The 398,944-nt window shown below is 67.0% G+C and carries 392 protein-coding genes, 6 tRNA genes and 2 riboswitches (1 of these 400 only partly in view); of the genes, 128 read left to right on the top strand and 270 right to left on the bottom strand.

All coding sequences use genetic code 11. The features are described 5' to 3' along the window. Positions 1-112: 112 nt before the first annotated feature. On the bottom strand, positions 113-766 hold the full coding sequence (locus HGK58_RS07275) for a zf-HC2 domain-containing protein (protein WP_168626806.1): 654 nt from the start codon (positions 764-766) through the stop codon (positions 113-115). Continuing rightward, the gene (locus tag HGK58_RS07270) at positions 763-1,269 is read right to left on the bottom strand and encodes a sigma-70 family RNA polymerase sigma factor (protein ID WP_168626805.1); all 507 of its coding nucleotides are present in this window, start codon (positions 1,267-1,269) and stop codon (positions 763-765) included. The genes HGK58_RS07275 and HGK58_RS07270 overlap by 4 nt, the downstream gene beginning before the upstream one ends. Before the next feature lie 124 nt (positions 1,270-1,393). Between HGK58_RS07270 and HGK58_RS07265 the strand changes: the two genes are divergently transcribed. The 3 genes from HGK58_RS07265 (at position 1,394) to HGK58_RS07255 (ending at position 2,856) form a co-directional block, all read left to right on the top strand. After that, positions 1,394-1,825, top strand: a complete 432-nt coding sequence (locus tag HGK58_RS07265) for a Rieske (2Fe-2S) protein (RefSeq protein ID WP_349236158.1) — start codon at positions 1,394-1,396, stop codon at positions 1,823-1,825. After that, positions 1,822-2,289: a DUF2231 domain-containing protein gene (locus HGK58_RS07260; protein ID WP_193509817.1), complete on the top strand. Its 468-nt coding sequence runs from the start codon at positions 1,822-1,824 to the stop codon at positions 2,287-2,289. The genes HGK58_RS07265 and HGK58_RS07260 overlap by 4 nt, the downstream gene beginning before the upstream one ends. 75 nt (positions 2,290-2,364) lie before the next feature. Then, a complete protein-coding gene (locus HGK58_RS07255) occupies positions 2,365-2,856 on the top strand; it encodes a hypothetical protein (RefSeq protein WP_168626804.1) in 492 nt (163 codons plus the stop codon). On the opposite strand, the gene HGK58_RS07250 is transcribed toward HGK58_RS07255, so the two are convergent. The 6 genes from HGK58_RS07250 to msrA all read right to left on the bottom strand — a co-directional run bounded on the left by HGK58_RS07250 (position 2,850) and on the right by msrA (position 6,931). Continuing rightward, positions 2,850-3,305 carry a thioesterase family protein gene (locus HGK58_RS07250; RefSeq protein WP_168626803.1) on the bottom strand — a complete coding sequence of 152 codons (456 nt, stop codon included), beginning with the start codon at positions 3,303-3,305 and terminating at the stop codon, positions 2,850-2,852. The two genes, HGK58_RS07255 and HGK58_RS07250, sit on opposite strands and share 7 nt — an antisense overlap. Continuing rightward, positions 3,305-4,987 (bottom strand): energy-dependent translational throttle protein EttA, encoded by a 1,683-nt coding sequence (ettA, locus tag HGK58_RS07245; protein WP_168626802.1) that lies wholly within the window; start codon positions 4,985-4,987, stop codon positions 3,305-3,307. The genes HGK58_RS07250 and ettA overlap by 1 nt, the downstream gene beginning before the upstream one ends. A gap of 50 nt (positions 4,988-5,037) precedes the next feature. Next, positions 5,038-5,547 carry a hypothetical protein gene (locus tag HGK58_RS07240; RefSeq protein ID WP_168626801.1) on the bottom strand — a complete coding sequence of 170 codons (510 nt, stop codon included), beginning with the start codon at positions 5,545-5,547 and terminating at the stop codon, positions 5,038-5,040. Between the two features lie 38 nt (positions 5,548-5,585). Further along, positions 5,586-6,071, bottom strand: coding sequence for a single-stranded DNA-binding protein (locus tag HGK58_RS07235; RefSeq protein ID WP_168626800.1), 486 nt, complete (start codon positions 6,069-6,071; stop codon positions 5,586-5,588). A 96-nt stretch (positions 6,072-6,167) separates the two neighbouring features. Next, a complete protein-coding gene (locus HGK58_RS07230; protein ID WP_168626799.1) occupies positions 6,168-6,377 on the bottom strand; it encodes a methyltransferase in 210 nt (69 codons plus the stop codon). 26 nt (positions 6,378-6,403) lie between these two features. After that, positions 6,404-6,931: a peptide-methionine (S)-S-oxide reductase MsrA gene (gene msrA / locus HGK58_RS07225; RefSeq protein WP_168626798.1), complete on the bottom strand. Its 528-nt coding sequence runs from the start codon at positions 6,929-6,931 to the stop codon at positions 6,404-6,406. Positions 6,932-6,948: 17 nt separating this feature from the next. Here msrA and HGK58_RS07220 point away from each other — a divergent pair, with 17 nt between their 5' ends. The 4 genes from HGK58_RS07220 (at position 6,949) to HGK58_RS07205 (ending at position 10,158) form a co-directional block, all read left to right on the top strand. Continuing rightward, positions 6,949-7,953 (top strand): aldo/keto reductase, encoded by a 1,005-nt coding sequence (locus HGK58_RS07220; protein ID WP_168626797.1) that lies wholly within the window; start codon positions 6,949-6,951, stop codon positions 7,951-7,953. A 2-nt stretch (positions 7,954-7,955) separates the two neighbouring features. Then, positions 7,956-8,903, top strand: coding sequence for a DMT family transporter (locus HGK58_RS14055; RefSeq protein WP_168626796.1), 948 nt, complete (start codon positions 7,956-7,958; stop codon positions 8,901-8,903). Between the two features lie 75 nt (positions 8,904-8,978). Then, positions 8,979-9,221: a hypothetical protein gene (locus HGK58_RS07210; protein WP_168626795.1), complete on the top strand. Its 243-nt coding sequence runs from the start codon at positions 8,979-8,981 to the stop codon at positions 9,219-9,221. A gap of 73 nt (positions 9,222-9,294) precedes the next feature. Beyond that, positions 9,295-10,158, top strand: coding sequence for a hypothetical protein (locus HGK58_RS07205; protein ID WP_168626794.1), 864 nt, complete (start codon positions 9,295-9,297; stop codon positions 10,156-10,158). Between the two features lie 25 nt (positions 10,159-10,183). Here HGK58_RS07205 and HGK58_RS07200 read toward each other — a convergent pair whose 3' ends face one another. The 3 genes from HGK58_RS07200 to HGK58_RS07190 all read right to left on the bottom strand — a co-directional run bounded on the left by HGK58_RS07200 (position 10,184) and on the right by HGK58_RS07190 (position 12,888). Further along, positions 10,184-12,280, bottom strand: a complete 2,097-nt coding sequence (locus tag HGK58_RS07200) for a hypothetical protein (RefSeq protein ID WP_168626793.1) — start codon at positions 12,278-12,280, stop codon at positions 10,184-10,186. Positions 12,281-12,477: 197 nt separating this feature from the next. Next, positions 12,478-12,550: transfer RNA gene (locus tag HGK58_RS07195), tRNA-Arg, on the bottom strand. 62 nt (positions 12,551-12,612) lie between these two features. Continuing rightward, the gene (locus tag HGK58_RS07190) at positions 12,613-12,888 is read right to left on the bottom strand and encodes an oligoribonuclease (RefSeq protein ID WP_168626792.1); all 276 of its coding nucleotides are present in this window, start codon (positions 12,886-12,888) and stop codon (positions 12,613-12,615) included. A gap of 82 nt (positions 12,889-12,970) precedes the next feature. On the opposite strand from HGK58_RS07190, the gene orn reads away from it, so the two are divergent. From orn to HGK58_RS07165, 5 genes are all read left to right on the top strand, one after another. Beyond that, positions 12,971-13,591, top strand: a complete 621-nt coding sequence (gene orn / locus HGK58_RS07185) for an oligoribonuclease (protein WP_168626791.1) — start codon at positions 12,971-12,973, stop codon at positions 13,589-13,591. Positions 13,592-13,630: 39 nt separating this feature from the next. Beyond that, a tRNA-His gene (locus tag HGK58_RS07180) sits at positions 13,631-13,706 on the top strand. Positions 13,707-13,860: 154 nt separating this feature from the next. Then, positions 13,861-14,145 (top strand): ATP-dependent Clp protease adapter ClpS, encoded by a 285-nt coding sequence (clpS, locus tag HGK58_RS07175; protein ID WP_168626790.1) that lies wholly within the window; start codon positions 13,861-13,863, stop codon positions 14,143-14,145. Continuing rightward, positions 14,145-14,609, top strand: a complete 465-nt coding sequence (locus HGK58_RS07170) for a DUF2017 family protein (protein WP_168626789.1) — start codon at positions 14,145-14,147, stop codon at positions 14,607-14,609. Before clpS ends, HGK58_RS07170 begins: the two co-directional genes overlap by 1 nt. A gap of 81 nt (positions 14,610-14,690) precedes the next feature. Next, on the top strand, positions 14,691-14,972 hold the full coding sequence (locus tag HGK58_RS07165) for a metallopeptidase family protein (protein WP_193509965.1): 282 nt from the start codon (positions 14,691-14,693) through the stop codon (positions 14,970-14,972). A gap of 3 nt (positions 14,973-14,975) precedes the next feature. Here HGK58_RS07165 and HGK58_RS07160 read toward each other — a convergent pair whose 3' ends face one another. The 4 genes from HGK58_RS07160 to HGK58_RS07145 form a co-directional block, all read right to left on the bottom strand. Beyond that, positions 14,976-15,449 carry an ATP-binding protein gene (locus HGK58_RS07160; protein WP_168626787.1) on the bottom strand — a complete coding sequence of 158 codons (474 nt, stop codon included), beginning with the start codon at positions 15,447-15,449 and terminating at the stop codon, positions 14,976-14,978. Then, complete coding sequence (locus HGK58_RS07155; protein WP_168626786.1) at positions 15,439-16,191, bottom strand: energy-coupling factor transporter transmembrane component T; 753 nt, start codon at positions 16,189-16,191, stop codon at positions 15,439-15,441. Before HGK58_RS07155 ends, HGK58_RS07160 begins: the two co-directional genes overlap by 11 nt. Further along, complete coding sequence (locus HGK58_RS07150; protein ID WP_168626785.1) at positions 16,188-17,549, bottom strand: ABC transporter ATP-binding protein; 1,362 nt, start codon at positions 17,547-17,549, stop codon at positions 16,188-16,190. Before HGK58_RS07150 ends, HGK58_RS07155 begins: the two co-directional genes overlap by 4 nt. Positions 17,550-17,632: 83 nt before the next feature. Beyond that, on the bottom strand, positions 17,633-18,193 hold the full coding sequence (locus HGK58_RS07145; protein ID WP_349236157.1) for an ECF transporter S component: 561 nt from the start codon (positions 18,191-18,193) through the stop codon (positions 17,633-17,635). A 92-nt stretch (positions 18,194-18,285) separates the two neighbouring features. Then, positions 18,286-18,396: riboswitch (TPP riboswitch) on the bottom strand. A 26-nt stretch (positions 18,397-18,422) separates the two neighbouring features. Between HGK58_RS07145 and HGK58_RS07140 the strand changes: the two genes are divergently transcribed. Both HGK58_RS07140 and HGK58_RS07135 read left to right on the top strand, forming a co-directional pair. After that, complete coding sequence (locus HGK58_RS07140) at positions 18,423-19,337, top strand: LLM class F420-dependent oxidoreductase (RefSeq protein WP_168626783.1); 915 nt, start codon at positions 18,423-18,425, stop codon at positions 19,335-19,337. 6 nt (positions 19,338-19,343) lie between these two features. After that, entirely contained in the window at positions 19,344-20,117 is a 774-nt protein-coding gene (locus HGK58_RS07135; protein WP_168626782.1) for a hypothetical protein, read from the top strand. On the opposite strand, the gene HGK58_RS07130 is transcribed toward HGK58_RS07135, so the two are convergent. From HGK58_RS07130 to HGK58_RS07105, 6 genes are all read right to left on the bottom strand, one after another. Next, positions 20,114-20,428, bottom strand: a complete 315-nt coding sequence (locus HGK58_RS07130) for a hypothetical protein (protein WP_168626781.1) — start codon at positions 20,426-20,428, stop codon at positions 20,114-20,116. The two genes, HGK58_RS07135 and HGK58_RS07130, sit on opposite strands and share 4 nt — an antisense overlap. A gap of 50 nt (positions 20,429-20,478) precedes the next feature. Then, a complete protein-coding gene (gene dinB / locus HGK58_RS07125; RefSeq protein WP_168626780.1) occupies positions 20,479-21,711 on the bottom strand; it encodes a DNA polymerase IV in 1,233 nt (410 codons plus the stop codon). A gap of 29 nt (positions 21,712-21,740) precedes the next feature. Next, positions 21,741-22,574: a glycosyltransferase family 2 protein gene (locus HGK58_RS07120; protein WP_349236156.1), complete on the bottom strand. Its 834-nt coding sequence runs from the start codon at positions 22,572-22,574 to the stop codon at positions 21,741-21,743. Between the two features lie 49 nt (positions 22,575-22,623). Then, positions 22,624-23,382: a M23 family metallopeptidase gene (locus HGK58_RS07115; protein ID WP_246865375.1), complete on the bottom strand. Its 759-nt coding sequence runs from the start codon at positions 23,380-23,382 to the stop codon at positions 22,624-22,626. Between the two features lie 758 nt (positions 23,383-24,140). Then, positions 24,141-25,232, bottom strand: coding sequence for an Rv2578c family radical SAM protein (locus tag HGK58_RS07110; RefSeq protein WP_168626779.1), 1,092 nt, complete (start codon positions 25,230-25,232; stop codon positions 24,141-24,143). Positions 25,233-25,278: 46 nt separating this feature from the next. Next, positions 25,279-26,562 carry an MFS transporter gene (locus HGK58_RS07105; RefSeq protein ID WP_168626778.1) on the bottom strand — a complete coding sequence of 428 codons (1,284 nt, stop codon included), beginning with the start codon at positions 26,560-26,562 and terminating at the stop codon, positions 25,279-25,281. Positions 26,563-26,722: 160 nt separating this feature from the next. On the opposite strand from HGK58_RS07105, the gene HGK58_RS07100 reads away from it, so the two are divergent. Beyond that, positions 26,723-27,058 carry a metalloregulator ArsR/SmtB family transcription factor gene (locus HGK58_RS07100; protein WP_168626777.1) on the top strand — a complete coding sequence of 112 codons (336 nt, stop codon included), beginning with the start codon at positions 26,723-26,725 and terminating at the stop codon, positions 27,056-27,058. After that, positions 27,055-27,582 carry an SRPBCC family protein gene (locus HGK58_RS07095; protein WP_168626776.1) on the top strand — a complete coding sequence of 176 codons (528 nt, stop codon included), beginning with the start codon at positions 27,055-27,057 and terminating at the stop codon, positions 27,580-27,582. Before HGK58_RS07100 ends, HGK58_RS07095 begins: the two co-directional genes overlap by 4 nt. 18 nt (positions 27,583-27,600) lie before the next feature. Here HGK58_RS07095 and HGK58_RS07090 read toward each other — a convergent pair whose 3' ends face one another. Then, the gene (locus HGK58_RS07090) at positions 27,601-28,635 is read right to left on the bottom strand and encodes an LLM class flavin-dependent oxidoreductase (RefSeq protein WP_168626775.1); all 1,035 of its coding nucleotides are present in this window, start codon (positions 28,633-28,635) and stop codon (positions 27,601-27,603) included. 107 nt (positions 28,636-28,742) lie between these two features. On the opposite strand from HGK58_RS07090, the gene HGK58_RS07085 reads away from it, so the two are divergent. Then, on the top strand, positions 28,743-28,985 hold the full coding sequence (locus HGK58_RS07085; protein ID WP_168626774.1) for a hypothetical protein: 243 nt from the start codon (positions 28,743-28,745) through the stop codon (positions 28,983-28,985). On the opposite strand, the gene HGK58_RS07080 is transcribed toward HGK58_RS07085, so the two are convergent. Continuing rightward, on the bottom strand, positions 28,948-29,148 hold the full coding sequence (locus HGK58_RS07080; protein ID WP_168626773.1) for a PspC domain-containing protein: 201 nt from the start codon (positions 29,146-29,148) through the stop codon (positions 28,948-28,950). The two genes, HGK58_RS07085 and HGK58_RS07080, sit on opposite strands and share 38 nt — an antisense overlap. 349 nt (positions 29,149-29,497) lie before the next feature. On the opposite strand from HGK58_RS07080, the gene HGK58_RS07075 reads away from it, so the two are divergent. Beyond that, positions 29,498-30,082 carry a DUF6518 family protein gene (locus tag HGK58_RS07075; protein ID WP_168626772.1) on the top strand — a complete coding sequence of 195 codons (585 nt, stop codon included), beginning with the start codon at positions 29,498-29,500 and terminating at the stop codon, positions 30,080-30,082. An 87-nt stretch (positions 30,083-30,169) separates the two neighbouring features. On the opposite strand, the gene HGK58_RS07070 is transcribed toward HGK58_RS07075, so the two are convergent. Both HGK58_RS07070 and HGK58_RS07065 read right to left on the bottom strand, forming a co-directional pair. Then, complete coding sequence (locus HGK58_RS07070; RefSeq protein ID WP_168626771.1) at positions 30,170-30,652, bottom strand: SRPBCC family protein; 483 nt, start codon at positions 30,650-30,652, stop codon at positions 30,170-30,172. Between the two features lies 1 nt (position 30,653). Then, the gene (locus HGK58_RS07065; protein WP_246865374.1) at positions 30,654-31,004 is read right to left on the bottom strand and encodes a metalloregulator ArsR/SmtB family transcription factor; all 351 of its coding nucleotides are present in this window, start codon (positions 31,002-31,004) and stop codon (positions 30,654-30,656) included. Positions 31,005-31,081: 77 nt separating this feature from the next. On the opposite strand from HGK58_RS07065, the gene HGK58_RS07060 reads away from it, so the two are divergent. The 4 genes from HGK58_RS07060 to HGK58_RS07045 all read left to right on the top strand — a co-directional run bounded on the left by HGK58_RS07060 (position 31,082) and on the right by HGK58_RS07045 (position 34,884). Further along, positions 31,082-31,756 carry an NAD(P)H-hydrate epimerase gene (locus HGK58_RS07060; RefSeq protein WP_168626770.1) on the top strand — a complete coding sequence of 225 codons (675 nt, stop codon included), beginning with the start codon at positions 31,082-31,084 and terminating at the stop codon, positions 31,754-31,756. A gap of 118 nt (positions 31,757-31,874) precedes the next feature. Continuing rightward, positions 31,875-32,252 (top strand): YciI family protein, encoded by a 378-nt coding sequence (locus tag HGK58_RS07055; RefSeq protein ID WP_168626769.1) that lies wholly within the window; start codon positions 31,875-31,877, stop codon positions 32,250-32,252. Beyond that, the gene (locus tag HGK58_RS07050) at positions 32,234-33,457 is read left to right on the top strand and encodes a DUF6596 domain-containing protein (RefSeq protein WP_168626768.1); all 1,224 of its coding nucleotides are present in this window, start codon (positions 32,234-32,236) and stop codon (positions 33,455-33,457) included. Before HGK58_RS07055 ends, HGK58_RS07050 begins: the two co-directional genes overlap by 19 nt. A 23-nt stretch (positions 33,458-33,480) precedes the next feature. Beyond that, entirely contained in the window at positions 33,481-34,884 is a 1,404-nt protein-coding gene (locus HGK58_RS07045) for a pyridoxal-dependent decarboxylase (protein ID WP_168626767.1), read from the top strand. Here HGK58_RS07045 and HGK58_RS07040 read toward each other — a convergent pair. After that, positions 34,868-35,146 (bottom strand): iron-sulfur cluster assembly accessory protein, encoded by a 279-nt coding sequence (locus tag HGK58_RS07040; RefSeq protein WP_168626766.1) that lies wholly within the window; start codon positions 35,144-35,146, stop codon positions 34,868-34,870. The genes HGK58_RS07045 and HGK58_RS07040 overlap by 17 nt on opposite strands. 107 nt (positions 35,147-35,253) lie before the next feature. Next, positions 35,254-35,688, bottom strand: a complete 435-nt coding sequence (locus HGK58_RS07035) for a pyrimidine dimer DNA glycosylase/endonuclease V (RefSeq protein ID WP_168626765.1) — start codon at positions 35,686-35,688, stop codon at positions 35,254-35,256. A 72-nt stretch (positions 35,689-35,760) separates the two neighbouring features. Between HGK58_RS07035 and HGK58_RS07030 the strand changes: the two genes are divergently transcribed. The 5 genes from HGK58_RS07030 to HGK58_RS07010 all read left to right on the top strand — a co-directional run bounded on the left by HGK58_RS07030 (position 35,761) and on the right by HGK58_RS07010 (position 39,263). Continuing rightward, positions 35,761-36,585 carry a DUF1206 domain-containing protein gene (locus HGK58_RS07030; RefSeq protein ID WP_168626764.1) on the top strand — a complete coding sequence of 275 codons (825 nt, stop codon included), beginning with the start codon at positions 35,761-35,763 and terminating at the stop codon, positions 36,583-36,585. Next, positions 36,582-37,448 (top strand): transposase, encoded by an 867-nt coding sequence (locus tag HGK58_RS07025; RefSeq protein WP_168626763.1) that lies wholly within the window; start codon positions 36,582-36,584, stop codon positions 37,446-37,448. The genes HGK58_RS07030 and HGK58_RS07025 overlap by 4 nt, the downstream gene beginning before the upstream one ends. Positions 37,449-37,620: 172 nt before the next feature. Next, positions 37,621-38,001 (top strand): hypothetical protein, encoded by a 381-nt coding sequence (locus HGK58_RS07020; protein WP_210422626.1) that lies wholly within the window; start codon positions 37,621-37,623, stop codon positions 37,999-38,001. Continuing rightward, positions 37,995-38,213: a helix-turn-helix transcriptional regulator gene (locus tag HGK58_RS07015; RefSeq protein ID WP_168626761.1), complete on the top strand. Its 219-nt coding sequence runs from the start codon at positions 37,995-37,997 to the stop codon at positions 38,211-38,213. Before HGK58_RS07020 ends, HGK58_RS07015 begins: the two co-directional genes overlap by 7 nt. A gap of 12 nt (positions 38,214-38,225) precedes the next feature. Continuing rightward, positions 38,226-39,263, top strand: coding sequence for an NAD(P)-dependent alcohol dehydrogenase (locus HGK58_RS07010; protein WP_210422625.1), 1,038 nt, complete (start codon positions 38,226-38,228; stop codon positions 39,261-39,263). Between the two features lie 70 nt (positions 39,264-39,333). On the opposite strand, the gene HGK58_RS07005 is transcribed toward HGK58_RS07010, so the two are convergent. Beyond that, on the bottom strand, positions 39,334-39,867 hold the full coding sequence (locus HGK58_RS07005) for a hypothetical protein (RefSeq protein ID WP_168626760.1): 534 nt from the start codon (positions 39,865-39,867) through the stop codon (positions 39,334-39,336). Positions 39,868-39,922: 55 nt separating this feature from the next. Further along, positions 39,923-40,219 carry a DUF1905 domain-containing protein gene (locus HGK58_RS07000; RefSeq protein WP_168626759.1) on the bottom strand — a complete coding sequence of 99 codons (297 nt, stop codon included), beginning with the start codon at positions 40,217-40,219 and terminating at the stop codon, positions 39,923-39,925. 57 nt (positions 40,220-40,276) lie between these two features. Here HGK58_RS07000 and HGK58_RS06995 point away from each other — a divergent pair, with 57 nt between their 5' ends. Next, positions 40,277-40,909: a hypothetical protein gene (locus HGK58_RS06995; RefSeq protein ID WP_168626758.1), complete on the top strand. Its 633-nt coding sequence runs from the start codon at positions 40,277-40,279 to the stop codon at positions 40,907-40,909. A 14-nt stretch (positions 40,910-40,923) separates the two neighbouring features. Here the strand turns inward: HGK58_RS06995 and HGK58_RS06990 are convergent, their stop codons facing one another. Next, positions 40,924-41,271, bottom strand: coding sequence for a GNAT family N-acetyltransferase (locus HGK58_RS06990; RefSeq protein WP_168626757.1), 348 nt, complete (start codon positions 41,269-41,271; stop codon positions 40,924-40,926). A 36-nt stretch (positions 41,272-41,307) separates the two neighbouring features. Here HGK58_RS06990 and HGK58_RS06985 point away from each other — a divergent pair, with 36 nt between their 5' ends. Continuing rightward, the gene (locus HGK58_RS06985) at positions 41,308-41,943 is read left to right on the top strand and encodes a DUF1294 domain-containing protein (protein WP_168626756.1); all 636 of its coding nucleotides are present in this window, start codon (positions 41,308-41,310) and stop codon (positions 41,941-41,943) included. Positions 41,944-42,074: 131 nt separating this feature from the next. Further along, complete coding sequence (locus tag HGK58_RS06980) at positions 42,075-43,013, top strand: NYN domain-containing protein (protein ID WP_168626755.1); 939 nt, start codon at positions 42,075-42,077, stop codon at positions 43,011-43,013. Positions 43,014-43,111: 98 nt separating this feature from the next. On the opposite strand, the gene HGK58_RS06975 is transcribed toward HGK58_RS06980, so the two are convergent. From HGK58_RS06975 to HGK58_RS06945, 7 genes are all read right to left on the bottom strand, one after another. Continuing rightward, a complete protein-coding gene (locus HGK58_RS06975) occupies positions 43,112-43,981 on the bottom strand; it encodes a glycerophosphodiester phosphodiesterase family protein (protein ID WP_168626754.1) in 870 nt (289 codons plus the stop codon). A 146-nt stretch (positions 43,982-44,127) separates the two neighbouring features. Next, positions 44,128-45,003, bottom strand: a complete 876-nt coding sequence (locus HGK58_RS06970; RefSeq protein WP_168626753.1) for a CAP domain-containing protein — start codon at positions 45,001-45,003, stop codon at positions 44,128-44,130. A gap of 237 nt (positions 45,004-45,240) precedes the next feature. Continuing rightward, the gene (locus HGK58_RS06965) at positions 45,241-46,101 is read right to left on the bottom strand and encodes an aldehyde dehydrogenase family protein (protein ID WP_168626752.1); all 861 of its coding nucleotides are present in this window, start codon (positions 46,099-46,101) and stop codon (positions 45,241-45,243) included. Next, positions 46,098-47,690, bottom strand: coding sequence for an aldehyde dehydrogenase family protein (locus HGK58_RS06960; RefSeq protein WP_168626751.1), 1,593 nt, complete (start codon positions 47,688-47,690; stop codon positions 46,098-46,100). Before HGK58_RS06960 ends, HGK58_RS06965 begins: the two co-directional genes overlap by 4 nt. A gap of 25 nt (positions 47,691-47,715) precedes the next feature. Continuing rightward, the gene (deoC, locus tag HGK58_RS06955) at positions 47,716-48,732 is read right to left on the bottom strand and encodes a deoxyribose-phosphate aldolase (RefSeq protein WP_168626750.1); all 1,017 of its coding nucleotides are present in this window, start codon (positions 48,730-48,732) and stop codon (positions 47,716-47,718) included. Next, complete coding sequence (locus HGK58_RS06950) at positions 48,729-49,691, bottom strand: sugar-binding transcriptional regulator (RefSeq protein ID WP_168626749.1); 963 nt, start codon at positions 49,689-49,691, stop codon at positions 48,729-48,731. The genes deoC and HGK58_RS06950 overlap by 4 nt, the downstream gene beginning before the upstream one ends. A 96-nt stretch (positions 49,692-49,787) precedes the next feature. Next, positions 49,788-50,243, bottom strand: a complete 456-nt coding sequence (locus tag HGK58_RS06945; RefSeq protein WP_168626748.1) for an SRPBCC domain-containing protein — start codon at positions 50,241-50,243, stop codon at positions 49,788-49,790. A gap of 42 nt (positions 50,244-50,285) precedes the next feature. On the opposite strand from HGK58_RS06945, the gene HGK58_RS06940 reads away from it, so the two are divergent. After that, positions 50,286-51,227 carry an ROK family protein gene (locus tag HGK58_RS06940; RefSeq protein WP_168626747.1) on the top strand — a complete coding sequence of 314 codons (942 nt, stop codon included), beginning with the start codon at positions 50,286-50,288 and terminating at the stop codon, positions 51,225-51,227. Here HGK58_RS06940 and HGK58_RS06935 read toward each other — a convergent pair. The 5 genes from HGK58_RS06935 to truB are packed head-to-tail and all read right to left on the bottom strand — an operon-like array spanning position 51,224 to position 55,152. Further along, complete coding sequence (locus HGK58_RS06935; protein ID WP_168626746.1) at positions 51,224-52,459, bottom strand: MFS transporter; 1,236 nt, start codon at positions 52,457-52,459, stop codon at positions 51,224-51,226. The genes HGK58_RS06940 and HGK58_RS06935 overlap by 4 nt on opposite strands. Then, positions 52,452-53,441 (bottom strand): bifunctional riboflavin kinase/FAD synthetase, encoded by a 990-nt coding sequence (locus HGK58_RS06930; protein ID WP_168626745.1) that lies wholly within the window; start codon positions 53,439-53,441, stop codon positions 52,452-52,454. Before HGK58_RS06930 ends, HGK58_RS06935 begins: the two co-directional genes overlap by 8 nt. A gap of 3 nt (positions 53,442-53,444) precedes the next feature. Further along, on the bottom strand, positions 53,445-53,861 hold the full coding sequence (locus tag HGK58_RS06925; RefSeq protein WP_168626744.1) for a hypothetical protein: 417 nt from the start codon (positions 53,859-53,861) through the stop codon (positions 53,445-53,447). 11 nt (positions 53,862-53,872) lie between these two features. After that, a complete protein-coding gene (locus HGK58_RS06920; RefSeq protein WP_168626743.1) occupies positions 53,873-54,241 on the bottom strand; it encodes a hypothetical protein in 369 nt (122 codons plus the stop codon). Beyond that, positions 54,238-55,152, bottom strand: coding sequence for a tRNA pseudouridine(55) synthase TruB (gene truB, locus HGK58_RS06915; RefSeq protein WP_168626742.1), 915 nt, complete (start codon positions 55,150-55,152; stop codon positions 54,238-54,240). Before truB ends, HGK58_RS06920 begins: the two co-directional genes overlap by 4 nt. Positions 55,153-55,206: 54 nt before the next feature. On the opposite strand from truB, the gene HGK58_RS06910 reads away from it, so the two are divergent. Beyond that, complete coding sequence (locus HGK58_RS06910) at positions 55,207-56,190, top strand: 2-dehydropantoate 2-reductase (protein WP_168626741.1); 984 nt, start codon at positions 55,207-55,209, stop codon at positions 56,188-56,190. 9 nt (positions 56,191-56,199) lie between these two features. Here the strand turns inward: HGK58_RS06910 and HGK58_RS06905 are convergent, their stop codons facing one another. Further along, entirely contained in the window at positions 56,200-56,835 is a 636-nt protein-coding gene (locus HGK58_RS06905; protein WP_168626740.1) for a uridine kinase, read from the bottom strand. 50 nt (positions 56,836-56,885) lie between these two features. Between HGK58_RS06905 and HGK58_RS06900 the strand changes: the two genes are divergently transcribed. Continuing rightward, positions 56,886-57,785 (top strand): A/G-specific adenine glycosylase, encoded by a 900-nt coding sequence (locus HGK58_RS06900; RefSeq protein ID WP_168626739.1) that lies wholly within the window; start codon positions 56,886-56,888, stop codon positions 57,783-57,785. A gap of 5 nt (positions 57,786-57,790) precedes the next feature. Here HGK58_RS06900 and rbfA read toward each other — a convergent pair whose 3' ends face one another. The 4 genes from rbfA to nusA form a co-directional block, all read right to left on the bottom strand. Beyond that, positions 57,791-58,225: a 30S ribosome-binding factor RbfA gene (gene rbfA / locus HGK58_RS06895; protein ID WP_168626738.1), complete on the bottom strand. Its 435-nt coding sequence runs from the start codon at positions 58,223-58,225 to the stop codon at positions 57,791-57,793. Between the two features lie 66 nt (positions 58,226-58,291). Next, complete coding sequence (gene infB, locus HGK58_RS06890) at positions 58,292-60,925, bottom strand: translation initiation factor IF-2 (RefSeq protein WP_168626737.1); 2,634 nt, start codon at positions 60,923-60,925, stop codon at positions 58,292-58,294. Between the two features lie 93 nt (positions 60,926-61,018). Continuing rightward, positions 61,019-61,303, bottom strand: a complete 285-nt coding sequence (locus tag HGK58_RS06885; RefSeq protein WP_168626736.1) for a YlxR family protein — start codon at positions 61,301-61,303, stop codon at positions 61,019-61,021. A gap of 71 nt (positions 61,304-61,374) precedes the next feature. Continuing rightward, entirely contained in the window at positions 61,375-62,397 is a 1,023-nt protein-coding gene (nusA, locus tag HGK58_RS06880; protein WP_168626735.1) for a transcription termination factor NusA, read from the bottom strand. Positions 62,398-62,523: 126 nt separating this feature from the next. Between nusA and HGK58_RS06875 the strand changes: the two genes are divergently transcribed. Next, the gene (locus HGK58_RS06875) at positions 62,524-62,904 is read left to right on the top strand and encodes a VOC family protein (protein WP_168626734.1); all 381 of its coding nucleotides are present in this window, start codon (positions 62,524-62,526) and stop codon (positions 62,902-62,904) included. 12 nt (positions 62,905-62,916) lie between these two features. Here the strand turns inward: HGK58_RS06875 and HGK58_RS06870 are convergent, their stop codons facing one another. Then, positions 62,917-64,677, bottom strand: a complete 1,761-nt coding sequence (locus tag HGK58_RS06870) for a proline--tRNA ligase (protein ID WP_168626733.1) — start codon at positions 64,675-64,677, stop codon at positions 62,917-62,919. 77 nt (positions 64,678-64,754) lie between these two features. On the opposite strand from HGK58_RS06870, the gene HGK58_RS06865 reads away from it, so the two are divergent. The 6 genes from HGK58_RS06865 to HGK58_RS06840 all read left to right on the top strand — a co-directional run bounded on the left by HGK58_RS06865 (position 64,755) and on the right by HGK58_RS06840 (position 69,954). Beyond that, on the top strand, positions 64,755-65,234 hold the full coding sequence (locus tag HGK58_RS06865; protein WP_168626732.1) for an Lrp/AsnC family transcriptional regulator: 480 nt from the start codon (positions 64,755-64,757) through the stop codon (positions 65,232-65,234). Between the two features lie 109 nt (positions 65,235-65,343). Beyond that, entirely contained in the window at positions 65,344-66,444 is a 1,101-nt protein-coding gene (gene pdhA, locus HGK58_RS06860) for a pyruvate dehydrogenase (acetyl-transferring) E1 component subunit alpha (RefSeq protein ID WP_168626731.1), read from the top strand. Next, positions 66,441-67,436, top strand: a complete 996-nt coding sequence (locus tag HGK58_RS06855) for an alpha-ketoacid dehydrogenase subunit beta (RefSeq protein ID WP_168626730.1) — start codon at positions 66,441-66,443, stop codon at positions 67,434-67,436. Before pdhA ends, HGK58_RS06855 begins: the two co-directional genes overlap by 4 nt. Then, entirely contained in the window at positions 67,433-68,695 is a 1,263-nt protein-coding gene (locus HGK58_RS06850; protein WP_349236155.1) for a dihydrolipoamide acetyltransferase family protein, read from the top strand. Before HGK58_RS06855 ends, HGK58_RS06850 begins: the two co-directional genes overlap by 4 nt. Next, the gene (locus HGK58_RS06845; protein ID WP_168626728.1) at positions 68,692-69,459 is read left to right on the top strand and encodes a putative protein N(5)-glutamine methyltransferase; all 768 of its coding nucleotides are present in this window, start codon (positions 68,692-68,694) and stop codon (positions 69,457-69,459) included. The genes HGK58_RS06850 and HGK58_RS06845 overlap by 4 nt, the downstream gene beginning before the upstream one ends. Positions 69,460-69,471: 12 nt before the next feature. Then, entirely contained in the window at positions 69,472-69,954 is a 483-nt protein-coding gene (locus HGK58_RS06840; protein WP_168626727.1) for a 2'-5' RNA ligase family protein, read from the top strand. Here HGK58_RS06840 and ispG read toward each other — a convergent pair. Beyond that, positions 69,951-71,099, bottom strand: a complete 1,149-nt coding sequence (ispG, locus tag HGK58_RS06835; protein ID WP_193509868.1) for a flavodoxin-dependent (E)-4-hydroxy-3-methylbut-2-enyl-diphosphate synthase — start codon at positions 71,097-71,099, stop codon at positions 69,951-69,953. The two genes, HGK58_RS06840 and ispG, sit on opposite strands and share 4 nt — an antisense overlap. Positions 71,100-71,216: 117 nt before the next feature. Here ispG and HGK58_RS14050 point away from each other — a divergent pair, with 117 nt between their 5' ends. Then, the gene (locus HGK58_RS14050) at positions 71,217-72,272 is read left to right on the top strand and encodes a class I SAM-dependent methyltransferase (protein WP_349236154.1); all 1,056 of its coding nucleotides are present in this window, start codon (positions 71,217-71,219) and stop codon (positions 72,270-72,272) included. 1 nt (position 72,273) lies between these two features. Here HGK58_RS14050 and HGK58_RS06825 read toward each other — a convergent pair whose 3' ends face one another. From HGK58_RS06825 to HGK58_RS06775, 11 genes are all read right to left on the bottom strand, one after another. Further along, the gene (locus tag HGK58_RS06825; protein WP_349236153.1) at positions 72,274-73,515 is read right to left on the bottom strand and encodes a fumarylacetoacetate hydrolase family protein; all 1,242 of its coding nucleotides are present in this window, start codon (positions 73,513-73,515) and stop codon (positions 72,274-72,276) included. Further along, positions 73,512-74,291 (bottom strand): cyclase family protein, encoded by a 780-nt coding sequence (locus tag HGK58_RS06820; RefSeq protein WP_168626726.1) that lies wholly within the window; start codon positions 74,289-74,291, stop codon positions 73,512-73,514. The genes HGK58_RS06825 and HGK58_RS06820 overlap by 4 nt, the downstream gene beginning before the upstream one ends. Before the next feature lie 29 nt (positions 74,292-74,320). Next, on the bottom strand, positions 74,321-75,529 hold the full coding sequence (locus HGK58_RS06815; protein WP_168626725.1) for a hypothetical protein: 1,209 nt from the start codon (positions 75,527-75,529) through the stop codon (positions 74,321-74,323). 76 nt (positions 75,530-75,605) lie between these two features. Next, entirely contained in the window at positions 75,606-76,502 is an 897-nt protein-coding gene (locus HGK58_RS06810) for a transporter substrate-binding domain-containing protein (protein ID WP_168626724.1), read from the bottom strand. A gap of 117 nt (positions 76,503-76,619) precedes the next feature. Further along, positions 76,620-77,534: an amino acid ABC transporter permease gene (locus HGK58_RS06805; protein WP_168626723.1), complete on the bottom strand. Its 915-nt coding sequence runs from the start codon at positions 77,532-77,534 to the stop codon at positions 76,620-76,622. 10 nt (positions 77,535-77,544) lie between these two features. Continuing rightward, positions 77,545-78,585 carry an NAD/NADP octopine/nopaline dehydrogenase family protein gene (locus HGK58_RS06800; protein ID WP_168626722.1) on the bottom strand — a complete coding sequence of 347 codons (1,041 nt, stop codon included), beginning with the start codon at positions 78,583-78,585 and terminating at the stop codon, positions 77,545-77,547. Positions 78,586-78,626: 41 nt separating this feature from the next. Then, positions 78,627-79,862 (bottom strand): alpha-hydroxy acid oxidase, encoded by a 1,236-nt coding sequence (locus HGK58_RS06795; RefSeq protein ID WP_168626721.1) that lies wholly within the window; start codon positions 79,860-79,862, stop codon positions 78,627-78,629. Between the two features lie 46 nt (positions 79,863-79,908). After that, positions 79,909-80,706, bottom strand: a complete 798-nt coding sequence (locus tag HGK58_RS06790; RefSeq protein WP_349236152.1) for an amino acid ABC transporter ATP-binding protein — start codon at positions 80,704-80,706, stop codon at positions 79,909-79,911. After that, positions 80,703-81,674 carry an amino acid ABC transporter permease gene (locus tag HGK58_RS06785; protein WP_168626720.1) on the bottom strand — a complete coding sequence of 324 codons (972 nt, stop codon included), beginning with the start codon at positions 81,672-81,674 and terminating at the stop codon, positions 80,703-80,705. Before HGK58_RS06785 ends, HGK58_RS06790 begins: the two co-directional genes overlap by 4 nt. A gap of 19 nt (positions 81,675-81,693) precedes the next feature. Then, the gene (locus HGK58_RS06780) at positions 81,694-82,860 is read right to left on the bottom strand and encodes an FAD-dependent oxidoreductase (RefSeq protein ID WP_168626719.1); all 1,167 of its coding nucleotides are present in this window, start codon (positions 82,858-82,860) and stop codon (positions 81,694-81,696) included. 344 nt (positions 82,861-83,204) lie between these two features. Beyond that, positions 83,205-83,921, bottom strand: coding sequence for a GntR family transcriptional regulator (locus HGK58_RS06775; protein WP_168626718.1), 717 nt, complete (start codon positions 83,919-83,921; stop codon positions 83,205-83,207). 123 nt (positions 83,922-84,044) lie between these two features. On the opposite strand from HGK58_RS06775, the gene HGK58_RS06770 reads away from it, so the two are divergent. Both HGK58_RS06770 and HGK58_RS06765 read left to right on the top strand, forming a co-directional pair. Then, positions 84,045-84,884 carry a sulfite exporter TauE/SafE family protein gene (locus HGK58_RS06770; RefSeq protein WP_168626717.1) on the top strand — a complete coding sequence of 280 codons (840 nt, stop codon included), beginning with the start codon at positions 84,045-84,047 and terminating at the stop codon, positions 84,882-84,884. Between the two features lie 10 nt (positions 84,885-84,894). Beyond that, a complete protein-coding gene (locus tag HGK58_RS06765; protein WP_168626716.1) occupies positions 84,895-86,043 on the top strand; it encodes an MFS transporter in 1,149 nt (382 codons plus the stop codon). Positions 86,044-86,117: 74 nt separating this feature from the next. Here the strand turns inward: HGK58_RS06765 and HGK58_RS06760 are convergent, their stop codons facing one another. The 5 genes from HGK58_RS06760 to HGK58_RS06740 are packed head-to-tail and all read right to left on the bottom strand — an operon-like array spanning position 86,118 to position 90,003. Then, entirely contained in the window at positions 86,118-86,948 is an 831-nt protein-coding gene (locus tag HGK58_RS06760; protein ID WP_168626715.1) for a fumarylacetoacetate hydrolase family protein, read from the bottom strand. Further along, complete coding sequence (locus HGK58_RS06755) at positions 86,945-87,637, bottom strand: class II aldolase/adducin family protein (protein WP_168626714.1); 693 nt, start codon at positions 87,635-87,637, stop codon at positions 86,945-86,947. The genes HGK58_RS06760 and HGK58_RS06755 overlap by 4 nt, the downstream gene beginning before the upstream one ends. A gap of 1 nt (position 87,638) precedes the next feature. Next, a complete protein-coding gene (locus tag HGK58_RS06750; protein WP_168626713.1) occupies positions 87,639-88,115 on the bottom strand; it encodes a VOC family protein in 477 nt (158 codons plus the stop codon). Next, positions 88,115-88,948 carry an MBL fold metallo-hydrolase gene (locus HGK58_RS06745; RefSeq protein WP_168626712.1) on the bottom strand — a complete coding sequence of 278 codons (834 nt, stop codon included), beginning with the start codon at positions 88,946-88,948 and terminating at the stop codon, positions 88,115-88,117. Before HGK58_RS06745 ends, HGK58_RS06750 begins: the two co-directional genes overlap by 1 nt. Then, positions 88,945-90,003 carry a zinc-binding dehydrogenase gene (locus HGK58_RS06740; RefSeq protein WP_168626711.1) on the bottom strand — a complete coding sequence of 353 codons (1,059 nt, stop codon included), beginning with the start codon at positions 90,001-90,003 and terminating at the stop codon, positions 88,945-88,947. Before HGK58_RS06740 ends, HGK58_RS06745 begins: the two co-directional genes overlap by 4 nt. Positions 90,004-90,209: 206 nt before the next feature. Here HGK58_RS06740 and HGK58_RS06735 point away from each other — a divergent pair, with 206 nt between their 5' ends. Together HGK58_RS06735 and HGK58_RS06730 are read left to right on the top strand one after the other, a co-directional pair. Continuing rightward, the gene (locus HGK58_RS06735) at positions 90,210-91,424 is read left to right on the top strand and encodes a CoA transferase (RefSeq protein ID WP_210422624.1); all 1,215 of its coding nucleotides are present in this window, start codon (positions 90,210-90,212) and stop codon (positions 91,422-91,424) included. Further along, entirely contained in the window at positions 91,421-92,332 is a 912-nt protein-coding gene (locus tag HGK58_RS06730; RefSeq protein ID WP_168626709.1) for a hydroxymethylglutaryl-CoA lyase, read from the top strand. The genes HGK58_RS06735 and HGK58_RS06730 overlap by 4 nt, the downstream gene beginning before the upstream one ends. Here the strand turns inward: HGK58_RS06730 and HGK58_RS06725 are convergent. Continuing rightward, positions 92,323-93,105: an IclR family transcriptional regulator gene (locus HGK58_RS06725; protein WP_168626708.1), complete on the bottom strand. Its 783-nt coding sequence runs from the start codon at positions 93,103-93,105 to the stop codon at positions 92,323-92,325. The genes HGK58_RS06730 and HGK58_RS06725 overlap by 10 nt on opposite strands. A 148-nt stretch (positions 93,106-93,253) precedes the next feature. On the opposite strand from HGK58_RS06725, the gene HGK58_RS06720 reads away from it, so the two are divergent. The 3 genes from HGK58_RS06720 to HGK58_RS06710 are packed head-to-tail and all read left to right on the top strand — an operon-like array spanning position 93,254 to position 96,645. Beyond that, the gene (locus HGK58_RS06720) at positions 93,254-93,646 is read left to right on the top strand and encodes a RidA family protein (protein ID WP_168626707.1); all 393 of its coding nucleotides are present in this window, start codon (positions 93,254-93,256) and stop codon (positions 93,644-93,646) included. Between the two features lie 18 nt (positions 93,647-93,664). Next, positions 93,665-94,954 (top strand): FAD-binding oxidoreductase, encoded by a 1,290-nt coding sequence (locus tag HGK58_RS06715; RefSeq protein WP_168626706.1) that lies wholly within the window; start codon positions 93,665-93,667, stop codon positions 94,952-94,954. Continuing rightward, on the top strand, positions 94,951-96,645 hold the full coding sequence (locus HGK58_RS06710; RefSeq protein ID WP_168626705.1) for an amidohydrolase family protein: 1,695 nt from the start codon (positions 94,951-94,953) through the stop codon (positions 96,643-96,645). The genes HGK58_RS06715 and HGK58_RS06710 overlap by 4 nt, the downstream gene beginning before the upstream one ends. On the opposite strand, the gene HGK58_RS06705 is transcribed toward HGK58_RS06710, so the two are convergent. From HGK58_RS06705 to HGK58_RS06625, 17 genes are all read right to left on the bottom strand, one after another. Next, complete coding sequence (locus HGK58_RS06705; protein ID WP_168626704.1) at positions 96,642-98,456, bottom strand: gamma-glutamyltransferase; 1,815 nt, start codon at positions 98,454-98,456, stop codon at positions 96,642-96,644. The two genes, HGK58_RS06710 and HGK58_RS06705, sit on opposite strands and share 4 nt — an antisense overlap. A 55-nt stretch (positions 98,457-98,511) precedes the next feature. Beyond that, positions 98,512-99,708 carry an alpha-hydroxy acid oxidase gene (locus tag HGK58_RS06700; RefSeq protein ID WP_168626703.1) on the bottom strand — a complete coding sequence of 399 codons (1,197 nt, stop codon included), beginning with the start codon at positions 99,706-99,708 and terminating at the stop codon, positions 98,512-98,514. A 104-nt stretch (positions 99,709-99,812) separates the two neighbouring features. Then, on the bottom strand, positions 99,813-100,733 hold the full coding sequence (locus HGK58_RS06695) for a transporter substrate-binding domain-containing protein (protein WP_168626702.1): 921 nt from the start codon (positions 100,731-100,733) through the stop codon (positions 99,813-99,815). 86 nt (positions 100,734-100,819) lie between these two features. Next, complete coding sequence (locus HGK58_RS06690) at positions 100,820-102,766, bottom strand: aconitate hydratase (protein ID WP_168626701.1); 1,947 nt, start codon at positions 102,764-102,766, stop codon at positions 100,820-100,822. 189 nt (positions 102,767-102,955) lie between these two features. Continuing rightward, complete coding sequence (locus HGK58_RS06685; RefSeq protein ID WP_168626700.1) at positions 102,956-103,645, bottom strand: GntR family transcriptional regulator; 690 nt, start codon at positions 103,643-103,645, stop codon at positions 102,956-102,958. A gap of 117 nt (positions 103,646-103,762) precedes the next feature. Beyond that, the gene (locus HGK58_RS06680; RefSeq protein ID WP_168626699.1) at positions 103,763-104,830 is read right to left on the bottom strand and encodes an alpha/beta hydrolase; all 1,068 of its coding nucleotides are present in this window, start codon (positions 104,828-104,830) and stop codon (positions 103,763-103,765) included. Beyond that, the gene (locus HGK58_RS06675; protein WP_193509883.1) at positions 104,827-105,474 is read right to left on the bottom strand and encodes a CoA transferase subunit B; all 648 of its coding nucleotides are present in this window, start codon (positions 105,472-105,474) and stop codon (positions 104,827-104,829) included. Before HGK58_RS06675 ends, HGK58_RS06680 begins: the two co-directional genes overlap by 4 nt. Then, the gene (locus tag HGK58_RS06670; protein ID WP_168626698.1) at positions 105,474-106,256 is read right to left on the bottom strand and encodes a CoA transferase subunit A; all 783 of its coding nucleotides are present in this window, start codon (positions 106,254-106,256) and stop codon (positions 105,474-105,476) included. The genes HGK58_RS06675 and HGK58_RS06670 overlap by 1 nt, the downstream gene beginning before the upstream one ends. Next, positions 106,257-107,159 (bottom strand): alpha/beta fold hydrolase, encoded by a 903-nt coding sequence (locus tag HGK58_RS06665; RefSeq protein WP_246865372.1) that lies wholly within the window; start codon positions 107,157-107,159, stop codon positions 106,257-106,259. Continuing rightward, entirely contained in the window at positions 107,156-107,902 is a 747-nt protein-coding gene (locus HGK58_RS06660) for a 3-hydroxybutyrate dehydrogenase (protein ID WP_168626696.1), read from the bottom strand. Before HGK58_RS06660 ends, HGK58_RS06665 begins: the two co-directional genes overlap by 4 nt. Beyond that, positions 107,899-108,552: a TetR/AcrR family transcriptional regulator gene (locus tag HGK58_RS06655; protein ID WP_168626695.1), complete on the bottom strand. Its 654-nt coding sequence runs from the start codon at positions 108,550-108,552 to the stop codon at positions 107,899-107,901. Before HGK58_RS06655 ends, HGK58_RS06660 begins: the two co-directional genes overlap by 4 nt. Further along, positions 108,549-110,114 (bottom strand): AMP-binding protein, encoded by a 1,566-nt coding sequence (locus HGK58_RS06650; RefSeq protein WP_168626694.1) that lies wholly within the window; start codon positions 110,112-110,114, stop codon positions 108,549-108,551. Before HGK58_RS06650 ends, HGK58_RS06655 begins: the two co-directional genes overlap by 4 nt. Then, positions 110,111-111,184 (bottom strand): branched-chain amino acid ABC transporter permease, encoded by a 1,074-nt coding sequence (locus HGK58_RS06645; RefSeq protein ID WP_168626933.1) that lies wholly within the window; start codon positions 111,182-111,184, stop codon positions 110,111-110,113. The genes HGK58_RS06650 and HGK58_RS06645 overlap by 4 nt, the downstream gene beginning before the upstream one ends. A gap of 35 nt (positions 111,185-111,219) precedes the next feature. After that, positions 111,220-112,092, bottom strand: a complete 873-nt coding sequence (locus HGK58_RS06640) for a branched-chain amino acid ABC transporter permease (RefSeq protein ID WP_168626693.1) — start codon at positions 112,090-112,092, stop codon at positions 111,220-111,222. After that, the gene (locus HGK58_RS06635; RefSeq protein ID WP_168626692.1) at positions 112,089-112,862 is read right to left on the bottom strand and encodes an ABC transporter ATP-binding protein; all 774 of its coding nucleotides are present in this window, start codon (positions 112,860-112,862) and stop codon (positions 112,089-112,091) included. Before HGK58_RS06635 ends, HGK58_RS06640 begins: the two co-directional genes overlap by 4 nt. Beyond that, a complete protein-coding gene (locus tag HGK58_RS06630; RefSeq protein WP_168626691.1) occupies positions 112,859-113,620 on the bottom strand; it encodes an ABC transporter ATP-binding protein in 762 nt (253 codons plus the stop codon). The genes HGK58_RS06635 and HGK58_RS06630 overlap by 4 nt, the downstream gene beginning before the upstream one ends. Positions 113,621-113,636: 16 nt before the next feature. Beyond that, positions 113,637-114,827 carry a substrate-binding domain-containing protein gene (locus HGK58_RS06625; RefSeq protein WP_168626690.1) on the bottom strand — a complete coding sequence of 397 codons (1,191 nt, stop codon included), beginning with the start codon at positions 114,825-114,827 and terminating at the stop codon, positions 113,637-113,639. Positions 114,828-114,992: 165 nt separating this feature from the next. Between HGK58_RS06625 and HGK58_RS06620 the strand changes: the two genes are divergently transcribed. Further along, complete coding sequence (locus HGK58_RS06620; protein WP_168626689.1) at positions 114,993-116,168, top strand: acetyl-CoA C-acetyltransferase; 1,176 nt, start codon at positions 114,993-114,995, stop codon at positions 116,166-116,168. A 7-nt stretch (positions 116,169-116,175) separates the two neighbouring features. On the opposite strand, the gene HGK58_RS06615 is transcribed toward HGK58_RS06620, so the two are convergent. Further along, entirely contained in the window at positions 116,176-117,504 is a 1,329-nt protein-coding gene (locus HGK58_RS06615; protein ID WP_168626688.1) for a site-2 protease family protein, read from the bottom strand. A gap of 105 nt (positions 117,505-117,609) precedes the next feature. Between HGK58_RS06615 and HGK58_RS06610 the strand changes: the two genes are divergently transcribed. After that, on the top strand, positions 117,610-118,797 hold the full coding sequence (locus tag HGK58_RS06610; RefSeq protein WP_349236151.1) for a serine/threonine-protein kinase: 1,188 nt from the start codon (positions 117,610-117,612) through the stop codon (positions 118,795-118,797). Further along, complete coding sequence (locus tag HGK58_RS06605; protein ID WP_168626687.1) at positions 118,797-119,270, top strand: hypothetical protein; 474 nt, start codon at positions 118,797-118,799, stop codon at positions 119,268-119,270. Before HGK58_RS06610 ends, HGK58_RS06605 begins: the two co-directional genes overlap by 1 nt. A 9-nt stretch (positions 119,271-119,279) precedes the next feature. Here HGK58_RS06605 and HGK58_RS06600 read toward each other — a convergent pair whose 3' ends face one another. The 4 genes from HGK58_RS06600 to HGK58_RS06585 all read right to left on the bottom strand — a co-directional run bounded on the left by HGK58_RS06600 (position 119,280) and on the right by HGK58_RS06585 (position 122,463). Next, entirely contained in the window at positions 119,280-119,735 is a 456-nt protein-coding gene (locus tag HGK58_RS06600; RefSeq protein ID WP_168626686.1) for a hypothetical protein, read from the bottom strand. A 62-nt stretch (positions 119,736-119,797) separates the two neighbouring features. Beyond that, entirely contained in the window at positions 119,798-120,874 is a 1,077-nt protein-coding gene (gene dxr, locus HGK58_RS06595; protein WP_168626685.1) for a 1-deoxy-D-xylulose-5-phosphate reductoisomerase, read from the bottom strand. Positions 120,875-120,910: 36 nt separating this feature from the next. Further along, a complete protein-coding gene (locus HGK58_RS06590; protein WP_168626684.1) occupies positions 120,911-121,894 on the bottom strand; it encodes an FKBP-type peptidyl-prolyl cis-trans isomerase in 984 nt (327 codons plus the stop codon). A gap of 95 nt (positions 121,895-121,989) precedes the next feature. After that, complete coding sequence (locus HGK58_RS06585) at positions 121,990-122,463, bottom strand: OsmC family protein (protein WP_168626683.1); 474 nt, start codon at positions 122,461-122,463, stop codon at positions 121,990-121,992. A gap of 39 nt (positions 122,464-122,502) precedes the next feature. On the opposite strand from HGK58_RS06585, the gene HGK58_RS06580 reads away from it, so the two are divergent. Next, positions 122,503-123,483, top strand: a complete 981-nt coding sequence (locus HGK58_RS06580; RefSeq protein WP_168626682.1) for an asparaginase — start codon at positions 122,503-122,505, stop codon at positions 123,481-123,483. Between the two features lie 114 nt (positions 123,484-123,597). On the opposite strand, the gene HGK58_RS06575 is transcribed toward HGK58_RS06580, so the two are convergent. The 4 genes from HGK58_RS06575 to HGK58_RS06560 all read right to left on the bottom strand — a co-directional run bounded on the left by HGK58_RS06575 (position 123,598) and on the right by HGK58_RS06560 (position 129,982). Beyond that, positions 123,598-124,974 (bottom strand): HNH endonuclease signature motif containing protein, encoded by a 1,377-nt coding sequence (locus HGK58_RS06575; RefSeq protein ID WP_168626681.1) that lies wholly within the window; start codon positions 124,972-124,974, stop codon positions 123,598-123,600. 163 nt (positions 124,975-125,137) lie between these two features. Then, complete coding sequence (gene ligA / locus HGK58_RS06570; protein WP_349236150.1) at positions 125,138-127,408, bottom strand: NAD-dependent DNA ligase LigA; 2,271 nt, start codon at positions 127,406-127,408, stop codon at positions 125,138-125,140. A 57-nt stretch (positions 127,409-127,465) separates the two neighbouring features. Continuing rightward, the gene (locus tag HGK58_RS06565) at positions 127,466-128,305 is read right to left on the bottom strand and encodes a DUF2993 domain-containing protein (protein WP_168626680.1); all 840 of its coding nucleotides are present in this window, start codon (positions 128,303-128,305) and stop codon (positions 127,466-127,468) included. Positions 128,306-128,323: 18 nt separating this feature from the next. Next, complete coding sequence (locus HGK58_RS06560) at positions 128,324-129,982, bottom strand: arginine--tRNA ligase (RefSeq protein ID WP_168626679.1); 1,659 nt, start codon at positions 129,980-129,982, stop codon at positions 128,324-128,326. A gap of 81 nt (positions 129,983-130,063) precedes the next feature. Between HGK58_RS06560 and HGK58_RS06555 the strand changes: the two genes are divergently transcribed. Beyond that, positions 130,064-130,663: an arginyl-tRNA synthetase gene (locus tag HGK58_RS06555; RefSeq protein WP_168626678.1), complete on the top strand. Its 600-nt coding sequence runs from the start codon at positions 130,064-130,066 to the stop codon at positions 130,661-130,663. A gap of 47 nt (positions 130,664-130,710) precedes the next feature. Continuing rightward, positions 130,711-130,783: transfer RNA gene (locus tag HGK58_RS06550), tRNA-Arg, on the top strand. A 173-nt stretch (positions 130,784-130,956) separates the two neighbouring features. Here the strand turns inward: HGK58_RS06550 and HGK58_RS06545 are convergent. Then, on the bottom strand, positions 130,957-132,258 hold the full coding sequence (locus HGK58_RS06545; RefSeq protein ID WP_349236149.1) for an FAD-dependent oxidoreductase: 1,302 nt from the start codon (positions 132,256-132,258) through the stop codon (positions 130,957-130,959). Between the two features lie 96 nt (positions 132,259-132,354). Between HGK58_RS06545 and HGK58_RS06540 the strand changes: the two genes are divergently transcribed. Next, positions 132,355-133,035, top strand: a complete 681-nt coding sequence (locus tag HGK58_RS06540; protein ID WP_168626677.1) for an MIP/aquaporin family protein — start codon at positions 132,355-132,357, stop codon at positions 133,033-133,035. Between the two features lie 6 nt (positions 133,036-133,041). Here the strand turns inward: HGK58_RS06540 and HGK58_RS06535 are convergent, their stop codons facing one another. Beyond that, a complete protein-coding gene (locus tag HGK58_RS06535) occupies positions 133,042-134,523 on the bottom strand; it encodes a DegT/DnrJ/EryC1/StrS family aminotransferase (protein ID WP_168626676.1) in 1,482 nt (493 codons plus the stop codon). Continuing rightward, positions 134,520-135,704, bottom strand: coding sequence for a M20/M25/M40 family metallo-hydrolase (locus HGK58_RS06530; protein ID WP_168626675.1), 1,185 nt, complete (start codon positions 135,702-135,704; stop codon positions 134,520-134,522). Before HGK58_RS06530 ends, HGK58_RS06535 begins: the two co-directional genes overlap by 4 nt. Before the next feature lie 483 nt (positions 135,705-136,187). Here HGK58_RS06530 and HGK58_RS06525 point away from each other — a divergent pair, with 483 nt between their 5' ends. Beyond that, on the top strand, positions 136,188-137,705 hold the full coding sequence (locus HGK58_RS06525; protein WP_168626674.1) for a SulP family inorganic anion transporter: 1,518 nt from the start codon (positions 136,188-136,190) through the stop codon (positions 137,703-137,705). Here HGK58_RS06525 and HGK58_RS06520 read toward each other — a convergent pair. Then, positions 137,702-138,841, bottom strand: coding sequence for a DUF6596 domain-containing protein (locus tag HGK58_RS06520; RefSeq protein ID WP_246865371.1), 1,140 nt, complete (start codon positions 138,839-138,841; stop codon positions 137,702-137,704). The two genes, HGK58_RS06525 and HGK58_RS06520, sit on opposite strands and share 4 nt — an antisense overlap. A 21-nt stretch (positions 138,842-138,862) precedes the next feature. Next, complete coding sequence (locus HGK58_RS06515; RefSeq protein WP_168626672.1) at positions 138,863-139,270, bottom strand: YciI family protein; 408 nt, start codon at positions 139,268-139,270, stop codon at positions 138,863-138,865. A gap of 137 nt (positions 139,271-139,407) precedes the next feature. Here HGK58_RS06515 and HGK58_RS06510 point away from each other — a divergent pair, with 137 nt between their 5' ends. After that, positions 139,408-139,767 (top strand): DUF1801 domain-containing protein, encoded by a 360-nt coding sequence (locus HGK58_RS06510; RefSeq protein WP_168626671.1) that lies wholly within the window; start codon positions 139,408-139,410, stop codon positions 139,765-139,767. 78 nt (positions 139,768-139,845) lie between these two features. Continuing rightward, positions 139,846-140,988, top strand: coding sequence for a glycerate kinase (locus tag HGK58_RS06505; RefSeq protein WP_168626670.1), 1,143 nt, complete (start codon positions 139,846-139,848; stop codon positions 140,986-140,988). Here the strand turns inward: HGK58_RS06505 and HGK58_RS06500 are convergent. Next, positions 140,955-142,388, bottom strand: a complete 1,434-nt coding sequence (locus HGK58_RS06500) for an XRE family transcriptional regulator (protein ID WP_168626669.1) — start codon at positions 142,386-142,388, stop codon at positions 140,955-140,957. The two genes, HGK58_RS06505 and HGK58_RS06500, sit on opposite strands and share 34 nt — an antisense overlap. A gap of 209 nt (positions 142,389-142,597) precedes the next feature. On the opposite strand from HGK58_RS06500, the gene HGK58_RS06495 reads away from it, so the two are divergent. The 8 genes from HGK58_RS06495 to HGK58_RS06460 all read left to right on the top strand — a co-directional run bounded on the left by HGK58_RS06495 (position 142,598) and on the right by HGK58_RS06460 (position 151,873). Next, on the top strand, positions 142,598-144,409 hold the full coding sequence (locus tag HGK58_RS06495; protein ID WP_168626929.1) for a phosphoenolpyruvate carboxykinase (GTP): 1,812 nt from the start codon (positions 142,598-142,600) through the stop codon (positions 144,407-144,409). A 138-nt stretch (positions 144,410-144,547) separates the two neighbouring features. Continuing rightward, complete coding sequence (locus HGK58_RS06490) at positions 144,548-145,099, top strand: sigma-70 family RNA polymerase sigma factor (protein ID WP_349236148.1); 552 nt, start codon at positions 144,548-144,550, stop codon at positions 145,097-145,099. Beyond that, complete coding sequence (locus tag HGK58_RS06485; protein ID WP_168626668.1) at positions 145,089-145,853, top strand: hypothetical protein; 765 nt, start codon at positions 145,089-145,091, stop codon at positions 145,851-145,853. The genes HGK58_RS06490 and HGK58_RS06485 overlap by 11 nt, the downstream gene beginning before the upstream one ends. A 206-nt stretch (positions 145,854-146,059) precedes the next feature. Then, positions 146,060-147,886 (top strand): TPM domain-containing protein, encoded by a 1,827-nt coding sequence (locus HGK58_RS06480; protein ID WP_168626667.1) that lies wholly within the window; start codon positions 146,060-146,062, stop codon positions 147,884-147,886. Positions 147,887-147,932: 46 nt separating this feature from the next. Continuing rightward, entirely contained in the window at positions 147,933-148,673 is a 741-nt protein-coding gene (locus HGK58_RS06475; RefSeq protein WP_168626666.1) for a PspA/IM30 family protein, read from the top strand. 125 nt (positions 148,674-148,798) lie between these two features. After that, complete coding sequence (locus HGK58_RS06470) at positions 148,799-149,557, top strand: arginase family protein (RefSeq protein ID WP_227411982.1); 759 nt, start codon at positions 148,799-148,801, stop codon at positions 149,555-149,557. Between the two features lie 18 nt (positions 149,558-149,575). Further along, the gene (locus HGK58_RS06465) at positions 149,576-150,373 is read left to right on the top strand and encodes a crotonase/enoyl-CoA hydratase family protein (protein ID WP_168626664.1); all 798 of its coding nucleotides are present in this window, start codon (positions 149,576-149,578) and stop codon (positions 150,371-150,373) included. Positions 150,374-150,436: 63 nt separating this feature from the next. After that, complete coding sequence (locus tag HGK58_RS06460; RefSeq protein WP_168626663.1) at positions 150,437-151,873, top strand: NAD(P)/FAD-dependent oxidoreductase; 1,437 nt, start codon at positions 150,437-150,439, stop codon at positions 151,871-151,873. Here HGK58_RS06460 and HGK58_RS06455 read toward each other — a convergent pair. After that, entirely contained in the window at positions 151,860-153,086 is a 1,227-nt protein-coding gene (locus HGK58_RS06455) for a glycosyltransferase (protein WP_168626662.1), read from the bottom strand. The two genes, HGK58_RS06460 and HGK58_RS06455, sit on opposite strands and share 14 nt — an antisense overlap. A gap of 55 nt (positions 153,087-153,141) precedes the next feature. Between HGK58_RS06455 and HGK58_RS06450 the strand changes: the two genes are divergently transcribed. Beyond that, positions 153,142-153,561 carry a hypothetical protein gene (locus HGK58_RS06450; protein WP_168626661.1) on the top strand — a complete coding sequence of 140 codons (420 nt, stop codon included), beginning with the start codon at positions 153,142-153,144 and terminating at the stop codon, positions 153,559-153,561. A gap of 7 nt (positions 153,562-153,568) precedes the next feature. Here the strand turns inward: HGK58_RS06450 and HGK58_RS06445 are convergent, their stop codons facing one another. After that, the gene (locus HGK58_RS06445) at positions 153,569-154,984 is read right to left on the bottom strand and encodes an amidase (protein ID WP_168626660.1); all 1,416 of its coding nucleotides are present in this window, start codon (positions 154,982-154,984) and stop codon (positions 153,569-153,571) included. A gap of 86 nt (positions 154,985-155,070) precedes the next feature. Here HGK58_RS06445 and HGK58_RS06440 point away from each other — a divergent pair, with 86 nt between their 5' ends. The 4 genes from HGK58_RS06440 (at position 155,071) to HGK58_RS06425 (ending at position 158,488) form a co-directional block, all read left to right on the top strand. After that, entirely contained in the window at positions 155,071-155,427 is a 357-nt protein-coding gene (locus HGK58_RS06440; RefSeq protein ID WP_168626659.1) for a GntR family transcriptional regulator, read from the top strand. Continuing rightward, positions 155,424-156,314 (top strand): ABC transporter ATP-binding protein, encoded by an 891-nt coding sequence (locus HGK58_RS06435; protein ID WP_168626658.1) that lies wholly within the window; start codon positions 155,424-155,426, stop codon positions 156,312-156,314. Before HGK58_RS06440 ends, HGK58_RS06435 begins: the two co-directional genes overlap by 4 nt. A gap of 20 nt (positions 156,315-156,334) precedes the next feature. After that, positions 156,335-157,084, top strand: a complete 750-nt coding sequence (locus HGK58_RS06430) for an ABC transporter permease (RefSeq protein WP_168626657.1) — start codon at positions 156,335-156,337, stop codon at positions 157,082-157,084. 105 nt (positions 157,085-157,189) lie between these two features. Then, positions 157,190-158,488: an LCP family protein gene (locus HGK58_RS06425; RefSeq protein WP_168626656.1), complete on the top strand. Its 1,299-nt coding sequence runs from the start codon at positions 157,190-157,192 to the stop codon at positions 158,486-158,488. Positions 158,489-158,495: 7 nt separating this feature from the next. Here the strand turns inward: HGK58_RS06425 and HGK58_RS06420 are convergent, their stop codons facing one another. The 7 genes from HGK58_RS06420 to HGK58_RS06395 form a co-directional block, all read right to left on the bottom strand. Continuing rightward, on the bottom strand, positions 158,496-158,861 hold the full coding sequence (locus tag HGK58_RS06420; protein ID WP_168625523.1) for a hypothetical protein: 366 nt from the start codon (positions 158,859-158,861) through the stop codon (positions 158,496-158,498). Between the two features lie 129 nt (positions 158,862-158,990). Next, the gene (gene glgP / locus HGK58_RS06415; protein WP_168626655.1) at positions 158,991-161,552 is read right to left on the bottom strand and encodes an alpha-glucan family phosphorylase; all 2,562 of its coding nucleotides are present in this window, start codon (positions 161,550-161,552) and stop codon (positions 158,991-158,993) included. Between the two features lie 36 nt (positions 161,553-161,588). Further along, on the bottom strand, positions 161,589-162,200 hold the full coding sequence (locus tag HGK58_RS13755; protein ID WP_349236147.1) for a signal peptidase I: 612 nt from the start codon (positions 162,198-162,200) through the stop codon (positions 161,589-161,591). Next, positions 162,197-162,910 carry a hypothetical protein gene (locus tag HGK58_RS13750; protein WP_246865370.1) on the bottom strand — a complete coding sequence of 238 codons (714 nt, stop codon included), beginning with the start codon at positions 162,908-162,910 and terminating at the stop codon, positions 162,197-162,199. The genes HGK58_RS13755 and HGK58_RS13750 overlap by 4 nt, the downstream gene beginning before the upstream one ends. After that, the gene (locus HGK58_RS06405; RefSeq protein ID WP_168626653.1) at positions 162,907-163,788 is read right to left on the bottom strand and encodes a hypothetical protein; all 882 of its coding nucleotides are present in this window, start codon (positions 163,786-163,788) and stop codon (positions 162,907-162,909) included. The genes HGK58_RS13750 and HGK58_RS06405 overlap by 4 nt, the downstream gene beginning before the upstream one ends. After that, complete coding sequence (locus HGK58_RS06400; RefSeq protein ID WP_168626652.1) at positions 163,785-164,303, bottom strand: TasA family protein; 519 nt, start codon at positions 164,301-164,303, stop codon at positions 163,785-163,787. Before HGK58_RS06400 ends, HGK58_RS06405 begins: the two co-directional genes overlap by 4 nt. A gap of 81 nt (positions 164,304-164,384) precedes the next feature. Beyond that, positions 164,385-164,930, bottom strand: coding sequence for an alternate-type signal peptide domain-containing protein (locus HGK58_RS06395; RefSeq protein ID WP_168626651.1), 546 nt, complete (start codon positions 164,928-164,930; stop codon positions 164,385-164,387). 312 nt (positions 164,931-165,242) lie between these two features. On the opposite strand from HGK58_RS06395, the gene HGK58_RS06390 reads away from it, so the two are divergent. Together HGK58_RS06390 and glgB are read left to right on the top strand one after the other, a co-directional pair. Further along, complete coding sequence (locus HGK58_RS06390; protein ID WP_349236146.1) at positions 165,243-167,243, top strand: alpha-1,4-glucan--maltose-1-phosphate maltosyltransferase; 2,001 nt, start codon at positions 165,243-165,245, stop codon at positions 167,241-167,243. A gap of 8 nt (positions 167,244-167,251) precedes the next feature. Then, entirely contained in the window at positions 167,252-169,402 is a 2,151-nt protein-coding gene (glgB, locus tag HGK58_RS06385) for a 1,4-alpha-glucan branching protein GlgB (protein ID WP_168626926.1), read from the top strand. A gap of 3 nt (positions 169,403-169,405) precedes the next feature. Here the strand turns inward: glgB and HGK58_RS06380 are convergent, their stop codons facing one another. After that, entirely contained in the window at positions 169,406-170,320 is a 915-nt protein-coding gene (locus HGK58_RS06380; RefSeq protein ID WP_168626650.1) for a tetratricopeptide repeat protein, read from the bottom strand. Beyond that, a complete protein-coding gene (locus HGK58_RS06375; RefSeq protein ID WP_168626649.1) occupies positions 170,320-172,086 on the bottom strand; it encodes a hypothetical protein in 1,767 nt (588 codons plus the stop codon). The genes HGK58_RS06380 and HGK58_RS06375 overlap by 1 nt, the downstream gene beginning before the upstream one ends. Before the next feature lie 309 nt (positions 172,087-172,395). Between HGK58_RS06375 and HGK58_RS06370 the strand changes: the two genes are divergently transcribed. Continuing rightward, positions 172,396-174,582 (top strand): hypothetical protein, encoded by a 2,187-nt coding sequence (locus tag HGK58_RS06370; RefSeq protein ID WP_168626648.1) that lies wholly within the window; start codon positions 172,396-172,398, stop codon positions 174,580-174,582. An 18-nt stretch (positions 174,583-174,600) separates the two neighbouring features. Beyond that, positions 174,601-175,650 carry an AI-2E family transporter gene (locus HGK58_RS06365; protein ID WP_168626647.1) on the top strand — a complete coding sequence of 350 codons (1,050 nt, stop codon included), beginning with the start codon at positions 174,601-174,603 and terminating at the stop codon, positions 175,648-175,650. A 272-nt stretch (positions 175,651-175,922) separates the two neighbouring features. Here the strand turns inward: HGK58_RS06365 and HGK58_RS06360 are convergent, their stop codons facing one another. The 9 genes from HGK58_RS06360 to rpsB form a co-directional block, all read right to left on the bottom strand. Next, positions 175,923-176,651, bottom strand: a complete 729-nt coding sequence (locus HGK58_RS06360; RefSeq protein WP_168626646.1) for an alpha/beta fold hydrolase — start codon at positions 176,649-176,651, stop codon at positions 175,923-175,925. A gap of 3 nt (positions 176,652-176,654) precedes the next feature. After that, positions 176,655-176,948: a hypothetical protein gene (locus tag HGK58_RS06355; RefSeq protein ID WP_168626645.1), complete on the bottom strand. Its 294-nt coding sequence runs from the start codon at positions 176,946-176,948 to the stop codon at positions 176,655-176,657. Between the two features lie 35 nt (positions 176,949-176,983). Next, positions 176,984-177,511 carry a lytic transglycosylase domain-containing protein gene (locus tag HGK58_RS13745; RefSeq protein ID WP_349236145.1) on the bottom strand — a complete coding sequence of 176 codons (528 nt, stop codon included), beginning with the start codon at positions 177,509-177,511 and terminating at the stop codon, positions 176,984-176,986. A gap of 158 nt (positions 177,512-177,669) precedes the next feature. Continuing rightward, complete coding sequence (locus HGK58_RS06345) at positions 177,670-178,221, bottom strand: DivIVA domain-containing protein (RefSeq protein WP_168626643.1); 552 nt, start codon at positions 178,219-178,221, stop codon at positions 177,670-177,672. Positions 178,222-178,263: 42 nt separating this feature from the next. Further along, positions 178,264-179,280 (bottom strand): phosphatidate cytidylyltransferase, encoded by a 1,017-nt coding sequence (locus tag HGK58_RS06340; protein WP_210422620.1) that lies wholly within the window; start codon positions 179,278-179,280, stop codon positions 178,264-178,266. After that, positions 179,281-179,835 (bottom strand): ribosome recycling factor, encoded by a 555-nt coding sequence (gene frr / locus HGK58_RS06335; protein ID WP_168626642.1) that lies wholly within the window; start codon positions 179,833-179,835, stop codon positions 179,281-179,283. A 51-nt stretch (positions 179,836-179,886) separates the two neighbouring features. Beyond that, complete coding sequence (pyrH, locus tag HGK58_RS06330; RefSeq protein ID WP_168626641.1) at positions 179,887-180,600, bottom strand: UMP kinase; 714 nt, start codon at positions 180,598-180,600, stop codon at positions 179,887-179,889. Positions 180,601-180,697: 97 nt separating this feature from the next. Then, entirely contained in the window at positions 180,698-181,525 is an 828-nt protein-coding gene (gene tsf / locus HGK58_RS06325; protein WP_168626640.1) for a translation elongation factor Ts, read from the bottom strand. Between the two features lie 41 nt (positions 181,526-181,566). Beyond that, positions 181,567-182,553, bottom strand: coding sequence for a 30S ribosomal protein S2 (gene rpsB, locus HGK58_RS06320; RefSeq protein ID WP_168626639.1), 987 nt, complete (start codon positions 182,551-182,553; stop codon positions 181,567-181,569). 291 nt (positions 182,554-182,844) lie between these two features. Here rpsB and HGK58_RS06315 point away from each other — a divergent pair, with 291 nt between their 5' ends. After that, a complete protein-coding gene (locus tag HGK58_RS06315) occupies positions 182,845-183,369 on the top strand; it encodes a M23 family metallopeptidase (RefSeq protein ID WP_246865369.1) in 525 nt (174 codons plus the stop codon). A gap of 22 nt (positions 183,370-183,391) precedes the next feature. On the opposite strand, the gene HGK58_RS06310 is transcribed toward HGK58_RS06315, so the two are convergent. The 6 genes from HGK58_RS06310 to HGK58_RS06285 all read right to left on the bottom strand — a co-directional run bounded on the left by HGK58_RS06310 (position 183,392) and on the right by HGK58_RS06285 (position 188,850). After that, positions 183,392-184,306, bottom strand: a complete 915-nt coding sequence (locus HGK58_RS06310) for a tyrosine recombinase XerC (protein ID WP_168626638.1) — start codon at positions 184,304-184,306, stop codon at positions 183,392-183,394. A 50-nt stretch (positions 184,307-184,356) separates the two neighbouring features. Continuing rightward, positions 184,357-185,283 carry a phosphodiesterase gene (locus HGK58_RS06305; RefSeq protein ID WP_168626637.1) on the bottom strand — a complete coding sequence of 309 codons (927 nt, stop codon included), beginning with the start codon at positions 185,281-185,283 and terminating at the stop codon, positions 184,357-184,359. Positions 185,284-185,311: 28 nt separating this feature from the next. Next, complete coding sequence (gene dprA, locus HGK58_RS06300; protein ID WP_168626636.1) at positions 185,312-186,523, bottom strand: DNA-processing protein DprA; 1,212 nt, start codon at positions 186,521-186,523, stop codon at positions 185,312-185,314. Continuing rightward, positions 186,520-188,055 carry a YifB family Mg chelatase-like AAA ATPase gene (locus HGK58_RS06295; RefSeq protein WP_168626635.1) on the bottom strand — a complete coding sequence of 512 codons (1,536 nt, stop codon included), beginning with the start codon at positions 188,053-188,055 and terminating at the stop codon, positions 186,520-186,522. The genes dprA and HGK58_RS06295 overlap by 4 nt, the downstream gene beginning before the upstream one ends. After that, entirely contained in the window at positions 188,055-188,411 is a 357-nt protein-coding gene (locus HGK58_RS06290; protein WP_168626634.1) for a YraN family protein, read from the bottom strand. Before HGK58_RS06290 ends, HGK58_RS06295 begins: the two co-directional genes overlap by 1 nt. Positions 188,412-188,520: 109 nt before the next feature. Next, positions 188,521-188,850, bottom strand: a complete 330-nt coding sequence (locus HGK58_RS06285; protein WP_168626633.1) for a cupin domain-containing protein — start codon at positions 188,848-188,850, stop codon at positions 188,521-188,523. A gap of 106 nt (positions 188,851-188,956) precedes the next feature. Here HGK58_RS06285 and HGK58_RS06280 point away from each other — a divergent pair, with 106 nt between their 5' ends. Continuing rightward, positions 188,957-190,192: an alanine racemase gene (locus HGK58_RS06280; RefSeq protein WP_168626632.1), complete on the top strand. Its 1,236-nt coding sequence runs from the start codon at positions 188,957-188,959 to the stop codon at positions 190,190-190,192. A gap of 1 nt (position 190,193) precedes the next feature. Here HGK58_RS06280 and HGK58_RS06275 read toward each other — a convergent pair whose 3' ends face one another. From HGK58_RS06275 to HGK58_RS06255, 5 genes are all read right to left on the bottom strand, one after another. Further along, the gene (locus tag HGK58_RS06275) at positions 190,194-190,517 is read right to left on the bottom strand and encodes a DUF2469 family protein (protein ID WP_168626631.1); all 324 of its coding nucleotides are present in this window, start codon (positions 190,515-190,517) and stop codon (positions 190,194-190,196) included. A gap of 10 nt (positions 190,518-190,527) precedes the next feature. Beyond that, on the bottom strand, positions 190,528-191,193 hold the full coding sequence (locus HGK58_RS06270) for a ribonuclease HII (protein ID WP_168626630.1): 666 nt from the start codon (positions 191,191-191,193) through the stop codon (positions 190,528-190,530). Between the two features lie 2 nt (positions 191,194-191,195). Then, on the bottom strand, positions 191,196-191,942 hold the full coding sequence (gene lepB / locus HGK58_RS06265) for a signal peptidase I (protein ID WP_168626629.1): 747 nt from the start codon (positions 191,940-191,942) through the stop codon (positions 191,196-191,198). Positions 191,943-192,002: 60 nt separating this feature from the next. Beyond that, positions 192,003-192,353 (bottom strand): 50S ribosomal protein L19, encoded by a 351-nt coding sequence (gene rplS / locus HGK58_RS06260; protein ID WP_168626628.1) that lies wholly within the window; start codon positions 192,351-192,353, stop codon positions 192,003-192,005. 177 nt (positions 192,354-192,530) lie between these two features. Next, complete coding sequence (locus HGK58_RS06255; protein ID WP_168626627.1) at positions 192,531-192,986, bottom strand: MFS transporter; 456 nt, start codon at positions 192,984-192,986, stop codon at positions 192,531-192,533. A gap of 38 nt (positions 192,987-193,024) precedes the next feature. Here HGK58_RS06255 and map point away from each other — a divergent pair, with 38 nt between their 5' ends. After that, positions 193,025-193,792: a type I methionyl aminopeptidase gene (gene map / locus HGK58_RS06250; RefSeq protein WP_168626626.1), complete on the top strand. Its 768-nt coding sequence runs from the start codon at positions 193,025-193,027 to the stop codon at positions 193,790-193,792. Positions 193,793-193,798: 6 nt separating this feature from the next. Here the strand turns inward: map and trmD are convergent, their stop codons facing one another. From trmD to HGK58_RS06215, 7 genes are all read right to left on the bottom strand, one after another. Then, on the bottom strand, positions 193,799-194,482 hold the full coding sequence (gene trmD, locus HGK58_RS06245) for a tRNA (guanosine(37)-N1)-methyltransferase TrmD (protein ID WP_168626625.1): 684 nt from the start codon (positions 194,480-194,482) through the stop codon (positions 193,799-193,801). Positions 194,483-194,492: 10 nt separating this feature from the next. Next, complete coding sequence (rimM, locus tag HGK58_RS06240) at positions 194,493-195,107, bottom strand: ribosome maturation factor RimM (RefSeq protein ID WP_168626624.1); 615 nt, start codon at positions 195,105-195,107, stop codon at positions 194,493-194,495. 1 nt (position 195,108) lies between these two features. Continuing rightward, positions 195,109-195,345 (bottom strand): RNA-binding protein, encoded by a 237-nt coding sequence (locus HGK58_RS06235; RefSeq protein WP_168626623.1) that lies wholly within the window; start codon positions 195,343-195,345, stop codon positions 195,109-195,111. Between the two features lie 3 nt (positions 195,346-195,348). After that, the gene (rpsP, locus tag HGK58_RS06230) at positions 195,349-195,882 is read right to left on the bottom strand and encodes a 30S ribosomal protein S16 (RefSeq protein WP_168626621.1); all 534 of its coding nucleotides are present in this window, start codon (positions 195,880-195,882) and stop codon (positions 195,349-195,351) included. A gap of 129 nt (positions 195,883-196,011) precedes the next feature. Further along, the gene (locus HGK58_RS06225; protein ID WP_349236144.1) at positions 196,012-196,965 is read right to left on the bottom strand and encodes a DMT family transporter; all 954 of its coding nucleotides are present in this window, start codon (positions 196,963-196,965) and stop codon (positions 196,012-196,014) included. Positions 196,966-197,050: 85 nt separating this feature from the next. Beyond that, positions 197,051-197,854, bottom strand: a complete 804-nt coding sequence (locus tag HGK58_RS06220; RefSeq protein ID WP_168626620.1) for an LLM class F420-dependent oxidoreductase — start codon at positions 197,852-197,854, stop codon at positions 197,051-197,053. Positions 197,855-197,863: 9 nt separating this feature from the next. Further along, on the bottom strand, positions 197,864-198,709 hold the full coding sequence (locus HGK58_RS06215) for an META domain-containing protein (protein ID WP_168626619.1): 846 nt from the start codon (positions 198,707-198,709) through the stop codon (positions 197,864-197,866). 145 nt (positions 198,710-198,854) lie between these two features. Here HGK58_RS06215 and HGK58_RS06210 point away from each other — a divergent pair, with 145 nt between their 5' ends. After that, on the top strand, positions 198,855-200,015 hold the full coding sequence (locus tag HGK58_RS06210; RefSeq protein ID WP_168626617.1) for a glycosyltransferase family 1 protein: 1,161 nt from the start codon (positions 198,855-198,857) through the stop codon (positions 200,013-200,015). Positions 200,016-200,021: 6 nt separating this feature from the next. Here the strand turns inward: HGK58_RS06210 and ffh are convergent, their stop codons facing one another. Further along, positions 200,022-201,578, bottom strand: a complete 1,557-nt coding sequence (ffh, locus tag HGK58_RS06205; protein WP_168626615.1) for a signal recognition particle protein — start codon at positions 201,576-201,578, stop codon at positions 200,022-200,024. Positions 201,579-201,637: 59 nt separating this feature from the next. Between ffh and HGK58_RS06200 the strand changes: the two genes are divergently transcribed. Continuing rightward, positions 201,638-202,156 carry a gamma carbonic anhydrase family protein gene (locus HGK58_RS06200; RefSeq protein WP_168626614.1) on the top strand — a complete coding sequence of 173 codons (519 nt, stop codon included), beginning with the start codon at positions 201,638-201,640 and terminating at the stop codon, positions 202,154-202,156. A 4-nt stretch (positions 202,157-202,160) separates the two neighbouring features. Here the strand turns inward: HGK58_RS06200 and HGK58_RS06195 are convergent, their stop codons facing one another. Together HGK58_RS06195 and ftsY are read right to left on the bottom strand one after the other, a co-directional pair. Further along, positions 202,161-203,162, bottom strand: a complete 1,002-nt coding sequence (locus HGK58_RS06195; protein WP_168626613.1) for a TIGR03557 family F420-dependent LLM class oxidoreductase — start codon at positions 203,160-203,162, stop codon at positions 202,161-202,163. Positions 203,163-203,187: 25 nt separating this feature from the next. Next, a complete protein-coding gene (ftsY, locus tag HGK58_RS06190) occupies positions 203,188-204,063 on the bottom strand; it encodes a signal recognition particle-docking protein FtsY (RefSeq protein ID WP_168626611.1) in 876 nt (291 codons plus the stop codon). A 94-nt stretch (positions 204,064-204,157) separates the two neighbouring features. Here ftsY and HGK58_RS06185 point away from each other — a divergent pair, with 94 nt between their 5' ends. Further along, complete coding sequence (locus tag HGK58_RS06185; protein WP_168626609.1) at positions 204,158-205,135, top strand: TIGR03885 family FMN-dependent LLM class oxidoreductase; 978 nt, start codon at positions 204,158-204,160, stop codon at positions 205,133-205,135. Next, on the top strand, positions 205,132-206,802 hold the full coding sequence (locus HGK58_RS06180) for an alpha-amylase family protein (protein WP_168626608.1): 1,671 nt from the start codon (positions 205,132-205,134) through the stop codon (positions 206,800-206,802). The genes HGK58_RS06185 and HGK58_RS06180 overlap by 4 nt, the downstream gene beginning before the upstream one ends. Here HGK58_RS06180 and HGK58_RS06175 read toward each other — a convergent pair. Further along, positions 206,754-208,007 carry an MFS transporter gene (locus tag HGK58_RS06175; protein ID WP_168626607.1) on the bottom strand — a complete coding sequence of 418 codons (1,254 nt, stop codon included), beginning with the start codon at positions 208,005-208,007 and terminating at the stop codon, positions 206,754-206,756. The genes HGK58_RS06180 and HGK58_RS06175 overlap by 49 nt on opposite strands. 233 nt (positions 208,008-208,240) lie before the next feature. Beyond that, the gene (gene smc / locus HGK58_RS06170) at positions 208,241-211,849 is read right to left on the bottom strand and encodes a chromosome segregation protein SMC (protein ID WP_168626922.1); all 3,609 of its coding nucleotides are present in this window, start codon (positions 211,847-211,849) and stop codon (positions 208,241-208,243) included. A gap of 171 nt (positions 211,850-212,020) precedes the next feature. Between smc and HGK58_RS06165 the strand changes: the two genes are divergently transcribed. Then, positions 212,021-213,097 carry a GNAT family N-acetyltransferase gene (locus HGK58_RS06165; RefSeq protein WP_168626605.1) on the top strand — a complete coding sequence of 359 codons (1,077 nt, stop codon included), beginning with the start codon at positions 212,021-212,023 and terminating at the stop codon, positions 213,095-213,097. Here HGK58_RS06165 and HGK58_RS06160 read toward each other — a convergent pair. The 15 genes from HGK58_RS06160 to HGK58_RS06090 form a co-directional block, all read right to left on the bottom strand. Then, on the bottom strand, positions 213,087-214,010 hold the full coding sequence (locus tag HGK58_RS06160; protein ID WP_168626603.1) for a carbohydrate ABC transporter permease: 924 nt from the start codon (positions 214,008-214,010) through the stop codon (positions 213,087-213,089). The two genes, HGK58_RS06165 and HGK58_RS06160, sit on opposite strands and share 11 nt — an antisense overlap. Then, positions 214,007-214,957 carry a sugar ABC transporter permease gene (locus HGK58_RS06155; protein ID WP_168626602.1) on the bottom strand — a complete coding sequence of 317 codons (951 nt, stop codon included), beginning with the start codon at positions 214,955-214,957 and terminating at the stop codon, positions 214,007-214,009. Before HGK58_RS06155 ends, HGK58_RS06160 begins: the two co-directional genes overlap by 4 nt. Next, positions 214,957-216,324, bottom strand: a complete 1,368-nt coding sequence (locus HGK58_RS06150) for an extracellular solute-binding protein (protein WP_168626600.1) — start codon at positions 216,322-216,324, stop codon at positions 214,957-214,959. Before HGK58_RS06150 ends, HGK58_RS06155 begins: the two co-directional genes overlap by 1 nt. A 170-nt stretch (positions 216,325-216,494) precedes the next feature. Further along, positions 216,495-217,424, bottom strand: coding sequence for a bifunctional DNA-formamidopyrimidine glycosylase/DNA-(apurinic or apyrimidinic site) lyase (gene mutM / locus HGK58_RS06145; protein WP_168626599.1), 930 nt, complete (start codon positions 217,422-217,424; stop codon positions 216,495-216,497). Position 217,425: 1 nt separating this feature from the next. Further along, entirely contained in the window at positions 217,426-218,124 is a 699-nt protein-coding gene (rnc, locus tag HGK58_RS06140; RefSeq protein ID WP_168626598.1) for a ribonuclease III, read from the bottom strand. Between the two features lie 28 nt (positions 218,125-218,152). Beyond that, entirely contained in the window at positions 218,153-218,356 is a 204-nt protein-coding gene (gene rpmF, locus HGK58_RS06135) for a 50S ribosomal protein L32 (RefSeq protein ID WP_108517177.1), read from the bottom strand. A gap of 3 nt (positions 218,357-218,359) precedes the next feature. Further along, on the bottom strand, positions 218,360-218,929 hold the full coding sequence (locus HGK58_RS06130) for a DUF177 domain-containing protein (RefSeq protein ID WP_349236143.1): 570 nt from the start codon (positions 218,927-218,929) through the stop codon (positions 218,360-218,362). Between the two features lie 17 nt (positions 218,930-218,946). Next, a complete protein-coding gene (locus HGK58_RS06125) occupies positions 218,947-220,281 on the bottom strand; it encodes an aspartate aminotransferase family protein (protein ID WP_168626597.1) in 1,335 nt (444 codons plus the stop codon). Between the two features lie 87 nt (positions 220,282-220,368). Continuing rightward, positions 220,369-221,514 (bottom strand): ABC transporter substrate-binding protein, encoded by a 1,146-nt coding sequence (locus HGK58_RS06120; protein WP_168626596.1) that lies wholly within the window; start codon positions 221,512-221,514, stop codon positions 220,369-220,371. Between the two features lie 58 nt (positions 221,515-221,572). Continuing rightward, on the bottom strand, positions 221,573-222,352 hold the full coding sequence (locus HGK58_RS06115; RefSeq protein WP_168626594.1) for an ABC transporter permease subunit: 780 nt from the start codon (positions 222,350-222,352) through the stop codon (positions 221,573-221,575). Further along, the gene (locus HGK58_RS06110) at positions 222,349-223,173 is read right to left on the bottom strand and encodes an ABC transporter ATP-binding protein (RefSeq protein WP_168626593.1); all 825 of its coding nucleotides are present in this window, start codon (positions 223,171-223,173) and stop codon (positions 222,349-222,351) included. Before HGK58_RS06110 ends, HGK58_RS06115 begins: the two co-directional genes overlap by 4 nt. After that, positions 223,170-224,084: an ABC transporter permease subunit gene (locus HGK58_RS06105; protein ID WP_168626591.1), complete on the bottom strand. Its 915-nt coding sequence runs from the start codon at positions 224,082-224,084 to the stop codon at positions 223,170-223,172. The genes HGK58_RS06110 and HGK58_RS06105 overlap by 4 nt, the downstream gene beginning before the upstream one ends. 3 nt (positions 224,085-224,087) lie before the next feature. Then, entirely contained in the window at positions 224,088-225,116 is a 1,029-nt protein-coding gene (locus tag HGK58_RS06100) for a TIGR03842 family LLM class F420-dependent oxidoreductase (RefSeq protein WP_168626590.1), read from the bottom strand. Between the two features lie 8 nt (positions 225,117-225,124). After that, positions 225,125-226,543: a dihydropyrimidinase gene (hydA, locus tag HGK58_RS06095; protein WP_168626589.1), complete on the bottom strand. Its 1,419-nt coding sequence runs from the start codon at positions 226,541-226,543 to the stop codon at positions 225,125-225,127. A 16-nt stretch (positions 226,544-226,559) separates the two neighbouring features. Continuing rightward, positions 226,560-227,408, bottom strand: a complete 849-nt coding sequence (locus tag HGK58_RS06090) for a nitrilase-related carbon-nitrogen hydrolase (protein WP_168626588.1) — start codon at positions 227,406-227,408, stop codon at positions 226,560-226,562. Positions 227,409-227,639: 231 nt separating this feature from the next. Here HGK58_RS06090 and HGK58_RS06085 point away from each other — a divergent pair, with 231 nt between their 5' ends. From HGK58_RS06085 to HGK58_RS06075, 3 genes are read left to right on the top strand one after another with little or no spacing between them, the layout of a single operon-like run. Further along, entirely contained in the window at positions 227,640-228,614 is a 975-nt protein-coding gene (locus HGK58_RS06085; RefSeq protein WP_168626587.1) for a putative F420-0 ABC transporter substrate-binding protein, read from the top strand. Between the two features lie 3 nt (positions 228,615-228,617). Then, positions 228,618-229,637 (top strand): putative F420-0 ABC transporter permease subunit, encoded by a 1,020-nt coding sequence (locus HGK58_RS06080; protein ID WP_168626586.1) that lies wholly within the window; start codon positions 228,618-228,620, stop codon positions 229,635-229,637. Beyond that, positions 229,634-230,395: an ATP-binding cassette domain-containing protein gene (locus tag HGK58_RS06075; protein ID WP_168626585.1), complete on the top strand. Its 762-nt coding sequence runs from the start codon at positions 229,634-229,636 to the stop codon at positions 230,393-230,395. Before HGK58_RS06080 ends, HGK58_RS06075 begins: the two co-directional genes overlap by 4 nt. On the opposite strand, the gene HGK58_RS06070 is transcribed toward HGK58_RS06075, so the two are convergent. The 8 genes from HGK58_RS06070 to HGK58_RS06035 form a co-directional block, all read right to left on the bottom strand. Next, positions 230,379-232,586, bottom strand: a complete 2,208-nt coding sequence (locus tag HGK58_RS06070; RefSeq protein WP_168626584.1) for a DUF3488 and transglutaminase-like domain-containing protein — start codon at positions 232,584-232,586, stop codon at positions 230,379-230,381. The genes HGK58_RS06075 and HGK58_RS06070 overlap by 17 nt on opposite strands. Further along, complete coding sequence (locus HGK58_RS06065; protein WP_168626583.1) at positions 232,573-233,853, bottom strand: DUF58 domain-containing protein; 1,281 nt, start codon at positions 233,851-233,853, stop codon at positions 232,573-232,575. Before HGK58_RS06065 ends, HGK58_RS06070 begins: the two co-directional genes overlap by 14 nt. Positions 233,854-233,857: 4 nt before the next feature. Continuing rightward, on the bottom strand, positions 233,858-234,832 hold the full coding sequence (locus tag HGK58_RS06060; protein ID WP_227412029.1) for a MoxR family ATPase: 975 nt from the start codon (positions 234,830-234,832) through the stop codon (positions 233,858-233,860). A 99-nt stretch (positions 234,833-234,931) separates the two neighbouring features. Next, positions 234,932-237,211: a DUF3488 and transglutaminase-like domain-containing protein gene (locus HGK58_RS06055; protein ID WP_168626582.1), complete on the bottom strand. Its 2,280-nt coding sequence runs from the start codon at positions 237,209-237,211 to the stop codon at positions 234,932-234,934. After that, positions 237,177-238,427: a DUF58 domain-containing protein gene (locus tag HGK58_RS06050; RefSeq protein WP_168626581.1), complete on the bottom strand. Its 1,251-nt coding sequence runs from the start codon at positions 238,425-238,427 to the stop codon at positions 237,177-237,179. Before HGK58_RS06050 ends, HGK58_RS06055 begins: the two co-directional genes overlap by 35 nt. A 77-nt stretch (positions 238,428-238,504) precedes the next feature. After that, positions 238,505-239,281 carry a coenzyme F420-0:L-glutamate ligase gene (gene cofE, locus HGK58_RS06045; RefSeq protein WP_168626580.1) on the bottom strand — a complete coding sequence of 259 codons (777 nt, stop codon included), beginning with the start codon at positions 239,279-239,281 and terminating at the stop codon, positions 238,505-238,507. Beyond that, positions 239,278-239,769 carry a pantetheine-phosphate adenylyltransferase gene (coaD, locus tag HGK58_RS06040; RefSeq protein ID WP_168626579.1) on the bottom strand — a complete coding sequence of 164 codons (492 nt, stop codon included), beginning with the start codon at positions 239,767-239,769 and terminating at the stop codon, positions 239,278-239,280. The genes cofE and coaD overlap by 4 nt, the downstream gene beginning before the upstream one ends. Positions 239,770-239,802: 33 nt before the next feature. After that, positions 239,803-241,905, bottom strand: coding sequence for an ATP-dependent DNA helicase RecG (locus HGK58_RS06035; RefSeq protein WP_168626919.1), 2,103 nt, complete (start codon positions 241,903-241,905; stop codon positions 239,803-239,805). 113 nt (positions 241,906-242,018) lie between these two features. On the opposite strand from HGK58_RS06035, the gene HGK58_RS06030 reads away from it, so the two are divergent. Beyond that, positions 242,019-242,585: an RsmD family RNA methyltransferase gene (locus HGK58_RS06030; protein ID WP_168626578.1), complete on the top strand. Its 567-nt coding sequence runs from the start codon at positions 242,019-242,021 to the stop codon at positions 242,583-242,585. A gap of 66 nt (positions 242,586-242,651) precedes the next feature. On the opposite strand, the gene thiL is transcribed toward HGK58_RS06030, so the two are convergent. Further along, the gene (gene thiL / locus HGK58_RS06025; protein WP_168626577.1) at positions 242,652-243,629 is read right to left on the bottom strand and encodes a thiamine-phosphate kinase; all 978 of its coding nucleotides are present in this window, start codon (positions 243,627-243,629) and stop codon (positions 242,652-242,654) included. Positions 243,630-243,652: 23 nt separating this feature from the next. Here thiL and HGK58_RS06020 point away from each other — a divergent pair, with 23 nt between their 5' ends. Beyond that, on the top strand, positions 243,653-244,144 hold the full coding sequence (locus HGK58_RS06020; RefSeq protein WP_168626576.1) for a DUF3515 domain-containing protein: 492 nt from the start codon (positions 243,653-243,655) through the stop codon (positions 244,142-244,144). Here the strand turns inward: HGK58_RS06020 and HGK58_RS06015 are convergent. Genes HGK58_RS06015 through leuC form a run of 6 tightly spaced genes read right to left on the bottom strand, consistent with a single transcriptional unit; the run spans position 244,141 to position 250,501 of the window. Continuing rightward, positions 244,141-245,235, bottom strand: coding sequence for a D-alanine--D-alanine ligase family protein (locus tag HGK58_RS06015; RefSeq protein ID WP_168626575.1), 1,095 nt, complete (start codon positions 245,233-245,235; stop codon positions 244,141-244,143). The genes HGK58_RS06020 and HGK58_RS06015 overlap by 4 nt on opposite strands. A gap of 4 nt (positions 245,236-245,239) precedes the next feature. Continuing rightward, positions 245,240-246,280, bottom strand: coding sequence for an NAD(P)H-dependent glycerol-3-phosphate dehydrogenase (locus HGK58_RS06010; RefSeq protein ID WP_227411985.1), 1,041 nt, complete (start codon positions 246,278-246,280; stop codon positions 245,240-245,242). Then, positions 246,273-247,031, bottom strand: a complete 759-nt coding sequence (locus HGK58_RS06005; protein ID WP_349236142.1) for a lysophospholipid acyltransferase family protein — start codon at positions 247,029-247,031, stop codon at positions 246,273-246,275. The genes HGK58_RS06010 and HGK58_RS06005 overlap by 8 nt, the downstream gene beginning before the upstream one ends. 2 nt (positions 247,032-247,033) lie before the next feature. Continuing rightward, complete coding sequence (murA, locus tag HGK58_RS06000; protein ID WP_168626574.1) at positions 247,034-248,401, bottom strand: UDP-N-acetylglucosamine 1-carboxyvinyltransferase; 1,368 nt, start codon at positions 248,399-248,401, stop codon at positions 247,034-247,036. Positions 248,402-248,417: 16 nt separating this feature from the next. Continuing rightward, complete coding sequence (gene leuD / locus HGK58_RS05995) at positions 248,418-249,014, bottom strand: 3-isopropylmalate dehydratase small subunit (RefSeq protein WP_168626573.1); 597 nt, start codon at positions 249,012-249,014, stop codon at positions 248,418-248,420. After that, positions 249,014-250,501 (bottom strand): 3-isopropylmalate dehydratase large subunit, encoded by a 1,488-nt coding sequence (gene leuC / locus HGK58_RS05990; protein WP_168626572.1) that lies wholly within the window; start codon positions 250,499-250,501, stop codon positions 249,014-249,016. The genes leuD and leuC overlap by 1 nt, the downstream gene beginning before the upstream one ends. Positions 250,502-250,665: 164 nt before the next feature. Here leuC and HGK58_RS05985 point away from each other — a divergent pair, with 164 nt between their 5' ends. After that, entirely contained in the window at positions 250,666-251,727 is a 1,062-nt protein-coding gene (locus HGK58_RS05985) for a Glu/Leu/Phe/Val dehydrogenase family protein (protein ID WP_168626571.1), read from the top strand. A gap of 105 nt (positions 251,728-251,832) precedes the next feature. Here HGK58_RS05985 and HGK58_RS14045 read toward each other — a convergent pair whose 3' ends face one another. The 22 genes from HGK58_RS14045 to HGK58_RS05875 form a co-directional block, all read right to left on the bottom strand. Next, positions 251,833-252,390 carry an FHA domain-containing protein gene (locus HGK58_RS14045; protein WP_168626570.1) on the bottom strand — a complete coding sequence of 186 codons (558 nt, stop codon included), beginning with the start codon at positions 252,388-252,390 and terminating at the stop codon, positions 251,833-251,835. A 31-nt stretch (positions 252,391-252,421) separates the two neighbouring features. Further along, positions 252,422-253,036: a hypothetical protein gene (locus HGK58_RS05975; RefSeq protein ID WP_168626569.1), complete on the bottom strand. Its 615-nt coding sequence runs from the start codon at positions 253,034-253,036 to the stop codon at positions 252,422-252,424. Positions 253,037-253,068: 32 nt separating this feature from the next. Beyond that, complete coding sequence (locus tag HGK58_RS05970) at positions 253,069-253,536, bottom strand: hypothetical protein (RefSeq protein WP_168626568.1); 468 nt, start codon at positions 253,534-253,536, stop codon at positions 253,069-253,071. Further along, positions 253,533-255,176, bottom strand: a complete 1,644-nt coding sequence (locus HGK58_RS05965) for a hypothetical protein (protein ID WP_168626567.1) — start codon at positions 255,174-255,176, stop codon at positions 253,533-253,535. Before HGK58_RS05965 ends, HGK58_RS05970 begins: the two co-directional genes overlap by 4 nt. Further along, positions 255,173-255,478 (bottom strand): hypothetical protein, encoded by a 306-nt coding sequence (locus HGK58_RS05960; protein WP_168626566.1) that lies wholly within the window; start codon positions 255,476-255,478, stop codon positions 255,173-255,175. The genes HGK58_RS05965 and HGK58_RS05960 overlap by 4 nt, the downstream gene beginning before the upstream one ends. A 69-nt stretch (positions 255,479-255,547) precedes the next feature. Further along, positions 255,548-256,168: a hypothetical protein gene (locus tag HGK58_RS05955; RefSeq protein WP_168626565.1), complete on the bottom strand. Its 621-nt coding sequence runs from the start codon at positions 256,166-256,168 to the stop codon at positions 255,548-255,550. Continuing rightward, on the bottom strand, positions 256,165-256,800 hold the full coding sequence (locus HGK58_RS05950) for a hypothetical protein (protein WP_168626564.1): 636 nt from the start codon (positions 256,798-256,800) through the stop codon (positions 256,165-256,167). Before HGK58_RS05950 ends, HGK58_RS05955 begins: the two co-directional genes overlap by 4 nt. Before the next feature lie 5 nt (positions 256,801-256,805). Beyond that, positions 256,806-257,420, bottom strand: a complete 615-nt coding sequence (locus HGK58_RS05945) for a hypothetical protein (RefSeq protein ID WP_168626563.1) — start codon at positions 257,418-257,420, stop codon at positions 256,806-256,808. Further along, the gene (locus tag HGK58_RS05940) at positions 257,417-258,742 is read right to left on the bottom strand and encodes a hypothetical protein (RefSeq protein WP_168626562.1); all 1,326 of its coding nucleotides are present in this window, start codon (positions 258,740-258,742) and stop codon (positions 257,417-257,419) included. Before HGK58_RS05940 ends, HGK58_RS05945 begins: the two co-directional genes overlap by 4 nt. 1 nt (position 258,743) lies before the next feature. Beyond that, positions 258,744-259,067, bottom strand: coding sequence for a hypothetical protein (locus HGK58_RS05935; RefSeq protein WP_168626561.1), 324 nt, complete (start codon positions 259,065-259,067; stop codon positions 258,744-258,746). Positions 259,068-259,150: 83 nt separating this feature from the next. Next, positions 259,151-259,447, bottom strand: a complete 297-nt coding sequence (locus tag HGK58_RS05930; RefSeq protein WP_168626560.1) for a WXG100 family type VII secretion target — start codon at positions 259,445-259,447, stop codon at positions 259,151-259,153. Positions 259,448-259,547: 100 nt separating this feature from the next. Then, positions 259,548-264,029, bottom strand: coding sequence for an FtsK/SpoIIIE domain-containing protein (locus tag HGK58_RS05925; RefSeq protein WP_168626559.1), 4,482 nt, complete (start codon positions 264,027-264,029; stop codon positions 259,548-259,550). After that, positions 264,026-266,302 (bottom strand): transglutaminase domain-containing protein, encoded by a 2,277-nt coding sequence (locus tag HGK58_RS14040; RefSeq protein WP_168626558.1) that lies wholly within the window; start codon positions 266,300-266,302, stop codon positions 264,026-264,028. The genes HGK58_RS05925 and HGK58_RS14040 overlap by 4 nt, the downstream gene beginning before the upstream one ends. Beyond that, positions 266,299-267,567 (bottom strand): DUF58 domain-containing protein, encoded by a 1,269-nt coding sequence (locus tag HGK58_RS05915; protein ID WP_168626557.1) that lies wholly within the window; start codon positions 267,565-267,567, stop codon positions 266,299-266,301. Before HGK58_RS05915 ends, HGK58_RS14040 begins: the two co-directional genes overlap by 4 nt. 13 nt (positions 267,568-267,580) lie before the next feature. Then, positions 267,581-268,549, bottom strand: coding sequence for a MoxR family ATPase (locus HGK58_RS05910; RefSeq protein ID WP_168626556.1), 969 nt, complete (start codon positions 268,547-268,549; stop codon positions 267,581-267,583). A gap of 22 nt (positions 268,550-268,571) precedes the next feature. Next, entirely contained in the window at positions 268,572-274,136 is a 5,565-nt protein-coding gene (locus HGK58_RS05905) for an Ig-like domain-containing protein (protein WP_168626555.1), read from the bottom strand. Between the two features lie 240 nt (positions 274,137-274,376). Then, entirely contained in the window at positions 274,377-275,093 is a 717-nt protein-coding gene (locus HGK58_RS05900; protein ID WP_168626554.1) for a hypothetical protein, read from the bottom strand. Continuing rightward, positions 275,090-276,652, bottom strand: a complete 1,563-nt coding sequence (locus tag HGK58_RS05895) for a serine/threonine-protein kinase (protein ID WP_168626553.1) — start codon at positions 276,650-276,652, stop codon at positions 275,090-275,092. The genes HGK58_RS05900 and HGK58_RS05895 overlap by 4 nt, the downstream gene beginning before the upstream one ends. Continuing rightward, positions 276,652-277,731 (bottom strand): FHA domain-containing protein, encoded by a 1,080-nt coding sequence (locus tag HGK58_RS14035; protein WP_168626552.1) that lies wholly within the window; start codon positions 277,729-277,731, stop codon positions 276,652-276,654. The genes HGK58_RS05895 and HGK58_RS14035 overlap by 1 nt, the downstream gene beginning before the upstream one ends. Continuing rightward, entirely contained in the window at positions 277,728-278,591 is an 864-nt protein-coding gene (locus HGK58_RS05885) for a protein phosphatase 2C domain-containing protein (RefSeq protein WP_168626551.1), read from the bottom strand. Before HGK58_RS05885 ends, HGK58_RS14035 begins: the two co-directional genes overlap by 4 nt. Before the next feature lie 50 nt (positions 278,592-278,641). After that, positions 278,642-279,625 carry a TerC family protein gene (locus HGK58_RS05880; protein ID WP_168626550.1) on the bottom strand — a complete coding sequence of 328 codons (984 nt, stop codon included), beginning with the start codon at positions 279,623-279,625 and terminating at the stop codon, positions 278,642-278,644. A 180-nt stretch (positions 279,626-279,805) separates the two neighbouring features. Next, a complete protein-coding gene (locus tag HGK58_RS05875; RefSeq protein WP_168626549.1) occupies positions 279,806-280,546 on the bottom strand; it encodes an MBL fold metallo-hydrolase in 741 nt (246 codons plus the stop codon). A gap of 48 nt (positions 280,547-280,594) precedes the next feature. On the opposite strand from HGK58_RS05875, the gene HGK58_RS05870 reads away from it, so the two are divergent. Further along, positions 280,595-281,266, top strand: coding sequence for an NUDIX domain-containing protein (locus tag HGK58_RS05870; protein WP_168626548.1), 672 nt, complete (start codon positions 280,595-280,597; stop codon positions 281,264-281,266). A 145-nt stretch (positions 281,267-281,411) separates the two neighbouring features. On the opposite strand, the gene HGK58_RS05865 is transcribed toward HGK58_RS05870, so the two are convergent. Together HGK58_RS05865 and HGK58_RS05860 are read right to left on the bottom strand one after the other, a co-directional pair. Then, complete coding sequence (locus HGK58_RS05865; RefSeq protein WP_210422618.1) at positions 281,412-283,691, bottom strand: NACHT domain-containing protein; 2,280 nt, start codon at positions 283,689-283,691, stop codon at positions 281,412-281,414. 360 nt (positions 283,692-284,051) lie between these two features. Then, positions 284,052-284,127 (bottom strand) — tRNA-Glu (locus HGK58_RS05860). A 101-nt stretch (positions 284,128-284,228) separates the two neighbouring features. Between HGK58_RS05860 and HGK58_RS05855 the strand changes: the two genes are divergently transcribed. Continuing rightward, positions 284,229-284,678, top strand: a complete 450-nt coding sequence (locus HGK58_RS05855; protein WP_168626546.1) for a hypothetical protein — start codon at positions 284,229-284,231, stop codon at positions 284,676-284,678. On the opposite strand, the gene HGK58_RS05850 is transcribed toward HGK58_RS05855, so the two are convergent. Beyond that, positions 284,675-285,607, bottom strand: coding sequence for a YegS/Rv2252/BmrU family lipid kinase (locus tag HGK58_RS05850; protein WP_168626545.1), 933 nt, complete (start codon positions 285,605-285,607; stop codon positions 284,675-284,677). The genes HGK58_RS05855 and HGK58_RS05850 overlap by 4 nt on opposite strands. Positions 285,608-285,715: 108 nt before the next feature. On the opposite strand from HGK58_RS05850, the gene HGK58_RS05845 reads away from it, so the two are divergent. The 3 genes from HGK58_RS05845 (at position 285,716) to HGK58_RS05835 (ending at position 287,781) form a co-directional block, all read left to right on the top strand. Beyond that, positions 285,716-286,354, top strand: coding sequence for an MBL fold metallo-hydrolase (locus HGK58_RS05845; protein ID WP_168626544.1), 639 nt, complete (start codon positions 285,716-285,718; stop codon positions 286,352-286,354). An 81-nt stretch (positions 286,355-286,435) separates the two neighbouring features. Then, positions 286,436-286,909: a hypothetical protein gene (locus HGK58_RS05840; RefSeq protein ID WP_168626543.1), complete on the top strand. Its 474-nt coding sequence runs from the start codon at positions 286,436-286,438 to the stop codon at positions 286,907-286,909. Next, entirely contained in the window at positions 286,906-287,781 is an 876-nt protein-coding gene (locus HGK58_RS05835; protein ID WP_168626542.1) for an aminoglycoside phosphotransferase family protein, read from the top strand. Before HGK58_RS05840 ends, HGK58_RS05835 begins: the two co-directional genes overlap by 4 nt. A gap of 60 nt (positions 287,782-287,841) precedes the next feature. Here HGK58_RS05835 and HGK58_RS05830 read toward each other — a convergent pair whose 3' ends face one another. After that, the gene (locus HGK58_RS05830) at positions 287,842-289,326 is read right to left on the bottom strand and encodes an HNH endonuclease signature motif containing protein (protein WP_168626541.1); all 1,485 of its coding nucleotides are present in this window, start codon (positions 289,324-289,326) and stop codon (positions 287,842-287,844) included. A gap of 221 nt (positions 289,327-289,547) precedes the next feature. On the opposite strand from HGK58_RS05830, the gene HGK58_RS05825 reads away from it, so the two are divergent. Beyond that, the gene (locus HGK58_RS05825) at positions 289,548-289,988 is read left to right on the top strand and encodes a nitroreductase family deazaflavin-dependent oxidoreductase (RefSeq protein WP_168626540.1); all 441 of its coding nucleotides are present in this window, start codon (positions 289,548-289,550) and stop codon (positions 289,986-289,988) included. A gap of 18 nt (positions 289,989-290,006) precedes the next feature. On the opposite strand, the gene HGK58_RS05820 is transcribed toward HGK58_RS05825, so the two are convergent. The 3 genes from HGK58_RS05820 to HGK58_RS05810 form a co-directional block, all read right to left on the bottom strand. Further along, complete coding sequence (locus HGK58_RS05820) at positions 290,007-291,233, bottom strand: RNA polymerase sigma factor (RefSeq protein ID WP_168626539.1); 1,227 nt, start codon at positions 291,231-291,233, stop codon at positions 290,007-290,009. Positions 291,234-291,238: 5 nt separating this feature from the next. Then, positions 291,239-291,673 carry a YciI family protein gene (locus HGK58_RS05815; protein ID WP_168626538.1) on the bottom strand — a complete coding sequence of 145 codons (435 nt, stop codon included), beginning with the start codon at positions 291,671-291,673 and terminating at the stop codon, positions 291,239-291,241. A gap of 101 nt (positions 291,674-291,774) precedes the next feature. After that, positions 291,775-294,675: an aminotransferase gene (locus tag HGK58_RS05810; protein WP_168626537.1), complete on the bottom strand. Its 2,901-nt coding sequence runs from the start codon at positions 294,673-294,675 to the stop codon at positions 291,775-291,777. Positions 294,676-294,906: 231 nt separating this feature from the next. On the opposite strand from HGK58_RS05810, the gene HGK58_RS05805 reads away from it, so the two are divergent. Continuing rightward, complete coding sequence (locus HGK58_RS05805; protein WP_168626536.1) at positions 294,907-295,890, top strand: hypothetical protein; 984 nt, start codon at positions 294,907-294,909, stop codon at positions 295,888-295,890. Positions 295,891-296,052: 162 nt separating this feature from the next. Here HGK58_RS05805 and HGK58_RS05800 read toward each other — a convergent pair whose 3' ends face one another. From HGK58_RS05800 to gltX, 5 genes are all read right to left on the bottom strand, one after another. Further along, positions 296,053-296,829 (bottom strand): isocitrate lyase/phosphoenolpyruvate mutase family protein, encoded by a 777-nt coding sequence (locus HGK58_RS05800; RefSeq protein ID WP_168626535.1) that lies wholly within the window; start codon positions 296,827-296,829, stop codon positions 296,053-296,055. Positions 296,830-296,892: 63 nt separating this feature from the next. Next, positions 296,893-297,807, bottom strand: coding sequence for a YhjD/YihY/BrkB family envelope integrity protein (locus HGK58_RS05795; protein ID WP_168626534.1), 915 nt, complete (start codon positions 297,805-297,807; stop codon positions 296,893-296,895). A gap of 210 nt (positions 297,808-298,017) precedes the next feature. After that, a tRNA-Gln gene (locus tag HGK58_RS05790) sits at positions 298,018-298,089 on the bottom strand. Positions 298,090-298,143: 54 nt separating this feature from the next. Beyond that, positions 298,144-299,049 (bottom strand): NAD(P)/FAD-dependent oxidoreductase, encoded by a 906-nt coding sequence (locus tag HGK58_RS05785; RefSeq protein WP_168626533.1) that lies wholly within the window; start codon positions 299,047-299,049, stop codon positions 298,144-298,146. Further along, complete coding sequence (gene gltX / locus HGK58_RS05780) at positions 299,046-300,527, bottom strand: glutamate--tRNA ligase (protein ID WP_168626532.1); 1,482 nt, start codon at positions 300,525-300,527, stop codon at positions 299,046-299,048. The genes HGK58_RS05785 and gltX overlap by 4 nt, the downstream gene beginning before the upstream one ends. A 90-nt stretch (positions 300,528-300,617) precedes the next feature. Continuing rightward, positions 300,618-300,681: riboswitch (guanidine-III (ykkC-III) riboswitch) on the top strand. 8 nt (positions 300,682-300,689) lie between these two features. Here gltX and HGK58_RS05775 point away from each other — a divergent pair. Then, entirely contained in the window at positions 300,690-301,022 is a 333-nt protein-coding gene (locus HGK58_RS05775; RefSeq protein WP_168626531.1) for a multidrug efflux SMR transporter, read from the top strand. Positions 301,023-301,231: 209 nt separating this feature from the next. On the opposite strand, the gene HGK58_RS05770 is transcribed toward HGK58_RS05775, so the two are convergent. Then, entirely contained in the window at positions 301,232-301,924 is a 693-nt protein-coding gene (locus HGK58_RS05770; protein ID WP_168626530.1) for a hypothetical protein, read from the bottom strand. Between the two features lie 154 nt (positions 301,925-302,078). Between HGK58_RS05770 and HGK58_RS14030 the strand changes: the two genes are divergently transcribed. Continuing rightward, entirely contained in the window at positions 302,079-303,233 is a 1,155-nt protein-coding gene (locus HGK58_RS14030) for a sensor histidine kinase (RefSeq protein ID WP_168626529.1), read from the top strand. Beyond that, positions 303,230-303,895 (top strand): response regulator transcription factor, encoded by a 666-nt coding sequence (locus tag HGK58_RS05760; protein ID WP_168626528.1) that lies wholly within the window; start codon positions 303,230-303,232, stop codon positions 303,893-303,895. Before HGK58_RS14030 ends, HGK58_RS05760 begins: the two co-directional genes overlap by 4 nt. Here the strand turns inward: HGK58_RS05760 and HGK58_RS05755 are convergent. The 3 genes from HGK58_RS05755 to HGK58_RS05745 are packed head-to-tail and all read right to left on the bottom strand — an operon-like array spanning position 303,892 to position 306,914. Beyond that, positions 303,892-304,662: a fumarylacetoacetate hydrolase family protein gene (locus tag HGK58_RS05755; protein ID WP_168626527.1), complete on the bottom strand. Its 771-nt coding sequence runs from the start codon at positions 304,660-304,662 to the stop codon at positions 303,892-303,894. The genes HGK58_RS05760 and HGK58_RS05755 overlap by 4 nt on opposite strands. A gap of 43 nt (positions 304,663-304,705) precedes the next feature. Beyond that, entirely contained in the window at positions 304,706-305,812 is a 1,107-nt protein-coding gene (locus HGK58_RS05750; protein WP_168626526.1) for a branched-chain amino acid aminotransferase, read from the bottom strand. Between the two features lie 40 nt (positions 305,813-305,852). Beyond that, positions 305,853-306,914 (bottom strand): 3-isopropylmalate dehydrogenase, encoded by a 1,062-nt coding sequence (locus HGK58_RS05745; protein ID WP_168626525.1) that lies wholly within the window; start codon positions 306,912-306,914, stop codon positions 305,853-305,855. Between the two features lie 151 nt (positions 306,915-307,065). On the opposite strand from HGK58_RS05745, the gene HGK58_RS05740 reads away from it, so the two are divergent. Beyond that, positions 307,066-307,320, top strand: a complete 255-nt coding sequence (locus tag HGK58_RS05740; RefSeq protein WP_168626524.1) for a DUF6458 family protein — start codon at positions 307,066-307,068, stop codon at positions 307,318-307,320. A 70-nt stretch (positions 307,321-307,390) separates the two neighbouring features. Here HGK58_RS05740 and HGK58_RS05735 read toward each other — a convergent pair whose 3' ends face one another. The 16 genes from HGK58_RS05735 to HGK58_RS05660 form a co-directional block, all read right to left on the bottom strand. Further along, entirely contained in the window at positions 307,391-307,966 is a 576-nt protein-coding gene (locus HGK58_RS05735) for a hypothetical protein (protein WP_168626523.1), read from the bottom strand. 34 nt (positions 307,967-308,000) lie between these two features. After that, entirely contained in the window at positions 308,001-309,590 is a 1,590-nt protein-coding gene (gene serA / locus HGK58_RS05730) for a phosphoglycerate dehydrogenase (RefSeq protein ID WP_168626522.1), read from the bottom strand. Between the two features lie 105 nt (positions 309,591-309,695). Beyond that, a complete protein-coding gene (locus tag HGK58_RS05725; protein WP_168626521.1) occupies positions 309,696-310,064 on the bottom strand; it encodes a hypothetical protein in 369 nt (122 codons plus the stop codon). Next, a complete protein-coding gene (locus HGK58_RS05720; protein ID WP_168626520.1) occupies positions 310,061-310,441 on the bottom strand; it encodes a hypothetical protein in 381 nt (126 codons plus the stop codon). Before HGK58_RS05720 ends, HGK58_RS05725 begins: the two co-directional genes overlap by 4 nt. Positions 310,442-310,594: 153 nt before the next feature. After that, on the bottom strand, positions 310,595-311,647 hold the full coding sequence (gene ilvC / locus HGK58_RS05715; protein ID WP_349236165.1) for a ketol-acid reductoisomerase: 1,053 nt from the start codon (positions 311,645-311,647) through the stop codon (positions 310,595-310,597). 30 nt (positions 311,648-311,677) lie between these two features. Continuing rightward, positions 311,678-312,184, bottom strand: a complete 507-nt coding sequence (ilvN, locus tag HGK58_RS05710; protein ID WP_168626518.1) for an acetolactate synthase small subunit — start codon at positions 312,182-312,184, stop codon at positions 311,678-311,680. Next, positions 312,184-313,989, bottom strand: coding sequence for an acetolactate synthase large subunit (locus tag HGK58_RS05705; RefSeq protein ID WP_168626517.1), 1,806 nt, complete (start codon positions 313,987-313,989; stop codon positions 312,184-312,186). Before HGK58_RS05705 ends, ilvN begins: the two co-directional genes overlap by 1 nt. 37 nt (positions 313,990-314,026) lie before the next feature. Beyond that, on the bottom strand, positions 314,027-315,721 hold the full coding sequence (ilvD, locus tag HGK58_RS05700) for a dihydroxy-acid dehydratase (RefSeq protein ID WP_168626516.1): 1,695 nt from the start codon (positions 315,719-315,721) through the stop codon (positions 314,027-314,029). Between the two features lie 10 nt (positions 315,722-315,731). Next, a complete protein-coding gene (gene mnhG, locus HGK58_RS05695; protein ID WP_168626515.1) occupies positions 315,732-316,106 on the bottom strand; it encodes a monovalent cation/H(+) antiporter subunit G in 375 nt (124 codons plus the stop codon). 1 nt (position 316,107) lies between these two features. Beyond that, on the bottom strand, positions 316,108-316,371 hold the full coding sequence (locus HGK58_RS05690; protein WP_168626514.1) for a monovalent cation/H+ antiporter complex subunit F: 264 nt from the start codon (positions 316,369-316,371) through the stop codon (positions 316,108-316,110). Further along, positions 316,368-316,931 (bottom strand): Na+/H+ antiporter subunit E, encoded by a 564-nt coding sequence (locus HGK58_RS05685; RefSeq protein WP_168626513.1) that lies wholly within the window; start codon positions 316,929-316,931, stop codon positions 316,368-316,370. Before HGK58_RS05685 ends, HGK58_RS05690 begins: the two co-directional genes overlap by 4 nt. Continuing rightward, positions 316,928-318,490 (bottom strand): Na+/H+ antiporter subunit D, encoded by a 1,563-nt coding sequence (locus HGK58_RS05680; RefSeq protein ID WP_168626512.1) that lies wholly within the window; start codon positions 318,488-318,490, stop codon positions 316,928-316,930. Before HGK58_RS05680 ends, HGK58_RS05685 begins: the two co-directional genes overlap by 4 nt. Continuing rightward, entirely contained in the window at positions 318,487-319,056 is a 570-nt protein-coding gene (locus tag HGK58_RS05675; protein WP_168626511.1) for a Na(+)/H(+) antiporter subunit C, read from the bottom strand. Before HGK58_RS05675 ends, HGK58_RS05680 begins: the two co-directional genes overlap by 4 nt. Beyond that, positions 319,053-321,959, bottom strand: a complete 2,907-nt coding sequence (locus HGK58_RS05670) for a Na+/H+ antiporter subunit A (protein ID WP_168626510.1) — start codon at positions 321,957-321,959, stop codon at positions 319,053-319,055. The genes HGK58_RS05675 and HGK58_RS05670 overlap by 4 nt, the downstream gene beginning before the upstream one ends. A gap of 99 nt (positions 321,960-322,058) precedes the next feature. Next, positions 322,059-322,835, bottom strand: coding sequence for a trehalose-phosphatase (otsB, locus tag HGK58_RS05665; protein ID WP_168626509.1), 777 nt, complete (start codon positions 322,833-322,835; stop codon positions 322,059-322,061). Next, positions 322,828-324,309 (bottom strand): trehalose-6-phosphate synthase, encoded by a 1,482-nt coding sequence (locus HGK58_RS05660; protein ID WP_349236141.1) that lies wholly within the window; start codon positions 324,307-324,309, stop codon positions 322,828-322,830. The genes otsB and HGK58_RS05660 overlap by 8 nt, the downstream gene beginning before the upstream one ends. 190 nt (positions 324,310-324,499) lie before the next feature. Here HGK58_RS05660 and HGK58_RS05655 point away from each other — a divergent pair, with 190 nt between their 5' ends. After that, positions 324,500-325,396 (top strand): sugar phosphate isomerase/epimerase, encoded by an 897-nt coding sequence (locus HGK58_RS05655; protein WP_168626508.1) that lies wholly within the window; start codon positions 324,500-324,502, stop codon positions 325,394-325,396. 73 nt (positions 325,397-325,469) lie between these two features. Here the strand turns inward: HGK58_RS05655 and HGK58_RS05650 are convergent, their stop codons facing one another. Next, positions 325,470-326,123 (bottom strand): phosphoribosyltransferase family protein, encoded by a 654-nt coding sequence (locus HGK58_RS05650; RefSeq protein WP_168626507.1) that lies wholly within the window; start codon positions 326,121-326,123, stop codon positions 325,470-325,472. Positions 326,124-326,251: 128 nt separating this feature from the next. On the opposite strand from HGK58_RS05650, the gene HGK58_RS05645 reads away from it, so the two are divergent. Genes HGK58_RS05645 through HGK58_RS05635 form a run of 3 tightly spaced genes read left to right on the top strand, consistent with a single transcriptional unit; the run spans position 326,252 to position 326,995 of the window. Next, positions 326,252-326,440 carry a hypothetical protein gene (locus tag HGK58_RS05645; RefSeq protein WP_168626506.1) on the top strand — a complete coding sequence of 63 codons (189 nt, stop codon included), beginning with the start codon at positions 326,252-326,254 and terminating at the stop codon, positions 326,438-326,440. After that, complete coding sequence (locus tag HGK58_RS05640) at positions 326,440-326,805, top strand: hypothetical protein (RefSeq protein ID WP_168626505.1); 366 nt, start codon at positions 326,440-326,442, stop codon at positions 326,803-326,805. Before HGK58_RS05645 ends, HGK58_RS05640 begins: the two co-directional genes overlap by 1 nt. Positions 326,806-326,815: 10 nt before the next feature. After that, positions 326,816-326,995: a hypothetical protein gene (locus HGK58_RS05635; RefSeq protein WP_168626504.1), complete on the top strand. Its 180-nt coding sequence runs from the start codon at positions 326,816-326,818 to the stop codon at positions 326,993-326,995. Positions 326,996-327,036: 41 nt separating this feature from the next. Here HGK58_RS05635 and HGK58_RS05630 read toward each other — a convergent pair whose 3' ends face one another. Together HGK58_RS05630 and HGK58_RS05625 are read right to left on the bottom strand one after the other, a co-directional pair. Beyond that, positions 327,037-327,669 (bottom strand): LysE family translocator, encoded by a 633-nt coding sequence (locus HGK58_RS05630; protein WP_168626503.1) that lies wholly within the window; start codon positions 327,667-327,669, stop codon positions 327,037-327,039. Positions 327,670-327,706: 37 nt separating this feature from the next. Next, entirely contained in the window at positions 327,707-328,612 is a 906-nt protein-coding gene (locus HGK58_RS05625; RefSeq protein WP_168626502.1) for an LLM class flavin-dependent oxidoreductase, read from the bottom strand. 77 nt (positions 328,613-328,689) lie between these two features. On the opposite strand from HGK58_RS05625, the gene HGK58_RS05620 reads away from it, so the two are divergent. Continuing rightward, positions 328,690-329,538: an EI24 domain-containing protein gene (locus tag HGK58_RS05620; RefSeq protein WP_210422617.1), complete on the top strand. Its 849-nt coding sequence runs from the start codon at positions 328,690-328,692 to the stop codon at positions 329,536-329,538. A 43-nt stretch (positions 329,539-329,581) separates the two neighbouring features. Beyond that, a complete protein-coding gene (locus HGK58_RS05615) occupies positions 329,582-330,730 on the top strand; it encodes an AI-2E family transporter (protein WP_168626501.1) in 1,149 nt (382 codons plus the stop codon). Between the two features lie 8 nt (positions 330,731-330,738). Here the strand turns inward: HGK58_RS05615 and HGK58_RS05610 are convergent, their stop codons facing one another. Together HGK58_RS05610 and HGK58_RS05605 are read right to left on the bottom strand one after the other, a co-directional pair. Beyond that, positions 330,739-331,743: an isopenicillin N synthase family oxygenase gene (locus tag HGK58_RS05610; protein WP_168626914.1), complete on the bottom strand. Its 1,005-nt coding sequence runs from the start codon at positions 331,741-331,743 to the stop codon at positions 330,739-330,741. A gap of 106 nt (positions 331,744-331,849) precedes the next feature. Continuing rightward, a tRNA-Lys gene (locus HGK58_RS05605) sits at positions 331,850-331,925 on the bottom strand. Between the two features lie 87 nt (positions 331,926-332,012). Between HGK58_RS05605 and bcp the strand changes: the two genes are divergently transcribed. Further along, complete coding sequence (gene bcp / locus HGK58_RS05600; protein ID WP_168626500.1) at positions 332,013-332,492, top strand: thioredoxin-dependent thiol peroxidase; 480 nt, start codon at positions 332,013-332,015, stop codon at positions 332,490-332,492. Between the two features lie 3 nt (positions 332,493-332,495). On the opposite strand, the gene HGK58_RS05595 is transcribed toward bcp, so the two are convergent. Further along, positions 332,496-332,924: a hypothetical protein gene (locus HGK58_RS05595; protein WP_168626499.1), complete on the bottom strand. Its 429-nt coding sequence runs from the start codon at positions 332,922-332,924 to the stop codon at positions 332,496-332,498. Positions 332,925-333,092: 168 nt separating this feature from the next. Here HGK58_RS05595 and HGK58_RS05590 point away from each other — a divergent pair, with 168 nt between their 5' ends. After that, complete coding sequence (locus HGK58_RS05590) at positions 333,093-333,341, top strand: WhiB family transcriptional regulator (RefSeq protein WP_168626498.1); 249 nt, start codon at positions 333,093-333,095, stop codon at positions 333,339-333,341. Between the two features lie 186 nt (positions 333,342-333,527). Here HGK58_RS05590 and HGK58_RS05585 read toward each other — a convergent pair whose 3' ends face one another. Genes HGK58_RS05585 through HGK58_RS05570 form a run of 4 tightly spaced genes read right to left on the bottom strand, consistent with a single transcriptional unit; the run spans position 333,528 to position 337,546 of the window. After that, a complete protein-coding gene (locus tag HGK58_RS05585; RefSeq protein WP_168626497.1) occupies positions 333,528-335,024 on the bottom strand; it encodes a PAS domain-containing sensor histidine kinase in 1,497 nt (498 codons plus the stop codon). 57 nt (positions 335,025-335,081) lie between these two features. After that, positions 335,082-335,660 (bottom strand): class I SAM-dependent methyltransferase, encoded by a 579-nt coding sequence (locus HGK58_RS05580; protein ID WP_168626496.1) that lies wholly within the window; start codon positions 335,658-335,660, stop codon positions 335,082-335,084. Between the two features lie 28 nt (positions 335,661-335,688). Next, the gene (locus tag HGK58_RS05575; protein WP_168626495.1) at positions 335,689-336,906 is read right to left on the bottom strand and encodes a regulator; all 1,218 of its coding nucleotides are present in this window, start codon (positions 336,904-336,906) and stop codon (positions 335,689-335,691) included. Position 336,907: 1 nt separating this feature from the next. Then, on the bottom strand, positions 336,908-337,546 hold the full coding sequence (locus HGK58_RS05570; RefSeq protein ID WP_168626494.1) for an SAF domain-containing protein: 639 nt from the start codon (positions 337,544-337,546) through the stop codon (positions 336,908-336,910). Between the two features lie 120 nt (positions 337,547-337,666). On the opposite strand from HGK58_RS05570, the gene HGK58_RS05565 reads away from it, so the two are divergent. Next, complete coding sequence (locus tag HGK58_RS05565) at positions 337,667-337,960, top strand: helix-turn-helix domain-containing protein (protein ID WP_168626493.1); 294 nt, start codon at positions 337,667-337,669, stop codon at positions 337,958-337,960. On the opposite strand, the gene HGK58_RS05560 is transcribed toward HGK58_RS05565, so the two are convergent. Then, entirely contained in the window at positions 337,936-338,529 is a 594-nt protein-coding gene (locus tag HGK58_RS05560) for a hypothetical protein (RefSeq protein ID WP_168626492.1), read from the bottom strand. The genes HGK58_RS05565 and HGK58_RS05560 overlap by 25 nt on opposite strands. A 157-nt stretch (positions 338,530-338,686) precedes the next feature. Here HGK58_RS05560 and HGK58_RS05555 point away from each other — a divergent pair, with 157 nt between their 5' ends. After that, the gene (locus tag HGK58_RS05555) at positions 338,687-339,139 is read left to right on the top strand and encodes an Rv3235 family protein (RefSeq protein ID WP_168626491.1); all 453 of its coding nucleotides are present in this window, start codon (positions 338,687-338,689) and stop codon (positions 339,137-339,139) included. A gap of 120 nt (positions 339,140-339,259) precedes the next feature. On the opposite strand, the gene secA is transcribed toward HGK58_RS05555, so the two are convergent. From secA to mtrA, 6 genes are all read right to left on the bottom strand, one after another. After that, entirely contained in the window at positions 339,260-342,082 is a 2,823-nt protein-coding gene (gene secA / locus HGK58_RS05550; protein WP_168626490.1) for a preprotein translocase subunit SecA, read from the bottom strand. 139 nt (positions 342,083-342,221) lie between these two features. Further along, positions 342,222-342,902 carry a ribosome-associated translation inhibitor RaiA gene (gene raiA, locus HGK58_RS05545; RefSeq protein ID WP_168626489.1) on the bottom strand — a complete coding sequence of 227 codons (681 nt, stop codon included), beginning with the start codon at positions 342,900-342,902 and terminating at the stop codon, positions 342,222-342,224. Between the two features lie 116 nt (positions 342,903-343,018). Beyond that, positions 343,019-343,678: a phosphoribosyltransferase family protein gene (locus tag HGK58_RS05540; RefSeq protein WP_168626488.1), complete on the bottom strand. Its 660-nt coding sequence runs from the start codon at positions 343,676-343,678 to the stop codon at positions 343,019-343,021. A gap of 67 nt (positions 343,679-343,745) precedes the next feature. Beyond that, positions 343,746-345,449: an LpqB family beta-propeller domain-containing protein gene (locus HGK58_RS05535; RefSeq protein ID WP_168626487.1), complete on the bottom strand. Its 1,704-nt coding sequence runs from the start codon at positions 345,447-345,449 to the stop codon at positions 343,746-343,748. Next, entirely contained in the window at positions 345,449-347,077 is a 1,629-nt protein-coding gene (gene mtrB, locus HGK58_RS05530) for an MtrAB system histidine kinase MtrB (RefSeq protein ID WP_349236140.1), read from the bottom strand. Before mtrB ends, HGK58_RS05535 begins: the two co-directional genes overlap by 1 nt. Beyond that, on the bottom strand, positions 347,058-347,738 hold the full coding sequence (gene mtrA / locus HGK58_RS05525; RefSeq protein WP_168626486.1) for an MtrAB system response regulator MtrA: 681 nt from the start codon (positions 347,736-347,738) through the stop codon (positions 347,058-347,060). Before mtrA ends, mtrB begins: the two co-directional genes overlap by 20 nt. A 147-nt stretch (positions 347,739-347,885) precedes the next feature. Between mtrA and HGK58_RS05520 the strand changes: the two genes are divergently transcribed. The 6 genes from HGK58_RS05520 to HGK58_RS05495 all read left to right on the top strand — a co-directional run bounded on the left by HGK58_RS05520 (position 347,886) and on the right by HGK58_RS05495 (position 354,700). Then, positions 347,886-349,064 carry a glycerophosphoryl diester phosphodiesterase membrane domain-containing protein gene (locus HGK58_RS05520; RefSeq protein ID WP_168626485.1) on the top strand — a complete coding sequence of 393 codons (1,179 nt, stop codon included), beginning with the start codon at positions 347,886-347,888 and terminating at the stop codon, positions 349,062-349,064. Continuing rightward, entirely contained in the window at positions 349,064-349,717 is a 654-nt protein-coding gene (locus HGK58_RS05515) for a DUF4129 domain-containing protein (RefSeq protein WP_168626912.1), read from the top strand. The genes HGK58_RS05520 and HGK58_RS05515 overlap by 1 nt, the downstream gene beginning before the upstream one ends. Continuing rightward, positions 349,714-350,940 (top strand): DUF4350 domain-containing protein, encoded by a 1,227-nt coding sequence (locus HGK58_RS05510; RefSeq protein WP_168626484.1) that lies wholly within the window; start codon positions 349,714-349,716, stop codon positions 350,938-350,940. Before HGK58_RS05515 ends, HGK58_RS05510 begins: the two co-directional genes overlap by 4 nt. Then, entirely contained in the window at positions 350,937-351,890 is a 954-nt protein-coding gene (locus tag HGK58_RS05505; protein ID WP_168626483.1) for a MoxR family ATPase, read from the top strand. Before HGK58_RS05510 ends, HGK58_RS05505 begins: the two co-directional genes overlap by 4 nt. Further along, positions 351,890-353,200: a DUF58 domain-containing protein gene (locus HGK58_RS05500; protein WP_168626482.1), complete on the top strand. Its 1,311-nt coding sequence runs from the start codon at positions 351,890-351,892 to the stop codon at positions 353,198-353,200. The genes HGK58_RS05505 and HGK58_RS05500 overlap by 1 nt, the downstream gene beginning before the upstream one ends. A 99-nt stretch (positions 353,201-353,299) precedes the next feature. Beyond that, positions 353,300-354,700 carry an MFS transporter gene (locus HGK58_RS05495; RefSeq protein WP_168626481.1) on the top strand — a complete coding sequence of 467 codons (1,401 nt, stop codon included), beginning with the start codon at positions 353,300-353,302 and terminating at the stop codon, positions 354,698-354,700. Between the two features lie 7 nt (positions 354,701-354,707). Here HGK58_RS05495 and HGK58_RS05490 read toward each other — a convergent pair whose 3' ends face one another. After that, on the bottom strand, positions 354,708-356,552 hold the full coding sequence (locus tag HGK58_RS05490; protein WP_168626480.1) for a glycoside hydrolase family 15 protein: 1,845 nt from the start codon (positions 356,550-356,552) through the stop codon (positions 354,708-354,710). Positions 356,553-356,663: 111 nt separating this feature from the next. On the opposite strand from HGK58_RS05490, the gene HGK58_RS05485 reads away from it, so the two are divergent. Further along, complete coding sequence (locus HGK58_RS05485) at positions 356,664-357,293, top strand: potassium channel family protein (RefSeq protein ID WP_168626479.1); 630 nt, start codon at positions 356,664-356,666, stop codon at positions 357,291-357,293. 20 nt (positions 357,294-357,313) lie between these two features. On the opposite strand, the gene HGK58_RS05480 is transcribed toward HGK58_RS05485, so the two are convergent. From HGK58_RS05480 to HGK58_RS05465, 4 genes are all read right to left on the bottom strand, one after another. Continuing rightward, the gene (locus tag HGK58_RS05480; protein ID WP_168626911.1) at positions 357,314-358,369 is read right to left on the bottom strand and encodes a DNA polymerase IV; all 1,056 of its coding nucleotides are present in this window, start codon (positions 358,367-358,369) and stop codon (positions 357,314-357,316) included. A 135-nt stretch (positions 358,370-358,504) separates the two neighbouring features. Next, positions 358,505-359,998, bottom strand: a complete 1,494-nt coding sequence (locus HGK58_RS05475) for a catalase (RefSeq protein WP_168626478.1) — start codon at positions 359,996-359,998, stop codon at positions 358,505-358,507. A gap of 37 nt (positions 359,999-360,035) precedes the next feature. After that, positions 360,036-360,464 (bottom strand): Fur family transcriptional regulator, encoded by a 429-nt coding sequence (locus HGK58_RS05470; protein WP_168626477.1) that lies wholly within the window; start codon positions 360,462-360,464, stop codon positions 360,036-360,038. Between the two features lie 45 nt (positions 360,465-360,509). Then, on the bottom strand, positions 360,510-361,505 hold the full coding sequence (locus HGK58_RS05465) for a stage II sporulation protein M (protein WP_168626476.1): 996 nt from the start codon (positions 361,503-361,505) through the stop codon (positions 360,510-360,512). A gap of 17 nt (positions 361,506-361,522) precedes the next feature. Between HGK58_RS05465 and HGK58_RS05460 the strand changes: the two genes are divergently transcribed. Then, the gene (locus HGK58_RS05460) at positions 361,523-362,383 is read left to right on the top strand and encodes an RDD family protein (RefSeq protein WP_168626475.1); all 861 of its coding nucleotides are present in this window, start codon (positions 361,523-361,525) and stop codon (positions 362,381-362,383) included. 2 nt (positions 362,384-362,385) lie between these two features. On the opposite strand, the gene HGK58_RS05455 is transcribed toward HGK58_RS05460, so the two are convergent. From HGK58_RS05455 to HGK58_RS05425, 7 genes are all read right to left on the bottom strand, one after another. Beyond that, a complete protein-coding gene (locus tag HGK58_RS05455; protein WP_168626474.1) occupies positions 362,386-363,162 on the bottom strand; it encodes an enoyl-CoA hydratase in 777 nt (258 codons plus the stop codon). Next, entirely contained in the window at positions 363,159-364,076 is a 918-nt protein-coding gene (gene mmsB, locus HGK58_RS05450; RefSeq protein WP_168626473.1) for a 3-hydroxyisobutyrate dehydrogenase, read from the bottom strand. The genes HGK58_RS05455 and mmsB overlap by 4 nt, the downstream gene beginning before the upstream one ends. Positions 364,077-364,103: 27 nt before the next feature. After that, positions 364,104-365,171: an enoyl-CoA hydratase/isomerase family protein gene (locus tag HGK58_RS05445; protein ID WP_168626472.1), complete on the bottom strand. Its 1,068-nt coding sequence runs from the start codon at positions 365,169-365,171 to the stop codon at positions 364,104-364,106. After that, the gene (locus HGK58_RS05440) at positions 365,168-366,310 is read right to left on the bottom strand and encodes an acyl-CoA dehydrogenase family protein (RefSeq protein ID WP_168626910.1); all 1,143 of its coding nucleotides are present in this window, start codon (positions 366,308-366,310) and stop codon (positions 365,168-365,170) included. The genes HGK58_RS05445 and HGK58_RS05440 overlap by 4 nt, the downstream gene beginning before the upstream one ends. A gap of 166 nt (positions 366,311-366,476) precedes the next feature. Further along, positions 366,477-367,931, bottom strand: a complete 1,455-nt coding sequence (gene ahcY, locus HGK58_RS05435) for an adenosylhomocysteinase (RefSeq protein ID WP_168626471.1) — start codon at positions 367,929-367,931, stop codon at positions 366,477-366,479. A 58-nt stretch (positions 367,932-367,989) separates the two neighbouring features. Beyond that, a complete protein-coding gene (locus HGK58_RS05430) occupies positions 367,990-369,402 on the bottom strand; it encodes a phosphomannomutase/phosphoglucomutase (RefSeq protein ID WP_168626470.1) in 1,413 nt (470 codons plus the stop codon). Further along, positions 369,392-369,604, bottom strand: coding sequence for a DUF3499 family protein (locus HGK58_RS05425; RefSeq protein WP_168626469.1), 213 nt, complete (start codon positions 369,602-369,604; stop codon positions 369,392-369,394). Before HGK58_RS05425 ends, HGK58_RS05430 begins: the two co-directional genes overlap by 11 nt. A 152-nt stretch (positions 369,605-369,756) precedes the next feature. Between HGK58_RS05425 and HGK58_RS05420 the strand changes: the two genes are divergently transcribed. Beyond that, positions 369,757-370,188 carry a metallopeptidase family protein gene (locus tag HGK58_RS05420; RefSeq protein ID WP_168626468.1) on the top strand — a complete coding sequence of 144 codons (432 nt, stop codon included), beginning with the start codon at positions 369,757-369,759 and terminating at the stop codon, positions 370,186-370,188. Positions 370,189-370,192: 4 nt separating this feature from the next. Here the strand turns inward: HGK58_RS05420 and HGK58_RS05415 are convergent, their stop codons facing one another. The 4 genes from HGK58_RS05415 to galE all read right to left on the bottom strand — a co-directional run bounded on the left by HGK58_RS05415 (position 370,193) and on the right by galE (position 375,871). Continuing rightward, positions 370,193-371,659: a DUF5719 family protein gene (locus HGK58_RS05415; protein WP_168626467.1), complete on the bottom strand. Its 1,467-nt coding sequence runs from the start codon at positions 371,657-371,659 to the stop codon at positions 370,193-370,195. Next, positions 371,656-374,466 carry a glycosyltransferase family 2 protein gene (locus HGK58_RS05410; RefSeq protein WP_168626466.1) on the bottom strand — a complete coding sequence of 937 codons (2,811 nt, stop codon included), beginning with the start codon at positions 374,464-374,466 and terminating at the stop codon, positions 371,656-371,658. The genes HGK58_RS05415 and HGK58_RS05410 overlap by 4 nt, the downstream gene beginning before the upstream one ends. Positions 374,467-374,476: 10 nt before the next feature. Continuing rightward, a complete protein-coding gene (locus HGK58_RS05405) occupies positions 374,477-374,800 on the bottom strand; it encodes a WhiB family transcriptional regulator (protein ID WP_168626465.1) in 324 nt (107 codons plus the stop codon). Between the two features lie 99 nt (positions 374,801-374,899). Continuing rightward, positions 374,900-375,871, bottom strand: a complete 972-nt coding sequence (galE, locus tag HGK58_RS05400; RefSeq protein WP_168626464.1) for a UDP-glucose 4-epimerase GalE — start codon at positions 375,869-375,871, stop codon at positions 374,900-374,902. A gap of 212 nt (positions 375,872-376,083) precedes the next feature. On the opposite strand from galE, the gene HGK58_RS05395 reads away from it, so the two are divergent. Further along, positions 376,084-377,046: a helix-turn-helix domain-containing protein gene (locus HGK58_RS05395; RefSeq protein WP_168626463.1), complete on the top strand. Its 963-nt coding sequence runs from the start codon at positions 376,084-376,086 to the stop codon at positions 377,044-377,046. 121 nt (positions 377,047-377,167) lie between these two features. On the opposite strand, the gene manA is transcribed toward HGK58_RS05395, so the two are convergent. Next, the gene (gene manA / locus HGK58_RS05390) at positions 377,168-378,262 is read right to left on the bottom strand and encodes a mannose-6-phosphate isomerase, class I (RefSeq protein ID WP_168626462.1); all 1,095 of its coding nucleotides are present in this window, start codon (positions 378,260-378,262) and stop codon (positions 377,168-377,170) included. A 179-nt stretch (positions 378,263-378,441) separates the two neighbouring features. On the opposite strand from manA, the gene HGK58_RS14025 reads away from it, so the two are divergent. Beyond that, positions 378,442-379,725: an O-antigen ligase family protein gene (locus tag HGK58_RS14025; RefSeq protein WP_210422615.1), complete on the top strand. Its 1,284-nt coding sequence runs from the start codon at positions 378,442-378,444 to the stop codon at positions 379,723-379,725. Further along, on the top strand, positions 379,722-381,035 hold the full coding sequence (locus HGK58_RS05380; protein ID WP_349236139.1) for an O-antigen ligase family protein: 1,314 nt from the start codon (positions 379,722-379,724) through the stop codon (positions 381,033-381,035). The genes HGK58_RS14025 and HGK58_RS05380 overlap by 4 nt, the downstream gene beginning before the upstream one ends. Here the strand turns inward: HGK58_RS05380 and HGK58_RS05375 are convergent. Next, complete coding sequence (locus tag HGK58_RS05375) at positions 381,009-381,713, bottom strand: class I SAM-dependent methyltransferase (protein ID WP_168626461.1); 705 nt, start codon at positions 381,711-381,713, stop codon at positions 381,009-381,011. The genes HGK58_RS05380 and HGK58_RS05375 overlap by 27 nt on opposite strands. Positions 381,714-381,829: 116 nt before the next feature. Here HGK58_RS05375 and HGK58_RS05370 point away from each other — a divergent pair, with 116 nt between their 5' ends. Further along, a complete protein-coding gene (locus HGK58_RS05370) occupies positions 381,830-383,131 on the top strand; it encodes a hypothetical protein (protein WP_168626460.1) in 1,302 nt (433 codons plus the stop codon). On the opposite strand, the gene HGK58_RS05365 is transcribed toward HGK58_RS05370, so the two are convergent. From HGK58_RS05365 to pseB, 7 genes are all read right to left on the bottom strand, one after another. Continuing rightward, positions 383,128-384,057, bottom strand: coding sequence for a GDP-mannose 4,6-dehydratase (locus tag HGK58_RS05365; RefSeq protein WP_168626459.1), 930 nt, complete (start codon positions 384,055-384,057; stop codon positions 383,128-383,130). The two genes, HGK58_RS05370 and HGK58_RS05365, sit on opposite strands and share 4 nt — an antisense overlap. Position 384,058: 1 nt before the next feature. Continuing rightward, on the bottom strand, positions 384,059-385,036 hold the full coding sequence (locus HGK58_RS05360; protein WP_168626458.1) for a GDP-mannose 4,6-dehydratase: 978 nt from the start codon (positions 385,034-385,036) through the stop codon (positions 384,059-384,061). Positions 385,037-385,113: 77 nt separating this feature from the next. Continuing rightward, positions 385,114-386,352: a polysaccharide biosynthesis protein gene (locus HGK58_RS05355; protein ID WP_168626457.1), complete on the bottom strand. Its 1,239-nt coding sequence runs from the start codon at positions 386,350-386,352 to the stop codon at positions 385,114-385,116. A gap of 40 nt (positions 386,353-386,392) precedes the next feature. Further along, complete coding sequence (locus HGK58_RS05350; RefSeq protein WP_168626456.1) at positions 386,393-387,010, bottom strand: GNAT family N-acetyltransferase; 618 nt, start codon at positions 387,008-387,010, stop codon at positions 386,393-386,395. Next, a complete protein-coding gene (pseI, locus tag HGK58_RS05345) occupies positions 386,986-388,014 on the bottom strand; it encodes a pseudaminic acid synthase (protein ID WP_349236138.1) in 1,029 nt (342 codons plus the stop codon). Before pseI ends, HGK58_RS05350 begins: the two co-directional genes overlap by 25 nt. Continuing rightward, on the bottom strand, positions 388,011-389,138 hold the full coding sequence (locus HGK58_RS05340) for an aminotransferase class I/II-fold pyridoxal phosphate-dependent enzyme (RefSeq protein WP_168626455.1): 1,128 nt from the start codon (positions 389,136-389,138) through the stop codon (positions 388,011-388,013). Before HGK58_RS05340 ends, pseI begins: the two co-directional genes overlap by 4 nt. Continuing rightward, positions 389,138-390,118, bottom strand: a complete 981-nt coding sequence (pseB, locus tag HGK58_RS05335; protein ID WP_168626454.1) for a UDP-N-acetylglucosamine 4,6-dehydratase (inverting) — start codon at positions 390,116-390,118, stop codon at positions 389,138-389,140. The genes HGK58_RS05340 and pseB overlap by 1 nt, the downstream gene beginning before the upstream one ends. Before the next feature lie 376 nt (positions 390,119-390,494). Here pseB and HGK58_RS05330 point away from each other — a divergent pair, with 376 nt between their 5' ends. Next, positions 390,495-391,217 (top strand): glycosyltransferase, encoded by a 723-nt coding sequence (locus tag HGK58_RS05330; RefSeq protein ID WP_168626453.1) that lies wholly within the window; start codon positions 390,495-390,497, stop codon positions 391,215-391,217. Beyond that, the gene (locus HGK58_RS05325) at positions 391,214-391,927 is read left to right on the top strand and encodes a glycosyltransferase family protein (protein ID WP_210422614.1); all 714 of its coding nucleotides are present in this window, start codon (positions 391,214-391,216) and stop codon (positions 391,925-391,927) included. Before HGK58_RS05330 ends, HGK58_RS05325 begins: the two co-directional genes overlap by 4 nt. A gap of 46 nt (positions 391,928-391,973) precedes the next feature. Here HGK58_RS05325 and HGK58_RS05320 read toward each other — a convergent pair whose 3' ends face one another. Both HGK58_RS05320 and HGK58_RS05315 read right to left on the bottom strand, forming a co-directional pair. Continuing rightward, entirely contained in the window at positions 391,974-394,577 is a 2,604-nt protein-coding gene (locus tag HGK58_RS05320) for a hypothetical protein (protein WP_168626452.1), read from the bottom strand. A 132-nt stretch (positions 394,578-394,709) separates the two neighbouring features. Further along, positions 394,710-395,942, bottom strand: coding sequence for a glycosyltransferase family 2 protein (locus HGK58_RS05315; RefSeq protein WP_349236137.1), 1,233 nt, complete (start codon positions 395,940-395,942; stop codon positions 394,710-394,712). A 186-nt stretch (positions 395,943-396,128) separates the two neighbouring features. Here HGK58_RS05315 and HGK58_RS05310 point away from each other — a divergent pair, with 186 nt between their 5' ends. Genes HGK58_RS05310 through HGK58_RS05300 form a run of 3 tightly spaced genes read left to right on the top strand, consistent with a single transcriptional unit; the run spans position 396,129 to position 398,802 of the window. Further along, positions 396,129-396,737 (top strand): acyltransferase, encoded by a 609-nt coding sequence (locus HGK58_RS05310; RefSeq protein WP_168626450.1) that lies wholly within the window; start codon positions 396,129-396,131, stop codon positions 396,735-396,737. Next, a complete protein-coding gene (locus HGK58_RS05305; protein ID WP_168626449.1) occupies positions 396,737-397,813 on the top strand; it encodes a DegT/DnrJ/EryC1/StrS family aminotransferase in 1,077 nt (358 codons plus the stop codon). The genes HGK58_RS05310 and HGK58_RS05305 overlap by 1 nt, the downstream gene beginning before the upstream one ends. Continuing rightward, a complete protein-coding gene (locus tag HGK58_RS05300) occupies positions 397,813-398,802 on the top strand; it encodes a Gfo/Idh/MocA family oxidoreductase (protein WP_168626448.1) in 990 nt (329 codons plus the stop codon). The genes HGK58_RS05305 and HGK58_RS05300 overlap by 1 nt, the downstream gene beginning before the upstream one ends. A 28-nt stretch (positions 398,803-398,830) precedes the next feature. Here the strand turns inward: HGK58_RS05300 and HGK58_RS05295 are convergent, their stop codons facing one another. Then, positions 398,831-398,944 carry the final stretch of a hypothetical protein gene (locus HGK58_RS05295; RefSeq protein WP_168626447.1) on the bottom strand. Its footprint extends 1,314 nt past the window's final position, so the window shows 114 of its 1,428 coding nt (coding positions 1,315-1,428); its start codon lies beyond the right edge, outside the window — the gene reads right to left on this strand; the stop codon is at positions 398,831-398,833.

Below are 398,944 nucleotides of genomic sequence, written 5' to 3'. Positions count from 1 at the left end.
CCCCCCCCCCCCCCCCCCCCCCCCCCCCCCCCTCGGGGGGGGGGGGGCGGCCCCCCCCCCCCCCCCCCCCCCCCCCCCCCACCCCCCCCGACTCAATGGGTGATGCGGCGGGTCAGGGCTCGACGGCAAGGAGGACCGCGCCGGTGTCCACGGATCTCACGTCGATACGCTGAATCTCCTCGATTGACAGCTTGGTGGATGCGGTCGGCTCGGTCGTTCCGCCCGGCCGCGCCGTCCAGGTGGCGAGTTCGACCTCGTTGCCTTCGGCATCCGTGACCCACAGTGCGTAGTCGGCCGGCGCATCGTACGATTTCCCGTCGGTGTACCGGCACTCCATGTCGATCGTCGTCCCCCACTCGTGCGGGGTGAGTTTGACGTCCGCTTCCAGTGGGCTCGCTGCCACCTGCGACAGCGAGTACTCCGCTACACCTTCACGCTCGCCGATGAACCCCGGTGCGACGAGCGTGAAGGTGAGGGCGGCCGCCGCTGCCGCTCCGGCGAGGCTCACGCCAATCGTCCGGATGCGACGGCGACGGTGCGCCGCGTGCGCCAGCCCCTGCATCAGCGACTCGGGGACCCGATTCCCCTCGCCCTCTGCCCAATCGAGCGGCACACGAGACAGCAACCCGGGAACCGCCGCGAGTTCGGCAACCGCGGCACGGCAGGTGGCGCACTCGGTCAGGTGATCCTCGAACTCGCGCCGCTGTGCCGGAGACAGCGAACCCAGAACGTACGCGGCATCCCAGTCCCGGTAGACGTCAGTCATCCGGTCACCCCCCTCTCCTGCAGAGCAAGCCGCAGGGCACGCAGCGCGTAGTGCAGTCGCGACTTGACCGTGCCCTGCGGCAACTCCAGCGCGTCGGCGATCTGAGCGATCGACTGTCCCCGGTAATAGGACAGGACAACGACGACGCGATGCTCATCGGACAGCCCGGCGAGGGCATCCGCCACCAACCACCGGTCCAGCGCCGCGTCGACCCCATCGTCGATTGCGCGCTCCGGCAGTTCAGCCGCGCCCAGCTCGTTTCGGGCACGCGCGCTGCGGTAGTTGTCGATCACCAGGTTCCTGGCGACGGTGAACAGCCACGCGCGAGCGGATGACTCGCTCTGATCGAGCACCTTCGGACGCCGCCAGGCCCGCAACAGCGTCTCCTGCACGATGTCCTCGGCGAGTTGCCGGTCGCCGCACAGCCACAGAACGTACCGCCACAGCGCGGCGGCGTGCTCATCGTGCAGCGCACGAAGCAACTGGGCCTGCTGATCGGGCATCCGACGTTTCCTCCTATGACTGACAACGTACGCCCGTCGAAAAAAGTTCACCGCACGTTGAACCGATCCGAGGCGGCGGTCGTGACACAGTTGACACTTCCGACACCGACGATGGGGAAGAATCGTGGACAACCTTCCGACACTGGGCCGCAGAGCGCTGATCACCAACGGCGGCGCGGCCGCCCTGGGTGTGGGTGTTCTCGCACTAGCCGGCTGCACGCCCACCTCACCGGGCGGCACCACTGGGAACGGCTCGCTCGAGGCAGGGACCGAGCTCGTGAAGCTGTCCGACATCCCTGTCGGCGGCACTGCCTCGGCGAAAGTGGGCGGCGCCCCGATCGTGCTGGCGCAGCCAACAGAGGGCAAGGTCGTCGCATTCAGCGCCATCTGCACGCATCAAGGATGCACCGTGGCCGCGATGCAGACATCGTACGACTGCCCGTGCCACGGGTCGCGCTACGACGCGGCGACGGGAGCCGTCATCAACGGGCCGGCCCCAGAGCCGCTTGCGAAGATCGACGTTGAGGTGGTGGATGGAGCGGTGGTGACGTCGTGATCGACTGGGTCGTGGGTGGCCTCCCGGTGCACGCGCTGATCGTGCATCTGACTGTCGTGATCATCCCGCTGGCCGCCCTGTGCGCGCTACTCGCCGCCTTCTGGCCCGCGGCTCGCCGGCGGTTGGGGATTGTGACCCCGCTGCTGGCGCTCGTCGCCCTGCTGGTCGTCCCCGTGACGATCTGGGCGGGCCAATGGCTGCAGGAACGCGTTGCACCTACTCCGCTGGTCGAGCACCACGCGGCGCTCGGACCGCTGATGCTGTGGTGGGTGATCGGCTTGTTCGTCGCCACCGTTGGGCAGTACATCTGGCACCGGACATCTCATCGTCTGAACGGCGGGCCGCGCATCGTCGGCGGCCTTCTGATCACCTTCGTTGTAGTCGTCGCGGCCGTCGGCTCAGTGGTGATGGTCGCCATCATCGGTGAGGCGGGCGCTGCCTCGGTCTGGACCGGCAACTTCTGACTGAACCATCCGGCCATCGCTTTCGTTCTTAACGTCGGGACGCCAAACGCGCCCGGACAGAGAAGAAGGTCAGTCATGAGGAAGGGAATCAGCGCAGCCGCCGGCGTTTCCGTCGCCCTGCTGCTGCTGGCCGGGTGCAGCCCGACCGAGACGCCGCCGGTAACGGATGAACCGGGCACTGTGACCGAGGGAGCCGAACTCGCGGTCGCGACCAGCGACCTGGGAGAGATCGTCGTTGATGGCGAGGGGATGACCGTCTACGTCTTCGACAACGACACCCAGGGCACCGACAAGTCGGCGTGCGAAGACGCGTGCGCTGCGCTGTGGCCGGCGGTCATAACCGAGTCGGATGCACCGACGGTCGAAGGCGTCACAGGGACGGTCGGCACGATCGAGGCGATCGAGGGCGGTCAGCAGGTGACTCTGAACGGATGGCCGCTGTACACGTACGCGGACGACTCGGGGCCAGGCGATGTGGCCGGTCAGGCGTTCAACGACGTGTGGTGGGTGGTCGACCCTTCGGGCGAGAAGATCACCGACATGCCGGATAGCGGCTTCAGCTACTGACGCTTGAAAGAGACGGGCTCCTCGATGTACGGAGCCCACGCTTCCCGCTCCGCGTCGCTCACCCGGCGCGGCCGGCCCGTGGCTGCATCGATGAACACCATCGTTGTCGTCGCCTTCACGTGTAGTTGGCCCTTGGCGTACACCTCGTAGGAGAGGTCGGCACTCGCGCCGCCGATCCGTCCGATCCAGAGCTGCACGTCGATGGGCTTTCGCTGGTACTCCATCGGCAGCACGTACTCGATCTGGTGACTGGCAATCAGCGTCAACGTCGGCGACCCTGCGCCCGCCTCGATGATCGCGGTCGGCGGGGGGACATCATCCGCTGACTCCGGCGCCCAGAAGACGCGAACACGCGCCTCCTCGAGCAGCCGCAACATCGTGACGTTGTTGACGTGGTTGTACGCGTCGAGGTCGCCCCATCGCAGGTGTATGGGAACGTGGACGCGCATCAGTCGCGAGTGAGCTTGCGGTACGCGGAGCGGTGCGGCTTCGCCGCCTCCGGCCCGAGACGCTCGATCTTGTTCTCCTCGTAGGCGTCGAAGTTGCCCTCGAACCAGTGCCACTTGGCCGGGTTCTCCTCTGTGCCCTCCCAGGCGAGGATGTGCGTCGCGATGCGGTCGAGGAACCACCGGTCGTGGGTGATGACCACGGCGCAACCGGGGTATTCGAGCAGCGCGTTCTCCAGGCTGGACAGCGTCTCGACGTCCAGGTCGTTGGTGGGCTCGTCGAGGAGCAGCAGGTTGCCACCCTGTTTGAGGGTCAGCGCTAGGTTCAGCCGGTTGCGCTCACCGCCGGAGAGCACTCCAGCCTTCTTCTGCTGGTCGGGTCCCTTGAACCCGAACTTGCTCACGTAGGCGCGCGACGGGATCTCGGTCTTGCCGACCTCGATGAAGTCGTGGCCGCCGGAGACGACCTCCCACAGCGTCTTGTTCGGGTCGATGCCGGCACGCGACTGGTCGACGTAGGAGATCTTCACGGTCTCGCCGACCTTCAGGTCACCGTCATCGAGCGGCTCGAGACCGACGATGGTCTTGAACAGCGTCGTCTTTCCGACACCGTTCGGGCCGATGATGCCGACGATGCCGTTGCGGGGCAGGGTGAAGCTGAGGTCGTCGATAAGCATCCGGTCCTCGAAGCCCTTGCGCAGGTCGCGGGCCTCGATCACGACATCGCCGAGTCGCGGACCCGGTGGGATGACGATCTCCTCGAAGTCGAGCTTGCGAGTCTTCTCCGCCTCGGCTGCCATCTCCTCGTAGCGGGCGAGACGCGCCTTCGACTTGGCCTGACGGCCCTTGGCGTTGCTGCGCACCCACTCGAGTTCGCTTTCGAGTCGCTTGGCGAGCTTCTGGTCCTTCTTGCCCTGGATCTGGAGGCGCTCGGCCTTCTTCTCCAGGTAGGTCGAATAGTTGCCCTCGTACGGGTAGAGGCGGCCGCGGTCGACCTCGGCGATCCACTCGGCGACGTGGTCGAGGAAGTACCGGTCGTGGGTGACCGCGATGACGGCCCCGGCGTACTTCTGCAGGTGCTGCTCGAGCCAGAGCACGCTTTCTGCGTCCAAGTGGTTGGTGGGCTCGTCGAGCAGCAGCAGGTCGGGCTTCTGCAGCAGCAGCTTGGTCAGCGCCACCCGGCGCTTCTCACCACCGGAAAGGTTTTCGACCGAGTAGTCCCCCGGCGGCGTCCGCAGCGCATCCATCGCCTGCTCGAGCTGGGAGTCGAGGTCCCACGCGTCGGCGGCGTCGATGTCCTCCTGGAGGGTTCCCATCTCGGCGAGCAGCGCGTCGAAGTCGGCGTCGGGGTCGGCCATCGCGGCAGAGATCTCGTTGAACCGGTCGAGCTTGCCCTTGATCTCAGCAACGCCCTCCTGCACGTTCTCGAGCACGGTCTTGGACTCGTCCAGTTCGGGCTCCTGCATCAGGATGCCGACAGTGTAGCCGGGCGAGAGGCGCGCCTCCCCGTTGCTCGGGTGGTCCAGACCCGCCATGATCTTCAGGATCGTGGACTTGCCGGCACCGTTCGGGCCGACCATTCCGATCTTCGCGCCCGGCAGGAACGCCATCGTGACGTCGTCAAGGATGAGCTTGTCGCCAACCGCCTTGCGGGCGCGCACCATCGAGTAAATGTATTCGGCCATGACCCCATTCTAGAGAGGCCAGGCTGGGCGCCAATTCGGCTGACGCGGGATCACCAGTCGATGGTGCGCGTCTTCCCGACCAGGCACGCGCCATTGCTCAACACTGGCGCGATGGTGCTCGTGTAATCGGCGCTTCGGACCTGACCGATCAGGCAGTCCTCACCCGCCAGCACGGAGAACTCGATGGAGTCCACCGCAAGCCCGCCGGGAGTCGCATCCGGTGTCACCTGCATCGCGGCCTTCTCGAATCCGGCCGCGACCAGGTTGTCGATAATCGCCTTACCCTGTGCATCCGGCGCCTGCCCGAGCAGTCGCGCGTTGACGAAGTCGAAGTAGTCCCGGTTGGCGAGCGCACTGCCGCCGGGAAGCAGTTCGGGATCACGCTCCGGCTTCGGCGACGCACTCGCGCTCGACTCGGGCGCTGTGGTCGCCTCGACCTCGGCTGGTTGCCCGGCGACGCACCCGCTGAGCGCGAGACTGCCGGTCAGCAGCACGGCCGCGACGGACAGCAGGCTCCGGATGCCGGAAGCAGCGGGGCTTTGCCGGCACCAGTTCGTCACGCCGACGATTCTAAGGGTGTGCGGCCAAGCGGTGGAGTTCAGAACGGTGTGGCGACTTCTTCGCGCTCATCGTTGATGGGCAGCGATGCCTGCTCGTTATCGGACGCGGGCTCGGCCGGGGTCTCCGCCGCGCTGGGGAAGGCATCGTCTGCCTCCCGGTTCACGTTGACATTCCGCGTCCGCTTGAACTGCGACGCGCCCCAACTCAGGTCGTGGCCGATGGCGTCAGCCACGATCTCGACGTCTTTGCCCTTCTTCTCACCACTCACCCATTCCTTGACTCGCAACCTGCCGGTGATGATGACGGGTTCTCTCTTGTGGACCGATCCGTTCACGTTCTCAGCGAGGTCCCCGTAGGTGCTCACCGAGTAGAAGTTGGAGTCCTGCTCGACCCACTCCTTCTTCGTCCGATTCCAATACCCCTGGCTAGTCGCGATTCGGAAGTCGGTGATGATTAACGAATCGTTTCGGATGTGCCTCGGCTCCGTGGCGACGAAGCCCCTGATCGTGATGATGTCGCTCATGCAATCAGTGTGGGGACGTCACCGACGATTTCGCCCTGGGATGCGAACAGCGGTTGTACGGAACGAAGCCTGTTGCTCTGGTGAGGACAGGACAGCTCAGTGCTCGCGGAACTCCGGCCAGTCCGAGCCGGGCGGCAACGCCGCGAACAACGCACTCTTCGCGACCTCGAGCGACGGATAGCGGCCACGTGGCGCGTCATCCGTCAGCAGCTTGAAGGTGTACTCGCCTTCGACGCGGTGGACGCTGCCGATCGCACCCGCCGGCCCGAAGGCGACCCAGGTCTTCTCTGTGGTTTCCTCTGCCATGGCGCCCTCCGTCGGACAAGCGTGGGTCAGGCGGCCTTCACATACGACGCGAACGACTTGCGCACCTTGTTGACCTTGGGGACCGCGACCGCGAGGCAATAGCCCTGACCAGGGTTCTTGGCGAAGAAGTCCTGGTGGTACTCCTCGGCGCGGTAGAACTCACCGAGCGGTTCCAGCTGGGTGACGATGCCTCCGTCCCAGAGTTCATCGGCCTTCCGGATGGCATTCTCGAAGAGCGCCTTCTGCTTGTCGTTCACGTAATACATCGCCGAGCGGTACTGCGTTCCGATGTCGTTGCCCTGGCGGTTCAGCTGACGCGGGTCGTGCAGTGTGAAGAACACGTCCAGGATGACGTCGCCGGGGATCTGCTCGGGGTCGAACGTCACCGCGACGGCCTCGGCGTGCCCCGTGGTTCCAGTGCACACCGCCTCGTAGGAGGGGTTCGCCGTCGCGCCACCCGTGTATCCGGATACGACGTCTTCGACACCGGTGAGAGTGCGGTAAACCGCGTCGAGACACCAGAAGCAACCGCCAGCCAGAACGTACGTCTCCATGGCTCTAGGCTAACGCCATGAACTACGAGGCGGCCCGGGATCGCTACCAGCGTACGCAGTACGCGCGCACCGGGATGAGCGGCCTGAAACTGCCCGAGATCTCACTCGGGCTCTGGAACAATTTCGGCGATGACCGTCCGCTCGAGACCCAGCGCGCAATCATCCGGCGCGCGTTTGATCGCGGTGTCACGCACTTCGATCTGGCGAACAACTACGGCCCTCCAGCCGGCGCCGCCGAGTCGAACTTCGGCACGATCCTGCGGCAGGACCTGGTGCCTTACCGTGACGAGCTCATCATCTCGACGAAAGCGGGTCACAACATGTGGCCGGGCCCGTACGGCGAATGGGGTTCGCGCAAGTACCTGCTCGCGTCCTTGGACCAGTCGCTGAAGCGGATGGGCGTCGACTACGTCGATATCTTCTACTCGCATCGACCGGATCCGGATACGCCGATCCACGAGACCATGGGCGCCATCGCCACCGCGATCAAGCAGGGGAAGGCACTGTACGCGGGGATCTCGAACTACGACCCCGTGCAGACTCGGGCGGCGTACGAGGCGCTCGCAGGGCACGGCATCCCGCTGCTGATCCACCAGCCCCGCTACAACCTGTTCGATCGCACGCCGGAAGAGGGACTGTTCGAGACGCTGGGCGAACTCGGCGTCGGCTGCGTCGTGTACTCCCCGCTCGCCCAGGGACTGGCGACCAACCGGTACCTGAAGGGCGTCCCGGCCGGATCACGCGCCGCCGAGGGTCGCTGGCTCAACGCCGAGAACGTCAGCTCCAGCTACCTCGAGCGTGCGACGGCGTTGCAGGCGATCGCCGACTCCCGCAGTCAGACCCTCGCGCAACTGGCGCTCCGGTGGGTGCTGCGGCAGCGCGAGGTCACCAGCGCCATCATCGGCGCGAGCAGCGTCGCGCAACTCGACGACAGCCTGGATGCGCTGCACTCGCCGCCGCTCGAGGCGCACGAGATCGCCGCTATCGAGCCGTACGCAGTGCACGGCACCGGACTTCACTAGCGGTGGGCTACTTCTGGGCGCTGCTTGCGGCGCTGCTCTTCGGAGTGAATGGAAGCGTCACCAAGGTGCTCGTCGAGGGCGGGCTGAGCGCGGCGCACGTCACGCTGTTCCGTGTCGCTGGCACCGCGTTGATCGCAGCCCTTGTGCTGCTGGTCAGCGACCGTAAGGCATTCAGGATCACGCTTCGCCAGGCAGCGGTGCTCGCCGTCCTCGGCGTGTTCGGTGTGGCGCTGCTGCAGTTCACGTATGCGGTCGCGGTGAGCCTCGTGCCGGTGGGAATCGCGCTGCTCATCGAGTACATGGCGGTCCTCATCGTCGCGCTGTTCGCGTTTTTCGTCCTGCGTGAACAGGTGCGGGCGCGCCTGTGGGTCGCCATCGGGTTCGTGCTGATCGGTCTGGCGCTTGTGGCGCGGGTTTGGAACAGTGACCTCAACCCGTTGGGCGTGCTCATGGCGTCGTGCGCGGCGGTCGCCCTTGCGCTGTACTTCCTGCTCGGTGAACGCGAAGTGGGCAAGTCCTCCCCGATGGCGGTGGGGTTCTGGTCGATGTCGTTTGCAGCGCTGTTCTGGGTGATCTTCGGCGACCTCGGCTCGCTCGATGTGAGCGGGCTCGGCGAGGCGGTCCCGCTCGGCGGTCACCTCGAAGGGGTTGCGGTGCCGCTCTGGATGCTGGTGGCCTGGAATGTGGTGCTGGGCTCGTTCGCCCCGTTTCTGCTCTCATTGCTCGCCCTGCGCTACCTGACGGCCACCGCGGCCGGCATCACCGCATCCGCCGAGGTGATCTTCGCCTTCGCGTTCGCTTGGATTTGGCTCGGTGAGCTTCTGACACCGTTGCAGCTGGTTGGTGCTGCCGTCGTCCTGGTCGGCATCGTGCTCGCGCAGACGGCTCGCATCAACAAGGTGGTCGACCCCGACCTCGCGATCATCGACCAGGACGCGCGAATCACCTGAGGCGATGTCGGTGGTCCACCGTAACCTCGCTAGCGTCCCGAGATCACAGCGGCCGGCTGCACACGAGGAGAACGGATGGCACGACTCGACTACGCCGGAACGTCGACACGCGATCGCTTCGGCGTCCGCTGCATGCAGTTGCACAGCGAACTGTGGCGTGTGACCCGCCCCGACGGCGAGGTGCTCGGCTACGTCGAGCAGTTCAGCGACCCCCGCGGCATCCGATTCCGCGCCAAGCGGCTCGTCGCGCGCGCCAAGCACTTCCTCATCGTCGGCGAGTTCTGGGCGTTCGATGAGGCCGTCGACGCCTTGCGCTGACGCAACGTCGCGGTGCGCGAGACTCGCCCGCGATTTCAGGTGAATGACCCCCAACAGTGGGTAAGGTTCAGCCATGCAGTGGTGGAACAACTTCCTTGACTGGTTCAATTCAGAGGCCGGGCAGCAGGTGATGACCACCGCGATAATCCCGGCTCTCGCGATACTGGTGGCCGGAATCATCGCCGCCCTCATCGGGCGAGCAGCCACCAAGCGCATTGTCGAACTGCACGAGCGGGAGAAGCGCGCTGCGGCGATCACCGCGCTCATCGCATCCGCTCGTCGCGCGGCCCGTTGGAACTCGCTGTCCGCTCCCGAGCAGCAGCACGCTGAGCACGTCGCCCTCGAGGCCGACGTGCAGGTTCGCCTCCTGCCGGTGACCGGGGCGGCGATGGCTGCCGACTGGGCCATCCACGAGATCGCCGAGATGAAGAAGAACGCCGTGTCGTTCAGCTTCCAGGCGGAGCAATCGCTGATCGAATTCCGCAGCCGGATGCTCGAGTGGCAGGACAAGCCGAGTCGCGCCAAGAAGCTCTTCAAGAACGATCTCGACTCGTGGGCCTACGAGGCGTCGCTCACCGATCAGGAACTCATCGCTCAGCAGCAGGCCTGGGCGGCGCAGCAGGCGGCCGGTGAAGCCAGCTCCAAGCCCGTTGTCGAAGACAACCCGCCGAGTGTCTTCACCACCCCCGCCACCCCGGTGCAGCAGGGTTCAGAAGCGGTCGCGCGACCGATCGAACCGCAGCGTGCGCCGCTCCGTCAACAGTCCGGTGCGTTCGCCATGCCAGCCGCCCCCGGCGCTTCCGCCGGCGACTCCCCCGCAGACGACTCGGCCGGGATTGCTGACGACACGAAGGCATTTGAGCAGACACCGATGCCGAAGTCGGCGAGCACGGTTCGTCAGCGCATCGCTCCGGACGACGGCGAGCACTACGGCTGAGCAACCGTTCGCCGGCAGGTCCGGCTCAGCGGTACCCGGCCTGGTAACGGAGGTCATCCACCTGGAAGAAGGCGTAGCTGATCCCCTTGATGCGCTTGACGTCGTAGTCGACCGCAACGCCGTCAGCCGTCAGCGACGTCAATACCCTCTCTCCAAAGTCCGCCGGAAGCATGCCGGTGAGCAGGCCGTCGACGCGTGGGTCCACCTGGACCTCGAACGCCACGTCGCCCGTGCCGGTGCTGTCCACGGTCGTGAACGTTGAAGCCTGGCGCCCCTCGGTGAAGTCGAGCAGCTGCCCAGCGGAGATCATCGGAATGTCCCTGCGGACGGCGACGTCCATCAGCTTCTGATCGAAGTCATCGCTGAAGTCGTAGTGTGTGCCGAGCAGCCCGTAGTAGCCGCGTTCGTCCTCCGCCGCGGTGATCAGCTCGTCGATACCGGCAGTGGAACCCATCCAGGTCTCATTGACCAGGTGTGTCTCCTGCTGGAAGACGTCCAGCATCCGGCCGTCCTCGTCGCTGAACCGCATGGGCAGCGCCGACCCGGTGATGTAACCGGGCCGGTCCCGGATCCAGTCCGGTGGCCAGTTGTAGTAGTTCATGTCGAGGCGGATGCCCCACTGGCGCTCCTCGGTCGGCAGGCCCAGCCAGTCGCTGTAGGCGACACAGTGGAGGCGGTGGCCTGTCTGGTCGGGAAGGGCAGGATGCCTGCTGCGGAACTGCAGCATGGATGCGGCGAACGCAGCGTCGAGTGACTCCTCGGTCCAGTCCGCGCAGCCCGTGGAGACGTGAGCCCCCAGATCGAACCCCAGGTCCCAGTAGCGTTCAGCGTCTTCTGCGGCGAGTGGGGTCGGCGGATGCAGCCAGGACGTCGCGCGCGGACACTCCCACCGCTCGACATCACATCCGGGCTCGGCCAAGGACAGCATCCGCTCGAAGGACTGTCTGGTCCCGTCCTCGGTCCCATGGTCGTCTGCTGTCATCACCAAGGCGGTCTTCTCACCGTTGGGCAGATACCAGAACCGCGGCAGCGGGGACGTGTCTCCGTGTAGTTCCACCAGCACGTTGCTCAGTAGGCGCATCTGCTCATCGGCCTGCGGGATCCCGATGTTGGACTGATCCAGGTAGTCCGGTTCATCGGTTGTTCCGATGAAGAGGTCATTCGGCCGGATGGGCGCCGAGCCGTCGTGCTCGCTTCCCGCCGCATCCGGATGTCCCTGCCTGGTGTAGATGACCGAAGTCGCCAGGTCGTAGCTGAAGGCGGCGATGTGTCCAGCGGAATTGCCAACTTCGGTCAAGGTCAGCGCGGGATGCGGGCCGGAGCGCTCCCGGTCAGGGGATAGGGTCGCGATGGTTTGGCTTTCCGACCCGGTCGTGTACAGCAGCGCGCCACCATGGAACTGCATGGCCTCGGCTGTCAGGCCGACCCCAAGGGCCTGTGTGGTGTCGATCTCCAGGTAGCCATCCTCGAGCGCCAGCCCGGTTGGCTCAAGTCCAGCCAGCTCGGCCAGCCCGCCCTCCGGCTTCATCGTGATCAGTTCACCGCCGCCCATCACCCAGGACTCCACCTGGGCAAGGTGCGGCCCCGTCGAGCTCATGGCGCCGAGGATGACGACTGGATGGCTTGCGAGCAGGTCGCTTTGGAGCTCCTCCGGAGTCACGGTGTCGAATCCTGTGAATCCTTCGGCCCGCAGGATCTCTGCCAGATAGGCGTCCCTGGTCCCCTGTCGCGCCACCACGAGTATGCTGCCGCCCGATCCGTCGGAGAGACTTGGCGCAGGCTCGACTGTTATGGGCCACGAATCGATGACATTGTCCTTCGACGACGGTGACTCGCGATGGTGTACCTCCACCCCATACGTCCCCGCACTCAAGGGCACCTCGGGCGTGAAGGACAGCACCCCCGTGTTGCTCTGGACATTGCGTCCATCGACGATCTCGCCGCCTGACCCGGTGAGCACGATGTCGAAGTTCCTCTGGCGGTTGAACCATCCGACCTGCAACACGACATGGACCTCCGCGGAACCCTGCACCACGCGCGTTGCGGGCCCCGGATACTTTGCGACGACCTCTGCCTGCACACCGCCAGACATCGCCCAGAACGCGACGGCGGACGCCGCCACAGCGACACACACCATCAGACCGATGACGACACGAAGGGTTCTGCGCAGCGGTTCTCGAAGACCTCGAGACTGCGGTCCGGCCATGGCTCGCATCGGCGCCTCCGGAACAGATACCTGACGTCAGTTTCGCCCTCAGTTCCGGAGAGGGATTTCCGAACTAGCTGGCAGTTTTCCGAATTGGCGGGTCAACTCACACGCGCCCTCGGCAGGAATCGAACCTGCGACCAAGAGATTAGAAGGCTCCTGCTCTATCCGCTGAGCTACGAGGGCGAAAACGCGCTACCACGATACCGCAGCACCCATACGGCACCCGGCATTTAATTGACGAATCGTCAGAGGTCGTTGCGGTCCTCTGGGTCCTCAAGCTCGTCGCTGTCCTTCGGGTCGTAGATGTACTCGACCTGGTACTGGTCGCCGAGCTCGCGCCACGACTCGAAGTTGTAGTTGATGAGGGTTTCCTTGCCGTCGATCGATGCGACGACAGTCAGCTCCTCGTCCCACGAACCATCCGTGCTGATGCGACGGTCGATGCGACCGTCGTTGGGGCCGCCCTTATAGAAGACGATGTACTCGTCGCCGCGCTTCAGGTCTGGGGTCTGATCGGTCATAGCCCATTACTACCACTTGACGACTGACGGCGGTAAGTGCTGGAAAGAATCACGTCTTCACGTGCGCCGTTAGACTCGTGGGATGGCAAACGGCTCCGATCGACTCGTCTGGATCGACTGCGAGATGACGGGACTTGACATCTCCGTCGACGAGCTGATCGAGGTTGCGGTCGTCATCACCGACTTCGACCTCAACGTGCTCGATGAAGGCATCACGGTGGTCATCAAGCCGGACCCAAGCGCCCTCGCAAACATGTCGGACTTCGTGCGCGACATGCACACCGAGTCCGGCCTGCTGGCTGAACTGGAGAACGGGATGTCGCTCTCCGATGCCGAGTTCGCAGTCAACGAATACATCCTGAAGCACGTGCCGGTGCAGCAGCAGGCTCCCCTCGCCGGCAACACCATCGGGACCGACCGGACCTTCCTCGCGCGCTATATGCCGCGGGTTGACGCTCACCTGCACTACCGCAATGTCGATGTCTCCTCCATCAAGGAACTCGCCAAGCGCTGGTTCCCGCGCGTGTACTTCAACGCGCCGCCGAAAGCCGGCGGGCACCGCGCGATGGCGGACATCCTGGAGTCGATTCGCGAACTCGAGTACTACCGGCGTGCGGCGTTTGTCGCCCCTCCCGGCCCGAACAGCGACGAGGCCCAAGCGGTCGGCCTTTCGGTCGTGCAAGAATTCGGTGCGCGCCTGTAATAGGATGGTGTGTCGTTGCGACCTTCTCGGTCGCACATGGTGGTCGTAGCTCAGTTGGTAGAGCGCTGGCTTGTGGTGCCGGATGCCGCGGGTTCGAGTCCCGTCGATCACCCCAATTACTCGTCTTGAGTCGAGCGCGTTCAACCATGCGCCCGTTTGTTATCGATGCGGCCGCTGTAGCAGGCGCATCGATAACAAACTGAAGCAGCGTCGCGCGGAAGCGATCGTTGGAGACTGTGCGTCGCCGCGCGGTGTGCAAGGGTGGAACCATGCCCCAGACCATCGAATCCACTGACACGCGCCAGCGCGAGTCGATCGATGTGCCTTGGGTCACGATCGTGCTCAACGACCCGGTGAACCTCATGTCCTACGTCGCGTGGGTGTTCCGCTCGTACTTCGGTTACGCAGCCGCCGAGGCGGAGCGTCTCATGCTGCAGGTCCACCTCACCGGCCAAGCGGTCGTCGCCACCGGCGGCCGCGAGGAGATGGAGCGGCACGTCGAAGCGATGCACGACTTCGGGCTCTGGGCGACGCTCGGCAAGGCGGATGCCTGATGCGCGGCTTCGAGCGCCACCAGGACGGCAGCATCAGCGCGAAAATCGACCGCGACGAAGCACTGCTGCTGCAGAGTCTCGCCTCCCAGCTGGCGACCCTCCTCCAGTCCCCGGATGACGGCGATCCGGCGGTCATCCGGCTGCTCCCCGATGCCTACCCGGATGACGCGGACGCATCGGCTGAGTTCCGCCGGTTCACCCAGGATGGGCTCGTCGAACGGAAGCTGCACAACGCGACCCTGGTCACCACGACCCTGTCCGCGGCCGTCGACAGCGGGGAACTTTCACTGAACCCGGGCGAGACCCTCGCCTGGATGAAGGCGCTCACCGACATCCGTCTGACCCTCGCCTCCCGGCTCGGCATCGAGCGCGAAGACGACCGCAGCGCCGACATCGTGCTTCAGGACCTCTACGACTGGCTCGGCTTCGTGCAGAACTCGCTCGTCGAGGTCCTCGACTCATGACAGGCTGTCGATGTGTATGACATCGGGGCGGACGAGTTCGAGCAGCTCGTCGTCGACGAACTCGATCAGCTGCCCGATGACATGGTCGACGGACTCGAGAATGTGGTCTTCGTCGTCGAGGATCGCCCGGAGGATGGCTCCCTCGATCTCCTCGGACTGTACGACGGGGTGGCGGTGACCGAACGCGGCAACTACGGTTTCGGCGAGCTGCCGGACCGGATCGTGCTCTACCGCGAGCCGCTGCTGGACATCAGCGAGGACCTCGACGAGCTCAAGGATCAGATCCATGTGACGCTCGTGCACGAGATCGCCCACTTCTACGGCATCGACGACCGGCAGCTGCACGAGCTCGGCTGGGCCTGAGAATCAGCCGTCGATCACCAGGTCGGCCAGGTCCTGCGGATGCTCCCGCGCAATGAACGCGTCCTCCTGGGCCGCCCAGCGGTCCCAGTGCGGCGCGTAGGTGTCGCCGTCGCGAGCGAGCGCACGCTGCTTGCGCGTCTCGGCATCCAACTCGACCCAGATGCCGAGGGTCGCGAGCGCCCGGTTCTCCCGGGACAGCGCGCCGAACCCCTCGATGATGATCGGCCGGGCGGGGTTCAGTTCGTGCCACTCGGCTGGCTCGTTGGCAAGCCAGTCCCAGCGTCTCCAGCGAGGCCGCTCTGCCGCGAGGATGAAGTCGTGAACGTGTCGGCTGCCCGCCTCCAACCCGTCCCAGCCCGGGTAGAGCTCGTCGAGGCGCACCAGTTGGGCATCCGGCATCGCTTCCAGCAGCCCGTGAGCCACCTTGGTCTTGCCGGATCCGCTCCGACCGTCGATGAGAATCCGATCAACCAGCAATGAAGTTCCACTCCCCTGTCACGACGGCAGCAACGATAGCCGCCGCACCGACCAGGGCGCCGGATGCGACCACCAGCCACTCGGCGGCACCGAACCGCGATTCACGCGCCCAGGTGCGATGAGCTCCGCCGAACGCCCTGGCCTCCATCGCGGTCGCAAGCTTCGTCCCGCGCCGGATGGACAGCACGAGCAGTGCGAACACCTGCCCGGGGATGCGGCGGATCCGCCCGGTGTCGCCGACGCCACGCGCGCGACGCGCGAGCTCGAGATAGCGCCAATCGTCGATGAACAAGCCGACCAGCCGCAGGCCGGCCAGGGCGCCGAGCACGAAGCGGTTGGGCAGTCGCCAGACCTGTGCCAGACCGTCGGCGAGATCCGTCGGGTCGACCGAGCTGAACAGCACCACCGCGGGCAGCCCGATCGCCAGCACGCGCAAGGTCGTGGCCACCGCCAATTCGATCGACCCGTCGCTGATCCGCACCGCCAGGAACTCGACATACACGGTTCCGGATGCCTGCCCGTAGAGCAGGATCGTCAACCCGGTCAGAGGGGCGGCGACCCACACCGGCCAGGTTCGCGCCCAGAACGTTCGCCACCCTGGCCCGATGAACGGGAGTGCGATGCCGGTGAGCAGGAGCGCCGTCGCCGCGGACACCGGATCGATGGTCAGGACGAGGCACGCCGCCAGCAGCAGGGCCGCGGCCAATTTGGCCACCGGGTTCACCCGAGCGAACGCGGTCACAGCGACACCTCCTGATCGGCGAGCGCCTCGACGAACACCCGATCGTGCGTTGCGAACAGCACCGCGCTGCCCTCATCGAGCAGCTCGGCGAGCAACGCCACCTGCTCCCGCCAGGTGCGCGCGTCCTGACCGAACGTCGGCTCGTCGAGCACCAGGAGGCGCGGACGGGTAGCGAGCGCGGTTGCAACACTGAGCCGGCGCTTCTCCCCACCGGACAGCGTGAAGGGGTTTGCCTCGGCCAGATGCTCCAACCGCAACCGCTGCAGCAACTGGTCGACGCGGTCGCGCACCTCGGGCTCCGGCAGCCGCTGCGCCTTCGGCCCGACCTCGAGCTCGGAGCGGACTGTAGACGCGAGGAATTGGTGCTCCGGTTCCTGGAACACCATTCCGATGCGGGTGAGCAGGTCGCGCGACTTCCAGCGGTACGGATGCGGGCCGATACCGGCGCGCAGAGCATCGGATGCCGCCACCTCGCCGGCGACCGACGGCAGCAGCCCGGCAAGGGTGAGCGCGAGCGTGGTCTTCCCGGATCCGTTCGCACCGCTGAGCGCGGTCGCCACGCCCTCGCGCAACTCGAGGTCGATTTCCGAGCGGACCACGGTACCCGCCCGGCCGACGCTGAGCGAGTCGGCGGTGAGCAGCGCCTCCCCCGGTCGCGCGAACCGCTCCGGACTCCAGGCTTCGCGACCGGGCACCCACACGCCGCTCGCGGCGAGCGTTTCGCCGTGGTCGACGAGCACAGCATCGGGGTCCCCGTCGGCAATCACCCCGCCCTCGGGCGAGAGCACGATGACCCGGTCGACGACAGGCAGCCACACGTCGACTCGATGCTCGACGACCACGAGCGTTGCGCCGGTGGCCTCGAGCACCCTGCTCACAGAGTCGCGAACCTCGAGCACGCCGTCCGGGTCCAGGTTCGCGGTCGGCTCATCCAGGAGCAGCAGACCCGGTCGCATCGCGAGCACCCCGGCCAGCGCGAGCCGTTGCTTCTGCCCGCCGGAGAGCGCCGCGGTTGAACGGTCGAGTGCAAGATCGAGGCCGACCGCATCGAGCGCTTCGCCGACCCGGTGCCAGATCTCCTCACGCTCAATCCCAAGGTTTTCGCATCCGAAGGCCACATCGTCGCCGACCCTTGCCATGATGACCTGGGACTCCGGATCCTGCAGCACTAAGCCGACCCTCCCGTGTGCGGGATCCGGTTCGCGGCCGTCGATCGTCAGCTCGCCGTGCTGTTCGCCCTCATCCGCACCGCCGAGCACGCCGGCGAGCGCCGAGAGCAGGGTGGACTTTCCGGCCCCGGATGGCCCGAGCAGCAGAACCCGCTCCCCCGGCCGGATGTCGAGGTCGATACCGTCCACCGCCCACCTCTCGCGGCCGGAGTGTCTCCAACCCCAGCCGCGAGCGGTGACGCGCGCGGGTGCACTCACCCGCGTCGACGCGCTCACACCCGTTTGGCCGACTCACCGGCCGCGAACCGGCTGAGCACTCCCGTCCGGGCGAGCGCACGCATGGCCAGCCACGACAGCAGCCCGGCGATGACTGCACCGCTGATGATCCCGCAGACCGCATAGACCGTGGCGAACAGCGTGTCGGCGCCCGCGTACCAGACGATCAGGTCGTGGATGACCATCGCGAGCCCGGCGCCCATGCCAGCGAGCATCGCGACGTAGACGCGGTAATTGGCGTACAGGAACACCGCGAACACCAGTTCCGCGCCGAGACCCTGCACGACGCCGCTGACCAGCGTGTCTACGCCCCACTGGTTGCCGACCAGCGCCGACACCGTTGCGGCGAGCAGTTCGCCATACAGCGCCGCGCCCGGCTTGCGGATGATGAGCCCCGCGAGCACGCCCGCGAAGAGCCAGAAGCCGTGGCCGAGCGCCTGCAGACCCGGCAGCAGCGCGCCGAGCGGCCCGGTGACGGGCTCGGAGGCGACATTCCAAACCAGGAAGACCGCGCCGGATGCGACGCCGATGACGCTCGCCACCACGATGTCGACCACGCGCCAGCGAAGATTACGGCGGACGACGGGTTGCTTGGTTGTTGAAGTGCTGGTCACTGTTCGTGCCCTTTCAGTGGTTGAAATAGGCACGGGAGTAGAGATTTGGCCCTCCCTGCGCTGGCATTATCCAGATCAGGTTCGACGGTCGAAGCTTCGATCAGCTTCCTCTCAGCCCGGCTCACCGGACTCCCGTGTTCGGCACCCATTCTAGTGCGGATACGGTGGGACGATGGATTTCCGCGTGTTCACAGAGCCCCAGCAGGGTGCGAGCTACGACGATCTGCTCGCCGTCGCGCAAGCGACAGAGCGGCTCGGCTTCGACGGCTTCTTCCGCAGCGACCACTTCCTGTCAATGGGCGGCGACGGGCTGCCAGGGCCGACGGATGCATGGACAACGCTCGCCGGCCTCGCCCGGGAGACCAGTCGCATCCGCCTCGGCACGCTCGTGACCTCGGTCACCTTCCGGCATCCCAGCATCCTCGCGATCCAGGTCGCCGGCGTCGACCAGATGTCCGGCGGCAGGGTCGAACTGGGGCTCGGCACCGGCTGGATGGAGGATGAGCACACCGCGCTCGGTGTCCCGTTCCCCGCGAAGCGGTTCGGGATGCTCGAAGAGCAGCTCGAGCTGATCACCGGGCTGTGGTCAACGCCGGTCGGCGACCGGTTCTCGTACGAGGGTGAGCACTACCGGTTGCAGAACGCACCCGGGCTGCCCAAGCCCACTCAATCCAACGTGCCGATCATCGTCGGCGGCGGTGGGCCGAAGCGCACGCCCGCCCTCGCGGCGCGCTTCGCGACCGAGTACAACTCGGTGTTCGTCGACCTGGCTGAGCACCGCGCCCGGATGGCGCGGGTTCGCCAGGCGAGCGAGGCCGCCGAACGCGAGGTGCCGATCCTGTCGATCGGGGGCACCATCGCTGTCGGCGCGAGCACCGCTGACGCCCAGCGCAGGGCGGAGGCCATCGGACGGGATCTGGACCGGATGCGACCCACTGGGATCGTCGGCACGCCCACCGAGGTTGTCGATCGGCTCGGGGCCTTCGCCGAACTCGGCGTCACTCGCGTCTACCTGCAGCTGCTGGACCTGCAGGACCTGGACCAGCTCGAGTTCTTCGCCACCGAGATCGTCCCGCAGGTCGGGTAGAGCACAGTGCGGCGCGACGAGTTCAAGGCATACAGCGACCGGCTGCTTGCGAGTGTCTCGGACCGGCCGGATGTCATCGGGCTGGTGTTCATGGGTTCAGCAGCTGACCGCTCCCGAGCCGATGAGTGGTCTGACCACGACTTCGCGCTCGTCGTTCAACCGGGCCGCCAGGAGGAGTACAAGCGGAACCTCGACTGGCTGCCAGAGCATGAACGCATCGCGGTGGCCGCACCCGAGCACGAGGGCGGCCGCAAGGTCATCTACGACAACGGTCACGTGCTCGAGTTCGGAGTCGCATCCGTTGACGACCTGGCCGTCTGGCAGGGGAAGACCGCCTTGGTGGTCCTCGACCGCGGTGGAGTGGGCCCGGCGATCGAAGCGATGGTGTCGCGGGAGAGTCCGCGGGAGAGTGTCGACGCCGAGCAGGAGATCCTGCTGTTCATCGCGGTGCTGCTGATCGGGGTCGGCCGGTACCGGAGGGGCGAAAAGCTCATCGCCGGCGAGGGCGTGCGCTCGGTCGCTGTGCGTTCACTGCTGGAGGCGCTGGTGCTGAGGCAACCCGGCATCGGATCGGAGCGGCTCGACGCGTTCGACGTTCTGCGCAGGATCGAGCTCGTGCATCCGGAGTTCGCCGCGCGCGTCGCCGACGCGCAGGAGCGGGACGTCGAGACATGCGCTCGATTGCTGCTCGAACTCGCCGAGGAGGAACTCGCCCCCGGCTGGGACGCCTTCCCACACCGCGGCGCGCAGGCGGTCAGGCGCCGGCTCGGCTGGGTCTAGCGCATCGCTTTCACGATGCGAGAGATCGCCCAGCCGACAGCGCACACGAGCGGAATGGACACCGCGAGCAGCGCGACCGGATTGGGCCGGAAACTGGTTGTGGCGCCGCGCGTCACGTAGACGCCGAGCGGCATCGTCGCGCCGCCCCCGCCACCACCGCCCTGGCCGCTCTCCCCACCGCCGCCGAAGCCATAGGTGACCATCGCGATGGGCACCAGCGTCGTGTCTCCCATGACGACGGCTTCACCGTAGGCGAGCTTCACACCGCGCTTGGGCACGGACTCCGCGAGTTCCTCTGCGACTGTTGGCATGACGCCACCGTACGTCCCGGATGCTCAAGACTCGCAGTGAACCTCGAGAATCAAGAACCGGACGGGCGGATGGGTGCCGTCGGCTTCAGCAGCGCAGCTGGACGCAGCGCCCCTCGGCCGAACCGGTCGGCGACGCCGTCGATCGCGCGCTCCGCCTCCCGCCAGCTGTCGTCGGTGTCCCACAGCGCCGGCTGAGCCTCATCGCCGGTCAACTGTTCGACGCGCACGCCGATGAGCCGCACGGGCCTCCGGTTGTCGAGGGCATCGTAGATCGAGCGCACCTCGTCGTAGATCCGGCGACCGAGGTCGGTCGGATCCGCGAGCGTGCGCGATCGCGTGATGGTCGTGAAGTCGGAGAAACGCAGCTTAAGGGCGACGGTGCGGCCGGCTAGTCCGGCCTCGCGGAGCCGCGCGGCCACCTGGGTCGATTGCTGAAGCAACTCGCGCCGCAGCAGGTCGCCATCCGTCACGTCCGTCTCGAACGTGACTTCGTGCCCGACGCTCTTCTCCACCGAGTTCGTGTCGACCGGCCGCGGGTCGATGCCGTTCGCGAGTTCGTGCAGCTTGCGACCGGATGCCTCGCCGAGCGCCCGCTGCAACGTCGCCAGTGGTGCCGCCGCCACGTCGCCGATGGTGCCGAGGCCGCGGTCCAGAAGCGTCTTCTCGGTGACCGCCCCGACTCCCCATAGTGCACCGACGGGGAGCGGATGCAGGAACGCCAGCGTCTCGTCGCGAGGGATCACCAGCAGCCCGTCAGGCTTGGCACGCCCGGAGGCAAGCTTGGCGACGAACTTGGTCGCCGCAGCTCCGACCGAGCAGGTGAGCCCCGTCTCTGCGAGCACGCGGCCGCGGATCAACTCCGCTGCCTCAGCCGGTGAGCCGATCACCGCGCCCGCGCCGGACACGTCAACGAAGGCCTCGTCGATGCCGAGCCGTTCCACAGTCGGAGAAACGTCGTCGAGGATGGCCATCACCTGCCGCGACAGCGCCCGGTACCGGTCGAAGTGCGGCTCGAGCACGATCGCCTTCGGGCAGAGCTGCAGCGCCCTGGCCAGCGGAATCGCCGAGCGCACCCCGTACTTGCGCGCCGGGTAGTTCGCCGCAGTGACCACCGAGCGCGCCGAATTGTGGGCGACGACCACCGGCTTGTCGGCGAGCTCAGGGTGCTCAAGCAACTCGACAGACGCGAAGAACGCGTCAAGGTCGACGTGCAGGATGGGCGCCGAACTGCTGTCGATGTCCTCGGCGCTGACCTGCCGGTCACTGCCGTCCTGTTTGCCCACGCAATCAGGCTAACCCCGGCGACCGACCGTCAGCGGCCCGGCGCGTGGTCCAGGAAGAGCCTGCGGTTGCGGAGGGTGCGGATGGCCTTGGCGAGCGGGTACACGGCGAAGAAGACGACCATCGGAGCACGCAACAGCGGGTTCATGAGGCCATGTCGCGCGTAGGTGCGCTCGAAGCGCCCGACGTAGTAGCTGTACTCGCGCGGGCTGTCCTCGACTCGGCGGGCCGACATCCCGCTCACCATCGAGCGCACGTAGGCGACGCGCAGCCGGTGCTGCGCGAGGTGGATGGACAAGTCGATGTCCTCGTGCAGTTCATCCTTCTCATCAAGGCAGGTGTCGGCCCGGATGGCCTCCCACGCTTGACGCCGAATCGCCATGTTGCTGCCGAACAGGAAGTGGTAGTCCCGGGACAGGCTCAGGATGACCCGGCGCAGGCGGTCGTCGGCCTTCAGTCCGAACCGTCGAAGTGGCATGTCGTAGTAGAGGACAGGGCCGGTCGCTGCGGCGACCGACTCATCGGCGAATGCCTTCTGGACTTCCTCGACCCAGGTCGGTTCGATGACGGAGTCCGCGTCGATTCGGCCGATCACGTCTCCGGTCGCCGCGTCGAGGCCCGCGTTGCGTGTGGGGATGATGCCCTGCACGTCGTTCTGCTGAACGTAGATGATCGACTGCTGCGGATGCTCCGCTTGCAGCCCCTTCACGATCTCGGCGGTGCGATCGGTCGAGCGATTGTCTACGACGATGATCTCGTGGGCCGGCCTGGTCTGCAGGACAGCAGCCAGCACGCACCCCTTGATCGACGCCTCCTCGTTGTAGGCGGGAATGACGATCGACACTGTCGTTGGGTTCGAGGGCACCGGCTCAGGCTAGCCTGTGGCCGTCCTGAGCCGGTGTCCCCTCGCGGACTCAGACCGAGTTCGCGCGCAACCAGCCGAGCGGCTCGATGGGGCCTCCACCCACGTGAACCTCGAAGTGCAGGTGCGGGCCGGTGCTGACGCCGGTGCTGCCGACTGCGCCGATGACTTGACCGGCCGTGACGCTCTGGCCAACACTGACGGCCATCGAGCCGTGCTGCATATGTGCGTACATGGTCTCGACCTCCTGGCCGGCCACGACGCTCTTGATGCGCACGTGCACGCCGTATGCGCCACCGGTGTTGGCAGCGGTCACGACGCCGTCGGCGGCGGCCACGATCGGAGCGCCGGCGCCGGGCGTGAAGTCGATGCCCTCATGGTTGGAGCTACAACCGATCGAACATCCGGCTCTGGCACCGAACCCGCTCGTGATGGTCGCACCCGAGCCGACCGGCCAGACGACCTCCGGTGGCGCCTCGGTTGCACCGTAGGTGTCGCGGTGCACGGCCTGCTTCGGAGCCTTCTTGTCGACCTCGACTGCCTGCGGGGCGAGATCCTGCTCCGAGACCTGCTCCATTGGCGTCATGTCGGACGCGACGACGAGAGCGTCACCGTAGGCCGGCACACCTACTCCGGCACCGACGATCACGGCGAGTGCGACGATGCCGAGGCCGAGTTCCCCGAGGTAGCGCGCCGTGAAATGGCGGACGCCACCCTTGGCGACGCCGCGTCGGCGTCCACTGGGCTTCTGGTTTGCGGCGTTTTCGGGTGTGGCGTGCTTGATGGCGGCACGCATCTTCTCGATCAGCAAGGGGGTAGTTGTGTCTTCCGGGTCAGGCGTCTAGGGAACGCGTGGTGGAACGTCGATGCGGCGGGGCACACGCGGCGCACGGAACTCGGGGGCGAGCATCCGGGCACCTGTCCAGGTCGACCAGTCGGCGGATCAAACACGCCAACACTCAACCCGCGAGGAGAAGTGCCAGAAACGATCCTGGTTGCCGAACCTCCGCGCTACCTGAGTAACTTGCGAACCGTTCTCAAGAGGGAACGTTCTACCTACGCCGCGCAGGGGCCGCTACTTGCCCGTCATTGCAGGGATCTCCGGATGTGAGCACGGTCCGTGAAGCGGACGAAAACGCCCGAAAATTTTCGAGTTTGCGCTGTGGCCGCTAGTTCTCTAGCAGCGAATAAGGCGTAGCTCGCGAGATCAAGAGCAGTTCGACGCCCTCGCTGTGGAGCAGAGGCACCAGTTCATGCTCGCCGCATTCGATCACTGCTCGGGCTCGCTTCAGGAAGATCCGCGCCATCTCCGGCTTGCATTGGAAACGCCGTCCGCCGTACTGAATCACGGCCGTCAGTCCCGCATTCCCCACGGAGGTCACGGCTGCGGGCTGAGTTATCGGTCCAGTCGCCAGCGCCGCGGCTGACTTCGACTGCTCCCCTGACCTGGACACAAGCGAACCTTCTCCCCTACAAACGCCCGACTGTTGAGGCCGATGCTAGGGTGGCGCCCCGCTACCGACGCCTGCTTCCCATGAACTTCACGGGGTATCCGGATGAATAGCTGGCTTAGAAGAGGGTGGGCTGGGATTCCAGGTGCGCGGCCATGCCCGGCGGCAGCTCCTCTGCGATGAGGGAGCGCTCACCGTCGTCGCCTCGGAGCATCCCTAGAGCGCTCGATCGCACCCCACCGGTTGAGGCATCGGTTCTGCCGCGATTGAGGCCGTGCGCGCGGATCAGCGGACGGATGCGCGCGGCGAGCCACTTGCGGTAGCCGGTGGGTGCGTATGCCTTGTCGCCGTAGAGCGCGACGTAGCGTGCGACAAGCTCCGGATGCTCGCGCTCAAGCCACTGCATGAACCATTCTTTGGTGAACGGCCTCAAGTGCAGCGCGGTGTAGAGCACCGAACTGGCACCGGCCGCCTTCGCCTGGCGAAGTGCGAGGTCGAGATGCTCCTTGCTGTCGGTGAGGAACGGGAGGATCGGCATCATGAACACCGAGCACTCCAGACCCGCCTCGCGCACCGCGGTGACGGTCGCGAGCCGCGCTTTCGCCGTCGGAGTTCCCGGTTCGACCGATTGCTGCAGTTCGTCGTCGTAGATCGCGATCGACATCGCGAGGTCGACCGGCACCACCCTGCTGGCTTCCGCAAGCAGCGGAAGGTCGCGCCGCAGCAGCGTTCCCTTGGTCAGGATCGACAGCGGGGTTCCGCTGGCGGCGAGCGAGGAGATGATCCCGGGCATGAGCCGGTAGCGGCCCTCTGCCCGCTGGTAGGGATCCGTGTTGGTGCCGAGGGCGACAGGATGCCTCCCCCAGGTCGGCTTCGAAAGTTCCTTCGCGAGCACCTCGGCAACGTTGACCTTGACGATGATCTGCGTGTCGAAGTCGTCGCCGGCATCCAGGTCGAGGTAGCGGTGCGTTGGCCGCGCGAAGCAGTAGGTGCAGCGGTGCAGGCAGCCGCGCATCGGGTTGATGGTCCATCCGAACGGCATCGCCGTCTGTTTCGGGATGTGATTGAGCGCGCTCTTTGCCAGCACCTCGTAGAACGTCACGCCGTCGAAGTCGGGTGTGCGAACCGTGCGCACCAGGTTGTTCAGGCGCGCGAGACCCGGAAGGGCATCCGGCTGCTCCTGGTCGATCTGCTGGCCGCTCCACCGCATTCCCCTATTCGAACATATGTTCGACCGAGATGCAAGTGTGCAGCGCTCATTCGGTGCGTTCGACCGGCTCCGGCACCTGATCGAGGGGATGCGCGAGCTCGTCCTTCGGCATTCGGAAGATGACGATCGTCAGCACCGCCAGCGCCACCGGCGCCAGTCCCGCAATCAGGAACACCGGAGCGTTGCCGATCGCGACGCCGACGGGTCCGGCGAGGGCCATCGAGATGGGCATGAACACGAGCGAGACGAAGAAGTCCAGGCTCGAAACCCGCCCGAGCATGGCGGACGGCACGCGGCGCTGCAACAGGGTTCCCCACACGACACTCGCCGCCGAGTAGGAGAAGCCGACGATGAACATCGCGGCGATGATCAGCCACAGTTGCTGGGCGAAGCCGATGATCGCCAACGGTGCGCCACCCGCACCCCACAGCAGCACCATGATCGTCAGGTAACGTCGCGGCAAGCGCAGCGACGCCACGATGAGCGACCCGACCGCGCCGCCGATCCCGAACGACGCGAGCGCGAGCGCGTAAGATGCCGCGGCATCGTCCGCGCCGACGACGTCGCGGATTGCGAAGGGCAGCAGCACCTCGATCGGCCCCATGATCAGGAACACCAGCACGCTCGCGTACAGCAGCGTGCCGAACAGCCACGGCGTGCGGACCATGTAGACGAAGCCTGCACCGAGATCGGAGAGCATTGAGCGAACCGGATGCCCGTCCCGCGGCTCTCGCTCGACCGGGATGTGGCGCATGATGACGAGGCCGCCGACCGCGAGCGCCTGGGACGCGGCAACCACGGCGAACGCCACACCGGGCGAGAAGACGGCGATGATCGCGCTTGCAACGGCCGGGCCGGCCGCCTGCATGATGACGGGCCGAAGCATCCCCTCGACACCGTTCGCCGCCAGGAGGAATTCGTCCGGGAGCACCGATGGGAGGAGCGCCGAATACGCCGGGTAGAAGAAGCCGTCGGCGCAGCCGAGGATCGTCGCGATGACGACCAGGTGCCAGAGTTCAAGGTTGCCAGTGAGCGACAGCGTCGCGGCGACCGCGGCACCTGCGGTGCGAGTCGATTCGACCGCGACGAGGATGGTGCGGCGCGGGACCCGGTCGGCGACCACTCCACCGAACAGCACCGCGGCGACGAGCCCGAGTGATGAGCCCAGCACGACCCAGGAGAGTTCCACCGGGCCGCCGCCAAGATCGATGACCTGGAAGACGACCGCGATCAGCCACACGCCCGTGCCGAACATGGAAAGCGTCAGCGCGGCGACCAGGATGCGGTACTGCGCGACAAGGAACGGTTTCGCTGCGTTGGGGATTCTCATGGGCTCTCCCGCTCGGCCCCTCGACGATGGTCCGCACGTGGCGACTGCTACGCGTCAAGCCTTGCACCAGCCACCGACAAGGGAAAAGGGAAGCAGGGATTTGCCGCAAAACTTTTCCCGCTTCTTGTGGTTATAACCACTCGGTTATATGCTGAGGGGCATGCACGCGCTCGACGTTCTCGGAGACCCGGTGCGCCGGCGGCTCGTCGAACTCCTCGCGAGCGGGGACCAGTCGGCTGGCGAAGTGTCGCGCGTTGTCGAGAGCGAATTCGGCATCAGCCAGCCCGCGGTGGCCAAGCATCTGCGAGTTCTGCGCGAAGCGGGCTTCGTGCGCGTGCGGCCAGAGGGATCGCGTCGCATCTACCGGCTCGACGAGCGCGTGATCACCCAACTGCAGGACCAGGCCGACCGCTACCGGACGCTCTGGAACCAACGTCTCGACGCCCTCGAGACCGAGATCGCGCGAGGCAAGCGCGAGAGAAGGACAGCACAATGACCAGGATTTTCGGCGACCTGACCACAGCAGCGAACGGGTTCGATCTCGAATTCGTCAGACTGTTCGACACCGATGTGGCCGACGTCTGGTCCGCGGTGACCGACCCGGAACGGCTTGCCCGCTGGATGGCGCCGTACCGCGGCGAACTCCGGCTCGGCGGTACCTGGGAAGGGCTGAGCGACGACGGAAGCGTGTGGGTCACCGGCACCGTCTCTGCGTGTGACCCACCGCACACCTTCACGACGACCTGGCATGCGATCGAGGAGCAGCCGACCGAGCTCACCGTGACGGTCGACGAGACGCCGGATGGCGCCAGGATGAGGCTTGTGCACACCAGCGTGCAGTCGATCGACTATGGGCCAGGCTGGCAGACCTATCTCGAGCGGCTCGACGACCTGCTTGGCGCTGCCGCCGCATCCGTCACGGATCCGGAGCGTACACCGGGCGTCGACTGGGACGAACGGTACGCGAAGCTCCGTGAGCCATGGCGACAGCAGTTCGACGCGCTCCGCGCTGACCGCTGAACGAGCCGGGACCGCCCGTCACGCTGCCACCAGCTCCCGCACCCGCGGGATGACCTCGTTGCCGTACAAGTCGATGCTCGACATCAACAGTTCGTGCGGCATCGAGCCGTTGGAGTACTTGAGGTCGAAACGTGACAGTCCGAGCCCCTTGACCGCTCGCGCGATCTTCTGGGCGACCGTCTCTGGTGAGCCCACGAACAGGGCACCGCTCTTCGCCTCGTTCTCGTACTCCGGGCGGGTGACCGGCGGCCAGCCGCGTTCGGCGCCGATGCGGTCGCGGTTCTTCTTGAAGTGCGGGTAGAGCTCCTCGAGCGCATCCTCGTCGGTCTTGCCGACATGCCCGGGCGAGTGTGCGCCGATCGGCAGCTCTGGCCTGCCGAATTGGCCGAGTGCGCGCTTGTACAGGCCGACGAACGGTTCGAAGCGCAGAGGGTCACCGCCGATGATGGCCAGCATGAGCGGGAAGCCATAATGCGCGGCGCGCACGACCGACTCCGGTGTACCGCCAACGCCGACCCAGGTGGTGATGCTGCCGGACTCGGCCGGCGGGAATACCAGTTGGTCGGTGAGCGGTGCGCGCACCGAACCCGACCAGGAGACGGGGCCACCCTTCAGCAGCTCGGCAAATAGTTCGATCTTCTCCTCGAACAGCCGCTCGTAGTCGGCCAGCTTGAAGCCGAACAGCGGGAACGACTCGGTGAACGAGCCGCGCCCGATGATGACCTCTGCCCGTCCGTTCGACACCGCGTCGAGGGTGGAGAACCGTTCGAATACCCGCACCGGGTCGTCTGAACTCAGCACGGTCACCGCCGAGCCGAGTCGGATGTGCGACGTGCGGCTCGCTATCGCCGACAGCACCATCTCTGGCGATGACACTGCGAAGTCGTCGCGGTGGTGCTCCCCCACCCCGATGAAGTCGATGCCCAGCGAGTCGGCGAACACACCCTGCTCGACGATGTTCCGGATGGTCTGGGCGTGGCTGATCGGGTTGCCATCGACGTCGAGAGTGACATCTCCGAACGTGTCGAGGCCGAGTTGCAGTTGCTGGGTCACGGGGGTGGCCTTCCGCTGAGTGTGCGAACGAATCTAACCCCAGAACGGTGTGCCGACCATGAGTATTCCGTCAGGCGTGTCCCAGCGTCCGCGCCTAACTTCGCGGCATGACCGAACGCGATGAGAAAGAGCAGCTCGAGAAGGACATGGCGTACACGCCTGGGAGCGAAAGCGAGACGCAGGAACGGCAGGAGAGTCCAGCCTCCAGCCGCGCGACTGACGACCCTGAGATCGACGAGGGTGACGTCAACCTACTGCCCGGCACGGGGGGTCCGGACGACGTCGGCGATGTCGAGGTGGATCCGGAGGACCTCAACCTACCCGGACGACGTCAGAATCCGACGGAATGAGCACCCACAGCACGATGTAGGCGACCACTTGCGGGCCCGGGAGCAGGATGCTGAGCGCGGTAAGCACGCGCACAGCCGTCACGTTCCATCCGAAGCGGCGGGCGATCGCCGCACAGACTCCGGCGATGACCCGATCGGTGCGTGGTCTGCTGAGTATTGTCATGCTTCAACCCTCACGCAGGAGGCCGTGCGGCGCCATCGGGGAAACCCCCGATTCTCGACTCAGGGACAGGGCGAGGGTAGCCTCGAAGACACAGAAGCCCTAGTGCTTCCGACGGAGGGAGTGCCGTATGCCCAACAAGTCACCGAAGAAGGGCGCGAACACGAAGACCGCTGCTTCGAAGTCCTTGAAAGAGAAGCGCGCCGACAAGAAGGCGAAGGCTTCCAAGAGGACCGGCGAGTAACGGTCTTTCCAACAAGCGCATTCGAAGAGCCGGGCCTATGGGCCCGGCTCTTTTCCTTGAACGGCGCGCTCGACTGAGGCACCTCACCCGCACCCCTAACATGACAGCGTGAGGCTCCATCGAGTGTTTGCCATCTCGATCATTGTCGGCGCGTCAGCAGGCGGCCTGGCGTGGGTGCTCACGACCCTCCTTCCACATCCATGGCCAACGCTCGCCGGCACCAGCGCGCTTTGGGGCCTCGTGCCGTTCGGTGTTGCATTGCGCGATGGCGTGCGCACGCAGAAGCGGGAAGCTGCATTGACCGGCGTGGTGACGATGCTCGCAATGGTCGCCATCTGGTGCGCGTTGGTCGCCAGCACGGTCACGTTGCGTGAGGTTCTCCTGTGGACGGTGGTCGGTTTCGCTGCCGGTGCGTTGTGCGGCCTGGCTGGCTACAGCGCACGAAGCAGGCAACGCTGGTTTCGGGCGCTCGCGCTCGCTTTCATGGGCGGACTGGTCGCCGGCGAGGGGCTCTACGGCGTCGTACTGATCGGTGGGCCGCAGTGGTGGTTGGAGCTTGTCGTCGGCCTCGTGCTGCCACTGGCCCTCGGCCGAACACTGCAGGGCAGGCTCGTAGCTCTTGTCGGGGCCGCCGTGTTCGCGGCCGCGCTTCTCGGCGTTTTCTGGCTCTACGACGCCGTAGCGGTGATGTGAGCGCGAGAGGGCGCGCATCCGGAGGCCAGTTGGATCCGGATGCGCGCAAGTCGGGGCACTGCCAGCACCTCGAGAATCGCCTCGCTTCTAGGCCTTGACGTCGGCCGCCAGCAGTTCGTCGAGACGCTCGTAGCCTTCGGACAGGCCCGTCTCCATGCCACTGGCAGCCATCCCGTCGCGCGCTTCCTGCGTCGGGTAGACCGAGTGTCCGACGAGACGCGTGCGTCCGTTTCCGAGATCCTCGAACCTCATCGACTCGATGCTCACGACATCCGGGTAGCCCTCGAACTCAAAGGTCTGGATAGCGAACTCGTTCGGACGTACGACGTGGAAGACGCCGTTGAATACGTACTCCTCGCCATTGGCCTTGTGGATGTAGCGGTAGCTGCCGCCGGTGCGGAAGTCGAACCGCTCCACGGTCATCTCGTACCCGCGCGGGCCGAGCCATTGCTTGATGAGCTCGGGATCCGAGTGGGCGCGGAACACAGCCTCTACCGGCGCGTCGAATTCGCGCTCGAAGTCGATGAACGGCACGCCCTCGGGCACGTCGAGCTTCAGTGCGTTGCTCATTTCAGTTCTCCTTGATGGTCTCCAACAGGGCGTCGAGTGTGCGATAGCGCCGCTCGGCGTCCAGCCGGTACTTGTCGATCCAGCCGGTGAGCTCCTCGAGCCCGGCCGGGTCAAGGTGAGCCGGGCGGCGCTGACCGTCTCGACTCCGGGTGATCAGCCCAGCGTTCTCGAGCACCTGGATGTGCTTGGAGACCGCTTGCTTCGTGATGTCGAACGGTTCGGCGAGCTCGTTGACCGTCGCCGGTCCGCGAGACAACCGCGCAACGATTCCGCGTCGCACGGGATCCGCGAGGGCCAGGAACGCCCGGTCCAGCCACTCGTCTCTGTCGCTCTTCATCGTCAACCAATTCATTTATCAACCATTTGGTTGAATATAGGCTAGAACGACATTTCCGTGCTGTCAACAGTTGCGACAAGCAAGATGGGTGGATGCACGGTTACACCGCAAACCAGATCCGGACCGCTGAAAAGCCACTTCTGAAGCACGGCGTTCCCCTGATGGCGCGCGCCGCGGCGGGTCTCGCGCGGGAGCTCCGCGCGCTGCTTCCGGATGGCGGTGGTCGCATCCTCGTGCTTGCCGGGTCGGGAGACAACGGTGGCGATGCACTGTTCGCGGCGGCCGAGTTGGCGTCGGACGGCGCCGACGTGTCGGTGATCCAAACCGGCGGCACGATGCACGAACGCGCGGCCGCCGCTGCGATGGTCGCGGGCGCAAAGGTCATCGAGCCGCGAATGGCCGCTCAGGCCGCGGAGGTCTCCGATGTCGTTCTCGACGGCATCCTCGGCACCGGGGCCAGCCGCTCCCCCGCGCTGCGCGACACCGCGCGTGAGGTGGTCGCCTTGGTGCTGCCGGTGCTCGCCCAGCCGAAGCGGCCGCTCGTCGTCGCCGTCGACATCCCGAGCGGCATCCACCCGGATGACGGCTCCGTCCCGGACCCGACAGTGCTGCCAGCGGACGTCACCGTGACCTTCGGCGGGTGCAAGGCCGGGCTGCTGCTAGATCCCGCTTCCCGGCTCGCGGGGCGGATTGTGCTCGTGGACATCGGGCTGGGCCCAGCGCTGGCGACGCTGAAGCCCGCTGTCTCCGCATCAACCCAGGTGTGACTGCGCGGCTCGACCCGTTGCGCCGTCGAAAGGTGTCGATTGGGTGCACGCTCAATCGTCATAGGGGTATGTCGGTCACACCGCGTGGCCGCTACGGTACGAGAAGAAGGGCAGACAGATGCGCTACTCACTGATCATGCACTACCCCGAGATGACTGAGGCCGACCTCGGCACTGAGGCGATGAACGAGGGCAAGGCGGCCTTCGATGACTACGCCAAGGCGCTCAATGAGGCCGGCGTGCTGCTGGCGGCCGAGGTGCTCCAGCAGTCCGCCAGCACAACGACGCTAACCGCGCGCGACGGCGCGCTGAAGGTCCAGGACGGCCCGTTCGCCGACACCAAGGAGCAACTGGGCGGGATCTTCCTGATCGACGTTCCGGACCTCGATGCCGCACTCGCATGGGCCGAGAAATGCCCGGCCGCGTATTACGGCACGATCGAGATCCGACCGACCGCAGTGCACTTCGAAGACGGGGCATGGCACGGGACGATCTGACCGCGAAGGCGCGGGCGGAAGTGGTCGCCCGCGCTTCGTACGGTCGCCTGCTCGCGCTGCTCGCCGCGCGCACCGGCGACATCCCCGGAGCTGAGGATGCGCTGGGCGACGCGTTCGTGCAGGCGCTCAGCACGTGGCCGGCGAGCGGCGTCCCCGCCAACCCGGAGGGATGGCTGATGACCGTCGCACGTAACCGGCAGCGGGACCGCGCGAAGTCCGCAGCCGAGCGCACCTCCGCGCCGCTGGCCGCGGAACCCCAGGTCTTCGACGAGGTCGATCCGGATGCCATCCCCGACAAACGGCTTGAACTCATGTTCGTGTGCGCCCACCCCGCAATCGACCCCGGCATCCGCACGCCGTTGATGCTGCAGACCGTTCTCGGATTCGAAGCGGAGCAGATCGCGCGTGCGTTCGCGATGCCGACAGGGACTATGGCGCAACGCCTGGTGCGCGCCAAGCGGCGCATCCGGGATGCGAGGATCCCGTTCGTCGTCCCCACCCGCGCCGACATGCCCGAGCGGCTGCCCGCTGTGCTCGAAGCGATCTACGGCGCGTACGCGATCGACTGGCTCTTGGTCTCCGGCGAACGGGAATCGCTGGCCGCCGAGTCGCTGTACCTGGCCTCAACGCTCGCGACGCTGCTCGACGACGAACCGGAAGCGTACGGGCTGGCCGCCCTGATCGCGTTCTCGTTCTCGCGGGCCCGGGCACGCACCGGCGCGGACGGCCGCTTTGTGCCGCTCGAGGAGCAGGATACGACCCGGTGGGATGCGACGCTCATCGCACGCGGCGACGACTGGCTAAGGCGAGCCGCACGGGCGCAGCGCCTCGGCCGATTCCAGCTCGAGGCTGCGATCCAGGCGGTGCACGCGGCACGCGCTCGCACCGGCCTGACCGACTGGTGGGCGCTCCGGACCCTCTACACGGCGCTCGTAGAACTCACTCCAACGCTCGGTGCCCGGGTCTCCCTGGCCGCAACGATCGGGACACTCGATGGTCCGGATGCCGGGCTCGCTGCCCTCGAGGCGATTGAAGGTGCCGAACGGTTCCAACCGGCCTGGGCGACCCGAGCGCACCTGCTGGCCGAAGCGGGGGCGACTCGCGAGGCATCCGCCGCCTACGAGAAAGCCATCTCGTTGACGACCGAGTCTGCGCTGCGGGCACACCTGACTGAGAAAGCGACCCGACTCTCGCCCAACGGCTGACCGGCGGGTCTAGCATGTCTCGCATGTCCGCGTCATCAGACGCGTACCGCGATGCACTGGACGCGGCACACGTCAATGCAATCAAATGGCTCGAGTCCCTCCCAACCCGACCCGTCGGTCCGCGAGCGAGCGCAAATGAGCTCTACGAGCGGTTCGCTCCCCCGCTTCAGGACGGGCCGCTGCCGCCCGATGCCGTCGTCAACGAGCTGGCAGAGCTCGCCGAGCCCGGCCTCATGGGCATGCCATCCGGACGCTTCTTCGGTTGGGTGATCGGCGGCACCCTGCCCGCCGCCATGGGCGCGGACTGGCTGGTCAGCGCGTGGGACCAGAACGGCGGCATGCGTTACGCGACACCGGCGACGGCGGCGATCGAAGAAGCGGCGGGCACGTGGCTGCTCGATCTGCTCGGCCTGCCCGCCGGCGCCGATGTCGGCTTCACCACCGGCGCGACGATGGCCAACTTCGTCGGCCTCGCGGCGGCCAGGCAGCACGTGCTCGACGCTGTCGGCTGGGACCTCGCCACGAATGGGTTGGCCGGCTCCCCACCCATCACCGTCCTCGCGGGCCGGGAGCGGCACGTTGTGATCGACCTGGTGCTGCGCTACCTCGGACTGCCGGCTCCGGTGGAGGTCGAGGCGGACGATCAGGGACGGATGCTGGCGGATGCGCTCGAGCGTGAACTCGACGCGACGTCGGGCCCCGCGATCGTCTGCCTGCAGGCCGGAAACCTGCATTCTGGCGCGTTCGACCCGATCGGAGATGCTGCCGCGATCGCCCACCGGCACGGGGCGTGGGCACACGTCGATGGCGCCTTCGGGCTGTGGGCGGCCGCCAGTGGCCGATTCGCCGAAGAGACGCGGGGTTGGGAGACCTGTGACTCGTGGGCAACCGACGCGCACAAGACGCTGAACGTCCCGTATGACTGTGGCGTGTCGATCGTGTCGCGGCCGGAAGTGGTGCGCAAGGCATTCGGTGTGCACACCAGCTATCTGATCACCGATGAACACGGGCCCGGCGACCCGTACGACAAGGTCGCCGAGTTGTCTCGACGGGCGCGCGGCGTGCCGGTCTGGGCGGCGCTGCGATCCCTTGGTCGGGATGGCGTGACCGCGCTCGTCGACCGGCTCGCCGCCAACGCTCGCGCGCTCGCTGCCGGGCTGCTCGCTATGCCTGGTGTCGAGGTGCTGAACGACGTCGTGTTCACGCAGGTCAGCGTGAGCTTCGGTGACGATGAACGCACCCGCAACATCACCGAGCGGCTGATCGCTGACGGCACCAGTTGGATGTCCGGCTCGAACTGGGCGGGGCGCGACATCCTGCGCATCTCGGTCAGCAACTGGTCCACCGACGCGGATGACGTCTCCGACTCGCTCGCCGCGGTGGAGAGGGCCGTGAGAGCCGAAGACGCGGTCAGCTCTGGTCGTTGATCGCGAACCGGATGGCACCGGCCTCATCGACCTGAGCGTCCAGTTCCTTGTCGTCAAGGGCAGCAGCGGCGGTCTCCTCGAGGAAGACGCGAGCCCCGGTGTGCTCAACCACCGTGTCATTCGGCTCTGGCGAGGCGGTGACATCAACCGTGAGGTTCGGGGTTCCTTCGGCCGCGCTGATGCGCAGGCCCGCCTCGTCGCTCGCGGTCTGGTCGGTGAGGTTCTTGATCAGCACACTTGCGGTGTCAGTCAGAGTGAGCATGGGTGAGTCCTTTCGATCGTGTGCAAGTACCCGACTTTTCTCGGACCCGGCGACGACTGCAACCCCTGGGGTGACACTCTGCGGAAGTTCACACGAGCACCGGCACGTCACCGTTCGACGCGCTCCCACGCCTCTACCGGTCCGGGGATGACGACGAACAGCGGATGCGCATCCGGTGTCTCGACGTGGGAAAGGCGATGCTTCCACGACGGGTTGCGTGACGCGAGCTTGGCTCCCAGCCAGTGCCACTCGTAGTCCAGCTGGCCGTCGGTGACCGGCAGCCCAGAGACATTGCCCGGTCGCTGGATCTTGTCCCGCGCGAACCGGTAGCCGCGCGCATCCGCTTCGTCGACGATGCCGTGCAGGTAGGAGCCGATCGAGGCGAGCGGGTCGTCGCTGCCGCGGAACCGTTGCAACTGCGGGTGGTTGCTGTACCCGCCCGAGGTCCTGCCGATGACCGCCTGAGCCAGCAGACCCTCGCGCCAGCACGCCGTCAGCCCTTGCCTGTCGAGGTAGCGCGGATGCAGCGACCACAGTCTCATGATGCGAAATCGTACGACTCGCACCAGACAGGGGCGAGACTTCGCCCCACCTCGACGTGGTATCAATGGCACGTGGATGCCAGTTCCGCCGCTGCCAAGGGCAAGGCAGAGGATGCCAAGGAAGCGGCCCGGCGCGCCGCTGACAGCCGCCCCGCCCGCGTCTTCGCCCGCGCCGGTCTGATCGCAAGCGGTGCCCTGCACGTGCTGATCGGCATCATCGCGATCGGGGTGGTCTATGGGCTGGACCACAACGCTGACCAGAGCGGCGCCCTGGAGGCGGTCGCGGACACACCCGGCGGGGTCATCGCGCTGTGGATCGCCGCACTGTCACTGTTCGGCCTTGCCATCTGGCAGTGGACCGGGCCGATCGCTCCGCGGCCGGAAGGCGTGGTCCCCAACAAGTGGCGGGATCGCGCCAAGTCTGTTGTCTTTGTCGTAATCGGGCTGGCCGCGGTCGTCTTCGCAACAGGCGGGCAACCGGATGCGGCGGAGCAGACCCGCACGGTCAGCTCGACGCTCATCAACATCCCGGGAGGTATCTTCCTCCTCGGCGCGATCGGTGTCGCCGTCGCGAGCGTCGGGGTGTTCTATGCCGTGCGCGGCGTCTCCCGGCGGTTCATGGAAGACATCACGCTCCCAGACGGCGCCGTCGGCGTCGCGGTGCTTTGGCTCGGGATCGTCGGGCACACGGCAAAAGGAATTGCGCTCGTGCTCGTCGGGGTGCTCTTCGTCGGCGGCGCATTCGTGAGCGACTCCAGCTGGACAACCGGTCTTGACGGCGCAGTGCACTACCTTCTGAGCCTGCCAACCGGTGTGTGGCCGCTCAGCATCATTGCCTTGGGGTTCATCGCGCACGGGCTCTACCTTTTCCTCCGCACGAGGTACATGCGCCGATGACGCCGAGTCGGGATGCCATCGCCGAGGTCGCTCGAGAGCTCTACGCGTTGCCGCCCGACGCGTTCACGGCGGCTCGGAACGACCGAGCCAAGGCGGACCCGGCCATCGGCAAGGAGGTCAAGGCGTTCAAGAAGCCGTCGGTCGCTGCGTGGGCGGTCAACCTGCTGGCGGCTCGGCGCGGGGATGAGCTCGAGCAGGTCCTCGCGTTGGGCGCGGCGCTTCGGGAAGCGCAGGATGACCTCGATGCGAAATCGCTGCGGGAGCTGACCAGGCAGCGCCGGCAGGTCATCGCCGCGCTCGGGCGGGCTGCCGCGGAGCTCGCCGAGGAGGCCGGGCATCCGATCAGCGGAGCAACCCGCGATGAAGTCGAGCAGACGCTGCAGGCGGGGCTCGCCGAACCTGCAGCAGCAGCGGCAGTGCGCAGTGGCAGGCTCGTGCGGGCTTTGGCCTTCGCCGGCCTCGAGTCGGTCGACCTGAGCGGAGCCGTTGCCGGCGGGGAGCCGGATGCGCCCGCCGCCCCAGCGCGGAAGCCGTCAGCCGGTGCGGCGGCGGCGAAGCCGGTGAAGCGGCTGAAGGATCAGGCTCGGAAGAAGGCGGAAGAAGCCGAGGCCGCGGCGCGTGAGGTGCAGGACGAGCTCGACCGGCTTGAGGGTGAGGCCGACGAGGCGCTTGCTGCGCGCGACCGGCTCGAGGCGCAGCGGGAGGAGCTGATCGCCCGGCTGGATCAGCTCGAGGAGCAACTGGCTTCCTCCGCCAGGGATGCGACCACCCTGCAGCACCGGCGGGAGCGAGCCGAGCGCGACGCGGAACGAGCTGCGGCCGCGGCAGATCGTGCTCGCGAGCGGGCCGCCGAGTTCGACTGACACGCCCTGTTATGCAGAACATCCCTGGTGTGCCCGGTGAAAGTCGATGTCTAGTTTGCTTGACACGGTGTGAATGCTGCTTTACATTTCTCGTGTAAAGACTTATTGACATTGGAGAACAAGCAAAATGACATCCGCAGAAAAAGAAACGTGGATCCAAGCATTGGTATCTGTGGTCACCTACTCGGCCTACCTGATCATCATCCTGTCCCGCGCGGCAGTCACCCCCATCACGCAAGTCGACTACTTCGTCACGATGCTGTGGACGATCGGCATCTCCATCGTCTCGGCCATCGTGCTGAATATCATCGCCAGTATCGTGTCCGGGGATGGCGGCAAGAAAGACCGGCGCGACCGCGAGATCTTCCGGTACGGCGAGTTCATCGGACACGGCTGGCTGATCGCCGGCGCACTCGGCTCAATCTTCATGGCAGCGTTCGAGGTCGACTACTTCTGGATCGCCAACGCGCTCTACCTCGCGTTCACGCTCTCCGCCATCACCTCGTGCACCGCGCGGATCGTCGCCTACCGGGGCGGGTTCCAGCAATGGTGAAACCGACGCTCGTGACGAACAGCATCCGGCAGCTGCGCTTCGAGCACGGCGAAATGACCCAGGCCGACCTGGCGAAACGGATCGGCGTCACCCGCCAGACCATCATCGCCATCGAGCAGGGCAAGTACTCCCCCTCACTCGAGATGGCATTCCAGATCGCGCATGTCTTCGGCGTCCCGCTCGACGACGTGTTCCAGTACCCCACCAGCTAAGGAGAATCGACCATGAATGCAACAACCAAGAAGAACCAGTCAGCATCCGAGCGCTCGGAGCAGCGGATGATGAAGGCGGCAACGCAGGACCGTTACGGCGACGCCGAAGTCATCCAGATCAGCACGGTGCCCGTGCCCAACGTCGGCGACGAGGACGTGCTGTTGAAAGTGCACGCCGCGGGCGTGCACCCCGGCGACTGGCACCTGATGACGGGCAAGCCGTATCTCATGCGCCTGTTCGGGGTCGGATTCAGGCGCCCTAAAGAGCAGACGCGGGGATCGGATGTCTCGGGCACGGTCGTCGCGGTCGGCTCGGGCGTCACCGAGTTCGCTGTCGGTGACGAGGTCTTCGGCGTCGCGACCGGCTCGTTCGCGGAGTACGCCAGCTCGAAGGAGAGGTGGCTGGTCCGCAAGCCTGCGGTTGTGAGCTTCGAAGAGGCGGCTGTGGTCACCACCTCAGCCGTGACCGCGCTCCAGGCGCTCCGCAAGGGGGAACTCAAGGAGGGCCAGCGCGTGCTGGTCATTGGGGCATCCGGAGGCGTCGGCTCGTTCGCCGTGCAACTCGCCAAGAGCATGGGCGCCACCGTTACGGCCGTATGCAGCACCAGGAATATAAAGCGCGTGCGCGGCCTGGGCGCTGACGATGTGATCGACTACACGAAGCAGAACCTGGAAGCGATCGCGCACGACTTCGATCTGGTGCTCGACATCGCCGGCAGCAGGCCGGTGTCAGCCCTGCGCCGGATGCTGGCCGAGCGCGGCGCGCTGGTGCTCGTCGGCGGCGAGGGTGGCGGGAATCTCTTCGGTGCGGTGACGCGCAACTTCACCATCGCCGCCCAGGCGCCATTTGTAAAGCAGCGACTGGTGGGGATGTTCGCGATGGTGCGCAAGAACGACCTCGAAGTGCTGCGCGGGCACGTCGAGGCGGAAACGCTACGGCCGCTGATCGACACTGTCTATCCGCTGGAGGCTGCGGCGGATGCGCTTCGCCACGTCGGCTCAAACCACGCACGCGGCAAGATCGCGCTGTCGGTGACACCGAGCGCCTAACAGTCCCGAGGGGTCGGAGACCGTCCTTCCTGCTGTACGGGAAGGGCGGTTGCTGGCCCCTCAGACGCGGCTAGAACCCGCCGAAGTCGAAGCCTCCACCGTCGAAACCGCCGCCAAAGTCCCCGCCGTCTGCACCGGTGTCGCCCGAGGCATCCGCGCCGGGGTCAGCACTGGCATCCGCCCCGCCGCCATCGAAGAACGAGCCCACGATCGCGGAGCCGATCACGTAACCGGCGATCGTCCCGAGCAGCGAGCTGCCGAACATCGCGCCGAAGCTGGGGCCGCCCCGCTGATCGCCTTCACCCAGCGCACGCGTGAGCGTTCCCGGCTGACGCAGCTCTGTGCGAGTCGCGGTGCGGGCCAGCGTGCCCGGCTGGCTGTCGCTCGGACGCTCCCCCTCTGGCGCCGACTCGGTCAGCTTCTGGAACAGGATGTCGCGCTGCTCAGGCGTCAGCTTGCCGAACGCCTCGGTGTGGACCTGCTCGATGGTCTCTGGTGGAGCCGTGCGAAGGAGGTACTCGTACCGCTCGACGGCGACCTCATCCTCGTTGCGGCGCTGCGGAGGCTGCTCGGGCCGGCCGAAGATCTTGTCGAAGAGTCCCATTTGCTGCTCCTTGATCGGGATCCAATTCTGTCAGTCGACGCTGGACGGGCGCCGATCACTCGAGCGGTTTGAGCTCGACCTGCACGACGTCGCCGGTGCTTATTCCCTCGGACTCGCGCACCGACTTCTTGACGGGAAGCAGGTAGCTGCCGCGCTGCGAATCGGGAAAGATCGAGGTCTTCCAAGTCGATGAGCCGATCCGCACGCTGACCCGAACGGAGCCGAACCCTCGCGGCATGCGCGGCTGCTCGCGGATCTCCTCTGACTCGTCTGGCGGCACCGACACGAAGTGCCAGGCGCTCTTGCCCTCCCACTGCCAGAGTTCCGCGCTGAAAAGGAAAGCGTCGCGCATCCCGCGATGATAACTCGCCTTCTGCTAGTTTTCTCGGCAAGAGCAGAGGAGAAGCCCGTGAACAAGCTCGTGTCTGTCGGAGTCATCGCGGTGGCGGCCGCGTTCCTGGTGAGCGGGTGCACCCCCACTCCTGCGGGCGATCCGGGCGCAGATCCTGCCCCCACTGTCACGGTGACCGTGACCCCTGCGCCGGAAGAGCCCGGAGAAGGACCGGACTTCGGTTTCACCTTCTTCGAGGAGGCGCAGATCGGCGCGACTTGGGCCCAGATGAGCGACCAGTTGAACTATCCGGTCACCGGCTACGAGGTGTGCCCGCACTACGGCGTCGTCTGGCAGACCGACACAATGTACACGCACGCGATGATGGACAGCTCCGACATGGCTGCCGGCACGTTCCTGTTCTACTCCGAGATTGGAATCGCTGACCCGGCCTCGCACTTCCCACGCAACGCGGAGGACGTCGGACTCGGCAGCACTCAGGCCGAGGTCGTTGCCGCGTACCCGGATGCGGTGGTTGGCACGTACGCCGACATAACTCGCGGTGACCTCACGACGATTACGGTCGAAGATCCAGACAGCGACAGCAAGTACGTTTTCGCGCTGACGACCGGTTCGAGCGTGGTCGATCTGTTGCAGTGGGGGCTCCCCGGCACCGGCGGTCAGTGGGGTCACCTCTGCGGCGGCCTGTAGACCCGGCGGCTTAGTCAGCCAGCGAACAGCGCATCCGGAACTCGGACATCCCCTCGCAGCTGCTCGAGCAAGGCCGAGGCGACGCCCGCGCGCCTGTGATCCGGGTCGACCCACATGGCGACCACCTCTTTGCCTCCGGCTTCGTGGCGATCATCGATGAGCGTTGCGGTGCCGAGCGCCTTGTCGCCATCGCACGCGAGCACGGTGTTGCCGCTACTAGCCCGGTCATGCCAGATGCTGTCATCGAAGGCCACCTCGCGCTCCAGGGTCGACCGGAACGCATTCGGGGCGTCAGCAAGCGCGCGCAGGCGGATGTCGCGATACGCACGCCGGTCGGCGGCGGTGGTTGGGCGGATGTCCATCCGTCGAGTGTGGCATCCGGTCGCTAACATCGGCACATGGTTTCAGCCCGTGAGCGTGTAGCTGGGTCGCTGACGTCGTGGAATGACGACCGCGGCTTCGGATTCATCTCGCCAACGGATGGCGGCCGTAACGTCTTCGTGCACATCAGCGCATTCGACGCGCGTGTCGGTCGGCCGCAGGTTGGCGACACCATGACGTTCACGGTGGGGAATGCACCGGATGGCCGGGTTCGGGCGGAGCGTGTGCTGGTGGATGGCGCTGCTGCCGATCGGCCAGCGACTCGGACGCCCTCGGTGGCGCCCTACGCCAGCGCCGCGACCCTGATCCCACTCGTCGTCTTCGCCGGAGCGTACGCGATCGCCGCCCTCCTGATGCCACTGCCGACCTGGATTCCGGCTGCCTACGCGATCGCCAGCCTGCTCTGCTTTGTCGCTTACTGGAAGGACAAGCGCGCGGCCGGCGCCGGCGGGTGGCGCACCCCGGAATCGACGCTGCTGAGCTTAGGACTGCTGGGCGGATGGCCCGGTGGCCTCATCGCGCAACTCGCCTTCCGGCACAAGACTCAGAAGGCCAGCTTCCGGGCGGCGTTCTGGTGGACGGTCGTGCTGAACGTGGCGGCGCTCGGGACGCTTGTGTGGCTCATCTCGGAGGATTCGATCAAGTGGATTTAGGGGTCGCGCGCGGGTCGAACTTCCCAGCGCGGGTCTGATTCGACGCGCGCGTGGAAGGTCGACCCGCGCGAGGCGGTCGCCACAGGCATCCGGCACTACTCAAGCCGCGCGAATAGCGACAGACTGGGCGCATGGCTGAACCCAGCGACCCACGTGTCGCCGTCTACATCGACTTCGACAACATCGTCATCTCCCGCTACGACCAGTTGCACGGCGACCAGCGCTTCCATCGAGACAAGGCGCGCAACTTCTCACCGGCGCGCTCCAAGTCGGAGGTGGCGACGAAACTGCACGATGCGACGATCGATGTTGGCGCGATCATCGACTTCGCGTCATCCTTCGGCTCGATCGTCATCAGCCGCGCGTACGCGGACTGGTCCGTGCCGGTGAACGCTGGTTATCAGAAGCAGCTCATCGAGCGCGCGGTGGACCTCACCCAGCTCTTCCCGACCACAGCCGGCATCAAGAACGGTGCGGACATCCGGCTCTCAGTAGACGTCGTCGAGGACCTGTTCCGCCTGCCCGACCTCACTCACGTCGTGATCGTCGCGGGCGACTCGGACTACATCGCCCTCGCGCAGAAGAGCAAAAGGCTCGGGCGCTACGTCGTCGGGATCGGAGTAGCGGGCGGCACCAGTCGCTCCCTCGCAGCAGCCTGCGACGAGTTCGCCGACTACGACGCGCTGCCGGGAATCAAGCCGCGGAAGAACCCGACGGCGCCGCGCCCCACCGTGGCCGACGAGCAGAAAGAGAAACCAGCAGCGACCAAGAAGAAGACGCCGGATGCCTCAGCTAAGGCCGACGCGGATGCGCCAGCCGACCCGCAGCGAGCCGCAACTGATCTGCTCGTGCGGGCGCTGAGGCTGGGGCATGCCAAGGACGACGAGGACTGGCTGCACAACTCGGCCGTGAAGACCCAGATGAAGCGTATGGACCCGTCGTTCCAGGAGTCGGCGCTGGGTTTCAAGTCGTTCTCCGAGTTCGTGAAGTCGCGCGCAGACGTTGCCGAATTGGACGAGAGCAACCAGACCCGCCTGGTGCGGCTCAAGCCGGGTGTGAACCTGCCGTAGCTCGGCGCGCGTTTCTTCCGAGGGGTCGCAAACAGCCCTTCAGGTGAGCTTTAAGGCCTCTTTCTGACCCGCAGGGGTGGTTCGGCGCTCAACCGCCGTCAGCGGGAGGCTGAGGTCGCCGCATCCAGCCAGCGACCGAGCTTCAGCGGCTTGTCGGTGACGATTCCGTCCACCCCAAGCTTTAAGGCCGTCTCCCAACGCTCCTCGCTGTTCAACGTGTACAAGATCAGCCCGATACCGGCTCTGCGCGTGCGTTCCACGATCCACCGGTTCTTTCGCACCTCCGCGAAACTCGTCACGATCGCCACCGCACCGAACCGTTCCGCTAGCTGCACCGGGTCGTTCGGAAGATTCGATGCCAGAAGCGCACGCCGAATCGTAGGATCCGCCGACTCCACGCTCATCAGCGTGTGGCGGTCGAAGGCTGCAACGATCACCCGTTCTGCGACACCGTAACGCTGAAGGAGGTCCGTCACGATTGCCGCCTCCTCCGGCGTCCAAAACGCCTTCAGTTCGATCAGGCTGCGCTTGTCGCTATGCGCAAGAAGTTCAAGGAACGACTCGAGGGTCGGGATGCGCTCACCGGCGAACTCCTTGGAGAACCAGGATCCGGCATCGAGCCCCTGCAACTCGGCCAGCGTGAAGTCGCTCATCCGACCAGAACCATCGGTCGTACGATCCAGCCAATGATCGTGGAACAGCACCGGGACGCCATCGGCTGAGAGCCTCACATCGGTCTCCACGACGTCCATCGGACCTTCGATTGCGGCCCGAAGCGCCGGGAGCGTGTTCTCCGGAGCGGAAGTGCGATCACCGCGGTGGCCGGCGACGAAGCCGGCGTCCCCCGGACCGCGAGCGCCAAACAGGCCAGTGGCGTCAACACTCGACGACTCCGGGGGCAAAACGAGACTGAACGCGAACGCGAACACGGCTGCGGCGGCCAAGAGGCCGCGACGCGTTGTCGACATTGACACCGCCAAATCGGGTAACGGGAACCATCGCCGCCGAAGCGGTTCCGCTCACTATAGCGAGTTCGTTACCGTTCTGTTACCTATTCGCCAGCACGCGAGATCCTCGTCTCGCCGTCTCCGCTCACGCGCCCCAGCGCGGATCCCTACCCGCGTCGCTTCCGCCGGATCAGAATCACCAGCACCGCTGCAATCGCCGCGACCGCGAGGAACACAATCGCCATGCCCGGCCATAGCCAGGACGCGTCGACTCGCTCAGCGTCGTCGAGCGTCGTGACGTCGTCATCCGCAGCGTCCCCCGCCTGGCGGGCAGTGCTGTCTCGCTCGGCGGCGGCGTCGTCCCGCGGAGTTGCGCTCGCGGTCGGCTCTGGTGTCGGCGTCGCCTCCGGCTCGGCAGCGGGCGCGGGCTCCGGATCGGCCGCCGGTGGCGCGGGGGCCGGTGCCGGCGCTGCCGGTGCCGGAGCCGGTGCCGCAGGTGCCGGTGCGGGCGGCGCCGGCGGCGGCACCGTGGCCCCATACTTCGCGAAGACCTGCACCGACCAGGTTCCGTTGGCTCCGGAGATGTGCGCGATGCCAATGTCAGTGAAGTCGCCGAGGATGTTCGCCTTGTGACCGGGCGAACTCATCCAGCCCGCGTGCACCGCGGCGCCGGTCGCGTAACCGTGAGCGACGTTCTCGCCCGCCTTGCTCCAGCCCCCCGGGATCTGCGACGAGTAGCTGGGATTGTGCGACATCGAGTTGGCCGCATCCATCTGCTGCGCCCACGCGAGGGCGACAGAGTTCATCGACGAGTTCATTCGAAGCGGCCCGAGCCCGGCGTCAGCCCGACTCTGGTTCGCGTGAGAGAGAATCGCCGGCTCGTCGTACGCGGATGCCGGGTCCGCGATCCCGAACACCGCGCCGGCAGCGACCACCAGTCCGGCAACCGCACCCGCTATCCAGCGGCGAGCGCGTCGGGTCCAGCGAGCTGACCCCCGGCGGTTTTGCGCGTGCGGACTTGCGGTGAGTGCTGCATCAACCATCAGGGGATGCTAACGCGGGCGATGCTGGGAAATCGGTTCATTTGAGGCAACGTCGCCTCGCGCGCAACCCGTCTCAAGGAGATCCGGGCTTAGACCGGTTGAATCCGAATAGAGCCAAGTCGACTCAGTCAAATCTCCTTGAAACGGGTTAAGGCGGAGGTTTTCAGCGCTCGTTGCCGCGCTTGTAGTTGCCGGTGACCTTGGCCTTCCCCAGCCGCCATCCGAAACTCCAGCGAGCTAGATGATGCCCTTCGGGTGCCACACCGTCTTTGTCTCGGTGAAGAACGTGATGCGATCAACGGATGGCGCAGGCACACCCGGCTCGGGCGGGAGAACGCGCTTCAGCGTGTCCGCAGCCGTGATCTGCAGGTCCACCCAGTCGAGGTCACCCGCGCCGGTCAGGTCGAGCGCATTGACGTCGGCGTGCGCCGCGAGCCACGGAGCGAGCTCGGCGGGCGACCCGGTCAGCACGTTCACGACACCGCCCGGAACGTCGCTGGTCGCGAGCACCTCACCGAGGCTGATGGCGCTCAACGGTGCCTGCTCGCTCGGCACCACGACAACCGTGTTGCCGGTGACTAGTGCCGGGGCGACAACCGAGACCAGCCCGAGCAGTGACGACTCCTGCGGCGCAATGACCGCGACAACGCCTGTCGGCTCCGGTGTGGAGATGTTGAAGTACGGCCCGGCGACCGGATTCCCGTTGCCCGCGACCTGCAGGTACTTGTCGGCCCAGCCTGCGTACCAGACCCACACGTCGATGGCCGAGTCCACTTGCGCGTTCGCCTGCGCATCCGTCAGCCCCTCGCTGCGGCGGAGCTCGTCGACGAACTGCGCGCGACGCCCCTCCAGCAGCTCGGCGATCCGGTACAGCACCTGGCCGCGGTTGTACCCGGTGGCACCCGCCCAGCCGGACTGCGCCTTGCGAGCGGCGACTACCGCATCCCGCGCGTCCTTCCGGCTGGCTTTCGCCGCGTTCGCCAGGAACGAGCCGTCGCGAGCGGCGACCTCGTAGGTGCGGCCGGATTCGCTGCGCGGGAACGCGCCGCCGATGTAGAGCTTGTAGGTCTTCGGGACGGCGAGACGGGTCGGGGTCACTTGGTTGCTCCCTTGGTAGTGGCCTTCTTGGTCTTGGCCCGCGTTGTCTTGCGCGGTGAGCTCGGCTTCATGCCCTCGATCACGGGCGTGTCAGTCGACTTCACGGTGACCGGCGACGGCTTGCCTGCCGTCACGGCCGACCGGGCGGGCGTGCCAGCCGGGTTCAGGTAAGCGGCTAGCCCGTGACGGCCACCCTCGCGCCCGTAGCCGGACTCCTTGTACCCGCCGAACGGGCTCGACGGGTCGAACCGGTTGAACGTGTTCGCCCACACGACGCCGGCGCGAAGCTTGTCGGCGACGCCGAGGATGCGGCTGCCCTTTTCGCTCCACACTCCAGCCGAGAGGCCGTACGGCGTGTTGTTGGCCTTCGCGATCGCCTCAGCCGGGGTGCGGAAGGTCAGCACCGACAGCACCGGTCCGAAGATCTCCTCCCGCGCGATGCGGTGGCTCGTCGCGACGTTGGTGAAGATCGTCGGTGCGAACCAGAACCCGCGGTCAGGGATGACGCAATCGGCGGTCCAGCGGTCGGCGCCCTCCTGCTCGCCGACGGCGGTCAGCTGCTTGATGCGGTCGAGCTGCTCCTGCGAGTTGATCGCACCGATGTCGGTGTTCTTGTCCAGCGGATCCCCCAGGCGCAGGGTCGACAGGCGCTGCTTGAGCCGGTCGAGCACCTCGTCGTGGATGTTCTCCTGCACGAGCAACCGCGATCCGGCGCAGCACACGTGGCCCTGGTTGAAGAAGATGCCGTTGACGATGCCCTCGATCGCCTGGTCCAGCGGCGCGTCGTCGAACACGATGTTCGCGGCCTTGCCTCCGAGCTCGAGGGTCAGTTTCTTGCCGGTGCCTGCGGTGGACCGGGCGATCGCGCGGCCGACAGCGGTCGACCCGGTGAATGCGACCTTGTCGACATCCGGGTGGTTGACCAGCGCCTGCCCGGTCTCCCCCGCTCCGGTGATGATGTTCACGACACCCGGCGGCAGGTCGGCCTGCTGCAGGATCTCCGCGAAGATGAGCGCGGACAGCGGCGTGGTCTCGGCCGGCTTCAGCACGACGGTGTTGCCGGATGCGAGTGCAGGCGCGATCTTCCAGGCCAGCATGAGCAGGGGGAAGTTCCACGGGATCACCTGCGCGGCGACACCGAGCGACTTGGGCGCCGGGCCCAGCCCGGCGTAGTCGAGCTTGTCCGCCCATCCGGCGTAGTAGAAGAACCACGCCGCGACCAGTGGGACGTCGACGTCACGCGCTTCCTTGATCGGCTTGCCGTTGTCGAGGCTTTCAGCGACCGCCAGCTCACGCGAGCGCTCCTGAATGAGACGCGCGATGCGGAACAGGTACTTGCCGCGGTCGGCGCCGGACATGCGCGACCACACCGAGTCATACGCGCGGCGAGCGGCAGTGACCGCGAGCTCGACGTCGTGCTCGTTGGCGTGTGCGATCTCGGCGATCGCCGATTCATCGGCGGGCGAGATGGTCGTGAACGGCGTGCCGTGGCCGTCGACGAACTCGCCGCCTATGAACAGTCCGTAGGTGGGCTTCAGGTTCAGGATCGAACGCGACTCGGGAGCCGGTGCGTAGTCGAGGAAGTTCATGGGGTTCTCCTTGTAAGCGTTCGGCTCAGTCGATGGTCACGTAGTCGGCGCCGCTGTAGTTGCCGCTCTTGGTCTTCTGACGCTGCAGCAGCACGTCGTTGAGCAGGCTCGACGCGCCGAAACGGAACAGGTGCGGCTGCAGCCACTCCTCGCCGACCGTCTCGGCCACCGTCACGAGGTAGCGGATGGCATCCTTCGACGTCCGGATGCCACCGGCCGGCTTGACGCCGATCCGCTCGCCGGTGAGGCGGTACCAGTCACCGACGACCTGCAGCATGAGCAGCGTCACGGGCAGCGTCGCGGCAGGCTGGACCTTGCCGGTCGACGTCTTGATGAAGTCCGCGCCGGCCAGGATCGACAGCCACGAGGCGCGACGCACGTTGTCGTAGGTGTTGAGTTCACCCGTCTCGAGGATCACCTTGAGGTGTGCGTAGCTTCCGTCCACTCGACGGCACGCGTCCTTGACCGCGACGATCTGGTCGAAGACGATGCCGAACCGACCGGAGAGGAACGCGCCGCGGTCGATGACCATGTCGATCTCGTCGGCGCCCGCTTGCACGGCATCCCGGGTGTCGGCGATTTTCACCGCCAGCGAAGCGCGCCCGCTGGGGAACGCGGTTGCCACCGCGGCGACGTTGATGCCCTTGTCGGTACCCGCCGCGTGGTGGGCGCCCAGCGCTTGGATCGCAATCGGGACCATGTCCCCGTAGACGCACACGGCCGCGACCCGGGGGGTGGTCTGGTCGGTGGGGTCAGGGTTGACCGCCTTGGCGACGAGGGACTGCACCTTGCCAGGGGTGTCGGCACCCTCGAGTGTGGTCAGGTCGATGAGGCTGATGATCTTGTCGAGCGCCCACGCCTTCGACGTGGTCTTGATGGAGCGCGTCGACAGCCCGGCAGCACGCGCCTCCAAGCCGACCGCGTCAACACCGGAGAGGCCATCCAGATGCAGCTTGAGGCTCTTCTCGGTGAGGTCGCCGCCGAGCAGGCTCACCGCGCGCTCGGCCGGCGCGAGCGCTACCGCTGACTGTTCCATTGTCATTTCTCTTCCTCCAGGAGGGTCCGCGCAGTTCCCTCGTCGGTGACGACGACGCTGCACAGTCCATTGGCGACGACCGCTCGCGCGACGTCATGCTTCTGTTCGCCCGCGATCACCAGGATCGCAGTGTCGGCGGACCGCAGCTGCTCGAGCTCCAGTCCCACCGTACGCTCATTGAGTCCGGGATCAACCGGGTTTCCGTTGGCATCGATGTACCGCCCGACGACGTCTCCAACCGCGCCGCGACGCACGAGCTCCGCGACGTCGTCCGCCGTCAGGTAGCCGCTCTCGACCAGCACGGAACTGGCATCCGCGACGCCGGCGCTGAACAGGTAGACGGATGCTCGCCGCGCCAGTTCGAGCACACCCGCAACTGTCCGGTCGGCTTCGATGGCACGTTTGGTCTCGAGTCGCTCGAGGATCGCGGGGCTCGGCAGCAGCGTTGCCTCGCCAGACGACTTCTGCGCGATGGTCGCCGCCGTCGTCGCTGCCGTGCTCGCGCGACGGTTGAGGCTCACTCCCCCATTGATCTGGACGACATGCACGCCACGTGCCCAACCATTCGGCAGCCGCTCGGCGATGTCGTCAAGGGTGCGGCCCCAGCTGACGCCGAGCGTGCCCGGCACAGGCCGGAGCGCGCTCAGGTAGTCGGATGCCGCTTGCGCGACGTCCGCGCGCGCATCCGCCGATTCGGGGATGATGACAGCGTCCTTGAGACCGAAGCGCTCCCTCAGGTCGCGTTCGAGGCCGAGCCGCCTCGCTCGCGGGTGCACGATCTCAATGCGCACGATGCCGCTCTCGCGGGCGCGAGTGAGCAGGCGCCCAACCTTCCAGCGGGTGATGCCGAGGAGCACGCCGATCTCGTCCTGGGTCTTGTCCTCGTCGTAGTAGAGCTCGGCGACGCGCACGGTCAGCAGGTCAGAATCCTGCGCTCGCGTGTCGAAAGTCTCTGCAACGGCCACGCCTCAAGCGTAGGCAGAGCACGCGCAAACAACGACATCCGTTGCCGATGTTGCTCATATGAGCAACTCGGGGTCGCGGAGCCAACGGCTCGCTGGTCAGGACGACCGCAGATAGCGCTGCCAGACCGGAGCCCGGTCCCGGTCCCAGTTCGCCCAATCCACCGGATGGCCACGCAGCATCTCCTCGAGCTGGTCGAGGTTGCTCTGCCAGTCGGCGCGGATGCGCGGGATGAAGGCGCGCTCGATCACGACCGAGATCCCCACGTGCAGCAGCGCACCGAGCTCCGTCGCCACGAGTCCGTAGCGCAGCGTGCCGCGATTGTCGGACTCGACGGTCAGCGCGCGCGGCTCCTCGAGCAGGCTGATCGTGCCGGTGGTCGGCGGAAAGCTCTGGCTGTGCAGCCAGACCAGGTCGTAGCGGCCGCCGACTTTCGCCTCGATGCGCGCTTCGCCGAGCCAACCGATGACCAGCTCTGGGTCGATGAGGGCGTCCCAGACAACGACCGGCGACACCCCGAACTCGCGGGAGAACTCGAGGTCCACGGCGTCCATGCGCGCAACTGTACGCGTCGCCGCCCACTTTAGGATCATGACATGGCGCAGTCTCTAGCTCTTGCTATCGATCTCGGAGGAACCAAGGTCGAATCGGCCCTTGTCGACCCGGACGGGATGCTGCTTGCCGGCACCCGATTCCGCCGCCCAACCGGGCGTGACAGCGACTCGGCGGCCATCGCGGCGAGCGTCGAGTCCGTCGTCCGCGATGCTCTGGCCGCGGTTCCGGATGGCGCCGAAATCGCCGGTGTCGGGATCGGCGCCGCGGGTCCGCTCAACGAGCAGGCCGGCCTTGTGTCGCCGCTGAACCTTCCCGCTTGGCGCGATTACCCGCTCGTCGAGCTCGTGGCATCCATCACGTCCGAGGTGACGGATGCGCCGGTGACAATGCGCATGGATGGCTTGTGTATCACGCTCGCCGAGCAGTGGATCGGTGCGGCCCAAGGAGCGCAGAACCTGATGGGCATGGTGGTCTCGACCGGTATCGGCGGCGGGCTGATCCTGCACGGACGAACGGTGTCGGGACCGACAGGGAACGCCGGTCACATCGGCCACGTGCAGGTCGCCGGGTTCGTCGACCGGTGCGCGTGCGGCAGTATCGGCTGCATCGAGGCGATCGCCTCCGGGCCGAACACCGTCGCGTGGGCGCGCTCGCAGGGCTGGGACGGCTCCACCGGTGAGCAGCTCGCAGCGGGCTATGCGGCGGGTGACGACGTCCCCCGCCGAGCGATCGAGCGCTCCGGTCGAGCGCTTGGTCACGCGATCGCCTCCGCGACGGCTCTCGTCGACCTGGACCTCGTCACCATCGGCGGCGGATTCTCGCAGGCGACTGGGGACCTGTTCGGCTTCATCCGGCAGTCGATCGACGAGCGTCACGAGTTCGGCTTCGTCACCAAGGTGAAGGTCGTGCCATCCGGGCTGTCCGGCGACGGACCGCTGATCGGCGCTGGCGCGCTCGTGCACCGGGCGGAGCTGCTCGGTTAGACGTGCAGCTCGTCCTCGACGAACACGCGCTTGCGCAGGGCGAAGCCGACCGCGACCAACACCACGTTGGTCGACAGCAGCAGCATGATCGGCAGGGTCCAGCCGCCGGTCGCGTCGTGCAGGATGCCGATGAACAGCGGTCCGGTCGCCGCTAACGCGTAGCCGACACCCTGCGCGAAACCACTGAGGGCGACCGCACCGCGCTGTGTGCGGGTGCGCAGGTTGATGATGACCAGCGCGGCCGGGAACAGCATCTGCCCGCCGCCGAGCAGCACGACCCAGAGCACGAGAGCGCTCCCGGGGGCCAGCAGCAGCCCCGCGTAGCCGATCAGGTAGCAGGCGACGCCCGTGTAGACGAGCAAGCCGAAGTTCTTCAGGCGCGTGGCGAGAATCGGCACGATGATCGAGGTCGGGATGCCGACGAACCCGAAAATGCTCAGCATGACGCCGGCGTCGAACTCGCTCACGCCCGCGGTATCCATGACCAGTTGTGGCAGCCAGGCGAAGTTCGCGTACGCGTGGAACGACGTCATCCCGAACAGCAATGTCACCGCCCACGCGACCTTCGAGTGCCAGATCCGCCGCAGCAGTTGCGGCTCCGGTTCTTGAACCTCCGGTGCGGTATCCAGGCGTGCGAGCCGATCGCGCCTGGCTCTGGCGAGCATCACCAGCCACGGCAGGAGGCTGACCGTGGCCAGAACACACCACACCGCCAACGACGCGCGCCAGCCGGAGGACTCCGCCACCGGCACCGCGAGCGCTGCCGGCAGTCCGGTGGAGACGGCGATCACCGTCGCGTACGCGGAAGTGACCAGCCCGATGCGGTCGGGGAAATACCGCTTGACGAGCGGTGGAAGCAGGATGTTGCCGAGTCCCGCCCCGATCAGCCCGAGCGCTGTACCGGCGAACAGCGACGGGAAATCCCACGCGGCCGCGCGCAGGCCGTAGCCGACCACCATCACGACGATGGCAACCACCGTGAAGCGCTCGAGCCCCAGCCGGTGCGCTCCCGCAGGGCCGAAGAGGCCGCTCAGCGAGAACACGATCGGCGGAATCGTCCCGAGCAGGGCCAACCCGATCGCGTCCAGTGGGATGTCTGCCGCGACCGGCGACACCACCGGCGACAGCGACGTGACGGCGGTGCGAAGGTTCAGCGCGACAAGCAGGATGCCGAGCAGAGCTGTTGTGCGGCCCGCCCACAGCGGAAGCGCACGCTGGTTCGCGTCAGGCATCCGGCGCCGCAGTCAGGTGCAGGAGCGAGCGCACCTGGTCGACGTCCTTGCCGATCTGCGCGGTCAGTTCGTCGATCGAGTCGAACCGCTCCATACCGCGCACGCGGTCGACGAACTCCACTTCGACGATCTTCCCGTACAGGTCGAATCCCTCCTCGAGACCTCGACCCAGAACGTGAGCTTCGACCTGGCTGTCCGGCACGCCGGTGAAGGTCGGGTTGTTGCCGACCGAGATGGCCGCGGGCAGCCGCTGCGGGTCCGGCGAGCGTCCGGCGCCGGCTTCACCATGGACAGCCAACCATCCGGCGTAGACGCCGTCGGCGGGGATGAACCCGTCGAGCTGTGGCGACAGGTTCGCAGTCGGGAAGCCGAGTTCGCGACCGCGCTGCGCGCCGTAGACCACCTCTCCCCTTACGCTCGGCGGGCGCTGCAGCAGCTCCGCGGCTTCCGCGACCCGTCCGTCGGTCAGCAGTTCTCGCACCCAGGTGGAGGACACCCGGCGGCCGTCGTGCTCCACAGAGTCGATGGTGCGCGTCTCGAAGCCGTGCTCTGAGCCCATGCGCTGCAGCAGTTCGACCGTGCCGGCTCCGCCGCGCCCGAACCGGTAGTCCGGTCCGACGAGCACGAAGCCGGCGTGCAGCGTGTCTACGAGGATGCTGCGCACGAACTCGTCGGGCTCCATCCGGGAGAACTCATCGCTGAACTCGAGCATGACGGTCGCGTCCAGGCCGGCGTCGGCGAGCAGCTCGAGCTTCTGGTCGTTGCAGATGAGCGCGCGCGGGCAGACTTCCGGGCGCACCACGCTGAGCGGGTTGCGGTCGAAGGTCAGCGCGGCGGCGACGAGCCCGCGACCGGATGCCTCCTGCCGCAGCTGCTCGATCATCGCCCGATGGCCGATGTGCAGCCCGTCGAACTTGCCGATCGTCACCGCCGATGGACCGAAGTCGGCCGGAACGTCCGCTGCGTTCAAATAGACGTCCACTTCTCACGCCTTCCGCGCGAAGCGGTCGCGCTGCGACCACAGCCACCACATGCCGAGCAAGGGCAGCACCAACGGGATGAACAGGTAGCCGCGCCCGAAGAACGACCACACCGTGTCATCCGGGAACAGCGCGGGGTCGAACAGGCTCAGCGCGCCGACGACGAGCACGCCGATGAACTCGAACCCGATTGTGGCCCAGGCGACCAGGTACCAGCCGCGGCCCGGAGCGATGAGCGCAACAGTGGCGACGATGTACACCACAGCGGCGAGCGCCGACAGTGCGTACGCGACCGGCGCCTCGTCGAAGCGCGTCACGATCTGGACGAACGAGCGTCCGGTTGCCGCCAGCGCGAGCACACCGTACACCGCGATCAGAGCGCGGCCGATGCCGAGTCGCCGACGAGTGTCAGTGGAGTCCATCGTCCTCAAGACTAGGCGAGTTGGAACGCCCAAATCTGCAGCATCCGGTAGACCATCACGGCGACCGCGAGATTCGCTATCGCAAGCACGATGTTGCTCCACTTATTGCGCTCAATGAGGGACCACAGGCCCGCCAGCGGCAGCAGGATGATCGCGGACACGAGGTAGGTGTAGAACTCGAGAACGTTGCCGCTCGGCACGTTCCCGAAGCCCGGGGCGAGCAGCGCGACGACCAATTGCACGAGCAGCAGCACCTCGACGACGGTGGTCGCGCCCAGGGTGAAGTCGTCGGGCTTGCGGCCCATGAACCCGCGCACCAGGCAGAAGAGCCCGGCGAGCACGGCGATCGCCACCTGCACGTACGCGAACCAGTCGATCATTCAGCCACCTCATCGCTCGGGAAATTCACGAGCGCTCGCGCCCGGCCGCCGCTCACTTCGACCAGTCCGATCAGTCGGCCATCCGGACCCAGCGCGGCAATCGGGCCACCGTCGCCGCCGGCAACCGTGATGCGCTTGCCATTGGCGAGGTCCCGCGCCTGATCTGCATCCAGCCGTTCGCTCGGGAAAAGCGTAGTGGCGACCTCGGCCGGATTCAGGAGGTTCTCGTCCACGGCGAGTTGCTCGAGTGAACCGGCCGCGTCGATCGAGAACGGGCCGACGCGCGTGCGTCGCAGGGCGGTGAGGTGGCCGCCGACACCCAGCGCTGCCCCCAGGTCGCGAGCGAGCGCCCGGATGTAGGTGCCCGACGAGCACTCGACGCGAACGTCGACGTCGACGTGGCGCGTGAGGTCGCTCGTGGACGAGCGGATGTCCAGCACGTCGAAGGCGGAGACGGTCACCGCGCGCGCGGCGAGCACGACCTCCTCGCCCTTGCGCGCCAGGTCGTAGGCGCGCTTGCCGTCGACCTTGATGGCGCTGACCGAGGACGGAACCTGCTGGATATCGCCGGTGAGCCGCCCGATCTCCCGCGCGAGCTGGTCGTCGGTGAGCGACTCGACGAGGGGGGCCTCCGCTGTCGCGACAACCTCACCCTCGGCGTCATCGGTTGTCGTGGTCTGCCCGAGCCGGATAGTGGCGTGGTACTCCTTGTCGAGGCCGACCAGGTAGGTCAGCAGCCTCGTCGAGCTGTTCAGGCCAAGCAGCAGCAGCCCGGTCGCCATCGGATCGAGGGTGCCCGCGTGGCCCACTTTCCTGGTGGCCGCCAGCCGGCGCACGCGCGAGACGACGTCGTGGCTGGTCATGCCAGCCGGCTTGTCGACCAGCAGGATTCCGCTGCGCCTGGGTTCCATGCCCAGAGGCTACCAACGGCCAGGCGACCGGTGCTGCCCAGTAGGATGCGGTGCATGCGGGTGGGGGTGATCGGCGCTGGCGCGGTAGGCGGAGTCATCGCGGCGCTGCTCGACCGGGGCGGCCACGACGTCGAGGTGACGACCCGCGGCGACGGGATCGCCGCCATCCGGGACCGTGGCCTCACCCTGACCGGCTCCTGGGGCGAGCACGTCGCCCGACCTGCGGTCGGCGAGCGGCTGACCCGCTCCCCTGACTTGGCCGTGGTGACCACGAAGGCCCTCGACGCGCGGGACGCGCTGCTCGCGAACGCCGAAGCCCTGCGAGGCATCCCGGTGCTCGTGGTGCAGAACGGGCTGCGCGGCGTCGAGACCGCGACCGAAGTGCTGGCGGACTCCGAGGTCATCGGCGGTCTCGCCCTGTACGCGGCGTCGTACGTGAAGCCCGGTGAGGTCACGGTGACCAACGACGGTTCCACCTACATCGGCGGTGCGAGCCAGTCGGCCGTTCGATTGGCCGCCCAGGTGATCGGCGGCGTCATGCCGGTCAGCGTGACCGACAATTTCGCGGGCGCCCAGTGGACCAAACTGGTCGTCAACCAGATCAACGCCCTGCCGGCGATCACCGGGCTGAGCGCGCAGGCGACCATCGCCATCCGGCAGCTGCGACACATCATGACCCGAAGCATGCGGGAGAACGTGCGGGTCGGCTACGCGTCCAACGTCAGGTTCGAGTCGCTGCAGGGCCTCACTCCGGCGCTGCTGTGGATGCTCGCGCACGCGCCGATCGGGATCGCTCAGGTCGTGCCGGCGCTCATGGCCCGCAGGATGGGACCGGTTCCCAATCCCGGCTCCACCCTGCAGTCGCTGCGGAGGGGACAGCCGACCGAGGTCGACTACCTCAACGGCGCGGTCGTGGACGCAGGCAGAAAGGTCAGCCTGCCCACGCCGGTTAACGCCGCGCTGGTGGAACTCGTGCACGAGGTCGAGCGCACCGGGAGGCACCTGAGCCCGCAGGAAGTCATCGCCCGCGTGAGCTGAAGGCCCGAGTCAGCAGGAGTCTTCGAAGACGCGTCTCGGATGCCCGGGGTCGGTGTTGTCGATGATCGCCGAGGCCTTCATGCTCGGGTCGACGCTCGAGATGTAGAACTCGTCTGCCTCCGCTCCCCTGGTCTCAAGCTCGGTTGCCGGGGGCGCCTGGGTGCGGGTGACCCATACCGAGTAATTCCACAGCGGAGCGAGCTCCGGGCGGTGCAGGTACACCCCGTCGACCACGAGAACGGCATCCGGTCCGGCCGACATCCACTTCGGTTGCGTCACCGGCTGGTTACGTTGTTCATCGAAACCGGTGAGCACGAAGCCGGTGCTGCCTGCGGTGCGAAACGGGTCGAGCAGCACGCGCCGGAACAGCGAATAGTCGTACGCGCTGCGGTAGTGCGCCCTCGGGTCCAGCCAGCCGGCGCGATCGCGCTCGGCGCGGGGCTGGAAGAAGTCGTCCATCGATGCCCGGAAGACGTGCTTCGTCGAGGCGCGCAAGGTATCCGCGAGTCCGTCGGCGAACTCCTTCTGGCCCGCGTTGTAGCGCCCGTCGACGGCGACAGTGGCTCGGCCGCGCGCATAGTTGTGCAGGAACTCGGTCGCGAGTGACTCGAGCTGGTCCTTCTTCAGCGGTGCCCACCTGGCCATGGCCCCAGCCTAGGCCGGGAAGACGGCACACGCGCGGATAGCCTGAGAGGATGACCGTGACCCGCAACGCGAACACTGGCGAGAACGCCCTCGTCGGTGCGGTCATCGAGTGGTTCGTCGGCAACGCGCGCGACCTGCCGTGGCGCAGCCCCGACTGCACGCCGTGGGGTGTGCTGGTGAGTGAAGTGATGCTGCAGCAGACCCCGGTGAGCCGTGTGCTGCCCCGGTTCGACGAGTGGATGCGGCGCTGGCCGTCGCCCGCTGACCTGGCTGCCGAGGCGCCGGGCGAGGCGGTGCGGGCCTGGCACCGGCTGGGCTACCCGCGGCGGGCCCTGAACCTGCATGCGGCGGCGGTGACGATCACCGAGCGGCATCGCGGCGAGGTGCCACGCGATCTGGTTTCGCTCCTCGCCCTGCCCGGGGTCGGCGAGTACACGGCCCGTGCGGTCGCGTCGTTCGCGTTCGGCGAGCGGCATCCGGTGGTCGATACCAACGTGCGTCGGGTGATCGCCCGCGCGATCGTGGGGCACGGCGAAGCCGGGCCACCTTCGACTCGACGCGACCTGGCCGCAATGGAGGCTCTGCTGCCGGCTGCTCCCGCGGATGCGAAGCTCGTGAACGCGGGGACGATGGAACTCGGCGCCCTGGTGTGCACCGCACGGTCGCCGCGCTGCGACGACTGCCCGATCGCCGGACACTGCGCGTGGCGTGCTGCCGGCCGGCCGGCGTACAGCGGTCCACGCGCGGCCGTGCAGAAGAAGTTCGAGGGATCCGACCGGCAGGTGCGCGGGCTCATCGTCGCCGCGCTGCGGCAAGCCGATGGGTTGGTGCAGCACAGCGACCTGGCCGGGCTTTGGCCGGATGCTACTCAGTTCGAGCGTGCGCTGCGCGGCCTGCTGGCCGACGGTCTCGCGACCGGCACCGCGGCATCCGGCTACCGCCTGCCCTGACGGAGCTAGTCTTCTTCGTCTTCGCGAGGCTTGATGTACGGGTCCGCGTCGCCGGCGTACTGCGCGGTCTTCGCGATCTCGCTCACCTCGGTATCGCGCAGGCGCGCGGCAGCAAGGAGGTCCTCGATGTGCTTCGCGTTCTCCGGGATCGCATCTGCGACGAACTCGAGACTGGGGGTCAGCCGCGAGGTGATGTTCTTGCCCACCTCTGTACGAAGCATCCCGGTCGCCGACTTCAGCGCAGCCGCGGAGTCCTCGCGCTCCTGGTCGGTGCCGTACACCGTGTAGAACACCGTCGCGTGCTGCAGGTCGCCGGTCACCTGCACGTCGGTGATCGTGACGAAGCCGAGCCGCGGGTCCTTGATCCCCCGCTCCAGCCGCTTCGCGATGATCACCTTGATGCGATCGGCGAGCTTTCGTGCCCTGGCCGGATCAGCCATGGTTCACTCCCTTCCCGAGTGCGCACGCACCGGCCGGGTCAGCTGACTGACCCGGCCGGCGAAGCGCTACTTGCGGGGCTTCTCCTTGAGTTCGATCGTCTCGATCTCGTCGCCGATCTGGATGTCGTTGAACTTGCCGAGGCCAATACCGGCTTCGAAGTCGGTCCGCACCTCGGTGACGTCGTCCTTGAAGCGGCGCAGGCTCTCGATCGCCAGGTTGTCACCGACAACGACGCCGTCACGGATGACGCGCGCCTTGGCGTTGCGGGTGATGGTGCCGGACCGCACGAGCACACCGGCGATGTTGCCGAACTTGCTCGACCGGAACACCTCGCGGATCTCCGCGACACCGGACTGGACCTCTTCGTACTCGGGCTTGAGCATGCCCTTGAGCGCGTTCTCGACGTCCTCGATGGCGTTGTAGATGACCGAGTAGAACCGGATGTCCACGCCCTCACGAGCCGCGCGGTCGCGCGCCTTCGAGTCGGGCCGAACGTTGAATCCGATGATGATCGCGTTGTCGACTGTTGCCAGGTTGACATCGCTCTCGGTCACAGCACCGACACCGCGGTGGATGATGCGCAGCTGAACCGACTCGTCGACCTCGATCTTGAGCAGCGACTCCTCGAGCGCCTCGACGGCACCGGAGACGTCACCCTTGATGATGAGGTTGAGCGACTCGACCTTGCCGTCCTCGAGCGCCTTGGTGAAGTCCTCGAGGCTGATGCGCTTGCGGCTGCGGGCCAGCAGGGCGTTGCGCTCGACGGCCTCGCGCTTCTCCGCGATCTGACGCGCGGTGCGGTCGTCGTCGGTGACGATGAAGACGTCACCTGCGCGAGGCACCGAAGTCAGGCCGAGCACCGCCACCGGACGCGACGGGGTCGCTTCCTCGACGTTCTCGCCGTTCTCGTCGAACATCGCACGGACGCGACCGTGTGCGGTTCCGGTGACAATCGGGTCGCCGACCTTCAGCGTTCCCGACTGGATCAGCACCGTCGCCACGGCACCGCGGCCCTTGTCGAGCTTGGCCTCGATCGCGACACCACGCGCATCCTTGTCCGGGTTGGCGCGCAGGTCGAGACCGGCGTCAGCGGTCAGCAGCACGGCGTCGAGGAGCTCGGGGATGCCGGAGCCCTTCAGCGCTGACACGTCGATGAACATCGTGTCGCCGCCGTACTCCTCGGCAACCAGCCCGAATTCGGTGAGCTGTTGGCGCACCTTTGCCGGGTTCGCTTCAGGCTTGTCCACCTTGTTCACCGCAACCACGATCGGCACTTCCGCCGCCTGCGCGTGGTTCAGGGCCTCAATGGTCTGCGGCATGATGCCGTCGTCGGCTGCGACAACGAGGATCGCGATGTCGGTCACCTGCGCACCGCGAGCACGCATGGCGGTGAACGCCTCGTGACCCGGGGTGTCGATGAAGGTGATCTTGCGATCCGTGCCGTCGTGCGAGACGCCGACCTGGTAAGCACCGATGTGCTGGGTGATGCCACCGGCCTCGCCCGCTCCGACGTTCTCCTGACGGATGGCGTCGAGCAGCTTGGTCTTACCGTGGTCGACGTGACCCATGACGGTCACCACCGGCGGGCGTGCCGCCAGGTCCTCGTCGTCCTCGTCCTCGAGCTCCTGCTCCAGGTCGATGTCGAAGCCCTCGAGCAGCTCGCGGTCCTCGTCCTCTGGCGAGACGATCTGGATCTTGTAGCCCAGTTCGGCACCCAGCACCTCGAACGTCGCGTCATCCAGCGACTCGGTTGCGGTCGCCATCTCACCGAGGTGGAACAGCACCGTGACCAGGTTGCCGGGGCTCGCGTCGATCTTGTCGGCGAAGTCCGTGATGGAGGCTCCGCGCCGCATCCGGATGACGGTGTTGCCGTCCCCGCGCGGGACGCTGACGCCGCCAATCGACGGCGCTTCCCTCATCTCGAATTCTGCGCGCTTCGTCCGCTTCGACTTGCGGGCCTTGCTCTTGCTGCCACCGCGACCGAACGCACCGGCGGTTCCACCACCGGGACCGCGACCACGACCACCGCCGCCTGGGCGGGGCGCGCCGAAGCCACCACCGCCGCCCGGGGCGCCGCCGGGACGGAAGCCGCCACCGGCACCACCGGGACGAGCGCCGCCGCCGGCACCGGGGCGTGCGGGACGACCTGCACCAGCACCAGCGGGACGCGGCGCACCGGGGCGCGGCGAACCTGGGCGCGGCGCAGCCGGCCTGGGGATGTTCGCGGGCGTCGGCCGGGACTGCATGCCCTGGGTCGACGCGTACGGGTTGTTGCCCGGGCGCGGGGCGCCTGGGCGCTGCATCCCCTGGCTGGAGGCGTACGGGTTGTTGCCTGGCCGCGGAATGCCGGGGCGCGGTGCACCACCTGCTGCCGGGGCATCCGGCTTGCGGGGCTCCGCCGGGGTCGGCGCGGCTGCCTCAGCTGCCGGTGCCGCAGGGGCTGGCGCCGGGGCAGGGGCCGCCTTGGGCTCCTCTTGCTTGGGGGCCGCCTTCGGGGCCTCCTTCTTCGGCTCCTCGGCGGGCTTCGGCGCGGTGATGCCGTCCGCTTCAAGCGCGGCCTTCAACTTCCGCGCTACCGGGGGTTCGATACTCGACGACGGGCCCTTGACGAACTCGCCCATCTCCTTGAGTTTCTCAAGGGCTTTCTTGCTTTCAATGCCGAGTTCTGCCGCGATCTCGTGCACGCGTGGTTTTGCCACAGTTCTCCTGTCTCGAAGTCCACTCCGAGACGGAGTGGACCTAGTTACGGACGGGTCTCATTTCGAGCCGCTCATTACTTGTCCATTTGCCATTCAGCCTGTTCTGTCAGCTGTTACTTGTGGATGCCGGAAGGTCTCCGGACTTCTTGGGTCAACCTTGCTCGTGTCGAGGTCACCGGTCACGCGCAACGCGCGCCCGAAGGCTCGTCGTCTGATTGCGGTCTCGATGCAGTCGCGGGTGGGATGCACCCACGCGCCGCGTCCTTGCATGCTGGCCGCGACATCCGCTACAACCTGACCGTCGCGCGCAACAACCCTCAGCAATGCCGATCGGTCGTCCCGCTGCCGACAGCCGAGGCAGGTTCTGACTGGTTCCATACTAGACCCTCCCACGCCGAGCGTGTCCCAGCCTCGGTTCGACGGAACGCCGATGCTTGGCGCAGGGCCAGTCAGGACTCCATGGTCGAGTCGGGCTGGATGTCGATTCTGGCCCCGGTGAGCTTGGCGGCCAGACGCGCGTTCTGGCCCTCCTTGCCGATCGCGAGTGACAGTTGGTAGTCGGGCACGAGCGCCCGCACCGCCTTGAGCGATTCGTCGATCACGAAGGCGCTCGTCACCTTCGCCGGCGACAACGCGTTCGCGACAAAGGTCGCGAGATCCTCGCTGTAGTCGACGATGTCGATCTTCTCGTTGTTGAGCTCAGCGGTGACGGCGCGCACGCGCTGCCCGAGCTCGCCGATGCACGCTCCCTTGGCGTTCACCCCTGGCTCGTTGGCCTTCACCGCGATCTTGGTGCGGTGGCCGGCCTCGCGCGCGAGCGAGACGATCTCCACGACGCCGTTCGCGATCTCCGGCACCTCGAGCGCGAACAGCTTGCGGACGAGGGACGGATGCGTGCGCGAGACGGTGATCGACGGACCCTTGAGCCCCTTGCTGACGCTCGTCACGTAGACCCGGATGCGGTTGCCGTGCGAGTAGTCCTCGCCGGGTACCTGCTCTTCGGGCGGGAGGATGCCCTCGATGGTGCCGAGGTCGACGTGGATCATCCGCGGGTTCGGTCCCTGCTGGATCACCCCTGCGACGATGTCGCCCTCGCGGCCACGGAACTCGCCGAGCACCGCGTCATCCGCGATGTCGCGCAGGCGCTGGTTGATGACCTGCTTCGCGGCGAACGCGCCGATGCGTCCGAAGTCGTCCGGGCTGTCCTCGGCCTCGCCGATGATGTTGCCCTCGTCATCGAACTCCGGCACGAAGATCGACACCTTGCCGGTCTTCTGGTTGAGTTCGACGCGCGCGGGTGCCGGCTCGTCACGATGCGCGTGGCCGTGTCCGTGACCGTGGCCCGTCTCTGAACGCCCGGTGTGCTTGAGGTAGGCGGTGAGGATGGCCTGCTCGATGATGGTGACGAGTTCGTCGAATGGGATTTCACGTTCGCGCTCCATCAAGCGCAGCACGCTCAGGTCGATTTCCACTGCGGACCCTCCACTATTCAACTCTCGTAACACACGGCTTCACCGCAACGGAGAAGCCGTCTGTCTACGGTACCCGAGTTTCTCGAAGGGCACTTTCATTCCAAGCTCGTGGACTAGCGTCGTGCCATGGCCGTCCGCAGCCTTTTCCCGATCCTGTCGACACGAGACTTGCCCGCGCTCGTCGAATTCTACGAACGAGCGCTCAGCGCTGAGGTCGCCTACCGATTCCCCGGCGAGGACGGGGACGACTACGTTTCGCTGATGATTGGACCGGCGTCTCTCGGCATCGGGCATGATCCGGACGTTGTGGAGGCCGTAAACGCGGGAGACCGAGTTGCGCTCTGGTTCTATGTCGACGACGTTGATCAGGCGTTCGCTACCGCTCTCAAGTCGGGCGCCGTGGAAACTCGCTCGCCGATGGACATGCCGTGGGGCGAGCGAGTCGCGCAAATTCGCGACATCGACGGCAATCTCGTCAACCTCGCCATGGAGTTACCCGGCGTCTGAGTCTGCCCTGCCTCAGCGCAGGCGGACGATGGCCTCGTCGACCGTGACGCTCTCGCGCTCCCCGGTGCGGCGGTCCCACAGTTCGACGCGCCCTTCGGCCGAGTCGCGTCCGGCGATGACGATCCTTGGCACGCCGATCAGCTCGGCGTCACCGAACTTCACGCCGGGCGACACCTTGGGGCGATCGTCGAACAGCACATCCCGACCGGATGCGTCGAGTTCCGCCGCGAGCCGCTCACCGAGCGTGTAGGCCGCCTCGTCCTTGCCCGTCGCAATCACGTGCACATCGAACGGCGCGACCTCCTCCGGCCAGATCAGGCCCTTGTCGTCGTTGTTGGACTCCGCGATCGCGGCCAGGATGCGCGTGACGCCGATGCCGTACGACCCCATGGTGACGGTCACGAGCTTGCCGTTCTCGTCCAACACCTTCAGGCCGAGCGTTTCAGCGAAGAACCGGCCGAGTTGGAAGACGTGACCGATCTCCATGCCTCGGGCGGTCTCGATCGGCCCTGAGCCATCCGGTGCCGGGTCGCCGTCGCGCACCTCAGCGGCCTCGACGAACCCGTCCGGCACGAAGTCGCGTCCCGCGACCAGCCCGAACACGTGCTTCTCGTTCTCGTTCGCGCCCGTGACCCATTGGGTTCCGTCCACCACACGGGGATCGACGAGGTACCGGATGCCGCTGGCCGACTCTTCGCCGAGGATGGGCCCACGCTCGGACCATGGCCCGATGTAGCCCTTAACGAGGTTGTCGTTGCTGTCGAAGTCGGCCTCCGTGGCCGCCTCGACTGTTGCGGGCGCAAACGCGACCTCGACACGCTTGAGGTCGACCTCTCGGTCGCCTGGCACGCCGACGACGACTAGTTCGCGGGTTCCGTCGAGGTGACTGAGCGCGAGCACGACGTTCTTCAGCGTGTCTGCCGCCGTCCACGCGCGGTCTTCACGGGGGTACTCCGCGTTCGCCAGATCGACGAGCGTCGAGATGGTCGGCGTGTTGGGCGAATCGAGCACCGCCGCGGGGTGCAGCCCGTCCACCGGGATGGGCTCAGGTCGCTCGGTCTCGTAGGCCTCAACGTTGGCTGCGTAGCCTCCCGCTGAGCGCACGAAGGTGTCCTCGCCGACTGGCGTCGGGTGCAGGAACTCCTCGCTTCGTGCGCCGCCCATGAGTCCGTTGTCCGCCTGCACGATCACGTACTCAAGGCCGAGTCGCGCGAAGATCCGCTCGTACGCGTCGCGCTGGTCCTGGTAGGACTTGTCGAGCCCCTCATCCGTGTAGTCGAACGAGTAAGCGTCCTTCATCGTGAACTCGCGACCCCGCAGCAGGCCCGCGCGTGGCCTGGCCTCGTCGCGGTATTTGTCCTGGATCTGGTAGATCGCGAGCGGCAGGTCCTTGTAGCTCGAGTACAGGTCCTTCACCATCAGCGTGAAAGCCTCCTCGTGCGTTGGGGCGAGCAGGTAGTCCGAGCCCTTGCGATCCTTGAGCCGGAAGATGCCGTCGCCGTATGCCTCCCACCGGCCGGAGGCCTCGTATGGCTCCCGTGGCAGCAGCGCAGGGAAGTGCACCTCCTGCGCGCCGATCGCCGCCATCTCCTCGCGGATGATGTTCTCAATCTTGCGCTTGACCCGAAGCCCCAGTGGCAGCCAGGCGAACACACCGGGCGCCTGGCGACGGATATAGCCGGCGCGGACGAGCAGGCGGTGGCTCGTCACTTCGGCGTCGGAGGGGTCCTCGCGGAGGGTACGGACGAAGAGCTGGGTCAGGCGCGTGATCACAGCAGTCGAGTCTACTGAAGCGCAGGGCACCACCCGCTGACTACGCTGGTGCCTTAGCGAGGGTGGAGGGGCAGGCGATGGCGGAGCGGCAGCGCGCGCTCGACTCGGTCGACAGGCGGATCATCGCCGAGCTCGGTCAGGATGCGAGGCTCTCCATCCGTTCGCTTGCGGAGCGCGTGCACATCTCCCGCACCGCCGCCAACACCAGGCTCACCCGCCTGATCGACGACGGCGTGATCACCGGTTTCACGGCGACGGTGGATCGCGAGGCGCTCGGCCTGCCCCTCACCGCGATCGTCATCGTCAAGGTCGACAGCGCGTGGCAGAGCGTGTCCGAGGAGCTCGCCTCTTTGCCGTTCGTGGAACGCGTGCAGGCGCTCAGCGGCGACATCGACATCCTGCTCACCGTGAGCGCCCCGGATCACGACGCACTGTCCGAGACCATCCTGCGTCGGATCCGGAACATCTCGGGCGTCGCGTCGACGCGGTCGTACATCATCCTTGAGGAACGGACGGGCACACCGCCCGAGCAGTCGACGGACAGTTGGCAGCTCTGACGCGTTTTTCGCGGACGGATGGCACTGCCTTAGGGTGTGCGAGCGCCAAGCGTTCGGATTCGCTGAAAACTGCCGATCAGCCCCGGGAATCGGGCGCACGATATGGGGTATGAGCCTCAATGTTGAGACCAAACCGACCGTCGGCCTGCCCGACCCGGAGCCGCTGCGACTGATCGACGACGAGGGGCGCGCGGTGCGCTCGAGCGCCAGGCAGGGGTTCGAACTTCCGCCCGTGGCGACGCTCAAGGAGCTGTATCGCCGGATGGCGATCGCCCGGCGCTGGGACACCCAGGTGACCGCGCTCACCCGTCAGGGCCGGCTGGCGACCTACCCGTCGGCGCTCGGCCAGGAAGCGTGCGAGATCGGCACCGTCCTCGCGATGACCGAGCAGGATTGGCTGTTCCCCACCTACCGCGACTCGATCGCGCTGATGACCAGAGGCATCGACCCGGGCGAACTGCTGCAGGGCTTCCGCGGCGACTGGCACAGCGGCTGGGACCCGAAGAAGCACCGCACCTCGGTGCAGGCGACACCACTCGCGACACAGGCCCTTCACGCCGTCGGCTACGCGACCGCGGCCAAGCTGAACGGCGAGCGGATCGCGACAGTGACGTTCATCGGCGACGGCGCATCCAGCGAGGGCGACACCCACGAGGCGTTCAACTTCGCCGGCGTCTGGCAGGCGCCGACGGTATTCGTGGTGCAGAACAACCAGTTCGCGATCAGTGTGCCCCTGTCCAAGCAGACCCGCGCTCGCACGCTCGCCGACCGGGCGATCGGCTACGGCATCCCCGGCTACTACGTCGACGGCAATGACGCAGCGGCCGTCTACGCGGTCATGTCGCGCGCGATGGAGCGCGCACGCCGCGGCGACGGCCCGACCATCGTCGAGTGCCTCACCTACCGGGTGGAGGCTCACACCAACTCGGATGACCCGACCCGCTACCGCACCGCGGACGACGTCGCGATCTGGAAGGGCAAGGACCCGATCGAGCGGCTCGAGCGCTACCTCGTCTCGCAGGATGCCCTGAGCGACGCCGACCGGGACGAGATCACGGCTGAGGGCGAGCGAAAAGCCGCCGCGACCCGTGAGGCGATGAGCGCAGAGCCCGTTCTTGACCCGATGGACCTGTTCGCGCACGTGTACGTGAACGAGCGGCCGTCCCTGGTCGAGCAGCGCGAATTCCTGAAGGCCGAGGGGAACCGATGACGACAACAGAGGCGAAGCCGATCACGATGGCTGCGGCGCTGAACGCCGCGCTGCGAGACGCGATCGCCGAGGACCCGACCGTCGTCGTCTACGGGGAGGACGTCGGCCCGCTCGGCGGGGTGTTCCGGGTCACCGACGGGCTGCAGGCCGAGTTCGGCGAGAACCGCGTCTGGGACTCACCGCTGGCTGAGTCCGGCATCGTCGGCACCGCGGTCGGCATGGCGATGTACGGCATGCGCCCGGTCGTGGAGATGCAGTTCGACGCATTCAGCTACCCGGCGTTCGAGCAGATCGTCTCCCACGTCGCGAAGATGCACAACCGCACCAAGGGACGCGTCGCGCTTCCCATGGTCATCCGGATCCCAGCATCCGGTGGCATCGGCGGCGTCGAGCACCACTCCGACTCGTCGGAGGCGTACTGGACGCACACCCCAGGGCTGACGGTCGTGATGCCGTCGAATCCGGCTGACGCGTACTCGCTCATGCGCGAGGCGATCCGCTCCGACGACCCGGTCATCTTCATGGAGCCGAAGAGCCGCTACTGGTCGAAGCAAGAGGTCGCGCTGCCGGTCACAACCGAGCCGATCGGCACCGCGAAGGTCGTGCGGGAGGGCACGGACGTGACGCTGATCGCCTACGGGCCGACGGTGGCGACCGCGCTGGAGACCGCCGAGATGGCCGAGGCGGAGGAGCTGTCGATCGAGGTCATCGACCTGCGCAGCCTGTCCCCGTTCGACGACGCGACCGTCGGAGCATCGGTGCGCAAGACCTCCCGCGCCGCGGTGATCCACGAGGCGGCACAATTCGGCGGCTTCGGCGCCGAGGTCGCCGCGAGGGTCACCGAACGTGAGTTCTATCACCTGGCCGCACCGATCCTGCGGATCACCGGCTTCGACATCCCCTACCCCAGCCCCAAGCTCGAGGAGTACTACCTGCCGACCCCGGAGCGCATCCTGAACGCCCTCGCAACCTGGGAATGGGAGCTGCCGTGAGCCGCGATTTCATCCTGCCCGACCTCGGTGAGGGCCTGACCGAGGCCGAGTTGGTGCGCTGGCTGGTTTCACCCGGCGACACCGTCGTGATCGACCAGCCGGTCGTTGAAGTCGAGTCGGCCAAGGCGGTCGTGGAACTGCCCAGCCCGTTCGCGGGTGTCGTCGGCACGCTTCACGCCGAGCCGGGGCAGACCGTGCACGCGGGACAGCCGCTGCTCACTGTCGAGGAGACCAGCGGAGGCGATGTCGTCCCCGGCACGGCGCTGCGCGACGAAGGGTCCGGCGCCGTGCTGATCGGCTACGGGACAACCGCCCGGAAGACCTCCAACCGTGCCGTGCCGGCCGGACGGTTCCGCGGCCGCGGCACCGCGGTGGCCGAAGCCGAACCTCCCACGACCACCACCGCCCGCCGCTCCCCCGTCGTCTCGCCGCTGGTGCGCAAGCTCGCGCGCGAGCACGGCATCGACGCGACCAGCATCCAGGGGTCTGGCCCCGACTCGCTGGTCATCCGCGCCGACGTCGAAGCCCACATCGCCCAGCTCACGGGCACGACCGAGTCCACCGCCGACGGCGACGTCCGGATTCCGCTCACCGGCATCCGCAAGTTGATCGCAGAGCGGATGAGCGCGTCCCGGCGTGACGTGCCGGAGGCAACCATCTGGCTCGACGTCGACGCGACGGCGCTGCTCGAAGCGAAGGAGCAGCTGCAGCGCACCACCGGCGAGCGCTGGAGCCTGCTCGCGCTGGTCGCACGCTTCGTGATCGCCGGTCTCAAGCAGCACCCGATCCTGAACTCGTCCGTCGACGTGGCCGCGGGCGAGATCGTGCAGCACTCCGACATCAACCTCGGTCTCGCCGCGCAGACGCCGCGCGGTCTGATGGTGCCGGTCGTGCATGGTGCTGGCGCGATGACCACGCAGCAGCTGCGGGACGCCATCGCCTCGGTCGTCGACACCGCGGCAACCGGCGGCTTCCCGAACGAGCAGCTGCGCGGCGGCACGTTCACGCTCAACAACTACGGTGGCTTCGGCGTTGACGGTTCGGCGCCGATCATCAACCAGCCGGAGGTCGCGATGCTCGGCATGGGACGCATTATCGACCGGCCCTGGGTCGTTGACGGCCAGCTCGCGGTGCGCAAGGTCATGGTGCTCTCGATGGTGTTCGACCACCGGGTCTGTGACGGCGACGTGCCCAGTGAATTCATCACCTTCGTCGCGCGGTGCATCGAGAGCCCGCTGAACGTACTGCCGAGCCTGTGACCGGGGAACTCGCACTCCTCACCGACCGCCTGCGTGCGGCCGGATGCGTGTTCGCCGCGGACGAGGCGGCCCTCCTCGCCGACGAGGCGACCACGGCCGAGGAGTTCGAGACGCTGGTCGGCCGCCGCATCGAAGGCGAGCCGCTCGAGCATGTGGTGGGCTGGGCGCAGTTCGTCGGGCAGCGCGTGCACGTCGCATCCGGAGTGTTCGTGCCGCGTCGCCGCAGCGAGCTGCTCGCTCGCGAATCCTTCGCACTCGCGGATGCCTTCTCGATCGTGCTGGACCTGTGCTGCGGCAGTGGCGCGCTCGGCGCGGTGATCGCGGCGGCGGAGCCGTTGGTGGAGGTCTTTGCGGCCGACATCGACGAGAACGCGGTGGCGTGCGCCAGGCGAAACCTCCGGGCAGAGCGCGTGTTCGCGGGCGACCTGTTCGAGCCGCTTCCCGCGTCGCTGCGCGGCAGGATCGACGTCATCGCAGCCAACGCGCCGTACGTGCCGACGGATGAACTGCCGTTCATGCCGCCCGAAGCGCGCCACCACGAGCCGGTGCACGCGCTCGACGGCGGGAGTGACGGCCTCGACGTCGCACGCCGCATCATCGCCGCAGCACCCGATTGGCTCGCACCCGGCGGCGCCCTGCTGATCGAGACGGGCCGCACCCAAGCGGCAACGCTGAGCGCACTGATGGCATCCGCCGGCCTCACGCCAAGGACCGTGCACGACGACAAGTTGGACTCCACCGTCGTGATCGGCTCGGCCGACTGACGGGAGGCTGGCGTGGGCCGCTTCGTGATCATCCTGCCGCTTGAGTCGCTGAACGTCGGCGATGGCTTCGTCACCGCCGACTGGCCGCTGCACGTTACCGTGGTGCCGCCGTTCCGCACCCGGTGCACTGCAGAGCAGCTGCGCGAGGCCATGACCGCGGTCGCCCGGGCCCGCGAGCCGCTGCGGATCACGGTGGGGCCGGATGACTGGTTCGGCCACCGCAAGGACGTGCTCGTCTCGCTCGTGACAGACGACGGACGGATCCAGAAGCTGCACGACAACCTGCTGGTGACGTTGCGACGCTGCCTCGTCGACCACGAGACGCTGTCGCATGTCGGGCGTGGCTACCGCCCGCACATCACGGCGACACGGCACGGGCGGGTGACCGATGGCGAGCGCTACACGCTCCCCCAGCTGGCCCTCGTCGACATGGCTACACCTCACGGCGATCCGCCGCGCGTCACGCGCGCAACGGTCGACCTCGGCGGCCGCTAGCTCGTGGTGACGACGGGTTCGCCGACCGGCGCATCCGGCATCTCGGATGCGATGCGGCGCGCCTCCTCGAGCAGGGTCGCGACAATCTCACTCTCTGGCACCGTCTTGATGACCTCGCCCTTGACGAAGATCTGGCCCTTGCCGTTTCCGGATGCGACACCGAGGTCCGCCTCGCGTGCCTCGCCAGGACCGTTAACGACGCAGCCCATGACGGCGACACGCAAAGGCACCGTCATGCCCTGCAGCCCCTCTGTGACCTCGTCCGCGAGGCTGTAGACGTCGACCTGTGCGCGGCCGCAGCTCGGGCAGGAGACGATCTCGAGCTTGCGCTCGCGCAGGTTCAGCGACTGCAGGATCTGCAAGCCAACCTTGACCTCCTCCACCGGCGGCGCCGACAGCGAGACCCGGATCGTGTCGCCGATGCCCTCAGCCAGCAGGATGCCGAACGCGGTGGCCGACTTGATCGTGCCCTGGAACGCCGGGCCTGCCTCGGTGACGCCGAGGTGCAGCGGCCAGTCGCCCTGCTCGGCAAGCATCCGGTAGGCCTTGACCATGACGATCGGGTCGTTGTGCTTCACCGAGATCTTGAAGTCGTGGAAGTCGTGCTCCTCGAACAGGCTCGCCTCCCACACCGCGCTCTCGACGAGCGCTTCCGCAGTGGCCTTGCCGTGCTTCTGCAGCAGGCTCGGCTCGAGCGAGCCTGCGTTCACGCCGATCCGGATGCTGACGCCTGCGTCACGGGCGGCCTTCGCGATCGCGCCGACCTGGTCGTCGAATTTGCGGATGTTCCCCGGGTTCACCCGCACCGCGCCGACGCCGGCATCGATGGCGGCGAAGACGTAGCGCGGCTGGAAGTGGATGTCCGCGATGACCGGAATCTGGCTCTTGGCGGCGATGATCTTCAGCGCATCGGCGTCCTCCTGGTGGGGCACGGCGACGCGCACGATGTCGCAGCCGGTGGCGGTGAGCTCCGCAATCTGCTGGAGCGTCGCGTTGATGTTGGTGGTCTGCGTCGTGGTCATCGACTGCACGCTCACCGGAGCGTCGCCTCCGACGAGAACCTTGCCGACCCGGATCTGCCGCGTCTTGCGCCTCGGGGCCAGTACTTCGGGGACTCGGGGCATACCCAGATTTATTGCTGCCACGCCTCAAGTCTACGTCCGTGCGCTGTGCCTCTCCCGGCGGCGTCCGAGGCGGCTCGCGGATGCGGGGAGTAATCTGCGTGCCCGGGCCCGGCCACCGTCACCCGCCATGGAGGAGCAGTGTCACTCACGACAGAACAGTTCGCAGAGCGGGTCTTCGCATCTGCGCTCGGATCGATCGAGATGTACTCGATTTACATCGGCGATCGCCTCGGCTACTACCGGGTTCTGGCCGGCCGCGCTGTCACCGCATCCCAGCTCGCCACTGCCACGAAGACCGACGAGCGCTATGCGCGCGAGTGGCTGGAGCAGCAGTCCGCAAGCGGCATCCTCGACGTCGACCTCAGCGGCGCAGATCCGGTGTTCACGCTTCCCATCGCGCACCGGCCGGTGCTGACCGAGGCGACCGACAGCAACTATCTGGCGCCCATGACTCGCATGCTGACTGCCGCGGGCGGACAGCTGCCTGACCTCCTCGAGGCATACCGGTCCGGCGGCGGTGTGCCGTGGGACCGGTACGGCCCAGACATGCGCGAGTCGCAAGCCGACATGAACCGCCCGTTCTTCCAGAACGAGCTCGCGGACGTCTTCGGCCGGCTGGGGCGAGTCCACGAGTTGCTCTCGAAACCGAATGCGCTGGCCGCCGATGTCGGCTGCGGCGCGGGCTGGTCGACCATCCACCTGGCCAGGGCCTACCCCAACGCGACGCTGAACGGCTTCGACATCGACGCCGTGGCGATCGAGATGGCCAGGCGCAATGCGGAGGCAGAGGGAGTCGCCGATCGGGTGACTTTCAGTTCCGACAACATCGCGGAGCACCCCGTCGATGCGCACTGCGACGTGGTCCTGGCGTTCGAGTGCATCCACGACATGCCGAGGCCCGTCCGGGTCCTGCGTGCGATGCGCTCGATGCTGAGGGACGACGGGATCTGTGTCGTCATGGACGAGGCCGTTGGCGAGAGCTTCGCCGGCCCATCCGACGATGTCGAACGGCTGATGTACGGCTTCAGCCTGCTGGTGTGCCTTCCGGATGGCCGTTCCTCCCGGCCGTCGGTCGCCACCGGAACGGTCATGAGGCCGTCAGTGCTGCGCGGATATGCGCTCGACGCGGGGTTCAGCGACTGCGCTCCGATTGCTGAGGCAGGCTTCTTCCGCTTCTACGAGCTCACGCCGTGAGCTAGACGGGTTTCATCGCTGTCGCCGGGCTGATCCACCCTGTGACCTCCCCCAACGAGATGGTGGAGCCACCCGCGCCGGGAGCCGTGGCGGTGATGCGCACCTCGTCCCCATCGGCTAAGTAGCTGATGGTCGTGCCGTCGGCGAGCGGAAGCGGATCGGTCCCGTTCCAGGTCAGTTCCAGCAGGCAGCCTCGTTGGTCACGCCGTTCGCCCGACACGGTCCCGGAGCCGAACAGCCCACCGGAACGGAGAATCGCGCCGTTCACCGTCATGTGCGCGAGCATCTGCACGGCGGTCCAGTATTGGGTGGAGAACGGCGGTCGAGAGATGACTTCGCCGTTGAGTTCGACCGCCAACCGCAGGTCGAAGCCCCACGGCTGCATGCCGCGGTCATCCAGGTACGGCGCGAGTGGAGTGTCTCTGGTCGGTGGCTGGACTCGGGCGTTCTCGAGCGCCGCGATCGGCACCACCCACGGGCTGATGGCGGTGGCAAACGACTTGCCCAGGTGCGGGCCGAGCGGCGCGGACTCGAACATCTGGATGTCGCGGGCAGACCAGTCGTTCAGCAGCACGACCCCGAAGATGTGGCGGCTCGCGTCCTCGAGCGACACCTCGGACACGGCATCCGTTGTCCCGACGACGAAGCCAACCTCCGCCTCGAAGTCCAGCTGCCGCGTCGGCCCGAACGTTGCGGCCGAGCCGTCGAGACGCAGCCCCTTGGGACGGACAACATCGGTCCCGGATGCGACAACGGTTGCCGACCGTCCGTGATAGCCGATCGGCAGGTGCTTCCAGGCCCGTGACAATTCGGGGCGCTCCGGTTGGAAGATCTCGGCAACCCTCAGGGCGTGCTGCTCCGAGGTGTAGAAGTCGACGTAATCGGACACCGTGAACGGCATGCCGATGCGCACGGATGCGATGGCGTGAACGGTCTTCGACAGCCTGTCGTCGACCGGAGTCTCGCCAAGCAGGACCGTCACGAGCTCGCGCAGCTCCGCCCATACGAGATGGCCAGCGGCGAGGATGCCATCAAGGGACGGCGTGTCGAGTGCAACGCGGAGCGCGTCCGACACCCGGGGGTGTCCAGCGAGCGCGGCTCGCAGGTCGACCACCGAGTCGCCGATGCGGACGCCGGGCCGGAAGCCGGCGCCTGCGTCGAAGGAACCGTAGGGCAGGTTGTTCAGACCGAAGCCCTGGGTGCCGTGGATATCCGCGATGCTTCCCGTTTGCGCGGCGCTCACGATGCATCCTCGAAGATCGCAACCGCGCGGGTCCAGCCGGCCGAAGCCTTATGGATCTTCACCGGGAAGCACGAGACCTGGAAGCCGAACGCTGGCACCGCTTCGAGGTTGTGCAGCTTCTCGATATGGCAGTAGCCGATGTCGCGGCCTGCCCGGTGCCCTTCCCAGATGATGCCCGCATCGCGGTCTTGCGCGTAGCGCTTGGCGGTGTAGCTGAACGGGGCATCCCAGCTCCACGCGTCGGTTCCCGTGACGCGCACGCCTTGGCGCAGCAGGTGCAGCGTCGCTTCCCGGCCCACTCCACAGCCGCGGGACACGTAATCGTCTTCCCCGTAGCGGGCGCCGGCGCTCGTGTTCACCATGACGATGTCCAGCGGCTGCAACTCGTAGCCGATGCGCGCGAGTTCGGCATCGATGTCAGCCGGCGTCAGCACGTAGCCGTCGGCTGCGTCGCGAAAGTCGAGCTTGACGCCGTTCTGGAAGCACCACTCGAGCGGGACCTCATCGATGGTCATTGCGCGCTCGCCACCGTTCATGGTCGACGCGTAGTGGTAAGGCGCGTCGAGGTGAGTGCCGTTGTGGGTGGAGAGGTCGACTTGCTCCACGGCCCACGCCTCGCCGTCCGGCAGGTCGGCTGCCGTCGCACCGGGAAAGTAGCTCAACATCGCGTCTCGCGACTGGGTGTGATCGATGTAGTTGATCTTGGGTTCCATCCCCGTCGGGTCGGAGGCGATTCCCGACTTCAAAGGCACCGACAGGTCAACGATTCTGCGCATCCTTGCTCCTTGATCAGCGCTGAGACTCCTCAGCGCACGCCCCAGTCGTCGGTGCGCTCGAAGATGTACATGCCGCCGTCGTGCCGATCGGTGGCGTAGATGAGGCCGTCCGAGTTCACGATGAGGTCGTTCATCTGGATGGCACGCTTTCCGTCTGGCGATGGGGGGACGTGGTAGGCCAGTTCGCGCGGACTGAACGGATCGCTGAGGTCGTAGACCCGCACGCCCGCACTGAAATAAGTCACGAACACCTCGTCGACGCTCTGGTAGGTGCCAGCGCGCATCTCGTGAAGGTTGTGCGGACCGAAGCGCCCACCGCGAGTGTGGAAGTCACCCTGCGGCTCGGGCAGGATCGAAATCTGCCGGGGACGCTGCTCATCGGAGATGTCGAACACCCTCACGTACTTCTTCTGGGTGGCGAGGTCGTCGACGATCTCCTCCTCGGTGACGATCAGCAGATTCCGCTCCGGGATGGGCAGCACCGAGTGCACCGAGCCAGATACCTGAGGCGGGCTCGCGAGGTCGTCCAGGATGATGTGCTTGACGAGCTTCGGGGCGCTCTTGTCGGAGATGTCGAGGATGACAACCCCGCCATCCCACCACGAACAGTAGGCTCGGTCTCCCACGATGTTCGCGTGGTGGTGCCAGACGTCCCGGCCCGAGTGCCAGCGCGACTCCTCCCCCGCACCGTGGTTCATGCCGGGCAGCCACCACCGGGACACCTCGACCGGGTTCGCGGGATCGCTGAGGTCGAAGATCATGAAGATCTGCCGGTCGAAGCCCAGATCGCTTCCGCTCATGTAGACGTAGGGCTCTTCGATGTACTTGAACCGGTGCACGCCGTGACCGGGCATGTGGTAATAAGCCAGCTCGTTCGGTCGGGTCGGGTCCTCGAGCGAGAACACCTTGAAGCCGGTCGGAAGCGCCGGATCCGGCTGCGCGTTGGGGTAGATCTCCTGATTGACCAGCAGGATGTCGCCCAGGATCTGCACCTTGTGGGTGCGGACGCCGTCGGGCTTCTCCATTTGGTAGACGACCCTCGGGTTCGTGGGATCTGAGATGTCGACCACGGAAGTGCCGATGCTCCTGTCTCCCATGTGCCCGACGTACGCGTACTTGTCGTAGAAGTTGACGTGCATAGCGTCGCCCGACCCGTTCAGGTCGGTGTGGCCAATGACTCTCAGGCCGCGCGCCTCGGCGTTCAGCTGGCTCACATCGGTGGTCGGGCTGTCGTGCATCTTCCTTCTCCTTGTTGCTCTCTGACGCGTAACCGGCGAGGGCATCCGGGGACGCCCTCGCCGGTCGCGGATGTGACTACTTGGCGTTGTTGATCGGCATTTCCGGGATCATCATGTCCTTGATGCCGTACTTGGACATGAGCTCCTCGTAGAAACCGATCTCCACCAGGTGCTGCAGCGCTGCGTGGAATGCATCGCGCAGTTCGTCGTTGCCCTTCTTGATCGCGGGGCCGCTCGTGGTGTTCTGCACCAAGCCCGCGACGCGGAGGTTGTCAGAGTCGCGATCCGCGTAGGCGAGCGCGACGATGATCTCGAGCACTCCGACCTCGTCCTGCTCACTCTTGACAGCGAGCGCAACACCGGCGTTGTCAACGTAGGTGTGGAAGTCGATCGCCTCTTCGCCGTTGGCGACGCACTCCTCGGACGCCGCTGTCATGGTGCGGTCGACGAGCGTGCCCTTGGTACCCGCCACCGAGTGGCCGCACAGTCCGGTGAGGTAGTCGACGTCATCCTTCTCGAACGTGTTGTTGGCGAGTACCGCGAAGCCGTTCTTGTAGATCGAGATGATGTCGAAAAGCTTCTGACGGTCGATGTTGTCACCCATTGTGGCCAGGTCGTAGCGCCCTGAATCAACACCCGGCTGCAGCGCGTCGAACGTGACGACGTCGAACTCGGCCTTGAGCCCAAGCACGGTGGCTGCAGCGTCGTACAGCTCGATGGCAACACCGACCAGCTCGCCAGCCTCGTCGGTGAACTGAGCCGGCATGTTGGTGCTGGTTGCGCCGATCTGGAGCGTGCCGCGCTTGGCGATCTCCGCCGGCAGCATGTCCGCGATCTCCTGCACGAGCGCGACCTCCGTGGTGGTTTCGATGTCCGACCCCGGGGTGGCAGCCTCGCCTGGGTTGGCACACGCGCTCAGACCGAGCAGTGCGACGAGCGCTCCGGCGACGGCCACTTTGTTCTTCAGTAGCATCTTTGCTTCCTCTCTTGGTGGGTACTGCTCTCGGTTCTTGTCGGCGATAGAGCATTGCTCTCTCGTCTCACCAGCGGTGACCGCCACCGCTGACGCCTTGGGGCGCATCACGCGCGGCTAGGAGTCCGCCCTCCCGGTGTCCTGAGCCTTGAAATTGACACGCCGGTTGAATCCTCGTCCGAACCTGCGCTCAACCCAGATCTGTCCGACCATGAGCACACTTGTCAGCCCGAGGTACCAGACGCACGCGACCGTGAGCATCGGGATGGTCTCCCCGTTCTGCGCGTACACCTTCTGCACCGTCGTCAGCAGTTCGCCATAGCCGATGACCGTGACGATCGACGTGTTCTTGAACATCGTCACGACCTCGTTGGCGAGCGGCGGGATCAACACCCGGATGGCCTGTGGTCCGGTCACGCGCGCGAGCTTCGTCGGCCCACTCAAACCAAGCGCATGCGAGGCCTCATGTTGGCCTGCCCCCACTGCCAGATAGCCGCCGCGGAAGATCTCGGCCGCCTTCCCTCCGAAATACAGTGAGAGACCAAGCAACGCCGCACCGAACTGGGTGACGACGTGCTTGGTTTCGATCTCAAATAGTGCTGGAAGACCCGGAATGCCGAGGCCGAGAGTGGGAACCAATGCCGCAAGAAAGTAGATGAACAGCAGCACGACCATGATCGGCAGCGCCCGGACGAGCCAGATGTACGCGAGTGCCATGACCCGCAGCGCCGCGAACCTGGACAGTCGCGCCATGCACACGAGCAGGCCGATGATGGTCCCGCATGCGAGCGCCGTCACGGTGAGCAGCAGCGTGCGACTGACTCCCTCGAGCACGTCATCCGAGAAGAGGTTCGCCGCGACGACATCCCACTTCCAGCCGGGGCTGCGGAGGAAATCGATGACCGAGAGCACGACTAGGATCGCGATCGCCGCGGCAACCCAGCGCTTGAGCTCGAAGCGCCGCCGGATCGGCATTGCGGCGACCTTCTGGTGCTCAGTTCGATCCGGCACGGTTGCAGCATTGGTGGTCATCCCCTGCACCTCACTTCGAACCGGCGAAGCTACGCTCAGTCGCGTACTGGACGATGGCCTCGACAGCGGCCGTGTCCGCCTTCAGCTCTCGGCCGAGGATGACCTCGGACAGCACACGAACAGCCGTGAGCGCGGCATGGTCAACGCCGATGCGTTCGGCCAGTTGCTCGTAGGCGGCAATGCCGTAGGGCACGTCGTCGGTGAGGAAGCGGGAGTCAAGCTGCTTGGGCCCGAGACGGTTGCGATAGAGCGGGAACACCTTGACCGCGTCGAAGAAGGTATCGCCCTGCATTCCATCGCCACCGTAGGAGTTGAGTGCCCCTTCGAGCAGCGTGCGGGGACTACCGCCGAGCGCTGTCACCACGTTCACCCGTTCGCTGTCGATGGCGTCCATCAGGCGAGCGACGCCGGGCGTGAGGCCCTCGTCCCAGTAGTGCCAGTCCTCGCCGTTCTCGATTCGGGTGGCGTTGAGGATCGCGAGAGGCGGGTGGATGGTGGCGTTGATGTTGGACAGCGAGGTCGTCAGGAAGTCCGCGGCCACGAGCTCCGGCAGATACCGCGAGAAGTGGTCGAGCAGTGCTGCCGTGTCCTCGTCGGAGGCGCCCGCGATGTCCAGGTTTCGCTTGCGCATGGCGATGTTCACCCGGTCCCCGGAGAGCGATCCGCCCGCGATCCAGCCCGGGACCTCACCGAAGATCGGTGACTCGATGCCCCACCTGCGGAACAGCTCGGTGGCCAACAGCGCTCCACCGAACCCACCGGGGCCCAGCAGCACCAGTTTGCCCGCGAACTGCTCGGGCCTCACGCTCAGCAAGGACTCGAGGTCCTTGGCCGGCGCCGCGATCACGTAGCTGTCGCCCTCGAACTGTGCGTCCTGGGCTACCGCTTCGATGACCGCTGTGCCGCTGAGGCCGGTCCCCTCGACCTGCACGGAATGCTCGCCCGCGCCATGCTCGCTCGTGAAGAGCACGCGCTCCCCGCTTGTCAGCGCCGCGACGGCGGCAACCGGAAGTGAGCGCTCGGCGTTGTCTCCAATGACGACCAGAGTCACGTTGTTCTCCTAGCTTCGTTGATGGGTAGGTGTCTTTGCGCTCAGCGCAGCTCGGCGTCGAGTTCCGGGGCGATGGTGCCCTTCCACGGAACGGCGACGCGTGACAGGTGGTCGAGGTCGCCGGGAAGCAGCAGGTGGTCTCGACCGATCGAGGCGAGATCCGACAGGCCCAGCGCACCCATGGTGCGTCGAATTTCGTCGCGGAGGATCGACAGGGCATGGGACGCCCCCGCCTCCCCGGCTGCCGCCAGTCCGTACAGGGTCGCGCGTCCGATCATGACCGCGTCTGCTCCCAGCGCGATCGCCTTCAGCACATCGCTTCCGCGGCGGAAGCCGCTGTCGACAAGCACCGGGACGCGGCCAGCGACTGCCGCCACGATACTGGGCAGCATCTCCAGCGGAGATGGGGCCGAGTCGTTCGTTGCGCCGCCGTGGTTGCTGACCACGATGGCGTCGGCACCGGCGCTGATCGCCTGAACCGCGTCATCCGGGTGCAGAATTCCCTTGATGATGAGGGTACGCGGCCACAGGTCGCGAACGCGCTGGAAGAAGGTCCAGTCGAGGGAGTCCTCCTTGACGAACCAGGCCCGTCGTTCCGCTGCGGTCATCCCCTCGGGGACATCGGTGTTGGTCATACCCGGGAGCTGGCGCTCCTTGAGGAGGTACCTTGCCGGTGTGCCGAGCGCCCAATGCGGGTGACGCACCCCTTCGAAGAGGTGGCCGAGCTTGACCCGCTCGAGCGGGAACTTGATGTCCTGGCGCTTGTCCCACGGCCGGTTGTACGGGATGGTGGAGTCGACCGTCAGGAACAGCGCCTCGAAGCCGGCATCCCTGGCCCGCTCGACCCCGCGCAGCGACGATTCGAGGTCGCGCCACATGATGGCCTGGTACCACTGCGTGCCGCCGCCCTCTTCGAGCACGGTCTCCATCGGCGTGGCGGTGGTGCTGGTCAGGGTGAAGGGAATATTCGCCTTCGCCGCGGCGCGCGCGAGTGAGACCTCACCCCGATAGGAGATCCAGCTGGTTATGCCGGTGGGTGTGATGATGAGCGGCAGGTCGTGCTTCTTGCCGAAGAGGGTGATCGACGGGTCCCGCTGCGAGACATCCTGGAGGATGCGGTGGATGAGCTTGATGCGCTCGAACACCTCACGGTTGTGGCGGTATGAGACGTCGTCCTCACTGCCGTGGTCCAGCTGATTGAACAGCGCAACGGGCAGTCGCCGCTTGGCGATGAGGCGCAGGTCGTTGATCTCCACTGCCTTGTCAAGACGTACCACTGATCTAGCTCCTGTCCGGGTTCTGTGCCTTGTGCGCTGTACTCACTCAGCTCACCTGCTTCTCGTGCTGCTCGCCGATCGCCGCGAAGAAGGCGCGGCCGCGCTCGGTCTGCGGGTTGGAGAGCACCTCACGGGGCGCTCCCTGCTCGATGATCCGGCCGTCGGCCATCACAACCAGCTCGTCGGCGATGTCGCGTGCGAAGTTCATCTCGTGGGTGACGATCACCATCGTCGTGCCGTCGTTCGCGAGACTCCGCATCACCTCGAGCACCTCGTGCACAAGCTCGGGGTCCAGTGCACTCGTCGGCTCATCGAAGAGCATCACCTCGGGCTGCATTGCCAGCGCCCGCGCGATGGCGACACGCTGCTGCTGTCCTCCGGACAGCTCGTTGGGGTAGTTGCCAAGCTTGTCGCCAAGGCCGACGCGCGCGAGGTGCTCTTTCGCGACCTGCTTCGCCTCGGATTGGGAGAGGCCCCTAACGGTCTTGGGCGCGAGCATGACGTTCTGCAGTGCGGTGAGGTTCGGGAACAGGTTGAACGACTGGAACACCATCCCGAAGTTCAGGACCTGCTCCCGCGACTTGGTCCTCGACACCGGAACCCGGTAGCCGCCCCGAACCTCTTCGTGGCAGAGCTCCCCCTTGAAGAAGATCGCACCGCCATCGATCGATTCCAGCCCGTTGATCGTCCGCAAGAGCGTGGACTTTCCGGAGCCCGAAGGACCGACGATGCAGGTAACCGAGCCTGCGGCGATCGAGAGGTCAACTCCGTACAGTGCCTGGAAGGAGCCGAACTTCTTCTCCACCCTGACCAGCTCGAGAATGAGCTCCGTGGAAGCGTTCACCGAACACCACCTTTCTGATTGATCGACTCTGAGAGAGGAACAGCGACCGTGACCGGCACGTCTGGCCCGAATTCCTGGTTTTCGTCGTGCCGGAAGACCCTGCGATCGAATCCGCGCCCGAACTTTCGCTCCAGCCGCAGCTGACCGACCATGAGGATGCTGGTCAGGGCGAGGTACCAGACACACGCGACGGTGAGCATCGGGATGGTCTCGAAGTTGGTCGCGTACAGCCGTTGCGTGGTTGTCAGCAGCTCAGCGAAGCCGACGACGGACACGAGCGATGTGTTCTTGAACATCGTGACGACCTCGTTCGCCATCGGCGGGATGATGACACGAATCGCCTGCGGACCGATGACGCGGCTGAGCGCCGTCCACGGTCCGAGCCCGAGGGCCTGCACTGCCTCGCGCTGCCCGGCTCCCACTGCGATGAACCCAGACCGGAAGATCTCGGCCGTCTTGCCGCCGAGGTAGAAGGACAGTCCGACGACGGCCGCAGTGAACGGCGTGATCAGGTCGTTCGTCGGCCACTCGACGACGTAGGGCAGGAAAGGCAATCCGATGCCGAGGGTGGGCTTCAGCACGCCGAGGAAGTAGATGAGCAGCAGGATCACGAGCGGCGGCGTCGCGCGCACGATCCACACGTAGACGAACGCCGCGCCGCGCAGCACTGAGAAGCGGGACAGACGGGCCAGGCACACTATGAGGCCAGTGAGCAGGCCGAACATCAGCGCCAGCACGGTGAGCCAGACGGTGTTGAGCACGCCGAGCATGATGCGCTGGGAGAACAGGTACGACCACACGAGTGGCCAGTCCCAAGCCTCGTTGAAGATCAGGAGATTCAATACCACCGCGGCCACGTAGATCCCCACGATGAGGAGGATCCACCGGGTGATCTCGAAGCGGCGCTTCTGCGGCAGGCTCAGCAGCCGGTCGGTGCTTAGCGTCTTCTCACGAGTTGGTGACGACATCTGTGTCTCTCCAGTGCGCTTACAGGGTGGTTCCGGCGGCGTCACCGGCGGTCAGGCTGGATTCGGTTTCGAGGAACCGACCCGGACGGTAGGCGGCGAGCAGCTCGCTCTGCTCACCAGTGGCGATCTCATAAGCGAGCAGGCGGCCGATGAGGGGTGCGAGCACTCCGCCGCTGTGCATCACGGCGTCGTAGTAGCCGGGCACGGCCGCGACCTCGCCGACGCGTGGGAGGCCGTCCGCGGGGAACGGGCGAATGCCGACCCTCGTGACCACCGAGCGAATCGGCGCACTGCCCGGAAGCACCCGCTCGAATTGGCCGACGACGTGGTCGACGAACTCGTTCCGTTCCATGCCGCCGGTGAAGCTGCTGTCGCGGCTGGCCGCGCCCACGTCAGACTTCCAGCCGAGGAGGCTGCGCAACCGGATCACGCCGTCGATCTCAGGCTTGATGGCCAGCCCCTCCACCGTGATCATGCGGCCGAGCGGCTGACCGTTCACCTTCACGAGCACGCCGATGCCGGGCTGGGGGCGCATCGGCATCGGGATGCCGTACAGGCCGGCTACTTGGTCCGCTGACGCTCCGGCAGCGTTCACGACGGCATCCGCGTCGATCCAGGTGCCGTCATCGAGTGTCACCCGGTGCCGGCCGCCGGAGAGCTGCCCGAGGCCGATCACTCGGGATCCGATGTGGCCGATCGCGCCGCTCTCGGTGGCGGACTCGAAGAGGATTCGGGTGAGCAATGAGCCTATGACGGAGAACTCGCTCGTGAAGTGGGCGACACGGAGGTCGGGGCGCTCGAAGACGACGTTCGGCTCCAGTTGCGCGTTCACCTGCGCGGCGCTCAGCACCTCGACCGGCATCCCGTGCTCTCGGGATTCGGCAACGGTTCCATCGAAGTCACCGTCGGCGTCCTCGGTGAGCAAGGTACCGCCCACTGTGAGCCACGGCGTGGAGGGGAACAACTCGGCGAGCCGGAGGTGCTCTTCCATTCCGTGCAGTCGGAGGTTGCGATATCCCTCGTCTGCTGTGCCGCGAGCGGTGACCCAACCCGTGCCCGCCTCGGTGACACCTGCACCCGGATAGCCGGCATCAACGATCGTGACGCGCACGTTCGGGAGTCGTGACAGGTGGTACGCCACGGATGCGCCGACAATGCCGGCTCCGATGACACAGACTTCCTTCACGTCCCGCAACCTCCCGCTAGGTGCTTCGGATGCGGCGATCCCCTAAGGAATCGAACGCCACATCCTTGTGGTCTCTTGAATCCATCGCGGCGCTGCCGCCCGGAACAAAGTGTATTCAATCCTACAGACTCGGGAGCCAATCACAAACGGTTTGCATGCGACTTTGTCCCACTGTCTCCGGCGCGGAATGGGCGCCTTCGACATCGTGTGGGGTAAGTATTGCATACCAAGCGCGTCACTCAACCGATTGCTTAGAAACAAGTTGAGGCTTATTGCATGCAAAAAATGAATAGATGCGAGCGTGCGCTCATGGTGGTGACCAGCCGGGGTCAGGCAGGGGTCGCTCAGTCCAGTTCGCGCAGACCCAGCAAAACGAGCTCCCCGGATCGCAGTACGTGGCGGATCATCGCCTGACGAGCGGCGCGGCCGTCTCCGGCCTCGATCGCCTCTCGGATGGCACGGTGCTGCGCGACGTTCGAGCGCATGAGACGGACATCCCTGCCGAGTTCATTCCAGGTCAGGTTGCGCGGGAGTTGGTTGTGAATCCACGCCAGGGCCGAGACGAGAGTCTGGTTGCGTGCTGCCGCAAGGATGATCTCGTGGAACTCATCGTTGGCCTGGGTCCACCGCTGCCTGCCAACCTCGACGCTTGTGTCCGCATCGGAGACCTCGGTGACAGCGGCCTCGAAAAGCTCCTCCGCTGCGATCAGCTGGTCGATCTGCAGCTGTGTGGCGAACGTCGCGGCCAGCTCGGCGGCGAGGCCCTCGAGTTCGGCGCGGACGCGGTAGCCATCCTCAATCTCGCCCGCCGATGGAACCCTGATCCGAGCGCCGCGGTTGGGGATGAGCTCGACCACTCCTGTTGCGCTGAGGGATTGAATCGCTTCGCGCACCGGGGTTCGGCTTGTGCCGAATTCCTCTGCGATCTTGCTCTGGCGCAGCCATGATCCGAGGGGAAGCTCGCCGGAAGAGACTTGCTTCGTCAACTCCGCGGCAATGCGATCGGACAACCCCGCATTCGGGTCAGCGCCCTGCTGCTGGGTCGGGTCTGTCGTCTTCACACTGCGATCGTAGTTGTTCACCGCTCGGTTGGCCACACATGATTAAGGAATGAATGCGACCTAATCCATTTGGTATACAATCCATGTGGAACGGATTGTCCGGTTAGTGAATAGTGAGCAACGATGCCTGAACTTGACCTTGTGCCCATCCTTCTCCTCGCACTGGCCGGGCTCGGCGCTGGGATGATCAATACGATCGTCGGATCCGGATCTCTCATCACGTTTCCGGCGCTGCTCGCCGTCGGCTATCCACCGGTGCTAGCCAACGTCACGAACAACCTGGGCGTGCTTCCAGGATCGATCAGCGGGGCCATCGGGTACCGCCGGGAGCTCAAAGGGCAGTGGCGGTCGATCGTTCCCCTGATGATCTCGTCCGGGATTGGAGGGGTCGCCGGGGCGCTGTTGTTGCTGGTGCTTCCCGCCGAAGTGTTCAACGGCGTCGTGCCCGTGCTCATCGCACTCGCGTGCGTGCTCGTCGTCACCGGCCCGACAATCAAGCGGCACATCGCTGCCCGGCAAGAGCTCGCACGCGCGCGACGCAATCAGGCTCTCGCCGCTCAGCATGCCGTGGCCCTGGCAGACAATGGCGAGCCGGAGTTCCGCGAGAACCGTCCGGGATTGGCTGTTGCGACAGCCCTCTCCGGCACCTACGGCGGCTACTTCGGTGCCGCGCAGGGCGTCATCCTGCTGTCCATCCTGTCGATAATGCTCAAGGGTTCCCTGCAGCGCGCCAATGCCATGAAGAACGTTCTCACGGCAGCCGCCAACTTCACGGCCGGTGTCGTCTTCGTCGCATTGACTCCGATCGACTGGTTTGCGGCAGGGATCATCGCCGTGGGCGCGATCGTGGGCGGTCAGCTGGGCGCGAAGCTTGGGCGTCGCATTCCGGAGCTCGCCTTGCGCATCACCATCGTGGTCGTCGGCGTCATCGCGATCGTTGCGCTTCTGATCGACAAGTCCTGATCGGCGACTGATGGAAACGGCACGGCTCACGCGCGTCCAGCGTGTCGCGCTTTATGCGGGCGGCTTCCTTGGCCCGTTCGGCGGGCTCATGACCTCCTCGATCCTTCCTGAGCTGGGTGCCTCGTACGGCATCTCGCCGGAAGAGGCATCGGTGTCGATCATGGTCTACCTGCTGCCGTTCGCGACCACCATGCTCGTGTCCGGGTCCATCAGCGCACGCTGGGGCATCCGCCGCATGATGACCACGGCGTACGTCGTGATCACAGCAGCGGGAGTGCTGTGCGCAGTGGCGCCCAGCTGGCACGTGTTCCTTGCCGGGTACTTCCTGCTCGGGGTGAGCAACGCCTTCACCAACCCGCTCATCGTGACGCTGCTCAGCCGGTTCACCGCCGTGGACCGTCTCGGTCGAACCCTCGGGATCTTCGGCGCGGTGGCCGCCACCGGACAACTCTCGGCGCCGCTTGTGAGCGGCTTGTTCGCAGAGTTGACCTGGCGCTACGCGTTCATCTTCGTCGCTGTCTACGCGCTCCTGCTGTGTACGATACGACTGCCCTCGATTCCGAATCAGCAGAGGCAGACAGGGAGCAGGACGCTCTCTTGGCCAATCGTCTGGCTGTGCGTGACAAACCTCACGATCGGTGCGTGCGTCACCGGACTTGGGTTCCTCGTCGCGTTATTCGCCTACGACAACCTGGGCTCGAGCGCCTCCGAGCGCGGCATCATCCTGATGATCGGGGGCGTCTCATCGCTCATCGTCGCCCCGCTAGCCGGGTCCGCTGTGGATCGCTGGGGTTCGCGTACTGTCAGCCTTGCCGCCCTGCTCATCAGCGCGAGCTTCATTCTCGCGGTGCCACTTGCGATCAACCCTCTGATGCTCGCCGTGCTGTGGGCGGTAGCCATTCCGTGCGCCCTGGCCGTCGCGCTGAGCATCAACAAGCATGTGCTTGGGCTGCGCTCAGCTGACTCCGCCATCTCGTTCGTGCAGGCGTTCCGGTTCTTCGGAGCCGGCGTTGCCCCGATGGTACTGATGCCGATCTACCTGTGGCAGAACGCATGGGGCTTCATTGTCGCCGCCATTGTGCTGCTGGCCACTATCCTGCTCCACCTCGTCGCGCGTCCATTCGACAGCCAGCGTGCCACCGCCACCGAGACCGCGTGAGCTGACGGGGAGCAGCGTTAATCGATGGCGGGCGCCCACTTTCGTGGGCGCCCGCTGTTCAGACTAGGCCGGTGTCAGCCGACGTTGACGGTCAACTGGCCGACTCCGCCGATCGTCGCGACGATCTGGTCGCCCGGCTCGATCTTGCCCACTCCCGGAGGGGCACCCGTCGTCACAACGTCTCCCGGCACCAGGGTCATCACGCGCGAGATGTTGGAGATGATCTGGGGCACAGAGACGATCATGTCTCCCGCACGCACGTCCTGGCGCACGACGCCGTTCAGATGCATGACGATCGGCAGGTCCTCCCACGAGGACACCTCGTCTGCGGTGACAACCCACGGCCCGATCGGCGTGAACCCGTCGTACGACTTGCGCCGCGACCGGTCGCCCGAGCCGCGCTCGGTGATGTCGAGCAGGATCGTCCAGCCCAGCACGTGCTCAAGAGCCGACTCGACCGGGATGTCCTTGCCGCCCTTGCCGATGATGAAGGCCAGCTCGCACTCGTAGTGGATTTCCGCTTCAAGCTCCGGCAGCACGATCTCTCCGCCACCGGTGATCGAACTGGGTGCCTTGAGGAAGAAGTCGGACGTGAGCATCCACTCGGGCAGTCCGCGGTTGCTCATCTCCTCCACGTGCTCGGTGTAGTTCGAGGCGGCGGCGATGACCTTGGTGGGGTTCAGCACGGGTGCCCGGAGCTCGACGCTGTCGAGCGCATGCCGGCTCCCGGTTGCCGTCGCCGCGGTGATCGCATCCTTCAGTGAGTCGAAGTCACGGCACAGACGGACCCAGTAGCCCGCCCCAAGCCCCTGGTCATGCTCGGGCAGTGCCGAGGTCACGTCAACGACGGTCTGGTCGTCGACGACCACCCCGAGTCGATCGTCGTTGAAAATTGCAAGCTTCACTGCGTTTCCTCTCGTTCCATCATGGCGATGAAGTAGTCCCACGCCTTTGCGTGGCCGGCTGGTGTGTTGGTTCGCCACGCCTCGACCTGCATGGCATCCAGCGAGCGCACTGGGCCGAGCGAGATCGCGCGCAACAGGGATTCGGCCGTCTGCTCGAGCGTCACGGCGCGGACGACCGTCGCCTCGACGCTTGGCCCCACGATGACGCTGCCATGCGCGTGAAGGAGGGCTGCGGGACCGTCACCGATCACGTCGACGAGCCGGTCCCCCGCCTCAGACGATGAAATCGGGCCCGTCTCATCTAGCACGGGCACTGGCGCGTGCAGCCACGGCGTCGCGATGCCGAACACCGGCAGGATCTGCTGGGTGCTGATGCTGAAGGCACGGCTCATCGGCGAGTGCGAATGGACGATCGAGCGAACATCAGGGCGCGCGCGATAGATGCGCGCGTGGATCGCCCATTCGAGCGGCACGGTGCCCGCCCCATCGAGCACCGTGCCCTCCTCGTCGATCACCATCAGATCGTCAGCGCTTGCGAGACCTGGGGCCTTGCGAGCTGAGATCGCGAATGAGTTGGTGCCGGGCAGCCGGTAGGTGAGGTGACCCGAGCTGTCAAAGATGCCCAGGCGGTCGAGGATGCGGCAACCGACGACGATCAGGTCGTCCAATTCACCTGTTCGACCGGTCATCTCAGTCCCATTCGTACTGCGCGGACGGGTTGCCGAGTGCGCCACCGCGGGAGATCGCTGCTTGCTTCGCGGTCTCGTAGTCACCGAGGTCGAAGATGATCTCGAGGCGGTAGCCCCAAGGGTCGTCCATGTAGAGCGAGAGCAGACCGAGGCCACCGTGACCGTACGGCCCGAGAACCTCGACACCGTTCGCCTCGAGGTGAGCAATCCATTCATCGAGCTGCTCTGCAGGGGCGTGCATCGCGTAGTGGTAGAAGTGGAGGTCGGTCGGGCGCTGCATGACCGGGCCCTCTGCAAGGTTAATGACGGCCGTGCCGAACTGCACCCACACCTGACGGTTGCGCTTCGCAGCGACGTCGGATGCGTTCCAGCCGGTGCGCATGATCTCGGTCCCCTTGAAGACGCGCTGATACCAGTCACTGGCAGCTTCGACGTCCGGCACGGGGTAGGTGATGTGGTGCCATCCGGTGATTGTCATTATTCGCTCCTTCTTGGTGACAGCGTTGAGGGGGAATTTCGCAGCTCGGCGACGATCGATGAGACGGCTCCTTCGAACCGCTCCATTCGCCGCAGGTCGCGGAAGCGGGTAGGCAGCTCAGCGATCGACGCCGTGGGGTCATCGTCGTCAGCATGACGCTCGGCGATGCTTCGGAGCGCGCTCAGCAGTTCGATCATGTCATCCAGGACGCCAGCACTGCCGGCGGTGCCATGCCCAGGGACGACACGCTCTGGCTTCAGCCCTTCCAGCACGGCAAGTGCTTCAATCCACCCTGCCGTGTTCGCGTCGCGCAATACCGGCATGACATTCGTGAACACGACATCGCCGGTGAACACGGTGCTGGTGCGCTGATCGAAAACAACGACGTCTCCGGGTGTGTGGGCATGGCCAACCGGAATAAGGCGCACAGCTCGCCCGTCCACGTCGATGGTGGTCGTCGAGTCGACCGGCTGCGTCACGACCGGGACCGCTGCAGAAGCCAACTCGTCCCTGTGGTCGGGAAGCAGCTCGATCAGGCGATCGCGCTCATGCACACCTCGCTCGTCGAGGAGTCGAGCCGCCCGGTCGCTCGCGATCACCGGCACATCCGCCAACCCCGCCGCTCCGAACACATGGTCAGCGTGGTGGTGGGTGAGCACGAGCTGCGCATTCGCACCGTCCGTGGCTTGGCGCCAGAATTCTCGTGCCGCCGAGGGCAGGCTGCCTGCGTCGACCAATAGTGCACTCGAACCGCTTGTGATCACGGACAGGTTGGATGCGCCAGGCGAGCTCGCGAACACCCGGATGCCATCGCCAAAGTGCTCAAGGCTCATGCTGCCGACTCCGGAACAATGACGACCTTGCCCTGCAGTCCGCCAGCCTCCACCGCGGCGTGGGCTGCAGCAGCGTCTGCCAGGTCGAAGACCTTGTCGACTCGCGGTCGCAGTCTGCCCTCATCGACCAGCCTGAGCACCAGACGCAGGTCCTCGAAGGTGCTGCTGGTCGAAAACAGCAGGCTGAGATTGCGCCGATACAGGTCGCGAAGAGTGAGCCCGACCTCACCACCGCTCGCACCACCGCAGCACACGAGCCTGCCCTCCGGGGCGAGCGAATCGACGCTGCCGGCCCACGTATCCGAACCAACTGTTTCCACGACGACGTCGACTCCCCCTGGCGCAATCGACTCCAACTGAGGCGCGAAGTCGGTCGTGGTGTCCACAACCCCCAACGCGCGCACCTCGTCGGAGAGTTCTCGCAAGTTCTGGGGCGTCCGGGAACCGAGGACGACGCGGGCGCCGAACAGCGCGGCGATCTGCGCCGCTGCCGTGCCGACGCTGCCTGCGGCACCGACGACGAAAACCACATCGGCTGGGCTCACCCTCGCCCGGGTGACGAGCAGATGCCACGCCGTTCCGAACGACACCGCAGTACTTGCCGCGACAGCGAAAGAGGTGCTGTCGGCGATGGGGATGAGATTGCGGGTCGGGACGCTGCAGAACTCGGCGTACCCACCGGCGTGATGGATCCCCAGGAACTCTCGCTGCGCGCACGAGTTGTCGCGACCGGAACGGCAGTAGGCACACTCACCGCAGGAGATGTTCGGCGCTACGGCGACCCTCGTGCCGGGATCGGGCGCTGCGGCGTCGGGGCTGGAGATCACCGTGCCCGCCATGCTCGCACCGAGCACGTGAGGAAACCGAAGCTGCCAACCGGCGCCGTTCAGCCGGGTCCGGACGTCGAGGCCCGGTTCGACACCTGCAGCACCTACCCGGATCAGCGTCTCACCGCTGGTTGGCACCGGCGCCGGAAGCTCGCTCAATTGCAGTACCTCTGGACCGCCGTGCGACCGCAGGATGCTCGCTCTCATCGCGTTGGCACGCTCGCTCACTGGCGGCGTTCTCCTGACAGACGCATCGCGAGTCCTCCTTTGGCTAGCTCACGCCACTTAAGTGCGTGTGGGCGGTCCCCGGCTCCGCACCCGATATGAACCCTAGGGCTCCAGAGCCACAAACTCAACCTGTTTGCATACAATCTGGCGCAGTTTTCGACTCGGATGCGTGAACGATGCGAAAATCGTATGCAATAATGCCGCCTATGCAGTCAGTCGAAGAGCCGGCCACCGGCCGCATTGGGCCCTTGGCGGGCATCCGGGTCATCGAGCTCGGATCCTTGATCGCCGGTCCGTTCGCAGGTCGGATGCTCGCCGACTTCGGCGCGGAAGTGATTAAGATCGAGAGCCCCGGTCGAACGGACCCGTTCCGCGATTGGGGTCGCGCCGAGCAGAACGGTCACGCTCTGTGGTGGGCGGTGCAGTCCCGCAACAAGAAAAGCGTGCTGCTCGATCTGAAGAGCGACGTTGGCCGTGAGGCGTTCGAGTCCATCCTCGGCACCGCTGACGTTGTGATCGAGAATTTCAGGCCGGGCACTCTGGAGAGGCTCGGGCTGGCGCCCGAGCGGATGCTCGAACTGAACCCGGGCGTCGTCATCGCGCGAGTGTCCGGCTATGGCCAGACCGGAAGCAAGGCATTCCGGCCCGGATATGCGTCGATCGCCGAGGCCATCGGAGGCCTTCGGCACCTGAATGGGTTCCCGGATGGCCCACCCCCGCGTACCGGCATCTCGCTCGGCGACAGCCTCGGCGCGATGTTCGCGGTCCAGGGCGTGCTGATCGCGCTGCTCGCGCGGCAGACCAACGGCGGTCGCGGCCAGGTCGTGGATGTCTCGCTCGTGGAATCCTGCTTCTCGCTGCTGGAGAGTGCGCTGCCCGACTACATGGCGAGCGGGCACATCCCGGGGCCGAGCGGCACGTCACTCGCCGGCATCGCCCCATCGAACATCTATCACTCGATGGACGGCAAGTGGGTGGTGATCGCGGCCAACCAGGACAGCGTCTTCACGCGGCTGGCAGCGGCGATGGCGATGCCGGACCTTCTGACGGACGATCGGTTCACGGACCACACCGCCCGCGGCCGGCACCAGGCCGAACTCGACGAGATCATCGCCGATTGGTCGGTGTCACGATCCTCCGCAGACCTGCTCGAGGTGCTCGACGCGCATGACGTGCCGGCGAGCCTCGTGAACACAATCGCGGATATCGTCGCCGACCCGCACTTCCGGGAGCGCGAGATGTTCCTCGAGGTCACAGATGACGACTGGGGCACAGTCACCCACCCGGGTATCGTCCCGAAACTCTCTCTCGAGCCGGGCGCCGTGCGGTGGAACGGCCCAGTGACACCGGGCGAACATACCGAGGCCGTGCTACGCGAAGTGGGCTTGAAGTCAGTGGTGGATGCCGGAGAACGCGCATGAGCGCAGTGGAGATCATCGACGTCACGCCGCGTGACGGGCTGCAGAACGAGGCCACGACCGTTTCGACCGAAGCGAAAATCGAGCTGATCGCGCGACTCGTCGACGCAGGCGCTCGGCGGATCGAGGCGACGAGCTTCGTGCACCCCGGGCGTGTGCCCCAAATGGCGGACGCAGACGAGGTGATGGCGGCACTGCCGCGAATCGACGGGGTCAGTTACATCGGCCTCGCGCTCAACGAACGCGGTGTGGACCGGGCGCTGGCGGCGCGAGTCGATGAGATCAACTTCGTCGTACCGGTGTCCGAGGCGTTCGCATCCGCGAACCAGAACACGACCGTGGAGCGGGCGGTGGCCGGGGCTCTCTATGCGGGCAGACAGGCGCGCGCCGCGAATGTGCCGCTGTCGGTTACGTTCGCGGTGGCGTTCGGTTGCCCCTACGAGGGCGAGGTCACATCCGACCAGGTGCTTCGCGCGGTGTCTCCGATCCTGGAGGCAGGGGACCTCGCTGAGCTCGCACTCGCGGACACGATCGGCTGTGCCAATCCGTCACAGGTTGCCGGTCTGTTCGACCTGCTGCGGCAGCGCACCGCAGTCGAGTTGCGTGCTCACTTCCACGAGACCCGCCACACCGCGTTGGCAAACACCGTCGCCGCACTCAGCATCGGCGTGCGACGCTTCGACTCCAGCGTCGGTGGGCTCGGTGGCTGCCCGTTCGCGCCCGGTGCCGCCGGCAACATCTCGACCGAGGACCTGGCGTGGCTGCTCGAGCGCGAAGGGAACATCCACGGGGTCGACGCCGAACGAGCTACCGAGATCGGACGCTGGATCTGCGAAATCGTCGGGGTTGCGCCGCGCTCCGGCCTTGCATCGGCTGGCTCATTCCCGCGCAGCGCACGTGCTCAGTCCTGAGCCGGTCGTCGCCCGCCGATCGCCGCGGTGAGTTCGTCGGCGGCCTTCAGCAGCGTGTCCACCAACGCCTCACAACGCTCCCTGGGCATCCGAAGGGTGGGACCCATGATCGAGACCGCACCGGCCAAGTCGCCCTGAGCGTTGAACACCGGCGCAGACAGACCGCTCGCACCCGACTCGCGCTCGCCTGTGGTGATCGCGAAGCCGTTGGCACGAGTGCTCTCGACAGCGTCTCGCAACGCGTCCGGGTCGACGATGGTCCGCTCGGTGACAGCGTCGAGGTCGCGAGCGAGCGCCTCTTCAAGCAAGCCGTCCTCCCAAGCGAGGAGCACGCGTCCGGGCGACCCTGCATGCAGCGGAAGCACAGCGCCCACGTTCATCGCCGCGCGCAGCACCTGATGGGTCTCCGCCATCGCCACGCAAACGCGGTGCACACCCGATGTCTGGAAGAAGCACGCGGTCTCCCCGGACTCGTCGCGGAGGCGGGTGAGCACCGGCTTGACCGCCTCGACCACATCGTCGCTCCGAATCGCCGTCGCTGCCCACTGCCGCATCCTGGCACCAATCCGATACCCGCGAGCGGTGCGGTCCAGGAAGCCGTGCGCTACCAGGTTCCCGACGAGTCGTTGCACCGTGGAGGGCGGCAGGCCCGTTGCAGCACGGATGGTCGCCAGTGTCTGCTCGGGCTGGGCGAGGGAAAAGGTGCTGAGGATGTCGGCGATTTTTCCGAGCACGAGCAGGGGGTGGTGTCCGCTGCTACCGGGTTGCGCCATGCGGTTGATCATAGTGGCGTGGTGAGCGCCGGCCCCATTGACACGATCGAGCTTTGTACTACATGATGGGTTGCAACCTACATGATGAGTTTTGGGCTTGTCACGGCAATGCTGCCGCGCCACGCGGCACTTTCAATCGGAGGATTTCATGGGCCGCATTCTGATCAACCCGTCCGGACTGAGCAAGCCGGGTACCTACTCGCATGTTGCGATCGGGACCGGGCAGACGATCGTGCACTTCGCCGGGCAGGTGTCGTTCGACGAGAACGGCGAGATCGTCGGCCACGGCGACCTGCGAGCCCAGGTCATCCAGACCATGAACAACTTGAAGATCGCGATGGATGCGGTCGGGGCGACGTGGGACGACATCGTTCACCGCAAGGTCTACGCGACCGAGATGGGCGAGCCGGGAACGATCGGCGCCGCCATTCGTGAGGTCACCGGTGACGCGGGGCACCCCGCACAGGCCACAGTGCAGGTTGTCGCCCTCGCTCGCCCAGGTCTCCTGGTCGAGATCGAGGCAGTAGCGATCCTCCCGTAAGTCCGAGGCAAGACGCGGATGCGACAGCGGGAGCCGGACCTCCAAGAGCTCAGTTCATTCAACCTCGCCCACCCGCCGACCCCGAGTGCGGTCATCTTCGCCGAGACGGCAGCGGATGTCCAGCGGGCCGTTCGCAAGGCTGTCGAAGAGGGCCGCGGCATCGCGGTGCAATCGACGGGACACGGAACGATCGGCAGCAACGACGGCGCGGTCCTCGTCGCGACCCAGCGGATGACTGGCATCCGCGTCTATCCCGATCGGCGGACGGCGTGGATCGGGGCCGGAGTGCGCTGGAGCGAGGTCGTCGCGGAGACCACTAAACATGGTCTCGCGCCGGTCAACGGGTCATCTCCGACGGTCGGGGTGATGGGCTACGCACTCAGCGGCGGAATCGGGCTGCTCTCGCGGATGTTCGGGTTCGCCGCAGACACGATCCTCGCGGTGCAACTGGTCACCGCGGACGGAGAGCTCCTCGAGGTGACGCCAGAAGAGAACAGTGACTTGTTCTGGGGCGTGCGCGGCGGTCGCGGGAGCTTCGGCGTCGCCACGGCAATAGAAGTCCAGCTCTTCCCGCTCGAGTCCTACTTCGGCGGTGGCCTCTACTTCCATCCGGACGCGGCGGCGGACGTGCTGCCGCGCTACCTGGAGTGGGTGCGCACCCTGCCCGAGTGGTTCGGCACCTCGCTAGCCATGCGCGGCCCCGTGCCGCCTGTGGACAACGAAGGGTTCGCCCAGTTCGTGCACCTGAGGGTCACCGCCGCCGGCGACAGCAACGAAGCGGCAGCGCTGCTGCATCCGATGCGCTCCCTGCCTGGCATCGTCCTGGACAGTGTCGATGAGAAGGCATACTCGCGTATCCGGGAGGTGCACAACGACGGCGGCGTGCCGAAACCCTTCACCGAGCGAAGCCGTCTGCTTCCGCGCCTGACTGAGGAGCTGCTCAACGACATGTGGCACCAGTACCCGGACGACGATGGATACGCACCGACCCTCGAGTTCCGCCACCTGGGCGGCGCGATGAGTCGGATGCCCGCGCACCCGAACGCCGTTGCCGGACGCGGGTCGGAGTTCTCCTTCCTGGTGATCGGACGCACCGACGACGCTTCCCGGGCGAGAGCGGCACGCGCGTTCCAACTCGCGGATGCCGCCTCGGCCGGCCAGCCGGTTCCGAATTTCCAGGGCGATGAGGTTGGCAAGGATCGGGTGCTCGCCTCCTACGACCCGCAGACGGCAGCCCGTTTGCTGGAGCTGAAGGCGACACACGATCCGCAGAACGTGTTCCGGTTCGGTCACGTGATCGCACCATGAGCGGGGCACCGGCGTCTCCGCGCTCTTTCCTGCTCACGAACGCGACGCTGATCAGCATGGACGAACGGCTGCCTCAGCAGTTGCCGCGCGCCGCGGTGCTCGTCGCCGATGGGATCATCCAGCAGGTCTACACGAGCGATGCCGACCTGCCGACGACCGTAGCCGTGCTGCCGCGGATCGACGCCGCCGGGATGGCCGTGCTTCCGGGGCTGACTGACGGCCACGCCCATCTGGACCGCGAGACCCTCGGTGACGATCTACCCGGATTCGCGGGAGCGTCAAGCGTCGCGGACATCCTGGACGTCGTGGCTCAGGCCGCCGTGAATGCACAACCGGGCGAATGGATCGTCACCAGACCCCTGGGCACTCCCCCGGACTACACCGATGCCGACGACCCGTTCGGAGGCGGACGCCTTCCGGACCGGCACGATCTCGACTCCGTCAGCCCCGACAACCCGGTCTTCATCCGGCCGATCTGGGGCTTCTGGAACATGCGGGCGAAGAAGATCTCCTTTGCAAACTCATTGGCACTCGCCGCGGCCGGGATCAGCGCTGAGACGCTCTCGCCGCACGATGACCTGGTGATCGAGCGTGACGCTCGGGGCAACCCGACCGGCAGGTTCGTCGAGACCGCGCACCAGCCGCTCATTGAGCACACGCTCCTGCGAGTCGCACCCGGATTCACCAGGCACCAGCGCGCTGCCGCCATCCGGAACGCGTTCGAACGGTACGCGTCCTTCGGCACAACCGCGGTATTCGAGGGCCACGGCATCGCCAGCGAGGTCTTGGACGCCTACCTGGATGCCTACGCTGCGGCCGGCAGTGCAAGACTCCGCGCGAGCTTGCCGTTGAGCCCGCATTGGCCCGAGATTGGCGACCTGCGAGGCACACTTGAAGGCTGGAGGGGTGACTTCGAGCTTCTGGCCGGCAGGTTCGCCGGCGTCGACGGCGTCTTCATCGGGGGCGCTGTCGATGAGACCGCGACGGCGCTGCGCTCCGCGAACCACCCGCGAACCGGTTGGGCGGGCTTCGCCGCCGGGGCGTTCGTGCCCATGGCGGACGTCGAGCAGCTGCTGCTCGACTGCGCACGCTCCGGTGTGAGGGTGGCCGGACTGGCCAAGAACCTCCTCGAGATATTCGCCCGGGTCGACGGGCAGGTTCCGATAGGTGGGTTGGGCTGGACCCTGGGACACCAGCCGACGCTGAGCCGCGACCAGATCGACGTCGCCGCCGACCTCGGAGTGATGATGACGACCATCACCGGCCATCACCTCCACCGTGGGGTGTTCACTCGAGACCTTGTCGGCACGGATCGGGAGAGCGAGATCGTGCCGGTGAAATCCCTGATGGATGCTGGCGTTCCAGTGGTGCTGGGATCCGACAACCGGCCGATCTCGATCTGGGACAGCATGGTGCACGTGGTGAGCCGAGAGGATGAGCGCGGAGTCATCGTCGCCCCCGATGAGGCCGTCAGCCGTTATGACGCGTTGAAGCTCGTCACCGTGAACGGTGCGCGGTTGACAGGCGACGAAGACAAGAGAGGTGTCATCCGCCCGGGCCTCGCCGCAGATTTCGCCGTGCTCGATCGAAACCCTCTCGAGTGCGACTTGGCCGAGCTTGCGGGCACCCGCTCCGTGCTGACCCTCGTGGACGGGCATCCGGTGAGCACGGACGGAACCCTGGCGCTCTAGCGGCCGAGTGCGTAACCGAGCCCACCCCGCGGATCCGCGCCGGCGGTGAGGAATCCCGTCTCGCGATCGCGCTGCGCCGCGAAGATCCGCCCGAGTGACCACGCCGGACTGACCGTGACATCGTGCCCGCGCGCCTTCAGGTCGGCGATCACGTCTGCGCCGAACGACTCCTCCACCAGCACCTGCCCGAGGGTCTGGCGCCTCGGATAGAACGACGCGGGGAAATGGCGAATGTGGAACTTGGGGTACTCGATGGCGCGCTGCAGGTTGCGCTCGCCGTGCAGCACGGCGAGCAGGAACGCCAACTGCCACTGATTCTGCTGGTCACCGCCCGGCGAGCCGAGCACCATAGCGGGCGCGCCATCACGAAATGCGATGGTCGGTGACAGAGTGGTCCGCGGCCGCTTGCCTGGCACGAGCGAACTCGGCAGGCCTTGCTCCAACCACATCATCTGCATCCGCGTGCCAAGCGCGAACCCGAGCTTGGGGATGATCGGTGACGACTGCAGCCAGCCGCCGCTCGGCAGCGCGGAGATCATGTTTCCGAATCGGTCGATGACGTTGATGGAGACGGTGTCCCCCGCGGTGGCTCCGGGCTTCGGTCCCGGCGCGGCCAGGTTCGGCTCTGCGAACGCTGCGTTGCTCAGGGCAAGGTTGGGCTCGGCGAACGCAGCATGCGTGGAGTTCGCGGGGTCCAACCTGTCAAGGTCAGGCATCAGCGGTGTGCGCCCGCTCGGTGAGCCAGGGCGGAATTCGTGGGATGCGGACTCGGTGATGAGCTTGCGCCGCTCATCCGCGTACCCCGCCGACAGCAGCGCCTCGATCGGGGTGTCTCCGCTGTCGCCGTACCAGGCCTCCCGGTCTGCAAAGGCGAGTTTGGCCGCCTCGATCACGGCGTGCACGCTCGCTGGGTCGACCGGATCGAAACCGGTCCCTTCGAGCAGGGCCAACTGTTGCAGCATCACCGGTCCCTGACTCCACGGCCCGGCCTTGTACACCGTGTACCCACCCGATTCGACACCGAGGGCACTCTCGTAGCTCGGCGCCCAGGAGGCGAGGTCATCGGCAGAGATCAGACCGCGATGTTCGGTCCCATTGGCATCGCGGTGAGTTTCGGCGCTGAACTCGTGAACCGCCTCGGCGATGAAGCCGTGACCCCAGGTAAGGAGCGCGGCGTCGAGTTGGCTGTCGCGATCGGCGCCCGCCGCCTCCGCCTCTGCCAGCAGCCGTCGGTAGGTCTCAGCGAGTTGGCGGTTGACGAATCGATCGCCGGCACGAGGGATGCTGCCACCGGGCAGGTAGGTCGAGTACGAAGCCGGCCAGTACTTCTCGAAGACTTCGGCCATGGAGCGGATCGTCACGATCGCCTGCTCCCCCAACGGGTACCCACCCGCGGCGAGTTCGATCGTCGGCTCCAGAACCTGCCGGAGCGAGAAAGTGCCGTGATCGCGCAGCAGGGTCAGCAGCGCAGGCGTCGCCCCCGGCACCGAAGCGGGCAGGAGCCCGGATCCCGGGATCAGATCCAGCCCAAGCGCAGCGAAGGCGGACGGGACGGCCCGGGCGGGCGCAACCCCCTGCCCGCACAGCACCGTCGGCACGTCATCGCCTGCGCGCGCGAACATCGCAACAATGTCGCCGCCCGGTCCGGACTGTTGCGGCTCGATCACCTGCAAGGCGAAGACACCAGCAACTACGGCATCGAACGCGTTGCCGCCGGATTCGAGCATCCCCATCGCGACGGCACTGGAAATCCAATGCGACGACGTGGCCATACCGAAGTCGCCCATGAGCTGTGGCCGGCTTGGAATCACTTGTATTACTCCCCTAGATGTTGGTGTGTTGGCGAACCGACCGGGCGCCGCGCCGTTATCGGGCTGCGACCAGCAGGCTGGCGAGGTCGCCGGGCGTCAGCAGAACGTCGCGACCGAGCTCGGAAAGACGTGTGAGGCCGAGCGCCCCCATCGTGCGTTCGACCTCCTCCCGCAGGATGGTGAGCGCCCGTTGCGCCCCGAGCTCGCCACCGGCGGCCAGTCCGTACAGGGTTGCCCGGCCGATCATCACCGCGTCCGCGCCCAACGCGACAGCCTTGAGCACGTCGCTTCCGCGAGTGAAGCCGCCATCCACGAGCACCGGCACACGGCCGCCGACCGCGGCCACAACCTCCGGGAGCAGTTCGATGGGCGCCGGCGCGGCATCAATGGTGCGGCCGCCGTGGTTGCTGACCACGACCGCATCGGCACCGGCATCCGCCGCGCTGAGCGCGTCATCCGGATGCAGGAGGCCCTTCACGATCAGGGCGTGCGGCCAGCTGTCTCGGACGCGGCGCAGGAAGTCCCAGGTCAGCGAGTCGTCTCTGACGAGGAACCGCTTCCTCTCGGCGGGGGTCAGGGCGCTGGGGACAGTCACGTTGGCAAACCCGGGCAGGCGTCGCTCGGTGAGCAGGTAGCGGCAGGCGGTGCCGAACGTCCAACGCGGATGGTGAACGGCCTCGATCAGGTGGCTGGGCCGGAACTTCATGGGGAAGGTCAACCCGCGGCGCTTGTCACGCGGTTGGTTGAATCCGATGGTGGTATCGACCGAGAGCACAAGTCCGTCGAACCCGGCTCGCCTCGCACGGTCGATCTCTTCGAGTGTTGCCCGGGTGTCCTGCCAGACGACGGGCTGGTACCACTGGGTTCCGCCGCCTTCTTTCCGCACGGTTTCCATGGGTGTGTTGGTGGTGCTGGTGAGGACGAACGGGATGTTGGCGGTGGCTGCGGCACGCGCGAGAGCCACCTCGCCGCGGTAGGAGATCCAGCTGGTGACACCGGTCGGCGCGATCACCAACGGCAACCCGTGCCGTTTGCCGAACAGCGATGCCGATGCGTCACGGCGAGAGGTGTCGCGCAAGACGCGATGCACCAGTTTGAGGGCCCTCAGGGCCTCGCCATTGTGTCGTACCGCGACGTCGTCCTCGTTGCCGTTGTCGAGGTTGTCGAATAGCGCCACGGGCAGCCGCTTCTGGGCAAGCTCTCGCAGGTGGTTTATGTCCACCGCGCGCTCGGCAGCACTTGTTGTCGCCACGGCTGGGCCCTCGTATTTCGTTCGTGTCCGGCGCCAACGCTTCGGACGGTGGATAAGACCGACCCGGCGGCTGCGGAACCGCAGCCGCCGGGTCGATCGACGGGTTACTCCCGGCGCTTCCCGGTTTCCATGTTGTTGATCGGGATGCTCGGAATGGCGTGGTCCTCGAGACCGAACTCGGCCAGGATCTCGTCGTACAGTCCGATTTCGACCAGGTGGAGCAGTGCGGCCTGGAGGGCGTCACGCAGCTCGTCGCGACCCTTCAGCACAGCGGGACCGCCGCTGAACGAGTAGTCGGCGTCCACGACCTTGATGGACTCCGGCTGCCGTGCCATGTAGCCGTTGGCGACACCGGTTGAGACGATTCCGTACTCGGCCTGCTCGCTGGAGATCGCGAGCATGACCGCTGCGTTGTCCACGAAGGAGCTGATTGCGGCCGGCTCCTTGCCCGCTGCCTCGCACTTCTCGGATACCGCGATGGCGGTCCGCTCCGCGATCGAGGTCTTGGTCACAGCCACCGACGAACCGCACAGCGCCTCGTCCATGTTCACACTGTCGTTCTCGTTGTCGGCGTGCGCCGCAAGCCCGACGCCGCTCAACTGCACCGAGATGATGTCGAACAGCTTCTGACGCTCCGGGTTGTCGGCCATCTGGGCGATGTCGTAGCGCCCCGACTCGACGCCAGCCTGGATGGCGTCGTTTGTCACGATGTCGAACTGCGGCTCAAGGCCGAGCACCTGGGCCGCTGCCGTGTAGAGCTTCACGATCGAGCCCGTGTGCTCACCGGCCTCGGTGGTGTACTGCTCCGGGAAGTTCGTGCCCAGGGCGCCGATCTTGAGAACGCCGCTCTTCTTGATGTCCTCCGGCAGCATGTCCGCAATCTCGGGAACAACCTCAATGGCGCTCGACTCGGAGTCCGAACCGGGCGCACCTTCGTCAGGCGTCTCGCCCGGTGTCGCACACGCGGTCAGTCCGAGCAGCACCGCAAGGGCACTCGCGGTCGCCAACTTCTTCTTCAACAGCATCATTGCTTCCTCTCTGGTTGGTACAAGGGTGGTGCGGTGACAGGGATGGGTTGCCCTGTCATTCGGCGACTGGCGTCGCCGAATGGCTATGCGATGGCGAGTTGTCGGCTCACCCCGTTGACCTGGGCCAAGAGGCCGCCGGCCAGCAATATTTCGCGTTCGGCGGGACTGAGCTGGATGCCGAGCACGAGCGTCCGCCCGTCGCGAGTGGTCACAGTCAGTTCAGAGTGGCCGTGCGCGATCGCGGCCTGCAGCCCGGAGATCGACCACTCGTCGCCTTCATCCGTGGTGTCGCCGGCCGGGCGGATCAGCGGCGCGATACCCGCTGCGATGAGGTTCCGGCGGTGGATGCGCGCGTAGCTCTTGGCCGCGACGATTCGCACGCCGAGGTGCAGCGGAATGAGTGCCGCGTGCTCTCGCGATGAACCCTGCCCGTAGTTCTCGCCGCCGACGATGATGCCTCCGCCCCAGTCGATCGCCCGATCATGGAATCCCGGGTCAAGACGGTTGAACATGAAGCGGGCGCAGACGGCGAGGTTCGACCAGACTGACATCGCGATCACGCCATCCGGTGCCATGTCCCCGGTTGAGATGTCGTCTCCGACGACGATCAGAACCCGGGCCTTCAGGTCGGCCGGCAGCGGTTCGGGCAGTGGCGGCGGCACCAGGTTCGAGCCTCGTTCGATTTGCACGTTGCGGCGTTCTGCCTCAGGCAGCACGCGCGTGATGTTCGCTTCGTGCAATCCAAGGTCGGGTGCGGCGGCGGCCACGAGCTCCAGCGGGCCAAGCCCCGTCGCCTCCGTGATCGTGCCCGTGAGCGCGCTGGCGGCCGCGGTCGAAGGGGAGCACAAGTAGACCTGATCCTCGGCTGTTCCGCTGCGTCCCGGGAAGTTGCGGTTGAACGTTCGGAGGGATGCGGCGCCGGCTATCGGTGCCTGACCGATTCCCACGCACGGTCCGCAGATCGGCTCGAGCATCCTCGCTCCGGCTTTCATGAGCGTCTCGTAAACGCCGGACGCGATGATCATCTGCAGGATTTGGCGCGAACCAGGGGTGACGGTCAGTTGGACCCCGGGGTGCACCGACCGACCATCGAGGATCGCAGCTACGGTAGCCAGGTCGTCGTACGAGCTGTTCACCGATGACCCGACGCACACCTGCACCACCGGGGTCGGCGGCAGGTCGGCAACAGCGACGACGTTGCCCGGCGAGTGAGGGACTGCCACAAGCGGTCGCAGCACGCTCAGGTCGACGCGCTCGACGGCGTCGAACTCTGCATCGGCATCTGCTGCGAGCGGGATGAAGTCACTCTCGCGTCCTTGCGAACGCAGCCACAGGCGGGTCTGCTCATCGGATGGGAACATCGCCGTCATTGCGCCGGTCTCCACGATCATGTTGCAGATCGTCGCGCGCGCGGAGACGGACAGCCGCTCCACCGCTTCCCCGAAGAATTCGAACACCTTGCCGCGGCCGCCGCGGACGCCATGCCTGCGAAGCAGTTCGAGGACGATGTCCTTGGCCTCGACGGCGATTCCCAATTCTCCGGTGAGCTCGACACCGACAACTTCCGGGCATACGAAGTCGAAGCCGTACCCCGCCATCGCGACTGCTACCTCGAGTCCGCCCGCACCCAGCGCGAACATCCCGAGGGCTCCGCCCATCGACGTGTGGGAATCCGCCCCGACGAGGATCTCGCCCGGCTTGCCGAATTTCTCCAGGTGAATGTAGTGCGAGATGCCGTGCCCCGGTGGCGAGTACCGCACACCGTAGCGGTCGCAGAACGATCGCAAGTAGCGGTGGTCCTGCATGTTGCGGTCGTCGATCTGCAGCACGTTGTGATCGATGTACATGACGGCGAGGGGCACGCCGATCCGGTCGACGCCGAGCATCTCGAACTGCATCGCGGCCATGGTCCCGGTGGCGTCCTCGACGAGGATTTGGTCGACGCTCACCGTGCAGTCGAGCCCGGCGCTCAACGCACCTCCGCTGACCAGATGCGCCCGCAGAGTCTTGCGTGTGAGGGTATCGCCCACCACCGAACCTCCACTTCGAGAGCCAATGAGAAGGACTCTATGGTGACTCACATAGTGAGCGCAATACCGCAACGTGAGTTTTCTGGCAGCGCGCAGAAAGGAACGCCAATGGGACGAATGTCCCGGATGCGGCAGGGAAGTGGATTGCGCGAGTCTCCGACGCGCGAAAAACGGGTGGGCTGCGGGAGGCTAGTGCGCCGCTGCAGACCGCTTGGGGGACTCGGCTGATGCCTGCAGCATGGCAAGGGCCGCTGGTCGGGCCGCCAGGATGTGGCTCGTCATCACTGCGGCGACCAGTTCCGCGTCGCCCGCTGCTATGCCCCTGATGATGTCGCGGTGGTGCATCATGCTCCGCTCCAGGTCTTCGGTCTCGAAGCCCCGGAAGGTGCGGCCGACCATCGACACCGACGTCAGGGTATTGATCATGCTTTCCAGCAAGGTGCTCTTCGCCATCCCGACAACCGTCGCATGGAACTCGGCGTTGAGTCGCGCCAAATCGTCGAGGAAAGTCGCCGGGCGGCGGGCGAGAAGTTGCTCCATCTGCGCCTGGACTGCCTGGAGCTTCTCAACGTCTTCCGGATTCGAGTTCGCTGCCGCCAAACGCCCCGCGTGCGCCTGCAAGACTGCCCGGAGACCGTAGGACTCGTAGATCTGCTCCGCCGTCCACGCGCGCACCGTCGCCCCACGGTTCTGGGCGATCTCCACTAGTCCCTCGGCCGCCAGAGTACGAAGCGCCTCACGCACCGGTGTTCGACTGGTCCCGAACTCCAGGGCGAGCGCGCCCTCTCGCAGTTTCGTGCCCGGAGCGAGCGACCCATCCGAGATCCGCTCCAGGAGCGCGTGGTAGACGAGGCCATTAGCGTCGACGAACTCTGCCACTTGGGTTCCTCCACCTGTGCGCACGAATAGCTGCCCATACTGTAGTCGCTGCCTCGGCGGCAGCGACCTAGGGCCGCACCCTCGTGGGATGCGGCCCCATTGCCGCGGGTAAGCGGGTTAAACGGCCGTCCGGCCCAGCAGGTGTGCGTGCAGAGCGGCGTCGAACTTCTCCGGGTATTCGAGCTGCGGGGAGTGTCCGCAATTCTCGAGTTCGATCTCTGTCACGCTGCCGCCGGCGGCCTCGTATTCCATGAGTACGTTGCGAGTCTGTTGCTTCATCGGTTGCGCCGGAGCGACCTCTTCGCCCGGCCAGCCAGGGATCGCACCGAGCTGACCGAGGTAGTTCAGGTCGAAGTACGACGTGTCGGACACGATCGCGTCCTGGGTGCCGTGGATCCACAGCACGGGCGGCTTTACCGCGAGGTCGACGATTCCGGTCGTGTTGAAGTACGTCGGCGCCATGGTGTTGAGCACGCCACGGTCGCCCGGAGCGAAGCCGGGCCAGTTCTCACTCGGGGTGGAGTTGCCTGGATAGTTTCCGTCGGCGACCTTCGTCGTGAGCATCGACTCGACCCACAGGTCCTCGTGGTCGCCCTGGTAGCCGGGTGCGACGTACGCGGAGCGGAACACCGAGCGCGGCGAAGTCTGCTCATCCGCAGTGCGGTCGCCGCTGTGCAGCCTCGCTTTGAAGTCGGGGTTCACTCCCCCGGCACCGGAACCTGCGGCATCCGGTGTCAGCAGGGACCCGTCAAGAGCGGTTGGCCCGAAACCGTACGGCGACACCGGCGCCTGCAGGGTGACGGTGCGCACGAGCTCGTTGTGGTCGAGCATGAGCTGCTGCACAACTCCGCCGCCCATGCTCCAGCCGACGAAATGCGCCGACTCGATGCCCAGCGCGCGGAGCACGGATGCGACGTCGTCGGAGTAATCGGCCAGCCCACGTGTCGCGTCAACCGCCAGCGTCTCGCTGTCGCCGAAACCACGCAGGTCGATGGCGATCGCCCGGTAGTTCGCAGGCAGGCGCAGCATGGTCGGCTGCCAGAACAGCGATGACGAGACGTTGCCGTGGATGAACACGACGGCCTCGGCGTTCGGGTCATCTCCGTCGCGTTCCAGGATGTTCGCGTTGAGCCGGTCGGTCTTCAGCGTGCGGGAACTGATCCCGTCGATCAGAGTAGCGGTCATGCAGCAAGTTCCTTCCCGATGGTGAGCGGCGGCTCCGTTGCCGCCCGCACCTCGTCCACGGTCACGCCGGGAGCGAGTTCCTGGAGCACGAGACCAGCGGGCGTCACGTCGATGACGGCCAGGTCCGTGATGATCCGGTCGACGACACCCCGGCCGGTGAGCGGAAGGGAGCACTCGTTCACGATCTTTGCCGAGCCGTCCTTCGCGACGTGCTCCATGAGCACGATGAGCTTGCCCGCGCCATGCACCAGATCCATCGCACCGCCGGGACCCTTGACCATCTTGCCCGGGATCATCCAGTTGGCGAGGTCGCCGTTGACCGACACCTGCATCGCACCGAGGATCGCGGCGTCGATCTTGCCGCCGCGGATCATGCCGAAGCTCATCGCTGAGTCGAAGAACGCGGTGCCGGGGAGGGTGGTGACGGTCTCCTTGCCTGCGTTGATCAGGTCGGGGTCGACCTTGTCCTCGGTCGGGTACGGTCCGACCCCGAGGATGCCGTTCTCCGATTGCAGCACGACGGTCAGGCCGTCCGGTACGTAGTTCGGGACCAGCGTCGGAAGGCCGATGCCCAGGTTGACGTAGGCGCCGTCCTCCAGTTCGAGTGCTGCCCGCGCCGCCATCTGCTCGCGTGTGAGTGCCATCAGTTGCCGCCCTTCTCGGTCACGGTGCGCCGTTCGATGCGCTTCTCGATGTCGCTTCCCACCTGGACTACCCGGTGCACGTAGATTCCCGGCAGGTGCACGGCATCCGGATCCAACTCGCCCGGCTCCACGAGTTCCTCGACCTGCGCGATGCAGATCTTGCCTGCCATCGCCGCCAGCGGTGAGAAGTTGCGCGCGGCCTTGTTGAAGACGAGGTTGCCGTGCCGGTCGCCCCTGAGCGCGTGCACGAGCGCGAAGTCGGTGGTGATCGCATCCTCGAGCACGAACTCCAGGTCGCGGCCGCGCACTGTGAAGGTGCGGACCTCCTTCTCGGGTGAGGCGATCTTGACGCCGCCGTCGCCGTCGTAGAGGCGCGGCAAGCCGCCCTCTGCGACCTGCGTGCCAACACCGGTCTGGGTGAAGAAGGCCGCGATCCCGGATCCGCCGGCGCGCAGCTTCTCGGCGAGAGTGCCCTGGGGGGTCAGCTCGAGCTCGAGTTCGCCGGACAGGAACTGCCGCTCGAACTCTTTGTTCTCGCCGACATACGACGAGGTCATCTTGCGGATGCGTCGGGCGGCGAGCAGGATGCCAAGGCCCCAGTCATCCACGCCGCAGTTGTTGCTGACGATCGAGAGGTCCTTCGAGCCCCGCTCGAGCAATGCCTCGATGAGGATCATCGGGTTGCCGCTCAGGCCGAACCCGCCGACGGCAATGCTGGCACCGTCGCCGATGTCGGCGACCGCTTCGGCCGGTGAGGCGACCCTCTTGTCGATTCCAGTCATTCAGACTCCCGCTTTCTTCTCAGCCCGGGCGAGCGCATCCTGAACCACAGCCGCGACTACGCGGGCGCCCCTTCCTCCGAGCACGATCGTGTAGTGATTGACATCGTCGACCTCCAGCGTGGAGATCCGTGGGAAGCGCTCCGCCCAGCCTGCCACCTGCTCGCTCGTGTACAGCGGAGCCGCGTTCATGAGCCCGCGGGGTGCGCGAAGGAAGGTCGCGTCGTGGGTCATCCCGGTCAGCGCCGACATGACCGAGTCGCTGCCGGACAGCTCGGCGGAGTCCTCTGCGACCGCCTGGTAGCTGGTCGACGGGCGCAGCTCGGGTTCGCTGCCGTCCAGGTCGTAGTCGATGTAGTCGAGCACGACATCGTTGAGGTCGTCGGCGAACGCCGGATGCTCTTTCCAGAACTCGACGTAGGCCGCCCGCGTCGGGAAGGTCATCGACAGCCGCTCCTGCGCCGGGCCGAGCACCGCCCGGGTGAAGTCGGCATCGGACATGCCCTCCGGCACGGTCAGCGGAAGACCGCCGTCGACCAGTACGAGCTCCGCGACTCGCTCCGGATGCCGGTGGGCGAACACCACGGACGCGAACCCGCCCATAGAGTGCCCGACGACAACCGGCCGCTCGACCCCGAATGCGTCGAGCACCGCAGCCAGGTCGTCGGCGTGTGATGGCATGCCGTACGGTCCCGGCAGCCGGTTGCTGCGGCCGCGGCCGCGCAGGTCCGGCGCGATGATGCGCACGCCGGGCAGCGCCTCGCTGAGGTACGGCCAGGTCATGTGGCTCGCCGTCACGCCGTGCACCGCGAGGATGGTCGGTCCCTCCTCCGGCCCCCAGCTGCCCACCGCGAGTTCTCCGCCGCGCACCGGGATCATGCGGGCGCGGTAGTCCGGCGCTGTCATCGGGAGCTCCATCCGCCGTCCATGGTGTACGAAGCACCGGTGACCATCTGGGCTGTGTCGCCGGACAGCCAGCGCACGAGGTCGGCAACCTCGGTGGGCTCGAGGAGTCGCTTGATGGCGCTTTCGGTGAGCATGATCTTCTCGACCACTTCGGACTCCGGGATGCCATGCACGCGCGCCTGGTCGGCGATCTGCTTCTCGACCAGCGGGGTGCGCACGTAACCCGGGTTCACGCAGTTGCTCGTGACGCCATGCGGCCCACCCTCGAGGGCGGTCACCTTGGAGAGACCCTCCAGGCCGTGCTTGGCCGCGACGTAGGCGGACTTGAAGGCGGATGCGCGCAGGCCGTGCACGGAAGAGATGTTGATGACCCTGCCCCAACCGCGCTCGTACATCTTCGGCAGCGCTGCCCGGATGAGCAGGAACGGCGATTCCAGCATGAGCCGCATGATCAGGTTGAACCGGGCGGGGTCGAAGTCCTCGATGGGGCTGACGTGCTGGATTCCGGCGTTGTTGACGAGCACGTCGATGTCGAGGTCGAGGTCAGCGAGGGCGGACGTGTCGCTCAGGTCGACCTGCCATGCCTCGCCACCCACCTCCGCTGCGACCCTGGCAGCCGCATCGCCGTCGAGGTCGGCGACGATGACGTGGGCTCCCGCCTGGGCGAGCGAGTGCACGCACGCGGCGCCGATGCCGCTCGCACCGCCCGTGACGAGGGCCCTTCGGCCGGTCAGGTCCGTCATGCTTGTCCCTTTCTCTGCTCGGGGGCGCCGAGGCCCCGCTGGATGAAGCTCATCATCTCCTCGAACACGTGGTCCGGGACCCGTGAGGTGCCGCTCGCGGTGGGGTCGTTGTCGGCGCCGGCGGCTCCGTCCTCGCCCCAGAGCACCCACCGCATGCCGACCATCTCGCCGATGCCCATCAAAATCCAGGCGACAACGGCCGGGTCAACATCGCCGATCTCTCCGTGGTCCTTCGCTTCGCGCAGGCCCTCGATGTAGCCGTCGACGATCCGCGTGTAGTGCATGCGCAGCGCCTTCGGCGACACCGATTCCGCTTCACGCACGATGCGGTACAGCGCGGGGTGCTCTGCGGTGAACTGGAAGAAGCCGTGGTAGCCGGCGCGCTCGGCTTCGAGTCGGGTCGGTGCCCCCTCCATCGCGTCGCGCATCGCATGCCTGACCCTGCGGTTGAGGTCCTCGACCAGCTCGTCGAAGATCTCCAGCTTGCTGCCGAAGTAGAGGTAGAACGTGCCCTGGGCCACGCCGGCGGCTTCGGTGATGCGCACGATCGATGCCTCGTGGTAGCCGCACTCGGAGAACACCTTCTCGGCTGCGACGAGCAGCTTGGAGCGGGTCCTGTTGCCCCTCTCGGTGCGTGGCGCGTCAGTCATCGCGGCCCGCCGCTCGTGTGCTCGCTCGCCTGCTCGGCCAGGTACGCGTCGACCAGCGCGCGGCGCAGCACCTTGTTGCCACTCGAGCGTGGGATGGACGGCACGAACCGGATGCGCTTGGGCACCTTGTAGGCGGCCAGGTCGCGACCGCAGAACGCCAGCAGGTCCTGTTCGTCGGTTGCATAACCCGGCCGGACGACCACGTGCGCGATCCCCACCTCGCCCCACCGGGTATCCGGGACACCGACGACCGCGACATCGGCGACCGCCTGATGGCCGGCAAGGACACTCTCGACCTCGGCGGGCGAGATGCTCTCGCCACCGGAGATGAAGATGTCGGAGATTCGATCGACGACCTGGTAATACCCATCGGAGTCGCGGCGAACCAGGTCGCCGGTGTGCAGCCAGCCGCCGTGCAGCGCGCGAGCGGTGCTCTCCGGATCGCGGAAGTAGCCGGGGAAGACGCTGGGGCCTGTGACGAGCAGCTCCCCTGTGGCCTCGCCGTCGAGGATCTCGCCGGTGATCGCATCCGCCACGGCGACCTCGACGTGCGGGTACGGCTTGCCCGCGAGTCCGATCTTGGTGCGGGCGTCCTCGTCCGGCAGGCACAGCACGTTCGGGCTCGCCTCGGTCAGGCCGTAGCCCTGTGTCAGTGCGACGCCACGCGAGTGCCAGGTGCGCAGCAGCGGTTCCGGCATCGGCGCCCCGCCGACGACAGCGTGCCTGAGGCTGGAGAAGTCGGTGCCCCGGAAGGACGGGTGCTCGGCGAGGAACAGGTAGTTCGCGGGGACACCCATCATGGTGGTGATCCTGCGGTCCTGGATGAGCTGGAGGACCCGCCCGGGGTCGAAGGTGCGCTCGAGCACGACCGTCGCGCCGACCCACCAGGCGAGCAGCGGCTGAACGTTCCAGCCGCCAACGTGGTACTGGGGCATGACCGCGAGCACCGTGTCGCGGCTGGTGATCTCGACGGTGCGCGAGAACGCGAGGTTGGTCCAGAAGCAGTTGGCATGCGTGAGGATGGCGCCTCTGGCCGGTCCCTGCGTTCCGGACGTGAAGATGATGAGCAGGCCGTCGTCGTCGCGCACCGCGCGCTGTTCTGGAAGCTCGGCCGGGTTGCTGCGCACAGGGTGCGGGACGCTCGCCTCGATTCCGCTGCCGCCGAGGGCCTCGACGGCCGGCTGCGTGACGAGCCGCTTGGTTGTCGCCGCCGCGAGGGTGCGGAACTCTTCCTCGACCAGCAGCAGAGCCGGGTCGGCGATCTGCAACTGCTGGGCGAGTTCGCGAGGGGACAGCCGCCAGGACAGCGGCGCCAGGATGATGCCGGCCTTCGCGCACGCGAAGAACAGCACGACATGGTCGGCGCTGTTGCCGGTGATCGTCGCGATGCGGTCGCCGACGCCGTACCCGCGCTCGAGCAGGGCGGCCGCGAGGTTGCTCGCGCGCTCGTCAAGGTCGCGGTAGGTCACGACTACGCCGCGATCGTCTACCGCCACCCGGTCCGGCGTCGCGACCGCACGGTCACGGGTCCACCGGCCGAGCGTGTGCAGCCCGTCGTTCACACGACCTCCTCCAGGACATCCCTCTCAGCCCGGACGTTCGACCGTCCCCGCGTGACGCGCTTCGCCAGTCCGGCGATGCCGCCCGGCAGGAACAGAACGACCAGGATGAACAACGTTCCCAGAATGAAGAGGGGTTCCGAAAGGGGGATGCGAAGGAAGTCGGGAAGACCTGCGATCGCTTCCGAGCCGGCAAGCACGGTGAGTCGCTGGTCCAGCAGCGTGTAGACGACACCGCCGATGACGGCGCCCCAGCGGTAGCCGACGCCGCCGAGCACGACGATGACGAGCAGGGTCAGGGTGAAGTCGGCGGTGATGATCTTCTGCGTGGCGCTCGACTGCAGCAGCAGGTAGGCCATGCCGACGATGGTGGCGAGCACCCCAGCAACGATGAAGGTGAGCAGCTTCACGAAGTACGGCCGGATGCCGATGACGCGAACACGCAGCTCGTTCTCGCGCGTCGCCGCGACGACGTGGCCGGCCCGGGACTTCTCGAACCAGCTGGTCACGAGGAACACGAGCACCAGCACTGCGAGGCAGACCCAATACAGGTTGCGCGTGTTGAGCACGCCCACCAGTTCATCCGGGATGTGCGTCGTGTCGAGTGCGAGTCCCTCGTCGCCACCGGTCCAATCGGCGTTGCGGCGCACGAGCACCGAGCCCGCCTGCGCGAACGCGAGGGTGACCATGGCGAACCCGATCCCGGTGACCCGCAGGCTGACCGCGCCGACTACGCCTGCGATCAGAAGGCCGACGACCAGCGTGATCACGATCGCCGGGATGAGCTCCATCTCGAACCGGCGCAGCACGATCCCGAGGCCGTAGGCGCCGGCCGCGAAGTACAGCGCATGGCCGAACGAGAGCAGCCCGGCGACACCGAAGATCAGGTGGTAGCTGAGCGCGAGACCGGCGATCAGCATCGTGAACGCGAGGAGCTGCAGCGTGCCGGGCGTGTAGGTGGCGCCAGGCAGCACGCCAGGGATGCTGAGGTTCAGCATGGGCAGCAGCGCGAGGAAGCCGACGAGCAGCGCCCCGAGCACCCACTTGACGGCCGGGCGGGTGAGGAAGTCCATCACCGAAGGCTTGTTCGTTGTCTGCGTTGCGTTGCTCATGCCTTGCTCCCGAGAAGTCCGGACGGGCGGAGGAGCAGCACTGCCGCGAGCAGCAGCACGACCACGAGGTCACCGATGCCCCAGTGGTAGTTCGCGAACTGCTGCAGCACCGCGACCACTGCCGAGGCGATCGCCGCGCCGCTGAGCGAGCCGAGACCGCCGATGACGGTGACGATGAACGCGAAGATCAGCAGCGAACCGCCGATGTACGGCGACACATACCCGTTGTAGTGCGAGGCCAGCACGCCGCCGATTCCGGCTGCGGCGCCACCGATGGCGAACACGAGCGTGAACGCAGAGCGAACGTCGATGCCGAGCGCCGTCACCATGGAGCGGTTCTCCACGCCGGCGCGGATGATGAGCCCGAAGCGCGTGAACTTCAGGAATAGCACGATGGCGATGAGCACGATGACTGCTGCCGCGATGTAGAGGAAGCGGTCGTTCGGGATGGATGCACCGAGGACGTTGGTCTGGCCGCCCATCCACGCCGGCGCGGTGAGGTAGATGGGGTCCTGCCCCCAGATGCCCTCGAACAGCGCGACGGTTGCCAGTGCGAGACCGACCGTCACGAGCACTTGCTCGATCAGTCTCTCGTACAGCTTTCGAATCAGCAGCAGCTCGGTCAGGACTGCGAAGATCGCGCCGACCGCGGCGCCAACCAGCAGCGAGAGCAGGAAGGTCCCCCAGCTGTCGGCCCCGAAGCGGCGGGCGAACTCCCAGCCGGCGAACGCGCCGAGGGTCAGGAACGACCCATGCGCGAAGTTCAGCACGTCCATCAGCCCGTAGATCAGGGAGAGCCCGGATGCGACGAGGAAGTACAGTGCACCGAGCCCGAGCCCGGTGATGAGCAGCAGCACTATGGTGCTCATGCGCGCTCCTCCTGAGCGCTGGTCGCGCTCGCTACGCTCGGCGCCGGGTGGCTGTCGCCACCGCTCACTCCGAGGAATCGGTGAATGAGTGTCTCGTCATCGAGAAGGGTCTTCGCCTTGCCCGTGTAGACCACACGGCCTCCATCGAGCACGATGACGTCCTCGGCGAGTTGGCGCACAACCTGCAGGTTCTGCTCGACCAGCAGGATCGGGACGGTCTTCGCTGCCTCGGCGAGCGCATCCGCGACCTGGGAGACGATGATCGGCGCGAGCCCCTTGGTCGGCTCATCGACGAGCAGCAGCCGGTTCTCGTTGATCAGCGCGCGACCGAGCGACAGCATCTGCTGCTGGCCGCCGGAAAGCGTTCCTGCCTTCTGGGCCGCCCGCTCGACGAGGTCCGGAAACAGGTTGTCAACCAGCTCGCGGCGTGGCTTGCTGGTGCGCTCGGCGAGACGCAGGTTCTCCGCGACGCTCAGCTTGCTGAACACCTCGCGGTCCTCTGGGACATAGCCGATGCCGCGCTGCACGATCTTGTGGGTGCGCAGCCGTTCGATCCGCTCGCCGGCAAACGTCAGTTCGCCCTTGCGCTCGATCAGGCCGAGGATGCCCTTGATGGTGCTGGTCTTGCCGACACCGTTGCGACCGAGCAGGGCCGTGACGCCGGTTGCCGGAACGTCGAAGCTGACGTCCTCGACGACCTGCTGCCCGGCGACCTTGGCGCTGAGATTGCGAACGGTGAGGATCGAGTCGGATGGTGCTGGGGCGTTCACACGCTCTCCCCGAGGTAGGCGCTCTGCACTGCCGGGTTGGCCATCACGGCCTCCGGAGTGTCAACGACGAGCAGTTGTCCATGGTGCATGACGGCGACACGGTCGACCAGACCGAGGACGACCTCGATGTGGTGTTCGACCATGAGGACCGTGCGTCCGTGCCCGCGGTGCAGGTTGCGGATGACTTCGGTGAGCCCGGGAACGTCACCGGATGCGACGCCCGCCATCGGCTCGTCGAGCAGGATGACGCTGGGCTCAGTAGCCAGCAGCATCGCGATCTCGAGCTTGCGCTTGTCGCCGTGGGAGAGCACGCCGGCGTCGGTTGTCGCATGGTGCGCGAGTCCGACTTCCTCGAGCTTCTCCTCGGCGATCGTTGTTGCCTGGTCGCCGTTCCGGGGGAACCGGGTCAGCGACAGGCTGCCGCCGAGCTTGGCCTGTGCCGCGAGGCGGACGTTCTCCAGGGCCGACAGTCCGTTGAACAGGCTGGAGGTCTGGAAGGTGCGACCGAGACCAGCCCGTGCTCTCGTGAAGATCTGGTCCTTGCTCACGTCCTTGCCCTCGAGGCGGATGGTGCCGCCTGTCGGGTTCAGGACGCCTGAGATCAGGTTGAACAAGGTGGTCTTACCGGCCCCGTTGGGACCGATAACACCCAGCATCTCGCCTTGCGCCACCGACAGGTTCACATCCGTGAGGATGCGTGCGCCGCCGATCTGAAGGCTCAGATCCTGTACTTCGAGCACGGGCTGGTTGGTCGTCATGTTTGGTGCTTGTCGCTTACGGCTCGACGGTCTTGGCGTCGACGACCTTGATCAGCTCGGGGACGTAGGTGCCGCCCTGTGCCTTGAGTCGCGCCTGGAACATCGGCTGGATGACTGCGTGGTCCGCGGCACGGATGGTGAGCTCACCCTTAACCGAGTCGAAGGTCCAGCCCTCGAGCGATGCGATCATCTCGTCGACGTCGTCTCCGCCACCCTCGCTGATCGCTCGCACGATCATCTGCGCGGCGACGAAGCCATCCGGTGAGAAGAGGTCGGCGACGTGGCCGTTCTTCTCCAGGTGCTCGATCATGAACTTCTCGGCGTCAGTGCCCGCAGCGCCACCGAAGTAGTGGTTGAGGAAGCTGATCTTCTCGCTCGCGGGGCCGTAGGCGCCGAAGGTGGAGACGTCGCCGAGACCGGTGACGACCGGGAAGTTGTCGAAAACGCCCTGCTGCGAGAGCGCCTCCCACATTGCGGCGGAGGTTGCGCCCGCCCACGCGACGAACACGAGGTCCGGCTTCACGTCGTTGATCTTCTGGGCGAAGGGCGTGAACTCGGTGGCGTCCTCGGGAACGAGCTCGCTCACGACGGTCGCGCCCTGCCCGCCGAGCACTGCGGTGACGCCGGCGAAGTTGCCCTGGCCGAACGCGGTGTCCTGCGCGAAGACGAGGACCGTCTTGCCCTTGACGTCGCCCGCGAAGGTACCCGCGGTGGAGATGTCCTGGATGGTCTGGCGGCCCGAGCGGAAGGTGTAGTCGTTGACGCCGGTGATGGCGTCGGCTGCGGCGGGGCCGGAGATGTACAGGATCTTGTTCTGCTCGGCCTGCTCGGCGAGCGCGAGTGCGATACCGGATGCCGCGGTGCCGGCGATGATCTTGTAGCCGTCGCCGATGAAGTTCTTGGCCGCGGTCACGGCCTTGTCGGTGTCGCCTGCATCGTCCGCGTGGGTGATGTTGATCTCGCGGCCGTCGACCTTTCCGGTGCCGTCGGTCGCGTAGTCGAGGCCGGCCTCGAAACCGTTCAGGTAGGCCTGGCCGTAAAGGGCGAGCGGACCGGTCTCGGAGGTGATGACCGCAACGTTGACCGGTGCGAGGTCCTCTCCGTTGGTGCCGGGCTCAGGGGTGGACGTCGACGGTGCGCATCCGGCTAGGGCCAGACCCGCGACGGCCAGGATGGCCGGTGCCAGGTACTTCTTTGTTACCCGCATGTGAATGCCTTTCGTGCTGTTGGTGACGTGGGGTTCGTCCGCCAATATGACAGACGATTCAGGTCTCAGCAAAGTAGTACCATTCGAAGTAGAGTGTCAAGCAGACACACGGGCACCGCGCCGTATCACCTTAAACGGCGCGAACGAGCAATGGAGCCGCAACCTATGACCACACGCGATGTCGTCATCCTCGCCGGAGCACGCACCCCACAAGGGAAGATGAACGGCGCACTGTCCTCTCTCTCCGCCGTCGAGCTCGGCACCATCGCGCTTAAAGGTGCCATCGAGCGCTCCGGGGTCGACGTCAGCGCGATCGACGCCGTCATCATGGGCAACGTGCTCACCGCGGGCCTCGGCCAGGGTCCCGCTCGCCAGGCCGCGATACACGCGGGCATCGGCTGGAACGTCCCCGCCACCACCATCAACAAGATCTGCCTCTCCGGGCTCGCCGCGATCATCGACGGTGCTCGGCTCATCCGCGCTGGCGAGGCCGAGGTGGTTGCGGTCGGCGGGCAGGAATCCATGTCCAACGCGCCCCACGTGCTGCCCGGCTCGCGCCGCGGCTGGTCCTACGGCAACACCTCGGTAGTCGACACCACGGCGCACGACGGGCTGACGGATGCGTTCGACCGCGAGTCGATGGGCACCTCCACCGAGAAGCACAACCCGTCGCTCAGCATCAGCCGCGAAGACCAGGACGAGGTCGCCGCCGCATCCCACCAGCGGGCCGCCGCTGCGACAGGCCTGATCGCCGAGGAGATCGTGCCCGTCACCATCAAGGGCCGCAAGGGCGACACTGTCGTCGACACCGACGAGGGCGTGCGCCCCGACTCCACACCCGAGTCACTTTCAGGGCTGCGCCCGGCGTTCACCGAGGGTGGCACCATCACCGCGGGCAACTCCTCCCCCATCTCCGACGGTGCTGCCGCGGTCATCCTCGCCAGCCGCGAGTACGCCGAGGCGAACAACCTCGACTACCTCGCCGTCATCGGAGCCCCAGGCCAGGTCGCCGGCCCGGACAACTCGCTGCACGCGCAACCAGCGCACGCGATCACCGCGGCGCTCGAGCGCCAGGGCTGGTCGACCGCGGATCTCGACTTCATCGAGATCAACGAGGCGTTCGCCGCGGTGTCCCTGCACTCGGCGCGCGCGCTCGGCGTGAGCCTCGACAACGTGAACATCCACGGCGGTGCGATCGCGATCGGGCACCCGATCGGCGCATCCGGTGCCCGCCTCGCGCTGCACGCGGCCTACGAACTCAAGCGTCGCGGCTCGGGCAAGGCCGCGGTGGCGCTGTGCGGCGGTGGCGGTCAGGGCGAGGCCCTGCTGCTCTCCCTGTGACCACCTCCTAGAGCAGGGAGATCGGCTTCACGATGTCGGCGTAGATCAGCAGGAGGCTCATGCCGCCGAGCAGGATCACGACGCCGAATGTGATCGGGATGAACCTGGCCGCGTCGAACGGGCCGGGGTCGCGGCGTCCGAACAGCTTCGCGAAGAAGCGGCGGATGCCCTCCCACACTGCGCCGGCGATGTGTCCGCCATCGAGGGGCATCAGCGGCACGAGGTTGAAGACCAGCAGCGCGACGTTGACGGATGCGACCAAGCCGATCAGGTAGGCGGCGCGGTCGGCGATCGGGATGGTGTTGATGCTCGTGACCTCACCGGCGATCCGCCCGACGCCGACGACGCTCATCGGCCCGTTCGGGTCACGCTCCTCGGGACCGAATGCCGCGTTGGCGACGTCGACGAGTCGCTGCGGGAGGTTCAGGATGATGCCCGTGACGGCGGTGATGTTGTCACCCACCGCGGGAAGCACGGCACTCGGCGGTTGCGGCACGGCCTTGTAGGCGGCGGTGATGCCGAGCATCCCGACCTGCTCGGTGAGCAGCTCCCCATCGCTTCCGGTGGCGACCTCGCCGTTATCGTCGAAGACGTAACGCTCCGTGAGCGCCGGAGTTGCAACCACGTCGATGTTCTTGCCGTCGCGCTTGACGACGATGTCGATGGGTTCGCCAGCCGACTTCTGGATGATCGCGGTGCTGTCCTGCCAGCTGCTGATGGCCTGGCCATCGACGGACACCAGAGTGTCGCCGGGGAGGATGCCGGCCGCGGCCGCCGGAGCCGCCGGATCGCTCGGTGCGCAGTCGCGCTGTTCCGCCGATGCGGGGATCAGGCACTCGCTGACACTTCCTACGGTGGTGGACACCTGTTGCACGCCGAAGCCGCACAGCACGACGGCGAAGAGCGCAACCGCGATGAGGAGGTTCATGAACGGCCCGCCGGCCATGATGATGATCCGCTTCCACACGGGCAGGCGGTAGAAGGTGCGGTGCTCCTGGCCCTCGGGCACGGTCTCCGCGTTCGCGGTGCGCGCATCCTGAACCATCGACTGGAAGAAGCCGGTACTCGAAGTGCGTGCCTTCTCGCCCGGTTTCGCCGGGGGGTACATGCCCGCCATCGAGACGTACCCGCCGAGCGGGATCGCCTTGACGCCGTACTCGGTCTCCCCCTTGCGCTTCGACCACAACGTCGGCCCGAAACCGATCATGTACTGGGAAACGCGTACCCCGAACAGCTTCGCCGGCAGGAGGTGGCCGATTTCGTGCAACGCGATCGACAGCGCCAGCCCGAGCGCGATGATAACCACGCCCACCACATACAGAAGCACCGTTTCCACCGATTCAGGATACTCGCCGACAACTTCAGGAGTCTTCAGGGTTGCTCGATAACATGACTCCTGCCCTGCAGAGAGAACGATCGTCCTCCCCCCGAAAGAGAGAACGTGCCAGCCGACCTAGGAACTGAACAACCGATCGGATCCGTCCTCGCCGGGCGTTTCCGGACCGAGTCGTTGCTCGGTCGTGGCGGGATGGCATCCGTCTACCTCGCGTTCGACGAGGCGCTCGGCCGTCAGGTGGCCGTGAAGCTGTACCGATCCGACGTCACCCAAGAGGACGAACTGGAGCGGCAGCAGCACGAGGTGCGCACTCTCGCGGCACTGAATCATCCCGCACTCGTCACTCTCTTCGACGCAGGCACAGACGAGTCGACTGGAACGTCATTTCTCGTCATGGAGTACGTGCCTGGCGACGACCTTCGCGCGAGGCTCTCAGCCGGACCGGTCTCCCCTGTCGAGGTCGCGGTCATCGGCTGGCAACTCGCCGACGCGCTCGCCTACATCCACGCGAACGGTGTCGTGCACCGCGACATCAAACCGGGCAACATCCTCCTCACCGATCGCGGAGACGACGAGTCCGGACCGCATGCCAAGCTCGCCGACTTCGGCATCGCCCGCCTCGTCGACGGCGGTCGCATCACCGCGACAGGCACCGTGCTGGGCACCGCGAGCTACTTCAGCCCGGAGCAGGCGCTCGGCGGCGCGATCACGCCGGCAAGCGATGTGTACGCATTCGGGCTGGTGCTGCTCGAGTGCCTGACGGGCGAACGCGCGTTCCCCGGTTCTGCGATGGAGTCGATGATGGCCCGGGTGAACTCGGACGTCGCCATCCCCGACTCGGTGCCGGACGGATGGGCGGCCCTGATTCGGCGGATGACCGCGCGCGAGCCAGACCAGCGTCCGAGCGCACGCGACGTGTCGCTTGAGATCGCCGCACTGCCAGAGCCGTACGAGCAGACGATGCGCTACCCGGTGCTAGAACGCGAGACGTCCGACACGCAGACGACGGCCCCTGTAGTAAACCATCAGCCGACTACCGCGCCGAAAGCTGTTGGCGTGACTGCCGTGGCAAACGCTGAACCGCCCGCAAGCCACTCCTGGTTGCGGGCCTTAGGGGCCAAGCGAGTCGCGCTCATCGCAGGCATCCTCACGGCGCTCGTGCTCGCGGTCGTTGTCGCGCTGACCATCATCCCGACGCTCAATCCTGAGCCGCCAGCCGCACCGGACTATCCGGTCGTCGAGGGGCCGCTCGGCACCCACCTCGAACAACTGCAGAGGACGGTGGCACCGTGATGACCCGTACGCGCGCCTGTGTCGCGGCCGTCGTGCTGTCGGCGGGCGTCGTGCTGTCTGGATGTGCCCAGGCGCCCAGCTTCGATCCGGATGCGGCAGCGAGGTTCCAGGAGAGTGTGCTCGAAGTGAGTACGGCTGCGTCGACCGCCGAATTCGACGCCGCACTCCAGAAGGTCGCCGAACTGGAGGTGGAGGTGAAGGACGCGCTTGCGCGCGGGCTGATCACCCCCGAACGCTATGACAGCATCCTCGCCGCGATCGCGCTCGTCCGAGCCGACCTGGAGGCCGCGATTGCAGCGCAACAGCCGGCTCCTCCCCCGCCTGAGCCACCGGCGTCGAACGAGGGCGGAAATGACAACAACGGGAACAACGGCAACAACGGCAACAAGGACAAAGAGAAAGACAAGAACAAGGACAATAAGGGCAACAACGGCAAGGGCAACAAGGGCAACGACGACGACGACGACGACTGACGTGCCCGATCAGTCCATCAGGCGGCGCAGGTCGTCGACAACGAGACCCATCCGCTCCTCCCGCTCCCGCAGATAGTCGTCGTCGACGACCACGACCTGGCGATCGAGGGAGTCGATCACCGCTTTGGAGATGTCGCCCCAGGCATCCTTTCGCGCGCTCTCGATCAGGCCGAGCAGGTGATCTCGGTCGTCGATGAGTCGGCGCAGCTCCTCGGATAGCGCACGGAGCACTGTCGCGCGCAGCCGAAGGTTATACGCATCAGCTTGCCGGTAGTCGTGCGCGTGGGTCGCCTTGCCCCTGCGCCCTCTGAGCTGCCGGATTTGAGCGTCGAGGCGATCGCCGGCCTCGTCGAATTCGCGAGCCAACCCGCCCAGCGCGGCCTTCGCCTCCGGCAGATATTGCTCAGGGTCGAACCGCCGGTCGCCCGTGAGGGCCCGGATGATGACGGCATTCTTGACCTTCATCCTGCTCGCGTAGTCGGCGAGCTTCCGACCATCGGCGATGGCCTCTTCGACCGGCGTCGGTGTCAGCGTCCCACCACCCGTTCGGCTTCGGATCGCGCCCAGCGTTCCGCGTCCAGGACGCCGGCAAGCGATGGCTCGCCCGGCTCGTGTGCGTCCACGACGCGACTCACCGTGTCGACAATGTCGAGGAATCCGATCCTGCCCTCATGGAACGCGTCCACCGCCACCTCGTTGGCGGCGTTGAACACGGCCGGGTAGGTTCCACCGGCGCGCCCCACACGTTTCGCGAGGTCTACCGCAGGGAACACCTCCGAGTCGAGCGGCTCAAAGGTCCACTGCTGTGCGCGGGTCCAGTCGAGCGGCGCGCCCACCCCGGGCACGCGGTGCGGCCAGTCGAGCGCGAGCGAGATCGGCAGGCGCATGTCGGGTGGGCTGGCCTGTGCGATGGTCGATCCGTCGACGAACTCGATCATCGAGTGGACGATCGACTGCGGATGCACAACCACGTCGATGACGTCGTACGGCACATCGAACAGCAGGTGCGCCTCGATGACCTCCAGCCCCTTGTTGACGAGCGTCGCCGAATTGGTGGTGACCACCCGTCCCATGTCCCACGTGGGGTGGGCGAGCGCATCCGCCGGCTTCACTTCGCGTAGCGAGTCTCGGGACCTGCCCCGGAATGGACCCCCGGAAGCTGTGAGCACCAGCCTGCGGATCTCTTCGTGGGTTCCGGCCATCAGCGCCTGCGCGATGGCGGAGTGCTCCGAATCGACCGGCACCAGTTGGCCCGGCGCTGCGGCATCCTTCACCAGGGACCCGCCCACGATGAGGCTCTCCTTGTTGGCAAGGGCGAGCACCGCACCGGTCTCGAGCACAGCGAGCGTCGGTCCGAGCCCGACGGAGCCGGTGATGCCGTTCACGACGACGTCTGCTTCGACGGTCCGGACGAGCTGAGCCGCCTCGTCGGCGCCGAGAGCGACGTGTTCGACCGAGAAGTGTTCTGCCTGGCGCGCCACCGCGTCGCGGTTCGATCCGGCACCGAGGCCGACCACCTCGAACCGGTCGCGATTCGCAGCCACGACCTCAAGCGCCTGGACGCCGATGGACCCAGTCGAACCGAGGACGATGACCCTACGCACGAGGTTCAGTCTTCCATGTGCGCGCTCGGGTCGTGGCTAGCCGACGACCTCGAGGATGTCGATCACGAAGACAAGAGTCTGACCACCGAGTTCGTGGGCATCGGGGTCCTCGCCGTAGGCGAGCCCCGGTGGGATCACCGCGATCACTTGCGAACCGATGGTCTGCCCTGCGATCGCCTGGCTGAAGCCCGGAACGACCTGCGCGAGCGAGAAGGTGGCGGCACCGCGACCCCAGCTCTGGTCGAAGATCTCACCGGTCGCCCAGTTCACGCCCTGGTACTGGACGCGCACGGTTGCACCTTCAGGCACTGTCTCGCCGTCGCCGAGCTTGAGGACCGCGATCTGCAAGTCGGATGGCGGGTCACCCTTCGGCACCGTGACATTCGGGGTGCCGTCTTCCTCGAGTTGGACGGTCGGGAAGCCGGGCTCTTCGGGCTGGTCCTCACCCCAAGCCTTGTCCGGCTTGATCTCGATGACGTCGATGACGAAGACGAGCGAGTCCTCACCGTTGATCGTGAAGCCCTCCGTCTCGAGGCCCTGTTCACCGAAGCCCTCGCTCGGCGGGATGACCGACACCACGCGGGAGCCCTCCGCCACGCAGCTGATGGACTTCACCAAGCCGGGCAGGAGGGTGGAGGGATCGGCCGTGAAGGCGATCGGGCCCTCTTCGCCGTAGCCGTAGGTCTCGAAGAGCTCGCCGGTCTCGCCGTTGTACGCGGAGTACGCGACATTCGCGGTGCCCTTGAACGGCAACTCGTCGCCGTCACCATCGATCACGATGGTGCGTTCGGTCTCAGACACGGTGAGTCCGCCGTCGAATTCGACCTCGGGAGCTGACCCGATTTCACCGGTCACCGTGATGGCGTCAGAGGCATCTCCGGATGTCGTCGCGCAGTAGTCGATCTCGGAAGCCGGGTTGTCGGTCGCCTCGGGCTCGGACGGTGAGCAGGCCGCGAGAGCAACCACCATGGAACCGGCGATCGCGAACGTGGCGACGTACTTGGGGAGTGTCTTGGGCAAGAAATCGCTTCCGGTCTCGGGGTGGCACTGCAGGTCAAGTCTTGCCCACTGCCCCTTTGTGGAAGCTGTGCGAAGAACTCCGAAGAGCCTAATCGTTACGACGATGCGATGATCGTCGGCTCGTGCTTCACCGGGAAGTTGACCGAGTTGGCGATGAAGCACAAACGGTTCGCCTCGTGGTGCGCATCCGTGGCCGCTGCAAACTGGCTCTCATCGGCGATTGTGACGCGGGGCCGGAGGGTAACGCTGCTGAACTGCCCGCTGCCGTCGGGGTTCGAGGTCATGGTCCCGACGGCGTCGTCCTGGTAATCGGTGACGACGATGCCGCGATTCACCGCAACGTGCAGGTAACTGAGCATATGGCATTGCGAGAGCGCGGTCAGCAACAGCTCTTCGGGGTTCCAGCGGTCTCGATCACCGTGGAAGGTGCGATCGGCGGACCCGTCAATGTCGTGCTTGCCCTCCGCGGTGACGACGTTCTGGCGGCCGTACTCGCGGTAGCCGCTCGTGCCGGTTCCCCGGTTGCCGGTCCAGCGCACTCGCACCTCATAGTGGTGTTCGTGATGCATGTCCTGAACGGTACACGGGTCCGCCGATAGGCTCGGACAATGGCACGCGAGAGCAACCGGCACCCCCTAGATGCGACCGGAATCGTTGAGCTTGCGGTCGTCGAGCGCGGTGGCATGATCGAGTCGCGGCACCTCGGGGCGGCGGTGGTTGTCGACGCCGGCGGTGCAGTGCTGAATTCGCTGGGGAATCCGGATGCGCTGGTATACCCGCGCTCATCCCTCAAGCCGCTGCAGGCGCTCACCGTATTGGAGTGCGGTGTCGACCTTGACGATGAGGAACTTGTCCTCGCTACCGCGAGCCATTCGGGAACCGAACAGCATGTCGCGGTCGTGCGGCGGATGCTGGAGTCGGTAGGCCTGGGCGAGGATGCGCTGCATTGTCCGCCCGACTGGCCGCTGGATTCCGCCGCGCAGGCTCACGCCCGGGTCGGCGGTGAGCGACGCCGGGTAACAATGAACTGTTCCGGCAAGCACGCGTCATTCCTTATGGCGTGTGTTGCCAATGGCTGGTCGATCGATGACTACCTCGACCCGCTGCATCCGTTGCAATTGCGGGTGCACGAGACTGTCGAGCGTTTCGCGGGTGAGCCGATTGGCCACAGTGCCACGGATGGCTGTGGAGCTCCGGTGTTCGCGCTCAGCCTGACCGGGCTGGCTCGCGGGATCTCCCATGTCGGCATGGGGGCCGACGAGCGCACCGCGCGGCTGACCTCGGCGATTCGGCGTCACCCGTGGGCGATCGCAGGCGAGGGCACACCCAACACGGTGGTGATCCGGGAGCTCGGACTTGTCGCGAAGGTCGGCGCAGAGGGCGTCATGGTGATGGCCGCGTCGGACGGCACCGCGGTGGCGGTGAAGTGTGTCGACGGCAGTTCACGTGCGACGACGCTCGTTGCGCTGGAGTTGCTTGCCCGGGCAGGTGTTGTGGGCAGAGATGATGCGGATCGCGTGATCGCCCTCACCACCGAGCGCGTGCTGGGCGGCGGGGAGCCGGTGGGCGGTATTCGCGCGGCGTTCTAGCGCCGCCAGCTGTCTCGGTAGTCGAGACCCTACTGGCATACCGGTGGTCGAGCTTGTCGAGACCCCGGGATCTCGACAAGCTCGACCACCGAAGAACTCGATCACCGAGGGGCGTCAGTTCCAGCGGGCGGGGTGGTCGGTGGCGGTGACCCCGTTGGGGCTGGTCCACTCCAGCAGGCCGGGCGCGACCTGTTTCACGGTCCAGGCGCCGATCGATTTCAGGGTGTGGTAGCCGCGGCATAGGTTGGCCAGGTTGTCGATGGCGGTCTTCCCGTCGTGCTGCCACTCCTTGGTGTGGTCCAGGTCGGTGCGCCACGGGGATGCGTTGCAGCTGGGGAATCGGCAGCGTCCGTCTCGCCAGCGCAGGTAGCGGCGCATCTTCGCCGACGGCCGGTAACTGTCTACCGCCACCGTCATCCCGGACACCGGGTGGGTGATCAACCGCACCAATTGGTCCGCGTCCGCCGCCAGCCGTCTGGCGGTGTCCATGTCGATCGGACCCCGCCCCACCATCGACGCCGGTCCGGCCGTCTCGTCGCCGGCCAGCGCGAGCGCCGGGATCACAATGGCGACCTCGGCGCGGATGCCGACCCCGGCCCGGTGCGGGGCATCCGGATCGCCGTTCGGCTGCCCGGTGAGCAGCAGCTCGGTGAGGAGGTCGGCGCGGAGTTGGTCTCTGGTGCGCGGGTCGCCGGTGTCGGCCACCGCCTTGGCCTGCTTGGTGAGCCGGTCCCAGATCCCCTCGGCGAACACCGTGGGCAGCATCGCGCTCAACTGGGACATGCCGTCACCGCACTCGGTCACCCACACCCGGCGTTCCTCGCGGGCCTTCTTGTGCCGCTCCTCGAACGGGATCGCGCCCAGTCGGGCGGCGGTCAGCTGCGCGAACCGGTCCAACCGGCCCGGGGTCACCTCCACCGCCCGCTCCAACACCACCTGCTCATACTCGGCGCGGGCTTCCGGGGTGCCCAGGTTCATCCCGCGGTCCATGATCACCCGGGTGTGGCCGAAGCCGATCGCCCCGGCCTGCAACGCCTCCAACGTCTGCGGGAAGTGATGCACCAGCTTCTGGGCGGTGCACACCCGCGCATCCACCGTGCGGTCGGCCAGCCGCAGCAACACCGCCAGCTCGGACACCAGACTCCGGCCGGCCATCTCTCGATCCGCGTTGGATGCGCCACCCTCGGCATCCGCCATGTCGGCCAGTTCCGCCAGCACCCGCTGCTGCTTCGCCAGCAACCGGTCCTGCCCGTACTGCAGCTCCAGCACATCATCCATCAGCGACCGGCGATGCCGCTCCTCACCCTCGAAGCCGGCAGTGAATCGGTCCGCCTCCGCCGCAAAAATGTAGGGGTCCTCGAACGGACCACACACCGCCAGATACGCCTCTTCGATGTCCGCGGCGCGATCTCGACCCAGCCACGCCTCCCAGTCCTCGTAAGCCCTGGCATAACGCTCCGCCGGCTCCGGATAGGGGGTCGTGGTCTTCATAGTTCCACTGAACAACCAGCCACCGACATTACGAACCCTCCGGCGGCAGGGGTGTGGATAACTCTTCCCAACCGGGTCTCGACAGGCTCGACCACCGAGATGGACACCCATGCCGACGCTGGTTTCGAGACGATCGCTCCGCGATCCCGGGACCAGGGAGAAGCTAGAGGTTCAGGGCGTCTGGGCCTTCTCGCAGCAGGATCGCGAACTGCTCGGCGTCGATGATCCGCAGGCCGAGCTCCTCGGCCTTGGTCAGCTTCGAACCCGCGCCGGGGCCGGCCGCGACGAAGTCGGTCTTCTTGGACACGCTCGACGCCGCCTTGCCTCCGGCCGCGATGATGGCCTCCTGCGCTTCCTCACGCGAGAACCCCTCGAGCGACCCGGTGGCCACGACCGTCAGTCCAGCGAGCGGACCGCCTGCCGTGGCCGCCGCACCCGGCCCGGGATGCCCCGGCGTCACCAGTTCTACGCCCGCCGCCGCCCAACGCTCGACGATCTCCACGTGCCAGTCGACCGCGAACCACTCCTTCACGGCATCGGCGATGATGCCGCCAACCCCCTCTACCGATGCGAGCTCGTCGCGCGAGGCGTCGCGGACCGCGTCGAGTGAGCCGAAGTACTGGGCCAGCGCGCGCGCCGCGACAGGTCCGACGTGCCGGATGCTGAGCGCAACGAGCTTTCGCCACAGCTCCTTGGTCTTGGCCTTCTCGAGTTGGTCGATCAGCTCGTACGCCGACTTGGACGGCACGAATCCCTCATCACCGGCGAACTCCGCGGCATCCGGATCGAATGGCGCATCGCCCTTCTTCCGCTGCCTGCGGAACGGGGCGACCTCCTTAGGCGAACCGTCCTCCTCAAGCCTGATCAGGCCAGTCTCGCTGTCGCGCACCTGCACCCGGATGGGGAACAGGTCAGCGACGGTCAGGTCGAACAGGCCCGCCTCAGTGGGCAGCGGCGGCTCCGCCGGCACGAGCGGCTGCGTCAGCGCGGCGGCGCTCACCTCACCGAGCCCCTCGATATCCAGCGCGCCACGGCTGCCGATGTGCTCGACACGCCCGCGCACCTGCGCGGGGCAGCTTCGCGAGTTCGGGCAGCGGAGGTCGACGTCGCCCTCCTTGGCCGGGGCGAGCGCGGTGCCGCACTCCGGGCATCCGGTCGGCATCACGAATTCGCGTTCGTTCCCGTCACGCAGTTCGACGACCGGCCCGAGCACCTCGGGGATCACGTCGCCGGCCTTGCGCAGCACCACGGTGTCGCCGATCAGCACTCCCTTGGCCTTGACGACGTCCTGGTTGTGCAGTGTCGCCTGCCGCACGGTCGACCCGGCGACGCGCACGGGCTCCATGACCGCGAACGGTGTCGCCCGCCCGGTGCGGCCGACGCTGACGACGATGTCGAGGAGCTTCGTGTTCACCTGCTCGGGCGGGTACTTGAAGGCGATCGCCCAGCGCGGGGCCCGGCTGGTCGACCCGAGCTCATCGTGCAGGGCGAGCTCGTCGACCTTCACGACCACACCGTCGATCTCGTGTTCCACGCTGTCGCGGTGCTCGCCGTAATGCTCGATGTAGGCGGCCGCGTCGGCCGCGCTCGAGGTCACCGTGAAGTGCGTGCTCGTCGGCAGCCCCCAGCCGGCCAGCAGCGCGTACACTTCGGATTGCGACGCCACTGGCGGGTTCGGCCACGCGCCGATGCCGTGCACAAGCATCCGGAGCCTGCTGAGCCTCTCATGCATCAGCGTGAGCGCCGCGCCCGTCTTGCCTTCTTCTTTCTGTCGCAGGCTTCCGGATGCCGCGTTTCTGGGGTTCGCGAAGACGCGCTCCCCCGCTGCGGCCTGCTGCTCGTTCAGCTCGCGGAAACTCTCGACGGGGAAGAACACCTCGCCGCGCACTTCGACCAGTGGCGGATGACCCTCTCCGGCGAGCCGTTGCGGGATGCCGTTCAGGTACTGCACGTTCTGGGTGACGTCCTCGCCGACGACGCCGTCGCCGCGCGTTGCCGCGCTCACCAGGCGCCCGTGCTCATACCGGAGGTTCAGTGCGAGTCCGTCGATCTTCAGCTCGCACAGGTAGTTGCCCGCGCGGCCGGCGGATTTCTCGACCCGCGCGGCCCACGCGAGGAACTCGTCGAGCGAGAAGACGTTGTCGAGGCTCAGCATCCGCTCGGCGTGCTTCACCGGTGCGAACAGGGTCGTCTGGGCGCGGCCGCCGACGGTCTGCGTTGGACTGTCCTGCCCCTGAAGCTCCGGAAAGTGGTGCTCGAGCTCTTCCAGCCGGTGCATCAGCGAGTCGTAGGTCGCGTCGTCGACGAGCACCTCGTCGCGCTCGTAGTAGGCGTCGCGCAGTTCGAGGATGCGCGCGGTCAGCGCATTCGCCTCGTCTCTCGCGCGGTCCAGGTCGATGGGAGTCTGCTCGCGAACAATCTCGGTGTCGGCCACCCGCTCAGTTTAGGCGCGGCAACCGACCGTCCCGGCTGTCAGAACGCCCCACAGGGCTTAGGAACAAGAACCGCGCTCGCTCAGCGCGGCTCTCGAGAGCACCTGGTTCTGGGCGCTCATTTTGATCAGCAGTTCGTTGCCCGACACCTCGGCGGAGTCCAGGCTGATCGCGGCCGGCAGCACACCTGCGACACAGAATGACCGCGTCTGCAAAAGGTTCTCGGCGATGCTGCCGAACTGCTTCTTCAGTTCCTCGGCCGTTGTTTGCTGCCCGCCGATCTCGATGCTGGATGGGGTGAAGCCGAGCCAGCCTTCGGATGCGTACGGTTCGATTCCGACGCCGGCGGATGCCGTGAAGCCAGGCACCTTGATGCCGAAGAACTCCATCGTCGGCGTGGAGAATTCGGTGCCGATCAGGATCTCCGGCTCGGCGAACCGGACATTGTTGACGACTGCCGCAGTGAGGAGTCCGGACAGGCGTTGGATGTTCTCCTCGCCAACGCTCACGGTCGCATCCACGCTCTGAACCGGAAGGTCGGTGTCGACCGGGATGCCGGTCGCGTTCAGCACGAGGTCGCCGGACAGGTCGCCGACGCCGACGTTGTCGACTCTCACCGTCGCCGAGTCGATCGTTCCGCTGAGCGCCTGCAGGATGACGGAGAACCCGTGCACCTCGACCGACACCGGATGGCTGTCCGGCAGTGAGAAGACCTGCCGCACCTTGTCGCCGACAAGGTCGGCAACCCGGCCGCGCGCCCACAACTCGGCCACCACAGCGGCCCCGGCAACGAGCACCACGACGATGAGCACCGTGATCAGCACGGCGCGTCCGGCCCCGCGACGCCGGGGCGGGTCAGCCAGCGGCACGAGTGGCACGGTGGCGTTCGCATCCGACATCCGGTTTCCCGCCCTTCGTCACATCCGCTCTGGTGCGGACACGCCGAGCATACCGAGCGCGTTTCGGAGCACGGTGCCAGTCGCGTCGTTGACCCAGAGGCGAGTGCGGTGCACGTCGGAAACCGGTTCGTCGCCGAATGGCGTGACCCGGCAATTGTCGTACCAGCGGTGGTAGGAGCCCGCGAGCTCTTCCGCGTAGCGCGCGATCCGGTGTGGCTCGCGCAACTGCGCCGCCTGCGCCACGACGCCCGGGAACCGGGCGAACATGCCGAGCAGCTCGCTCTCGGTCTCGTGGGTGAGAAGCTCCGGCGCGAAGACGCCGTGATCGACACCGGATGCTGCGGCATTCCGCGCCACCTGGTGGGTGCGAGCGTGCGCGTACTGAACGTAGAAGACCGGGTTGTCGTTGCTGCGCTTCTGCAGGAGCTCGGGGTCCAGCGTCAACGGTGAATCTGCCGGGTAGCGCGCGAGCGAGTACCGGAGCGCGTCGGTGCCGAGCCAGGCCTGCAGGTCGTCCAGTTCGATGATGTTGCCTGCGCGCTTGGAGAGGCGGGCGCCGTTGATGCTGACCAGTTGCCCGATGAGCACCTCGATGTCCTTCTCCGGATCATCTCCCGCGGCTCCGGCGAGCGCCCGCAGCCGGTGGACGTAGCCGTGGTGGTCGGCGCCGAGCAGGTAGATCTTGTGCCTGAACCCGCGGTCGCTCTTGTTGAGGTAGTAGGCGGCATCGGATGCGAAGTAGGTGTGGACACCGTTGGAGCGGCGGATGACACGGTCCTTGTCGTCGCCGAAGTCGGTCGTACGCACCCAGACCGCGCCGTCCTCGTCGAAGACGTGCCCCTGCACACGGAGACGGTCAAGCGCATCATCGATCGCGCTGCGCCCCTGATCGTCTGTCTTGTGCAGGTCGCGTTCACTGAACCAGACGTCGAAGTGCACGTTGAACCGCTCGAGCGACACCTTGATCTCGGTCAGCTGCAGTTCGTAGGCGACTTCCCGCGCGAGTCCGCGGCCGGTCGATTCCGGAAGGTCGAGCACGTCGGGGTGGAGTTCGCGCACGCGCGTCGCGAGGTCTTGGATGTACTGGCCCGGGTAGCCGTTCTCGGGGGTCGGCTCGCCGCGCAGGGCAGCGTAGACCGAGTCGCCGAAGGTGTCCATCTGGGAGCCGGCGTCGTTGATGTAGAACTCGCTCGCGACCGTCGCGCCTGCGGCCCGAAGCACCCGGGCGATGGAGTCACCGAGAGCGGCCCAGCGGGTGTGCCCGATGTGCAGCGGCCCGGTCGGGTTGGCGGACACGAATTCGAGGTTGATCGACTCGCCGAGCAGGCTGTCGTTGGAGCCGAACGCTGCACCGTGTTCGACGATGGTCTTCGCGATGGCGCCGGCGGCCGCTGCATCGAGGCGGATGTTGATGAAGCCGGGTCCTGCCACGTCGACGGATGCGACCCCGTCGATCTCCCGGATGCGCTCGGCCAGCTCACCGGCGAATTCGCGCGGGTTGACGCCGAGCGGTTTGGCCAGCTTCATGGCGATGTTCGAAGCCCAGTCGCCGTGGTCGCGGTTCTTCGGGCGCTCGAGTGCGATCGTCTCCGTCGGCACCTCGGTGGATGCCCCTCGCTCCTCGAGCACCGTCGACACGATCGTGTGGATGGCTGCTGCGAGTTGATCAGGGGTCATTCGATTGATTCTAGTGGCGAGCCATCAGCGTCCCCGGCGCGTGCGCGCGCAAGGAGCGGCACCTGAGGCGAAGATGGAGTTGTGACCATCTTGCGCGCCTCTTCTGCACTTTTCGCCGCCACGCTCACGATCGGCGTTCTCGCCGGCTGCGTTCCCGGTGCCGAGCCGGAACCGAGCCCTACGGCCTCGTTCTCGCCGGATGAGTCGGCCGGCCCGCGCGTCGATCCAACCGCGACCCCGACGGCGACGATCGAACCGGACCCCGGCGCCACTCCGTTCAGCGTGCCGTGTGAGACGCTCGCCAGCCTGCAGACCATGTACGACTTCAACCCGAACTTCGCGCTCACCGGGAGCTTCTCCCCCACGGCGGGCACCCCGGCGGCGGATGCAGCTGCAGACCAGGGCACGCTGTGCCGCTGGGTGAACGCCACGAGCGGTGAGGCGATCGACTTCACCGCCTCGATCCCGTCGCCGGCGGAGTTCGAGGCCCGGAAGGCGGCTGCCGCATCCGGAACTCCGGTGACCGGTCTCGGCGCCGATGCCTGGTTCACGACCGAGCACGATGTCGGCACGGTGCAGGTGTTCAAGGGGGATAAATGGGTGACCGTGAGTTCGGCGTGGTTCACGTTGGCTCAGGATGCCCAGGCGCTCGTGACTGAAGCGGCGAACGCGGTCGGCTGACCCGCCGCACAGGACCCGCTGCGGCTGGTAACGTAGAGCACGCCCTGGCCCCCATAGCTCAGGGGATAGAGCGTCTGCCTCCGGAGCAGAAGGCCGCAGGTTCAAATCCTGCTGGGGGCACATCTTGTCACGTGACACGCTAGTTCGGACTCCTGCCACTTAGTTCGGACAAGCAGTGTGCGGCGACTCGGTGTACACCCGCCGAGACTGCACGAAAGGGCTCTTAGGTGCCCCATTCTGCAGATTTCCGCAGTCTCGCGGAAGTGACGGTCAGCGCGTTCATGTCGCCCCGGTCAGCAGCATCCGGCGGCGTTGGTAGTCGAGCAGACACCAGTGGCCGGGAGGCTGAGCTCAACTGCCCGGGCGGATGCGAGGTCGCCGGCGAGCCAGGCGGCGATAGAGCGAACCTGCTCGTACCCGGTGGCCAGCAGGAAGGTGGGTGCCCGGCCGTAGCTCTTCATTCCGGCGATGAAGAAGTTGGGTTCCGGCTGCTGCAGCTCGGCGAAGCCATGCGGTTCAACCGTTCCGCAGCTGTGCACGTTCGGGTCTATCAGCGGCGCCAGCGCTCGTGGGGCCTCCACGATGTCGTCGAGGTCAAGCCGGATCTCCCGCAACAGGTCGAGATTCGGGCGGAACCCGGTGGCGTTCACGATCAGGTCGGTATCGACGTGTTCGCTGTCCCGAGTGCCGAAGATGCGGATGCGACCGGCCACATCCTCAACCTTGGCGATCTCGAAGCGGTCGACGACCGTGATCTCACCGGCCTCAACCAGCTGCTGGATGCGCGCGCCGAGAGAGGCGCGCGCCTGCAAATCGTCGTCCTCAGAGCCGAGCACGCGAACCGCGGAACGGTTGCGGATGAGCCAGGTCACAGTGGTGCCGGCACCTTGGCGGGCAAGCTCGACCAGGTTCAGAAGCGTGTTCGCGGCGGAATGCCCGGCGCCCACCACTGTGACATGTTTCCCAGCAAACCGGTCTCGCTCGGACCCGAGAACATCGGGGAGGGCAAGGCTCACGCGGTCGGCCACGCCAGGAAGGCCGAGCGGGTCGAGACCACTGGAGCCGAGGGTGTTCGGCGTGGCGTAGGTGCCGGACGCGTCGATGACGGCGCGGGCGAGCACCTCGTCCCGAGTGCCGTCGGACCGAAGGATCCGCAACACAAACGGAGTCGAGTCCCTGCCACTCGAGCGGGTGCGGTCCATGCCCTGCCTGCTGACTGCCTCGACAGTCGCGTCTGTCGTGATGTGGGGTGCGAGCGCATCCGTTGCCGCCAGCGGCACGAGGTAGCGTTCGACCACTTCAGAGCCCGAGGGCAGGCGCGAGGCGTTCGGCGCGCCCCAGCCGGTGGGCTCGAGGACCCGACGCGCGGCCGGGTCGACCAGAAACTCCCACGGGGAGAACAGGCTGATGTGACCCCATGACCGCATGCTGCTTGCGACGGTGTTACCGGCTTCGTAGACGGCGAACTCGATGCCGCGCTCGTGCAGTTGTGCTGCGGCGGCTAGGCCGATGGGACCCGCCCCGATGATGGCGACGGGCAGGCCGTCGAGACGGGAGTCGCGCAGGGTGGGCATGGCCAGGTCGGCAAGTGTCACGGCTGTACCTTCGAGTCTGAATATCGATGGACTTCGATCAATCGGAATTATTCACCCGTCCATCGAAGGTTGTCAATATATGCCACTATGTGGTTCATGATTTTGCTGAACTTCGCTGGTCTTCGTCGGGTCGCGGCTGAGTTTCTCGGGAGCGCGCTTCTGGCTGCCGTCGTGGTCGGCTCCGGCATTGCCGCCGAACGTCTCTCGCCCACCGATGTCGGCCTGCAGCTGTTGGAGAACGCGCTTGCGACCGCCCTTGCGCTGCCGGTGCTCATCCTCCTGTTCATCCACGTCAGTGGCGCGCATTTCAACCCTGTCGTGTCGCTCGTTGATTCCACGCTCGGGTCGCGCTCGTGGCGGGACACTGCCGCTTACATTCCCGCTCAAGTCATTGGATGCATCACGGGGGCGATGCTCGCCAACCTCATGTTCGGTGCCACCGTGGTCTCATGGAGCGCGAAGGAACGCTTGACCAGCGCAACGTTCCTCGCCGAGGCTGTGGCAACCGCCGGACTGGTCCTCGTGATCTTCGCGTTGGCACGAACCGGACGCGCATCCGTCATCCCGGCCGCCGTCGGCGCCTACATCGGCGCTGCCTACTTCTTCACCAGCTCGACGAGCTTCGCCAACCCGGCGATCACCGTCGGGCGGATGTTCAGCGACAGCTTCGCCGGCATCGCTCCGTCATCGACCCTCGGCTTCATCGCCGCACAGCTTCTCGGTGGCGGAATCGGATACCTGCTGGTGCGGTACTTCTATCCTGTTCGGGTCCGGTAGGTCTGCCTACGCGACGACCTGGATGGTCGCGAGGGTCGGGTCGGCGGCGTAGGCGATGCGGCCGCCGTCTGCGAGGGTGGTCCGCAGCGCGTCCAGTGTGGCGGTGCTGACGATCTCCCCCGGCGCGAGCACCGGGACGCCAGGAGGATACGGCGCGATGAGCTCGGCGCAGACGCGCCCGATGGCGGCGTCGGCGTCGAGCGTCTCGTGCGGCGCGAAGAATGCAGTCCTCGGATCAAGAGCAGTTTCGGCCCGCACGCTCCATGCCGCGGAAGGCGTGATGGGCTGGGGCGTGCCACGATGCCGCTCGATCGCGGCCACGATGGCGTCGATCAGCACGTCGACGGTGCTCGCGTCATCGGCGAGGGTGATCATCGGCACGATCACACCAGAGTCGGCCATCTCAAGAGTGATGCCCTGGGCGAGCAGGTCGGACTCGATCGCGTGCCCATGGGCGCCCGTGCCGGCCAGAAGCACGACCAGCTTGGCAGGGTCGACGGCGAGCGCTCCGTGCGGATGCCCGGCCGGGCGGTCGGCGAGCACCTCAACGCCGTCCACCGCGGCCAGCCTGACTCGCGCCGAAGCGACGAGGTCAACAAGTCGTCCCACCAGTTCTGCCCCGTCGCGTTGCAGCAGCGCTCGCGACGCGTCGGTGCTGGCGAGGATCGCGCCGGCTGCGCTCGTGGTGTGAGATGCCTCGAACGCCCGCTCCAGTCGGTCCGGGTCGAGCAGTCCGCCCGATCGAGCCGTGCGTGCGAGCAGCAGCGCAGCCTGGCTCCACGCCGGGAGGGACTTGTGCGCGCTGGTCACGAGGGCATCCGCCCCGCGACCGAGCGCATGCGCGGGCACGGCGGGCGAGAACCCGAAGTACGCTGCCCACGCGGCGTCCACGACCAACGGAACTCCTGCGGCGTGCGCCGCATCGGCAAGTCCGGCGATGTCGGATAGCGTCCCGACGTAGGACGGATCGCCGACAAGCACGCCACACGCATCCGGATGCGCGTGCAACGCCGCCTCCACTGCGCTCACCGGCACCGCGCCCGGCAGCCCGGTAGCCGCGTCGATCTCCGGATGCACCCACACCGGTCGCAGTCCCGCCAGCACGATGCCCAGCAGCACCGAGCGGTGGAGGGTCCGCGACACGATGACCGACTGTCCGGGACGGCCGAGCGCGAGCACCGCCGCCTGGTTGGCGTGCGTCGACCCGCCCACCGAGAGGCGGCACCAGTCCGCGTCCCACGCATCTGCTGCGCGCGCCTCCGCCGCGGCCAACAGCCCAAGGGTCTGCTTCATCGTGTCAAGGCCGGCGAGCATCGGCACATCGCCCTGAATCAGCTCGCCGACGAGGTCCTGGCGGTGCTTGTGGCCCGGGATGCTGAACGGAGTCACCCGCCCGGCTCGCTGGTGGCCGGTGAAGCGCAGCCACGCTTCGAACAACGGCGCATCCGGGGCGTAGCCGCGCGGGTCGCGCGGGTCGTTCGCGGTCATGATCCGGCCTCCAGGAATCGTTCCACCGCATCCGTGACTGCGACAGCGAACCTCTCGAGTTGGGCGATCTCCACCCACTCGTCGACCGCGTGCAGCCCGCCGCCGGCCGGGCCGCAGACCACCGTCGGCACCCCCGCGGCCTGCCACAGTGCCGACTCCATCCAGTACGGCGCCCCAACCTGAGCCGGCGGGGTCGCGCCGGCGGATCTGAGCGCATCGCTGAGCAGGTTGGTGAATTCCGCGGCGCTGCCAGCGGCATCCGCTTGCCACGCATCGCGCGCGTGGGTGAGCCGCACGTCGCCCGCCAGCCCGGGGGTCGCCGCGGTGATCGGGTCGACCAGCGCGCGCATCAGGTCGAGCGCATCGTGCGGAGACTCCCCCGGCAGGATGCGGCGCTCGACCACCACGTCTGCGGTTGCCGCGACGGTGAACGGCGCGCTGCCCGCCCTCGCGACGGTCGCCATCATCGAGCCGAAGTCGAGGAGCGGATGCCGTTCCCGCCGGCGCAACTCGTCGTCCGCATCGGCGACGGCGGTGAGGACCTGACCGAGCGCGCGGAGCGCATCGACGCCCGCCTCCGGCTGCGACGAGTGGGAACCCGCCCCACGCAAAGCGACATCGACGACCGCGTAGCCGCGGTGCGCCACCGCGATGTCGAGCCAGGTCGGCTCGGCGATGAGACAGAGGTCCATGGTCACACCACGGAGCTCCTGCAGCACCGCCTCGGCTCCGACGCTCGCGTCCTCTTCGTCCGCGACGAGGGCAACGATGATGGTGCCGGGCACGTCGGCGGCGGCAAGCTGTTCGGCAGCGACGACCAGACCGGCGACGCCGCCCTTCATGTCGCTTGCACCGCGACCGTACAGTCTGCCGGACTCGATGCGCGGCGAGAACGGGGCCGGCATCCCCTCCACCCCTACGGTGTCGAGGTGTCCGTTCAAGACGACCGTGCGTCCGGGCCGCGAACCGGTGCGTTGGGCGATGAGGCTGATGCGTCGAGGGTCGGATGGGGCGGGAATCGAGCGGATTGCGAAGCCCGCGGCATCCAGCCGGTCCATCAGGTGTGAGGCTATCCGGGCCTCGCCGGCGGCATCCGGTACCAGGCTCGGGCTGACCGAGTCGATCGCGACGAGCTCAGCGGTGAGTTCGACGGCCGCGCTGCCGACATTGCTGTTGATCACGCCTCGACGATATCGCTGTCCAGCAAGCAACCCGCGGCATCCCAGAACGAGGAGGGCTTCTGCCGCCGCTGGCTGCGCTGAGGTACATTGCGAAGGTGACGAGGTGCCCTTCCTGCAATTCGCCGATATCGGCGAAGCAGAACCCCTACTACGGCGCCGGCCTCTCGGTACATGAGCTCATCCTCGACTGTGCCAACTGCAAGCAGGTGACCTTCGTGCCGAGCGAGCGAGCGGATGCCGCTCTCAGGCCGCGCGCCAAGGCGAGACGCCTACTCGCGCGCATCTTTCGCCGCCACCGCTGATACGAGACCCTTCGTCCCCTCACTCTTGATAATCGCTTCGAGACCGGTCCGATAGTGTCGAGTTGACCGGAACGCACCTGCCGCGCCAGCCGCGTGAGTTCACAGCCGCCGAACCGGCATTCCCAGCGCGACGCCGCGCTCATCCGCCTGGACGCACTCGCGTCGCCACCACGGAGCCACCATGCCCACCAGCCAGAACGTCCTGTCGCGGGACCGCTACGCGCCGCAACCATCGGTGATGACTGCCCTGCGTTCCCCGCGCCTCCTTACCCGCGAAGTCCTCGCCGGGCTCGTAGTCGCGCTGGCGCTCATCCCTGAAGCAATCTCGTTCTCGATCATCGCCGGCGTCGACCCTCGGCTCGGGTTGTTCTCCTCATTCGTCATGGCAGTGTCCATCGCCTTCCTCGGCGGCCGCCCGGCCATGATCACCGCGGCGACGGGTGCCGTCGCGCTCGTCATCGCGCCGGTTGCGCGCGAGTACGGCATGGACTACTTCATCGCCACCGTCATCCTCGCCGGTGTGTTCCAACTGGTCCTCGGCGTTCTCGGCGTCGCCAAGCTGATGCGGTTCATCCCGCGCAGCGTGATGCTCGGCTTCGTCAACGCCCTCGCGATCCTGATCTTCATCGCCCAGCTGCCGCACCTGGTCGGTGTGCCGTGGCTCGTCTACCCGCTTGTCGCAGTCGGGCTGCTGATCCTGGTCGGGATGCCCCGGCTCACCAAGGTCGTTCCGGCGCCGCTGGTTGCGATCGTTCTGCTGACCGTTGCGACCGTTGTCACGGCGGTGAATGTGCCGACGGTTGGCGACCAGGGCGAACTGCCGGAGAGCCTGCCCGAACTGTTCATCCCCAACGTGCCTCTGACCTGGGAGACCTTCTCGATCATCGCTCCGTACGCGCTGGCGATGGCTCTTGTCGGACTGCTCGAATCGCTCATGACCGCCAAGCTGGTCGATGACATCACGGACACCCACTCGCACAAGACTCGCGAGGCGCTCGGTCAGGGCGCGGCCAACGTGCTCTCCGGCCTCTTCGGCGGCATGGGCGGCTGCGCGATGATCGGGCAGACCATGATCAACGTGAAGGCGTCCGGCGCACGCACCCGGATCTCCACGTTCCTGGCCGGCGTTTTCCTGCTGATTCTCGTCGTCGCGCTCGGTGATGTCGTCGCTGTCATCCCGATGGCCGCCCTGGTCGCAGTCATGATCATGGTGTCGGTCGCCACGTTCGACTGGCACAGCATCCGTCCCGCGACATTGAAGCGCATGCCGAAGAGCGAGACCGCGGTCATGGTGATCACCGTCGCGATTGTCGTCGCCACCAATAACCTTGCAATCGGGGTGATCATCGGTGTCATCGCGGCGATGGTGCTGTTCGCCCGCCGCGTCGCCCACTTCGCAACGGTGGAGCGCACGCTGCCAGCCGACGAGACCGTGCCAACCGCCTACTACACCGTCACCGGGGAGCTGTTCTTCGCCTCCAGCCACGACCTCACGACACAGTTCGAGTACGCGGATGACCCAGACCGGGTGGTGATCGACATGTCCGATTCGCACGTGTGGGATGCCTCAACGGTGGCCGCCCTGGACGCCATCACCACCAAGTACGAGCGCTACGGAAAGCGGGTCGTGATCGTCGGCATGAACGAGGCGAGTACAGCGATGCACGAGAGGCTCGCGGGCAACCTAGGCGCCGGCTAGCTGTCCCTCGTGCGGAGTTCCGCGTTGAGCCGCGCCGCTTGTCGTGTGAGGTGGTGGCGCTCTGCGAGGTTCGGCGCTGCTTGCGCGGCATCCGCGTAGAGCTGCGCTGCCGTCACAAGGTCACCGTCACGCTCATGCAGGTAGGCAGCGGCCGCGGTGAAGCGGGGCAGGGAAGGATCGAGGTCCGCCAGGGCAGCCAGTCCGGCTCGCGGACCGTCCGCCTCGCCGACTGCGACAGCGCGGTTGAGACGGACTATCGGGCTGCCGGTGAGTCGCAGCAGTTCGTCGTACCACTCGACGATCTGCACCCAGTCGGTGTCATCCGCCGTGCGGGCATCCGCATGGAGTGCCGCAATGGCGGCCTGAGCCTGGTACTCCCCGAGCCGATCACGCATGAGTGCTGCCTGGAGCACGTCGACACCCTCGGAGATCATCGCGGTGTCCCACAAGCTGCGGTCTTGCTCGGCGAGGGGCACCAGGCTGCCGTCCGGGCGCATCCGTGCCGGGCGCCGTGCGTGGTGAAGAAGCATCAGTGCGAGCAGGCCGGCCACCTCCTCATGCCTGGTCTCTTCTGCCAGTTGGCGGGTGAGGCGGATCGCCTCGGCCGCGAGGTCGATGTCACCGGAGTAGCCCTCGTTGAAGACGAGGTAGAGCACCCGCAACACGGTGGCGACGTCGCCCGGCTGGTTGAATCGGACGCCCGACACTGTCCGCTTCGCCCGGCTGATCCGTTGCGCCATCGTCGCCTCCGGCACGAGGTAGGCCTTCGCGATCTGGCGCGTGGTCAGACCACCGACCGCGCGCAGCGTCAGCGCGACTGCGGATGCCGGTGTCAGAGAGGGATGAGCGCACAGGAAGTACAACTGAAGGGTGTCGTCCATCGCCTGGCGCGGCTCAGGCACAGGCTCGCTCTCAACGATCACCTCTCGCTGTCGCCGGGAGCCGTCGGCGCGGGCCGTGTCGAGGAACTTGCGCCAGGCCACGACGACCAGCCAACCCTTCTGATCCCGCGGCGGATCATCCGGCCACACGCGCAGTGCTTCGACCATGGCGTCCTGCACGGCATCCTCGGCCGCCGCGAAGTCAACTCCGCGGCGGACGAGGATCCCGATCACAGCGGGGGTGAGGGTCCGCAACAGGGCCTCATCCACCGTCCGTCACTCCGTGATGGTCTCGGGCGCGGCGAGGAATGGGCGAAGCTCGAGCCACTCGTGGATAGGCTTGCCGCCGGCGCCCGGAGCCGCGGACAGCTCGCCGGCAAGTTCCAGCGCCCGGTCGTAGCTCTCGACATCGATCACCATCCACCCGGCGATCAGGTCCTTGGTCTCCGCGAATGGACCGTCCGTGACCGGGGGACGCCCGTCGCCGTCGAAGCGCACGAACGTGCCCTCTGGCGACAGCGCAGCCGCGCCAACGTACTCGCCGGAATTCTCGAGACGCGCGGCGAAGTCGTCCATGTACTGCATATGCGCCGAGATCTCCTCGGGCGTCCACCGGTCCATCGGCACGTCGTTGACCGCAGTTGGCGCGCCACGGTAGTGCTTGAGTAACAGGTACTTGGTCATCGTGTTCTCCTTCATGCAGTACGGCCCATTGTGGCCGTGTTCATTCCGAGGACGGAGCCGCAAGTGGATTCTCGACATCCGTCGCCGGTCCGGCGATCGCGGTGTAGGTTTTCTCGCAACGACGACGGGAGCATCCCATGGCTCAGAAGTTCGAGACGGTCGACGAATACGACAGGTCGCTGTCGCCCGATGTCCTCGCCGCAGTCGATGAGGTACGCGGCGTCATCCGCTCGGTGATCCCGGATGCCGACGAGGTGATCAGCTATCAGATCCCGACGTTCAAGGTCGACGGCAAGTACGTCGTCTATGTCTCCGGATGGACGGAGCACGTCAGCATTTACCCGGTGCCGGGGCGTGACGAGCAGCTCCTGGCTGAACTGGAACCGTTCCGCTCGGGCAAGGGAACGCTGAAGTTCCCGCTCGGCAAGCCGCTTCCGCACGACCTCATCCGGCGCACCGTCGAGGAACTGCTCGCCGAGCGCAAGGAACGCGCCTGACCCGGCCGCCGTCACCGGATTTGCCGTGAACTGGCGGCGAACCATGCAAGTCACAGGCGCACACCGGACACTGGGCGGATGCGAGTCGTCCTCGCCCCGGATTCTTTCAAGGGGTCGACCAGCGCCACCCGAGTTGCGCACGCGATTGCCCGCGGATGGAGCAGGAGACGACCGGACGACGACCTGGTGCTGCTCCCGCAAGCCGACGGCGGCGAGGGCACCCTCGACGCCATTGAGGCGGCCATTCCCGACTGCACTCGGCACACCGTCACGGTCACCGGGCCGGACGGTGTGCCCACTCGCGCGGACTGGCTCGAGCTGCCCGGCGGGCTCGTGGCCGTCGAGCTCGCGCAGAGCTCCGGGCTGCCACTCATGGCCACGCTCGACCCGCTGGGCGCGACGACGCGCGGACTCGGTGAGGTAATCCGCGACGCCGTGACCACTCTCGCGCCGACCGGCATCCGCCGTCTCATGGTGGGGCTGGGCGGATCGGCGTCCACCGATGGCGGCACGGGCGCCCTCACCGCGCTCGGCGCTCGGTTCCTCGACTTCGGCGGGAGGGAGCTGCCGGATGGCGGTGGTCACCTCAACACGCTTCGCGCCATCGACCTGTCCGCAGTCAACGACGTGGCCGAGCGCATCGTCCTCCTCACCGACGTGGACGCGCCACTGACTGGGCCACACGGCGCAGCCTTCGTCTTCGGACCGCAGAAGGGCGCCGACCACGGTCAGGTCGAGCTGCTCGACCACGCACTCGACCGGTTGTCGCAATTCCTGCGCGGCGACCCCTCGAGGCCCGGCGCCGGCGCCGCAGGCGGCACAGGGTACGGTCTCGCGACCGCTCTGGGCGCTGAGCTGCTACCGGGCGGGCGGTTCATCGCCGAGCTCACGGGCCTCCCCGAGGCAATCCGGGATGCGGATGTCGTAATCACGGGTGAGGGAAGGTTCGACCGAACCTCGCTGAGCGGCAAGGTCGTCGGCGGCGTCATCGAGCTCGCCGAAGGGAAGCGGACGATCATCGTCGCCGGCGTCGTCGAAGCGGGTATGCCCACCACTTTCCAGCCGCTCTCGCTCGCCGAGCTGGCCGGGTCACCGGAGGCCTCACTCGCCGACCCGGAGGGCTGGCTGGAGGTCGCAGGCGAGATCCTCGCTCAGGGATTCACCCGCTCCCCCGGCACTCCCCCGCACTACGACTCGGAGTGGGCCTCGAGGAAGTCGTAGAGCTCGGTGTCGTCGACGCCGGGGAAGGTACCGGATGGCAGCGGCGAGAGCACGTGCGCGTGCATGCGTGCGCTCGCCCATGCCTTGTGCGACCAGCGCTGCGACAGCTCCTGCGACGGACGACGGCAACAGCTTGGATCCGGGCACTTCGACTGCTGCCGGAAGGTCGTCTCCCGGCCGCGGAACCACTTCGCATCCGCGAACGGAACGCCGAAGGTGATCGAGAACTCTTCCGAGCTCGCCGCCGTCCCGATCTGGGTCGAGCACCAGTAGGTGCCAGTCGGCGCATCGGTGTACTGGTAGAACTCTGTCGTGCGGTTGGTGCGCTCGAACGCGCGGCGCGCTGCCCAGTGCCTGCAGACGATCTGCCCCTCGGTCGACCCGGTGACATCGGTCGGCAGGTTGAGCCCGTCGTTCTCGTAGCCCTTGTACAGGGCGCCGTCCTCGCCGACGCGCAGGAAGTGCACCGTCATCCCGAGGTGCGTGGTCGCGAGGTTGGTGAAACGCAGCGCAGCGGCCTCATGGGTGACACCGAACGCGTCGCGGAAGTCCTCCACCGCCAGGTTCTTGTCCGACTTCGCCTTGCCGAGGAAATCGACGGACTGCTTGAGCGGCATGAGGCACGCGGCGGCGAAGTAGTTGATCTCGAGCCGCTGCCTGAGGAACTCTGCGTAGCTCTCCGGCTCGTGATGTTCGAGCAGGCGGTGCGCGAGCGCCTGCAGCGCCATCGACCGCAGGCCGTGCCCACCGGGGATGGAAGCCGGCGGCAGATAGATGCGGCCGTTCTCCAGGTCGGTGACCGACCGGGTCGAATGCGGCAGGTCGGACACGTAGATGAGCTCGAACCCGAGTCGCTTCGCCATCAAGTTCACCGAGCGGTGCGTCAGCGCGCCGGTGGCGTGACCGACAGCGCGCAGCTGCTCCTGGGCGAGCTCCTCGATGGCCGGCAGGTAGTTGTTCTGCGTGCGCATGTACTGGCGCAGCTCCGTGTTCGCCCTGCGCGCCTCCTCCGGCGTCGCGATCGCCTCGCGGGCGCGCCGAGCGAGCTCGTGGTGGAGGCCCACCATGGCCTCAAGGGTCTCGTCCGACATGGTGCGCGACGGCCGGATGACCGGCAGCCCCAGTCCCGCATAGACGGCGCTGCGCTGCAAGCGCTCCAACTCGATCTCCATGGCTGCGCGCGGGCTCGGAGGTGCGGGGTCCAGCAGGTCGGAGACTTCGACCTTCAGGGCGGCGGCGATCGACTGCAGCACGGACAGCCGGGGCTCGCGACGGCCGTTCTCCATCAGCGAGAGCTGGCTGCCTGCGATTCCCACTGTCGCACCGAGCTGGTCGAGGGTGAGATTGGCACTGCCCCGGTAATGCCGGATGCGTTGACCTAAGGTGGCGAGATCAGTCATGAATTCACAATAGTGAAAGAATCAGCGATCTTTCGACCACTTTCACTGCGAAATCTCCGGAATGACGCGCAAAGTGTTACTAGACAAGGATTTGAAGCCGGCGAAGTCCGCTTCCGGCTGAGGAATTGAGGAGCAAGACGATGACACTCACCGCCCCCCGCAACTCCGAGTCGGGAACATCAGCGCTGGGTGTCGAGCCCACGCATTCGATGGGAGGCGCCCCCGACAACGCGCCTCAGGACGTCGTTGAATGGGTCGCCGAGATCGCCGCCCTCACCCGACCGGATGAGGTCGTCTGGTGCGACGGCTCGAAGGCCGAATGGGATCACCTGACCAAGAAAATGGTCGATGACGGCACCCTCATCCGACTCAACCCGGAACATCGGCCGTACAGCTTCCTCGCTCGCAGCGACCCCAAGGATGTGGCTCGCGTCGAGGCGCGCACGTTCATCTGCACCGAGGACCCCGATGAGGCCGGCCCGACGAACAACTGGCGCGATCCGAAGGAGATGCGCGCAACCCTCCTCGAACTGTTCGATGGCGCCATGCGCGGTCGCACCATGTACGTCATCCCGTTCTCGATGGGCCCGATCGGCAGCCCGATCGCCAAGCTCGGCGTGCAGGTGACCGACTCCCCCTACGTCGTCGCCAGCATGGCGATCATGACGCGCATGGGCGGGCAGGCTCTCGCTCAGTTCGGCCGCTACACCGACTGGGTCCCGGCTGTGCACAGCGTCGGCGCTCCTCTCGCCCCGGGTGAGGCGGACGTGCCGTGGCCGTCGAACGAGAAGAAGTACATCACCCACTTCCCGGACACCCGCGAAATCTGGTCGTACGGCTCCGCCTACGGCGGCAACGCACTGCTAGCGAAGAAGTCGTTCGCGCTGCGCATCGCATCCGTCATCGCACGGGATGAGGGCTGGCTCGCCGAGCACATGCTCATCCTCAAGGTCACCAACCCGCGGGGCCGCGTGTTCCACGTCGCCGCCGCGTTCCCGTCGGCCTGCGGCAAGACGAACCTCGCCATGCTCAAGCCGTCGATCCCTGGCTGGAAGGTCGAGACCATCGGCGACGACATCGCCTGGCTGAAGCCGGGACCGGATGGCCGCCTCCGCGCGATCAACCCAGAAGCGGGCTTCTTCGGTGTCGCGCCCGGCACCGGCCGGTCCACCAACGAGACCGCGATCGACACCATCTGGGGCAACACCATCTTCACCAACGTCGCGCTGCGCGAGGACGGCGACGTGTGGTGGGAGGGCATGACCGACAAGGCGCCTGACAACCTCATCGACTGGCAGGGTCGCCCGTGGGATCCGGCCAACGGTCCCGCAGCGCACCCGAACTCCCGGTTCACCGTCGCCGCGAGCCAATGCCCCACGATCGCCGACACGTGGGATGACCCGAACGGTGTCGTCATCGACGCGATCATCTTCGGCGGCCGTCGCGCGAGCAACGTGCCGCTCGTCGTCGAGGCCCGCGAGTGGGAACACGGCGTGTTCATGGGCGCAACGGTCTCGTCCGAGCGCACCGCGGCGGCCGAGGGCAAGGTCGGCGAGTTACGTCGCGACCCGTTTGCGATGATGCCGTTCTGCGGCTACAACATGGCCGACCACTGGTCGCACTGGCTGAAGGTCGGTTCCGAGCTTCGCAAGAACGCCGTGCTGCCGCGCATCTTCCAGGTCAACTGGTTCCGTCGCGGCGAGGATGGCAGCTTCCTGTGGCCCGGGTTCTCCGAGAACTCTCGAGTGATCGCCTGGATCCTGGAGCGCGTCGACGCGCAGGTGCCCGCCAAGGACACCCCGCTCGGCCTCGTGCCGACCGAGGGTGGAATCGATCGGGATGGCCTGGACGTGTCCGACGAGGCGTTCGACGAGCTGTTCGCCATCGACCGTGATGCGTGGCTCGCTGAGCTCGACGACACCGAAAAGTTCTTCGAGCAGTTCGGCGACCGCACTCCTGAAGCGATGCGACGCCAGCTAGCCGCCATCCGGCAGCGTCTCGAGAAAACCGAGAGCGCCTGACACCCCTCTCTCGCGCTCGCACCCAACGTTCGGGGCGCCTGCCTCGTCTTAGTGGGTATGAGCAGCATTGCGCTCGCGTCGCGCGCGCCGTCCTCCGCGATCCCCGCCAGAATGGTGGCGGAACCAAGGAGGACGCGCGTGGCACGGGCCGGGAACGAGGAGCGCTGGGAAGAGGTCGTCACACGCCTCGTCGCAGAGCGCGGTGACGCCCTCACCCGTTACGCCTACCTGATCTCGGGAAGCGCGGATGATGCGGCTGACCTCGTGCAGGACGCCCTGGTCAAGACGTTCGGGCGCCTGCGCAACGGCTTCACCGTTGCAAGCGCAGAAGCCTACGTAAGGCGGGCCATCCTGAACACCTACCTCGACACCGGGCGCCGTCGTAGCCGTTGGCGGCGCATCGAGCATCTCACCGCGGTCCCCGCCGAGCAGGAGTCCACCGACGCGGCCACCGAAACACGCCTCGACCTCGACGCGCGGCTGCAGCAGCTGTCGCCGCGAGAGCGCGCGTGCGTCGTCCTGCGCTATTACGAGGACCTGAAGGTGGATGACATCGCCGAAACGCTCGGCATCAGCGCCGGCGCGGTCAAGCGCTATATCAGCGACGCGCTCGCCCGTCTCGCGGTTGCCATGGGCGACGAGCACGGCGGGCCATTGACCAACACGCGGGGAGGCGATCGTGCCCACTGAGTCCGAACTGCGCGACTGGCTGAAGGGTGGCGACACGCCACCGTCGCCGGGGGTCGACCCCGCCGACATCGTGCGGCGAGTTCGCCGCCGCCGACTGCCACGCCAACTCGCCGCGGGTGCGGCAACCACCCTCGCGGCGGCCGGTGTGATCGTGCTCGGCGTCGGCACCCTGCCGCAGCTGGTCCAGCCTCCCGTGTCTGTCATGAGCGACGGCATGCAGAGTCCGGAGTTCGGGACCGGGCCGGCCGACGAGAGTCGCGACAGTTCACTCGTTCCTGCGTCACCGCTCCAGCTGCTCAACCAGTGCAGCCAGCCGTTGACGGTCGTGCAGCCCGCAGCATCCGGTCTCACTCTCACCCTCGCCTTCCCAGCCGATGTCGCGATCGCCGACGGTGAGGTGATCGGCACGGTCACCCTGTCGAACAGCGGCACCAAGCGGGTGACCGGCTCGGCGGCAGCGGGACCGGCGGTCACCCTCTCCCAGGATGGCGTCACGGTCTGGCATGGCGCGCCCGCTCCGCTCGCCGAAGCGGTCCCCATCGATCTGGCGCCCGGCCAGTCCACCCGGTTCGACGCGACCTTCATACCTGCCCTGTGCGGCAGTTCCGGTTCGAGCACGAACAGCCCACTTGCCCCAGCCGCCCCTGGCAGCTACGAGCTCTCGGCCGCGATCGTCGTCTCGGAGGTCGGAGGCGACAACACCGCCGGCTCGGAACTCGTTGGCAGCGCGCTTGTGCCGATTCACCTTCGCTAAACCCGGGTGTTCGGTCGCCACCGCTAGACTCTCACCTCACCTCGGCACAGCGAAAGGACTCGGCCATCGCCACGCAACGCTCGCTTCTGACACGGTGGGCCGCGATCGCGTTCGGGGCGGCAATCGCTCTCGCGACCCCGACGGCCGCTTTCGCCGAGGACCCCGTCGACCTCGGTGGCGCCTACATCTTCGACTCCGTAGGAGCTGTGCGCGGCCAAGAGGGCGCGATCATGGACTCGCTCGATCAGCTGGCCGCAGAGACGGACGCACAGCTCTTCGTCGTGTATGTCGACTCGTTCGAGGGCGTGCCGGCAGGGTCCTCGTGGGCGGACATCACAGCCGAACAGAACGGGCTTGGCAACGACGATGTGCTGATGGCGGTCGCGGTCGAGGACCGCATCTATCAGATGTCCTACCCGAGCGAGTTCGAGTTGAGCGAGAGCGAGACTCGCCAGATCGAGAGCGAGCTGATCGAGCCGCGCCTCTCCGACAGCGACTGGGCTGGTGCCGCGATCGCCGCAGCGGACGGCTTGCGCGAGAAGATCACAGACCCCGGATTCCCGTGGGGCTGGGTACTCCTGGGGCTCGTCGTGGTCGTCGGACTCGCGTTGTTCATTCGCTCGCGCGTGCGAAAGGGCCGCGCTGTTGCTGCTGAGAAGCTGAACGCCAAGCAGCTCGACCAGCGCGCAAGCATCCTGCTCGTGCAGCTCGACGACGAGATCAAGACGAGCGAGCAGGAACTCGACTTCGCGGTCGCCCAGTTCGGCGAGGAGACCGCAAAACCATTCGTTCATGCGCTTGGGTCGGCCAAGGACAAAGCGCGCGCCGCGTTCGAGCTGCGCCAGAAGCTCGACGACGCGTTCCCCGAGTCTGCCGAGGAGCGCCGCAGCATGACCCTGCAGATCGTCGAACTCGCGGAGGCCGGCGACAAGGAGCTCGACGCGCAGGCGGACGCCTTCGACGAGCTTCGCGCGCTGGAGCAGACCGCGCCCGAGCAGCTGGTGACCGTCCGGACGGATACTGATCAAGCCCGGGGACGCCTTGAGGCCGCGAAGCAGACGCTGGTGACCCTGCAACGGGACTACTCCCCTGCGGCGGTTGCCATGGTTGCCGGCAATCCGAAGCAGGCCGAGGACCTGCTGACCTTCGCAACCGGCCGCGCGACCGAAGCGGAGCAGGCGCTTGCCGCCGGAAAGACCGGCCCTGCCGCGGTTGCCGTTCGTGCCGCGCAGGCTGCGGTCGGCCAGGTGACGCAACTGCTTGACGCGGTCGAGCGAATCGCCGCAGACCTCCGCGAGGCGCAAGCCGCACTCAGCGCCGCTGTCAGTGACACCGAACAAGACCTCGCTGCCGCCCGAGCACTGCCGCTGGACGATCCGCAACTGGCGCCCGCGATCGCGGCAGCCGAGGCCGCACTGTCGGCGGCGGCATCCGGAGACGACCCCGTCAACAGCCTCACCAACCTGCACAAGGCGAACGAGCAGCTGGACGCCGTGCTCGCGTCGGTGCGCGAAGAACAGGAGAAGGTGCGCCGGGCCGCCGGAGCGCTCGACCAGGCGATCTTCAGCGCTCGCGCTGAGATTTCGGCAGCACACGACTTCATCACCACCAGGCGCGGGGTCATCCGCGACACCGCGCGCACCCGGCTCTCCGAGGCAATGCGTCATCTGGACGGGGCGGTGGCGGTCGCCACCACCGATCCGGTCGCCGCGCTCGCGCACGCCCGTGCCGCCAGCAACCTGGCGCAGCAGGCGTTGTCGAGCGCTCAGTACGACCTGCAGGGCTACTCGGTGCCCGGCTACGGCGGCGGGTTCGGCGGTCGCGGCAGCAGCGTCGGAACCGACATCGGGGGCGCGATTATCGGCGGCATCATCGGCGGAATGCTGAGCGGTGGCGGCCGAGGCGGCGGCATCTTCGGAGGCGGCGGGGGCGGATTCGGCGGAGGGTTCGGCGGAGGCGGCCGCTCAGGTAGTTTTGGGGGACGTTCCCGAGGATTCTCCGGTGGCAGGCGGAGCAGCGGCGGCAGATTCTAGACATCCGACAGTCAGCAAGGCACACCCAGGAAGGTAAGGAAAAACGATGGTCAAGCAATCGATTTTCGGGCGAATCGCCCAACTCGCCAAGGCAAACATCAACGCGATGCTGGACGCCGCCGAGGATCCGGCGCTCATGCTGGACCAGATGGTCCGCGACTACACGAACAACATCGCTGAAGCAGAGGCCGCCATCGCACAGACGATCGGCAACCTGCGCCTGCTCGAGCAGGACTACCAGGAAGACGTGAAGGCCGCGGCCGACTGGGGCAACAAGGCTCTCGCTGCCAGCCGCAAGGCTGACGAACTGCGCGCAGCCGGCAACGCCGCGGACGCGGACAAGTTCGACAACCTCGCCAAGGTTGCCCTCGGCCGTCAGCTGTCTGAGGAGAACCAGGCGAAGGCGGCCGAGCCAACCATTCAGTCGCAAACCGCGGTGGTCAACCAGCTCAAGCAGGGTCTCGAGGCAATGCGGGGCAAGCTGCACGAGCTGTCCTCGAAGCGTGACGAGCTCATCGCGCGCGCCAAGACCGCCGGCGCCCAGCAGCAGGTGATGGATGCGATGAAGAGCATCGACCTGCTCGACCCGACAAGCGAGATCAGCCGCTTCGAGGAGAAGATCCGCCGCGAAGAGGCGAAGGTTCTCGGCTCGCAGGAGCTTGCGGCCTCCAGCCTGGACGCCCAGTTCGAGCAGTTGGAGCGCTCGGACGAGTCGGTCGAGGTCGAGGCGCGCCTCGCAGCGCTCAAGTCGGGAACGCCGCAGAAGGCAGTCGGCACGGGCGAGTAAGCCGATCATCCTCGGGGTCGACCCTGCAGCAAGGGTCGACCCCCGAGGAGACTGCACACGAAAGACGGGCAGGCTAGATGTTCCTGGTTGTACCGCAATGGCAGGGCTCAAGCTCAGCACGCGCCATGAGGCTGGTCGACGGGGCCAACGCGATCCGCGGCGACCTTCCCGGTTCCAGCACGGTTGTCGTCGACGTCCCCCTCGAAGCGGGCGACGAAATCGGAAGCGGCGTTGCCCGCTGCGGTTCGCTCATCACGGTGCGGGACCGGATGCGCGTCGCCCTCAAGACGGCGCCCAAGCCGGTCATCACGATCGGCGGGGACTGCGGCGTTGAACTGGCCGCGATCGAGCGTGCGGCCGACGAGACGACCGCGGTCGTCTGGTTCGACTCGCATCCGGACCTCAACACCCCCGAGACGTCACCGTCCGGCGCCTTCCATGGGATGGTGCTGAGGACGCTCCTCGGCGAGGGGGTGGAGCACCTCGCGCCCGAACGAACCCTCGACCCGCGCCGGCTCGTGCTCGCGGGTGCGCGCGCCTTCGACAGCGCGGAACGCGAGTACATCGACGACATGAGCGTCGCGTGCCTCGACCCGGCCAGCCTGAACCCGCAGGCGCTAGTCGAGCAGGTCAAGGCGACCGGCGCGACCTCGGTCTACGTGCACATCGACCTCGACGTGCTCGACCCAGCGGAGTTCGCGGGTCTCGTTTTCCCTGAGCCTTTCGGCATCACGAGCGCGCTGCTCATCGAGTGCGTGCGCGCGCTTCGCGCCGAGTTCACGCTGGCCGGTGCGGGTCTCACCGAGTTCGCGCCGGCCTCCGAGGCCGCCGCGGCCGACGACCTGCCGACCATCCTGCGGATCATCGCCGCCCTCACCCGGTGACGCCCGTAGGCTGGGGCGATGATCACTGAATCAGACTCGCCTCGTGTCACCGTCGACCGGGAAGGACACGTCCTCCTGATCGGGCTGAACCGGCCTGACAAGCGCAACGCGGCCGACTTCCGCCTGCTGCAGGAGCTGTGCCTCGCCTACGGCGAGCTGGAACGGGATCCGGAACTGCGGGTTGGGCTGGTCTACGCGCACGGCGAGCACTTCACCGGCGGACTCGACCTGCCCGACGTCGCACCTCGCATCGGCGCCGCGGGCCTCGACATCGTTCCCGAAGGCGGCATCAACCCGTGGCGGGTCGACGGCAGCGGCACCACCAAGCCGGTGGTCGTCGCGGTACAGGGCACCTGCCTGACGCTCGGCATCGAACTCATCCTCGCCAGCGACATCGCCGTCGCCGCCCAGTCCGCGACGTTCGCGCAGATCGAGGTGGCACGCGGCATCCTGCCGTTCGGCGGGGCGACCCTGCGCTTCCCGAAGGTCGCGGGCTGGGGCAACGCGATGCGCTGGATCCTCACCGGCGACAGTTTCGACGCCACAGAAGCGCACCGGATCGGCCTCGTGCAGGAGGTGGTCCCGGATGGCGAGCAGTACGACCGTGCACTCGAACTCGCCCGCCGGGTCGCGGCGCAAGCGCCGCTCGCCGTACAGGCGAGCCTGGCGAGTGCGCGCACCGCCGCCGCGGACGGTGAAGCGGCCGCGGCACGGAACCTTCAGCCGGAACTCGTCCGACTCGCCACAAGCGAAGACGCAAGGATCGGCATGCAGGCGTTCCTGACGCGCACCCCGGCCGAGTTCATCGGTCGCTGAGCATTCGAAGAGGAAACCGTCGAAGCCGAGCGGCAATCGGCTTGTCCGGCGTAGCGTCGAGCCATGGCAACCTACGACCTGATCGTGATCGGGGCGGGTCCAGTTGGCGAGAATGTAGCCGACCGCGCCGCCCAAGGTGGACTCTCCGTCGCAGTCGTCGAACAAGAACTGGTCGGCGGTTCGTGCTCGTTCTGGGCCTGCATTCCATCGAAGGCGCTGCTGCGCAGCGCGAACGCGCTGCAGCACGCGCACTCCGTCGACGGCGCGAAGCAGGCGATCACCGGCGAGCTCGACGTTCCCGCGACCTTGGCCCGCCGCAACTGGTTCGTGAACGACTGGCAGGACGGTGGGGACGTCGACTGGCTTGAGAGCGTGGGCATCGACCTCTACCGCGGGCATGGCCGGATCACGGGCGAACGCCGCGTGCTGGTCAACGGCTCCGACGGCCCCAGCGAACTCGAGGCGCGCCACGCGGTGGCCGTCTGCACCGGCTCGGCAAGCCTCATTCCGGACATCCCCGGAATGGTGGACGCGCGTCCGTGGACCAACCGCGAGGCGACGAGCGCCCAGCACGCGCCGTCAAGCCTCGCGATCTTCGGTGGAGGGGCTGTCGCCGCTGAGCTCGCGACCGCGTACGCCGGATTCGGGACGACAGTGACGGTGCTCGCACGCAGCGGCATGCTCGGGCGGATGGAACCGTTCGCCGGGGAGGCGGTCGAACGCGGGTTGCGGGCGCTTGGCGTCGACATCCGCACGCCCGTTGCGGTCGTCGGCGTCGAGCGGCTCGCTGACGGGGTCCACCTCTCGCTCGGCGACGGCACGACGATCATCGCCGAGGAGTTGCTCGTCGGTGCCGGACGGGTGCCACGCACCGGCGACCTCGGCCTCGAGTCCGTCGGCATCAAGGGTGGCGACTGGCTCGACGTCGACGAGACACTGCGCGTGAAAGGCCACGACTGGCTCTACGCGGTCGGCGATGCCAACAATCGGGTGCTGCAGACCCACCAGGGCAAGTACCAGGCACGAGCTGCCGGGGACGTCATCGCCGCGCGAGCCAAGGGCCAGCACGTCGACGACCTGCCGTGGGGAACTCACGTGGCCACCGCCGACCATGCCGCCGTGCCCCACGTGGTGTTCAGCGACCCCCAAGTCGCCGTCGTCGGCCTGACTGCCGATCAGGCGCGCAAGGCGGGCAAGCGGGTCAGGGTCGTCGACTACGACCTGAGCAGCGTCTCTGGTGCCGAGTTGCACGCCGACGGCTACGCGGGGCAGGCCAGGATGGTCGTGGACGAGGATCGGGAGGTCGTGCTCGGCGTCACGCTTGTCGGCCGCGAGGTCGCCGAACTCCTGCACGCGGCGACGATCGCGGTCGTCGGTGAGGTGCCGATCCACCGGCTCTGGCACGCGGTGCCTGCGTTCCCGACCATGAGCGAACTGTGGTTGCGCCTGCTGGAAGGCTTCGGACGGCCAGGACCGGCCATCGCAACTACGGCTCGATGATCGCCTGGTAGACGTCGAGGAGGGCGCTGGTTGACGCCGCCCAAGTGAAGCCGAGAGCGTAGTCGCGCGCTCCCGCCGAGAGCCGACCGAGCGCTGGCGGGTCCACGAGGAGCCCGTCGATGGTGTTCGCCCAGTCGCGCGGCGTCCGCGAGTCGACCAGCAGTCCGGAGTGCCCATCCGACACCGACTCAACGAGACCGGATGCTCGAAAGGCGACGACCGGCGTGCCACTTGCCGCCGACTCGAGGGCGACGATCCCGAAAGTCTCGCTGTGCGACGGCACGAGCGTCAGCGTCGCAGTCGCCAGCAGGTCGGCCAGCCGGTTGCGTTGCACCGCACCGACGAAGCGGACATCGTCCGCGATACCGAGGTCCGCCGCCAGCGACCGCAATCCACTCGCGTACCCCTCATCGCCCGGCGTCGGCTCACCGGCGATCACGAGAACCGGCGACCAGCCGCGCATGGCGCGCAGTTCCGCGAGAGCCTCGAGGGCGAGCGCCTGATCCTTGAGCGGCTGGATGCGCCCGACAACGGCGAGGATCGGCCTGCCTGCTTCGATGCCGAGCTCTGAGCGGACCCGCTCCCCCGCGTCCGCCCGATTCGGACGGAACAGGTCGACATCAACCCCGGGCGGCACCACCCAGACCCGGTCGGTCGGCGTGCCGACCTCGTCGATGAGGCTTGTCGCTTCCGCGGCCGAATTCGCGATCACGGCGGTGGACTGGGTGGCCAGGTAAGCCTCGGCGTGGCGCCGGCGCTCCGGCTCGAGGGCACCGGTCTCACGGCCTTTCATCGCCGCGAGGGTGTGGAAGCTCTGCACGAACGGCAGTCCGAGCTCGATCGCCACCGGCAAGGTCGCGATCCCGCTGAGCCAGTAATGCGCGTGGATCACGTCGTAGCGAGCGCTCTTCCGACCGGCGAGCGTCGCGACGGCCTCTCCGAATTCATCGGACACCGCGGCGAGGCTCTGCTTGTCGAGCGGACCGTAGGTGCCGGCGGGCAACTCGAACAGCGTCACGCCGGGCTCGAGCTCGGTCACCGCCGGCTCGCCCGTCGCACGGGTCAGCAGCTCGACCTCGATGCCGCGCTCCGCGAGTGAGCTGGCGGACGCCAGCACAGCGACGTTCATGCCGCCGGCATCCCCAGTTCCGGGTTGCTCGGCGGGCGAGGTGTGCATCGACACCATCGCGACCCGCCGCGGCGTAGCTGCCATGTACGCAACTGTAGAGGAGCGCGCCTGCCGGTTCTTTCGGTGTACAACTGGTTGCGTGCTCAGCAGAATCGAGGCGCTGGCTACGCGCGCCGTCGGGTGGACAGCGCGTCGCCCGCGCCTGCGCCGAGCCCTGCTGCATCCGGTGGTCGTGCGACCCGGCTACTGGTTCGCGACCGGCTGTGCTCTGATCTGGGGAGGTGCGCTCAGCCTCGGCCGGATACGGCCGATGGGAGGCGTCATCGTGGCCCGCCGGATGCCGCGGTGGTCATTCGGTCGCGGTGGCACCACGATCGGCGCGGTGTTCCTCACTCACAGCGCACTGCATCCGCGCATCCTGCGGCATGAGGCGGTTCACCGCGCACAGTGGAAGCGCTACGGCCTGGCGTTCGTGCCGCTGTACGTCGCGGCCGGTCAGGACGGTCTCATCAACCGGTTCGAGATCGAGGCCGGGTTGGATGACGGCGGGTACGTCTGACGGCCGCTCACCACATGGGCGGATGCCTGCGCTGCCACTGCAGGCGGCGCTCAAGCTGGGCACCGATCGCCAGCAGAACGTGCTCGCCCCCTGGGCGGCCGATCAGCTGCACACCCATCGGCAGGCCGTCAGCAGTCACCGCAACAGGCAGCGAGATGGCCGGGAGCCCGGAGACGTTCACGAAACTGGTGAACGGCGTGTATTGGCACTGCTGCTCGAAGTTGCGTTCCGGATCGTCGTTGTCGTACCAGCCGACCGGGCGCGGAGTCAGCGCGAGCGCAGGCGTCACGATCGCATCGAACGGCGCGAACTGGCGGATGACCGACCGCTCGAAGTCCGACAACACGCGAAGCGCGGTGGCCAGCGCCCCTGCCGACGTCTGCCTCCCTCGCTCGACGAGCCAGCGGGTCAGCGGCTCAAGCAGGTCGAGCTGGTCGTCGTCGACCGGCAGGTTCGCCGCCCCACCCTGCCAAACGGTGCGAAAGGCAGACGCGTAACTGTCCTGGGGCTCGAGGTCGATCGTCTCGATGCCGTGTCCGATCGCGTCGAGTTCTCGCAACGCGAGCTCGAGGGCCTCCTTCGCCTCACGCGACACCTCGATGTCGTACTCGGAATCCCACGGTGATGAGGTCGTGACGGCGAGCTGGAAACGGCCCTCGCCGCGCACTGCAGCTGACAGCAGCGGGCCGCCGTCCCAGCGCGGTGCGCGAACAGTGAACGGGTAGTCACCGCCGGCGATCATCGCATCGAGCATCATTGCGGCATCCGCAACCGTCCGCGCGAGCGGGCCGGGAACTGACAGTCCGCCGACCGAATCGAGGCCCGTCCCGGCCGGGATCAGCCCGCGGGACGGTTTCAGGCCGACCAGCCCGGTCGCTGCTGCGGGGATCCGGATCGAGCCACCGCCGTCCGAACCCGGCGCGAACGGTAGGAGGCCCGCCGCGACGGCGACCGCGGCGCCGCCGCTGGAGCCGCCCGCGCCGAGCGAGAGATCGTAGGGGTTGCGCGCAGGCGGAGCGACTTGGCTCTCGGTGTAGGAGGGCATGCCGAACTCCGGCACGCTCGTCTTGCCGAGGCTGACTGCGCCGGCGTCGTCGAACACGCGCACGAGGTCGTCGGATTCCTCCGGGACGAACCCTGCAAACGCACGCGAGCCGAACCCGGCGGGCACTCCCGCCCGCCGGATGAGGTCCTTGTCCGCATACGGCATCCCCCACAGCGCTGCGGTGCGCGGCACCGACTTCCGCACCAGGGCCGCGCGTTCGAGCGCCGCTTCGCCGGTCACAGTCACGAAGGCACCGAGATCACCGTTCAGCCGTTCGACGCGCTCGAGGTAGTGCTGGGCGAGTTCCTGCGGGGTGATCTCACCCCGGTGCAGCCAGTCCCATTGCTCCTGCGCGGTCAAGTGGTGAAGTTCGAACACGTTCCCGAGCCTAAGGGTTGACAGCTTCATTACTTCTATGGTTGGTTAGTGGAGTAACGAACCAATAGACCCGAAAGGAGGTCCGAATGGATGACTCACGACCGATCTTCCTGCAGATCGCAGAGCAGATCGAGAACGACATCATCAGTGGCCTGCTCCCCGAAGAGGGACAGGTCCCGTCCACCAACGAATTCGCCTCCTTCTATCGCATCAATCCGGCGACCGCCGGGAAGGGAGTCGCCCTGCTTGTCGACTCGCGAATTCTGTACAAGAAGAGGGGAATCGGCATGTTCGTCGCCGAGGGGGCACGGACTCGCATCGTCGAGCAGCGCCGCACGCAGTTCAGGAACGACTACATCCAGCCCCTGGTGGACGAGGCCGACAAGCTCGGCATCACCAGGGAACAGCTCGCAGACATGATCAGAAAAGAGGGAGTCGAATGACGACGACAATCGAGGTCACCGGCCTCACGAGGCGGTTCGGCAACGTCACCGCCCTCGACAACGTCAGCTTCACGGTTGAGGAGAACGGCATCTACGGCCTGCTCGGCCGAAACGGGGCCGGCAAGACAACGCTCATGCAGTTGCTGACCGCGCAGGACTTCGCAACCGACGGGGACATCCGGATCTTCGGCCAGTCCCCCGTGGAGAACGCGTCGGTGCTGCAGAACGTCAGCTTCATCAAGGAGAGCCAGAAATACCCGGATGACTTCCAGGTCAAGCACGTGCTGAAGAGTGCGCCGTGGTTCTTCAAGAACTGGGATGCCGACTTCGCCGCAGAGCTCGTCGAGGACTTCCGGCTCCCGGTCGACCGGCGGATCAAGAAGCTCTCCCGCGGCCAGCTCTCGTCGGTGGGGGTGATCGTCGGACTCGCATCCCGCGCTCCGCTGACCTTCTTCGACGAGCCCTATCTGGGCCTCGACGCGGTGGCGCGGCAGCTGTTCTACGACCGCCTGATCGAGGACTACGCCGAGCATCCGCGCACCGTGATTCTCTCCACCCACCTGATCGACGAGGTGAGCAACTTGCTCGAACACGTCATCGTGCTCGATGCGGGCCGCATAATCATCGACCAGCCGGCCGAGGAACTGCGCGGATCGGCCACCAACCTGGTGGGCCAGCGCAGCGCCGTCGAGGAGTTCGTGAAGAGCCGCGAGGTGCTGCACCGGCAGTCGATCGGCGGGATCGCATCCGTCACCGTCGCAAGTCTCGCCGCAGACGAGCGCCGCGAGGCTCAGGCGGCGGGGATCGAGCTCACCCCTATCTCGCTGCAGCAACTGATCGTTCGCAAGACAAACACCACCGACAAGGAATTCGAGCAGAGCGCATGACAACAACAACGATTCGACCCATGAATGTTGCTAAGGGCGGTGAGTTCCAGCGCATCTGGAGCGTCGTTCGGCTCCACGTCGTGAACCGGATGGCCCTATTCGGGGTGCCGCTGATGATCCTGGGGTTCATCTTCGCGGTGAACTTCGTCATCTGGTGGACACTGAAGTCGTCACTGTCGACATCCGATTTCGCCGATGCGAGCGAGGGCATGCAGTACTCCGGCGCCAGCACGTTCATCTTCGTCTACATGATGGTTGTGGCGGTGCAGGCCATCAACCTGACCTTCCCGTTCGCACAGGGCTACAGCGTCACCCGCCGGGACTTCTACCTGGGCAGTGTGCTGACGTTCGTGATGCTGTCCGCGGCGTGGGCACTGCTCATATCGGTCCTCGGCGAGATCGAGCAGGCCACCGGCGGCTGGTACGTCGGCGGCTCGATGTTCAACGCGATCTACTTCGGCGATGGCGGATTCCTGCAGCGCCTGTACATCACCTTCCTGCTGTTCTCGTTCTTTTTCTTTGTCGGTGCGGCAACCGCGGCGGTGTACGTGAAGTGGCGAACGAACGGGATGCTGGTTTTCTTCGGCGCGCTCGTCCTGGTGTTGCTGGCAGCCGTGCTGTGGATCACGTTCGGCGCGCACTGGATGGCGGTCGGAGCGTGGTTCGTCGAGATGGGCGTCGTCGGGGTTGTCACCTGGACGCTGGTGCCCACGATCATCTCCGGAATTGTCGGATTCTTCATCCTGCGCAGGGCAACACCGCGTAACTGACCTGATTGATTCCACCCTGCAAGGGCCGCCCGGGCATCCCGGGCGGCCCTTGCGCTCTTTGCGCTCGCACCGAATTCTCGAAGACGCGCGCCTATGATCGAGCAAATGAGCGATCTGCCCACGCGAGCACGCCGGCGTTATGGCTCAACTATCGCCCGACATGGGCAGTTGAGCGCCCCCGGTCCCATCGCCATCGCCGCGAAGTACTTGGGAGTGGCGCTCGCTGTCGTGCTTGTCAGCACGTTCACGGTGGTCGGGATAGCGGTGTGGGGTATTGCGAGCAGCATCAAGCCCGGCGTCTCGCTCATCGGCGAGACTGGCGCACCGCCGAACGTGGGCGCCATCGAGGGCGGCGTGAACCTCCTGCTGGTCGGAAGTGACAGCGGTGAGGGCGACCCGCGGTACGGCAAGCGCGAGGCGACGCTGAACGACGTCAACATCCTGCTCCACATCTCGGAGGACCACACCCACGCAACGGTGGTCAGCTTCCCGCGAGACCTGTTCGTCCCTGTGCCCGAGTGCCCCGATCCGGACGGTGAGGGAACGGTCAGCTCGAGTTGGTCGGCGAAGCTGAACACGACGCTTGAGCGTGGCGGCCTCGCCTGCACGGTCGAGACGATCTCGCAATTCACCGGACTCGACATCCCGTTCGCGGCGAAGATCGAGATGAACGGTGTCATTCAGATGTCCAACGCCGTTGGCGGGGTCGACGTGTGTGTAGCGACCCCGATCAACGACCTCCAGATCGGCCTGAAGCTGGATGCCGGCATCCACACCCTGCAAGGCGACGCTGCGCAGCTGTTCCTGCGCACGCGCTACGGTGTGGGCGACGGTTCGGACCTGGGCCGCATCAACAACCAGTACGTCTTCCTGTCGTCGCTCATGCGCACGGTGAAGAGCAGCGAGACGCTGTCTGACCCGTACAAGCTGTACGGGCTCGCGAAGGCGGCCGCCGAGAACATGCAGCTGTCCAACAGCCTGCAGAACCTCGACACCATGATGTCGATCGCGGTGGCGCTGAAGGACATCCCACTCGAAGCGATCACTTTCGCGCAGTACCCGACGGCGTACGGTTCGAGCGGCGGCATTCAGGGTGTTCTTCCGTTGGAGGCCGACGGCGAAAAGCTCATGGATGCGCTCAAGTCGGACGTGCCGGTCACCCTGACTGGCGACACCGGAGGCGGAGCGGTCCTCGCTGAGGGCGAGAGTGGGCCCGCCTCACCCGCACCAAGCGCGCCCGCCGACCCCGGCAGCGCGGAGCCGGGAACGCCGGAAACGGGCGAGCCAGGGACTGCTGAACCTCCCGCCGCCACCGGGCCCCCGGTCGTGGAACTGCCCGATACCATTCACGGGCAGACGGCCGCACAACAGACGTGTTCCGTTGGCCAGACCGCGCGCGGTTGACCGGCGTCTATTCGACGCTGAGGCGCACGTCCTCGACAAGCTCCTCGAAGACTCGTGGCGCAGCCTCGACCTCCTTGCGTCCGACAAAGCGCCCAAGCCGGTGCGCAGTCTTGGCGACGTTCAGCAGGGTGTGCTCGATGTGGCATCCGTGTTCATCCGGGACGACCCGGTACTCGGCCCGGTACCACCAGCCACCCTGAGCGACGATGAGGCTGGCGGCGGGGTCGGCAAGGAACTGGCTATGGGCACCAGGACCGGGATCGAGCCGGTCCACAAGTGCTTCGAAGACCGGCATCGGGCGAGCCCGAACATGGGCCGTGTAGAAGCCGAGGACCTCCGCAGACTCGGGTCTGCGTCGAGGAGCTTCTGACATGGCTTCGAGCGTACTGGGTGTGGTCGCCTCGTCGGCCGCGAGTCGCAGCGGAAGCGCCACGCGCGGGTGAAACTTCCACGCGCGGGTCGAATTCGACCCGCGCGTGGCAATTCGACCCGCGGATCGCCGTCAGTGTGCGACCGCGACCAGGCCCAGCTCTGCCGGGCTCGTCAGCGCCGGGTGGCTGGGCGTCACCCGCACCGTGTAGCCGAAGCTTCCCGCACGCTCCAGCAGCACCGTGCCGGAGAACTCCACGACACCGGATGCGTGGGCGCCAGATGGTTCCAGCCGCACCCGCTGTTGCTCGCTGAGCTGGTCACTCGCCTTCGGCCGCCCGTAGACCAGCTCGACCGCGACATCCGTCGCAGCCAGCTCCCCGAGATGCACGCTGGCTCTCACTCGCAGTTCGTCCCCGACCTGTGGGACGGCGTCAACACCGCCCGACTCGACGCTGCCGACTGAGACACCGTGCCATCCGGCTCGCACGCGCTCCTTGTACGCGGCCAGCTCGCGCGCCCCCGCCCACGAATCCGCGATTACGGCACGCGACGACACCGCGGCCGGCCGGTAGAGAGCCTCGACATACTCGCGCACCATCCGGTCGGCGCTGAGTTCGGGCGACAACGACGCAAGGGTGTGCCGGATCGACTCGATCCAGCGGGTGGGCACACCATTCTCATCCCGGTCATAGAACCGCGGCGCGACCTGGTGCTCGATCAGGTCGTACATCGAGCCCGCCTCGAGTGCGTCTCGCTCGGCGGAGTCACCAGCGGCATCCGCCGACGGGATCGCCCAGCCGTTCTCACCGTCGAAGTACTCCGCCCACCACCCGTCGAGGATCGACAGATTGAGCGAGCCGTTGAGCGCCGCCTTCATGCCGCTCGTTCCGCACGCCTCGAACGGGCGCAGCGGGTTGTTGAGCCACACATCGGTGCCCGGATACAGCGTCGCTGCCATCGCGATGTCGTAGTTGGGCAGGAAGACGATGCGCTCGCGCACGTCCGGCTGATCCGAGAACTGCACGAGCCTCTGGATGAGCCGCTTGCCCTCGTCGTCGGCCGGATGCGACTTGCCGGCCACGACAAGCTGCACTGGCCGGTCCGGGTTGGTCAGGATGGCGCGCAAGCGGTCCTCGTCGTGAAGCATGAGCGTGAGGCGCTTGTACGTCGGCACCCGCCTCGCGAAACCGATTGTGAGGATGTTCGGGTCGAGCAGGTTCGCGTACCAGGGCGGCGGCGTGAGACCCGGGTTCTGCTGAACCCACGCATCCTGCATCCGCCGGCGCACATCGGAGACCAGCTGCTTGCGCAGGCGACCCCGGAGCTGCCAGAGATCGTCGTCGCTGACCGCGGCAGACTGCCAGTTGGCCGCGGTGGTGTCGGATGCCTCGAGCCGGTCCTTCGCGAGTGCTGCGACTTGCGAGTCGGTCCAGGTGGGGGCGTGCACGCCGTTGGTGATCGAGCCGATCGGCACCTCATCCGGGTCGAATCCCGGCCACAGGGCACCGAACATGCGGCGGCTCACCTCGCCATGCAGTTGCGAAACCCCGTTGGCGCGCTGGGCCAGGCGCAGGCCCATGACCGCCATGTTGAACATGCCGGGAGCGCCCCCCTCGTAGTCTTCCTCGCCGAGCCGCAGCACGTCGGAGGTCTGGACACCCGGCAGCAGGCCGGTGGAGAAGTACCGTTCGATGAGCGCCGAGTCGAACCGGTCGATCCCGGCCGGAACGGGCGTGTGGGTCGTGAACACCGTGCCCGCGCGCACGACCTGAAGCGCCTCGTCGAAGCTCAGACCGCTGTCGCCGATCAGGTCGCTGATGCGCTCGAGGCCAAGGAATCCGGCGTGGCCCTCGTTGGTGTGGAACACCTCGGGTTCCGCCGCGCCCGTGATCGAGCAGAAGGTGCGGATGGCGCGCACACCGCCGATGCCGAGCAGAAGCTCCTGCAGCAGGCGGTGCTCTCCCCCACCGCCGTAGAGCCGGTCGGTGACAGAGCGCAGGTCGTCGTCATTCTCGGGGATGTCGGTGTCGAGCAGCAGCAGCGTGACGCGACCGACCGCAACCTGCCAGATGCGCGCGTACAGTGCACGATCATCCGGCAGCCCGAGTGCGACCTGGGCCGCGGTGCCATCCGGATGCCGCAACACGTTCAAGGGCAGGCCATCCGGATCCAGTACCGGGTAGGACTCCTGCTGCCATCCGTCGCGCAGGATCGACTGGGCGAAGTACCCAGCGCGGTAGAACAGGCCGGCGCCGATGATCGGGACACCAAGGTCGGATGCGCTCTTCAGGTGGTCGCCTGCGAGGATTCCGAGACCCCCTGAGTATTGCGGCAGGGCAGCGGCAATGCCGTACTCCGGCGAGAAGTAGCCGATTGCGCGTGGAGCCTCCGCTCCCAATGACTGATACCAACGCGGCTCACTGATGTACGACCTGAGGTCATCGCGCAACGCGTCGGCGGTCCGTACAAAGTCCTCATCAGCAGCGAGTTCGTTGATGCGCTCGGCATCCAGCGTGCCGAGCAGTCCGATCGGGTCGTGGCCTGAGGCCGCCCAGCCGACCGGCGAAATGCGCTCGAACAGTCTCTGCGTCGGTTCGTGCCACGACCAGCGGAGGTTGGTGGCAAGCTCGTCGAGCGCGGAAAGCGACTCGGGAAGGACTGGCTGGACGGTGAATCTCCGAATGGCTTTCACGAGTGCACAGCCTAGGCGACGGTCGTCAGTGGGGCCTCAGGAGGCAGTGGCTGACTCGTCGGATGCCACTTTGCGCTTCTTCGCCGATGCGACGCTCGCGCTGATGACGAGGTAGCCGGCGTATGCGAACAGGCCGCCAGCGGCCAGCGGCACGAGCCAACCGCGGGCCTCGCCATTCAACGCGTTGTTCACCCAGCCCAGCCAGGGGAACGAGTACCAGAGCGTGCCACGGATCTGGATCTCGCGAATCGGGTCATCTGCGAGGTCGTTGTTGTCACCCTTGGTGACGAACGCCACTTCGCCATTGGAACTCACCGAGCGTTCGATGACGCGGTGTGTGACGAGAATCGGCTCACCCGACCGCAGTTGGAACGTGACGACGTCACCGACCCGGATCTCCTCGACCGGTGTGGGCTTCACGACGATCAGCGTGCCGGGAGGCAGCCCGGGCTCCATCGAACTCGTCAGCACCGTGAGCGGCATCCCCCCGACGGCGGCCGGCAGCGCGATGAGCAGCACAGCCAACGCGGCGACGAGCAGCAGCAGTCCGCCGCTCAGTCCGACGCCGATGTAGTGCAGGACGCCCTTGCGCTTCTCCGGTTCGGCCGCTTCCGCGGCGACTTCCTCGACGGCATCCGTCGTCGTCACGCTTGCACCTCTTCGTCTCGGCGACGACGCCGGTACGCGGCGATCACGAACCAGAGGCCGGCGCCGAGGAGCAGGCCGGCAGCCGCGATCAGCGGTGCGTTCACAGTGCCGCCGGTGAACGGCAGCGACGTCCATGTCCCGGCGGACGGGAAGACCGGGAATTCGTTGGCAGCGGGCGGGCAGGCGGCGAGGTCGGCGTCGGATGCGATGTCGTCGCGGAGTGATACCAGCAGGTCGGCGCTCGCGGAGGCGTTCTGCCCGCGCTGACCGGTGAGGTCGGCCATGTGAACGGTGACGGTGACCGTCGTGATCTGTCCTGGCATCAGATGGACGCCGCTGAGCAGAACAGTGCAGTCAGACGTGGGGTCGAGGGTTGCAGGCTGTCCGACGTAGTTTCCTGCTGCGGTCGAGGTTTGGAGCAGAAAGGCGCCCTCGGCATCGCCGGTCAGGGTGATGTTCGCCGCGTCAATGCGCAGCATCGTCTGCACCGTTGACTCGTTCTTCAGCCAGAAAGTCGCCTGGGCGGAACCGTTGGGCACCAGGTTCGGTGTTGTCGAGAAGACCGGCGCGGCGAGGATGTTCCCGTAGGTGACGCCATCGCGGCTGACCTGAACGCCGGGCACGGCAGCGGCTGCCGGAGCAGCGGCCGCGATGGCGAGCAGGGTGCCTGCGACAGCCGCCACGGTGATCGAGCGCGTGCCGGTGATCATGCTGCTGGCACGCAAGAGATCGATGGCGGGTCACGGAGGATAGGAACGACGATGCCACCCGAACGTTGACCGCCGACGACGGCGTGCACCGTCAGCGTCGTCCCCTGTCCGCCTAGTTCATTGTGCTCAAAACGAATGGTCAGGCCGCTGGGAGCCTTCTCGTGAACGGTGCCGCGGTAGACGATTACGTAGCCGTCGACGGTGGCAGGGGCTGCTTCCCACGTGATGTCAATAGCCTTCCTGTCGCCGATGGCGACAGTGGTGCACTTGACGTTCAAGGGGTTCGGTACTCCCGCAACGGACTGGGTGAACTGCTGTGCGGAGCCCGCTGCTGACCAACTGGTGCCAACGGTCCCCGTGAACGCAAGTGACGGCGTTATGCTCTGACCTGCGTAAGTCGCAGGGTCACCGGTGAATGTCGTGACGGCGCAGAGTTGAACGCTCGTGCCGGGGTTCACCGACGACGGCATGCCGCTGAGGATTTTCACTCCTCCAGTGAAAAATGTCGTGTAAGCACCGGTAGGAGGGCTGGATTGACAGGCGCCAGCTGGCTTCGGCCATAAGGCGAGACGAATCACGCCACCCAGAGGATCTTCATTGGTGACGGTGGCATACGAGATCGTCAAAGGCGTCGACCCGCTGTTGGTCAAGGTGATGAGCTTTGCAGCCGCAGACTGGTTCTGACTTGCGTACGAGGTTCCGAGCCCGTCGATTCCTGAAGAAGTGATACCGATCGTGCCGTTTGTGGCCGTTGCGGACTTGGAGGTGGATGCCGTCCACGCCGCGTGGACGCCGGTAGCGCTCAGTGCCAGGAAGATGGTCAGTCCAACGCCGATGGCCGTGTTGCGCAGGCGCCGCGGCATCCGTTCGCGGGTCACTGTTGGACTCCCGTCAGACTGACGGTGAGCGACGACGCAGCGCCGATCGCGCTCGCGGGGGCGTCGTTGGCCATCGATACGGTGAGGCACATGTCCGTGGTGCCGCCGGCTGGCAGCACTACGCCCAGCGATCCGGAGGTGACCGGCGTACCCGTGCCTGCGCATGCTCCCGACCTCACTGCTGCGGTGAGCCCGTTGGCGGCGAAGTTCCCGGCGATCGAGCTGACGCTCAACGCGAGCGGGACGCTGCCGTTGTTAGTGACCGTGAACCCGGCTGTTTCCACCTTGCCCGGGTAGAAGTTCGCCATGGAGAGCGTTCCGGTGCTGACCGTGAGCTCAGCGGTACCCGCCTGGAGCACCGCTCCGGTGCCTGTCGCTGCCGAGTTCAGGTAGGCGTACGAGCCGCCCACTCCGAACAGTGAAAACACGACAACGCCGAGGAGGGTCCCCGTGGTGATCAGCAACGTGCGGATTGCTCCGGCGCTCTTGGTCTTGCGGCTTGTTGATTCGCTCATCGGGTCACCTCCTCGGTCCGTCGTCCTGACATGGAACTTCGGTGCCGGCCGCCTCTGTGGGGTGAGGCGGCCGGCACACGACTAGATGGTCTGGGTGAGCGTGACGCCGAAGTTCGCAAGGTTGACAGCGCCGGTCATTGCGGCGTTGTCGGCTGCGTTGTCCTCCCACGTGATGGAGACGCTGACCGTCACCGTCTGCACTCCAGCGGAAGCAGTGAGGGTGGTCACGTCTGCATTGTTGATCTTGAACGATGCGCTGTTGGTGAGTCGTGCGGCGAGAGCGTCGTTCTTGTCGGTATCGCCGGTGGTCGCAGGCGTTATGGCACCGGGGGCAAGAGCGACTGACGCGGTGAGGTTGTCGCCCACCGCGGTTACGTCGAAAGCTGCGGTGTAGGTAAGGACGTCGCCCGGGACGATTCGGAAGTTTGTGATGTCGGTGATGGCGCCGCCCGTTGCACTGCTCCAGGTACCTGAAGTGGCGTTGGGGACGATGCTGAGGCTGCCAGCGGTGATCGTGGCCTGGCCGGCGTTGCTGGAGGCGTTCCACACCGCGAAGGTGCCGCCACCGCCGAGAAGCAGGATGATGCCTGCGCCGCCTGCGATTGCTGCCTTGGTGAGCTTGTTCATGTGCTTGGTCCTTGTCAGGTTCGGACCCGTCAAGGCAGCACTCGACTCACCCAGGCGCTAGGTTAAGCACGCGGGCACGCCGAATCCCCCGCTTTCGGGTCGCGGGATCTTCGTGTCGAGACGGAGGGTAACCGTCTCGCAGGGGCGGAATTCGTTCAGCAGGTAAGAACTGAACGTACCCCGCGATCGAGTATATGAGTCCTCCGAAGTGCGGACACGGTTTGTACCCCACCCAAAACGGGGGTAATTTCAGCTCCTGTCGTCTGAGAGATTTCCGAGGGACTGGTGAGCACAGTTCGATACGGTCAGGGGGTGGCCGCAGACTACGAACCGCGCACCGGGCGCATCCCGATCCGTCTCGACAGCCCCAGGCAACCCGATGACCTCTTTCCGGCCAAAGCGTACGTCGGTGAAGTGGTTCCGTTCCGCGCCACAGTCTTCGCCGAGGGTCACGCCGCACTCGGCGCCGACCTGCTCCTGACCGACCCGGACGGCGCGCAATCACGACACCGGATGCGCATGGTCGCCCCCGGCACCGACCGCTGGGTCGCCCCGGTCCTGCTCGAGCACGAGGGCATCTGGCAGTACAGCGTGCAGGCCTGGTTCGACGACTGGGCGACGTGGTTGCATGACACCGAGATCAAGGTCCCGGCCGGCATCGACGCTGCACTCATGCTCGCGGAAGGCGTCGTGCTCTTGCGGCGAGCGCATGAGCGCGCCGCTGGCAATCCGGTGATTGCGGACACCCTGAAGACGATGTCGGATGCGAGCCTCTCCCCCGCCCTGCGTCTCGCCGCGGCCACCGATCCGAAGCTCGCAGCGGCGCTCCAGGAGCATCCAATCGCATCCGGGATCACCCTCAGCCTCCCGCTGCCGGTCCGGGTGGAGCGCACTCGCGCGGGCGTCGGCAGTTGGTACGAGTTCTTCCCCCGCTCCGAGGGCGCCAAGCAGCTCAAGGGCGGCGCGTGGCGCAGCGGCACGTTCCGGACCGCGGCCAGGCGCCTCCCGGCACTGGCACGACTCGGCTTCGACGTCATATACCTGCCGCCCATCCATCCGATCGGCACCGCGTTCCGCAAGGGACCGAACAACACACCAGACGCCGGGCCGAACGACCCTGGCTCGCCGTGGGCGATCGGCTCACCGGATGGCGGACACACCGCGATCAACCCGGAACTCGGCACGCTGCAGGACTTCAGGGACTTCCTCACCGTCGCGGGGAACCACAACCAGGAGGTTGCCCTCGACCTCGCCCTGCAGTGCTCGCCCGACCACCCGTGGGTGAAGGAGCATCCGGAGTGGTTCACGGCGCGCGTCGACGGATCGATTGCCTACGCGGAGAACCCGCCGAAGAAGTACCAGGACATCTACCCGCTCAACTTCGACAACGACCCCGAGGGGCTGCGCGAGGAGATCCTGCGGGTCGTGCGCTACTGGATGGGCGTCGGAGTGCGCATCTTCCGTGTCGACAACCCCCATACCAAGCCCCTCTGGTTCTGGGAGTGGCTGCTGCACGAGGTGGCCCAGACCGACCCGGATGTCGTGTTCCTCGCAGAGGCGTTCACCCAGCCGGCGATGATGCACGCTCTCGCGCAGGTCGGCTTTCAGCAGTCCTACACCTATTTCACCTGGCGGAACACCAAGCCCGAGCTCGAGGACTACCTCACCGAGCTCTCCACGCAGTCGAGCGATTTCCTGCGGCCGAACCTGTTCGTCAACACCCCGGACATCCTCACCGAGTACCTGCAGTTCGGCGGGGTGCCCGCCTACAAAGTGCGTGCCGCGATCGCCGCCACTGCCTCCCCGACCTGGGGCGTCTACTCGGGATTCGAACTCATCGAGAACGTCGCCCGGCCGGGGTCCGAGGAGAACATCGACAACGAGAAGTACGAGTACCGGCCACGCGACTGGTCAGCCGCCCAGAAGGAGGGCAGGTCGATCGCCCCGTATCTCGGGCTGTTGAACCGCATCCGATCGGAACACCCGAGCCTGCGGCAGCTTCGCAATCTCGAGGTGCATTGGAGTGACGACGACTCGGTGCTCGTCTACAGCAAGTACCTGTCGGGGCAGTTCACACGGAGCGGCCGCAGCGACGCCATCATCGTCGTGGCGAACCTCGACCCGCACGCGATGCGGGAGACGACCGTCCACCTCGACGTCACCAGGTTCGGCATGGAGCTTGATCAGCGGTTCACCGTCACCGACCTGGTCAGCAAGGACAGGTTCGAGTGGTCTGCCGACAATTACGTGCGGCTGGACCCGTTCAAGGAGCCAGTGCACATCCTCCGCGTCGACTACGCCAAGGGGCACTGATGCACCGGATGCCGGAGCTCGAGCCGTCCGTGATCACCGCGGTCGCCGAGGGAAAGCACGCCCACCCCCACACGGTCCTCGGGCAACACCAGCACCGGGATGGGTGGATCATCCGGGCGCTACGGCCGCTCGCGACCACCGTGACCGCGATCCGGGCCGATGGCGAACGAGTCACTCTGGAGCACGTCGTATCCGGCCTCTGGCAGGGAAGAGCCGGCGGCGCCGGGCAAGCGTACGAACTGGAGGCGACCTACCCCGACGGCAGCACGTGGACGGCGGATGACCCGTACCGCTTCACGCCAACCGTGGGCGATGTCGACCTGTTCCTGTTCGGCGAGGGACGGCACGAGCAGTTGTGGGAAATGCTGGGCGCGCACGTCCGGGCGCACGAGTCGGCGGATGGCACGGCGTTCTCGGTGTGGGCTCCGCACGCGCTGGCAGCGCGGGTGATCGGCGACTTCAACGCGTGGGACGGTCTCGGCCACGCCATGCGCAGGCTCGACGACAGCGGCGTGTGGGAGCTGTTCGTGCCCGGGCTGCAACCGGGCGGCACCTACAAGTTCGAGCTGCTGACCGCCGCGGGGCACTGGGTGCAGCGCGCCGACCCGATGGCCAGGTATGCCGAGGTGCCGCCTGCCACCGCGTCGCGGATCGTCGCCAGCGAGCACGACTGGGCCGATGCCGAGTGGATGGCGGCGCGAGCGCACCGTGACCCGCTCACCTCGCCGATGAGCGCTTACGAAGTGCACCTGGGCTCCTGGCGCAAGGATCTCGGATACCGCGAACTCGCCGACCAGCTTGTCGACTACGTGTCAGAGCTCGGCTACACGCACGTCGAATTCATGCCGGTCGCCGAGCACCCGTACGGCGGGTCTTGGGGTTACCAGGTCACCGGCTACTACGCCCCGACCAGCCGGTTCGGGCATCCGGATGAGTTCCGTCACCTCGTCGACAGCTTCCACCGCGCCGGCATCGGCGTGATTGTGGACTGGGTCCCCGCCCACTTCCCGAAGGACGAGTGGGCGCTCGCGCGCTTCGACGGTGAGCCACTCTACGAGCATGGCGACCCGCGACGCGGCGAGCATCCGGATTGGGGCACGCTCGTCTTCGACTTCGGGCGCTCGCAGGTGCGCAACTTCCTCGTTGCGAACGCGCTGTACTGGCTGGAGGAATTCCACATCGACGGGCTACGCGTCGACGCCGTGGCCTCGATGCTGTACCTCGACTACTCCCGCGCGGACGGCGAATGGGTGCCGAACCTCCACGGCGGACGGGAGAACCTCGAGGCGATCGCTTTCCTGCAGGAAGTCAACGCGACCGCCTACAAGCGCAACCCCGGCATCGTCATGATCGCCGAGGAGTCGACCGCGTTCCCGGGCGTCACCACGCCAACGAGCGCAGGCGGGCTCGGCTTCGGACTCAAGTGGAACATGGGCTGGATGCACGACACCCTGCGCTACCTGGCCGTCGATCCGATGTACCGCGCTCACCACCACGGGCAGCTCACCTTCAGCTTCGTCTACGCGTTCTCCGAGCACTTCCTGCTGCCGATAAGCCACGACGAGGTGGTGCACGGCAAGGGGTCGCTCCTGCACAAGATGCCAGGCGATCACTGGCAGCAACTGGCGACCGTGCGCGCGTACCTGGCGTACATGTGGGCGCATCCGGGCAAGCAATTGCTGTTCATGGGGCAGGAGTTCGGCCAGCCGTCGGAGTGGAGTGAGGAGCGCGGCCTCGACTGGTGGATTCTGGACCAGCCCGCGCACCAGGGTCTGCATCGCCTCGTCGGCGAGCTGAACCGCCGCTATCGGGGCACCCCGGCGCTGTGGGAGCGCGACGACAGCGCTGATGGCTTCAGCCTGCTCTCGGGTGATGACGCGGTGAACAACGTGGTGGCTATCGCACGATATTCGGCATCCGGTGAACCGCTTGTCGCAGTGACGAACTTCTCGGGGCGTACGATCGATGGCTACCGGATCGGGATGCCGCGGGCGGGCGACTGGGCTGAGGTAGTGAACACGGATGCGACCGAATTCGGCGGCTCCGGCGTTGGCAATGCCGGTCGCGTCGTGGCGACACCGGATGCTTGGGCCGGGCAACCGGCGGTTGCCGAGCTAACGCTGCCCCCGCTTGGGACCCTCTGGCTGGCGCCTCGCTAGCGGCTAGTAGAGCAGCATCGTGAGCCGCTTGCGAGCGGCGATCACGCGCGGGTCCTCTGCACCGGCTATCTCGAAATAGTCGAGCAGGCGCGTGCGAACGCGGTCCCGGTCGTCTCCACCGAGCGAGCCGAACAGGTCGAGCAGTCGGCCGAAGGCGTCCTCTAGGTGCCCACCGGAGACGTCCAGGTCGGCGACGGCAAGTGCGGCATCGACATCCTGGGGCGCATCCGCGGCAGCCCGCCGCACGTCATCCGCCGCCACACCGTCGAGTCGCTTCAGCAACGACACCTGCGCGAGCCCGGCGACGGCGAGCGCGTCGCGGGGGTTCTGTGCCATGGCCGTCTTGTATGCCGTGATCGCGGCGTCATAGTCGCCCGTCAGGATGGCGTCGTAGGCCTCCTGGTGCAGGGGAGGCAGCGGCTCCTCGGCCGGCTCGGCATCGGGCTGCGCTTCGGCGCCGGATGCGCGCACGGTGCCGGTGACTCCGTTCTGCGCTGCGACCTGGGCGAGCTGGTCGAACACGCGTCGGGCGTCGGCATCCGGCAGTTCGCCTTCGTAGAGGCCTACCGGTCGGCCTCCGATAAGCGCCGCCACGGTCGGAGCTGCGACCGCTTGGAACGCCTGGACGAGTTGCGGATTGGCCTGCGCATCGATGGTCGCGAGCAGGAACCTGCCCGCGTACTCCTTGATGAGCGCTATGAGCGAAGGCGTCGGTTCTCCCGCGTACAACTCGACGATCACCGGGACGGTCTTCGACAGCTCAAGGATGTTGCCGAAGTTCGCGTCCGTGCCATCGACGACGAGAGAGGGTACGTCGACCGCTCCCCCGGTGGTCTCCTGGGGCGCCTGCTGCTGCCGCACGAGCGACGACAGGTCGACGGCGCCGCGGAAGTTCGCGGCCGGGGGAACGTTCGACACTACAACTCCTGAGCTGAGATGAGGGCTGAGGTGAATCCGAGCAACTTGATCTTCTCATTTGTGCTGCTCGACGGCGGCACGTAGAAGAGCAGCTGGTCGCCATAGGTGGCCTGAGTGCCCTTAGTCGTGCTGCTCACGCCGGAGAGCGTCTTCACCGCACCCTCAGCGTTGATCGTGGCACCCTCCTCGACGGGAGTGACGGTTTCCGTCTCGTGGAGGTAGACCGACACGATGGCACCGGTGTTGTTCGTCGCCATGGCGATCGCATCACCAGGACCGACCGCGTTCGCGAACGCCATCGAGGCGATCGCGGGCAGGCTCGCCTGGCGCTCCGCCTTCTTTGCCTGGCCGATAGAGGCGATCAGCGAGTCACCCTCGGTGTCGAACTTGCCGTAGTGCTCGCTCGATTCGCCATTCAACAGCACGTCACCGTAGGCGAGGGCAAGCTGGTCTGGAGCCATCTGCAGCAGTTGCTGAACGTCGGGCTTGAGCCGCGCGGTTCCGGTCTCGGCTGAGACCACCTCGGGGAGCTTCGCGCTCGGCTCGAGGGTCACGGCGTAGACGACCTTGAAGTTGTCCCGCGGCGTCGCCTGTACGAGCATGAGGCCGTACATCGGCTCAGCCTCCGCCGCGGCTTCGCCTTCGGCGGGCTCAACCGGGCTGGCGTTCTTGGCCGGCTTCTGCTGCACGACCGTGAACACGGTGCGCGGCCACGCGTCAGTCTGCTGCGGCAGAGCGAGCTGGATCTCGCCATTAGGGATGGCGGCAGGAGCCGGGTAGCTGGAGTCGGCGGCGCGAATGGCGTAGTTCGCCGAGCGCGCTTCGAGGGCAGCGCCCGCGAAACGTGAGGCGGCGATGTCCGCATCCGCGGCAGCATCCGCGTCCTTGGCAGCGGTCGCTACCTTGCCGATGATGTTGGTGAGCTGCGGAACGGTGACCGCGGGCGGCTTGGCGTCGGATGCGGAGGTCGTCGCCGATGGGGTCGGCGTCGCCTCTGCCTCACCGCTGAACGCGGCCGGCCAGTAGTCGGCCGAGCATGCCGAGAGCAGCAGACCGGTGGTGAGTGTCACGGGGATGACCGCCATCCGCAGCGCCTTGCGGCGACCACGCGGGATCGGAAGCACCGACGGCTTCTTCGGGCGGGCGATCGGGCGCCGCGGCGGACGCGGAAGTTTCGGCTGCTTGCGGCGTGGGCCGCGTGACTTGTTGAGGTGGGCGAGCGCCCACAGGTAGAGGCCGAGACCCACCAGAAGCAGTACGACACCGCCGACGATCAGCGGACCTGACCAAGGCGTGCGGTTGTCCTGCGGCCAGGAGATCGCGACCTCGGTCGGGGCGGGCGCCGTACCGTCTGTCATGGCGATGACCGAGACGTCCTCTGGCACATTGACGACGATGCTGAGGAGGTCGTCGCGGGAGTACTCGGTGAGCCACAGGTCAGAACCGCGCGGGTTGGGGACCGCTTCCTCGGTTCCCTTGACCACCGAGGTGGCGAGTTCGCCGGTCTCCGAGTCGTACTGCAGTTCGTTGTAACTCGCCTCGCCGATCCAGGCGAGCAGGTCGCTGGTTCGACCGTAGGCAGCGAATAGGTTGCCTTCCCCGGTGAGTTCGATCTTCTGTCGACCGTCGAGCGAGTTGAGGGTCGCTCCGTCGATCAGGGTGATGGGGGCCGTGCCGTCGAACTCCGCTACGGCTTCGACTTGGTCGGGCTCCGCTAGGATGGTTCGCTGTGCGATGCCGAAGCCGATCATGACGGCTGCCAGCACAAAACTTATGATTGCCGCAATAAAGCGCAAGTAATTTACTCCTCTCGTGTCGCCACGCGGGCGCTGGTCTCTGCCAGTCGTCCCTGCTTCAGTCCGTTTCGGGCTGGCTGAAGATGCGAATAATCGTCTGCATGGCAACAACAAAGACATTAAAGGTTAGCGCAGGGCTCCTGAGAGAGACCTCCTTGTTTCGCTCTCGGATGAATTGAGTCATTCTCTGCGAGACCAACCGCCCCCGTATGGGGCGCTAAACTCTTCGATGTCCAGCCCTCGGTTGCCTCGTGCCGCCGGAGACCATCAGGGAGAAACGTGGCGAACGACGACGAATCCTTCTCGACCGTGATGCGCGGGTACAACCGCGAAGAGGTCGACAAGGCGATCCAATCGCTGCGACGCGAACTCATCAAGGCGAACGCCGACAAAGCGGAGCTGTCGAAGGACGTCAAGCGGCTCAGCGCGACCGTCGCCGACCTTCAGGCCGAGGTCGAGGAGGCGGGCAGCCCCACTTACAGCGGACTCGGAACCAAGCTGGAGAATGTCCTCCGCGTGGCCGAAGAGCAATCGACCCGAGTCATCAGCCAGGCGGACATCGATGCGGAGAAGCTCCGGAGTTCTGTCCGCGGCGAGATCGACGCCCTGCGCGCCGAGGCGGCAGCCGAAGCCGAACGGCAACTCTCGGACGCACACACTCGAGCGAGCTCGCTGCTCGAGCTGACCCGCGCCGAAGCCGACGACCTGCTGCAGCGCGCCCGCGAGGACGCCGAACTGCTGACTCAGGAGGCGCTGCGCGAGGCGGCAGCCATCCGTGGCGCTGTCGCGACGGAGGCAGCTGAGGCGAGGACCACGGCAAAGCGGGAAGCCGCGGCGGTGCGCGCTGAGGCCGAGCGTGCCTCAGCCGAGCTGAGCGTTGTTGCTGCCCGCGAAGCCAGCGAGGCGCGCGAGGCGGCCGCCCAGCTGGCTCGTGACACGGAACTCCGCCGCGCCGAGTTCGAGGCCGAGTACGAGAAGAAGTGGGCGGATCTCGGTCGCGAGACCGAGCAGCTGAGAACCGACACCCTCCGCGACGTCGAGGCAACCCGTGCCCGCCTGGAAGAGGACACCGAGCAGACCCGCGCGGCGCTTGTCGCCGAGGCGGAACAGACGCGCGCAGAACTAGCCGAAGAACGCGAGCGCACCAAGAACGAACTCGCTGAAGAAGTCACCCGGACCACGGCTGAACTTGCGGCGGAACGCGAGCGCACTGAACTGGAGCTCAGCACGGCGAAGGAGCACACCTACGCCGAATTGGATGCGGCGCGCAAGCGGACGGAAGCGGAACTCGCTGATGCCAAGGCGCGCACGTACGCGGAGCTGGAGTCCGAACGCGCCCGCACCGAGGCGGAGGTCACCGAGGCCAAGCAACGCACTTACGCCGAGCTGGACGCCGAGCGCCAGCGCACCGAGGCGGAGCTGGCCGACGAGCGGGAGCGCACCACCGCGGAACTGACCGCGGAACGCGAACGCACCACCGCCGAGCTGACCGCAGAGCGCGAGCGCACCGCCGCGGAACTGACCGCAGAGCGAGAGCGCACCACTGCCGAGCTCACCGAGGCCAAGGAGCGCACCTACGCGGAGCTCACCGACGAGCGGGAGCGCACCACCGCTGAGCTCACCGAGGCCAAGGAGCGCACCTACGCCGAACTCACCGACGAGCGCGAGCGCACGCAAGCCGAAGTCGATGCCGCGCGCGCTCGTGTCGAGGCCGAACTGGGTGCTGAACGCGAGCGGACGATCGCCGAGCTGACTGCCGAACGTCAGCGCGCTGCCAAGGAGATCGCGGCGGAGCGCAAGCGCGCGGCAAAGCAGCTGGCGAAGGAGTCAGCGGATGCCCGCGCCGAGCTGGAAGCAGAACTCGCGGAAGCGCGTTCGAGCGTCCACGCGGAAGTAGAGAAGCAGCGCGCCGATCTGGCACGTGAGCTTGAGCAGCAGCGCACGGCGTTCGCTCACGAGGCCAAAACCGGCAGGGCACAGCTCGCGGCCGAACTCGACGAGACCAAGAACGCGATCGCCGCCGAGGCTGAGCAGGCGCGCATCGACCTGGACATCGAGCTCAAGGCCCGTCGCGACGACGCCGAGAAGGACTACCTGGCCCGCCACCAGGAGGCCGTGGCGCAGATGCAGAAGTACCTCGACGAGTCTCAGGCGCAGCTGACCGAGGCCATCGCGCGCGCCGAGGAGAAGCGTGCAGAGGCAGCGGCGCTGGATGCGGACTCCAAGGCGGAGGCGCGCACGCGCCGTGCCGAGGCTGATGCGATCGCAGCCGAAGTGCTCGCCAACGCTGAGGCCCGTGCGAAGTCGATCGTGAGTGAAGCCGAAGCACGCACGGCACAGCTCGTGTCTGACGCCGAGGAGCGGCTCGCCAAGATTAGGATTGAGCGCGAAGCGGTCGCCGGCTACTTCGAGAGTCTGCGCAACGTTCTCGGCGACGCGGAGAAGGTAACCGCAGAGAACTCGTAAAGACGCGAAGGGTGCCCCTTGAAGATCCAGAACTCGTTCCGTTTCGGCCTTCTCGGTGGGTTGGGGGTTCTGGTCGCGCTCGCGATCGGCACCGCTCTCGGAACGCTGGCGACGATCCTGACCTACATCGGCGCTGCGATCTTCATCGCCCTGGGGCTCGACCCCGCCGTGTCCTGGCTCGAGCGCAAGGGCTTCCCGCGCTGGGCGGCGATCCTGACGGTCGTCGTGGGTGTGCTCGCGGTGTTCACCGGGCTGGTGTTCTCGGTCGTGCCGGTCATCGCCGAGCAGACCACGAACCTGGTCACGAGCATCCAGGACATCCTGCCGTCAATCGAAGATCAGTCCTGGGTCGCGAACCTGCAGGAGTCCCTGCCGCCCTACATCCAAGTGAACGTGATCTTGGGCTCGGTGGCTGACTTCCTGAATGACCCGGAGAACATCGCGTCCATCGGCGGCGGCGTGCTGCAGGTCGGCATCGGCATCGCTAGTGGCGTGTTCGGCGCACTCATCGTGCTCATCCTCACCCTGTACTTCATCGGTTCGCTGAGCCACATGAAGCGCGGCCTCTACCAGCTTGTGCCCGCGTCGAAGCGCGCGCGCTTCGCGGACATCGCGGAGCAGATCAGCAGCTCGGTCGGACGCTACATCGTCGGGCAGACGAGCATCGCCTTCTGCAACGGCGCCCTCAGCTTCATCTATCTGACGATCATCGGCGCCGAGTACCCGGCGCTGTTCGCCTTCATCATGTTCATCTTCGCGTTGATCCCCTTGGTGGGGACGATCTCCGGCGCCATCCTGGTCACCCTGAGCTGCTTGGTCCTGGACGGGCCCCCGACCGCGATCGCTGCGGGAATCTACTACCTGATCTACATGCAGATCGAGGCATACGTGTTGAACCCGAACATCATGAACCGGGTCGTGAAGGTGCCCGGTGCTGTGGTGGTCATCGCCGCTCTGGCCGGCGGCACCCTGCTCGGCATCCTTGGCGCGCTCATCGCGATCCCGGTTGCTGCGTCGATCCTGATCATCGTCAACCAAGTTGTCGTTCCGCGAGCGAACGAGCTGTAGAGGCCCCGGCCGGTTCGAGGACGCGCCACCTCCGGTCAACCGCGCCCGGTGCGCCGGGCGCGCACGTCCGGAACGGGCGCGCACGCCCGGAACGGCCCCGAAGCGGCTGCCGGCACGCCTCGCTTTCGCGTACGCGGCACGACACGCCGCGCATCCGGACAACCGCGCCCCGTGCGCCGGGCGCGGATGTCCGCCACACGAGCGGGTGTCCGGAACCGGCGGGATGTCCACCACAGGAGCGGGTATCCGCAAAGGGCACGGGATGTGAGCCCTCAGCCGGCGGCGGGCGGGGTCCAGTCGGTGGGCAGCGGCGCCGCGGACGGGTTCACTGCAGTGACGATCTCGTTCAGCACCCGGCGGGTCTGGTCCTCCCCCACCCACAGATGTTTGCCGCCGTCCACCGCGATGAGCTTGGTCTCTGGCACGATTGCGAACTTCAGGCGCGCCTCGTCGGGGCGTAGGTAGTCGTCCAGTTCCGGGATGAGCGCCACCAACTGCTTTCCGCTGCCCGCCCAGGCTTCGAGCTCCGCCCGGTTGACGCGGCGCAGGGGCGGCGACAGCAGGATCGCACCGACGACGGGATGCCGCAGGCCGTGCTTGAGTGCCACTTCGGTCCCGAACGACCACCCGACCAACCACGGCGAGGGAAGCTGTCGCTCCTCGACGAGGCGCATTGCGGCGTCGAGGTCGTGCTTCTCGTCGATGCCCTCGCCGAAGGCGCCCTCTGAGCGTCCCCGCGGCGACTCTGCGCCACGGAAGTTGAAGCGCAGCACCGCGAGGTCCGCGAGCGCGGGCAGCCGGGCGGCCGCCTTGCGGATGATGTGCGAGTCCATGAATCCGCCATGGGTGGTGAGCGGATGCAGCGCGACCAGGGTCGCGACCGGCTCTCGCTGCGCAGGGAGCGAGAGTTCACCGACCAGGGTGAGTCCGTCCGAGGTGTGCAGTTCGATGTTCTCCCGACGGGCGGGCAACTCGACTCCGGCTCTGATCTCCAATTGCATCCCCTACTTGATCTTCCAACAGTGCGAATGCCAGTGGCGGCGGGCAGCGAGGTCATCTGCCTCGCCCATCAGCCCGTCGGCACGCCAGGCAACGACGTGCGCCGCGCCTGGGCCGACCTCGAGCCCGCATCCGGGGCATGTGTAGGTCTTCACCGCGGACGTCGCAGCCACCGGCTGGACGTTCCACAGCCCATCACGCTTCGATTCCTGGCGGAGGTAGCCGAACAGTGCGCGCGAGAGATCCACGTCCTCCGGTCCTGCGGCGCGCTTGCGGCGCGGACGATTGGAACGAGGCATGGTTCAAGCCTAAAGGCGAGGCCGGCGTGACCCGGTCAGTACCAACCCTTGCCGAGGAACGCGTTCCAGGCGCCACACGGTGTGCCGTAGCGGCCCTCGATGTAGGAGAGTCCCCACATGATCTGCGTGCGCGGGTTCGTCTGCCAGTCGTCGCCGAAGGCGGCCATCTTGCTGCCGGGCAGAGCCTGCGGGATGCCATAGGCGCCGCTGGACCGGTTGGCCGCGTAGACGTTCCAGCCGGATTCGCGGTTCCACAGACTGACCAGGCAGCTGAACTGGTCGTCGCCGAGTCCGCGCGACTGGAGAATTTCGTAGGCGATCGCCTGCGCGGTGCCCGGATCGGGCTTGCCTGCCGGCGGCGCGGCGTGCACCACGGGGGCCGGCGCGGGCTTCGGCTTCTCCTTCGCGGAGTACGCGTCGCGCTCCACGGTGGCCGCGTAGTCGCCGTTCACGACCAGGATCTGGCTCGGCAGTTGCTCTGGCGTGTCGTACTTCGGCGCGGACAGCGCCGCGACCGGCTGATTGGGTGCGATGGCGCTCACCATCAGAATGCCCAACGCCACGAAGAAAGCGAAGATCGGAAGGGAAAGCGGGTGCCGAACATGGCGCTCGACAATGTCAGCCCCGGTGCCGGAAATCCGGGGCCGGGGCTCAGTGTTCACGCGGTGCCTGCTCACAATTGCTTTACCTTAGCGCACGAGTTTCTGTATGTCCCGAACGCTCACCGCACGGCCTGCATGACGCTGACAACGGAATCCAGCAGCAGGTCGACCTGCGCCTCCCGGTATCCGCCCCGTCGGGGCCGGAACGCCACCGTGCGGACATCCTCGATGCTGAGAGGCTTCCCGGACCGGAAATAGGCGATCAGCCTGCGTGCGAACGAGTCGACTTCACGCTGGTCATAGCCGTCGACGAGGAGGTTCACCCGCTGGAACTTCTGACCGGCCGGGCGATCGAGCCGGTCGACGATCTCCTGCGCGATGGCCCGGGTCTCTTCCACCCAGGCCTGATCGCCCGCGTTACGTCGCGCGACCTCTCGCTCACGGGCAGCGAATGCGTCCTCAAGCCGTTCGAGCGCACTGTCGACCGCCGTGGTCGAGTACCCGCCCTTCTCGAGCGAGAACGCGGTGTGCCGGATGCGTGTCGACGTCATCCCGGTGGGAGCGCCCGGTTCTACCGAGTACGCGATTCGAGCATCCTCGAGGAAGTCCTCGACCTGTTCAACGCTGTAGCCGCGTTCAGACCGCTTCACTCGGGGAAAAGTTGTGCTCATTTGACCCATTCTGCCCTAACCGTCGGATGCGCCCGGTGCGGCTCAAGCGAAGATGAGGTACAGCACGTAGGCGGCGGCGGCGCTGGGGAGGATCGAGTCGAGCCGGTCGAGGAAACCGCCGTGGCCGGGCAGCCAACTGCTCATGTCCTTGATGCCGAGGTCACGCTTGATGAGCGACTCGGTCAGGTCGCCGATGGTCGCGGTGAAGAAGATCACCGCGCCGAAAATCATGCCGAACCACCACGGCTGCTGCAGCATGAACACCGCGAGCAGCACGCCCGCGAGCAGGGCAACAAGCAACGCGCCGCCGAAACCCTCCCAGGTCTTCTTCGGACTGATGCGCGGGGCCATCTTGTGCTTGCCGAACAGCAGTCCGCTCGCGTACGCGCCGGTGTCGACGGCGACGACCAGGATGATGAAGGCCAGCGTCCACCATTGGCCATTCTCCTTGGCCGTCAGCAGCACCGAGAAGCCCGCGAGGAATGCGACATATACCTGGATGAAGGTTCCGGCCGCGATGTCATCCAGCACGGCCCTGGCAGGCGCGCGGAACCTGCGCACTCCCAACTCGGCGATGCGCCAGATCGCGATGAGCACGACGCCGGCGAGCATGACCAGCCACTTTCCGCGATCATCCAGATAGAAGGATGCCGGCACGATCGCGACACCCGCGAAGATTGACGCGATGCGAGGGACCCGCAGCCCGGCAGACCGGAAGGCGGTCGCCAACTCGAAGGTCGCGAATGCGATCCCTGCTGCGGCAAGCACCATGAAGAGCTCTTTGATGACGATCAGGCTGAACAGCATCACGAGGCCCAGGGCGAGGCCGATCGCGATGGCCGCGATCAGGTTGCGGCCGGTGCGCGCCTCGATGAGCTCGTTCGTCGCATCCAGTTGATGGCGGGTCGCCTCGAACTGGTTGATCAGGTCTTCACGGCGGGCTTTCACCTGCTCGCGCAACTCGTTGCGTGTCGCGTCTGCGCGCGCCTCCAACTCAGCGCGCTGCCGACGCCACCACGGGGCCGCGCTTTTCGGCGGGCCTGTCGGGTCATCAGCCATTCAGACCTCGAGAAGCTCGGCTTCCTTCTTGCGCAGTGCCTCGTCGATGGAGTCGACGTGGGACTTGGTCAGCGACTCGAGTTCCTTCTCAGCGCGGCTGAGCTCGTCGTCGCCAACATCGCCCTTGAGGGCGTCCAGGTCGTCTTTCGCCTTGCGTCGGATGTTGCGGATCGCCACCTTGGCGTCTTCCGCCTTCCCGCGCACGATCTTGACGTATTCCTTGCGCCGATCGCCGGTGAGCTCGGGGAGGGTGACGCGGATGACTTCGCCGTCGTTGCCGACGTTCGCGTCGATGTTGGGAGCAGCGACAAGCGCCCGCTCGATGTCCTTCAGCGCGCTCTTGTCGTAGGGAGTGATGAGCAGCGTGCGCGCATCCTGGTTCTGCATGCCCGCGAGCTGTGCGAGCGGCGTCGGCGTACCGTAATAGTCGACGAGCACCTTCTGGAACAGCGCAGGGTTGGCGCGACCGGTTCGGACGTTCGAGAAGTCATCCTTCGCGACGTCGACGGCCTTCTCCATCTTGTCCTTGGCCTCGGCCAGCACGTCCGAAATCACATCAGTCTCCTTTGCGGTGGGCGCAGAATGCGAGTTTATCGTCAGGTCGGCTCAGTTGCTGACGAGCGTGCCGATGCGCTCGCCCCGCAGCGCCTTGGTGATGTTGCCATCCGGCTGCATGCCGAAGACGACCATGGGCATGCCGTTGTCCATGCACAGGCTGAACGCGGTCGAGTCGACGACCTTGAGTCCCTGCACCAGTGCCTCCTGGTAGGTCACCTTGTCGAGCTTCGCGGCATCCGCGTTTTTGCGCGGATCGCCGTCGTAAACACCGTCGACGCCGTTCTTGGCGACGAGTACGACGTCGGCTCGGATCTCCAGGGCACGCTGCGCGGCGACGGTGTCGGTGGAGAAGTACGGAAGGCCGGCACCCGCTCCGAAGATGACGATGCGCCCCTTCTCCAGGTGGCGCTCGGCGCGCAACGGGATGTACGGCTCGGCGACCTGGGTCATCGAGACCGCGGATTGCACGCGGGTGGCTGCGCCTGCCTGCTCCAGGAAGTCCTGCAGGGCCAGCGCGTTCATGACAGTGCCGAGCATGCCCATGTAGTCGGCCCGGCCGCGGTCCATGCCGCGCTGCGACAGTTCTGCGCCGCGGAAGAAGTTGCCGCCGCCGACGACAATGGCGATCTCGACGTCGCTCGCGGCTGCCGCGATCTCCTTCGCCAGCCCGGCGACGACATCCGGGTTCACGCCCAACTGGCCGCCGCCGAATGCCTCACCCGACAGCTTCAAGAGAACCCGTCGTTTACCCGATTCCGTCACGGCGTCTCCTCGCGTTCGTTCGATACAGAGTATTTGCTTGTGGGCGTGAAAACGGGGTCCGGACGAAGAATCGTCCGGACCCCGTATCGCACTGGGTCTAAGCCCCGACCTTGAACCGGGCGAACCCGGTCACGGTGAGACTCGCGTCCTCGAGCACCTTGGCGATCGAGAGCTTGTTGTCCTTGGCGTAGTCCTGGTCGAGCAGAGCGACCTGCTTGAAGTAGGCGCCGAGGCGACCCTCGACGATCTTCGGCAGGGCTGCCTCCGGCTTGCCCTCGTTGCGGGAGATCTCGGTGACGATCTCGCGCTCCTTCTCGACCTCGGCGGCCGGGACCTCGTCGCGGCTGAGGTACTGCGGGTCGGCGAAGGCGATGTGCTGGGCAACGCTGCGCGCGGTGTCCGCGTCGGAGCCGGTGTAGCCGACGACCACGCCGACCTGCGGCGGCAGGTCCTTGCTCGTGCGGTGCAGGTAGACCTCGAAGGCGTCACCGCTCACGACGGCGACGCGGCGCAGCTCCACCTTCTCACCCAGGATGGCGGACTCCTCCGCAATCAGGTCAGCGACCGTGCCGCCGGTTGCCGGTGCCGCAAGCGCAGCGTCGGCGGTCGAGGCTCCCGCGGCGACCGCGGCGTCGAGCACCGAGTCGGCCAGCGCGATGAACTTGTCGCTCTTGGCGACGAAGTCGGTCTCGCAGGACAGCTCGATCATCGTTGCGGTCGATCCCTGCGCCTTGGCTGCGACCAGACCCTCGCTCGTCGCGCGGTCTGCGCGCTTCGCGTTGGACTTCGCACCCTTGAGGCGGAGGATCTCGACGGCCTTCTCAAGGTCGCCATCCGCCTCGACGAGGGCGTTCTTGCTGTCCATCATTCCGGTGCCGAGGCGGTCACGCAGCGCCTTGACGTCGGCGGCGGTGAAGTTAGCCATATCTGTGCTGCTCCTTCTGAGCGTTGGTGGTGGGCGAAGGGTTACTTCGCGTCGTCTTTCTTGGCTGCGGTCTTGCGCGCGGGCTTGGCGTCGGCCTCAGCGGCGGGCGCCTCCTCAGCGGCGGGTGCCTCGTCGGCAACCTCTGCAGCGGGCTCCTCAGCAGCCTCGGCGGCCGGTGCCTCCTCAGCGGCAGCCGGTGCCTCATCAGCGGCGGGCTCCTCGGCAGCAGCGGGCTCCTCAGCGGCGGGTGCTGCAGCCTCGGGCGCGGCGTTGGCCTGCAGAAGCTCTGCCTCCCACTCCGCCATCGGCTCGGCGGCTTCGCCTTCGCCCTCGGTCTTGCTGTGGCGCTGGATCAGACCCTCGGCTGCGGCATCCGCGATGATGCGGGTGAGCAGCGCGACGGAGCGGATCGCGTCGTCGTTGCCCGGGATCGGGTAGTTGACCTCGTCCGGGTCGCAGTTGGTGTCCAGGATCGCGATGATCGGGATACCGAGCTTGCGCGCCTCGTCAACCGCGAGGTGCTCCTTCTTGGTGTCGACAACCCAGAGCGCCGACGGCGTCTTCGTGAGGTTGCGGATACCGCCCAGGCTCTTGTGCAGCTTGTCGAGCTCGCGCTTCTTGATGAGGAGCTCCTTCTTGGTGAAGCCCTTCGTCGTGTCGTCGAAGTCGATCTCCTCGAGTTCCTTCATGCGCGCGAGGCGCTTCGAAACCGTCTGGAAGTTGGTGAGGAGGCCACCGAGCCAGCGCTGGTTGACGAACGGCTGGCCGACGCGCTGCGCCTGCTCGGCGATCGAGAGCTGCGCCTGCTTCTTGGTGCCGACGAACAGGATGGTGCCGCCGTGCGCGACGGTGTCCTTCACGTAGTCGTAGGCCTTGTCGATGTAGGCGAGCGACTGCTGCAGGTCGATGATGTGGCTGCCGCTTCGCTCCGTGAGGATGAAGCGCTTCATCTTCGGGTTCCAGCGGCGGGTCTGGTGTCCGAAGTGGACGCCGCTGTCGAGCAGCTGGCGAATGGTGACAACGGCCATGAGCCGTCTCCTTTTCTGGCACTTTGAGTCGTGCCGCTCAGTTGTCTTCCGCTACCGGATGGCGCGAAACCTGGTGCCCGGCACGGCTCCGCTCGGCAAGCCGAGACTGAGTGGAGTGTGATGCCACGATGCTCGTGGAGAGCATCGCTATGGGCACGCGTAGTCACCCCGCTTCGCGGAGTGCTTGTCAATGATAACACCGCTCCCCCACCACCTCGGTGCGCTGCCTCCGGTGCACCCTTGCTTCCGGCATCCGGGTGCGTGGGCCGCCCGGGGTGGGACGCTGACGTCATGTTGCTCCCGCCGCCCGCCGACCCCATCCGGCTTCTCGGGTTGGCACTCGTGCTTGCGTTCGTGGTTGTCGGAGTTCCGGCCTCGCTGCACGCGGCGGGAGCGCAGCCGGCGGTGTGGAGCTGGCCGCTCGCGCCGCCGCATCCGATCGCGCGGCCCTTCATCGCCCCGCCGACACCGTATTCCGCCGGTCACCGCGGTATCGACATCACAGCGGTGCCCGGGGCTGATGTTCTCGCGCCCGCGGCCGGTGTCGTGCACTTCTCCGGCCCCGTCGTGGATCGTCCGGTGCTGTCGATCAGGCATCCGGGCGGCTTAATCTCCAGCTTCGAGCCCGTCGCCTCACCGCTCAAGGCCGGCGATGCCGTCTCGGGCGGTCAGCCGGTGGGCACGCTCGAGGCAGGCCACTGCGCGACGGCGTGCTTGCACTTCGGTGTTCGGCTGCACGGTGAGTACGTGTCGCCGCTGAACTACCTGGGCGGCGTGTCGCGAGCCGTGCTGCTGCCGACGAGGTCGCTCGACTGAGCGCCAGCACCTCGCACGCGGGTCACGCGCGCGGGTGGGCGACTCGGTAGGTGTCTTTTAGGCGGGCGGCAGACACGTGTGTGTAGAGCTGGGTGGTGCCGAGGCTCGCGTGGCCGAGGAGTTCCTGCACCGCCCGGAGATCGGCTCCGCCATCGAGCAGGTGCGTCGCCGCGGTGTGCCTCAGCGCGTGCGGGCCCGCCGGGCCGGTGCCGGGCAGATCGGCGAGCAGACTCGCAACGAGCTGGTAGACGGTTCGGGAGTTGATGCGATTGCCGCGCGCGCCGAGGAAGAGGGCTGTGGTCTCCTCCGCGCTGTTCCGTGCGGCCAGCTTCGGCCTCGCAGTCGCCAGGTACTCGTCGATCGCCCTCAATGCGGGGACTCCGAACGGCACAACGCGATCCTTCGAGCCCTTTCCGGTCACGCGCACCGTGAGCCGCGACCGGTCGAGCGAGCCAAGGTCAAGGCCGACGAGTTCGCCGACGCGCAGCGCGGATGCGTAGAGCAGCTCGATGAGCGCGACATCGCGGACCGCAACCGGGTCGCCCGTCGCCGCGAGGGCTGCGAGCGAGTCCAGGATGCCGTCGATCTGCGGGCGGGTGAGCACGCGCGGCAGGTGCTGGTCGGCCTTCGGCGCGCGAAGCCTGGCCCCGGCATCCGCTGTCGTGTGCCCTTCTCGTGCCAGCCAGGCGGTGAGACCGCGCGCGGCGGCGGAGCGGCGGGCGATGGTCGACTTGGCCAGGCCGGAGCGGGAGTCCTGCCACAGCCAGTCGCGCAGCAGTTCGAGGTCGAGGTCTGACGTGTCGTGGGCGCCGCGGCCACCGGCGAATGCGGCGAGCGCGTCAAGGTCGGAGCGGTAGGCCTTGGCGGTGTTCGCGCTCAGGCCGCGCTCGGAGGCGAGTTGCACGACGAAGTCGTCGACCGCGCGCTCAAGCCTCATGCGTCAATCGTCGCGCACACGGACGCGTTCGCCCGCACCGCCACGGTTCGTCAGTCGGCCTGCTCGCCGAGGTTGAACGGTGAACGCTTGGCGGAGAACATCTGCTCGCGCTGCTCTGGGGTCATGGACTCGATGACGTCCCACGCGCTGTCCGGCTGCCCGGTGATCTCCTCCGGGCTCCCTACGGGGACGATGGAATGCACGGTGCGGTCCTCGTAGACGTGCACGATGGTCATCGACTGCCCGAAGTCGACGCCGGACAGCAGCCGCTGCTCTGCGGTGAGGTCGAGGGTGTAGCAGGTTGCCGCCGCCACCGACACCGGGACGCCCGCGAACGTGCTGTGCGTCGAGTAGTGCAGGTGCCCGGCGAGCACTGCGCGCACGTCGGTCCCGCGGATGACGCGCTCGAGCCGGCTCTGGTCCCGCAGCTCCAGCATGCCCATCGCCTCGAGCAGGGGTGTGGGGATGGGCGGGTGGTGGACTGCCAGCAGTGTGCCGTGCGGCGCCGGGGTCCGGAGGACGTCCTCGAGCCAGGCGAGCTGGTCGTCGGTGACGTCGCCGTGGTGGTACCCGGGCACGCTCGTGTCGAAGGAGATGATGCGCAGCCCGTTCACGTCGTACACCCGGTCCTGCGGCGCGTCGTTCGGGGTCTCGTCGAACAGTTCGGCCGAGTACTGGAGTCGCTCATCGTGGTTGCCCATCACCCAGATGAGCTGCGCGCCGAGCCGCTCGGCCACCGGCTCGACGATGCCGCGCAGTCGCGTGTAGGCATCCGGTTCGCCCAGGTCGGCGAGGTCGCCAGTGAAGACGAGCGCATCCGGGCGGATGCTCGACCGCTCCAACTGTTCGAGCGCCTGCTTCAGGTGCGCGTCGGTCGCCACTTTCCCGTACAGCGGAGCGCCGCCAGCCAGTAAATGGGTGTCGCTGATGTGGGCGACGACGTGCGAGGGCGCTGGGTACTGTCCAACCTGAATCACGACACCAGACTAGGGGGTGGCGGCAAGGTCAGAGTCGCACCCAGCCTGCCTCCCGCTCTGCCGCCCTGCCCTCCAGTTCCATCGTGCCGAGCATCGACTGCACCTGGGCAACCGAGAGCCCGGATCGCGCTGCGAGGTCGACGACGGGCCGTGCCGCCCGGTTGCTCATGGCGTCGCGCAAACGCGCTTGGTCGCTGTCGAGACCGGGAAGCGGCACCTCGGTGTGCGCCTGGGTCGGCCGGTGTTCGCTGAGCGGCGCGAGTTCGGCCATCTCCTCCGCGCTGGTGACGCAGATCGCATCGAATTCGCGGATCAGCCGGTGGCATCCGGATGAGGCGGCGGAGGTCACCGGGCCGGGCACCGCTCCCAGTGGGCGACCCAACGCCGAAGCGTGGCCGGCGGTGTTGAGCGATCCGGAGCGCCAGCCGGCCTCGAGCACGACCGTGGCGAGGCTCATCGCCGCGATCAACCTGTTGCGTTGCAGGAACCGCCATTTGGTCGGCGCGGCCCCGCACGGCAGTTCGGAGACGACGGCGCCGTCGTTCACGATCCTGGTGAGCAGCGCCTCGTGACCGCTCGGGTAGAAGCGGTCCACCCCACCGGCGAGCACGGCGATCGTCTGACCGGAACTGGCGAGGGCGGCTCTGTGCGCCATCCCGTCGATGCCGTAGGCGGCGCCGGAGACGATCGTGTACCCGCGATCGACCAGCCCGGCCGACGCTTCCATGGTCACGTGCTCTCCGTAGCCGGTGGCGGCCCGCGCACCGACCAGCGCAATCGAGGACTGCGTCGTCGCGAGGGTCGACTCGTTCCCGCGCAACCAGAGCGCGATTGGCGCGTGTGGGCCGAGGTCGTCAAGTCCGGCCGGCCATACCGTGTCGCTCGGTACGACCAGCCGGACGCCGTAGCGGGCCGCCTGCTTCAACGCGATGATTGTTGCCCGTGCCTGCAAACGGGGTTGCCATCTGGCGATGGCCTCGGTGGTCTCCATCGGGGTGAGTTCGCCGCGGACCCTCTCGACGATGGCATCGACCGAGGTTCGGGCGATCACCGCGTCGAGAGCGCTCGCCGCGCCGAGCATGCCGACGAGCACACCGGCCGCACGGTCCCCGGGCTCGGCGATCCCGGTCCAGGCTGCCCGCGCGAAGCGGTCGAACAGTTCGTCGGCGTCGAGGTCGTCGCGCGCGACCGCTCGGACGTGTTGGGCGATCTCCGCGTTCTTCAGCCCGAAAGTGGTCATGATGCCATCGCCTTTCTCAGGAACAGTGCTCTTCCGATGTGATCCGCGCTCGGCGCTTCGGCTCCCTCGAGGTCGGCGAGCGTCCAGCCGAGCCGCAGCACCCTGTCGTAGCCGCGCATCGTGATACCGCCCCGTTCCAGCGCCCGGTCGATGGATGCGGTCGCAACCGGCCCGAGACGTCGTGACGGATGCCGCAACCAGTAGCCGGGAACCTGGGCGTTGATCGTCCATGGCGTGCTGGCCAGGCGATGCGCCGCTCGTGCCCTGGCCGCGATCACACGCTCACGCGCAGCTCGCGATGAGAGCCGCCGCGCGTCATCCGCTGTCCGAAGCTGCGCCGACGTGATGCGCGGGACCCGCACCTGGATGTCGATCCGGTCGAGCAGCGGCCCGGACAGCCTCGCGAGATAGCGGCGACGCACACTCGGAGTGCAGGTGCAGTCGGAATCCCGCGAGCCGTACTGTCCGCATGGGCACGGGTTGGCTGCGAGCACCAGCTGGAATCGACCCGGATACTGTGCGATGGCGTTGGCCCTGTGGATCGAGATCACCCCGGATTCGAGCGGCTGCCGAAGCGCGTCGAGCACGTTCACGTTGAACTCCGGCGCTTCGTCCAAGAAGAGGACTCCCCCACTTGCTCGCGCTGCCGCCCCCGGCCTGATCTGCTTGGTGCCCCCTCCGATCAACGCCGCGGCGGTCGCGGTGTGGTGCGGCGCTTCGAGCGGTGGCCTGCGGGCCAATTCGCGGCCAACCGGCAAGCCAGCCAGCGAGCGCACCGAGCTGACCTCGAGCGCGCTCACCGGGTCGAGGTCAGGCAGGAGACCGGGCAACCGCTCGGCGAGCATGGTCTTGCCGGAGCCGGGCGGGCCGAGCAGGAATACATGGTGACCGCCGGCGGCGGCCACCACCATCGCCTCGACCGCCTCCGGGTTGCCGATGACATCGGCGAGGTCGCGATGATCCTCCTCTGGATCGTCTACCCCGCCGCGCATCAACGGCTCGACCGGGATCGGCTCATACTCCCCGCCGTGCCAGATCGCAGCATCGCGCAGGCTCGGGACCCCGATCACGCGAACCCCCGGAACCAGCTCCGCCTCATCGACGTTTCCGCTGGGTACCATGACCGTCTCGAAGCCCGCCGCCGCAACGGCGGACACCGCGGGCAGGATGCCGTTGATCGGCCGCAATCGGCCATCCAGTCCGAGCTCGCCCAGGTGCACCACTCGATCGATCGACTCGGAGGCGATCGCACCGGTCGCGGCGATGGCTGCCAGCGCGATCGCAAGGTCGAACCCGGATCCCTGCTTCGGCAGCGCCGCAGGCGACAGGTTGACGGTCAGCCGGCGGCTCGGCAGCTCGCATCCGGAATTCGCGGCAGCCGGCAACACCCGGTCGCGTGCCTCGCCGAGCGCCGCATCCGGCAGGCCGATGATGACGAACTTCGGCAGTTGCGCGGAGAAGACCGCTTCAACCTCGACGATCTCGCCGTGCAAGCCGATGAGCGACACCGAATGGGTGCGGCCAACCGACATCAGAAGATCCTCGACAGGTGCTCGATGGTCGGCCCCTCGCCCCGAGGCGCGACCACCGCGACCGCGTCGATGCGCACCAACCCGGTGACGTCGGGGTGCGCCCGGCACCACTGCGACGCGAGGCGGCGCAGTCGCGCGAGCTTGCGGGCGGTGATCGCCTCGAACGGATGCCCGAAGCCGAGCCCTGCGCGAGTCTTGACCTCGACGAAGACCGTCTCGTTGCCATCGCGGGCGACGAGGTCGATCTCACCGTCGGTGCACCGCCAATTGCGGTCGATGATCGCGAAGCCGAGCGCCTGAAGATATTCGGCCGCAAGATGTTCGCCACGCCTGCCCAGCTCGTCTTTCGCCGCCATGGGTCAAGGGTCAGCCGGGCCACTGTCTCTCACGCGACGAACGGCCCGAGCGGTGGACGTGCAGTCGCGCCGGTTCCGTGTGGAGGACGTGACGACGGGTGGTCCGAGGTCAGGCGAAATACACCTTGCGCAGGGTCTCGGTGACGGTCCAGATGGTGCGCTGGCCCGCACTCAACCGACCGACCGACCCGGGTCCGAGCGTGATGCTGCGACCCTCGTCAACGAACTCGACCGTCGCCGCGCCGAAAAGCACCACGAACACCTCGTCGATCTCGACATCCGCCATGGCCCCGACGGTCAGCTCCCAGACGCCCACCGAGTGCCCGTCCAACTCGTGAAGCTCAGCACTGCCGACCCGGGGCCTGCCCGCAACCACCTGCGTTTCCGGCACAGGCTCGTAGGTGAGAACGATCGAATCCGCAGCAGTCACGTCGTACATGACAGCGACTCTAGTCAAGCGCGCCGGCCCTGGGTGCTCGAAGCGGGCCACCTGGGCGGGTCTGGCGGGGCTACCGTAGAGGCACGCCAACCACTGGGGAGTCGCAGTGCAGCAGTCCCACCGAGTCGTCCTCGACGAGCCGATCACCTGGCGCGAGCGCGGGTTCCCTGATATCGGCGGCACCGTCGGCTCGGTCCGCGAACACCGGTGGACTCTCACGGACCTGAGTCTGCCGATGCTCGTGCTGCGCGACGACGCGCTCGAGCACAACCTGCAGGCGATGGCGGACTACTGCGAGCGGCACGGCGTCGAGCTTGCCCCGCACGGCAAAACCCACCTGAGCCCGCAGCTGTGGTGGAGGCAACAGGATGCCGGAGCGTGGGCGGTCACCGTCGCATCGGTCGCGCAGGCCAAGGTGTTCGCGGCCAGCGGTGCCCGGCGCATCCTCATCGCAAACGAGGTCATCGCAGCCGGGGACCTCCAGTGGATCGCCGAGGTGCAGCGTGACGGCGCTGAGGTACTGCTGTGCGTCGACTCGCACGCGGCCGTCGACCGAATCATCGAGCACACGCGCGACGCCGAAACACCGGTCCAGTTGCTCATCGAACTCGGCTACCGAGGCGGGCGCGCCGGATGCCGCACGACCGAGCAGGCACTCTCCCTCGCCCAGCGCATTTCGGGGGAACGCGGTCTCCGGCTTCGCGGCGTCGAGGGATTCGAGGGCGTCATGCCCGGCGAGGGCGACGGTCAGCGGCGCGCGATCGCCGGCTACCTCGAGTCGGCGGCGCAGCTGCTCGACGCGATGATCTCGGACGGCTACGTCGAGGAGCCCATCGCCACTTTCGGCGGCAGCGCCCACTTCGACCTGGTGATCGGCGCGTTCACGCGCCGCGGCTGGTCACACGACGCCGATGTGCGGGTGATCCTGCGCAGCGGCTGCTACCTCACCCACGACCACGGCCTGTACGCGAACAGCAGCCCCACCCTCGACGGCACCGAGCTGGAACCGGCCTTCGAACTGTGGGCCCAGGTCATCTCCACCCCGGAACCCGGCCTTGCCATCGCGAACTTCGGTAGACGCGATGCTCCGTTCGACGCCGGCCTGCCGATGCCGCTCACCGTCGGGTCCCCGGATGCGCGGCGCCAGGCATCCGGCATCACGATCGAGCGGGTGAGCGACCAACACGCGCACCTCCGCATCACGGCGGGCACCGCCCTCGCGGTCGGCGACCTGATCGCGTTCGGCATCTCGCATCCGTGCACCGCATTCGACAAATGGCGGCTGATCCCGGTCGTCGACCCCAACTATCGCGTCGTCGACGCGGTGAAGACCTACTTCTAGGTCACTCGTCGAGCGCGAGCTCCTGCGGCAGCTCGAGCTCCTTGGCGCTCAACTCCTCGACGTTGACGTCCTTGAACGTGAGCACGCGGACGCTCTTCACGAACCGGTCGGAGCGGTAGACGTCCCAGACCCACACGTCGTGCATCGTCAGTTCGAAGTAGAAGTCGTGCTCGGTGTCGCGGCGCACGAGGTCGACCTCGTTGGCCAGGTAAAAGCGCCGCTCCGTCTCGACGACGTAGCGGAACTGCGCAACAACGTCCCGGTACTCACGGAACAGCGCCAATTCGACCTCACGGTCGTAGTCCTCAAAGTCGTCGTCTTCCATCCACCCAATCCTAGGCGTCCGCAATGTCGAGTGCTGGCTGCCTCAGCCAACTCAGACGGTGCAGCACGCTCGGACCCAACCGATCGATGGCCTCGTAGTGCTCGCTCGAGCCGTAACCCTTGTTGCTGGTCCACGAGTAGCCGGGCCAGCGGACGTCGGATTCGATCATCATGCGGTCGCGGTGCACCTTGGCGATGACGGATGCGGCGGAGACGGATGCGCAATCTCGGTCGGCCTTGACCCGGGTGGTCAGCTTCACCCGGGAGCTGCCCAGTCCAGGGTTCAGCCAGTCGTAGTGGCCGTCCAGCAGCACGACCGACTCCTCGATCGGGATGCCGGCATCGGCGATGGCCTCGAGGGCGCGTTTGCCCGCCATGGCCAGCGCAGCCATGATGCCGAACCGGTCGATCTCATCGGCGCTCGCGAGTCCGACCGCGGAGAACCGGGCCCAGGCTGCCGCAAGCGGCGCGAGTGCCTCGCGTTTCGGCTCGGCGAGCATCTTCGAGTCCCGCAGGCCCTTGGGCACAGGGCCGCGTTCGCGGTCCACGACGCACAGGCCGACCGCGACCGGGCCCGCGATGGCCCCGCGGCCGACCTCGTCGCATCCGATCACGAACCGGGCGCCGCCGTCATGCAATTCCCGCTCGAATTTCAGGGTCGGGTCAGCGACGGCCATTGTCAGCCCTCGCCTCCGTCAACGCCGGAGAACACCGTCGGGTAGTTGTCGATCCAGCTCCAGTTCTCCACCGGCCAGGTGACAACGAACGCGCGACCGACAACGTTATCGATCGGCACGAAGCCCTGTCCTGGCTGGGTCGTGTTGTAGCGGGAATCCTTCGAGTCGTAGCGGTTGTCGCCGAGCACCCAGAGCGAACCCTCGGGCACCGTGACGTCGAAGTCGACACCGGATGCCTTCGTCACGCCCTGCGGAAGCTCCAGGTACGGCTCGTCGATCGGGACGCCATTGATGGTGATCTGGCCGAACGTGTTGCAGCACACCACCTGGTCGCCGGGCACACCGATGACGCGCTTGACGAGGTGGTCGTTGCTGTCGGATGCGCTCAGCCCGACAACGCCCAGGAACCAGTCGAACCCGGCGGTGATCGGGTTCATCCGCGGCTCCGGCATGGGGCGGAGCCACCCGCCGGGGTCTCGGAACACGACAACGTCACCGCGCTCGATCGGCACCAGATCGGGGACGAGTTCGTTGACGACGATGCGGTCGTCGACCTCGAGCGTGTTCTCCATCGACCCGGAGGGGATGTAGAACGAGCGAATGAGGAACGTCTTGATCAACACCGAGATGATGATCGCTGCCGCGAAGATCAGGATGATATCCCGCGCGAAGAGTCTCGCGCTCCGCGCGCGGTTGCGTCGGATCGCCTCGACGTCGTCCGCCGCGATCGGCGGGTTGTCTTGAGTCATCTCGCCCCTGGGTTTGCGGACCATTGTACGAGGCGCCTATGCGCCACGGGCCACCAGGGGTTAGTTGGACTCGCGCTTTTCCTTGATCTTGGCCTTCTTGCCGCGAAGGTCGCGCAGGTAGTAGAGCTTGGCGCGGCGAACGTCACCGCGGGTGACGATTTCGATGCGGTCGATCACCGGCGAGTGAACCGGGAACTTGCGCTCGACGCCGACCTGGAAGCTGATCTTGCGGACCGTGAACGTCTCGCGGACACCCTCGCCCTGACGTCCGATCACGACGCCCTGGAACACCTGGACACGGCTGCGCGTGCCTTCAACGATGTTGACGTGCACCTTGACGGTGTCACCGGCGCGGAAGTCCGGGATGTCGCTGCGAAGTGAGGCCGAATCGACTGAGTCGAGGATGTTCATTGTGGTTCGCTTCCTGCAATCGCCACAGGTCGACGGCGTGCTCGGTAAAACTTCGAAGGTGAGAGGCGCCCTGTCGTAGCCGGCTCCCCTGTGGCAGAACCGTGCGCGGGCACAAACAGCAATTCTGTCATAACCGGCCGTCTGCCGCCAGTTGGCAGCGATTCGTCTCGACGATTGCTACTGGTCGATACGGATGATGCGGGGCGGGTCATCCGGATTGGGAGTCACCGGATAGCTGTCGGTGAGCCGCGCGGTAGCCGCGTTGAAGCGGTCGCGGGTCTCGCGGATCAGCTGCCACAGCTGCAGCCAGAATGCGCCAATCGAGATGAGGATCGCTATGGCGGCGATGCCGTCGTTCCTGACGAACCCTGCCGCGATCAGCACGAGCCACCACACCGCGAGCAGCGCGACATCGATCCAAGAGACCGCCTTCGTCGCTCGAACCGACTTGCGTGCAAGCGTGAGCCCGAGGATGAGGCACATGTAGACGAACAGGATCGGCGCGACGATCAGCAGCATCACGAACGCCCAGCCGGAGCCGCTGAAGACCAGACCGCGGCCGATGAGAAGCCACAGCGGCAGGACGATGACCGCGCCGAACTGCGCCCAGTAGAACCCGCGCCTCACCAACATGCACCAAGCCTAGGCGGGGGATCGTGAAGAATGGCTGGATGATCGAGTTGAGAACCGCGACGGAACTAGAGCAGATGCGACCGGCGGGAGCCTTCGTCGCCGAGGTGCTGGGCGAGCTGCGGAAGGCAGCCGACGTCGGCGTGAACCTCCTCGAACTCGACGCGCTTGCTCACGATCTAATCCGTAGGCGCGGTGCCGTCAGCACCTACATCGACTATCACCCTTCGTTCGGTGCCATGCCGTTCGGGAAGGTGCTGTGCACATCGGTCAACGACGCCGCACTGCACGGGCTGCCCCACAACTACCGGCTGCAGGACGGCGACCTGCTCAGCATCGACTTCGCCGCATCCGTCGACGGCTGGGTCGCGGACTCGGCGGTGTCCCTGGTCGTCGGCACACCGCGCGCGGAGGACCTGGCGCTCATCGAGACGACGGAACAAGCGCTGGCGGCGGGCATCGAGGCGGCGCGCGTCGGCAACCGGATGGGCGACGTGTCATCGGCGATCGGCGAGGTGGCCCGCGCGGCTGGCTTGTCCATCAACACCGACTTCGGTGGTCATGGCGTCGGGCGCACCATGCACGGTGACCCGCACGTGCCCAATGACGGACGCCCCGGCCGGGGTTTCCCGCTGAAGCCCGGCCTGGTCTTCGCGATCGAGCCGTGGTTCATGCTCGGCACCGACCGGCTCTACACGGATGCCGACGGCTGGACGCTGCGGAGCGTCGACGGCTCACGCGCTGCGCACGCAGAGCACACCATCGCCATCACCGACGACGGCCCGCTGGTGCTGACCGCGCGCGACTGACTCGGGTCACTCGGGTGGGAGCAGGTCTGGGCGGACGCGTCGGGTCCGCTCCAGCTGCTGCTCGCGGCGCCAGGCGGCGATGGCCGCGTGGTTGCCGCTGAGCAGCACCGGCGGCACGCTCAGGCCACGCCATTCGGCCGGCTTGGTGTAGCTCGGATATTCGAGCAGGCCGTCGCTGTGCGACTCCTCGACGAGGCTCTCCGGGTTGCCGACAACGCCCGGGATGAGCCGACCGATCGCCTCGATCATCGCCATCGCGGCGACCTCTCCCCCGTTCAGCACGTAGTCGCCGAGGCTGACCATGCGCACGCGCGCACGCGTCGCGGTGTGCTCGACCACGCGCTCATCGATGCCCTCGTACCGCCCGCATCCGAAGACCAGGTGCTGCTCGTCGGCCAGCTCGCGTGCCATCGCCTGCGTGAACGGCTCTCCGGCGGGCGACGGGAATACCACAACAGCATCGCCCTCGAGGATGCCATCCAGCGCTTCACCCCACGGTTCGGGCTTCATCACCATGCCTGCGCCGCCGCCGTATGGCGTGTCGTCGACGGTACGGTGACGATCGCGCGTGAAGTCGCGCAGGTCGTGCACGCCCAGTTCGATGAGACCGGATGCGCGCGCCTTGCCGAGCAACGACACGTCCAGCACCGAGAAGAACTCGGGGAAAATCGTGACGATGTCGATGCGCATGGGCACGAGCCTACGGTGCGGTCGGTTCCCCGGTGGCCGCGTCGCCATCGGCGGGTGTCGCCGTCTCCGCTTCCGACGCATCCTCCGGCAGTGCCTCGAACAGGCCCGCCGGCGGCGTGACGGTGAGGATGCCCGCGGCGAGGTCGACGCTGGGCACGATCGCCTTGACGAACGGCACCATCACCTCGCCGGACTCGGTCTGGACGACCAGCAGGTCCTGCGCGGGCAGGTGCTCCAGCCGCGCGACCGTTCCGACGGTCTCGCCTTCGCGCACGACCCCCAGCCCGACCAGCTGGTGGTCGTACCAGGCGTCGTCCTCCTCCGGCAGTTCTGCCGGGTCGTGATCGACAAGCAGGATCGCCTTGATGAGGGACTCAGCCGCGGTGCGGTCGCCGATCCCTTCGAAGAAGGCGACCGGCTGGGTGTTGTAGTAGCGCAGCTCGGTCAGTTCGATCGATTTGCCATGCCAGGGGGACGATTCCGGCACTTGCAACCAGAATCGCGCCCCCGGCACGAACCGCTTCTCCGGCTCGTCGGTATACAGCTCGATCTTGATCGCTCCCTTGAGGCCGTGAGCCTTGGTGAGTCGACCAACCCGAAGCCGGTTGTTCTCTGCTGATGCCACTCTAGGAATCGGTGTCGAGCACGTCGACGCGCACCTTGCGGCCGTCGGCGAGTGCGCTGACCAGCGTGCGGAGCGCCTTGGCGGTGCGGCCGGAACGGCCGATCACACGACCGAGGTCATCCGGGTTGACACGAACCTCGAGGATCTCGCCGCGTGGCGAGTTCTTTGCGACAACCTGAACATCGTCAGGGTTGTCGACGATCCCCTTCACGAGGTGCTCCAGAGCGGCAGCAAGCAACGGTTATTCCTTGCCCGGCTCAGCCGCGGCAGCGGCGTCGGCCTCGGAGCCCGCGGCCTGCTCGGCCGTCTCCTCGGCGGGGGCGGGGGCGGCGTCAGCAACCTCGGCCTCGGCGGGAGCTGCCTCGGTGGCGACCTCGTCACCGGTGGTGGCTGCCTCTTCGGCTTCGGCCTTGGCCGGCTTCTTCTCTTCCTTGGGCTTCAGGACGGGCTTCTTCTTCTCGTCCGCCTGGAACTCGGGCTTGGCCTCGGCGGTGCGCACCGTGTTGGTGGGGTTCTTCTCACCCTTGAAGGTGCCCCAGTCGCCGGTGAGCTTCAGCAGCGCCATGACCTGCTCGGTCGGCTGCGCGCCGACGCTGAGCCAGTACTGCGCACGGTCGGACTTGATCTCGATGACCGAGGGCTCCTCGGTGGGGTGGTACTTGCCGATCTCCTCGATCACGCGACCGTCACGCTTGGTGCGCGAGTCGGCGACGACGATGCGGTAGTAGGGTGCCCGGATCTTGCCCAGGCGCTTGAGGCGAATCTTTACAGCCACAATTCTCCGATTGATTCAATAGTTGGTTGAACTGAGCGCCGTGGGCGTGGGGGCACACTCGGCTCAAAAGCTCTGATGGGGTCTTGCGGCCAGCCTGATAGAGGGTCGGGCGGGCCGGGACTCGACTTACTATTCTGACAGATTTCCGGCGCTCGCGGGAACCGGCGTCGATTCCGGGCGACGCGGACGCATCCGGGACACCGCCACGCCGACCAGGCACAGCGCGCCACCGACGATCGCGAGCGGAGCGGGGATCTCGCTGAAGACGAGCCAGCCGAGCAGGATGACGAGCGCTGGCACCACATAGGTGGTGACGCCGAGCTGGCTGGCCGGCATTCGGCCGAGGGCGTAGGCCCAGGTGCTGAAGGCGAGCGCGGTCGGGACGGCGCCGAGGTAGATCATTCCGAGCACGGCCTCGATCGGCGCGGCCTGCACCTCGCTGATCAGGTTGCCGGTGAACGGGAGGCAGGCGATCGTGCCGATGGCCGCGCCCATCCAGGTCACCTGCGATGCTGGCAGCGACTTCAGGACCGGCTTCTGGCACAGCACGCCGATCGAGTAGGTGACTGCAGCGAGCAGGCACCACCAGATGCCCGCTCCGCCGCCGAGGCTGGCACCGGATGCGATCCCGATCAGGATGACGCCGAAGAAGGCGACACTGGTGCCGACGATGAGCCACTTCGGCACCCGCTCCCCCAGGAACACTCCCGCACCGAGGGCGATCAGGATGGGTGCGATGTTCACGATCATGGCGCTCGTCCCCGCATCGAGCGTCTGCTCTGCGATGTTGAGAGCGACGTTGTAGAGCCCGAACCAGGCAATGCCGAACACGAGGATCAGGACCCACTCGCGCCCGGTCGGCTTCACCCAGCGCTTGCCGATAAGCAGCAGCGCGAGCAACACCGTGCCGACGACCAGTCGACCGAGGGCGAGACCACCGCCGCTGAAGTGCGGCGCGACTCCGCGAATCACGATGAACGCGCTCGCCCAGGCGAGCACCGTCACAATGATCGCGACGAGCACGAGCGGTGTGACGCCGGATGCCGGTGTCGGAGCTGCGTCGCGTTTCATGGTCGAAGTCACCTGACTCACGCTAGTCGTGACCGGCGACAACCTTTGACCGCACCGTTGACTCTGGCAGAAGGCGTGTGAGGGTTGGCAGGAACGATCAGGAAGCCAACTTCGAGCGGTGCCCATCCCGCCAGGAGAGCCAGTCCCTGACCATGTCGAGGTTGTAGTGCGGGCCAGACAGTCCGAGCGTGAACAGTGTGGCGCCGAGGTCGACGAGTTCGTCGGCCTCCTCTGGTGTGCGGCGTCTGAGTTCCGTTGAGATCTCGATCTGCGAGGTGTCCCGGTCGACCGCGCGACCGTGCTCGGCGAGGACACCGAGCTTGCGCTCCAGGGTCGGCACGTCGCTGAAGCTGTGCCAGATGTCGGCGTGCTCTGCGACAATCCGCAGCGTCTTCTTCTCGCCGCCACCGCCGATCAGGATCGGGATGGGGCGGGTCGGCTGCGGGTTGAGCCTGGTCCAGCGCTCCTTGATGATGGGCAGGTCGCGAGCGAGCGCGGCGATGCGGGTTCCCGGCGTGCCGAACTCGTAGCCATACTCCGTGTAGTCGCGCCAGAACCATCCGGCGCCGGTGCCGAAGATGAACCGGCCGGTGCCGCCCTTGGCGCTGATGTGGTCGATGGTGCGTGCCATGTCTGCTTGCAGGCTGGGGTTGCGGTAGCTATTGCAGTTCACGAGAGCGCCGAGTTCGACCCGGCTGGTCTGCTCGGCGATGGCGGCGAGCATCGTCCATGACTCGAAGTGCAGGCCGTCGCGCTCACCGGACAGCGGGAAGAAGTGGTCCCAATTGAAGATGATGTCGACGCCCAGCTCCTCGAGCTCGATGACGGCGTCGCGGATGGCCGCATATGGTGCGTGCTGCGGCGCGAGTTGCACGCCGATGCGGATGGGACGCGTGGGCATGCCCCAAGCCTAGGCTGGCTGCACTCGCCCCAGCTCGACTCCGGATGCGTCGACGAAGACGAGCGCTTCGCCGTCGAAGCCAGCGTGGCGGGCGCCGGATGCCCAGAACGCGGTTGGCGCACCGTCGCACGCGATGAGGGTGGATGGGCCGGCGGTGGCGAGCCATTCACCGTCCGCGCCCACCGCCCAGCGACCCTGTGATCCGTTGCAGCCGTCGGAGCCGGTGTAGCTGCCATCCGCAGCGAACTCGATGAAGGCATCCGTACCCTCGCCCGCTCCGATGGGCAGCCAGCGGCCAACCACCGCGTCGACAGATGCGGGCTCAAGGTCGCTCGGCAACGGTGCCGGCTCGGCGAAGTGTTCGCGCGTCCGGTCGGTGATCTCCGGCGCTTCGCGCATCGAGTCGCTGACGTTCGGGTTGGGTGGCGGAGTGCCGTCGATGGTGAGGGAGGCGATGACACCGCCGGAGCGGTCGAGCAGTTCCCAACCGTCGACGCTGGGCTCGTAGCCCGTCACCTCGTCAAGCCAGTCCACCCTGGGCATCTGGCCGTTCTCGACACATCCCTCCAGCGCCCCGTGGACGTCAGCGATGAAAATGCGCTCCCCCGCCTGCCAGGATCCACTCACAACGCCGCAGTCGCGCCACAGCTCGAAGCTCCCCGCGTCGAGCCGCAGCCAGGTCTCGTCGGACTCGTGTGGTGCATCGACTCGCCACATGCCGACGAGATCGATCGCCCCGGACTCGCCGCTTGGCGCCGACTCGCTCGGCGCACCCCCGGGGGAACTCGCGCATCCGGCCAGCAACGCCAGCGAGGCAACGGGGACAGCGAAGGAAAGCAGGGTGGAACGCCTCATGGCACAAAGCTAGTGACTGCGCTCGCCAACCGGTACCCAACGTTTCGCGGCTCTCGCACGTACGGCACCATTCGTTCACCGACGGTTGGTGGACGCGTCACCGCACCGTGGCCGGACATCCGGAGGCGGATGCGATGGTGGCGGGGTGAGAGTCGCACTGGTCGCAGAATCCTTCCTCCCACACATGAACGGCGTCACCCATTCGCTGTTGCGGGTGATCGACCACCTCGCTGCGCGCGGCGACGACGTGCTGGTGCTCGCACCGCGCACCGCCGAGCTGCCCGCCACGGTCGGCGGCGTAAACGTCGAGGGCGTCCCGTCGTTCGCGCTGCCCGCGTACCGGAAGGTGCGGGTCGCGACGGTGACGAGGAACCGCATCGCGAAGAGCCTGCGTGCCTTCCGCCCCGATGTCGTGCACCTCGCCTCGCCCTTCGTGCTCGGCTGGCAGGCGATGATCGCCGCCGAACGGCTCGATCTGCCGACCCTCGCGATCTACCAGACGGATGTGCCCGCCTACGCGGCCCGCTACGGCTTCCCGTTCGCGGAGGCGCTGCTGTGGCAGCACGTTCAGCGCATCCACCAGCGCTCGACCCTCAACCTGGCGCCGTCGAGCTACGCGGTGCGGCAGTTGCGCGAGCACCAGATCGACCGGGTGCGCACCTGGGTGCGAGGGGTGGACAGCGCACGGTTCTCGCCCGCGAAGCGTGACGACGCCTGGCGGGAGCTGGTTGCTCCAAACGGCGAGCGCATCGTGGGCTTCGTCGGCCGGCTCGCCGCAGAGAAGCAGGTCGAGGACCTCCGGGTGCTTGCGACGCTGCAGGGCGTCAAGCTCGCCATCGTCGGTGACGGACCGCAGCGGGCCAGGTTGGAGCAGCTGCTGCCGACAGCACACTTCGCGGGTTTCCTTGGCGGCGACGACCTCGCGCGGGCGGTCGCCAGTTTCGACGTGTTCGTGCATCCGGGCGAGTCGGAGACGTTCTGCCAGACCATCCAGGAGGCGATGGCGAGCGCCGTGCCGGTTGTCGCCACCGGGCGCGGCGGACCGGTCGACCTGGTCGATTCCAGCCGGACCGGATGGCTGTACTCCCCCGGCAACCTGCACGAGCTGCGCGAGCGCGTCGCCGACCTGGCCGGCGACACCGCGAAGCGGCTCGCGTTTGCTAGCGCGGCGCACACCGCAGTGCGCGACAGGTCGTGGTCGAGCGTGTGCGACGCGCTGGTCGAGCACTACCGCGAGGCCATCGAGCTGCACGCGGAACGTCCGATCGCCGGATGGCGCGCTGCGGCGCCTGCTCGCCGGAGCTAGAGCCGCCTAGCGGCCGAGGAACTTCTGCAGCGCAGCGAGCTCTTCCTCGCTCGGACCGCCCTGCTTGGCCGCACCGCCGAGGCCGAAACCGGCTCCGCCCGCTCCAGCACCGCCCGGCTGAATGCCGGCGGCGAGCGCCGCCTCTTCTGCCGCGCGCTTCGCCGGGTTGCCCGAGCGGGAGCCCTTCTTGCCCTTCTTCGCCTGCTGCTTCATCCGGCCGCCCGGCATCGGTCCCATTCCCGGGATCTGCGGCATACCGCCCTTGGCGACGGTCTTCATCATCTTCGCGGCCTGCTCGAAGCGGGTCACAAGCTGGTTGACATCGGTGACGGTCGTGCCAGACCCCTTCGCGATGCGCAGGCGACGGGACCCGTTCAGCAGTTTCGGCTGGCGCCGCTCCGACGGGGTCATCGACTGGATGATCGCCTCGGTGCGGGTGATTTCCCGCTCGTCGAAGTTGTCCAGTTGCTGCCGCATACCCTTCGCGCCGGGCAGCATCCCGAGCATGCCCTTGATGGAGCCCATGTTCTTGAGCTGCTGCATCTGGGCCAGGAAGTCCTCGAGGGTGAACGTGTCGGTCGCGAACTTCTCGGCGACTTTGAGCGCCTCTTCCTCGTCGATGGCCTTCTGCGCCTGCTCGATGAGGGTCAGGATGTCGCCGAGGTCGAGAATTCGGCTTGCCATCCGGTCGGGGTAGAACGGCTCGAAGTCGCCGAGGCCCTCACCGGTCGAGGCGAACATGATCGGACGGCCGGTAACCGATGCGACCGACAGCGCCGCGCCACCGCGGGCGTCGCCGTCGAGCTTGGTGAGCACGACGCCGGTGAAGTCGACGCCGTCCTGGAATGCCTTTGCCGTGGCGACCGCGTCCTGGCCGATCATCGCGTCGATGACGAACAGCACCTCATCCGGCGCGGTCGCCTTGCGGATGTCGGAGGCCTGCTTCATCATTTCCGCGTCTACGCCGAGGCGTCCGGCGGTGTCGATGATGACGATGTCGTACTGCTTGTCCTGCGCGAACTTGACGGCGTCCTTCGCAACACGCACCGGGTCGCCCACGCCGTTGCCCGGTTCAGGGGCGAAGACCTTGACGCCGGCCTGTTCGCCGACAACCTGCAGCTGGGTGACGGCGTTGGGACGCTGCAAGTCGGCTGCGACGAGCATCGGCGTGTGGTTCTCGGATGCGAGCCACTTCGCGAGCTTGCCCGCGAGCGTCGTCTTACCCGCACCCTGGAGACCCGCGAGCATGATCACGGTCGGCGGATTCTTGGCGAACTCGAGCCGCCGCTGCTCACCTCCGAGGATGCCGATGAGCTCCTCGTTGACGATCTGCACGACCTGCTGCGCCGGGTTCAGCGCCTTGTTGACCTCGTCGCCGAGGGCGCGCTCGCGCACCTTCCCGGTGAATTCCTTGACGACATCGAGGGCGACGTCAGCGTCTAGCAGTGCGCGTCGGATTTCGCGGACTGTGCCATCGACATCCGCTGGGCTGAGCTTGCCCTTGCCGCGCAGCTTCTTGAACGTCTCTGTGAGACGGTCGGTGAGGTTTCCGAAAGTGGCCATGGTGCTGCCCAGTTTAGGTGATCGAGGCTGTCCGTCTGGCGGGGCGATATCGTGGCGACATGACCAGTGAACCGCTTGTGCTCCCGTTCGACGGTGGGGTGCCCCAGATCGACGACACCGCGTGGGTCGCCCCCAATGCGACCGTGATCGGGCGCGTCAACCTCGGCTCGGAGTCAAGCGTGTTCTACGGAGCCGTGCTGCGCGGCGACACCGACAGCATCACGCTCGGCGCGCGCAGCAACCTGCAGGACAACGTGGTCGTGCATTGCGACACGGGCATTCCGACCTCGATCGGCTCGGGCGTCAGCGTCGGCCATGCCGCGGTGCTGCACGGCTGCACCGTCGACGACGACTGCCTGATCGGGATGAGCGCGACCGTGCTCAATGGTGCGGTGATCGGCGCCGGGTCCCTGGTCGCGGCTGGCGCCGTCGTGCTCGAGGGCACCGTCATCCCACCCGGTTCACTCGTGGCTGGTGTGCCGGCCAAGGTGCGCCGTCCGCTGACCGACGAAGAGCTGAAGAAGGTCCGCGGCAATGCGACGCACTATGTGGAGCTGAGCCGGCAGCACCGACGGTAGGGCGTTAGCGCTTGAGCTTCGGCAGCACCTCGCGACCGAAAACCTCGATCCATTCGCGCTGGTTGCGGCCGACGTTGTGCAGGTAGATCCGGTCGAAGCCCAGGTCGACGAACCTCTGGATGTACGCGCGGTGCACGTCCGGGTCGGAGTCGATGACCATCCGCCCCTCGAAGTCCTCGGGCCGCACGAGTTTCGCCATCTGCTCCAGCTCGAACGGCGACCGGATGTCCCCCTTCGGGAACTTCATCCCGCCGTTCGGCCACTCGTGCAGCGCGTTCGCCATCGCCTCTTCGGTCGTCGGCGCCCAGCTCAGGTGCAGCTGCAGCACCCTGGGCATCGTCGATGGGTCCTTCCCCGCCTCACGGGCCCCCTCGTCAAACTTGCCGAACAGCATCGAGATCTTCTCCAGCGGAGCGCCGACCGTGATGAGCCCGTCAACGTGCTTGCCCGCGCGGCGCGCGGTCACCGGCCCGGCCGTTGCAACCAGGATCTCCGGCGCCACCTCTGGCATCGTCCACAGCCGCGTGCTCTCGAGCTTGAAGTACTGCCCGGTGTGCTTGACATCCCTACCGGCGATGGACGCCGAGAACAGTTTCTTGATGATGTCGATGGCCTCGAACATCCGGTTGATGCGCTCGGGCGCCTCCGGCCAGTACTCGCCGATGATGTGCTCGTTGAGCGCCTCACCCGACCCGAGGCCAAGCCAGTGTCGTCCCGGATACATCGAGGCAAGGGTCGCGGATGCCTGCGCAACCATCGCAGGATGCCAGCGGAACGTCGGCGCGGTGACGCCGGGGCCGAAGTCACCCCTGGTGCGCTCCCCGACCGCGGCGAGCATCGCCCAGACGAAGGAGGACTGCCCCTGGGCGGGAACCCACGGCTGGAAGTGGTCAGCCGCCATGACGCCGCTGAAGCCGTGCTCCTCGGCAAACGCCGACAACGCAACGGCCTCCGCCGGTGCGAACTGCTCCAGCATTGCCGCGTAACCGATCTGAAGGTCGCTCATGCGATCATCCTTCCACTCGCGCTGGTCAGCCGACGAGGTTTTGAACGAAAACGTGCGGCGTGAAGCCGGTGAGGTCGCCGATGCCCTCGCCCTGCCCTATGAGCTTGATCGGAATGCCGGTCTTCTCCTGCACCGCGAGCACGAACCCGCCCTTCGCGGACCCGTCCAGCTTGGTCAGCACCAGCCCGGTGACGCCCGCGTGCTCGATGAACGCCTCGGCCTGCGCGAGCCCGTTCTGGCCGGTGGTCGCATCCAGCACTAGCAGCACCTCGGCGATGTCCGACTGCTTCTCCACCACCCGGCGGATCTTCGACAGCTCGTCCATGAGACCGCTCTTGGTCTGCAGCCGACCTGCGGTGTCGATGATGACGATGTCGATGCCCTCACGCTTGGCCTTGTCGACAGTCTGGAACGCGACGGATGCCGGGTCCTGACCCTGCTGCTGGGGACGGACGATGTCCGCGCCAGCCCGCTCTGCCCAGGTTGCCAGCTGTTCGACCGCTGCCGCGCGGAACGTGTCGGCCGCCCCGACGACGACACTGCGGTCGAAGTTGCGCAGGAACTTCGCGAACTTGCCGATCGTGGTGGTCTTGCCGACCCCGTTGACGCCAACGACGAGCACAACCGCGGGGCGGTCGCTGAGCCGCAGCGTCGGGTCGAGCTTCGACAGTCGCTCCTCGAGGCTCTCCCGCAACATCCGCTTCAGGTCGGCCGGGTCGGTCGTGCGATACCGGTCCACCTTTTCCCGCAGATCCTCGATGACGCCGTCAGTGACATCCGGACCGAAGTCGGCGGTGATCAGCGCATCCTCGAGGTCCTCCCAGGTGTTGTCGTCGATGGTCGGCTTCGCGAACATGCCGCGAAGTGCTCCGGTCAGTGACCACGGGGTGCGCTCAGCCATGGGGTCGAGTCTATTGAAGCCGGTGCCACCGCCCCTCCAGCGACCACAACGGAATCCCCGTCACTTTCCCAGCCCCGCGTGCGACGGTCGAAAGATGACCGTCATCGGCTTCCATGCCTCCCATGAACAGGTTCACCCGAGCGCGCTCATCGATGCCGTCCAGCATGCAGAGCAGGCCGGCTTCACCGCGGCCATGTGCAGCGACCACTTCGCGCCGTGGAGCGAGCGGCAGGGCCATTCCGCATTCGCGTGGGCGTGGCTCGGCGCGGCACTGCAGGCCACCCGGCTGCCGTTCGGGGTCGTGAACGCGCCGGGCCAGCGCTACCACCCCGCGATCATCGCGCAAGCGGCGGCAACCCTCGCCGCGATGTACCCGGGACGGTTCTGGGCGGCCCTCGGCAGCGGCGAGAACATGAACGAGCACATCACCGGCGACGAGTGGCCGGACAAGGACACCCGCAACCGGCGGCTGCGGCAGAGCGTCGACGTCATCCGGCGCATGCTCGCCGGTGAGCAGGTGAGCGCAACCGGCGACGTCGCCGTGCACGAGGCGAGGCTCTGGACGCTTCCGGATGTTCCTCCCCCACTGTTCGCCGCAGCAGTCACCCCGGCCACCGCAAGCTGGGCGGCCGACTGGGCGGACGGGCTGATCACCGTCGCCCAGCCGCACGACGCGCTGCGCGAGGTCATCGACGCGTACCGTTCCGCGGGCGGCACCGGACCGGTCGCGCTCCAGGTGCACCTGAGCTACGCGCCCACTTACGACGAGGCACTGGCGATCGCGCACGATCAGTGGCGAAACGGCGCGATCGGGCCGCCTCGATGCTGGGACATCTGGGCGACGGAAGAGTTTGATCGCGAGAGCGCGAACGTGCCGGCAGAGCAACTCCCCGATCTCGTACAGGTCTCCGATGACCTCGCCCGCCACGTCGACTGGCTGGGTGAGGCCATCGAGCTCGGCTTCGACGAGGTGTACCTGCACCACGTCGGCAAGGAACAGCTGGTGTTCATCGAGCAGTTCGGCGCGCACGTGCTGCCGCAACTTCGCCCGACGGCGAGGAGCGTGGCATGAGAATCACCGACACGAGCGACCTGTGGTGGAAGAACGCCGTCCTGTACTGCCTCGACGTCGAGACGTTCATGGACTGGGACGGCGACGGTCGCGGCGACTTCGGCGGACTCGCCCACCGGCTCGACTACCTGTCCGACCTCGGAGTGACATGCCTGTGGCTCATGCCGTTCTTCCCGACACCCGACCGCGACGACGGCTACGACATCATGGATTTCTACGGCATCGACAAGCGCCTCGGCCACATCGGTGACCTGGTCGAGGTGATTCGCAGCGCCAAGGACCGTGGCATGCGCGTCATCGCCGACCTGGTCGTCAACCACACATCCGACCGGCATCCGTGGTTCCAGGCGGCCAGGTCCAGCCCTGATTCGCCGTACCGCGACTTCTATGTGTGGAGCGACGAGATCCCGAAGGATGCCCCGGAGACCGTGTTTCCGGGCGAGGAGAAGGGCGTCTGGTCGTTCGATGAGAAGGCCGGCCAGTACTACCTGCACCGCTTCTACAAGCACCAGCCGGACCTGAACACCGCCAACCCGAAGGTGCGCGAGGAGATCGCGAAGGTCCTCGGCTATTGGCTGCAGCTCGGCCTCTCCGGCTTCCGCGTCGATGCCGTGCCGTTCTTCCTCGAGACCACCGAGGGAATGCTGCCGGAGGGTCCCGATGCCGGCCACAGCTACCTGCGCGACCTGCGCAGCTTCGTCGGCAGGCGACAAGGCGACGCGATCCTGCTCGGCGAGGTCAACCTGAAGTTCAAGGACCAGCTGGCCTACTTCGGCGGCCCGGATGGCGACGAGCTCTCGATGCAGTTCGACTTCGAGTCGATGCAGCGGTTCTACCTCTCGCTTGTCCGGGAGGATGCGCGCCCCCTCGCCCGCACGCTCGCCAGGCGCCCGAAGCTGGCGCTGCAGTCGCAGTGGGCCAACTTCGTGCGCAATCACGACGAGCTGACCCTCGACAAGCTCACCGAAGTCGAGCGCCGGGAGGTCTTCGACGCCCTCGGCCCTGAGCCCCGCATGCAGGTTTACGACCGCGGCATCGTGCGCCGCCTCCCCACCATGCTCGACGGCGACCCCCGGCGCATCCGGATGGCGTACAGCCTGCTGTTCTCCCTACCGGGGACACCCGTCTTGTTCTACGGGGAAGAGATCGGCATGGGCGAGAATCTCGATGCCGGCGGGCGTCAGGCGGTGCGTACGCCCATGCAGTGGACTGACGCGAAGAACGGCGGCTTCTCAACCGCGCGGCCGTCGGCGTTGCCCAATCCGGTCGTGGCTGACGGTTTCGGCCCTGACCACATCAATGTGAATCAGCAACGGCACGACCCCGATTCGCTGCTCAGCTTCATCCAGTTGCTCATCCGCCGCTACCGGGCATCGGCCGAGATCGGCTGGGGCGACCTGAGCATCCTCGAGCAGCCTCACGCATCCGTCCTTGCGCACCGCGTCACCGGGCCCTTGGGGAGCATGATCGCGCTGCACAACTTCTCGCCGAACGCGCTGACCGTCCCGCTCACCGTGGATGGTGTGGATGCCGAAACACGTTTGGTCGACCTGCTCCAGGAGGGCGAGACGCGCACCGACGACCGGGGGCGGGCCGAACTCGACCTGGAGGGGTACGGCTACCGCTGGCTGCGGATCCTGGACCCGGGCACCAGACGGCTCTCCTGAGCGGTGAGTCGGATGATCGTCCACACCGTGACGAAGCCGACCAGGGCGATGGTGACGAAGCCGAGTCCCGAGTAGCCGATCGCGACCAGCACCGGCCCGGCGAGCGCGCCGCTGAGTGCCGCGACCGCGTTCATGGTGAGGTCGGAGACGCCCTGCAGGGCGGCGCGGTCGGGACCTTCCGCGGATTCGGCGACGACGGTCGATCCGGCGATGACCGATGCCGACCAGCCCACCCCGAGCAGCGTGACGCTCAGTGTGACACCTGCTTCCGAGTGGCTCACGAAGCCGGCAAGCAACAGCGAGGCGGCGAACGTCGCCTGGCCGATGAGGATCACCTGGAGTCGGCCCACCCTATCGGCGAGCCACCCGAACACGGGCGACAGGGCGAACATCCCGGCGATGTGCAGACTGAGCGCGAAGCCGACCAGCTCGAGCGTCGCGCCGTGCGAGTACAGATGCACCGGCGTCATCGCCATGACGGCGACCATGGTCGCGTGGCTGAGGGCAACGGTCGTCACGGCGTAGCGCGCAAGGGGGTTGTGTCGTAGCGTCGCGAAGCCGCCTCGGGCGGGGCGTGATTCCTCCGGCGTGCGGCTGCCGATCGCCGTGAGCAGCGGGTCAGGACGAAGACCGACGAGGTAGACGACGGTCGCTGCCACCTGGGCGGCGACGGTGAAGATGAACGGGCCGGTGAGCGTCGGCAGGCCGAGCGCGGCGCCAAGCGCCTCCCCAGGGCCGATCAGGTTCGGGCCGAGCACCGCGCCAATCGTCGTCGACCAGACAACCACGGACAGCTGACGCCCGCGGCGGTCCGGCTGAGCCAGGTCGGTGGCCGCGAACCGCGCCTGCAGGTTCGTGGCCCCGATGACGCCGGTGAGCAGGAATGCGACGATCAGCAGTGGGAACGATCCGAGCGCCGCCGACACCGTTGCCAGCACCGCGCCGGCGATGCCGAGAATCGACCCTGCCGCTAGCGCGAACCCCCGCCCACGCCGCATCGCCAAGCGGGCCAACGGCAACGCGATGATGGCAGCCCCGAGAGTGCTCATGGTCGACGCCATACCTGACAACGCGTTCTCGCCGCTCACCTCCGCAGCAAGCAATGCGCCAACGGACACCGTCGCCCCGAGGCCGATTCCGCCGAGAATCTGCGCCAGAACGAGGGTGCGGATGACGCGCCTCTGCACCCGCTCGATGTCGATCACTGCGACAGTCTAGGCGCGACAGACCGCCACGAGACGGGGCATTCCTGCCAACCAGATGGGTGGATGGCGGCTGAGCTCACCGACTTCCGCGCGCCCGTTCCGGACATCCGCGCCCCGCGCACCGGGCGCGGATGTCCGGAGCATGCGCGGACGAGTGCGGAGGCTAACGGGCATCGGCTCCGCGATGCAGAGCTTGCCGGTCGTACTCGGAGCTTGCCGGTCCCGCTGGCGGCTCAGCTCGCCTTTTCGTCTTCGCGGGCAACCCGCTGACCGACCACGGCGCTGATCCCATCCGAGCGCATCGAGACGCCGTAGAGCGCATCCGCGATCTCCATCGTGCGCTTTTGGTGGGTGATGACGATGAGCTGCGAGTTCTCGCGGAGCTCCTCGAAGATCGTCAGCAGCCGGCCGAGGTTCGCGTCGTCGAGTGCCGCCTCCACCTCGTCCATGATGTAGAACGGGCTGGGGCGCGCCTTGAAGATCGCGATCAGCAGCGCAACCGCAGCCAGTGAGCGCTCGCCGCCCGAGAGCAGCGACAGCCGCTCGATCTTCTTGCCCGCCGGCTTCACGGTGACCTCGATGCCCGTGGTGAGCAGGTCATCCGGGTCGGTGAGGCGGATGCTGCCGGTGCCGCCGGGGAACAGCACCGGGAAGACGTCGTTGAAGGCCGCCCGAGTGTCCTCGAACGCGGCCTCGAAGATGTCCTTCATCTTCACGTCGAGCTCGTCGATGATCGTGAGCAGGTCCTTGCGGGTGTTTGTCAGGTCGGTGAGCTGCTCGGTGAGGAACTTATGGCGCTGCTCGAGCGCCGCGAACTCCTCGAGCGCGAGGGGGTTGACGCGACCGAGCTGCGCGTACTTGCGCTGCGCGCGGGCCAGGCGGGCTTCCTGCTCGGAGCGGTTGAACGGCTTGCCCTCCGAGGGGGCCATCCACCCTTCATCGGTGATCGAGCTCGTCGAGATCTCGGTCGAGGTCTCGACGGGTTCGACCGTCGGGGCGTCGACCGCCGTTGCGGCATCATCCGGCACCGGTACCTGCGGGCCGTACTCGGCGACGAGAACGTCCTCGACGAGGCCGAGCTCCTCCGCCGCGCGCTCGACGAGCGTGGACAGGTGCAGCTTCTTCTCGTAGATCTGCATCTCGAGCCCGTGCACGCTTTCGCTCACCGCGGTCAGGCGCTCGCGCAGCCCGGCTTCCTGGCGACGCAGCTCGGCGAGCTCCTCGTTCTGCTTGGCGCGATCGGCTTCGCGCGCGGAGAGTTCCATGCGGGCTGCGGTCACCGAGCGGTTCACCGAGTCGAGCACCGCGGGCAGCGCATCAGCGACGCGTTGCGCCTGCTCGATCTGGCGACGTCGGATCACCGCCCGACGGGCGCTCTCCTGCGCGGCGGCGCGCTCCTCCTCAAGCTGCTTCTCCAGCTGCAGTGCCCGCTGGCGTTCCGCACGGACCCGCTCGCGCGCGGCCTCGACCTGGAGTCGCGCCTCAACCTCGCTCTCGCGTGCCGCGTCGAGCTCCTGCGACAGTCCGTCGCGCGCGCTGACGTCGAGGATGGGTTTCGGCCTGGACCGGGCCGACTCGAGGTCGGCTGCAGCCTTCTCCGCCGCAGCCACCGCATCCGCCACCGCGTTCGTGGCAAGCTCGAGACCCTTCTCCAGGCGCTGCGCCTCTGCCTGGGCTGCCTCGAATTGGACCTTGGCGCGGTTGAGCTTCTCGGTGCGCGCGGCCAGCTGGGCGTCGAACTCGCGCAGGGTGGCGAGGGCGCGCTGGGACTGCTCCTTGGCGACCTGAAGCACGCCGCGCTGCTCGGCCAGCTCGAATCGTGCCCGCTCGATGAGCGAGGTCACCTCGGTCAGGCGTTCGGCGGCTGCGTCGCGTTCCGCGAGCAGCTCGATGCGCCCCTGCTTGCCGCCTGAGCCGCCGCGCAGCACGTACTCGGTGAGCACGTCGCCGCCTTTGGTCACGATCGTGATCGGGCCGCCGAGCCCGGCGTCGGCGAGCTTCGGTTCAGCTGAGCGCGCCGCGTCGAGGTCATCGGCGACGGCGATGTAACTGAGGATGCCGAGCACGCCGCCCGGGGCGTCCACGACTGATTGCGCGGCGACGATGCCGGGCAGCGCCGGCCAGGCGGGTGCCATGGCGCCGCTGTCGGCCACGACGATCTCGACCCTGCCGAGATCATGGTGCTTGGCATGCGCTACCGCGTCGATGGCGCTGTCACGGTCCTCGGCGAGCACGCCGTCGGCGAGGCTCCCCAGCGCAGCGGCGATGGCAGCTTCGAACCCGGGCTTCACCTGGATGTGGTCCGCGACGATGCCCCGGATGCCGGTCAACTTCGCAGCGACCAGATCGCCCGCTGCATCCTTGACCTCGAGCGCGCGCGTGAGCGCGTTGGTGCGGGCGGCGAGCGCGTCCCGTTCGCGCTCGAGCGTGTGCAGCGACTCCCGCAGCCGCTCGATCTCCGACTCGGCGGCGACAACGACGCCCTGTGCCTCCTCGTACGCGGCGTCGAGGTCGGTCTCTCCCGCCTCCCCCACCGCGGCGTCCGCTTCCAGCCTGGTGAATTCGGCGAGCGCGGCCTCGCGGCGCTGCTCTGCGGCGTCGAGCGCGTTCTGCTGCCGCAGCACTTCTCCGCGCACCGCGGCGAGCCGCGAGTTGGCTGTGTCGACCGCACCGGCGAGCCCGGCGAGCTCGAGTTCGTGCTTCGACACGAGCGAGCTCTGCAGCGCGATCTCATCGTCCATCGCATCCAGCGCGGCACGTGCGCTGGCGCTCACGGCTTGCGCCTCCTGCCAGGCCCGCTCGGTGTCGCTGATGAGCTCGGCGAGCCGCTCCGCCTCAGCGCGCGCATCATCCACCTGCTGCTGAGTGACACCCGCGCTGAAGTCGTGCACCTCGCCCTGCGCGCCGAGGAGCGCGATCCGCTGGTTTGCGAGCGTGAACAGGCCGCGCAGGCGCTCCTGCACCTGCTCCAGACCGAACGCGATCCGCCTGGCCGTGTCGACCCGATCGCCCTGCTGCGCCGCCTCGATGCGCTGCTCGCGCAGCTTGTTCTGGTCGAGCTGTTCCTGCAGAACGATCCGCTCCGTCTTGCGCTCCGCCTCGCTCGAGGAGTGCACCGCGAGTGACTCGCGCAGCGTCACGATCTCGTCGGCGAGCAGCCGGGCGGTCGCGTCGCGGACTATCGCCGCGATCGACTGCGCCTCACGGGCGATCTCGGCCTGGTGCCCGAGCGGCTTGAGCTGCCGGCGCAGCTCACCCGCGAGATCGTTCAGTCGCGTCAGGTTCGCCTGCATCGCCTCCAGCTTGCGGAGGGTCTTCTCCTTGCGGCGGCGGTGCTTCAGGATGCCGGCGGCCTCCTCGATGAAGCCGCGACGCTCCTCGGGGCTCGCGTGCAGCACGGCATCCAACTGTCCCTGGCCGACGATGACGTGCATCTCGCGCCCGAGCCCGGAGTCGCTCAGCAGCTCCTGCACGTCGAGGAGCCTGCAGTTCTCGCCGTTGATCGCGTATTCGCTGCCGCCGTTGCGGAACAGCGTGCGGCTGATGGTCACTTCGCTGTACTCGATCGGCAGCGCGCCATCGCTGTTGTCGATCGTGAGGGTGACCTCGGCGCGGCCGAGCGGGCCCTTGGTGGCCGTGCCGGCGAAGATGACGTCCTCCATCTTGCCGCCGCGCAGGGTCTTCGCCCCCTGCTCGCCCATCACCCACGCGAGAGCGTCGACGACGTTCGACTTGCCGGAGCCGTTCGGTCCGACGACGCACGTCACCCCTGGTTCGAACGCAAAAGTGGTCGGCTGAGCGAAGGACTTGAACCCCTTGAGGGTCAGGCTCTTCAGGTACACCCGTTCGCCCTTCTTCGCACGCCGCGACTCACCCGGTATACGGTACCGGACGCCGAGCATCCGAGAGTTCTGCCGCGCTTTGCATCGGAATGGTCTCAGATTCGCGTTTTCTTCGTGCGCGGGCGTTAGTCTGGGCGGCTGCCGACACGCACGAGCCAAGGAGCACGGCCGATGACCGAGTTCACCATCGACGACCTGCACATCCCTCAGTCGATCGACGCCCCGGATGCGCTGGACTTCATCGAGATGACCACCGTGCGCAACGACATCGAGGCTGAGATCGTCGGCAACTACGACCTCGCCTACTCCGCGGCCGAACTGCTGCCGCACTGGTTGGACCCGTACGACCCGAAGATCGCCTACGTCGCCCGGGTGGATGGACGCATCGTCGCGCGCGGCATCCTGAACTGGCGCATCGAGGACGATGTTGACGAAGCGTGGCTCGAGATCGAGGTGCTCGCGGCGTTCCGCCGAGCCGGCATCGGGGCCGCGCTGTACGACCTGCTCGCGACGCGCGCCGCTGCCGAACGGCTTCGACCGTGGCAGTCCTACGTGCTGCACAAGGCCGCAGACGGCGAGACTCTCCCGTCGCCGACCGGCTTCGGCGCGGTGCCGCTTGCCGACCCCGGTACGCGCTTCTTGCTTGGCCGTGGGTACGAACTGCAGCAGGTCGAGCGCTTCAGTCGGCTTCCGCTCCCTCTGCCGACTAGATGGTTCGACGAGTTGGCGGAGCGCGTGCGGGTCGCCGCAGATGCCGGCTACCGGCTGGTGCGCTGGGTCGGCCGCACCCCGGAGGACCGGGTCGCGGATCTCGCGGTGCTGCACCAGCGGATGAGCACGGATGCGCCGAGCGGCGGGCTCGACTACGCCGAGGAGCAGTGGGACGAGACGCGCGTGCGCACCCTCGATGACCTGCGTGCCGCGAGCCCGCGCCTGATCCTGGTCACCGCGGTCGAGTACGTGCCGTCCGGCACGCTGGTGGCCTTCACCGAGTTGGAGGTGCCACTCGAGCGTGAGCGTGCCGTCTCACAGGCCGACACGTTGGTGTTGCGCGAACACCGCGGTCACGGGCTGGGCATGCTCGCCAAGTTGGCGAACCTGAAGTACCTCGAGGACACGCACCCAGGGCATCCGTCGGTCACGACCTTCAACGCCGAGGAGAACCGGCACATGCTCGCCGTGAACGAGGCCATCGGATTCATGCCGGTGGGCTACGGCGGCGGCTGGAAGCTCGACGTCACCCCTTGATGCCGCTCGAGGCGACCCCCTCGACGAACTGCTTCTGGCCGAAGAAGAACAGGATGATGATCGGCAGTGTGGTGATCACGCTTGCCGTGACCAGGATCTCCCAGTGCCACTCCCCGCCGAAGCCGAACTGGTCGACGAGAGCCTTGAGCCCTCGCGGAACAGTGAAGGTCGCCGTGTCGCGCAGGTAGATGAGACCGCGCATCAGGTCGGTCCACGCCGCCTCCGCCTCGAACAGGAGAACGACGGCGAGGGCGGGCTTCGTGAGCGGCACCGCGATGCGGGAGAAGATCTTCCAGTTGCTCGCGCCGTCCACCCGCGCAGCCTCGAACAGGTCGCGCGGCAGCGTCAGGAAGAACTGGCGCAGCAGGAAGATGTAGAACGCGCTGCCGAACAGGTTGCCTGCCCACAACGGGATCAGCGTTCCCGTGGCCCCCAGGCCGTTCCAGATCAGGAACGTCGGGATCAGCGTGACAGCTCCCGGCAGCATCATCGTGCCCAGCACGATGCCGAACAGCACGTTCCTGCCGCGGAACTGGAAGTAGGCGAAGCCCCACGCCACCATCGAGCTCGCGATGGTCACCGACACCGCGGCCAGCACCGTGACGATCACCGTGTTGACCAGCCACAGGGCAAGCGGCGCCTCCAGCCACACGTTGACGTAGTTCTCCAGCGTGAAGGTGTTCGGGATGAGCGCGTTGTCGAACACCTCACTGCGCGGCTTGAACGAGGCGCTCACCAGCCAGATGAACGGGTACAGGAAGATGACGCCGAACAGCACCAGCAGCGTGACGGTGAGCACCCGCTTCCATCCACGCTTCGACTTGCCGACCTTCGCGCTCTTGTCGACTGCGATGGCATCTGCGCTCGCGAGCGGCGGAGCGGTCACGCCGGGAACCCTCGCGGTCGTCGTCATCGCGAGCCCCCTTCGTAGTGCACGAGCCTGCGGGACACGATCACCTGGATGACTGTGATGATCATGATGATGAGGAACAGCAGCCAGGCGAGCGCCGACGCGTAGCCCATGTGCAGGAACTGGAACGCCTGCTGGAACAGGTAGATCACGTAGAACAAGGCTGCGTCGTTGCTATAGGTCGTGTTGCCTGAGCCGAAGAAAGCCGTGTACGCCTCGTCGAAGGTCTGGAACGCGCCGATCGTGTTGACGATGACTAGGAAGAAGAGCGTCGGGCTGATCATCGGCAGTGTCACGCTCTTGGTCTGCTGCCAGAAGCCGGCGCCGTCGATCCTGGCCGCCTCGTACAGGTCCTTCGGCACGTCGCGCAGCGCGGTGAGCAGGATGATGACGCTCGCCCCCACCGTCCACAGGCTCATGAGCACCAGCCCCGGCTTCACCCAGGCCGGATCCGTCGTCCACGACGGCCCGTTGATGCCGAACCAGCCGAGCACACTGTTGACCAGCCCGCTCTGGCCGTTGAACAGCAGCAGGAACAGCACGCCGACGGCCACCGGCGGTGTCATCTTCGGCAGGAAGAACACGGTGCGAAAGAACCCGGATGCACGGCCGGCCCGGTCCAGCAGCAGCGCAAGGGCGAGCGACAGCAGCATGTACGCCGGGACCTTCATCAGCGTGTACAGCAGGGTGTTGCCGAGTGCGAGCCGCACCTTCGGGTCCTCGATCATCCGCTGGTAGTTCTCGATGCCGACGAAGTCGGGTGAGTTGATGACGTCGTAGTTGGTCAGTGAGAGGTACGCGCTGTAGAAGATCGGCCACGCGGTGAAGATCAGGAAGCCGACGATCCACGGGCTGAGGAACAGGAGCGCCGCGATGACGTTCCTGCGCCTCGCCCGCCGACGGGCCGGGCGTTCGACCGACGGCCGGGTGTCGAGGGTGAGGGCGGACATCACTCCTCCATCGACGCCCAGGCCTCATCGAGGACTGACTGTGCCTCCTCCTGCGCAGCGTCGAGAGCCGTCTGCGGGTCGTCCTGACCGTTGAGCACCCGGTTGACGGCGTCCTGCCAGATGGTCTTGAACTCGGCATCGGCGGGGTTCGCCGGGAGGCTGAAGGTGTTGTCATTGGCCTCGTACATCGCCTCGACCCCTGAATCCCACGGCTCCCCGCCTGAGGTGACCATCTCGCGGATCTGGTCATCGGCGACCGCGTTGCCGGTGAGGACGCCGGTGAACGCCGTGCCCTCCTCATTGCGCAGGTCGAGTCGCGCCTGTGCCGCGGCGATCCAGCTGTCGACCTCCGTCATGACGCGAGCGAACCGGCAGCCGGCGGCCGGGTTGGAGCTGCCCGCCGGGATCGCCCAAGCCGAGCCGCTGGCGAACGCGAGCGGCTCGCCATCCGGTGTCCGGAAGGTGTCGAACGCCATCGGCGCATCCGGGGACACGTCGTTCAGGACGTTCAGGTACCACTGCTCCATCCACATCGAGCCGAGCACGTTGGTCGCGTACTGGTTGCCGCTTCCGAAGAAGTCGGCGGAGTCGCGATAGGCCTTAACCGCGCTGAAGCCGCCCTGCGCCTCATAGATGCCGACCGCGAACTCGAGCGCCTCGACAGCGCCAGGGTCGTTGAGGTTGGCGGTGCGGCCGTCCTCGCTCAGCAGGTCGACGCCGTTGGCCTTCGCCCACAGCGGGAAGAACTCCGGCAGCTTCGAGTCGACGCCGATGACCGACAGTCCGCCGTCGTTGACCACGAGCGCTTCAGCCGCAGCTGTGACAGCATCCCAGTCTGAGCCGTTGACGTCCTCGATCGTGAGTCCGGCATCCGTGAGCAGGCTCTCGTTAGCCATCGTCAGCTGAACGACGTTGAATTCCGGGATGCCGTAGACGCTGTCGTCAAAGGTGACCTGGTCGAGTGCCGACTCGACGAACTGGCTGGTGTCGATGCCCTCCCCTTCGATGCAGTTGTCGAGAGGGATGATCGCACCGCGCGCCGCGAGCGACCCGATCTGGTCGCGGTTGGCGTACAGCAGTTCGGGCGGGTCGCCGGCCGCGACGGAGGACAGGAACTGCTGCATGTCCAGGTCGCCCTCGATGAGGGTGACGTCGACCTCGCCGAGCGCGTCGACCGCGAGGTCGTAGCGCGTCTGGGCGATCTCGTCGCCCGCGCCGAAGCCCATGACGTTGAGCTCGCCGCTGAGCTCGGCCGACGGGTCGTACTCGGTGTCGTCGTCGGTGTTCTGCGTGCCGGTGCCGACAGCGCAGGATGTCAGCAGCAACGCGCTAGCTGCGGCGACGGCAAACGGGATTGACCTCTTCATTGTTTACTCCCTCGCGTGCTCGGGGTCGCTGGGGTGCGCCGACCGGCGCCGACTTTGCGCACAACGTACCCCGAACGAGGGTGGTGGGAAGAGAAACACAGGGTTCGTGAAGCGAATCTCAGGAATGAGTCAGAGAAGCGCTTCTCGCCCGTGGGCCGGTTTCGCGCGGGTCACCGCACGCGCTGGCAGTACGCGCAGAAGTGGCTGCCCCGATTCATGAAGGTTTCCCGTACGATCGGGCGGCCACAGCGGGCACACGGTTCTCCCTGGCGCCCATAGGCGTTGAGCGAGTGCGCGAAGTACCCGGCCTCGCCGTTGACGTTCAGGTACTGCCAGTCGAAGCTCGTCCCGCCCTCGACGAGCGCCTTGCCGAGCACCGAGCGCACCTCGTCGAGCAGCCGCTTCGCGCGTGGTCGGCTCAGGGTCGCCGTCGGCTGGTCGTAGTGGACCCGCGCTGCCCACAGCGCCTCGTCGGCGTAGATGTTGCCGATGCCGCTGATCAGTGTCTGATCCAGCAGAGCGCGCTTGATCCCGGTGCGGCGCATGGCGAGACGCCGGAAGAATTCACGATCGTCGAACAGCGGGTCGAGCGGGTCACGAGCGATGTGCGCGACGCTGCGCGGGACCCGCCCGCCACCGCCATCCGGAATCAGCTCGTCGATCGCCATCGACCCGAAGATGCGCTGATCGACGAAGTTCAGCCGCACCTGCCCCGCGACCGGATGCTTCAGGTCGAGCCGAATGCGCGTGAGCCGGTCGTCGGTGTCCCTATCGCGCACGAGCACCTGCCCGCTCATCCCGAGGTGCACCACCACGGCTTCTGAAAATGCAGGAGATCCGTCCGATTTCGGGCCGTTTGGTGACAGAGCGCCGTTTTCGGGCGGAATCTCCTGCGTTTTCAGTGGGAGCCAGAGGTACTTGCCGCGGCGGGAGGGCGCCGCCAGGCGCGCGCCGGTGAGCCGGTCGACGAAGTCCTCGGCAGGTCCCGGATGGCGGCGCAGCGAGCGCTCGTCGAGCACCGTGACCGCCGTCACCGTTGCGCCGGTGACCGCAGGTTGCAGGCCGAGGCGGACGACCTCGACTTCGGGGAGTTCCGGCACGTCAGGGAGCCTGCAGTGCGGTCCAGGCGTTCAGGGCCGCGTCCATCTCGGCGTGCTTCTTGCTGGTGCCTGAGCCGCTCGCGATCTCCTCGCGGCCGAGGGACACGGTGGCGAAGAACCGCTTCGAGTGGTCCGGTCCGCTGTCGGTGACCGTGTAGTGCGGGGTGCCGCGACCCAGTCCGGCGGCCAGTTCTTGCAAGCTCGTCTTGGGGTCCATCGCGGCACCGAAACGGTCAGGGTCATCCAGCAGCGGGATGATCAGCCGCAGCACCAGGTCGGTGGCGACGTCGCCGCCCGCACCGAGGTAGACCGCGCCGATGACCGCTTCGACCGTATCCGCCAGGATGGACGACTTCTCGCGCCCGCCGGTGAGTTCCTCGCCGCGCCCGAGGCGCAAGTGTGCCCCGAGGCCGATCGTGCGCGCGACCTCAGCCAGGGCGGCACTGCTGACGAGGCTTGCACGCCGCTTCGCCAGCGACCCCTCATCGAGGTCGGGGTAGCTGGTGTAGAGCCACACCGTCACCGCTTGGCCGAGGATCGAGTCGCCGAGGAACTCGAGCCGCTCGTTGTGGGCGATCCCGCCGTGTTCGTAGGCGTAGGAGCGGTGCGTGAGCGCGAGCACGAAAAGCTCGGGATCGATTTCGACCCCGAGCTGTTCCGCGAGCGCAATTCCGGTGGACTCGAGCTCGGCGTTGGTCACGCTGTCACCGCCCGCATCCGATTGCGAATCAGACGTCAGCGACCTTGCGGCCCTTGTACTCCATGTACAGAGGCGTGCCGGCCGAGTCCTCGACCACCTTCGCGCGGTGCGGAAGGCTGTAGACGACCTTGCCGCCCTCGATGGTCTTCACGAGCGTGGGCGGAGTCGCCTTCCACTGTGCGCGGCGCGCACGGGTGCTCGCGCGGGACATCTTGCGCTTGGGAACAGCCATTGCTTATCTCTCTTCTGTCTCGGCACCCGGTTTGGTGCCGGTCTCGCCTGGGTTTTGCGGTTCTCCGGCCAGCGCGGCGAGCGCAGACCAGCGAGGATCCGTTTGCTCTTCGTGCTTGTGGCCGGGTTCATCCAGCAAGCGCACCCCGCACTGTGGGCACAGGCCGGGGCAATCCGGCTGGCAGACCGGTTGGAACGGCAGTGAAAGCACCACCGCATCTCTGATCACCGGTTCAAGGTTCACGTGATCACCTTGAACTTCGTAATCAAAAGCTTCGTCGACAGAATACGCGAAAACCTCCTGGATATCGACTTCGACCTCTTGGCTGATGTCGATGAGGCAGCGCACGCACTCACCCCGCGCGGTGCTGTCGACCTCCGCGCTGACGAGGATCCCGTCGTGCAGCGACTCGAGCGTCGCCTTCACGCTGATCGGCTCGCCAGCCCGGACACCGATGACGGCGTTGGCGAGCTCATCCGGTGTCGTGATCTCGAGGTCGCGCTCGCGCTGCTCCCCCGGCCGGTGAATGAGGTCGCGCACATTGATGAGGTAGGGCGATGACGTCTTCTCCACGATCCCAGCCTACGTCGCTACGCGCTTTCGGCTGCTGTGAACGCCTCGTCGTAGAGGGCGAGGGCCTGCTCGACCTCGTCCGGCGTGACGATGCACGGCGGGACGACGTGGATGCGGTTCTCCGCGGTGAACGCCAGCAGGCCGCGGCGCTGCAGGTCGGCCTTGAGCCCACCGATGACGGATGCCGGCACCGGCTCGCGCGTGTTGCGATCGGTGACCAGGTCCAGCGCCCAGAACACGCCGACGCCGCGGACCTCGCCGATCATCGGATGCTTCTCCTGCAGCTTCCTCAGGCCCGGACCGAGGTGCTGCTCGCCGATCATCCTGGCGTTGTCGACGATGCCCTCCGATTCCATCGCGTCCAGCGCGCCGACGATCGCGGCCATCGCCAGCGGGTGGCCGGAGTAGGTGAGCCCGCCGGGGAAGACCCGGTCATTGAACGCGGCCGCGATCTCGTCGGAGATGATCACACCGCCGGCCGGGACGTACCCGGAGTTGACCCCCTTGGCGAAGGTGATCAGGTCGGGCACGACGTCGAAGTCGTCGAGCGCGAGCCAGCGGCCGGTGCGGCCGAAGCCCGCCATGACCTCGTCCAGGATCAACTTGATCCCGTACTTGTCGGCCAGCGCACGCACGCCAGCCAGGTATCCGGGAGGCGGCACCAGGATGCCGGCGGTGCCAGGCACGGTCTCCAGCAGGATCGCGGCAATCCCGTCCGCCCCCTCTGACTGGATGACCCGCTCGAGGTGACGCAGCGCACGCTCCGACTCCTGCTCGTGCGTCTCGGCCCAGAACTCGCTGCGGTACAGGAACGGGCCGAAGAAGTGGACGTGGCCGCGCGCGTACTCGTTCGGCATCCGCCGCCAGTCGCCGGTCGCGACGATCGCCGCGCCGGTGTTGCCGTGGTACGAGCGGTACGTGGTCAGCACTTTGTCGCGACCGGTGGTCAATCGCGCCATCCGGATCGCGTTCTCGATCGCATCCGCACCGCCGTTGGTGAAGAACACCTTCGAGAAGCCAGCCGGCGCGTGCGACAGGATGCGCTCGGCCGCCTCGCCGCGGGCGAGGTTGGCGTGGGACGGCGCGACGGTCGCGAGAGTCTCGGCCTGCCGGGTGATCGCCTCGACGACGGCCGGATGCTGGTGGCCGATGTTGGTGTTGACGAGCTGGCTCGAGAAGTCCAGGTACTCGTTGCCGTCGTAATCCCACACCGTGCATCCGCTGCCGCCAGCGACGACGAACGGGTTGAGCGAGCCCTGAGCCGACCAGGAATGGAACACGTGCGAGCGGTCCAGGTCGTAGGTGCGCTTCCCATCTGCGGTGTTCAGCGGGGTCTGGTCGATGCTGGTCATCAATTGGTCCTTCGTTGGAGCTTGTGAAGACGAGGTGAACCCCTCGGGACTCACTCTAGAGCCAGTCCCGAGGGGCCAGGAAGTTACCTAGTTGCCGCCCTCCTCCAGCGTCACCTGAATCGGGCTGAAGCCCTCACCGGTGAGGTCGAGTCCCTCGCCTTCGAGCTCTTGGTGTGCCCGCTCGATGTACTCGTTCGTCCACGCGGTGGCCGGCGGTTCCTCGGTGATCAGGCGTGCACCGGTCTCGTTGACGGCGCTGAGCGCGGCCTCGACCGTCCGGTTGAACGCCTCCTCGTCGATGAAGCCGATGCCGTTCTCCGCGGGCCAGATGAGCTTGTTGGTCTCGTTGACCATCCACAGCTCGTGGCTCGGACCCCAGTTGGAGCCCGCGGCGAGAGTGATCGCTGATGCGTCCTCCGGGTTCTCGGCCGCGAAGATCCAACCCTTGATCACGGCCTTCAGGAACGCGACGGTGGTGTCCTGGTACTCCTCGTCGTTCTCGAGCCGCTCGGTGTCGGCCCAGATGGCGTCCTGCAGCATGGCGCCGACGGTGTCCTCGTAGCTGATGACGTTGAAATCGTCCTCGGTGTACTGCTCACCGGTGTCCGGATTCACCGACTCCAGCAGTTGGGCGTACTCGTTGTACGTCATCGCCTGCGCGGCGTCGATGTCACCAGAGAGGAACGCGTTCATATTGAAGTCCTGCGTGATGATCTCAACGGTCGAGGAGTCAAGACCCTCCTCGGCCATCGCTGCGAAGATCTCCCACTCGTTGCCGAAGCCCCACGAGCCGATCTTGCGGCCTTCGAAGTCTGCGACGGAGTCGATGCCGGAGTCCGCCCAGGAGACCTGCAGCGTCCCGGAGCGCTGGAAGATCTGAGCGATGTTGGTGACGTTGGCGCCGGCTTCGATCGATCCGAGCACCTTCGGCACCCAGGCGATCGCGTAGTCGACGTCGCCGTTGGCGAGCGCGTCCTGCGGCACGATGTCACCGCCAGACGGGATGATCTCGACCGAAAGCCCCTCATCCTCGAAGTAGCCCTGGTCCTGCGCGGCGAAGTAGCCGGCGAACTGCCCCTGTGGCAGCCACTGCAATTGCAGCTTCACCTCGGTGAGTTCGCCGTCGCCGTTGCCGTCCGTTTCGCCGCCGGTTCCGGTGCATGCGGACAGGATGAGCGCTGCGGAGAGCCCCGCAGCCCCGATCGCCGCTATGCGGCGCGTGCTGTGCTTCATCTTTCATCCCTTTCCCTGAGAAGTTCCTTGCGTGATTGGCGGTGGTTCTGGCTTGTGGTTATAGCGGTACGGGCGCGCGGCGACCTGTCGCCCAGCGTTCGATCGCGAGGGTGACGAGGAAGAACGCGAGCCCGAGGATGATGGATGCGACGACGTACGCCCACGCGCGCGGGTAGGCGCTCGAGGCGGCGGACGTCGCGATGAGCCCGCCGAGTCCTCCGCGCGGGCCGCCGAAGTACTCGGCGACGAGCGCCGAGATCACCGCGAGTGACGCCGCGAGCCGGATGCCCGTGAAGACGAACGGGATCGCAGTCGGCAAGGTCAGAGTGCGCATCACCTGCACCCCGGAAGCCGCGTACGCCCGCATCAGGTCGCGGTGCACTGGCCGCGTCTGCCGCAGGCCGCGGACGGTATTGATGAACACGGGCACGAACGACGCGAGAGCCGCAATGGCCTGCCGCCCGAATTGCGAGTCCGCACCGAACATGGTGTTCAGCACCGGTGCGAGCGCGACGATCGGGATGACGGCCAGCGCCGCGACGATCGGCTCAACCATCCAGTCGATGACCCTGAGCGCGACCGCGAGCAGCGCGAGCAGTATCCCGAACACCGAGCCGATGATGAGCCCGATGAGGGAGTTCAGTCCGGTGATCCCGGACGCGGAGACCATGCTTGGGGCGAACTCGACGATCTGCTCGCCGATCGCGGCGGGGCTCGGCAGCAGGTACGCCTCGACCAGGCCGCTGCCTGCGAGGAGCTGCCACGCGATGACCACGACCGCGCCGAGCACGACCGGTGCGAGAATCCGCACCGATCCGTCGCGCAGCGACCGGTTCATCGTGTCTCCACCCCCTTGGGGATCGGGGCGCCGCCATGCAGCACCTCTCGCACTGCCGTGATCATCTCGAAGTATGCTGCGTCCTCCCGGATGTCGTCGCTGCGACTCGACGGGGAGCCGAGCTGCATCGGCACGATCCCATCGATGCGCCCAGGGCGCGGCGACATCACCACGACACGGTCGGAGAGGTACACGGCCTCGGGGATCGAGTGCGTCACGAAGACCACCGCCGCGCGTGTCTCGGCGCTGATACGCAACAGCTCGGTCTGCAGGTACTCGCGGGTCATCTCGTCGAGCGCCCCGAACGGCTCGTCCATGAGCAGCAGGTTCGGCTTCTCGGCGAGCGCACGGGCGATCGCGACGCGCTGTTGCATGCCGCCGGAGAGCTGGTCTGGGTACTTCTCGCCGAAGTCGCCGAGTCCGACGAGCTCGATCAGCTCTGCTACGCGCGCCCGCCTCTCGGCCGCACCGACTTTGTGCAGTTCGAGCGGCAGCGCGATGTTGTCCTCGACGGTCCTCCACGGCAGCAGCGCCGCCTGTTGGAAGGCGATGCCGTAATCCTGGTCGACTCGAGCCCTCCTTGCGGCTTTGCCGAAGACGCGGATCTCTCCTACCGTCGGCTCGTCGAGGTCGGCGATGAGTCTCAGCAGGGTGCTCTTCCCGCAGCCGGATGGCCCGATGAGCGAGACGAACTCCCCTGCGCTGACCGTCATGTCGATGCCGTCGAGCGCGCGGACCTCCCCCTTCCCGGTCGAGAAGACCTTGTCGACGCCCGTCACTGTGACGGCGTCGGCGGGTCGGGTGGGAGCCTTCTCGATCATGCGGTTACCTCCGAGCGTCGGTACTTTCTGAGAATCAGGCCGAGTAGCGCGACGGAGCCGGCCGCGACCAGACCAAGCACGATGGCACCGAAGATGGGGGCCCAAGCCTTCGCCGGGTCCCCGGACGCTTGCCCGGCGTAGGTGATCAGCAGTCGGCCGATGCCGCCCTGCAAACCGGTGGAGACCTCCGCGACGATCGCCCCGACGACGGCGCTGGCTGCGGCGAGCCGCAGCGCCGGCAGCAGATAGGGCACCGCGGCCGGCAGCCGCAGCTTCACAAGCGTCTGCCACCATCCGGATGCGTAGGTCCGCATGAGCTCGATGTGCAGCCGATCGGGCGAGTGCAAGCCCTTCAGCGCGCCCACCGCGATCGGGAAGAAAGCGAGGTAGGACGCAATGAGGGCGACCGACATCCAGTCCTCCCACTCGAACGCGCCGATCTCGATTCGCGAGCCCCAGCTGCGCACGACCGGAGCGAACGCGATGAGCGGAATCGTCTGGCTGAGGATGATCCACGGCAGGATCGACCACTCGGCGGGCTTCCACCGCTGCATGATGAGGGCGAAGCCGATGCCGACCACGAGGCCGACGAGCCAGCCGACCGCGGCGATACCGAGCGTCAGGGTCGCCGCGATCGCCACCTCGAGCCACAGCGGCCGCGCGGTTGCGGCGCTCGTCACGGGTTCGAAGAGCCGGGAGAACATGTCCCACACGTGCGGCATGGCAAGGTCGCTCGTGCGCGGCAGTACCCGGGTGCCGGCGATCACGAACCCGTCGGCCGGGCCGAGCAGCTTGTAGCCCTCCCAGACAAGCGCAACGATCACCAGCCCGAGCAGCCCGAACAGCCAGCGCTTGACCTGTGTCCCCTTGCGCCTGGCGCGCGTGCTGCGCGCCAGGGATACGGATGACATTGTCTAGCCCTTCGCGATGATCGGGTCGGTAAGTGCGGGGATCACGGTCTCCCCGTAAACGCGGAGCGTCTCCTCCTTGTTGTCGTGCTGCAGGTAGCCGGCGAACTGGTCGACGCCGATCGCCTTCAGCTCCTCGAGCTTCGCGATGTGGTCGGCGGCCGTCCCGAGCAGGCAGAAGCGGTCGACGATCTCGTCCGGCACGAACTGCGTGTGCACGTTCCCCGCACGCCCGTGCTCGTTGTAGTCGTACTCCTCGCGACCCTTGATGTAGTCGGTCAGCGCCTGCGGGACGACGTGTGAGCCTTCCCCTTCTGTGCCGTACTTGGCCACGATGTCGGCGACGTGGTTTCCGACCATCCCACCGAACCAGCGGGTCTGGTCCCGCATGTGCTCCCAGTCGTCACCGATGTACATCGGCGCCGCGACGCAGAACTTCACGCTCAGCGGATCACGCCCGGCCGCCTCTGCGGCGTCCCGCACGGCCTTGATCATCCACTTGGCGATATCGACGTCGGCAAGCTGCAGTATGAAGCCGTCGCCGACCTCACCTGCAAGCTTCAGCGCGAGCGGACCGTAGGCTGCCACCCAGACGTCCAGCCTGGAGCTGCGACTCCATGGGAACTGCAGATGGGCGTCGTTGTACTCGACGCTCCGGCTGTTCGCGAGCTCGCGGATGACGTGCACCGCTTCGCGCAGCGTCTTCAGCGTCGTCGGCGCGCCGTTTGTGACGCGCACGGCGGAGTCGCCGCGGCCGATGCCGCAGATGGTGCGGTTGCCGTACATCTCATTGAGTGTCGCGAAGATGGATGCGGTGACCGTCCAGTCGCGCGTGGCCGGGTTGGTGACCATCGGGCCGACGATCACCCGGTGCGTCTCGTCGAGGATCTTGCTGTAGATGACGTACGGCTCCTGCCACAGCAGGTGCGAGTCGAACGTCCACACGTGGCTGAACCCGTACTGTTCCGCGAGTTTCGCAAGGTGCACGGTTCGCGCCGCGGGCGGGTTGGTCTGGAGTACAGCTCCGAAGTCCATGGCGCGCCTCAGCTCAGGTACTGGGTCAGGCCACGCTTGATGTACTGCCCGTCGCCCTTGCGCCCGAGGTACTCGTCGCCGTCGACGATCACCCGGCCGCGGGAGAGCACCGTGTCGACGTGGCCGTCGATCTCGAAGCCCTCATAGGCGGAGTAGTCCATGTTCATGTGGTGGGTCTTGCCCAGGCCGATGGAGGTGTGCCCGTTCGGGTCGTAGATTACGACGTCAGCGTCGGCTCCGGGCTGGATGACGCCCTTCTTGCCGTACATTCCGAACATCCGGGCGGGCGTCGTGGAGGTCAGCTCGACCCAGCGGGCCAGCGAGATCTGCCCGTCGACCACTCCCTGGTACATCAGGTCCATGCGGTGCTCGACCCCGCCGATGCCGTTCGGGATCTTGGAGAAGTCTCCCTTGCCCATCTCCTTCTGGTCCTTCATGCAGAACGGGCAGTGGTCGGTGGAGACCATCTGCAGGTCATTGGTGCGCAGGCTATGCCACATGTGGTTCTGGTGGCCCTCCTCGCGGGATCGCAGCGGCGTCGAGCACACCCACTTGGCACCCTCGAACCCTGGCGCGCCGAGCTGCTCCTCGAGCGACAGGTACAGGTATTGCGGGCAGGTCTCGCCGAAGACGTTGAGACCACGATCGCGTGCTGCCGCGATCTGCTCGACCGCCTGCTTCGCGGAGACGTGCACCACGTACAGCGGTGCGCCGGTGAGGTCGGCGATCATGATGGCGCGGTGCGTCGCCTCTTCCTCCGCCTGCCATGGCCTGGTGAGCCCGTGGTAGTACGGCGAAGTGTTGCCCGCCTCGATCGCCTGCCGCACGAGCACGTCGATGACGGCGCCGTTCTCGGCGTGCATCATCATCATCGCGCCGTTCTGGGCGCCCTTCTGGAACGCGCGCAGGATCTGCCCGTCGTCCGAGAGGAACACGCCCTTGTAGGCCATGAACAGCTTGAAGCTGGTCACTCCCTCGTCGATGAGCTCGTCCATCGCGGTGAGGGACGACTCCTGCACATCAGACAGGATCTGGTGGAACCCGTAGTCGATCGCACAGTTCCCGCCGGCCTTCTCGTGCCACGCGTTGTACTGGTCGATGATGTTCTGATCCGGGTACTGCACGATGAAGTCGACGATGCTGGTTGTCCCGCCGTGCGCCGCCGCCCTGGTCCCGGTTTCGAAGGTGTCGCTCGCGAACGTGCCGCCGAATGGCATCTCCATGTGGGTGTGCGCGTCGATGCCGCCGGGGATCACGTACTTGCCGGCCGCGTCGATCACCGTGTCGACGTTGCCTTCGATGTCGAAGCCGAGCAGCCTCGACCCCGGCTCGAGCACCGCGGCGATCGTTTCGCCGTCGATGAGCACGTCGGCGACCGCGGTGCCGGTGGCGTTGACGACTGTTCCGTTCTTGATGAGGGTCTTCAAGTGTGATCGCCTCCCGTTACGGCTTCGGAATCGACTGATAGGACTCCGGGCGACGGTCGCGGTAGAACTGCCAGTTGTTGCGCACCTGGCGGATCATGTCGAGGTCGAGGTCGCGGATGACGACCTCTTCGTTCTCGTTGCTGCCGTACTCGCCCACCAGGTTGCCCTGCGGGTCGACGAACTGGCTCGAGCCGTAGAAGGTGACCGCGAGGTCCCCGTACTCGTTGTCCTCGGTGCCGACGCGGTTCGGAGCAGCCACGTAGTAGCCGTTGGCTGCTGCGGCGGCGGGCTGTTCGATCTCCCACAGCCGGTTGGAGAGCCCGGGCTTCGTCGCGTTCGGGTTGAAGACGATCTGCGCGCCGTTCAGGCCGAGTTCGCGCCAGCCCTCGGGGAAGTGACGGTCGTAGCAGATGTACACACCAATCGGACCGACCGAGGTGTTGAAGACCGGGTAGCCAAGGTTGCCAGGACGGAAGTAGAACTTCTCCCAGAACTTCTCAAGGTGCGGGATGTGGTGCTTGCGGTACTTGCCGAGGATCGTCCCGTCTGAATCGACGACGACGGCGGTGTTGTAGTACACGCCCGGCTGGTCCTCCTCGTAGATTGGGAGCACCATGACCATCCCCAGCTCCTTCGCGAGCGCTGCGAAACGCTGCACGACCGGTCCATCCGCGGGCTCCGCGTACTCGTAGTACTTCGGATCCTCGGTGATCCCGAAGTACGGACCGTAGAAGAGCTCCTGGAAGCAGATGATCTTCGCACCTTCTGCTGCTGCCTGCCGGGCGAACTGCTCGTGCTTGTCGAGCATCGACTCTTTATCGCCGGTCCAGGTGGTCTGGGTGATTGCCGCACGTACGACTGCCAATTGTTCCTCCGCTCGATTGCCCACTCCGTTGGGGGTGCGCGAGTTTGTGGTTGGCGCAAACCTACCGGTGAATGCGGCCGTTGTGAACGGTAATCTTCGCTAGATTTGGAGCGGACCCTCGCACCGGATCTGGTGCGGTGAGTTTTCCCCGTGAGTTGGGGCGGCAGGTCCTCGGTCGGCACGCTTGAGCCGCCATCCTTGTGCCGTTCCCTTCGACTCCGTGAGGCTCTCATGCCCCGTCTTATCAGCCCGTTCGCCGGACTGTGCGCCCTCGCCATCCTCGCCCTCGCCGGTTGCTCGAGTTCCGTCACGCCGGTCGCGCCGGCACCAGCAGCACCCGAAACGATCGACAACTGCGGCTTCACGTTCGAGGTGGGTGAGCCGCCTGAGCGCATTATCACGATCAAGTCGACCACGACCGAACTGCTGCTCGCCCTCGGGCTTCACAGCCGCATCCTCGGCATGGCGTTCCAGGATGGCCCGGTGCCCGCCGGGTGGCGGGCCACGGCCGCGGACATCCCGGTCATCAGCGACGGGGTCCCGAGCCAGGAAGCAGTGCTCGACCTCGAGCCGGATTTCGTGTTCGCCGGCTGGGAATCGAACCTGACCGCGGACGCCGCCGGTGACCGCACGGTGCTGGCCGGGCTCGGCGTCGGCAGTTATGTGCCGCCGTCGGCGTGCAAGGCCGAGGGTTACCAACCGCCCCGAATGACCTTCGACGTGCTCTTCGACGAGTTCGAGGAAGCCGGAGTCGTCTTCGGTGCCGAGGCCGCCGCGACCGAACTCATCGCAGAGCAGCGCGACGCCCTCGATCAGCTCGAACCGTCGACGGCGGGGCTGACCGCGCTGTGGTACTCCTCCGGCAAGGACACCCCGTACGTCGGCGCGGGCATCGGGGCGCCGGAGATGATGCTCGATGCGGCGGGGCTCACAAACATCGTGAAGGCTGACGACACCTGGGTGTCGATCGGCTGGGAGTCGGTGATCGAGGCGAACCCGGACGTGATCGTGCTGGTTGATGCGGCGTGGAACACCGCAGCATCCAAGGTCGACTACCTCAAGGCGAACGCGGCGACGGCGGCGCTCGATGCCGTGCAGAACGACCGGTTCATCATCGTCCCGTTCGCCGCGGGCGAGGCCGGGGTGCGAAACGTGCAGGCGGTCGGAAGCATCCTCGAGCAGCTCGACAAGCTCGGGCTCGAGTAAAGGATGCGCGCCCGAAACCGTCTCCTGAGCTGGGGCTGGGGTGCGCTGCTTGCCGCCGTGCTGGTGGCGACGATCATCGCCGCCATCTGCCTGGGGGCGGCCGACATCCGGCCCGCCGATGTGCTCGCGAGCGTCGCGGCGCACCTGGGTTTCGGCGAGGCAACGCTGTCGCCGCTACGCGACGGCATCGTCTGGGAGCTGCGGCTGCCGCGCGTACTCACGGCGGCGGCGGTCGGCGCTGGGCTCGCCATCAGCGGGGCGGTGATGCAGGCCATCACCCGGAACCCGCTCGCCGATCCGTACCTGTTGGGCCTTTCCGCCGGCGCGTCCCTCGGCGCCGTCACGGTGCTCATAATCGGCGTTTCGGTGCTGCTCCCGATCGCCGCTTTCGGCGGCGCGCTCGCGGCGCTCGTCGCGACGCTGCTGCTAGCGAGCGCCGCCGGGCCGCTGTCGCCGACCCGCACGGTGCTCGCGGGTGTCGCCGTGTCGGCTCTCGCCGCCGCGCTCACCAGCTTCGTCATCTTCTGGTCGGCGAAGGGCGACTCGTTCCGGGAGATCCTGAACTGGCTGCTGGGTTCGCTCGCCGGCGCGAACTGGCAGGCAGTCGTCATCTCCGTCGGCGCGCTGGTCGTCGTGGGCGTCCCGGTGCTGCTCGCCGGCCGTCTGCTCGACGGGTTCGCGTTCGGCGACTCGGCGGCCGCGGCACTCGGCATCAACGTAACCGGCGCGCGGTGGGTGCTGCTGGTGTTCACCGCGCTGCTCACCGGCGCCATGGTGTCAGTGAGCGGCTCTATCGGGTTCATCGGGCTTGTGCTCCCCCACGCGGTGCGGCTCATGGTGGCCGCGCGGCACCGGGTGCTGCTGCCGCTCGTCGCCCTGCTCGGTGCGATTGTGCTGGTCTGGGCCGACACCATCGCGCGCACGGTGTTCGACCCGCGCGAGCTGCCGGTCGGTATCGTCACGGCCATCCTCGGCGCACCGGTGTTCGCGGTGCTCCTGGCACGTCGGAGGAGCAGCACGTGAGCCTCGCTCTGCGCGACTTCACCGTCGCCATCCGGGACCGGACGATTGTGCACCCGGTCGACCTCAGCCTGCCCGCCGGCGCGGTGAGCGCACTCGTCGGACCCAACGGCGCGGGCAAGTCGACGCTCTTGCGCGGCATCGCCGGGGTGATGCCGGCCGGCGGAAGCGCACGCTTCGACGGCGAGGACCTGCTGGGCATGCCCAGACGAGCGCGGGCCAGGATGCTCGCCGTCGTCGAACAGGACGTCACGACCGAGTTCAGCCTCGACGTGCGCTCCGCCGTGGAACTCGGCCGGACGCCGCACCGCCCGCTTCTGGCTCCCGCCGCACCCGAGGACGATGTCATCGACCGATCGCTGGCCACCGTGGGCATGACCGAATTCGCCGAGCGGGACTACTCGACCCTGAGTGGCGGGGAACGCCAGCGGGTCCAACTCGCTCGCGCGCTCGCCCAGGAGCCGCGCCTGCTGTTATTGGACGAGCCGACCAACCACCTCGACATCCGGGCGCAACTCGACACCCTCGCTCTGCTGCGGAGCCTCGCCGACGATGGCGCGACGGTGTTCGCGGCACTGCACGACCTGAGCCTCGCGGCCGGGTACGCCGACCACGTTGTCGCGCTCGCGGCCGGCCGTGTCGTCGCCGAGGGCGCACCGGCCGAGGTGCTGACGCCGGATCTGATTCGTGAGGTCTACCGGGTCGAGGCGACAGTGCTCACGCATCCGGTGACGCGGCGGCCGATTATCGCGTTCGAGTGATCGGCTGCCAGATCGAGCGCGGCGCGAACAGGGCGCGCAGCCTCGCCCGGATGCTCGCGCTCGCATGCAGCCCATTGAGCACCTCGCGCACCTGATCGGCGCGGCGCTGCCCGGGGGCGAGGCTCGATGGCGGTGCGTAGGCTTCCCGTTCGATCGCGGACAGCGTCCCGGCGAGGGCGGGGACCGGCACCGACCCGGCGAGCGAGCGCGCGGCGACGCGCGGTGTAGCGGTGTCAGCCACCGGTTTGCCCAGATCCCTCGCCGTCTGCAGCACCTCGCGCCAGCCGGTGTCGGCGAGCGATTGCCCGCGCTCGAGCCTGCTGAGGCGAACCGCGCGCTGGATGGCGCGGATCATGGCGGGAATCAGCAGCAGCAGCACTGCGCCGAGCACGACGCCGCTGAACCACAGCCATCCGGTGCCGGATTCGGATCCGTCCGCCTCGTCGTCTGTCGGCCTCTCCCCCGGCGCGGTGGTCGCGGACGGACTGGGGGCGGCGGTCGGTGTCGGCGTCGGCTGCGGAGAGATCGGCGCCGGGGCTTGCGGCACTCCGGGCGCCGCTTCGTCGGCGTAGGTGGGCACGAAGCCGCGGCCGGGGGTCGGTTCGAACCGGATCCAGCCGATGCCGTCAAAGTACAGCTCTGGCCAGGCGTGCAGGTCCGCCGTGGTGACCCGAATGACCTCGCGACCGCCCTCGAGCTCACCCGTGGTCTCGCCGGGCAGCATGCCGACGGCGACGCGAGCGGGGATGCCGAGGGTGCGCGCCATGACCGCCATCGCGGAGGAGAAGTGCACGCAATAACCGCTCTTGACGCCGAGGAACCGCTCGATCACGTCCATCCCGTTGCCGTCGTAGCCCTGCTCGACCGGCGCCTCCTCAGAGTAGGTGAACTCGCCGTCGCGGAAGAACTCCTGCAGGGCGATCGCCTTCTCGTAGCTGCTCGCGGCATCGGATGCGATGTACCGCGCCACCTCACCGATCACCGGCGGCAGGTCGGCGGGCAGGTCGGTGTAGCGCTCGAACCCATCCGGCACCGCTTCGCCCGCGGTCACCAGCTGGGTAGGAGTGGGCTGCACAGACAGGATTTCGGCGCGGTAGTCCTCCCCGCGCGCGGTGTCGTCAGGACTCGTGAGGGTGAGGGTATCGGAGTCCCAGAACCAGTCCCCGCGCAGCCCGGAGATGCCGGTCGTCGGGTATGGCACCGGCAGCCACGGGCTGCCGAGGCTCGCGATGTCGACGAAGACGCTCTCGGACCCGGTCGGCACGTCCGCTGACAGCCCGGGCGGGTCCCCCATGCGCTGCGGGACGTTGGCGGTGTCGAAGGTGGGCTCGTCTGGTGCCCAGGTCTCTGCGGTGAAATTCTGCAGGCTCACGAGGCGCAGGTAGTGGCCGTCGCCGCTGCTCGTGGTGTAGGTGAGCAGTGTGCGCTCGAGCTCACGGCGGAGGTCGCTACCAAGGTTCAGCACCGGGTTGACGCCGGCGAGCAGCCCGCCGAACCGGTCGTTCGTCTGCACCGACTGCGCCACCGGCGGCAGCACGAGCGGAGCGATGAGCGCTGTGGCGACCGCGAGGGCACCGACGGTCAGGGACAGGCCCGGTTGGTGCAGCGGCGACCCCGCGCGCAACAGCACCAGATACGCCACGGCGGTGAGCGCGAACACGACTGGGTCGGTGCGGTCCAATCCGGTGACAGCGGGGATCGCGAGCACGACCAGGACCGGGATTCCCGCGACCGCAGGCATGAGGATCGCGTTCGCCAGCAGGTCCGCCAGCAGCACCAGGCATCCGACGGCCAGGCACAGGATGAACATGATCCCGGTGTCCGTGTCCGCGGGCACCGACTGCCCCTCGATCGAGTCGGAGCCGCGCCGGATGAGGGTACCGAAACGCTCCCACGTCTCCTCGGTGGGCACCACGAGCAGGAACGCGGTGCGCGGTGCGAAGAACGCGGTGAGAATGCCGAGGAATGCGAGCGCCCCCACCAGCGGCGGCGCCCAGCGGCGTGGAGTGAGCGCGCGCACGCCGGCGGGGATGGCGAGCATCACGAGCGCGACGAGGACGAGCACGAACCACCAGTCGAATTCGGCGATGACCGTGTGCAGGCCGGCGAGCGCCGCGGCGAAGCAGAACAGCAGCGCGAGGCTGCGCGCCGCCGGTCGCTCGTCGACCACGCGCTTGTCAGGCGCGCGCAAGCTGCGCCTCCCGAGCGATGGCAGCCGCGACCCAGGCGTCGAATGGGTCGTCGTCGGCTGTGACCGGCACGCAGGCCCACCCGGCCTGCCGGAGGGGCCGCTCGACGGCGTCCACGCGTGAATCGACGACGAACGCGATCGCCAGCTCGAACTGGTGCCGCTGCGCCGCGAGTCGGTCGACCAGGTGCGGTTCTGCATCCGACATCACCGCGAAGACGCTGCCAAGCGACCGGCCGGGGTCGGGCAACAGCGAGAACACCCCGTCGGTACGCGGCTCGTCGACCAGGTTAACCGCGGCGAGGCTCTCCAGGAACTCCTCGAGCTGCTCCGGGGACGCGAGCTGGCGCGCAGCGGTCTCGACGATCCGCACCGTGAAGCCGGAGCGCTGCAGGCGCAGCGCGAGCGACCCGGTGAAGCGCACCGCCCACTCGAACGCCTCGCTTTCCGGCTGCTCCGGCGTCGCTCGGGTGGTGTCGCGGTAACCGTTTCGGCGAGTGTCGAGCAGGATGCGCGCCTCGGCGTGGCTGCGCTGCTCCTCCTGGCGCACCATGAGCTCGCCGTGGTGCGCCGACGCCCGCCAGTGCACGCGTCGCAGGGGGTCCCCGCTGCGGTACTCCCGGGTCATCAGCTCATCGTCGCCGCCGCTGGCGCGCCGCTGCAGCGCACGCGCCGAACCCTCGTCGGCGTGAATCGACGCTCCGGTATCCGGCAGCACGATGAGGTCCGGTGTGACGACGAGCTTCTGCGGTTCCCCGACCACGGCCTCACCGGACGCGAGGGAGAACGGGTCGGCGAAGTCGACTACGAACGGGCCGAGCTCGACGATGCCGCGGCGCGGCGGCGTGAAGGTGTACTCGACGATGGTCGCGGTGCCGCGGCTGGCCGCGCTGCGGTGAGCGGACAGGGCACGCAAACCACCGGTTCTGGTTCCGAACGGGCGCCACGGCAGCACGTCGTACCAGGTCGATTCTGGCGTGCGCGAGCCGGCCAGGTTGCGCACCTCGATGCGAGCGAGCACCGGCTGCCTGGCGGTGGCCAGCGGGGGCGAGAACCGGCGGGCTACGCCCATCCGGATCCTGCGGAAGCGCACGAACACGAGTGCGAACAGCGGAAGCGCCACCAGCAGTGCACCCAGGTAGAGCAGCTCGACCCGGCCAACCGGGTAGGCGGCCAGGCCCAGCCCGGCGCCGACGATCAGCAGAGCGTAGCCGCGAAGCAGCAGTCTGGCTCGGGACCTCCGGCCCCACCCCCGTGTGGATCGACGCATGGCGTCAGGCAGACTCGCCTGCGCCCAGCGGCACCGGCGTCGCCGCCACGATGCGGTGGATGATGTCGGCGATGCTGCTGGCCTGGAAAGCGGATGCCCCACCGGCGACGCGCGCGGCGGCGATCAGCCGGTGGCCGAGCACGGGAACCGCGAGGGCGTCGATGTCGTCGGGCAGCACGAACTCGCGTCCGTCGAGAGCGGCGCGCGCCTTCGCAGCCCTGACCAGGTGCAGGGTCGCGCGCGGACTCGCCCCGAGGCGCAGGTCACGGTCGCGTCGGGTCTCCTGCGAGATGGCGACCGTGTACTGCTCGACCGCGGGTGAGACGTAGATGTTGCGGACGAGGCCGATCATGCTCGTGAGCTGCTCGAGGGTCACCACCGGGGTCAGGCGGTCCAGCGGGCTGGAGGTCTCCCGGGTGCGCAGCATGGTGACCTCCGCCGCCTCATCCGGATACCCCATCGAGATGCGGATCATGAACCGGTCGCGTTGCGCCTCGGGCAGCGGGTAGGTGCCCTCCATCTCGACCGGGTTCTGCGTGGCGACGACCGTGAACGGTCGAGCCAGCGGGTAGGTGGCGCCGTCGACGCTGATCTGGCCCTCCTCCATGGACTCCAGCAGCGCCGACTGGGTCTTCGGGCTCGCGCGGTTGATCTCATCGCCGATGACGAGGTTGGCGAACACTGGGCCGGGCTTGAACTGGAACTCCATCTCGGCCTGGTTGTAGACCGACACGCCGGTGATGTCAGATGGCAGCAAGTCGGGGGTGAACTGGATGCGGTTCACGGTGCAGTCGACCGAGCGGGCGATCGCACGCGCGAGCATCGTCTTGCCGACGCCCGGGACGTCTTCGATCAGCAGGTGACCCTCAGCGAGGAGCGTCGTGAGTGCGAGTTCGATGGCGTCGCGCTTGCCGTCGATGACGGTCTCGATGCCGCCGATGATGTCCGCCGCAAACGAGTGGAAGGTGTCGATCCCCATGGTCCCTGTCGCCATCGTCACTATCTTTTCCTCGTTTCCGCTTGTGCTTGGAGCGAGTCTGCCAGACGGTCGGGTCTGGGCCTACGGTTTGGCGCGAAGCTATCCGGTGCGTGCGGCCAATCGCCCGTTCCTGTTCACGAGCGAGTTCGGCCAGAGCGTGGCCCGGAGGCGCTCCGGCCCCGCGATGCCAGAGCGCAGGCACGCCGTCGCGACGGCCACGTCGTCAGCGAGCGACCCGCTGTCTGCAAGCTCGCTGGGCCTGCCGAAGCGTTCGCGTTCGACCGCCGCCCCGATCCGGCTCACCGCGTCCCGTCCGGATTGGGTCATGCCGCGCGCGCGCCGCAGCCGTTCGACTGTTTCGCGCGGGGTCTCGGTGCGTCGCAGCGCCAGCCCGACGTCGGTGGCGGTGGCCCGCAGTTCCCGCCATGCCAGCATCGCGCTTCCTCGTCCGCTCCGCAGCCCGGCCACGTTCCGCCGGTGACGGAGCATCCGGACGCCAGCGGGCAGCAGCGACAGGACGATCACGAGCAGCACCGCGCCGGCGATGGGCAGCAGCAGCCTCCACTGGCCGCTGACGAACCAGCCGGACCCCTGGGAACCGGATGGCGCGGCCGGGCCGTCGAGACCGCTGTCGTCGCGCGGCGCGCCGGCGTTGCCGGAGATCGCGCCGCCGATCGCGGCCGGGACGCCGGCGATGCCAGGGTTCGCGTAGTCGGGCAGGCGACCGCGGCTCTGGGTGGGTTCGAAGGCCACCCAGCCGATGCCCTCGAAGTACAGTTCCGGCCACGAGTGCAGGTCGTCGGTGGTTACCTCGAAGATCTTGCTGTCGCCGGGCGAGTTGGTTGAGCTGCCCTGCTGGAACCCGATGACCATCCGGCTGGGGATGCCGAGTGTCCTGGCCATCGTCGCCATCGCCGAGGCGAAGTGGATGCAGTAGCCGGCCCGCCGCTCGAGGAACACCCCGACCATGTCGACACCGGTGCCGTCGTAGCCCTCCGCGACCGGCGTCTGCTCCGAGTACCTGAACAGTGCGCTGCGCAGGTACTGCTGCAGCGCGACTGCCTTCTCGTAGTTGGTGTCGACTCCCGCGGTCGCCTCTCGCGCGGTATCGGCGATGATCGCCGGCACCGCCGGCAGTTCCAGGTAATCCTCGACGCCGTCGGGGACAGTCGTGCCCGCACGCTGCAACTGCTCGGGTGTCGGCTCGATGACGTGGCTTCGCACGGTGAAGTTCTCACCGATCGCGAGGTCGGTGTTGCTCGCGACGGTGAGGGTGTCCTTGTCCCAGAGCCAGTCGCCATTGAGTTGGGTCACGCTTGAGATGGGGTACGGCACCGGCAGCCACGGGCTCGCCAGGTTGCCGACGCTGATGAAGCCGACCTCCTCCCGCACCCGCACGTCCGCCTGCAGCCCGCTCGGGCGGGGAATCGTGTGCGGTCGGTTCGACCGGTCGAGGACCGGCTGCTCGGGGCCCCAGCCGTCTTGGCTGAAGTCGCTGATAGTGGTCAGGCGCAAGTAGTAGGGCTTGTTTGATGCGGTCGTGTAGCTGAGCACCGGGCGGTCGTCGGTGCGCCTCAGGTCCTCGCCGAGCCGAACGATCGGGTTGACCCCGGTGACGACGCTCGGACCAGCTTCGCTTGCGGTGATCCCCTGCTCGGTGCTCGGCAGCGCCGCCGGGAGCACAAGGCCGCCGATCACCGCGATCGACCCGATCGCGAGCGCGGGGGCCAGACCCCGGTACGAGCCCAGCGAGCGCTGAGTCGACATGAGCAGCCACAGGTAGCTGGCGGCCGTGCCGATGAACGCGAGTCCGCTGGTCTCGGCATCCGGAGTCAGCCCTGGCACTAGGAACACGGCGACGAGCGGGATGCCGGTCAGAGCGGGCAGGCGCACCGAGAACGCGAGCGCCTCGGCGATTAGCACCAGCGGTCCGATGCCCAGCGCCATGACGAATTGGATTGGCACGTCAGCGTTGGCCGGCGTGCTCTGCCAGGTGATGGAGTAGGTGGCGTCCACCAGAAGCGTGCGGAAGCGGAGGATGGTGTCGCCGGTCGGGATCACGCCCAGCCAGGCGGTGTCGGCAGCGAACCGGGTGACGATGGTCGCCGCCAACGCGAGCGTCGAAACCAGCGGGGACCAGCGTCCGAGTCCCGCCCACCGGGCGGCAACGCCGCTGCCGAGGACCACGACCACCAGCACCATGCACCACAGCCACCAGCCGACGCCCTCCAGCATCGTGTGCAGTCCACCGAGGGTGACTGCGAAAGCCACCAGCAGGATGCCGCTCGTGCGCCACCCGGTGCGCTCCCAGCGCACGGTGTTCAGCAGGTCACGCTTCAGCAGGTCACGCATCCGGACCGCCCAGACCATGCCAGGCATCCGCCACCGGAGTCTCTGGCGTGACCGCGACGACCCGCCATCCGCCGCGACGCAGCTCCTCGATCGCGGCGACCGGGGTGTGCTCGGAGACGAAGGCGGCGGCCTCGTCGAACGAGCCTCGGGCGCTGACGAGCGTGCCGAGGGTCGCGGCATCCGGCACGCCGAGCACCGCGAAGATCGAACCGGCACCGCTCGTGCCGTCGGCGGCGAGCGAGAGTTCACGATCGTCGTCGAAGCTCAGGTGCACGCGCGCGAGGCTCTCCACGAACTCGTCAAGCCGATCGGGGTCGCCCAGCTGCGGCATCGCCGTCTCAACGACAGTGAGCGCGAGTCCCGCGGCGGACAGGTGGTCGCGCAATGACGCGGTCATCCGCACGGCCCATTCGAATGCGCCGCTCTCCGGGGTCCGGGCACGCGACCCTGCGGTGTCGGCGTAGTGGCGCACGCGTGTCTCGAGCACAATGACCGCGGCCGCGTGGGAACGCTTCTCCTCTTCGCGCACCATGAGCTCGCCGTGGTGCGCCGACGCTCGCCAGTGCACGCGGCGCATCGCGTCGCCGGGCCGGTACTCGCGGGTCATGATGTCGTGCTCGCCTGCGAGCGAACGGTGCTGGAAGAGCCGGGCCGAGCCGCTGTCGGCCGCGATCTCGACAACGGTCTCGTCGAGGCGGGCAGCCTCCGGTCCGATGATGACGCGATCCGCGGTGCCGACCGCGTACTGCCCCTCGGCGAGCCCGAACGGGTCACAGAAGGAGACCAGCAGAGGGCCGACCTCCACGACACCGCGGCGGGGTGGCACGAACTCGTAGCGCAGGTGCAGTTGGCCGGAGGGCTGCATCGGGTCGAGCGTGGCAGCGGCGGTGGCATCCGGCGGCCACGGCACCCGGTCACGCCAACTGCCGGCCGCCGACGGCCGTTGACCGACGTTGCGCACCGTGAGGCGCACCGCACCGAGCTTTCCGGCCGCGAGCACCGACGGGGCGATGGTTCGGACGACCGTGAACTGTGGGCGCATCCGGTGCACGACCACGAGGGACAGCAAGGGTGGGATGCAGGCGAACGAGCCGACGATCAGCAGTTCGTACCAGCCGATGACATACGCGAACACGAACGCCAGCGCGGCCGCGAACAACAGCAAGATCCCGCGTCTGGTCAGGCGGAAGGCACGCTCGGTGCGTTCGCCTGGGTGCCCCGTCGGAGGGTCTGAGTTCATCATCGTCGATGCCTTACGCTACGAGTCTTGCAGACCGTCGCCCCTTTGGGGAGAGCGTCACTCAGCCCTGCGGCAGGTGCTCAGGCGGGACCGCCGGGCGCCCCCTCGACCGCGTCGCGGTAGCCGCGAGCGTAGGCCTCCGCGGCGCCCTCGCGGAACAAATCCTCGTCGGCCGGCCGGATGATCGCGTGCGCGCCCGGTGCGTCGAGCCCGGTGACCAGGTGCCCCAGCCCGCGGATGACCGCGACCGGGCGGCCGGCGGCCTTGCCCTTGACGAGCTCAGCCGCGCCGGCGAGCTGGTCGCCGAGCGCCACGATCGTCGCCTCCAGGACCCGCCCGCCCGCATCCGTGCTGCCACGCAGGTCCTCCAGCACTCGCACGCCTGCCGCGCCGATTGCGACGTCGGTCTGCCCCAGGCGCCAGGCGCGTCCGAGGGTGTCGGAGATGATGACGCCGACCCGCGGACCGCTCGCCCGGAGTGCCGAGCAGAGGCTGCGAGCGGAGGCATCCGGATCCTCTGGCAGCAGCAGCACGTAGCCTTCCTGCGTGTTGCTCGAGTCGACGCCGGCGGCCGCGAGCACGAGACCCTGCCGGTTCTCGACGATGCGCGTCACCCCACCGGGATGCTCCTTGGACGCGACCACGCGCACGGTTTCCGCGGTGATCGCGTCGTCGCGAGTGGCCGCGGCCACGAAGCGCCCCTCCGCCTTGGAGACGACCTTGCTTGTGACGACCAGGATGTCGCCATCCTGCAGCGTGGTCTCGTCAGCTGCCTGGAGGATGAGCGCGGCGAGGTCGTCTCCTGCGCCGACCTCGGGGAGGCCATCGAGCGCGAAGACGCTGAAGGCTGCGGTCATCGGGGGCTGGGCTGCTGCAGGTACTCTGCGACCGCGCGTGGCACGTAGGGGCTGACGTCGCCGCCGAGCGCTGCGACTTGGCGCACGAGCGAGCTGGAGACGTGCGCGTGGCCGGGATCCGGCAGCATGAAGATGGTCTCGACGCCGGCCAGGTTGCGGTTCACGATCGCCATCGGCGTCTCATAGGCGACATCCACCTGTGAGCGGACGCCCTTCACCAACACGGTGGCGCCGACCTCGGTGCAGTAGTCGACGAGCAGTCCGACGGTCCAAGAGGTGACGATGATGTTGCCGGCGATCCCGGCATCCGTGATCGCCCGCTCGATCAACGACACGCGCTGGGCGACCGGGAGCAGGGCGGACTTGTCCGGGTTGTGCACGACGAGCACGTGGAGCTCGTCGAAGAGGCCAGCCGCTCGGTCGATCACGTCGAGGTGACCAAGGGTGATCGGGTCGAACGACCCCGGAACGACGGCGATCCTGCGCATGGCTAAACCCTATCGGGCGCACCCCGCAACGCGTCAGGCCTTGGCGAGGAAGTCGCGCTCTGCTTCATCCAGTCGGGTCGTGATGGCGCGCGCGAGGGTCGGGTTCCGCTGGAGGTCGGGGTCGCCGGCGAGCACGTCGGCGGCGAGCGCTCGCGCCTCGCCGATCAGGTCGGTGTCTCTTGCTGCACGCAGCAGCTTCAACGACGAGCGGCGCCCGGACTGGACGCTGCCGAGGACGTTGCCCTCCTGGCGCAATTCGAGGTCCTTCTGGGCGAGGACGAACCCGTCGAGGGTCTCGGCGACCGCGTCGACCCGCTCCCGGGAGATCGTGCCCGCCTCGGCGGTCGTCACGAGCAGGCACAGTCCGGGCACGCCGCCACGGCCGACGCGGCCGCGGAGCTGGTGCAGCTGCGACACACCGAACCGGTCGGCGTCGAGCACCACCATGACCGCGGCGTTGGGCACGTCGACCCCGACCTCGATCACCGTCGTCGCCACGAGCACGTCGATGTCGCCCGCTGCGAACGCGCGCATGATCGCATCCTTCTCGTCGCTGGGCAGCCTGCCGTGCAGCGGCTCGATGCGAGCGGATGCCAGCAGCGGATGCTTGCGCAGCTTGGCGAGGGTGTCGGCGACGCTGCTGACCGACTTGGCGTCCATCGGCTCGGCATCCGGGTCGTCCAGCTCGACGTTGGAGCTGTCGATCGCCGGTGCGACCACGAAGGCCTGCCTGCCCTTGGCGAGTTCCTCGGACAGCCGCTCCCAGATGCGGTTCTCCCAGCCCGGCTTCTCGGCGAGCGGCACCACGAAGCTTTCAATGCCCTGCCGCCCGGCCGGCAGCTCGGCGATGGTCGACACGTCGAGGTCGCCGAACACGGTCATTGCGACGGTGCGCGGGATCGGCGTCGCCGTCAGCACGAGCACGTGCGGCGGCGTGGCGCCTTTGAGTCGCAGCGCCTCGCGTTGTTCGACGCCGAACCGGTGCTGCTCGTCGACGACGACGAGCCCGAGGTCGAAGAACTCCACCGACTGGCTCATGAGCGCGTGCGTGCCGACGACGATGCGCGCCTGCCCGGCGACGGTGGACAGGGTCGCCTTGCGCCGGTAAGCGGTCGGCAGCTGCCCGGTGATGAGGGTCGGGTGCACCTCAGCGGCGAGGTCCGGGCCGAGCGTCTTCACTATCGAGCGCAAGTGCTGCGCGGCGAGCACCTCGGTGGGTGCGAGCAGCGCCGACTGGCCGCCGGAGTCGGCGACCGCGAGCATCGCGCGCAGGGCGACGAGGGTCTTGCCGGAGCCGACTTCGCCCTGCAGCAGTCGGTTCATCGGCTCGTCGCCAGCGAGGTCGGAGGCGAGCTGCTCGCCAACAGCGCGCTGGTTGCCGGTGAGGGTGAACGGCAACTGCGCGTCGAAGCGCTCGAGCAGTCCCCCGGGCCTCGGCACGCGAGGCGTCGCGGCCTGCTTGCGCAGCTCTGCGCGCTGCTGCAGCAGCGCCGACTGCAGCACGAAGGCTTCCTGGAAGCGGAGCGTCTTGCGGGCGGCCCGCCAGTCTGACTCCTCATTCGGGCGATGGATGAGATTGAGCGCCTCTTGGTACGGGAGCAGTCCCCGCTTGATGCGCACGGCATCCGGCACCGGGTCCTCGAGCGGGGGCAGCGTGTCGAGCAGAGCGCACACCGCGTCGTGCAGCTTCCAGGTCTTGAGGGACGCGGTCGCCGGGTAGATGGGGATCGGTCGCTGCGCCCACGCCGCCGCATCCAGGCCCTGGTCCGGGTCGAACAGCTTGTAATCGGGGTGCGTCAGCTGGCGGCGATTGTTGTAGGAGCTGACCTTGCCCGCGAAGATCCCGCGCACGCCCGGGATGAGGTCTTTCTCGGGTAGGTACGCCCCCTTCCCGAAGAAGGTGAGGGTCATGATGCCTTTGCCATCACCGATCGTCACCTCGAGGATTTCGCCGCGCCGCTCACGCATCTTTCGCTTGGAGGCACCCAGCACCTCGGCGACGATGGTGACCGTCTCGTCGAGCGGCAGCCGACCGAGGTCGGTGAGCTCACCACGGCTCGCATACCGGCGCGGGTAGTGGGACAGGAGGTCGCCGACGGTGACGAGGCCGAGCCCGCGGTCGAGGGCCTTGGCCATCCGCCCCACCGCGGAATTGCTGAGCTTCTGGTCGAGCGGCGATTCCACGGGGTCAACGCTACCCACCGCAGGCGGCCAGCACCGGCATCCGGTGCCCGTTTAGGCTGACTGGCGTGACACGCATCATCGCCGGGTTCGCCGGTTCGCTGACGATCGGCACCCCGGTTCACGGCACCCGCCCGACGAGCGACCGGGTGCGGGAAGCGATTTTCTCGTCGCTGGACGCGCGTGACCTCGTCGAGGGGGCGCGCGTGCTCGACCTGTACGCGGGCTCCGGCGCACTCGGGCTGGAGGCTGCGTCCCGGGGTGCGGCGCTGGTGGTCCTCGTCGAGCGCAGCCACGGTGCGACGCAGGTGTGTCGGCGGAATGCGGCCCTCGTCAAGCGGACGGCACCTGCCGGGCATGAGCTGGTGATCGAGGTCACCGGGCAGAGTGTGCAGGCGTTCCTGAACTCGGACGCGCGCGAGTGGGACGTCGTGCTGATGGACCCGCCGTACGAGATGGGCGAAGTGGAGCTGGGGCACAACCTCGAGGCGCTCGCGGCGCGGCTGGCTCCGGATGCTGCGGTGCTGCTCGAGCGTTCGTCCCGCTCGCCGGAGCCGCGACTGCCGGATGGCCTGGTGCTCGAGCGCCGCAAGGACTACGGCGACACCGCGCTGTACTGGCTCGCGAGGGGCTGACCTCGCGTCCGCGTGCGCGGGTGCACCTTCCGCGCGCGGGTGTTGCAACACCCGCGCGTGAACAATTCACCCGCGGGAGTGGTCCCAGCCCCGGAACGGGTCCCACCCGGTGAGGTCGTGCGGTTCCCCATCGACCAGCACACCGGAGCCGTCGACGACGGTGCCGATGCGGCGGAATCCGCCGGGCAGCGCCGCATCCGGCGGGAAGCACGCGAGCAGGCTGTGGTCCTCTCCCCCGCCGAGCGCGAGCTCCGGGTCGGGGCCGAGTTCCGAGGCCGCGAAGTCGAGCGCGACCTCGCTTGCCCGCGCGATGCGCCCGGCGTCGATAGCGAGCCCGTCGCTGATGTCCAGCATCGCTGTGGCGCCTGCCTTCGCCGCAAGCACGCCGTCACCGATCGGCGGCCGTGGGGCCAGTTGCGCGGGGGTGTCGCTCCGCAGGCCGGCGGCGAGCGCGGCATCCGGTTCCCCGTGCTCATCCACCGCGCGCTCGAACAGCAGCCTCAGCGCGGCGGCGGACGCACCGAGCGGACCGGACACCGCGACCTGGTCGCCGACCCGTGCGCCCGAGCGGAGCACGGGGTCGCGCCCCTCCAGGTCGCCGAATGCGGTCACCGCGAAGGTCAGCGTGTCCGACACCGACAGGTCCCCTCCGACGACACCGCACCCGGATGCGAGCTCAAGGCACGCCTCTCGCAGCCCGTCGGCGATCCCCTCGAGCACCTCGACCGGCGTCTCGGCCGGTGCGGCGAGCGCGACGACGAGCGCGGTCGGCGTAGCGCCCATCGCGGCCACGTCGGCGAGGTTGGTTGCCGCGGCCTTCCAGCCGAGGTCATGCGGGGTCGACCAGGCGAGCCGGAAGTCCGGCCCGTGGATCATCATGTCGGTGGTGACGACGTACCGCCCGTCCGGTGCAGCGATCACCGCGGCGTCGTCGCCTGGGCCAAGCAGCTCGGCCGAAGACGACGGCAGCAGCGGGAAGATCCGGCTCAGCACGCCCAGTTCTCCGACCGAGCCGAGGGTCTCGTGCGGGTCCTGGCGCTGCATGCACTCACGGTAGCCTGAAGAGGATGAGATCGTCGAAATCAGTCGCGGTCGCTGCCCTCCTGCTCGGCGGCCTGACGGCGTGTTCCCCGGCCGTGTCGCTCGACGCGGCGCCGGATGCCGTGAACCCGGACTGCGCCGAGGTGATCGTGCGCCTGCCGGATGCGATCGACGAGTTCGAGTACCGCTACACGGATGCGCAAGCCACCGGCGCGTGGGGTGACCCGACCGCGATCATCCTGCGCTGCGGCGTCCCGGTTCCCGGCCCGACGACGCAACTGTGCGTCGAACTAGACGGCATCGACTGGATCCGCGACGACAGCAACGCGCCGACTTACGTCTTCACGACCTACGGCCGTGACCCCGCGGTCGAGGTCATCGTCGACGGCGACGTCGCATCCGGCACCAACGCGCTCATCCAACTGTCGAACGCGGTCGGCAACATCAAGGCGACCGGCGCGTGCACCGACCCGAACGAGGTGCTCGACCTGCCGGAGCCCGGCGAGCAGTCCGACTAGCGGACGGTCTCGAACCCCAGCTCGATCAGTTCGCTGATGAGCTCCGGGTACTCGATGCCGCTGGCGATCCAGCACTTCGGGAACATCGAGATCGGCGTGAACCCCGGCAGCGTGTTCACCTCGTTGACGATCAGGTCCGATGACGGGGTCAGGAAGAAGTCGATCCTGGCGAGCCCGGATGCCCCGATCGCCCGAAACGCGCGCGTCGCGACCCGCTCGAGCTCACGCTGCTGACCCTCGTTGAGCTCCACCGGGCACACCAGCTCGACGCCGGGGGCGTCACGGTACTTCGCGTCGAAGTCGTAGAACTCGCGACCGGTGAGCCGGATCTCGCCGGGCAGCGACACCCTGGGTGCCCCGCCGTCGCGGCCGCTGAGCACGCCGCACTCGATCTCCCGACCGACGATCGCCTGCTCGATGATCGCCGTGCGGTCCTCGGCGAACGCCACGTCGAGCGCCGCGTCCAGGTCGTCCCAGTCCTCGACCTTGGTCACGCCCACCGACGATCCGGCCCGCGCCGGCTTGACGAACAGCGGCAGGGCGAGGCCACGCGCACGCCTGCCCCACAGTTCGCTCTCGTCGCGCCAGTCGGCCTCGGTCACGGCCACCCAGGGGGCAACCTCCACGCCAGCGCTCTGCAGCACCGACTTGGTCATGTGCTTGTCCATGGCGATGGCGGATGCGAGCACGCCGTTTCCGACGTAGGGCAGGCCGATCAGCTCGAACATGCCCTGAATCGTGCCGTCCTCGCCGAACCGTCCGTGCAGGATCGGGAATGCGATGTCGATGTCGCCGAGCGACCGCACCGAGCCATCCGTCTCCACGACGCGCAACTCGCGTGTCGCCGCGGACTCAGGCCACAGCACCCTGGTGCCGTTGTCGATGACAGTGGGCAACTCGGCGCCCAGCGCGAGCCGCTGCGGGTCGTCCTCCTCGAGCACGAACGCGCCGTCGGTGGTGATGCCGACCGGGATGACGTCGTACCGGTCGCGGTCGATGGCCGCGAGCACCCCGCCCGCGGTGGCGCAGCTGATGGCGTGCTCGCTGGAGCGGCCGCCGAAAACGAGTACGACGGTGGTCTTGTCTGTCACTTACCTAGTTCTCCGGTTGCGGTTCGTCCGAAATGGTGAGGTGCGGGGCGATGTCCCGGGGGTTCATGGTACCGGCGAGCACCTCGGCGACCTGCGAGACGATCGGCATCTCGACGCCCTTCGCGAGCGCCAGCTCCAGGATCGGAGCGACGGATGCGAGGCCCTCCGCGGTCTGGTTCATCTGCTTGATGACGTCAGTGAACGAGTAGCCCTGGCCGAGCAGCCGCCCGGCGGTGTTGTTCCGGGACAGCGGCGACTCGCACGTCGCGATGAGGTCGCCGAGCCCGGCCAGCCCGGCGAGTGTCTCCGGTCGTGCGCCGTAGGCGACCGCGAAGTCCGTCATCTCGACCAGGCCGCGCGTGATGATCGAGGCTTTGGTGTTCTCGCCGTAGCCGACGCCGTCGACGATGCCGATGGCGACGGCGATGAGGTTCTTCAGCACGCCGCCGAACTCGGTGCCGATGACGTCGGTGTTGACGAAGGAGCGGAGGTAGCGACTGGATGCCGTCATCGCGACGAGCGTGGCGGTGTCGAGGTTCTCGGATGCGACGACGGATGCCGTCGGTTCCTCCCGCGCGATCTCCAGGGCGAGGTTCGGGCCGGAGACCACTGCGATCTGGGCGGGTTCGGCGCGCAGTTCGTCGCGGATGACCTCGCTCATGCGCAGCGCAGTGCCCATTTCAACGCCCTTCATCAGGCTGGCGATGATCGCATCCGGTGGCAGGATGTCCCGCACCGCGCGCAGGTTCTCGCGCAGGCTCTGGCTGGGCACCGCGACGAACACCATCTCAGCCCCGTCGAGCACGGCATCGAGCTGCGGGCTCGCCCACAGATCCCGGGGCAGATTGACGCCGGGGAGGTAGTCGCTGTTGCGCTTGGACTCGGCGATCTCCCGCGCAAGCTCCGGCCGCCGCGCCCACAGCGCCACATCCGATCCGCCGTCGGCGAGCACCTTGGCGAAGGTCGTGCCCCAGCTGCCGGCACCCAGCACAGCGACCCGGCGTTTGCCGGGCTGCGGGATGCGGATCGGCAGCGTGCTAGTCAAAGCGCCCCGTCTCGCTCTGGCCGGCCTTTGACGGGTCCCAGCGTTCGGCGGGAGCGGGCTCGCCGCGCAGCTCGGACAGCAGTGCGGCGATCGCGTCCATGAGCTTGTCTGTGGCGGCGTTCAAGGTCGCATGGTCGAGCGGGCGCCCCTTGAACGGCGTCAGGTCGACGGGCGCGCCGAACCGGATGGAGATGTCCTTGCGCGGGAAGAAGCTGATCCTCTTGCCGTACCGAGGCAGTACCGCCTGGGTTCCCCAGTGCGCGACCGGGATGAGCGGCACGTCGTGTTCGAGCGCCATCCGGACCGCCCCATGCTTGCCGCGCATCGGCCACAGGTCCGGGTCGCGAGTGAGCGTGCCCTCCGGGTAGATGACGACCGCGAGGCCGTTCTCGGTGAGCTTGTTGGCCGCGGCGAGCGGGTCGCTCGTGTTGCGCTGCCGGCGCTCCACCGGGATCTGCCCGGTCTTGCGCAGGATCCAGCCCACCACCGGCACCTTGAACAGGCTCGCCTTCGCGAGGAAGCGTGGCGTCCTTCCCCGTTTCCACATGGCCAGCCCGATCACGATCGGGTCGATCTCGCTGTAGTGGTTCGGTGAGACGACGGCCGGGCCGCTTGCCGGCAGATGCTCGCTGTGCTGAATGTCGTACCGCGCCAGCAGGTTCATGAGCGGCACGACAAAGAACGCGATCACCCGATAGAGCGGTGTTTTCTCCGACTTGGGCTTACGCGCCCCTGTCTCCCCCGGCGCCACTCTCAGCCTTCGAAGGAGTAATCAGCGCCGAGGGCGTCCAACTTTTCGATGATGTGCTCGTAGCCTCGGCTGACGATGCCGATGTTGCTGACGGTGGAGGTGCCCTCGGCCGCCAGGGCCGCAATGAGGTGGCTGAAGCCGCCGCGCAGGTCGGGGACGGTGATGTCGGCGCCGTGCAACGGAGTCGGCCCGGTGATGACCGCCGCCTGCTCGAACTCGCGGCGGGCGACGCGGCGCGGGTGGTCGGGCAGGCCCTTGGGGTGCACGACGATGTTCGCGCCCATCTCATTGAGCGCGTCAGTGAAGCCGAACCGGTTCTCGTACACGGTCTCATGCACGATCGAGGTCCCGGTCGCCTGGGTCAGCGCGACGATGAGCGGCTGCTGCCAGTCGGTCATGAAGCCGGGGTGCACGTCGGTTTCGACGGTGACAGGCTTCAGTTCGCCACCGGGGTGGTAGAACCGGATGCCGTCTTCCTCGATGTCGAAGGCCCCACCTACCTTGCGGAACACATTGAGGAAGGTCATCAGCTGGGACTGCTGTGCACCCGCGACGAAGATGTCGCCGCGCGTTGCAAGCGCTGCGGATGCCCAGCTCGCGGCCTCGTTCCGGTCGAACAGTGCGCGGTGGTTGTAGCCCTGCAGCGACTCGACGCCCTCGATGAGGATGGTGCGGCTGGGCTCGACCGAGATGATCGCACCCATCTTCTGCAGGACCGCAATGAGGTCCATGATCTCGGGCTCGATCGCCGCGTTGTGCAACTCGGTGACGCCCTTTGCCTTCACGCCGGTGAGCAGCACCTGCTCGGTGGCGCCGACGCTCGGGTAGGGCAGCGTGATCTCGGCACCGCGCAACCCGTTCGGGGCGGTCAGGTGGATGCCCTCGTAGCTCTTGTCGACGACCGCGCCGAACGCTCGGAGCGCGTCGAGGTGGAAGTCGATCGGGCGGTCGCCGATGCGGCATCCGCCCAGGTCCGGGATGCGCGCCTCACCGAGGCGGTGCAGCAGCGGCCCGCAGAACAGGATCGGGATGCGGCTCGCGCCCGCATGCGCATCGATCTCGGCGAAGTGCGCCTTCTCGACGTTGCTCGTGTCGAAGCGGAGCTCGCCGGCGGCGGGCTCCGAGACGACGACACCGTAGACCTCGAGCAGACCCCTGACCACCTGAACATCGCTGATGTCAGGGACGTCCTTCAGCACGCTCGGGGTCTCGCCGTGGAGGGCTGCGACCATCGCCTTGGTGGCGAGGTTCTTCGCCCCACGGACGGTGACACGCCCGCGTAGCGGGTTCCCACCGTTGATGGTGAGCTTCTCGGCCTTGAGGCCTACCCGTGCACCTGCCTTCTGGGCATCCGTGACAGCAGAATCCATGTGACCACCTTGAGGGTTAGCGTGCGGGAAGAGTAGTGGGTCGCCACGATTCTCGGGCATCCTCAAAGCGAGTGATCTGCGCCTCCTCGCGCAACGTGAGTCCGATGTCGTCAAGGCCCTCGAGCAACCGCCACCTAGTGTAATCATCGATCTCGAAAGCGACTGAGCGATCTCCCAGCGTCAGCGTCCGCTCGACCAGGTCGACCGTGGCCCCAATCCCGGGGTCGGCTTCGATCATGGCCCACAGTTCCTCGGTCTCCTCCTGGCTGATCTGCCCGGTGAGGAGGCCCTGTTTGCCCGAGTTGCCGCGGAAGATGTCACCGAACCGGGGCGAGAAGACCGCAGCGAACCCGTAGTCGCGCAGCGCCCAGACGGCGTGCTCGCGACTGGACCCGGTGCCGAAGTCCGGGCCGGCGATGAGCACGCGCGGGTTCTGGAACGCCGGGTCGTTGAGCACGAAGTCGGGGTCCTGACGCCAGGCGTGGAACAGCGCGTCGTCGAAGCCCGTCTTGGTGACGCGCTTCAGGAACACCGCCGGGATGATCTGGTCGGTATCGACGTTGGAGCGCTTCAGCGGAACGGCAACTCCGGTGAGGGTCTCGAACTTCTCCATCAGCGTGCGCTCCCCTCTGCGGTGGACTGGGCCCCGGCCGGAACACCGACCGATTCGATGACCGGCGGCAGCGTGCTGCCTGTGGCGACGACATCCGACGGCGCGGACAACGTTCCCCGGATGGCGGTGGCCGCGGCGACGAGCGGCGACACCAGGTGGGTGCGCCCGCCCTTGCCCTGTCGGCCTTCGAAGTTGCGGTTGGAGGTCGATGCGCAACGTTCCCCCGGCGCCAGCTGGTCGGGGTTCATGCCGAGGCACATCGAGCATCCGGCGAACCGCCACTCTGCGCCGAACTCCTCGAACACCTTGTCGAGGCCCTCGGCTTCGGCCTCAAGGCGAACGCGCGCGGAGCCCGGCACGACCATGACGCGAACGCCGTCGGCCTTCTTCTGGCCCTTCACAACGGATGCGAACGCGCGCAGGTCCTCGATGCGGCTGTTCGTGCACGAACCCATGAACACCGCGTCGACCTTGATGTCCTTCATCGCGGTGCCGGCGGCGAGGTCCATGTACTCCAGAGCGCGCTCGGCGTTGGCGCGCTCGTTCGGGTCGTCCAGCAGCGCCGGGTCGGGAACCCGGTCATTCAGCGACACGCCCTGGCCGGGGTTGGTGCCCCAGGTCACGAACGGTTCGAGTTCGGCAGCGTCGAGGTACACCTCGGCGTCGAAGACGGCGTCATCGTCGGTCTTCAGCGTCTCCCAGTAGGCGACGGCGGCGTCCCAGTCCGCTCCCTGAGGCGCGTGCGGGCGACTTTTCAGGTACTCGTAGGTGGTCTCATCCGGTGCGATCATTCCCGCGCGCGCACCGGCTTCGATCGACATGTTGCAGATTGTCATCCGGCCGTCCATGGAGAGCGAGCGGATGGCACTGCCGCGGTACTCGAGCACGTAGCCCTGGCCGCCGCCGGTGCCGATCTTGGCGATGATCGCGAGGATGATGTCCTTCGCCGTCACGCCGGGCTTCAGTTCACCCTCGACCGTGATGGCCATGGTCTTGAACGGCTTCAGCGGGAGCGTCTGGGTCGCCAGCACGTGCTCGACCTCGCTCGTGCCGATGCCGAACGCCATCGCCCCGAATGCTCCGTGCGTCGAAGTGTGGCTGTCGCCGCAGACGACGGTGATGCCAGGCATGGTCAGCCCCAACTGCGGGCCGACGACGTGCACAATGCCCTGCTCCTTGTCGCCCAGCGAGTGCAGACGGATGCCGAACTCCTCGGCGTTGCGGCGCAGCGTCTCGATCTGGGTGCGGCTGGTGAGGTCGGCGATCGGCTTGTCGATGTTCAGCGTCGGCGTGTTGTGGTCCTCGGTCGCGATCGTGAGGTCGGGCCGGCGGACCGGGCGGCCGGCCATCCGGAGTCCGTCGAACGCCTGCGGGCTGGTGACCTCGTGAATGAGGTGGAGGTCGATGTAGAGAAGGTCGGGCGAACCGTCTTCACCCTTGACGACCAGGTGGTCGTCCCAGACTTTCTCCGCCAGCGTCCTGCCCACGGCTTTCCTCCTTGCGACATGCGAATTCACCCCGCGCGCGCTTCGCACGCGGGAAAGCGATCATTCCAGTCTACGGCCCCCGGCGCGGCACTAGGATTCCCATGGGCACCGACCCTTTGGGCCCGCCCGTGAAGCCCACAAGGCCAGTTACAAAGGAGTACTCAATGCCGGCGACCGACCCTCTCTCGTCCCTCCCCCTCGAGCACGAACGGGTGCTCATCACCTCCGGGGAGCGATCCGGTCTAACCATCAGCGTCGCGGTGCATTCGACGCGACTCGGTCAGGCCCTGGGCGGTGCCCGCATCTGGCAGTACGAGAACTGGACCGACGCGGTCGCCGATTCGCTGCGCCTGGCGAAGGCGATGACCCTGAAGAACTCCGCTGCCGGCCTGAACCGCGGTGGCGGCAAGTCGGTGATCCACGTGCCGATGGGCGTGACGTTGACCGAGGAGCAGAAGCGGCTCGCGATGCTTGACCTGGGTGACGCGGTCGAGAGCCTCGGCGGCGCCTACATGACCGCGGAAGATGTCGGCACCAGCGCCGAACTCATGGCCGTCGTCTCCGAGCGCACCGCTCACGTGTGCGGACTGCCATCCGACCAGGGCGGCGTCGGCGAACCGGCGGATGCAACAGCGGCGGGCGTGCACCAGAGCGTGCTCGCGACCCTCGACGCCCTCTACGGCTCGAAGGATGTCGCCGGTCGCCATGTCGTCATCGTCGGGCTGGGCCAGGTGGGTGGCCGGTTGGCCCGTTCACTCGCGGCCGACGGCGCGACACTGACCGTCACGGATGTGAACCCGGGCAAGAAGGCGCTGGCCGATGAGCTGGGTGCGAACTGGGTGGGCGTCGACGAGGCGTGGACGGTCGAGGCCGACCTGCTCGCGCCGTGCGGCCTGGGCGAGGTGCTGACGCCCGAGGTGATCGCGAATCTGCGGGTGCGCGGTGTCGTCGGGGCGGCCAACAACCAGCTTGCTTCGCACGATGGCGCCGGGCTGCTCGCCGAGCGGGGCATCCTGTGGGCTCCCGATTTCGTGGTCAACGCGGGTGGCGTGATCTACCTGGCCATGGCGTCGGAGCCGGATGCCGACGGTGCAGCGATCGAGCGGCGCGTCGCGGCGATCGGTGACACGGTCGCGACGATTTTCCGGGACGCCAAGGAGCAGGGCATTACGACGCTCGAGGCCGCTGAGCGGCTGGCCTTCGCGCGGCTCGACGCCGCGCGGTAGGCCATCCGGCCCCTCCTGTCACATCGCTTCGCGCGGGTGAAACTTTCGCGCGCGGGTGTTGCAACGCCCGCGCGTGGAAGGAACACCCGCGCGAGGGAGTTGGGATCAGGAGCGCTCTACGCGCAGGTTGAAGCGTCCGAGGCTTACTTCCTGGCCGGGATGCACGCGCATCCGCTCGCCCGGCTCGACTCGCTGATCGTCCACCCACACGCCGTTCGTTGACGCCAGATCGTGAATCCAGAGCTCCTCATCGACGAGCTCGAGCGCCGCGTGCGTCTTCGACACCGTCTTCTGGGCGTCGTCGACCTGCAGCAGCTGGGCATCCGGCCACCGCTCGTTCGCGGCCGGGTTGCGGCCAAGCACGGTCGTCGCATCCATGGTGACGCTCACGCCGCTCTCGAGCACAATGCTCCACCTGCCCCTACGCGGCGCGAACCGAGTCTCCTCGTCGATTGCCGTTGGTGCCGCGACGACCGCTTGCGGCGGCGCCTCGGTGACTGCTGGCGCGGGCGGGGTTGCCCCGGGCGGTGCCGGCAGGAACACGATCTCATCACGCGGCCGCTGCGGGATCCGTCGCGTCCCCGAGTTCGTGTCGAGGTTCGGTGGCGCGATGCCGGGGGGCAGCGTGATGAAGCCGTCCTGCTCGTCCCCTATTGCGCTCACGCGGCAATGGTAACGGATGCCGCGTGCTCATTCACCGGTCGGGTTGCTGCTGCTTCTCCCAGTACGCGACGCGCATGAGCGCGTCGAAGAACGGCAGCAGGTGTTCCCGGAGCCCCGCCATCGACGTGGAGAAGTTCACGAGCACCACCCGCTTGGTGTCCGGAACGGCCAGCCAGTAGTCCACGATGAGCACGTCAAGGCTCCCGCTGTCGTCGCCGCTGCCGACAGCAGTTGCCCGGATGCGATCTCGTCGCAGCGCGGATGTTCCGGCCAGTTCGAGCGCGGTCAGGTCGCCGGTGTCCGCGGAGCCTTCCAACCCCTGCCGCAGGATGCCCAGCACGCGATCGCCGCGCGTCCCGACCGCTGGGACCAGTTCGACATCGAGCAGGTACACCGTGATGGTGATCGGCAACGGCAGGCCGTCAACCAGCTGGATTGCAAGGAACATGCTCTGCCCGTTGCCCGCGATGGCTTCGTCGATCGCGGCGGTGAACTCCCGGCGCAGCCGCGCCCGAAGCGCTGACCGGTCATCGGTGGTGCCGATGCGGTGACGGATGAGGCGGGTCGCCGCCGCGATCGCCGCCTCCCGGTCGAGCAGGGAGGTCGCCCACCAGTCGCCAGGCAAGCGGAATCGCAGGGTGGGCATGGCTTCAGTGGGCGGAGTGTCCAGTGGAGTGCTCACTGGCGCAGTTCTTCCCAGGTGCCGTACCGCTCCTCGAAGAAGTCGATCGTTCCGGAGATGGTGTCGTCCGAGAGATGACCGTCATAGAGGTCCAGTTCGCGTGCGGCATCCTCGATCGAGATGTTCGGTTGCGACATGTTCGGCTCACCCGGCATCGGCGACGCTGCGACATCAAGCCGCACGCTCACGGGACGTACTGGGGATGCCGCAAGCGTCGCCTCGAGCGCGCTGTCGATCACGCGCACCAGATCGTCGTGCTCTGTCGACGTCACGTACACCCGCACCCACACTCCGACGCCGGCAATGCCGGTGGACGTAGCCGTGAAGGCGTCCTCAATGACCGGGTCGGATGCGACGACCGCCGCGGGCACCACGGTGTGGAAGTCGGGGGCCGCCACGCACCCGCTCAGCGCGAACGGAGTGGCCAGCACTACTGCCAGCGCTGCCGCGATCCGATTGTTCACTTGACCGCCGTTTCTGCCTCGGCGAACTCGTATTGATACGCGAGCTCGAAGTCGGAAAAGAACATCGATTGCCGTTCGCTGTCCACCCGAGCGGCAGTTTGGGCGTAGTAGTCGGCGTTGTGAGGGTATCCCGACCGACCAGACGGCTCGGTTATCGTCACCCAGTTCGGCCCTTGGCGCGGCGGGGTGCCGTCGAGTCGGGGAACGTGATCGCCGTCATGCTGGATCGCGAGCACCGAAACCGTCGGCGGGATCGGCATGTGATCGATCGGCGCACCGGCGACGGCGATGGCGCGAATGTTGAACGGCGAATCAGGGTCCGATGCCATTGCGCCGGCGAGAATTCCTCCTTGGCTCCAGCCTGCGAGCATGACCGAGTCATCCGGTCCGATCCCGGCGTCGCTCATCGCCTGGAGCACTGCCCGCTCGTAGGCGGCCTTCTGGTCTGGGGTGAGAATCAGCGTGAGGTTGGAGCCCAGGTCGTTGACCGCTCCGGCGTCACCGAAAGCGCCGCCCATCAGCAGTTGCCAGTCCTGGGTGCTCGGCAGTGTCACGCGCCAGATCGGATTGCCGAACTCGTCCAGTGCCGGTGCACCGCTGTCATCAAGCACCCGAACCACTTCGACGACGGTGCGGTCCCTGCCGCCGTTCTCGTCGAGCTTCCCGTTGTTCTGGAACAAGTACTGGTAGTCCGATGCACCCTGCTTGTTCACGAGTCGCCCGCCGAGCGTATCCGTCACGGGCCGCACGGTCGGCGTCGGCGTGAGCGCTTCGCGCAGCATGAGCGCAGCGACGGCGCCGGTCAGTAGCGGCACGACGACGAGCGCCACGCCGACGAGCACCTCCACGAACCCATCCATGGTCAGCGCACCAGACGTGATGAGCGTGAGGAAGACCGGGAACAGCGCCAGCACCACCGCGAGCACCACGACGAGGGACACGACGACGATGACGATGAGGAGCAATGTCGTGAGCACCGTGTCGAGCACCCGCACGATCCACTCGCCTACGGCAGCGACGAACCCACCGAGGTCCTCCAGCACGGCTCCGACGTGATCGAAAAAGCCGTCGTTGAGGGTGCCGAGCTCCATCCGGATGCGCGTTGCTGCCGCCTCCGCGGCAAGATTGCGCTCCTCGAGAGCTTGGTTGTACCGCTGCCAGGCGGCCGCGAGCCCGGCCTGCGCATCCGCCACCTGTCGGCGGTAGTACGACTGGCGACTCAGCAGGTCCTCGATGACGCCGGGATCCTCCCCCGCCATCGCCGCCATCGTGGTGCGGTGTTCCAGGTCGCGCAGAGTGGGCTCGGCAACGGCGAGGTCATGCTCGTGCGCGGCGACTTCCGTCCGCAGTTCGCGCACGCGCGATTGGGTGTCCTCGAGCACCACCGCGTAGTCGGTGAGTGCCGCCGAGGTCTCGGTGTAGCGCGGTTCGACGGTGACCAGGTCGGCGGAGACCACGCGCGTGCGCTCACGCATCGCGTCGACTGACTTGCCGATCGTGAGGTCGTCGTCGGCGACGTTGTTGAGCACTATCGAGAGGCTGCGGAGCGTCTCGGCGATCGTCGCCAATCGAGTGGACTCCTCCGTGAGCGTACGCGGGTCACCCGGCAGCTCCTCGAACATCCACAGCTGGGTGCTCACGCCCCGCCCTCCGTGCTCGTGAAGGCCGTCACGCGCGCCTCGAGTTCGGAGTCGAGGGCACGAAAGGTGTCCCTGATGGCGACGACGGACTCGCGCACGAATGTGAGCTCCTCCGTGAGCCGCTCGCGGCGGATGCTCCACGCGTCGCGGAAATCGCGCGTCGCCCCGGCGACTGCGGCGTGCCCGGCGATATCCGGGACGTGGGCGGAGAGTTCGCCGACGCTCGTGAAGTCGGCGAGCACGGTGTTCAGCCGCTGGTCAGCCCGATCCAGCCGGTCGAAATCGATCCGGATATCGCTCATATTGCCCCCTCAGCGACACTGTAGCGAAGCCTTGAATCTCCGGGCGATGGGCACCGCTGCCCATGTGGGTCACGCGGTGGCGACCTTGGTGGAGCGGGTGTCGTCGCCCGGTGCGAGCGGCCGCGGATCATCCTGCGGGCGGATCACGATAGAGCCAGCGTCGCGATCCCGGTCCCGGATGGCGTACGAGTACCAGACTGCGGCGGACAGGCGCCCGACCACCCAGCGTTCCTGGCGCGGGGTCATCGGCCCGGTGAACCACCCGTCGGCGACCTGAACCGTCCCGGGTCCGCTGAAAGAGGACATGACCAGCCGGGTGCCGGTGGCGGTGCTCGTTGCGCGGTGCTTCATGAGCCACAAGGAACGACCGCCACCGGCCGCGAAGTCCTTGACCGTCACGAACGACCCGTTCGGCAGCACGAACTGGTAGGTCGCCTCGGGCAGCCGCCGCGTGTGGAACCTCAGGTGCTCCAGGATCTGACGGGCGATGCGGTCCGCTTCTGGCCGAGGCAATTTCACCCAGAATCGGGCAAAGAGGTAGCCCGGGCTCAGACTGGGCTGCCACACGCCATTCTCGTCGGCGCGGCGGCCATCCTTCACGTGACGTCGCGCGAGCAGAGGGATCAGCACGAAAGGCGCGACAACCAGCACAGCGATGATCGTGAGGATCACGACCCCTTCTGTCGTCACTGGGCGTCCTCGGCCGTGGTCGGGGCGGGCCAGCGGATCGTCTTCACGATCGCGTCGAACAGCCCGAGCATCTCCTCCTCGTATTCGGCGAGCGCGGTGGAGAACGTCAGCAGCGCAAGCCGGTTCGGGTTGGCTGCAGCGAGCCAGTAGTCGGCCTCGACGAACTCGAACGTCGCTTCCGCATCCCCTTCAGAGACCTCCCGCACCCGGCGCCACGAGTGGCGGACCGCCTGGATGCGACCATCGCCGTCCAGCGTGGACACCGACCCCTCCTCCGGGGCCCAGCCGCGCGTTCCAACCTCGAGGAACGACTTCAGCTCGCTCAAACCCAGCGCATTGAAGTCGGTGGCCTCGATGCGCGGGGTGAACACCGAGACCCAAGCGGGAAGCGGAATCTTCGGGGTCAGGTTGAACGCGACGTAGAAGTCGGATGCGCCGCCCTCCCGTGCCGCGTCGGCAGCCTTCTGGAAGCGCGAGCGCAGTTCTGCGCGAGTCGTCGCGAGGTCGTCGCGGCGCTTGGTCGCCTCATCGAGGACCTTGCGGATAGAGCGGTGCATCGACTCGTCGGTCGCGAGGTTGATTCGTCCCCACTTGCCCGGCAGTACGAAGCGCGGAGTTGTGGGTTCAGTCATCGTCATCAATCGTCTCCGGCGGACGGGTCTTCCCCGGCCGCCAACGCCATCAAGTATGCCCCGGTGTCGCTGAACAAGGCCAAGTTCTGGGTGAGCAGCGTGAACTCGACTCCCGTTTCGCCGCCGTGCGGGAAAAGGGCGAGGAAGGTGCGTTCCATGGCCGGGTTGGGCACGCCTTCACGTGCGACCGGGAGCGTGAAGTCGTGGCTGAGCACACCGCGCCCGGTCGGCACTTCGACCTCGTCGACGGTGCGACGGATGACCTCGGTGCTCTCGTCGCCGCTGAACGAACGGGCTGCGGCGAGGTAATTGTCGTACGCGCCGGGCGCGATGCGGCTCACGCGCATGCTGAGCAGCGCTTCCACCCGACCGGTGTGAGGCGCGATTACGAAGGCGAAGCTGCGTCGCGCTCCGGCGGGCAGGGCAGCGGCGATCGCGGTCACCGTGCGGAGAGCGGCGGCGAGCCGACCGGCGGGTTCGTCGCGGTTCTCGCCGAAGTCGAGGCCGTCGAGGATGTTGGCGATGCGCGTGTCCACGTCCTCGTCCTGGCCGGGCAGGGCGATCCAGCCGGCCGGGACCTGCACGGTCAGGATGCCGTCGCTGAGGACTCCGCCGCTCACGATGCGGGGACCGCGTTCACGGAGCCCCAGACATCCGTCATCTCATTCCACGATGCACCGGTGTCGTAGTCCCAGTCGAACATGCCCGCGAGCGGCGATGCGGTTCCGAAGGTGGCGATGTCCGCGAACCCGGGGAGCATGTCGGTCGGGGTCGCGTCGGACAGGTCCCACACCGGCTTCGGAGGTGAACCCCACGGCCGCTGGCCGAGGTGCGACAACTCGAAATCGAGACCCTCGCTGACGAAGTAGTTGACCGGGGTTCCGTACGCGCTGACCAGGCCGCCGATCGTCTGGCTCTGCAACAGGTCGGCCACCTGGTTGCTGGTCGGCCGCACAACAAGCGGCACGGTGCTGCCCGCAGCGACGGCGGCACCGCGCTGCGTCACGCCAGAGAACGCGCCGGCCACATCGTCGAACAGGCCGCTGCCACCACCGAGCTTGGAGGTGATCACGCTGGTGAGGGCGGAGATGCCGTCCGCGAGCACTCGGCCGAGGCTTTCCCTGCCCATCAGGAACAGCAACGCCGAGCAGGCGAAGATCGCCACCGACAGGATGACCGCGAGCGCGGACAGGGCAGCCGCGAGCGGTGCCAGCACCGGAATGAACAGGGCGAGAACAGTCACGATGAGAGCGAGTACGTCGACGATCTTCTTGAGGATCTCGAGCACGTCCCGCAGAATCTCGAGCACCGGCCCGAGGTATTTGGATGCGAGTTCCCACAACAGTTGCAGGTCGCCCAGGACCCCGTCCCAGAACCCGTCGTTGAGGTTCGAATCCGATTCCGCATCGCGCAGGCCGTTGACGGCGTCGTTGACTGCGGCCTCCCAGGACGACACCGCGGCGTTGTACTGCGCCAGGTAGGTCGTGTACTGGGAGTCGTAGTGGTTCGCCTGCCGGTTCGCCTCTTCGAGGTCGGCGAGCAGCTCCGGATCGGTGTTACCCCACATCGCCTGATCGCGAAGCTGGTTCTGGCGGTGCCGCCAGTACCGCCCGTTGTCGTTGTTGGAGATGATCTGGGTGCGCGCGCCGTTGCCGTTGGTGTGCGCGTCGGAGAGCGACCCGGCGTAGGCGCTGAAGGTTTCGGCCGCGCCCTGGTAGCGGACCGCCACGCGCTCGGTGTCTCCGCTCGCGTCCCCGGCCTTGGAGCGCACCTCGTCGACCGCTTCGCTGATCGTGATGTCGTCGTTCGCGAGGTTCGCGAGTTCGGCGGCCGCCTCACGCAGCGCCTCGGCGGTGGTGCTGAATGCCTTGGCGAAGCTGCTTACAGTTTCGGGATTGCCCGGGATCTCGTCGGGAATCGGATCGTCGCAGCGAAAGCACATGTCATACCGCCTGGGGTGCAGGGCCGTTGCCGGCGGGCGGGTTGGTCAGCCCGTTCGCGAGAGACGCGTCGGTCTCCGCGAGCTGGGTGTGGATGTTCCGCACGGAGTCGCGCAGCCACTCGAGGTTCTTCACGATCTCCAGCCGCCGCTTGTCCCACGAGTCCCGGAACTCGACGGTTCGCGCTGCGAGCCTGTGGTCGCCGACCGCGTGCGACAGGGTCAGCATGGACTCGAACTCGCGGCCGACCGTGTCGACCGCGGCCGTCAGGTTGGTCTCGAGCTCACCGAGCCTGTTGTAGTCGACCCTGAGATCGCCTCCGGCCATCGTGTGCGCGTCCTTTCGTGGGTTGGCTGGTGGGGTGCGGTTCTTCGCACCGGCCCCCGGGCTACGGGGGCCGGTGAGAGTAACTAGCCGCGGATGGCGTTGGCGAGGCCCTCGTCGGTCTGCTGCAGCGCGTCGGCTGCGGCGACCAGGAACTGGCTGAGGCCCTCGAGTCCGTCGATCGCGGTGCGGGTGCCCGAGGTGAACTGCTCGTACGAGTCGCGGTAGGCGGCCGAGGACTGCTCGGCCTGGAAGCCGTTGGCGGTCAGGTTCTGAACGAGGTTGCTGAGCTCGGTGAGCTTCGCGTTCAGGTCGTCGCGGCCGGCGAGGAGGCGCTGGGCAGCATCGCGGAGGTCGTCGTAGGTGACGTTGAGGTTAGCCATTCGTGTGCTCCTTCTTGGTTGTGCCGCTCAGGGAGCGGGCTAGTGGTTTCACGGTACCGATGAGTGCATCCGGTGGTCGATGGGGAGCAGTCCCCATCACTCACGCCTCAGCGAGCGGCAGTTGCACTCGTGTTGCCTTGCCGCGCGCGATGAAGTACCCCCTTCCGGGCGGGAATTCAGCGCGCGAGACGCGCGGCAGGGAGGTCTTCAGGATGGTGTCGCCCTCGATGGATTCCGGTTGCAGCAGGAACCCGGTGCGGGCGCTCTTCACCTCGGACAGCAGTGGCCACGATGACCCCCACTGCCCGGTCTCGGAGTCGGCGAGCAGGAAGTGGTCGCTGCGCTTGACCGCCTTCATGAGCTCGACCAGCGCGGAGTCCGCGCTCGAGCTGAGGAAGTCGGCGACCTGCTCGATGACCACGACGATCTTGCCCGCACTGCTGGCGCCGACCGAGGCGGTGACCTCCTTCGCGAGCGCGGTGACGTCCTCGAGCGCGGTGGCGCTGGCTTCCCAGCCGGGCAGCCTGCCGACGTCGGAGCGCGGATTGCCGAAGTAGTAGCGCGTCGAGCCGGGCAGCGCACGGTCGAGACTGCCGATGAGTACCTTCAACGCGTTGGTGCGGCCGCTCGCCGGTGGGCCGGCGAGCAGGAAGACACCGGTGGGCTCGAACCCGATCGGGGCGAGGTCCAGCTCGGAGATGCCGAGCACCGCCTGGCCGCCGAGCGATTCGGGCAACGCGCGCGCGGGAATCTCGGTCGGCAGTGTCCCGACCGGCTCCGCCGGTATGCGGCCGGTGCGGGCCATCGCCTCGGCGAGCGCGCGCACCGCGTTCGACTGCTCGGCGACGTTCGCGGTGCCGCCGACCACCGCGAGTTGCGTCTCGAGGCCGTCGATGACCGCGCGACCCGGAGGGGATGCCGGCCCGAGCACATCCGATTGCGTGTCCAGGAGGTAGTACGAGCTCTCCTCCGCCATCCGGAGCACCACCCTGCGCGTGATCGCCGAGCTGATGGCGGTCGGCACGCTGCCGGGGCGATCGGCCGAGATCGCCACGTGGATGCCGAGCGCGCGGCCCTCACCCAACAGCTGCTGGAATGCGCCGTACCAGGGGGCGCGGGATGCGCCGACCTCGAACTCGTTCCGGAATGCCGGGAAGTTGTCGACGAGCAGCAGGATGCGTTTCTCGTCCGGTTTGCCCGCGAGTTGCCGGTACTCGGTGATCGTCGACGCGTTGACGGCGGTGTAGCGCTCGCTGCGGTCTTCGAGCATGCCGCGCAGCGTGCGCAGCAGCCGGATGACGCGCTCGGAGTCGTCGCCGTTCACGATCGAACCGACGTGCGGCAGCGGCTCGAGCATCCGGAGTCCGCCGGAGCCGAAGTCCAGCCCGTAAACGTCGATCGGACCGCCGCGCGGGGTGATGCCCGCGGCGATCGCGATGGTGCGCAGAGCGGAGCTCTTTCCGGTGCCGCCCGCGCCGTAGACGGCCAGGTTGCCGTCGGTGTCTGGCCGGAAGCAGACCTCATGCTGCTGCTGCCGCTCGGGCATGTCGTTGACGCCGAGCACGAGTTCGGTGTCGGTGCGCTGACGCAGCCTGGTCAGGTCGTACACCGCCGCAAGCTCGTCGAGCCAGGGTCGCCGGGGCGCGGGGATACGGGCCTCCCGTGCCGCGGTGACCATCGTGGCCACGAGCCTGGCCTGGTCGGTCGGGCCTTGGTCCTCCTCGACGACCGGGACGTCGGTTGTCCCCGGTCGCTCCCAGACGATCTCCGAACCGAAACGCAGCTCGCTGATCGCGATCGTCGGGTCCTCGCGCGCTTCGCTGGTCCAGCCCCCCGCGTAGGCCGACTGGAACGGCGTAAGCCGACCGGGGCCGGTCTTGGCGATGCCGCGGCCGGGGATCGACGGGTCGAAGGTGCCGGCGATCTTGTCGCCGACCACGTCCTGGCTGTCGGACTCGTCCGCCATCCGGAGCGCGATGCGCAGGTTGGTGTTGGCGCGCAGGTTGTCCTTGATCACGCCGGCCGGGCGCTGGGTGGCCATGATGAGGTGGATGCCGAGCGACCGCCCGCGCTGGGCGATATCGACGACACCGTCGACGAACTCCGGTACTTCGCCGACAAGCGCCGCAAACTCGTCGATCACGAGCACGAGCGCAGGCGGGCTATCCGGGTCGCCGCGCTTCTCCAGCTCGAGCAGGTCCTTCGCCTTCTTCCGGTTGAGCAGGTGCTCGCGGTAGTGCAGCTCTGCGCGCAGGCTGGTGAGCGCGCGGCGCACCAAGTGCGGGCTGAGGTCGGTGACCAGGCCGACGCAGTGCGGCAGGTTGACGCAGTCGGCGAACGCCGAGCCGCCCTTGTAGTCGACGAACAGGAAGGTGACGCGATCTGGGCTGTACTCGGCCGCCATGCCGAGCACCCACGACTGCAGGAACTCGCTCTTTCCGGATCCTGTCGTCCCTCCGACGAGGGCGTGCGGTCCCTGCTGGCGCAGGTCGAGGTGCATCGCGTCCACCGCGGACTGGCCGACGATGGCACGCAAGCGGCCGCTGCGCTTGGAGCGCTTCTTCGGCGCGCTGCCGCTGCGGTCGTGGATGGACTCGTTTTGGGTCCACCGCTCGATCGCCGCTTGGCTGCTGCCGGCCAGCTCCGCGCCGAGGAGAGTGACGAGGGAGATGCTGCGCGGCAGGTCGGACTCATCGGCGACGAAGTACCCGGCGTCGTACACCGGAGCGAGTCGCTTGGCGAGGGCGAGCGCCTGGTCGCGGGTGACCGGCTCGGTGGCCGCCGGGCTGATGTGCTGACCCAGGCGGACGTACCCGACTGTCGATCTGGTCGGGTCCGCGGTGGTCTCCACGTAGGTGCGCGACACCGCAGGCAGCGCCTCGACGTTCGGGGCCAGCCAGACCGGGAAGATGCCCGAGTCCGCCGCGCGCTCTGCCAGTTGAATCAGCCGGGCCCGGTCGACGGGGGCATCGTCGGTGATGACGACCAGGATTGCCGGTGTGGGCACCGGTGGTGCCGACAGCGAGCCGTCCTCGCCGACCTTGGCGCCCTGCACGATTGCAGACTGGTCGAACACCTGAGCACCGCGCTGCAATTCCTTCTTGGCGCGCGCCTGCTGCACCTCCTCGAGAGCCGCGAGCAGCGCTCCGGCGCTGCCTTGGCTGTTGGTGAGGTGCGCCACTTCGATGGGGCTGCTGGCGGATGCCGTGTGCGGCAGCCACTTGAGCCACTCCAATTCCGGCGTCCATGCGCTGCCGGCCATCGCCGTGACGACCAGCTCTGCGGGTGAGTGCAGGCCGACGAGCTGACTCAGGATGCCGCGGGCGACATCCGCTGTCGGTGTGATGTCGCCGACGATGCCGAGCGCACCGGCGTCGAACAGGCTCTCGCTGAGCGGCACCCCGTCGACCGAGCGGTACTGCTCCATGACTTCGCGCAGCCGCTCCCGGTACTCGGGGAGCCCGGACTCCTCGCCCGACACGTCAACAGTGTTGCGCGACGGGAGTGTGCCGACGCCGAGACGCAGCGACAGGAACGACCAGTGCTCGGGCCGGCGCGTCCACAGCACCGGGCCCAGACGCATGGCTTCGTCGTAGACCTCCATGGTCGACGGCACTTCGGCCAGGCGCACCTCGCGCTCAATCGGCACCTGCGTCGCGAGGTCCCGCTCCAGCACCTCGAGCTGCTCGTCGAACTGCTTGGCCGCTGCCTTGGCCTTCTGCTTGCGCTGTGATCGGTTCGTCAGCCAGGTGCCGATCATGACGATCGGTGCCATCGCCATGAAGATGACCGAGATCCAGCGTTCGGTGACGAAGAACAGGACTGTGCCCATGATGATCGGGGCCGCCATGGCAAGCCACGGGAACGGCGTCGATTCCATTGGCCCGGGGACAGCTGGACCCGCGAACTCGGTGCCCGGGTAGCGGCGCTCCACGCGGGGTGACCGATTGAACGGGATCGGGCCGTCGGCGATGATGTCGTGCTTCCCAGGGGTCCGCGCGACGATGCGCACGGTGAGCCTCGTGTCGCCGAGCAGCACGGTTCCGCCGTCGCCGATGTCGGCGCGGGTCATCAGACCACCGTCGACTTCAATGCCGTTGGCCGAGTTCAGGTCGACGAACCGCACGGCCACCGCCGATACGTCCAGCCGCGCGTGCCGCTTGGAGACCAACGGGTCGCTCAGGGATACCTCGAGCCCACGCTCGCGGCCGAGCGTCGCGGTGCCGATCGGAAGCGCGAACTCTGTGCCGGCATCCGGACCCTCAACAACGCGAAGGACCGCGGCGACCTCGCGCCCCGCCTCCGGCGGCTGCTCGCCCGTGCCCTCGACGAGCTCAATCGCGGCTCCGGATGCCAGCGGCGAGTCGCCAACGGCGAGGCTCGGGTCGAGCAGCCGCCCACGGCCGCCCTCGGAGCTGACCAAGCGCAGGCTGCTGGCGGATGAGGCGCCGTGGTCGGGAATCAGCGGGTCGACCGCGGCAATCGTCGATGCGAGCGCGCCGATCGTTGCGGAGGCGTCAGCGGTGACGACGATGTCGGCCTTCGGACCGGTCTTGCGGCCCAGGGTGAGCTTCAGCTTCACTGCCGGCTTCCTCTCGATCGGGTCTTGCGTGCACGGTTGATGCGATAGCGGCTGAGCCAGCGCCGTGACCTGGACACCGCGGCGCGAGCGGTCGCGATGGCGCCCTCTGCCTCGGTCCAGAGCCGTTCGGTCTGCTCCGGCGCGACGTCGGTGCCCGAGAACACGGCATGGTCGGTGTCGGTGGCGAGCGCGGCGAGCGGTGACCCGTCCGAGCCGAGCTGGCGCTCCAGTTCGCGGGCAGTGAGCACGCGGGTGGTTCGCTGGGGCGGCTCGTAGCCGAGCTCCGCGTACTGGTCGACGAGTTCCTCCCAGGCTCCGGCGGCGCGAACATGGCCGGCGGCCGCCGACTTGCGTCTAGCCCGCCTGCGGGCCTTAATGGCCAGCGCGGCGAGCATCGGAAGGAACACGATCGCGGCCGGGATCAGGATGCCGAGGCCGACGAAGTAAGCCCAAGTCGGGATCCCGAACAGCTCGTCATCGTCGGAGTCGCTCTCCTCCAACTCGACCGGCGTGATCAGCTCGTCATCTTCGCTTTCGACGCGCGGTGGCTGGCGCACCTGTGGCTGCGGCTCGGTCTTCGGCTGCGGGATCTCGTCCTGCGGTATGTCGGTCTCATCCGGGGTCGGGTCGTACGGGACCCAGCCCACACCGTCGAACGCGACCTCGACCCACGCGGTCACGTCAGAGCCGAGCACCTTCACTGACTCCTGACCGTCGGTGAACTCGGGGGCGAACCCCATCACGACGCGCGCTGGGTAGCCGAGGCTGCGTGCCATGAGCGCGTACGCGGAGGCGTACTGCTCCTGGTCGCCAATGAGCTGGGAGCGCGTGAGCAGTTCCTCGATGCGGTCGGCGCCGTGGCCGGCGCGGGATGCGACCGAGTCGGATGCGGTGCCGTGGCTGAGGAAGCCGGTGTCCGACAGGGTGCGACTGATGGTTTCGAGGATGGCAGCGGGGGTCGAGGCGCCGCCGGCGAACTCGCCCGCCTTGGCGGTGACGACATCCGGCGTGTCGTACACCGGCGGCAACGGAACGCTCGCGACTTTGACGTCGGAGAGCTCGTCGGCGGCTGGTACTCGCTGCACGACAGAGTTCACGACGAAGCTGTCGCCTTCGCGCAGTCCGCCGAGGAGCATTGCCGAGCCCGATGCGGCGTTGAACCGCAGTTCGTCCTGTGCTTCGGCCGCCGCGCCTGCGACGAACTCGATGTCCGTCGGGTAGCCGACGCCGGGGACCCAGACGTCGTTGTAGCTGCCGACGGTGATGCGCACTTGGGACTCGTGGTCGACGGTCATGAAGTCGGGTGACGGCAGGTTGCGTCCGACAAGGGCGAACGCGCCGGTGCCGTCCGCTTGCGTCTCGGAGCCGGTGACATTCCACAGCTTGCCGGTGAACGCGTCCATGGTCGCGAGCCGGATGCGGTCGCCTGGTTGCATGCCCTCGACCGTGAACTGCACCTCCTCCGGCACGACCTTGGTGTAGTGCCGGAAGCCGGCGAGCGGGCTCGGGTAGTCGAGCGGGTAGAACGGCGGCTCGATCTCCTCCCGCAGCACGAACCGGCTCTCCGCGGGCGGCGCGATGACGACCGCCGCGACGGTGCCGAGCACGATCGCACTCGCGAGCAGTGCGACGGTTCCGCCGAGCTTCCGGCGGGACAGCGTCTTGGCGCTTTCGGCGGCGACAGTGTGCTGCGAGCGCCGGCGCCAGCCCACCCAGACAAGCGCAATTCCCGCGAAGCCGATGCCACGCAGCCCGGCGAAGTAGGCCTGGTCCGTGCCGATCAGGATGCTGCCGAGATAGAGCAGCACCGGTCCGATCATGACGGCGGCGAGACGCAGGACGCTTCGACTTGCCCCCAGCCAGCGCAGCGCGAGGGTTGTGCTGACGAAGCCGACGAGCCAGCTCGCGGTGTACGGCACGACGTTGATGTAGTCGGGAGCGCCGATCGGGGTCTGCAGGGTGACGACATCCGCCCAGCCGAACACCGCACCGACGGCCAGCGCCGCGAGGGACTCAAGCGTCGGCACCACCCACAGAAGCCCGAGGCCGGGCACGGCGAAGGCGGTACCGAACAGGAAGAACGCGACGATGGCGGCCAGCACGCTGAGTACCGCGGGCAGGCGGAACCGGGCCGCGACCACCGCAACGGCGGTGCCAACAGCCAGGCCGCCGGCGCCGGCGATGAGGAAGGTGTAGTCGGCGAACGGCGGCCGGAAGCCGATGATGCCGATGGCGCTGAGGAGGAGGACGACGCCGACGTCGCTCGCTTTCACGACAGACTCCGCACGAGCTTCGGCAGGTCGTCAAGCGACCCGACGGTGACAACGGTGAGCCGCGCGACCGAGGACATGCTCGGCTCCGCGCCGTGCTGCACCCGGATCGCGATCTGGTTCGTGTCGGCTGTGAACAGCGACTCGATGCTGCGGAAGTCGGCAGTCGACATGCCAGAACCGCCGACGATCACCACGACGCTCGGCGCGGGCAGCCGCTTCGTGCGCTCGCGAGCGAACTGGCGCGGTGTCTCAAACGGGCTCGGCTTCGTCTCGATGCGGCAGGACGAGTCGAGCATCGACGTGACGCTGTGGGTACGCCACAGCCCGTCCTCGCTCACGACGCTCATCTGGGTGCCGTCGCGGATCACCTGCGCGGCGATGGAGGCAGAGACCGACACCGCGAGCTCGAACTCGTCCTCGCTCGCGTAGTGCTTGACATCTGTGCTGTGGATGACCGTCAGTTGGGACCGGCGGGTCTCCTCGAACTGGCGGACCATGAGCTGCCCGATGCGCGCCGAGGTGCGCCAGTGGACGTACCGACGGTCGTCGCCTGGCACATAGGGACGCAGCGCATGGAAGGCGATATCGCTGTTGGTGATCTTCTTGGACACCTGACCCTCGAGGTCCCGCACGAGTCCGGATGCCGACGGCTGCAGGCGCGCGGTAAGCGGGTGCACGAACAGCTCGACCGGGTCGGCCCATTTGACCGCGCGGCGCAGCAGCCCGAGCGCGTCGCCGCGCACCGACTCGGCCGGGCCGGCGACGATGACCGCGCGGCGGTTGGTCGGCACGGCGAACAGTTCGTCATGCTCCTGCTTGGGCTTCATCCCGGGCAGCTGGAACTCCGCGAGGCCGCGGCCGACCGGCAGTTCCATCCGGTTCGGCGGCAGATTGCGGGTGCTGGTGTTTCTGACGATGAGCCGGCCCATTGCGCGGTCCCCCACGACGACACGCCGCGGGTTCAGCTCGACGTGCACTTCGTACGATGCGCGCCCGAACAGGAACACCACCGCGACGAGCAGCGCGGCCAGCAGCACGCAGCCGAGGAAGACGAACTCGTGCCAGCCGAAGGCGAGCCCCACCCACAGTGACGTTCCCCCGGCAACCAGGACGAGCCATCCGATGGGCGTCACGATCCGCACGTACGGACCAGCAGCCGCCCAGACGGACGCCGCCAGTTCCCGAATGCGCGCGAGCACGCCGAAGAGACCGCGCTGACGCGGTACCTCCTCCTGCCCGAGCAGGGTCGTCTCGGCTGTGCTCACTCTCGGATCGGCCTCAGGCTGCCCGGTAGGCCGGCGGTTCGATGTCGAGCAGGATGCGTTCGATCACGTCATCCGCCTTGACTCCCGCGAAGTCGGACTCCGGGTCGAGCACCAGACGGTGTGCCAGCACCGGCCCAGCGAGTTCGCGTACGTCGTCCGGGGTCGCGTAGGTGCGGCCCTTCATGAGCGCCCAGGTCTTCACGGCGCGTGCGAGCGCCATCGCGCCGCGCATGCTGACGCCGAGAACGACGTCCTTGTTCTTTCGGGTTTGGTCGACGATGTCGCTGAGGTACTGCATGACCGACTCTTCGACGAAGACCTCGTTGGCGAGTGCCGCCATCGCGACGATCGAGTCGGGCTTGATGATCGGCGAGACGAGGGATGCGCGCGCTCGGGTCGCCGAGTCCATCAGCAAAGAGACGGCAGTCTTCGTGTCTGGGTAGCCGAGCGAGGTCTTGATCAGGAAGCGGTCAAGCTGCGCCTCAGGGAGCTTGTAGGTTCCCGCCTGCTCGACGGGGTTCTGTGTCGCGATGACGAGGAATGGTGCGCCGACCGAGTGTCCTTCGCCGTCGATCGTGACGACGCCCTCCTCCATGACCTCGAGCAGGGCGCTCTGGGTCTTAGGGCTGGCGCGGTTGATCTCATCGGCGAGCACGATGGACGCGAAGATCGGCCCAGGGTGGAACTCGAACTTGCCCTTCGACTGGTCGAAGATCTGCACCCCGGTGACGTCGGAAGGCAGCAGGTCGGGCGTGAACTGGATGCGCGAGGTCGAACCGTCGAGCGTATTGGCCAGCGCCTTCGCGAGCACGGTCTTGCCGGTGCCCGGGTAGTCCTCGAGCAGCACGTGCCCGTCACTGACGAGCGCGGTCAGCACGAGTCGGATCACCTCGTTCTTGCCCACGATCGCCTTCTCGACGTTCGCGATCAGCTTGTCGAACGCGTCGGCGAACCAGGCGGCCTGCTCCTGTGTTACTGGCATTTTCTGTCTTTCTCTCCGAGGGTCAAGGTCTGAAGTCCACGTGGTTGCTCTCGACTCCGTCAACCACGACGTAAGCGTCCCGGTAACCGCAGTGCGCCTGGCTCTCCCAAGTGTTTCCGGAGAACTGACGGTTCCAGGTCGTCGTCTGGCAATGCAACGTCACATTGTGAGTGCCGCTGCCGAAGTCGTGGAGCGTGATTCTGTACGTGTGGCATCCGAACGACTGGCTGCTCTCGCAGATAACGCGAGTTCCCGTGGTCAGAGTCACCCGCGGCTCCGGCGGCTTGGGGTTCACCGACACTGTCGCGCTGCCGATTGGCCCGGGGCCGGCGTTGTTCTGCGCCCGGACCTCGATAGTGAACGTACCGCCGCCGTTTCCAACCGACGTGGTGTGGCTCCTAGCGCCGCTCCAACCCGACCAGCCGCCGCCATTGACTCGGTACTGGTATTGCAGGTTGTCGGTGACCGCCTCCCCTGCGCCGGCGTTCGACGGCGTGCCCCACGACCAGGAGATGCTGGTCGGGCCGGTGGCACTTCCGCGGTTTCCGCTGACGTTCGTCGGGGCTCCGGGCACGGTCTGCGAGTTCACGGTCGTCGAGTTGGTGCCCGACGGACCCGCCTTGCCGCCCGAGTTCTGCGCGTACACCGTGATCGTGTAGCTGCCAGCAGGCTGGTTCGTCACGGTCGCGCTGCCGAGGTCGACGCCGCTGCCGCTGCCGACGACGGAGCCGCCGCGGGTCACCTGCCAGTGGTACGTGGTGCTGCCACCGGTGCCCGCGACAAGCGGCCACGACCAGGAGATGGACGCGGGCGCCCACTTCGACTGGCTCGACTTGCTCGGCTGCACCTGCGCCGGCGTGCCGTACGGAGTGATCGGCTGGCTGAAGGCCGACCAGGTTCCCGGGCCGTGCTCGTTGATGGCGCGCACCGAGAAGGTGTACGCAGTGCCGTTGCTCAACCCGCCGATCGTGCAGGCCGCGCCGGCGGTGCAGTTCGCCGGGGTCGCGACCGACGGGTTGGAGCGCACCTCGTAGCTGCTGATCGGCTTGCCGTTCGAGGCCGGTGCGACGAACCTGATGGTCGCGGAACCGTCGGAGCCGATGTTCGAGTCGGGGTCTCTCGACGGCGGGGCAGGCGCATCCGGGACATCACTGACCACAAGGCGAATGATGCCGTTGGCGCGGCGGTCGGGATCCTGGGTCGCGTCCTCGACCGTGTACATGACCTCGATCACGCCGCTCTTGAGCGCCACACTCGGGCTGATGGTCACGGAGGTGCCGGTGAAGGTCACGCCAGCGGGCTCACCGGTGTTCTGCACCTGCGCGCCGACGATGCGCAAAGGTTCGCCCGTCGTCTCGTACGGGTTGGAGTCGTTGCCGAGCGCCTGCACAGTCACCGGGCCGTCGCCGCGCTGCGTCTCCAGGTCATCGGTCACAGCGACCGGCAGCGGCCGCGACGACGACACGATCGTCACGTGCACCTGACCTGGAACCTCGAACTTGTCCCAGCGCAACTTCACGCCGAGGTCGAACGTGGTGCCCTTCGGGGTGTTGCGCGGTGTGCTGAGGGTCAGCTGCGAGCCGTTGAGGGAGGCCGACAACTGTGCACCGGCGCCGGTGATCTCCGAGTAGGTGACCTGGCCGAGAATCGACGGGTTCGGGTGCGCGGTCGACTCGCGAAGGTCGATGGTGACCGACTCCCCCATCTCCAGCTGCGGGCTGGGCGGTGTGAAGGTCGGCGGGGTATCCCGGAACTCGGGGTCACCGACGATGATGGGCAGCCGCAAGGTCGCCCAGTTGCCCTTCGGGTCGTTCTTCGACGCACCGTCGGTGACGGTGAAGTTGATGGCAGCCGGCCCGCGGTAGTCGAGTCCGGGCGTGAACCGCAGGCTGTCCTTGTCGATGAAGATCGCGTCACCGTTGCTCTGTACGCCGCTCACCGAGTCGGGGTCGGCGATCCAGACGTCGCGTCCGGATGGCGCGTAGACGAGATCGTTCAGGTCCCACTCGCGCGTCTCGTTCATGAACAGGATCTGCTCTGGCAGGTTCGGGTCGATGATCGGCGGATCATCGAAGCCTTCATCGGCTGCGGCCGGCACCAGGATGAACGCCATCGCGCTGAGGTCGTCGACATCGTTCGTCACCCGGTAGGCGATCGCCTGCCTGGTCGGCTTCGGGGTGACCTGGATGCGCCCGTTCTGTTCGAGCAGTTCCGCCGAACCGGCGTTCGGGCCCACGAGTTCGACGACGAGGTCCTCGGTGCGGCCACCAGGGTTGAACACCGATCCGTCGAACAGGTTGATCTCGATCGAGGCCTGACCGGCGATGTCCTTGGTCTCGATCGCGTAGTCCTGCGCGGTGGGCGGCAGCAGCGGGGCATCCGGAGTGACTTGAACGAGCACGTAGCTGACGTTGCGTCCGCCGCGGTCGTTGGTGAGCTCGTAGCGCAGCGAGAAGGAGCGCTCGGCATCCGGCGCCTCGAGCAGCAGGTATCGGCCGTCGACCACACTCGCGGTCACGTCAGCGGGCACGTCGATGAGCTCGTCGCTGACTTTGATCGGCGCGCCCTGCGGGTCGGAGTCGTTGGCCATCAGGTCGACCTGCGCGAGCCTGCCCGGCCGCACCGAAACGTTGTCCGGGACGGCGATCGGATCCTGGCTGACCGCCGGCTCCGGGATCACGGCGATCTTGATCTCGCCAACACCGGTCGCGCCGAACGCGTCGTAGACCTCGTAGCTGAACGAGTCGGTGCCGTACAGACCCTTGGCTGCCTCGTAGACGAACGAGCCGCCGCTGCTCTCGATCACCGAGCCGAGCGTCGGGTTGGTCGGGAAGTTCAGGAGCTGTACCGAGTCGCCGTCGGGGTCGATGCCGTCGAGCGGAATGTCGACGGTGATCGTGCCACCTTCGAGCACTCGCGCCACCAGAGGGGCGGGCACAGGGTCCTGGTTGCCGTCCTCGTCGAGCGGCGTAACCGTGAAGGTCACGGTTGCGGCCGACGTCTCTCCGAACGGGTCGATCACGCGGTAATCGACGCGGTATTGGCCCGGTTCTGTCGGTGCCTGAAAGCGCACGGTATCACCGTTGACGAACGCGATGCCGGCATCGGGTGCGGTGATCAGTTCGGGGTCAACGCTCATCGGCACATCATCCGGGTGGAAGTCGTTGTCGAGAACGTGCACCGTGATGATGTCGCCGACGCGCACCTTGGCGAAGTCGTTCTCAGCCACCGGCGGTTGGTGCTTCGTGAGCGGCGGGACCGGCACGACGGTCACACCCGCGGTGGCGGTGTTCAGCCCGTCGGAGACGGTGTAACCGAACTGCACCTGCCCGTCGAGCGCTGCCGGGGAGGTGACGCGCACGAGTGTGCTCTCGAGCACCTCGACCTTGAGGCCCTTGGCCACAAGTGCGGGGTCGACGTCGACCGATTGGATGGCGAGGATGCGCCCGCTCGGGCTCACGTCGTTGGCGAGCACCGACACCGTGGTCGGTTCCTCGCCGCGCAGGTAGGCGGTGTCCTTGACGGCGATCGGCGGGAGTTCCTCACCCCCCTTCTCGTGAACGTCGATCCGGATGATGCCGACGCTCGAGTTGGCGCCAGCCGCGACCGTGTACTTGACGTAGTGGACGCCTGGGTCGGGCGATAGGAAGGTGATGGTTCCCTGGTCGGTGTTCAACCAGGCGGATGCGCTGCCGCTGGGCTGCTCGAACGCCGCCAACGAGAGCTGGGCCCCGGATGGCGACAGGTCGTTGGCGAGCGGCTTCACGACCACGGTCTCGCCGACGAACGTCGTGGCGAAGTCGGGTGTGCCGATCGGATTGAGTGCGCCGGTGGGCTGCACGTCGACGTTGAGGGTGCCCTGCACCGGGGCCCCGATGCCGTCGGTGACCTGGAACACCACCTCCTTGGCGCCGACCTCCGAGGTCTGGTGGCTGAAGGTGACGAAGCCGTCGGGCGTGAACTGCACCAGGTCGGCGGACTTCGGTGCAGCACCGAGCAGGAAGAGGTCGTCACCGTCCGGATCGATCCAGTCGGTGAGCACGTTGTAGCTGACGGTCTGGTTCACCTCGACCGTGACACCGCTGGTGCGAACTTCGACGGGCGGGTTATTGACGTCCATCGGCACAACGCGAATGGTGACCTGAGCATCCGCTCGTCCGGCCGGGCGGCCATCGTCGACGGTATAGCCGAAGGTGATGGTGCCGACATACCCGGGCGCTGGCGTGAATTGCAGCGCCCGTCCACCGTCGATGAGGTCAAGCACGCCGGTGGATTCGGCGATCGCCCCGTGGGCCGCGATGACCAGGACGTCGCCATCCGGATCGCTGTCGTTGTTCAGCAGCGGCAGGATCGTTGTCTTGCCCGGCCGCACACCGAAGTCGTCGTCGCGGGCGAGCGGCGGTCGGTTCTGCTCTGTGCGCTCGGCGAGGGTCTCCTCGAACGACTGAGTTGTCGACTTCTCGTCGCCCTTCTCGCCCTCCTGCTCCTCGGGCGGGGTGACCTCGTCCCAGTTCTCAACGAGGCGCATGTTCTCGTCAACGAGCCAGACGTTGCCGTTGTCGAGGTTGTTCAGCACGATAACCGAGCGGTTGACGCGGAACTCGAGCCGGCTTCCCTGGGTCGGCTGGTCGATGTCTGCACCTTGCGGTTCCTGGCCGTCGCACGCGAGGACGTAACGCTGGCCCGCCGCCCAGGCGCCGTGCAGGCATCCGTCGAGCCACACGGGAGCGGCCACGCCGCTCGCCGAGCCGCCTCCTGCGATTCCCGCGTCGATCGTCTCGACGGATCCGGATGCGAGATCGACCTTGAGCAGGGAGTTCGCGGTGGCCGCGCTCGCGTACGAGACGTCGTCGCTCACCTGCTGGAGGCGAACGGCACGTTCGTCGCCCAGGCGGAAGATCGTGCCGTCTTCTTTGATCAGGTCATTGGTGGACTGGTCGAGCACTACCGCCCGCTCGCCGACCGCCGTGAGCTGGAAGTCACCAACACCGGGGAACGCCGACTCGACCGGCGCCTCCGCGCCGACCTCATAGCGGTAGATCGTCTTGTCGTCCGGACTCACCGCGATGAGGGTGCCGGTCTTAGTCAGGACCGACTGGCCACCCGCGCCGAGCTCGAGCAACGGAGGCGTTGAGGTGTAGTTGAACTGCAGGTCGCCGGCAGCGGAGATCAGCCAGACGTCGCCGGAGGCCGAGGTGATCGCGAGCTGCCCGCCGCCGTAGTCGACGTCGGCGCCCTTGGGCACGTCGATCGCCGAGCTGACCCGCGTGAACGACGGGTCGACGGACTCGATGCGCCCGGCATCCGGATCATGCATGAAGAGGGCGTCGCCCTCCTGGAGCACATCGAAGTTGGGGCTGGATGCCGCGACCGAGCCGTTGAGCTCATCAATCTGGCGGTTGAGGCGGCCGCCGAGCAGCTGCTCACCGTTGGTGACCCAGACGTCGCGTGCGTTCAGTTCGACGTCGGTGACCGGGAAGCCGGGGTGCAGAACGGCCATCGTGACCGGTATACCGGCGATTAGAGCAATTGCGACGGTGGATGCGACGGTCTTGCGTCGCTTCGTCCAATTGCCGAGAAAGCTCAAGCCCGGTTCCCGTTGCCTGTCCTAGTTGTCAGTCGACTGAATCACGTCAAGGTTAACAGGGTATTGCCAGCTTGGTGGACCGCTCTGTATGGGGAGAACTCCCCATCCCGGCGCTCGCGCGGGTCGAACTTCCGGGCGCGGGTCGAATTCGACCCGCGCACGGATGGTGCACCCGCGCGAGCCGGTTTCGAGACGATTGCGCTACGCGTAATCCCTCAACCAGCGGATACTCGTAATCCCTCAACCAGCGGTTCCGCCGGTGTGTTCAGCGTCGTTGCGATCCAGCAGGTAGAGGTCTTCCTTACTGACCAGGTGGGTCGCGACCGCGTATTCCACCAGGCGCAGCCTGCGGCTCGTGGCCAGCTTGCCGCGACCGCCGCGCAGACCCGAGACACCGACTTTGTCCAACTTGTCGCACACGTTGTCGAGCTTGCGGTTGAACGTCGTCATCGACCAGTGCAGCCGTTCCGCGGCCTCCGCCGACGACGGGATCTCACCGCGGCCGGGTGAGTCCTGCCGCAGCACCTGCTCGGCGAGCGCGACGATCAGCAGCCGCTGGCTGGTGGTCAGCGGCACCGGGCCGATGGTGGTCGCTCCCGCTTCCCTGCCGAGCGGGCTCGACGTGTTGTAGTAGTCCTCCTCCGAATGGATGGCGAACTCATACGTGGTCGAACCAGCACTGAACAGCACCTGCATCCGCTGGAAGACGATCGGGATGCGCGCACCCGGCGACAGCCAGGTCTGCACCTGACCCGACGCATCCGTCACCGTCGCGGTGAGCAGGTTGCCGACATTGCCCAGCCACCACAGGCCGTAATCGTCGTAGATGCGCAGGAAGCGGCGGTGCAAGTACGGATTCTCGTCGATGACGAGGTCGGATTCGCGTCCGATGTGGAAGTCGGCGCCGGGCGCCACGTCGTACCACTCGCCGCAGAACTCAACCCTCAACGGCTTCATTGCGGGTAGCACCCCTGAAGCGGGTCTGGCGACTGGCGACCGTCGCGCACCACCCACACCTCGACGCACAGCTCGCCGCCAGTGAAGCCGTCGACGGTGAACGTGCCGGTCTTGGACGCCTGCACGGGCTCGTTCTCCCTACCGAACATGCGCTGCCAGCGGTAGGAGTCGCCCTCCTTCGCCTTCGCGTGCTCGACGGTGAACTCGATCGCTCCGCCGCTCTCGGTCGCCGAGACGAGGGTCGGCACCGGCACGGTTTCCACGATCGCGGAGTTGCCGCCCGGTGGCGGTGCCGCAGTCGGTGTGGTGGCCTCCGAGTCGCGGCCGCCGAAGAAGATGATGCCGACGGTCACCGCTGCGGCGAGCACGACCACCGCGACCGCGGTACCGACGATCGCGAGGGTTCGGCCCCGCGACTTGACTGGCGCATCCAGTTCCGGCTCGGGTTGCCGGCTGACGGCGGGCCCGGCCTGCACCGGCCGGGCGCGCGCGACGGTCTCGGTGGCGACATCGTCGACCTGGCCAGCGGATGCCGCGGGCTGCGCCGCAGCGGGCTGCGCCTCGATCGTGGCGACACCACGCACCCGCGTCTCGTCGTCGCTCGAGTCGCCTGCAATCGCCTCTGGCGCCGCAATGACCAGGTTCGGCACGTCGATTGTGGTCGGCGCGTACCCGAGCTCGAGCTCGACGCGCTGCAGCGCCCGCGCGAAGTCGACCGCGGTGGCGAACCGGTCATCCCGATGCGTCGCCATCCCCTTGTGCAGCACGGCAACGAGCGAGCGCGGGATGTCCTCACGGTCGAACGGGGTGATCGCGCCGCGCTCGATCCGGCCGATCAGGTCGAGCGTGCCGTTGGAGCGGCCGCGCAGCTCGAATGGCGTGTGCCCGGCCAGCAGCGTGTACATGGTGGCGGCGAGCGAGAACACGTCGGCGCGGACATCCGGCTTCGGATCGTCCTCGAACATCTCTGGGGGCGACCACGGCACGGACATGCCGACCGACGTTCCACCGCTCGTGCCGCCGGTGTCACCGCCGCGGCTCAGTGTCGTGGTGTGCACCGCCAGGTCGTCATCAACCGTTGATGAGATGCCGAAGTCGGTGAGCGCCGGCCAGCCGTAGTCGTTGGTCAGGATGTTCGCCGGCTTGATGTCGCGGTGCAGGATGCCGGCGGAGTGCGCGGTTGCGACCGCTCCGGCCACCCGGATGCCGGTGCGCAGCACGTCGGCGACCTCGAGCGGTCGGGCCTTGTAGCGCTCGGCGAGGCTTGGGCCGGAGCAGTACTCCATGACGAAGTACGGCCGGCCGTCTTTGGCTACGTCCGCGTGGAAGATAGAGACGATGTACGGATGCGCGGACAGCTGCGCCATGACGTTCGCCTCGGCGACGAACGCGGCGCGGTTGGCTCCGCTGAGTTCCTCGGTGAGCAGCACCTTCACCGCGACCCGGCGTTTCGGCAGTTGCTGGTCGTAGAGGAAGACGTCGCTGAACCCGCCGGAGCCGAGCACGTTGACGAAGGTGTAGCCGGGCAGCTCGGGCGGTGTCGAGGTCGGGCGGCGCATCAGGCGTCCTGCCCGACCATGAGCGTGACTCCGCCTCCCAGATCGATCACGGTCCCGACGATGACCGAGGTGGGCTCGCCGGCCCGCAGCCGCTGCGGCGCCTTGCCGGGCAGGATCACCTGGGTGCCATTGCGCGAGTGCAGGTCGGTCACCACGACCGTGCCGCCTTCGACGGTGACCTGAGCGTGGTTGCGGGAGATGTCCTGGTCGCCGGGGATGGTCACCAGTCGGGGCAGCGCCCCACCCGACACCTTGCTGGCGCTCGGCGCACGCCCAATGATGATCGGCGCATCAAGTGGTTCTCGCAACCCGGTGGACAGGGTTAGATGCAGCGTCGGCTCCGGTTCCGTCGCGCGCGTGGGCGTCGGTGCGGACTTGCGCTCGCCGCGCAGCTTCCGGATGTCGTCGGTCACGATCGTCATGCCGTCGTGGTCCCCGGCGAGGTCGGGGGCATCGTCCTGGGTCTCGGGGGCGTGCACCGCCGCGTCAGCGACGTTGCGGTACATCGTGTCGCCGAACAGGTAGTCGTAGTCGCTCTCCGGAGCCTCCACCGGCGCCGAGACCGCCGGCGCGTCGGCATCCGGCACGTTCAAGGTGACCTCGCTGAGCGTCGCCTCGGGCACCTCGGCGATGGCAGGTGCTGCCGACGCGACGTCGACCGTTCCCACCAGGCGCGACGCGAACGCCGCGCCGTTCGACAGCGGCAGCACCGGCAGCGCGCCGGCGGCGTCAATGGACACGTCGAAACCGAGCGCATCCGGAACGACATACTCGGTCCAGGTCGTCACCGCCGCACCATCCAGCACGGTGTCGCCCGACGTCGCAGACACCCGCACGGTCGCAGAGCCGCGCACGATGACGCGGAGCGCGGAGCCTTCGCGCTCGAGCAGCGCGAACGACGGAATCGCGGAGAACCCGCCCTTGGCGAGCGCGTCGACGGTTGCCGGGAAGCCCGCATTCACCGCGGGCCAGTACAGCTCGGCGGTCGACGCATCCGTCACCTTGACGACGAGAAGCCGGGCGTCGGAAGCGAGCGCCAGCCAGCCGGCCGAGTCGGGTGCGTAGGTGACCTGCTTCACTTTCTCTTCCTTGGTCGGGTCTGCTCGAGGTGGTTCGGGAGAGCGTAGCGGTCGCTGGTTTCCTCTTCGAGACGCTCGGTGTCGAGCGACTGCGCCTCAACCACGACGACCGTGACGTTGTCGGTGCCGCCCGCGGCGAGCGCCGCCTCGACCAGCCGGTCGGCGAGCTCCTGGCCGGTGGCGAGCTTGCTCACGTCGGCGAGGATGCCCGCAATGAGGTCATCGTCGAGCTCCTTGCTGAGCCCGTCCGAACACAGCAGGAAGGTCTGGCTGCCGCCCAGCGGCAACAGCCAGATGTCGGCGTCCACCTCCGCGCCCACGCCGATCGCCCGGGTGATGACGTTGCGATGCGGATGCGCGATCGCCTCCTCGGCGGAGATCTCGCCCAGGTCGAGCAGCTCCTGCACGGCAGAGTGGTCCACGGTCACCTGCTCCAGGCGTCGACCGTCCCAGCTGTAGACACGCGAGTCGCCGACGTTGAACGCCATCCAGTGGTGCTGCGGCTCGACGCCGACCTCGACGACGGTGATGCCGGCGAGGGTGGTGCCGCACACGGCATCCGGATCGTCGCTGGTCAGCGCGACGACCGCAGTGTTCGACTCGTTGATGAGCTCGACGACGCGATCCGGCGTCAGCACGCTGCCGTCCTCGATGCCGCGCGAGAACGTCTCGATGACCTGCTGACTCGCGCGGTCGCCGAACGAGTGGCCGCCCATGCCGTCAGCGACGAGGAACAGCGGTGGCGCGACGAGCATGCTGTCCTCGTTCACCGTGCGCACCTTGCCGCGGTCAGAGGACGACGAGAAGCGCATCCGGATGCCGGGCGACGTCAGCACGAACTCGTGCTCAGCATCCGTCATGAAAACCTCTCCCCCGCGTCTACCCCGACAACGAGGTTAGCAAGTGCGGCTCAGCTGCTGATCCGGTCGCGGTCCTTGCGCATCCGCATCAGGCTCGCCACGGTCGCGATGGTCATCGCCGCGACGATGACGATGAGCGACAGTCCGGTGCCGATCTCCGGCACCCACAGGATGGGCTCGCCGCCGTTGATGAACGGCACCTCGTTGGTGTGCAGCGCGTGGAACACGAGCTTCACACCGATGAAGGCGAGGATGAAGGCGATGCCGTAGTGCAGGTAGACGAGCTTCTCGACGAGGTCGCCGAGCAGGAAGTACAGCTGCCGCAGTCCCATGAGCGCGAAGATGTTCGCGGTGAAGACGATGAACGCGTCTTGCGTGATGCCGAAGATCGCCGGGATCGAGTCGACCGCGAAGACAAGGTCCGTTGTGCCCAGCGCGATGATCACCGCCAGGATCGGCGTGAACATCCTCTGTCCGTCGACGACCGTGCGGAGCTTGCCGCCCTCGAACTGGTCGGTCATCCGGATGCGCTTGCGCAGGAATCCGATGATCCTGTTCTCGCTCTCCGCCTCGTCCTCATGGCTCGTGAACGCCTGGTTCCACGCCGTCCAGAGCAGGAAGACGCCGAAGATGTAGAAGATCCAGCTGAAGTTCGCGATCAGCTGCGCGCCGAGCAGGATGAAGATGCCGCGCAGCACGAGGGCGATCATGATGCCGACCATGAGTACTTCCTGCTGGTACTTCCTGGGCACCGCGAAGCGGCCCATGATGATCAGGAAGACGAACAGGTTGTCGATGCTGAGGCTGTATTCGGTGAGCCAGCCGGCGATGAACTCGCTGCCCTTCTGCACGCCGCCGAGCCAGAACATCAGGCCCGCGAAGATCAGCGCGAGCACGACGTAGAAGCTGACCCAGAGGCTGGATTCCCTCGTGGAGGGGACGTGTGGCCGTTTGAAGGCGAGCACGAGGTCGAAGATGATGATGAGCGTCAGCACGGCCAGGGAGCCGATTTCGAACCACAGCGGTAATTGCAAAGGTGTGTCCGTTCGTTAGGGACGGTGCGGGAAAGAGACGAAAGTCTCTCCCGTGCCCTTCGGCACCACCGCACCCGGAGCCGATCGGCCCGTACTGACGATTGCGGTGAAGTGGGATACTCCCCTTCGCGTTGCCGATTGTATCCGACCGGTTTGAGGTTTCCGCTTCTGGTTACGCGTTCACTCGGTTGCCAGGTAGTCGAGTTGCGCCCGGATGGACTGCTGCGCCGCCTTCTTCACGTCACCGCGGACATCCGGGTAGACGGCCTTCGCCACGTCCTCGACGGTGACGGAGCGGCCGAGGCCCGCGATGACTTCGCGGACCTGGTCGAGCCGGGCGAGCCGGTGCTCGAGGTACTGGCTGGCGATGGCGGCCAGGTCGGGCAGCTCGGGGCCGTGGCCAGGCAGTACCGTGAGCGCGCCGAACTCGCCCAGCCTTCCGAGGGTTTCGAGGTAGTCGCCGAGGGTGCCGTCGGGCGGGATGATCACGGTCGTGCCGCGGCCGAGGATGGTGTCGCCGGTGAGCATCGAGCGGTCTTCGGCGAGTTCGAAGCACACCGAGTCGGCTGTATGGCCCGGGGTGGCAACGACCCGGATGCTGGCGCCGCCGGCTTTGATGAGCTCACCGTCGGTGAGCGGGTCACCGCTGATGCAGTGAGCGGGGTCGGCGGCGCGAACTGGAGCGCCCGTGCGGCGGTGAAGTTCGGCGCTTGCCTCGGTGTGGTCGGGGTGGTGGTGCGTGATGAGGATGAGCTCGACCGGGCGGGCGGTGAGCTTGGCCAGGTGGCTTTCGTCGAGAGGTCCGGGGTCGACGATGACCGTCGCTGCGGCATCCGGCGTGGCGATGATGTAGCTGTTGGTGCCGTCCAGCGTCATCGGGCCGGGGTTGGGGGCGAGGATGCATTGGGCGAGCCGCGTCATAGTCGCTCACAATAGCGGCAGGCTTTGCTTCTTGATCGGGAGGCTCTAGTGGACGAGGGACTGCACGGCATCGCGGCGACGGTCGTGCTGCTTCGCAATGGCGCCGACGGGCTTGAGGTGCTGCTGCTGGAGCGGCCGCACGATCGGGGGTCGTTCGCCGGGGCGTGGGTGTTCCCGGGTGGGGCGGTTGATCCGGAGGATGCTGCCGGTCTCGATGCTGATTCGGACGAGGCGGCAGCGCGGGTCGCTGCTGTGCGCGAGGTCGAGGAGGAGACCGGGCTGGTCGTCTCGGCCTCCGATCTGGTGACGGTCTCGCGGTGGACGCCGCCGTCTGGCATCCCGAAGCGCATGCAGACCTGGTTCTTCTATGCGCCGGCAGCCTCGGGGCGGGTGTCGTTGCATCCCGATGAGGCGGTCGCGTTTCAGTGGATACGTCCGTTGGATGCCTTGGAGCGGCATGCTGCGGGTGCGTTGAAGCTGTTCCCGCCGACGTGGGTGACCCTGCACGACTTGCTGGGTGACGCGACAGTGGCGGATGCCTTGGCTCGCGGACGAGCTGCCGATCTAGCGGAGTTCGTCACCCGTTTCGCAGGCAAGACGGTGCTCTGGCACCCGGACGTCGCTTACGACGACGATTCGCTACTCGACGCAGAAGGCCCGCGCCACCGTTTGGAAACGGGTGCCATGCCTTGGCTTTACTCGCGGACACGCCAGCGGTGACCCCCAGGTCGGCGTACCTCCCACTCAGCAGCTGCACACCACTTGATTCGAGCGGGTGCTGAGTACTTCGCCCCGTGGCCAATCGGTCGACGTCGCACGACCGTTCGGGAGTCATATTCGGAATATGACGCCCGTCGTATCCGCCTCAGCGAAGCTTGAAGTCAGCAGGGGTGTCGAGAACGCGCATTGCGTCCTTGCGTCTGTCTTTAGAACCAACATATAGGGGGCTGTTTCCCGACATCGACTTGTGGATCCATCCCTGTGAAATCAACTCATCGAGCACGCGGTGCACGACGGGACGATCGGTGAGACTCAGTCCACGGCTGAGCGCGCCTTCCTTGCGCGCGGACCCACGCTGTCCAAACACCTTCTTGAGGATCGTCAGGGCGATTCGAGATTCGCGGTCGATTCCCAAAGCCATGATGCCCGCGGTGGTTTGCGTGGACGTGCTGAAACGATCTATCTCACAGTCCGCCAGCCGTGGCTCCAACCAAGCCGGGAGAGACGCCACACCGTCCAAGAGTCCAATCAAAGCCTGCTGAAAATGGGGCACCGAGCTACTATCGTCGAGACCACTCACATCGAGCCTTTCGATTACGCAGTCCTTGAATGTCGTCGCGCTCAAGACTTTGTGATCCGAGAGCGTCAGTTGCTCGAAGTACACCCCCGTGATTAGGAATGTGCTGGTCATGTTGCGGTCGTCCCATGGCATCTCAGTTGAAACCCTCACGAGATCTGCCATCACCGCGTCGAACTGCTCCGCCTTGTCCCGCGCGGCGAGAGCCGCAATCACCGTGCCGACGGTCAGCCCCATCTCGCTTAGCGCGTCGGCAGCAACTTCCGTTCCCAAATCGCTCGCAGCCGACACCCAGGATGCGACCGAAGATAGGGGATGGCTTTCACCGTAGGGAGCGATGGCGTACTCGACAAGGTCCAGTCCATACGCGGTGTCTGCGAGGTCTCGATCAACGAAAAGCCGGACATCGGACTGGTCACTTGGGTCCGAAACAGCCAGACCGGGCAGGCGAAGCAGCAGCTGTAGGCCCTCTTCATCGGGCTGTAGACCGTTCACCGCCACAAACGCAGCACGAAGCATATCCATGTCGATGGGGCCGGTCGCGTCCACACGCGACCTGGCAAGCGTGGCCACCCTCGACACGATGCTGCGAATGGTTTCGGGTCTGACCGCAGTAAACATCTGCGCTTCTCGTTCGCAAATGGCGTCGAAGAACCGACGCCATCCCGTCGCTCTCGTGACAGCCCCCGCCACGCCGGCCGCGTCTTCCGCTCCGATCGAGACAAGATAACCCAAAAGGAGTGGGCGCATGGGAACCCACTCCGGCACGGTCCAGGTAACGCCAGCTTGACTCAGGAAGTCTTGGAGCTGTGACTCGTCAAAGTCCGGGACGCTGTATTGCTCAAGTGTCGTAAACCCAAGAGCCGAAACCATTTCCGCTTGACCCGAGAAGTAGTGCGAGCGTCCAGCAACGACTATGCCGGCCCCAGCCGGTGTCTCGCTCACCAGGCGCCGAATTGAGCTAAGAGCCTCCCATCTCACGTTCCTGAGATCTGTTGCGCCCCCAAGCCACCGGCCCGGCACCACCTCATCAAATCCATCAAGCAAGAGGATGCAGGCGCCGGCGCGCCATGCAGAGATCAGGCCGTTCGCGTGATCAAATCCGATTTCTTCCGCGTGTCGCCGAAGGATCTCGGCGGGCGTCTTCAATCCCGCGCAATCGCGGAGGTTGATGTGGATGGGGAATGGCGTGAGCTTGCCGTTTCTGAAATGCTCTCTCCGGAGTAGTCGGTATATCTCCCGAAGGGTGTGGCTCTTTCCCACACCGTAATTTCCAACCAGTAGGGCGCGGTCGCCTCCTACTAGCCGAGCGGCCATGTCTTCAGAAGTAATCGACTCACCCCCTGAGGTGATGAGTCGCACTGGGACATTCGGGGCCGACTTGCGAGCGCTCGCGCCGAACGTGATGCTTCCGAATGGAGCGTTGTCTCTGGCCTGAATATAGAGTTCCGAGTTGCAAATCCTCTGATGCAGGGTCGCAATGCTGATCGCATTGATTCTCTCCCCGCAAGATTTCGAGATCGCCTCGATAACAGAGCGTTGATCCGCAGTGGGTTCGGTCTTAGTTACAAACCATCCCAATCTCGACTTCAGTGCGTTGCCCCGCTGAGCGCCCACCGCCTTGAGCAACTCCCCCAGTTTCTCGCCGTCTTTCCGGGCCTTCTCCTTCGTGGCAAGGGTCGTGAACTCATAGGCGTTGATGTCTTTGTGATCAACAAAGAGTCCGTCACGTTCCTTGCCGGCGTACATCACAGCGCCTTGGGTACCCATCGGGTCATGTAACGCCCGCGCGAGGACAAGCCCGCGCAACTCGAATTCCTGCCCTGACTCTTCCGGCGCAATACTCACTAGACAAGTTCTCCTTTGAACGTCCTCGCACCCTGTATACCGCATGGCCGTTGATTCAGCCGGACACTCGTCACGCAGGCAAACTTGCCGGGTTCCTCACCCGTTGTTCCCACCCATCGCTTCTTGCAACGCACGACGTCGACCTGACGAGGGAGCCATTTGAGTCGGTGTTGGACTGGTAACAGGCCGGAGAGGCGTGACCCTCTTACGCTCTTCGATAGTTGCACCCAACGCCGCGTCCTCTTGTTATCGATGCGGGTGCTGTAGCGGGCGCATCGATTACAAGCGGCAGCAGCGTTGGCACGCAACGGCTTCGGACAAGAAGAACCCCCGGACGAAGAACGTCCGGGGGCTTTCGGTTGGTGACCCCAGCGGGATTCGAACCCGCGTTACCGCCGTGAGAGGGCGGCGTACTAGGCCGCTATACGATGGGGCCGCGTCAGCACAACTCCAAGAGTATGCCACACCGCGCGCCCGCTCTCCAAAACGCCTCCGCCTCTGGCATGCTCAACAGGTTGGTATACCGAGGGGGTCTCATTGAAGCGCGTTCTGTCCGCCATGGCTGCTGTCTCGATCGGCCTGATTCTCGCCGGATGCGCGTCCGGCCCACCCCGGGACGACAGCGGCCGCGTCACCGAAAGCACCACGATTTCGGCGCGCGACCTGATGCCCGGTGACTGCTTCAGCTTCAACTCCGCCGACGGCAGCACCGTCGGCGAGGTGACGGTCGTGCCGTGCTCAGACGAACACGAGAACATCGTGCTTGACGAGGGCGTGCTCAGCCGGGGCGACATCAGCGACGCCGGCTCGCTGCAGAATGCGGTCAACGTCGCGTGCGAAACAGCGTTCACCGACTTCAAGACCGCGGGCACCTTCGAGACCCGCCCTGAGCAGACCTTCATGGTCTTCCCGCTCGATGACAAGGACGCCGACGGCGACCAGGTCTACACCTGCGTGTCCACCGACCCGGCGCGCATCGACAGCTAGTCGCGACTCGCAGGCGAGGGAGCCTTCGCCAGGATGCGCAGCGCATCCGGCACCACGTCGACCTCAACCGGCAGTGCCGCGATCCGCTCGCCGTCGGCGTAGGCCACGACGCCGTCCGCATCCACGCGCACACGACGGGCGCGCCGGATGTCCACGCGCGCGTCGCTCACGTGCGTGCCCTTGAACACACGCGGGAAGATCCGCAGGAACGCCGTGCGCGACAGCGGCTGCACGATCAGCACGTCGAATAGGCCATCGTCGAGGAGCGCATCCGGGGTGATCCGCATGCCGCCGCCGAGGCTGACGTTGTTGGCGACCGCCACGAGCACCGCCTCGGTCTCCAGCGGTTCCCCGTCGAGCTCGAGCCGGTACCGGATCGGCTTCAGCGCCGCCAACTCGCGCAGCAGCGCGAGGTTGTAGCGGCTTCTCCCCCGCGGCCAGCGCATCAGGTTGGCGCGCTCATTGACGATCGCGTCGAACCCGGCCGAGAACACGCACGCGAACCAGCTCTCACCACCGGCGTGACGCATCCGCCCGGCGTCGATCAGCCGCGGCTTGTGCTCGAGCGCCTCCAGCAGCGCGTCGATCGCCAGCTCGGTGTTGCCCACCGGAATGCCCAGCCCGCGCGACATGTCGTTGCCGGTGCCCGACGGCACGATGCCCAGCGGAACCTTCGTGTTCACCACTAGGTTCACGCCCAGGTTGACCATGCCGTCCCCGCCGACCACCACGAGCGCATCCGGCTTCCGGCGCACCTCACGCTCGGCGACGATGCGCAGCTGCTCGTAGTCCGGCTCGGTGAGCGAGATCACCTCGTGGCCAGCCGCCCGCAGCGTGTGCACAACCGCCGGGCCGACGGCGCGGCTCTTGCCGAAACTCGCGTTCGGGTTGATGGCCACGACGATGCGCTTAGCCCCCGTCGTAACCATCCCACGATTATGGCGGGAATCCGGATGCCCGCGATTCGCCCCCTCCTCCCCAGACCGGGGGCAGACCGCTCCTCATGTTTTCACCAGATCGCTCAGTACTCTGTGCCTATGAGAATCACTAAGCACGAGCACTCCTGCCTTGTCGTGGACCAGGGCGGCAGCAGCCTGGTGATCGATCCCGGCAACTGGACGACCCTGCTCATCGGCACCAACAACGTGAAGGCCATCGTGATCACCCACGAGCACGCCGACCACTGGACGGCCGACCAGCTCGAGCACATCCTGAAGCAGAATCCGGATGCGCGAGTCTTCGGCCCGCAGGGCGTAGTCGACGCGGCCCACGGCTTCAAGGTAGAAGCGGTGAGCGCCGGCGACACCGTCGAGGTCGAGCCGTTCACGTTGCGCTTCTTCGGTGGGCAGCACGCCGTCATCCACTCCAGCATCCCCGTCGTCGACAACGTCGGCGTGCTGGTGAACGACCTGCTCTACTACGCGGGTGATTCCTTCACCGTGCCCGAGGACGTCGAGGTCGACACCCTCGCGGTGCCGGCAGCGGCGCCGTGGATGAAGATCGCCGAGGCGATGGACTACGTCGCCGAGGTGAAGCCGCGGCGCAGCTTCACCGTGCACGAGATGGTGCTGTCCAAAGCGGGCAAGGACCTCTCCAACGCCCGCGTGAAGCTCTCCACCGAGGCGATCGGCGGCGAGTTCTTCCCCCTCGAGCCCGGCGACGAACTCGACATCTGACACTCTGGTCGGTTCCAGTGGAGCATGAGAACATGTCCGCATGGCTGACCCCGACGAACCCGAATTCGACTACGTCTGACCGTGGAGCGCATCTCACCTGTACTGCGGCTGACCATCCCCGCGATCATGTTCGGGATGATCGCCGCGATCTCGTTTATTGAGGCGCCGCTGAAGTTCCTCGCCCCCGGCATCACCATCGAACTGGGCCTTGGTATCGGCCGCCTCGTCTTCACCGCGCTGAACATCTCGACGGTCGTGCTGATGGTTGTGCTGACCGTGGCGTGTATGCGGCCACGCGTCTCGCGCGGCGTGTTCGGCGTGCTGATCGCGCTCTGGGCCGTGGTGGTGCTCGAGGTGCTGGTGGTGCGGCCGATGCTGAACGCGCGAACGGATGCCGTGCTTGCGGGCACCGCAGACAGCGGCTCGATCCTGCATTACCTCTACATCGCGTGCGACGTCGCGATCCTCGGTCTGCTCGTCGCATTCGTGGTGCTCGCCGCGCGCAGCATCCTGCCTGCGCCTCGGCGCACGCCGCCCGCGGACATCCTCCGGTGAGCACGCCGGCCGCCGACATCCGCGTCGATGACGCGCTGGTTGCCCGCCTGGTCGAGACGCAGCATCCGGATGTCGCGGGGCCAGTCACGCTGATCGCCAACGGCTGGGACAACGCCATCTACCGGCTCGGCGATCGGCTCGGTGTGCGGTTGCCTCGGCGCGAGGTCGCCGCGCAGCTGACGCTCAACGAGCAGCGCTGGCTGCCCGAACTGGCTGGCCAGGTGAGCGTCCCGATCCCCGTTCCGGAGCGGATCGGGGTGCCGACACCGGCGTACCCGTGGCCGTGGAGCATCCTGCCGTGGTTCGACGGCTCGGCCGCAACCGGGTTGCCGGTGGAGGATCGCGGCAGGCTCGCGGTCGACCTGGCCGCGTTCGTGCACGAGCTTCACGAGCAGGCGCCACCGGATGCGCCACATAACCCGGTGCGCGGGGTGCCGCTGCGGTCAAGGGAGACGGTGTTCCTGGAGCGGCTTGCGACCGCTGACCTGCCGGATGCTGACCGGTTGCGGCGATTGTGGGAGCGGCTGGTGGAAACACCGCCGTGGCAAGGACCGCCGGTGTGGCTGCACGGCGACCTGCATCCCGGGAACCTGCTCGTGAACGCATCCGGAGCCCTGAGCGCCGTCATCGACTTCGGGGACCTGACCGCTGGGGACCCGGCGAGCGACCTAGCGGTGGCCTGGCTGGCGTTCGACCCGGATGTGCGTACCGCGTTCAGGGACCTGATCGTCGATGCCGACAACGACACCTGGCTGCGTGCGCACGGCTGGGCGCTGTTGCTGTCGACGGCGTTTCTGGTGCACTCAGAGCCGGACTCCGCGATGCGCGCGATCGGTGGGCATGGGCTGGAGCAGGTGCTCATCGACGCGTAGGCGATCTCGGTGGTCGAGCCTGTCGAGACCCGTCGCTGGGCGGAGTTCTCCCCGAGTGCCTCAGGTGGCCCGATGTCGCTCGGCCGCGGTGAGGGCGTCGGCGAGTGCCGGTGATTTGGATGGCATCGGCCTTGGTGTTTGGGTGGGGTCGATGTCGCGGGGTGGGATGAGCCAGAAGCGGGCTAGCGGGTCGTGGTCGCGGGTTTCGATCTCCCAGCCCTCGTCATGCAGCAGCAGGTGGTGGTGGCGGCAAAGCAGGATGCCGTTGTCGATGTCGGTTGTTCCGCCGTCGCGTTCCCACCAGCGGATGTGGTGGGCCTCGGTCCACTCCGGGGGTCGGTCGCAGTCGGGCCAGGCGCAGCCGCCGTCGCGGGCGGCCAGCAGCCGGCGTTGGGCCCGGTTGAAGAAGCGCTGCTCACGGCCGAGGTTGACCGGGAGGGGGCGGTCGTCGAAGACGATCAGCTCGATGCCGTTCAGGCAGGCGTTGCGCTCCACCGTGGCGATCGACACCGGGTAGTCCTGGCCCTCGATCCAGCCCCGACCGGTCCGGTCGGTCAAGTCTGTGGCGGCCACCAGCACCCGCACCGCGGGCCGGTTCACCCCGACCACACCCTGCGGGTCGGTGTCGAGGGCCAGCTGGATCAGCTCCAGCATCCCGTCCGAGGCCAGCTGCTCGGTGGTGCGGGTGTCGGCCATAATCTGCTCCGCCCGGGCCTGCTCCGGACCGGTGGTGAAGCGGGGTCCGCCCCGGCGTGGTGAGGTGAGCTTGTCGTAGACGTCATCGATCAGCGCGGCGCCCTCCGGGTCGAGGTCCCAGGTGTACCGGGTCATCCCGTCATCCCGCTTCCACCTGCGGAACGACCGCAAGGCCCGGCGCTGCCGCTCCCGCTCCACGATCCCTGCCGCATCCAGGTCATCCCGGGCGGCCCGGGCCAGCCGCAGCAGGCCCTCGGCATCGAGCGCGCCACCGGGCGAGGTCGCCGATTCGGCGACGCCGGTCACCAGCCGGGTCGCGGCGGCGGTCAAGTCTTCAGTCGTGACACCGGGTCCCGGCCGGCCCAGCCCGGTGCGGATCGCCTCCGCACCAGCCACCGAGACGGTGCCGGCCGCGACGGCCTTCCCGACGGGTGCGAGCCACGGCTCGGCCATCATCGAGGCGAGCCCTGCCGGGTCGTCGATGCCGGCGGTCTCGGCGTTGTTCAGCAGGTCGGCGTCGTTGAGCATGCTGCCGACCCGAATCAGCGTGGTCGCCTCCCGGGCCGTGGAGCCGGTCACCCCGCGGATCAGCGCCTCCGGGGTGCGGAACCCCTCCTTCCGCGCCAACCCACCGAACCCCGCCTCCACCGATGAGCGGCGCACCACCTCACCGGCCAGCACGGACGCGCAAGCATCAAGACTGCGCTTCGCCTCCGCCAACGATGCCTGCGCCTTGAGCAGCTGCTTGTCACCCAGCGCCCGAGCACCGGGCGCGTCGACGCCGATCCGGGCGGCAGCGGCCAGCAGGACCTCGAGCGAGGTGCTGAACGTAGCTGCGGAACTGGTCATGCATCAATTGTCCCAGCCTCGAACACAGCTACACAAGCAGATTTGAGAATCTGTTAGAAACTACTTTCAAGCCCACCTGTGGAGGAAGAGAGAAGTGGAGGCCGGCGGTCGAGCGTGCGGGTGATCGAGGTCGTCGAGATCCGGGTCTCGACGTCTCGACAAGCTCGACCACCAGAGGCTCGACCACCGAGAACTCGACCCGGAAGTGGGACAATCGCCCCATGCCACTTCAGGGGGAATACGAACCGAGCACGTCCAAGTGGGCGCGGGATCAGGCCGAACTCTACGAGTCGTCCGGCGGCACCAAGGGCACGATGCTCAACGGGCGCCCGGTCATCATCCTCACCTCGATCGGAGCGACATCCGGCAAGCTGCGCAAGACGGCGCTCATGCGCGTCGAGCATGAGGGCGACTACGCGGTAATCGGGTCTCGCGGTGGCTCTCCCAAGCATCCGGCCTGGGTGTTCAACCTGCGTGCCAACCCGCACGTCGAACTGCAGGACGGCCCCACCAAGCGCGACTACTCCGTGCGCGAAGCATCCGGTGCCGAGCGCGACGAGTGGTGGAAGCGCGCGGTCGAGGCGTACCCGCCCTACGCCAACTACCAGAAGAAGACCGAGCGGCTCATTCCGGTGTTCGTGCTCGAACCGCTCGACGACTGACGAAAGCCGCGCGCAGCCTTACAGCGCTTTCGCCTTCGCGCGCAACACCGCGCTCTCACGCTCATTGGTGGCGAGATTCGCGGCGATGACAAGTTCCGAGCGGGCCTCCTCGGTTCTGCCGAGCCGTGCGAGCAGCTCCCCGCGCACGCTTGGCAGAAGGTGCGAGCCGCGCAAGGCTCCCTCCGACTCCAGTCGGTCAACGATGGCCAGACCGCTCGCCGGCCCGACCGCCATGGACACCGCGACCGCGCGGTTGAGCTCGACCACAGGGCTCGGGGCGAGCTGGCCGAGCGCCTCGTAGAGCACCACAATGCGGTCCCAGTCGGTCTCGTCGATGCTCGGTGCGATCGCGTGGCATTCGGCGATGCCCGCCTGCAGGCTGTAGCTGCCGCGACCGCGACCCAAGGCATCCGCCCGCCCGAGCGCTGCCCTACCGCGCTGAATCTGCGCGTGATCCCACCGCGATCGGTCCTGATCCGCGAGCAGGATCGGCTCGCCAGTGCGGCCCAGTCGGGCAGCGAATCGCGAGGACTGAAACTCCATCAGTGCGACGAGGCCGTGCACTTCGGGCTCCCGCGGCAGCAGCCCCGCCAGAACCCGGCCGAGCCGCAACGCCTCGTGCGCAAGCTCGGAGCGAATCCACCTATCACCGGATGTTGCGGCATAACCTTCCGTGAAGATCAGGTAGATCACTCCGAGCACGGCACTGAGACGCGCGAGCCATTCCGCCGGTTCGGGCGTCTCAAAGGGCACTCGCGCGGCCGACAGCGTCTTCTTCGCCCGTACGATCCGCTGTTGCACCGTGGCAACAGGAACCAGCAGCATCCGCGCGATCTCTTCCGCCGTGAGACCAGCGACCACCCGCAGTGTCAGCGCGACCTGCGCTTCGCGCGACAGCACCGGGTGGCAGGCGATGAACACGAGGCGAAGGAGGTCGTCGTCGATCGGCTGCCACTCGTCTTCGCCTGCCTCTTCGAGATCGTGGGCGATCGCTCGGTACCGCTCGTCGACCCGCTCCCGGCGCCGCCAGCCGTCGATGGCCTTGCGCTTTGCGACGGTCGTGAGCCAGGCGCCCGTATTCTGCGGGACGCCCGACTCCGGCCATTGCTTCAAGGCGTCGACCAAAGCCTCCTGTGCGAGATCCTCGGCGAGGCCGACGTCGCCGGTCATCTTGGCGAGAGTGGCGACGATGCGCGCGCCCTCGATGCGCCAGACGGCATCGACCGTTCGCCGGATGTCAGGCATCCGGATCAGCTGCCTTGCGACTTGGCGGCTTCCTGCTCGCGCCAGCCGACCTCTTTCTGGATGTACTCGTTGTCGGCGTAGTCCGCGAAGTCGCTCTCGTCGTTCACCCGACGCACCTCGAGCTTGCTGCCCGGTCCAAGCGGTGCGCGGCTGGCCCACTCGGCCGCCTCTTCCTTGCTGGAGACCTCGACGATCCAGAAGCCGTTGAACAGCTCGTGAGTCTCTCCGTACGGCCCGTCGGTGACGATCGGCTTCTCGGCGGAGAAGTCGACGATGAAGCCCTCCTTGGCGTCGGACAACCCCTCACCTGCGAGCAGCACGCCCGCCTTGATCATCGACTCGTTGTACGCGCCCATGGCGTTGATGACCTCTTCGAAGTCGAGCTTCTCGAAGGCCTCCTTGGCCTCATCGGTGGCGCGCATGATCAGCATGTACTTCATGGTGTTCTCCTTCATCTCGGAGCCGCCGGATGCGTCCCTCTACTATTGCGTCGAACGGGCGAGCAGGAAATCGACAACGCGGAAAAATTCTTTCGACTCAGTCAGTTCGACCCCAACGCGACGTCTAGGGCGTCCACGAAGAAGTCCGCGCTCTCGAGAGTGAGGCACATCGGTGGCTTGACCTTGAGCACGTTCTGCCGCTCGGAGGTCGGCTGCATGATCACCCCGAGTTGGAGCAGCCGCTCGCACAGTGCAGCGGTCTCCAGAGTGGCCGGCTCGAGCGTCTCGCGGTCCCGCACCAGTTCGATGCCCAAGTAGAGCCCCATGCCATGCACCGCGCCGATGATCGGATGCTGCTCGGCCAGCTCGCCAAGGCGCTCCACGAGGTGGTCGCCGACCTGCGCGGCGTTCTCCTGCAGCTTCTCGTCGCGTATGACGTCGAGCACGGCGAGCCCCGCGACCGAGCTCACCGGGCTTCCGCCCGCCGACGAGAAGAAGTTGCCCTCGCGCGAGAGCGATTCCGCGATCTCCCTCCGCGTGATGACCGCCCCGAGCGGGTAGCCGTTGCCCATGGCTTTGGCGACCGAGATGATGTCCGGGACGACACCCTGCTGCTGCACGCCCCAGAAGTGATGGCCGAGCCTGCCGTAGCCCACCTGGACCTCGTCCGCAATGCACAGCCCGCCGCGCTCCCGCACTAGGTCGTAGGCGCCGGCCAGGTATCCGTCGGGCGGGACCACTCCCCCTGCGTTCCCGAGTACCGGCTCGCTGATGAAGGCGGCCGGATGCCGGTCATCCGCTACCATCCTCTCCAACCCTCCGGCAAGGTCGGCCAGATATTGCGGTGCGCTGTCCGCGCCGCGGTAGCGCCCGCGGTACGGGTTGGGCACGTCGGCGATCTCCACCCAGTCGGGGCGGTTCGACAGCGCGGACGGGTTGTCGTAGGCGGAGGTCGTGATCGCATCGGCGCCCATGGACCATCCGTGGTACCCCTCCCGCAATGCAACGACGTGCCGACGGCCGGTGTGCACCTGAGCGAGACGCAGCGCGAGGTCGACGGCCTCGGTGCCGCTGTTGACCAGCAGCACGGTGTCGAGCGATGGATCCGGCGCCAGCTCGACCAGCCGCTCGCTGAGGTCGGCGAGCGCGCGGTAGAGGAAGCGGGAGTTGGTGTTGAGCATCGCCAGCTGGCGCGCGACGGCCTTCACCTGGCGGGGGTGGGCGTGCCCGATGCTCGCGACGTTGTTGACCATGTCGAGGTAGACCCGGCCGTCGCCTCCGATCAGGAACTCTTTCCACCCTCGCTCGATCTGCGGCGGCTTGAGGTAGTAGCGCTCCTGCGCGCTGGCAAAGACGCGTGACCGCCGAAGCCGCTCGCCTTCTGGGTCGAACTTGGGACTCACCGGAGCGAGGCCGATGAGAGCTGCCGGATCCTGCGGCGCCAGCTCCTTCGCTTCCGATGCGGTCACGAAGAGTGGGAACGTGGCATCCGGATTCGCCAGCTGCTGCACCGCGACCCGGCCATAGCCGTCCCGGACCGGCGCGACACGACCGAGCTTGTCACCGGCCGCGACAGTGCTTCCCGCGGAGACCGACGGCTTGAGCCCGTCGATCGAGACCGCGACACCCTCGCCGGACAGTATGACGGTGGTGCCATCGACGGACGCCACTTCGGCGTCGATCGGTGAGCGGAGTGTCTCGCCTTTGGCCAGGAACAGTTCCCAGCCGGTGGCGAACACGGCGGTCTCGTCGCGGCTGTTCACCACCGCCTTGGTGAGGCGGTATTCGCCGAACGGCGCGGCTGCCACCGGAGCCGTGGCGAGCGCCTTGATCGCCAACTCCCACTCGGCATCCGGATGCTGCCAGAGCCCCGCGTCGAGGCCCGGGCTGGTCACCGAGAAGTCCAGCAGCGTGACGTCGCCACGGGAGATCGCGTCGAGAAGCGCGGCTCGCTTCGGCCGGCCGAGCGCGGCGCGGATCGCCGACTCGGCATCGTCGTAGTCGATGCCCTCTGCCGCCTCGAACGCCTGCCACTCGTGCTCGGTGCGGTCGGCGGCGTAATCGTTGTCGCCCTCGACTGCCAACTGGTACTGCCCGCTGACCACGAGGACGGCACCGCGAAGCACCACGAGCGGCCAAAGCGCGGTGAGCTCCTCGTCGGTGAGCGGAACCTGCTCGTCGAAAGCCTCGATCGCCGCAACCGCGGCCAGCGGGTCATCCAAGACATGATGCAGGATCGACGCGACGGTCACCGCGAGCTCTGCCACGAGCCATCCATGAGCGAGGTCGCCGAAATCGACGACGCTGTCCGGAAGGTGCGGCTCGGTCGAAGCGAGAACGTTGTCGTCGGTGACGTCGCCGTGGATGGGCTGAACGCGCAGGGCGTTCTGTACGCGGGACAGGCGAGCGGATGCCTCGGCTGCGGCACCTAGAACCCGACCACGCATGGTGTCATCGGCGACCGAGGGCGCAAGCTGCTCGACGACCCGTTGGGCGTTGCGGAGATCCCACTGGAGTGTGCGCTCCAGCCCGGGCGCTTCGAAGTGGGTCAGCGCTTGCGCGACCTCGCCTGAGATGCGGCCGAGCGCGGCGATAGTCTCCGGTTCGAAGGCGCCGAGGTCGACCAGCGATTTGCCGTCGAGGAAGCTCATCATGCGCACCGAATGTGTCTTGTCGCCGGATGCCCAGGTCTGGACGGTGCTTCCGTCGAGGCCCGGAATCGGGACCGGCACGCGCAGCCCCCGCCCAGCGAGGATCGCCATTGCGGTGTTCTGCGCCTCGAGCTCATGGGCGGCGAATGCGTGGTTGTCGACCTTGAGCAGATAGCTCATCGCCGACAGCCCGGTTGTGGCGTCGATGCGGAAGTTGCGGTCCTGGTTGCTGCCGATTTCGCTGGCGGCCCCGACGATGCCGAACAGCTGCTCGGCAAGCTCGGCCGCCTCGGCCTCTGTGACGTCGGGGCGAATCGGTTCCTGGCCGTCGAAGAAATCGGAAACGCTCAACGTGGCTCCCTGTCGTGCCGATCGGAGAACGGATGCGCGGCATCCGCCGCATCCTCATACGGTAGCGACCGAATCGGCGTTTCAGGGGTCAGAAATTGCGCGGAATCGGCAACGGCCACCGAGCGGCGAAGGTTCGGTGAAGTGTTCGTGAACCAGCCCGCGCGGGGCCAGGCGGCGGGAGACGATGGCCGCGGACAACGTCCTCACTATCGCCGACTACCAAGGAGTAACGTGAACCGTTCAACCGCACGCCGTTTGGGGGCGACCGCCGTCGCGCTCGCCTGCCTCGCCCCTGTCGCCCTGGTCGCCAGTCCCGCAGCGGCTGCAACGCCCGAGACGGGCACGCTGACCCTCACTGTCTTTGAGGACCGCTACCCCGACGCCCGCTTCGACTCCAGCCTCGCCACGGCATCCGGGGAGTCGGACCGCATCCGGGAGGGCGGCTACGTCTACCTGCAGGACTCCGCTGGCAACTGGTTCGGCACCGGCAGCGAGAACAACGGCGAATACATCTTCGATGGCATCGCGCTTGGCGAGGCGAAGGTCTACGCGGCCGACCCGAACGTGTACGAGAGCGTTGCATACTTCGTTTCGGATGGGGATGAGGCAACCGCCATGCGTCACGGGAAGGTCTCCTTCACGGGCGGCACGTTCCTGTTCCCGGGCAGCGACCGACGCATCGCGTGGTCGGGCCCGGAGATGCTCGCCGGCGAAGGCACGGTCACGGTGGGAGCAGAGTCGGAGGCGCTCATCGGGCTGACCGGCGTTGGCGCATCCGTGCGGGTGCTGTCGGCTGAGGATGGAGCCCCCGTCGCAGGCAAGGCGGAGATCATCTTCCTCGCGAACAGCGAGCGCATCGAGTCGAACCTCGTTGCGGACGGTGTCACCTACTACCCCGGCACTCGGCGTCTCATCCCGAGCAACCTCGGCATCCAGGTCGAGCCGGTTGCCGGGCTCGCGGTTGCCGAGGTCACCGCCCGGTCCTCCATCAGCGGGCAGCCGCTGAACGTCACCATGCGCGACGGCGCCTACTTCGTGGACGCGACCGGGCTTGCGCGCTACTTCGACCGGGCGGAGTTCTCGGTGCAGCTGATCAACGCTGAGTCGGGGATGGCAGAGTGCAAGAACGGTGGCTGGACCACAATGCAACAGCCGGTTTTCAAGAATCAGGGACAGTGCGTAAGCTTCTTCGCCACCACCAAGGGCGGCAAGTAGCTCTCCGAACACTCACGTAATCGGGGTCGTCGCGATGCGCGGCGGCCCCGATTGCTGTGTCGAGCACGCACGCGACAGCGCTGGTTCCGAGGGGTCGAATGCCGCCCTTCCTGGTGCCTCGGAGGGCCCGTTTGCGACCCCTAAGCTTCGTCCGCGGAGGGATCAGCCCTCGGCGAAGTCGTTGAGGCGCGATTGCATCTCCCAGTACGAGGTCGCTGCGGGAGCGTGCTTGCCGTCGCGCAACGCGCTGACAACGTCGACGGCGGCGTCGACAGCCGCGCGGTAGGGCAGCGATCCGGAACTCACGCGTCTGACCCCCAACTCCCCCAGCTGCGCGACGGTGAGTGACGTGTGCGCCAGCACGTTGACCGGCAGCCCGATCCCAGCGGCGATGTTCCGGATGTCCTCCGGGTCAGTCACTCCTGGGACGAAAATCCCGTCGGCTCCGGCGTCGCTATAAGCGCTGGCGCGGAGCAGGACTGCTTCGACGGTGGCTAGCTCGTTAAACCAGAAGTTGTCGACACGTGCGTTGACGAACATGTCGGGCGTGCGTCGCTTGATGGAGGCGACCTTGGCTGCCAAGGTCGCTGGGTCAACCAGGTGACCGTCCCTGCTGTCCTCGATATTGATGCCGGCCACGCCCAGGGCGGCCAGCTCGGCCACGAACTCTGCGACCTCGGTGCGGTCGTCCGAGTAGCCGTCCTCGATGTCAGCGGTGACGTGAACAGACAAGCGGCACAACCGCGCCGCGAGCGCCACGGTGGCCGACTTGGTGGCGCCGCGGCCATCCGGCAAACCGATGCTTGCGGCGATGCCGAAGCTGGTGGTGCCGACGGCGAGAAAGCCTGCGGCTGCGAATGCCAAGCCCGACCCGACGTCCCACGCGTTCGGCAGCAGGAGCGGGGTATCCGTGTAGTGGAGTTCGCGAAAGGTGACCACGTTGATTTCCTGTCCCGCGCCAGGCGAAAGGTGGACTTTCCTTCAGAGTAACGCGTGCACCAATCAGCCGTCCGCACCGGTGGGCTGGTGCCGTCGCGGCCCCACGCGGTCCATGACGCCGTAATCCACGGTGAGCACCCGCCCGATGGTGACGCCGATGACGACCACGGACATGAGTACGAAGAGCCAGCCGACGTAGGCGATGGTGATGCCAAGCACGCCGAACTGCGCCGCAGCCGATGCCAGGGCGACCGGAAGGTAGATCCGACCAACTCCGCCCACTAACGCAAGCCCTATGCCGCAGAGAACCGCGCCGGGTAGTAGTGACCTGAAACTGACAGTCCGGTTCAGGACAATCCACCCGGCGAGCAGCCATACAACGGTCCAGAGTACGAACTCGGCGACGCCCCTGAACGCGACGTAGGTTCCGTCTCCGCGCAGGACGGAACGGGTGAGCTGCACCAGGACCAGTCCGAGGAGGATGGTCGCGAGAACCGCGAATAACCGCCACGCTGCGCGGAAGCCGAGCTTGCGCTTCGACCAAACACGTGCGTAGAACCGCTCGAGTGCCCGTGAGAAGGCCGTAGCGGAAACGATGAGGAGGAGAGTTCCGAACCATCCCAGCGCATTGAAGACGTCGGAGGATGCGGGAACAACTCTCTCGAGCGCGGTGGCCGCGGAGTCGTTCAGTCCTAAGTAGTTAGACAGTCCCCGGCCGATCGGTTCCGCATCACCGCGGCGTAAAGCTGCCACGACGATGACGAGCGGGAGTATGGAGGTGAATGCTTGCGCCGCGAGGGTCATCGCCCGATCGAAAACTTCGATCTCGACAAGCGAGCTTGAGGTGCGCATCACGAAACGACCGAGTGCGGTCGTGCGCAATCGTGTCTCCAGCCAGGACCTGGCCGAGCGTACCGTCCGCCCAGTCTGCTCGCCGCCGTGGGTCGCACCCGGACTGCCGGGCTGTTCCGCTGTCATTGCGAGGCCTCCTTCCGCTTGCGCAGGGGCCAATGGGAGTGCTCGGGAGGAAGGCGCGCTACCGCGTCACTGGTCGCGTGCTAAGAGATGCCGCCTCACGACCGAGACGCAGTGAGTTTGACGCGTGTTCCCGGGAAAACACTGGCTGGGGAATCGTGGCGCTACCTGCCACCAAAGCAAAAATCCCCGAGAAATTCGGGGATCTACTTGCTGGGGTACCTGGACTCGAACCAAGAACAACTGAACCAGAATCAGCCGTGTTGCCAATTACACCATACCCCAAGGGCACCGACCGGAGCCGGGCCGACGACTACTCTACCGCACCCACGGGGGCGGTCACGAACCGAAGCGCGTGAGCATCTCGTCGCGGTTGATGCCGCCCGCGACCATCGCGCCCTGCCCGGCCGCGACGATCAGCTGCTTCGGGCCCGGAGGCGTCAGGTCGCCCGCCGCGTACAGCCACGGCAGTGACGTGCGGCCGTACTCGTCAACGACGAGGAAGCCATCCTTGTCCCGCTCAACGTCGAGAGCGTCGATGAAGTCCAAATTGGTGAGATAGCCCGGGCGGATGAAGCCAGCGCGCCGCTCGATGACTTCGCCATCCGCGAGGCGCACCCCAGTCAGTCCGTCCCGGTCACCCACGACATCCTCGATGGCGCGCCTCTCCACCCGGATGCCGCGCTCGGCGAGGCGGGCCTCGTCTTCTGGGCTGATCGCATCGGTTCCGTTGGTGAACACGATCAGGTCGTCGCTCCAGCGCGACACCAGCAGCGAGCGCTCGGCCAGGTCGGCGGACTCGCCGATCAGCGCCAGGGGCTGGTCGCGCTTCTCGTAACCGTCGCAGACGAGACAGCTGTGCAGACTGGTGCCGTAGTAAGCCCGGATGCTCGGCAGCGCGGGCAGGATCTCCTTCAGCCCGGAGGCGAGCACTACGATCCGTGCGGTCACCGTTTCGCCGCTCGAGGTCACCACGAAGCCGCCGTCCACCTGCTCGATGCGCTCGACCAGGCCGCGCTTGTGCTGCACGTCCGGGTACTGCTCGAGCTCGATCAGGCCGATCTTGCGCAGCTTCAGCGGGGACACTCCGTCGCGGCTGAGGAAGCCGTGGCTCGCTAGCGTCGCCGCGTTGCGCGGGCGATTGCTGTCGAAGATCAGCACCCGGTGCCTCGACCGGGCCAGGTTCAGGGCAGCGCTCAGACCCGCTGGGCCGGCGCCGACGATGATGACATCGGTGTCGGTCACAGTCGCTCCGCCAGGCGGTTGATGCGGTTCAGCGAGGAGTCCTTGCCGAGCAGTTCCATCGACTCGAACAGCGGCGGGCTGACCCGGCGGCCGGAGATCGCGGTGCGCACCGGTCCGAAGGCGAGCCGGGGCTTCAGCCCGAGCTCATCGACTAGAGCGGTGCGGAGTGCCTGCTCGATCGCATCCGTCGACCAGTCGTCGAGAGGCGCGAGCGCGGCAGATGCCGCCTGCAGCGCCGCGACCGGGTCCTCGCCGAGACCCTTCAGCGCATCGGCGTCGTACTCGATCGCGTCGTCGTCGGTGAACAGGAAGCCGAGCATGCCGCGCGCCTCGCCGAGCAGCTGGATGCGCTCCTGGATCAGCGGCGCGGCCTTCGCCAGTAGCACGCGGTCCTCGCCGCTGTCGACCGTGTCGGTCAGGTGCGGGAGCAGCCGCTCGGCGAAGTCGTCAGCCTGCAGCATCCGGATGTGGTCGGCGTTGATCGCTTCGGCCTTTTTCAGGTCGAAGCGGGCCGGGTTGGGGTTCACATCGGTGACGTCGAACGCGGCGACGAACTCCTCGGTGGTGAACACGTCACGGTCGGCGGACAGCCCCCAGCCGAGCAGCGCGAGGTAGTTGCCGAGCCCCTCCGGGATGAAGCCCATGTCGCGCAGGTGGAACACGCTCGACTCGGGGTCGCGCTTGGAGAGCTTCTTGTTGCCATCGCCCATCACGTACGGCAGGTGGCCGAACTGCGGGATCGCATCCGCCACGCCGATCTCGATGAGCGCCGTGTAGAGGGCGATCTGGCGTGGGGTGGAGCTCAGCAAGTCCTCACCGCGGAGCACGTGGGTGACGCCCATCAGCGCGTCGTCGACCGGGTTCACGAACGTGTACAGCGGGATGCCGTTCGGGCGCACCACGACGAAGTCGGTGAAGCTGCCGGCCGGGAAGGTGATCTCGCCGCGGACCAGGTCGGTGAAGCTGAGGTCGCTGTCGGGCACCCGCAGCCGCAGCGCGGGCTGGCGGCCCTCGGCCTTGAACGCGTCCCGCTCGACGTCGGTGAGGTCGCGTTCGAAGTTGTCGTAGCCCTGCTTCGGGTCGCGGCCGTGCGCGACGTTGCGGGCGTCCATCTCCTCCGGGGTGACGAACGACTCGTACAGGTGGCCGGATGCCTTGAGCTTGTCGATCACGCCCTGATAGATGTCCTGGCGCTGAGACTGCCGGTATGGGCCGTGCGGTCCGCCGGCGTCGATGCCCTCGTCCCAGTCGATCTTCAGCCAGCGCAGCGCGTCGAGGAGCTGCAGGTAGCTCTCCTCGCTGTCGCGGGCGGCATCCGTGTCCTCGATCCGGAAGATCAGCTTGCCGCCGGTGTGGCGCGCGTACGCCCAGTTGAAGAGCGCCGTACGGATGAGCCCGACGTGCGGGGTGCCGGTCGGTGAGGGGCAGAACCGGACGCGGACGTCGGAGCCGGATGCGGTAGAGAAGTTGGCAGCCATCGCGCTCAATCCTAGTTCCGCTTACGACGCGCATCCGGCGGTCGAGGGGTGGTGCCCAGCGGTTGCTGAGCCGGTCTTGCTAGCGTGGACGGCGAGCGCCGACAGCGCTCCCGGACGAGGGATCAGTACCCGGCACGCGACAAGACTGGCCGTGGAGTAGTCATGTCGTGGGTAATCCTGATTCTGTCCGGGGTGCTCGAGGCCGTCTGGGCGACGGCGTTGGGCAAGTCGGAGTGGTTCACCAAGCTCTGGCCGACCGTCACGTTCTTCGTCGCGCTGATCTTGAGCATGGCCGGTCTCGCGTGGGCGATGCGGGACATCCCGACCGGGACCGCGTATGCCGTCTGGGTGGGCATCGGGGCGATACTGACCGTCGCATACGCGATGCTGACCGGAACCGAGCCGGTGTCGCTGGTGAAGGTGCTGCTGATGCTTGGTCTCATCGGCTGCGTCGTCGGGCTACAGATGGTCGGCAGCGCCGCGCCCGAGGCGTAGGCGCCGCCTCTCCCGCTCCCGCCGCTTCCGCAACGTTGCGGCGGTTTGTTATCGATGCGGGTGCTCTAGCGGGCGCATCGATAACAAACGGCAGCACCGTCGAGGGTCTCGGGCGTTCTCGCCGGCGTTTGTTGACCGCGCTCCGCTTTAAAGGGGCGCGCGGTCAACAAACTGGCGCTCGGTTGGGGTTCGGGCGATGCCGGATGGGGTCAGCGCGCGGCCGGCACCGACTCCACCTCCGCCGCCCGACCATCGGCAACCGTCATCCACTGCTCGATCGGGCTCTTCCAGACGACAGTCGCGATCGCGGTGAGCGCGATGAGGTAGAGCGCGCCGGACGCATAGTACGCCCACGGCACGAAGTTGCCCACCGCGAACTCGAGCGGGAGGAACACGAACAGGGCAATCGGAATCCACACCGGCCCCACCTTGGCGCGCAGCAGCCCGATGCCGAGGAACAGGATCGCGAGGATCGTCCCGATCATGCCCATGAGCAGCGGGATGCCATCGACCCATCCGATCTCGCGGTCGAGAATGGCGTTGTGGATGTCACGGTTCGCGGTGTCGGCGGCCATCGCCAGGGTGACAAAGGAGCCACCGGCAAAGATCGTGTGGCCGAAGCCGCCGATGATGCCGAAGGTCGCGGCGAGGTTGGACATCACGGGCGAGCGCGAACTGACGAGCTGCGCACCGCCGAGCAGGCCGACGATGAAGAACAGTTGCGCGTAGGCGAAGGCGAGGGCAGAGATGGTCGCCGTCGCCGGCGTAGCGGCGATGGCACCGAGCAGTCCATCCGCGTGCTCTGCCGCTGGCCAGAGCAGCACCCAGACGACGACTAACGCGCCGGTCAGCACCAAACTGAGCGCGGTCAGGAAGCGACGGTATTTCGCGGTTGTGGTCATGATTCCTCCAAAGATTTGACCTGCTCGCAAGACGCTAGGGAGGCATCCGATGACCGGCATCCGCCGTCGGATTCAACTTCGATCGCCAGCGGGCGACACCTCGGTCAACTTCCGGTGATTCCCGCGGGCGCATCGCCCGCGTATCCTCGGGCATGTGACGCGCCGCAGCCTCGTACATCTGACTCAGGATGCCGCGGTCGCAATCATCCTGTGTGGCGTCGCGATCGCCGAGCTCTGGGTGCCGCTGCAATCCGTGTATGGGGACGGTTCAAAGGAACTCGGCACCGCGCTCGCGATTTCCGTGTGCCTGCTGCTGATCGTCCGCCGTTTCGCGCCCCTGGCGACCTTGACGGCGATTGTCGTGTTGTGGGCGGCTGTTTACTCGATCACACCTGTGCCCGTGCTGTTCTGGGGCCAGTTCTTCCCGCTGCTGGTCGCGGTCTATTCGGTTGCCAGGCACGGCAAGGGATGGCGCAGCGCCGCGGGCGCCGGCGTTGCCGCCGCCATGCTGATCTTCTTCGACTTGCGCGTAGACGTGATGCAGTCCCCCGAGGAGATGATCTACCACTGGACCGTCACGGCCCTCGTCTGGGCATCCGGTCGGGGACTGAGTCTGTTCGAGAAACGTGCCGCGGACGCGGCGACCCGAGCATCCGAGGTCGAAGCGGAGAGCCGGATGCAGGCGCTGCAGGCGGTCGCCGACGAACGCGCGCGCATCGCGCGCGAACTGCACGACATCATCGCGCACTCGGTCAGCGTGATGGTTGTGCAGGCGGGGGCCGCGGAGCAGGCGGCCGACGACGAGGCGATCGTGCGCCAGGCGCTGCAGAACATCCGCACGACCGGAACGTCCGCCCTCGCCGATATGCGTCGGGTGGTCGCCATGTTGCGCACCCCGGACGACGAGCGTTCCCTCGAACCGCAGCCCGGACTGGCAGAACTCCCCCGGCTGATAGACCAGGCGTGTGACGCCGGGCTCGACACCGAACTTCGCATCGAGGGTGAACCGCTCGAGCTCCCTGATGGACTTGATCTCGCGGTCTACCGGATCGTCCAAGAAGCCCTGACGAACACCCGACGGCACTCCTCCGCGCGCAGCGCAATCGTCACCGTGCGATTCACAGCGGGAGAGGTCGAAGTGACCGTTGCTGATGACGGCATCGGCGCATCCGGCAAGCCGAACAGCCATGGCCACGGACTGATCGGCATGCGCGAGCGCGCCACGCTGTACGGCGGCCGGCTGGAGACAACGAGTGAGCCGGGCGGATTCGTGGTGCACGCGGTCCTCCCGGTCGGAGTGCTGCTGTGACGCGCGTGCTGCTGGCGGACGACCAAGAGCTGGTGCGCGCTGGCTTTCGGCTCATTCTCGAGCGCGCCGGCATGGACGTCGTCGGTGAAGCCGCCAACGGCGAGGAGGCGGTGACGCTCGCGGGTGAGCTCTCCCCCGACGTGGTGCTCATGGACATCCGGATGCCCGTTCTCGACGGCATCGGCGCAACCCGGCGGGTGCTGGCCGAGTGCGACCCGGCGCCGCGAGTACTTGCCCTGACCACGTTCGACCTCGACGAGTACGTGTACGAGGTGGTGCGGGCCGGTGCCAGCGGCTTCCTGTTGAAGGATGTGTCGCCGACCGACCTGGTTCACGCGGTCGGCGTTGTCGCTCGAGGGGAGGCGATGCTCGCCCCGGCGGTGACGGCCCGACTGCTCGAGCGATTCACCCAACGGCCGCTCGGTGGGCCATCCCCGGTGGTCGCATCCCTGACCGACCGTGAGTTGGAGATCGTGCGGCTCATCGCGCGCGGATACTCCAACTCCGAAATCGGGCAGGAGCTGTTCCTCAGCGAGGCGACGGTCAAGACCTACGCGTCACGCCTGCTGACCAAGCTCGCGCTGCGCGACCGCGTGCAGGTCGCGGTGTTCGCGTATGAGAACGGCATCGTGCAGGTCGGCGACCCGACCCCACCTCGCTAGTCGCGGTTGCGGGCCGGGTTCGAGAGTGTTCCGATGCCCTCGATGGTGATGTCCACCCGCTGCCCGTCGGTGAACCCGCCGAGGCCGGCCGGCGTCCCGGTGAGGATGACGTCCCCGGGCAGCAGCGTCCAGACATCCGACGCGAACTCGATGATCTCGGGGATCTTGTACAGCATGTCCGCGGTGTTCCCCTTGCGGCGGGGCTCACCGTCGACGAAGGTCTCGATCTCGAGGTTGGTCGGGTCGAGCTCGGTCTCGATATACGGGCCAAGCGGGCAGAACGTGTCGTACCCCTTCGCACGAGCCCACTGCCCGTCCGCGAACATGACGTCGCGCGCGGAAATGTCGTTGGCGATCGTATAGCCGAAGATGTAGTCCATCGCGTTCTCGGCCCTGACCTGCTTCGCGATCCGGCCGATCACGATCGCCAGTTCACCCTCGTGCACGATGCGACCATCCACCGGCGGGATCATGATGGTCTCGCCCGGTCCGATGACCGACGTGTTCGGCTTGAGGAAGATCAGCGGGTTGTCCGGCGCGGCGCTCGTGATCTCCGCCTTGTGCGCGGCGTAGTTGAGGCCGACGCACACCACCTTCGACCGAGGGATGACCGGCGCGAGCAGTCGGGAGTCCTCCAGCGCGACCCGCTCTCCGGTGGTGTTGAACCCACTGAACATGGGGTCCCCAGCCAAAACGACGAGCTCCTGGTCGTCGACGATTCCGAACCTCGGGTCTTCCCCGGCACTGCTAAAACGCGCGATCTTCACCCGATCAAGCGTACCCGTCCGGGGAGGCCCGCCTTTCCTTAGGTCAGCCGTCCAGGCGGTGCATCCAGCCGTGCTTGTCTTCGACGCGCCCGTACTGGATATCGGTGAGCTCCTGCCGCAGCGACATGGTCAACTCGCCCGGCTGTGCATCCGCGTCGCCGATCGTGAAATCGGCGGCCTTGAGCTGCGCGATCGGCGTCACCACCGCGGCGGTGCCGCACGCGAACACTTCGACGATGTCCCCGGATGCCGCGCCCTCGCGCCACTCGTCGATGGTGACCTGGCGGCGCTCCACCGTGTGGCCGCGGTCCTCGGCGAGCTTCAGGATGGAGTCGCGGGTGATGCCCTCGAGGATGCTCTCCGACTCGGGCGTGACCACGCGGCCGTCCTTGTAGACGAGCACGACGTTCATCCCGCCGAGTTCCTCGATGTACTTGCCCTCCACCGAGTCGAGGAACATCACCTGGGCGCAGCCCTGCGCGGCGGCCTCCTCCTGCGGCAGCAGCGACGCTGCGTAGTTGCCGCCCGTCTTCGCCGCCCCGGTGCCGCCCTTGCCCGCACGCGAGTAGTTCGTCGACAGCCAGATCGACACTGGCGCGACACCGCCGTGGAAGTAGGCGCCGGCCGGGCTCGCGATCAGGTAGTAGGCGACCTTGTGCGCGGCGCGCACGCCCAGGAACGCCTCCCTGGCGAACATGAACGGCCGCAGGTAGAGGCTCGTCTCTGGCTCGGATGGCACCCAGTCGCCGTCGACGGCGATCAGCTGATGCAGCGAGTCGAGGAAGTACTCGACCGGCAGCTCCGGCAGGGCGAGCCGGCGGGCGGAGCGCTGCATGCGCTGGGCGTTGGCCTCGGGACGGAAGGTCCAGATCGAGCCGTCAGCATGCCGGTACGCTTTCAGGCCCTCGAAGATCTCCTGCCCGTAGTGCAGCACCGCGGCCGCCGGATCGAGGGTGATTGGGCCGTACGGCTGCACCCGCGGGCGGTGCCAGCCGCCGTTGACACTCCAGCAGATGTCGACCATGTGGTCGGTGAAGTTCTTGCCGAAACCGGGGTTGGCCAGGATCTCTGCACGTTCTTGCGGGCTCTTCGCGGCCAGGTTCCGTGTCACCTGGAATTCGAGTGCTGCATCCGTTTGTGTTGAGGCCATCGCCAATCCTTCGCTCTTCGCTGTCCGGGAGAGACCGGACTCATCCATTCTGCGCTTCTTTGATGAGCGCAACGATCGCGTCACCCACCTGCGCGGTGCTGCGCGCGTCCGATCCACGCGACCCGAGGTCGGCCGTTACGGCGTCGGTGACCCGCGCCGCGGCATCCGGCAGTCCCTGCTGCTGCAGCAGCAGCGCGACCGACAGGATCGCAGCGGTCGGGTCGGCGATCTGCTTTCCGGCAATGTCGGGCGCCGACCCGTGCACCGGCTCGAACATGCTCGGGAAGGTGCCGTCCGGGTTGATGTTGGCGGATGCGGCCAGGCCGATCCCGCCGCAAACCGCCCCGGCGAGGTCGGTCAGGATGTCGCCGAACAGGTTGTCGGTGACGATCACGTCGAAGCGCGACGGATCGGTGACCAGGAAGATCGTTGCCGCATCGATGTGCAGGTAGTCGACCGCGACCTCCGGGAACTCGACGCCAACGCTGTCGACGGTGCGCTGCCAGAGCGAACCCGCGTAGGTGAGCACGTTCGTCTTGTGCACGAGGGTGAGCTTGTTCCGCCGCTGGGCCGCAGTGCGGAACGCGAACCGCACAAGCCGCTCGACCCCGTACGCGGTGTTGACGCTCACCTCGGTCGCGACCTCGGCCGGCGTGCCGACCCGGATGCTGCCGCCGTTGCCGGTGTACGGACCCTCCGTGCCCTCCCGGACCACCACGAAGTCGATGTCGCCCGGGTTGGCCAGCGGAGACGCGATCGACGGGAAGAGCCGTCCGGGTCGCAGGTTGACGTAGTGGTCGAAGGCGAACCGGAGCTTGAGCAGCAGCCCGCGCTCGATGAGCCCGCCCGCGAGCCTCGGATCGCGCGGGTCGCCGCCGACAGCTCCGAGCAGGATGGCATCGTGCTGGCGCAGCGCCTCGAGGTCCGCGTCGTCCAGCACCCGCCCGGTGTCGAGATAGTGGCCGGCACTGAAGGGGTACGGCGTCGCGTCGATCGTCACGTCCGCGGGCACCGCGGCTTCGAGCACCTTGAGTGCTTCTGCGGTGACCTCGGGGCCGATTCCGTCTCCGCCGATGACGGCGAGAGAGATGTTTCTGGGCATGGTTGGCTACTCCGGCTCTGCGGGGGTGTGCATGCCACATTAGCGCGCAGGCGGCTCTCAGCCGGTTCCCATGGTGGATTGCGAGTCTGATTCACACAACGCCAGTTCGGCTCTGGATGGGCCGGGCATCGGCGAACAGAAAGGATCGATCGTGGGAATTGGAACCGGAATCGTCTTGTTCGTGATCGGCGCCATCGTCACCTTCGCGCTGAACTTCGAGGTTCAGTTCGTCAACTTGGATCTGATCGGCTGGATCCTGATGATCGCCGGAGTGGTCGTATTCCTGATCTCGCTCGTCCTGGTGCTTCGACGCCGCTCAAGCGTTGAGACCGTTCGTGAGGTCGGGGGAACCGGTGACCGCACCGTGCAGCGCGAGACGCGCAGCGACGTCGATCCGACGCTTTAACGACGTCTAGGCAGGCTGCCCCGCGGAGCATCGGTTGCACCGCGGGGCAGTTCTCTGTCTAAGTGCGGTCTCAGGATGCGGCAGCGGGTGCCAGTTCGTGGGCTCCACGGCGAGCGGATGCGAGGGCGATGGCGAACAACACGGCCCACGCCGCGGACATCGGCAGGTTCAACAGCACGCGCCAATCCTGGATGTTGAACGGCAGCCCGATCACGAAGGCCGCGAGCAGCAGGGAACCAAGCCACGCGCGGAGCACCGGGGAGCGCAGCACCGCGAAGCCCGCGATGCCCGTCGCAAGCAGCGGGACGAAGCGTCCCAGAGTGTCGGAGTCGACCAGCCACCACAACGGGTTGCCGTAACTTGATCCGCGGTTTATGGCGATACCGACCGCAAGCAGCAGGGCCCCGATCGCCAGGGTCGTCGCTGTCGCGATCCTGCCCCAACGCGGCAGCGTGCGGTGGCCTGCGACCGCGACCGCAAGCAGCGCTACCGCAATGAGGAACAGCCACGAGATGTCCTCGGATGGGCGGTGGGCCGCGCCGCCGCTGCACGCCTGACCGACGCACCCTTCAGGGCGCAACGCGAGGAGCACGGCGTGCGCCGCCATCACCACTGCGCCGACTACTCCTGCGATGGCTGGAACCAACGCTGGCTCCGACCGCCTCATTCGCAACCTCTCGTCAGGCGACTACGTCAATCTGACGAATGTAGTCGGCGTCGATCGCCTGCCGCACCGTCTCGATGAGTTCTTCCGAGACCGGTGAGTCGACGGTGAGCACCGACAGCGCCTGGCCGCCGGCCTCCCGGCGACTTATCTGGAGGCCCGCGATGTTGATCTGGGCATCGCCGAACTCCTTGCCGAAGATCGCGACGATGCCCGGCCGGTCGGTGTAGAGCATAACGATCAGGTGCTCGTCGAGCGGCACCTCGACGTCGTAGCCGTTCACCGCAACGATCTTCTGCGACTGCTTGGTGCCGATCAGGGTGCCGGACACCGATACCTCGGTGCCGTCGGCGAGGCCGCCGCGGATGGTCAGCAGGTTGCGGTACTCCTCGCTCTCGGCGTCGGTGATCAGGCGCACCGGGATGCCCCGCTGCTCGGCGAGCAGCGGCGCGTTCACGTAGGACACGGCCTCGCTCACGATGTTCGTGAAGTAGCCCTTGAGCGCGGCAAGCTTCAGCACGCTGACGTCGAAGTCTACGATCTCGCCGCGAATCTCGACGTCGATGCTGGTGACCGGACGCTGAGCCAGTCCGGCGAACACCTGCCCCAGCTTCTCCATCAGCGGGATGCCCGGACGAACGGTCGGGTCGATGACACCGCCGGCGACGTTCACGGCATCCGGGACCAGCTCACCATCGAGGGCAAGCCTCACCGAGCGGGCCACCGACACGCCCGCCTTCTCCTGGGCCTCGTCGGTGGACGCGCCCAGGTGCGGCGTGAGGATGATGTTGTCCAGTTCGAGTAGCGGTGAGTCGGTGGGAGGCTCGGTGACGAAAACGTCGAGACCGGCGCCTGCGATGCGGCCGTCGCGGAGCGCCTCGTACAGTGCGTGCTCGTCGACGATGCCGCCACGGCTGGCGTTGACGATGCGAAGGTTCGGCTTGGCTTTGGCGAACTGCTCGCGTCCGATGAGGCCGGTCGTCTCGGGCGTGCGCGGGATGTGCACGGTGATGAAGTCGGCCTGCTGCATGAGCTCGTCAAGGCTCAACAGCTGAACGCCCAGCTGCTGCGCGCGCGTCGGCGTCACGTACGGGTCGTAGGCGACGACGGTCGTGTCGAACGCGGCGAGGCGCTGCGCGACGAGCGTGCCGATGCGGCCGAGCCCGACGATTCCGATGGTTTTCTCGTACAGCTCAGTGCCGGTGTACTTGGAGCGCTTCCACTCCCCCGCCTTGAGCGAGGCGTTGGCGTCCGGGATGTGCCGGGCAAGGCTCAGCAGGTGGCCGATCGCGAGCTCGGCCGCGGACACGATGTTGGAGGTCGGCGCGTTGACGACCATGACCCCCGCCTCGGTCGCCGTCTTGACGTCGACGTTGTCGAGCCCAACGCCCGCGCGGGCGATGACCTTCAGCTTGCGTCCCGCTGCGATCGCCTCGGCGTCGACCTTGGTCGCCGACCTGATGAGGATGGCGCTCGCATCTGGAAGCGCTTCGAGGAGCGCTGCCCGGTCGGTGCCGTCGACGTTGCGCACGTCGAAGTCGGGCCCGAGGGCGTCGACAGTAGCGGGTGAGAGTTCTTCTGCGATCAGCACGATCGGTTTCGCCACGAAAGCATCCTTCGCCAGATAAGAGGGGGAACGCCGCGGCGCACACGGGCGCGACAGGATAACTGTAATGCAGGCCGTTCCGCGCTCGCCGCTGGTTACGCGTCGCTAGGTGAGATAGCCGGCGAGCACGTTGACGCTGAGGGTGACCGCCGCGACCACGGCAAGGGCGGTAGCCAAGGAGAGGACCAGCGGCAGTCGACCCCGCTTGAAGCCGACGATGACGCCGACGACATAGAGCATGACCGGCAGAACCAGGTTCACCACGATCGCCGCCCACGGGATGCCGAGTGGTGCCACGTCAGCCTCGGCCGCGAGCTCGTTGATCTGGTTGATGCTCGTGACGACGCCGATCGCGTCGGAGATCGCCTCGAACAGGTCGTACGCGAACAGCAGCGCGAAGGCCGCCGCGATCGCGACGCGCGCCCAATCGACACGGTCGGGTGCGGCATCCGGAGTTCGTATCGTCTCGGTCATGCGATGAACGGCCATGGGATGAGGACGAGCGCGCCAATCAGCAACCACACCACGCGGGTTGCGGGCCGCTTGTGGCGTGTGAAGACGGCAACGGATGCCGCCCAGAGTGCCGGGGAGACGATCGCCAGGAACTCGCCGAATTGGTACAAGATCACCGGGAGGATCCCGCCGACGGGGATCGGGTTGCGGATGGATGCCAGCACCCAGCCGATCGTATACAGCAGGTAAAGGCCGGCGAAGATGCCGTAAGCGACGAGCGCGAGCGAGCCGGATGCGGTGCCATCGGCCTCGACTGCGTCCGCGCTTGGCGCAGCGGCGTGGCTGGGATCGGACTCGTCACCCCAGCTGAGGGCTTCGTCGTCAGGATCCACGGCCACCCGAGCAACTCTAGCCGCGCCCGCTGCTCGCATTACCGCTGGTTGAGGGATCGACGAAGTCGATCGTCTCGAAATCAGCCACACACGGAAGTTCTTGTGCGGACGGGTTTCGAGACGGTCGCTTCGCGACCCCTCAACCAGCGGGAATGATGACTAGCGCGCGGCGGAGCCGTCCACGTAGTCGTCGTCCTGCTGCTTCCACGCGAACAGGGCGCGCAGTTCCTTGCCGGTCGCCTCGATCGGGTGGGCCTCACCCTTGGCGCGCAGCTCCTTGAACTCCGGCGCGCCGGAGTCCTGGTCGGCGATGAACCGCTCGGCGAACGCGCCGGACTGTACGTCGGCGAGCACCGCCTTCATGTTGTCCTTGACGTGCGGGTCGATCACGCGCGGGCCGGAGACGTAGTCGCCGTACTCTGCGGTGTCGGAGACGCTCCAGCGCTGCTTGGCGATGCCGCCCTCCCACATGAGGTCGACGATGAGCTTGAGCTCGTGCAGCACCTCAAAGTAGGCGACCTGGGGTTGGTAGCCGGCCTCGGTGAGGGTCTCGAAGCCGTACTGGACGAGCTGGGAGACACCACCGCAGAGCACCGCCTGCTCACCGAACAGGTCGGTCTCGGTCTCCTCGGTGAAGGTCGTCTTGATACCGCCGGCGCGAAGACCGCCGATCGCCTTCGCGTAGCTCAGCACGAGCGGCCAGGCGCCCGCGGTCGCGTCCTTCTCGACGGCGACGATCACCGGCACACCACGGCCGGCCTCGTACTCACGGCGCACGGTGTGGCCGGGGCCCTTCGGCGCGACCATGATCACGTCGACACCCTCGGGCGCCTCGATGTAGCCGAACCGGATGTTGAAGCCGTGTCCGAAGACGAGCGCGTTGCCCGCCTCGAGGTTGTCCCGGATGTCCTCGGCGTACAGTGCACGCTGGTGCTGGTCCGGCGCGAGGATGACGACGACATCCGCCCATTTCGCGGCCTCGGCGCTCGGGAGCACCTCGAAACCGGCCTCCTCGGCCTTCGGCTTCGACTTCGAGTCGGGCTTCAGGCCGATCTTGACCTCGACACCCGAGTCACGCAGGTTCTGCGCGTGCGCGTGCCCCTGCGAGCCGTAGCCGATGACGGCCACCTTCTTGCCTTGGATGATCGACAGGTCGGCGTCCTTGTCGTAATAGATCTCGGCCATTGGTTGTTTCTCCTTGCTTGTTCGGATGTCTCTAGCGGGCGGCCGTGCCGGCGCCCGTCAATTCTTGAAGACGCGGTCGGTGATGCTCTTCGGCCCACGGCCGATGGCGAGCAGCCCGGACTGGGCGATCTCCTTGATGCCGTGCGGCTCGAGCACGCGCAGCAGCGCCTGCACCTTGGCGGTGTCGCCGGTGACCTCGATCACCAGCGCATCCGTCGCCACATCGACGATGCGGGCGCGGAACAGGTTGGTCGCCTCGAGGATCGCGCTGCGAGTCGAGTTGTCGACCTTCACCTTGATGAGCATGTGCTCGCGCTCGACCGTCTGCGTCGGGTCCAGCTCGACGACCTTGATCACGTTGACCAGCTTGTTCAGCTGCTTGGTGACCTGCTCGAGCGGCAGTTCCTCGACGTCGACGACGACGGTGATCCGGGACAGGCCCGGGATCTCGCTCTTGCCCACCGCGAGGCTCTCGATGTTGAAGCCGCGTCGGGCGAACAGCCCGGCGACACGCGTGAGCAGACCCGGTTTGTCCTCGACGAGCAGTGACAGTACGTGGCTCATTACTCGTCCTCCCATTCCGGCGCCTTGTCGCGCGCGTATTGCACGTTCGAGTTGCCGACTCCCTGCGGCACCATCGGCCACACCATCGCGTCGGCGCTCACGATGAAGTCGATGACGACCGGACGGTCGTTGGTCTCGTTCGCGAGCTTGATCGCCGCATCGACCTCCTCCTTCTTCGTGACCCGGATGCCGAGGGCGCCGTACGCCTCCGCGAGCTTCACGAAGTCGGGCACCATGACGGTCTCGTGGCCGGTGTTCAGGTCGGTGAACGAGTGGCGCCCGTTGTAGAACAGCGTCTGCCACTGTCGAACCATGCCGAGCGACGAGTTGTTGATCACGGCGACTTTGATCGGGATGTTGTTGATCGTCGCGGTCGCGAGCTCCTGGTTGGTCATCTGGAAGCATCCGTCGCCGTCGATCGCCCACACGGTGCGCTCGGGGTTGGCAACCTTGGCGCCCATCGCTGCAGGCACGCCGTAGCCCATGGTGCCGGCACCGCCGGAGTTCAGCCATGCGTTGGGACGCTCGTACTTGATGAACTGGGCAGCCCACATCTGGTGCTGGCCGACGCCCGCGGCGTAGATCGCCTCCGGTCCGGTGAGCTCACCGATCCGCTCGATCACGTACTGCGGAGCGAGCAAGCCGTCGGCCGGGTCGTCGTAGCCGAGCGGGAAGCTCTTCCGGAGCTCTTCGATGCGTGCCCACCAGTCGGTGAAGTCCGGCTGCACCTTCTTGATTACCTCGTTGTACGCGGCAGCGAGGTCGGTGAGAACGTCCTTCACGTCACCAACGATCGGCACATCGGCGACGCGGATCTTGGAGATTTCGGCCGGGTCGATGTCGACGTGAACCACCTTGGCGTTCGGCGCGAACTCGCTCGGCTTGCCGGTCACCCGGTCGTCGAAGCGGGCGCCGAGCGAGATGATCAGGTCGGATTCCTGCAGCGCAAGCACCGAAGGCACGGTGCCGTGCATGCCGGGCATGCCCAGGTGCTGCTTGTGCGAGTCGGGGAACGCCCCGCGCGCCATCAGCGTCGTCACGACGGGCGCGCCGCTGGCATTGGCGAATGCGAGCAGCTCGTCCGAGGCCCGGCCCCGGATGACGCCGCCACCGACGTAGAGGACGGGCCGCTTCGCCTCGGCGAGCATCCGGGCGGCTGCCTGCACCTGCTTGCCGTGCGCCTTGGTCACCGGACGGTAGCCGGGCAGCTCGACCTCGGTCGGCCAGATGAACGGTGCCGAGTTCTGCTGCGCGTCCTTGGTGATGTCAACGAGCACAGGGCCCGGCCGGCCGGTCGTCGCGATGTGGTGCGCGGCCTGCAGCACGGCCGGAACGTCCTCCGGCCGGCGCACCAGGAACGAGTGCTTGGTGATCGGCATGGTGATGCCGACGATGTCGACTTCCTGGAACGCATCGGTGCCCATTACGGTCGAGAACACCTGACCGGTGATCGCGAGCAGCGGGACGGAGTCCATGTGCGCATCCGCGATCGCCGTCACCAGGTTGGTCGCGCCGGGGCCGGAGGTCGCGATCGCGACGCCTACCTTGCCGGTGGACGACGCGTAGCCCTCGGCCGCGTGGCCGGCGCCCTGTTCGTGGCGCACAAGGATGTGACGGATGGTGGTCGACGACATGAGCTCGTCGTAGAACGGCATGATGGCGCCGCCGGGCAGTCCGAAGACGTCGGTGATGCCGAGCTTCTCGAGCGAGCGCAGCACGGCCCCGGAGCCGGTGAGGATTTCCGGCTCACTGGAGCGTGGATGCGTCGTCGAGGGAGTCGGCACGGGGATAGATTCCGCGGGCATGGTTTTCTGGGTTTCCTTCAGTCGAGGATTGGGGTGCTCACCCGGTGGTCGCGCCCTCCGCAGCGGAGTGCACGAGCTTCGAGTATTTTGCGAGAACGCCACGGGTATAGCGCGGGGGAAGCGGAGCCCAGCCTCGGCGGCGGGCTTCCAGCTCGCTCTCGTCGACAAGTAAGTCAAGTGAGCGGCCTGCGATATCGACCCGAATCAGATCACCATCGCGCACGAACGCGATCGGACCTGCGTCCACCGCTTCGGGAGCTATGTGGCCGATGCACAGGCCGGTTGTGCCGCCTGAGAATCTGCCGTCCGTCAACAGTAATACATCTTTTCCGAGCCCCGCGCCCTTGATGGCGGCGGTGATCGCCAGCATCTCGCGCATCCCTGGCCCGCCCTTCGGCCCTTCGTACCGGATGACGATCACGTCGCCCTTGTTGATGGCGCCCTCTGTCAGGGCGTCCATGGCCGCGCGCTCGCGCTCGAACACGCGCGCCGGCCCCTCGAACACCTCGGCGTCGAAGCCGGCCGTCTTGACCACGGCACCGTCGGGGGCGAGCGAGCCGCGCAGGATGGTGAGCCCGCCGGTCGCGTGGATCGGGTTGTCGAGCGTGCGCAGCACCTCACCGTCAAGCGGCTGCGGATCCAGTTCGGCGAGGTTCTCGGCGACGGTCTTGCCGGTCACGGTGAGCGCGTCACCGTGCAGCAGGCCGGCGTCCAGCAGCGCCTTCATCACGACGGGCACTCCCCCGTGCCGGTCGACGTCGTTCATCACGTACTTGCCGAACGGCTTCAGGTCGCCGATGTGCGGCACCTTGTCGCCGATCCGGTTGAAGTCGTCGAGGGTGAGTTCGACATCGGCTTCCTTCGCGATGGCCAGCAGGTGCAGCACGACGTTGGTCGAGCCGCCGAACGCCATGGCGACGGCGATCGCATTCTCGAACGCCTTCCTGGTCAGGATGTCGCGGGCGGTGATCCCGAGGCGCAGCAGGTTCACGACGGCTTCGCCGCTGCGGTGGGCGAAGTAGTCACGGCGGCGGTCGGCTGCCGGCGGGGCGGCAGAGCCGGGGAGGCTCATGCCAAGGGCTTCGGCCACGCTCGCCATGGTGTTGGCGGTGTACATGCCACCGCAGGCGCCCTCACCCGGCGCGATCGCGCACTCGATGCGGTGCGCGTCCAGTTCCGACATGGTGCCGGCCTTGACCGCGCCGACTGCCTCGAACGAGTCGATGATCGTGACGTCCTTCTCGGTGCCGTCGGAGAGTTTCACCCACCCGGGGGCGATCGAGCCTGCGTAGAGGAAGACGGATGCGAGGTCCAGCCGGGCGGCCGCCATCAGCATCCCGGGCAGCGACTTGTCGCATCCGGCCAGCAGCACGGAACCATCGAGCCGCTCGGCCATCATGACGGTCTCGACCGAGTCGGCGATGACCTCGCGGCTGACGAGCGAGAAATGCATGCCCTCGTGCCCCATCGAGATGCCGTCGGAGACGGAGATGGTGCCGAACTGCAGCGGGTAGCCGCCGCCGCCGTGCACGCCCTCCTTCGCCCCCTGGGCGAGCCGGTCGAGGCTCAGGTTGCAGGGCGTGATCTCGTTCCACGAGCTGGCGATGCCGATCTGAGGCTTATCCCAGTCGGCGTCACCCATGCCGACGGCGCGGAGCATGCCGCGGGAGGTGAGGGCTTCAATTCCGTCGGTGACGACACGGGATCGGGGCTTCAGATCAGGCTCGGACATGGGATCGAGTCTAAGTCGTCCCCGCACCGCCGCTTTCCTGCTGCGCCCGCTCGATGGCCCCGGCGAGCTCGTCGATGAGCAGGCTGTCCTCGGCCATCACACCGGTGCGGTAGCCCGCACGGCCCACCATGTGCGCGGCGATCGGCGCGGTCAGCATCTGGAAGACGAGGATCGGGATGAGCAGCAGGATCGTCGACCAGTTCGGGCTCTGCAGGCCGATCGCGGCGAGGATCACCATCAGCCCGAGGATCTGCGGCTTGGTCGTCGCGTGCATCCGCGCTATCGCATCCGAGAATCGGATGAGGCCGACCCCCGCGGCGAACGACAGGAACGCCCCGACGATCAGGAAGACCGCGGTCAGCACGTCGATCACGATGTCGAGCATGTCACTGCCCCCTTCGCGAGACGTAGCGTGCGACGACGACCGCACCGAGGATCGCCGTGGCGGCGAGCACGAGCATGAGCGGCAGCGTGCGGGTGTGCGAGTTGTAGACCATTTCGGCGCCGAGGATGCAGATGAGCGTGGTCAGCAGCATGTCGGATGCGATCATCCGGTCGAGCAGTTTCGGCCCGCGCGCGATCCGGTACAGAGCCAGCAACGCGGCGGCGAAGAACAGCACCCCGACGGTCCAGAACACCCAGTCGCTCATCGGCGCGCCTCCTCGGCGATGCGGCGCAGGTCGTCCTTGGAGCCGAGCGTGCGCACGATGCGGGACTCCACCAGCAGCACCTTGCGCCGCATCTTCTCGACATCGCGGCCTGAGGCGGTCGGGAAGGTGTGGAAGTACAGGATGGAACTCTCCCGGTCGGCCTCGACCACGAGCGATCCGGGTACGAGGGACAACGCGATGGCCACCAGCGTCATGATCAGGTCGGACCGCGTGTGCAGGTTCACGCCGATGACCGACGAGGTGGGGATCCTGCCTGGTCTCAGCGCCAGGAAGGCGACCTGGAACGACGCGACGATGACGTCTCCGATAAAGGTTGCCAGGAACACCAGCCCATGCCACGGGTTGAAGCGGCCCGACAGGTCGACCGGCGGCAGGTAGAACACGCGGGTCACCACCACCGCGACGAGGATGCCGGTGATCAGGTTCAACCAGGACAGGTTTCCCCACAGCACCATCCACAGCACGACCAGGCCGACAAGCAGCGGCAGTTGCCGGATGAATCGGCGCCGCAGCTCACGCCGTGTCACCTGCGCGTTCACTCCGACACCCCCTCGAACACGGTGGTGACGTAGTAGCCGGGGCCGTCGATGTTCTTGCCGGCGCGCTCGCTGACGTCGAACAGCGGCCCGGCGAACAGCGTCAGGGCGACACTGATGGCAACCATGCCGCCGGTCGCCGCCACCATGATGCGGGGCACGACACGTGCCGTCGCCACCTGGCCGGAGTCGTTGCGGCGGTCGGCGTCGGAGACGGGCAGCGGATGCTCGTAGTCGACGACCTCCTCGGCGTCCCGCCAGAACGCCATGTTCCAGGCGCGCGCGAGGGCGTAGAGCGTGAGCAGCGAGACCAGCGCTCCGGCGCCGATGAGCAGCCACGCGAGCACGGAGCCGTCCTTCGCGCCGGCGTCGAACAGGGCCAGCTTGCCGAGGAAGCCGGAGAAGGGCGGGATGCCGCCGAGGCTGAGCATCGGGATGAAGAACAGCACCGCGATGACCGGGCTTGCCTTCAGCAGACCCCCGATCCGGTTGATCGAGGTGGTGCCCGCGACGCGTTCGACGAGTCCTACGGCGAGGAACAGTGTGGTCTGCACCGTGATGTGGTGCACGACGTAGTAGGTCGAAGCTCCCAGGCCTTCAGCGGTGTTTAGCGCGATCCCGAACACCATGTAGCCGATGTGGCTCACGAGCGTGAAGGACAGCAGTCGCTTGATGTCGGACTGGGCGACCGCGCCGATGATGCCGATGATCATCGTCAGCCCTGCGGCGATCATGAGCGGCACCTGAAGGTCATCGCCGGGGAAGATGATCATCTCGGTGCGCATGATCGCGTAGACGCCGACCTTGGTCAGCAAGCCGGCGAAGACCGCCGTGACCGGAGCCGGGGCGGTCGGGTAGGAGTCCGGCAGCCAGAACGACAGCGGGAAGATGGCTGCCTTGATGCCGAACGCGACGATCAGCATCACGTGCAGGATGAGCTGCACATCCTCGGGCAGTTCGGCCAGCCGCACGGCGAGTTGTGCGATGTTCACCGTTCCGGCTGACGCGTAGATGAAAGCGATCGCCGCCAGGAAGATGATCGACGACACCAGGCTGACCACGATGTAGGTGACTCCGGAGCGGATGCGCTGCTCGGTCCCGCCGAGGGTGATCAGCACGTAGCTCGCCACGAGCAGGATCTCGAAACTTACGTACAGGTTGAACAGGTCGCCGGCGATGAACGCGTTGAAGACGCCGGTCGCCAGAATCAGGTAGGTCGGGTAGTAGATCGACACCGGCGTCTCGTCGTCTCCGTCGGCCAGGCCCTGGCCGACCGAGAAGATGAGCACCGAGAGCAGCACCGCGGCGGAGATGACGAGCAGCAACGCGGCGAGACGGTCGACCACGAGGGTGATGCCCCACGGCGCGGGCCAGCCGCCGACCGCGACCGCGATTGCGCCGTAGGCATCCACGTACCAGAGCAGAAGCCCGCCGATGACGAGCACGACACCGAGCACAGCACTCGCGATGGTCACCTGCGCGCGCGGGTAGCGGGCGAGGGTCAGCGCCGCCGCGGCGCCGAGCAGCGGCAGCAGGACGACGAGCGGGATGAGTGAACTCACAGCTTCTCCTCCTCCTGCAACTCGGTGGCGTGGCCGTCCTCGGCTCGCAGTTCGCGGTCGAGTGCTTCGCGGTCACGTGCCTCGCGCTGCGCCTGCTCCTCTTCGAGCCGCTCGGCTTCCTCGAGGTCGAGCGCGGTCGAGACCGCCGCCGCGGCGCGCGTGCCGAACTCGGTGTCCTCCGCCTCGGCCGAGGACTCGGAGGTGACGGACACCCTCCGCCGGCCGATCTCGACGTCCTCGACGTCGTCTTGCACGACATCCGCGTTCGCCAGCCGCCACGAGCGGTAGATGAGCGCCATCAGGAATGCCGAGACGCCGAAGGTGATGACGATCGAGGTGAGCACGAACGCCTGCGGAAGCGGGTCTGACATCTCGGATGCTGGCGCGTCGCCGTAGAACGGCGGGGTGCCGCTGCGTCCGGCGATTACCAGGATCAGCAGGTTGGTCGCATTGCCGACCAGCATGAAGCCCAGCAGCACCCGGGTCATGCTGCGCTCAAGCAGCAGGTAGACGCCGACCGAGTAGAAGATCGCCATCAGCGCGACAAGCACGAGGGAAACGCTCACACCAGGCTCCCTTCCGCGATCTCATCCGATTCGTCCTCCTGCTGGCGGTCGACCTCAGCGCCCAGGCTGCGCAGCACGTCAAGCACCATGCCGACGACGACGAGGTAGACGCCGACGTCGAAGATGGTCGAGGTGATGAACTCGACGTGGCCGAGGATCGGCAGCTCCGCCTCGAAGAAGGTGGACTCCAGCGGCGCCATGCCGAAGAACAGCGGTACCACCGCCGTGCCGGCGGCGAGCAGCAACCCGACCCCGAGGAGGCGCCCGGCGTCGAGCGGCGCGGCTGCTCCGAGTTCGTAGCGGCCACCGGCCAGGTACCTGGCCGCGAGGGCGAGGCCCGCGACGAGCCCGCCGGCGAACCCGCCACCCGGCGCGTTGTGCCCGGAGAACAGGATGAACAGCGAGACGACGATGATCGCGTGGAACATCAGGCGCACGACGACCTCGAGCAGGATCGACCGGTTCTCCGGCGCGAGCTTGAACCCGGCCAGCAGCCACGCGCTGCGAGTGCTCGCGTCGTCGGGACGCGACTCCTCGTGCGGCCGCTCAGGAAGCGGCTTGAGCCGAGCACGCAGGGTGCGCCGACGCACTTCCTTCGGCGGTCGCGGCAGGTTGTCGGTGCGGCTGCGCAGGAACACCAGGCTCGCGACGCCGGTGGCGGCCGCGATGAGCACCGACAGTTCACCCAGGGTGTCCCAGCCTCGGATGTCGACGAGGATCACGTTGACGGTGTTGAAGCCGTGACCTTGCTCGTAGGCGAGTTGCGGCAGTTCGAGGGAGATGGGCGCGGCGGTGCGAGCGCCGAGCGCGACGATCGAGCCGACCGCCATGACCAGGCCGACACCGATTCCGATTACCGCGCGCAGCAGCCGGTTCCGCGACTCGTGCACCTGCCCCAGCCGGGCGGGCAGTCGACGCAGCACGAGAACAAATGCGATGAGAGTCACCGACTCGACCAGCACCTGGGTGAGGGCGAGATCCGGGTCGCCGTGGAACGCGAACTGTGCTGCCATTCCGTAGCCGGTCGCCCCAAGCAGCAGTGCGGCCTGGAAGCGCTTGTTCGCGCCGGCGAGAGCGATGGCGGCGATGCCCATGACCACGGCGATCGCGAGTTGCGCCGGGCTGTCCCACAGCCGCCACTCGCTCGGCCAGGTCGTGTTCAGGATGAGCGTCGTGCCGACCGTGCCGACGAAGACGAGCAGGGTGACGCCGAGGTAGAACGGCAGCGAACCGCGCTGCGTGGTCGCGGTGATCCGGCTGGCGACCCGGTCGATGCCGCGCATGGTCTCCAGGTAGAGCTCGTTCGCGTTGACGTTCGTGCTCAGCCGAGTCTGGACCGCGCTCACCGGCACGCGCGCCCAGTACAACGCCAGACCACCGAGGATCGTGCCTGCCGAAATCGCGAAGGCGATGTCGAACCCGTGCCAGAGCGCGAGGTGGATGTCCGTCCCCGTGGTCGCGAACTGCGCCGAGTAGCCCTCCAGCGCGGTTCCGATTGGTGCCGCAAGTGGCGCGGCGATGATGCCCGCTGCGGCAAGCAGCGCCGGCGAGAACATGAACCCCAGGCTCTCGTGCACCGGACGCACCTGCTCGACCTCGGTCTTCCGCGCGAACGCGCCCCACAGGAACCGGGCGCTGTAGGCCACCGTGAACACCGATCCGAGTGCGATGCCGACTACCGCGACCCAGCCGAGCAGCTGACCGTCTGCGGCATCCGCCACAAGCGCCGCGAGTACTGACTCCTTGGCGACGAAGCCGAGCGTGAACGGGATGCCGGCCATCGAGGCGGCAGCGACGGTCGCGGTGGTCGCGAGGAACGGAGCCTCCCTGCCCAGCCCGGACAGCTTGCGCAGGTCGCGCGTGCCGGCGCGGTGGTCGATGATGCCGACAATGAGGAACAGCGCCGCCTTGTACAGGGCGTGGGCGAGGAGCAAGGCGACCGCCGCGAGGGCGGCGTTGCGGGTGCCGTACCCGGCGACGGTGATCAGGAAGCCGAGTTGGCTGACCGTGCCGTAGGCGAGCAGCAGCTTCAGGTCGTTCTGCTTGAGAGCCCTCCACGCGCCCAGCAGCATCGTGAGCAGACCGAGGGTGACGAGCGCCTCACGCCATCCGGGGGTATCGGCGAAACCGGGTGCGAGCCGGGCGACCAGGTAGATGCCCGCTTGCACCATGGCGGCCGCGTGCAGATAGGCGCTGACCGGGGTGGGCGCGGCCATCGCGGAGGGCAGCCAGAAGTGGAAGGGGAAGATCGCCGACTTGCTGATCGCCCCGACCAGGATCAGCAGGATGGCGGTGGTCACCAGCGGTTCGACCGGGGCGAGGGCGATGAGTTCGCTCAGGCTCGTGGTGCCGACGGTGACGGACAGCATCACCAAGCCGACAAGCATGACCAGCCCACCCGCGGTGGTGACGATGAGCGCCTGCAAGGCGGCCGTTCGGCTGGCGCGGCGGCCGATGTAGTGACCGATGAGCAGGTAGGAGAAGACGGTCGTGCCCTCCCAGAACGCGTACAGCAGGTACACGTTGTCCGCGATGACCAGCCCGTACATGCATCCGGCGAACGCGAGCAGGGTCGCCGCGAATCGACCGACGCCTTCCTCGTCCCGGCCGAAATAGAAGGTGCAGTAGAACAGCACGAGCGAGCCGACGCCGGTCACGATCAGCGCAAGCAGCCAGGAGAGCGTGTCGAGGCGCACGGTGATCTCGAAGCCGAGCTGCGGTATCCAGGTGAACGATTCAAGGTGGGCGTCGCCGGCGAGCACTGCGGGTGACTGCACGATCGTGACGATGAGTGCGGCCAACGGCACCAAGGCGAGCACGGGGAACATCCGGGTGCCGAAGCGGGCGACCAGCGGATTCGCGACGAGGGCTACGACTGCGAACAGAAGGAGGGTAGCGAGCATTTCCCTCCCGGAGCGTCAGTTGCGGCGGCGCTCGGCGCATGAAATGTACCCCGATGAATGTGGTCCGCCCCACGATTCTACCGGCTGGGCGGAAGCTCGTTACCCGCGCTGGTCGGCCAGAAGCTCCAGCACCGACGGCATCATGGCGAGGTCGGCGACACGGTAACGGGCGAGAGACTCGCCGTCACCCACCTTGAGCGCGAGGTCGTCTGCGCCGAGAGCGGCGAAGCCGTCCTCATCGGTCACGTCGTCGCCAGCGAACAGGATGCCGGTCGCGCCGGTGTACTGCCTCAGCCGCCGCAGCGCCCCGCCCTTTGTAGCGTCGACGACGGAGAACTCGAGCACGTTCTTGCCGACTCGAACGGTGAGACTCGGCATTCTCGAGGTCAGGCTTCGCGCGAGCTCGTTCGCTTCGAGCGCGTGATGCGCATCCGACTTCCTGGTGTGCAGGGCGAAGCCGACCGCCTTGACCTCGACCCACGCACCGGGCGCCACTGCTGCCGCCCGCTCGAGCGCCTCCCGCAACGGTTCGAGACGTGCGCGCTCGTCGTCGGTCAACTCGGGTGCGATCAGCTCGCCGTTGACCCGGAACTCGGCGCCGTGCGAACCGGACAGGATCACGTCGTCGGGGGCGTCGGCGACGTGCTCGAGGCTGTCCATCGCGCGTCCGGAGACCAGCGCGACCTTGGTCGCCGGGGCAGCGCGCAGGCGCTCCAGCGCGTCGCGCGCGGCCGGCAGGGCGCGCGCATCGCGCGGGTTGTCGACTGTCGGCGACAGCGTCCCATCGAAGTCGAGAGCGACCAGCAGCAGCTCGGTTGCCGCGATCGAGCGCAGGGCGGCGACGAGGTCGTCGGAGAGGTCGGCCTGGTCAGTCATTGGCGGCGGCCCGCGCTTTCGCTAGTTCTTCCAGGAACTCATTCGACCACTTGGCGACGTCATTGTCGAAGACCCGTTTGCGCAACTGCCGCATCCGCGACTTCCGCTCGCGCTTGGGAAGCTCCATCGCCCGCAGGATCGCGCGCTTCAGCTCCTCGATGTCGTGCGGGTTCACCAGGATGGCACGCGTCAGCTCGTCGGATGCGCCGGCGAACTCCGACAGGATGAGCACTCCGTCGTCGTCGAAGCGGCTCGCAACGTACTCCTTCGCGACGAGGTTCATGCCGTCGCGCAACGCCGTCACGAGCATGACGTCGGCGGCCAGGTAGAACGCCGTCATCTCCTCGCGCGGGAAGCTCTGGTGATAGTAGGCGATCGGCGAATGGCCGATGGTCGAGTAATCACCGTTGAGCCGGCCGACCATCAGTTCGACCTCGTCGCGCAGTTCCATGTATGGCACGACTCGTTCGCGGCTGGGGCTCGCGACCTGCACGAGGACGACGTCACCGACGGTCACCTCACCGTCGGCGACCAGTTCGCCGAACGCCTTGATGCGGTGGCCGATGCCCTTCGTGTAGTCGAGCCGGTCGACACCGAAGATGATCACTCGCGGGTCCCCGAGGTCGGCGCGGAGCTGGCGAGCTCGCTCCTGGATGTCGGGGCGCCGGGCGAGCTCGTCATAGATGCTGGCGTCGATGGAGATCGGGAACTCCCGGGCGACCACCGTGCGAATCGGTCCGGTGGGCTTGATCGGCCCGTACACGCGAACGCCCGGCGTCTCATCGACGACCGGAACCTCGATGTGACCCCTGCGGGTCGGGTAGCCCTTGAGCCTGCGCACCGCCTGCTGGAAATTTACAGCGTCGGCTTGTCGCTGGAACCCGATGACGTCAGCGCCGAGCAGCCCCTCGACGATGCGCGTGCGCCACGGCAGCTGAGAGAAGATGCCGTAGGGCGGAAAGGGAATGTGGTTGAAGAACCCGATCGTCAGGTCCGGTCGCGCTTCCCGCAGCAGCTTCGGGACGAGCTGCAACTGGTAGTCGTGCACCCAGACGACGGCACCCCCGCTGGCGACCTCGGCCACGGCATCCGTGAACCGCTGGTTCACCGACTTGTAGGCATCCCACCACTCGCGGTGATAGCGCGGGGAGGCGATGACGTCGTGGTACAGCGGCCATAGCGTGTCGTTCGAGAACCCCTCGTAGTACTGCTCGATGTCGTCTGCGCTGAGCGGTACGGGGACGAGGCGGATGCCACCCTCGTCGAACGGCTCGACCTCGACATCCGGCATGCCCGGCCAGCCGACCCAGGCTCCCCCGTGCGCGTGCATCACCGGCTCGAGTGCTGTCACCAGGCCGCCCGGTGACCTGGTCCAGGCTGCAGACCCGTCGGCGTCGATGATGCGGTCAACGGGAAGCCGGTTGGAGACAACGACAAGGTCGAACTGTTCGTTCGTCGCGCTCGTCTCGCTCACCAGTGTCCCGATCCTGCCCACCCGTTTCCCCGCCGACTACACCGGCGTGGGCAACCTCAAGGGTATCAACGAGCCTGAGAGTTGCCCGAGTGGCAGGTGAATGCGGTCGGTCGAATTTCACGATCTGTTCACACGGCCGGTGCCGGGGACTACCTGAGTTCCCGCAGATTGCGTGCTTACACTGGAGCAAATGATCCGCATCGGAATGAGCACGTCGGCTGTGTACCCCCTCCCTACGGAGCAGGCCTTTCGACTGGCTCGACTAGCTGGTTTCGACGGCGTCGAAGTGATGGTGACCAAGGACGAGATCACCCAGGATGCGGATGCGCTGCTGGCGTTGTCCGAGCGCTACGAGTTGCCGATCCTCTCCATCCACGCGCCGGTGCTGCTGCTCACCGCGTTCGTCTGGGGACGCGACCCGCGCGTCAAGCTGCGCAAGTCAGCTGAACTCGCGAAGGCCGTCGGCGCGGACACCGTCGTCGTGCACCCGCCCTTTCGCTGGCAGGCGGAGTATGCGCGGGATTTCCTGCGGATCGTGCGGGAGATTTCAACCGAGTACGAGGTGCAGATCGCGATCGAGAACATGTTCCCGTGGAAGGTCGGCGGCAAGAACCTGAAGGCGTACTCGCCCGGCCCCGACCCATCGATCATGGACTGCGACGCCATGACGCTGGACTTCTCGCACGCGTCACTGTCCGGAAGAGACTCGCTCGAGCTGGCGATGGCGATGGGCGACAGGCTGCGGCACGTGCACCTGTGCGACGGTTCCGGTTCGATGGACGAAGGCAAGGTGTTCGACGAGCACCTGCTTCCAGGTCACGGAAGTGAGCCGGTCGCCGAGGTGCTCGAGTACCTGGTTGGGCAGGGCTGGCACGGCTCGGTGGTTGCCGAGGTCAACACGCGTAGGGCCAAGACCATGCAGGAGCGCTTCGAACTGCTCAAGGAGACGCTCGTCTTCGCACAGGACTGCCTCAAGGTGGCACCCCGAAAGCCGTTCGGCTGGCACGGGCCGCACTACGAGCACCTTGGGATGTTCCGGCGTGCCTCGCGCCGCGCCATCACGGCGCTCCGCCCGTCGTCGCGCTGACCGGCATCCGCTCCCACCATCGGGTCGGGACGTTTGCACGCTCTGAGTCTCGAATAAGGGGCAAAGCTCCCGCTCAATGGGGCTTGCTGAGCAGCAGGTCGCGGACTTCCTCATCGGATGTCTGCGCGAAGTCGATGTAGCCCTGGCCGACCGCCCAGAACGGTTCGGGAGTGTCGACGCACACCACCTCATCCACCAACCGGGAGAACTCGTCGACGACATCCGTTGAACCGATCGGCACCGCAACCACGACCTGCCCGGGTTTTGATTGCTCGAGCGCGGCGACGGCCGCGCGCATGGTTGCGCCGGTAGCCAGACCGTCATCGACGATGATGACGGTCTTCCCCTCGACGTCCAACGGCGGAAGTCCGGCGCGGTAGTCACGCTCACGCCGCAGAAGCTCCGGCCGCTCTCGCGCGGCGCCCTCCTCGAACACCACCTCGCGGTCCCGCCCCAGGCGACGGATCACATCCTCGTTCCGCACCGTGATGGTGCGACCGGCGATCGAGGCGAGCGCACCCATCGCGACCTCCCGCTGCGTCGGCACCCCCACCTTGCGCACCACGATCACGTCAAGCGGCGCCCGCAACGCGGACGCGACAACAGCCGCGACCGGCACACCGCCGCGGGGAAGCCCGAGAACCACCACATCCGGGGCACCGCGATACTCGTCGAGCTCCTCCGCCAACGCGCGCCCCGCGTGCTCACGATCCGTGAAGCGCGGCATGCGCACACGCTAGAGACCCCGCCCGTGAGGTCACTGAACACCCGTCCCAGCCGGCTATGGCACGCTGTAGCGTTGACAAGACGTCACACCTAGGGTGACAAGAAGTCACACAGAGAAAGGGCGGGACTGTGCGAAGGTACCTTCTCAACGGAGCGATCATCAGTTCGGTCTTCGGCGGCATCGGAGCGCTCAACCACACCCGCAAGGGCCCCCGCGACTGGCGGCTGGTGCTCGCCTGGATCGCGTGGGCGCTCACCCTTGCCATCGCGATCGGCACTGTGAAGAAGGAACACGACGAACAGGAGCTCGAGCACTGATGCTGGCACTCTTCAACGACGGACCCGGCTGGGGCTGGGGCTGGGGCTTCGAGAACCTCTCCCACGTCTTCCTGAGCCTTCTGAACGCATTCATCTGGCTGCTGCTGCTCGCGGTCTTGGTGGCGACGCTGTTCCTGCTCATCCGGTTCCTGCTGGTCGGCACGCGTGCAGCGCAGCTGTATATCGAGAAGAACGCGCCCAGGCATCCGGATGCCGCGGTGCCCGGAACCGCGGACGTGACCAGGCCGATGCCTGCGACGTCGACGGAGTCGACCGGCGCCACGCGTGTAGACCCGGACGCAGTGGCCACCGAGCCGACAAAGCCGGCCCGCAAGGCGAATCCGAAGTCGCCGCCTGCCCCTTAGAATGGTTGGCATGACCGCCATCGCATTCGTGATCTCGTTCGTGCTGTTCCTCGGGGGCCTCTACCTCTTCGGCATCGCCTTCGACGTCGCCGAGGCTTGGCAGTTGGCCGCCTTCGCGGGCGGGCTGATCGCTGTGACCATTGCGGTCATGATCCCTGTGCACGTGCTCAAGCGCGTCGACGACCTGTAGGCGGCGACCGCCGCGGGGTCGCGCTGCGCTGCTCGTTCCCGCTAGGCCTTCGCGCTGGTGATCGCCAGCGTGCCACCGAGGGCGATCATCGCCGCTCCCCCGGTCGCGCTCATCGCACCGATCCGCTTCGGCGATCGGCCGAACCAGTCGCGGGCCGAGCCGGCGGCAAGTGCCCACACGCTGTCCAGCACGAGGGCGAGCGCGATGAAGATGGCGCCCAGCAGCAGCAGCTGCCCCGGCACCCATCCTGCGCTGGGCGCAGCGAACTGCGGCAGCACCGCGATGAAGAACACCACGGTCTTCGGGTTGGAGATGCCGACGACGAAGCTCTCCCGGAGCACGCGTGAGCGGCGCGGCGCCGGCGCGGCATCCGCCGTGGTCGCCCGGCGGCGATGCCGGATGGCCTGGACGCCGAGGTAGATGAGGTACGCGGCCCCCACGAGTTTGATGACGGTGAACAACACCACCGAGCGCTCGATCAGCACCCCGAGGCCGGCGGCCACGGCGACCACTTGGATCAGCACACCCATGGCGTTGCCGACGACACTGAGCAGTGCGCCGCGCCGCCCGAGGACGAGTGCGCGACCGACCACGAACAGCACGCTCGGGCCCGGAATCGCGACCAGCACGGCGGCTGCGATCGTGAACGCGACGAGGTTCTCCAGCGGCATCATCCGCCGAGCATAGCGCCGCGCACGGCGTGCAGGCCGGTCAGGCCGCTTTGCCCCGCTCGGATGCGACGAGTTCGCGCACAGCCGGCGCCACCTCCGCCGCGAACCGGTCGATCGTCACCGCGTCATCCGCAGCCAGAATGAAGGTTGACGGGCCGTACTCGAGGGCGATTGCGGCGAGTTCGTCCGCCCACTTGGCCGGAGGCCCGACCAGGAGTCCGCCGCCCACGGTCTCGAAGCGCCCGCCGATATTCAGGAGGCGACGGACAGCGCGCGGGTCGCGCCCCGCCGCTTCGGCGCCGTCGTCGAGGTGCCGGTTGAGCTCGGCGAGCGCCGCGGGGCCGCCCTCGAGCCGAGCGAGCGACGGCAGCGCTCCATCGGCGACCCGTCCGGTCATCCGCAGGATCCGCGGCTTGTACGCGCCGACCCAGATTCCGATGTCATGCGCCGGCCTGGGTCCACGCTTCGCCCCGACCACGCGGTAGAACTCGCCATCGACGCGCACCGGCTCCCTCTCATCCGGGTTCCAGACTTCCCGGATGACGGTGATCGCCTCCTCGAGCGCTCGGATCGACTGGCCCGGTGTCAGGCGGCGCCCGCCCATCGACTCGATGGCGTCCCAGAATCCGCCGGCCCCGATGCCGAGTTCGAAACGTCCGCCGCTCGGCAGGTCAAGGCTGGCGGCGCTTCGCGCGAGCACAGCAGGGTTCCGTAACGGCAGGTTGTGAACGTTGCCACTCACATGGATGCGCTCGGTGCGAGCTGCGACGAACGCCAGCAGGGTCCACGTGTCGTGGAACCGCGGCTGGTACGGATGATCCTGGAACGTCGCGAGGTCGAGTCCGGCACGGTCGGCCACAACCGCGAGCTCCACCGCGTGCATCGGCGGGTTATGCAGAGGGGTGATGAACACCCCGAACTGCAGGTCGTGCCCGTAGTCGGTCATGCCTCAAGTAAACGCCAGGGTAGCCCCGATTGGGCAGTCATTTGCGCGGCGACGGGCGAGCGGCTTGCATTGACCTCGTGGACGCACACGAGCGGCAGAGCACCGGGATGCGCGATGCGGTGCGTCGCGCGGCCACGGCCGGGCCGGTGCGCGGCTTCTTCGACGGTGTCGGCCTGCTCGGGCGCGGCCTCGGCATGTGGGCCACGTCGCCTCGGCTGATGCTGCTCGGGGCGATCCCGGCGCTTATCGTGACGGTCGTCTACGGCGTGCTGCTGGTGATCTTCTTCATCAACCTTGAGCCGGTGGTGACCTGGTTGACGCCGTTCGCCGACGGCTGGGACCCGTTCTGGGCCGGGATCCTTCGGTTCGCTGGGGCGGCCGGGCTCGTGCTCGCGGCGTTGCTGATCGCGGTGTACACCTTCACCGCCATCACGCTCGCGGTTGGCGACCCGTTCTACGAGCGGATCTGGCGCAATGTCGAGCAACGCCTCGGCGGGGTCCCGGATGACACCGGCGAGTCGGTGTGGACGTCGATCCGCAGAGGCATCGGCAACGCGCTGGGACTGCTGCTGGCCACCGCGGCGGTGGGGCTCGGCGTGTTCGCGGTCGGGTTCATCCCCGTCGTCGGCACGATTCTCGCTCCGGCGCTCAGCGCGCTGATCGGCGGGTGGTTCCTCGCGGTGGAGTTGTGCGGGTTCGCGTTCGACGGGCGCCGCCACCGGTTGCGCGAGCGACGACGGATGCTCGCCCTGCGTCGCTCGACCACCGTAGGTTTCGGTGTGGCCGTCTATCTGCTGTTCCTGATCCCGTTCGCGGCGGTCTTCGTGATGCCTGCGGCGGTCGCCGGGGCGACGCTGCTGAGTCGCGCGGCGCTGGAGCGAGCGGCAGCGGGGCAGATCGTATCCGCGGATCCGCCGTCTAGGTAGTGTTTTTCCTCACGAAATCGCTGCGGGGTGACAGAGTTAACCCATGGCTGAGCCCCGCCGGCGCGCGACCCTGACCGAACTGCTGACCGACAACCTGGGACGGGTGGCCCTGCGATGTCTGCAGGTGATCGTGATCCTGACCCTCGCGGCTGTTGTGGTCTTCGCACTCATCGAGTTGAAGCTCGTGGTGCTGCCGGTGCTCATCGCGCTCATCCTCGCGTCGGCCTTCAACCCGCTGATCGGGTGGCTGCGGCGCAGAAACGTGCCCCGGATGCTCGCCACCTGGATCACCCTCATCGCCAGCCTGGCCGTGCTCGGGGGTGCGATCTACCTGATCGTGATCGCGGTGCGCAACCAGTGGGACGACCTGGTGACGTCGGCGAGGGAGGGCATCGAGCAGCTGCAGGATTGGCTCCGCAACGGTCCGCTCCCGATCGAGCAGGAGCAGCTCGACTCGGTCTACGAGGCCGGAGTCGACTTCGTCACCAGCAGCGAGTTCGGTGCGGGAGCATTGGCCGGGGTGTCGGCCGTCGGCGAGGTCATCGCCGGAATCGTGCTGACGATCGTGATCCTGTTCTTCTTCCTGAAGGACGGCGACCGGATGTGGAACTTCCTGCTCACCCCGTTCTCGCCGGAACACCGCGAGCGAGGCCACCGAGTCGGGCGCACCACCGTGCGCACGCTCGGCGGGTACATGCGCGGCACCTCCATCGTCGCGCTCGTCGACGCGGTCGCAATCGGGATCGGTCTGGCGATCCTCGGCGTGCCGCTCGCGCTGCCGTTGGCGGCGATCGTGTTCGCGCTCGCGTTCATCCCGCTGATCGGTGCAACCGTGGCCGGCATCCTGGCTGCGCTCGTCGCGCTGGTCGCGAACGGCCCGGTCGTCGCGCTGATCGTTGTCATCATCGTGATCGCCGTGAACCAGCTCGAGGGCGACCTTCTGCAGCCGGTGGTCATGGCGCAGTCGTTGAAGCTGCACCCGCTGGTCATCCTGCTGGCGCTGGCGGCCGGAACCATCCTGGGTGGTGTGATCGGAGCGCTGATCTCGGTACCCATCGCGGCGGTCGGCTGGAACATCATCAAGGTCTGGAACGCGCCCGAGCAGCCCATGGTATTCAAGCGACCCGCCTTTCGGCGCCGCCGGAAGGCAAGACAGGTCGAGCCGATCACCTCGCCGGGCGCCGAGGTGTGACGAGCACTCTACGAGGCGAGATCCCGATAATGGACTTCGGCGACGTTGGGATGGGCGCGTAGCCGGTACCGGAGCGCGTTGTCTCCGTAGGTCTCCAATATCCGGCTGTTCGTCGGATCGAGGGACAAGCCCCGAGCTTGTGCCGCTATCTCCGAACTGAGCTCCAGCCGGGGCATGACCGTGTCGAGGGCGGGATTGAAGAAGAATGGAATCGATATCCGGTCGGAGCCAGCAGGCGGTGACACCACCCGGTGCAGAGTGGCCTTGAGATAGCCGCCGGTTGCCAATTCGAGCATCTCGCCGATGTTCACAATGAACGCGCCAGGAACGGGCGGTGCATCAATCCAATCGCCGTCGTGCTCGACTTGCAAGCCGCCCTTGTTCGGTTCTACGAGCAGAAGCGTCAGTACGCCGCCGTCGCGGTGTGCTCCAACTCCCTGTGTGAGTGTCGGATCCGATTCTCCCGGGTAGCGGACGATCTTCATCGCGGAAAACGGCCTGCTGGCGAACGCATGATCGAAGACATGCTCGGGCGACCCAAGGGATGCCGCCCAAGCCCGCAGGAGGCGCATGGCCAGTTCGCCGAGTTGCTCATTCCAGCGGGCGGCAATGTCCTGAAGCTCCGGCAGCGATTTCGGCCACAGGTTTGGGCCCTCAAGCCGCCAATATTCCGGGACGCCCGGACCCGGCTCGACTGCGGCCCGCTCGACCCCGATGTCGATCTGTTCCCGCCAGTCCACATCCCCATGCGTTCGCTCCCCACCCACCCGGGTGTAACCCCGGAACTGAGGGCTGTGAACGTTCTCGATCTCAAGCTTCTCCTCGGTTGGAAGCTCGAAGAAGCGGCGCGAGACGGTCAAGAGCTCGTCGATCAGACCCTGTTCGACGCCGTGGCCGACGAGGTAGAAGAACCCGACCTCGTGTGTGACATCACGGAGGTCCGCTAGGAACGCGGCCGCTTCATCGGCACCCGCATCAAGGCGGGAAAGGTCAAGGATTGGAAGGGACGTCAACACCTTCCCATCCTTCCACGGCCGCCGGGCCGCCCGTCGCGTGTGACGGCTCGAAGCTGGGCGCACAGGCGTTACGGCAGGTGAACGACCCGTTGCGGTTCCTGATTGGTACACCCCCCGGGACTTGAACCCGGAACCCACTGATTAAGAGTCAGTTGCTCTGCCAATTGAGCTAGAGGTGCTCGACACTGGGCGCGAAACCCGGAGCCGGAGATCAAGATTAGCATGAGAAGCGGACCCAGTTCGCACCACCCAAGGAGATCGCCACGATGACGGATGCCACCCGCTTGCAGCCCGGAGACAGCGCGCCGCAGTTCACGCTGACCGACCAGGACGGCAACCAGGTGTCCCTTGCCGACCACGCGGGTTCCAAGGTGATCGTCTACTTCTACCCCGCCGCATCCACCCCCGGATGCACCACCCAGGCGTGCGACTTCCGCGACAATCTGAACTCGCTGGTTGCCGCAGGTTACCGCGTGCTCGGCGTCTCCAAGGACGAGCTGCCGGCGCTGCAGAAGTTCCGCGACGAGGAGCACCTGACCTTCCCGCTGCTCTCCGACCCCGGGCTGGACGTGCACACGGCCTACGGCGCGTGGGGCGATAAGCAGCTCTACGGCAAGCGGGTGACCGGCACCATCCGCTCGACCTTCGTCATCGGCGAGGACGGCCGCATCGAGCAGGCGCTCTACAACGTGAAGGCCACCGGCCACGTTGCGATGCTGCGCAAGAAGCTGGGTGTCGCCGCCTGAGAGTCAGGCGTCGCGGCGTGCAGTCGCCGCCATCACGGACTTGGTGAACAGCAGCACCAGCACGAGCACCGCCGGGATCGCCAGCAGCCATCCGATGTCGGGACGGGCGAACAGACCCTGGAAGCTGCCGATCGCCAGACCGAGCTGGAGCACCTGCCAGACGACGATCGCACCACGCACCCACGCGTGCCCGCGCAGCGTGCTGACGGCGGTGAAAGCCAACCAGATCGCCGCGATGAGGGTGAGCACCAAAATCGCGACGGCACTCGCATACGAGGCCGGCCGTTCGGTCAGCAACTCGAAGAGCAGGAACACCGCTGCGGCCGCGAGCATCACACACTCGAGGAAGAGCAACCCGACCAGAAACCGCAACGCAACCGACTTTCGTGGCGAACCCTCACCAGAAGGCCGGCTCTCGACGTGTTCGCTCACAGTGATAATCCAATACAAAACTATTGATTTGGCGGGGGGCTTATGAGAGTCTATTTGAGGTCGTTTTGTCGCTCACAGTGCGGTGGGCTTTCCCAATACGAATCCAATCACCCGCCTCATCAAGGCCCTTGATCTTTGTATTCACCCGCACCTAAGGAGCACTACAGCATGGACTGGCGCGACAAAGCCGCTTGCCTCACCGCAGACCCCGAACTCTTCTTCCCCGTGGGGAACACCGGACCGGCGGTCGACCAGATCGAAAAGGCGAAGTCGGTTTGCGCCCGCTGCACCGTCAGCGAACAGTGCCTCCAGTACGCGATGGACACCAACCAGGACTCCGGTGTCTGGGGCGGCCTGAGCGAAGACGAGCGCCGCGCGCTCAAGCGCCGCGCCGCACGCGCCCGCCGCGCATCCTGATCTCCTCCTGACGCGTCGCATCCGGCTCTGACCCGGCCCTCCCTGTTGTGCAGGACTTTCGGCGGGTTTGCCGCCTGAGCATGGGCATCCGGGGCCGTTTGCCGTGGGATGTCCTGCATAACAAGGGATGTCCTCCATAACAGGACGCCGGATGCCCAGCTGCACCGGCTCGGCCCGACCGAGCACCTAGTGCTTGTTCAGCCAGCTGAGCGGCACGTCGATGGTCACTTCGGTGCCGCTTCCGAGCACCGTGTGCCAATCGATGGTGCCGCCGAGCTCGCCCTGGATCAGGGTCCGGACGATCTGCGTGCCGAGCCCAGAACCAACCTTGCCCTCCGGCAGGCCGCTGCCGTCGTCGCGCACCTTAACGCTCAGCAGCTCATCCGTCCGGGTCGCGACGATCTCGACCTCGCCCTCGCGCCCGGCAAGTCCGTGCTCGACCGCGTTGGTGACCAACTCAGTGAGGGCCAGCGCGAGCGGCGTGGCGTACGCGCTCGGCAGCTCGCCGAAGCTGCCGGTGAACCTCGGGTGCACCTTCGTGTTGTGGCTCGAGGCGATCTCGGCGATCAGCAGCAGTACCCGGTCGAACACCGCGTCGAAGTTCACATTCTGCGACAGCCCTTCGCTGAGGGTGTCGTGCACCACCGCGATCGCCGCGACCCGCCGCATCGCGTGCGTCAGCGATTCACGCGCCTCGTCCGAGTGCGACCGTCGGGCCTGGATGCGCAGCAGCGAAGCCACCGTCTGCAGGTTGTTCTTCACCCGGTGGTGGATCTCCCGGATGGTGGCATCCTTGGTCAGCAGTTCCTGCTCGTGGTGACGCAGTTCGGTGACGTCGCGGCACAGCACGATCGCGCCGACGCGCTCCCCCAGCTTGCGGATCGGGATCGTCCGCAGCGACACCGTGACGCCGCGCGCTTCGATGTCGGTGCGCCACGGCGCGCGGCCGGTGACCACCAACGGCAGCGACTCATCGACGGTGTCGCCGTTGCCGATCAGCCCTGCGGTCACCTCGGCCAGCGACTCGCCCTCCAGCTCGCCGTCGAACCCCATCCGGTTGAACGCGGACAGTCCGTTCGGGCTCGCGAAGGTGACGTTGCCGTCGACATCGAGCCGCAGCAGGCCGTCGGACGCGCGCGGTGCGCCACGGCGCGGCCCGGTCGGCGCGCCGAGATCCGGGAAGTCGCCGGCCGCAATCATCCCGAACAGTTCGTTACCGCACTCGTTGAAGGTCAGTTCCTGGCGGCTCGGCGTCCGCGCCTCGCTCAGGTTGGTGTGCCGGGTCAGCACAGCGATCGGCTGATCCGTGGTCGCAGCGCCGCTCGGATTCAGTCGGCGCATCACCGGAACCGCACGCACGCGCGTCGGCGTCTCCTCGTACCAGTCCGGTGTGGACAGGTCGATGATCTTCGCGGTCGCGAACGCCTCGGTCACCTGATCGCGCCACTCGAGCTTGATCGGCAGGCCGACGAAGTCGCGGTAGAACAACGTCGCCGAGCTTGAGGGTCGCGAGTGCGCCACCGCCACGAAGCTGTCGTCCGTCGTCGTGGGCACCCACAGCACCAGATCAGCGAACGCGAGGTCGGCCAGAAGCTGCAGGTCGCTGACGAGCAGATGGAGCCATTCGATGTCCGCTTCGCTGGAACGCGTGTGGGACTGCACCAGTTCGGAGAGCGTTGACACGCGTTCAAGGCTAACGGCTCGCGCCGGGCGCCTATGTCAGGTGGGCCGCCGACCCCCTCACGGGTTCACCACTTCGTGAATCGTGCACGGCACCGCGAGTGTCAGCCTGCCGCTCGCCACATCGCGCCGGTCGAGTCTGACCGTCTCGAGCCCGGATGCTTCAACCGCCGCGGTCACGTCGCGGTTCCACCGGCATCCGGAGACCCGTCGGGTGATCGGACTGGCCAGGTCCTGCAGGCGCCGACGCCAGGTCTGCGGCGGGGCAGCGACGTGGTCGATGAAGAGTGCGGTGCCGCCGGGTTTCAGGACGCGCCGCACCTCGCGCAGCACCCGGTCGACGTCATCGACCGAGCACAGCACGTAGGTGGAGAAGACCGCGTCAACGCTCCCGTCCTCGAGCGGGATGTTCTCGCCGCCAGCCGCCAGCGGCGGCTCGGTGTGACCGTGCCCGGTGGCGTTGCGTCGCAATTCCCGGCGAGCGGAGACGGACGGCTCGAGGCCGATCCAGCGAACGCCCGGCGCGAGTTCCTCGAAGTTGGCGCCGCTGCCCGCCCCGAGTTCCAGCACCGTGCCGCGCAGGGCGCCGATCGCCGCGCCCCGCAGCTGGTCGAAGTCCTGCCAGCTGGTCCTGTCCATTGCCTCCAGCGTACGGGCAGTGCGCGAGCTAGGGCACCCGTTCCAGACGCTGGCGTGCCCGACGCCGCCGCAAGCCATCGCGCTCCGGCGGCAGGATGCGCGCCGCCACCAGCTTCGCGATCGCCGTTCGCGCCGGCGACTTGGCCACGGCATCCGGGAGCGACCGTCCGGAGAGCATTGCCGCGTCGAACGCCGCCTGATCGAAAGGGATCATGACCGCCCCGCTGATGCCACCGAAGCGCTGCAGCGTCTGTTCGACCTGGCCTGCCGGGTTCAGGCCGATGACGCTCGAGCGCAGCTTGTTCATCACGACGGTGATCCGCTCGGCATCGACCATCTCCACCAGGTCGACGTGGGCGCGGAGAAAGCGTGACAGCCCGACCGGATCTGCCGCTCCGACCGCGATGACCCGGTCGGCCTCGCGCAGCGCGCTGATGGTCGCGGCGTTGCGGCGCGGGGCGAACAGGTCGCTGGAGATCTCCTCGTCGTTCTCGAGGCTGAAGCCCGTGTCGAGCACCGTGTAGTCGACCCAGTCGCGGCAGTGGGCGATGACCGACACCACCCGCTGGGCGGAGAGCTCAGGCCACCGGCTGGCGCGGCCGATGCCGGTGAGCACCCAGAAGCTGCCGTGCCCGGAGCGGTAGCGCTGGCCGACGCGTTCGAGCTCGTTGCGGTCGAGGGCGCCGGTGCCCGCCAGGCGGCAGGCTGCCGCGAACCCCGGGGCTTCGTCGAGCAGCCCGAGCGCGGGCGCAACCGACCCGCTGTGCGTGTCGGCGTCGGCGAGCGCCACAGAGTGCCCGGCCGCGGCCAGCTCGGCGGCGATGCCGATCGCGAGCGAGGTTCGGCCGGGTGCGCCTGCCGGTCCCCACACCGCGATCACCTGGCCCCGCACCGGATGCGATGGTGCCGGAGCCTGCTCGGCTCCGACCAGCAGCGCCTCGATCTCCGGCCAGGCGGCGGTCGCCGGAACGACCTCGCGGATGCCCAGCCCCGCCACGACGGTACGCTCCGCTTCCGTGCTGGTGAGCACAATCATCCGGACTCCGGCGTCATCACTCGCGGCGACCAAACTCGCGTCCAGCAACGCCGCGGCGACGATCGCGAAGTCCGGGGCGGAGGATGCGAGCACCGCCGAGAGGGCGTCCGCGTCATCGACGCGCGCGACGAGTTCGTACCCGTGTCGGGCGAGTTCGCCGACGAACCGGTTCTGGAGCTCCGCCGGCAGGGCCACGGCGACCTTCTTCACGTCAGTCCCCGACCGGAAGGCTCACCGGCACGAGCGCGATCGCATCCCCGTTCGCGACGGCCTCGAGCACGCGCGCGATGCGTTCACGCGGCACGAGCACCTCAACGGCGGTGCCACGACCGTCCGCGATGATGCCGCTCTCCTCGAGGATCCGCACGACCGTTGCCGAGCCGACCAGCACCGCGGGTGGGCCGAACAGGCCGTTCTCCACCTCATCGGCTGCCCAGATGTCTACCACCGCGGCGGGGCCGACCGCTCGCGACAGCTGGCCGCTCACGGTGACGACGACGGATGCCACGCGTAGGCCGCCCGGGTCCCCGATCGCCGACATCGGCACCAGTTCACCCTTGTCAACACTGCGCACGACCACCAGGCCGCCATCCGGCAGTTCCTCCGCAGCCAGGTAGTCGCCGGCGGCACCGCCGAGCCGCACGCTCTCGACGACGAGATCCGCCTCGGTGATCCGGTCACCGGGAGTCAACGGGCCGCCGGCCGCATAGACCTGCACGCTCTGGTCGGCAGCCGTCACGATCCCGAAGACGGCGACCACCGAGACGACGACAAGGCCGATCCCTATGGCAAAGCGGGCGTCGAACCAGAACGACTTGCGCCTCTCGTCCTTCACAGTGCGTTCTCGCATCGCCCCTCCGCATCCGGCCGCACGTCCCTGTGAGAGTCCATCGTGTTACCTGCGCCAGACGCGTGCGTGAAGTTATCCACAGCCCGGTTCCGACCGTGCGCCCCGGCCCATAATCGAGGCATGACCGACACCGATGCTGGCGACGCGCTCGCGCGGTTCCTGACCATCGCCGACACCGCCGAGATCCTGAACGTCTCGGTCAATCAGGCCTACGCATTGGTGCGGTCGGGTGAACTTCCCGCCATCAAGGTCGGCGGCCGCGGCCAATGGCGCATTGAGCGGGCCGTGCTCGAGGCCTACATCGAGACGCGATACGAAGAGGCCAGGCGCAGCGGACTGTGGAACCAGGCGGAGTTCTCCAATGTCACCGAGCTGGCGTTCGGCGACGCCTACAGCCGCACCAGCAGGAGCTGATGCAGCGGCACCAGCCGATACTGCAGCACATCGCGCTCGCGTCGGGCGCTACCCGGTTCGTGAACGGCGACATCGAAGTGGTCCCGGCCGACCCGGTCGATGGTGCCGTGGATGACGGCGGCCCCCACCTGCAATTCGAGCGAGCAGCGACGGCGGGCGAGGTCGCGCAGCACGAAGGTCAGGCTGAGCCGGCCGGAGAGCACGGGCGTGCCGCCGACCGGCTCGATCAGACTCTGATCGACCTGCGCGCGATCGACGACGATGCTGGCGACGGCCCACAACGGGATCACGCACTGCGTTTGCTGCCGCGCATCATCGACGAGCTCGGCGGTCAGCCAGTCCTTGCCGAAGCTACGCGGTCGGACCGCGATGGTCCTGCCGTCGGTCAGCACGAGCCGCAGCAGATACGGGTCGCCACCGGAGGCGTCGTGGATGGCGAGCAGCCGATCGCGGAGGGCGAGTCGCCCGATGCGGAGGCGTTCCTCTTCGCCTTTCAGGTCGACCTCTTCGGCCGCGAGCTCGTGCTCGAGTTGGCTCTCAAGGTCGTCGAAGAGGTTGTCCCAGCGCATGAGGCGACGGTAGAGCGCGGCACCGACATCCGAAGCAGGTTATCCACAGCCCCGTTTCGGGGGCATCGACAAGGTGGGCATCTGTCTGTTTTAGTGTCCGATACATCCCCCATTCGGGGGCAGAACGGCGAGTTCCCGTGAGAAGACGGAGCCGAGCATGACTGAAGCAGTTGGAGCAGGACCGGCAGCGCATGCCGTACCGATCGCGTCAACGCCGCGGTCCCGCCAGAACGACGAGTACTTCGGGCTTCAGCCCACACCGCGAGAGAATCTGCCGAGCCCCGAACCGCTCATCGAGAATCTCACCCGCTGTGTCATCGAGATCCTGGCTGGCGCGCGTGACCTCGACCAGATCGCCCGCTGGGTGAGCGACGATGTCTACCGCCACCTGCTGAAGCGTGTCGTGCTGTCGGCGCGGGCGCGCCAGGTGAAGGGTCGCCCGGTGGTCCGCCCCAGTTTCGCGATCGGCTCAACTCTGGTCTGCGAACCCCGCGACGGCGTCGTCGAGGCGGTCGTGGTGGTGCGGGGCAAGGCGCGCGTGCGCGCGGTCGCACTCCGGCTGGAGGGTCTAGACAGCCGCTGGCGGGCAACCGCGATCAACGTGCTCTGACGGCATGCGCGCGCGTTCCGCGACGGTTCCGGACAATCGCGCCCGGTGCGCCGGTAGCGGATGTCCGCAACGGGCGCGGAACGGCGCAACAGCGCGGATGTCCGCGCGGAACGGGACCGGCTAGCGGCCCTTCTTCTTGTCCTGTGCCCGACGCTGCGCGCGGTTCACCGGCGGCGCTGCCTGCGGTGATCCCGCCGGGCGCTGACCGAAGGCCCCGCGCTCCCCCTGCTGACCCTGCTGGGCCTGCTGCGCACCGGAGAACGTCGGGCTCACCTGCGACTGCTGGGCGGCCTGCGCCTTTGCGGTCGCGGCGTGCTCGAGCTGTCCCCGCTGGTTGCGCACCTCGACACCACCGTCGGCGCTCGGCGCCGAGTAGCTGAGGCGCTCGGTCGCCGCGGCCGTGCCGCCGAGACCCTTCGCCGCCACCGCGGTGCCTCCGGCGCCGGACACCTCGACCTCGAGGTTGAACAGGAAGCCGACGGTCTCCTCGCGGATCTGCCCCATCATGTTCTGGAACAGCGCGAAGCCCTCACGCTGGTACTCGACCAGCGGGTCGCGCTGCGCCATCGCACGCAGGCCGATGCCGTCCTTGAGGTAGTCCATCTCGTAGAGGTGGTCGCGCCAGCGACGGTCGATGACACTCAGCACCACGCGGCGCTCGAGTTCGCGCATAGCCTGGCTGCCGAGCTCCTCCTCGCGACGCTGGTAGGCGAGCTTCGCATCCGACAGGATCTCCTCGCCGAGCAGCGCGCGCGTGACCTTGCCGCGCGAACCGGCCTCGGTGAACAGCTCGTCGATCGTGATGGAGATCGGGTAGAGGGTCTTCAGCTCGGTCCACAGGGCGTCGAGGTCCCAGTCGTCCGCGTGACCCTCGGCGGTGTGCTCGTCGAGCACCTCGTTGATCACATCGTCAAGGAAGCTCTGGACCCGGTCGTGCAGGTCGTCGCCCTCGAGGATGTGCCGGCGGTCGGCGTAGATCGCCTCACGCTGCCGGTTGAGCACGTCGTCGTACTTCAGCACGTTCTTGCGGATCTCCGCGTTGCGCGCCTCGACCTGCGACTGTGCGCTCTTGATCGCGCGGCTGACGACCTTCGACTCGATCGCCAGGTCATCCGGGACGTTGCTGCGCCCCATGAGCGCCTCCGCCGCGCCGGAGTTGAACAGGCGCATTAGGTCGTCGGTGAGCGACAGGTAGAAGCGGCTCTCCCCCGGGTCACCCTGACGGCCGGAGCGACCGCGCAGCTGGTTGTCGATGCGGCGGGACTCGTGGCGCTCGGTGCCGAGCACGTAGAGACCGCCGACGTCGCGCACCTTCTGCGCCTCGATCTCGACCTGTCCCTTGATGCGCTCGAACACACCGTCCCAGGCTGCCTCGTACTCTTCCGGAGTCTCGGACGGGCTGAGTCCCTGCGCGTTCAGCTCCGAGACGGCCAGGAACTCGGCGTTGCCGCCGAGCATGATGTCGGTACCGCGGCCGGCCATGTTGGTCGCGACCGTCACCGCCCCGAGCCGTCCGGCCTGCGCGACGATCGCGGCCTCTCGAGCGTGGTTCTTCGCGTTCAGCACCTCGTGCTTGATGCCGCGCTTGGCGAGCAGCTTGGAGAGGTACTCGCTCTTCTCGACGCTCGTCGTGCCGACCAGGATCGGCTGGCCCTTCTCGTGCCGACCCGCGATGTCCTCGACGACCTGCCCGAACTTCGCCTGCTCGTTCTTGTAGACGAGGTCCGACTGGTCCATGCGCACCATCGGCCGGTTGGTCGGGATCGGGATGACGCCCAGCTTGTAGGTGCCCATGAACTCGGCGGCCTCGGTCTCGGCCGTACCCGTCATGCCCGAGAGCTTGTTGTACAGCCGGAAGTAGTTCTGCAGCGTCACGGTCGCGAGAGTCTGGTTCTCGGCCTTGACCGCGACACCCTCCTTGGCCTCGATGGCCTGGTGGATGCCCTCGTTGTAGCGGCGCCCGACCAGGATGCGTCCGGTGTGCTCGTCGACGATGAGCACCTCGCCGTTCATCACGACGTAGTCCTTGTCGCGCTTGAACAGGGCGGATGCCTTGATCGCGTTGTTGAGGAACGAGATCAGCGGCGTGTTGGCCGACTCGTACAGGTTGTCGATGCCGAGGTAGTCCTCGACCTTCTCGATGCCCGGTTCGAGCACACCGACCGTGCGCTTCTTCTCGTCGACCTCGAAGTCGGTGCCGGCGCTGAGCCGCTTGGCGATCTGCGCGAACTCGGTGAACCAGCGGTTCGCCTCGCCAGAGGACGGGCCGGAGATGATGAGCGGCGTACGGGCCTCGTCGATGAGGATCGAGTCCACCTCGTCGACGATCGCGAAGTGGTGGCCACGCTGCACCATGTCGCTCGCCTGCCACGCCATGTTGTCGCGCAGGTAGTCGAAGCCGAACTCGTTGTTGGTGCCGTAGGTGATGTCGGCGGCGTACTCCTCGCGCCGCTGCGCCGGCGTCTGACCGGACACGATGCATCCGGTCGTCATGCCGAGCGCACGGAAGATGCGCCCCATCAGCTCCGACTGGTAGGTCGCGAGGTAGTCGTTAACCGTGACGATGTGCACGCCACGGCTGGCGATCGCGTTGAGGTAGGCCGCGAGGGTCGCCACCAGGGTCTTGCCCTCACCGGTCTTCATCTCGGCGATGTTGCCGAGGTGCAGGGCCGCGCCGCCCATGAGCTGCACGTCGAAGTGCCTGAGGCCGATGGTGCGCACGGATGCTTCGCGCACCGCGGCGAACGCCTCCGGCAGCAGGTCGTCGAGGGATTCGCCGTTCGAGTAGCGTTCGCGCAACTCGACCGTCTCGTTGCGGAGCTCGTCGTCGGTGAGCTCCTTGAAGTCGTCTTCTAGGGCGTTGACAGCCTGCGCGTAGCGCTGCAGGCGTCGCAACAGCCGTCCCTCGCCGGAACGAAGGACGCGTTCGAGAACATTGGCCACCGAGTCACTCCAATTTGCGTATCGTCGGGGAGGGCACACCGGCACGCCGATGCGGCGGTGAAATCTTAGCGTTACCTAAGACTAACCCGCCGCACCGGCGTGACCCTCCGCGGTGGCTGGGTTGCCTGTGCGCTTCCTGTCAGCGTCCGCGCGAGCCTCCCGCGGCCGCCGCGCTCGTGTTCTCCAGATCCAGTCCGATCACTCCGTAGTCCCACCCCTTGCGCCGGTAGACGACGCTGGGCCGGTCGGATGTCGCGTCGATGAAGAGATAGAAGTCGTGTCCGACGAGCTCCATCCGGTACAGGGCGTCGTCGACGGTCATCGGGGTCGCGGGGAACACCTTGGACCGGATGACGACCGGGCTCCAGTCCTCTTCTTCCTCCGCTTCCGCCTCCATAACGGGGACGGAGCCGGTCGCCACCTGCTCCAACACATCCGCCGTCGCGGGAGTCACGTCGACTCCGGTGAAGCCCGTGGCGCTGGCCTCACGCAACGATCGCGGCCCACGCTTACCACGGTGAGCCTTCTGCCGGTCCTTGGCCCGGCGGATTCGTTCCATCAACTTGTCGAATGCCAGATCGAACGCGACGTACTTGTCGGCGCCCGCGGCCTCTGCCCGCACCAGCGGGCCAGGACCGATGAGCGTCAATTCGACACGATCGTCGCCGTTCGAGCCGTTCTTCTCGTTGTGCCGGGAGACCTTCACCTCGAACGCGAGAGCGCGTTCGGCAAGAAGGGAGACCTTTGCAGCCTTTTCGTTGACGTAGTCACGGAAGCGATCCGTGATCCCGGCGCCGAGCCCGTTGATGGCAGTGTCCATTGCGTCCTCCCCTTGTCTCCACTGCGCGTCGCCCAGGGTGACCAGGCGATTCGCGCCTTCTGTCCTCACACCGTAGCCCTCTCATCTGAAGAAGTCACCACGTGTTTCGGATGCGTTCAACTGCTAGGGGCGAACAGCCTCGGAGTGTAGGCGAGGGTCACCCCGGCCACTACTTCGCCCCCAGCTTCGGTGACCGCGCGCACGACCTCGTCGAGGGTCGCGCCGGTGGTCATGACATCGTCGACGGCGATGAATCGGCGTCCCATCAGGGAGCCCCGAGCGGCCAGCGACCCGGCGCGGTTCGCACTCCGCGCCTCGGTGCCGAGTGCCTTCTGGGTGCCGGTCGCACGCACGCGTCGCAGCACACGCGCCGGGTGCAGCCTCGCCTGGGCGAGAAGCAGTGGCACCGGATCGTAGCCGCGCCGTCGCCACGCCGCGCGGGTCGTCGGCACGACCACCAGTTCCACCGGGCCCGTGCGGGCGGCCACCCGGTGAAGGGTGTGCGCCAAAGGCACCGAAAGCGCTCGCGCGATGTCAGTTCTGCCCAGCTCCTTGAACGCCAGGATGGCGGTGCGCACCTGCGCCTCGTAGAGCAGCGCGCTGTGCACCGGTGTCCCGTCGGCGAGCGGATGCCGGTGGTCGCCCGCGGCGAGCGCACGCCGGCATCCGGAACACAGCGCGCGATCAGCCGCCCCACATCCGGCGCAGTCGACTGGCAGCAGCACAGCGACGGCATCCAGCACCGCTTCACGGAGGGCAGGCAGGCTCGCACGCATGCCCCAGCACTACTCGGGACGACCGACGGCGCGACCGAATTCGACGGCCAGTTGTGCAGAAGCCGGGTCAGCGCTGGGTTGCGATGAACTCGACGGTGAGCTGGGAGCGCTGCCAACTGCTGCCGCGTGGTGCGCTGAGCACACCGTCATCGCCGAGCACGCGGATGCCGAGTCGGCCGTTGCCTCCGACAATGGCGACGGATGGCCCTGGCCTTCCGAGTTCGGTGGCCACACCGCCGAGCTCGTGCAGGTTCACCTCGTGTTGCACATCGTCGACGACGAGCGTCGCGACATTGAGCTGGTCGACCCACGTGGCGTCGATTGCGACGTCCGCCTCCAGGTTGGCGTCGAGCAGCGGCTCCGCCACAAGCCCGGTCGGCGCGAACCCGCGGGCGGCATCGCGGACGATGCCCGAGACGATGAGACGGGCCCCGGATGGGGTCTGCAGGAGGGTAGCCAGCCTCGTGCCGTCCCGCGAGACGTCGATCGACACAACGCGTGATGAGCCGGGCAGGGAACTGGCGACGGGATTCGCCCCACCGGTGAAGTCGAACGCGATCATGCCGTTCGGGATGTCGGCGGGAACCGACCAGACGTATCCGTAGTCATCCATCGTCGGCGAAACCAGGCCCGGCCGTGAGTCGAGTACTGCCGGGGGCAGTTCACCGGTGCGCGCGACGTACACCGATCCGTCCGCCCCCCTGACCGCCGCCGCGATCGAGGCGGCATTGAGCGTAGCTGCGGTGGCGCCGAGCGCGACCACCTTCTCGCTGAGCGCGGGGATGGGGGTCAGCTCGCTGCCCGAGCTGTGCCCGAACTGATCGTCAACGAGGACCAGCGGGCGGGCGTCGACGGTCGGGTTCACTTCTGGCACGTCGGCGCCCAGCGACGTCACCGGTACGTGAACGCCCCCGATCGTAATGTCGACGGTCGTGATCCCCGAGACGCTCGACAGGCTCTGGCTCAATTGCAGCCGCATGAGCTGCCGCTGCCGATCACTCGCGGCCGCGGCCTCGGACGAGAGCGGGACGGTGGCGGTGTTCTCGTCGACCGCTACCGTGTTGCCCGCTTCGAGTTGCGTGCCCTCCGGGAACTGCGAGACGACCGCGCCGCGCAACCTGTCCGGCGGCCCCTGCAGGAGCGCTGAGACGATACGCGTGGCGGTGGTACCGCCCGGGTACCACCGCTGGTCGGGCACCAGGTAGCGGAGGTCGAGGTCGTAGAAGTAGATGGAGTGCGGGCTGAAGATGCGGGTGAAGGTGCTCTCGGGCACCACGATGCCGTTCGGTGCCTCGGCGATGCGCCACTCGCCGCCCTCCTGCACGAAGCCGTAGGTCAGTGTCTGCTGCGCGGACGGATTCGCGGTGTAGTAGCCGCGCTCGTCGAGTTGAGCGTGCGTGTTGAAGGTGAACTCGATATTGGTCGCGTCGACGACCCGGAACGCCGGCGGCGCGTTGCTGCGGATGAGCACGCTCTGCCGCGGATCCCACTCGCTCCGCACATCCTCGGCGAGGAACTGCCGCGCCACCTCGTAATCCCCCTTCGGACCATTGAACGCGGCGACGAAGCCCTGCAGGATCCCGAGCTGGTCGTCCCCCGCTGTGGGCCCGAACGGGTTGAAGACGATGCCGTCGTCTGCTGCTTCCTCCGCGACCGGTCCGGCCTGCACGCTTCCCTGGGTGGGAATGCCGACGCACGCGGCCAGGAGCACGAGCAGGGCTCCGGATGCTCCGGTCGCGAGCAGCGCACGGGCGATCGTCGATCGGGTCATCACTGGTCCACCTCCAAAGCCTCGACCGGGCTGCCAGGCGGCAGGTCGACGGGCGACTCACCCGGATCGGTGCCGACTTCCCGCGGAAGGGTGAGCCGGAAGCAGGTCCCGGCATCCGGCTCGGACCACACCTCAAGCCTGCCACCATGCACGATGGCGTCCTCGAGCGAGATGGCAAGGCCAAGGCCGGTGCCGCCGATGGTGCGCTGTCGCGACGGGTCGGCTCGCCAGAACCGGTTGAACACCTGCGAGAGGTGCTCCTTGGCGATGCCGGCGCCCTGGTCTTGGACGGTGATGGCCACCGCGGTCTCGTTGCTGTCGATGGTGACGACGATCGGTTTGCCCTCGCCGTGCTCGATGGCGTTGCCGATGAGGTTGCGCATGATCCGGCGCACCCGACGGGCGTCGACGTCGACCGGGAAGTAGCCTCCGCTCGCCACGAGCCGCAACTGGCTGCCGTGCTCGCCAGCGACAAGACTCATCGAGTCGATGGACTCTTCGACCAGCCGCACCAGGTTGGTCGACTCCAAGTCGAGTTCGATCGCGCCGGCGTCGTACCGGCTGACCTCCAGCAGGTCGGCGAGCAGCACCTCGAACCGCTCCACCTGGGTGTGCAGCAATTCGGCGGTGCGCGCCGTCGTCGGGGGGAAGTTCTCGCGCTGGTCGTAGAGCACGTCACCCGCGAGGCGGATGGTGGTGAGCGGCGTCCGGAGCTCGTGCGACACATCCGACACGAACCTCTGCTGCACGCGGGACAGCTCGGCCAGGCGGGTGATCTGGGTCTGCAGGCTGTCGGCCATGTCGTTGAACGATCGGGCGAGGGTGGCGAGCACGTCCTCACCCTTGACCGGGATGCGCTCCTCCAGTTGACCGGCCGCGAGCTTCTCGCTCGTCTCCGCGGCGGTGTTCACCGGGTCGACCACGAGGCGCACGACGAAGTAGGTGATCAGTCCGCTGAGGGCGACCAGCACCAGCGAGCCGATGATCAGGGTCTGCTGCACGAACGTCAGTGTTTCCTGCGCGTCTCCGAGGTCATAGACAAGGTACAGCTCGTAGAAGCCCGCGTTGGGAACGGTCAACAGCGACCCGGAGGCGATGCCCGGAGAGCCATCGGGCAGCTGCACCGACTGCCACCACACCCGCTCTGCGGTGGTGTCCTGAGCCACGGACTCCCGGAGTGAAGGGGTGATGGTTTCCGCCGGGAATCCCTGGCTTTGGGTCGGCTGCAAGGTGACCGGCGTCTGCTGCCCAGGCACCCGCATGATCGCGACGCCGATGCTGCCGGGGCTGGTCGTCGACCCCCGGATGGTGCTCGTGACGTCACCGCTCAACTGGTCGAGGTCGACAGTGTCTCTTGCCAGGTCGGTGTCGAAGATCGACTGGGCAAGATCGCTTGCCCGGCGTGATTCGGCGAGCACCTGATCGAGCCGGCTGTCGAACAGGTTGTTGCCGATGCTGACCGCCATGTAGGAGCCAACGATGGTCACCGCGAAGCCGGAGAGCACGATGGCGATCGCGACGGTGCGGAACTGCAGCGAGCGCCGCCAGATCCGGCCGACCGTCCGCGGCCACGAGCGCCAATCCGTGAGAACCGGGCGAACGGAGACGCTATTCGTTGGAGCCTGCACGATAGCCCACCCCGCGCACGGTCATGACGATCCGGGGGTTGTCCGGGTCCTCTTCGACCTTGGCACGCAACCGCTGCACGTGCACGTTCACGAGGCGTGTGTCCGCCTTGTAGTGATAGCCCCAGACCTGCTCGAGCAGCATCTCGCGGGTGAAGACCTGATGCGGCTTCGACGCGAGCGCGACCAGCAGCTCGAATTCGAGCGGGGTCAGGTTGATCTTCGTCTCGCCGCGGCGCACCTCGTGTCCGGCGACGTCGATGGTCAGGTCGCCGACCTGCAACGTGTCGACGGTGGCCTGCGGCGACGGGCGGAGACGTGTCCGGATGCGAGCGACCAGTTCCTTGGGGTTGAACGGCTTGACAACGTAGTCGTCGGCTCCGCTCTCGAGCCCGCGCACGACATCAGTCGTGTCCGACTTGGCTGTCAGCATGATGATCGGGACGCCCGATTCGGCGCGGATCTCGGCACACACCTCGATGCCGTCCTTGCCCGGCAACATGAGGTCGAGCAGCACGAGCTCCGGCCGGGAGGCCTGGAACGCGGCGAGCGCCTGGGAGCCGTCACCGCAGAAGACAGGATCGAAGCCCTCAGCGCGCAGGACGATGCCGATCATCTCCGCAAGCGCGGTGTCGTCGTCGACCACCAGAATTCGAGCCGTCATCATCCTTGTCTTACATTAAGGGGGTCTCGGGCCTGAATCAAAAGGAATGGGACCCGGGTTGCCCAACTTTCGCATAACAGTAGTCGAGTGTGGAACGATAATCGCGTGACGCATCCCGGGCGCTGTGCCCGGCTGAGGGGACGATGAATGGCGGACGAGCAGAACTGGCAGCCACCGGAGTGGAAGCCGGAGGCCACGTCGCCGTCACCGTTCGGTGCAGCGCCGTCCCAGCAGCCACCACCCCCCTCGGCGCCGCCCACCTGGACTCCGCCGCCGAAGCCGGGTCTGATCCCGTTGCGGCCGCTCGACCTCGGCGCGATCCTCGGTGCATCCTTCAGGGTGCTGCGCCGCAACCCGAAGGCCACCTACGGCACGTCGCTGATCATCTTCGGCGTGATGTCGATCGTCACGACGTTGATCGTCGGACTCGTCACGTTCGGTGTTCTCGCCCGGCTTGACCGAGCGGCGGCCGAGGACGAGAACACCATCCTGGCGGGCTCCCTCGCGGCGATCGCCCTTGCCGGTGTCGCAACGGCCGCGCTCTCCGTCATCGGCGGCGCGGTCCTGCAGGGCATCCTGGTGCTCGAGGTCGCGCGCGGCGCGCTCGGCGAGAAGCTGCGGCTGCGGCAGTTGTGGCGTCTCGCCAAGGGCCGGATCGGCGCGCTGATCGGCTGGAGCATGCTCATCGCGCTGGCCATCATCATCGGAGTCGGCCTGCTGATCCTGGTGATCGTGCTGCTCGCCGCCACACTCGGTGACGTCGGGGCCGGTTTGGGCGTTCTGGTCGGCGTCCTCGGGTCGATCGGCACCGCAGTGCTCTGGGCGTGGCTGAGCACCAAGCTGGCCCTGGTGCCCAGCGCGCTCATGCTGGAGCGCACCAGCATCCGGGGCGCCGTCGCGAGATCCTGGTCGCTGACGCGCGGATACTTCTGGCGGACGTTCGGCATCCTGCTCCTGGTCGCCTTCATCGTGAATACCGCGGTGCAGATCGTCTCGACTCCGATCGGGTTCGTCGGCGGCATCCTGTTGGCGTTGATCGACCCGACAGGGTCGAACAGCCAAACCGCGATCACCGTCGCGGTGGTCGTCACGGTTGTCAGCCTGCTGGTCACGGTCGCGCTCGGGGCGCTCGCCGCCGTCGTGCAGGCCGCGACGCCCGCGCTGCTGTACGTCGACCTGCGCATCCGCAAGGAGGGGCTCGACCTCGAGCTGATCCGGTTCATCGAGCAGCGCCAGGCGGGAGGTGCCGAGCAGCCGGATCCGTACCGGCGCCAATCGGCCGCAGCAGCACCGGTACCGCCGGCTGAAGGGTCGCCTTGGATCTGATGCACGGATGGCTGCTCCGCGCCGACGTGCCCGTGATTCCGGATGCCGATCAGGCGCGCGACTGGGTACTGAATGAACTCTCCGAGCCGCAATACCAGGCCGCCCAGCCGACCTGGTTCGACTTGCTTTCGGCTGCCTTCGTCGACTGGCTGACCTCGCTCGACCTCACCGGCGGGGGCGCGTTCGAGTGGCCGGTCCTGCTCATCGCCGCGGCCGTCATCGCGGCACTGCTGGTCGCTGCCTTCTTCGTCTTCGGGCGGGCGCGGCTGAACCGGCGCAGCGCGGTCACCGGTGCCCTCTTCGGTGAGGACGAGACCCGGTCCGCCGACCAACTGCGCAAGGACGCCGCGGCGGCCGCCGCCCGCGGCGACTGGTCCACGGCGATCGCGGAACGGTTCCGTGGCCTTGCCCGCGCTCTCGCCGAGCGCACCATTTTCGGCACCAGCCCGGGGACAACCGCGCACGGCTTCGCGGCCGGCGCGGCTGCCTCCTTCCCTGAATACGCCGAACGGCTGGAGTCGGCCGCCGCTTCCTTCGACGATGTCCGCTACCTCGGACATCCGGGAGCCGAAGCCCAGTACCGATCCATCGCGGAGCTTGACGGCGACCTGCAGGCCGCCCGCCCCCGCCTGGCCGAGGGAGCCCTGCAGTGACGGTCCTGACGCCGACAGCGCGAGCTGCCGCCAGGCGTCACTCATTCTGGATCGGCATGGCCAGCATCGCACTGTTGGTCGTGCTCGTCACCCTGCTGATCACGCGTGCCGGGTCGGTCACCGGCGATCCGCTGTCGCCCACCAACGCAGCGCCGGTCGGTGCGATGGCCGTCGCCGAGGTGCTCGCCGATCAGGGGGTGACGGTCACACCGACCGGAAGCCTGGGTGAGACCTCGGATGCGGCATCCGGCGCCGACGAACCGACCATCTTCATCGTCGACGCCGACGACACCCTGGTGGGAAGCCAGCTCGACGACATCGCGGCCGACGCCGGGCACCTTGTGCTGATGTCCCCGGGCTTCGGGCTGCTCGACGGCTTCGCGCCGGAGATCGCGCTGGCGGGCAGCGTCAGCGGAGTGCTCGACGCCGACTGCGCGGTGGGCGCGGTGGATCGCGCCCAGAGCGTGCTCGGCGACGGTACTGGCTACCGGCTGGTCGGCGATGCACCGGATGCCATTGAGTGCCTGGACAGCGGCGATGACGTGTTCTCGCTCATCCAGTTGCAGCGCGACGGCTACCTGCTCACCGTGATCGGCACCTGGGACGCTTTCAGCAACGAGCGCGTCGCCGAGGAGGGCAACGCCGCGCTCGCGCTGAACCTGCTGGGCGGGGCGGACGACCTGATCTGGTACGAGCCGTCCATCGAGGACTCCCTCGTGCCCGGCGCGCCGACCGTCGGTGAGCTGACCCCGGTGTGGGTGTCGGCGGCGCTCGTCACGCTGTTGCTCGCGTTCATCGCCGCGGCCATCTGGCGCGGTCGTCGCTTCGGTCCGCTCGTCGTCGAGAACCTGCCGGTCACCGTCAGGGCTAGCGAGACGATGGAGGGCAGGGCGCGGCTGTACCAGAGTTCGTCGGCGCGTACGCACGCGATCGACACGCTCCGGATCGGCACCGTCGACCGCATCGCCCGACTGTGCGGCCTGCCCCGACTGGCGACCGTCGAGGAGGTCACTGCCACGGCATCCTCGATCACCGGCACCGACCGCGGTCGGGTGCACGCGCTGCTGCTCGGCGACGTGCCGAGCAGCGATCGCGAGCTGGTCGCGCTGTCCGACGCACTGCTTCAGCTCGAGCGTCGGGTCGCGCACGCGGTCGACCCGACGAGTCGCGCCACTACGACCGAGACACCCTTTTCCGAGAGCACCGAGGAGACAACCAGATGACGAACGAACTTCGCGCGCAGTTCGCGGCAGTGCGCACCGAGGTCGGCAAGGCCGTCGTGGGCCAGGGCGGAGCGGTGACCGGCCTGCTCATCGCCCTGCTCGCTGGCGGGCACGTGCTGCTCGAGGGTGTGCCTGGCGTCGCCAAGACGCTGCTCGTGCGTACGCTCAGCCGATCGCTGCGGCTCGACACCAAGCGCGTGCAGTTCACTCCCGACCTGATGCCAGGTGATGTCACCGGCTCGTTGGTCTACGACGGCAAGGCCGGTGAGTTCGAGTTCCGCGAGGGGCCGGTGTTCACCAACATCATGCTCGCGGATGAGATCAACCGCACCCCGCCGAAGACCCAGTCGGCGTTGCTCGAGGCCATGGAGGAGCGTCAGGTGTCGGTCGACGGCGTGAGCCGCCCGCTGCCAGAGCCGTTCATGGTCGCGGCGACGCAGAACCCGATCGAGTACGAAGGCACCTACCAGCTGCCGGAAGCACAGTTGGACCGCTTCCTGCTCAAACTGGTCCTGAACCTGCCCGAACGTGACGACGAGCTGCAGATCCTCGACCGCAGCGCCGCCGGATTCAACCCGCGCGACCTCGCGGCGGCTGGCGTCACCCCGGTGCTCGGGCCGTCCGAGCTGGCCGAGGCACGCGCATCCGTCGCCACGGTGAGCGTGAGCCAGGATGTCATCGGCTACATCGTCGACCTCGCCCGCGGAACCCGGCAGAGCCCGTCGGTCAAGCTTGGGGTCAGCCCGCGCGGCACCACCGCGCTGCTGAACGTCGCCAAGGCGTGGGCCTGGCTGAGCGACTCCGACGGCGTCACCCCCGACCACGTGCAGGCGATGGCGCTGCCGACCTGGCGGCACCGCATCCAGCTCCGCCCCGAGGCCGAGTTGGAAGGCATCTCGCCCGACACGATCCTCCGGTCGGTCATGCAGCAGGTGCAGGTTCCGATCTAGTGGCGATTTCCGGCTGGTTCGTTGCGCTCCTCGGCTTCGGGGTGGTGCCGATCATTCTGACCGGCAGCGAATGGATGCTGCCGGCCTGGGTCGGTTTCGTCCTCGTGCTCGCGGCCGTCGACCTCGCCCTGGCCGGATCGCCGCGTGCTCTGAACCTGTCTCGCGACCTGCCGGCGCGCGTGCGGCTCGGCGAGACGGTGCAGTCCACGCTGTACCTGCGCAACGACGGTCGCCGCGGCGTCCGCGGCCAGGTCAGGGACGCCTGGCAGCCGTCGGCCGGAGCACACCCGACCCGGCAGGACATCGACCTCCCGGCAGGCGAGCGGCGGGCGATCATCACCCAGCTCACGCCCGTCCGCCGCGGCGAGCGTCGCGCGGCCCATGTCACGGTGCGTTCGTTCGGCCCGCTGCGGATCGCGGCCCGACAGGCGACCATCGCCGAGCCGGGCGCCATCCGGGTGCTGCCGCCATTCAACTCGCGCAAGCACCTGCCGTCGCGGCTCGCGAAGCTGCGGGAACTGGACGGGCGCACGAGCGTGATGATCCGCGGGCAAGGCACGGAGTTCGACAGCCTGCGCGAGTATGTGCGCGGCGACGACGTGCGGTCGATCGACTGGCGCGCGACCGCCCGCGCCACCGACCCGAGCGGCGCCCAGAAGCTCATGGTGCGCACCTGGCGGCCGGAGCGGGACCGCCGCGTCGTGATCGTGATCGACAGCGGGCGCACATCGGCCGCGCGCATCGCCGGCGAACCGCGGATTGACACCGCGTTCGAGTCGGCGCTGCTGCTCGCGGCGTTGGCGACCCGCGCGGGCGACCGCGTCGACCTGGTGATCTACGACCGACTGGTGCGCGGACGGGTGCAGGGCGCGAGCGGGCCGGAGCTGCTGTCCCGCATGGTGAACACCATGGCGCCGATCGACCCGCAGCTGTACGAGCTGGACTGGGCCGCCGTGCCCGGCCTGGTGCGCTCGGTGACCAGCCATCACGCGCTTGTCGTGCTCGCGACGTCGATCGACACGGCTGGCTCATCACGCGGCCTGCTCAGCGTGCTGCCGCAGTTGACTCAGCGGCACACCGTGGTGGTGTCGTCGGTGACCGACCCCTCGGTGCTCGACGCGAGCCGTGAGCGCGGCAGTCGCGACGAGGTGTATCGGGCGGCGGCCGCCGAGCGCGCCCTGCTGGACAGCGCGCGCGTTTCTGCCGCCATCCGGCAGCTGGGCGCTGAGGTGGTCACCGGCGCCCCTGCCGACCTGCCGCCCACCCTCGCCGATCGGTACATCGCGCTGAAGGCCGCCGGCCGGCTCTGATCTCCAGCATGGTGTTTTAGGGAAGGCGAGTTACCCTAAGCGCCTGCTCCGCCGGGTGTTCAGCGACGGCAGCGGTCCACCCAGCGACGGGATGCGAACATGACCGAGCAGATGACCAGGACTCAGGCTCGAGGGGTGCTGCTCCCGCTCGCACTAGCGCAATTCATCTGCAGCTTCGCCGGCTCGAACATGAACGTGATGATCAACGACATGAGCGAGGACCTGAACACCACGGTGCAGGGCATCCAGGTCGCGATCACCATCTTCCTGTTGGTCATGGCAGCGCTGATGATCCCCGGCGGCAAGCTCACCGACAAGTACGGCAGAAAGCGCCTCTTCATGCTGGGGCTGGTCATCTACGGCGTCGGCGCACTGATCAGTGCGGTCGCACCCGGGCTTCCCGTGCTCATCTTGGGGAACTCGATCCTCGAGGGAATCGGCACTGCTCTGCTCATCCCGCCGGTCTACATCCTGACGACCCTCCTTTTCCACGACCTCGGCTCCCGTGCCCGCGCGTTCGGCGCGATCAGCGCGATGGGAGGCATCGGCTCGGCCGCCGGGCCGCTGATCGGTGGGCTGATCACCTCGGCGATCAGCTGGCGTGCCGCGTTCGTCTTCCAGGCCCTGATCATCGTGGCGATCGTGCTGCTCAGCCGAAAGATCAAAGATCCCCTCCCCGCCGATCCAACCCGGAAGTTCGACCTGCTGGGCGCCATTCTCTCGGCCGGGGGCCTCATCCTGATCGTCTTGGGCATCCTTGCCACAGACAACAGCCTCATGTTGATGGTGGTCCTGATCGGCTCGGGCGTGCTGGTGCTGGTGGGCTTCTTCCTCTCGGTGCGGGCGAAGGAACGCACCGGGCAGGAACCACTGCTGTCGACGAGCCTGTTCCGCAACAAGACGTCGAACCTCGGCCTGATCACCCAGAACGCGCAATGGCTGATGCTGCTGGGGTTCTCATTCATCGTGGCCAGCTTCCTGCAGGTGGTGCGGGGCTACAACGCCATCGAGACGGGCATCATCTTCACCGCTGCGACCGTCGGGCTGCTGGCATCGTCCCTCGGCGCGGGCCCGTTGTCGAAAAGGTTCGCGCAGCGGACGCTGATCATGTCCGGTTTCGCCCTGACAACCGTTGGCATGATCTTCGAGGTCCTGTTCGTGCGCAACACCCAGACCCCGTGGGCGTTCGTGCCAGGGCTCCTGCTCACCGGGGTGGGCGTGGGCTTGATGCTCACGCCCTCGGTGAATGTCGTGCAGTCGAGCTTCCCCGAGTCCAAGCAGGGCGAGATCTCCGGCCTTTCCCGAAGCGTCTCCAACCTCGGGTCATCGCTCGGCACGGCGATCGCCGGCACGATCCTCGTTGCGGGCATCGCTTCTACTCCTGGCCAGAACTATGCGATTGCCACGTTCGTGCTCGCCGGAATCGGCGTCGTCGGCCTTGCCGCGGCGGCCTTCCTACCGCGCAAGATCACCTCGCCGGTCGAGGAACCGGCGAGGTGAACGCAGATCAGCGGCGCTCGGCCCGCTTGGTCAGCTTGCCGTCCAGCGTGATGGCCGCGTTGATCAACGCCAGATGCGTGAACGCCTGCGGGAAGTTGCCGATCTGCTCACCAGTCAGCGCGATCTCTTCTGAATACAGGCCGAGGTGATTGGCGTAGGTCAGCATCTTCTCGAAGGTGACCCGTGCCTTGTCCAGCTGCCCGGCCCCCGCCAGCGCCTCGACGTAGGTGAAGGTGCACAGCGAGAAGGTGCCCTCTGAACCACGCAGCCCATCGGGCGACGCCTCGGGGTCGTACCGGTAGACGAGGCTGTCGGTGACGAGTTCCCCATCCATCGCTTCCAGGGTGGACTGCCACATCGGGTCGGTGTGGCTGATGAAGCCGAGCGCCGCCATCCGCAGCAGCGACGCATCGAGCACGTCGGTCTCGTAGTGCTGCACGAACGCCTGCCGCTGAACGTTCCAGCCCTTCTCCATGATCTGGTTGAATACCGCGTCCCTCGCTGCCATCCACCTGTCGAGGGAGGCCGGTCGCCCATGTTTCGTCGCGAGGCGGATGCCTCGGTCGAAGGCCACCCAGCACATCAGCCGGCCGTAGGTGAAATCCTGCCGACCGCCGCGGGTCTCCCAGATGCCCTCCTCCGGCTGGTCCCAGTGATCCACGAGCCAGTCGAGCACCTCGCACACCTTCAGCCAGCCGACGTAGTTCATCTGGAAGCCGCGTTGGTCCGCCGCATACAGGCTGTCCATCATCTCGCCGTAGATGTCGAGCTGCAGCTGGTCGGCTGCGCCGTTGCCGATCCGCACCGGGAATGAGCCCCGGTAGCCCTCCCAATGGTCGAGGCTCTCCTCGCTCAGCTCGCTCGAGCCATCGATGCGGTACATGATCTGCAACGGGGTCCCACCATCCGCTCGCGCGTCGGTGACCCGTTCCCGCAGCCAGACGCCGAAGGCGCGCGCTTCCTCCATGAAGCCGAGTGCGAGCAGGGCGTACACCGAGAACGACGCATCCCGAACCCAAGTGAATCGATAGTCCCAGTTGCGCTCGCCGCCAATCTGCTCCGGCAACGCAGCAGTGGGGGCGGCGACGAGTCCTCCGCTGGGCGCGTAGGTCATGAGCTTCAGCGTTATCGCCGAACGATTCACCATCTCGCGCCAGCGGCCCGTGTAGGTGGACCGCTCGAGCCAGTTCGTCCAGAACCGGGCGGTGGTGTTGAAGAGACTCCACACATCGCCGACACTCGTCTGCCGAGCCTCGGTGGACCCGACGTCGAGGATCATCCCGCGCATCTCACCCGCGGCCAAGGTCACTCGCGCGTGCACATCTCCGACCTCGTCGACCATGCCCTGACCCAGCGGCTCGTCGTCGGTTTCCCGCACAATGCTGACAGCCATCGACGTCCGCTCGCCACGAAAGACGGCCCCGCTTTCACTGAGCTGCGTCTGGTGCTTGTCGCGGCCGTAGTCAAACCGCGGCGCGAGATCGAGCTCATAGGTCATGTGTCCCCGGATGCACCGCAACATGCGCACGATCCGGTGCTGATCGGACGGTACCTGCGAACTCGTGACCGGCATGAAGTCGACGACCTCGCCGACACCGTCCTCTGTCAGGAATCGGGTAACCAGAATCGCAGTGTCCGGAAAGTAGAGCTGCTTGGTGGTGAACGCCTCCTCGGTCGGCCGGATGCGACAGAACCCACCTTTCTCCCGGTCGAGGAGCGCCCCGAACACGCTCGGCGAATCGAATCGCGGTGCGCAGAACCAGTCGATGGAACCATCCGTCGACACGAGAGCCGAGGTCTGGAGGTCTCCGATGAGTCCGTGGTCCTCGATGAGCGGGTAGCCGTCTTTCATGTGAGTCTCCTCCCTCTACCTCCCGATTGTGAGGTGGGCGTTTTGAACGCCAATCATCCTGACCGGATGAACCTGCCGGATGATGCCCGGGGACCGACTTATAGTCGTCCCATGGTGCTCAGTCGCTGGCAGCAGCTGACGCAGTGGCCGATGGTCGCCGCCGCCGTGGTCTTCACCGTCGTCTATGCCTGGGTGGTGATCGCGAATGTCCAGGCACCGGACGATGCGGTACCGCGTCTGGTCCTCGCCGCGATCTGGCTGATATTCGCTGTCGAGTACGTCGTGTGCATCGTGCTGGCCGAGGCTCGCGGCGAGTGGTTTCGCACCCACCTGGTCAACCTGGCTGCGGTGATGGTGCCGATTCTGCGTCCGCTTTTGCTGTTGCGGCTGCTGCGCCTGGTTCCGTCGCTGCGCGCCGAGACGGGGACCGCGGTCAGGGGACGGTTGGCGATCTACGCAGTGGCGACATCCGTCCTGCTGATCTTCATGGGTGCACTGGCCGTCCTGGACGCCGAGCAGAACGCGCCGGGGGCCAACATCACCGAGTTCGCGGATGCCGCGTGGTGGGTTGCGGTCACCGTCACCTCGGTCGGGTACGGCGATTACTTTCCCGTCACCGCGGCGGGGCGGTGGGTGGCCGTTGGGCTGATGTTCGGCGGGCTGGCGTTGCTCGGCACCGTGGCGGCGACGCTGTCGTCGTGGCTCATCGACCGGGTTCGCAGCAGGCACGGCGGCGGGTAAGCTGCACCGTCGCCGGCGGGTCACCAGCCGCCGCGGGTGGGAGTGTGGCCATCGCGCGCATCATCCGGCATCGGCATCTCGGCGCGCAGCCCCAGCAGCCGAATCGGCCGTCCGGGCTCGCGCTTGGCGGCCAGCTCCAGCGCCCGGGCGAGCACGACCTCCCGCTCGGTGACCGGCGGGATCTTCTTGGCGAAGGTCTTGGTCATGAACGGCGCATAACGCACCTTGAGTGTCAGCCCGATCACCGGCCGACCCTCCGCCGACACGTCTTCCAGCACCCGGTCGACCAGTTCGCGCACAGCCTCCTCGACCTGCGCCGGGTCCGTGAGGTCCTGCTGGAACGTCGTCTCCCGACTGTGGCCGCGCGCCACCCAGGGCGTGTCGTCGACGATCCGGGTGCCGTCGCCGCGCCCGAGCTGCGCGAACCACGGTCCCATCCGCGGGCCGAACTCGGCGGCGAGGATGTCCGGGTCGGCGGTGGCCAGCTCGGCGACCGTGGTGATGCCACAGCCCGCCAGGCGGCGGGCGATCTTCGTGCCGACGCCCCACAGCGCGACGGTGGGCCGATCCCCCATCACCGCAAACCAGTTCTCGGCGGTGAGGCGGAACACGCCACGCGGCTTCCCGAACCCGGTCGCGACCTTGGCCCGGATGAGTGTGTCGCCGATGCCGACGCTGCAGTGCAGGCCGGTGCCGCCGAGCACTGCCTGCTGCAGCTGGCGCGCGACCGACTCCGGGTTCGCCGTCAGGATGCCCACGAACGCCTCGTCCCAGCCGAGCACCTGAACGCGCGCGCCCGGCTGTGCCCGCAGAATTGTCATCACCTCGTCGGATTTCGCGAGGTATGCCTCGGCATCGACGGGCAGGATCACCGCATCCGGCACTTTGCGCGCGGCGATGCGCAGCGGCATCCCGGATCCGACACCGAACTCGCGCGCCTCGTAGGACGCTGTAGAGACCACCGCGCGTTCGGTCGGGTCGCCTCGCCCGCCGATGATCAGCGGCTTGCCCGCCAGCTCGGGGCGCCGCAGCACCTCGACGGCGGCGATGAACTGGTCGAGGTCGACGTGCAGCACCCACGGGGTCAGGTCCACGAGACCAGTCTCCGCCTCGCCTGCGACGCCGAAAAGGGCAACCAGCTGTCTCGCCGGTCTCCCGGGAAGGCGAAAGGGCCGCATCCGGTGTCGGATGCGGCCCTGTGCGTGGGTCGGTTACTCGTCGACGCCGACCGGCTCTGCGGCCTGGATCGGCGTGCTGTCGGCCCCGCCCTGCGCGGCGCGCAGCGCGGCACCCAGCTCGGCGTCGACGTTCGTCCAGTACCAGAAGAAGCGCTCGATCACCTCGGGGCGGGTCAGAGAGTGCAGCTGACCCGTGAGCACCTCGAGGAAGCGGGCACGTTCGCCGTCGTCGAACACCTCGCGGTAGAGGGTGCCCGCCTGGCCGAAGTCGTCGTCCTCGGCGTGCAGGGTGGCGGCGGCGCGGGTGAGCGCGCCATCCGTCTCCCAGCCACCCTCACCGGCGCGCGCGGCGTCGGCCTCGGGCCCGCCGAGCGAGTTCGGCGTGTACACCGGGGTGGATGCGTCGTTGTAGAAGTACCGCATGTTGCCCTCGTGCTGGTAGTTCTTCACCTCGGCGGCGTGCGGCTGGTTCACCGGCAGCTGGTTGTAGTTTGTGCCGATGCGGTAGCGCTGCGCGTCGGCGTAGGCGAATACGCGGGCCATGAGCATCTTGTCCGGGCTGAGGTCGGTGCCAGGCACCAGGTTCGACGGCGCGAACGCGGCCTGCTCGATCTCGGCGAAGAAGTTCTGCGGGTTGCGGTTCAGCGTGAAGTGGCCGACCTTGACGCGCGGGTAGTCCTTCTTCGAGATCGTTTTGGTGATGTCGAACGGGTTGAAGCGGTAGGTCTTCGCCTCCTCGTACGGCATGATCTGCACGTACACGTCCCAGACCGGGTTGTCGCCGGAGCGAATCGACTCGTACAGGTCGCGGCGATAGTAGTCGGCGTCGGAGCCGGCCAGCTTCTCGGCCTCCTGCGGCGACATGGCCTCGACACCCTGGCGGGACAGGAAGTGGTACTTCACCCAGAAGCGCTCGCCCGCCTCGTTGATCCATTGGTAGGTGTGCGAGCTGTAGCCGTTCACGTGACGCCAGCTGCGCGGCAGGCCGCGGTCGCCCATCAGATAGGTGACCTGGTGCGCGGACTCGGGCGAGAGCGTCCAGAAGTCCCACTGCATGTCGGCGTCCCGGAGGCCTGATGCGCCGAGTCGCTTCTGCGAATGGATGAAGTCGGGGAACTTGATTCCGTCGCGGATGAAGAACACCGGGGTGTTGTTGCCAACGATGTCGAGGTTTCCCTCGGTGGTGTAGAACTTCAGCGCGAAGCCGCGCACGTCGCGCCAGGTGTCGGGCGAACCCTGCTCACCGGCAACGGACGAGAAACGCAGCAGCATCTCGCTCTTGGCGCCGGGCTGGAACACCGCCGCCTTGGTGTAGGCGGAGACGTCCTCCGTCACCTCGAACTCACCGAACGCGCCGCCACCCTTGGCGTGCGGGTTGCGCTCCGGCACGCGCTCGCGGTTGAAGGACGCGAGTTTCTCGACCAAGAAGCGATCGTGCAGGGCGGTGATGCCATCCGGTCCCGTGGTCAGCGAATGCGCGTCGCTGGGGACCGGGGCACCGGTTTGGGACGTGGTGAAGTCCGTCATATTTCTCCTTGTTGGTGGTTGGGTAGATTTCGGATGCCTAGGAGGCGACGGTCGCAGCCTGGCACTCGGCGCACAGGCCCCAGAAGGTGACCTCCGCCTGCTGCACGGCGAAGCCGTGCGTGTGCGACGGGACAAGACACGGCGCCTCGCCGACGACACAGTCCACGTCGCTGATCGCACCGCATCCGGTGCAGACGACGTGGTGATGGTTGTCGCCGGTCCGGCGCTCGTAGCGCGCCGGCGACCCCGCGGGCTGAATGCGGCGGATGATGCCCGCCGTCGTCAGATCACCGAGGATGTTGTGCACCGACTGCACCGAGAGACCGGGAAGTTGCTCCTTCAGCGCCCGGAACAGCGTCTCCGCGTCGGAGTGCGGAAGGTGGTCGAGTGACTCGAGCAGCGCGACCCGACCGCTCGTGACGCGCAAACCGGCGTCACGGAGTTCCTGATCGAGGGCGGTGGGCATGCACCCACCTTATCGTGAATAACTATAAAAAGCTAGTTATTCATGTCAAGCGGCGATGATCCGCTTGGCTCCGCTCTCGAACTCGACCAGGTCGCCGGTCTCCCCCGCCTGCGCGGCGCGGCGCCCGAGAATCCACTGGTAGTAGAGGAAGGCAGCGAGGGCGAGCGTGCCGATTCCGATCTTGATCGCCCATGGCCAGTCCTGCCGCGTGACGAACCCCTCGATGATGCCGGAGAGCAGCAGCGAGAGGGTCAGTCCGACGGCGACCGTGATGAGCGCGCGACCGTCCTCGGCGAGCGCCTGCCCGCGCGTGCGCGCACCGGGGGCGACCCAGGACCAGAAGATGCGCAGGCCGGCGGCGCCCGCGACGAAGATCGAGTACAGCTCGAGCTGCCCGTGCGGGAGGATGAAGAGGAAGAACGTGTCGAGGTGGCCCTGCTCCGCCAAGACGGCTGCCGCACCGCCGACGCCGGTCGCGTTCTGCATCAGGATCCAGGGAGCCCAGACGCCCAGGATGCCGAAGGCGACGCACTGTATTGCGATCCAGGCGTTGTTGGTCCAGACGAGCGCGCCGAACTCGGCCATGCCGTGCTCGGAGTAGTAGTTCACGAAGTCGTCCTCGGCGTACTGCCTGCGCAGCTCGTCGCTGCCGAAGTTGGCGAGCACCCCGGGGGTCTGCGCCGCCCAGAACGCGAACAGGGTGGCGACCGCGATCCAGATCACGGTGACCCACAGCGACAGCCAGCGGATCCGGTACAGTGCCGCGGGCAGCTGCGCGCCGAAGAACAGCGGGATCCGGCTCATCGGGTTCGACTTCGCACCGGTGAAGCGCAGCCTGGCCCGATGGATGGCGACCGACAGCCGGTCGCCCTGGATCGACTGCCCGACGGTGGTCTTGATCACCGAGAGGTCGCTAGCCGCCGCCTGGTAGCGGTCGATGAGTTCGTCGGCTTCGGCGCCGTTGAACCTGCGCTTGCTCCCCAAGCGGGCAAGCTCGTCCCATTCATCGCGGCGGGCGGCGGAGTAGGCGTCGAGGTCCATCTGCTTAAATACTAGACATGACCTCGGTATCCGCGGCATCCGTCGACGAGAGCCACGCGGACGACGGATCCGAACTCATCCTCGGTGAAGCCGTCGCCCTCGATACCCGGCCCGCGAGCTACATCGTGCGCGCGGCCGGAACCATGATCGACTGGGTCGTCTACTTCGGGGTCTGGCTGCTGCTGGTGATCGCCGCCACCACCCAGACCGTCATGCAGTTCGTGGACCCGTCGCTGATGACCATCCTGATCATCGTCTCGCTCGTGCTGTGCCTGGTGATCATCCCGGCCACCGTCGAGACCGTCTCGCAGGGAAAGTCGCTCGGCCGCCTGGCCCTCGGCACCCGGATCGTGCGCGACGACGGCGGCTCGATCGGATTCCGGCACGCCCTCATCCGCGCGCTTCTCGGCGTGATCGAGCTGTTCCTGAGCCTCGGCAGCATCGCCGCGTTCGTCGGGCTGCTGAACGCGAAGGCGAAGCGCCTCGGCGATCTGCTCGCCGGCACCTACAGTCAGCACGAACGCGTGCCGAGGCATGACCCGCCAGTGTTCGGCGTGCCAGTCGAGCTTCAGGGTTGGGCCGCCACCGCGGACGTCGCCCGGATGCCAGACCCCCTCGCCCGCCGGATCGCGCAGTTCCTGAGGCAAGCCGGCAACATGGTGCCGGATACGCGGGTGCGGGTCTCCCGCGAGCTGGCCAACGAGGCGGCGCAGTACGTTTCACCGATCCCCCGCAGCAACCCTGAGCTGTTCCTGGCCGCGGTGTCCGCGGTGCGCCGGGAGCGCGAGTTCGCGGCGCTGGAGCGCGAGAAGCAGCGGCTCGAGCGGGTCACGCCGGTGCTGGACGCGCTGCCGCACGGCTTCCCGAAGCGCGGCTGAGCCTAGCGGCCCGTGAAGTTCGCGTCGCGCTTCTCGACGAAGGCCGCCATCCCCTCTTTCTGGTCGTCCAGGGCGAACATGCTGTAGAAGGTCCGGCGTTCGAACCGGATGCCCTCGGTGAGCGTCGATTCGAACGCGACGTTCACAGCTTCCTTCGCTGCCTGGGTGACCGGCAGGGACTTGCCGGCGATCGTCGCGGCGACAGCCAACGCCTCCTCCAGCAGGTCGGCAGCCGGCACGATCCGGGACACCAGTCCGGCGCGCTCTGCCTCCTCGGCCCCCATCGTGCGTCCGGTCAGGATGAGGTCCATCGCCTTCGCCTTGCCGATGGCCCGCGTCATCCGCTGGCTGCCGCCCATCCCGGGGATGACGCCCAGGTTCACCTCTGGCTGCCCGAACTTCGCGGTGTCGGCGGCGATCAGGATGTCGCACATCATCGCCACCTCGCATCCGCCACCCAGCGCGTAGCCGGAGACCGCGGCGATCAGCGGCGTGCGGATGCGCGCGAACGCGTCCCATTCGTCGAACAGCCGCTCGGCGGCGACATCCTGCTGGCTCTTGTCAGCCATCTCCTTGATGTCGGCACCAGCGGCGAACGCGCGTTCCGAACCGGTGAGCACGATCGCGCCGATCTGCGGGTCACGGTCGAAGTGCACCGCCGCCGCCAGCACCTCGTGCATCACGGTCGCGTTGAGCGCGTTGAGCGCGTCCGGCCGGTTCAGGGTGATCAGCCCGACCCGGTCGCGCCTTTCGACGATGATGGTCTCGAATTCGGTCATGCGGCGCCCTTCTCGCTCTGATCCCGGATGCTGTTGATAATGCCCGAGAAATCCGTATCGGCGCCGCCGCTCTCGGCGAACCGCTGGTACAGCTCGTTCGCGAGCATGCCGATCTCGGCATGGACGCCGGTCGACTCGAGCGCGCGGGCGGCAAGCCCCAGGTCCTTGGCCATGAGCGCCGCCGCGAATCCGGGCTGGTAGTCCCGGTTGGCCGGGCTGGTCGGCACCGGGCCCGGGACCGGGCAGTTGGTGGTGAGCGCCCAGCACTGTCCGGATGCGTTGGACGCGACATCGAAGAGCGCCTGGTGGGAGAGTCCGAGCCGCTCCCCCAGCACGAACGCCTCGCTGACGCCGATCATCGAGATGCCCAGGATCAGGTTGTTGCACACCTTGGCGGCCTGCCCGAGCCCGGACTCGCCACAGTGCACGACGCGCTTGCCCATGGTCTGCAGCACCGGCTCGGCAACCGCGAAGTCCTCGTCGGAACCGCCGACCATGAAGGCGAGCGTCGCTGCCTCAGCGCCGACCACGCCTCCCGACACCGGCGCATCCATCGCCCGATGACCGGCATCGTAGGCGAGCTGCGCGGCCCGCCTGGCGTCGTCGACCGCGATGGTCGACGAGTCGATGAACAGCGTGCCTGGGCGGGCGGCGCCGAGCAGCCCCTTCACCTCGTCGGTGCCGTTGTAGACGCGCATCACCTGGTCGCCGGTCTGCAGCATCGTGATGACGATGTCGGCGTCGGCCGCGGCCGATCCGGCCGACTCGGCGATCGGGATGCCGAGTGCGGTCGCCGCCTCGATCGCCGCTGGTGCGACGTCGAAGCCGCTGACCTCGTAGCCGGCTTTCATCAGATTCGCCGCCATCGGGCACCCCATGTGCCCGAGGCCGATGAACGCAATCTTCGTTGACATTGTCATCCCCTTCGTGAGCTGGTCGCGCTAGCCGCGCTGTTGCTGCTGTTCAACGAGGCCAAGGGTGAGATCATCGACCGGCTCGAAGAACTCGTCGATGTCTTCCTTGTTCAGGTCCTCGACGCGGTCCGGTTTCCACTTCGGCCTGCGGTCCTTGTCGATGACCTGCGCGCGCACGCCCTCGGCGAAGTCGCGGTGCTGCAGCGCGTGCAGCGAGACGCGGAACTCCTGCTCGAGCGCGTGCTCGAGCGTCTCCAGCTCGCGCGCCCGGCGCAGCGACTCGAACGCGACGCTGAGCGCAATCGGCGACTTGATGCTCACCGTCTCGGCCGCAGCGATGCTCTCCTCGGTCGCGATGTCGCGCAGCCGCTTCACGACATTGGCGACGGTGTCGGCGGAGAACGCCTCATCGATCCAGCCTTGCTGGGCCACCAGGTCGGATGTCGGCGGTTCGGTTGCGACCGCGGCGATCGCCTCATCGGCGGGGGTGGCCTCGAGCGCCTCGAGCAGGGCCGGGAGCCGGTCGGAGGGCACGAAACGGTCGGCGAAACCGGTGGCGATGGCATCCGCCCCCGACATCGGCTTCGCGGTGAGGGCGAGGTAGACGCCCAGCTCACCGGGCGCTCGCGATAGGAGCCAGCTGCCACCGACATCCGGGATGAACCCGATGCCGGTCTCCGGCATGCCCACCGTCGAGCGCTCGGTCACCACCCGGTGCGAGCCGTGCGCCGAGATGCCGACGCCGCCGCCGAGGGTGACACCGTCCATGATCGCAACGTACGGCTTGGGGTAGCCGGCAATGTACGCGTTCAGCCGGTACTCATCCGCCCAGAACCCGGCCGCCGCCTCGATGTCCTGCGACTTCGCGGCGTCGTACAGCGCGACGATGTCGCCGCCCGCGCACAGCCCGCGCTCGCCGGCGCCGGTGATGACGACCGTCTGCACGTCGTCGTCGGATGCCCACTCGACCAGGGTCTGCGTGAGCCGCTTGATCATAGGGTGGGTGAGCGCATTGATGGCGCGCGGACGGTTCAGCGTGATGTGGCCGAGCCTGCCCCGCTTCTCCGCGAGGATCTCCGCATCCGCGTCGCTCACGCCGCCTCCTCGATGAGTGAGCGCCCGATGATCATGCGCATGATCTCGTTGGTCCCCTCGAGGATCTGGTGCACGCGCAGGTCGCGCACCACCTTCTCAATGCCGTAGTCGGCGAGGTAGCCGTAGCCGCCGTGCAGTTGCAGCGCCGAGTTGGCGACCCGGAACGCCGCGTCGGTGGCGAACCGCTTCGCCATCGCGCACAGGGCGACGGCATCCGGATGCCCGGAGTCGAGCGCCTGGGCGGCGCGCACCACAAGCCCGCGGGCGGCCTGCAGGTCGGTTTCCATGTCGGCGAGGGTGAACACGATCGACTGGTTGTCCGCGAGCGGTGAGCCGAAGGCACGGCGTTCCTTGACGTAGGCGATAGTGCGCTCGTGCGCCCACTGCGCACCGCCGAGGGAGCACGCCGCCATGTTGATGCGTCCGCCGTTGAGACCCTTCATCGCGACGGTGAAGCCATCCCCCTCCGCTCCGAGCAGGTTGGCGGCTGGGACTCGCACGTCGTCGAGGATGACCTGACGGGTGGGCTGGGCGTTCCAACCCATCTTCTTCTCATTCGCGCCGAAAGACAGGCCCTGGGCATCCGCGGGCACGATGAACGCGCTGATGCCCTTCGGGCCGGCGTCGCCGGTGCGCGCCATCACGATGTAGACCGCGGAGGTGCCGGCGCCGGAGATGAACTGCTTGACCCCGTTGAGCACGTACACGTCGCCGTCGCGCACTGCGCTGGTGGCGAGAGATGCGGCATCCGACCCCGCACCGGGCTCGGTGAGGCAGTAGCTGCCGAGCTGCTCCATCGAGGCGAGCGCGGGCACCCAGGTCTGCCGCTGGTCGTCGTTGCCGAACGAGTCGATCATCCAGACGATCATGTTGTGGATGGAGATGTACGCCGCGATGGTGGTGTCGCCCTTGGCGAGCTCCTCGAAGATGATGGCCGCGTCTGTGCGACTGAGGCCGGCGCCTCCGACATCCTCGCCCGCGTAGACCCCGCCGAGGCCGAGCTCACCCGCGGCGCGCAGCACGTCGACCGGGAAATGTTTCGACTGGTCCCATTCGACGGCGTGTGGTGCCAGCTGGGACTGGGCGAATTCGCCGACCACTTCGATGAGTGCGCGTTGTTCGTCGCTCAGGTCGATCATGCTCTTCATTGCGCGTAACCCCTGGTTCCTTGTGGGAGGGACAGTGAGCGCAAGCTTAGTGAGCGGTCCTAGGAGTCCGCCGCACCGCTTTCATCGAGTCGGGAGTTGTCGCCCAATTGGGCTCGCTCATAAGGGCAACTACTCCCGACTCGATGGATGCGGCGGGTCAGTAGCGGTAGTGGTCGACCTTGTACGGGCCGTCGAGGGGCACGCCGATGTACACCGCCTGCCGCGGCGTCAGGGTCGTCAGCTCGACCCCGAGCGCGTCGAGGTGCAGTCGGGCGACCTTCTCGTCCAGCTTCTTCGGCAGCACATAGACGCGCGTGTCGTAGTTGGCGCGATGCGCGTAGAGCTCGATCTGCGCGAGCACCTGGTTGCTGAACGAGTTGCTCATCACGAACGACGGATGCCCGGTCGCGTTGCCCAGGTTCATCAGCCGGCCCTCGGACAGCACCAGGATGCTGCGACCGCTCGGCAGGCGCCACTCGTGCACCTGCGGCTTGATCTCGACGCGCTCAGCACCGGCGAGCCGCTCGAGGCCGGCAATGTCGATCTCGTTGTCGAAGTGCCCCACGTTGGCGAGCACCGCGAGGTGCTTCATGCCGAGCATGTGCTCGACGGTGATGACGTTCTCGTTGCCGGTGCCGGTCACCCAGATATCGACCTCGTCCAGCACGCTCTCGACGCGAGCGACCTGGTAGCCGTCCATCGCCGCCTGCAGCGCGTTGATCGGGTCGATCTCGCTGACGATGACCCGGGCGCCCTGCCCGCGCAGCGCCTCTGCCGCACCCTTGCCGACATCGCCGTACCCGGCCACGAATGCGACCTTGCCGCCGATGAGCACGTCGGTTGCGCGGTTCAGGCCATCCGGAAGCGAATGCCGGATGCCGTACTTGTTGTCGAACTTCGACTTCGTCACCGAGTCGTTGACGTTGATCGCGGGGAACAGCAGCTGGGCGGCATCCTGCAGCTCGTAGAGGCGGTGCACACCGGTGGTTGTCTCCTCGGTGACGCCCTGGATCCCGGCTGCGACCTTGGTCCAGTGGTTCGGGGAGGTTGCGAGCGACGAGCGCAGCACGTCGAGGATGACCCGCCACTCGTGGGTGTCGGTCTGGCTGGGGTTGGGCACCGCGCCCGCCGCCTCGAACTCGACGCCCTTGTGCACGAGCAGGGTCGCGTCGCCGCCGTCGTCCAGGATCATGTTCGGCCCGTCGAAGCCCTCGGCCGTCCAGTCGAAGATCTGGGTGGTTGCCCACCAGTACTCCTCGAGGGTCTCGCCCTTCCAGGCGTACACCGGGACGCCAGCCGGTGCATCCGTCGTGCCGTTAGGGCCGACAACCACAGCCGCGGCCGCCTCGTCCTGGGTCGAGAAGATGTTGCAGCTGGCCCAGCGCACCTGCGCGCCGAGCGCGACCAGGGTCTCGATGAGCACCGCCGTCTGCACGGTCATGTGCAGGCTGCCTGCGATGCGCGCACCCTTCAACGGCTGGGCCGCGGCGTACTCTGCGCGCAGGGCCATCAGGCCGGGCATCTCGTTCTCGGCGAGGCGCAACTGGTGCCTGCCGGCCTCGGCGAGGCTCAAGTCGGCGACCTTGTACGGCAGGGATGTGGTGACAGTCATGGCCTCATTCTTCCAGCCCGCGGCTCGCGTTACCTCGGCGGGTCGAAAAATGTGCGGGTCAGCCGCGGATGATGCCGAGCGCGCGGTCCCGGATGCGCTCCATCAGGTCGCGCGTGCCCGCTTCGACGTTGAGGCGCAGCAGCGGCTCGGTGTTGGACGGCCGCACGTTGAACCACCAGAATTCACCGTCGTCGTAGCCGCTGACGGTCAGGCCGTCGAGTTCGTCCAGCTCGGCGCCCGCGAACCCCTCGATCACGCGCGCGTACGCCGACGGCACATCCGTCACAGTCGAGTTGATCTCGCCGCTCTGGTGGTACGGCGAGTACCGGCGCGACAGCGCCGACATCGGCTCGTCGTTCGCGCCGAACTCGGCAAGCACGTGCATCGCGGCGAGCATGCCGTTGTCAGCGCCCCAGAAGTCGCGGAAGTAGTAGTGCGCCGAGTGCTCGCCGCCGAAGATCGCGCCGGTGGCCGCCATCTCGTCCTTGATGAGCGAGTGCCCCACCCGGGTGCGCACCGGGATCGCCCCGGCGTTCTCGATCGCCTCCGGCACCGCGCGCGAGGTGATCAGGTTGTGGATGACGCAGAGCTCGCCGTCAGGGTCGGCGGCGCGTGCTCGGGCGATCTCCCGCAGCGCGACGATCGCGGTCACCGCCGACGGGTTCACCGCGGCGCCCTTCTCGTCCACCACGAAGCACCGGTCGGCGTCGCCGTCGAAGGCCAGCCCGAGATCCGCCTCGTGCTCGACTACGGCGCGCTGCAGGTCGACCAGGTTCGCGGGCTCGAGGGGGTTCGCCTCGTGGTTCGGGAACGTGCCGTCAAGTTCGAAGTACAGCGGCACGATCTCGATGGGCAGCTTCGGCAGCCCCGCCGCCTCGCCCAGCACGGCCGGGACGGTCATCCCACCCATGCCGTTGCCGGCGTCGACGACGATCTTCACCGGCAGGATGCCGCTCAGGTCGACCAGCTTGCGCAGGTACGCGGCGTAGTCGGCGAGCACGTCCAGTTCACGGTAGCCACCCGGCGTCTGCACCGCCCGGATGCCGTCGGCCAGGTAGTGCGTCGCCCGGTCCCGGATGGTCGCCAGCCCGGTGTCCAGGCTGATCCCGCGGGCGCCGGCACGGCTGAGCTTGATGCCGTTGTAGGTGGCAGGGTTGTGGCTCGCGGTGAACATCGCGGCCGGGGCGTTCAGGTGACCGGATGCGAAATAGCTCTGGTCCGTTGAGCACAGCCCGATCGAGACCACGTTGCCGCCGCGGGCCTGCGCGCCGCGCGCGAAGGCGGCCGCGAAGCCGGGTGAGGAGTCGCGCATGTCGTGGCCGACGACGACCTCGCGGCCGGCGGCATCCACCTCGTCGACGAATGCGGCACCGAATGCTTCGACGACCTCATCGGTGAGTTGGCTGCCCACCAGTCCCCGCACGTCGTAGGTCTTGACGAACTGCGTGAGGTCGACTCGTTCAGAGCTCATTGTTCAACGCTACATGACGGATTACCTGCCAGCCGCGGGGAGCCGAGAGCCGCTCGGCATGCACCGGGCACAGGTCGTAGCTGTGCGGCTCGTGCCTGTCGGAGAGGGGTCCGAGCACCGCCATCGAGTCCGCATAGACGTAGGTGAAGGTCTGCGTGGCCTCATTGGTGCACGCGACCTTGCTGCAGAGCCGACCGTCCATTTGCCCCACTGTACCGATCGGGGGGGCCTGGTCTGGGGAGGCTCCGCCACCAGCGCGCGCGAATTGTGCGAGTGCGCGCGCAATATCCCGCGCGCTCGGGGGCGCTCGCCCTGCGGCGACGGTCGCACACCCGCGGCGCGTAGAATCACGGCATGGCCCGCTCCCGACACACCGCCCCGACGCCGGTGCGACGTCGGGACCGGCACGGCCACGGCATCCGGTCGGCGGTCACCGGGCCGCTGCTGCCCCGGCTGTACTCGCGCGCGGGCCTCTTCGACCAGACCGTAGCCTCGACCGCCGAGTATTTGAAGGGCCTGTGGCCGGACGAGCTGGGCTCGACGCGCTTCGAGGTCGCCGCGCTCCCGCCCGGCCCAGAGCGCGGTCGCGTGCAGCGCTGGCAGGTCTTTCCCGCGGAACGCCGCATCGTGCTCTACCGGGTGCCGATCGAGCGACTCTCCCGCCTGCACCGCCGCGACGACCTGCACCGCCGGATGCTGGTCGAGAGCTGCGTGTTCCGCGCGGTCGCCGAGCTCCTCGGCCGCGATCCGTGGGATCTCGCCCCGGACCGCTTCCGCCACTTCTAGTTCGCTAGAGCAGCACCCGGATGTCGCGCGCGAGCGGCGAGGGACCGGTCACCACGAACCCAGCCAATTCGGTCGCGCCGCGGTAGCTCACCGACACGTGCAGCTGGTCGAAACCGTCCAGTTCGAACGTGCCGCCTGCCGGAACCGGCACAACAGCAGCAGCACCAGCCGGTACGCTCACCGTCTCCTCGCTGCCGGTCTCCGACGTGACCGTGACCTCGGCATCCTGCTCGGTGGGGTTGACCAGATGCAGCGCAGCCCACGGCCCCGGGGCGACGCTCAGCAGGGCCGGTTCGCTCAGGACGGGAGCGGCTCCGAACCACGCGAAGTCGGTGCCGCCTTCCCCATCGGCCGTGGTTGACCGGGCTGCGGCGACGACCGGCAACGTCGCGTCGACACGCACGGTGTAGGAGCCGTCCTCGATGTGGTCGAGCGCGACGTCGATGACCTGTCCCGCGGTCAAGTCGATCGCGACCGGGTCGACGGCGGGCGACCCGTCCTCGGGAGTCATGCTGAGCATGGCTGTCGCGTCCTCGTTGCCCGGCGCCAGCAACCGGATGACCGCGCCGGCGTCGTCGACCGTGGCACCGGCGGTGAGCTCTTCGGCCGCGTGACCGCCATTGATGACGAACCCGGGGATCACGATGCCGGTCGACGGCGCATTGACGCCGCCGATCAGGTCGACGCCACTGGGCGCGAGGGTGCGCACGATCGATTGCTGCAGCGTCGCCACGATCTCCCCGCCGCGGCTCACCACCCGGATGACCGGCGACGCGGCATCCGGGGCGAACCCGGCCAGCGGCAGCACCCGCTCTCCCCCGGGCGGCACAACGATGCCGTCGGTGCCGGCCGCGGTGATGATCCCGTTCTCGGTGTGGATGGTGAGGTCGACCAGGGAGTCGACCGTGCTCGGATTGACCAAGCGGATGAGGGTGACCCGTCCGGTGGTCGATGCCCCGCCGACCAGCCAGGTCTGGCTAGCCGGCATCGCGCACTGCGCCGCCGCGAACCCGGCGAACTCGCCGCCGGCCTGGCTCTGACTGGCACCGAACGTGGACTGTTCCGGCCCGGTCGGCTCGAGCGTGACGCGGTGCGGTCCCCCGGCGCCACCGGCCATCGGCTGCAGCCGCGGCATGCCGTCGGTCGCGGCGAAGCGGATGTCGGGCTCGCCGATCGGGGCGACCGCGCGGGCGTCCTGGCCGCTCTCGTCGCCGAACCTCAGCAGCGAGCCGGCGCACACGCGCTCCTGCGCGGCTGCTGTCGGATGCACGTCCAGCGCTCGCACATCGCCGCCAACCGTCGGCAGCGGAAGCCAGGTCGCGCCGGCGATCGCGAGCGCGGCGACACCGACCCCCACCGCGCCGGTCAGCACGCGTGCCCCGACGACCACCGCCGAGCGTCCCTTGGGGGCCGGGGCGGGTTCGGTGGCGAGTTCCTCCGGTGCCTCTTCGAAGTCGGTCGCGTCGGTCATTCCTCACCGCTTTCGAACGTGTCGGCTTCTCCGGCGGGTCCGCGTCCGCTGTACACCTTCCGCCTAGTCCCGAACGGCAGCGCAAGCAGCACCGCGATGCCGAACACCACGCCTTGGCCGATCAGGATGCCGCGGCCGATTGCGGTGTCGGTGTTGCCCGGATGCTCGGGCTGGGCTGCCAGCTCGCCGTCGAACCGCCACAGGTTGCCGTCGACTGTCCCGCCGGCGGCGGTCAGCGCGTCGTTGGCGTTCAGCGCGTCGGATGCACGCCGCTGGGTGTCGGCGTCGCCGTGCGTGAGCACGATGAAGCCGATGCCGAGCTCGGCCAGCTCTGCGGCGCTGTCGAAGCCGCTGCGTGACACCAGGTTGCCGGCGAGTTTGGCGATGCGCTGCTGCTCGGCGCTGGCTCGGGCGGCTGTGGTCGCGAGCGTCGACTGGTCGTCGAGGGTCGCCCCCGCGCCGCGCTGCAACTTGGCGGCGACCCGGTCGTCTGGCCTCGGCGAGAGGACGAGCGTGCCGACATCCGGTTGCTGATCGGCGAGCGCATTCACCAGCGCGGGCACGATCGGGCGGCTCGAAGGGGCAACCGCGGCCGCGCCGATCAGGATGGCGCCCAGCAGCGGCACCGCGACGGTGGCGGCGGTGATGCCGGTGAGCAGCGCGGATGACGTTGCCGCCCGCCCGAGGGCGTCGAGCGCGACGAGGGCGGCGGCGATGAGTCCGAGCCAGAACAGGCTGAGTCCGGACCCCGGCCACACCGTCACCGGCTGGCCGCCGACAGAGGCCAGCGCCAGGTGCGTCGCGGCAACCGCGGTGAGGTAGCCGAGCAGCGCGGTCAGCGTGGCCGGGATGGCGCGGTAGGTCCCGCGCAGGAACAGGGAAAGGAGGGCGAGCACCGCGAGCGGCGCGAGCAGGCCGGCGATGACGAACGGCGCGATGGAGTCGGGCACGCCGAGCGCCGCCAGCAGCTGCGGCCAGCCGAGCAGGCTGCCATCGGCGTCGCCGAGAGCGAGCCGCCATCCGGATGCCGCGTCACCGGACACAGGCACGCCAGGGTCGGCGAACACGGCCAGCGGTGTACCGCGCACGAACTGGGTGACAACCAGGGGCGCGAACAGCGCGAGCAGCGGGATCGGGACGCCGATCGTGCGCAACAGCGCGCGCGGGCGGGCGATGAGAGCGCCGAGCCAGAGCAGCAGCAGCGCGGGGATCAGCACCGGCGCCGACGCGCCGACCACCGCCAGCAGGATGCTGGCCGCCGCGCCTGCCGCCAACGACCGACCGGAGCCGATCACCGCGAGCGCGAGCCATGGCAGCACAAGGTGGGCGATCGCGGCGCCGAGCTGGCCGCTCGCGAGGGAGGACAGCAGCGGCGGCGCCACGGCCCACAGCAGTGCGGCCAGCACCGGCAGCCAGCGCGTTGTGGTGAGGCGGCGCGCGCAGCACCACGCGCCGAGCGCAGCCAGCGGCAGCGCGGCCAGGTAGAGCAGCAGGATCGAGTAGCTCGGCGCCCAGAAGGTGATGGAGCCGAGCACGGCGAGGACAGCGGCGAACGGGTCAGCGGCGCCGAGGAAGCCGGTGCCGAGTTCGCGCCAGCCGTAGCCGACGTTGCCCCACAGGTCGCCGACGTCGGTGCCCAGCGGCAGCAACCCGCCGCCTCTCAGCACGCTGGCGCCGAGGAGCGGCGCGAACGCGATCAGGCCGACCACCGCCATCGCGACCACCGCCCACAGCCCGCCGTCGCCCAGGAAGCTGGCCCGCGGGACGGGGATGCCGCCCACGTCGTCGATGAGCGCGGCCTCGCGGGCCTGCGCCCGGCGCTCGCGGAGCTCGCCCAGTCGCATCCGGAGACCAGCGATGGCCGCCCAGCCGACCGTCCGGGTGCGGCGCAGGTTACGGCGCGCGGGCAGCACCGAACCGTCGACCAGCGCGCGGAAGGCCGCCGAGAACTCGGCCGGGACCAGACCCGGATGCTTGGAGAGCAGGTGCGCGAGCGACCGGAGGACCGCGAGGGGCAGGAACGACAGCCAGTGCACGACCATCGCCAGCGCCGGTGCGTAGACCATCCGCCGGTGCAGTTCGGCCGAGCGGGTGATGCGGAACCGCCGCGCAGTGGAAAGCGGGCGCGCGCCGAAGGCCTCGGCGCCGCCCGCGCTGAGCACCCGCGCGCGCGGCACGAGGATCACGCGGTGGCCGGCGAGGCGAGCGCGGATGCAGAAGTCGAGGGCCGCGTCGATGCTGGGCAGGCCTGGGTCGAAGCCGCCGAGGCGGGCCCACAGCGTGCGGCGCACCAGCATGCCGCCGCCGGCGATCCCGAGCACGTCGTCGCGGCGGTCGTGTTGGCCCTGGTCCAGCTCGCCGTGGACGAGTTCCACACGCGCGCCCAGGGTGCTGACGGTCTCACCGAAGGAGTCGATCAGGTGCGGCTCGCTGCTGCGCATGAGCTTCGGGCCGGCGACGGCGACGGAGGGCGCGATCTCGACCGCGCCCAGCAGGCGCTCGAGCGCGTGTTCATCCGGGGCGTTGTCCTCGCGCAGCAGCCAGAGCCACTCCTCTTCGGACTCCGGCGGGGCGGCGACGTGCACCGCGTGGCTGACCGCGCCGCCGAAAGTGGTGCCCGCTCGTGCCGAGACGACGTGGCCGGGGCCGAATTGCGCGATCAACTGGGTGATCTGGGCGGTGGAGCCGATCTCGACCACGATGACCGCATCCGGTGCCCGCGTCTGGGCGCCAAGGGCACGAAGAGTCTTGTCGAGATTCTCGGCCCCGGACTGGGCAACGAGGATCGCGGTGACTCTGGGGTGCATTGAGTTGACGTTACGCGCGTTTGCGCAGCTTGCGACGTTCCCTCTCGGAGAGTCCGCCCCAGATGCCGAACCGTTCGTCGTTCTCGAGCGCGTACTCCAGGCACTGCGACTTCACTTCGCAGGACGCGCAGATCTTCTTCGCGTCGCGTGTTGAGCCGCCCTTCTCCGGGAAGAAGGCCTCTGGGTCGGTCTGCGCGCACAGCGCGTCCGACTGCCACGCCAGAGCACTGTCATCGTCGCCAACGCTCGTCGGCCGAACGCCCGGAACGCCCAGCTGAACCGGGTCGATAAACCAGTCGTCGGGGACCCCTCGTCGTTGCTCGGCAATCGCCATAGCACACCCTCCCCGTTCTCCATGTGTGCGACGTGCGCAACACTTGGAGATAATTACACTCTTGTAATTCGCGTAGGTCAAGTCGCGAATGTTAAACCCTCAAGCGGTTGCTGAAGGTTCACGACGCGCCGACCATGCACTTTCCACCATGTCGGAAAGGCTGTTCCGCATCCCCCAGTCGAGATCTCGCGCTGCGAGATTCCCCGACGCGACAATTCTTGCAGGATCTCCCGGACGGCGCGCCCCGACTTCGGGGGTGAAGTCGACGCCGGTGACTGCGGCGATTTCCTTCATGATCTGCGCCACCGAGACACCATTGCCGCTGCCGAGGTTGTAGGCCGGCTGGATCGGCGCGCCGGTTTCGAGGCGGTGCGCGGCGGATGCGTGGGCGAGCGCGACGTCGGCGATGTGCACGTAGTCGCGAACACACGTGCCATCCGGCGTCGGGTAGTCGTCGCCGTGGATGGTTGGTGTCTCGCCGTCGAGGAGACGCTCGAAGACGATCGGGAACAGGTTGTGCGGGCTCACGTCGTAGACGTCGGGCAGGCCGCTGCCGACGACGTTGAAGTAGCGCAGGCTCGTGTGCTTCAGGCCGGTGGCGATGGCTTGGTCGCGCAGCAGCCATTCCCCGATGAGTTTGGTCTCGCCATAGGGAGATTCGGGGGCAGTCCGGGTGTCCTCTGTGACGAGGTCGACATCGGGGTTGCCGTAGACGGAGGCACTCGAGGAGAAGACCAGCTTGTCGATCCCGGATGCGTCCATCGCGCCGAGCAGCGTCGCGGTGCCGGTGACATTGACCTCATAGGTGTGCAGCGGCCGCTGAACCGAGACGCCGGCGAACTTGAAGCCGGCCAGGTGCACCACGCCGGTGATGCCGTGGCGCTGCATGGTGCGCAGCAGCAGATCGCCGTCGAGGATGGAGCCGCGCACGAACTGGGCGCCCGGCGGGACGAACTCGATGCGGCCGGTGGAGAGGTCGTCGAGCACGACGACGTTCCGGCCGGATTCCTGCAGCGCCGCGGCGACGTGCGAGCCGATGTAGCCGGCGCCGCCGGTCACGAGCCAAGTCATCCCCCAAGGCTAGCGGCGCGCCTGGTGTCAACTGAAGCGGGTCGGGATGCGGCGGTAGCCGTCGCGGTGCACGAGGTTCGCGGTGGCCGAGATGGCCGCGACTGCGATGGTGGCGAGTACGAGAATCATGGCAGTAATTCTTTGCCTAGTGTTTTCCTGCCACTAGTGGCAGTATGGACAGCATTAGGTCCATTCCTGCCACGGGAGGCGCCATGCTCAACAAGGTCGTTCTGCTTGCGATCCCCGGTGTCGCGCCGTTCGAGTTCGGCACCATCTGCGAGGTATTCGGCATCGACCGCACCGAGAGCGGCGGGCCGGCATTCGACTTCACCATCGCCACGTCGCGGCCGGGTCGGGTGCGCACGTCGCAGGGCTTCGACATCGTGATCGAGAACGATCTCAGCGCAGCGGCGGATGCCGACCTGCTCGCGGTGCCCGCGCACAGTGTCGACGAGGTCGACGATGAGGTGCTCGAGGTCATCCGGGCTGCCGAGCGGCGCGGGGCGTGGGTGCTGAGCGTCTGCTCCGGTGCGTTCGTGCTCGCGCAGGCGGGCGTCCTGGACGGCCGCGCCGCCACCACCCATTGGATGTACACCGACAAGCTCGCTCGCGAGTATCCCGGCACGAGCGTGAACCCGGATGTGCTGTTCGTCGAGGACGGCAACGTCGTGACCAGCGCCGGCACGGCATCCGGAATCGACGCGGCCCTGCACATCGTGCGCAAGGAGCTCGGTGCGGCGGCGGCGAACGTGATCGCGCGCCGGATGGTGGTGCCCCCGCAGCGGGACGGCGGCCAGTCGCAGTACATCGACACGCCGATCCCGGAGTGCAAGAGCGACTCGCTCGCACCGGTGATCGAGTGGATGCTCGAGCACCTCGACGAGGAGCTCACCGTCGATCAGCTGGCGCGGCGCGCGCTCATGTCGTCGCGCACGTTCGCCAGGCGATTCAGGGCGGAGACCGGCACGACCCCTGCCGCCTGGCTGAACCGTCAGCGGCTCGTGCGCGCGCAGCAGCTGCTCGAGCAGAGCGACCTCAGCCTCGAGCAGGTGGCGGCGCGCACCGGGTTCGGGGCTGCCGCCGTCATGCGGCACCACTTCGTGAAAACGCTGCAGACGACCCCGACCGCGTACCGTCGCACCTTTGGGGAGCGCGTGCCGGCGCTCGCTGGTTGAGGGATTCCACGCAGCCCGCTGGTTGAGGGATTTCGCGCCAGCGAAATCGTCTCGAAACCAGCGTTGGCGGCAGGCTGGTTTCGAGACGGTCGCTGCGCGACCCCTCAACCAGCGAGGGGGGTCAGCGGGTGGTCGCCACGAAGAGGTCGCCGGCTCCGGCGATGGTGAGCGGCCCGGCATCCGGGGACACGTAGAGAGACTCACCGCGCTCAATCCGCACCGCATCGCCGCCGTGCGCCACCTCGAACCCGCCGGCCGTGCACACGACCACCATCGGCCGCCCGCCGCCGATCGCCGCATCGCCGGTGACGTGCAGCAACTCGAAGCCGGGCCCATCCGGACGGTACGCCGTCACCGACGCGCTCACCTCGATGGCACTGAGACGCGGCTCGGCCAGCTCGGTGAAGTCGGTCAGCGCCAGCAACTCTGGCACGTCAACGTGCTTGGGGGTGAGTCCGCAGCGCACGATGTTGTCGGAGCTGGCCATCAGTTCCATGCCGATGCCGCTCAGGTAGGCGTGGATGTTCCCGGCTGGCATGTACAGCGCCTCGCCGCGCCGCAGCGTCACCCGGTTCAGCAGCAGCGACACGACGATGCCCGGGTCGCCCGGGTACGCCTCGGCGAGGGTGCGCGCGGTCTTCAACGCGATCCCGTCCCCGGATGCGGCGAGCGCCGTCACCTCAGCGATGAGGTCGTCGACTCCGTCGCCGCGGGTGACGAGCCATTCGACGGTGCCCGGCAGGTCATCCAGCCGTCCGGCGAGACCCGTCAGACCGAGGCCGGTGAGGAGCTCACGGGTCTGCTCGACCGGCCGGAACCCGCACAGCGCCTCGAACCGGTCGCAGAGCGCGACGACGATCTCGGGCTTCGCGAACGGGTCCTTGTAGTTGCGGTGCGGCGCATCGAGCGGGATGCCCGCCGCGTTCTCCCGCTCGAAGCCCGCGGCTGCCTGCTCGGCGTTCGGGTGCACCTGCAGTGACAGCGGCCCACCCGCGGCGAGGATCTTCAGCAGGAAGGGCAACGGCTCACCGGATGCCGCGAGCCACTCGTCAAGACCCCTCCCGTCGTCGAGAACCCGGGCCGGCGACCCCGGATGCGAGCCGAACCAGAGCTCGGCCTCCGGCCCGCCGGATGGCGCTGTCCCGAGCAGGTCGGCGATCGCTGTGTGCGAGCCCCACGCGTACGGGCGCGGCGAATTGGCGATGCGCACGAGCACGGGCCACTCCTTCGCCGAAGCGACGTCATCGGGGCGATCACGTCGAGCACTCAACGCTACCAATGGCGCTCACCCTTCCCCCAATTGCCCACTTCCGCCCCTGTTTCGGGCCAAATTGGGGGCCAAAGTGGGCAACTCGGCTCCGAACCATCGCGCAAGCCCGCCGATAGTCTTGGGGCGTGGACGGTGCGCGCTTCAGAATGGGCTTCGCGATCCTGGCACTGTTCACGGTGCTGGCTGGCGACGCCTGGCGCTACACCCTCAGCTGGTGGGGCTACAGCGTCATCGCCATCGCCATCGCGACGGTGAGCGTTCTGATCCTCATCCGCGAGCGCGACCGCTGGCGTTTCGGCGGCCTCCCGCTGCCGCTGGTCCTTTTCGTCGCCTTCGCCGCGCTGAGCACGGCGTGGTCCTTCTACCCCGGCTCCACCGCGCTCGCGACCCTCACCACGCTGATGACTGTGACCGCCGGCATCGCCCTCGGCGTCGCCTACTCGTGGACTCAACTGCTGAAAGCGCTCGGCTGGGCGTTGCGCTTCATCCTGGGCCTGTCACTGCTGTTCGAGTTCGTGGTGGGCTCGTTCATCCGGCAGCCCGTGCTGCCGCTGTGGGTGGACTATCCGGATCGCGACCTTCCCAAGCTGCTCTACTGGTCGCGCGACCTGCTCTTCGACGGCGGCAAGATCCAGGGCATCGTCGGCAACTCGAGCCTGCTCGCGATGATCGCGCTGCTCGCGGTGATCGTCTTCGGCATCCAGCTCGCATGCCGCTCGGTGAACAAGTACTGGGGCTGGGTGTGGCTCATCACAGCCACGATCGTGATCGGGATGACCCGCTCTCCCACCATCTACGCGGCTCTCGCCGCCATCGCGTTCGTGCTGTTCGTCGTGCTGCTGCTGCGCAAGTCGAGAACACCCGGCCAGCGCACCGCCGTCTACGCCAGCGCGGTGATCGCCCTCGGCGCTGGCGTCGCCGTCATTATCGCCTTCGGCCAGCAACTGCTGGAGGCAGTCGGCAAGTCGCCTGACCTCACCGGGCGCCTCGGCATCTGGGAGACCGTGATCGGCATGGCGCAGGAGCGCCCGTGGTTCGGCTGGGGCTGGGTCAGCTTCTGGACGCCGTGGGTCGAGCCGTTCGACGACCTGGTCTTCCACGCCGGCGTCGTGCAGCTGCACGCCCACAACGCGTGGCTGGACGTGTGGATGCAGCTCGGCATCGTCGGCCTGGTCCTCTTCGGCATCCTGGTGCTCACGGCGTTGGTGAAGGCGTGGCAGCACGCGGTCGACCGGCCGCAGCAGCTTCCGGATGCGCCGCAGCCGTACACCGCGATCACGCTGCTGCCGCTGCTGATCATGGTTGCGCTGATCGTCCAGTCGCTTGCGGAATCGCGGCTGCTGATCGAATACGGGCTGGTGCTGTTGACCGTTGTCGCGGTCAAGACGAAACGGCGTGAGCTGACGTGAGGGCGGGGCAGCGGTTCGACGTGACGATGGCGTTCCTGTCATCGGCGAGGTTCGTGACCGCGCTCACCACCGCATCCGTCGGCACCGCCCTGCTGGCATTCTCGATCCGGCAGACGATCGGCTGGGCCGGGCTGTTCACCATCCTGATCATCGAGGTGGCGCTGTTCGCAATCGCGCTAATCGGACGCCGCGGTGAGATCGAGTGGAGCGGCCTGCTGCCGATTTCGCTGATGGTGTTCATGGGCTGGGCCGTCCTGTCGATGTTCTGGAGCGTGTACCAGTGGGCGACACTCGGCGGGCTGCTGTATTCGCTGGTCTTCACGGTGCTGGGCGTCTCGGTGGCGCTGCTGCGCGACACGATCCAGATTGTGCGCGCGTTCGGCGATGTGTTCCGGTTCGTGTTGCTCCTGTCGGTCGCGATCGAGGTGCTGAGCGGGCTGCTGATCGATACCCCGATCTGGTATCTGGACATCCGGGGCAACCTGGACCGTGGCGGGCCGATCCAGGGCGTGCTCGGCGGCAACGACCAACTCGGGGTGGCCGCGCTGATCGCGTTGATCACCTTCGCGATGGAGTGGACGACGAGGTCGATCCGCCAAGAGGTCGCGATCGGGTCGATGGTGCTCGCGGCGGTCGCCCTGCTGTTCAGCCGGTCGCCGATCGCCTACGGCGCGCTGCTGGTGGTCGCCATCGCGGCCGTGGCGCTGATGCTGCTGCGACGGCTGACGCCGGAACGCCGGCGCAACTGGCAGATCGGCCTGCTCGGCGGGCTCGGGGTGCTCGGTGTCGCGACCTGGCTGGCGCGCGGGGTGATCATCGACGCCTTGGATGCGACCCGCGAGCTCACCTCGAGGCTGCGGCTGTGGCGCGAGGTATGGGACTTCATCCCGCTGCACCAGCTCGAGGGCTGGGGCTGGATCGGGCATTGGCGGATGGAGTTGCCGCCGTACTACACGTTCGTGCCGCTGCGGGATGACCCGACCGAGTCGGCCGGGAACGCCTGGCTGGATGTCTGGCTGCAGCTCGGACTCGTCGGGCTGGTGGGATTCATTGTGCTGGTCGTGCTCGCCTTCACGCGGTCGTGGCTGCTCGCGGCGAAGCAGCGCAGTGTCGTCTACCTCTGGCCTGCCTTGGTGCTCGTAGTGCTCGTGATCAGTTCGCTCGCCGAAAGCCTCGTGCTGGTGGAATTCGGATGGCTGACGCTGGTCGTCTGCACCGTGAAAGCGTCCCGCGAGCTGAGTTGGCGGCAGGCGTTCAGCACGTCCGCCCCGAGGCCGCCGGAACTACCGCACGAGCGCCCCGCCGCCTGAACGGCGGGCGAGCACCCAGATGTGGCGACGGCCCAGCGGCAGGATGTCGACCGTGACGTCTCCGGACGGGTGCCGGCGCAGCGTGTTCTCAGCAACCCGTGCCCCACGCCATGCCCGGCTCAGCGTGCGGCGGCCCCGCAGCAGGTGCCAGACGTGGCCGACCCAGTCCAGCATGCGCGGCACGACCCCGCCGCGCCGGAACTGGATGAGCGCCCAGCCGCCCGGCGCGAGCACGCGAAGGGCCTCGGCGAAGTACCGCTCCTGCGCCTGGGCGGTCGGCACGTGCTGCATGGTGATGTAGGAGAAGACGGCGTCAACCGAAGCATCCGGGACCGGCAAATCGCCCTCCCCCGACACTTCGACGTACGAGACGTTCGGCAGGTCGGCCAGGTTTGTCCGCGCACGAGACAGCATCTCGTCGCTCACGTCGGTCGCGACCACCGAGCCCGCCAGCTCGGCCAGTCGGCGCGTCATCCGCCCGACGCCTGACCCGATCTCGAGAAGACGCTCGTCCCCGCGCAGCTTCAGGCCAGCGAACGACAGGAACGTGTCGACCTCCCGCGCGCCACTGGCGAAGAACTCGGCGCTTTCGGTCGTGTACCCGGTCGCGATGTGCCACGCTGCGTTCTCGCGCGCGGCGCGGTTCCAGAACCGCTTGGAGGCCTCAGGTTGGATCACGTCGATATGTGTAGCAAAAGCGTCTGCGGAACGCCGGGGATGTCATGGTGCGAGACGGATCGTATCGGGCGCTACTGTGGGTGCGTCCGCGAAGAGGGAGAGCTGTGCTCACAAAAATGAGAAGCGCTGTCGATCTCGCTTCGTTCTTGATGCGTGCCGAGTGGGCAATTTTGCTGAGTGTTGGTAGCTTTCTGGTTGGATCCCTCCCCATGCTCGTCGGCCTACCGCCCGTAGTTGGCTGGGCGATCGCGGCAGCGGGCTTCGTCGTCGGTGTTGTGTTCATCGTCAAGGACATCTTCGGACTGCTCGGCCGCTGGTCAGAGTGGAGCATGCGTAAGGTAACCGCGCCAGTGGAGTTCGACGGTGAGCTTGTGGTGCCGGGCCTTCCCCAAATCGTGACCACTGAGGTCGGTAGGGTCGCCATTGATCCCGACGTTGACGCACTGCTCGCGAATAGTCAGTGCAACGTGAAGTGGCAGAGCGACCCTTATGAGCTGCCATCACCACTCGCTGAGATCGCCCCCTACGTCCTTCGCACCAGTGCCCAGGGACGCTGGCCCTTTAACGGTCCGAACGTTCGCCTGGAAAGCGACATATCCGCCGAATTCCTCACCGACAACCGGGATGTACTCATGCGACCGGGAAACTTCTATCGGGGCCTGTGTTCCAACGAACTCACTTCCTGGGTCATCACACGCGGCGGCACTCGCTGGCCCTTCGAGGAACAATTCATCTTCGATAGCCAGCATCGAATCCAAGCGCTGAGTCAAAGCCAGTTGCTAAATGGAGTCGGCGTCTCGACGCTTGCGGTGACAACCGACGATCGGCTGGTCATCGTCTTGCAGTCCAGAAACTCGCAGACGAGTGCGGGAATGTGGGCACCGTCGGGCTCGGGCGCCCTCGAACCTCAGGATGTTGCCGCCTCCCCTGACCAACTTCTTGTGAACGTCGTCTCGGCTGGCGCAGTTCGTGAGCTTCGAGAGGAAGGCAACCTCTCCGCGACAGCGGTCGGTGCTTCCGAAGTGATCGGATACGGCCGCTGGCTCGATCGTGGTGCCAAACCGGAGTTCTACTGCCTCACCGCGCTAACTGTGGCGTCGACCGAATTGCGGCTCGGATCAAATGCGCATCGCTTTGGTACGGAAGAGCGGACCTGGACGGCAGACATCCAGTTGATTGAACTCGACTTTGCCGGCGCGCAGTCGAGGGTCGACAACGACTCTTCCAGGCCGCTCTGGCGTTCAAGTCTTCTCGTTCCGAATCCCGCCGTTCTTATCGGAAGCGTCTCTGTTTCGCTGTCCTTGGCGCTGGACGCCCTTGTTCGCGCGCTCAGGCGAGACCCCGATATTGTGAGCAGGCTCCGTGGTTTAGGTCGCGCCAGTCAGGTCGAAGAGTGGCAAGGAACTGAGGCGCACTAACGCGACTGTTGCTCGAGGTCGGCCAGCACCATCCGCTCGACCAGCTCGGAGAATCCGACGGTCGGCGCCCAGCCAAGCTCTGCGCGGGCCTTCGACGCATCGGCGCGCAGTTCGGCCGGATCCGCCGGCCGCACGAAGGCGTCGTCCGCGACCAGGTACTCATCCGCCGACCCGAGACCGGCCGCCGCGAACGCCGCATCGGCGAACTCGCGCACGGTGTGGGTCTCGCCGGTGCCGATCACCCAGTCGCCGGGCTCCGGATGCCGCACCGCCAGCTGCAGGGCACGAACATAGTCGGGAGCCCAGCCCCAGTCGCGGCGAGCGTCGAGATTGCCGAGGACCAGCCGGTCGTCGAGGCCGAGCGTGATCCGCGCCGCACCGCGGGTGATCTTGCGGGTCACGAATCGGTCCGGTCGCAGCGGCGACTCGTGGTTGAACAGGATGCACGACGACGCGTGCACGCCGCGCGCCCGGTACACGCCCACCAGGTGATGGGCGAGCGCCTTCGCGGCGCCGTACGGCGACGACGGCCGGATCGGTGTCTGCTCGTCTTGCGGGGCGGCGGCGTTCCCGAAGATTTCAGCACTCGCGGCGAGCACGAACCGCGACCCGACCTCGGCGGCCGCCTCGAGCAGCCGCGCGGCGGGCAGGGCGGTGGTTTCGAGCGTCCCCACCGGGTCGTCCCAGGACGCAGCCACCGACGTCTGCCCGGCCAGGTGGTACACCTCGTCCGGCCGCAGCTCGCGCAGCAGCCGCCCGATCAGCGCCGCGTCGCGGATGTCGCCGCGGTGCACGCTGATCAGGTCGGCGGCATCCGGTGCGCTCTCGCGCACCAGCGCGTGCACGTCGTGGCCCTCGTCGAGCAGGTTCCGGATGAGCAGGGTGCCGTCCTGCCCGCTGGCGCCGGTGACGAAGACGACGGACATGTCAGCTCGCCCGTTCGGCGTCCAGGTCGGCGTCCACCATCATCGCCACCAGTTCCCGGAACCCGACGGTGGGTTGCCAGCCGAGCTTGTCGCGCGCCTTGCTCGCGTCCCCGATCAGCAGGTCGACCTCGGCGGGCCGCTCGTAGCGCTCGTCGTAGCGCACGTACCCGGACCAGTCGTCAATGCCGATGCGCTCGAAGGCGACATCGAGCAGGTCCCGGATGCTGTGGGTCTCGCCCGTCGCGACGACGTAGTCGTCGGCGTCCGGCTGCTGCAGCATGAGCCACATTGCGCGCACGTAGTCGCCGGCGAAGCCCCAATCGCGCTTGGCGTCGAGGTTGCCCATCGCGATGGAGTCCTGCCGTCCGAGTGCGATGCGGGCGACCGCCTGGGACACCTTGCGGGTGACGAATTCGGGGCCGCGCCGCGGCGACTCGTGGTTGAACAGGATGCCGCTGGAGGCGTGCATGCCGTACGACTCGCGGTAGTTGATGGTCATGTGGTGCGCGAACGACTTCGCCACCCCGTACGGCGAGCGCGGCCACAGCAGCGTCGTTTCGCGCTGCGGCACCTCCTGCGCCTTGCCGAACATCTCCGAGCTGGAGGCCTGGTAGAAGCGGACCCGATCCGAGTTGTTGCCGGCGTGCAGCCGGATGGCCTCGAGAAGATTCAGCGCACCCTTGGCGGTGACGTCGGTGGTGATCGACGCGTTCTCCCACGAGTATGCGACGAACGAGATGGCGCCGAGGTTGTAGACCTCGGTCGGGTTGGATCGTTCGAGCACCCGCAGCAGCGAGGAGGTGTCGGTCAGGTCGCCGAACAGCAGTGTCGCCTCCGGCAGCGCCTCGCGCACGAGCGGGATCTTCGGGTTGTTCTGCCCGCGCACCAGCCCGAACACTTCGTAGCCCTCGGCGGTCAGCAGTTCGCCGAGGTAGAGGCCGTCCTGGCCGGTGATGCCGGTGATGAGAGCGCGCTTCATCGTGTCCTTCGTGTGCGTCTCCGCCGCCGGAGAGGTGTTGAGTACCCCTTACGGTACTGGCTGCACGGGTGTCGCGGTCACGGTCGCGTCCTCCAGCGCAGCGCGACGAAGATGGCCTGGCAGGTGACCGAGGTCAGTTCGCCGATGGCCAGGCCCCACGCACCGCCGGCGGCGCCGAACGCACCGGCGAGGAGCAGGATGGCTGGCACCCCGGCCGCCGCGCCGATGAGCACGCTGGTCATGAACTCGCGGCGAGCGCCCAGGGCGACCAGCGTGACCCTGCCCAGCACCGTGCCTATGGCGATGCCGAGGGTGGCGACGCCGAAGCCGAGCGCGGTCGCCGTGTCGATGGCGACCGTTTCGCCGAACAGCAGGCCGGATAGGAACGGCCCCAGCAGCGCGAACGCCGCGAGGCCGAGCAGGCCCAGGCATCCGTGCAGCAGGAACGCGCGGCGCACCCGTGCCGGGAACTCGCGGCCATCGTCCTCGACCACCCAGCCCTGCAGCGCGTTGCCGAGCGCGGACACCGAGTACTGGCCGATCCGGTACAGCTTGTCGCCCGAGACGTACGCCGCCGCCTGCGCGGTGGGCGCCGTGATGCTGACGAAGGTCACCGCAAGCGAGTTGTAGGCGCCCCCGGCTATTTCGGTGGTCATCGCCGAACGGTTTCTGCGCAGTGTGCTCCGGATCTCGCCTGGTCGCGCCACGAGCACGTCGCGCGCGCCGACCGTGCGCAGGAGGTAGGCGGCGATGCTGGCGATCGTGGCGACAATAAGCAGTGCCGGGTACCAGGTCACCTGTCCGAGCAGCAGTAACGCCGCCGCGGCGAGGGCCGTGGCGACAATCCGGGGCAGGATCTCGTACCGCACGATCAGGCCGGCACGGCCGAGTCCGATCATGAACCAGGATGACGACAGCCCGGTGAGGGTCATCGCGACGCTCATCAGCGCACCGTCCAGCCGGTTCGCCTCCGGGGAGGCGACGGCGGCGATCACCGCTGCGACGATGACCGCGGGCAGGAACAACGCGAAGCGGGCGTGCACGCTGCGGCGCAGCAGCTCGGTCCGGGCATCCGGTGCCGCGAGGGCGACCATTGTCGGTCCGACCGTGTTGTAGCCGAGTGCGACGAACAGCGCGGCGAACGCGCCGACCGACTGCCCGATGGCGATGGCGAGCCAGGCATCCGCTCCCGCCACGCGCGCCAGGATCGGCAGGAACAGGAACGGCGTGACCAGCGACAGGAACGGCAGACCGGCAAAAGCGAGGATGCGTTGGGTGAGCGAGGGGGTGCTCGGTTGCGGTGCGCTCGCGGTCATGAGGTCACCTTATTGGGGGCCGCTCCTGGTAGGCGTGAGCTCACTCTGCAATGCCCTCACGCATCACGCGAGTGATGTCGTCCCGAATTCCGAGAGGAATGTATCTGAGCCCGTTTTCCCGGATATCGGGCCAGGATTCGCGGGTCACGTCGTAAATGATTGTCGTCGTTGTTCCTCCATCTGCCCGCGCCAGAGGCGTCTCATCTTGTGACACGGCGACGAAACCTAGCTGAGTCAGGATGTGGCGCATTGGAGCGTTGTGAGCGAGGACGCGACCGGTCAGGCGTCTCGCTTCAAGCCTGTCGAACGCATGGCCGTGGGCTAGAAGCGGCAGCGCTTTGCCTAGCCCAGCCGGTGCGCGGACGGGATCACCGAGCGCGATACCCCAGCTTCCCACTTTGGCCTGATCGTCCCAGTTCTCTATTTGGAACCAGCCGACTGGCACACCATTGCTTTCGACGAGGATTGTGCGGTCACGCATAGCCGGATGCGCGCGCGAGAACCACGCCTCGTGGTGTTGTCGAGGAATCTCAGCGTCGTTCGTGCTGACGTGTCTTATGCGGTCAGAATTGCGCCACTCCCACAGTGTCCACTTGTCGCTAGGGCGAACTTGGCGCAGCGACACCAAGGTGGTCAGGGCTCCTCCAGCAAGCTCCACGACACGGGTGTACCTGCACTGGCCTGTCGCGTGAAGGCTCGACCCATGACCTGGGCTATCGCCGCGGGAGGAAGCCCGCCGGCCGGCCTGACGGAGCGAATGTTTTCTGGGGTGGCGATGTCACCGGCTCGGACGTCGGCCGTAACGTACAGCGATGGACGCAGACGCAATGACTCAGCTTCGGCAGCTGTAGCCCAGACGCTCGCCGAACCCAGAGCACGGTGTGCTGCGTCGCATCCGTCGACGAGCTGCTTGACTTCGTCAGGTTCGAGGGAGAACGCGCTGTCTACACCGCCATCGGCTCTGCTGAGGGTCACATGCTTTTCGATCACGGTCGCTCCGAGAGCGACCGCTGCGATGGAGACGCCAGTTCCGAGGGTGTGGTCCGAGAGTCCGACCTTCACGCCGAAAAGGTCGGCAAGCACGGGGATGCGACGCAAGTGTGCATCATCGGGCGACGCGGGGTATGAGCTCGTGCACACAAGAAGAGTCAGGTCAGCGCAACCGCCGGCCCGCGCCGCATCGACGGCTGCCGCGATCTCTGCGACGGTGGCGGTGCCGGTCGAGAGCAGAACCGGCTTACCGGTCTGTGCGACGCGTTCTATGAGCGGAAGGTCGACGATCTCCAGTGACGCGATCTTGTAGAGCGGCACATCAAGCTCTTCGAGGAAGTCAACCGCAGTCTCGTCAAACGGTGTGCTGAATGCCACCATTCCGAGTTCGCGGGCGAGTTCAAAGATGGGCTGGTGCCACTCCCACGGAGTGTGGGCCTCCGCATAGAGGTCGTGAAGTGTGCGATTGCCCCACAGTTCGTGTCCGTCACTGACGCGGAAAGCTGGCGCGTCCACGTTCAGTGTGATCGTGTCCGCCGTGTAGGTCTGAATCTTGACCGCATGCGCACCGGCCCCGCCCGCGGCCCGCACTATGTCGAGGGCCCGCTCGAGGGATCCGTTGTGGTTGCCGGAGATCTCGGCGATCACCATGGGTGATCCTGTCGTTGTCACGAGAGCGCCTTCCGCACGAGTTCAATCACTCGATCCTGATCCGACGCGGAAAGGTTTGCAAACATTGGAAGCGATATCTCTTCCTTGTAATACTGCTCAGCCACGGGACACATTCCTCGCTTGTAACCGAGGTCCTCGAAGTAGGGGTGCCAATACGCGGGGATGTAGTTGACCTGTACGAGCACTCCTTGTTCCCGTAGGAACTCGAAAACACTGCGCCGCCGGTCTTCGCTGACTCGAATCGGGAAAAGGTGCCACATCGGGTCAACGTAGGCGCGTTGGTGGGGCAGCCTGACTCCGTCAAGGTCTCCTAGGCCTTCTGCGTAACGCTGGAAAACTTTCTTTCGAGCGTCCTTGAAGTCGTGTAACCGTTTGAGCTGACTTAGTCCGAGCGCGGCGAGCACGTCGGGGAGTCGATAGTTCAATCCCAGTTCGTGAACTTCTTGGTGCCATGGGCCTTCGTCCGGGTAGCGCTGTGCATGCTTGTCGCGAACAAGGCCGTGCGATTTGAACCTGCGGGCACGTTCTAGAAGTTCGGAACGTGTCGAGACGATTGCACCGCCTTCGGCCGTAGTCAGGTTCTTCGTGGGAAAGAACGAAAACGTGGTGATGTCGGCTACGGAACCAACTGGGCGTTCTCGGTATGTCGATGCGATCGAATGTGCTGCATCCTCCAGTATCACAACATCGTGCCCGGCGACTGCCTCGCGCAGGGCGGTGAAGTCGGCGGGGTGCCCGGCGTAGTCGACCGCGGCGACGGCTCGGGTTCGCTCAGTGATGAGTGCGTTGACCGCGTGTGGGTCGATGTTGCCCGTGTCTTCTTGCACATCGGCGAACTCGACCGTTGCCCCACTCAGAATCGCGGTGGATGCTGTTGCGACGAATGTCAGGGGAGTTGTGACGACGACGCTTCCCTTGTCGAAGCCGATCGCGGCGTAAGCGCAGTGAAGGGCGGCGGTACCGGAGCTCACGGCAACTGCTTCGGGCACACCTGCGATCCCTGCGATGGCTGCCTCGAACTCGGCAACGGTGGGCCCCATGGTGAGCCATTCGCCGCGGACGGCGGTGGCGACTGCGGCGACATCATCATCGTCGATCGACTGGTGTCCGTATGGAATAGCCACTAGTCGAGGCTCTCAAGCACGCCTCGAAGCTCGTCGACTCCAAGCCATTGTTCGTTGGTGTCTGATTGGTATGCGAACCCCTCTGGGAGGGTGTCGCCTTCCGGCGGTGTGAATCCCCAGTTGGCGATTGTTGGCAGGACGACGTAGCGGTCCCCCAATCGAAGCGTGCGGCGGCTGTCGTCGAGCGAGATCATCTCTTCGTGAAGCTTCTCGCCGGGGCGGATACCGATCTCGTGGGTTTCGCTCCCTGGGGCGATCGCCTCGACGAGGTCGAGGATTCTCATGCTGGGGATGCGAGGGACGTAGAGCTCACCACCTTGCATGAGGTCGAAGGAGTCGATGACGAACTGCACGGCCTGTGGCAGGGTGATCCAGAAGCGTGTCATACGAGCGTCGGTGATGGGGAGCGACTTGCTTTCCGCGGCCAATGCTTTGAAGTATGGAATCACGGATCCACGACTGCCCATGACGTTGCCGTAACGCACCACACTGAAGCGGGTTCGGTGTCCGGCGGCATAGTGATTCGCGGACTGGAAGAGCTTGTCGGCCGCGAGCTTGGTCGCGCCGTAAAGATTGAGCGGGCTTGAGGCTTTATCTGTTGACAAGGCGACGACTTTTTGCACGTTGGCGTCAATCGCCGCTTCGACGACGTTTTGTGATCCAACGATGTTGGTCTGCACATACTCGAACGGGTTATATTCCGCGGTGTCCACTTGCTTCAACGCGGCGGCGTGGACGACGAAGTCGACATCGTGCATCGCCCGGGTGAGGCGGTGGCGATCCCGGATGTCGCCGATGAACCAACGCAGCCGAGGGTCGTCTTGCAAGCCCTGTCGTACCTCGTACTGCTTGAGCTCGTCACGGGAGAAAATGACGATACGCTTCGGGTCGAACTCGTCGAGAGCACGACGAATGAAGGCCTTTCCGAACGAACCGGTTCCCCCGGTTACCAGGATCGATGACCCTCTTAGTATCGACATTGTCAACCTCTCGTGTGCGGAACGCCTCATAGACTCGCGTACGAGAATACGCCAGACCCCGTAGCCACCCGGACAGCGCGAGATCGGAGCAGTTGGAATGCGTGTTCTTCTGCGCGCAGACGCGGACTCCCTACGAGGAACAGGGCACGTGATGCGCTGCCTCTCGTTGGCTGAGGCGTTGATGCAACGCGGTCACACCGTAAGTTTGATGGCGTGCATCTCCTCAGTGCCGTGGCTTGAAGATCGACTCGCGGACGTTGCGATTGCGGTAATCCCCTGTGAACCAGATTCTCTTGATCTTGATGCGATCAGAGGTCATGAGCCAGATTGGGTCGTCGTTGATTCGTACTGGATCCCTCCGGACGAGATAACGCGCATGAACTCTGAAATCCGGTGCTTAGCGATCGTGGACGGAGACGATCGGGGAATCGTCGCGTCCCTCTACCTTGACCACAACTTGGGGGCGGAAAAGTCAATCCCGCCAGAACGCGCACCCGGCCGCACCCTTGCTGGCTCGCAATTCTCTCTGATCCGCGACGAAATCCTCCAAGCACGCCGCGAGGCTCCGGAAGCAATCCAGCACGACCCACCCCATGTGCTGGCTTTCATGGGGGGCACAGATCCGAATGCCTTGGTCGTTGATGTCGTTGCAGCGTTGTCTCGCAGCGATCTCCACCTGACGCTTACGGCCATTTGTGCGGCGGGTGCGATGGAATCGGTCGTTGAGATCGCACGCGAGAACCCAAATATTGAGGTACTCGGCACCACAAATGAACTCCCGAAATTGCTGAGCCGGGCGGACACGGTTATCTCCGCGTCGGGTACGAGCGTATGGGAACTTTGCACGCTCGGGATCCCCAGTCTTGTGCTTGCCACGGTTGATAATCAGTTGCGAAGCCTGGCTGCGGTGCGTGACGCCGGCGTGGCATACGGCATCGATGCCACGGGCAGCTTGGTCGCGGAGGACTTTGTGGCCGCGACCCGCACGCTTCTGACGGATGACGGAGCTCGGCATCAACTAGCGGCGCGCTGTCGGGACCTGTTCGATGGCCTCGGAAAAGATCGAGTGGCGGAAGCGATGGAGATGATGCTCGCGTGATTCAAACTCTGGCGATCCTCCAGGCGCGGGCGAGTTCTACGCGGCTGCCGGGAAAGGTTCTGGCACCCGTCCTTGGCGAGCCGATGATCGGCCGTCAGTTGGAAAGAATCGGCAGAGCAAACGCCATCGACGAGGTCGTTGTAGCCACATCGATCGACGAGTCCGATGACGATCTCGCGGAGGTACTCGTCAAAGGGGGCGCCATCGTTCGCCGGGGTCCTCTGGAGGACGTGTTGGCCAGGTTCAATCAGGTCCTAGATGAGTTTCGCCCCTCGCACATCGTGAGGCTCACAGCAGATTGCCCCCTCACCGACCCCGATGTCATCGACCGCGTTATCGAAGCTCATCTGGAATCGGGTGCCGATTACACATCAAATGTGCTCACTCGCACCTTCCCACACGGCTTGGATGTTGAGGTGTTCAAAGCCGAAGCGATGCGTCAGCTGCAATCGCTTCGGCTGAGCGATGAGGAGCGGGAGCACGTCACTCTCGGTATCTACTCGCGTCCCGACGAGTTTTCTCTCCACTCGGTGACTCAGAGGACGGATCAATCCCACTTGCGTTGGACCGTCGACTACCCGGCCGACCTGGAATTTGCTCGCTCCGTCTATGAGCGCCTCTACCCGCGCATCCCGGCGTTCACCACGTCTGATGTGATTGACCTTCTAGCCAGTCAGCCTGAACTGGCGGAGATAAACGCCCGCCTCTAAGCGCTGGCCGTCCCCCTGCGTCACGTTTCGGCTAGCGAGCCGCACGTCATTTGTGCAACGGCCCGCCTTGGAACTGTTGCGAACAGCCGGCCTCCCCGCAAACTTGCTCTCCGACTGGCCAACCCATTGGTCCTCGAATCCAACCTCGGGCAATCCATGCCGTCTCGATCAGCGACCTGTGTTCCACGCGGAATACACCTGCCGCACTTGAGTACAGGTACCCACCTTGGAAAATCTGTACTACGCCGTTGCCGTTCACCGTTTCAAACGGCTTGCCTGGGTCTAATGGGTAACCCAAGACACCTGAAGGACCATCGCGATCCTCATAGGATTTGGCGAGGACACCCGTCACCGGATAGACCGCCGACTGGCTCGGGCCGCCGACATAGCCGCCCTGGAACCTTTGCAGACAGCCGGTCGACCCGCACTCCAACTCCGATACTGGCCACCCCAGCGAACCTCGGATCCAGCCATCGCTGATCCAGTGAGCCTCTACCGGTGATCTATTCACGACCCGGAAAACTCCGGCGTCGCTGGAGTACAGATACCCACCTTGGAAGATTTGCACTACCCCATTACCGTTTACGGTCTCAAATGACTTGCCCGCATCCAGCGCGTTACCCAGAGCACCCGCAGGACCTCCATTGGCGTCGTAGTACGACTTGATGTCAGGATCGGTCACCGGCCAGAAGACTTCACCGGAAGACGAAACGACGCCGCCCTGGAACTGCTGGGTGCATCCACTCGCTGCACATTGCATCTCGGCAACCGGCCAACCCAGCGCCCCGCGAATCCAGCCCTGAGCGATCCAGTTCGATTCAACTGGAGACTTGTGAACCACGCGGAAGACGCCAGCCGCGCTTGAGTACAGGTACCCGCCTTCGAAGATCTGAACGATGCCGTCGCCATTTGCCGTGTCGAATGACTTTCCCGGATCGCGAGGTTGCCCTAGAACGCCGCTCGCGCCTCCACTGGCCTCGTAGTAGGCCAAGATCTCACGATCAGTAACGGGCCACCCGACGCCGCCGGAAGATGACACCGTCCCTCCTTGGAAGGCCTGTGTACATCCGGTGGGGCCGCACGTCTCTTCGCCTATCGGCCAGCCCAATGACCCGCGAACCCAACCTTGTGCGATCCATGCAGCTTCGATCGCAGATCGGTTCGCCACACGGAAGACACCCGCGTTGCTCGAGTAGAGGTAGCCGCCCTGGAAGATTTGCACCACGCCATTGCCATTGGCCGTTTCGAACGGCTTGCCCGGATCCAATGGGTATCCCAGCACGCCTGCCGAGCCTCCACGGTTCTCATACGAGTCCGCAAGGGCGCCGACCACCGGATGCACCACCGTCTTGCTCGGGCCGCCGATGTAACCGCCTTGGAACTGCTGGATACATCCTGCAGAGCCACACTCGAGCTCCGACACTGGCCAACCCAGCGAGCCGCGGACCCAGCCATCAGCGATCCAGTGGAACTCGACGGGCGACCGGTTGATTACACGAAACACGCCGGCGTCGCTCGAGTAGAGATAGCCCCCTTGGAAGACTTGTACAACACCATCGCCGTTGACCGTCTCGAACGATTTTCCTGAATCCAGCGGATAGCCCATTGCATTCGCCGGCCCACCGCGCGACCTGTACGAGTCCGCAATGACTCCGGATACGACGTGAGCGCCACCGGACTTGGTCCAGCCGATGATCCCGTGTTCGAAGTCCTGCCAGCAAGAGGTACTTGAAGGGGGACAATTCAGCGTGGCGACTGCCCGTCCGAGCAGACCGTTGGGGCCACCTGCAAGGTCGTGGGCAAGTGCGATTGCCGCAGCACCACTCGTGGCGGCCGGATCCCCGAACCAGTCGCTGTAGAAGAACCAGAAGTTGCGGTTTCCGTAGGACGAGCATGAATCGCCAGTCCCAGGGTACGAGTGCATTGCGGCGGAGTTGGGCTGATACGGGGTGTAGTTGTAAAGCCCAGCTGTTGCCCAGTTCTTGATGTTGACCGTAGTGCCACCGCAAGCAGTGTTCGGGTGATACTGCACGTACACGTTGCCAGGGTGGTAGCGAAACCGGTTCTCGGGCAATTGGTAGACCTTGAATTGCCTTGAGGCCATATACAGCTGATTGCCGAAGCCGTAGTAGAGCTCATTGCATGGCGCGGTGTCGGGGCATCCGTAGCCCATGGCGATACGAACCGCAGACTCCGAGGCTGTACTGCGAGTGATTAGACCCTGCTCCTTCTGGAGCGTGACGAGGAGCACCTTGGCCGAAATTCCGCACGCTTGCTGTGCGCGGAAGATGATCGTCGAGGCCAGAAGGTTCGATCCCCCCTGGAAGGCTTGGCAATACACATGTCCAGGTCGTGCTTGGTCAGAAATGTACGCAGCACGGTTTGCAACCGTGCTGCGGTAGGAAGCCAATGCACTTCCGCGCGCGACCAGGAACGCCTGAATCTGCGACTCCGTCATCGCACTGCCGTCATAGAAGTTGTCGTCGCTAATGATGTTGCCGGGATCAAAAGTCACCGGGTTGGGAAGTGCCGCTTCGGCGCGCTCTGACGGAATTAGTGCGACGAGGAGCGCCGGCAGCATCGATAGAGCCGCGAGCGCCGCAACCCCCTTGCGCCCTCGCCGAATGCGTTCCGTCGAAATATTTGCCACGATCACTCCCCCGCGTGCTTGCCGCACGAGTGTATGGCACCATTGCCTCAAATTCCGGCACTGCCGGACCGATAATTTGTCGTGTCCAAGGGCCCATTTGCGCGTGTAGTGCCGGGTGCGGCATTTCCGAGGCTACGGAACGGCGCTAGGTGCCGAGAGTGACGTTGCTCCCTGCGACATACTGTCGACGCGCATGATTGGAATCCGCCATGCCTCTGAGCCTGAAGCGGCATGACCCCACGCGGCCGCCCGTAGGCGTTCGAAGTATCTCCTCTGCCCGCGCAGAAAGATAGTTGAAACCCAAATCGCTCGCCATGGCACGCGTCGACCTTCTGGCAGTGCCATCGCTCGAGGAAGAGGATTCTTCGGCAGGTCGAATTCTTGCGCGAGCTCTCTGTAGTACCTATGGACTCGCGCCGAAACCAACCAGCTTCGGGCATACCAGAGTGAAGCGAAATGAGCGATCAGGCGGCCCGTCGCCTCTGCCAGACGCAATCGCCTCAATGAGTCGAGGAAACCAGTGTTGGGGTAGTTCATGCCGAATATCTGGCACGTTGTCTTGCCGAAAAAGAGGTCGATGAACCGGTTCTCGACTGCTTCGACTTCTGACGGCCCCATCGCGAGTCGGCGGGCCGCTGCAAACCCCCACACCGCTGTATGCAACCGATCGAAATAGCGCGGGCTCAACGCCCGGCGCGTGATGCTCTGAAACTCTTGATGATGCGTGTAGCCGACGAGGTCTGCTTTATGAAAACGCGTGACAAAGAACGGCAACACCAGAGTGAGAAGGTTGTCCTCGAAAAAGCAATACTCTGGGTACCACAGTTCGTTGGCTATGAGCAGTTCGCGCCGTGTGATCTTTGTAACGAGCGAGCCGTAGGTGCGGACCAAGCCGGATCGAATCTCGCTGGACACACCATAAGTTCCCGCCGTGATACCCATGGTGTTGGTGACTGGTCCCGACACTCCGTCCGCCATGTCAAAGTCGATGAAATCGAGCCCATCGTGCTTGAGCCGGTCGAAATACGCCAGAGCCTCGGCCGTAATGTCATCGTCGCAGTCGACGAACCACACATAGTCACCCCGGGCGTGCCGCAAGCCGTTGTTCCTGGCCCTGCCTGGACCCGCGTTCTCCTGCCAGAGGATCTTCACCGGCACCGTGCACACTTCGGCAAAGTTCGTCAAGACGTCCCTGGTCCCATCCGTGGACCCGTCGTCGACGCAAATCACCTCGACAGAACCGTTAGGTAGATCCGCTAGCGTCCTCAAGAGGCGTGCTGAGTTGTTCTGCGAATTATGAAATGGAATGATTATCGACAAGCTCGGAGTCGGTCTGCCCAGACTCGCTACATCGTTACTCGACACCCGCGAGACTCTACCAACTGGCTCGTGCTCGGCTCGTCCGGTTGACGGCTCGGCGAGTTTGCGGGTCCAACCGATCAGCCGCTAACGCACGTACGCTCGCCGCAATCGTCCATCTCGCCAGACGAGCGTGCGCAAGCAACTACGATGAAGAGGTTGGCTGCCTGCCGCCTACCTTCCGGAGCACTAATGATCGCCTCGAACGACCACGTCCATGGGTCTGCCGACGTAGCCCCAACCGCGGAAATCGCCGCGAGCGCGCGAGTTTGGCATTACGCGCAGGTGCGCGAGGATGCAACGCTCGGCGAGAACGTCATTGTCGGCCGGGGTGCTTACATCGGCCCGGGCGTTCATGTCGGGGACAACTGCAAGATTCAGAACTACGCACTGGTCTACGAGCCGGCCCGCCTTGCGCGCGGGGTATTCATTGGACCAGCCGTCGTTCTTACCAACGATCAATTCCCGCGCGCCGTCAATCCAGACGGCTCCGTGAAGTCTGCGACGGACTGGCAACCCGTGGGCGTCGACATCGCTGAGGGGGCGTCCATCGGTGCAAACAGCACATGCATTGCACCGCTCAAGATTGGGCGATGGGCTCTCGTTGGCGCCGGATCGGTAGTGGTTAAGGACGTTCCCGATTTCGCGCTCGTCGTTGGCAGCCCCGCACGGCGCGTCGGCTGGGTAGGCAAGGCCGGGCACCCACTCGTCCGAGAAAGCCGCGAACTTTGGGGCTGTCCCGTGACGAACGCCAAGTACCGCCAGACCGACGAAAACGCTCTCATGGAAGTGGAGAATTGATGATCCCCGCCGCTAGGCCCGAGATCGGCGAAGACGAGCGCGCCGCAGTTGACCGCGTTCTACGCTCCGGCATGCTCGCTCAAGGACCGGAGGTTGCAGCGTTCGAATCCGAGTTCTCCGAATGGGTTGACGGTCGGCACTCAATCGCAATGAACTCCGGCACGTCTGCCCTCCATTTGGCCTTCCTCGCTGGAGGTATTGAGCCTGGCGATGAAGTCATTGTGCCGTCGTTCAGTTTTGCTGCAACGGCGAACGCGGTCAGCCTCGTAGGCGCAACGCCCGTCTTCGTCGATGTCGAACTCGATCACTTTGCGATCGATGTCGCCGCCGTTGAGGCCGCGATAACTCCTCGCACAACAGCAATCATGCCTGTTCACCTTTACGGCCATCCGGCTGACATGGTCGCTCTTACGGCCCTTGCGGAGAAGCACGACTTGCTTCTTTTCGAAGACGCAGCGCAGGCTCACGCCGCCTCCATCGAGGGCAAGCCCGTAGGTGCGTGGAGCGAGGCGGCATCCTTCTCGTTCTACCCCACCAAGAACATGACGTCGGGCGAGGGAGGCATGATCACCACCGCCTCAGATCAGGTGAATCGAGTCGCTCGGATGCTCCGGAACCAGGGCATGGAACGGCGCTACGAAAACGAATTGATCGGCTTCAACACACGCATGACTGACATTCATGCAGCTATCGGACGGGTACAACTCAGGAAACTCGAAGCATGGACCAAAGCTCGTCAGCGCAACGCCGCGTTCTTCAACGAGCATCTCGACGGCGTTGTCACGCCCCCCACCGCCGCGAATGCAGTGCACGTCTATCATCAATACACGATTCGGGTCGTCGACCACGATCGCGACGCCTTCGCGAACGAACTCACGAACCGCGGAGTGGGCAGTGGAGTGTACTACCCGACACCGATTCACAGGCTTCCGTCGTTCGGCCTTGACCTCGACCTGCCGAATACTGAACTCGCCGCGCAACAGGTGCTGTCGCTTCCCGTGTACCCGTCCCTTAGCGATGCCGAGCGGGAATCAATTGTGGAAGCGGTTAACGCCGTTGCTAGGGCGGGCGCTTGATGGCGCTTCGCGCGGGTCTCGTGGGCCTTGGCGTGATGGGAAGCAATCACGCAAGGGTGCTTGCAAATCTCGACGGTGTCGAACTTGTCGCTGTCTTCGACCCGGCCGAAAACGTTCCCGAGCGCGTTCACGATCGTCCGGTCATCCGCGACCTCGACCGCTTTCTTGGGCTGGGTCTTGACTACGCAGTCGTCGCTGCACCAACCGTGTTCCACCTGCAACTCGGAACACGACTCGCGGAGGCGGGCGTGCACGCCATCATCGAGAAGCCTGTCGCATCCACCGCCCAAGAATCTCGCGAACTTCGAGATCTCTTTGACGCGAAAGGACTAATCGGTGGGGTCGGCCATATAGAGAGGTACAACCCCGCGTTGCAGGCAGCTCGTCAGCGCATTCAAGATGGCGTGCTTGGAGAGATCTACCAGATCGCCACTCGCCGGCAGGGTCCGTTCCCCGGCCGGATCGCAGACGTAGGTGTCATCAAGGATCTTGCATCGCACGACATCGACCTCACCGCCTGGGTTGCGCAACAGGAGTTCGTTTCTGTTAATGCACGCACGGCACACCGCAGCGGTCGTCCCCACGAAGATATGGTTGTCGCCGTCGGTACGTTGTCGGACGGCACGATCACCTCGCACACCGTGAATTGGCTCACCCCCTTCAAGGAGAGAGTGACGATCATCACTGGTGAGAATGGCGTACTCCTCGCCGATACCCTGAGCGCGGACCTCACCTACTTCGAGAACGGACGCATTCAAGTTGCCTGGGATCCAGGCGAATTCCGCGGGGTCTCAGAAGGAGACATGACCCGTTTCGCGCTCGACCGCAAGGAGCCGCTGCGAATGGAGCACGAGGCATTCCGGGACTCAGTGTTAGCGGGCGAGCCCCGCGGCATCGTGACTCTTGCCGAAGGGACTCGCGTCGTTGAGATCGCCGAGAGCATGAGCTTAGACGGGCGCACTAACCGGCTGGACGCTCACGCAGAGTAGCCGCATTAATGCACCCTCTGCAGGTCGCCTAATTCAAGCGAGCCTCGGCCCAACTCCGGAAATTCTCGACTGCGCCCGGCTTCCAAATCGAATCAAGAACCGAAGGCTCATCATCGGCCTCGGCGTCGAGCATCGCCCGCGA

The sequence above is a fragment of the Cryobacterium sp. BB307 genome (assembly GCF_012274275.1).
Lineage (GTDB): Bacteria > Actinomycetota > Actinomycetes > Actinomycetales > Microbacteriaceae > Terrimesophilobacter.
The sequence above is the reverse complement of the archived record's forward strand: the minus strand, read 5'-3'. Positions and strand labels throughout refer to the sequence as shown.

What these genes read in the sequence shown, in the direction of transcription:
- HGK58_RS07110 (WP_168626779.1), bottom strand. Translation starts at nt 25,232, where the DNA reads ATGCGGTGGAGCGGCCAGCAGATCGACCAGGAGCAGCCGGATGCCCTT.
- bcp (WP_168626500.1), top strand. Translation starts at nt 332,013, where the DNA reads ATGACGGATGCCACCCGCTTGCAGCCCGGAGACAGCGCGCCGCAGTTC.
- HGK58_RS06695 (WP_168626702.1), bottom strand. Translation starts at nt 100,733, where the DNA reads ATGCTGTTGAAGAAGAAGTTGGCGACCGCGAGTGCCCTTGCGGTGCTG.
- HGK58_RS06150 (WP_168626600.1), bottom strand. Translation starts at nt 216,324, where the DNA reads ATGAAGAGGTCAATCCCGTTTGCCGTCGCCGCAGCTAGCGCGTTGCTG.
- HGK58_RS07005 (WP_168626760.1), bottom strand. Translation starts at nt 39,867, where the DNA reads ATGGGACTCTTCGACAAGATCTTCGGCCGGCCCGAGCAGCCTCCGCAG.
- HGK58_RS06725 (WP_168626708.1), bottom strand. Translation starts at nt 93,105, where the DNA reads ATGGCGCAACCCGGTAGCAGCGGACACCACCCCCTGCTCGTGCTCGGA.
- HGK58_RS06660 (WP_168626696.1), bottom strand. Translation starts at nt 107,902, where the DNA reads ATGACGGACCTGACCGGCCGAAGGGCCCTCGTCACGGGCGGTGCGAGC.
- HGK58_RS05405 (WP_168626465.1), bottom strand. Translation starts at nt 374,800, where the DNA reads ATGGCGATTGCCGAGCAACGACGAGGGGTCCCCGACGACTGGTTTATC.
- HGK58_RS06310 (WP_168626638.1), bottom strand. Translation starts at nt 184,306, where the DNA reads ATGAGGCTTGAGCGCGCGGTCGACGACTTCGTCGTGCAACTCGCCTCC.
- map (WP_168626626.1), top strand. Translation starts at nt 193,025, where the DNA reads ATGATCGAGTTGAGAACCGCGACGGAACTAGAGCAGATGCGACCGGCG.
- HGK58_RS05590 (WP_168626498.1), top strand. Translation starts at nt 333,093, where the DNA reads ATGGACTGGCGCGACAAAGCCGCTTGCCTCACCGCAGACCCCGAACTC.
- HGK58_RS07050 (WP_168626768.1), top strand. Translation starts at nt 32,234, where the DNA reads ATGGCACGGGACGATCTGACCGCGAAGGCGCGGGCGGAAGTGGTCGCC.
- HGK58_RS05845 (WP_168626544.1), top strand. Translation starts at nt 285,716, where the DNA reads ATGAGAATCACTAAGCACGAGCACTCCTGCCTTGTCGTGGACCAGGGC.
- HGK58_RS07210 (WP_168626795.1), top strand. Translation starts at nt 8,979, where the DNA reads ATGGCACGACTCGACTACGCCGGAACGTCGACACGCGATCGCTTCGGC.
- HGK58_RS06745 (WP_168626712.1), bottom strand. Translation starts at nt 88,948, where the DNA reads ATGAGCCTTGAGCACTTTGGCGATGGCATCCGGGTGTTCGCGAGCTCG.
- thiL (WP_168626577.1), bottom strand. Translation starts at nt 243,629, where the DNA reads ATGCAGCGCCAGGACCCGCACGAGACCCTCGGCTCGGTCGGAGAACTG.
- HGK58_RS07040 (WP_168626766.1), bottom strand. Translation starts at nt 35,146, where the DNA reads ATGCTCACTCTGACTGACACCGCAAGTGTGCTGATCAAGAACCTCACC.
- ettA (WP_168626802.1), bottom strand. Translation starts at nt 4,987, where the DNA reads ATGGCCGAATACATTTACTCGATGGTGCGCGCCCGCAAGGCGGTTGGC.
- glgB (WP_168626926.1), top strand. Translation starts at nt 167,252, where the DNA reads ATGCCGGAGCTCGAGCCGTCCGTGATCACCGCGGTCGCCGAGGGAAAG.
- HGK58_RS05650 (WP_168626507.1), bottom strand. Translation starts at nt 326,123, where the DNA reads ATGCCGCGCTTCACGGATCGTGAGCACGCGGGGCGCGCGTTGGCGGAG.
- otsB (WP_168626509.1), bottom strand. Translation starts at nt 322,835, where the DNA reads ATGACTGACCAGGCCGACCTCTCCGACGACCTCGTCGCCGCCCTGCGC.
- dprA (WP_168626636.1), bottom strand. Translation starts at nt 186,523, where the DNA reads ATGACCACTTTCGGGCTGAAGAACGCGGAGATCGCCCAACACGTCCGA.
- HGK58_RS06180 (WP_168626608.1), top strand. Translation starts at nt 205,132, where the DNA reads ATGAGAATCACCGACACGAGCGACCTGTGGTGGAAGAACGCCGTCCTG.
- HGK58_RS05460 (WP_168626475.1), top strand. Translation starts at nt 361,523, where the DNA reads ATGACCTCGGTATCCGCGGCATCCGTCGACGAGAGCCACGCGGACGAC.
- HGK58_RS06125 (WP_168626597.1), bottom strand. Translation starts at nt 220,281, where the DNA reads ATGACCAGCATCGACCAGACCCCGCTGAACACCGCAGATGGGAAGCGC.
- HGK58_RS06200 (WP_168626614.1), top strand. Translation starts at nt 201,638, where the DNA reads ATGACCAGTGAACCGCTTGTGCTCCCGTTCGACGGTGGGGTGCCCCAG.
- HGK58_RS06220 (WP_168626620.1), bottom strand. Translation starts at nt 197,854, where the DNA reads ATGCCCACGCGTCCCATCCGCATCGGCGTGCAACTCGCGCCGCAGCAC.
- HGK58_RS07070 (WP_168626771.1), bottom strand. Translation starts at nt 30,652, where the DNA reads ATGAGCAACGCACTGAAGCTCGACGTGCCCGAGGGCGTGCCGTTCATC.
- HGK58_RS05960 (WP_168626566.1), bottom strand. Translation starts at nt 255,478, where the DNA reads ATGAGCGATATCCGGATCGATTTCGACCGGCTGGATCGGGCTGACCAG.
- lepB (WP_168626629.1), bottom strand. Translation starts at nt 191,942, where the DNA reads ATGACTCAAGACAACCCGCCGATCGCGGCGGACGACGTCGAGGCGATC.
- HGK58_RS06420 (WP_168625523.1), bottom strand. Translation starts at nt 158,861, where the DNA reads ATGTCAGAAGCTCCTCGACGCAGACCCGAGTCTGCGGAGGTCCTCGGC.
- HGK58_RS05625 (WP_168626502.1), bottom strand. Translation starts at nt 328,612, where the DNA reads ATGACCGACTACGGGCACGACCTGCAGTTCGGGGTGTTCATCACCCCT.
- HGK58_RS06345 (WP_168626643.1), bottom strand. Translation starts at nt 178,221, where the DNA reads ATGAGCACAACTTTTCCCCGAGTGAAGCGGTCTGAACGCGGCTACAGC.
- HGK58_RS06080 (WP_168626586.1), top strand. Translation starts at nt 228,618, where the DNA reads ATGCGCGCCCGAAACCGTCTCCTGAGCTGGGGCTGGGGTGCGCTGCTT.
- HGK58_RS06165 (WP_168626605.1), top strand. Translation starts at nt 212,021, where the DNA reads ATGACCGAGTTCACCATCGACGACCTGCACATCCCTCAGTCGATCGAC.
- HGK58_RS07100 (WP_168626777.1), top strand. Translation starts at nt 26,723, where the DNA reads ATGCACGCGCTCGACGTTCTCGGAGACCCGGTGCGCCGGCGGCTCGTC.
- tsf (WP_168626640.1), bottom strand. Translation starts at nt 181,525, where the DNA reads ATGGCTAACTTCACCGCCGCCGACGTCAAGGCGCTGCGTGACCGCCTC.
- HGK58_RS05430 (WP_168626470.1), bottom strand. Translation starts at nt 369,402, where the DNA reads ATGAGCTCTGAACGAGTCGACCTCACGCAGTTCGTCAAGACCTACGAC.
- HGK58_RS05745 (WP_168626525.1), bottom strand. Translation starts at nt 306,914, where the DNA reads ATGCCCAGAAACATCTCTCTCGCCGTCATCGGCGGAGACGGAATCGGC.
- HGK58_RS06560 (WP_168626679.1), bottom strand. Translation starts at nt 129,982, where the DNA reads ATGACCCCTGATCAACTCGCAGCAGCCATCCACACGATCGTGTCGACG.
- HGK58_RS06470 (WP_227411982.1), top strand. Translation starts at nt 148,799, where the DNA reads ATGAGGCTGGTCGACGGGGCCAACGCGATCCGCGGCGACCTTCCCGGT.
- HGK58_RS06440 (WP_168626659.1), top strand. Translation starts at nt 155,071, where the DNA reads ATGGATGACTCACGACCGATCTTCCTGCAGATCGCAGAGCAGATCGAG.
- ftsY (WP_168626611.1), bottom strand. Translation starts at nt 204,063, where the DNA reads ATGGCTGAGCGCACCCCGTGGTCACTGACCGGAGCACTTCGCGGCATG.
- HGK58_RS05975 (WP_168626569.1), bottom strand. Translation starts at nt 253,036, where the DNA reads ATGCCCACCCTGCGATTCCGCTTGCCTGGCGACTGGTGGGCGACCTCC.
- HGK58_RS05365 (WP_168626459.1), bottom strand. Translation starts at nt 384,057, where the DNA reads ATGTCCGTCGTCTTCGTCACCGGCGCCAGCGGGCAGGACGGCACCCTG.
- HGK58_RS06465 (WP_168626664.1), top strand. Translation starts at nt 149,576, where the DNA reads ATGATCACTGAATCAGACTCGCCTCGTGTCACCGTCGACCGGGAAGGA.
- coaD (WP_168626579.1), bottom strand. Translation starts at nt 239,769, where the DNA reads ATGCGCAGGATCGCCGTCGTTCCGGGGTCGTTCGACCCGATCACCCTT.
- ffh (WP_168626615.1), bottom strand. Translation starts at nt 201,578, where the DNA reads ATGGCCACTTTCGGAAACCTCACCGACCGTCTCACAGAGACGTTCAAG.
- HGK58_RS06425 (WP_168626656.1), top strand. Translation starts at nt 157,190, where the DNA reads ATGAGCGATCTGCCCACGCGAGCACGCCGGCGTTATGGCTCAACTATC.
- HGK58_RS05640 (WP_168626505.1), top strand. Translation starts at nt 326,440, where the DNA reads ATGCTGGCACTCTTCAACGACGGACCCGGCTGGGGCTGGGGCTGGGGC.
- rpsB (WP_168626639.1), bottom strand. Translation starts at nt 182,553, where the DNA reads ATGGCCGTTGTCACCATTCGCCAGCTGCTCGACAGCGGCGTCCACTTC.
- HGK58_RS06455 (WP_168626662.1), bottom strand. Translation starts at nt 153,086, where the DNA reads ATGGCAGCTACGCCGCGGCGGGTCGCGATGGTGTCGATGCACACCTCG.
- HGK58_RS06155 (WP_168626602.1), bottom strand. Translation starts at nt 214,957, where the DNA reads ATGTCCGCCCTCACCCTCGACACCCGGCCGTCGGTCGAACGCCCGGCC.
- HGK58_RS07205 (WP_168626794.1), top strand. Translation starts at nt 9,295, where the DNA reads ATGCAGTGGTGGAACAACTTCCTTGACTGGTTCAATTCAGAGGCCGGG.
- HGK58_RS05910 (WP_168626556.1), bottom strand. Translation starts at nt 268,549, where the DNA reads ATGCCAGTAACACAGGAGCAGGCCGCCTGGTTCGCCGACGCGTTCGAC.
- HGK58_RS05300 (WP_168626448.1), top strand. Translation starts at nt 397,813, where the DNA reads ATGGCGCTTCGCGCGGGTCTCGTGGGCCTTGGCGTGATGGGAAGCAAT.
- HGK58_RS06120 (WP_168626596.1), bottom strand. Translation starts at nt 221,514, where the DNA reads ATGAAGCACAGCACGCGCCGCATAGCGGCGATCGGGGCTGCGGGGCTC.
- HGK58_RS05330 (WP_168626453.1), top strand. Translation starts at nt 390,495, where the DNA reads ATGAACTCTGAAATCCGGTGCTTAGCGATCGTGGACGGAGACGATCGG.
- HGK58_RS07045 (WP_168626767.1), top strand. Translation starts at nt 33,481, where the DNA reads ATGTCCGCGTCATCAGACGCGTACCGCGATGCACTGGACGCGGCACAC.
- HGK58_RS07025 (WP_168626763.1), top strand. Translation starts at nt 36,582, where the DNA reads ATGACGCCGAGTCGGGATGCCATCGCCGAGGTCGCTCGAGAGCTCTAC.
- HGK58_RS06975 (WP_168626754.1), bottom strand. Translation starts at nt 43,981, where the DNA reads ATGTCGACAACGCGTCGCGGCCTCTTGGCCGCCGCAGCCGTGTTCGCG.
- HGK58_RS07250 (WP_168626803.1), bottom strand. Translation starts at nt 3,305, where the DNA reads ATGCGCGTCCACGTTCCCATACACCTGCGATGGGGCGACCTCGACGCG.
- HGK58_RS05825 (WP_168626540.1), top strand. Translation starts at nt 289,548, where the DNA reads ATGCCACTTCAGGGGGAATACGAACCGAGCACGTCCAAGTGGGCGCGG.
- HGK58_RS06600 (WP_168626686.1), bottom strand. Translation starts at nt 119,735, where the DNA reads ATGAAGGTCAAGAATGCCGTCATCATCCGGGCCCTCACGGGCGACCGG.
- HGK58_RS05425 (WP_168626469.1), bottom strand. Translation starts at nt 369,604, where the DNA reads ATGGACGGTCGGCTCTGCAGCAAGGTCGCGTGCACCAATGAGGCCACG.
- HGK58_RS07105 (WP_168626778.1), bottom strand. Translation starts at nt 26,562, where the DNA reads ATGAGAATCCCCAACGCAGCGAAACCGTTCCTTGTCGCGCAGTACCGC.
- HGK58_RS06215 (WP_168626619.1), bottom strand. Translation starts at nt 198,709, where the DNA reads ATGAGGCGTTCCACCCTGCTTTCCTTCGCTGTCCCCGTTGCCTCGCTG.
- HGK58_RS06940 (WP_168626747.1), top strand. Translation starts at nt 50,286, where the DNA reads ATGGCGCAGTCTCTAGCTCTTGCTATCGATCTCGGAGGAACCAAGGTC.
- HGK58_RS06875 (WP_168626734.1), top strand. Translation starts at nt 62,524, where the DNA reads ATGGCCGTCCGCAGCCTTTTCCCGATCCTGTCGACACGAGACTTGCCC.
- HGK58_RS06765 (WP_168626716.1), top strand. Translation starts at nt 84,895, where the DNA reads ATGGAAACGGCACGGCTCACGCGCGTCCAGCGTGTCGCGCTTTATGCG.
- HGK58_RS05815 (WP_168626538.1), bottom strand. Translation starts at nt 291,673, where the DNA reads ATGAAGTACATGCTGATCATGCGCGCCACCGATGAGGCCAAGGAGGCC.
- HGK58_RS06680 (WP_168626699.1), bottom strand. Translation starts at nt 104,830, where the DNA reads ATGACCGCTACTCTGATCGACGGGATCAGTTCCCGCACGCTGAAGACC.
- HGK58_RS05725 (WP_168626521.1), bottom strand. Translation starts at nt 310,064, where the DNA reads ATGACCGAGACGATACGAACTCCGGATGCCGCACCCGACCGTGTCGAT.
- HGK58_RS06675 (WP_193509883.1), bottom strand. Translation starts at nt 105,474, where the DNA reads ATGGCACTCACACGCGAGCAGATGGCGGCGCGGGCAGCACTCGAACTG.
- HGK58_RS06020 (WP_168626576.1), top strand. Translation starts at nt 243,653, where the DNA reads ATGAGATCGTCGAAATCAGTCGCGGTCGCTGCCCTCCTGCTCGGCGGC.
- HGK58_RS06035 (WP_168626919.1), bottom strand. Translation starts at nt 241,905, where the DNA reads ATGGCCAAGGCCCTCGACCGCGGGCTCGGCCTCGTCACCGTCGGCGAC.
- msrA (WP_168626798.1), bottom strand. Translation starts at nt 6,931, where the DNA reads ATGGAGACGTACGTTCTGGCTGGCGGTTGCTTCTGGTGTCTCGACGCG.
- HGK58_RS06290 (WP_168626634.1), bottom strand. Translation starts at nt 188,411, where the DNA reads ATGGCGGCGAAAGACGAGCTGGGCAGGCGTGGCGAACATCTTGCGGCC.
- HGK58_RS05635 (WP_168626504.1), top strand. Translation starts at nt 326,816, where the DNA reads ATGACCGCCATCGCATTCGTGATCTCGTTCGTGCTGTTCCTCGGGGGC.
- HGK58_RS07220 (WP_168626797.1), top strand. Translation starts at nt 6,949, where the DNA reads ATGAACTACGAGGCGGCCCGGGATCGCTACCAGCGTACGCAGTACGCG.
- HGK58_RS06715 (WP_168626706.1), top strand. Translation starts at nt 93,665, where the DNA reads ATGCGACAGCGGGAGCCGGACCTCCAAGAGCTCAGTTCATTCAACCTC.
- truB (WP_168626742.1), bottom strand. Translation starts at nt 55,152, where the DNA reads ATGGAACCCAGGCGCAGCGGAATCCTGCTGGTCGACAAGCCGGCTGGC.
- gltX (WP_168626532.1), bottom strand. Translation starts at nt 300,527, where the DNA reads ATGGCTGCCAACTTCTCTACCGCATCCGGCTCCGACGTCCGCGTCCGG.
- HGK58_RS06160 (WP_168626603.1), bottom strand. Translation starts at nt 214,010, where the DNA reads ATGACGACGACCGCGAGGGTTCCCGGCGTGACCGCTCCGCCGCTCGCG.
- HGK58_RS06085 (WP_168626587.1), top strand. Translation starts at nt 227,640, where the DNA reads ATGCCCCGTCTTATCAGCCCGTTCGCCGGACTGTGCGCCCTCGCCATC.
- HGK58_RS06580 (WP_168626682.1), top strand. Translation starts at nt 122,503, where the DNA reads ATGGCACGCGAGAGCAACCGGCACCCCCTAGATGCGACCGGAATCGTT.
- HGK58_RS06475 (WP_168626666.1), top strand. Translation starts at nt 147,933, where the DNA reads ATGGTCAAGCAATCGATTTTCGGGCGAATCGCCCAACTCGCCAAGGCA.
- leuD (WP_168626573.1), bottom strand. Translation starts at nt 249,014, where the DNA reads ATGGAGAAGTTCGAGACCCTCACCGGAGTTGCCGTTCCGCTGAAGCGC.
- HGK58_RS06620 (WP_168626689.1), top strand. Translation starts at nt 114,993, where the DNA reads ATGACCACACGCGATGTCGTCATCCTCGCCGGAGCACGCACCCCACAA.
- ahcY (WP_168626471.1), bottom strand. Translation starts at nt 367,931, where the DNA reads ATGACTGTCACCACATCCCTGCCGTACAAGGTCGCCGACTTGAGCCTC.
- HGK58_RS06495 (WP_168626929.1), top strand. Translation starts at nt 142,598, where the DNA reads ATGGGAGGCGCCCCCGACAACGCGCCTCAGGACGTCGTTGAATGGGTC.
- rbfA (WP_168626738.1), bottom strand. Translation starts at nt 58,225, where the DNA reads ATGGCTGATCCGGCCAGGGCACGAAAGCTCGCCGATCGCATCAAGGTG.
- trmD (WP_168626625.1), bottom strand. Translation starts at nt 194,482, where the DNA reads ATGCGCATCGACATCGTCACGATTTTCCCCGAGTTCTTCTCGGTGCTG.
- HGK58_RS07010 (WP_210422625.1), top strand. Translation starts at nt 38,226, where the DNA reads ATGAATGCAACAACCAAGAAGAACCAGTCAGCATCCGAGCGCTCGGAG.
- HGK58_RS06395 (WP_168626651.1), bottom strand. Translation starts at nt 164,930, where the DNA reads ATGAACAAGCTCACCAAGGCAGCAATCGCAGGCGGCGCAGGCATCATC.
- rplS (WP_168626628.1), bottom strand. Translation starts at nt 192,353, where the DNA reads ATGAACATCCTCGACTCAGTCGATTCGGCCTCACTTCGCAGCGACATC.
- HGK58_RS05515 (WP_168626912.1), top strand. Translation starts at nt 349,064, where the DNA reads ATGCACGGATGGCTGCTCCGCGCCGACGTGCCCGTGATTCCGGATGCC.
- HGK58_RS06720 (WP_168626707.1), top strand. Translation starts at nt 93,254, where the DNA reads ATGGGCCGCATTCTGATCAACCCGTCCGGACTGAGCAAGCCGGGTACC.
- HGK58_RS06865 (WP_168626732.1), top strand. Translation starts at nt 64,755, where the DNA reads ATGGCGGAGCGGCAGCGCGCGCTCGACTCGGTCGACAGGCGGATCATC.
- HGK58_RS05935 (WP_168626561.1), bottom strand. Translation starts at nt 259,067, where the DNA reads ATGGCCGGAGGCGATCTCAGGGTCGACTACAACAGGCTCGGTGAGCTC.
- HGK58_RS05580 (WP_168626496.1), bottom strand. Translation starts at nt 335,660, where the DNA reads ATGGACAGGACCAGCTGGCAGGACTTCGACCAGCTGCGGGGCGCGGCG.
- HGK58_RS06945 (WP_168626748.1), bottom strand. Translation starts at nt 50,243, where the DNA reads ATGGACGCCGTGGACCTCGAGTTCTCCCGCGAGTTCGGGGTGTCGCCG.
- mnhG (WP_168626515.1), bottom strand. Translation starts at nt 316,106, where the DNA reads ATGCTCGACATCGTGATCGACGTGCTGACCGCGGTCTTCCTGATCGTC.
- HGK58_RS05670 (WP_168626510.1), bottom strand. Translation starts at nt 321,959, where the DNA reads ATGCTCGCTACCCTCCTTCTGTTCGCAGTCGTAGCCCTCGTCGCGAAT.
- HGK58_RS05395 (WP_168626463.1), top strand. Translation starts at nt 376,084, where the DNA reads ATGCTCAACAAGGTCGTTCTGCTTGCGATCCCCGGTGTCGCGCCGTTC.
- HGK58_RS05900 (WP_168626554.1), bottom strand. Translation starts at nt 275,093, where the DNA reads ATGAAGCCGTTGAGGGTTGAGTTCTGCGGCGAGTGGTACGACGTGGCG.
- cofE (WP_168626580.1), bottom strand. Translation starts at nt 239,281, where the DNA reads ATGACCGCAGCCTTCAGCGTCTTCGCGCTCGATGGCCTCCCCGAGGTC.
- HGK58_RS05415 (WP_168626467.1), bottom strand. Translation starts at nt 371,659, where the DNA reads ATGACCGACGCGACCGACTTCGAAGAGGCACCGGAGGAACTCGCCACC.
- HGK58_RS05360 (WP_168626458.1), bottom strand. Translation starts at nt 385,036, where the DNA reads ATGAAGCGCGCTCTCATCACCGGCATCACCGGCCAGGACGGCCTCTAC.
- HGK58_RS05930 (WP_168626560.1), bottom strand. Translation starts at nt 259,447, where the DNA reads ATGGCTAACCTCAACGTCACCTACGACGACCTCCGCGATGCTGCCCAG.
- HGK58_RS05440 (WP_168626910.1), bottom strand. Translation starts at nt 366,310, where the DNA reads ATGATCGACCTGAGCGACGAACAACGCGCACTCATCGAAGTGGTCGGC.
- HGK58_RS06805 (WP_168626723.1), bottom strand. Translation starts at nt 77,534, where the DNA reads ATGACCACCAATGCTGCAACCGTGCCGGATCGAACTGAGCACCAGAAG.
- clpS (WP_168626790.1), top strand. Translation starts at nt 13,861, where the DNA reads ATGCCCCAGACCATCGAATCCACTGACACGCGCCAGCGCGAGTCGATC.
- HGK58_RS06065 (WP_168626583.1), bottom strand. Translation starts at nt 233,853, where the DNA reads ATGCGTCGATCCACACGGGGGTGGGGCCGGAGGTCCCGAGCCAGACTG.
- HGK58_RS06970 (WP_168626753.1), bottom strand. Translation starts at nt 45,003, where the DNA reads ATGGTTGATGCAGCACTCACCGCAAGTCCGCACGCGCAAAACCGCCGG.
- HGK58_RS05830 (WP_168626541.1), bottom strand. Translation starts at nt 289,326, where the DNA reads ATGACCAGTTCCGCAGCTACGTTCAGCACCTCGCTCGAGGTCCTGCTG.
- HGK58_RS05950 (WP_168626564.1), bottom strand. Translation starts at nt 256,800, where the DNA reads ATGACTGAACCCACAACTCCGCGCTTCGTACTGCCGGGCAAGTGGGGA.
- HGK58_RS06980 (WP_168626755.1), top strand. Translation starts at nt 42,075, where the DNA reads ATGGCTGAACCCAGCGACCCACGTGTCGCCGTCTACATCGACTTCGAC.
- HGK58_RS07095 (WP_168626776.1), top strand. Translation starts at nt 27,055, where the DNA reads ATGACCAGGATTTTCGGCGACCTGACCACAGCAGCGAACGGGTTCGAT.
- HGK58_RS06655 (WP_168626695.1), bottom strand. Translation starts at nt 108,552, where the DNA reads ATGACTGACGCGCCACGCACCGAGAGGGGCAACAGGACCCGCTCCAAG.
- HGK58_RS06750 (WP_168626713.1), bottom strand. Translation starts at nt 88,115, where the DNA reads ATGACAATCACCGGATGGCACCACATCACCTACCCCGTGCCGGACGTC.
- HGK58_RS06460 (WP_168626663.1), top strand. Translation starts at nt 150,437, where the DNA reads ATGGCAACCTACGACCTGATCGTGATCGGGGCGGGTCCAGTTGGCGAG.
- HGK58_RS05310 (WP_168626450.1), top strand. Translation starts at nt 396,129, where the DNA reads ATGATCGCCTCGAACGACCACGTCCATGGGTCTGCCGACGTAGCCCCA.
- HGK58_RS06500 (WP_168626669.1), bottom strand. Translation starts at nt 142,388, where the DNA reads ATGACTGATCTCGCCACCTTAGGTCAACGCATCCGGCATTACCGGGGC.
- HGK58_RS07065 (WP_246865374.1), bottom strand. Translation starts at nt 31,004, where the DNA reads ATGAATTGGTTGACGATGAAGAGCGACAGAGACGAGTGGCTGGACCGG.
- HGK58_RS05355 (WP_168626457.1), bottom strand. Translation starts at nt 386,352, where the DNA reads ATGACCGCGAGCGCACCGCAACCGAGCACCCCCTCGCTCACCCAACGC.
- HGK58_RS05465 (WP_168626476.1), bottom strand. Translation starts at nt 361,505, where the DNA reads ATGGACCTCGACGCCTACTCCGCCGCCCGCCGCGATGAATGGGACGAG.
- HGK58_RS05410 (WP_168626466.1), bottom strand. Translation starts at nt 374,466, where the DNA reads ATGCACCCCAGAGTCACCGCGATCCTCGTTGCCCAGTCCGGGGCCGAG.
- HGK58_RS05985 (WP_168626571.1), top strand. Translation starts at nt 250,666, where the DNA reads ATGCCGGCGACCGACCCTCTCTCGTCCCTCCCCCTCGAGCACGAACGG.
- galE (WP_168626464.1), bottom strand. Translation starts at nt 375,871, where the DNA reads ATGACTTGGCTCGTGACCGGCGGCGCCGGCTACATCGGCTCGCACGTC.
- HGK58_RS06770 (WP_168626717.1), top strand. Translation starts at nt 84,045, where the DNA reads ATGCCTGAACTTGACCTTGTGCCCATCCTTCTCCTCGCACTGGCCGGG.
- HGK58_RS05455 (WP_168626474.1), bottom strand. Translation starts at nt 363,162, where the DNA reads ATGACCGAATTCGAGACCATCATCGTCGAAAGGCGCGACCGGGTCGGG.
- HGK58_RS06360 (WP_168626646.1), bottom strand. Translation starts at nt 176,651, where the DNA reads ATGCAATTGGAGATCAGAGCCGGAGTCGAGTTGCCCGCCCGTCGGGAG.
- HGK58_RS06295 (WP_168626635.1), bottom strand. Translation starts at nt 188,055, where the DNA reads ATGTCGGTTGGCCGCACCCATTCGGTGTCGCTCATCGGCTTGCACGGC.
- HGK58_RS05495 (WP_168626481.1), top strand. Translation starts at nt 353,300, where the DNA reads ATGACCGAGCAGATGACCAGGACTCAGGCTCGAGGGGTGCTGCTCCCG.
- HGK58_RS05770 (WP_168626530.1), bottom strand. Translation starts at nt 301,924, where the DNA reads ATGACCACAACCGCGAAATACCGTCGCTTCCTGACCGCGCTCAGTTTG.
- HGK58_RS07140 (WP_168626783.1), top strand. Translation starts at nt 18,423, where the DNA reads ATGGATTTCCGCGTGTTCACAGAGCCCCAGCAGGGTGCGAGCTACGAC.
- HGK58_RS05560 (WP_168626492.1), bottom strand. Translation starts at nt 338,529, where the DNA reads ATGCGCTGGGACAACCTCTTCGACGACCTTGAGAGCCAACTCGAGCAC.
- HGK58_RS07015 (WP_168626761.1), top strand. Translation starts at nt 37,995, where the DNA reads ATGGTGAAACCGACGCTCGTGACGAACAGCATCCGGCAGCTGCGCTTC.
- HGK58_RS06910 (WP_168626741.1), top strand. Translation starts at nt 55,207, where the DNA reads ATGCGGGTGGGGGTGATCGGCGCTGGCGCGGTAGGCGGAGTCATCGCG.
- HGK58_RS06855 (WP_168626730.1), top strand. Translation starts at nt 66,441, where the DNA reads ATGACGACAACAGAGGCGAAGCCGATCACGATGGCTGCGGCGCTGAAC.
- HGK58_RS07080 (WP_168626773.1), bottom strand. Translation starts at nt 29,148, where the DNA reads ATGACAATACTCAGCAGACCACGCACCGATCGGGTCATCGCCGGAGTC.
- HGK58_RS06990 (WP_168626757.1), bottom strand. Translation starts at nt 41,271, where the DNA reads ATGGACATCCGCCCAACCACCGCCGCCGACCGGCGTGCGTATCGCGAC.
- HGK58_RS07035 (WP_168626765.1), bottom strand. Translation starts at nt 35,688, where the DNA reads ATGAGACTGTGGTCGCTGCATCCGCGCTACCTCGACAGGCAAGGGCTG.
- HGK58_RS06285 (WP_168626633.1), bottom strand. Translation starts at nt 188,850, where the DNA reads ATGTACGACGTGACTGCTGCGGATTCGATCGTTCTCACCTACGAGCCT.
- HGK58_RS07000 (WP_168626759.1), bottom strand. Translation starts at nt 40,219, where the DNA reads ATGCGCGACGCTTTCCTTTTCAGCGCGGAACTCTGGCAGTGGGAGGGC.
- HGK58_RS07230 (WP_168626799.1), bottom strand. Translation starts at nt 6,377, where the DNA reads ATGGCAGAGGAAACCACAGAGAAGACCTGGGTCGCCTTCGGGCCGGCG.
- HGK58_RS06105 (WP_168626591.1), bottom strand. Translation starts at nt 224,084, where the DNA reads ATGTCATCCGTATCCCTGGCGCGCAGCACGCGCGCCAGGCGCAAGGGG.
- HGK58_RS05485 (WP_168626479.1), top strand. Translation starts at nt 356,664, where the DNA reads ATGGTGCTCAGTCGCTGGCAGCAGCTGACGCAGTGGCCGATGGTCGCC.
- HGK58_RS06885 (WP_168626736.1), bottom strand. Translation starts at nt 61,303, where the DNA reads ATGGAACCAGTCAGAACCTGCCTCGGCTGTCGGCAGCGGGACGACCGA.
- HGK58_RS05370 (WP_168626460.1), top strand. Translation starts at nt 381,830, where the DNA reads ATGAGAAGCGCTGTCGATCTCGCTTCGTTCTTGATGCGTGCCGAGTGG.
- HGK58_RS07055 (WP_168626769.1), top strand. Translation starts at nt 31,875, where the DNA reads ATGCGCTACTCACTGATCATGCACTACCCCGAGATGACTGAGGCCGAC.
- HGK58_RS06755 (WP_168626714.1), bottom strand. Translation starts at nt 87,637, where the DNA reads ATGACCGGTCGAACAGGTGAATTGGACGACCTGATCGTCGTCGGTTGC.
- HGK58_RS06925 (WP_168626744.1), bottom strand. Translation starts at nt 53,861, where the DNA reads ATGGACTCCACTGACACTCGTCGGCGACTCGGCATCGGCCGCGCTCTG.
- HGK58_RS06315 (WP_246865369.1), top strand. Translation starts at nt 182,845, where the DNA reads ATGTTGCTCCCGCCGCCCGCCGACCCCATCCGGCTTCTCGGGTTGGCA.
- HGK58_RS05305 (WP_168626449.1), top strand. Translation starts at nt 396,737, where the DNA reads ATGATCCCCGCCGCTAGGCCCGAGATCGGCGAAGACGAGCGCGCCGCA.
- HGK58_RS06815 (WP_168626725.1), bottom strand. Translation starts at nt 75,529, where the DNA reads ATGCACGACAGCCCGACCACCGATGTGAGCCAGCTGAACGCCGAGGCG.
- HGK58_RS07170 (WP_168626789.1), top strand. Translation starts at nt 14,145, where the DNA reads ATGCGCGGCTTCGAGCGCCACCAGGACGGCAGCATCAGCGCGAAAATC.
- HGK58_RS05540 (WP_168626488.1), bottom strand. Translation starts at nt 343,678, where the DNA reads ATGCGTGCGAGCCTGCCTGCCCTCCGTGAAGCGGTGCTGGATGCCGTC.
- HGK58_RS06905 (WP_168626740.1), bottom strand. Translation starts at nt 56,835, where the DNA reads ATGGCCAGGTGGGCACCGCTGAAGAAGGACCAGCTCGAGTCACTCGCG.
- HGK58_RS05940 (WP_168626562.1), bottom strand. Translation starts at nt 258,742, where the DNA reads ATGTGCTTTCGCTGCGACGATCCGATTCCCGACGAGATCCCGGGCAAT.
- pdhA (WP_168626731.1), top strand. Translation starts at nt 65,344, where the DNA reads ATGAGCCTCAATGTTGAGACCAAACCGACCGTCGGCCTGCCCGACCCG.
- deoC (WP_168626750.1), bottom strand. Translation starts at nt 48,732, where the DNA reads ATGACAATGGAACAGTCAGCGGTAGCGCTCGCGCCGGCCGAGCGCGCG.
- HGK58_RS06340 (WP_210422620.1), bottom strand. Translation starts at nt 179,280, where the DNA reads ATGGCTGATGACCCGACAGGCCCGCCGAAAAGCGCGGCCCCGTGGTGG.
- HGK58_RS06505 (WP_168626670.1), top strand. Translation starts at nt 139,846, where the DNA reads ATGCGAGTCGTCCTCGCCCCGGATTCTTTCAAGGGGTCGACCAGCGCC.
- raiA (WP_168626489.1), bottom strand. Translation starts at nt 342,902, where the DNA reads ATGGACACTGCCATCAACGGGCTCGGCGCCGGGATCACGGATCGCTTC.
- HGK58_RS07255 (WP_168626804.1), top strand. Translation starts at nt 2,365, where the DNA reads ATGAGGAAGGGAATCAGCGCAGCCGCCGGCGTTTCCGTCGCCCTGCTG.
- HGK58_RS06960 (WP_168626751.1), bottom strand. Translation starts at nt 47,690, where the DNA reads ATGAACTTCCTCGACTACGCACCGGCTCCCGAGTCGCGTTCGATCCTG.
- HGK58_RS06055 (WP_168626582.1), bottom strand. Translation starts at nt 237,211, where the DNA reads ATGCCTGGCATGGTCTGGGCGGTCCGGATGCGTGACCTGCTGAAGCGT.
- HGK58_RS06575 (WP_168626681.1), bottom strand. Translation starts at nt 124,974, where the DNA reads ATGAAGACCACGACCCCCTATCCGGAGCCGGCGGAGCGTTATGCCAGG.
- HGK58_RS05705 (WP_168626517.1), bottom strand. Translation starts at nt 313,989, where the DNA reads ATGCCCGCGGAATCTATCCCCGTGCCGACTCCCTCGACGACGCATCCA.
- HGK58_RS05420 (WP_168626468.1), top strand. Translation starts at nt 369,757, where the DNA reads ATGGCCCGCTCCCGACACACCGCCCCGACGCCGGTGCGACGTCGGGAC.
- HGK58_RS06735 (WP_210422624.1), top strand. Translation starts at nt 90,210, where the DNA reads ATGCAGTCAGTCGAAGAGCCGGCCACCGGCCGCATTGGGCCCTTGGCG.
- HGK58_RS07275 (WP_168626806.1), bottom strand. Translation starts at nt 766, where the DNA reads ATGACTGACGTCTACCGGGACTGGGATGCCGCGTACGTTCTGGGTTCG.
- HGK58_RS06110 (WP_168626593.1), bottom strand. Translation starts at nt 223,173, where the DNA reads ATGATCGAGAAGGCTCCCACCCGACCCGCCGACGCCGTCACAGTGACG.
- HGK58_RS06565 (WP_168626680.1), bottom strand. Translation starts at nt 128,305, where the DNA reads ATGTCGGATGCGAACGCCACCGTGCCACTCGTGCCGCTGGCTGACCCG.
- HGK58_RS07190 (WP_168626792.1), bottom strand. Translation starts at nt 12,888, where the DNA reads ATGACCGATCAGACCCCAGACCTGAAGCGCGGCGACGAGTACATCGTC.
- mtrA (WP_168626486.1), bottom strand. Translation starts at nt 347,738, where the DNA reads ATGACGGCTCGAATTCTGGTGGTCGACGACGACACCGCGCTTGCGGAG.
- HGK58_RS06535 (WP_168626676.1), bottom strand. Translation starts at nt 134,523, where the DNA reads ATGACCGCGAACGACCCGCGCGACCCGCGCGGCTACGCCCCGGATGCG.
- HGK58_RS06255 (WP_168626627.1), bottom strand. Translation starts at nt 192,986, where the DNA reads ATGTTGGTGAGGCGCGGGTTCTACTGGGCGCAGTTCGGCGCGGTCATC.
- HGK58_RS07085 (WP_168626774.1), top strand. Translation starts at nt 28,743, where the DNA reads ATGACCGAACGCGATGAGAAAGAGCAGCTCGAGAAGGACATGGCGTAC.
- HGK58_RS06730 (WP_168626709.1), top strand. Translation starts at nt 91,421, where the DNA reads ATGAGCGCAGTGGAGATCATCGACGTCACGCCGCGTGACGGGCTGCAG.
- HGK58_RS06630 (WP_168626691.1), bottom strand. Translation starts at nt 113,620, where the DNA reads ATGACGACCAACCAGCCCGTGCTCGAAGTACAGGATCTGAGCCTTCAG.
- HGK58_RS06900 (WP_168626739.1), top strand. Translation starts at nt 56,886, where the DNA reads ATGACCGTGACCCGCAACGCGAACACTGGCGAGAACGCCCTCGTCGGT.
- HGK58_RS05555 (WP_168626491.1), top strand. Translation starts at nt 338,687, where the DNA reads ATGACTGAAGCAGTTGGAGCAGGACCGGCAGCGCATGCCGTACCGATC.
- HGK58_RS05475 (WP_168626478.1), bottom strand. Translation starts at nt 359,998, where the DNA reads ATGACGGACTTCACCACGTCCCAAACCGGTGCCCCGGTCCCCAGCGAC.
- HGK58_RS06115 (WP_168626594.1), bottom strand. Translation starts at nt 222,352, where the DNA reads ATGAACCGGTCGCTGCGCGACGGATCGGTGCGGATTCTCGCACCGGTC.
- mmsB (WP_168626473.1), bottom strand. Translation starts at nt 364,076, where the DNA reads ATGTCAACGAAGATTGCGTTCATCGGCCTCGGGCACATGGGGTGCCCG.
- HGK58_RS05895 (WP_168626553.1), bottom strand. Translation starts at nt 276,652, where the DNA reads ATGCGCCGCCCGACCTCGACACCGCCCGAGCTGCCCGGCTACACCTTC.
- ilvN (WP_168626518.1), bottom strand. Translation starts at nt 312,184, where the DNA reads ATGAGCCACGTACTGTCACTGCTCGTCGAGGACAAACCGGGTCTGCTC.
- orn (WP_168626791.1), top strand. Translation starts at nt 12,971, where the DNA reads ATGGCAAACGGCTCCGATCGACTCGTCTGGATCGACTGCGAGATGACG.
- HGK58_RS05520 (WP_168626485.1), top strand. Translation starts at nt 347,886, where the DNA reads ATGGCGGACGAGCAGAACTGGCAGCCACCGGAGTGGAAGCCGGAGGCC.
- HGK58_RS05570 (WP_168626494.1), bottom strand. Translation starts at nt 337,546, where the DNA reads ATGCGAGAACGCACTGTGAAGGACGAGAGGCGCAAGTCGTTCTGGTTC.
- HGK58_RS06645 (WP_168626933.1), bottom strand. Translation starts at nt 111,184, where the DNA reads ATGGACTTCCTCACCCGCCCGGCCGTCAAGTGGGTGCTCGGGGCGCTG.
- HGK58_RS05505 (WP_168626483.1), top strand. Translation starts at nt 350,937, where the DNA reads ATGACGAACGAACTTCGCGCGCAGTTCGCGGCAGTGCGCACCGAGGTC.
- HGK58_RS07060 (WP_168626770.1), top strand. Translation starts at nt 31,082, where the DNA reads ATGCACGGTTACACCGCAAACCAGATCCGGACCGCTGAAAAGCCACTT.
- HGK58_RS06510 (WP_168626671.1), top strand. Translation starts at nt 139,408, where the DNA reads ATGGCTCAGAAGTTCGAGACGGTCGACGAATACGACAGGTCGCTGTCG.
- HGK58_RS06400 (WP_168626652.1), bottom strand. Translation starts at nt 164,303, where the DNA reads ATGAGCGAATCAACAAGCCGCAAGACCAAGAGCGCCGGAGCAATCCGC.
- HGK58_RS05820 (WP_168626539.1), bottom strand. Translation starts at nt 291,233, where the DNA reads ATGCCTGACATCCGGCGAACGGTCGATGCCGTCTGGCGCATCGAGGGC.
- pseB (WP_168626454.1), bottom strand. Translation starts at nt 390,118, where the DNA reads ATGTCGATACTAAGAGGGTCATCGATCCTGGTAACCGGGGGAACCGGT.
- HGK58_RS05850 (WP_168626545.1), bottom strand. Translation starts at nt 285,607, where the DNA reads ATGGTTACGACGGGGGCTAAGCGCATCGTCGTGGCCATCAACCCGAAC.
- HGK58_RS05775 (WP_168626531.1), top strand. Translation starts at nt 300,690, where the DNA reads ATGTCGTGGGTAATCCTGATTCTGTCCGGGGTGCTCGAGGCCGTCTGG.
- HGK58_RS07165 (WP_193509965.1), top strand. Translation starts at nt 14,691, where the DNA reads ATGGTCGACGGACTCGAGAATGTGGTCTTCGTCGTCGAGGATCGCCCG.
- ilvD (WP_168626516.1), bottom strand. Translation starts at nt 315,721, where the DNA reads ATGTCCGAGCCTGATCTGAAGCCCCGATCCCGTGTCGTCACCGACGGA.
- HGK58_RS05630 (WP_168626503.1), bottom strand. Translation starts at nt 327,669, where the DNA reads ATGATGCCGCTGGAGAACCTCGTCGCGTTCACGATCGCAGCCGCCGTG.
- HGK58_RS05795 (WP_168626534.1), bottom strand. Translation starts at nt 297,807, where the DNA reads ATGACAGCGGAACAGCCCGGCAGTCCGGGTGCGACCCACGGCGGCGAG.
- HGK58_RS05490 (WP_168626480.1), bottom strand. Translation starts at nt 356,552, where the DNA reads ATGAAAGACGGCTACCCGCTCATCGAGGACCACGGACTCATCGGAGAC.
- HGK58_RS06935 (WP_168626746.1), bottom strand. Translation starts at nt 52,459, where the DNA reads ATGCCTGACGCGAACCAGCGTGCGCTTCCGCTGTGGGCGGGCCGCACA.
- HGK58_RS06820 (WP_168626726.1), bottom strand. Translation starts at nt 74,291, where the DNA reads ATGCGCAGAATCGTTGACCTGTCGGTGCCTTTGAAGTCGGGAATCGCC.
- HGK58_RS05885 (WP_168626551.1), bottom strand. Translation starts at nt 278,591, where the DNA reads ATGACGGATGCTGAGCACGAGTTCGTGCTGACGTCGCCCGGCATCCGG.
- HGK58_RS06355 (WP_168626645.1), bottom strand. Translation starts at nt 176,948, where the DNA reads ATGCCTCGTTCCAATCGTCCGCGCCGCAAGCGCGCCGCAGGACCGGAG.
- HGK58_RS06050 (WP_168626581.1), bottom strand. Translation starts at nt 238,427, where the DNA reads ATGATGAACTCAGACCCTCCGACGGGGCACCCAGGCGAACGCACCGAG.
- HGK58_RS06185 (WP_168626609.1), top strand. Translation starts at nt 204,158, where the DNA reads ATGACCGTCATCGGCTTCCATGCCTCCCATGAACAGGTTCACCCGAGC.
- HGK58_RS06435 (WP_168626658.1), top strand. Translation starts at nt 155,424, where the DNA reads ATGACGACGACAATCGAGGTCACCGGCCTCACGAGGCGGTTCGGCAAC.
- HGK58_RS05875 (WP_168626549.1), bottom strand. Translation starts at nt 280,546, where the DNA reads ATGACGCGGCTCGCCCAATGCATCCTCGCCCCCAACCCCGGCCCGATG.
- HGK58_RS06100 (WP_168626590.1), bottom strand. Translation starts at nt 225,116, where the DNA reads ATGGACTTCGGAGCTGTACTCCAGACCAACCCGCCCGCGGCGCGAACC.
- HGK58_RS06270 (WP_168626630.1), bottom strand. Translation starts at nt 191,193, where the DNA reads ATGGCCGTCGCTGACCCGACCCTGAAATTCGAGCGGGAATTGCATGAC.
- murA (WP_168626574.1), bottom strand. Translation starts at nt 248,401, where the DNA reads ATGGATTCTGCTGTCACGGATGCCCAGAAGGCAGGTGCACGGGTAGGC.
- HGK58_RS06710 (WP_168626705.1), top strand. Translation starts at nt 94,951, where the DNA reads ATGAGCGGGGCACCGGCGTCTCCGCGCTCTTTCCTGCTCACGAACGCG.
- HGK58_RS13750 (WP_246865370.1), bottom strand. Translation starts at nt 162,910, where the DNA reads ATGATCACCGGCACGCGCTCGATCACCGTGGCGGCTGTCGCAGGCACC.
- HGK58_RS06515 (WP_168626672.1), bottom strand. Translation starts at nt 139,270, where the DNA reads ATGACCAAGTACCTGTTACTCAAGCACTACCGTGGCGCGCCAACTGCG.
- HGK58_RS06275 (WP_168626631.1), bottom strand. Translation starts at nt 190,517, where the DNA reads ATGGAAGACGACGACTTTGAGGACTACGACCGTGAGGTCGAATTGGCG.
- HGK58_RS06670 (WP_168626698.1), bottom strand. Translation starts at nt 106,256, where the DNA reads ATGACTGGAATCGACAAGAGGGTCGCCTCACCGGCCGAAGCGGTCGCC.
- HGK58_RS06920 (WP_168626743.1), bottom strand. Translation starts at nt 54,241, where the DNA reads ATGATCGACTGGTTCGCGTACGTGCAGGTGGCGATCGCCGTGCTCGCC.
- HGK58_RS06605 (WP_168626687.1), top strand. Translation starts at nt 118,797, where the DNA reads ATGACCCGTACGCGCGCCTGTGTCGCGGCCGTCGTGCTGTCGGCGGGC.
- HGK58_RS05615 (WP_168626501.1), top strand. Translation starts at nt 329,582, where the DNA reads ATGGCTGAGCCCCGCCGGCGCGCGACCCTGACCGAACTGCTGACCGAC.
- HGK58_RS06525 (WP_168626674.1), top strand. Translation starts at nt 136,188, where the DNA reads ATGCCCACCAGCCAGAACGTCCTGTCGCGGGACCGCTACGCGCCGCAA.
- HGK58_RS06640 (WP_168626693.1), bottom strand. Translation starts at nt 112,092, where the DNA reads ATGAGCACCATAGTGCTGCTGCTCATCACCGGGCTCGGGCTCGGTGCA.
- HGK58_RS05565 (WP_168626493.1), top strand. Translation starts at nt 337,667, where the DNA reads ATGACCGACACCGATGCTGGCGACGCGCTCGCGCGGTTCCTGACCATC.
- HGK58_RS06195 (WP_168626613.1), bottom strand. Translation starts at nt 203,162, where the DNA reads ATGAGCGACCTTCAGATCGGTTACGCGGCAATGCTGGAGCAGTTCGCA.
- HGK58_RS05750 (WP_168626526.1), bottom strand. Translation starts at nt 305,812, where the DNA reads ATGGCCTCAACACAAACGGATGCAGCACTCGAATTCCAGGTGACACGG.
- HGK58_RS06785 (WP_168626720.1), bottom strand. Translation starts at nt 81,674, where the DNA reads ATGTCGTCACCAACTCGTGAGAAGACGCTAAGCACCGACCGGCTGCTG.
- HGK58_RS06060 (WP_227412029.1), bottom strand. Translation starts at nt 234,832, where the DNA reads ATGGGGATCGACACCTTCCACTCGTTTGCGGCGGACATCATCGGCGGC.
- HGK58_RS06985 (WP_168626756.1), top strand. Translation starts at nt 41,308, where the DNA reads ATGGTTTCAGCCCGTGAGCGTGTAGCTGGGTCGCTGACGTCGTGGAAT.
- HGK58_RS05470 (WP_168626477.1), bottom strand. Translation starts at nt 360,464, where the DNA reads ATGCCCACCGCCCTCGATCAGGAACTCCGTGACGCCGGTTTGCGCGTC.
- HGK58_RS06625 (WP_168626690.1), bottom strand. Translation starts at nt 114,827, where the DNA reads ATGCGGGTAACAAAGAAGTACCTGGCACCGGCCATCCTGGCCGTCGCG.
- HGK58_RS07270 (WP_168626805.1), bottom strand. Translation starts at nt 1,269, where the DNA reads ATGCCCGATCAGCAGGCCCAGTTGCTTCGTGCGCTGCACGATGAGCAC.
- HGK58_RS07130 (WP_168626781.1), bottom strand. Translation starts at nt 20,428, where the DNA reads ATGCCAACAGTCGCAGAGGAACTCGCGGAGTCCGTGCCCAAGCGCGGT.
- HGK58_RS06665 (WP_246865372.1), bottom strand. Translation starts at nt 107,159, where the DNA reads ATGACAGCGCCGGACTACCGCGCCCGCATGATCCCGGTGCGCGGCGGA.
- HGK58_RS06430 (WP_168626657.1), top strand. Translation starts at nt 156,335, where the DNA reads ATGAATGTTGCTAAGGGCGGTGAGTTCCAGCGCATCTGGAGCGTCGTT.
- HGK58_RS06585 (WP_168626683.1), bottom strand. Translation starts at nt 122,463, where the DNA reads ATGCATCACGAACACCACTATGAGGTGCGAGTGCGCTGGACCGGCAAC.
- HGK58_RS05655 (WP_168626508.1), top strand. Translation starts at nt 324,500, where the DNA reads ATGATCCGCATCGGAATGAGCACGTCGGCTGTGTACCCCCTCCCTACG.
- HGK58_RS06540 (WP_168626677.1), top strand. Translation starts at nt 132,355, where the DNA reads ATGATTTTGCTGAACTTCGCTGGTCTTCGTCGGGTCGCGGCTGAGTTT.
- HGK58_RS05535 (WP_168626487.1), bottom strand. Translation starts at nt 345,449, where the DNA reads ATGACCCGATCGACGATCGCCCGTGCGCTGCTCGCGACCGGAGCATCC.
- rpmF (WP_108517177.1), bottom strand. Translation starts at nt 218,356, where the DNA reads ATGGCTGTTCCCAAGCGCAAGATGTCCCGCGCGAGCACCCGTGCGCGC.
- HGK58_RS06810 (WP_168626724.1), bottom strand. Translation starts at nt 76,502, where the DNA reads ATGCTACTGAAGAACAAAGTGGCCGTCGCCGGAGCGCTCGTCGCACTG.
- HGK58_RS07235 (WP_168626800.1), bottom strand. Translation starts at nt 6,071, where the DNA reads ATGAGCGACATCATCACGATCAGGGGCTTCGTCGCCACGGAGCCGAGG.
- HGK58_RS05690 (WP_168626514.1), bottom strand. Translation starts at nt 316,371, where the DNA reads ATGAGCGACTGGGTGTTCTGGACCGTCGGGGTGCTGTTCTTCGCCGCC.